The 456,041-nt window shown below is 71.7% G+C and carries 398 protein-coding genes and 4 pseudogenes (2 of these 402 running past the window's edge); 178 read left to right on the top strand and 224 right to left on the bottom strand.

What is annotated here, in order from left to right:
* A protein-coding gene (locus IOD14_RS17415) for a metallophosphoesterase (protein ID WP_212670711.1) crosses the window boundary here: on the bottom strand, positions 1-150 show its 5' end (the start). 363 nt of this gene lie to the left of the window's left edge; only the first 150 of its 513 coding nucleotides appear in the window; it begins with the start codon at positions 148-150; its stop codon lies beyond the left edge, outside the window.
* A 315-nt stretch (positions 151-465) separates the two neighbouring features.
* Here IOD14_RS17415 and IOD14_RS17410 point away from each other — a divergent pair, with 315 nt between their 5' ends.
* Complete coding sequence (locus IOD14_RS17410) at positions 466-2,415, top strand: glycosyltransferase family A protein (RefSeq protein ID WP_212670710.1); 1,950 nt, start codon at positions 466-468, stop codon at positions 2,413-2,415.
* 53 nt (positions 2,416-2,468) lie between these two features.
* Here IOD14_RS17410 and IOD14_RS17405 read toward each other — a convergent pair whose 3' ends face one another.
* The 4 genes from IOD14_RS17405 to IOD14_RS17390 form a co-directional block, all read right to left on the bottom strand.
* Positions 2,469-3,272 carry a class I SAM-dependent methyltransferase gene (locus IOD14_RS17405; RefSeq protein ID WP_123993558.1) on the bottom strand — a complete coding sequence of 268 codons (804 nt, stop codon included), beginning with the start codon at positions 3,270-3,272 and terminating at the stop codon, positions 2,469-2,471.
* A gap of 928 nt (positions 3,273-4,200) precedes the next feature.
* Entirely contained in the window at positions 4,201-4,377 is a 177-nt protein-coding gene (locus tag IOD14_RS17400) for a hypothetical protein (protein ID WP_174269368.1), read from the bottom strand.
* A gap of 154 nt (positions 4,378-4,531) precedes the next feature.
* Entirely contained in the window at positions 4,532-4,951 is a 420-nt protein-coding gene (locus tag IOD14_RS17395; RefSeq protein ID WP_123993559.1) for a CBS domain-containing protein, read from the bottom strand.
* Between the two features lie 46 nt (positions 4,952-4,997).
* Positions 4,998-7,445: a SpoIIE family protein phosphatase gene (locus IOD14_RS17390; protein ID WP_212673290.1), complete on the bottom strand. Its 2,448-nt coding sequence runs from the start codon at positions 7,443-7,445 to the stop codon at positions 4,998-5,000.
* Between the two features lie 196 nt (positions 7,446-7,641).
* Between IOD14_RS17390 and lanKC the strand changes: the two genes are divergently transcribed.
* The 4 genes from lanKC to IOD14_RS44885 all read left to right on the top strand — a co-directional run bounded on the left by lanKC (position 7,642) and on the right by IOD14_RS44885 (position 14,366).
* Positions 7,642-10,281, top strand: coding sequence for a class III lanthionine synthetase LanKC (gene lanKC / locus IOD14_RS17385; protein WP_212670709.1), 2,640 nt, complete (start codon positions 7,642-7,644; stop codon positions 10,279-10,281).
* A 59-nt stretch (positions 10,282-10,340) separates the two neighbouring features.
* A complete protein-coding gene (locus IOD14_RS17380) occupies positions 10,341-10,457 on the top strand; it encodes a SapB/AmfS family lanthipeptide (protein ID WP_020117173.1) in 117 nt (38 codons plus the stop codon).
* Positions 10,458-10,545: 88 nt separating this feature from the next.
* Positions 10,546-12,258 (top strand): ABC transporter ATP-binding protein, encoded by a 1,713-nt coding sequence (locus tag IOD14_RS17375; protein WP_212670708.1) that lies wholly within the window; start codon positions 10,546-10,548, stop codon positions 12,256-12,258.
* Positions 12,255-14,366, top strand: a complete 2,112-nt coding sequence (locus tag IOD14_RS44885; protein ID WP_349252428.1) for an ATP-binding cassette domain-containing protein — start codon at positions 12,255-12,257, stop codon at positions 14,364-14,366. The genes IOD14_RS17375 and IOD14_RS44885 overlap by 4 nt, the downstream gene beginning before the upstream one ends.
* Here IOD14_RS44885 and IOD14_RS44880 read toward each other — a convergent pair.
* A pseudogene (locus IOD14_RS44880) lies at positions 14,289-14,573 on the bottom strand (LuxR C-terminal-related transcriptional regulator); the annotation flags it as partial. The gene IOD14_RS44885 and the pseudogene IOD14_RS44880 sit on opposite strands and share 78 nt — an antisense overlap.
* Positions 14,574-15,177: 604 nt before the next feature.
* Between IOD14_RS44880 and IOD14_RS17360 the strand changes: the two are divergent.
* The gene (locus IOD14_RS17360) at positions 15,178-17,301 is read left to right on the top strand and encodes a SpoIIE family protein phosphatase (RefSeq protein ID WP_249126272.1); all 2,124 of its coding nucleotides are present in this window, start codon (positions 15,178-15,180) and stop codon (positions 17,299-17,301) included.
* A 209-nt stretch (positions 17,302-17,510) separates the two neighbouring features.
* Here IOD14_RS17360 and IOD14_RS17355 read toward each other — a convergent pair whose 3' ends face one another.
* A complete protein-coding gene (locus IOD14_RS17355; RefSeq protein ID WP_174269369.1) occupies positions 17,511-18,923 on the bottom strand; it encodes a S1 family peptidase in 1,413 nt (470 codons plus the stop codon).
* A gap of 190 nt (positions 18,924-19,113) precedes the next feature.
* Between IOD14_RS17355 and IOD14_RS17350 the strand changes: the two genes are divergently transcribed.
* From IOD14_RS17350 to IOD14_RS17330, 5 genes are all read left to right on the top strand, one after another.
* Positions 19,114-19,527: a PaaI family thioesterase gene (locus IOD14_RS17350; RefSeq protein ID WP_123993564.1), complete on the top strand. Its 414-nt coding sequence runs from the start codon at positions 19,114-19,116 to the stop codon at positions 19,525-19,527.
* A gap of 450 nt (positions 19,528-19,977) precedes the next feature.
* Positions 19,978-20,193 (top strand): hypothetical protein, encoded by a 216-nt coding sequence (locus IOD14_RS17345; RefSeq protein WP_020134776.1) that lies wholly within the window; start codon positions 19,978-19,980, stop codon positions 20,191-20,193.
* 168 nt (positions 20,194-20,361) lie between these two features.
* Positions 20,362-21,168, top strand: coding sequence for an HlyD family efflux transporter periplasmic adaptor subunit (locus IOD14_RS17340; RefSeq protein ID WP_123993565.1), 807 nt, complete (start codon positions 20,362-20,364; stop codon positions 21,166-21,168).
* Complete coding sequence (locus IOD14_RS17335) at positions 21,165-23,387, top strand: NHLP family bacteriocin export ABC transporter peptidase/permease/ATPase subunit (RefSeq protein WP_123993566.1); 2,223 nt, start codon at positions 21,165-21,167, stop codon at positions 23,385-23,387. The genes IOD14_RS17340 and IOD14_RS17335 overlap by 4 nt, the downstream gene beginning before the upstream one ends.
* A gap of 1 nt (position 23,388) precedes the next feature.
* Positions 23,389-26,202: an NHLP bacteriocin export ABC transporter permease/ATPase subunit gene (locus tag IOD14_RS17330; protein ID WP_123993567.1), complete on the top strand. Its 2,814-nt coding sequence runs from the start codon at positions 23,389-23,391 to the stop codon at positions 26,200-26,202.
* A gap of 18 nt (positions 26,203-26,220) precedes the next feature.
* On the opposite strand, the gene IOD14_RS17325 is transcribed toward IOD14_RS17330, so the two are convergent.
* Positions 26,221-26,730, bottom strand: coding sequence for an SRPBCC family protein (locus tag IOD14_RS17325; RefSeq protein WP_123993568.1), 510 nt, complete (start codon positions 26,728-26,730; stop codon positions 26,221-26,223).
* 6 nt (positions 26,731-26,736) lie between these two features.
* The gene (locus tag IOD14_RS17320; RefSeq protein WP_212670706.1) at positions 26,737-27,120 is read right to left on the bottom strand and encodes a metalloregulator ArsR/SmtB family transcription factor; all 384 of its coding nucleotides are present in this window, start codon (positions 27,118-27,120) and stop codon (positions 26,737-26,739) included.
* A 176-nt stretch (positions 27,121-27,296) separates the two neighbouring features.
* On the opposite strand from IOD14_RS17320, the gene IOD14_RS17315 reads away from it, so the two are divergent.
* From IOD14_RS17315 to IOD14_RS17285, 7 genes are all read left to right on the top strand, one after another.
* Entirely contained in the window at positions 27,297-28,799 is a 1,503-nt protein-coding gene (locus IOD14_RS17315; protein ID WP_212670705.1) for an MFS transporter, read from the top strand.
* Positions 28,800-28,977: 178 nt separating this feature from the next.
* Complete coding sequence (locus IOD14_RS17310; protein WP_123993571.1) at positions 28,978-29,988, top strand: Ppx/GppA family phosphatase; 1,011 nt, start codon at positions 28,978-28,980, stop codon at positions 29,986-29,988.
* A gap of 22 nt (positions 29,989-30,010) precedes the next feature.
* Positions 30,011-30,181, top strand: coding sequence for a hypothetical protein (locus tag IOD14_RS17305; RefSeq protein ID WP_174269370.1), 171 nt, complete (start codon positions 30,011-30,013; stop codon positions 30,179-30,181).
* A gap of 70 nt (positions 30,182-30,251) precedes the next feature.
* Positions 30,252-31,265: an iron-containing redox enzyme family protein gene (locus IOD14_RS17300; RefSeq protein WP_212670704.1), complete on the top strand. Its 1,014-nt coding sequence runs from the start codon at positions 30,252-30,254 to the stop codon at positions 31,263-31,265.
* A complete protein-coding gene (locus IOD14_RS17295; protein ID WP_123993573.1) occupies positions 31,266-31,952 on the top strand; it encodes a HemK2/MTQ2 family protein methyltransferase in 687 nt (228 codons plus the stop codon).
* Complete coding sequence (locus IOD14_RS17290; protein WP_123993574.1) at positions 31,933-32,142, top strand: CDGSH iron-sulfur domain-containing protein; 210 nt, start codon at positions 31,933-31,935, stop codon at positions 32,140-32,142. Before IOD14_RS17295 ends, IOD14_RS17290 begins: the two co-directional genes overlap by 20 nt.
* Before the next feature lie 137 nt (positions 32,143-32,279).
* The gene (locus tag IOD14_RS17285; RefSeq protein WP_212670703.1) at positions 32,280-32,732 is read left to right on the top strand and encodes an STAS domain-containing protein; all 453 of its coding nucleotides are present in this window, start codon (positions 32,280-32,282) and stop codon (positions 32,730-32,732) included.
* A 134-nt stretch (positions 32,733-32,866) separates the two neighbouring features.
* On the opposite strand, the gene IOD14_RS17280 is transcribed toward IOD14_RS17285, so the two are convergent.
* Positions 32,867-33,298, bottom strand: a complete 432-nt coding sequence (locus IOD14_RS17280; protein WP_123993576.1) for a protease inhibitor — start codon at positions 33,296-33,298, stop codon at positions 32,867-32,869.
* A gap of 322 nt (positions 33,299-33,620) precedes the next feature.
* Here IOD14_RS17280 and IOD14_RS17275 point away from each other — a divergent pair, with 322 nt between their 5' ends.
* A complete protein-coding gene (locus IOD14_RS17275) occupies positions 33,621-34,184 on the top strand; it encodes a hypothetical protein (RefSeq protein WP_212670702.1) in 564 nt (187 codons plus the stop codon).
* A 27-nt stretch (positions 34,185-34,211) separates the two neighbouring features.
* On the opposite strand, the gene IOD14_RS17270 is transcribed toward IOD14_RS17275, so the two are convergent.
* The gene (locus IOD14_RS17270) at positions 34,212-34,679 is read right to left on the bottom strand and encodes a hypothetical protein (protein ID WP_212670701.1); all 468 of its coding nucleotides are present in this window, start codon (positions 34,677-34,679) and stop codon (positions 34,212-34,214) included.
* Between IOD14_RS17270 and IOD14_RS17265 the strand changes: the two genes are divergently transcribed.
* On the top strand, positions 34,678-35,385 hold the full coding sequence (locus IOD14_RS17265) for an alpha/beta hydrolase (protein ID WP_212670700.1): 708 nt from the start codon (positions 34,678-34,680) through the stop codon (positions 35,383-35,385). The genes IOD14_RS17270 and IOD14_RS17265 overlap by 2 nt on opposite strands.
* Before the next feature lie 58 nt (positions 35,386-35,443).
* Entirely contained in the window at positions 35,444-36,613 is a 1,170-nt protein-coding gene (locus IOD14_RS17260) for a lactate 2-monooxygenase (protein WP_123993579.1), read from the top strand.
* A 63-nt stretch (positions 36,614-36,676) separates the two neighbouring features.
* Here the strand turns inward: IOD14_RS17260 and IOD14_RS17255 are convergent, their stop codons facing one another.
* The 3 genes from IOD14_RS17255 to IOD14_RS17245 all read right to left on the bottom strand — a co-directional run bounded on the left by IOD14_RS17255 (position 36,677) and on the right by IOD14_RS17245 (position 39,662).
* Complete coding sequence (locus IOD14_RS17255) at positions 36,677-38,284, bottom strand: RICIN domain-containing protein (RefSeq protein WP_212670699.1); 1,608 nt, start codon at positions 38,282-38,284, stop codon at positions 36,677-36,679.
* A 751-nt stretch (positions 38,285-39,035) separates the two neighbouring features.
* A complete protein-coding gene (locus IOD14_RS17250; RefSeq protein WP_007386606.1) occupies positions 39,036-39,413 on the bottom strand; it encodes a hypothetical protein in 378 nt (125 codons plus the stop codon).
* Positions 39,414-39,416: 3 nt separating this feature from the next.
* Positions 39,417-39,662, bottom strand: a complete 246-nt coding sequence (locus tag IOD14_RS17245) for a hypothetical protein (protein ID WP_020117150.1) — start codon at positions 39,660-39,662, stop codon at positions 39,417-39,419.
* Positions 39,663-39,814: 152 nt separating this feature from the next.
* Here IOD14_RS17245 and IOD14_RS17240 point away from each other — a divergent pair, with 152 nt between their 5' ends.
* The 3 genes from IOD14_RS17240 (at position 39,815) to IOD14_RS17230 (ending at position 43,099) form a co-directional block, all read left to right on the top strand.
* On the top strand, positions 39,815-40,555 hold the full coding sequence (locus IOD14_RS17240) for a 2OG-Fe(II) oxygenase (RefSeq protein WP_212670698.1): 741 nt from the start codon (positions 39,815-39,817) through the stop codon (positions 40,553-40,555).
* Between the two features lie 94 nt (positions 40,556-40,649).
* Positions 40,650-41,573, top strand: coding sequence for an RNA polymerase sigma factor SigJ (gene sigJ, locus IOD14_RS17235; protein ID WP_212670697.1), 924 nt, complete (start codon positions 40,650-40,652; stop codon positions 41,571-41,573).
* Entirely contained in the window at positions 41,570-43,099 is a 1,530-nt protein-coding gene (locus IOD14_RS17230; protein ID WP_212670696.1) for a cytochrome bc complex cytochrome b subunit, read from the top strand. Before sigJ ends, IOD14_RS17230 begins: the two co-directional genes overlap by 4 nt.
* Here the strand turns inward: IOD14_RS17230 and IOD14_RS17225 are convergent.
* Together IOD14_RS17225 and IOD14_RS17220 are read right to left on the bottom strand one after the other, a co-directional pair.
* The gene (locus IOD14_RS17225; RefSeq protein ID WP_212670695.1) at positions 43,044-45,287 is read right to left on the bottom strand and encodes a glycoside hydrolase family 9 protein; all 2,244 of its coding nucleotides are present in this window, start codon (positions 45,285-45,287) and stop codon (positions 43,044-43,046) included. The two genes, IOD14_RS17230 and IOD14_RS17225, sit on opposite strands and share 56 nt — an antisense overlap.
* A gap of 163 nt (positions 45,288-45,450) precedes the next feature.
* A complete protein-coding gene (locus IOD14_RS17220; protein WP_212670694.1) occupies positions 45,451-48,549 on the bottom strand; it encodes a glycoside hydrolase family 2 TIM barrel-domain containing protein in 3,099 nt (1,032 codons plus the stop codon).
* A gap of 268 nt (positions 48,550-48,817) precedes the next feature.
* Here IOD14_RS17220 and IOD14_RS17215 point away from each other — a divergent pair, with 268 nt between their 5' ends.
* The 3 genes from IOD14_RS17215 to IOD14_RS17205 all read left to right on the top strand — a co-directional run bounded on the left by IOD14_RS17215 (position 48,818) and on the right by IOD14_RS17205 (position 53,280).
* The gene (locus IOD14_RS17215; protein ID WP_212670693.1) at positions 48,818-51,199 is read left to right on the top strand and encodes a SpoIIE family protein phosphatase; all 2,382 of its coding nucleotides are present in this window, start codon (positions 48,818-48,820) and stop codon (positions 51,197-51,199) included.
* 73 nt (positions 51,200-51,272) lie between these two features.
* Positions 51,273-51,935, top strand: a complete 663-nt coding sequence (locus IOD14_RS17210) for a DUF4232 domain-containing protein (RefSeq protein ID WP_123993586.1) — start codon at positions 51,273-51,275, stop codon at positions 51,933-51,935.
* Between the two features lie 88 nt (positions 51,936-52,023).
* Complete coding sequence (locus tag IOD14_RS17205) at positions 52,024-53,280, top strand: SLC13 family permease (protein WP_174269425.1); 1,257 nt, start codon at positions 52,024-52,026, stop codon at positions 53,278-53,280.
* Positions 53,281-53,286: 6 nt separating this feature from the next.
* On the opposite strand, the gene IOD14_RS17200 is transcribed toward IOD14_RS17205, so the two are convergent.
* Positions 53,287-55,284: an RICIN domain-containing protein gene (locus IOD14_RS17200; protein ID WP_249125935.1), complete on the bottom strand. Its 1,998-nt coding sequence runs from the start codon at positions 55,282-55,284 to the stop codon at positions 53,287-53,289.
* Positions 55,285-55,652: 368 nt separating this feature from the next.
* A complete protein-coding gene (locus IOD14_RS17195; protein WP_212670691.1) occupies positions 55,653-56,600 on the bottom strand; it encodes a helix-turn-helix domain-containing protein in 948 nt (315 codons plus the stop codon).
* Positions 56,601-56,664: 64 nt separating this feature from the next.
* On the opposite strand from IOD14_RS17195, the gene IOD14_RS17190 reads away from it, so the two are divergent.
* Positions 56,665-57,465 (top strand): phytanoyl-CoA dioxygenase family protein, encoded by an 801-nt coding sequence (locus IOD14_RS17190; protein WP_123993590.1) that lies wholly within the window; start codon positions 56,665-56,667, stop codon positions 57,463-57,465.
* Between the two features lie 15 nt (positions 57,466-57,480).
* Here IOD14_RS17190 and IOD14_RS17185 read toward each other — a convergent pair whose 3' ends face one another.
* Entirely contained in the window at positions 57,481-58,452 is a 972-nt protein-coding gene (locus IOD14_RS17185; RefSeq protein ID WP_123993591.1) for an aldo/keto reductase, read from the bottom strand.
* A gap of 222 nt (positions 58,453-58,674) precedes the next feature.
* Between IOD14_RS17185 and IOD14_RS17180 the strand changes: the two genes are divergently transcribed.
* The 5 genes from IOD14_RS17180 (at position 58,675) to IOD14_RS17160 (ending at position 64,848) form a co-directional block, all read left to right on the top strand.
* Positions 58,675-61,422 (top strand): LuxR family transcriptional regulator, encoded by a 2,748-nt coding sequence (locus IOD14_RS17180; protein WP_212670690.1) that lies wholly within the window; start codon positions 58,675-58,677, stop codon positions 61,420-61,422.
* Between the two features lie 93 nt (positions 61,423-61,515).
* Positions 61,516-62,340, top strand: a complete 825-nt coding sequence (locus tag IOD14_RS17175; RefSeq protein ID WP_212670689.1) for an alpha/beta hydrolase — start codon at positions 61,516-61,518, stop codon at positions 62,338-62,340.
* 10 nt (positions 62,341-62,350) lie between these two features.
* Complete coding sequence (locus IOD14_RS17170) at positions 62,351-63,184, top strand: alpha/beta hydrolase (RefSeq protein WP_212670688.1); 834 nt, start codon at positions 62,351-62,353, stop codon at positions 63,182-63,184.
* Between the two features lie 19 nt (positions 63,185-63,203).
* Entirely contained in the window at positions 63,204-64,001 is a 798-nt protein-coding gene (locus tag IOD14_RS17165) for an alpha/beta fold hydrolase (RefSeq protein ID WP_212670687.1), read from the top strand.
* A gap of 55 nt (positions 64,002-64,056) precedes the next feature.
* Positions 64,057-64,848, top strand: coding sequence for an MBL fold metallo-hydrolase (locus tag IOD14_RS17160; RefSeq protein ID WP_212670686.1), 792 nt, complete (start codon positions 64,057-64,059; stop codon positions 64,846-64,848).
* Position 64,849: 1 nt separating this feature from the next.
* Here IOD14_RS17160 and IOD14_RS17155 read toward each other — a convergent pair whose 3' ends face one another.
* Both IOD14_RS17155 and IOD14_RS17150 read right to left on the bottom strand, forming a co-directional pair.
* Positions 64,850-65,365 carry a flavoprotein gene (locus tag IOD14_RS17155; RefSeq protein WP_123993593.1) on the bottom strand — a complete coding sequence of 172 codons (516 nt, stop codon included), beginning with the start codon at positions 65,363-65,365 and terminating at the stop codon, positions 64,850-64,852.
* 9 nt (positions 65,366-65,374) lie between these two features.
* Positions 65,375-65,833 (bottom strand): nuclear transport factor 2 family protein, encoded by a 459-nt coding sequence (locus IOD14_RS17150; RefSeq protein ID WP_212670685.1) that lies wholly within the window; start codon positions 65,831-65,833, stop codon positions 65,375-65,377.
* A gap of 93 nt (positions 65,834-65,926) precedes the next feature.
* On the opposite strand from IOD14_RS17150, the gene IOD14_RS17145 reads away from it, so the two are divergent.
* Entirely contained in the window at positions 65,927-66,475 is a 549-nt protein-coding gene (locus IOD14_RS17145) for a TetR/AcrR family transcriptional regulator (protein WP_123993594.1), read from the top strand.
* Positions 66,476-66,701: 226 nt separating this feature from the next.
* Here the strand turns inward: IOD14_RS17145 and IOD14_RS17140 are convergent, their stop codons facing one another.
* Positions 66,702-66,902 (bottom strand): ferredoxin, encoded by a 201-nt coding sequence (locus IOD14_RS17140; protein WP_123994848.1) that lies wholly within the window; start codon positions 66,900-66,902, stop codon positions 66,702-66,704.
* 18 nt (positions 66,903-66,920) lie between these two features.
* Positions 66,921-68,120, bottom strand: a complete 1,200-nt coding sequence (locus IOD14_RS17135; RefSeq protein ID WP_212670684.1) for a cytochrome P450 — start codon at positions 68,118-68,120, stop codon at positions 66,921-66,923.
* Positions 68,121-68,649: 529 nt separating this feature from the next.
* On the opposite strand from IOD14_RS17135, the gene IOD14_RS17130 reads away from it, so the two are divergent.
* Positions 68,650-69,099 (top strand): nitroreductase family deazaflavin-dependent oxidoreductase, encoded by a 450-nt coding sequence (locus IOD14_RS17130; RefSeq protein ID WP_123993596.1) that lies wholly within the window; start codon positions 68,650-68,652, stop codon positions 69,097-69,099.
* Positions 69,100-69,173: 74 nt separating this feature from the next.
* Here IOD14_RS17130 and IOD14_RS17125 read toward each other — a convergent pair whose 3' ends face one another.
* Positions 69,174-70,145: a cation diffusion facilitator family transporter gene (locus IOD14_RS17125; protein WP_123993597.1), complete on the bottom strand. Its 972-nt coding sequence runs from the start codon at positions 70,143-70,145 to the stop codon at positions 69,174-69,176.
* 95 nt (positions 70,146-70,240) lie between these two features.
* On the opposite strand from IOD14_RS17125, the gene IOD14_RS17120 reads away from it, so the two are divergent.
* Both IOD14_RS17120 and IOD14_RS17115 read left to right on the top strand, forming a co-directional pair.
* Positions 70,241-71,260, top strand: coding sequence for a glutathione S-transferase C-terminal domain-containing protein (locus tag IOD14_RS17120; RefSeq protein WP_123993598.1), 1,020 nt, complete (start codon positions 70,241-70,243; stop codon positions 71,258-71,260).
* 40 nt (positions 71,261-71,300) lie between these two features.
* The gene (locus IOD14_RS17115; RefSeq protein WP_123993599.1) at positions 71,301-71,603 is read left to right on the top strand and encodes a DUF4235 domain-containing protein; all 303 of its coding nucleotides are present in this window, start codon (positions 71,301-71,303) and stop codon (positions 71,601-71,603) included.
* 1 nt (position 71,604) lies between these two features.
* On the opposite strand, the gene IOD14_RS17110 is transcribed toward IOD14_RS17115, so the two are convergent.
* The 3 genes from IOD14_RS17110 to IOD14_RS17100 form a co-directional block, all read right to left on the bottom strand.
* Positions 71,605-71,997 (bottom strand): VOC family protein, encoded by a 393-nt coding sequence (locus IOD14_RS17110; RefSeq protein ID WP_123993600.1) that lies wholly within the window; start codon positions 71,995-71,997, stop codon positions 71,605-71,607.
* 76 nt (positions 71,998-72,073) lie between these two features.
* The gene (locus IOD14_RS17105) at positions 72,074-72,541 is read right to left on the bottom strand and encodes a pyridoxamine 5'-phosphate oxidase family protein (protein ID WP_123993601.1); all 468 of its coding nucleotides are present in this window, start codon (positions 72,539-72,541) and stop codon (positions 72,074-72,076) included.
* A gap of 25 nt (positions 72,542-72,566) precedes the next feature.
* Positions 72,567-73,100, bottom strand: coding sequence for a GNAT family N-acetyltransferase (locus tag IOD14_RS17100; protein WP_123993602.1), 534 nt, complete (start codon positions 73,098-73,100; stop codon positions 72,567-72,569).
* A 90-nt stretch (positions 73,101-73,190) separates the two neighbouring features.
* Between IOD14_RS17100 and IOD14_RS17095 the strand changes: the two genes are divergently transcribed.
* Positions 73,191-73,553, top strand: coding sequence for a DUF1304 domain-containing protein (locus IOD14_RS17095; RefSeq protein ID WP_123993603.1), 363 nt, complete (start codon positions 73,191-73,193; stop codon positions 73,551-73,553).
* Positions 73,550-74,113, top strand: coding sequence for a TetR/AcrR family transcriptional regulator (locus IOD14_RS17090; RefSeq protein ID WP_212670683.1), 564 nt, complete (start codon positions 73,550-73,552; stop codon positions 74,111-74,113). The genes IOD14_RS17095 and IOD14_RS17090 overlap by 4 nt, the downstream gene beginning before the upstream one ends.
* A gap of 7 nt (positions 74,114-74,120) precedes the next feature.
* Here the strand turns inward: IOD14_RS17090 and IOD14_RS17085 are convergent, their stop codons facing one another.
* On the bottom strand, positions 74,121-74,966 hold the full coding sequence (locus tag IOD14_RS17085; RefSeq protein WP_123993605.1) for a hypothetical protein: 846 nt from the start codon (positions 74,964-74,966) through the stop codon (positions 74,121-74,123).
* Positions 74,967-75,027: 61 nt separating this feature from the next.
* The gene (locus IOD14_RS17080; RefSeq protein ID WP_212670682.1) at positions 75,028-75,987 is read right to left on the bottom strand and encodes a helix-turn-helix domain-containing protein; all 960 of its coding nucleotides are present in this window, start codon (positions 75,985-75,987) and stop codon (positions 75,028-75,030) included.
* A gap of 71 nt (positions 75,988-76,058) precedes the next feature.
* On the opposite strand from IOD14_RS17080, the gene IOD14_RS17075 reads away from it, so the two are divergent.
* Positions 76,059-77,009: an NADP-dependent oxidoreductase gene (locus IOD14_RS17075; protein WP_212670681.1), complete on the top strand. Its 951-nt coding sequence runs from the start codon at positions 76,059-76,061 to the stop codon at positions 77,007-77,009.
* A 4-nt stretch (positions 77,010-77,013) separates the two neighbouring features.
* Here IOD14_RS17075 and IOD14_RS17070 read toward each other — a convergent pair whose 3' ends face one another.
* Both IOD14_RS17070 and IOD14_RS17065 read right to left on the bottom strand, forming a co-directional pair.
* The gene (locus IOD14_RS17070) at positions 77,014-78,120 is read right to left on the bottom strand and encodes an NAD(P)-dependent alcohol dehydrogenase (RefSeq protein WP_123993608.1); all 1,107 of its coding nucleotides are present in this window, start codon (positions 78,118-78,120) and stop codon (positions 77,014-77,016) included.
* Positions 78,121-78,143: 23 nt separating this feature from the next.
* Complete coding sequence (locus IOD14_RS17065) at positions 78,144-79,598, bottom strand: aldehyde dehydrogenase family protein (protein WP_123993609.1); 1,455 nt, start codon at positions 79,596-79,598, stop codon at positions 78,144-78,146.
* Between the two features lie 103 nt (positions 79,599-79,701).
* On the opposite strand from IOD14_RS17065, the gene IOD14_RS17060 reads away from it, so the two are divergent.
* Both IOD14_RS17060 and IOD14_RS17055 read left to right on the top strand, forming a co-directional pair.
* Positions 79,702-80,139: a MarR family transcriptional regulator gene (locus IOD14_RS17060; protein WP_123993610.1), complete on the top strand. Its 438-nt coding sequence runs from the start codon at positions 79,702-79,704 to the stop codon at positions 80,137-80,139.
* Between the two features lie 170 nt (positions 80,140-80,309).
* Positions 80,310-80,690: an anti-sigma factor antagonist gene (locus tag IOD14_RS17055; protein ID WP_249125934.1), complete on the top strand. Its 381-nt coding sequence runs from the start codon at positions 80,310-80,312 to the stop codon at positions 80,688-80,690.
* Positions 80,691-80,714: 24 nt separating this feature from the next.
* On the opposite strand, the gene IOD14_RS17050 is transcribed toward IOD14_RS17055, so the two are convergent.
* Positions 80,715-81,668 carry a ribose-phosphate diphosphokinase gene (locus IOD14_RS17050; RefSeq protein WP_123993612.1) on the bottom strand — a complete coding sequence of 318 codons (954 nt, stop codon included), beginning with the start codon at positions 81,666-81,668 and terminating at the stop codon, positions 80,715-80,717.
* A gap of 204 nt (positions 81,669-81,872) precedes the next feature.
* On the opposite strand from IOD14_RS17050, the gene otr(A) reads away from it, so the two are divergent.
* Positions 81,873-83,729 carry a tetracycline resistance ribosomal protection protein Otr(A) gene (gene otr(A) / locus IOD14_RS17045; protein WP_212670680.1) on the top strand — a complete coding sequence of 619 codons (1,857 nt, stop codon included), beginning with the start codon at positions 81,873-81,875 and terminating at the stop codon, positions 83,727-83,729.
* A 175-nt stretch (positions 83,730-83,904) separates the two neighbouring features.
* Here the strand turns inward: otr(A) and IOD14_RS17040 are convergent, their stop codons facing one another.
* Positions 83,905-85,098, bottom strand: a complete 1,194-nt coding sequence (locus IOD14_RS17040) for a cytochrome P450 (RefSeq protein WP_123993614.1) — start codon at positions 85,096-85,098, stop codon at positions 83,905-83,907.
* Positions 85,099-85,248: 150 nt separating this feature from the next.
* Here IOD14_RS17040 and IOD14_RS17035 point away from each other — a divergent pair, with 150 nt between their 5' ends.
* The 3 genes from IOD14_RS17035 (at position 85,249) to IOD14_RS17025 (ending at position 88,161) form a co-directional block, all read left to right on the top strand.
* Positions 85,249-85,911, top strand: coding sequence for a DUF4230 domain-containing protein (locus tag IOD14_RS17035; protein WP_123993615.1), 663 nt, complete (start codon positions 85,249-85,251; stop codon positions 85,909-85,911).
* Positions 85,912-86,239: 328 nt separating this feature from the next.
* Positions 86,240-86,818 carry a VanZ family protein gene (locus IOD14_RS17030; protein WP_349252427.1) on the top strand — a complete coding sequence of 193 codons (579 nt, stop codon included), beginning with the start codon at positions 86,240-86,242 and terminating at the stop codon, positions 86,816-86,818.
* Positions 86,819-86,931: 113 nt separating this feature from the next.
* Entirely contained in the window at positions 86,932-88,161 is a 1,230-nt protein-coding gene (locus IOD14_RS17025; protein WP_123993617.1) for a glycoside hydrolase family 16 protein, read from the top strand.
* 9 nt (positions 88,162-88,170) lie between these two features.
* Here the strand turns inward: IOD14_RS17025 and IOD14_RS17020 are convergent, their stop codons facing one another.
* A complete protein-coding gene (locus tag IOD14_RS17020; protein ID WP_123993618.1) occupies positions 88,171-88,407 on the bottom strand; it encodes a hypothetical protein in 237 nt (78 codons plus the stop codon).
* A gap of 199 nt (positions 88,408-88,606) precedes the next feature.
* On the opposite strand from IOD14_RS17020, the gene IOD14_RS17015 reads away from it, so the two are divergent.
* The 4 genes from IOD14_RS17015 to IOD14_RS17000 all read left to right on the top strand — a co-directional run bounded on the left by IOD14_RS17015 (position 88,607) and on the right by IOD14_RS17000 (position 92,781).
* Positions 88,607-89,644: a PHP domain-containing protein gene (locus IOD14_RS17015; RefSeq protein WP_212670679.1), complete on the top strand. Its 1,038-nt coding sequence runs from the start codon at positions 88,607-88,609 to the stop codon at positions 89,642-89,644.
* A 38-nt stretch (positions 89,645-89,682) separates the two neighbouring features.
* On the top strand, positions 89,683-90,339 hold the full coding sequence (locus IOD14_RS17010; RefSeq protein WP_212670678.1) for an HAD family hydrolase: 657 nt from the start codon (positions 89,683-89,685) through the stop codon (positions 90,337-90,339).
* Positions 90,336-91,526, top strand: a complete 1,191-nt coding sequence (locus IOD14_RS17005; RefSeq protein WP_123993621.1) for an aromatic acid exporter family protein — start codon at positions 90,336-90,338, stop codon at positions 91,524-91,526. The genes IOD14_RS17010 and IOD14_RS17005 overlap by 4 nt, the downstream gene beginning before the upstream one ends.
* A 295-nt stretch (positions 91,527-91,821) precedes the next feature.
* A complete protein-coding gene (locus IOD14_RS17000; RefSeq protein ID WP_212670677.1) occupies positions 91,822-92,781 on the top strand; it encodes an SDR family NAD(P)-dependent oxidoreductase in 960 nt (319 codons plus the stop codon).
* A 257-nt stretch (positions 92,782-93,038) separates the two neighbouring features.
* Here the strand turns inward: IOD14_RS17000 and IOD14_RS16995 are convergent, their stop codons facing one another.
* Positions 93,039-93,695: a M15 family metallopeptidase gene (locus IOD14_RS16995; protein WP_123993623.1), complete on the bottom strand. Its 657-nt coding sequence runs from the start codon at positions 93,693-93,695 to the stop codon at positions 93,039-93,041.
* 104 nt (positions 93,696-93,799) lie between these two features.
* On the opposite strand from IOD14_RS16995, the gene IOD14_RS16990 reads away from it, so the two are divergent.
* The gene (locus tag IOD14_RS16990) at positions 93,800-94,828 is read left to right on the top strand and encodes an SDR family oxidoreductase (RefSeq protein ID WP_212670676.1); all 1,029 of its coding nucleotides are present in this window, start codon (positions 93,800-93,802) and stop codon (positions 94,826-94,828) included.
* Positions 94,829-95,079: 251 nt separating this feature from the next.
* On the opposite strand, the gene IOD14_RS16985 is transcribed toward IOD14_RS16990, so the two are convergent.
* Genes IOD14_RS16985 through IOD14_RS16970 form a run of 4 tightly spaced genes read right to left on the bottom strand, consistent with a single transcriptional unit; the run spans position 95,080 to position 100,981 of the window.
* A complete protein-coding gene (locus IOD14_RS16985; RefSeq protein ID WP_123993625.1) occupies positions 95,080-95,322 on the bottom strand; it encodes a hypothetical protein in 243 nt (80 codons plus the stop codon).
* Between the two features lie 60 nt (positions 95,323-95,382).
* The gene (locus tag IOD14_RS16980; RefSeq protein WP_123993626.1) at positions 95,383-96,663 is read right to left on the bottom strand and encodes an ROK family protein; all 1,281 of its coding nucleotides are present in this window, start codon (positions 96,661-96,663) and stop codon (positions 95,383-95,385) included.
* Positions 96,664-96,669: 6 nt separating this feature from the next.
* Positions 96,670-97,662 carry an aminoglycoside phosphotransferase family protein gene (locus IOD14_RS16975; protein ID WP_174269371.1) on the bottom strand — a complete coding sequence of 331 codons (993 nt, stop codon included), beginning with the start codon at positions 97,660-97,662 and terminating at the stop codon, positions 96,670-96,672.
* 16 nt (positions 97,663-97,678) lie between these two features.
* A complete protein-coding gene (locus tag IOD14_RS16970; RefSeq protein WP_212670675.1) occupies positions 97,679-100,981 on the bottom strand; it encodes a cytochrome P450 in 3,303 nt (1,100 codons plus the stop codon).
* Positions 100,982-101,123: 142 nt separating this feature from the next.
* Between IOD14_RS16970 and IOD14_RS16965 the strand changes: the two genes are divergently transcribed.
* Complete coding sequence (locus IOD14_RS16965) at positions 101,124-101,756, top strand: PAS domain S-box protein (protein WP_212670674.1); 633 nt, start codon at positions 101,124-101,126, stop codon at positions 101,754-101,756.
* On the opposite strand, the gene IOD14_RS16960 is transcribed toward IOD14_RS16965, so the two are convergent.
* Both IOD14_RS16960 and IOD14_RS16955 read right to left on the bottom strand, forming a co-directional pair.
* Positions 101,699-102,598: a DUF3626 domain-containing protein gene (locus IOD14_RS16960; RefSeq protein WP_249125933.1), complete on the bottom strand. Its 900-nt coding sequence runs from the start codon at positions 102,596-102,598 to the stop codon at positions 101,699-101,701. The genes IOD14_RS16965 and IOD14_RS16960 overlap by 58 nt on opposite strands.
* Positions 102,599-102,665: 67 nt before the next feature.
* A complete protein-coding gene (locus IOD14_RS16955; protein ID WP_212670673.1) occupies positions 102,666-103,664 on the bottom strand; it encodes a zinc-binding dehydrogenase in 999 nt (332 codons plus the stop codon).
* Positions 103,665-103,804: 140 nt separating this feature from the next.
* Here IOD14_RS16955 and IOD14_RS16950 point away from each other — a divergent pair, with 140 nt between their 5' ends.
* The 4 genes from IOD14_RS16950 (at position 103,805) to IOD14_RS16935 (ending at position 108,218) form a co-directional block, all read left to right on the top strand.
* A complete protein-coding gene (locus IOD14_RS16950) occupies positions 103,805-104,392 on the top strand; it encodes an ABATE domain-containing protein (RefSeq protein ID WP_212670672.1) in 588 nt (195 codons plus the stop codon).
* A 159-nt stretch (positions 104,393-104,551) separates the two neighbouring features.
* Positions 104,552-105,829, top strand: coding sequence for an aromatic acid exporter family protein (locus IOD14_RS16945; protein WP_123993633.1), 1,278 nt, complete (start codon positions 104,552-104,554; stop codon positions 105,827-105,829).
* A 35-nt stretch (positions 105,830-105,864) separates the two neighbouring features.
* On the top strand, positions 105,865-106,890 hold the full coding sequence (locus IOD14_RS16940; protein ID WP_123993634.1) for a hypothetical protein: 1,026 nt from the start codon (positions 105,865-105,867) through the stop codon (positions 106,888-106,890).
* A gap of 92 nt (positions 106,891-106,982) precedes the next feature.
* Positions 106,983-108,218 carry a lactonase family protein gene (locus tag IOD14_RS16935; RefSeq protein ID WP_212670671.1) on the top strand — a complete coding sequence of 412 codons (1,236 nt, stop codon included), beginning with the start codon at positions 106,983-106,985 and terminating at the stop codon, positions 108,216-108,218.
* Here the strand turns inward: IOD14_RS16935 and IOD14_RS16930 are convergent.
* Both IOD14_RS16930 and IOD14_RS16925 read right to left on the bottom strand, forming a co-directional pair.
* The gene (locus IOD14_RS16930; protein ID WP_212670670.1) at positions 108,186-108,911 is read right to left on the bottom strand and encodes a DUF2470 domain-containing protein; all 726 of its coding nucleotides are present in this window, start codon (positions 108,909-108,911) and stop codon (positions 108,186-108,188) included. The genes IOD14_RS16935 and IOD14_RS16930 overlap by 33 nt on opposite strands.
* A gap of 90 nt (positions 108,912-109,001) precedes the next feature.
* Positions 109,002-109,610, bottom strand: coding sequence for a TetR/AcrR family transcriptional regulator (locus tag IOD14_RS16925; RefSeq protein WP_212670669.1), 609 nt, complete (start codon positions 109,608-109,610; stop codon positions 109,002-109,004).
* A 107-nt stretch (positions 109,611-109,717) separates the two neighbouring features.
* Here IOD14_RS16925 and IOD14_RS16920 point away from each other — a divergent pair, with 107 nt between their 5' ends.
* The gene (locus IOD14_RS16920; RefSeq protein WP_212670668.1) at positions 109,718-111,235 is read left to right on the top strand and encodes a cytochrome P450; all 1,518 of its coding nucleotides are present in this window, start codon (positions 109,718-109,720) and stop codon (positions 111,233-111,235) included.
* Here IOD14_RS16920 and IOD14_RS16915 read toward each other — a convergent pair.
* The 11 genes from IOD14_RS16915 to IOD14_RS16865 form a co-directional block, all read right to left on the bottom strand.
* The gene (locus tag IOD14_RS16915; RefSeq protein WP_212670667.1) at positions 111,197-112,018 is read right to left on the bottom strand and encodes a pentapeptide repeat-containing protein; all 822 of its coding nucleotides are present in this window, start codon (positions 112,016-112,018) and stop codon (positions 111,197-111,199) included. The genes IOD14_RS16920 and IOD14_RS16915 overlap by 39 nt on opposite strands.
* Positions 112,019-112,094: 76 nt before the next feature.
* A complete protein-coding gene (locus IOD14_RS16910; protein ID WP_212670666.1) occupies positions 112,095-112,988 on the bottom strand; it encodes a sigma factor-like helix-turn-helix DNA-binding protein in 894 nt (297 codons plus the stop codon).
* Positions 112,989-113,042: 54 nt separating this feature from the next.
* A complete protein-coding gene (locus IOD14_RS16905) occupies positions 113,043-113,648 on the bottom strand; it encodes an FxLYD domain-containing protein (protein ID WP_212670665.1) in 606 nt (201 codons plus the stop codon).
* A gap of 107 nt (positions 113,649-113,755) precedes the next feature.
* A complete protein-coding gene (locus IOD14_RS16900; protein ID WP_212670664.1) occupies positions 113,756-115,057 on the bottom strand; it encodes an alpha/beta fold hydrolase in 1,302 nt (433 codons plus the stop codon).
* A gap of 103 nt (positions 115,058-115,160) precedes the next feature.
* On the bottom strand, positions 115,161-116,186 hold the full coding sequence (locus IOD14_RS16895; protein WP_123993642.1) for a LacI family DNA-binding transcriptional regulator: 1,026 nt from the start codon (positions 116,184-116,186) through the stop codon (positions 115,161-115,163).
* Positions 116,187-116,267: 81 nt separating this feature from the next.
* Positions 116,268-117,692 carry a BNR repeat-containing protein gene (locus IOD14_RS16890; RefSeq protein WP_123993643.1) on the bottom strand — a complete coding sequence of 475 codons (1,425 nt, stop codon included), beginning with the start codon at positions 117,690-117,692 and terminating at the stop codon, positions 116,268-116,270.
* 42 nt (positions 117,693-117,734) lie between these two features.
* On the bottom strand, positions 117,735-118,055 hold the full coding sequence (locus IOD14_RS16885; protein ID WP_007386537.1) for an L-rhamnose mutarotase: 321 nt from the start codon (positions 118,053-118,055) through the stop codon (positions 117,735-117,737).
* 25 nt (positions 118,056-118,080) lie between these two features.
* Positions 118,081-119,160: a rhamnose ABC transporter substrate-binding protein gene (rhaS, locus tag IOD14_RS16880; RefSeq protein WP_212670663.1), complete on the bottom strand. Its 1,080-nt coding sequence runs from the start codon at positions 119,158-119,160 to the stop codon at positions 118,081-118,083.
* 55 nt (positions 119,161-119,215) lie between these two features.
* The gene (locus tag IOD14_RS16875) at positions 119,216-120,226 is read right to left on the bottom strand and encodes an ABC transporter permease (RefSeq protein WP_123993645.1); all 1,011 of its coding nucleotides are present in this window, start codon (positions 120,224-120,226) and stop codon (positions 119,216-119,218) included.
* Positions 120,219-121,259 carry an ABC transporter permease gene (locus IOD14_RS16870; RefSeq protein WP_123993646.1) on the bottom strand — a complete coding sequence of 347 codons (1,041 nt, stop codon included), beginning with the start codon at positions 121,257-121,259 and terminating at the stop codon, positions 120,219-120,221. The genes IOD14_RS16875 and IOD14_RS16870 overlap by 8 nt, the downstream gene beginning before the upstream one ends.
* Positions 121,256-122,773, bottom strand: a complete 1,518-nt coding sequence (locus IOD14_RS16865) for a sugar ABC transporter ATP-binding protein (protein WP_123993647.1) — start codon at positions 122,771-122,773, stop codon at positions 121,256-121,258. The genes IOD14_RS16870 and IOD14_RS16865 overlap by 4 nt, the downstream gene beginning before the upstream one ends.
* A 274-nt stretch (positions 122,774-123,047) precedes the next feature.
* Between IOD14_RS16865 and rhaI the strand changes: the two genes are divergently transcribed.
* The 6 genes from rhaI (at position 123,048) to IOD14_RS16835 (ending at position 130,750) form a co-directional block, all read left to right on the top strand.
* Positions 123,048-124,208 (top strand): L-rhamnose isomerase, encoded by a 1,161-nt coding sequence (gene rhaI, locus IOD14_RS16860; RefSeq protein ID WP_123993648.1) that lies wholly within the window; start codon positions 123,048-123,050, stop codon positions 124,206-124,208.
* Positions 124,209-124,322: 114 nt separating this feature from the next.
* A complete protein-coding gene (locus tag IOD14_RS16855) occupies positions 124,323-126,362 on the top strand; it encodes a bifunctional aldolase/short-chain dehydrogenase (protein ID WP_212670662.1) in 2,040 nt (679 codons plus the stop codon).
* Complete coding sequence (locus IOD14_RS16850; RefSeq protein WP_123993650.1) at positions 126,359-127,795, top strand: rhamnulokinase family protein; 1,437 nt, start codon at positions 126,359-126,361, stop codon at positions 127,793-127,795. The genes IOD14_RS16855 and IOD14_RS16850 overlap by 4 nt, the downstream gene beginning before the upstream one ends.
* A gap of 71 nt (positions 127,796-127,866) precedes the next feature.
* The gene (locus IOD14_RS16845; protein WP_123993651.1) at positions 127,867-128,622 is read left to right on the top strand and encodes a (Fe-S)-binding protein; all 756 of its coding nucleotides are present in this window, start codon (positions 127,867-127,869) and stop codon (positions 128,620-128,622) included.
* Positions 128,619-130,097: a LutB/LldF family L-lactate oxidation iron-sulfur protein gene (locus IOD14_RS16840; RefSeq protein ID WP_212670661.1), complete on the top strand. Its 1,479-nt coding sequence runs from the start codon at positions 128,619-128,621 to the stop codon at positions 130,095-130,097. The genes IOD14_RS16845 and IOD14_RS16840 overlap by 4 nt, the downstream gene beginning before the upstream one ends.
* Positions 130,094-130,750 carry a lactate utilization protein C gene (locus IOD14_RS16835; RefSeq protein ID WP_212670660.1) on the top strand — a complete coding sequence of 219 codons (657 nt, stop codon included), beginning with the start codon at positions 130,094-130,096 and terminating at the stop codon, positions 130,748-130,750. Before IOD14_RS16840 ends, IOD14_RS16835 begins: the two co-directional genes overlap by 4 nt.
* On the opposite strand, the gene IOD14_RS16830 is transcribed toward IOD14_RS16835, so the two are convergent.
* From IOD14_RS16830 to IOD14_RS16820, 3 genes are all read right to left on the bottom strand, one after another.
* The gene (locus IOD14_RS16830; protein ID WP_212670659.1) at positions 130,723-133,752 is read right to left on the bottom strand and encodes an alpha-L-rhamnosidase; all 3,030 of its coding nucleotides are present in this window, start codon (positions 133,750-133,752) and stop codon (positions 130,723-130,725) included. The genes IOD14_RS16835 and IOD14_RS16830 overlap by 28 nt on opposite strands.
* Before the next feature lie 141 nt (positions 133,753-133,893).
* Positions 133,894-134,490 carry a hypothetical protein gene (locus IOD14_RS16825; RefSeq protein WP_123993654.1) on the bottom strand — a complete coding sequence of 199 codons (597 nt, stop codon included), beginning with the start codon at positions 134,488-134,490 and terminating at the stop codon, positions 133,894-133,896.
* A 59-nt stretch (positions 134,491-134,549) separates the two neighbouring features.
* Positions 134,550-135,194, bottom strand: coding sequence for a hypothetical protein (locus IOD14_RS16820; RefSeq protein ID WP_123993655.1), 645 nt, complete (start codon positions 135,192-135,194; stop codon positions 134,550-134,552).
* A gap of 141 nt (positions 135,195-135,335) precedes the next feature.
* Between IOD14_RS16820 and IOD14_RS16815 the strand changes: the two genes are divergently transcribed.
* The 4 genes from IOD14_RS16815 to IOD14_RS16800 all read left to right on the top strand — a co-directional run bounded on the left by IOD14_RS16815 (position 135,336) and on the right by IOD14_RS16800 (position 139,818).
* Positions 135,336-136,121, top strand: a complete 786-nt coding sequence (locus IOD14_RS16815; RefSeq protein ID WP_212670658.1) for an ABC transporter ATP-binding protein — start codon at positions 135,336-135,338, stop codon at positions 136,119-136,121.
* Between the two features lie 3 nt (positions 136,122-136,124).
* On the top strand, positions 136,125-137,435 hold the full coding sequence (locus tag IOD14_RS16810) for an ABC transporter permease (RefSeq protein ID WP_212670657.1): 1,311 nt from the start codon (positions 136,125-136,127) through the stop codon (positions 137,433-137,435).
* A 182-nt stretch (positions 137,436-137,617) separates the two neighbouring features.
* Complete coding sequence (locus IOD14_RS16805; RefSeq protein WP_212673288.1) at positions 137,618-138,475, top strand: MoxR family ATPase; 858 nt, start codon at positions 137,618-137,620, stop codon at positions 138,473-138,475.
* The gene (locus IOD14_RS16800; RefSeq protein ID WP_212670656.1) at positions 138,472-139,818 is read left to right on the top strand and encodes a VWA domain-containing protein; all 1,347 of its coding nucleotides are present in this window, start codon (positions 138,472-138,474) and stop codon (positions 139,816-139,818) included. Before IOD14_RS16805 ends, IOD14_RS16800 begins: the two co-directional genes overlap by 4 nt.
* A 276-nt stretch (positions 139,819-140,094) precedes the next feature.
* Here IOD14_RS16800 and IOD14_RS16795 read toward each other — a convergent pair whose 3' ends face one another.
* Entirely contained in the window at positions 140,095-140,796 is a 702-nt protein-coding gene (locus IOD14_RS16795; RefSeq protein ID WP_212670655.1) for an SDR family oxidoreductase, read from the bottom strand.
* Between the two features lie 122 nt (positions 140,797-140,918).
* Here IOD14_RS16795 and IOD14_RS16790 point away from each other — a divergent pair, with 122 nt between their 5' ends.
* Complete coding sequence (locus IOD14_RS16790; RefSeq protein WP_212670654.1) at positions 140,919-141,893, top strand: NAD(P)-dependent alcohol dehydrogenase; 975 nt, start codon at positions 140,919-140,921, stop codon at positions 141,891-141,893.
* 27 nt (positions 141,894-141,920) lie between these two features.
* On the opposite strand, the gene IOD14_RS16785 is transcribed toward IOD14_RS16790, so the two are convergent.
* The 3 genes from IOD14_RS16785 to IOD14_RS16775 form a co-directional block, all read right to left on the bottom strand.
* The gene (locus tag IOD14_RS16785) at positions 141,921-142,280 is read right to left on the bottom strand and encodes a cupin domain-containing protein (protein ID WP_123993661.1); all 360 of its coding nucleotides are present in this window, start codon (positions 142,278-142,280) and stop codon (positions 141,921-141,923) included.
* Between the two features lie 162 nt (positions 142,281-142,442).
* Entirely contained in the window at positions 142,443-143,420 is a 978-nt protein-coding gene (locus IOD14_RS16780) for a threo-3-hydroxy-L-aspartate ammonia-lyase (RefSeq protein WP_212670653.1), read from the bottom strand.
* Entirely contained in the window at positions 143,417-144,079 is a 663-nt protein-coding gene (locus IOD14_RS16775) for a PAS domain-containing protein (protein WP_212670652.1), read from the bottom strand. Before IOD14_RS16775 ends, IOD14_RS16780 begins: the two co-directional genes overlap by 4 nt.
* A gap of 133 nt (positions 144,080-144,212) precedes the next feature.
* Between IOD14_RS16775 and IOD14_RS16770 the strand changes: the two genes are divergently transcribed.
* The 4 genes from IOD14_RS16770 (at position 144,213) to IOD14_RS16755 (ending at position 150,749) form a co-directional block, all read left to right on the top strand.
* Complete coding sequence (locus IOD14_RS16770) at positions 144,213-145,382, top strand: MFS transporter (protein ID WP_123993664.1); 1,170 nt, start codon at positions 144,213-144,215, stop codon at positions 145,380-145,382.
* A 58-nt stretch (positions 145,383-145,440) separates the two neighbouring features.
* Positions 145,441-147,198, top strand: coding sequence for a beta-galactosidase (locus IOD14_RS16765; protein ID WP_212670651.1), 1,758 nt, complete (start codon positions 145,441-145,443; stop codon positions 147,196-147,198).
* A complete protein-coding gene (locus IOD14_RS16760; protein WP_212670650.1) occupies positions 147,198-149,582 on the top strand; it encodes a beta-galactosidase in 2,385 nt (794 codons plus the stop codon). Before IOD14_RS16765 ends, IOD14_RS16760 begins: the two co-directional genes overlap by 1 nt.
* A gap of 99 nt (positions 149,583-149,681) precedes the next feature.
* Positions 149,682-150,749 carry a LacI family DNA-binding transcriptional regulator gene (locus tag IOD14_RS16755; protein WP_123993667.1) on the top strand — a complete coding sequence of 356 codons (1,068 nt, stop codon included), beginning with the start codon at positions 149,682-149,684 and terminating at the stop codon, positions 150,747-150,749.
* Positions 150,750-150,769: 20 nt separating this feature from the next.
* Here the strand turns inward: IOD14_RS16755 and IOD14_RS16750 are convergent, their stop codons facing one another.
* From IOD14_RS16750 to IOD14_RS16735, 4 genes are all read right to left on the bottom strand, one after another.
* Positions 150,770-151,744: a LacI family DNA-binding transcriptional regulator gene (locus tag IOD14_RS16750; protein WP_123993668.1), complete on the bottom strand. Its 975-nt coding sequence runs from the start codon at positions 151,742-151,744 to the stop codon at positions 150,770-150,772.
* A 28-nt stretch (positions 151,745-151,772) separates the two neighbouring features.
* Complete coding sequence (locus tag IOD14_RS16745; RefSeq protein ID WP_212670649.1) at positions 151,773-154,676, bottom strand: aminotransferase; 2,904 nt, start codon at positions 154,674-154,676, stop codon at positions 151,773-151,775.
* Positions 154,677-155,556: 880 nt separating this feature from the next.
* A complete protein-coding gene (locus IOD14_RS16740; protein ID WP_123993670.1) occupies positions 155,557-156,636 on the bottom strand; it encodes a YihY/virulence factor BrkB family protein in 1,080 nt (359 codons plus the stop codon).
* Entirely contained in the window at positions 156,633-156,950 is a 318-nt protein-coding gene (locus IOD14_RS16735; RefSeq protein WP_212670648.1) for a hypothetical protein, read from the bottom strand. Before IOD14_RS16735 ends, IOD14_RS16740 begins: the two co-directional genes overlap by 4 nt.
* A gap of 211 nt (positions 156,951-157,161) precedes the next feature.
* Between IOD14_RS16735 and IOD14_RS16730 the strand changes: the two genes are divergently transcribed.
* The 3 genes from IOD14_RS16730 (at position 157,162) to IOD14_RS16720 (ending at position 161,326) form a co-directional block, all read left to right on the top strand.
* Entirely contained in the window at positions 157,162-159,348 is a 2,187-nt protein-coding gene (locus IOD14_RS16730; protein WP_212670647.1) for an RICIN domain-containing protein, read from the top strand.
* Positions 159,349-159,441: 93 nt separating this feature from the next.
* Positions 159,442-160,557: a chitinase gene (locus IOD14_RS16725; RefSeq protein WP_174269374.1), complete on the top strand. Its 1,116-nt coding sequence runs from the start codon at positions 159,442-159,444 to the stop codon at positions 160,555-160,557.
* A gap of 13 nt (positions 160,558-160,570) precedes the next feature.
* Positions 160,571-161,326: an NPP1 family protein gene (locus IOD14_RS16720; RefSeq protein ID WP_123993673.1), complete on the top strand. Its 756-nt coding sequence runs from the start codon at positions 160,571-160,573 to the stop codon at positions 161,324-161,326.
* Positions 161,327-161,585: 259 nt separating this feature from the next.
* On the opposite strand, the gene IOD14_RS16715 is transcribed toward IOD14_RS16720, so the two are convergent.
* Positions 161,586-162,245 (bottom strand): hypothetical protein, encoded by a 660-nt coding sequence (locus IOD14_RS16715; protein WP_123993674.1) that lies wholly within the window; start codon positions 162,243-162,245, stop codon positions 161,586-161,588.
* A 342-nt stretch (positions 162,246-162,587) separates the two neighbouring features.
* Between IOD14_RS16715 and IOD14_RS16710 the strand changes: the two genes are divergently transcribed.
* Positions 162,588-163,634, top strand: coding sequence for a histidinol-phosphate transaminase (locus tag IOD14_RS16710; RefSeq protein WP_123993675.1), 1,047 nt, complete (start codon positions 162,588-162,590; stop codon positions 163,632-163,634).
* Between the two features lie 5 nt (positions 163,635-163,639).
* Positions 163,640-165,331 carry an aldehyde dehydrogenase family protein gene (locus IOD14_RS16705; RefSeq protein ID WP_249125932.1) on the top strand — a complete coding sequence of 564 codons (1,692 nt, stop codon included), beginning with the start codon at positions 163,640-163,642 and terminating at the stop codon, positions 165,329-165,331.
* A 12-nt stretch (positions 165,332-165,343) separates the two neighbouring features.
* On the opposite strand, the gene IOD14_RS16700 is transcribed toward IOD14_RS16705, so the two are convergent.
* On the bottom strand, positions 165,344-165,844 hold the full coding sequence (locus IOD14_RS16700; RefSeq protein ID WP_123993677.1) for an Lrp/AsnC family transcriptional regulator: 501 nt from the start codon (positions 165,842-165,844) through the stop codon (positions 165,344-165,346).
* A 120-nt stretch (positions 165,845-165,964) separates the two neighbouring features.
* Between IOD14_RS16700 and pdhA the strand changes: the two genes are divergently transcribed.
* From pdhA to IOD14_RS16685, 3 genes are all read left to right on the top strand, one after another.
* Positions 165,965-167,086 (top strand): pyruvate dehydrogenase (acetyl-transferring) E1 component subunit alpha, encoded by a 1,122-nt coding sequence (gene pdhA / locus IOD14_RS16695; RefSeq protein WP_212670646.1) that lies wholly within the window; start codon positions 165,965-165,967, stop codon positions 167,084-167,086.
* A 5-nt stretch (positions 167,087-167,091) separates the two neighbouring features.
* Positions 167,092-167,352: a hypothetical protein gene (locus IOD14_RS16690; RefSeq protein ID WP_348540888.1), complete on the top strand. Its 261-nt coding sequence runs from the start codon at positions 167,092-167,094 to the stop codon at positions 167,350-167,352.
* 945 nt (positions 167,353-168,297) lie between these two features.
* The gene (locus tag IOD14_RS16685; protein ID WP_123993678.1) at positions 168,298-168,969 is read left to right on the top strand and encodes a response regulator transcription factor; all 672 of its coding nucleotides are present in this window, start codon (positions 168,298-168,300) and stop codon (positions 168,967-168,969) included.
* 22 nt (positions 168,970-168,991) lie between these two features.
* Here IOD14_RS16685 and IOD14_RS16680 read toward each other — a convergent pair whose 3' ends face one another.
* From IOD14_RS16680 to IOD14_RS16580, 21 genes are all read right to left on the bottom strand, one after another.
* A complete protein-coding gene (locus IOD14_RS16680) occupies positions 168,992-169,576 on the bottom strand; it encodes an NAD(P)H-dependent oxidoreductase (protein ID WP_123993679.1) in 585 nt (194 codons plus the stop codon).
* 74 nt (positions 169,577-169,650) lie between these two features.
* The gene (locus IOD14_RS16675; protein ID WP_212670645.1) at positions 169,651-170,292 is read right to left on the bottom strand and encodes a DsbA family protein; all 642 of its coding nucleotides are present in this window, start codon (positions 170,290-170,292) and stop codon (positions 169,651-169,653) included.
* A 53-nt stretch (positions 170,293-170,345) separates the two neighbouring features.
* On the bottom strand, positions 170,346-171,629 hold the full coding sequence (locus IOD14_RS16670) for an MFS transporter (protein WP_212670644.1): 1,284 nt from the start codon (positions 171,627-171,629) through the stop codon (positions 170,346-170,348).
* Positions 171,630-171,743: 114 nt separating this feature from the next.
* Positions 171,744-172,514, bottom strand: coding sequence for a methyltransferase domain-containing protein (locus tag IOD14_RS16665; protein WP_212670643.1), 771 nt, complete (start codon positions 172,512-172,514; stop codon positions 171,744-171,746).
* On the bottom strand, positions 172,511-172,783 hold the full coding sequence (locus tag IOD14_RS16660; RefSeq protein ID WP_123993683.1) for a ferredoxin: 273 nt from the start codon (positions 172,781-172,783) through the stop codon (positions 172,511-172,513). Before IOD14_RS16660 ends, IOD14_RS16665 begins: the two co-directional genes overlap by 4 nt.
* Entirely contained in the window at positions 172,780-174,018 is a 1,239-nt protein-coding gene (locus IOD14_RS16655) for a cytochrome P450 (RefSeq protein WP_123993684.1), read from the bottom strand. Before IOD14_RS16655 ends, IOD14_RS16660 begins: the two co-directional genes overlap by 4 nt.
* A 58-nt stretch (positions 174,019-174,076) precedes the next feature.
* On the bottom strand, positions 174,077-174,934 hold the full coding sequence (locus tag IOD14_RS16650; protein WP_212670642.1) for an alpha/beta hydrolase: 858 nt from the start codon (positions 174,932-174,934) through the stop codon (positions 174,077-174,079).
* 195 nt (positions 174,935-175,129) lie between these two features.
* Entirely contained in the window at positions 175,130-175,810 is a 681-nt protein-coding gene (locus tag IOD14_RS16645) for an antibiotic biosynthesis monooxygenase (protein ID WP_212670641.1), read from the bottom strand.
* 16 nt (positions 175,811-175,826) lie between these two features.
* Positions 175,827-176,690, bottom strand: a complete 864-nt coding sequence (locus IOD14_RS16640; RefSeq protein ID WP_212670640.1) for an NAD(P)H-binding protein — start codon at positions 176,688-176,690, stop codon at positions 175,827-175,829.
* Positions 176,691-176,761: 71 nt separating this feature from the next.
* Positions 176,762-177,022 carry an acyl-CoA carboxylase epsilon subunit gene (locus IOD14_RS16635; protein ID WP_123993687.1) on the bottom strand — a complete coding sequence of 87 codons (261 nt, stop codon included), beginning with the start codon at positions 177,020-177,022 and terminating at the stop codon, positions 176,762-176,764.
* A 17-nt stretch (positions 177,023-177,039) separates the two neighbouring features.
* On the bottom strand, positions 177,040-178,629 hold the full coding sequence (locus IOD14_RS16630) for an acyl-CoA carboxylase subunit beta (protein WP_123993688.1): 1,590 nt from the start codon (positions 178,627-178,629) through the stop codon (positions 177,040-177,042).
* Positions 178,630-178,634: 5 nt separating this feature from the next.
* A complete protein-coding gene (locus IOD14_RS16625; protein WP_212670639.1) occupies positions 178,635-180,065 on the bottom strand; it encodes an MFS transporter in 1,431 nt (476 codons plus the stop codon).
* A gap of 59 nt (positions 180,066-180,124) precedes the next feature.
* Positions 180,125-182,449, bottom strand: a complete 2,325-nt coding sequence (locus IOD14_RS16620; protein ID WP_212670638.1) for an SDR family oxidoreductase — start codon at positions 182,447-182,449, stop codon at positions 180,125-180,127.
* Between the two features lie 2 nt (positions 182,450-182,451).
* Positions 182,452-183,387 carry an aromatase/cyclase gene (locus IOD14_RS16615; protein WP_212670637.1) on the bottom strand — a complete coding sequence of 312 codons (936 nt, stop codon included), beginning with the start codon at positions 183,385-183,387 and terminating at the stop codon, positions 182,452-182,454.
* Positions 183,388-183,408: 21 nt separating this feature from the next.
* Positions 183,409-184,194 (bottom strand): 3-oxoacyl-ACP reductase FabG, encoded by a 786-nt coding sequence (gene fabG / locus IOD14_RS16610; protein ID WP_212670636.1) that lies wholly within the window; start codon positions 184,192-184,194, stop codon positions 183,409-183,411.
* Positions 184,195-184,289: 95 nt separating this feature from the next.
* Entirely contained in the window at positions 184,290-184,547 is a 258-nt protein-coding gene (locus IOD14_RS16605; RefSeq protein ID WP_123993693.1) for an acyl carrier protein, read from the bottom strand.
* Between the two features lie 94 nt (positions 184,548-184,641).
* Complete coding sequence (locus IOD14_RS16600; protein ID WP_212670635.1) at positions 184,642-185,856, bottom strand: ketosynthase chain-length factor; 1,215 nt, start codon at positions 185,854-185,856, stop codon at positions 184,642-184,644.
* Complete coding sequence (locus IOD14_RS16595; protein WP_212670634.1) at positions 185,853-187,124, bottom strand: beta-ketoacyl-[acyl-carrier-protein] synthase family protein; 1,272 nt, start codon at positions 187,122-187,124, stop codon at positions 185,853-185,855. Before IOD14_RS16595 ends, IOD14_RS16600 begins: the two co-directional genes overlap by 4 nt.
* Positions 187,121-187,450 (bottom strand): TcmI family type II polyketide cyclase, encoded by a 330-nt coding sequence (locus IOD14_RS16590; RefSeq protein ID WP_123993696.1) that lies wholly within the window; start codon positions 187,448-187,450, stop codon positions 187,121-187,123. Before IOD14_RS16590 ends, IOD14_RS16595 begins: the two co-directional genes overlap by 4 nt.
* A gap of 79 nt (positions 187,451-187,529) precedes the next feature.
* Positions 187,530-188,999 (bottom strand): FAD-dependent monooxygenase, encoded by a 1,470-nt coding sequence (locus tag IOD14_RS16585; protein ID WP_123993697.1) that lies wholly within the window; start codon positions 188,997-188,999, stop codon positions 187,530-187,532.
* A 207-nt stretch (positions 189,000-189,206) separates the two neighbouring features.
* A complete protein-coding gene (locus tag IOD14_RS16580) occupies positions 189,207-190,979 on the bottom strand; it encodes a biotin carboxylase N-terminal domain-containing protein (RefSeq protein WP_212669793.1) in 1,773 nt (590 codons plus the stop codon).
* A gap of 367 nt (positions 190,980-191,346) precedes the next feature.
* Here IOD14_RS16580 and IOD14_RS16575 point away from each other — a divergent pair, with 367 nt between their 5' ends.
* A complete protein-coding gene (locus tag IOD14_RS16575) occupies positions 191,347-192,120 on the top strand; it encodes a response regulator transcription factor (protein WP_212670633.1) in 774 nt (257 codons plus the stop codon).
* A gap of 63 nt (positions 192,121-192,183) precedes the next feature.
* Positions 192,184-193,449: an MFS transporter gene (locus IOD14_RS16570; protein ID WP_212670632.1), complete on the top strand. Its 1,266-nt coding sequence runs from the start codon at positions 192,184-192,186 to the stop codon at positions 193,447-193,449.
* Here the strand turns inward: IOD14_RS16570 and IOD14_RS16565 are convergent.
* Positions 193,435-194,403 carry a zinc-binding dehydrogenase gene (locus tag IOD14_RS16565; RefSeq protein ID WP_123994854.1) on the bottom strand — a complete coding sequence of 323 codons (969 nt, stop codon included), beginning with the start codon at positions 194,401-194,403 and terminating at the stop codon, positions 193,435-193,437. The two genes, IOD14_RS16570 and IOD14_RS16565, sit on opposite strands and share 15 nt — an antisense overlap.
* Before the next feature lie 90 nt (positions 194,404-194,493).
* Between IOD14_RS16565 and IOD14_RS16560 the strand changes: the two genes are divergently transcribed.
* The gene (locus IOD14_RS16560; RefSeq protein ID WP_123993700.1) at positions 194,494-194,961 is read left to right on the top strand and encodes a MerR family transcriptional regulator; all 468 of its coding nucleotides are present in this window, start codon (positions 194,494-194,496) and stop codon (positions 194,959-194,961) included.
* On the opposite strand, the pseudogene IOD14_RS16555 reads toward IOD14_RS16560, so the two are convergent.
* Both IOD14_RS16555 and IOD14_RS16550 read right to left on the bottom strand, forming a co-directional pair.
* Positions 194,958-195,110 (bottom strand): annotated as a pseudogene (locus IOD14_RS16555) (DNA helicase); the annotation flags it as partial. The gene IOD14_RS16560 and the pseudogene IOD14_RS16555 overlap by 4 nt on opposite strands.
* Before the next feature lie 673 nt (positions 195,111-195,783).
* A complete protein-coding gene (locus tag IOD14_RS16550) occupies positions 195,784-196,749 on the bottom strand; it encodes a pirin family protein (protein WP_123993701.1) in 966 nt (321 codons plus the stop codon).
* A gap of 137 nt (positions 196,750-196,886) precedes the next feature.
* Here IOD14_RS16550 and IOD14_RS16545 point away from each other — a divergent pair, with 137 nt between their 5' ends.
* From IOD14_RS16545 to IOD14_RS16535, 3 genes are read left to right on the top strand one after another with little or no spacing between them, the layout of a single operon-like run.
* Positions 196,887-197,405 (top strand): MarR family transcriptional regulator, encoded by a 519-nt coding sequence (locus tag IOD14_RS16545; RefSeq protein ID WP_212670630.1) that lies wholly within the window; start codon positions 196,887-196,889, stop codon positions 197,403-197,405.
* Positions 197,402-197,851: a winged helix DNA-binding protein gene (locus IOD14_RS16540; protein ID WP_212670629.1), complete on the top strand. Its 450-nt coding sequence runs from the start codon at positions 197,402-197,404 to the stop codon at positions 197,849-197,851. The genes IOD14_RS16545 and IOD14_RS16540 overlap by 4 nt, the downstream gene beginning before the upstream one ends.
* 56 nt (positions 197,852-197,907) lie before the next feature.
* Positions 197,908-198,249: a tetratricopeptide repeat protein gene (locus IOD14_RS16535; RefSeq protein WP_212670628.1), complete on the top strand. Its 342-nt coding sequence runs from the start codon at positions 197,908-197,910 to the stop codon at positions 198,247-198,249.
* A gap of 55 nt (positions 198,250-198,304) precedes the next feature.
* On the opposite strand, the gene IOD14_RS16530 is transcribed toward IOD14_RS16535, so the two are convergent.
* Positions 198,305-199,696, bottom strand: coding sequence for a PepSY-associated TM helix domain-containing protein (locus IOD14_RS16530; RefSeq protein WP_212670627.1), 1,392 nt, complete (start codon positions 199,694-199,696; stop codon positions 198,305-198,307).
* Positions 199,697-199,817: 121 nt separating this feature from the next.
* Between IOD14_RS16530 and IOD14_RS16525 the strand changes: the two genes are divergently transcribed.
* Positions 199,818-200,462, top strand: a complete 645-nt coding sequence (locus tag IOD14_RS16525; RefSeq protein WP_212670626.1) for a peptide deformylase — start codon at positions 199,818-199,820, stop codon at positions 200,460-200,462.
* Here IOD14_RS16525 and IOD14_RS16520 read toward each other — a convergent pair.
* A complete protein-coding gene (locus IOD14_RS16520; protein ID WP_123993707.1) occupies positions 200,459-201,898 on the bottom strand; it encodes an NAD(P)/FAD-dependent oxidoreductase in 1,440 nt (479 codons plus the stop codon). The genes IOD14_RS16525 and IOD14_RS16520 overlap by 4 nt on opposite strands.
* 144 nt (positions 201,899-202,042) lie before the next feature.
* Between IOD14_RS16520 and trxA the strand changes: the two genes are divergently transcribed.
* A complete protein-coding gene (trxA, locus tag IOD14_RS16515; protein ID WP_123993708.1) occupies positions 202,043-202,429 on the top strand; it encodes a thioredoxin in 387 nt (128 codons plus the stop codon).
* Positions 202,430-202,432: 3 nt separating this feature from the next.
* Here the strand turns inward: trxA and IOD14_RS16510 are convergent, their stop codons facing one another.
* Genes IOD14_RS16510 through IOD14_RS16495 form a run of 4 tightly spaced genes read right to left on the bottom strand, consistent with a single transcriptional unit; the run spans position 202,433 to position 206,862 of the window.
* Entirely contained in the window at positions 202,433-203,869 is a 1,437-nt protein-coding gene (locus IOD14_RS16510; RefSeq protein WP_123993709.1) for a benzaldehyde dehydrogenase, read from the bottom strand.
* A 30-nt stretch (positions 203,870-203,899) separates the two neighbouring features.
* Positions 203,900-205,078: a 4-hydroxybenzoate 3-monooxygenase gene (locus IOD14_RS16505; RefSeq protein ID WP_212670625.1), complete on the bottom strand. Its 1,179-nt coding sequence runs from the start codon at positions 205,076-205,078 to the stop codon at positions 203,900-203,902.
* A 16-nt stretch (positions 205,079-205,094) separates the two neighbouring features.
* Positions 205,095-206,135 carry a LacI family DNA-binding transcriptional regulator gene (locus IOD14_RS16500; RefSeq protein ID WP_123993711.1) on the bottom strand — a complete coding sequence of 347 codons (1,041 nt, stop codon included), beginning with the start codon at positions 206,133-206,135 and terminating at the stop codon, positions 205,095-205,097.
* 46 nt (positions 206,136-206,181) lie between these two features.
* Positions 206,182-206,862: a TetR/AcrR family transcriptional regulator gene (locus IOD14_RS16495; protein ID WP_174269376.1), complete on the bottom strand. Its 681-nt coding sequence runs from the start codon at positions 206,860-206,862 to the stop codon at positions 206,182-206,184.
* Between the two features lie 102 nt (positions 206,863-206,964).
* Between IOD14_RS16495 and IOD14_RS16490 the strand changes: the two genes are divergently transcribed.
* Positions 206,965-207,528, top strand: a complete 564-nt coding sequence (locus tag IOD14_RS16490; protein WP_123993713.1) for an NAD(P)H-dependent oxidoreductase — start codon at positions 206,965-206,967, stop codon at positions 207,526-207,528.
* Between the two features lie 105 nt (positions 207,529-207,633).
* On the opposite strand, the gene IOD14_RS16485 is transcribed toward IOD14_RS16490, so the two are convergent.
* The gene (locus IOD14_RS16485; protein ID WP_212670624.1) at positions 207,634-208,539 is read right to left on the bottom strand and encodes a LysR family transcriptional regulator; all 906 of its coding nucleotides are present in this window, start codon (positions 208,537-208,539) and stop codon (positions 207,634-207,636) included.
* A 116-nt stretch (positions 208,540-208,655) separates the two neighbouring features.
* On the opposite strand from IOD14_RS16485, the gene IOD14_RS16480 reads away from it, so the two are divergent.
* Positions 208,656-208,862 (top strand): hypothetical protein, encoded by a 207-nt coding sequence (locus IOD14_RS16480; RefSeq protein ID WP_123993715.1) that lies wholly within the window; start codon positions 208,656-208,658, stop codon positions 208,860-208,862.
* On the opposite strand, the gene IOD14_RS16475 is transcribed toward IOD14_RS16480, so the two are convergent.
* Together IOD14_RS16475 and IOD14_RS16470 are read right to left on the bottom strand one after the other, a co-directional pair.
* A complete protein-coding gene (locus IOD14_RS16475; RefSeq protein WP_212670623.1) occupies positions 208,859-209,740 on the bottom strand; it encodes an LLM class F420-dependent oxidoreductase in 882 nt (293 codons plus the stop codon). The genes IOD14_RS16480 and IOD14_RS16475 overlap by 4 nt on opposite strands.
* Positions 209,741-209,841: 101 nt before the next feature.
* Positions 209,842-210,810, bottom strand: a complete 969-nt coding sequence (locus tag IOD14_RS16470) for a TerC family protein (RefSeq protein WP_212670622.1) — start codon at positions 210,808-210,810, stop codon at positions 209,842-209,844.
* A gap of 247 nt (positions 210,811-211,057) precedes the next feature.
* Here IOD14_RS16470 and IOD14_RS16465 point away from each other — a divergent pair, with 247 nt between their 5' ends.
* From IOD14_RS16465 to IOD14_RS16440, 6 genes are all read left to right on the top strand, one after another.
* Positions 211,058-212,035, top strand: coding sequence for an alpha/beta hydrolase (locus IOD14_RS16465; RefSeq protein ID WP_212670621.1), 978 nt, complete (start codon positions 211,058-211,060; stop codon positions 212,033-212,035).
* A 158-nt stretch (positions 212,036-212,193) separates the two neighbouring features.
* Complete coding sequence (locus IOD14_RS16460) at positions 212,194-213,183, top strand: helix-turn-helix domain-containing protein (protein WP_212670620.1); 990 nt, start codon at positions 212,194-212,196, stop codon at positions 213,181-213,183.
* Positions 213,184-213,379: 196 nt separating this feature from the next.
* Entirely contained in the window at positions 213,380-213,838 is a 459-nt protein-coding gene (locus tag IOD14_RS16455) for a MarR family transcriptional regulator (protein ID WP_123993720.1), read from the top strand.
* Positions 213,839-213,994: 156 nt separating this feature from the next.
* Positions 213,995-214,261, top strand: a complete 267-nt coding sequence (locus tag IOD14_RS16450; protein WP_123993721.1) for a hypothetical protein — start codon at positions 213,995-213,997, stop codon at positions 214,259-214,261.
* Positions 214,262-214,391: 130 nt separating this feature from the next.
* Entirely contained in the window at positions 214,392-215,585 is a 1,194-nt protein-coding gene (locus IOD14_RS16445; protein WP_212670619.1) for a CaiB/BaiF CoA-transferase family protein, read from the top strand.
* A 25-nt stretch (positions 215,586-215,610) separates the two neighbouring features.
* Positions 215,611-215,748: a hypothetical protein gene (locus tag IOD14_RS16440; RefSeq protein ID WP_160160207.1), complete on the top strand. Its 138-nt coding sequence runs from the start codon at positions 215,611-215,613 to the stop codon at positions 215,746-215,748.
* Positions 215,749-215,752: 4 nt separating this feature from the next.
* On the opposite strand, the gene IOD14_RS16435 is transcribed toward IOD14_RS16440, so the two are convergent.
* Positions 215,753-216,460, bottom strand: a complete 708-nt coding sequence (locus IOD14_RS16435; protein ID WP_212670618.1) for an SDR family NAD(P)-dependent oxidoreductase — start codon at positions 216,458-216,460, stop codon at positions 215,753-215,755.
* A 103-nt stretch (positions 216,461-216,563) separates the two neighbouring features.
* On the opposite strand from IOD14_RS16435, the gene IOD14_RS16430 reads away from it, so the two are divergent.
* The gene (locus IOD14_RS16430) at positions 216,564-217,409 is read left to right on the top strand and encodes a helix-turn-helix transcriptional regulator (protein WP_123993724.1); all 846 of its coding nucleotides are present in this window, start codon (positions 216,564-216,566) and stop codon (positions 217,407-217,409) included.
* On the opposite strand, the gene IOD14_RS16425 is transcribed toward IOD14_RS16430, so the two are convergent.
* The 6 genes from IOD14_RS16425 to IOD14_RS16400 form a co-directional block, all read right to left on the bottom strand.
* On the bottom strand, positions 217,406-219,484 hold the full coding sequence (locus tag IOD14_RS16425) for a beta-galactosidase (RefSeq protein WP_123993725.1): 2,079 nt from the start codon (positions 219,482-219,484) through the stop codon (positions 217,406-217,408). The genes IOD14_RS16430 and IOD14_RS16425 overlap by 4 nt on opposite strands.
* A 40-nt stretch (positions 219,485-219,524) precedes the next feature.
* Positions 219,525-220,343 carry a carbohydrate ABC transporter permease gene (locus IOD14_RS16420; protein ID WP_212670617.1) on the bottom strand — a complete coding sequence of 273 codons (819 nt, stop codon included), beginning with the start codon at positions 220,341-220,343 and terminating at the stop codon, positions 219,525-219,527.
* Positions 220,340-221,281, bottom strand: coding sequence for a sugar ABC transporter permease (locus IOD14_RS16415; RefSeq protein WP_212670616.1), 942 nt, complete (start codon positions 221,279-221,281; stop codon positions 220,340-220,342). The genes IOD14_RS16420 and IOD14_RS16415 overlap by 4 nt, the downstream gene beginning before the upstream one ends.
* Before the next feature lie 11 nt (positions 221,282-221,292).
* Positions 221,293-222,630 (bottom strand): ABC transporter substrate-binding protein, encoded by a 1,338-nt coding sequence (locus IOD14_RS16410; RefSeq protein ID WP_249125931.1) that lies wholly within the window; start codon positions 222,628-222,630, stop codon positions 221,293-221,295.
* Between the two features lie 121 nt (positions 222,631-222,751).
* Positions 222,752-223,798 carry a LacI family DNA-binding transcriptional regulator gene (locus tag IOD14_RS16405; protein ID WP_249125930.1) on the bottom strand — a complete coding sequence of 349 codons (1,047 nt, stop codon included), beginning with the start codon at positions 223,796-223,798 and terminating at the stop codon, positions 222,752-222,754.
* Between the two features lie 196 nt (positions 223,799-223,994).
* Complete coding sequence (locus IOD14_RS16400) at positions 223,995-224,846, bottom strand: hypothetical protein (protein ID WP_212670615.1); 852 nt, start codon at positions 224,844-224,846, stop codon at positions 223,995-223,997.
* Between the two features lie 232 nt (positions 224,847-225,078).
* Here IOD14_RS16400 and IOD14_RS16395 point away from each other — a divergent pair, with 232 nt between their 5' ends.
* Positions 225,079-225,756: a response regulator transcription factor gene (locus IOD14_RS16395; protein WP_212670614.1), complete on the top strand. Its 678-nt coding sequence runs from the start codon at positions 225,079-225,081 to the stop codon at positions 225,754-225,756.
* Between the two features lie 339 nt (positions 225,757-226,095).
* Here the strand turns inward: IOD14_RS16395 and IOD14_RS16390 are convergent, their stop codons facing one another.
* The 3 genes from IOD14_RS16390 to IOD14_RS16380 form a co-directional block, all read right to left on the bottom strand.
* Positions 226,096-227,202 (bottom strand): FAD-dependent oxidoreductase, encoded by a 1,107-nt coding sequence (locus IOD14_RS16390; protein WP_212670613.1) that lies wholly within the window; start codon positions 227,200-227,202, stop codon positions 226,096-226,098.
* Between the two features lie 136 nt (positions 227,203-227,338).
* Positions 227,339-228,910 carry an amidohydrolase gene (locus IOD14_RS16385; RefSeq protein WP_212670612.1) on the bottom strand — a complete coding sequence of 524 codons (1,572 nt, stop codon included), beginning with the start codon at positions 228,908-228,910 and terminating at the stop codon, positions 227,339-227,341.
* Positions 228,911-228,951: 41 nt separating this feature from the next.
* Positions 228,952-230,388: an APC family permease gene (locus IOD14_RS16380; protein WP_249126271.1), complete on the bottom strand. Its 1,437-nt coding sequence runs from the start codon at positions 230,386-230,388 to the stop codon at positions 228,952-228,954.
* A gap of 211 nt (positions 230,389-230,599) precedes the next feature.
* On the opposite strand from IOD14_RS16380, the gene IOD14_RS16375 reads away from it, so the two are divergent.
* A complete protein-coding gene (locus IOD14_RS16375) occupies positions 230,600-231,223 on the top strand; it encodes a TetR/AcrR family transcriptional regulator C-terminal domain-containing protein (RefSeq protein WP_123993735.1) in 624 nt (207 codons plus the stop codon).
* Here IOD14_RS16375 and IOD14_RS16370 read toward each other — a convergent pair.
* The 5 genes from IOD14_RS16370 to IOD14_RS16350 are packed head-to-tail and all read right to left on the bottom strand — an operon-like array spanning position 231,216 to position 236,364.
* The gene (locus tag IOD14_RS16370; RefSeq protein WP_123993736.1) at positions 231,216-231,623 is read right to left on the bottom strand and encodes a DUF3224 domain-containing protein; all 408 of its coding nucleotides are present in this window, start codon (positions 231,621-231,623) and stop codon (positions 231,216-231,218) included. The genes IOD14_RS16375 and IOD14_RS16370 overlap by 8 nt on opposite strands.
* Positions 231,624-231,672: 49 nt before the next feature.
* On the bottom strand, positions 231,673-232,587 hold the full coding sequence (locus IOD14_RS16365; RefSeq protein WP_212670610.1) for a YceI family protein: 915 nt from the start codon (positions 232,585-232,587) through the stop codon (positions 231,673-231,675).
* A 43-nt stretch (positions 232,588-232,630) separates the two neighbouring features.
* Positions 232,631-233,698, bottom strand: coding sequence for a maleylacetate reductase (locus tag IOD14_RS16360; RefSeq protein WP_123993737.1), 1,068 nt, complete (start codon positions 233,696-233,698; stop codon positions 232,631-232,633).
* Positions 233,695-234,564 (bottom strand): intradiol ring-cleavage dioxygenase, encoded by an 870-nt coding sequence (locus tag IOD14_RS16355; protein ID WP_123993738.1) that lies wholly within the window; start codon positions 234,562-234,564, stop codon positions 233,695-233,697. The genes IOD14_RS16360 and IOD14_RS16355 overlap by 4 nt, the downstream gene beginning before the upstream one ends.
* A gap of 51 nt (positions 234,565-234,615) precedes the next feature.
* A complete protein-coding gene (locus tag IOD14_RS16350; protein ID WP_123993739.1) occupies positions 234,616-236,364 on the bottom strand; it encodes an FAD-dependent monooxygenase in 1,749 nt (582 codons plus the stop codon).
* Between the two features lie 140 nt (positions 236,365-236,504).
* Here IOD14_RS16350 and IOD14_RS16345 point away from each other — a divergent pair, with 140 nt between their 5' ends.
* From IOD14_RS16345 to IOD14_RS16335, 3 genes are all read left to right on the top strand, one after another.
* Positions 236,505-238,217: a helix-turn-helix domain-containing protein gene (locus tag IOD14_RS16345; protein ID WP_212670609.1), complete on the top strand. Its 1,713-nt coding sequence runs from the start codon at positions 236,505-236,507 to the stop codon at positions 238,215-238,217.
* Positions 238,218-238,523: 306 nt separating this feature from the next.
* Complete coding sequence (locus IOD14_RS16340; RefSeq protein ID WP_123993741.1) at positions 238,524-239,645, top strand: PP2C family protein-serine/threonine phosphatase; 1,122 nt, start codon at positions 238,524-238,526, stop codon at positions 239,643-239,645.
* A 76-nt stretch (positions 239,646-239,721) separates the two neighbouring features.
* Positions 239,722-240,639, top strand: coding sequence for an RNA polymerase sigma-70 factor (locus tag IOD14_RS16335; RefSeq protein ID WP_123993742.1), 918 nt, complete (start codon positions 239,722-239,724; stop codon positions 240,637-240,639).
* Between the two features lie 478 nt (positions 240,640-241,117).
* Here the strand turns inward: IOD14_RS16335 and IOD14_RS16330 are convergent, their stop codons facing one another.
* Positions 241,118-241,858 carry an NAD(P)H-binding protein gene (locus tag IOD14_RS16330; protein WP_212670608.1) on the bottom strand — a complete coding sequence of 247 codons (741 nt, stop codon included), beginning with the start codon at positions 241,856-241,858 and terminating at the stop codon, positions 241,118-241,120.
* Positions 241,859-242,086: 228 nt separating this feature from the next.
* Here IOD14_RS16330 and IOD14_RS16325 point away from each other — a divergent pair, with 228 nt between their 5' ends.
* The 7 genes from IOD14_RS16325 to IOD14_RS16295 all read left to right on the top strand — a co-directional run bounded on the left by IOD14_RS16325 (position 242,087) and on the right by IOD14_RS16295 (position 248,348).
* Positions 242,087-244,141, top strand: a complete 2,055-nt coding sequence (locus IOD14_RS16325) for a nitrate- and nitrite sensing domain-containing protein (RefSeq protein ID WP_249125929.1) — start codon at positions 242,087-242,089, stop codon at positions 244,139-244,141.
* Positions 244,142-244,276: 135 nt separating this feature from the next.
* Positions 244,277-245,257: an aldo/keto reductase gene (locus IOD14_RS16320; protein ID WP_212670606.1), complete on the top strand. Its 981-nt coding sequence runs from the start codon at positions 244,277-244,279 to the stop codon at positions 245,255-245,257.
* Between the two features lie 140 nt (positions 245,258-245,397).
* Positions 245,398-245,901, top strand: coding sequence for a MarR family transcriptional regulator (locus tag IOD14_RS16315; RefSeq protein ID WP_123993746.1), 504 nt, complete (start codon positions 245,398-245,400; stop codon positions 245,899-245,901).
* 124 nt (positions 245,902-246,025) lie between these two features.
* Entirely contained in the window at positions 246,026-246,637 is a 612-nt protein-coding gene (locus IOD14_RS16310) for a DsbA family protein (protein ID WP_123993747.1), read from the top strand.
* Between the two features lie 45 nt (positions 246,638-246,682).
* Complete coding sequence (locus tag IOD14_RS16305; RefSeq protein ID WP_123993748.1) at positions 246,683-247,489, top strand: MBL fold metallo-hydrolase; 807 nt, start codon at positions 246,683-246,685, stop codon at positions 247,487-247,489.
* 5 nt (positions 247,490-247,494) lie between these two features.
* Complete coding sequence (locus IOD14_RS16300; protein ID WP_249125928.1) at positions 247,495-247,911, top strand: nuclear transport factor 2 family protein; 417 nt, start codon at positions 247,495-247,497, stop codon at positions 247,909-247,911.
* Positions 247,912-247,994: 83 nt separating this feature from the next.
* The gene (locus IOD14_RS16295; protein WP_123993750.1) at positions 247,995-248,348 is read left to right on the top strand and encodes a VOC family protein; all 354 of its coding nucleotides are present in this window, start codon (positions 247,995-247,997) and stop codon (positions 248,346-248,348) included.
* Between the two features lie 220 nt (positions 248,349-248,568).
* Here the strand turns inward: IOD14_RS16295 and IOD14_RS16290 are convergent, their stop codons facing one another.
* Positions 248,569-250,002: a GH1 family beta-glucosidase gene (locus IOD14_RS16290; protein ID WP_123993751.1), complete on the bottom strand. Its 1,434-nt coding sequence runs from the start codon at positions 250,000-250,002 to the stop codon at positions 248,569-248,571.
* Positions 250,003-250,168: 166 nt separating this feature from the next.
* Between IOD14_RS16290 and IOD14_RS16285 the strand changes: the two genes are divergently transcribed.
* Entirely contained in the window at positions 250,169-250,690 is a 522-nt protein-coding gene (locus tag IOD14_RS16285) for a family 43 glycosylhydrolase (protein ID WP_249125927.1), read from the top strand.
* A gap of 37 nt (positions 250,691-250,727) precedes the next feature.
* Here the strand turns inward: IOD14_RS16285 and IOD14_RS16280 are convergent, their stop codons facing one another.
* The 4 genes from IOD14_RS16280 to IOD14_RS16265 form a co-directional block, all read right to left on the bottom strand.
* Positions 250,728-251,744 carry a LacI family DNA-binding transcriptional regulator gene (locus IOD14_RS16280; protein ID WP_212670605.1) on the bottom strand — a complete coding sequence of 339 codons (1,017 nt, stop codon included), beginning with the start codon at positions 251,742-251,744 and terminating at the stop codon, positions 250,728-250,730.
* 87 nt (positions 251,745-251,831) lie between these two features.
* On the bottom strand, positions 251,832-253,490 hold the full coding sequence (locus IOD14_RS16275; protein WP_212670604.1) for an NAD-dependent malic enzyme: 1,659 nt from the start codon (positions 253,488-253,490) through the stop codon (positions 251,832-251,834).
* A 117-nt stretch (positions 253,491-253,607) separates the two neighbouring features.
* On the bottom strand, positions 253,608-255,260 hold the full coding sequence (locus IOD14_RS16270; RefSeq protein WP_212670603.1) for an amidohydrolase: 1,653 nt from the start codon (positions 255,258-255,260) through the stop codon (positions 253,608-253,610).
* 21 nt (positions 255,261-255,281) lie between these two features.
* Positions 255,282-256,787 (bottom strand): APC family permease, encoded by a 1,506-nt coding sequence (locus tag IOD14_RS16265; protein WP_212670602.1) that lies wholly within the window; start codon positions 256,785-256,787, stop codon positions 255,282-255,284.
* Between the two features lie 142 nt (positions 256,788-256,929).
* On the opposite strand from IOD14_RS16265, the gene IOD14_RS16260 reads away from it, so the two are divergent.
* Positions 256,930-257,652, top strand: a complete 723-nt coding sequence (locus IOD14_RS16260; protein ID WP_123993757.1) for a TetR/AcrR family transcriptional regulator — start codon at positions 256,930-256,932, stop codon at positions 257,650-257,652.
* Between the two features lie 614 nt (positions 257,653-258,266).
* On the opposite strand, the gene IOD14_RS16255 is transcribed toward IOD14_RS16260, so the two are convergent.
* The 5 genes from IOD14_RS16255 to pgm all read right to left on the bottom strand — a co-directional run bounded on the left by IOD14_RS16255 (position 258,267) and on the right by pgm (position 264,029).
* Positions 258,267-259,052 carry a hypothetical protein gene (locus tag IOD14_RS16255; RefSeq protein ID WP_212670601.1) on the bottom strand — a complete coding sequence of 262 codons (786 nt, stop codon included), beginning with the start codon at positions 259,050-259,052 and terminating at the stop codon, positions 258,267-258,269.
* Positions 259,053-259,089: 37 nt separating this feature from the next.
* On the bottom strand, positions 259,090-260,214 hold the full coding sequence (locus IOD14_RS16250) for an SGNH/GDSL hydrolase family protein (RefSeq protein WP_212670600.1): 1,125 nt from the start codon (positions 260,212-260,214) through the stop codon (positions 259,090-259,092).
* 326 nt (positions 260,215-260,540) lie between these two features.
* Entirely contained in the window at positions 260,541-260,981 is a 441-nt protein-coding gene (locus tag IOD14_RS16245; RefSeq protein ID WP_212670599.1) for a VOC family protein, read from the bottom strand.
* A gap of 80 nt (positions 260,982-261,061) precedes the next feature.
* On the bottom strand, positions 261,062-261,961 hold the full coding sequence (locus tag IOD14_RS16240) for an amidohydrolase family protein (protein WP_212670598.1): 900 nt from the start codon (positions 261,959-261,961) through the stop codon (positions 261,062-261,064).
* Between the two features lie 427 nt (positions 261,962-262,388).
* Positions 262,389-264,029, bottom strand: a complete 1,641-nt coding sequence (gene pgm / locus IOD14_RS16235) for a phosphoglucomutase (alpha-D-glucose-1,6-bisphosphate-dependent) (RefSeq protein ID WP_123993761.1) — start codon at positions 264,027-264,029, stop codon at positions 262,389-262,391.
* Positions 264,030-264,338: 309 nt separating this feature from the next.
* Here pgm and IOD14_RS16230 point away from each other — a divergent pair.
* Positions 264,339-264,575: pseudogene (locus IOD14_RS16230) on the top strand (cupin domain-containing protein); the annotation flags it as partial.
* Between the two features lie 16 nt (positions 264,576-264,591).
* Here the strand turns inward: IOD14_RS16230 and IOD14_RS16225 are convergent.
* Together IOD14_RS16225 and IOD14_RS16220 are read right to left on the bottom strand one after the other, a co-directional pair.
* Positions 264,592-265,902, bottom strand: a complete 1,311-nt coding sequence (locus tag IOD14_RS16225; RefSeq protein WP_212670597.1) for a glucuronoxylanase — start codon at positions 265,900-265,902, stop codon at positions 264,592-264,594.
* Positions 265,903-266,130: 228 nt separating this feature from the next.
* Positions 266,131-267,510, bottom strand: coding sequence for an AbfB domain-containing protein (locus IOD14_RS16220; protein ID WP_212670596.1), 1,380 nt, complete (start codon positions 267,508-267,510; stop codon positions 266,131-266,133).
* Between the two features lie 254 nt (positions 267,511-267,764).
* Here IOD14_RS16220 and IOD14_RS16215 point away from each other — a divergent pair, with 254 nt between their 5' ends.
* The 3 genes from IOD14_RS16215 (at position 267,765) to IOD14_RS16205 (ending at position 271,046) form a co-directional block, all read left to right on the top strand.
* Positions 267,765-269,189 (top strand): amidase, encoded by a 1,425-nt coding sequence (locus IOD14_RS16215; RefSeq protein ID WP_212670595.1) that lies wholly within the window; start codon positions 267,765-267,767, stop codon positions 269,187-269,189.
* Between the two features lie 26 nt (positions 269,190-269,215).
* Positions 269,216-269,434: a hypothetical protein gene (locus IOD14_RS16210; RefSeq protein WP_249125926.1), complete on the top strand. Its 219-nt coding sequence runs from the start codon at positions 269,216-269,218 to the stop codon at positions 269,432-269,434.
* Positions 269,435-269,567: 133 nt separating this feature from the next.
* The gene (locus IOD14_RS16205; RefSeq protein WP_212670594.1) at positions 269,568-271,046 is read left to right on the top strand and encodes a flotillin family protein; all 1,479 of its coding nucleotides are present in this window, start codon (positions 269,568-269,570) and stop codon (positions 271,044-271,046) included.
* Positions 271,047-271,097: 51 nt separating this feature from the next.
* On the opposite strand, the gene IOD14_RS16200 is transcribed toward IOD14_RS16205, so the two are convergent.
* On the bottom strand, positions 271,098-271,526 hold the full coding sequence (locus IOD14_RS16200; protein ID WP_212670593.1) for a hypothetical protein: 429 nt from the start codon (positions 271,524-271,526) through the stop codon (positions 271,098-271,100).
* Between the two features lie 50 nt (positions 271,527-271,576).
* Between IOD14_RS16200 and IOD14_RS16195 the strand changes: the two genes are divergently transcribed.
* Positions 271,577-272,032 (top strand): type II toxin-antitoxin system PemK/MazF family toxin, encoded by a 456-nt coding sequence (locus tag IOD14_RS16195; protein WP_123993767.1) that lies wholly within the window; start codon positions 271,577-271,579, stop codon positions 272,030-272,032.
* 3 nt (positions 272,033-272,035) lie between these two features.
* Here IOD14_RS16195 and IOD14_RS16190 read toward each other — a convergent pair whose 3' ends face one another.
* Positions 272,036-272,866, bottom strand: coding sequence for a TIGR02452 family protein (locus IOD14_RS16190; protein ID WP_212670592.1), 831 nt, complete (start codon positions 272,864-272,866; stop codon positions 272,036-272,038).
* A gap of 289 nt (positions 272,867-273,155) precedes the next feature.
* On the opposite strand from IOD14_RS16190, the gene egtA reads away from it, so the two are divergent.
* The 4 genes from egtA to egtD are packed head-to-tail and all read left to right on the top strand — an operon-like array spanning position 273,156 to position 277,523.
* The gene (gene egtA / locus IOD14_RS16185) at positions 273,156-274,445 is read left to right on the top strand and encodes an ergothioneine biosynthesis glutamate--cysteine ligase EgtA (RefSeq protein WP_123993769.1); all 1,290 of its coding nucleotides are present in this window, start codon (positions 273,156-273,158) and stop codon (positions 274,443-274,445) included.
* The gene (gene egtB, locus IOD14_RS16180) at positions 274,442-275,785 is read left to right on the top strand and encodes an ergothioneine biosynthesis protein EgtB (protein WP_212670591.1); all 1,344 of its coding nucleotides are present in this window, start codon (positions 274,442-274,444) and stop codon (positions 275,783-275,785) included. The genes egtA and egtB overlap by 4 nt, the downstream gene beginning before the upstream one ends.
* Positions 275,785-276,564 (top strand): ergothioneine biosynthesis protein EgtC, encoded by a 780-nt coding sequence (gene egtC, locus IOD14_RS16175; RefSeq protein WP_212670590.1) that lies wholly within the window; start codon positions 275,785-275,787, stop codon positions 276,562-276,564. The genes egtB and egtC overlap by 1 nt, the downstream gene beginning before the upstream one ends.
* The gene (egtD, locus tag IOD14_RS16170; protein WP_123993772.1) at positions 276,561-277,523 is read left to right on the top strand and encodes an L-histidine N(alpha)-methyltransferase; all 963 of its coding nucleotides are present in this window, start codon (positions 276,561-276,563) and stop codon (positions 277,521-277,523) included. Before egtC ends, egtD begins: the two co-directional genes overlap by 4 nt.
* A gap of 38 nt (positions 277,524-277,561) precedes the next feature.
* Here the strand turns inward: egtD and IOD14_RS16165 are convergent, their stop codons facing one another.
* Positions 277,562-278,737 (bottom strand): MalY/PatB family protein, encoded by a 1,176-nt coding sequence (locus tag IOD14_RS16165; protein WP_123994858.1) that lies wholly within the window; start codon positions 278,735-278,737, stop codon positions 277,562-277,564.
* Between the two features lie 68 nt (positions 278,738-278,805).
* Between IOD14_RS16165 and IOD14_RS16160 the strand changes: the two genes are divergently transcribed.
* The gene (locus tag IOD14_RS16160; protein ID WP_123993773.1) at positions 278,806-279,021 is read left to right on the top strand and encodes a dodecin; all 216 of its coding nucleotides are present in this window, start codon (positions 278,806-278,808) and stop codon (positions 279,019-279,021) included.
* A gap of 6 nt (positions 279,022-279,027) precedes the next feature.
* On the opposite strand, the gene IOD14_RS16155 is transcribed toward IOD14_RS16160, so the two are convergent.
* On the bottom strand, positions 279,028-279,519 hold the full coding sequence (locus IOD14_RS16155) for an HAD family acid phosphatase (protein ID WP_123993774.1): 492 nt from the start codon (positions 279,517-279,519) through the stop codon (positions 279,028-279,030).
* Between the two features lie 84 nt (positions 279,520-279,603).
* Between IOD14_RS16155 and IOD14_RS16150 the strand changes: the two genes are divergently transcribed.
* The 4 genes from IOD14_RS16150 to IOD14_RS16135 all read left to right on the top strand — a co-directional run bounded on the left by IOD14_RS16150 (position 279,604) and on the right by IOD14_RS16135 (position 282,698).
* Complete coding sequence (locus IOD14_RS16150; protein WP_212670589.1) at positions 279,604-280,803, top strand: right-handed parallel beta-helix repeat-containing protein; 1,200 nt, start codon at positions 279,604-279,606, stop codon at positions 280,801-280,803.
* Between the two features lie 54 nt (positions 280,804-280,857).
* Positions 280,858-281,268 carry a (2Fe-2S) ferredoxin domain-containing protein gene (locus IOD14_RS16145; RefSeq protein ID WP_123993776.1) on the top strand — a complete coding sequence of 137 codons (411 nt, stop codon included), beginning with the start codon at positions 280,858-280,860 and terminating at the stop codon, positions 281,266-281,268.
* 67 nt (positions 281,269-281,335) lie between these two features.
* Positions 281,336-281,506: a 50S ribosomal protein L32 gene (gene rpmF, locus IOD14_RS16140; protein WP_123993777.1), complete on the top strand. Its 171-nt coding sequence runs from the start codon at positions 281,336-281,338 to the stop codon at positions 281,504-281,506.
* 7 nt (positions 281,507-281,513) lie between these two features.
* Positions 281,514-282,698 (top strand): GTP-binding protein, encoded by a 1,185-nt coding sequence (locus IOD14_RS16135; protein ID WP_212670588.1) that lies wholly within the window; start codon positions 281,514-281,516, stop codon positions 282,696-282,698.
* On the opposite strand, the gene IOD14_RS16130 is transcribed toward IOD14_RS16135, so the two are convergent.
* Entirely contained in the window at positions 282,680-283,387 is a 708-nt protein-coding gene (locus IOD14_RS16130) for a nucleotidyltransferase domain-containing protein (protein WP_123993779.1), read from the bottom strand. The two genes, IOD14_RS16135 and IOD14_RS16130, sit on opposite strands and share 19 nt — an antisense overlap.
* Before the next feature lie 58 nt (positions 283,388-283,445).
* Here IOD14_RS16130 and IOD14_RS16125 point away from each other — a divergent pair, with 58 nt between their 5' ends.
* Positions 283,446-284,444, top strand: coding sequence for an LLM class flavin-dependent oxidoreductase (locus IOD14_RS16125; protein ID WP_212670587.1), 999 nt, complete (start codon positions 283,446-283,448; stop codon positions 284,442-284,444).
* A 10-nt stretch (positions 284,445-284,454) separates the two neighbouring features.
* Positions 284,455-286,803, top strand: a complete 2,349-nt coding sequence (locus IOD14_RS16120; RefSeq protein WP_212670586.1) for an excinuclease ABC subunit UvrA — start codon at positions 284,455-284,457, stop codon at positions 286,801-286,803.
* Here the strand turns inward: IOD14_RS16120 and IOD14_RS16115 are convergent.
* The 5 genes from IOD14_RS16115 to IOD14_RS16095 form a co-directional block, all read right to left on the bottom strand.
* Positions 286,770-287,678 (bottom strand): lysophospholipid acyltransferase family protein, encoded by a 909-nt coding sequence (locus tag IOD14_RS16115; RefSeq protein ID WP_212670585.1) that lies wholly within the window; start codon positions 287,676-287,678, stop codon positions 286,770-286,772. The genes IOD14_RS16120 and IOD14_RS16115 overlap by 34 nt on opposite strands.
* Positions 287,678-288,457 (bottom strand): GNAT family N-acyltransferase, encoded by a 780-nt coding sequence (locus IOD14_RS16110; protein ID WP_123993783.1) that lies wholly within the window; start codon positions 288,455-288,457, stop codon positions 287,678-287,680. Before IOD14_RS16110 ends, IOD14_RS16115 begins: the two co-directional genes overlap by 1 nt.
* 279 nt (positions 288,458-288,736) lie before the next feature.
* Entirely contained in the window at positions 288,737-289,486 is a 750-nt protein-coding gene (locus IOD14_RS16105; protein WP_123993784.1) for a succinate dehydrogenase/fumarate reductase iron-sulfur subunit, read from the bottom strand.
* On the bottom strand, positions 289,483-291,429 hold the full coding sequence (locus tag IOD14_RS16100; RefSeq protein ID WP_123993785.1) for a fumarate reductase/succinate dehydrogenase flavoprotein subunit: 1,947 nt from the start codon (positions 291,427-291,429) through the stop codon (positions 289,483-289,485). The genes IOD14_RS16105 and IOD14_RS16100 overlap by 4 nt, the downstream gene beginning before the upstream one ends.
* Before the next feature lie 2 nt (positions 291,430-291,431).
* Positions 291,432-292,103, bottom strand: coding sequence for a succinate dehydrogenase (locus IOD14_RS16095; protein WP_212670584.1), 672 nt, complete (start codon positions 292,101-292,103; stop codon positions 291,432-291,434).
* A 120-nt stretch (positions 292,104-292,223) separates the two neighbouring features.
* On the opposite strand from IOD14_RS16095, the gene IOD14_RS16090 reads away from it, so the two are divergent.
* Positions 292,224-293,111, top strand: coding sequence for a LysR substrate-binding domain-containing protein (locus tag IOD14_RS16090; RefSeq protein WP_123993787.1), 888 nt, complete (start codon positions 292,224-292,226; stop codon positions 293,109-293,111).
* A gap of 41 nt (positions 293,112-293,152) precedes the next feature.
* Positions 293,153-294,388 carry a PQQ-binding-like beta-propeller repeat protein gene (locus IOD14_RS16085; protein ID WP_212670583.1) on the top strand — a complete coding sequence of 412 codons (1,236 nt, stop codon included), beginning with the start codon at positions 293,153-293,155 and terminating at the stop codon, positions 294,386-294,388.
* 14 nt (positions 294,389-294,402) lie between these two features.
* Here the strand turns inward: IOD14_RS16085 and IOD14_RS16080 are convergent, their stop codons facing one another.
* The 3 genes from IOD14_RS16080 to IOD14_RS16070 form a co-directional block, all read right to left on the bottom strand.
* The gene (locus tag IOD14_RS16080) at positions 294,403-296,547 is read right to left on the bottom strand and encodes an EAL domain-containing protein (RefSeq protein ID WP_123993789.1); all 2,145 of its coding nucleotides are present in this window, start codon (positions 296,545-296,547) and stop codon (positions 294,403-294,405) included.
* Complete coding sequence (locus IOD14_RS16075) at positions 296,544-297,365, bottom strand: SAM-dependent methyltransferase (protein ID WP_123993790.1); 822 nt, start codon at positions 297,363-297,365, stop codon at positions 296,544-296,546. The genes IOD14_RS16080 and IOD14_RS16075 overlap by 4 nt, the downstream gene beginning before the upstream one ends.
* 283 nt (positions 297,366-297,648) lie before the next feature.
* The gene (locus IOD14_RS16070) at positions 297,649-298,614 is read right to left on the bottom strand and encodes an SCO0930 family lipoprotein (RefSeq protein ID WP_123993791.1); all 966 of its coding nucleotides are present in this window, start codon (positions 298,612-298,614) and stop codon (positions 297,649-297,651) included.
* 780 nt (positions 298,615-299,394) lie between these two features.
* Between IOD14_RS16070 and IOD14_RS44755 the strand changes: the two genes are divergently transcribed.
* The 3 genes from IOD14_RS44755 (at position 299,395) to IOD14_RS16060 (ending at position 301,049) form a co-directional block, all read left to right on the top strand.
* Entirely contained in the window at positions 299,395-299,526 is a 132-nt protein-coding gene (locus tag IOD14_RS44755) for a hypothetical protein (RefSeq protein WP_280845768.1), read from the top strand.
* Positions 299,527-299,547: 21 nt separating this feature from the next.
* Positions 299,548-300,312, top strand: a complete 765-nt coding sequence (locus IOD14_RS16065) for a DUF4239 domain-containing protein (protein WP_123993793.1) — start codon at positions 299,548-299,550, stop codon at positions 300,310-300,312.
* Between the two features lie 206 nt (positions 300,313-300,518).
* Positions 300,519-301,049 (top strand): hypothetical protein, encoded by a 531-nt coding sequence (locus tag IOD14_RS16060; RefSeq protein ID WP_212670582.1) that lies wholly within the window; start codon positions 300,519-300,521, stop codon positions 301,047-301,049.
* A gap of 99 nt (positions 301,050-301,148) precedes the next feature.
* On the opposite strand, the gene IOD14_RS16055 is transcribed toward IOD14_RS16060, so the two are convergent.
* Positions 301,149-301,640, bottom strand: coding sequence for a hypothetical protein (locus IOD14_RS16055; RefSeq protein ID WP_123993795.1), 492 nt, complete (start codon positions 301,638-301,640; stop codon positions 301,149-301,151).
* A gap of 333 nt (positions 301,641-301,973) precedes the next feature.
* Between IOD14_RS16055 and IOD14_RS16050 the strand changes: the two genes are divergently transcribed.
* Positions 301,974-302,645 carry a class F sortase gene (locus tag IOD14_RS16050; protein ID WP_123993796.1) on the top strand — a complete coding sequence of 224 codons (672 nt, stop codon included), beginning with the start codon at positions 301,974-301,976 and terminating at the stop codon, positions 302,643-302,645.
* A gap of 30 nt (positions 302,646-302,675) precedes the next feature.
* Here the strand turns inward: IOD14_RS16050 and IOD14_RS16045 are convergent, their stop codons facing one another.
* Positions 302,676-303,542: a polysaccharide deacetylase family protein gene (locus IOD14_RS16045; protein WP_123993797.1), complete on the bottom strand. Its 867-nt coding sequence runs from the start codon at positions 303,540-303,542 to the stop codon at positions 302,676-302,678.
* Between the two features lie 321 nt (positions 303,543-303,863).
* On the opposite strand from IOD14_RS16045, the gene IOD14_RS16040 reads away from it, so the two are divergent.
* Entirely contained in the window at positions 303,864-304,325 is a 462-nt protein-coding gene (locus IOD14_RS16040) for a universal stress protein (RefSeq protein WP_123993798.1), read from the top strand.
* A 43-nt stretch (positions 304,326-304,368) separates the two neighbouring features.
* On the opposite strand, the gene IOD14_RS16035 is transcribed toward IOD14_RS16040, so the two are convergent.
* Positions 304,369-305,424 (bottom strand): isopenicillin N synthase family oxygenase, encoded by a 1,056-nt coding sequence (locus IOD14_RS16035; RefSeq protein ID WP_212670581.1) that lies wholly within the window; start codon positions 305,422-305,424, stop codon positions 304,369-304,371.
* Positions 305,425-305,596: 172 nt separating this feature from the next.
* On the opposite strand from IOD14_RS16035, the pseudogene IOD14_RS44270 reads away from it, so the two are divergent.
* A pseudogene (locus IOD14_RS44270) lies at positions 305,597-305,865 on the top strand (amino acid permease); the annotation flags it as partial.
* 24 nt (positions 305,866-305,889) lie between these two features.
* Here the strand turns inward: IOD14_RS44270 and IOD14_RS16030 are convergent.
* Positions 305,890-306,717, bottom strand: a complete 828-nt coding sequence (locus IOD14_RS16030; protein ID WP_123993800.1) for an alpha/beta hydrolase — start codon at positions 306,715-306,717, stop codon at positions 305,890-305,892.
* Between the two features lie 57 nt (positions 306,718-306,774).
* Between IOD14_RS16030 and IOD14_RS16025 the strand changes: the two genes are divergently transcribed.
* Positions 306,775-307,251: a MarR family winged helix-turn-helix transcriptional regulator gene (locus tag IOD14_RS16025; RefSeq protein WP_123993801.1), complete on the top strand. Its 477-nt coding sequence runs from the start codon at positions 306,775-306,777 to the stop codon at positions 307,249-307,251.
* Between the two features lies 1 nt (position 307,252).
* Here the strand turns inward: IOD14_RS16025 and IOD14_RS16020 are convergent, their stop codons facing one another.
* Complete coding sequence (locus tag IOD14_RS16020; protein ID WP_212670580.1) at positions 307,253-308,401, bottom strand: CapA family protein; 1,149 nt, start codon at positions 308,399-308,401, stop codon at positions 307,253-307,255.
* A 234-nt stretch (positions 308,402-308,635) separates the two neighbouring features.
* On the opposite strand from IOD14_RS16020, the gene IOD14_RS16015 reads away from it, so the two are divergent.
* From IOD14_RS16015 to IOD14_RS16005, 3 genes are all read left to right on the top strand, one after another.
* The gene (locus tag IOD14_RS16015; RefSeq protein ID WP_123993803.1) at positions 308,636-309,181 is read left to right on the top strand and encodes a sigma-70 family RNA polymerase sigma factor; all 546 of its coding nucleotides are present in this window, start codon (positions 308,636-308,638) and stop codon (positions 309,179-309,181) included.
* Positions 309,182-309,315: 134 nt separating this feature from the next.
* The gene (locus tag IOD14_RS16010; protein WP_123993804.1) at positions 309,316-309,831 is read left to right on the top strand and encodes a hypothetical protein; all 516 of its coding nucleotides are present in this window, start codon (positions 309,316-309,318) and stop codon (positions 309,829-309,831) included.
* A gap of 151 nt (positions 309,832-309,982) precedes the next feature.
* Entirely contained in the window at positions 309,983-310,636 is a 654-nt protein-coding gene (locus IOD14_RS16005) for a zf-HC2 domain-containing protein (protein ID WP_123993805.1), read from the top strand.
* Between the two features lie 10 nt (positions 310,637-310,646).
* Here IOD14_RS16005 and IOD14_RS16000 read toward each other — a convergent pair whose 3' ends face one another.
* From IOD14_RS16000 to IOD14_RS15990, 3 genes are all read right to left on the bottom strand, one after another.
* Complete coding sequence (locus tag IOD14_RS16000; RefSeq protein ID WP_212670579.1) at positions 310,647-311,510, bottom strand: Fpg/Nei family DNA glycosylase; 864 nt, start codon at positions 311,508-311,510, stop codon at positions 310,647-310,649.
* Positions 311,511-311,546: 36 nt separating this feature from the next.
* Positions 311,547-313,634, bottom strand: coding sequence for a SpoIIE family protein phosphatase (locus tag IOD14_RS15995; protein ID WP_123993807.1), 2,088 nt, complete (start codon positions 313,632-313,634; stop codon positions 311,547-311,549).
* A gap of 61 nt (positions 313,635-313,695) precedes the next feature.
* Entirely contained in the window at positions 313,696-314,886 is a 1,191-nt protein-coding gene (locus tag IOD14_RS15990; RefSeq protein WP_212670578.1) for a DUF6777 domain-containing protein, read from the bottom strand.
* A gap of 134 nt (positions 314,887-315,020) precedes the next feature.
* Between IOD14_RS15990 and IOD14_RS15985 the strand changes: the two genes are divergently transcribed.
* Positions 315,021-316,439, top strand: coding sequence for a lipase maturation factor family protein (locus IOD14_RS15985; protein WP_212670577.1), 1,419 nt, complete (start codon positions 315,021-315,023; stop codon positions 316,437-316,439).
* A 48-nt stretch (positions 316,440-316,487) separates the two neighbouring features.
* On the opposite strand, the gene IOD14_RS15980 is transcribed toward IOD14_RS15985, so the two are convergent.
* From IOD14_RS15980 to IOD14_RS15945, 8 genes are read right to left on the bottom strand one after another with little or no spacing between them, the layout of a single operon-like run.
* A complete protein-coding gene (locus tag IOD14_RS15980; RefSeq protein WP_212670576.1) occupies positions 316,488-317,330 on the bottom strand; it encodes an amidohydrolase family protein in 843 nt (280 codons plus the stop codon).
* On the bottom strand, positions 317,327-317,641 hold the full coding sequence (locus tag IOD14_RS15975) for an L-rhamnose mutarotase (RefSeq protein WP_123993811.1): 315 nt from the start codon (positions 317,639-317,641) through the stop codon (positions 317,327-317,329). The genes IOD14_RS15980 and IOD14_RS15975 overlap by 4 nt, the downstream gene beginning before the upstream one ends.
* Positions 317,638-318,606, bottom strand: a complete 969-nt coding sequence (locus IOD14_RS15970) for an aldo/keto reductase (protein WP_212670575.1) — start codon at positions 318,604-318,606, stop codon at positions 317,638-317,640. Before IOD14_RS15970 ends, IOD14_RS15975 begins: the two co-directional genes overlap by 4 nt.
* On the bottom strand, positions 318,603-319,358 hold the full coding sequence (locus tag IOD14_RS15965; protein WP_123993813.1) for an SDR family oxidoreductase: 756 nt from the start codon (positions 319,356-319,358) through the stop codon (positions 318,603-318,605). Before IOD14_RS15965 ends, IOD14_RS15970 begins: the two co-directional genes overlap by 4 nt.
* Positions 319,355-320,704 (bottom strand): L-fuconate dehydratase, encoded by a 1,350-nt coding sequence (locus tag IOD14_RS15960; protein ID WP_212670574.1) that lies wholly within the window; start codon positions 320,702-320,704, stop codon positions 319,355-319,357. Before IOD14_RS15960 ends, IOD14_RS15965 begins: the two co-directional genes overlap by 4 nt.
* A 28-nt stretch (positions 320,705-320,732) precedes the next feature.
* Positions 320,733-321,758, bottom strand: a complete 1,026-nt coding sequence (locus IOD14_RS15955) for an ABC transporter permease (RefSeq protein WP_123993815.1) — start codon at positions 321,756-321,758, stop codon at positions 320,733-320,735.
* Positions 321,751-323,241 carry a sugar ABC transporter ATP-binding protein gene (locus IOD14_RS15950; protein WP_123993816.1) on the bottom strand — a complete coding sequence of 497 codons (1,491 nt, stop codon included), beginning with the start codon at positions 323,239-323,241 and terminating at the stop codon, positions 321,751-321,753. The genes IOD14_RS15955 and IOD14_RS15950 overlap by 8 nt, the downstream gene beginning before the upstream one ends.
* Positions 323,238-324,311 (bottom strand): sugar ABC transporter substrate-binding protein, encoded by a 1,074-nt coding sequence (locus IOD14_RS15945; RefSeq protein WP_123993817.1) that lies wholly within the window; start codon positions 324,309-324,311, stop codon positions 323,238-323,240. Before IOD14_RS15945 ends, IOD14_RS15950 begins: the two co-directional genes overlap by 4 nt.
* Positions 324,312-324,500: 189 nt before the next feature.
* Here IOD14_RS15945 and IOD14_RS15940 point away from each other — a divergent pair, with 189 nt between their 5' ends.
* A complete protein-coding gene (locus tag IOD14_RS15940) occupies positions 324,501-325,202 on the top strand; it encodes a FadR/GntR family transcriptional regulator (protein WP_123993818.1) in 702 nt (233 codons plus the stop codon).
* 68 nt (positions 325,203-325,270) lie between these two features.
* On the opposite strand, the gene IOD14_RS15935 is transcribed toward IOD14_RS15940, so the two are convergent.
* The 6 genes from IOD14_RS15935 to IOD14_RS15910 are packed head-to-tail and all read right to left on the bottom strand — an operon-like array spanning position 325,271 to position 334,629.
* A complete protein-coding gene (locus IOD14_RS15935; RefSeq protein WP_123993819.1) occupies positions 325,271-328,285 on the bottom strand; it encodes a glycoside hydrolase family 38 C-terminal domain-containing protein in 3,015 nt (1,004 codons plus the stop codon).
* Positions 328,286-328,334: 49 nt separating this feature from the next.
* Complete coding sequence (locus IOD14_RS15930; protein WP_212670573.1) at positions 328,335-330,332, bottom strand: endo-beta-N-acetylglucosaminidase; 1,998 nt, start codon at positions 330,330-330,332, stop codon at positions 328,335-328,337.
* A gap of 13 nt (positions 330,333-330,345) precedes the next feature.
* A complete protein-coding gene (locus IOD14_RS15925; RefSeq protein WP_212670572.1) occupies positions 330,346-331,593 on the bottom strand; it encodes a cellulase family glycosylhydrolase in 1,248 nt (415 codons plus the stop codon).
* Between the two features lie 25 nt (positions 331,594-331,618).
* A complete protein-coding gene (locus IOD14_RS15920) occupies positions 331,619-332,449 on the bottom strand; it encodes a carbohydrate ABC transporter permease (protein ID WP_212670571.1) in 831 nt (276 codons plus the stop codon).
* On the bottom strand, positions 332,446-333,339 hold the full coding sequence (locus IOD14_RS15915; RefSeq protein WP_123993823.1) for a sugar ABC transporter permease: 894 nt from the start codon (positions 333,337-333,339) through the stop codon (positions 332,446-332,448). The genes IOD14_RS15920 and IOD14_RS15915 overlap by 4 nt, the downstream gene beginning before the upstream one ends.
* Before the next feature lie 3 nt (positions 333,340-333,342).
* Positions 333,343-334,629, bottom strand: coding sequence for a sugar ABC transporter substrate-binding protein (locus tag IOD14_RS15910; RefSeq protein WP_123993824.1), 1,287 nt, complete (start codon positions 334,627-334,629; stop codon positions 333,343-333,345).
* A 220-nt stretch (positions 334,630-334,849) separates the two neighbouring features.
* On the opposite strand from IOD14_RS15910, the gene IOD14_RS15905 reads away from it, so the two are divergent.
* Positions 334,850-335,860 carry a LacI family DNA-binding transcriptional regulator gene (locus IOD14_RS15905; RefSeq protein ID WP_212673284.1) on the top strand — a complete coding sequence of 337 codons (1,011 nt, stop codon included), beginning with the start codon at positions 334,850-334,852 and terminating at the stop codon, positions 335,858-335,860.
* Between the two features lie 147 nt (positions 335,861-336,007).
* On the opposite strand, the gene IOD14_RS15900 is transcribed toward IOD14_RS15905, so the two are convergent.
* Both IOD14_RS15900 and IOD14_RS15895 read right to left on the bottom strand, forming a co-directional pair.
* Complete coding sequence (locus IOD14_RS15900) at positions 336,008-337,540, bottom strand: alpha-L-fucosidase (protein ID WP_123993826.1); 1,533 nt, start codon at positions 337,538-337,540, stop codon at positions 336,008-336,010.
* 10 nt (positions 337,541-337,550) lie between these two features.
* Positions 337,551-339,371, bottom strand: coding sequence for a family 20 glycosylhydrolase (locus tag IOD14_RS15895; protein WP_249125925.1), 1,821 nt, complete (start codon positions 339,369-339,371; stop codon positions 337,551-337,553).
* A gap of 249 nt (positions 339,372-339,620) precedes the next feature.
* Between IOD14_RS15895 and IOD14_RS15890 the strand changes: the two genes are divergently transcribed.
* The gene (locus IOD14_RS15890) at positions 339,621-340,964 is read left to right on the top strand and encodes an amidase family protein (protein WP_212670569.1); all 1,344 of its coding nucleotides are present in this window, start codon (positions 339,621-339,623) and stop codon (positions 340,962-340,964) included.
* An 18-nt stretch (positions 340,965-340,982) separates the two neighbouring features.
* Here the strand turns inward: IOD14_RS15890 and IOD14_RS15885 are convergent, their stop codons facing one another.
* Positions 340,983-341,465 carry a GNAT family N-acetyltransferase gene (locus tag IOD14_RS15885; RefSeq protein WP_123993829.1) on the bottom strand — a complete coding sequence of 161 codons (483 nt, stop codon included), beginning with the start codon at positions 341,463-341,465 and terminating at the stop codon, positions 340,983-340,985.
* Positions 341,466-341,516: 51 nt separating this feature from the next.
* A complete protein-coding gene (locus tag IOD14_RS15880) occupies positions 341,517-341,690 on the bottom strand; it encodes a hypothetical protein (protein WP_007386357.1) in 174 nt (57 codons plus the stop codon).
* Between the two features lie 467 nt (positions 341,691-342,157).
* On the opposite strand from IOD14_RS15880, the gene IOD14_RS15875 reads away from it, so the two are divergent.
* Both IOD14_RS15875 and IOD14_RS15870 read left to right on the top strand, forming a co-directional pair.
* Positions 342,158-342,508: a hypothetical protein gene (locus IOD14_RS15875; protein WP_212670568.1), complete on the top strand. Its 351-nt coding sequence runs from the start codon at positions 342,158-342,160 to the stop codon at positions 342,506-342,508.
* Positions 342,509-342,533: 25 nt separating this feature from the next.
* A complete protein-coding gene (locus IOD14_RS15870; protein WP_212670567.1) occupies positions 342,534-343,325 on the top strand; it encodes an SDR family oxidoreductase in 792 nt (263 codons plus the stop codon).
* 10 nt (positions 343,326-343,335) lie between these two features.
* Here IOD14_RS15870 and IOD14_RS15865 read toward each other — a convergent pair whose 3' ends face one another.
* From IOD14_RS15865 to IOD14_RS15830, 8 genes are all read right to left on the bottom strand, one after another.
* Complete coding sequence (locus IOD14_RS15865; RefSeq protein WP_174269379.1) at positions 343,336-343,557, bottom strand: hypothetical protein; 222 nt, start codon at positions 343,555-343,557, stop codon at positions 343,336-343,338.
* A 75-nt stretch (positions 343,558-343,632) separates the two neighbouring features.
* Positions 343,633-345,153 (bottom strand): SDR family NAD(P)-dependent oxidoreductase, encoded by a 1,521-nt coding sequence (locus IOD14_RS15860; RefSeq protein ID WP_212670566.1) that lies wholly within the window; start codon positions 345,151-345,153, stop codon positions 343,633-343,635.
* A gap of 105 nt (positions 345,154-345,258) precedes the next feature.
* Positions 345,259-346,587: a wax ester/triacylglycerol synthase family O-acyltransferase gene (locus IOD14_RS15855; RefSeq protein ID WP_123993833.1), complete on the bottom strand. Its 1,329-nt coding sequence runs from the start codon at positions 346,585-346,587 to the stop codon at positions 345,259-345,261.
* A 145-nt stretch (positions 346,588-346,732) separates the two neighbouring features.
* A complete protein-coding gene (locus IOD14_RS15850) occupies positions 346,733-349,351 on the bottom strand; it encodes a PA14 domain-containing protein (protein WP_212670565.1) in 2,619 nt (872 codons plus the stop codon).
* An 88-nt stretch (positions 349,352-349,439) separates the two neighbouring features.
* Complete coding sequence (locus IOD14_RS15845; protein WP_123993835.1) at positions 349,440-349,874, bottom strand: GNAT family N-acetyltransferase; 435 nt, start codon at positions 349,872-349,874, stop codon at positions 349,440-349,442.
* A gap of 9 nt (positions 349,875-349,883) precedes the next feature.
* Positions 349,884-351,104 carry a glucose-1-phosphate adenylyltransferase gene (glgC, locus tag IOD14_RS15840; protein ID WP_123993836.1) on the bottom strand — a complete coding sequence of 407 codons (1,221 nt, stop codon included), beginning with the start codon at positions 351,102-351,104 and terminating at the stop codon, positions 349,884-349,886.
* Between the two features lie 49 nt (positions 351,105-351,153).
* A complete protein-coding gene (glgA, locus tag IOD14_RS15835; protein ID WP_123993837.1) occupies positions 351,154-352,308 on the bottom strand; it encodes a glycogen synthase in 1,155 nt (384 codons plus the stop codon).
* 39 nt (positions 352,309-352,347) lie between these two features.
* Positions 352,348-353,091: a (2Fe-2S)-binding protein gene (locus IOD14_RS15830; RefSeq protein WP_212670564.1), complete on the bottom strand. Its 744-nt coding sequence runs from the start codon at positions 353,089-353,091 to the stop codon at positions 352,348-352,350.
* A 210-nt stretch (positions 353,092-353,301) separates the two neighbouring features.
* Here IOD14_RS15830 and IOD14_RS15825 point away from each other — a divergent pair, with 210 nt between their 5' ends.
* Positions 353,302-354,426, top strand: coding sequence for a DMT family transporter (locus IOD14_RS15825; protein WP_212670563.1), 1,125 nt, complete (start codon positions 353,302-353,304; stop codon positions 354,424-354,426).
* On the opposite strand, the gene IOD14_RS15820 is transcribed toward IOD14_RS15825, so the two are convergent.
* Positions 354,416-355,573 carry a transglycosylase family protein gene (locus IOD14_RS15820; protein WP_123993839.1) on the bottom strand — a complete coding sequence of 386 codons (1,158 nt, stop codon included), beginning with the start codon at positions 355,571-355,573 and terminating at the stop codon, positions 354,416-354,418. The two genes, IOD14_RS15825 and IOD14_RS15820, sit on opposite strands and share 11 nt — an antisense overlap.
* 267 nt (positions 355,574-355,840) lie before the next feature.
* Here IOD14_RS15820 and gndA point away from each other — a divergent pair, with 267 nt between their 5' ends.
* The gene (gndA, locus tag IOD14_RS15815; protein WP_212670562.1) at positions 355,841-357,280 is read left to right on the top strand and encodes an NADP-dependent phosphogluconate dehydrogenase; all 1,440 of its coding nucleotides are present in this window, start codon (positions 355,841-355,843) and stop codon (positions 357,278-357,280) included.
* A gap of 575 nt (positions 357,281-357,855) precedes the next feature.
* On the opposite strand, the gene IOD14_RS15810 is transcribed toward gndA, so the two are convergent.
* The 5 genes from IOD14_RS15810 to IOD14_RS15790 all read right to left on the bottom strand — a co-directional run bounded on the left by IOD14_RS15810 (position 357,856) and on the right by IOD14_RS15790 (position 363,029).
* Positions 357,856-358,206, bottom strand: coding sequence for a GNAT family N-acetyltransferase (locus IOD14_RS15810; protein WP_123993842.1), 351 nt, complete (start codon positions 358,204-358,206; stop codon positions 357,856-357,858).
* Between the two features lie 37 nt (positions 358,207-358,243).
* A complete protein-coding gene (gene panD, locus IOD14_RS15805; protein WP_123993843.1) occupies positions 358,244-358,663 on the bottom strand; it encodes an aspartate 1-decarboxylase in 420 nt (139 codons plus the stop codon).
* Between the two features lie 192 nt (positions 358,664-358,855).
* Positions 358,856-360,355: a multicopper oxidase family protein gene (locus IOD14_RS15800; RefSeq protein WP_212670561.1), complete on the bottom strand. Its 1,500-nt coding sequence runs from the start codon at positions 360,353-360,355 to the stop codon at positions 358,856-358,858.
* A gap of 93 nt (positions 360,356-360,448) precedes the next feature.
* Positions 360,449-360,850, bottom strand: a complete 402-nt coding sequence (locus IOD14_RS15795) for a DUF6153 family protein (RefSeq protein ID WP_123993845.1) — start codon at positions 360,848-360,850, stop codon at positions 360,449-360,451.
* 124 nt (positions 360,851-360,974) lie between these two features.
* Entirely contained in the window at positions 360,975-363,029 is a 2,055-nt protein-coding gene (locus IOD14_RS15790; RefSeq protein ID WP_212670560.1) for an alpha-L-fucosidase, read from the bottom strand.
* Positions 363,030-363,298: 269 nt separating this feature from the next.
* Here IOD14_RS15790 and IOD14_RS15785 point away from each other — a divergent pair, with 269 nt between their 5' ends.
* The 3 genes from IOD14_RS15785 to IOD14_RS15775 all read left to right on the top strand — a co-directional run bounded on the left by IOD14_RS15785 (position 363,299) and on the right by IOD14_RS15775 (position 365,403).
* On the top strand, positions 363,299-364,036 hold the full coding sequence (locus tag IOD14_RS15785; protein WP_212673283.1) for a DUF2071 domain-containing protein: 738 nt from the start codon (positions 363,299-363,301) through the stop codon (positions 364,034-364,036).
* A 24-nt stretch (positions 364,037-364,060) separates the two neighbouring features.
* Positions 364,061-364,750, top strand: coding sequence for a hypothetical protein (locus IOD14_RS15780; protein ID WP_249125924.1), 690 nt, complete (start codon positions 364,061-364,063; stop codon positions 364,748-364,750).
* Positions 364,751-364,830: 80 nt separating this feature from the next.
* On the top strand, positions 364,831-365,403 hold the full coding sequence (locus IOD14_RS15775) for a hypothetical protein (protein ID WP_212670559.1): 573 nt from the start codon (positions 364,831-364,833) through the stop codon (positions 365,401-365,403).
* Positions 365,404-365,898: 495 nt separating this feature from the next.
* Here IOD14_RS15775 and IOD14_RS15770 read toward each other — a convergent pair whose 3' ends face one another.
* A complete protein-coding gene (locus IOD14_RS15770) occupies positions 365,899-367,785 on the bottom strand; it encodes an ABC transporter ATP-binding protein (RefSeq protein ID WP_212673281.1) in 1,887 nt (628 codons plus the stop codon).
* A gap of 150 nt (positions 367,786-367,935) precedes the next feature.
* Between IOD14_RS15770 and IOD14_RS15765 the strand changes: the two genes are divergently transcribed.
* The gene (locus IOD14_RS15765) at positions 367,936-368,910 is read left to right on the top strand and encodes a lysylphosphatidylglycerol synthase transmembrane domain-containing protein (protein ID WP_212670558.1); all 975 of its coding nucleotides are present in this window, start codon (positions 367,936-367,938) and stop codon (positions 368,908-368,910) included.
* Between the two features lie 354 nt (positions 368,911-369,264).
* Complete coding sequence (locus IOD14_RS15760; protein WP_212673280.1) at positions 369,265-370,350, top strand: mechanosensitive ion channel family protein; 1,086 nt, start codon at positions 369,265-369,267, stop codon at positions 370,348-370,350.
* A gap of 419 nt (positions 370,351-370,769) precedes the next feature.
* Here the strand turns inward: IOD14_RS15760 and IOD14_RS15755 are convergent, their stop codons facing one another.
* Positions 370,770-372,305, bottom strand: a complete 1,536-nt coding sequence (locus IOD14_RS15755; RefSeq protein WP_212670557.1) for a M1 family metallopeptidase — start codon at positions 372,303-372,305, stop codon at positions 370,770-370,772.
* Positions 372,306-372,511: 206 nt separating this feature from the next.
* On the opposite strand from IOD14_RS15755, the gene IOD14_RS15750 reads away from it, so the two are divergent.
* Positions 372,512-374,731 carry an NADP-dependent isocitrate dehydrogenase gene (locus IOD14_RS15750; protein ID WP_212670556.1) on the top strand — a complete coding sequence of 740 codons (2,220 nt, stop codon included), beginning with the start codon at positions 372,512-372,514 and terminating at the stop codon, positions 374,729-374,731.
* Positions 374,732-375,185: 454 nt separating this feature from the next.
* Here IOD14_RS15750 and IOD14_RS15745 read toward each other — a convergent pair whose 3' ends face one another.
* Positions 375,186-375,344: a hypothetical protein gene (locus IOD14_RS15745; RefSeq protein WP_160160208.1), complete on the bottom strand. Its 159-nt coding sequence runs from the start codon at positions 375,342-375,344 to the stop codon at positions 375,186-375,188.
* Positions 375,345-375,426: 82 nt separating this feature from the next.
* Between IOD14_RS15745 and IOD14_RS15740 the strand changes: the two genes are divergently transcribed.
* Positions 375,427-376,209, top strand: coding sequence for an N-formylglutamate amidohydrolase (locus IOD14_RS15740; RefSeq protein WP_212670555.1), 783 nt, complete (start codon positions 375,427-375,429; stop codon positions 376,207-376,209).
* A 57-nt stretch (positions 376,210-376,266) separates the two neighbouring features.
* A complete protein-coding gene (locus IOD14_RS15735) occupies positions 376,267-377,490 on the top strand; it encodes a cytochrome P450 (protein ID WP_212670554.1) in 1,224 nt (407 codons plus the stop codon).
* A gap of 14 nt (positions 377,491-377,504) precedes the next feature.
* Here IOD14_RS15735 and IOD14_RS15730 read toward each other — a convergent pair whose 3' ends face one another.
* The 3 genes from IOD14_RS15730 to IOD14_RS15720 are packed head-to-tail and all read right to left on the bottom strand — an operon-like array spanning position 377,505 to position 380,088.
* Complete coding sequence (locus IOD14_RS15730) at positions 377,505-378,002, bottom strand: hypothetical protein (RefSeq protein WP_212673279.1); 498 nt, start codon at positions 378,000-378,002, stop codon at positions 377,505-377,507.
* A 23-nt stretch (positions 378,003-378,025) separates the two neighbouring features.
* Positions 378,026-378,601 carry a sigma-70 family RNA polymerase sigma factor gene (locus tag IOD14_RS15725; protein ID WP_212670553.1) on the bottom strand — a complete coding sequence of 192 codons (576 nt, stop codon included), beginning with the start codon at positions 378,599-378,601 and terminating at the stop codon, positions 378,026-378,028.
* Between the two features lie 59 nt (positions 378,602-378,660).
* A complete protein-coding gene (locus tag IOD14_RS15720; RefSeq protein ID WP_212670552.1) occupies positions 378,661-380,088 on the bottom strand; it encodes a S8/S53 family peptidase in 1,428 nt (475 codons plus the stop codon).
* Positions 380,089-380,236: 148 nt separating this feature from the next.
* On the opposite strand from IOD14_RS15720, the gene IOD14_RS15715 reads away from it, so the two are divergent.
* A complete protein-coding gene (locus tag IOD14_RS15715; RefSeq protein WP_212673278.1) occupies positions 380,237-382,804 on the top strand; it encodes a CHAT domain-containing tetratricopeptide repeat protein in 2,568 nt (855 codons plus the stop codon).
* Positions 382,805-382,981: 177 nt separating this feature from the next.
* Here the strand turns inward: IOD14_RS15715 and IOD14_RS15710 are convergent, their stop codons facing one another.
* The gene (locus IOD14_RS15710; RefSeq protein ID WP_212670551.1) at positions 382,982-384,901 is read right to left on the bottom strand and encodes a LuxR family transcriptional regulator; all 1,920 of its coding nucleotides are present in this window, start codon (positions 384,899-384,901) and stop codon (positions 382,982-382,984) included.
* Positions 384,902-385,000: 99 nt separating this feature from the next.
* Here IOD14_RS15710 and IOD14_RS15705 point away from each other — a divergent pair, with 99 nt between their 5' ends.
* A complete protein-coding gene (locus IOD14_RS15705; protein WP_212670550.1) occupies positions 385,001-386,086 on the top strand; it encodes a M12 family metallopeptidase in 1,086 nt (361 codons plus the stop codon).
* A 290-nt stretch (positions 386,087-386,376) separates the two neighbouring features.
* Positions 386,377-386,745 (top strand): hypothetical protein, encoded by a 369-nt coding sequence (locus tag IOD14_RS15700; RefSeq protein WP_212670549.1) that lies wholly within the window; start codon positions 386,377-386,379, stop codon positions 386,743-386,745.
* A 28-nt stretch (positions 386,746-386,773) separates the two neighbouring features.
* Here the strand turns inward: IOD14_RS15700 and IOD14_RS15695 are convergent, their stop codons facing one another.
* From IOD14_RS15695 to IOD14_RS15660, 10 genes are all read right to left on the bottom strand, one after another.
* Complete coding sequence (locus tag IOD14_RS15695) at positions 386,774-388,147, bottom strand: NtaA/DmoA family FMN-dependent monooxygenase (protein ID WP_123993859.1); 1,374 nt, start codon at positions 388,145-388,147, stop codon at positions 386,774-386,776.
* Positions 388,148-388,166: 19 nt separating this feature from the next.
* Complete coding sequence (locus IOD14_RS15690) at positions 388,167-389,408, bottom strand: LLM class flavin-dependent oxidoreductase (RefSeq protein WP_123993860.1); 1,242 nt, start codon at positions 389,406-389,408, stop codon at positions 388,167-388,169.
* 78 nt (positions 389,409-389,486) lie between these two features.
* A complete protein-coding gene (locus IOD14_RS44875; protein ID WP_348540903.1) occupies positions 389,487-389,573 on the bottom strand; it encodes a putative leader peptide in 87 nt (28 codons plus the stop codon).
* A gap of 56 nt (positions 389,574-389,629) precedes the next feature.
* On the bottom strand, positions 389,630-390,385 hold the full coding sequence (locus IOD14_RS15685) for a GNAT family N-acetyltransferase (protein WP_212670548.1): 756 nt from the start codon (positions 390,383-390,385) through the stop codon (positions 389,630-389,632).
* 58 nt (positions 390,386-390,443) lie between these two features.
* On the bottom strand, positions 390,444-391,466 hold the full coding sequence (locus IOD14_RS15680) for a transporter substrate-binding domain-containing protein (RefSeq protein ID WP_212670547.1): 1,023 nt from the start codon (positions 391,464-391,466) through the stop codon (positions 390,444-390,446).
* A 46-nt stretch (positions 391,467-391,512) separates the two neighbouring features.
* Complete coding sequence (locus tag IOD14_RS15675) at positions 391,513-392,292, bottom strand: amino acid ABC transporter ATP-binding protein (RefSeq protein ID WP_212670546.1); 780 nt, start codon at positions 392,290-392,292, stop codon at positions 391,513-391,515.
* Complete coding sequence (locus IOD14_RS15670) at positions 392,289-393,272, bottom strand: amino acid ABC transporter permease (protein ID WP_123993864.1); 984 nt, start codon at positions 393,270-393,272, stop codon at positions 392,289-392,291. Before IOD14_RS15670 ends, IOD14_RS15675 begins: the two co-directional genes overlap by 4 nt.
* Before the next feature lie 445 nt (positions 393,273-393,717).
* Positions 393,718-394,584 carry a glutathione S-transferase C-terminal domain-containing protein gene (locus IOD14_RS15665; protein WP_212670545.1) on the bottom strand — a complete coding sequence of 289 codons (867 nt, stop codon included), beginning with the start codon at positions 394,582-394,584 and terminating at the stop codon, positions 393,718-393,720.
* Positions 394,585-394,682: 98 nt separating this feature from the next.
* Positions 394,683-394,805, bottom strand: a complete 123-nt coding sequence (locus tag IOD14_RS44870; RefSeq protein ID WP_348540887.1) for a putative leader peptide — start codon at positions 394,803-394,805, stop codon at positions 394,683-394,685.
* 128 nt (positions 394,806-394,933) lie between these two features.
* A complete protein-coding gene (locus IOD14_RS15660) occupies positions 394,934-396,646 on the bottom strand; it encodes an IlvD/Edd family dehydratase (RefSeq protein WP_212670544.1) in 1,713 nt (570 codons plus the stop codon).
* A gap of 38 nt (positions 396,647-396,684) precedes the next feature.
* Between IOD14_RS15660 and IOD14_RS15655 the strand changes: the two genes are divergently transcribed.
* The 11 genes from IOD14_RS15655 to IOD14_RS15605 all read left to right on the top strand — a co-directional run bounded on the left by IOD14_RS15655 (position 396,685) and on the right by IOD14_RS15605 (position 408,059).
* Positions 396,685-397,509, top strand: a complete 825-nt coding sequence (locus tag IOD14_RS15655; RefSeq protein ID WP_348540902.1) for an IclR family transcriptional regulator — start codon at positions 396,685-396,687, stop codon at positions 397,507-397,509.
* Positions 397,509-398,525 (top strand): alcohol dehydrogenase catalytic domain-containing protein, encoded by a 1,017-nt coding sequence (locus IOD14_RS15650; protein ID WP_212670543.1) that lies wholly within the window; start codon positions 397,509-397,511, stop codon positions 398,523-398,525. Before IOD14_RS15655 ends, IOD14_RS15650 begins: the two co-directional genes overlap by 1 nt.
* 136 nt (positions 398,526-398,661) lie before the next feature.
* Entirely contained in the window at positions 398,662-399,261 is a 600-nt protein-coding gene (locus IOD14_RS15645; RefSeq protein ID WP_123993868.1) for an acyltransferase, read from the top strand.
* A gap of 254 nt (positions 399,262-399,515) precedes the next feature.
* Entirely contained in the window at positions 399,516-400,673 is a 1,158-nt protein-coding gene (locus tag IOD14_RS15640) for a hypothetical protein (RefSeq protein ID WP_212670542.1), read from the top strand.
* Positions 400,670-401,440 (top strand): WecB/TagA/CpsF family glycosyltransferase, encoded by a 771-nt coding sequence (locus IOD14_RS15635; RefSeq protein ID WP_123993870.1) that lies wholly within the window; start codon positions 400,670-400,672, stop codon positions 401,438-401,440. Before IOD14_RS15640 ends, IOD14_RS15635 begins: the two co-directional genes overlap by 4 nt.
* Entirely contained in the window at positions 401,440-402,699 is a 1,260-nt protein-coding gene (locus IOD14_RS15630; RefSeq protein WP_123993871.1) for a nucleotide sugar dehydrogenase, read from the top strand. Before IOD14_RS15635 ends, IOD14_RS15630 begins: the two co-directional genes overlap by 1 nt.
* Before the next feature lie 3 nt (positions 402,700-402,702).
* Positions 402,703-403,818 carry a UDP-N-acetylglucosamine 2-epimerase (non-hydrolyzing) gene (gene wecB, locus IOD14_RS15625; protein ID WP_212670541.1) on the top strand — a complete coding sequence of 372 codons (1,116 nt, stop codon included), beginning with the start codon at positions 402,703-402,705 and terminating at the stop codon, positions 403,816-403,818.
* Between the two features lie 51 nt (positions 403,819-403,869).
* On the top strand, positions 403,870-404,745 hold the full coding sequence (locus IOD14_RS15620; RefSeq protein ID WP_212670540.1) for a Wzz/FepE/Etk N-terminal domain-containing protein: 876 nt from the start codon (positions 403,870-403,872) through the stop codon (positions 404,743-404,745).
* Positions 404,708-406,204, top strand: coding sequence for an oligosaccharide flippase family protein (locus IOD14_RS15615; protein WP_123993874.1), 1,497 nt, complete (start codon positions 404,708-404,710; stop codon positions 406,202-406,204). The genes IOD14_RS15620 and IOD14_RS15615 overlap by 38 nt, the downstream gene beginning before the upstream one ends.
* Complete coding sequence (locus IOD14_RS15610; RefSeq protein ID WP_123993875.1) at positions 406,201-407,256, top strand: hypothetical protein; 1,056 nt, start codon at positions 406,201-406,203, stop codon at positions 407,254-407,256. Before IOD14_RS15615 ends, IOD14_RS15610 begins: the two co-directional genes overlap by 4 nt.
* An 11-nt stretch (positions 407,257-407,267) precedes the next feature.
* Complete coding sequence (locus IOD14_RS15605) at positions 407,268-408,059, top strand: glycosyltransferase family 2 protein (protein WP_212670539.1); 792 nt, start codon at positions 407,268-407,270, stop codon at positions 408,057-408,059.
* Here the strand turns inward: IOD14_RS15605 and IOD14_RS15600 are convergent.
* Both IOD14_RS15600 and IOD14_RS15595 read right to left on the bottom strand, forming a co-directional pair.
* On the bottom strand, positions 408,038-408,949 hold the full coding sequence (locus tag IOD14_RS15600) for a glycosyltransferase family 2 protein (protein WP_212670538.1): 912 nt from the start codon (positions 408,947-408,949) through the stop codon (positions 408,038-408,040). The genes IOD14_RS15605 and IOD14_RS15600 overlap by 22 nt on opposite strands.
* On the bottom strand, positions 408,946-410,964 hold the full coding sequence (locus tag IOD14_RS15595) for an O-antigen ligase family protein (protein WP_212670537.1): 2,019 nt from the start codon (positions 410,962-410,964) through the stop codon (positions 408,946-408,948). Before IOD14_RS15595 ends, IOD14_RS15600 begins: the two co-directional genes overlap by 4 nt.
* 71 nt (positions 410,965-411,035) lie before the next feature.
* Between IOD14_RS15595 and IOD14_RS15590 the strand changes: the two genes are divergently transcribed.
* Complete coding sequence (locus IOD14_RS15590) at positions 411,036-411,698, top strand: hypothetical protein (protein ID WP_123993879.1); 663 nt, start codon at positions 411,036-411,038, stop codon at positions 411,696-411,698.
* Positions 411,699-411,715: 17 nt separating this feature from the next.
* On the opposite strand, the gene IOD14_RS15585 is transcribed toward IOD14_RS15590, so the two are convergent.
* The 8 genes from IOD14_RS15585 to IOD14_RS15550 all read right to left on the bottom strand — a co-directional run bounded on the left by IOD14_RS15585 (position 411,716) and on the right by IOD14_RS15550 (position 422,981).
* Positions 411,716-412,762: a glycosyltransferase gene (locus IOD14_RS15585; RefSeq protein ID WP_123993880.1), complete on the bottom strand. Its 1,047-nt coding sequence runs from the start codon at positions 412,760-412,762 to the stop codon at positions 411,716-411,718.
* Between the two features lie 74 nt (positions 412,763-412,836).
* Complete coding sequence (locus IOD14_RS15580; RefSeq protein ID WP_212670536.1) at positions 412,837-416,436, bottom strand: DUF4082 domain-containing protein; 3,600 nt, start codon at positions 416,434-416,436, stop codon at positions 412,837-412,839.
* 70 nt (positions 416,437-416,506) lie between these two features.
* The gene (locus tag IOD14_RS15575) at positions 416,507-417,625 is read right to left on the bottom strand and encodes a DegT/DnrJ/EryC1/StrS family aminotransferase (protein WP_123993882.1); all 1,119 of its coding nucleotides are present in this window, start codon (positions 417,623-417,625) and stop codon (positions 416,507-416,509) included.
* Positions 417,622-418,311 carry an acetyltransferase gene (locus IOD14_RS15570; protein WP_123993883.1) on the bottom strand — a complete coding sequence of 230 codons (690 nt, stop codon included), beginning with the start codon at positions 418,309-418,311 and terminating at the stop codon, positions 417,622-417,624. The genes IOD14_RS15575 and IOD14_RS15570 overlap by 4 nt, the downstream gene beginning before the upstream one ends.
* A complete protein-coding gene (locus IOD14_RS15565; protein WP_212670535.1) occupies positions 418,308-419,447 on the bottom strand; it encodes a DegT/DnrJ/EryC1/StrS family aminotransferase in 1,140 nt (379 codons plus the stop codon). The genes IOD14_RS15570 and IOD14_RS15565 overlap by 4 nt, the downstream gene beginning before the upstream one ends.
* Positions 419,444-420,418, bottom strand: a complete 975-nt coding sequence (locus IOD14_RS15560; protein WP_249125922.1) for an NAD-dependent epimerase/dehydratase family protein — start codon at positions 420,416-420,418, stop codon at positions 419,444-419,446. Before IOD14_RS15560 ends, IOD14_RS15565 begins: the two co-directional genes overlap by 4 nt.
* A gap of 44 nt (positions 420,419-420,462) precedes the next feature.
* Positions 420,463-421,518: a Gfo/Idh/MocA family oxidoreductase gene (locus tag IOD14_RS15555; protein WP_249125921.1), complete on the bottom strand. Its 1,056-nt coding sequence runs from the start codon at positions 421,516-421,518 to the stop codon at positions 420,463-420,465.
* Between the two features lie 23 nt (positions 421,519-421,541).
* Complete coding sequence (locus IOD14_RS15550; RefSeq protein WP_123993886.1) at positions 421,542-422,981, bottom strand: sugar transferase; 1,440 nt, start codon at positions 422,979-422,981, stop codon at positions 421,542-421,544.
* A gap of 247 nt (positions 422,982-423,228) precedes the next feature.
* On the opposite strand from IOD14_RS15550, the gene IOD14_RS15545 reads away from it, so the two are divergent.
* From IOD14_RS15545 to IOD14_RS15535, 3 genes are read left to right on the top strand one after another with little or no spacing between them, the layout of a single operon-like run.
* On the top strand, positions 423,229-424,080 hold the full coding sequence (locus IOD14_RS15545) for a glycosyltransferase family 2 protein (RefSeq protein WP_123993887.1): 852 nt from the start codon (positions 423,229-423,231) through the stop codon (positions 424,078-424,080).
* A 27-nt stretch (positions 424,081-424,107) separates the two neighbouring features.
* Entirely contained in the window at positions 424,108-425,589 is a 1,482-nt protein-coding gene (locus IOD14_RS15540) for an MFS transporter (protein ID WP_123993888.1), read from the top strand.
* A 52-nt stretch (positions 425,590-425,641) separates the two neighbouring features.
* Positions 425,642-426,664, top strand: a complete 1,023-nt coding sequence (locus IOD14_RS15535; protein WP_212670533.1) for a TolB-like translocation protein — start codon at positions 425,642-425,644, stop codon at positions 426,662-426,664.
* Between the two features lie 9 nt (positions 426,665-426,673).
* Here IOD14_RS15535 and IOD14_RS15530 read toward each other — a convergent pair whose 3' ends face one another.
* A complete protein-coding gene (locus IOD14_RS15530) occupies positions 426,674-428,491 on the bottom strand; it encodes an ABC transporter ATP-binding protein (RefSeq protein WP_212670532.1) in 1,818 nt (605 codons plus the stop codon).
* Between the two features lie 168 nt (positions 428,492-428,659).
* Between IOD14_RS15530 and IOD14_RS15525 the strand changes: the two genes are divergently transcribed.
* From IOD14_RS15525 to IOD14_RS15505, 5 genes are all read left to right on the top strand, one after another.
* A complete protein-coding gene (locus IOD14_RS15525) occupies positions 428,660-431,443 on the top strand; it encodes a GH59 galactosidase (RefSeq protein ID WP_249125920.1) in 2,784 nt (927 codons plus the stop codon).
* A gap of 260 nt (positions 431,444-431,703) precedes the next feature.
* Complete coding sequence (sulP, locus tag IOD14_RS15520) at positions 431,704-433,494, top strand: sulfate permease (RefSeq protein ID WP_249125919.1); 1,791 nt, start codon at positions 431,704-431,706, stop codon at positions 433,492-433,494.
* Between the two features lie 5 nt (positions 433,495-433,499).
* Positions 433,500-434,375, top strand: a complete 876-nt coding sequence (locus tag IOD14_RS15515; RefSeq protein WP_212670531.1) for a hypothetical protein — start codon at positions 433,500-433,502, stop codon at positions 434,373-434,375.
* On the top strand, positions 434,372-434,902 hold the full coding sequence (locus tag IOD14_RS15510) for an RDD family protein (protein WP_249125918.1): 531 nt from the start codon (positions 434,372-434,374) through the stop codon (positions 434,900-434,902). Before IOD14_RS15515 ends, IOD14_RS15510 begins: the two co-directional genes overlap by 4 nt.
* Before the next feature lie 28 nt (positions 434,903-434,930).
* Positions 434,931-435,476, top strand: a complete 546-nt coding sequence (locus IOD14_RS15505; RefSeq protein ID WP_123993891.1) for a DUF1269 domain-containing protein — start codon at positions 434,931-434,933, stop codon at positions 435,474-435,476.
* A gap of 331 nt (positions 435,477-435,807) precedes the next feature.
* On the opposite strand, the gene IOD14_RS15500 is transcribed toward IOD14_RS15505, so the two are convergent.
* The 15 genes from IOD14_RS15500 to IOD14_RS15430 all read right to left on the bottom strand — a co-directional run.
* Complete coding sequence (locus tag IOD14_RS15500; protein WP_212670530.1) at positions 435,808-437,169, bottom strand: diacylglycerol kinase family protein; 1,362 nt, start codon at positions 437,167-437,169, stop codon at positions 435,808-435,810.
* Between the two features lie 58 nt (positions 437,170-437,227).
* Positions 437,228-437,677: a hypothetical protein gene (locus IOD14_RS15495; RefSeq protein WP_123993893.1), complete on the bottom strand. Its 450-nt coding sequence runs from the start codon at positions 437,675-437,677 to the stop codon at positions 437,228-437,230.
* 32 nt (positions 437,678-437,709) lie between these two features.
* A complete protein-coding gene (locus tag IOD14_RS15490) occupies positions 437,710-438,174 on the bottom strand; it encodes an SHOCT domain-containing protein (protein ID WP_123993894.1) in 465 nt (154 codons plus the stop codon).
* Between the two features lie 406 nt (positions 438,175-438,580).
* Positions 438,581-439,933 (bottom strand): hypothetical protein, encoded by a 1,353-nt coding sequence (locus tag IOD14_RS15485; protein ID WP_212670529.1) that lies wholly within the window; start codon positions 439,931-439,933, stop codon positions 438,581-438,583.
* Positions 439,934-439,973: 40 nt separating this feature from the next.
* On the bottom strand, positions 439,974-440,633 hold the full coding sequence (locus tag IOD14_RS15480; RefSeq protein WP_123993896.1) for an HdeD family acid-resistance protein: 660 nt from the start codon (positions 440,631-440,633) through the stop codon (positions 439,974-439,976).
* Between the two features lie 385 nt (positions 440,634-441,018).
* Positions 441,019-441,216, bottom strand: a complete 198-nt coding sequence (locus IOD14_RS15475) for a hypothetical protein (protein WP_030315424.1) — start codon at positions 441,214-441,216, stop codon at positions 441,019-441,021.
* A gap of 117 nt (positions 441,217-441,333) precedes the next feature.
* A complete protein-coding gene (locus tag IOD14_RS15470) occupies positions 441,334-441,852 on the bottom strand; it encodes a hypothetical protein (RefSeq protein WP_123993897.1) in 519 nt (172 codons plus the stop codon).
* Between the two features lie 16 nt (positions 441,853-441,868).
* Positions 441,869-443,518, bottom strand: a complete 1,650-nt coding sequence (locus IOD14_RS15465) for an MFS transporter (protein WP_212670528.1) — start codon at positions 443,516-443,518, stop codon at positions 441,869-441,871.
* A gap of 112 nt (positions 443,519-443,630) precedes the next feature.
* A complete protein-coding gene (locus tag IOD14_RS15460; protein WP_212670527.1) occupies positions 443,631-446,309 on the bottom strand; it encodes a LuxR C-terminal-related transcriptional regulator in 2,679 nt (892 codons plus the stop codon).
* A 149-nt stretch (positions 446,310-446,458) separates the two neighbouring features.
* On the bottom strand, positions 446,459-448,279 hold the full coding sequence (locus IOD14_RS15455; RefSeq protein ID WP_212670526.1) for a glycoside hydrolase family 15 protein: 1,821 nt from the start codon (positions 448,277-448,279) through the stop codon (positions 446,459-446,461).
* Positions 448,280-448,478: 199 nt separating this feature from the next.
* Entirely contained in the window at positions 448,479-448,937 is a 459-nt protein-coding gene (locus IOD14_RS15450) for a hypothetical protein (protein ID WP_212670525.1), read from the bottom strand.
* Between the two features lie 271 nt (positions 448,938-449,208).
* On the bottom strand, positions 449,209-450,504 hold the full coding sequence (locus IOD14_RS15445) for a DUF6519 domain-containing protein (protein WP_212670524.1): 1,296 nt from the start codon (positions 450,502-450,504) through the stop codon (positions 449,209-449,211).
* 19 nt (positions 450,505-450,523) lie between these two features.
* A complete protein-coding gene (locus tag IOD14_RS15440; protein ID WP_212670523.1) occupies positions 450,524-452,599 on the bottom strand; it encodes a hypothetical protein in 2,076 nt (691 codons plus the stop codon).
* Positions 452,596-455,940, bottom strand: a complete 3,345-nt coding sequence (locus tag IOD14_RS15435; RefSeq protein ID WP_212670522.1) for a putative baseplate assembly protein — start codon at positions 455,938-455,940, stop codon at positions 452,596-452,598. Before IOD14_RS15435 ends, IOD14_RS15440 begins: the two co-directional genes overlap by 4 nt.
* Before the next feature lie 68 nt (positions 455,941-456,008).
* Positions 456,009-456,041, bottom strand: the final stretch of a protein-coding gene (locus tag IOD14_RS15430; protein WP_212670521.1) for a putative baseplate assembly protein. The gene runs 2,553 nt beyond the window's last position; only the last 33 of its 2,586 coding nucleotides appear in the window; its start codon lies beyond the right edge, outside the window — the gene reads right to left on this strand; its stop codon occupies positions 456,009-456,011.

The following is a 456,041-nucleotide window of genomic DNA, read 5'->3' as shown; positions in this document are numbered from 1 at the left end:
GCGGCTCTCCAGCAGGTCCAGGGTGGCGGTGTCCACCCAGTCGCCGGCGTGGAACACGACGTCGGCGTGCGGGAGTTCGGCGAGCAGCGGGGCGGGGAGCTGCTTGGCGCGCTTGGGGAGGTGGGTGTCGGACATCAGGAGCAGGCGCACGCAGTCACCCTAGAGGGTTCGCGGCCGACCCCCCGCCTCATGAGGGGCGCGCGCCCGTGCCGACGTCGAAGTCGATGCCGATGTCGAGGAACCGGTGACGCCCGTCTGCCATCTTTATCCACGCGGCACGCCGATCCCGGGGTGGCCGTCGCCGGCGTCGCTGCCCCGGTTCCGACGCACACGGCTTCCGTCGCCGGGCGTGCCGCCGCTCAAGGCAGCCTGCTGCCGCGGCACTTGTCCGGCGGCGTTAACATCGGCGCACAACGCGTCAATCCGTGACGCAAGCCACAAGCCACCCAAGGAGTCCGGACACCGATGCCGGTCAAGGTCAGCGTCGTCATCCCCGTCTACAACCCGGGGAACTACATCGAGGACTGCATCGCCTCGCTGCGCAGGCAGTCCCTGCCCCCGGACGAGTTCGAGGCGATCTTCGTCGACGACGGTTCGACCGACGACACGCCCGCGCGGCTGGACGCGGTGGCGGCCGAGACCGCGAACTTCAAGGTCATCCACCAGGAGGCCTCGGGCTGGTCCGGCAAGCCGCGCAACGTCGGGATCGCCGCGTCCGAGGGCGAGTTCGTGATGTTCGTCGACAACGACGACTACCTCGGCGACGAGGCTCTTGAGCGGATGTACGACTACGCGGTCGCCAACGGTGCCGACGTGGTCGTGGGCAAGATGGCCGGCAAGGGGCGGGGCGTGCCGGTGGAGCTGTTCCGCCGCAACCACCCCCGGGCCACCGTCGACAACGCCCCGCTGATCGACAGCCTGACCCCGCACAAGATGTTCCGGCGGGCCTTCCTCGACCGGATCGGTCTGCGCTTCCCCGAGGGCAGGCGACGGCTGGAGGACCACGTCTTCGTCACGGAGGCGTACCTGCGCGCGGACAACGTCTCCGTGCTCGGCGACTACGTCTGCTACTACCACCTCAAGCGCGACGACGCCTCCAACGCGGGCTTCCAGCGCTTCGACCCGGTGGGCTACTTCAAGAACCTGCGCGAGGCCCTCGACGTCGTCGAGAAGTACACCGAGCCGGGGCCGACCCGTGACCGCCTGTTCCGTCGCTGGCTGCGCAACGAGATGGTCGAGCGGATGCGCGGGAAGCGGCTGCTCGCCGCGCCGGAGGACTACCGCAAGGAGCTCTTCACCGAGATCCGCGGGGTGGTCGTCGAGCGCTTCGGGCCCGGTGTCGCGGCCGGTCTGCAGCCCACCCAGCAGGTCGTCGCCGCCCTGATCGCCGACGGCCGGCTCGACGACCTGGTGGAGTTCGCCGAGTGGGAGGCATCCGTCGCCTCCAAGGTCGAGCCGGACGGTGTCGAGTGGGACGGCGGTGTGCTGAAGTTCGGCCTGTCCGCCGAACTCGCGTCCGGCGGTACGCCGATGACGTTTCCCGCCGAGGGCAGTTCCGCCCCGCTCAGCGAGCCGCCGGCCTCCGTGGCCGAGGCCGTGGACTGGGTCGGCGCCCACAGCGTGGCCGGCTTCAAACGCGCCACGGTCGATCTGCTGCTGCGCGAACGCGCCAGCTCCGCGCAGTACTTCCAGTCCGTCGAGTTCACCCGGGAGAGCGTCCCGGTGGAGGACGGCCGGGTGCGGCTCGTGCTGCGCGGCACCGCCGCCGTGGATCCGGCCACCGCCGCGGACGGCGGCCCGCTCGGCGCCGGGCTGTGGGACGTGTTCGTCCGGGTCAAGCTCGGCGGCTGGACCAAGCAGTCCCGGCTGGGCCCGGTGTCCCTCAAGGGACGTACGGCCGCGGACGCCGGTGTGGCGGGCGGCCGGGTCGTGCTGCCGTACTGGACCGCGAAGCAGGGCACGCTCGCGCTGGACGTCGACACGGCGGGCGAGCGACTGCAGCTCGGGCAGGTCACGCCCGGGGAGGTCACGGTCTCCGGTGACCGGGTCGAGGTGCCGGTGCCGTTCCACGTGCCTGGCGACACGCCGGTGCTGCTGGAGCTCACCCGTGGTTCCGGCGCCGCGTCCGCGAAGGTGCCCGGCACCCTGCGTCCCCAGGGCTCCGCGGCCCTGCTGGAGGCGGTGCTTCCGGTCGCCGAGCTGACCGGGGCGGCCTGGCGGGTGGCGCTGAGCCCGGCTCCGGACGCCGAGCGGCCGCGCTTTCATCCGCTGCCGTTCGCGCTGCGGGTGAAGGCCGGCCAGGTGCAGGTCGTGGCCGTGCGTCCGCCCCGGCCCGCCACCGGACAGCGGATGGTCCGCAGGGCGCGGCGGCTGGCCGGGAGGCTGGTCTCCGGGCTCAGGGCACGCCGGAAGTAGAAACGGATCCGGGGAGGACGCCGACGCGTCCTCCCCGGTTCGGCGCGCGTGGCTCAGCCGGCGCTGTTGAGCTGCGTGAGGCTGTTGCGCAGGTGCTCCCAGCTGCGCTCCCGCTTGCTGCCCCGGTTGCGGGCGTTCACCAGGGGCTTCCAGAAGGCGGCCTCGATCAGCTCCTCGGGCTTGATCGCCACGGTCCGCTCCAGGACCGTCTCGGGCACCTTCTGCGGGTCGGGGACCACGTACTCCGCGATGATCTCGTCGTACTTGTCCTTGAGCACCGTGTTGGTCGGGTCCGCGCCGAAGACCACCAGCTGGCCGGTGGGCTCGGTGTCGACCAGGACCGTCACCAGGTCCGGCCGGTAGCGGTTGAGGACCTCGATCACCTTGTAGACGTCGCCGGTCCAGGCGTTGGTGTGGCGGTCGCGGGCCGCCTCGTCCACGTTGCGCGGCAGCATGTCGTCGAAGACGATCACGCTGGCCCAGTCCGAGTACTTCTCGACGTTGATGAAGTCGCGCAGCGCGTACTCGAACAGGTGCATGCCGTCGATGAAGGACAGGTCGAGCGTGACGTCCTTCCAGTAGCCGAACGGGCTGCGGTTGCGGACGATGTTGCGCAGCGGGTGGCGGCCGCCCTTGAGGTGCTGCAGCGGGTTCTCGCGCGCGAAGAAGTCGTCGCTGGTGGCCTTCGCCAGGTGGACGTCGCAGCGGATCTCGGAGACCACCTTGAACGCCGGGTCGATCGCGATGCTGGGCACCCGGGAGAACGTCAGGCTGCGGCCGTCGTTGACGCCGATCTCCAGGTAGTTGCGGTTCGCGCTGGCTTTGTGGAGCCCCCGCAGGAACTCGTGACGTTTCACTGGGAAATCTCCTTGCGGATGTGTGGCAGTGCTTCGTGCAGGGCGGACCGCCGGTCCCGGTGCGAGCCCGGCGCGACCTCCGTCCGCCGGTCGTGCCCTAGGGCGCTGTGGGCGGCGCGTGGTGCGGGCCCGTGGGAGGCCCCGCTGCTGGTGGGGTCGACCCGGCACGGGTCGACCGAGGTGCCGGAACATGCCCCGCACGGGGCCGTACCGGCTGCCCGGGATGGGACCGGTTCCGTGGAACATACCTGCTGTGAGCTCCCCATGACAGGACTTCGCGCCGAGGAGCGTGATCCTGAGGGAAAGGGCGTGCAAAGTGCGGAAAGACGGAGGGCGGCCCTCCGGGTGCGGGGCGCGGTGCCGGGTGCGGTGCCGGGCTCGTCGGCGCGGGCGGGTGCGGCGCCGGGACGGCTCGTGGACATGTCCGTTCGTCGCGGGCGGCGCGCGCCGCGGTGGAGGTGCGGGGGGAGACAGCGCAGGAGCGGCGGGCGCCGGCGGGCGAGGTCGCTCCCGGGCCGCTCCGGCGTCTCGTCCGGGCCGAGCTCGGCGACTGCGCGGGAGGGCGGGTCGGGCACGTGGGTGGGCCGGTCCCGCGCGGTCGGAACAGCGTGCACCGGCCGGAGCGGGCGTTCGCCGGGGGTGAGCCGGAGCGGGCGTACCCCGCGGACGAGGGTGAACACGGCGGTGCCGCCGACGATCATCGCGGCCGGGGTGATCCCCGCGTCGGCGCGGGATCGCGGACCGTGGGACGGGACGGCCTGGTCGGCGACGGGCACCAGCTGTCCGGTCGAGGCATGCGTGCTCGGCCGCGACCGGGTACCGGCCCCGCCTGACAGCACGAGAGCCTTCATCTGCGTCACCCTAGCCCGGATCCCGGTGGACCGGCCAAGGCAGGGTGGCGACTTGGAGGTGACGCGGCGCGGACTCCTCAGTCCTCGCCGCGGAAGATGTTGCCCTCCCCCGTGCCTGTCCTGCTGCCGGCGATCCGGTCCTCGACCGCGGGCAGGCAGGTCCGCAGGCCTCCCGTGCCGTGCAGGCGGCGGGCCCTGGACCAGCCCGTCTCGGGCCTGCGTGCGAGGGGTTTCTCAACGGTCTGCGAGGTCACGGAGGTTCACCGTCCTTCCATGCTGCCGTCCGGGTCCCCCGTCGGGCGCGGGACAAACGGGCCGGGCACCGGTCGGCCCGACGCCACCGCACACACATTCACCGAGGATCCGGCGCACCGGAACTTGACGACCGGTCGAACCGGGGTTCGGGGCTCAGGTGTTGGGCCGCGCCACGCTGATGTCGCCCAGGGCCGATCCGGGATCGCGTTCCATGGCCGTGTCGCCGAGGGAGACGATGCCGACGGCGTGGCCGTGGTCGACGACCGGGATGCGGCGCACGGCGTGCTCGCGCATGAGCTCGATGGCGTGGTCGAGGTCGTCCTCGGGCGTGACGGTCACCAGGTCGTCGCTGCACGCTCCGGCCACGGTGGTCTGCTCGGGGTCGCCGCCCTCGGCGAGGGAGCGCACGACGAGGTCCCGGTCGGTGACCAGGCCGCGCAGTTCGTCGCCTTCGGTGACCAGGACGGCGCCGAGGTCCTGGTCGCGCATGATCCTGGCGACGGCCGTCACGGAGGTCTGCGGTTCCACGGTGACCGGGGCGCTGGTCATGATGTCGCTGACGTGCTGGGTCATGACGTACCTCTCTGCTGCGGGGATGGTCCGCTCCGGGTACCCCGCCTCAGGCGTCCAGTGCGATCTCGCTCCACACCTGTTTGCCGCCGCTGACGGGCACGCTGCCCCAGGCCGCCGACACGGCTTCGACGAGGAGGATGCCGCGGCCCCCGGTCGCCTCCCAGCCGATGCTGGTGGGCTTGACGGGGGTGCGGGGCGAGGCGTCGGCGACGGAGACGCGCAGCCGCCTGCCGACGAGGGTGAGGTCGAGGCGGACCTGGCCGCCGGTGTGCACGAGGGCGTTGGTGACGAGCTCGGAGACGACGAGCAGCGCGGTGTCCATGGCGTCCTCGGGGACGCCCCAGACGCGCAGGGTGCGCCGGGTGAAGCGGCGGGCGTGCCGGGCGGCCTCCGGAACCCGCCAGACGGTCCAGTTCTCCCGGAGCGGGTGGGTGGCCATGCCGTCGTAGCGCAGCAGGAGCAGGGCGACGTCGTCGCTGCGGCGGGCGCCGTCGAGCAGGGCGTCGGCGACGAGGCCGAGGTCGGCGGGGTCGGAGACGGCGAGCCCGTGGGCGAGGCGGTCCATGCCCTCGTCGATGTCGGCCTCGGTGGTCTCGACGAGGCCGTCGGTGGTCAGGGCGACCAGGGTGCCGGGCCGCAGCCGCAGCGGGGTCATCGGGAAGTCGGCCTGGGCCACCACGCCGAGCGGGGGGCCGCCGTCGGCCTCGGCGATCTCCGTGGTGCCGTCGGGGTGGCGCAGGACCGGCGGCAGATGTCCGGCGCGCACGCACCAGGCGGTGCCCTCCTCCATGTCGAGGTCCACATAGGTGCAGGTGACGAAGAGGTCGCTCTCCAGGTCCATGAGGAGGCGGTTGGCGTGGGCGACGACGACGTCCGGGGGGTGGCCCTCGACGGCGTAGGCGCGCAGGGCGGTGCGCATCTGGCCCATGAGGGTCGCGGCGGCGGCGCTGTGCCCCTGGACGTCGCCGATGACCAGGGCGACGTGGTGGTCGGGCAGCGGGATCACGTCGTACCAGTCGCCGCCGAGCTCCAGGCCCGCGGTGCTGGGCAGATAGCGGGCGACGGCGGTCGCGCCGGGCAGTTTCGGCAGGCGTCGGGGCAGCAGCTGGCGCTGGAGCATCCCGACGAGTTCGTGCTCGGCGTCGAGGGCGTGGGCGCGCATCAGGGCCTGTCCCGCGAGACCGGCGGAGGCGGTGAGCAGGGCGCGTTCGTCGGGGTCGAAGTGGTGCGGGGCGTCCCAGCCGATGAGGCAGGCGCCGGCCATGCGGCCCGCCGCGGGCAGCGGCAGGACGGCGAGGCCGCCGGGGCCGACGTCGGCGAGGGCGGGTTCGAGGACGGTGCCGGCCGGCCAGATCTGGGCGCGCCCCTCACGCAGGGCGCCGGCCAGGGTGGGCATGGCCCGTACGGGGGCCTCCGGCCACTCGCTGCGCCACTCCAGGCGCCACAGCTCGGGCCAGGACTCCGGTGCGGGCGGGTCGAGGACGGTGACGACGAGCCGGTCGTTCTCCAGCTCGGCGAGGGCGATGCGGTCGGCCCTGAGCGGGGCGCGGAGGGCGGAGACGACGGCCTGGCTGACGTCGCGGACGGTGCCGGCCATGGAGAGGGCGGCGGCCAGGCGCTGGACGCGGGCCACGTCGGTGACGTCGGAACGCAGGGTGGAGGCGTCGGCGACGGTGCCCACGAGCCGGGCGGGACGGCCCTCACCGCCGGCCAGCATGCGCCCGCGCAGCCTGAGCCACTTGGGCGGCCCGGAGGGCTGCAGGACGCGGAACTCCAGCTCACGGTCGCCGATGGACATGTGACCGGCCTCGAACAGGGACATCAGCGAGGGCAGGTCCTCGGGGACGGTCAGGCCGAGCAGGGTCTCGACCTTGCCGTCGAAGACGGCCCGGCTCATGCCGAACAGCTCCAGGAGCTTGTCGCCGACCTCGATCCGGCCGGTGTCCATGGCGAGGCTGAACGCGTTGGAGCGCGGTTCCGCGCCCTCCGGGGCGACCACGCTGACGGGGCAGACGACGGCGTCGGCGATCAGCTCGAGGCACTTGCGGCTCTCGTCGTCGAAACCGTGCGGGTCCTCGGTGACGGCGACGAGACAGGCCCGTCCGTCGTCGCCGTGCGCGGGCAGCACGGCGAGGTGGAAGTCGTGCCGGGCCACCCTGCGGGACTCGGCGCAGGCGGCGAGCTCCTGCGGGCCGAGGAAGAGCGGTCGTCCCGAGCGGTGCGCGTCGGCGGGCGGGGAGCCGCCCGAGCTGGGATAGCTGTCGCGCAGCCCGTACACCGTACGGGGAACACCGGCCGACCCGACGAGGCACAGCACGTCCCCGTCCGTACCGGGCGTGTACACGGCCACCAGTGTCGCCCCGGCGAAGACGAGCGCCTGTTCGAGGACGCGGCGCAGCCTTTCGGGCGATGCGGGACCGTCCGTCACCGCCGCCAGAGCGCTTTCGGCACGCAGCGTTCTGGTTCCGCGTCCCGCAGCGCCCTCACTCACCACGTTCGCCATTACAGCGCTAATACGGCACGTGCGCAGCCCCTGTGAGCGTTCCGTGGAGCAACTGCGGCGGTCGCGCTCGAAACCCATCGAACAAATCTTGACGCATGCGTTTCGCACGGTGATCTCGTGACAGCCGTGACTGTCCGTGGCCACCGCCCCGCTGGAAGGCTCGGTGGCGGGCCAAGGAGGGGGACACATGGACAAGCGTTACGAGGTGTACGCGCTCGCCGACAGACACTTCTACGAGTCGCCCGACCGGATCTCCGGCGGCGAGGCACCCGTCTACGAGACGGCGCGCCGGGCGGTGCCGGAGGGCTGGGACGCGGCGCGCATCGGCGACTGGCTGACCCTGACGCCGCTCGGCGAGGACGGCGGGCCGGTACCGGGCCCGTCGCAGGGCTGGAAGATCCACGCCTCGGCGACCCGGGCGAACGCGGAGCGGATCGCCGCCATCGTGTGGGACTACTGCGTGCCCCGCCGTATCCCCTTCAAGTTCGTGCCGGGCCCGCATCTGCTGCACCTGCGCAACACCAAGTACGCGGCGCGCGACACCAGCGGCAAGTTCGTCACGGTCTACCCGGCCGACGAGGAGCAGCTGCACGACGTGCTCCGCGAGCTGGGCAAGCTCCTGGAGGGCTTCGAGGGGCCTTACATCCTCACCGATCTGCGCTGGTACGAGGGTCCGCTCTACGTCCGCTACGGCGCGTTCGCGCGCATGTTCGTCGTCGACGAGCGGGGCTCGCTGGTGCCGGCGGTACGGGACGGCGAGGGGAAGCTGGTGCCGGACCGGCGGGCGCCCTCCTTCCAGGTTCCCGACTGGGTGACGCTCCCGGACTTCCTGGAGCCGCATCTGGAGGCCCGCAACACCACGACGGTCGGCGACCTGCCGTACCGGATCGAGAAGGCGCTGCACTTCTCCAACGGCGGCGGGGTCTACACGGGCACCGACACCCGTGACGGGCGCAAGGTCGTCCTCAAGGAGGGCCGGCCGCACGCGGGGCTGGCCGCCGACGGGGCGGACGCGATCAGTCGGCTGGAGCGCGAGAGGGACGCCCTGGAGCGGGTCGCCGGGACGGGTGTGGTGCCCGAGGTGCGGGACTGGTTCACCCTGGGCGACCACCGGTTCCTCGTCATGGACTTCCTGGAGGGGCGCCCGCTGAACTCCTTCTTCGCCGAGCGGCATCCGCTGCTCGCCCCGGACCCCGATCCGAAGGCCGTGGCCGACTACACGGCGTGGGCGGTGCGGATCCACGGGGCCGTGGAGCGGGCGGTGGAGGCGGTGCACGCGCGCGGGATCGTCTTCAACGACCTGCACGTCTTCAACATCATGGTCGGCCCCGACGAGGAGTCGGTCTCCCTGCTGGACTTCGAGGCGGCGGCGCCGGTCGAGGAGAACGGCCGCCAGGTGGTCGCCCACCCCGGCTTCTTCGCCCCACCGGACCGCAAGGGCGTCGACGTCGACCGCTACGCGCTGGCCTGTCTCAGGATCGCCCTGTTCCTGCCGGTGACCACGCTGTTCGTGGTGGACCGGGGGAAGGCGGCGCATCTGGCCGAGGTGATCCTGCGTCAGTTCCCGGACGTGCCGAAGGAGTTCCTCGACGAGGCGGTCGCGGAGATCACCCGCGACTTCGCCGCACGGGGCCAGGCGGACCTCGGCGGCGCCCGTACGGCCGTGCGGGCCGCGCCGTCCTTCGTCGAACCCGGTGACTGGCCCCACAGCCGCGACTCCATGGTCAAGGCGATCCTCGCCTCGGCCACCCCGGAGCGCGAGGACCGGCTCTTCCCCGGTGACATCACGCAGTTCAACGACGGCGGCGGCCTGGGGCTCGCGCACGGCGCGGCCGGAGTGCTGTACACGCTGGACGCGGTCGGCGCGGAGCGCTTCGAGGAGGGCGAGCGCTGGCTCCTGGAGCGCACCGCACCGCCGCCCACGGGCACCCCGCTCGGGCTCTACGACGGTCTCGCGGGCGTCGCCCAGGTCCTGGACCGGCTCGGGCACCGGCAGCGCGCCCTCGACCTGGTCGAGCGCGTCCTCGCGGAACGCTGGCAGAACCTCTCCTCCGACCTGCACGGCGGCCTGGCCGGGCTCGGCCTGGTCCTCGGCGAACTGGCCGGCTCGACCGGCGAGTCGGAGCTGCGGGACCGCGCCGCCGAGGCCGCGGACGTTCTCGTACGACGACTCGCGCAGCCCCTCGCGGACACGTCCGGGCGGCGCCGGGCCGGGCTGCTGCGGGGCTGGACCGGGCCCGCGCTGTTCCTGCTGCGGCAGTACGAACGCACCGGTGAGCCGCTGCTGTTGAGGGCGGCGGAGGTGGCGCTGCGCCGGGACCTGGAGTGCTGCGTGACGCACCCGAGCGGCTCGCTGGAGGTCGACGAGGGCTGGCGTACGCTGCCGTACCTCGGTGAGGGCAGCGCCGGCATCGGGATGGTCCTGGACGACTTCCTCACCCAGGGCGCCGATACCGAGGGCGAGTTCGAGCGGGCACGGGCCGGTGTCCTGACCGCCGCCACCAGCCGCTTCTACGTACAGCCGGGTCTCTTCCAGGGCCGTGCCGGGATGATCCTGCACCTCGCGCGCACCGGCACCCCCGGAGCGACCCGCGAGCGACTCGCCGAACAGATCGACGGACTCGGCTGGTTCTCGATGGACTACCAGGGCCAACTGGCTTTCCCCGGGCACCAGATGATGCGTCTGTCGATGGACCTGGGCACCGGAACGGCAGGGTGCCTGCTCGCGCTCGGCGCGGCCCACGCGGCCCCCGGCGCTCCCACCACCGCGCACCTGCCGTTCCTGCCGCCGTTCCGGCGGCCCCCCATACGCGGTTCCGCGACTTGACGGAGCCGTGACCCAACCCCGTCCCCACGGGTGGACGACACCGAAGGAAGGAAACCGAGATGGCACTTCTCGACCTGCAGACGATGGAGTCCGACGAGCACACCGGCGGCGGCGGCAACAGCACCCTGAGCCTGCTGTCGTGCGTCAGCGCGGCGAGCGTCACGCTCTGTCTCTGACAGGCACCGTGCGCCCATGACTCCGGGCGGTCCACTCCCGCGAGGGAGGGGCCGCCCGGGGTTCTGCACACCTCCGGAAGGCCGCCGTATGACGACTCGCACCTCGCCGCCGGCCGCGCACGGCCTGCTGGGTCCGGCCCCCGTCCGCTGCCTGGCGCTGTGCCTGGCCGGCACGGCGGCGACCGGCGCCGGACTGCTGCTGCCAGCGGCCCTCGGCCGCACCCTTGACCTGCTGCTCGCGCAGGCGCCGGCGACCCGCTGGGTCCTGTACTGCGCGGCCCTGATCCTGCTGATCGCCCTGCTCGACGCGGCGGAGACCGTCCTCGGCGGCACCGTCGACGCCCGCACCACCGCCTGGCTGCGCCGCGTCCTCACCGGGCACCTCCTGGCCGTCGGACCGCGCGCCACCGCCCGCTTCGGGCCCGGAGACCTCGTCGCCCGCCTCGTCGGCAGTGCCGCCCAGGCCGGGACCGCGCCGACCGCCCGCGCCGCACTGCTCGCCGCGCTCGCCGCTCCGGTCGGCGCCGTGGTGGCCCTCGGCCTCATCTCCCCCTGGCTCGCGGCCGTCTTCCTGGCCGGAGCGCCGGTGCTGGCCCTGCTGCTGCGCGCCTTCGCCCGGGACACCCGTCAGTGCGTGACGCGCTACCAGGAGGTGCAGGGGCGGATCGCGCAGGCCCTCTCGGAGGCCGTCGGCGGACACCGCACCATCCGGGCGGCGGGAACGGAGGACCGGGAGACGGCCCGCATCCTGCGCCCCCTGCCCGAACTGTCCGAGGCCGGACACCGCATGTGGCGGGTGCAGGGGCGGGCCTCGGGCCAGTCCGTCGCCGTGGCCCCGCTGCTCCAGCTCGGCGTCGTCGCCGTGGCCGGGGTCCTGCTCGCCCGGCACCGGGTCACGGTGGGCGAGGTCCTCGCCGCCTCCCGTTACGCCGTCCTCGCGACCGGGGTCGGCGTCCTGGTGGGACAGCTGTCCGGCCTGGCCCGAGCACGGGCGGCCACCGGACGCCTGGACGAGGTCCTCGCGGAACCCGCGACCGAGCACGGCGTACGCGGGCTGCCGCCCGGTCCCGGGCGGCTGGAACTGCGCGGCGTCACCGCAATGCGCGGGGCGCGTGCCGTCCTCGACGGCGTCGATCTCGTCGTCCCGGGCGGGACGACGCTCGCCGTGGTGGGCCGGTCGGGGGCGGGCAAGTCACTGCTCGCCGCGGTCGCCGGGCGGCTCGCCGACCCGGACGCCGGCGAGGTGCTGCTCGACGGCGTGCCGCTGCGCGAGCTCACCCACGACGAACTGCGCCGCTCGGTCGGCTACGCCTTCGAACGCCCCGCGCTCCTCGGCGGCACCGTCGAGGAGGAGATCGGTCTCGCCCTCGCGTCCCCCTCCCCCGCCCGCGTCCGGGAGGCGGCCCGCACGGCCTACGCGGACGACTTCGTGCGCCGGCTGCCGGACGGCTACGACACCCTCGTCGCCGACGCCCCGCGCTCCGGCGGGGAGTCCCAACGGCTCGGCCTCGCGCGGGCGTTCGCCCACGGCGGCCGCCTGCTGATCCTCGACGACGCCCTGTCCAGCCTCGACACCGTCACCGAGGCACGTATCGCCGAGGCCCTGGTGAACGGCGGTGCGGGCGGCACCCGTCTCCTCGTCGCCCACCGCACCGCCACGGCGGCCCGCGCGGAGGCGGTGGCCTGGCTGGACGGGGGGCGGATACGGGCGGTGGGGCCGCACGAAGAGCTGTGGCGGCTGGCGGAGTACCGGGCCGTGTTCGGGGGCGGGACGGACACCCCCGACGGGGAGCCGTCATGAAGTGCGGCCCGGCACGGCGGCGAGAGCGACGAGGTGGGCCGAGGTTCTTCGGAGGATCCGCGCTCGCGCCGGCCAACGGCGGGACCTACGGACGCGGTCTGCGGTTCCTGCGGGCCAGGTGGCGGGTCCTCGTCCGGCTCGGCGGGTGGTCCGTGCTGGAGACGGGGCAGACCTTCCTCACCGGGTACGCTCCCGCCCGCGCCCTGGACGAGGGGTTCCTGACCGGACGGCCGGGCGTCGGCCTCGCGTGGCTCGGGGTGGCCGCGATCGGGGTGCTCGTCGGCGCGTACGGGACGGTGCGGGTGTACGCCGCCGTGGCCGCGCTGGTCGAGCCGCTCCGGGACGTCCTCGTGCGGCGGGTGGTGCGGCGCGGGGTGCGGGAGGCGGACCCGGGAGCGCTGTCCGGACTGACCCAGCAGGTGGAGATCGCGCGGGACACGTTCGCCGGACTGGTGATGGTGTCGCGTTCGTTCCTGTTCACGGCGGCCGGTGCCGTCGTCGGACTGGCCTCGCTCGATCCGCTGCTCCTGCTGGTCGTGGGGCCGCCGCTCGCCGCCGGCCTGGGTCTGTTCGCGGCCACTCTGCGGCCGCTGGCCCGCCGTCAGGAGGAGTTCCTGGCCGCCGACGAGGCGCTGGCCGGCGGTCTCGGCAGTGTCTGCCCGGGGCTGCGGGACATCACGGCGGCCGGCGCGGAGGACCGGGTCGCCGCCGACACGGGTCGGCTGGTCGACACCGAGCAGCGGGCCGCGTACTCCCTCGCCCGCTGGTCCGTCCTGCGTGTGGCCTCCCTCGCCCTCGGCGGCCAGTTCCCGATCGTCCTCCTCCTCGCCTGCGCCCCCTGGCTCCTGTCCCGCGGCGTCACCACGGGCGCCCTGGTCGGCGCCCTCGCCTACGTCACCCAGTCCCTGCTCCCGGCCCTGCGCAACCTGGTCCACGGCCTGGGCACGAGCGGCTCCCGCCTGGTGGTGGTCCTACGGCGCCTGACCCGCGAGCCCACGGACCGGCGGGGCGCCGAGAAGCCGACCCGACGGACGGCGCCGCACGACGCCGGGGGGCTTCCCATGGCCCCCGGCATCGCCGTGACCACGGACATCCCCGGCGACGAAACCGGCAGGAGGCCCGCCCAGGCGCGGCCCGCTGAGGCGCGGCCCGCCGACGGCCAGGAGGATCCGCGTCACCGCCTCACCGCACACGCCCCGGCACGGGCCGTGAACCACGAGTCCGACGCCCCCGCCCTCTGCCTCACCGCCGTCTCCTTCGCCTACGGCCCCGCCGCCACCCCCGTCGTCGACCGCCTCGACCTCGCCGTCCCGGCCGGCGCCCACCTGGCCGTCGTAGGCCCCAGCGGGATCGGGAAGTCGACGCTCACCGCCCTGATCGCGGGGCTCCTCCAGCCCACCGGCGGAAGGATCCGGCTGTGCGGACACCCCGTGCCCTCCCCCGCCGCGGCGGCGCTGCGCGTACTCATTCCGCAGGAGGCGTACGTCCACACGGGAACCCTCGCCGAGAACCTCGGGCACCTGCGGGTGGATCCGGTGCCCGAGCCCGAGCTGCTCGCGGCGGCCGAAGCGGTCGGGCTCACCCCGCTCCTCGAAGCGCTCGGCGGACCGCGGGCGACCGTCGACCCGGCCGCCCTGTCAGCCGGTGAACGGCAGCTCGTGGCACTGACCCGGGCCTACCTCTCGTACGCCCCGCTCGTCCTGCTCGACGAGGCCACCTGTCATCTCGACCCGCGGGCCGAGGAGCGTGCCGAGCGGGCCTTCGCGGACCGGCCCGGCACCACGCTGGTCGTGGTCGCCCACCGGATCAGCTCGGCCCGGCGCGCCGGCCGGGTGCTGCTGATGGACGGCCCGCGCACGGCGTACGGCACCCACGACGAGCTGGTGCGCGACTCGCCGGCCTACCGCGAACTCGTGGGCGGCTGGGCGGCCGGTGCCCCCCGGCGGTCAGAGCCAGCCCTGCCCCTGCGAGATCCGGATCGCGTCGATGCGGTTGCGGGCTCCGGTCTTGCGGGTGATCGCGGCCATGTAGTTGCGCACGGTCCCGTGGGACAGGCACAGGCTCCCCGCGATCTCCGCGATGGAGGCCCCCTCGGCCGCGAGGGATAACACGCTCAGCTCCCGTCCGGTCAGCGGCATCTCCGCCGCCTGGAGGAAGCCGAAGCCCAGCGAGTCATCGACGAAACGTTTCCCCTCGGCGACACGGCGAATCCCGCGCGCGAGCCGCTCCGGCGCCGCCCCCTCCTTGTCCACATAGCCGAGCGCCCCCGCCTCGACGGCCCGCTTCAGCAGCCCGGGCCGGTGGGCGCTGGCCATCACGAGGAGGCGCGGCGGACTCCGGTCCGGCTCGCGCGGGGATAACTCCCCCAGCGGCGGGAGGCCGTACGCGTCCGAGCATTCGAGGTCGGCGGCGCAGACGTCGGGACGCACGGATCGCAGACGGCCGGGCGCGGTGTGCCACGGGGTGTCGAACACCCCGAGGTCGGGTTCCCGGCGGAGCCACTCCGCCAGGGCCGATCTCACCAGACACGCGTCGTGCACCAGAAGCACCCGGATCACTGCTCGTCCCCCTCGACTCGCCCGCTCTGTTACGTGGCCATGAACGCGTGCCCCATTGTTCGGGTCCCGGACCGCCCTCGGGCGCGAAGAATTGGCCATCAGGGTGCGCGGGGGCGCACACAGGGCGCCCGCGTGCCGTCCCGCGCTTCCACTGTGGGGGCATGGTCCGGGGCCGAGGGGGTACGCGGCCGTCCTCGCCGTCGCCCGGGCACTCGTGTGCCCGCACCGGGCAACGCTCGCCGTGCGGGACCCGCCGTGAGGGAGGAGATTGATCCCTGGGGGCCCGGCACGCCAGGCGCCTCGCCCCCTTTTTTCCGGGACGCGCCCGTGCGAGGAGGTGGTCGGCGTGTCCGACGGGCATATGTCGGCCCCGCCGCCGGCGAGCGCCCGGACCCGGGTGGGACGGCCGCTGCTCTCCCTCGCGCTGGCGTCGATGATGGATGAGGTGCACGCCCACTCCGGCGCGGTGTACCTCATGGCCGCCGACGAGCCGGTGCTGGAGATGGCGGTGATGGCGGGCCTGCCGCGGGCCTTCGCGGCGCCCTGGGAGCGGGTGGGGCTGAGCGCGCCGATCCCGGTGGCGGAGGCGGCGCGGGAGCGGCGGCTGGTGTGGGTGGGCGGCGAGCACGAGATGGCACGCCGCTTTCCGCGGATCGCCGTGGTGCTGCCGTACCCCTTCGCGCTGGCCGCGGTACCGGTGGCGACCGCGGCCAAGGTGTACGGCTCGGTCTTCGTGACCTGGCCCGGCTCGCACCCGCCGGACCTGTCCGACCGGGAGCGGGATCATCTGACCGCGGCCTGCGGGCGGCTCGCGGTGCGGCTGGAGCGTGCGGTGGGAGACACTCTCGCGCCGCACGCCGAACCGGATCTGCTGGCCGCGCCCCAGTTCGGAAGCCCCGCGGGGACGCTGGGCACGGTGGAGGCGGCGCGGATGGTGGCGAGGCTGCCGTACGGACTGTGCTCGCTGGATCTGCACGGGCGGATCTCCTTCGCCAACGCCGCGGCGGCCGAGCTGATCGGCGTCCCGGTCTCCCAGTTGCTGGGCTCGCAGCTGTGGGCGGCGGTGCCCTGGCTCAACGACCCGGTCTACGAGGACCGCTACCGGGCCGCACTGCTCAGCCAGCGCAGCACGTCGTTCGTGGCGCTGCGGCCGCCCGGGGACTGGCTGTCGTTCCGGCTGTACCCGAGCACGACCGGGCTGAGCGTCCGGATCGGCCGGGCCCGGAGTGTGGCGGAGATGAACCGGGGCGGCCCGCGGCCCGGGGACTCCCCGTCGCGACTGGTCACCATCTCGCAGGTGCTGAGTCTGGCCGGGGCCCTGACCGAGGCGGTGGGCGTACAGGACGTGGTGCAGCTGGTGGCGGACGAGATCGCCCCGGCCGCGGGGAGCCAGGCGCTGGTCGTGCTCGGCTCACGGGCGGGACGGCTGCACGTGCTCGGGCATCGCGGGTATGCGGACGCGCGGGTCGTGGAGCGGTTCGACGGGCTGCCGCTGACCGAACCGACGCCGGGCACCCAGGCCCTGACCACCGGGGTGCCCGCGTTCTTCGAGTCCCGCGAGCAGTTGGAGCGTCTGTACCCGCACCGGCATGCCACCCCCGACGGCTTCGCGGCCTGGGCCTATCTGCCGCTCATCGCCTCCGGGCGCCCGGTGGGCACCTGTGTGCTGGCCTACGCGGAGCGGCATCCCTTCCCCGCCGACGAGCGGGCGGTGCTGACGAGTCTGGGCGGGCTGATCGCGCAGGCCCTGGAGCGGGCCGTCCTGTACGACGCCAAGCACCAGCTGGCGCACGGTCTGCAAGCGGCGCTGCTGCCGCACACCCTGCCCTCGCTGCCCGGCATCGACGCGGCGGCCCGCTATCTGCCGGCCACTCAGGGCATGGACATCGGCGGCGACTTCTACGACCTGGTGCCGGTGGAGGGGCTGGCGGCCGCCGTGATCGGGGACGTGCAGGGACACAACGTGACCGCCGCCGGGCTGATGGGGCAGCTCCGGACGGCGGTACGGGCGTACACGACCGTCGGCCAGCGGCCGGAGGAGGTCATGCGCTCGACGAACCGGCTGCTGATCGACCTCGGCGCCGACCTGTTCGCCAGCTGCCTGTATCTGCGGCTCGATCCGGCGCGAGGCCGGGCCGTCATGGCCCGCGCGGGGCATCCGCCGCCGCTGCTGCGGCGGCCGGACGGCCGGGTGCGGGTGCTGGACCTGGCCGGAGGCCCGCTGCTGGGCATCGACGGTACGGCCTGCTACCCGACGACGGAGGTGGATCTCACGCCCGGTTGCGTCCTCGCCCTCTACACCGACGGCCTGATCGAGTCCCCGGGCGTCGACATCGAGGACGCGCTCGCCGAGCTGGGACGGCAGCTCGCCGAGGCCGGTGACCGCCCCCTCGACGAACTGGCCGACGAACTCGTGCGCCGCAGCGCCGCAGCGCGGGAGCGGATCGACGACGTGGCGCTGCTTCTGCTGCGGGCCGACGGCTGATCCGCCGGCCCGTCACCCCCGCATGGCGTGACGGGCCGGGGAACACGTCGGTCCGGCCCTCCCGCCGGAGGGCCGGACCGTAGCACCTCCCGGCCGCTGCAGCGCGGTGGCCGGGAAGTGGTCATGGGGCCTGCGTCGGCAGCGGAGGGTGTGGGGGGGGCCGCTGCCGACGCGGCCGGTTCAAGGTGTGGTGCCGGACCGACGGTGGGTCAGTTGTGCGACTGGCCCGCGGCGTCGCCCACGCCGTTGCCGGCCTCCTGGCCGTTTCCGGCCTCCTCGCCGCCGATCACGTCACCGCCGGCCTGCTCGCCGCCGACCTCCTGACCGGCACCGGCCTCCTCACCGGGGCTCGCGCTCGCGTCGCCCCCGGCACCGGCCTCCTCACCCGCACCGGCCTGGTCGCCCGCACCGGCCCCGGCGTCGCCACCGGCGCCCGCCTCGTCACCGGCACCGGCCTCCTCGCCACCGGCCTGGTCGCCCGCGCCACCGGCCGCGTCACCCGCGCCGAGCGTGGCACCGACCGCCTGGAGGGCGGTGGTCACCGGCTGGAAGAAGGTCTCGCCGCCGACGGTGCAGTCGCCACTGCCGCCCGAGGTCAGACCGATCGCCGAGCCGTCCTGCGTGAACAGCGAGCCGCCGCTGTCGCCGGGCTCGGCGCAGACGTTGGTCTGGATGAGCCCGGTGACGGTGCCTTCGGGGTAGTTCACGGTGGCGTCGAGTCCGAGGACCTGGCCGTCGGCGAGGCCCGTGGTGGAGCCCATGCGGAAGACCTGGGCGCCGACCTCGGCGTCCGCGGCCTGGTTGATCGCGACGGTCTGGCCGCCGCCGACGTTGACCTCGCTGGGCGCCTGGGTCGCCGGGTCGTCGTACTTGACCAGGGCGAAGTCGCCGTCGCCGGGGAAGGTGGCCTGGTCGACGGTGGCGATCGGCTGGCCGTCCTCGGAGTCCGACCACTGTTCGGCCGCGACCCCGCAGTGACCGGCCGTCAGGAAGGCGGGGCTGCCGTCGCCCGCGGTGACGTTGAAGCCGAGCGAACAGCGGGCGCCGCCGGCGAAGATGGCGTCACCGCCGGACGCGAAGGTCTTGAAGGTGCCGGCCGACTTCTTCACGGTCGCCATGTCGGAGCCGAGGCTCTTCACGGTCGACTCGAGGGTGTTCCACTTGGTGCCGGTGACCGTGCTGTCCGCGGTCACGAGGATCTTGTTGGTGCGCGGGTCGACGGCCCAGGCGGTGCCCGGGATCGTCGCCTCCTCCTTGAGCGTCTTCGCGCCGGCCGCCAGCTCGGTGAGGCTGTTCTCGACCTCGCGGACCTTGGCTCCGGCCTTCTTCGCCTGCACGACGACGTTGTTGTTGTCACCGGATATGACGTTCACGACGAGCTGCTGGCTGTCGGAGTCGTAGTAGGACCCGGCGAAGGCGTCGCCCAGCAGCTTCTCGAGCTGCGAGGCGAGGTCCGAGGCGTCCGTCGCCTTCAGAGTCTTCGGCGCGATGGCCGCCGCGTCGTTCGACGAGCCGTCCTGGGACGCGTTGGCGTTGGGCAGCAGAATCGCGGCCGCTCCGAGCGCCACCACGGTGCCTGCCGCGAACGCGGCCTTGCGCTTCGGAATTCGCTTGTGACTCAAACTTCTCGACCTCCTGGGGGGACCGGAGTCTTGACCGCCGTCCGGCAGTCGGTTGTTCTGGGCGCCTGGATGGCCATGGGTACGCACGGTGTGCGCGGGGCGTTCAATGCCGTTTCTTTACGCCCCGATTGCCATGCCGATTCGGCCACGGGCCGTGCCGGGCGGGACGCGGGCGGGAAGAATCCCCCATATGACGATGACGCCCGCCGAAGCCGACAAGCTCCTCGCCGACAACTTCGCCCCTTGGGTGCGCGACCTCGCGCTGAGCGTCGAATCGCTCGGCGACGACCATGCGGTTCTGCGTCTGCCCTGGTCGCAGCGGCTGGCCCGGGAGGGCGGCGCGCTGTCGGGCCAGGCCCTGATGGCGGCGGCGGACACCGCCACGGTGATCGCCGTCTCGGCGGCCCGGGGCGTCTACGGACCGATGACGACGGTCCAGCAGTCCACCGACTTCCAGCGGGCGGTGACCGGTTCGGATGTCCTGATCAAGGCGGTCGTCACCAAGCTGGGCCGCCGCATGGCGTTCACCGACATCACGATGACCGATTCGTCGACGGGCGAACTCGCGGCCCGCGCGAGCACGGTCTACGCACTGCTGGGCTGACACGCTCAGCGAACGGCCGACAACGGTCCGTCGCGAATACCGCCCCGAATCCTCCCTCCAGCGAATCTGCACATCGAATGCGCAACCAGGTCACCGGGAACGGAAGTTCTGCACAAGCGCGGACCGGCACGCATGTCATTGGCGAGGTGTGTCGCATTCGCCGCGCCTACGGCAAGGGCCCCTTCACCCGACCCCGGCATCACATGTGAAGAAGTCGGCACCAAGGCGTGCGCAATCCTGCACGGATGAAGCTTTCTGTGACTCAAGTTCCCTGGTGAGACGGATGGTTGATTGGAAGGGCGGAGCCGCAGCGTGCTTTGATCCATCGCACCGCAGGGCCTTCGGGGTTTCCGGAAACGGAATCCGGCGCCCTGCGACTGCGGCCGTCATCTGTCCCCAGAGGGGGCCGCTCCCCCCTTGTGAAATACCCATACGAAGGGAAGTTCCATCATGAACTCCACCCCCCAGGTTGAGACCGTCGAGATCTCGGACGCCGACCTCGACAACGTCTCCGGCGGCCTGCAGCTGAACGCCCTTGGCACCGTCACCAGCCTGGTGGACGGCGTCGCCCCGGTTTCCGGCCTGGTCAACACGGCCGTCGGCACCGTCGAGGGTGTGACCGGCCTGAACACCGCCCCGGTCACCGGCCTGGTCGCCGGCCTCTGATCACACTTCGTGATCTGATCACTCTTTTGTGGTCGACCCGTCCCGGAGCCGCAAACCGGCGGTTCCGGGACTCTTGGGTGCCGTAATTCCGGCCGACTCGTGCGAGTCGGTCCTTTCTCATTCGCAGTATTCGTAGCTTTCGCAGCCTTCGCAGGTGAGGGAAGTCCCGTGCAGTTCCGCCAACAGGCCCTCGCCAAACTCCAGTCACCGGAGGAACTCGACCTCCCGGTGCGCTTCGCCCGTCCCCAGGGCTGGCTGGTGATGTCCGTGACGGTGGTCGTGATGGCCGCCGCCTCCGTGTGGGCGGTGACCGGTTCGGTGGCCTCCACGGTGAGCGCGCCCGCCATCCTCACGCACGGCCAGGGCAGTTACATCCTGCAGAGCCCGGTCGCGGGTCAGGTCACGCAGGTGATCGCCAAGGAGGGCAGCCTGCTGCCCGCCGACTCCCCCGTGCTGAAGGTCCGTACGTCCGAGGGCGACACCGTCGTCCGCACGGTCGCCGCCGGCCGGGTCACCGCGCTGGCGGCCACCATCGGGCAGATCATCTCGACCGGCGCGAACGTCGCCGCCGTGGAGAAGGTCGCCCACGCCTCCGATCCCCTGTACGCGACGGTGTACGTGCCCGCCGAGAACGCGGCCTCCATACCGGACGACGCGGCCGTGGACCTGACCGTGTCCTCGGTGCCCACCCAGGAGTACGGCGTGCTGCGCGGCCATGTGAAGTCGGTGGACCGCTCGGCGCAGTCGGCCCAGCAGATCGCCGCGTTCCTCGGGGACAGCCAGCTCGGCCAGCAGTTCACCAAGGACGGCCGCCCGGTCGCCGTCCTGGTGAGGCTGGACAGGTCGAAGGGCACGAAGAGCGGATACAAGTGGTCGTCCTCGGGGGGACCGCCGTTCGCGCTCACCTCCATGACCGTGGCCTCGGGTTCGATCCGGCTGGCCGATCAGCGCCCCGTCGATTGGCTGCTGCCGTGAGCACCGCACAGGACACCCGCGGCAGGCGCCGCTCCGCCCCGCCCAAACGCCCCGTCCCCAAGGGGAGGGCGAAGACGGTCCGTACGCCCACCGTCCTCCAGATGGAGGCCGTGGAGTGCGGCGCCGCCTCCCTCGCCATGGTCCTCGGCCACTACGGCAAGCACGTCCCGCTGGAGGAGCTGCGCATCGCCTGCGGTGTCTCCCGGGACGGCTCGCGCGCCAGCAACCTCCTCAAGGCGGCCCGCAGTTACGGTCTGACGGCCAAGGGCATGCAGATGGACACGGCCGCCCTCGCCGAGGTGAGGACACCGGCGGTGCTGTTCTGGGAGTTCAACCACTACGTCGTCTACGACGGCATGGGACGCCGCTTCGGCCGCCGCGGGGTCTACATCAACGACCCGGGCAAGGGCCGCCGGTTCGTCCCGATGGAGGACTTCGACGGCAGCTTCACCGGTGTCGTGCTGGTGATGGAGCCCGGTGAGGGCTTCACCCGAGGCGGCCGCAAGCCGGGCGTCCTGGGCGCGATGCCGGCCCGGTTGCGCGGCACGGCGGGCACCATGCCGACCGCCGTCCTGGCGAGCCTGCTGCTGGTGCTGGTCGGTGCGGCCACCCCCGCGCTCTCCCGCACCTACATCGACATGTTCCTGATCGGCGGTCAGACCTCGCTGCTGGGCGTGCTGTTCGCGTCGATGGGGGCCTGTGTCGCGCTCACCCTCGCCCTGACCTGGCTCCAGCAGGCGAACCTGCTGCACGGCCGGATCATCTCCTCGACCCTGTCCAGCGCCCGCTTCCTGCGCCACCTGCTGCGGCTGCCGGTGACGTTCTTCTCCCAGCGCAGCCCGGCCGATCTGGTGCAGCGCCTGCAGTCCAACGACCAGGTGGCCGAGACTCTGGCCCGCGACCTCGCGGCGGCGGGCGTCGACGCGGTGGTCGTCGTCCTGTACGCGATCCTCCTGTACACCTACGACCCGCAGCTCACCTACGTCGGCATCGGCGTGGCCCTGCTGAACGTGGTGGCGATGCGGGTCGTGATCCGGCTGCGGGCCACCCGCACCGCCAAGCTGCGCGCCGACAGCGCCCGGCTCACCAACACGGCCTACACCGGCCTGCAGTTGATCGAGACGATGAAGGCGACCGGCGGCGAGGACGGCTACTTCCGCAAGTGGGCCGGGCAGCACGCCACCACTCTTGAGGAACAGCAGAAGCTCGGGGTGCCGAGCGCCTGGCTGGGTGTGGTCGCGCCGATGCTGGCCACCTTCAACAGCGCGCTCATCCTGTGGATCGGCGGCATGCGGGCCGTCGAGGGCGGTATCTCCGTCGGCCTGCTGGTCGCCTTCCAGGCCCTGGTCACCCGCTTCACCGCGCCGATCACCCGCCTCAACGGCGTGGCCGGACGCATCCAGGACTTCGCGGCCGACGTGGCCCGCCTGAAGGACGTGGAGAACTTCAAGGCCGACCCGCTCTACGACCGCCCCGGCGCCGGCGACTCGACGCGCCGCCTCCAGGGCCACGTCGAGCTGCAGAACATCACCTTCGGCTACAACCCGCTCGACAAGCCACTGCTCACCGGCTTCGACCTGACCGTCGGACCGGGCCGGCAGGTGGCGCTGGTGGGCGGCTCCGGCAGCGGCAAGTCGACCGTGTCCCGGCTGATCTCCGGCCTGTACGCCCCCTGGGAGGGCGTGATCCGCATCGACGGACAGCGCCTGGACGACATCCCGCGCGGCGCCCTCGCCGCCTCGGTGTCCTTCGTCGACCAGGACGTCTTCCTCTTCGAGGGTTCGGTCCGCGACAACGTGGCGCTGTGGGACCCGTCGATCCCGGACGACGCCGTGGTGGACGCCCTCAGGGACGCGGCCCTGTACGACGTGGTGATGCGCCGCCCCGGCGGCATCCACAGCAGGGTCGAGCAGGACGGCCGCAACTTCTCCGGCGGTCAGCGCCAACGCCTGGAGATCGCGCGGGCGTTGGTGCGCCGACCCAGCATCCTGGTCCTCGACGAGGTGACCAGCGCTCTGGACGCGGAGACCGAGCTGGTCGTCATGGACAACCTGCGCAAGCGCGGCTGCGCCTGTGTGGTGATCGCGCACCGGCTCAGCACCGTGCGCGACAGCGACGAGATCGTCGTACTGCAGCACGGCACGATCGTGGAACGCGGGCGGCACGAGGAGCTGGTGGCGCGCGGCGGCGCGTACGCGGCGCTGGTCAAGGAACGGTGAGATGACTACCGCACACGAAGGTGATGTCGTCCTCAATGCCCTCGGGCAGCTGGGCACGCGGGTCGACTGCGCCGGTTTCAGCCGCATCGACCTCGAAGGGCCGCAGGTGCTGTGGCTCGTCGTGTCGGGCGCGGTGGACCTGTTCGCGGTCGACGCCGAACAGCAGGGCCACTGGCACCACCTGGGCCGTCTGGAGCCGGGCGCACTGCTGCTCGGGCCGGTGGCGGGCCCGCAGCACACCCTGGTCGCCCGGCCGCTCAGGGACTGCGTGGTGCACCGCATCGGCCTGCGTGAGCTGTACGAGCCCGCGAACACCCAGACCTGGTCGTACGACGAGTACGGCAACCCCCAGTACGTGCCGCCGACGACGAGCCCCCTGGAGTACGCCCTCGCTCTCGGTGTGGGCCGAAGCCTGTCCATCCTCTTCCAGGCGCCGATGGCCGACGAGCGGGCCGCCGCCCCGACCGACGACGACGTCTTCTGGATGCAGGTCCCGCCGGGCAGTGTGCAGTACGGCTCGCTCTACGGCGCCGAGGCGGCCGCCGACCTGCTGATGGACCCCGGGGTCTGGCAGTCCATGGTGGACCAGCAGTACCGGCTGCTGACCGCTCTGGACCGCTGGATCGAGCAGCTGGAGCGCACGCACGAGACCCGGACGGCCGCCGGTATCAAGGCCGGTGAGGCGGTGCGTGCCCAGGCCGACCGGACCCTGCTCGCGTCCATCGGCAGGTCGAAGCAGCGCACGACGGCCGCGGACGCCGACGCCGGCTTCGCGGCGTGCAAGCTGGTCGCCGACGCGGCCGGCATCCGGCTCGCGGACAACGCGCACAGCGGCACCGAGAGCGATCGTCTCGACCCGGTCGAGCGGATCGCCCTCGCCTCCCGTGTCCGTATCAGGTCGGTGCGCCTGGAGGGCAGTTGGTGGCGGGACGACGTCGGACCGCTGGTGGGCCACCGGGCCCTGTCGGGGGCGCCGGTCGCGCTGCTGTGGCGGCGCGGCGGCTATGTGGCGGTGCATCCGGCGACCGGGCGTGAGACTCCGATCGAGAAGGACAACGCCGAGGAGTTCGAGCCGCGCGCGGTGATGTTCTACCGCCCGCTGCCCGACCGGAGACTCAGCCCGCTCGGGCTGGTGCGCTTCAGCATGCGCGGCACCGGCGGCGATGTGACGAACCTGCTGCTCAGCGGCCTGGTGACGGTGGCGATCGGTGCGCTGGTCCCCATCGCGACGGGCAAGGTGCTCGGCGAGTTCGTGCCGAAGGCGCAGACCGACCTGATCGTGCAGGTGTGTCTGGCGGTGATGGTCAGCGGTGTGGTGACGGCGGCCTTCATGCTGCTCCAGAACCTCACCATGCTGCGTCTGGAGGGCCGTATCGAGGCGACCCTCCAACCGGCCGTCTGGGACCGGCTGCTGAGACTTCCCACGAAGTTCTTCACCGAGCGCTCGACCGGTGAACTGGCGAGCCAGGCCATGGGGATCAGCTCGATCCGGCGGATGATGGCGGGCATCGGCCCCACCGTCGCCCAGTCGGTGACCGTCGGCGCGATGAACCTGGCCCTGCTGTTCTGGTACAGCGTCCCGATGGCCATGGCGGCGATCGCCATGCTCGTCGTCATCGCCGCCGGCTTCCTCGGTCTCGGGCTGTGGCAGGTGCGCTGGCAGCGGCGGCTGGTGGTGCTCGGCAACAAGCTGAACAACCAGGCCTTCCAGACCCTGCGCGGTCTGCCCAAGCTGAGGGTGGCGGCCGCGGAGAACTACGCGTACGCGGCCTGGGCCTCGGAGTTCGCCCGCAGCCGCGAGCTCCAGCAGAAGGTCGGCCGCATCAAGAACCTCACCTCGGTGATGGGTTCGGTCTATCTCCCGCTGTGCACCCTGCTGATGTTCATGCTGCTCGCGGGTCCGGCACGCGGCTCGATGTCCGCGGCGGAGTTCCTCACCTTCAACACCTCGGTGACGATGCTCCTGACCGCGGTCACCTCGCTCACCGGCGCCTTCGTCTCGGCGGTGGCCGCACTCCCGCTGTTCGAGGAGATCAAGCCGGTCCTGGAGGCGCAGCCGGAGGTCCGCACCGCGAGCACCCGGCCGGGCCCGCTCACCGGGGCGATGGAGGCCCGCAGGCTCTCCTTCCGCTACTCCGACGACGGCCCCCTGATCCTTGACGACGTGTCCTTCGAGATCCGGCCGGGCGAGTTCGTGGCGATCGTCGGCCCGAGCGGCTGCGGCAAATCGACCCTGCTCAGGCTGCTGATCGGCTTCGACCGTCCGGTCTCCGGGAGTGTCCTGTACGACGGCCAGGACCTGGCCGCCCTCGACCAGTCGGCGGTGCGCCGGCAGTGCGGTGTCGTCCTCCAGCACGCCCAGCCGTTCACCGGGTCCATCCTGGACGTCATCTGCGGCACCGAGCCCTACACGCCCGAGGAGGCGATGGCGGCGGCCGCGATGGCGGGGCTCGCGGAGGACATCCAGCGGATGCCGATGGGTCTGCACACCATCGTCTCGGGCAGCGGGGCGATCTCCGGCGGCCAGCGTCAACGCCTCATGATCGCGCAGGCGTTGATCCGGCGGCCGCGGATCCTCTTCTTCGACGAGGCGACCAGCGCCCTGGACAACGACACCCAGCGCACGGTCATCGAGTCCACCAAGGCCCTCAACGCCACCCGGATCGTCATCGCCCACCGGCTGTCCACGGTGCTGGACGCCGACCGAGTGATCGTGATGGAGAACGGCAAGGTCGCCCAGCAGGGGCCGCCCGCACAGCTGCTCGCGGACACGGGCGGCCGGCTGCACGAGCTGGTGCGGCGGCAGATGGCGTGAGGGCCGGTCCGTCCCCGGTCAGTGCGTGCCGGGGACCGCCGCGCCGGAGGGGATCCCGGCGTCGACGTACGCCTGGTAGAGCTCCTCCCAGTCGGGCCCTCCGGGGTGCTCGTCGCGGGCCCGCGCGTCGAGGCGGGCGAGGCACACGTCCCAGCCGGCGCCGTTTCGGGCCGCGGTGTCGGCGGCGCTCAGCACGTTGGTGAGCGTGAAGCGCGTCCGCTTCTCGTCCAGTGGTTCCAGGTCGAAGCGCAGTTCGTCGCCGCCCCACTCGAAGGAGACGTGCCGGGGCTCGTCGACGGCGATGACCCGGCCCGTGGAGTCCTCCATGTGGGGGTCGCCGCTGAAGGTGACGGTGCCGCCGGGGCGCAGCTCGATCTCGGCGCGGGACGGGAACCAGTGGGCGAGCTCGTCGGCGTCGGTCACGAACTGCCAGACGCGGTCGACGGGGTGGTCGTAGGTGCGGCTGAAGCGGACGGCGGGGCGGCCGTCGTCCAGGGTCAGATAGGTGCCGGTGAGATCTGCGGCCATGGCGGATCAGTCCTTCGGGGCGGGTTCCTGTGGTTCTTCGGGTGCTTCGCGTTCTTCGGGTTTTTCCTCGGAGGTTGTCGGCGCCGTCGCGTCCAGGCGGGCGCCGAGCGCGTCCAGGCTCGCGTTCCAGAGCTTGCGGTAGGGGGCCAGCCAGGCGTCGAGCTCGGCGATCGGGGCCGGGTCGAGGGCGTAGACGCGGCGCTGCGCGTCCTGCCGTACCCGCACCAGCCCGGCTTCCCTGAGCACCTTCAGATGCTTGGAGGTGCTCGGCTGACTCAGGCCGCACGCCTCCACGATCTCCCCGACGGGCCGGGGCCGCTCCAGGAGCAGCGCGACGATGGCCCGCCGATGGGGGTCGGCGAGGGCGGTCCAGAGCGAGGCATCGGACATGACTTCAATATGCCTCTCTGGTTATATGCCTGTCAAGGAATACAGCCGGGAGTCATCTCGATCACCTCCTCAGCGAAACGTTGCCGTTTCGCTCGGAGTCGTCTAGCCTCTACGTGTACGAAACGGTTTCGTTTATGGACCGGACGAGCACAGCCGACTTTCCCTGGAGTTGTTCCATGTCCCAGAAGACTCTGACCGAGAGCGGCCAGGAGGGCGCCGTCGAGGCGCCGGCCGGCGCCTCGACCAAGCGGTGGTGGATCCTCGCCGTCATCGCCCTCGCCCAGCTCATGGTGGTCCTCGACGCCACCATCGTGAACATCGCCCTGCCCTCGGCCCAGGCCGACCTCGGATTCTCCGACGGCAACCGGCAGTGGATCGTCACGGCCTACGCCCTCGCGTTCGCCTCCCTGCTGCTGCTCGGCGGCCGCATAGCCGACCTCTTCGGCCGCAAGACGGCCTTCCTCGTCGGAGTCGTCGGCTTCGCGGCGGTCTCCGCGCTCGGCGGTGCCGCCACCAACTTCGAGATGCTGGTCACCGCCCGTGCCCTGCAGGGCGCCTTCGGCGCGCTCCTCGCACCGGCCGCGCTGTCCCTGCTCAACACGACGTTCACCGACGCCCGCGAACGGGCCAGGGCGTTCAGTGTGTACGGCGCCATCGCCGGTGCCGGCGGTGCCGTGGGCCTGCTGCTGGGCGGCGTCCTGACCGACGCGCTCGACTGGCGCTGGACGCTCTACGTCAACGTCGTCATCGCCGTCGTCGCCTTCGCGGGCGGCTGGCTGCTCCTGCACAACCACCGTGACGCCGCCAACTCCAAGCTCGACGTGCCCGGCACGGTACTGGTCGCCGCCGGCCTCTTCTCCCTGGTGTACGGCTTCTCCAACGCCGAGACGCACGACTGGAACGCCCCCGAGACCTGGGGCTTCCTGATCGCCGGCGGAGTGCTGCTGGTCGCCTTCGCCTGGTGGCAGACCCGGGCCGCGCACCCGCTGCTGCCGCTGCGCATCCTGCTGGACCGCAACCGCGCCGCCTCCTTCCTGGCCGTGCTCATCTCCGGCGGCGGCATGTTCGGCGTCTTCCTCTTCCTCACCTACTACCTCCAGCTGAACCTGGGCTTCAGCCCGACCAAGACCGGCGTGGCGTTCCTGCCGATGGTCGCCGCGCTGATGGTCGCGGCACAGATCGGCACCACGATGCTGGTGCCCCGGATCGGGCCGAAGGCGGTCATCCCGCTGGGCTTCGCGGTCGCCGCGGTCGGCATGGCCTGGCTGACCGGGATCGGCGTCGGCTCCAGCTACCCGTCCGCGGTGCTGCCGCAGCTGATCGTGACCGGCTTCGGTCTCGGACTGGTCATGCCGCCGGCCATGCAGCTGGCCACCGGCGGGGTCGCGGCCGAGGACGCCGGAGTCGCCTCCGCCACCGTCAACGCCATGCAGCAGGTGGGCGGTTCGATCGGTACGGCGCTGCTGAGCACGCTGGCCGCGAGCGCCGCCACCGACTACCTGGCCGGCAAGGACCCGTCGAACAAGCTGGTCCAGGCCCAGGCGACGATCGAGAGCTACACCGCCGCCTTCTGGTGGTCGGCGGGCCTGTTCGCCGCCGGCGCGCTGATCACCTTCCTGCTCTTCCGGCGCGGGGTGCCGGAGCTGGACGCGGACGCCGCACCCGTCGTCCACATATAGCCGACGCAGCGGGAGCCGCCGTTGCCGAAGGGCCGCCGTCAGCAGGGAGACGGTGGCCCTTCTCGCTGCCCTGCGACAGGTCTGTCGCACACGCGCGGTGCCCGAACCGTGGCCGAGAGCGACCCTCGGTGGGTACGGCCGGCGTTGCAAGCGGTTCAGCCTGGGTACCCACAGGGCCATGCGGATAAGCGTGATGGATGTGGGATCGAACACCGTCCGGCTCGTGGTGGCGGACGCCGAGGGCGGGGTGCCACTGCCGGTGCACACGGCGAAGTGGCGGCTGAGACTCGCCGATCATGTGTCGCACGGCGGTCCGATCCCCGAGGAGGCCGTGGAACGGCTGGTGGAGGCGGTGGAGGGGGCGAGCCGGACCGCCGCCCGGTGGGGCGCGGCCGGGCCGCTGGCCTTCGCGACCGCAGTGGTGCGCTCCGCGCCGAACCGCCAGGAGGTGCTGCGCACCGTCCGCACCCGGACCGGCGTCGGCCTGTACACCCTGCCGGGCGAGGTGGAGGCGGAGCTCACGTTCCTCGGGGCGCGGCGCTGGATGGGCTGGCGCGCGGGACCGCTCGCGCTCTTCGACATCGGCGGCGGATCGCTCGAAGTGGCCTTCGGACGCGGCCGGTTGCCGGACTACGTGGCCTCGCTGCCGCTGGGCGCGGGCCGGTTGACCCACGAGTTCTTCGAGGGACAGGACCAGCCGCCCCTGGAGGCCGTGCGGGCGCTGCGCCGCAAGGTGCGCCACCAACTGCGGGACGCGGCCTCCCGGATCCGCTGGGAGGGACCGCGCACCGCGGTGGCCACCTCACGCACCTTCGAGCAGTTGGGAAGGCTGTGCGGGGCCCCGCCCGGGCGGCGCGGCCCGTTCGAGGAGCGCCGCATGCACCGCGCCGATCTGCGGAAGGCCATCGAGTCCCTGGCCGCCCTCCCGCCCGCGCGCCGGGCCGAGCTGCCCGGCATCTCCGCTCCGCGCGCCGCACAGAGCCTGGCCGGTGCGGTGGTCGGGCACACGGCGCTGAAACTCACCGGGGTCAGGACCGTCACCATCTGCCCCTGGGCCATCCGCGAGGGCATCCTGCTGCGGCACATCGAGGACGGTGCCTCCTGGTGGGCCGAGATCGCCCGCCGCAACGAGGAGACCATCGCTCCCCCCGAGCCGGTACCCCTGCGCATCGCGGCCGCCACCACCTGACGAGGTTCGAGAGGAGACAGCCGTGCCGGAGAAGGAGCAGAAACCGCACACCGCCCTGGACGAGGTCCTGCACGAGTTCGAGGACGCCGAGAAGCGCGTGCGGGACTCCGACGAGCAGCGGGCGCACCGGGGCGAGGCCGGGGACCCGACCACCCCGAACGAGCGAGCCCAGGAGGAGTCCGCGGGCGAGTGATCCCGCACCGGCCCCCGGGCGGACCCGATCGGGCGGGGGTGACCCGCCACCGCCCGGGTACCCGGGGGCCATGCCTCAGGACCCTCAAGAACCACAGCTGCCGTCGGCCCGGGGCCCGGTCTCCGCCGCCGTACAGGAGTATCTGCTCGGCGCGGGACCCCTGCCGCCGCACGAGACCGTCGCGAGGGCGGACGTGTACGGCGACGACCTCCAGCTGGCCCTCTACATCTGCTACGAACTGCACTACCGCGGCTTCGCGGGCGTCACGTCCGACCATGAGTGGGACCCCGACCTGCTGCGCACCAGGGCAGCCCTGGAGCACCGCTTCCTGTCCGCCCTGCGCACCGACGCCCCCGTCCACGACAGCGTCGAGGACGCGCTCGGCGGGCTTCTCGTGGAGCCGGTCGACGGCACGGGAGTCAGCCACTACCTGAGCAAGGAGGGCGAGCTGTGGCAGGTGCGCGAGTACGCGGCCCAGCGCTCGCTCTACCACCTCAAGGAGGCCGACCCGCACGCGTGGGTGCTGCCGCGGCTGTGGGGCCGGGCCAAGGCGGGCATGGCGGCGGTGGAGTTCGACGAGTTCGGCGGCGGCCGCCCGGACCGTGTCCATGCCCTGCTCTTCGCGAACCTGATGACGGACCTGGGTCTGGACACGGCCTACGGGCGCTACCTGGACGCGGCCTGCGCGGAGATGCTCGCGACGGTGAACCTCATGTCCCTGCTGGGCCTGCACCGCAGCCTGCGCGGAGCGCTCGTGGGCCACTTCGCGGCGGTCGAGATCACCTCCTCCCCCGGCTCCCGGCGACTCGCCGAGGCGATGCGCCGCACCGGCGCGGGCCCGGCCGCCGAGCACTTCTACGACGAGCACGTCGAGGCCGACGCCGTCCACGAACAGGTCGTGCGCCATGAGGTGATCGGCGGTCTGCTGGCCGAGGAGCCGCACCTCGCCGCCGACGTCGCCTTCGGGATCGACGTCACCGGACATGTCGAGGACCGGCTCGCCGAGCGCCTGCTGCGGGACTGGAGGGACGGGCGTACGTCCCTGCGCACACCCCTGGCTTCCGAAATTCACCATATTTCCTGAATGCCGGGGTACTTGGGCCAGGTGAGATCACTGAACCCCCCTCTGGTCCTTCCCGGTGTGTACAGCCCGCAGGAGGACACCGCGCTGCTGGCCGGAGCCCTGTCCGAAGAACCGCTGCCGCCCGGTGCGGACGTCCTGGACGTGGGCACCGGGACCGGCGCCCTCGCTCTCCAGGCGGCGCGCCGGGGCAGCCGGGTGACCGCGGTGGACGTGTCGTGGCGGGCGGTGTGCACGGCCCGGGCCAACGCCTGGCTGACCGGCGCCTCCGTCCGGGTCCGGCGCGGCAACCTCTTCACTCCTGTGCGGCACCAGTCGTTCGACCTCATCCTGACCAATCCGCCGTACGTACCGGCGCCGACGGGAGCCCGTCCGCCGCGCGGAAGGGCACGGGCCTGGGACGCGGGCCACGACGGGCGGTTCGTGCTGGACCGCGTGTGCCGGGAGGCACCCGCCCTGCTGCGACCCGGAGGGGTGCTGCTGATCGTCCACTCCGAACTGAGCGACTCCGGGCGGACGGTGGGGCATCTGCGCGCGGCCGGCCTCAAGGCCGCCGTGACCCGCCGTCACCGCATCGCGTTCGGACCGGTGCTGCGCACGCGGCAGGGCTGGCTGCGTGAGCGCGGCCTGCTGTCCGCCGCCGACAAGAAGGAAGAGCTGGTGGTCGTCCGTGCCGAACTCCCCCTCTGACCCCGACCGGCCGTGCCGCATCCGGATGCAGCACCGCGGCCCTCTGCTCGTGGAGGGGCCCGTGGAAGTGGAGCTGGAGGACGGCAGCACGGTCACCTCCGACCGCTTCCGGGTGGCCCTGTGCACGTGTCGGCGCAGTCGGCGCTACCCCTGGTGCGACACCAGCCATCGGGAGCGGACCCGCTCTTAGACAAGAAGTCAACGTTATTGACAGGAATTCACCGGGTCGAGTGAACCAGATCTTGCGGATCTCGCTGGATGGATGGTTCGGGCCGCCGCGGGGTAACTACCGAGATCGAATGCGTCCCTCGCCGAGGTGGAGCGGCCATGACGCCGGAGTCCGACGACCGCGCTCCTGAAACGCCCGCGGCGAATCCGTATGCCCGCACCCGGACCGACGGCGGCTTCACCGTGGTGGAGGCCGTCGGCGAGATCGACCTCGCGACGGCGGGCTTCCTCGCGGAGCATCTGGACGCGGCGACCGCGACCGACCTGCCGGACGTGCTGGTCGATCTGCGCTACGTCGAGTTCTTCGACTGCTCGGGCCTGCGGGTGCTCTGCCGTGCCGAGTCACGGGCCAAGGAGCGCGGCGGACGGCTGCGCCTGGTCACCGACGGACCGCGCCTGCACCGGCTGCTGCGCGCGTCCGGGCTGTGGCGCCGGTTCCCGCCACTTGCGGAGATCCCGGAGATTCGGGAGATCCGGGAGATCCGGGAGATCCGGGAGATCCCGGGGTCTCCCGAAATCCCGGAGTTCCCGGACTTCCCCGAGAAGGAGTGACCCGAGGGTCCGGCGGACGGCCCCACTCCGTCCGCCGGCCCTCGGTGCGGGATCACGGGGTTCCGTGAAAGGGGCGGCACTCCCCAACTGCGGGCCCCTCGGGCAGGTCACGGGCACCACGCGACCCCGGTCTCTCAGAACGCGAAGACGCTCGTCCCGTAGGAGCTCTTCACGCACTCGTTGGCGAAGGTGCGCTCGTAGGAGACGCGCTGGCCGCGCCACACGCCGTCGACCGTGACCACCACGGGGTTGTACTCCCTGGTGCACAGGGCGTCGGATCCGGACCCGAGAGCGTCGAAGTCCCCTTCGGCGGCGCGCAGTTCGGCGCAGGCCAGGGACGCGGCCGGATGGGTGCCCGAGGAGGTCGGGGCACAGGTCAGGGTCACGGCCCGTTCCGGGGTGACGGTGGCGGCGCTGTCGCCGTGGCCGAGGGTGAGCACGAGGGCCGAGGGTGCGTAGAGGCCCGAGGCGGTGGCCGGTTGGGCGAGGGCGGCCCCGGTCAGGGGTCCGCAGACGGCGGTGGCCGTGAGGCCGAGGGTCGCTGCCCAGCGCGCGGTGTTCCGCATTGTGTGCATCCTTCCGCTGGATTCGAGGGTGTGCCCTCCGACTCGGTCGGTGCCGGAGCGGCGAGCGCGAGTCTGCCGAGTCCTGGCCCGAACTTCACATCGACCCCACAGGTTTCAGTAACCTTGCGTGTTGAATCAGTGGCGCGAAGTCACATCATCCGAACAGACGAGCCCCGCAACCGGGCGGTTCTTGATCGCCCGGACCGGCCGGATGGCCTGATTGCCCCGCCTCGGCAATAGGCCTGAAACATTCCGCTTCAGCCGTGAGCGCACCCCGTCATGACCTCTTGCGTTCATGGAACAGCGGAGTAATCGTCATTACATGATTACCGAAGAGCAGCGAGAGAAGCTGCGCGGCTGGTTCACCGGCCGCTTGCCCGACGGCCTCTTCGAGGCCCTGGTCGAGGTGGTCGTCGACCGTGAGGAGATCACCGTGATCGGCCGTGTCCCCGGCCCCCGGCTCGCCGAGGACGTCTCGGCCGCCGAACGGGAGGCGGCCGTGCAGGGGCGGATCCAGGAGTTCCGGGAGCGCACCCGTGAGGACCGCGTCGAGGTCGCCCGCGAGGCCGAGCACAAGTTCCGGCGAAAGGTGTCCTGGGGCGTGGAGTGCGACGGCGAGCGCGCCCTGTTCACCCACGTGGCCGCGCCCGTCATGACCCGGCTGCGCCAGCCCGAGCGCCAGGTCCTGGACACCCTGATCGCCGCCGGGGTCGCCCGCAGCCGCAGCGACGCCCTCGCCTGGTGCGTCCGGCTGGTCCAGGAGCACACCGACGACTGGCTCGCCGAGCTGCGGGAGTCCCTGGAACACGTCCAACGGGTGCGGGAGCGGGGACCGGACACCGACGGCACGGCCGGTCCCACCACCGAGGACCCGACCGACGGCTGACACGTGGGCCGCGAGCGGCGGTCCGGGTCACCGGCACCGGCACGGGTCCGACTGCAGCCGCGGGCCGGGTACGGGCCGGCGGCTGGGCAAGGGCCACAGGCCGGGGTCGGGCCGCAGGCCAGACACGAGCCGCAGGCCGGGGTCGGGCCCCAGGCCAGACACGAGCCGCAGGCCAGGCACGAGCCGCAGGCCGGGGTCGGGCCCCAGGCCGGGGTCGGGCCCCAGGCCAGACACGAGCCGCAGGCCGAGGTCGGGCCCCAGGCCAGACACGAACCCCAGGCCGAGGTCGGGCCCCAGGCCAGACACGAACCCCAGGCCGAGGTCGGGCCCCAGGCCAGACACGAACCCCAGGCCGAGGTCGGGCCCCAGGCCAGACACGGGCCGCAGGCCAGGCACGAGCCGCAGGCCAGGCACGAGCCGCAGGCCAGGCACGAGCCGCAGGCGCGCGGCCAGGGCCGGGATGGTGTCGGTGCGCTCGGCTACATTGCGGGGCATGACCAACTTCGTACTGGTGGCGGGCGCGAGGCTCGGGGCGTCGGCGTGGGACGAGGTCGCGGCCGAGCTGCGCGCGGAGGGGCACACGCCCCATCCGCTGACGTTGTCCGGCCTCGCGGAGAAGCGGGGCGTCCCGGCGGGACAGCAGACCCATGTCCGGGACATCGTCGACGAGGTCGAGCGGCTGGATCTACGAGATGTGGTGCTGGTCGGGCACAGCTACTCGGGCATACCCGTGGGACAGGCGGCCGAGCGGATCGGTGACCGCCTCGCGAGGGTCGTGTTCGTGGACTCCAGCGTGCCCGTCGACGGGGAGTCGTTCCTGTCGGGATGGCCGAGCGACCACGTCCGCAAGGAGATCGAGGAGAACGGCGGCTTCTGGCTGCCGGTGGGCCCGGAGCACTATGCCGGCCAGGGCCTGACGGACGAACAGATCGCCCTGATCATCGACCGCGCGTCCCCGCACCCGGGCGCGAGCCTCACCGAGCCCGCGGAGCTCACCCGCCCCCTCGGCGAACTCCCCGCCACCTACGTCAAGTGCCTCCTCGACGACGAGGAACCGATGCCTGTCGTGGCCGAACTGCTCAAGAGCAAGCGCTGGGAGCTGGTCCGGATGGACACCGGCCACTGGCCGATGTTCTCCCAGCCGCGCGAACTGGCCCGCATCCTCGCCGAGTCCGTCCCCACCCCGCCCCTCCCCTCCTGACCGGCACCCGCCCGCCGATATCGTCAGCGCACTCGACGACGAGAGGCGGTTCGGACGGATGGCCAAGCACTGGGCGGACTTCCAGTACGAGATCTACCTGAACGGCATGTCCGGCGCGGTGCCCCGGCTGCCCACCGACCTGACCCGGCTGGAGGAGCTCACCGAACAGCGCCTGGGCCCCGGCCCGGTGGGCTACGTGGCGGGCAGCGCGGGCGACGGCAGTACGGCGCGGGCGAACCGCGCGGCACTGGAGCGGCGCCGGATCGTGCCGCGCATGCTGCGGGACGTCCACGAACGCGACCTGTCCGTCGAGGTGCTGGGGCGAGCCCTGCCCGCCCCGCTGGCGCTGGCCCCGGTCGGGGTGCTGTCGATCATGCATCCGGACGCGGAGTCCGCCGCCGCCCGGGCAGCCGCGGCCCAGGGGGTGCCGTACATCCTGTCGTCCGCCTCCAGTACGCCGATGGAGCAGGTGGCCGAGGCGATGGGCGACGCGGAGCGCTGGTTCCAGCTGTACTGGCCGAAGGACCCGGAGGTGGCGCTGAGCTTCCTGAACCGGGCGAAGGCGGCCGGGTTCACGGCCCTGGTGGTCACCCTGGACACCCCGTTGCTCGCCTGGCGGCCCCGCGATCTCGACCAGGCGTACCTGCCGTTCCTGCACGGGGTCGGCACCGCCAACTACTTCTCCGACCCGGCCTTCTGCGCGGGTTTGGCCAAGCCCGTGCACGAGGACCCGGACGCGGCCGTCATGCGCTTCGTCGGCCTGTTCGCGGACCCCGGCAAGACCTGGCCCGACCTGGCGTTCCTCAGGGAGCACTGGGACGGGCCGATCGTCCTCAAGGGCGTCCTGCACCCGGACGACGCCCGTCTCGCCGCCGACGCCGGGATGGACGGGGTGGTGGTCTCCAACCACGGCGGCCGTCAGGTGGCCGGGTCGATCGCGGCGGCCGACGCGCTGCCGCGGGTGGTGGAGGCGGTCGGCGACCGCCTGACCGTGCTCTTCGACAGCGGGGTCCGCACCGGCGACGACGTCTTCAAGGCCCTCGCGCTGGGCGCCCGCGCGGTGCTGGTCGGACGCCCGTACGTCTACGGTCTGGGGCTCGACGGACAGGCGGGGGTCGAGCACGTGATCCGCTGTCTGCTCGCCGAACTGGACCTCACGCTCGCCCTCTCGGGCCATGCCGGCCCGGCCACGGTCGGCCCCGACGACCTCGTGGAGGACCGCGGGTGAGGGGAGGCCTCCACGAAGGAAGGCCTCCCCGCCGTCGGCGGACCCGCGAGACGGGGACCGTCCCTAGACCCGGTCCGTGAGATCGGCGGGCCGGGCCTGCGGGGCCTCGCTCCCGGTGACCGACAGCGAGCCGGGGCCGGCGGTGGAGGTCGAGTCGGTCAGCCAGCGCTGCTGCTCGGAGCGGTCGCGGACCTTGACGACGACGTCGGCGCCCGGCTCCCCGGTGGTGGAGGCGAGGGCGAGCTGCTCGTCCCAGCGGGGCAGCAACTCCCCCTGCACGGTGAGGTCGTAGCGCACGTCGGCGGCGCGCTCGCCCTTCTCGTCGACGCACCTGCCGAGGATGACCACGCCCGCGTCCACGTGCGAGTCCAGGCACAGCTCGGGATCCGCCTCGCTGCGCAGCAGGCCGTCCTCCTCGTAGGACCACTGCTGGGTCCGTTCGGTCGAGCAGGCCGCCAGTTCGGTGCCGGCGCCCTCCTTCACCGTGCCCCGGATGTCGAGGCAGAGGTCGGCGGCGGCGTTGCGCAGCCGGGTCACCGCCGGTGCGGTGGGCAGCTGTGCGGTGCCCGGGGTCGCGGTGTCCGGGACCGTGCCGCCGGTGGCACTGGTGGAGGCGGCCGGGTCGGCGCCGCCGTCGTGCGACCACAGGCCGGCGGCGAGCATGGCCGCGAGGAGTCCGGCGGAGGTGAGGCCCACTCCGGTGACCAGCGTCCGTGAGGAGCGCAGACCGCCGCCCTCGCCGGGGGCACGGCGCCGGGGGGTCGGGATGCGCGCGAGGATGCGGCGGCGGGCCGCGCCGTGCCGGCCGCTGCCCCGGCCGCGGGCCGCCGCCTGGGGCGTACGCCCGGCGCGCAGTTCGAGATAGCGGCGGGCACCCCAGCCCAGCACCGCCTCGGCGATCAGTATGCCCAGGCCGCCCTCGAAATGGCTCAGTTGTTCCGCTGCGGAACGGCAGTAGCGGCACTCCGCGAGATGCTGCTGGACATCCGGAAGCAGGGCTCCGCCGCGGCGAATCGGAACGTCGAGGAGACGGTTGTAGAAGCGGCAATCCTTCGTCGGCGCGAGTTCCCGATGGGCATGTACACATCCTTCTCGGAATTTTTCACGCGCCTGTTCGAGCGCCGCCGATGCGGTGTCGGTGTCCATGCCGAGGAGTGCGGCGGGCACGGCTATCGACTCCGCCTCGACCTCGGTGTGCCACAGCAGGCAGCGGGCAAGTCCGGGAAGGGACAGGAATGACCGCTCGGCGAGCTTGCGATTTTCGGGGGTCATGGACTTCGCAGCCCGCATACCGCGGCCGCCGTTCGGTTTCACCAGGTCCGGCAGAACCGCGGTCGTCCGGTCCTCGGCGGTCCACTCCTTGACCGTGTCCCGCACGGCCACGAGGGTTCTGGGGCGCAGCGCGAGGGCGGGCTCGCCGAGCGCGAGCCGGTCCAGGACCTGGTGGAAGGCGGCCGCGGCCACCATGGAGGCGGTCTCGGACGGGGAGGCGAGGCAGATCACCGCGTATTCGTGCGCCGGTTTCCAGTGGCGCGCCATGAGCAGCGCGACGGCCTGGGCGGCCTCGCCGTCGGGACGGCCCCTGAGCCGGGCGGCGAGATCCTCGTCGGATTCTCCGGAGGCACCGCCGGGCGGCGGGTAAGGAGGGAGCGGCGGGTGGGGGGTTGGCACTGAGCGGTTTCCTTCCCACAGACATGGGACTCACAGAAGTTCGTGTTGCCGAAAAGAAGTGCCGAACGGGCATCCCTTTTGGGCGCGGTCGAGGGAGGCACGAATTCGCCGACGCCTCTCCGTCCCGGTTCCCCACGGGACGAATACGACCCGGCCTTGCCCCCCACACAGGTGGTTCACCCTTGCACAAGTCACTCACGCCCAACAAGGCGCCCGGGCAACATCCGTGCCATGGGAAAGCCCGTCGGACGGGGCCGTAACTGCGTACGCTCGCACCGGCTTTCGACATTCCATGCGCCCCGTGTGAACCCCGCGCACGCGCCGGAGCGCCACGCACGCTCCCGCGCCGCACCGACCGGTAGTCCACTGGAGTCGGCCCTTCTCGGAGGCCCCGCGCGGGACGGCGGCTCTCCCGCGCGAAACCCCGGCCGCCGACCCCGTTCCTCCCGCCCTCGGTCGGCGGCCCCGGGGCGGGACGGTCGGCGTCCGGCCGGGGGGACCTGATACGGCTTCGAGGGCACCCTGATACGGCGTCAGGCCACGGGCGCCCTCATGCGGAGTCCGGCACGGGCGCACCCCGATCCTGAGTTCGGCCCGGGGCCACCCTGACCCAGCGACCGGCCGCGAGCACCCTGACCCGCCGTCAGACCATCGGCACCATCCGGCGTTCGGCCGGGGGCACCCCGATCCGACGTCCGGCCGGGCGCATCCTCATCCGGCCCGGGATCGCCTGTCGGCGCGGCGGGGCGCCTCAGATCTGCCAGGAGCGCAGCCGGTCGGCCGCGCCGTACACGTCGGTCTTGCCGGAGATCAGGTCGCGGGCGAGGTCGACGAGGGCGCCGTAGGGCGGGTCGATGCCGACGCCGCTGACGAACATGTAGGCCACCGCGGTGGCACAGGCGAAGCGGGCGTTCGCCGAAGGTAACGGCTTGAGCAGGGCCAGGGTGTGCAGGAGGGCGGCGGCGCGCCAGGCCGGGTCGGAGTCGACGCCGAGGCGGGGCGGGTCGACGCGGTGCCGTGCGACGGCGGCGACGAGGGCCGAGAAGTCGTTGATCGTGGGCTGGTCGGGCAGGACCTCTTCGTGCCGCTGGAGCAGCCAGGGCACGTCGATGTGAACGACGGAAGCCATCGGTCAGCCGACCCGCCCCGCACCCCTGGCGGCCGGTTCGTCCTCGGGGAAGGCGGCGGCGAACTCGTCGGCATGGGCGGAGAAGAACCGCCGGAACGCCTCCGCGCCCTCCTGCAGGGCCCGGTGCCGGGCGATGTCCGCCGCGGCGGCCTCCCGTACGAGGGCCTTCATCGACGTACCGCGCTCCTTGGCGATCTGCCGCAGGTCCTCTAGCTCGCGATCGCTGAACTCCACGTTGAGAGCTGGCATGCCTTCACGGTACCGCTCGGGTACTCCACCGTAAATACACGCAGGTCAAGACCGACTGCACCCGGTACCGGGAGCCCCAGAGCACGGTGTCCGATTCCCGCCGGACGGACACGTGGGGCCGGCCCACACTCGAAGGCGAGGAGGAAGCCGACATGACCGCCACCCCCGACACGACCGTCACCCCCGACGTGGCCCGCACCCGCGTCGCCGCGACCGACTGGACCGCTCTCGCCGCCGAGCTGGACACGCACGGCTGCGCGCCGACCGCGCCGCTGCTGACGCCCGCCGAGTGCCGCGAGCTGGTGGCCCTGTACGAGAGGCCGGAGCTGTTCCGGACCACCGTGGACATGGCGCGGCACCGGTTCGGGTCGGGCGAGTACCGCTACTTCACCCATGAACCGCCCGCACCGGTCGCCGCCCTGCGCACCGCGCTCTACCCGCGCCTGCTCCCCGTCGCCCGCGACTGGGCGGCCCGTCTGGGGCGCCCGGCACCCTGGCCGGACTCCCTGGAGGAGTGGCTGGAGCGCTGTCACACGGCCGGGCAGGACCGCTCGGCGCAGATCCTGCTGCGCTACACCGAGGGCGACTGGAATGCGCTGCACCGGGACGTCTTCGGCGACCTGGTCTTCCCGCTCCAGGTGGTGATCGGCCTCGACGAGTACGGCGTCGACTACACCGGCGGCGAGTTCCTGATGGTCGAGCAGCGCCCCCGGGCCCAGTCCCGGGGCACGGCGACCGTGCTCCCCCGGGGCCACGGCGTCGTCTTCACGACCCGCGACCGGCCGGTGCGGACCAAGCGCGGCTGGTCGGCCGGTGGCGTGCGGCACGGAGTAAGTGTCTTGCGCTCGGGACGCCGGCACGCGCTGGGGATCGTCTTCCATGACGCCTCCTAGGTGAGGCGTGGGTCACATTCCGGCCTCTCGATGTCACATTCGGGGGCCCTGAAGGCCTCCCAGTGGTGAGCGCGCCACTGGGAGGCCACACGAGATGTCCGAGATCCACGTCCCCGACGCCGAGGAGGCGACCGGTGTCTTCGTCGAGCACCGGGAGCTGTTGTTCGGCGTCGTCTACAACATGCTGGGCAGCGTCGCCGACACCGAGGACGTGCTGCAGGACACCTGGCTGTCGTGGTCGCGCCGGGGCGCGGCGGGGGTCGACAGTCCCCGTGCCTATCTGGTCCGCATCGCCGTCAACCACGCGCTGCAGCGGCGGGCCGTGGTCAGCCGCCGCCGGGAGACGTACGTGGGCCCGTGGCTGCCCGAGCCCCTGGTCGCCGACGAGGACGGCGCGGACGACCCCGCCCTGCGCACCGAGTCCGTGTCGCTGGCGATGCTGGTGGTCCTGGAGTCGCTGTCACCGCTGGAACGCGCGGTGTTCGTGCTGCACGAGGTGTTCGGGTACGCGCACACCGAGATCGCGGAGATCCTCGACCGCACCCCGGCCGCCGTACGGCAGGTGGCGCACCGCGCGCGAGCCCATGTGCACGCCCGCCGTCCGCTGTACGAGACGCACCCCCGGGTCCGCCGGGAGGCGACCGAACGCTTCGTGCGGGCCGCGGTCGGCGGCGACATCGCGGAGCTGATGGAGATCCTCGCGCCGGACGTGACGGTGTGGACGGACGGCGGCGGCAACCGCAGGCCCTCGGCGCTGCGCCCCGTGCACGGCCGCGACAAGGCCGTACGGCTGCTCACCGGTTACGCGAAGCGGGGCGGCGCGGCCGGGGCCCGGGCCGGCTCCCTGGAGCTGCGCCACCGCCGGGTCAACGGCGACGACGCGGCCGTGCTGTTCCAGGGCGACGCGCCGTACGCGGTGATCGTCCTGGACCTCACCCCGGAGGGCGACCGGGTCGCGAACCTCTTCGTCGTCTCGAATCCCGACAAGCTCACGCATGTGCAGAAGGAGGAGGCGTGACGCGCACGGAACGCCCGGTGGAGCCGGGCAAGGGCGAGCGGCTGTCCGGCTGGTTGGACGGACGGCTCGGCACCCGCACGCTGGGCGCGAAGTACCTGCGCAAGGTCTTCCCGGACCACTGGTCCTTCCTGCTCGGCGAGATCTGTCTGTACAGCTTCGTCGTGCTGATCCTGACCGGCGTGTGGCTGACGCTGTTCTTCCACCCGTCGATGAACGAGGTGACGTACCACGGCAGTTACACGCCCCTGAACGGCGTGCGCATGTCGGAGGCGTACGCCTCGACGCTGGACATCAGCTTCGACGTGCGCGGCGGGCTCCTCATCCGCCAGCTGCACCACTGGTCGGCGCTGATCTTCGTCGCCGCGATGCTCACGCACATGATGCGGCACTTCTTCACCGGCTCGTTCCGCAAGCCGCGCGAGGTGAACTGGCTGTTCGGCTGGTCGCTGCTGTTCCTGGGCCTGTTCGAGGGCCTCTTCGGCTACTCGCTGCCGGACGACCTGCTGTCGGGCACGGGCATGAGGTTCGTCTACGGCGCCACCGTGTCGATACCGGTCGTCGGGACGTATCTCGCACTGTTCCTGTTCGGCGGCGAGTTCCCCGGCCATGACATCGTGGCCCGCTTCTACTCGCTGCACATCCTGGTGATCCCCGGCATCATGGCGGCGCTCGTGGTGGCCCACCTGATCCTGGTCGTGTACCACAAGCACACCCAGTTCGCGGGCCCCGGAAAAACCGAACGCAACGTGGTCGGGACGCCGTTCTTCCCGGTGTACCTGGCGAAGGCGGGCGGGTTCTTCTTCCTGGTGTTCGGGGCGCTCACGCTCATCGCGGCCGTGGCGTCCGTCAACCCGGTCTGGTCGTACGGCCCCTACCGCGCCGACCAGGTCTCCACCGGCGCCCAGCCCGACTGGTACCTGGGGTTCGCGGAGGGCCTGGTGCGGGTGATGCCCGGCTGGGAGGTCACCCTGTGGGGGCACACGCTCGTCCTGGGCGTACTGATCCCGGTGGTGGCCTTCCCGCTCGTCCTGGTCTTCATCGGCGTCTACCCGTTCCTGGAGGCCCGGTTCACCAAGGACCGCGGCGAGCACCACCTCCTGGACCGCCCCCGCAACCGTCCGGTCCGTACGGCGATCGGCGCGTCCTGGATCAGCCTGTACCTGATCCTGCTGGCGGGCGGCGGCAACGACATCGTGGCGACCCGGCTCCATCTGTCGATCAACACGGTGACCTGGGCCGTGCGGATCGGGATCTTCCTGGTCCCGGCGGTGGTCTTCGTCGTCACCCGGCGGATCTGCCTGGGCCTTCAACTCCGGGACCGTGAGCTGGTGTTGCACGGCCGGGAGACCGGCGTGATCAAGCGGCTGCCGCACGGTGAGTACGTCGAGGTGCACCAGCCGCTCGATCAGGCCCGGCTCCACACGCTCACCGCGCACGAGCGGCCCGGTGAGCTGGTGGAGCATGCTCCGGTCAGCCTTGATCCGCCACGAAGGACGCCATCCGGGTCAGGGCCGAGTTCCAGTTGATGGTGTGCTCGTTGGTCGACCAGGACTGGATGTCGTCGATGTAGCAGAACTGGCCGACGCAGCCCTGGAGTTTGCTCTGCGCGTAGGGGTCCTGGATGGAGGAGTTCGGTCCGCCGGCCAGGGTCCCTCTCGGCGGGTTCGGCTGGTTCGGGTCGAGCTGGTGGGCGTACCAACGGGCGTGCTGGTTGTGGGAGTTGACCTCGCCGTAGCCGGTCACGTACGAGATGTTCAGCGCGTTGCGGCCGAAGATGTAGTCGATGCCCTGGAGGGCGCCGTCCCGGTACTTCGAGGCGCCGGTGATGTCGTAGGCGGTGGCGATGACGATCCCGTTGTGCAGGATCTGGTGGTTGGAGCCCCAGTCGTAGAGGTTGCCCTCCGGGGCGTACGGCATGCCGTAGGGGTGGGCCTTCAGGGTGGCGAGGTAGCGGTCGGCACCCGCGACGACCGACTGGCGGACCTTGTCCCGCCCGGGCAGTTTGCTCGGCACGGTCGCCAGGTCCAGGCGGGCCGCGGCGGCGGTCCGGGCCCAGTCGTAGCCGACGGGGCTGAAGATGTCGGCGGTGTGGACGGGTGAGGCGAGCACGTGGTCGCGGAACGCCTTCTCGCCGGTGGTGAGATACAGCTCGGCCGCCGCCCAGTAGAACTCGTCGGTGACGTTGTTGTCGGCGTAGGTGCCGCCGCCGATGCCGTCGCTCTCCGAGGCGTACAGGTCCGGGTGGGCGAGGGCCGCGGCCCAGGCCTTGCGGGCGGCCGCCAGGGCCTTCGCCGCGAACGCCTTGTCGTACGGCTTGTACAGGCGGGCGGCCTGCGCGGCCGTGGCGGCCAGGTTCAGGGTCGCCGCGGTGGACACCGGGTGCAGTTCACGCTTTTGCGGGTCGTCGCTCGGCAGCAGCGGCAGGCCCGTCCACTGCTCGTCGTGGATCTTGTGGTGGGCCATCCCGGCCAGCGGCCGCCCGTCCGGCACCTGCATCTTCTGCAGGAACTCCAGCTCCCAGCGGGCCTCGTCGAGGATGTCCGGCACCTTGTTGCCGCTCTCGGGGATGGCGAGGGTGCCGTCGCCGAGTTTCCCGGGCTGTCCGGTGCGGGCCAGCAGCTCGCGCTCGTAGGTGCTCAGCACCTCCCAGGTGGAGATGCCGCCGTTGACGACGTACTTGCCGTGGTCGCCGGCGTCGTACCAGCCGCCGGTGACGTCGAGGGTGTAGTCGCACACGCCCGGCTGGCAGGGCACGTCCTTGTCGCCCTGGTTGGGGGCCGCGTTCACGTGCCCGGCGGGGCGGCCGTAGCCCGGGCGCAGGTCGTCGCGGATCGCGATGCCGCTGCGCTGCGTGTAGTAGTACTTCGCCGCGTCGAGGCGAAGCTGTTCGTAGGCGCGCGTGCCGATGTCGAAGGGCCGGCTGGTCTCGCCGTCCGCGACCAGGGTGAGGCCCTCACCGCGCTTCTTGAAGGCGCCGAAGTCGATCGAGTGGACGTTCTGCCCGGAGGAGACGTCGGTGCCGCGCGGGACGGTCCAGCCGTGCGCGACCACGGCACCGGAGGCGCTCTTCAGCTGCCAGGGCAGTTTCGTCGTCGCGTCGGTGACCAGGGTGGCGTTCTTCGGCCCGGCGGGCAGGTAGGCGACCTGGTTGACCCGCACCCGCGGCCCGGTGTCCGGCTCGTACACCTCGGGCGGGACCCCGCCCAGCAGGGACGCGTTGTCCATGCAGAAGCGGAACGGGTCGGCGCTGCCACCGAGCTGGAAGCCGACCTGGCCCTGGGCGGTGTCGACGGGCGAGGTGAACGTGTACGAGTACGAGTTCCCGGAGACGCTCAGCTGCGGGCTCACCTCGAAGTAGGTGTCGTAGGGGGCCGCTTGGAGCCCGACGATCGCCCGCACGACATGCCCCTCGGGCGAGCCGTTCGCGGTGAAGGAGAATCGGTACGACTCCCCCTTCACCAGGGTGACGTCGTTCTGGCCGACCGCGGCGTCCCAGCGGTTGGCGGTGCCGCCCGGCACGTCCGCGCAGAGCTGTCCGTCGGACAGGCCCGCGGTGACGTTGCTGGTCGTCCACCAGGGCGCGGTGGTGGTGTCGAAGGTGCCGTTCTTGAGCTGCTCCACCTCGTCGGCGGCGGCTGGGGACACGGGCGAGGCCACAAGTGCCGCCCCCAGCAGGGCGGTCAGGGACAACAGTGCGGTTCTGCGTCTGTTCACGTCCGGGCTCCTCGGGGGAGGTACGGGCGGCGCCCACCATGGGAGCGCTCCCAGCTGACGGTCGCAGGCCATGTTTGTTGCAGGCATGACACCTAGTCAACGGTCCGGACGGGACCAAAGGCTTCACGGAAGTCAAAATCGCCCGTCCGGACCATGCCGCGGCTCAGCCGGCGGGGACTGCCAGTGTGCTGATCCGTATCGCGCCGCGGGTCTCCCCCGGGTGGGCGCTGGTGAAGGCGAGCCGTATCCGGGAGCCGCGCACGGCGTCGAAGGTGAGGACCGTCGGCGTGTCCGAGGCGTCGGCCCATTCCACGGCCGCTCCGGTGACCGGCACATACCGCCCGCCGTCCCACACCGCGGCCTCGACGGAGGCGGGCAGGCCGTGGGTCGCGCTCAGCGTGAAGGAGATCTCCGCCCGGTCGAAGGTCCTGGTCCGTCCGAAGTCGACGCAGACCCAGTCCTTCGCCCTGGCGCCGCTGAAGGCGGGCAGCAGGGCGGTGGCGGCCTTGCTGAAGGCGTTGGACCAGCCGGTGGCGGGATCGCCGTCGAGCATGGCGGCCGGGAGGGTGTCCGGGCGGCCGGAGTAACTGGCGTCCGCGAACGGGAGGTCCAGGGGCGCGGGCGGGTCCGGGGAGAAGTCCGCCGGTTCGGTGGCCGCGACCGAGCGGGCCGGGGTGGTGCGCACCTTGACGGTGCCGGTCCGCACCCCCTGCGCACGCGCCGTGACCTCGAGGACCCCCGCCTCGGTGCCTGAGCGCACGATGGCGAGGGCCTTGCCGTGGAAGGCGGTGCGGGTGGTGGCCTGGTAGCGCTCGGCGCTCTCCTGGCGGCCGTTGTCGAGTCCGGCCGGCGAGCCGCCCCTGACCGAGAAGGAGATGCGGTGCTCGGCGTCCGGCACGACGACTCCCCGGGCGTCGACGACGTCCGCGGTGACGAAGACCAGTGAACGGCCGTCGGCGGCGAGGGACGTGCGGTCGGGGGTGAGCCGTACGGCGTGGGGCCTGCCGGCCGTGCGCAGCACGTCGGTGGCGACGGTCTTGCCCCTCCTGCGGGCCACCGCCTTCAACTCGCCCGGCGCGTAGGGGACCTGCCACGTCAGATGGAGCTTGCCCGCGCTGCCGTTCGGGCTGGTGTAGCTGCCGGGGTAGGGGCCGTCGGTGAAGGTCTTGTCGTCGCCGGTGGCTTCCGTGGTCTCCAGGTACGCCCGGCCGTCGGTGGTCCTCTTGGTGTCGAAGGTCCGGATGCCCAGGGACCTGCCATTGAGGAACAGCTCGACCTCGGGGACGTTGGCGTAGGCCCACACCTCGACCGTGTCGCCCTCCTCGTGGTTCCAGGTCATCGGCACCAGGTGGACCATCGGCTCGTCGGTCCACTGGCTGCGGAAGAGGTGGTACATGTCCTTCGGGAAGCCGGCCGTGTCGACCGCGCCGAAGAAGGACGCCTTCACCGGGAAGACGTCGTACGGCGTGGGCTCGCCGATGTAGTCGATGCCGGACCACAGGAACTGCCCGGCGAACCATCTGCGGTCCCGGTCCTTCTTGTGGCCGTACTCGCCGCTCATGGTCCAGGAGGCGAGGTTGTTGTCGTACGACGAGGTCTCGCGCCTGCCCGGGGTGTGGTTCTCGCCCGTGTTGAGGTGCTCGGGCTCCTGGTAGGCGCCGCGGGTGGAGGTCTCGGAGGACGACTCGGACTCGAAGAGGAACAGGTGCGGGTAGGCGGCGTGCAGTTGGTCCACCGACTTGGCCGTGTTGTAGTTCAGGCCGAGGCCGTCCAGCTTGGCCAGCATCAGGTCGGCCGCCGAGCCCTTGGCGGGCGGGCGGCGGTACTTGTCGGAGCCGATGACCAGCGGACGGGTGTCGTCGACGGCCCTGATCGCGGCGATGATCCGGTCGGCCATGGCGAGCCCGGCGGTGGACGTGGAGTCGGGGATCTCGTTGCCGATCGACCACAGCAGCACCGCGGGCGAGTTGCGGGCGGCGAGGACCATCTCGGTGGCGTCCTTCTCGCACCACTCGTCGAAGAACCGGCCGTAGTCGTAGCGGGTCTTGGGGGTCTTCCAGCAGTCGAAGGCCTCCACCAGCATCACGATGCCGAGTTCCTCGCAGACCTGGATCATCTCCGGGGAGGGCGGGTTGTGGGAGGTGCGGAAAGCGTTGACGCCCATCGACCTCATGAGGGTCATCTGTCTGCGGACGGCGTCGATGCCGACGGCCGCGCCGAGGGCGCCCAGGTCGTGGTGGAGGTCGACCCCCTTGAGCTTGTGATGGGTGCCGTTGAGGTGGAAGCCCTCGTCGGGGTCGAAGCGAAAGGTGCGGAAGCCGAAGGGAGTGCGGAAGGTGTCCGTCGTGGTGCCGCCGACGCGCAGGTCGGTCCGCACGGTGTAGCGGTGGTGCGGTGTCCCGAAGTCCCACATCCTCGGGTCGGGGACCGTGAGTTCGTGGGTCTCGGTGGCCCTGTCGGTGACGGCGACCGTGGAGGACGCACGGGCGACGGTACGGCCGCGGGGGTCGAGGATCCGGGTGACGACCTCGACGTCGGTGCCGGCGCCGGACGCGTTCGCGACGGACGTCGTCACCCGGACCAGGCCCCGCTCCTCGGTGATCTCCGGGGTCGTGACGCGGGTGCCCCAGCGCTCCACGTGCACGGGTTCAGTGACGACCAGGCGGGCCTCTCGGTAGATGCCGCTGCCCGAGTACCAGCGGCTGCTGGGGAGCCGGTTCTGCACCTTGACCGCGATCACGTTCTCGGTGGTGCCGTCGGTGTGGAGCAGGTCGGTGAGGTCGAGGGCGAAGCCGGTGTAGCCGTAGGGATGGCGACCGACCTCGGTGCCGTTGCAGTAGACGGCGGAGTCCATGTAGACGCCGTCGAACTCCACCGAGATCCGCTTGCCGGAGAGGGCGGGCGGCAGGGTGAGAGCGAGGCGGTACCAGCCCAGGCCGCCGGGGAAGAAGCCGGTGCCGCTGGTGGTGCCGTTCTGGGTGGTGGGGGCGAGTTCGATGCTCCAGTCGTGCGGCACGGCGGTCTCACGCCACTCCGAGTCGTCGTAACCGGGGGCCGCCGCGTCCGCGTACTCCCCCGTGGGGTCGGTGATCCCGCCCGGGTTGACCAGCGCGAAGCGCCAGCCGTCGCGCAGAGCGACCGTGCGGCGGCCGGGAGCGCTCCCCGCTGACCCGGCGGCCCGGGCCGCCGGATTGGTCAGGAGCACCCCCGCGGCCGGCGCGGCCGTGGAAGCGAGCAAAACCGATCTGCGTGTGACCGTCATGGCGGCTCTCCCTCATCAGGGCCCACAAGTACTCACAACTGATCGTGAACAAACAGAATCTGACGGTGAGCCACGTGCGGCCGTCAAGGGCGCGGCAAGCCGCTCCCGTCCCCTGCGTCACCTCGGCCGGATTTCCCTCTTGACGACGGTCCGGCCACAGGGTCCGCCGTGCACAGGGGTTCGTCGTTCGTGCGAGACCGCGACGCACTAGGCTGGAACCCAAGTGACCTGTTTGTTCACTGAGAGTGCGCGCAATGGAGTGGCGACGATGACCCTCGTGTACCCGTTCGACGACACGGCGACGGCTCGGGCCGTCGTCGGCGAGGACGGCACGCTGGTCGCGTGGAACGCCGGCGCGCAGCGGCTGCTGGGCTGGTCACCCGCCGAGGTCGTGGGCAGACCGGCGGTGAACCTCCTGGTCGGCGACGACGAGGAGGTGCTCGACGGGCCCCTCGACGCCCGCTGGGACGGCACCCTCACCCTGTGCCACCGCGACGGCACGGCCGTGTCGGTGTGGCTCCTCGCCCATCATCAGCACTCCGCGGACGGCGGCCCCGGGCACTGGCTCCTGGTCACCCCGCTGGACCCCGGCGGCCCGCGCTCCCCCGACGACCCGCTGAGCACGGCCGTCCTGACGCAGTCGCCGTGCGCGGTCGCCGTGTACGACGAGCAGCTGCGCCTGCGCCGGGTCAACGACGCCATGGCCGACGTGATCGGGCTGCCCGAGAAGCGCATCCAGGGCCTCAGGCTGTCCGAGATCGGCGGCAAGCAGCAGAGCGAGGAGCTGGAGGAGCATCTGCTGCACGTGCTGACCACCGGCCGGGCGAAGGACGTGCAGACCTACATGCGGACCGGCGGCGAGACCAGCGCGCATGCCTGGCTGGCCCGGATGGCGCCGATCACCGACCCGGCGGGCCGGGTGCGGGGCGTGTGCCTGGCCGCCCACGACTTCACCGACAACTTCCTCGCCCGCGAGCGGCTCCAGCTGGTGAACGAGGCGAGTGTGCGCATCGGCACCACCCTCGACGTCACGCGCACGGCCCAGGAGCTGGCCGACGTGTGCATTCCGGCGCTCGCCGACTTCGTCAGCGTCGACCTGCTGGACCCGACGGAGGACGGCGAGTCGCCGGCCTCCCTCACCGCCCCGGTCGAGCTGCGCCGCGCCGCCCACCAGTCGGTGGATCCCGGCAACCCGCTGGCGGTCGTGAAGCCGGGGCACAGCGAGGTGTACCCGGCCACCTCGCCGCAGGCCGACTCACTGGTGGCGGGCCGCACCATCGTCGCCACGGTGTCCTCGGGACGCCTGGACCAGTGGCTCAACTGGAACCGGACACGCGGCGAGCGGGTCAAGGAGTTCGGCATCCACTCCACGATGTCCGTGCCGATCCAGGCCCGCGGCCGGACCCTCGGAGTCGCGGTCCTCACCCGGTACCGGCGCCCCGACCCCTTCACCCCGGACGACGTGCTGCTGGCCGAGGAGATCACCGCACGGGCCGGGGTCTGCGTCGACAACGCCCGCCGCTTCTCCCGCGAACGCGAGACCGCCCTCGCCCTCCAGCGCAGTCTGCTGCCCCGCACCCTGCCGCGCACGGCCGCCGTGGAGGCGGCCTCCCGCTATCTCCCGGCCGCGCGGGCCGGGGTGGGCGGCGACTGGTTCGACGTGATCCCGCTGTCGGGGATGCGGGTCGCGATGGTCGTCGGGGACGTGGTCGGACACGGCATCCAGGCCTCGGCGACGATGGGCCGGCTGCGCACCGCCGTACGCACCCTCGCCGACATCGACCTGGCCCCGGACGAACTGCTCACCCACCTCGACGACCTCGTCGTACGGCTGTCCGCGGAGGCCGGCGGCGAGGGCAACCCCGGTGAGGTCGGGGCCACCTGTCTGTACGCGGTCTACGACCCGGTGTCGCGGCGCTGCACCCTGGCCCGGGCCGGGCACCCGGCGCCCGTGATGCTGACGCCGGGCGGGCCGGCCCGCAAGGTGGAGCTGCCCGCGGGGCCGCCGCTGGGGGTGGGCGGGCTGCCGTTCGAGTCCGCCGAGCTGGATCTGCCCGAGGGGACCGTGCTGTCGCTGTTCACGGACGGGCTGACCGAGTCCCGGGAGCGGGACGTGGACGCCGGCCGCGCGCTGCTGTGCGAGGCCCTGGCCGTTCCCGCCGACTCCCTGGAGGAGACCTGCGACCGGGTGCTGCACACGCTGCTCCCGTCGGGCGGCTCCACGGACGACGTGGCCCTGCTGCTGGCCCGCACCCTGGGGCTGCCCGCCTCCCAGGTGGCGACCTGGGACATCCCGGCCGACCCGGCGCTGGTGGCGCCCGTCCGCAAGCAGGTCGTCCAGCAGCTGGCCCGCTGGGACCTGAGCGAGGTGTCGTTCACGGCCGAACTGGTGACGAGCGAGCTGGTGACGAACGCGATCCGGTACGGCGCCCACCCCATCCGGCTGCGGCTCATCCATGACGCGACCACGCTGATCTGCGAGGTCTCCGACACCAACCACACCGCCCCGCACCTCAGACGCGCCAAGACCTGGGACGAGGGCGGCCGGGGCCTGCTCCTGGTCGCCCAGCTCACCCAGCGCTGGGGCAGCCGGCACACGGCCGACGGCAAGACGATCTGGGCGGAGATCGGACTCCTCGACGAGGAGTGATCCGTACGGACCGAGGGGCCGGATCCGGACCCCCGTACGTGCGCCCGCGGGAAATCTTCGGGAGTGTGGAGGCATGACGAACTGGTCCCTGGGTGTGCGGCGGTCGGTCCTGCTGGCGGGTTCGGCCGCGCTGCTCGGTCTGCTGGCGGGCTGCGGCAGCGGCGACGGCACGGCGAGCGGTCCGCGCACCGAGTCCGGCACGGCGGCGCCCACGACCGGCTCCACGACGGGGAGCCCGCGGGGGGACGGCACCGGCAGCGCGCCGAGCGGTGTGCCGACCGACGCGGTCAGCAACTCCCTCACCCCGTCGGCAGCGGGGACCCGCTGCCACACCTCGGAGCTCAGCGCCTCCGTCGGCCGCAACAACCCGGGCGCCGGGCAGGAGAACTTCCCGGTCGTGCTGACGAACGAGTCGAGCCGCACCTGCACCCTGTACGGCTATCCCGGCACCGCCTTCGTCGACGCGTCCGGCCATCAGCTGGGCCCGGACCCGAAACGCTCCTCCGGCGAGCCCGAGACCGTGAAGCTGGCGCCGGGGCAGAGCGCCTGGGCCGGGCTGTCCTTCGCGAACCCGGAGGTCAGCGGCGCGGGCACCGCCACTCCTGCCGCCCTTCTGGTGACCCCTCCGGACGAGGAGGACCCGCTGAAGGTGACGTGGACGTCCGGGGAGGTCCCGGTGTCCGGCGACGAGGCGTCGGTGCGGCTGATCCCCTTCAGCCCCGGCACCGGCGCCTGAGCGGTCGCGTCCGGGGCACTGCGGGGTTTCTTACCCGGGCCTGATCTCATGACCGGGCACGATCAGCTCGCGTCCCGAAGGATTTGCCCTGAACACCCCGCTCGCCGAAGTCCTGTCCATAGCCCTGCTCGTCTTGGTACTCGTATGGGCGGTCCTGCGCCCCTCAGGCCTGCCGGAGGCGGTGGTCGCGGTCCCGGCGGCGGGGCTCGCGGTCGTGACCGGGGCGACCAGCCCGGAGCACGCGTGGGCGGAGGCCGAGCGGCTGGGGCCGGTGGTCGGGTTCCTGGCCGCGGTGCTGGTGCTCGCCCACTTCTGTGACGTCGAGGGGCTGTTCCAGGCCTGCGGGGCCTGGCTGGCCCGGCGGGCGGCGGGTTCGCCGGGGCGGCTGCTGACCGGTGTGTTCGGGCTGGCGTCGGCGATCACGGCGGTGCTCAGCCTGGACGCCACCGTGGTGCTGCTGACGCCGGTGGTGCTGGTCACCGCCTCCCGGATGGGCGCCCGCGCGAAGCCGCACGTCTACGCGTGCGCGCATCTGTCGAACACGGCCTCGCTGCTGCTGCCCGTGTCGAACCTGACCAACCTGCTGGCCTTCGAGGCGAGCGGGGTCAGCTTCACCCGCTTCGCCCTGCTGATGGTGCTGCCCTGGCTGGCGGCGATCGCCGTCGAGTACGTCGTGTTCCGGCGCTTCTTCGCGGCCGACCTGACCGTCGTGGACCACTCCCCCGAGCCGTCCGAGGAGCCCCCGCTCCCGCTCTTCGCACTGGTCACCGTCGGCTGCACACTGGCCGGGTTCGTGGTGGCGTCCGCCTTCGGCGTCGATCCCGCGTGGGTGGCGTGCGCGGGGGCGCTGGTGCTGGCGGGCCGCGCTCTCGTGCGCAGGAGGGCCACCCCGGTCTCGGTGGTGCGGGCGGCGGCTCCGGCCTTCCTGGCGTTCGTGCTCGCCCTCGGCATCGTGGTGCGCGCGGTCGTCGACAACGGGCTCGCCGGCGCCCTGCGCCACGCCCTCCCGGGCGGGACGGGGATCGTCGCGCTGCTGGGGATCGCCGCGCTGGCGGCCGTACTGGCGAACCTGATCAACAATCTGCCCGCGGTCCTGGTCCTGCTGCCGCTGACCGCCGCGGCCGGGCCCGGCGCGGTCCTCGCGGTGCTGCTCGGGGTGAACATCGGCCCGAACCTCACCTACGCCGGGTCCCTGGCCACCCTGCTGTGGCGGCGCATCCTGCACCGGGACGACCACCGGGTCGGGCTCGGGGAGTTCACCCGGCTCGGCCTGCTGACCGTGCCGGCCGCGCTCGCCGCGGCGGTGGTGGCCCTGTGGGGCTCGCTCCAGCTCGTCGGGGCCTGAGCGGGGTCAACGGCCGCCGTATCCGCCGCCGTAGCCACCCGGGTACCCGCCCGGGTACCCGTACCCGCCCGGGTAGCCGCCGCCGTACCCGCCTCCGTAGCCGCCGTTGTTCTGGCCGCCCCAGGAGCAGGCGTACGGGTTGGTGGCGCAGTCGTCGCCCGTGGAGGGGCTGGTCGACGGGGTGGGCGTGGCTGTCGGCGTGGCGGATGCCGTCGGGGTCGGGGCCGGTGTCCTCGAGGGCGCGGGGGCGGACTTCGGGGTCGGTGCGGGGCTGCTGTCCGCGTCCCAGTTGACCGCCTGCATCTGCACATCGGTCTTCGAGGTGTCGAAGACCCAGCGCTGGGCGGGGCCGTCGTCGCGGTTCTTCAGCACCAGAGCGCCGGATCCGTCGGTGGCGGCCGGGGTCAGGGCGAGGTCCTGGTCCCAGCGCGGGACGAGGGTGCCCTGGAGGGTGAAGTCGTAGCGGATGTCCTTGGTGTCGGGCGCGTCGGCGCCCGTGCAGGGGGCGAGCCGCACCGAGAAGCCGAGGTGGGAGTCCAGGCACAGGTCGGGGTCGGCCGCGCTGCGCAGCAGTCCGTCGGTCTCGTACGTCCACTGCTGGCCCTCGGCGGCGGAGCACTTGGTGAGTTCGGTCTCGGCGCCCGGGGCGATCTTCTTGCCGACCACGCCGACGCACAGCCCGGACTCGACGTTGTGCAGGCGACCGCGCAGGTCGCCCTGGCGCGCCTCGTTCGCCCCGGCCCACGAGGGGTCGTCGGTCGCGGAGGCCGTGTCGGAGCCGGGTACCTCGGAGGGAGCGGCGTCGGCGGGGCCGCTCGTGTCCGAGTTCAGCGAGGACCACATGACCAGGGGAAGGACGACGAGTCCGCTGACCGTCAGGACCGCCGCGGTCAGGTTGCGGCGGGAGGTGCGGCGGCCGGCCTTGCGGGCGGAGCGGTGGGAGGCGGAGCGCGCACGGGCGCGGGGGCCCTGGCCGGCGGGTGCCGGGTCCGCCGGGGCGTCGGCGCCGCCCTGGGCCGGGTTGGCGAACGGCGTCGGAGCGCCGAAGGACTCTCCCGGGAACGGCGCCGGAGTTCCGAAGGGCTCACCCGCGAACGGCGCCGGGGTCCCGAAGGCCTCACCCGTGAGCGTCCTTGCCGGTGCGTGGCGTTGGGCCTCCTGGTCGGCCGCGTCGTCGACCCGGAGCCGGGACTCCACGTAGGCGGCGGCACCCCAGCCGAGCACGGCCTCGGCGAGGGCGAGGCCGAGCTGTCCGTTGAACTGGTGCAGCTGGTCGGCGGTGTGCATGCAGTGCCTGCACCGCTCCAGGTGCTCGCGCAGATCGGGGTCGAGCTCGACCCCGCCGCGCCGGTAGGTCACGTCGAGCAGCCGCAGGTAGTGCCGGCACTCCTGCTCGGGGGCGAGTTCGCGGTGGACCTGGAGGCATTCCTCGCGCAGTCGCTCGCGGGCCCGGCGGAGTTCGACGCGGGCGTCCTCCTCGTCCAGGCCGAGGAGTGCGGCGGGGACGCCGAGCGGCTCGGCCTCGACCTCGGTGTGCCACAGCAGGCAGCGGGCGGACTGCTGCAGCCGCTGGAAGGCACCGGACAGCAGACGCCGCTCGGCGGGGGGCAACAGGCGGGCCGCGGCCCGGTCGCCGCCCGCCTCGGTTCTCAGCGCGGGGTGGAGCATCTCGCGTCGGCCGTCGGCGTCCCACTCGGCCGCGATCCGGCGGACGGTGACGAGGAGATGGGGCCGCCAGGCGGCGGTCGGCCCTATGTGGCGCAGGGACTCGCCGAACAGGCGGGTGAACGCGGCCGTGGTGAGCATGCCGGCGGGGCGGGGGCCGTCGGTGCACAGCCGGGCGTAGGCGAAGGCTGCTTCCCAGTGCCGGTCGAGGAGTTCACCGACGGGCTGCAGGGCCGGCGTCGTGCCGCTCCACTTCTTGAGCTCGGCGCTCAGCTGTTCGTCCGTGACGTCGTACGGGCGAGCCGGAGACGGAAAATTCGACAGGCCTGCGTCACTCACGGCGGCATTTCCTCCCGAGGGCATGCTGCATTGCATTAAGTCCATACCAATGGGTACGTCCGCCTGGGACAGCTCTTTTGAAGCATGAGGGGCGTACTGAGGGGGTCTTGAGCACACAGGAGAAATGTGCATTGTCTGTGTGCTGACAACGCACACTTTTGCACAGGTCAGGGATGCCGAACAAGTGATCTCACGGATTTGCAGATTCCGTTCGCCCGATACAGATAGACGTTTCGTCAGCACCGGAGGCCCGAGGATTGCCGCTCTCCTGATTTCGTGATTGGAAACAGGATTCAGTTAACTCCGCGAAGAGATCCAGGAAACCATTGAACCTCCACTACACGGCGCGCCGGGGTGGCCCCGCGAGGTCAGGCACCAACCATTGGCCCGGCGGCTCGGTAGGCGCCGGGCGGTGTGCCGTAGCGCCGGCGGAAGACCCGGTTGAAGTGGAAGGGGCTGGCGAAACCGGAAGCGGCGGCGACGCGCTCCACGGACAGGTCGGTGCTCTCCAGCAGCCGGGCGGCATGGTGAAGACGTGCCTCGTGCAGCGCCCGCATCGGGGACCGGCCCAACTCCCCGGTGAACAGGTGGGCGAACCGGGACGGCGACAGGGACACCTCGGCGGCGAGCGACCTGACGGTGTGCGGGGCCCCGGGGTCGGCCTCGATGAGCTCCTGGGCGCGCCGCACCCGGGGATCGACTCCGGTCCCCGTCCGCGTGGCGGGCGCGGCGCCCGCCGTGAGCAGGACGACCTCCTCCAGCGCGCACAGGGCGAGTTCGCGGGCGGTGGTGCCGTGGGCCACGGCGACGGCGACCCGTTCGCCGGCCGGGCCCGCCTCGGCTGAGAGGGTCGCGGGCGGGGCGCCGGTGCCGGGCCGGCGGGCGTCGGCGAGCATCCGTCGAAAGGCCGCCTCGATGCGGGCGGGCGAGCCGTCGTCGGAGGGGTCCGGGGTGACGACGTACAGGCCGTCTCCCCTGGCGTACGGCCCCAGCCAGGCGGTCCAGGACGGTCTGGCTCCGCAGTGGGCCCACCAGAACTCCCAGTGCCGGGCGCCCTGGTGGACGCCGTAGCGGTGCGGGGTGCCGGGGGCGAGCACCACCAGGTCCCCGGCGCCCGCCGCGGTCTCGGCCCGTCCCTGGCGCAGGGTGCCCCCGCCGCCCACCGTCCAGGTGAACAGCCAGCTGTCGGCGCCGCGCGGGCGCTGGACGGCGTAGCCCGGGAGTTCGTCGTAGCGGCCGACGACCACGAGGCCGGGCGGCGGGCCCGGGTCGCCCGGGGCAGCCGTCTCGGGCAATCCGTCGACGGTCACGGGCATCCTCCTCGCACGGGCTGCGGCCTAGCGTGACGAGTGGAACACATCCGAGCCGAGAGTGGGGCACATGACAGTCACAGGCATCGAGACGAAGCTCCGGCAGTTCCAGGAGGACGGCTTCCTGGTGGTCCGCGGGCTGTTCGCACGCGAGGAGATCGACCGGCTGTGCGAGGAGTTCACGACTCTGCAGGCGGGCGGGCCGGTTCCCGGGCACTTCACTCCGGTCGCCCCCGGTGAGTCGGCGGATCCGCTGCGGAGGTATCCGCGCGTGATGCAGCCGCACGAGATCAACGACCTCGCCCTGCGGGTCCTGCTGGACGCCCGGCTGCGGGAGGTGCTGGAGACGCTGCTCGGGGAGGAGGTACTGGCCGCGCAGAGCATGTTCTACTTCAAGCCGCCGGGGGCGCGGGGGCAGGCGCTGCACCAGGACAACTTCTATCTGCGGGTCGAGCCGGGCACATGTGTCGCAGCCTGGGTGGCCTGCGATGTGATCGACCGGGACAACGGCGGCCTCGAAGTCGTCCCGGGCACACACAGGATGGACCTGTTCTGCCCGGAACTCGCGGACTCCGAAGTGTCGTTCGCCCGGGAGTACGTGGCACCGCCTCCGGGGCTGGCCGCGGTGCCCGTGGACATGGCGCCCGGCGATGTCCTGTTCTTCAACGGCAGCCTGGTGCACGGTTCGCAGCCGAACCGTACGGCCGACCGGTTCCGGCGGTCCTTCATCGGACACTACGTGGGAGTGTCCGCCGAACGGATCGGGCAGTACTACCGGACGCTGTCGATGAGCGGTGAGCGGGTGCCGTTGCCGGTGAGCGAGGGGGCGGGGCCGTGCGGCACGGAGTTCGCACCGCACGGACCGCACTAGCCGGACGTGACCGACTCAGCCGTGGCCGACGACGGGACGGGCCGTGTACGGCCGCTCCAGCTCCTCGATCTCCTTGTCGCTGAGCTCCAGTTCGACCGCGGCCACCGCGTCCTCGATGTGGTGCGGTTTGCCCGCGCCGACGATCGGGGCCGCCACCGTGTCCTTGGCCAGCAGCCAGGCCAGCGCCACCTGGGCACGGGGGACGCCCCGGTCGCCGGCGATGCGGGTGACGGCCTCGACGATGGTGCGGTCCCCCTCCTGGTACAGGCGGCTGCCGAAGTCGTCGGCTGAGCTGCGGTCGGTGACCGTGCCCCAGTCCCGGGTCAGGCGGCCGCGGGCCAGCGGGCTCCACGGCAGGGCGCTGACGCCCTGGTCGGCACAGAGCGGCAGCATCTCGCGCTCCTCCTCGCGGTAGAGGAGGTTGTAGTGGTTCTGCATGGACACGAACTTCGTCCAGCCGTGCCGCTCGGCCGTGTACTGCATCTTGGAGAACTGCCAGGCGTACATCGAACTCGCCCCGATGTAGCGCACCTTGCCCGCCTTCACCAGGTCGTGCAGCGCCTCCATCGTCTCCTCGACCGGGGTGTGGGGGTCGAAGCGGTGGATCTGGTAGAGGTCGACGTAGTCGGTGCCCAGCCGGCTGAGGCTGTGGTCGATCTCCGTCATGATCGCCTTGCGGGAAAGCCCGGCGGCGTTCTGGCCGGACCGCATCCGGCCGTGCACCTTCGTAGCGAGCACGATCTCGTCGCGGTTCGCGAAGTCCGCGAGGGCCTTGCCGACGATCTCCTCGCTGGTGCCGTCGGAGTAGACGTTCGCGGTGTCGAAGAAGTTGACGCCGGCGTCCAGTGCCTGCCGGATCAGTGGCCGCGACGCCTCCTCGTCGAGGGTCCACTCGTGCACGCCGCGGTCCGGCAGGCCGTAGGACATGCAGCCCAGACAGATCCGAGAGACGTCCAGGCCCGTCGAACCGAGCTTCACGTACTGCATCGTTGCTGCTCCTGCCTTCGAGAGGGGTTCGAGAGGGAGCGTACGACTTCGGGTGCGATCGAGGTCCCCCTCGTGCGGACGCTGTGCGGGCGGTGGCGCGGTCGTCGACACCGCAACTGAACCGAATGACTGCCTCCGCCGTGTCCGTATTGATGAAATGAGGCATCTTCACAAGAACCGCACGGAACCGTTCGCATCCGGACCTCCTCGAAGGGCGTTGGTGTGATCCTCAAGGGGCGGACCGGGGAACGGAAAAGACTCGACGGCCTGGTGGCGGCCCTGCGGGACGGGCTGAGCGGTGTGGTGGTGTTCCGGGGCGACGCCGGCATCGGCAAGACGGCGCTTCTCGACCACGCCGTCGTACAGGCCGCGGACCTGAAGGTGCTGGCGGTCGCGGGTGTGGAGGCCGAGTCGGGTTTCCCGTTCGCGGCGCTGCATCGGCTGCTGGTGCCGCTGCTGGGCGACCTCACGCAGCCCGGCGCGTTGCCGACGGCCCAGCACGACGCCCTGCGGGTGGCCTGCGGACTGGCCGACGGTCCGCCCGCGGACCGGTTCCTGGTGGGGCTCGCGACCCTGAACCTGCTCGCCGAGACCGCCCGGGGACGGCCGGTGCTGGTCTGTGTCGACGACACTCAGTGGGTCGACGAGGAGTCCCTCGCGGTGTTCGCCTTCGTGGCCCGCCGGGTGCACGCGGAGGGCGTCGGACTGCTGCTGGCCGCCCGGACCGGGTTCGAGGTCCCGGCTGGCCTCCCGGTGACCGAAGTGGAGGGTCTGGAGGAGGAGTTCGCCCTGGAACTGCTGCGGGAGGCGGTGGGCGGCCCGGTGGACGTCCGGGTCGGCGCCCGTATCGTCGCCGCCACCGCGGGGAATCCGCTCGCGCTGGCCGACCTCGGCCGGGAGCTCTCCGCCGACCAGCTCTCCGGTTCCCTGGCGTTGCCCGAACCGCTGCCCGTGGGAAGCAGGTTGGAGGCGCACTACCGCGACCGGATCCGGGCGCTGCCCGGCCCGACCCGCACCTGGCTGCTGCTGGCGGCGGCCGAACCCGCTGGGAACCTCGCCTACGTAAGTGCCGCCGCCCACCGGCTCGGCAGCGGTCCCGAGGACTCCGAACCGGCGGAGGCCGCGCGGCTCGTCGTGCTGCGCCAGGGGGTCGCGTTCCGGCATCCGCTGGTGCGGTCCGCGGTGTACGGGGGCGCCACGAGCGTCGAACGGCGGCGCGCGCACCGGGCGCTGGCCGAGGTGACCGACCACCCGGCGGACACCGACCGGCGGGCCTGGCACCGGGCCGCGGCGACGATCGGGGCGGACGAGTCCGTGGCGGCGGGCCTGGAGGAGGCGGCCGACCGGGCCGGGGCGCGCGGCGGTTACGCGGCCCGTGCCACGTTCCTGACCCGGGCGGCCGAGCTGACACCGGAGGGCGCCGTGCGCACCGGGCGGCTGCTCGCGGCGGCAGAGGCCGCGCTGACCGCCGGGGCACCGCTCCAGGCCGAGTCACTGCTCGACGCGCTCGACGTCGGGCTGCTCGGCGACGTCGGACGGGGCCGGGCGCTGCTGGTGCGCGCGCACGCGGTCGCCCTGCTGGGGGACGCGGGCTCGTTCGCCCGGGCCCCCGTGCTGTGCCTGCGTGCCGCGCGGGCACTCGCCGAGGGCGCGCCGGCGCTGGCCCAGGACGCCCTGCTGCGGGCCGTCGACCGGTCCATCACCGCCGAACATCTCATGCGGGACACGACGGTCGCCGAGATCGCCCGCGCGGTGGACGACCTCGTCCCGCGCACGGGGCCCGCGACCGGTGTCGACCTGGTGCTGCGCGCCTACGCCGTCCTGGTCACCGAGGGCTACGCACGCGCGGTGCCGCACATGCGGCGGGCGCACGCGATGCTCCTGGACCCGGACACGAGCGACGAGGACGTGCTGCGCGCGTTCCTGCCCACCGTGACCCTGTCGATGATCCTGTGGGACGAGGCCGCGCAGAGCGCGGTGATGGAGCGTGCCGTAGAGGCGGCCCGCGCAACGGGCGCCCTGCATCAGCTGGACAGCGCCCTGTACTGCACGGTGATGCACGAGACGATCCTCGGCCATCTCTCCCTCGCCGACGACCTGCACGCGCAGGGGCACCAGATCCGCTCGGCGATCGGCGCGACCGACGACATGTGGGAGCTGTACCGGCATCCGGAGCTGCTCGCCTGGCACGCCGACGCCGACGACCTCCAGGGTGTGCTGCGGGGTTCGATGGAGGCCGGGACCTGGCTGGGCAACGGCGCGGTGGAGTCCATCGCCCGGATCGGCACGGTGATCCTCGCTCTCGGGAACGGCGACTACGCGCAGGCCCGTGCGGTCACGCACGAACTGGTCGAGCACGACCTGATCGGCTTCCACTCGCGGCTGCTGCCGCCGCTGGTGGAGGCCGCCGTCCGCTGCGGTGACCGGGTGCTGGCCACGGCCGCGCTGCGCACCCTGGACTCCCGGGCGAGCGCCACCGCGACCCCGTGGGCGCTGGGCCTGCTGGCCCGCTGCCGGGCCCTGCTCGCCCCGGTGAGCGACGCCGAGGAGCTGTACCGGGAGGCGATCACCCTGCTGTCCGGGACCCGGGCGCGATCCGACCTGGCGATGGCCCACCTCCTGTTCGGTGAGTGGCTGCGCCGCCGCAAGCGCCGCAGGGACGCCCGGCACCAACTGCGCACCGCTCTTGCGATGTTCGACGACATGCGGGCCACGGCCTACGCGTCCCGGGCCGCGACGGAACTGGCCGCCACCGGGGAGCACCCCCGGCGGGGCACGGCCCGGGCCGCGAGCGCGCTCACCCCGCAGGAGCTGACCATCGCCCGGCTCGCCAGGGACGGCGCCACCAACGCCGAGATCGCCGCCCGGCTGTTCATCAGCGCGAGCACCGTCGACTACCACCTGCGCAAGGTCTTCCGGAAGCTCGACGTCACCTCCCGCAGACAGTTGACGCGGGCACCCGGCCTCTGAGCCGGGTCACGACTACGCGTTCCACGGGGTTCGGGGCGCACGGCCCCGACCGAGGATCGACGGGTCGGACACGTCCCGCAGACGGGAGCACCCATGCCGTACGTCACCGCAGCCGACGGAGCCGAGATCTTCTACAAGGACTGGGGCACGGGCCGTCCCGTGGTCCTCAGCCACGGCTGGCCGTTGAACTCCGACAGCTGGGAGGCGCAGCAGCTGTTCCTCGCCTCCCACGGCTTCCGCGTGATCGCCCACGACCGGCGCGGCCACGGCCGTTCCACCCAGACCTGGCACGGCAACGAGATGAACACCTACGCCGACGACCTCGCCGCCCTGGTCGACACCCTCGACCTGCGCGACGTGACCTTCGTCGGGTTCTCCACGGGCGGCGGCGAGGTCGCCCGCTACGTGGGCCGGCACGGCACCTCCCGGGCCGCCCAGCTGGTGCTGGTCTCCGCCGTGCCGCCGTTCATGCTCAGGACCGACGACAACCCGGGCGGGGTGCCGATCGAGGTGTTCGACGCGATCCGCGCGGGTTCGCTCGCCGACCGCTCACAGCTGTACCGGGACCTGGCCGACGGACCGTTCTTCGGCAACAACCGACCCGGCGCGAACGTGTCCGAGGGCATCCGGGCCGCCTTCTGGCAGCAGGGCCTGCAGGCCGGTCACCGGGGCGCCTACGAGTGCGTCGCCGCCTTCTCCGCCACCGACTTCCGCTCCGACCTGGACGCCTTCGACGTGCCCACGCTGGTGATCCACGGCGACGACGACCAGGTCGTGCCGTTCGAGGTGGGCGGCAAGGCGTCCGCCGCCCGGGTCAAGAACGCGACCCTCAAGGTCTACGCGGGCGCCCCGCACGGCATCACGGACACGCACAAGGACCAGCTCAACGCCGACCTGCTCGACTTCCTCAACTCCTAGGAGTCATCGGATGGTTCCCGAAAGCCACCCCCGTCGGCGCGTCCTGGCGGGCGGGCTGCTCGCGGCCGGCGCCGTCGCGCTCGGCAGCCCCGCCACGCCCGCCTCGGCGGACTCCCGCACCGGCGGCGCCAGACCGACCGCGGTCCTGGTGCACGGCGCGTTCGCCGACGCGTCGGGCTGGAACGACGTCGCCACCCGCCTGTTGAAGGCCGGTTACGACGTCATCGCCCCCGCCAACCCGCTGCGCGACATCGCGGGCGACGCGCAGTACGTGGGCAGCGTCGTCGACACGATCCCCGGCCCGGTGATCCTGGTCGGCCACTCCTACGGCGGCGAGGTCATCACCAACGCCGGGCGCGGCCGGTCGAACGTGAAGGCGCTCGTGTACGTCGCCGCGTTCGCCCCGGCGGAGGGAGAGAGCGCGCTCCAGCTGTCGGGGCAGTTCCCGGGCAGCCGGTTGCCGGACGCCCTGCTGACCCGGCCGTACCCGGTACCGGGCAGCTCGGAGCCGGGCATCGACGCCTATGTCGACCCGGCGAAGTTCCACGACGTCTTCGCCCAGGACCTGCCGCGCGCGGTGACCCGGGCGATGGCGGTGACCCAACGCCCGGCCAGTGTGGGCGGGTTGGGGGCGCCCAGCGGCGTACCGGCGTGGCAGTCGCTGCCGTCCTGGTACGTCATCCCGACCGCCGACCGGGTCATCCCGCCCGCGGTCCAGCACTTCATGGCGAAGCGCGCGAAGAGCCGGGCCGTCGAGGTCAAGGGCGCCTCGCACGTCGTGATGATGTCGCACCCGGACGCCGTCGTCCGGCAGATCGAGGCAGCCCGGCGCGCCACTCACTGACACCCCGCGAGGAGGGGCCATGAGCACCCCGGACACCATCGTCCTGATCCACGGCTTCTGGGTCACCCCGAGGAGCTGGGAGCACTGGATCGCCCACTACGAGAAGCGCGGCTACCGCGTCCTCGCCCCCGCCTACCCGGGCTTCGAGGTCGAGGTCGAGTCCCTCAACGCCGACCCGACGCCGATCGAGAAGGTCACCGTCCCGCAGATCGTCGAGAGCCTGGAGGCCGTGGTCGGCGGCCTGGACGAACCCCCGGTCCTGATCGGCCACTCCGCCGGGGGCGTGTTCGTGCAGCTCCTGCTGGACCGCGGGTACGGGGCGGCGGGCGTGGCCCTGAACTCGGCGCCCACGGAGGGCGTCGCGGTGCTGCCGCTGACCCAGGTCAAGGCGGCCTTCCCGGTCCTGAGGAACCCCGCGAACCGGCACCGGGCGGTGGCCCTGACCTTCGAGCAGTGGCACTACGCGTTCACCAACACGTTCCCCGAGGAGGAGTCCCGGGCGCTGTACGAGCGGTACGCCGTCCCGGCCTCGGGGAGCATCTTCTTCGACAGCGCGCTCGCCACCCTGCGTCCCGGCCACCAGAGCACCTACGTCGACTACGCCAACGACAGCCGGGCTCCCCTGCTGTTCGTCGCGGGTGAGCACGATCATCTGATGCCGCCGAAGGTGCAGCGGTCCAACGCCCGGCACTACACGTCGCGCACCGTCACCGAGATCGAGGAGTACGCGGACCGGCCGCACCTCCTGCCCGCCGCGCCGGGCTGGGAGGAGATCGCCGACCACGTCCTCGACTGGGCGCTGTCGCACGCCGAGTAGTCGGTGCGCCCGGGGGCGGACCGGCGCCGCCCCCGGGCCTTCCGGAAGGGATTCCATGACCGAGGCGCGCATCACCCATGTCGGCGGTCCGACCACGCTCATCGAGGCGGCGGGCTGGCGGCTGCTGACGGACCCCAGGTTCGACCCGCCGGGCCGCCGTTACTCGTTCGGCCTGGGCACCTCCTCCCGCAAGACGGCAGGACCGGCGCTCGAGGCTGCCGAACTCCCGCCGCTGGACGCGGTGTTGCTGACGCATGACCACCACGCCGACAACCTCGACACGGCCGGACGCGCCCTGCTGCCCGGCGTGGGCACCGTCCTGACCACACCGTCCGGGGCCGGCCGGCTCGGCGGCAACGCCCGCGGCCTCGGCGCCTGGACGACCTGGCGCCTGGAGTCACCGGGCCGCCCCACCATCGAGGTCACCACCACCCCGGCCCGCCACGGGCCGCCCCTGTCCCGTCCGTTGGTCGGGGAGGTGACCGGCTTCGCGCTGCGCTGGGAGGGCCAGCGGCACGGCGCCCTGTGGATCACCGGCGACACGGTCCTGTGTGCCGGAGTGCGCAAGGTGGCCCGACGGATCGACGTGGGTACGGTGCTGCTTCACCTCGGCGGGGTGCGCTTCCCCCTGACCGGGCCGGTCCGCTGCACGATGACCGCGGCTCCCGCGCTCGAACTGTGCGCCCAGCTGCGCCCGCACACCGTGCTGCCCGTGCACTACGAGGGCTGGTCGCATTTCCAGGAGGGCCTGGAAGGCATCGACGCGGAACTCGGCCGCGCCCCCGCCGACCTCCGCGCCCGCTTCCGCCGGCTGACCCCGGGCGTCCCGCTGGAGCTCCCCGTCTGACCTACTCGACCAGGTCCAGCGCACGCTCCCACCCGAACTCCGCGCCCTCGCCGCCCTGGTAGGGGTGTCCGAACCGCACACCCATCCCGCGCAGCCGGATCAGGCTGTCCTGGTAGGCGGGGTGACCGGCGAGGTCGTCGGAGACACAGGGCAGGACGCCGATCGGGACGCCCCGGCCGGCCACCTCACACAGCGTGCCCACGGCGAGGGTGTCGGCGATGCCCGCCGCCCACTTGTTGATCGTGTTGAAGGTGGCCGGAGCGACCACGACCGCGTCCGGGTCGGGGAAGGGCCGCGGCTCGCCCGGGCGACGCCACGCGGAACGGATCGGGTGACCGGTCTGCGCCTCGACCGCGGCCGTGTCGAAGAAGCCGTTCATGGCGGTGGGCGTGGCGATGACCCCGACGCGCCACTCGCGTTCCTGGGCGGCGGTGATCAGCTTGCCGACGCCCGCCGCGATGCCGGCGGCGCAGACGACGACGTACAAGAAGGGCGGTATCGCGTCCTGTTGGCTCACGCCAGGACCCTACTGAAGCGGGAAGGACAGCCCCCGCTCGGACTCGGGGCGGGGTCCGTGGATCCGGCGATCCTTCTCCTCGATGGGCACGTCGTCGATGCTCGCCTCGCGCCGGGTCATCAGGCCGTGCTCGTCGAACTCCCACAGCTCGTTGCCGTACGACCGCCACCACTGCCCGTCGGTGTCCTGGCACTCGTACTGGAAGCGGACCGCGATGCGGTTGCCGTCGTAGGCCCACAGGTCCTTGCGCAGCGCGTACTCCCGCTCGCGCGCCCACTTCGCGGTGAGGAACTCGACGATCGCGGCGCGGCCGGTGACGAAGGTGCCGCGGTTGCGCCACACGGAGTCCTCGGAGTAGGCGAGCGCCACCCGCTGCGGATCGCGGGTGTTCCAGGCGTCCTCCGCCGCCTGGACCTTCTGGGCGGCGGTCTCTCGGGTGAAGGGCGGCAGGGGCGGGCGGTCGGTCATGTCTTCCTCCTGGACAGTCGCGGAGAACGTGCGTTCTCCGGATGGCTGCTACCGTAGGAGAACGCACGTTCTCACGTCAAGGAGTGGTCGTCCATGGACAGCGCAGTGGCCCGCGAGCGGGTGCTGGACGCCGCCGAGGAGCTGTTCTACGGACGGGGCATCCAGTCCGTCGGCATGGACGAGATACGCGGTGCCTCCGGGGTCTCCCTCAAGCGGCTCTACCAGCTCTTCCCGGCGAAGGAGCAACTGGTGGAGGCCTATCTGGAGCGCCGGGACGGCCGCTGGCGGGGACGGCTGGCCGAGTTCGTGGAGCGCCGGGCGGACCCCGTCGAGCGGATCCTCGCGGTCTACGACTGGCTGGAGCGGTGGTTCGGCGAGGACGGCTTCCGCGGCTGCGCCTGGATCAACTCGTACGGCGAACTGGGCGCGACCTCGGACCGGGTGGCGTCCCGGGTCCGGGCGCACAAGGAGGCGTTCGGGGACTATCTCGCCGCACTCGTGACCGACGCCGGGCGGCCCGCCGCGTTGGCCGGACCGCTCTTCCTGCTCGCGGAGGGCGCCATGGTGACGGCGGGCATCACCGGCAGCACACGCCCTGCCGCCGAGGCACGGGAGGCGGCCCGGCTGCTGCTGGACCGCTGAGCCGGGCGAGTGCCCTCACCTCGGGGCGGGCCCTGGCGGGTGAGTCCGCCGCATGCCATGACGGCGGTCACGCGGCAGACGATCCAGGCCTTCAAGGAGGCGGGGACGGAGAGGTGGTGCATCGGGACGCCGAGCAACACCGTCTCCGACGTGGACGTCGGCCTCGTGGTCGCTCCGGGGCGGTTGTGGCGGGTCGGGCTCGGGGTGCCCGGCCCGCCTCGCCGGTTCAGCTCACCGTCTCCGCCACGGTGATGGCGGCGACGGGGCAGGCCCGGGCGGCCTCCCGGGCCATGGGGTCGCCGCCGCCGTCCTGCCTGCCGGGCAGGAGCGTGCTGAAACCGTCGTCGTCCTGGGTGAAGACGCCAGGGGCCGCCAGGGCGCACTGTCCCGCCCCGATGCAGACGTCCCTGTCGATGTGGATGTCCATGGGCATCGTCGGAGCCTCTTACCAGGTCACGGGGAGTTCCAGCATCCCCTGGATGGTGTCGCCGGGCTTGAACGGGATCTCCTCGACGGGGGCCGCGAGGCGGAGGGCGGGCAGCCGGTCGAAGAGGGTGCGCAGGGCGATCTCCAGTTCGGCGCGGGCCAGGTTCTGGCCCAGACACTGATGGATGCCGAATCCGAACGCGATGTGGTGCCGGGCGGGGCGGTGCCAGTCGAGGGTGTCGGGGTCGGCGTAGACGTCCTCGTCGCGGTTGACGACCGAGGTCGAGAAGACGACGCCCTCGCCCGCGCGGATCGTCGTCCCGGCCACCTCGATGTCCTCCAGCGCCATCCGCAGCAGCCCGTCGGCGATCGACAGCATCCGCATGAGTTCCTCGACCGCGTCGGGGATCAGCGTGGGGTCGGTGCGCAACTCGGCCAGCCGGTCGGGGTGCTGGAGGAGGGTGAAGGTGCCCAGCGAGATCATGTTGGCGGTCGTCTCGTGGCCGGCGACCAGCAGGATGATCGCCAGGGCGATCAGTTCCTCGCGGGTCAGCTCCCCGTCGCGCAGCTGCCGGTGGACGAGTTCGTCGAGCACTCCGTCGCCGGGCTCCGGCTGTTTCTGTTTCCGGTCGATCAACTCGTCGAAGTACTCCTCGAGTTGGTCACGGGCGTCCATGACGTCGTCGGCCGTGGGGCCGCGCAGCAGCCGCCGGGACTGTCCTTCGAAGAAGTCGTGGTCGCTGTAGGGCACGCCGAGCAGGGCGCAGATCACGGTCGAGGGGACGGGCAGCGCGAAGGCGCTCACCAGTTCCGCGGGCGGCCCCTGGGCGATCATCGCGTCGATGCGCTCGTCCACGATCTCCTGGATGCGCGGGCGGAGTTCGACGGCCCTGCGGAGGGTGAAACTGGGGACCATCATGCGGCGCTGGACGCGGTGCTCGGGGTCGTCGACGCCCAGCAGCGCGGTCTTCCGCTTCTTGATCGCCGCGAAGCGTTCCGTGGGTGCGGGGAAGCCGTCACGGGTGCGGTCGGTGGACAGGCGGGGGTCGGCGAGCAGGGCGCGGGCGGTGCCGTGTCCGGTGACCAGCCAGGCCTGACGGCCGTCGAAGAGGGTCACCTTGGAGAGCGGGCGGTCGGCGCGCAGGGGTTCGTAGGCGGTGGGCGGGTGGTAGGGGCAGGTCCGGTCCTGGGGGAAGGCGACGGGTTCCGTTTCCGTCATGGAAGACCTCGCAGACGAAGGGTGCGTCATGCAGATCTTCATTAGATGCCCAGGGCATCTATAGGGCGACGAGAAGTTCGGCCAGATCGGTGGCGGGGGCAATCTGGCCGAAGATCGTCGCCGTGGGACGGGGAAGCGGAGGGCGAGGCTCACGGCGTGACGGCCGTGCCAGGACTTCCGGCTGCCGCGGCCCGTCCGCCGACCTCGCTATCCGGCCATGCCACGCCCGGAGCATCCCCGCCCGGTCGGCCACGGTCGGCCGGTGCGCTCCCTGCGGGGCACCGGGCCGGCACCGGCGAGCGGGCCGTGCGGCGTGATGACGCGGCGTCGGCCGTGCGGATGGTGGGACGGGGTGAGCCCGCAGACCCCCGCGCGGCCGTCCTCGTTCCCTTCGGGCCGGCCCCGCCCGGAGGGCCGTGGGCGTCTTCGACCGGCATTCGCGGGGAACCCGGTGGGGATGTTTTTCGCGCGGGACGGTGTTCAAGTCCCGTGCGAGACCCCTGTAGCAGACGACGAGGAGACGGAAACCATGCCTCTTGAGGGCGAGTACGAGCCCAGCCCGACGCAGTGGGTACGTGAGCAGGTGGAGTTGTACGAGAGCTCCGGCGGCGCCGAGGGCAACACGCTCCTGGACACGGGGATGCCGGTCATCGTGCTGACGACCCGGGGCGCGAAGAGCGGCAGGATCCGCAAGACGCCGCTGATGCGGGTCGAGCACGACGGGCGGTACGCGGTGGTCGCCTCGCTGGGCGGCGCGCCCCAGCACCCGGTCTGGTACCACAACGTCAAGGCCGACCCGCACGTCGAGCTCCAGGACGGCCCGGTCAAGCGGGACTTCACGGCCCGCGAGATCACCGGCGCGGAGAAGGACGAGTGGTGGGAGCGGGCGGTCGCGGCGTACCCGCCGTACGCCGACTACCAGAAGAAGACGGACCGGGTGATACCGGTCTTCGTTCTGGAGCCCGTCGACGGGGACTGACCGCCCACCGATCGCCCGCCGGAAAAATCTTCGAGCGGGGACGCATGGACCGGCTCGGGCCGGGCACCCGTGCGTCAGGCCCCGCCGCGTTCCCCCGTCGCGGCGGGGCTTTCTCGTGCCTCCGCGGCCGGCCGGTCGGTCACGTCGAGGAAGATCTGGTCCGCCTCGGACACCATCCGGGCGACGGACCGCTTGATGCGTACGGCGACCTCCTCGACCCGCTCGCTGTCCAGCCCCGGCACCAGGTCCACCCGGGCGGCCACCAGCAGCGAGTCCAGCCCCATCTTCATCGTGAACAGCGCCTCCACGCTGTCGATCTCCGGCTGCGCGTCCAGCAGTGCCCGGATCCGGGCACTGGCCTCCGGGTCGGCGGCCTCACCGATGAGCTGCCCCTTGGCCTCGCGCCCCAGCCGGTAGGCCACGTAGACGAGGAGCGCGCCGATGGCCAGCGAGGCGGACGCCTCCCACACGACCTGCCCGGTGACCATGTGCAGCGCCATGCCGATCATGGCCAGGGTCACACCCAGCACCGCCGTGCCGTCCTCGGCGACGACCGTGCGCAGGGCGGGGTCGCGCATGCCCTGGGCGGCCCCGCCCTGCTTGTGCACCTGGTGCAGCGCCCGCATCAGCGAGACCCCCTCGGCGACGAAGGCCACGGCGAGCACGATCAGGCCGGCCACATAGCCGCTCAGCTTCTCCTCGGCGCCGTTGCGGAGCGCCTCGATGCCCTGGAAGAACGAGAAGCAGCCGCCCATCACGAAGATCCCGACGGCCGCGATCAGCGACCAGAAGAACCGCTCCTTGCCGTAGCCGAAGGGATGGCGCCGGTCGGCGGGACGGCGGCTGCGGCGCAGCGCGGCCAGCAGGAAGACCTCGTTGAGGCTGTCCGCGACGGAGTGCGCCGCTTCCGACAGCAGTGCCGGCGAGCCCGCCAGGAAGCCTCCCACGGCCTTGGCGACCGCGATCACCAGGTTCGCCGCGAGTGCCACCAGCACCGTGACACGTGTTTTCCGGTCCGCGTTTTCGTTCGTCGATGTCCCGCTCACCCACGCCGACTGCCCGGCTCCAGGGCACTCACACCGTGCCGACTCGCGAAAACGGGGAACGCGTCCACCAGGACAGGCTTCAGACAGGAGGAAGCATGAGCAGCGCCGACGACGGCAACAGCGCGCTCGGCCACAAGGCGTTCAAACGGTCCAAGAGCCATTTCACGGACCGCGTCACCGCCGACGGCCGGGACGGCTGGCCGGTGGAGGCCGGCCGTTACCGTCTGGTGGTCAGCCGCGCGTGTCCCTGGGCGAGCCGGGCGGTGATCTCGCGGCGGCTCCTCGGGCTCGAGGACGCGCTCTCCATGGCGATCACCGATCCGATCCAGGACGACCGCAGCTGGCGGTTCACCCTGGACCCGGACGGCCGCGACCCGGTGCTCGGCATCCGCTACCTCAGCGAGGCCTACGACCGGCGGGAGAGCGACTATCCGGGCGGGGTGAGCGTGCCCGCACTCGTGGACGTTCCCAGCGGGAAGCTCGTCACCAACGACTACCAGCAGCTCACCCTGGACCTCGCCACCGAGTGGACGGCTCTGCACCGCGAGGGAGCACCCGACCTGTATCCGCAGGCGCTGCGCGACGAGATCGACACGGTGATGGCGGACGTCTACGAGGACGTCAACAACGGTGTGTACCGGGCGGGTTTCGCGAGCGGCCAGGAGGAGTACGAGGAGGCGTGCGCGGGCGTGTTCCGCCGGCTCGACCTGCTCGCACCGCGGCTGGCGGAGCAGCGGTATCTCGTCGGGGACACCATCACCGAGGCGGACATCCGCCTGTTCACCACACTGGTACGTTTCGACGCCGTCTACCACGGTCACTTCAAGTGCAACCGCTGGAAGCTGGCGGAGAACGAGGTGCTGTGGGCGTACGTCCGCGATCTCTACCAGACGCCGGGCTTCGGTGACACCGTCGACTTCGACCACATCAAGCGGCACTACTACCAGGTGCACACCGGTATCAACCCGACGGGCATCGTGCCGCTCGGGCCGGACCTGGCGGGCTGGCTGACGCCGCATCACCGTGAGGAGCTCGGCGGCCGTCCGTTCGGCGACGGGACCCCGCCGGGGCCGCCTCCCGCGAAGGAGCAGGTTCCGGAACCAGGTCGCCCCTGATCGACCCCGATCAACGACCCACTCGACCAAGGAGACCCACATGGCCAAGAAGAAGAAGTTGAAGCTCCCCCTCGCCTACCAGCCCGTCGGGTTCGTTCTCGGCTGGTCCGGTGGCTGGCTGGCGGGCCTCGCCTTCCGCAAGACGTGGATGGCGCTCCGGCACGAGGAGGACGCGCCCGACGCCCTGGACAAGGACCGCGGATGGGGGGAGATCCTCCTGGCGGCCGCGATCCAGGGCGCCATCTTCGCCGCGGTGCGCAGCGCCGTGGACCGCACGGGGGCGAAGGCCATCGAGCGGTCCACGGGCGTCTGGCCGGCCTCCGAGAAGGGCGGCCGCGACTGACTCAGCCCTGCTTGGGCGCGGTCGGAGTGACCAGGCGCACGGTGAAGGAGTGTCCGGCGGGGTCGGCGTACCCGCGTTCCTCGAACGGCCCCGAGGCGTCCTTCGTCTCCAGTGGGCGGCCGCCGAGCTCCACCACCTTGCGCTCGACCGCGTCCAGGTCCTCCACCACGAAGTCGATGTGGGCCTGGAGGGAGTTCTCGGGGCGGGGCCAGCTCGGCGGTGTGGCGTTCACGTCACGGCGGAACGCCAGCCGGAAGCCGTCGGCTCCCCTGATCTCCACGCGGTTGGCGGTCGCGCCCGTCTCCTCGGCCTCCAGCAGCTCCTTGTAGAACACGGCGAGTTTCTCGGGCTCGGCACAGTCGAGCACGACGACCCCCGCTATCACCAGTGCCATGTCTCCTCCGAAGGGTATGGCCGCGGGTGCCTGCGCCCCGCGGCCTGTACCTTGCGGATATCCCGGCACGGCCGATTCAGTCGGCGACCAGCCACTGTCCGTCCCGCATCAGCTCACGCCCGGTGAGCTCATTGGCCTCCCGCCATGCCTGCACCCGCAGCGGACGGACCCGGAAGTACAGGTAGGGCGTGGTGAGTTGCCGGGGGTCGAAGCCGGTCCCGGAGGCGAACCGGTCGCCCTCCTCCTCGCTCAGCTCGGCCTGGGTGACGGTCTCGGCGGTGCCTTCGATCATCACCACGTCCCGGGTCGGCCCGAGGCCGAGGCGCACCCGGCCGGTCGCCTTCAGATTGCGGCCCGTGGGGCTGGCCGCCGGGGTGGCGAGGAGAAGCGTGGAGCCGTCCCAGAGGAACGAGAGCGGAACGAGATACGGCACCCCCGAGCCGTCGTCGGGGGCCGTGGCGACCCAGACGTCCTCGTCGTGCTCCAGTCGGTGCAGGGTGTCCTGCTTGCGCTGCTCGGCGGGGCGGGGCGGCTGCGGGGCCATCGGTGTGCGTCCTCCTGCTGGATCATCAGCTGACCGGACCAGTCTGGCCGTTCGGACCGGGTTCCACCTCGGCCTTTCGACCTAGGGCATGGCGCAGCGTCACCGCGTGCGGCCCGAAGCCCTGGCGCTCGTAGAAGCGGATCGCCTCCAGGTTGGCCGCGTAGGCCGCGACCTCCGCGTGCCCGGCCCCTCGCGCCTCGGCCCAGGCCAGGAACTCCTCCACCAGCCGGGCGCCGACGCGGGCGCGGCGATGGGCCGGTCGGACGTACAGGCCGTTCAGCACGGCCGACTTCACGGGCCGCACGGCCGAGGGTTCGGTCAGGGTCCCCGTCAGATGGCCGACCACCTCGCCCTCGTGAACCACCACCAGGACCAGCCGTGCCGGATCCGCCAGGGTGTCCGTGTACGACGCGGCCCCGTGCTCGCGCGGCCAGTCGGCGTTGACGCTCGTGTCCCTGGTTCCGGCGTCCTCGGCGAACAGGCCCGCGCTGGAGGCGACGAGCCCCGGGATGTCGTCGGGGCGGGCGCGGCGGACGGTCAGGTCTTCGTCGGTGGTCATGGCGCGCACGCTAGCGGCCGGCACTGACAGTGGACTTCCTGGACAGGTGTCCAGCTATAGTGGACACACGTCCAAGAAGTGGGGAAGCTGATGGAGATCGTGGCGAACGTGCTGGTCGGCCTGGTGGCGGCGCTGCATGTGTACATCCTGGTGATGGAGATGTTCCTGTGGCAGAAGAAGCCGGGGATGTCCTTTCACGGGTTCGACCCGGAGATGGCCCGGGCCACTGCCGCGATGGCCGCCAACCAGGGGCTGTACAACGGCTTCCTCGCCGCGGGCCTGGTGTGGGGGCTCGTGGCCGGGGATCCGACCGGGTTCCGGGCGCAGGTGTTCTTCCTGGTGTGCGTGATCGTCGCCGGGGTCTACGGCGCCGTCACCGCCAACGTCCGGATCCTCGCCGCGCAGGCGTTGCCCGGCGCCCTCGCCCTGGCCGCCGTCCTCGTGGCGCAGTGACGCGCCCCGCACCCGAGGATCCGCGGGCGGCCCGCACCCGGGCGCGACTGCGGGAGGCACTGCTCGCGGAGTGCGCCGAGCGGCCGCTGGAGGGGGTCGGCGTGGCCGCGCTGGTGCGGCGCGCCGGGGTCGGCCGGGCCACCTTCTACGTGCACTACGACGGCTTGGAGGCGCTCGCGGTCGACGCCTGCGCGGACGTCGTACGGGACGGCGTGGAGGCGCTGCACGCCTGGCGCGGGCGGCCCGACCCGGTGCACGCGCCGCCCGCGCTCGTGGAGTTCTTCGCCTCGCTCACCCCGCACGCCGCCCTGTACCGGTCGCTGCTCGCGCCGGGCGGCGGCGGCCCCCTCGGCAGGGTCCTGCACCGGGACCTGAGGGCCTACAGCCTGCGGGAGCGCGAGCTGGCGGGTGCCGCCGACGCCCCCCTGGTCGCCTCCGCGGTCGCCGCCACCTTCGCCGGCGTCCTCGCCGACTGGCTGCACGGTCTGCTCGACGCGACCGCCGCCGACATCGCCGACCAGGTCTGGCAGTTGCTGGTCGCCCTGCACGCCAGCCGGTGAATTCGCCTCACATGCAGGCCACCTGCTCCGTGAGCCGGGGCCAGGCCTCGACGCCGTCGGGGGTGCGGAGGTACGCCGTCCCGCGGTCGCCGGTCAGCCACAACTCCTGGTCCTGGTAGCGGTATCCGGTGTCCCGGGCGTTCGCCGGCAGGGTGACCGAGCCGTCGTAGGCCGCGCCGAGCATGCCGGGTGCGAGCAGGCCCTCCGGGTCACGGGCGTACCGGCGGCCGCCGAAGTCGAGGAAGTGCACGTTCTGCCAGCCGCAGTGGTCGTCCCCGGCCCTGCTGCTCACCTCGGTGGTCGGCACCCGCCCACCCGTGCGGCCGGTCCAGATCTCGTAGCCGTGGGAGTCGGTCCAGTCGGCCGGGAGCTCCGACGGGTCGCAGGAGGCGCTGGTCTCCGGGCCCCAACCGGGCCTGCCCTTCTGGTCCTTGGCGACCACGACCGCCACCTTGGTCCGGCCGTCGACGTCGTAGGAGTACAGCACGCGGTCCGCCTCCCGGCGCTCCACGCGGTAGCCGGAGCGGGGGTCCCCCGGGTCGAACAGGTCGAAGTACAGCTCCAGTCCCTCCTCGGGGCTGTTCCCGCCGTCGTCCCTGCTCCACCCGTCGGGGCCGTTGCCGTTGTACATCTCCCCCGCGCACTCCAGGGCCCGGCCGGCCGCCCCCGAGGCCAGCCGCAGCGCCTGCGGTGTGCGCTCTTCCAGTTCCTTCGTCGGGACGTGCATCGGTCCGTCGTAGACGGTGGCCGGCGCGTCGCCCTCGATCACCAGTCCCTCCCCCGACTCGCACCCCACGACCGTCATGGCCACCGCCGTCAGTACCACCCACACCATCCACGGCCCTCTGCGCATTCCCGCCCCCTGTACACCGTCCGACTTCACGATCCTGCGACGCCCGAGCGGCCGGGAACGTTCAGCGCGCCGCCGTCTGGAACGTGCGCCGGTACACCTGCGGTGACACCCCGATCGCCGCGTGCAGGTGCTGGCGCAGGGACGCGCCCGTGGCGAAGCCGACGCGGCCGGCGATCTGGTCGACCGACAGGTCACTGGACTCCAGGAGGTGCCGGGCCCGGGCCACGCGCTGCTGGATCAGCCAGCGGCCGGGACTGAGGCCGACCTCGTCGTTGAAGCGGCGGGCGAAGGTGCGCAGGCTCATCCGGGCGTGGGCGGCGAGATCGCCGAGGGTCAGGGGCTCGTCGAGGCGCTCCAGTGCCCAGGCGCGGGTCCCGGCCGTGCTCGCGGCGCCCTGCTCGGGGACCGGCTGCTCGATGTACTGAGCCTGGCCGCCGTCCCGGAACGGCGGGACCACACAGCGGCGGGCGACGGTGTTGGCGAGTTCGCTGCCGTGGTCCTTGCGGACCATGTGCAGGCAGACGTCCACGCCGGAGGCGGCTCCGGCCGAGGTGAGGATGCGGTCGTCGTCGACGAAGAGCACATCGGGGTCGAGGTCGATGTGCGGGAACAGGCGCCGGAAGTGGCCGGCGAGCTGCCAGTGGGTGGTGGCCCGGCGGCCGTCCAGGAGACCGGCCATGGCGAGGACGAAGGCGCCGGTGCAGATCGAGACGATGCGGGCGTCGGGGCGGATGTGTCCGAGGGCCCGGCGCACCTCCTCGGGGAGCTCGGCGGGCAGGCGCTCCGGCGAGACGGGGGTGATCACCACGGTGTCGGCGGTTTCGAGGATCTCCGGTCCGTGCTCGACGCCGATGGTGAAGTCGGCGTTGCTGCGCACCGGTCGGCCGTCGGCCGAACAGGTCAGCACCTCGTACCGGCCGTCGGCGGCGCCGAGGATCCGGCTGGGGATGCCCAGCTCGAAGGGGTACACGCCGTCCAGGGCCAGCACCACGACCCGTTCGGTCCGCTTCGTATCACGCATGGCACGATCCTATCGAAGCTTGGCAATCGTGCCATTTCCCGGACGGGCGGGGCCGGGCAGGCTGGACGACCATGAGCACTGTGAACACCATGCGAGTCGTCAGCCAGGACACCCTCGGCGGTCCCGAGGTCCTCAAGGAGATCGAGGTCGAACGCCCCGCGCCGCGACCGAACCAGGTGCTGGTCCGGGTGCGGGCGGCCGGCTTGAACCCGACCGACTGGAAGCACCGTGCCACCGGGGGCTTCCTCGGCGAGCCGCCCTTCGTCCTCGGCTGGGACGTCTCCGGCGTGGTCGAGGCCGTCGGCATCGGTGTCGCCACCTTCAAGCCCGGCGACGAGGTGTTCGGCATGCTGCCGTACCCGTGGGGCCACGGTTCGCACGCCGAGTACGTGATCGCGCCGGTGCGGGCCCTCACGCACAAGCCGGCGTCGATCGACCACACACAGGCCGGTGCGCTGCCCCTGGTCTCGCTGACCGCGTGGCAGGCGCTGGTCGAGAACGCCGAACTGCGGCCGGGGCAGCGGGTGTTGATCCACGCGGCGGCCGGCGGGGTGGGTCATGTGGCCGTGCAGATCGCCAAGGCGCGGGGTGCGTACGTGATCGGCACCGCGAGCGCGGGCAAGCACGACTTCCTGCGCGAGCTGGGCGCGGACGAGGTGATCGACTACCGGGAGACCGACTTCACGGAGGCGGTGAAGGACGTCGACGTGGTGCTGGACACGCTGGGCGGCGAGACGTCCGTGCGTTCGCTGCGGGTGCTGCGGCCGGGCGGGATCGTGGTGTCGATCCTGCCGGTCGGCTCGGACGAGTTCGGCAAGGAGGCCGAGCGGCTGGGCGTCAGGGCCGTGCGGATGCTCGTGGACGCCGACCGTGCCGGGATGAACGCGATCGTGGACCTGGTGGAGAAGGGCGAGCTGCGGGCCACGATCGCGGGGACGTTCCCGCTGGCCGGTGCCGCCGAGGCGCATGCGCTGGGTGACACCGGCCGTACGACCGGGAAGCTGGTCCTGGTGGTCGACTGACCCGTCAGAACGTCAGCACGGGCTTGATCGCCTTGCCCGCGCCCATGTCCCGTACCGCCTGGTCGATGTCCGCGAACGGATAGGTGCTGATCAGGCGGTGCAGCGGGAGCCGCCCCTCCTTCACCAGCCGGACCAGGGCGGGGATGAAGCTCTGCGTCTCGGCGTCGCCGAGGGTGAGGCCGACGACCCGCTTGCCGCCGAGCAGTCCGTTGACGTCGAGGGAGACCTCGGTGCCGAACGGCGGGGCGCCGACGACGACCAGCGTGCCGCGTGCGCCGAGCGCGTCGACGCCCTGGCGCAGGACGGCCACGTTGCCCGTGGTCTCCACGATGCCGTCCGCGCCCTGGCCGCCGGTGATCGCCGCAAGGGCCTCGCCGAGGTCCTCCGCGGCTGCGTCGACGGTGTGGGTGGCGCCCAACTCCTTCGCCAGGGCGAGGCGTTCGCCGACCCGGTCGACGGCGACGATCGTCGTGGCGGGGGTGAGGGCGGCGGCCATGACCGCGGAGAGGCCGACCGCACCGGCGCCGAGCACGACGATCGTGGAACCGGTGACCGGCTTCAGCACGTTCCACACGGCGCCGACGCCGGTCTGCACTCCGCAGCCGAGCGGGGCGATGGACTCCAGCGGCACGTCCGGGTCGACCTTGACGAGGCTGCGCTCGTCGACCAGGGCGCGCTCGGCGAAGGAGGACTGGCCGAAGAAGTGACCGCCGAGGGGCTCGCCGTCCCGGCTGATGGTGCTGGTGCCGTCGGCCCGGCGGCCGCCGAGGAGGTTGAGCGGCAACCAGCCGGCGCAGTAGGCGGGGTGGCCGCCGTCGCAGTTGCGGCAGTCGCCGCAGGAGGTGAAGGACAGCACGACATGGTCGCCGGGGGCCACGCCGGTGACGGCCGAACCGACGGCCTCGACGACTCCAGCGCCCTCGTGTCCGAGGACTCCGGGCAGCGGGAAGGGCAGTCCGCCGCTCGCCACGCCCAGGTCGGTGTGGCACAGACCGGTGGCGACCATGCGGACCAGGGCCTCACGGGGGCCGGGTTCGTCGAGGGTGACGTCGGAGAGGGTGAAGGGCGCGCCACCGGACTCGACGACGGCGGCACGGGTGGTGAGGGACATCGCGGGAACTCCTTGGCAGGTGCTCAGTCGAGCGAGACGACGACGGACTTGACCTTGGTGTAGGCGTCGAGCGCCTCGGGGCCGTACTCGCGGCCGTAGCCGGAGTCCTTGACCCCGCCGAAGGGCACCGCGGGGTCGAGCATGGCCCAGTCGTTGACCCAGACGATCCCCGCCTGGAGGCGGTCGGCGATCCGGTGCGCGCGGGCGAGGTTGGTCGTCTGGACGCCCGAAGCCAGGCCGTAGGGGGTGGAGTTGGCGAGGGCGACGGCCTCGTCCTCGGTGTCGAAGGGCTGCACGGTCAGGACCGGGCCGAAGATCTCCTCCTGCACGACCCGGGAGTCGTTGGAGAGGTCGGCGATCACCGTGGGCTTGTAGTAGAAGCCGCCGTCGAGGTCGAGGCGCTCACCGCCGCAGACGATCCGGCCGCCCTCCTTGCGGGCCAGGTCGACGTACTCCTCGACCTTCTTCAGGTGCTTGTCCCCGGCCATCGGACCGACGACGGTCCCGGGGTCGCGCGGGTCGCCGACCGGTACGCCGGGCACGGCGTCGGCGAGGATGCCGAGCAGGGTGTTGTGGACCGGGCGGGCCACGAGCAGGCGCGGGCCGCCCATGCAGAACTGGCCGGTGTTGAAGACGAACGCCTTGATGATCGCGCCGACCGCCTTCTCCAGGTCGGCGTCCTCGAAGACGATGTTGGCCGCGTTGCCGCCGAGTTCCATGGTGACGGGCTTGAGGGCCTCGCCCGCGGTGGCCGCCACATGCCGGCCGATCGCGGTGGAGCCGGTGAAGGCGACCTTGTCGACCCCGCGGTGGCGCAGCAGGGCCTCGCCGGCCACCGGCCCGGCACCGGTGACGACATTGACGACGCCGTCCGGGACGCCCGCCTTCTGGAGCAGTCCGGCCATGTAGAGGGCGCTGAGCGGGGTCTCGTCGGCCGGCTTGTGCACGACCGTGTTGCCGGCGGCGAGCGCGGGGCCGATCTTGGAACCGGCGAGGATCAGCGGAAAGTTGAAGGGGGTGATCGCGGCGACCACGCCGAGCGGCTCGCGCTTGGTGTAGGCGAGGGCGTTCATGGGCGTGTTGCGGACGGCGCCGTCCAGGGAGTGGGCGAGGGCCGCGAAGTGCTCGTAGTCGTTGGCCGCGTTGGTGATGTCGACGGCGTGGCACAGCGAGATCGGCTTGCCGACGTCCAGGCTCTCCAGCTGGGCCAGCTCGTCGGCGTTCTCGCGGATCAGCTCGGCGACCCGGTGCAGGATCCGGCCCCGCTCGCGTCCGCTGAGACCGGACCAGGTCCCGCTGTCGAAGGCCTCCCGGGCGGCGCGCACGGCCGCGTCCACGTCGGCGGCGCCGGCCTCCGCGACGGTGGTGAGGACCGTGCCCCGGGACGGGTCGAGGACCTCGGTGCGCGCACCGTCGGCGGCCTCACGCCACTGGCCTTGCACGAACAGCCGTCCGGGTTCGATCTCGATGGGGGACATCGCCGCTCCTCAGCATCGTCGCCAAGATTTCAACAAACAGGATTCCTGTTGGTTCGCAGTCTCTTTACAGACAGGTTTCCTGTCAATGCTCTAGCCTGAACCCATGCTCGACACACAGGTGACCAAGGCGCCCCCGTCGCTCCTCTACATGGTGAAACAGGTGGAGCTCGTCGTCCGTTCCCATCTGGACGAGCTGGTCCGGCCCTCCGGGATCACCGCGCTGCAGTACACGGCCCTGACCGTGCTGGAGCGGCACGACGGGCTGTCCGCGGCGCAACTGGCCCGGGACTCGTTCGTCACCGCCCAGTCGATCGCCGATCTCGTGCGCTCCCTGGAGACCCGCGGACTGGTGCGCCGGGAGCGCAACCCGAAGAACCGCCGCGAGCTGTCGATCCTGCTGACCGAGGAGGGCCGCGCGCTGCTCGCCCGGCACGAGGGGCCCGTGCGGGAGCTGGAGGAGCGGATGGTCAGGGACCTCACCGGGCACCAGACCGAGCAGTTCCGTGAAGCGCTCACCAGGGCCTGGCACGCCCTGTCGTGAGCCGGGCGCGAGCCCCGCGTGAACCCGGCGCGAACCGCCGGTCGCAATTCGAAGACATATGTCAATCGAACATGCTCAAATTCACTCCATCGAGGGTAACTTGCAGGACGGGGAAAGCATGTGCGCGCACCCCCGTCCCGCCTGTGGAACCGGTTGGAGGCGATGTCGTCGTGCAGCAGGAGCCCGCACCGCTGTCCCGGCATCTGCGCGTCCACGAGGACCGCGGTCACACGGTGCTGGAGTTCCGCGGCGAGATCGACATCGCCGCGGCCATGGAGGTCCTCCCCTGGCTGGACCGGGTCACGGCGCAACCCGGAGCGCGGCTGGTCATCGACCTCAGCGGCGTGGAGTTCTTCGACTGTTCCGGGCTGCGACTGCTGTACCGGGCCCGCGCGCGCGTCCTCGACCACCACGGCAGCCTGCTCCTGGTCTGCACGCATCCGCTCACCCTGCGGATCATCCGGGCGACCGGCCTGTCCCGGCTGCTGCCCCCGCTGCCGTCGCTGGAGGCGGCCCTGGGCCGGCCCGAGGCCACGTCCGAGACGTTATGACGGTGCGCCGCCCGGCCCGTTCGCCTATTCGCTCCGCGGGGCGTCGAACAGGGCGCTGACGGACTCCCCGTTGTGAATGCGCCGTACGGCCTCGGCGAGCGCGGGAGCGATGGACAGGATCCGCAGCTTGTCGGTGCGCTCCTCGTCGGGGACCGGCACGGTGTTGGTGCACACGATCTCCAGGACGTCCGGCTGCTCGCCGATCCTCTTGAGAGCGCCGTCGGCGAACAGCCCGTGCGTGCACGCGACCCGGATCGAGCGCGGCCCCGACTCCCGCAGCCTGTCGAGGAGTTCCAGGACCGTGCTGCCCTTGGCGATCTCGTCGTCCAGCACGATCACGTCCCGGTCGGCGACCTCCCCGATGACGTCGCTGATACTGACCCGGTCGTCGGCGAACCGCTGCTTGGCGCCCGCGGCCACCTGGGCGCCGATCAGACGGGCGAAGGCGGCGGCCTCCTTGGCGTTGCCGAGGTCCGGGGAGACGACGGTGGTACGGGTCAGGTCGTACTGCTGGAAGTGCGCGGCCAGTTCACGCAGCGCGTGCAGATGGTCGACGGGCACCGAGAAGAAGCCGTGGACCTGCGGCGAGTGCAGGGTCATGGCCAGGACGCGGCTCGCTCCGGCCGACACCATCAGATCGGCGACGAGGCGGCCACCGAGGGAGATCCGGGGCGCGTCCTTCTTGTCGGAACGCGCGTAGGAGTAGTGCGGCATGACGACCGTGATCCGGCGCGCCGAGGCACCACGGGCCGCGTCGCACATCAGCAGCAGCTCCACCAGGTGCTCCTGGACCGGCCTGACCAGCGGCTGGATGAGGAAGACGTCCCGCTCCCGGCAGTTGGCCTGGAGCTGGACCTCGAGACAGTCGTTGGCGAACCGGCTGACCCGGGTGGGACTGAGCGGCACACCGAGATGCGCGCAGACCTCCGCCGCCAGCTCGGGGTGGGCACTACCGCTGAACACGGCGATGTCTCGCACGGACCTGCTCCTAGGATGATCATCTCGGGCTGCCGGCCTCATGCTACTGGCCGCCCGGCCCCGTAAATCGGTTGCGGTGCCCCGGTGGACGGGCGCCATCATGGCCGCGTCCGATTTCCTCACGTCAGGATCCCCGCATGCGCCGTCTCCTCGACCCGACCCAGCGCCCCCTTCGGCCCACGGTTCTCGAGGACTCGACCCCGTATGCACATCCTGAACATCGGAATTCTGGCCCACGTCGACGCCGGTAAGACCAGCCTCACCGAGCGACTGCTCTTCGACCACGGCGCGATCGACCGGCTCGGCAGCGTCGACTCGGGCGACACCCGAACGGACGACGGCACGATCGAGCGGCAGCGCGGCATCACGGTCCGCTCCGCGGTCGCCTCCTTCACCGTCGGCGACACCCGGATCAACCTCATCGACACCCCCGGGCACTCGGACTTCATCGCCGAGGTCGAGCGCGCCCTGGAGGTCCTCGACGGCGCGGTCCTGCTGCTGTCCGCCGTGGAGGGCGTCCAGGCGCAGACCCGTGTGCTGATGCGGACCCTGCGCCGACTGCGGCTGCCCACCCTGATCTTCGTCAACAAGGTCGACCGGGCGGGCGCCCGCGACGAGGCGCTGCTCGCCGACATCCGGCGCAGGCTCACTCCGTACGTGGCGCCGCTCACGCGGGTGACGGGCATCGGCACGTCCGACGCGCGTGTGACGGTCCGCGCGCGGGACGACCGGCGACTGGCGGAGACCCTCGCCGAGGTGGACCCGGACGTCCTCACGGCGGTCGTCGACGGCCCCGAGCCCACCCCGGACGACCTTCGCAGGGCCCTTGCCGCCCGGACCGCGGACGGCTCCTTCCACCCGCTGTTCTTCGGCTCCGCGCTCGGCGGCCAGGGTGTCCCCGACCTGGTGGAGGGCATGGTCCGGCTGCTCCCCCGCCCCGCGGCGACACCCACGGGTGATCCGCGCGGGACGGTGTTCGCGGTACGGCCCGGACCCGGCGGCGAGCGCACCGCGTTCGTGCGGCTGTACGCCGGTGAGGTGCGGGAGCGCGGGCGGCTCACGTTCCTCAGGCGCGAGGCCGACGGCGCGACCAGTCGGGTGTCCGGGCGGGTCACCCACCTCGCCGGTCCTCTGACGGCGGGGAACATCGCCGCGCTGACGTTCTCCTCCGGCCTGCGCGTCGGCGACCGGCTCGGCGAGCTCACCGCCGGCGCACCGCAGTTCGCTCCGCCGACCCTGGAGACCCTGGTCACCGCCCGGCACCCCGGCCAGGCTGCCCTGCTGCGCTCGGCGCTGCTGACCCTGACCGACCAGGACCCGTTGCTGCACGCCCGCCCCACCACCGGGGGCGCCACCGCGCTGCTCCTCTACGGCGAGGTCCAGATGGAGGTGCTCGCCGCGACCCTCGCCCAGGACTTCGGTGTCGAGGCGGACTTCGAGCCGGCCCGCGTCCGGTATCTGGAGCGTCCGCGCGGTGCGGGGGAGGCGGACGAGGAGAACCCCTGGCACCTCGGGACCCGCTACTGGGCGACGATCGGGCTGCGGGTCGAGCCGGGCGAGCGCGGCTCGGGCGGGGTGTTCGCGTACGAGACGGAACTCGGCGCGCTCCCCCGGGCCTTCCACCAGGCGATCGAGGAGACGGTCCGTGCGGGCATGGGGTCCGGACTGACCGGCGCGGCCGTGACGGACTACCGGGTCACCCTCGTCCGCTCCGGTTTCGTCGGGCCACTCAGTACCGCCGCCGACTTCCGCGGCCTCACGCCGATCGTGCTGCGCCGGGCGCTGGAGCGGGCCGGGACCCGGCTGTTCGAGCCCTGCCACGCCTTCGAGGCGGAGGTGCCGCTGGACACGCTGGCTCCGGTGACGGCGCGACTCGCCTCGCTGGGGGCCGAGTTCACGGGCACGTCGGGCGGGGACACGGCGTGGGTGATCACCGGGGAGCTCGCGGCCCGGCGGGTGCGGGAGATCGAACTGCGACTGCCCGGGCTCACGCACGGGGAAGGAGTGTGGTGGTCCAGGCCATCGGGCGACCGGGAACTCGCCCAGGGCCGGTCCTCCTGATCAGACCGGCTGCGAGCCATGGCACCTCATCGGTGCGGGTGAACGAGGGCCGACGCGTCCGGCTGCGCGGCGGCGGAGGGCGGCGAACCGGAGCGTCGGCGCCCGACGACAACGCCGCCGACGGACGTGCCGGACCCCGCGAGGCCGGCACGAGCCGCCGGACGGGCCCCGGCGCTCACCACGACACCGGCAGCCGTCGCGGGCCCCGGGTCATCTGCCCCTCGCGCCACTCGATCGTCTCGGTGGTGAACTCCGCCCGCAGCCGGGGGAACCGGACCGCAAGGCGGTGCAGGGCGAGCCCCAGCTCCAGGCGGGCCAGCCAGGCGCCGAGGCAGTGGTGGGGACCGGCGCCGAAGACGACACTCGGTGTGGTGAGCGGGGCGAACAGGTCGGTCTCGGCGGGCTGCGGAAAGACCCCGGGATCCCGGTTCGCCGCGTTGGTCTGCACCGCGACCACCGCCCCCGCCGGGATCGTCACCCCGCCGACCTCGACCTCCTCGACGGCCCGGCGGATCAGACCGGGCAGCACCCTGCCCTCGCTCAGCGGGATCGTCCGCAGGAGCTGTTCGACGGCAGTCTCGGCCGCCTCCTGGCTCTCGGCGAGGCGCGGCCAGGCCTGCCGCCCGTCGGTGAGGAGGTGGACCACGATGTTGCCGAGGGCGGTCATCGTGGTCTCGTGTCCGGCGACGACCAGACCCAGGACCAGGACGACCAGGCGCGGCTCCTCGATCCCGAGACCGTCGCCAGCGACGACGAGGGCGCTGACCAGGTCGTCTCCCGGCTCCTTGCGCCGCTCGGCGATCAGTCCCGCGCAGAACAGGCCGAACTCCCGCATGGCCGCGCCGACCTCCTCGGCGGTGTGCGCTCCGCCGGACAGAGCGTGGTCGGCCCAGTCGCGGATGCGCTCCCAGTCGGCGTGCTCCAGGCCCATCAGCCGGGAGATCACCGACACCGGCAGCCGCCGGGTGAACCCCTCGACGATGTCGGCGGGCTGCGGCTGCCGGGCCAGGTCGTCGAGGAGGGACTCCACCACGGAGGCGGTCCAGGGCCGCCAGCGGGCGATCGCGCGCGGGGTGAAGGCCCGCTGGACCGTGCCCCGCAGCAGCTGGTGGGGCGGCCCGTCCTGATTGACGAGGCCGTCCGGGGAGTCCAGCAGATTCGGTACGAGGAGCAGCGGCGGGGCGCCCTCGTCCCTGAGCGACTTCCTGTTGAAGCGGGGATCCATGAGCACCTGGCGCACATCGGCGTAGCGGGTGACGAGCCACACCGGGGTGCCGGTGGCCAGGGCGGTGAGCCGGGGCGGGCCGGACTCGGGCAGGGGGATGCGGTGCATGGGGCGAAGGGGCCGGGACGTACTCTCTGTGCTCATCCGGGTCTCCAGACAGGCCGGTACGCGAGTTCTCCACGCTAGTGCGCCCCCTTGTGTCCCGGCAGTGTCCCAATCAGCCAACAAGACGGTGCGGCAGGGCTTTTGGGAGTCATCCCTGGGCATCCGTGCAGTAGGAAGGAGGGCCGTCGCATGACGACTCCCATCAGGCGCGTGTCCAGGCGCATGCCCGGCTGGGCGAAGATACTGACCGCCGTCGTGGTGGTGCTCGTGGTGTTCTTCGCCGGGATCCGGCTCAGTGTGCTCCCTGGCCTCAAGGACCTGTTCGGCACCGAGACCCACGACCGTTCGGGTCCCGCACTTCTGGAGTCCATCCAGGACATCAGCCGTTACGACGCCGCCTCCGGCAATTTCCAGGTCGTCGTGGACCTGGAGAAGGACACCAAGTTCCTGCCCGACGCGATCCGCGGCTCGCGCACCCTGTACGTCGGGGCGGGCGCGGTGGACGCCTATGTCGACCTCGGCAAGGTCGCCAAGAACGACGTGACGGTCAACGAGGACCGCACGGCAGCCACGCTCCACCTCCCGCACGCCCGGCTCGGCAAGGCCACACTGGACGCCGACCGCTCCTACGCGGTCTCCAAGCAGCGCGGTCTGCTCGACCGGCTCGGCGACTTCTTCTCCGACAACCCCAACAGCGAACAGGCCGTGCAGAAGCTCGCGGTGAAGCACATCACCGAGGCGGCGAAGGAGAGCGAGCTGACCAAGCGGGCCGAGACCAACACCACCACCATGCTCAAGGGTCTGCTGGGCTCGCTCGGCTTCAAGAAGGTCGAGGTCACCTACGGCAGTTGATCAGCCTCCGAGCACGGTGGTGCCCACCAGGATCCACGCCGAGGAGGGCGAGGACCAGGGCGATATCGACGCAGGAGCAACGGTCGTAGCCCTGGGAGAGCTTGCGCCACCGCCTCAGGTCTCGGCCGGGTGAGCTGTGCGTCGCGCGCCGTCCAAGCGCTGCCCCCGGGGGCGTGCGGTGGCGACGCGCGCGGTTTTTCAGCCCGGAGTGCCCCGACCGTACGAGGGGAAACCGAGCCGGTCGGGGCGGGACCGCATTCTCGGATGGTTCAGGGGTAATCGGCCTACGACACAGGGAAGTTGCAGAGTGGAGGAAACAATGGCCTGGGTGCTCTCACGTTCGCGAGCGGCCTCGGACGCCGGCACCACCAAGCCCGAGCCCGCGGCGAAACCCGCCCGCCCCCGGCGCAATCCGCTCTCTCTCGTCGTCCGCTTCGTGGCGATGGTGTTCGCGTTCGTGTTCATGGTGGCGTTCGCCGTCGTCCTGGCGCGGCTGACCCTGGAGCCCTCGCCCGCCTCGGTGGACCTGACCCACACCAACCTGCATCCCGGCGCCTCCCTCAAGGCCTATCTGGACCAGCCGGAGATGCGGGACGCGGTCAAGCAGATCGGCGGGAACATCCTGCTGGGCGTGCCGTTCGGCATCCTGGTCCCGATCATCGCCCCGAAGACCCGGGGACTGCTGCGGATCCTGCTGCTGACGGCCATCGTGATGCTGCTGGTCGAGTTCGCGCAGGGGGCGCTGGTGGAGGGGCGGGCCTTCGACATCGACGACGTCATCCTGAACACGTCCGGCGCCCTGATCGGCTATCTGCTGCTCGGGCGGCGGCTGAGCCGGGCGGTGCACAAGAAGCCGGCGGCCAAGCCGGCGGTGAAGCCTGCGAAGAAGCCGGCGAAGAAGGCGTAGGGAGTCGGGGGGTCGCTCAACTTCTGGTCCGTACCAAAGTATTGACGACCCCTTAACTCACTCCTTAAATCAAGAGGCGACACCTTCACCCCCCCCACCTCGGAGGAAGAGCCGTGGCCGCCTCACGCCTGCTGCGCAGATGTCTCCTCGCCGCACTGTCCGCCGTCCTGATCTCATCCGGTGCCGCCCAGGCGGACCCGCCCACCGCCTCCCCCGCTGCCGCCGCCGCGGTGACGTTCTCCGACACCTTCGACGGGCCCGCCGGAGCCGCCGTCGACTCCTCGAAGTGGCAGATCGAGACCGGGGACAACGTCAACAACCACGAGCGGCAGTACTACACGTCGGGCAACAGGAACGCGGCCCTCGACGGCCAGGGCCACCTCGTGATCACGGCCCGGCGCGAGAACCCCGCGAACTACCAGTGCTGGTACGGCACCTGCCAGTACACCTCCGCCCGGCTGAACACCTCCGGGAAGTTCACCGCGCAGTACGGGCACGTCGAGGCGCGGATGAAGATCCCGCGCGGGCAGGGCATGTGGCCCGCGTTCTGGATGCTGGGGACCCCGGTCAACTGGCCGGACTCGGGCGAGATCGACATCATGGAGAACGTCGGCTTCGAACCCTCGACCGTGCACGGCACGATCCACGGCCCCGGCTACTCCGGCTCGGGCGGCATCGGCGCCGGCTACTCCCTGCCGAACGGGCAGGCCTTCGCCGACGCCTTCCACACCTTCGCCGTCGACTGGGCGCCCGACTCGATCACCTGGTCCGTGGACGGGAACGTCTACCAGCGGCGCACCCCCGCCGACCTGGGCGGCCGCACCTGGGTGTTCAACAAGCCGTACTTCCTGATCCTGAACCTCGCGGTCGGCGGCTACTGGCCCGGCGACCCCGACGGCTCGACGTCCTTCCCGCAGCAGCTCGTGGTGGACCACGTGTCGGTGACCACCGGCGACACGGCCACCGGGACGGCGATCCGGGGCCTGGCGGGCAAGTGCGTGGACGTGGCCGGGGCGAACCCCGCGAACGGGACGGCCGTACAGCTCTACGACTGCAACGGCACCGCCGCCCAGCAGTGGACCGTGGGCGCTGACGGCACCATTCGCGCGCTCGGCAAGTGCCTCGACGTGACGGGTGGCGCCACCGCGGACGGCACGCCGGTGCAGCTCTACGACTGCAACGGCTCCGGGGCCCAGCGGTGGACCGTCACGGGTGCGCGGGACATCGTCAACCCGCAGGCGAACAAGTGCCTGGACGTGACGGGCAACAACTCGGCCAACGGCACCCGGCTCCAGCTGTGGACCTGCACAGGCGCCGCCAACCAGAAATGGACGGTCGGCTGAGCCGACGGCTCAGTGCCGGTGCCAGGTGAACTTGTCGCCGCCCACCCAGCGGACCACGTCGGGGTCGTCCAGGTCGTGGATCGTGATGCCGAAGGCGGCGGCCGCCTCCAGCACGTCGGTGATGGTCCTCGCCTCGCCGACCACCTCCCCGTCGATCTCCACGATCCGGAAGGGCGGTGTGGTCGGCTGCACCCCGAGCACGATGATCCGCGGGGTGGCGATGTGCGGGCTCGCGATTTCGGTCATGGAAAGAGCGTAGAACGCATCCCGCGGAAGCGAGAGGCGTGAGTCATCGGCCGAGCAGGGCCCGGCAGCGCGGCAGCCCCGCCGATGCCGGAGTCGGTGATCACGGCCGCCTCGGTGCGGGGCGCGGTACGGCCCACACCGCGCGGGCCCGTCGTGCGGCCTCGGTGCGCCTGGGGAACTCTGGGTGGAGGAGGTGGCGATGGATCCCGTGGAGGCCCTGGAACGGATCGCCTTCCTGCTGGAGCGGTCCCTGGCACCGACGTACCGCGTCCGTGCCTTCCGTACGGCGGCCCGGGTGCTGACCGGGCTGCCCGCGGAAGAGGTGCGCGAGCGCGCGGAGGCCGGGTCGCTCGAGTCGCTCAAGGGCATCGGCCCGAAGACGGCCCAGGTGGTGCGCGAGGCGCTGGCCGGGGGCGTGCCCGGCTATCTGGAGAAGCTGGAGGCGGAGTCCGCCGCGCCCGGGCCCGGGGGCGGCGAGAAGCTGCGGGCGCTGTTGCGGGGCGACTGCCATCTGCACTCCGACTGGTCGGACGGCGGCAGCCCGATCGAGGAGATGGGCCGGACCGCGGCGGAACTCGGCCACGAGTGGGCGGTGCTCACCGACCACTCGCCGCGGCTGACCGTGGCCCGGGGACTGTCCCCGGAGCGGCTGCGGGAGCAGCTGGACGTGGTGGCCGCGCTGAACGAGACCTGGGCGCCGTTCCGGCTGCTGACCGGCATCGAGTGCGACATCCTCGACGACGGCTCCCTGGACCAGGAACCCGAGCTCCTGGAGCGCCTGGACGTCGTGGTCGTGTCCGTGCACTCCAAGCTGCGCATGGACGCCCGCGCGATGACCCGGCGCATGGTGGCCGCCGTACGCGATCCGCACGCGAATGTCCTCGGGCACTGCACGGGACGGCTGCTGACCGGGCGGGGGCGGCCCGAGTCGGAGTTCGACGCGGACGAGGTGTTCGCCGCGTGCGCCGAGTCGGGCACGGCGGTGGAGATCAACAGCCGCCCCGAGCGCCTCGACCCACCGCGCCGGCTGCTGCGCGCGGCGGTCGGAGCGGGCGTGCTGTTCTCGGTCGACACCGACGCGCACGCGCCCGGGCAGCTCGACTGGCAGGTCCTCGGGTGCGCGCGGGCCGAGGAGTGCGGGGTGCCGGCCGAACGGATCGTGACCACCTGGACCCTCGGGGAACTCCTGGCCTGGTCCCGGGAAGGGCGGGTACCGGCCCGAGTGGCGGGCGCCTGAGGTGGTACCCGTGCGGCACGACAGGAGAGGAGCGGTTCATGGAACGGGCGGCAGTGTTCGACGTCGACGGGACCCTGGTCGACACCAACCACCTGCATGTGACGACCTGGTGGGAGGCGCTGCGGCAGGCGGGCCACCGGGTGCCCATGCACGCCGTCCACCGGGCCATCGGGCTCGGCTCCGACGATCTCGTCGCGCATCTGCTCGGCGACGACCGCGACAAGGACCGCGACGCCGAGCTGAGCGCCGCCCACAAGGCCCTGTACGGGCAGTACTTCGACCGGCTGCCCGCCCTCCAGGACGCGGGCCGGCTGCTGCGGCGCCTGGACCACGAGGGCTGGCGGGTGGTGCTGGCCACCTCGGCGGGCGGAGCGGAGCTGTCCGCGCTGCGCCGGGCGATCTCCGCGGACGACGCGATCCTGGCCACCGCGAGCGCCGACGACGTCGAGGAGGGCAAGCCCGCCCCCGAGCCCGTCGAGCACGCGCTGGAGCTGGCCGGGGTGCCGGCCGAACGCGCGGTCTTCGTCGGCGACACGGTGTGGGACATGCTCGCCGGCAGCCGGGCCGGGGTCCGCTGTGTGGGCGTGCTGTGCGGCGGCATCCCCCGTGCCGATCTCGTCGAGGCGGGCGCGCAGGCGATCTACGACGATCCGGCCCATCTGCTCGCGTCCCTGGCGGACAGCCCCCTGGCATGACGTACCGCACCACCCCGACGACTCGTATGACACAAGCGGTACGGCGACCGTCCCGTCCCGCGCTCGCGCTGGTGGAGGAGGTGCGTGCCGTAGGCCGGGCCGCCCGTGCCGCCTTCCGCGGGCCGGGGCGGGAGCGCGATCTGCTCGTGCAGTCGCTCAAGGCCTCGGCCGCCGCGATCCTCGCCTGGCTCGTGGCGGGCGTGTGGATGGGCGATCCGATGGCCCTGATGGCGCCCTGGGTGGCGGTGGTCCTGGTGCAGGCCACCGTGTACAGCTCGCTGATGCAGGCCGCCCGGCAGCTGGGGGCGATCTGCTGCGGGACCGTGCTCGCGTCGGTGGCGCTGGCCGTCACCGGGAGCACACTGGGCGCCGTGGCACTGTCCGTGCCGCCGCTGGTGCTCCTCGCGAACTGGCCGCGCTTCGGCGACCAGGGGATCTACGGCGCCACCACCGCGCTGTTCACCCTCGCCACCGGGGCCGCCGGGGCGTCCTCCGTCGGCCATCGGGTGGGGCAGGCCGCGCTCGGTGCGGTCATCGGCCTCGCCGTGAACGCGTTCGTGCTGCCGCCGGTCCATCTGCGGGACGTGCGGGAGAACCTCGCGGCGCTCGCCCGGGAGGCGGGTGACGTGCTGCACACCGTGGCCGGTGACCTGCAAGACGGCGAGTGGGACGCGCACGGCTGGTCGCACGCCTCCGCCCGGCTGGAGCGCCGGCTCGAGGCGCTGCGGTCCGCCCGCGGCTGGAGCCGGGAGAGCCTGCGTCTGACCGCCGCCCCGCTGCGTGCCGTACGGCGCCCTCCCGCGCCCCTCCCGTCGGAACAGGACGACGAGCGCTGGAGCCGCGTCACCGGGCACATCCGCGCCCTCACCCGGACCCTGGCGGTGGCGGCCGACGACGACCGCGCCCCGGCCCCGCCCACCGGACCGGTGCTGGATGCCTACGCCGACCTCCTCCGGCTGATCGGCGACTCCTGCCACGCGGAGAGCGACCGGCTGCCGGCGGCGGGCGGCGAGGCCCGTCCGGACGACCACGCCGAGTCGGCGATGCGGGAGCTGCGCGGCCGGCTCCAGGAGGGGCTGCGGGAGCACGCCGGGCAGGGCGCCGAGGGCACCACCGTGCTGGGGACGCTGCTGCTGCAGGCCGAGAACCTGTGGAGCGAGACCGTTCCGACCGGTCGGCACGGGTGATGCAGCTCACCCGGAAACGCTCCGGCCGGCGGAACACCACAGGGTCGTTGCCCGTTGAACAGACCGTGGGTATGGATGGGACAGTGTCCCCGGGCCTCACCTTTTGCCCACAGGGACGATCGTTCGGCTGAAGCCCTGTGGAGCCTTTCGCCGAGAGGCGACCGCCATCCGTACCCACCACTCGACCGCCCCGACCGTGATTCCCCCGTCCGGTCGGGGCTTCCTCTTGTCCCGGCCCGGCGCCCGGCGGTGCGCGCTTGACTTCGAGCGCGCTCCAATTCGTAGCGTTCCCGTCATGAGCACTGCACAGCACAAGATCGGTTCGGGGTTCGGCGCCCACACCACGGCCGACGACGTCCTCGCGGGCGTCGACCTGTCCGGCAAGCTCGCGATCGTCACCGGGGGCTACTCGGGGCTCGGTCTGGAGACCACCCGAGCGCTCACAAAGGCGGGCGCCCGGGTCGTCGTCCCGGCCCGCCGCCCCGACACCGCCTGGAAGGCCCTGGCCGGCCTGAAGAACGTGGAGCTGGACGAGCTGGACCTCGGTGACCTGGAGAGCGTGCGCGCCTTCGCCGAGCGGTTCCTCGACTCGGGCCGCACGGTCGACTTCGTCATCGACAACGCCGGGATCATGGCCTGCCCGGAGACTCGGATCGGGCCGGGCTGGGAGGCGCAGTTCGCGACCAACCACCTCGGTCACTTCGCTCTGGTCAACCGGCTGTGGCCGGCCATCGAGCCCGGCGGCGCCCGCGTGGTGTCGGTGTCCTCGCGCGCCCACCACTTCTCCGGCATGCGCTGGGACGACGTCCACTGGCGGAGCGGCTACGACAAGTGGCAGGCCTACGGCCAGGCGAAGACCGCGAACGTCCTGTTCGCCGTCCACCTCGACAGGCTCGGCGCCGAGCGCGGGGTACGGGCCTTCTCGCTCCACCCGGGCGGCATCCTCACCCCGCTGCAGCGCCACCTCCCCAAGGCGGAGATGGTCGAGCGCGGCTGGATCGACGAACAGGGCAATGCGCTCAACCCGTCGGGCTTCAAGAGCCCGGAGCAGGGCGCGGCCACGCAGGTGTGGGCGGCGACCTCGGCCCAGCTGGCGGGGATGGGCGGTGTCTACCTGGAGGACTGCGACATCGCCGAGCCCGCGGTCGACGGCGACCAGAGCAGCGGTGTCCGCTCCTGGGCGACCGACCCGGAGCAGGCGGCCCGTCTGTGGACACTGTCGGCGGAGCTCACGGGGGTGAACGCGTTCGCCTGAGGGGCGGGCGGAGCCGGGGCCGGGGCGGTCCCGCCGGATCAGGCCGGACGCCGGGGGCGGTCCCACGGAGCAGGCCGGACGCCAGGGAGGTCCGCGGAGCAAGCCGGACGCCGAGGGCCGGTCGCCGGAGCAAGCCGGACGCCGAGGGCCGGTCGCCGGAGCAGGCCGGACGCCAGGAAGGTCCGCCGGAACAAGCCGGACGCCAGGAAGGTCCGCCGGAGCTGGCCGGAGAAGCGTGCTGGGTGCCTCGGGCGGGCCTAGGTCGTCGCGTGTTCCTTCGGCCCGTACAGTGCGGTGGGTGCGCCGGTCTCCAGGGCCCAGTAGCGGTCCCCGTAGGACCAGTGCCACCACTCGGTCGGGTAGTTGACCAGGCCCGCCGCGCTCAGCGCCTCGCCCAGCACGGCCCGGTTGGCCTTGGCCTCCTCGGTGATGTTGCCGGCACCGGTGTAGCAGGCGCCGTCGCTCTCCTCGGGGTTGGCGTTCATGGCGGTGCCCAGGTCGAGTTCGCGGCCGTCGGCGCCCGCGAGGGTGAGGTCGACGGCCGCGCCGGCGCTGTGCGGGGCTATCTCGGGCGGGGAGACGTAACGGCTGGCCGCGCTGCGGATCCGGTCGGCGGACCAGTCGGGGTGGGCGGCGCGCAGCTCGTCGGAGTAGTCCTCGAAGTAGTGCCGCTGGAGTGCGGGCGGCCGGTATCCCTCCACGAAGAGCAGGCGCAGGCCGCCCGGCAGCAGGTCCTGCGCCCGCAGCAGCCGGTCGAGGACACCCTGTCGCAGATGGACCTCGGCGCCCAGGGAGTCCTCGTGCTTGCGGTCGTCGACGAGGAGGTGGCCGCGGACGTCCACGAGGGGCTCCCCGTTCTCCTCGACGGGGACGGCGGCGACTCGGGCGTCGGACATCAGGATGATCTCGCTCATGGGGTGATCATCTCGCGTCGGCGGAGCGCGCCGTGCACCGCGTGCTTCGCCTGAGGCCGGGTACTCGGACCGTTCCCCGCCCCAGCGGCCCGAAGGAGTCGAAGGTGAGCACTTCGAACGGCAGCAGGATCGTGGTCACGGGCGCCACCGGCAACGTGGGAACCAGCGTGGTGCGCCTTCTCTCGGAGGACCCGGAGGTGGGCTCCGTACGGGGCCTGGCCAGGCGGATCCCGGACTGGTCGCCCGCCCGGACGGAATGGTCCGCGGTCGATCTCGCGTCCGCGCAGACGGATCTGACCGAGGAGTTCGCGGGCGCGGACGCGGTGGTGCATCTGGCGTGGGCGTTCCAGCCGACGCACGACCCAGCGACCACCTGGCGCACCAACGTGCTGGGTTCGATCCGGGTGTTCGAGGCGGTGGCGGCGGCCAAGGTGCCGACGTTGGTGCACGCGTCGTCCGTGGGCGCCTACTCCCCTGGTCCGAAGGAGCACGCGGTGGACGAGTCGTGGCCGACGCACGGCTGGCCGGACGCGGCGTACTGCCGGGAGAAGGCGTATCTGGAGCGTGCCCTGGACACCTTCGAGCGCGACCATCCCGCCGTGCGGGTCGTACGGATGCGTCCGGCGTTCCTCTTCAAGCGGGAGTCGGCGAGCGAGCAGCGCCGCATCTTCGGTGGCCGGTTCCTGCCGGGACAGCTGGCGCGGCCCGAACTGCTGCCCTTCCTGCCCGACATCCCCGGGCTGCGGGTCCAGGCACTGCACACCGACGACGCGGCGCAGGCCTATCGGCTCGCGGTGCGCTCGGACGTGCGGGGCGCCTTCAACCTGGCGGGCGAGCCGCCGGTCGACGCGGAGCTGCTGGCCGGGATGCTCGACGCCCGTCCCGTAAGGCTCCCGCGCACCGCGGCCCGCTCGGCGATCGCGGCCGCGTGGGGCCTGCACCTGCTGCCCGCGTCCCCGCACCTGTTCGACGCGGTCCTGCGCATGCCGCTCATGGACTGCACACGCGCCCGCACCGAACTCGGCTGGCACCCGGAGCACACGGCGACCGAGGTCCTGGAGGAGTTCCTGCACGGAATGCAGCAGGGCGCGGGGGCACGGACGGAACCGATGAAGGGCCGCAAGGTGGGCTGAGGGGCGGGATCGATCGAGGTGCCCGGGGGCCGCCCGACGCCTGTCGAGGCGAACGGGGCCGGGCACCAGGAGCAGGGCGCGGGGATCAAGGGCCACCCGGCCGTCTCCAGGGCGCCGAGCTCCGCGGGGCGCCGGCCGTCTCCAGGGCGCCGAGTTCCGCGGGGCGCCCCGGATCGGAGGGCCGGGCGAGATTCGCCGTGCCCCGCTGGGCGGAGGCGGCAAGCCCTGCCGGGCCGTCCTGGTCGGCGAGGTCAGCCGGAGGTTTCCTCGGCTCCCGGGTGTTCGGGGTGGACGGTGTCCGAGCGCGGTGCTCCCTGTCGGCCGGTGCCCGCCTCGTCGGTGTCGGGGACGTCGTCGGGCTGGTCGGTGCCGGGGTCCTCGTCGGGGACGGTGGCGACCTCCCAGGGGTCGTCGCCCTCGCCCGCCTGCTGGTCCGGCAGATCGCGCGGTACGGGGTCCCCGTTCTCGCCCGGTCCCTCGTTGCGGTGGTCCACGACTTCCTCCTGCACGTTGACGGCGCAAGCGCGAGTACCTCCGCGCAGGTCGGCGAAACGTCAGTGCGGGGCGCGGTCCTCCAGGGCGGTCCGCCAGGCCGGTGCCGGGCCCCCGGGCGCGGGTTCGGGGCGCCGGCCGCCGCGGGCGAAGAAGTCGGCGAGCGGGAGGATGGCGGCGCCGACGGTGACCGCGTCGGGTCCGAGACGCCCGAGGTCGACGGTGACCTTCCCGGCCGGGTACCGCAGTGCGTACTCCGTCGCGTGGCGCCGTACGGCGGGCAGGAACCGTTCCCCGAGCTGGAGGCCGGCCCAGCCGCCGACGAGGATGCGTTCGGGCTGGAAGAGGTTGATCAGGTCGGACAGGCCGGCGCCCAGGTATTCGGCGGTCTCGTCGAGGACGGCGAGGGCCACCGGGTCGGCCTCCTCGCCCTCCGGCGGCCAGGCGGCGGCGAGCATGGCCGTCAGCGCGCTCTCCTCGTCCACCCCCTCGGCAGGCCGGCCGCCCGCCTCCCGCCAGCGTTCCAGCAACGACTCCGCACCCGCGTAGGCCTCCAGGCAGCCGAGGGCACCGCAGCGGCAGCGGCGCCCTCCGACCCGTACGGTCAGATGCCCCCACTCGACCGCACGCCCGTGCTCCACCTCGGGCGTCACCAGACAGGCTCCGACGCCGGAGCCGAAGAGGACCACGACGGCGCTGCGGGCACCGCGGCCGCCGCCGAACCACATCTCGGCCTGGCCGAGGGTCTTGGCGCCGTTGTCGATGAAGTACCGGACGTCGCCGGGCAGCGCGGAGCCGGTGCGCAGCAGTGCCTCCAGCGGGACGGCGTCCCAGCCGATGGTCTGTCCGTGCACGACGGCCCCGCTCTCGGGGGTGTGCGCGACGATGCCGGGCACTCCGATGCCGACGCCGAGCAGTGTCTTCGGATCGGTCCCGGTGTCGGCGAGGACCTCGGCGAGCCCGTCGCGGATGTGCCCGACGACGACCTCGACGTCGTAGCTCTGCTGGGTCAACGGCCTTTCGGTGCGGGCGAGTTCGGTGAGGGTCAGGTCGAACAGCTCGACGCGCACCCGGGTCTCCCCGACGTCGACGCCGATCATGTGGCCGCTGCCGGGTGCCACCCGCAGCAGGGTGCGGGGGCGTCCGCCGTCGGACTCGACGCTCCCGGCCTCCTCCAGCAGTCCGTCGGCCACCAGGTCGGCGACGACGTTGCTGACCGAGCCGGAGCTGAGCCCGGTGGCGGGGCCGAGTTCGAAGCGGCTGAGGGGTCCGTCGAAGTAGAGGCGCTGCAGTACGGCCGTGCGGTTGGCGCGTCTGAGGTCGCGTACGGTGCGTCCGTTCAAGGCTGTTCAGGCTCCCGTGACCCGTGCGAGGGCTTCGATCTCGTCCAGGGCTGCGACGAGTTCCGGTGCCACCGCCGACTGGACCCAGCGTTCCTTCTCCTCGTCGACGGCCCGTGGGACCGTCTCCGTGAGCATGATCAGGTAGAGGTAGGCGCGGTAGAGGGCCAGGCGTACCCGGGCCGGGACGTCGAACTCGGCCCGGCCGCCCGCCTCCCGGTAGCCCGCGAGGAACGCCTCGTCCGTCCTGATGTCCCCGAGCAGCGCCAGGGAGACGAAGTCGGCGAGGGGATCGCCCCAGAACATGCGTTCCCCGTCGATGAGCCCGCCGATGCGCGGCTCCCCGCCTGCCGGGCGGTCGACGAGGATGTTCCCGTCCCACAGGTCGAAGTGGACCAGCGCGGGGACGGTGACCTCGTCGAGGGCGGGGAACCCGGTCCGGATCGTGGCCTCCACCTGCTCGACGGACCGGGGCAGCCGCGCGGCGTAGTCCCGGGCGTCGTCGAGGATCGCCTCGATCATGGTGGTGAACGCGGTCCGCCAGTCGGGGGCGAGCGGGCCGAGGGCGCGGGAGGGGTAGCCGAAGCCCGGTCCGGTCACCGTGTGCAGCCGGGCCACCTGACGGCCCAACTCGCGGCGCAGCGCGGGACGTTCGGATGCGGTGACCGACTCGTCCCAGGGCTCGCCGGGGCAGGCCGTCATCAGCAGATGCGGTACGAGGACGCCGGCCCCGAGGGCCACCACGTGCGGTGCGGCGACCTCGGCCTCGGCGGCCCTGCGGTAGAACTCCGCCTCGGCCACGAGGAGTCCGCGCTCGTATCCGAGGCCGGGCACGGTGGGCGCGGGCGGGACCTTGACCACGTACCGGGTGCCGTCGGCGAGAAGGAACTCCTCGACGGTGTTGTAGGTGCCGCCGCTCAGGGGCCGGACCGCGGCGAGCCGGTCGGGGTCGAGGCCCGCCTCCTCCAGCACCTGCCGAGCCCATTCCCAGGAGTCCACCAAGGTCCCGCCCCTTCCGTCACCCCGCGGCGTACACGTCCTCGATGTAACGTCCGTCCCGCACCAGCCCGTCGAGCCACCGCTCGGCGGCCTGCTCGTCCGCGTCGGGCGTGTGTTCTTGGAACAGGGTACGGAACGCGTCCCGCACGCCGGGAGCCATTCGTGATCCGTCTCCGCAGACGTACACCCGGGCACCCGCCCGGAGGAGTGCCCAGACCTCGTCCGCCTCGGCGGCGACGCGGTGCTGCACGAAGCCGCTGCCCGGCACCCGGCTGAAGGCGGGTCGCAGGCACACGGCTCCCACCGCTTCGGCGGAGCGCAGTTCGTCGGCGTGCAGGAAGTCGGCGTCCGGGGCGTCGCAGCCGAAGTAGCAGAGGGCGGGCGGGAGTTCCTCGCCCCGGCCCAGGGCGGCGACGCGGTCGGCGATCGCACCGCGGAAAGGTGCGAGGCCCGTGCCCGCCGAGATCATCACGACCGGGTGGGAGTGGTCGACGCGGAAGGCCTCCCGGCAGGGCTGGATCCGGGCCAGGACGGTGTCGCCGGGCTGGACGTCGGTGAGGTGCCCGGAGCCGACGCCCCGGTGGGTGCCGTTGCCGGACCGGGCGGGTGCCTCCAGGAGGGAGACCATGAGGTCGATGTGCCCGGGGTCCGTCCGGGGTGACGAGGACACCGAGTAGTGGCGGGGGCGCAGCGGGGTCAGGAGGCCGAGCAGGGCCGGCCAGTCGAGGGCGCCGCGCAGGGCGGGGTGGGCCTCGAAGAGTTCGACGAGGGTGCGCGGGTCTTCGGTGAGGGCCGCCAGCCGGTGCCGTTCCGGCGGGCAGGGGTTGGCGGCGGCCAGCGCGGTGAGCTGGTCGGCGCTCGGGCACTGTCGCAACTCGACGTGGTGGGTGAGGAGTTGGCGCACGGTGAGAGGGCGGTCGACGGCGAGTCCGGCACGGCGCGGGCGGGTCGCGCGGATGTCCAGCAGGGCGTCCAGGTCGACGCCGAACGCGTCGGCGGCCCGCTCGACGAGCGCCTTGTCGTTGACCGGGAGCACGGTGACGTGGTCGGCGGTGCGGTAGGTGACGCCCTCGGGCAGGGCGAGCCGTACGAACCGCTTGAGGCGGGGGTGGCCGGGGGCGGTGAGGTCGTAAGCCTCGGTGACGGTCATCGGGACCAGGCCGTGGCGCTCGGCGAGGGCGTCGAGAGGACCGCCGGTGAGGGTGCGGACCTCGTAGTCCGCGCCGGTCTCGGACGCGCCGGTCTCGGACGCGGTGGCCCCGGACGCGCCGGTCTCGGACGCGGTGACCCCGGACGCAGTGACCCCGGACGCAGTGACCCCGGACGCGGTGACCCCGGACGCAGTGGCCCCGGACGCAGTGGCCCCGGACGCGGTGACCCCGGTCGCTCCGGTGACCCCCTCCGGGTCGCCGTAGGTCTCCAGGAGCCGGGTCCGCAGGTCGGCGGTGAAGGCGCGGACCGTGCCGGTCAGGTCGCCGGAGGCGTCACCGGCGGCGCGGCGCAGCAGGCGGGTGGCGCCCAGTGCGGCGAGCCGGTCGTCGATGCGGGTCGGGAAGTGCTGGTAGGTGGCGGCCCAGTTGCGGTCGCCGACGCCGAGAACGGTGTACGAAACGCCCGTCAGGTCGTGGGCGCCCTCCAGCCAGTGCGCGAACTCGCGGGCGTCGTCGGTGGGTTGGCCGTTGTAGGAGGCGGCGGTGATGACGACCGGGCGGTCGTCGGGGAGCCCTTGCGCGTACGCGTCCAGGGGCGCGACCTCGGTGTCGCAGCCCAGGTCTGCTGCCTCGTCGGCGAGTTGGCCGGCGAAGTCGCGGCAGGTGCCGTAGTTGCTGCCGTGCAGGAACAGGGCGCGGGTGCCGGGCAGCACTCGGGCGGGCAGCGCGCCGGTGGCGGTCCCGGCCGGCGCGGTCCGCGGCACCGCGCCCGGCAGGAGGGGGTGGGTGCGGTCGGCCGGAGTGCGTGAGGTGAGCTCGAGGGTGAAGCCGTCGGGCTTGAGGGTGAGCGCCTCCTTCACCGTGAGGCGGTAGTCGGCGTGGTCGTGCAGGCGGTAGCGGTGGACGAGGAGCGCGAGCAGCATGGTCGCCTCGTGGAGGGCGAACTGCCGTCCGATGCAGGCGCGTTCGCCGGTGCCGAAGGGCTTGAAGGCGTGCGGGGAGCGGGCGGCCTCCGCCTGGGGCGTGAAGCGGGAGGGGTCGAACAGCTCGGGGTTGTCGCCCCACACGGGCTGCCGGTGCAGCATCGGCGCGACGACCGTGAGGGACTGTCCGGCGCGCACCGGGAGGCGTCCGCCGAGCAGGGTGTCCTCACGGGCCTGCCTGGTGAAGGCGGCGGCGGTCGGCCAGAGCCGGAGCGCCTCGTTGAGGACCTGGCGGGTATAGGTGAGCCGCCCGACCTCGTCGAAGGTCGGCTCCGGGTCGGCGGTGTCGCCCCACAGCTCGTCGACCTCGCGCCGTACCAGGTCGAGCACGGCCGGGTGCTTGGCCAGGTAGTACATCGCGAAGGACATCGCACCGGAGGTGGTCTCGTGACCGGCGATCAGGAAGGTGATCACCTGGTTGCGGATGTTGGTGGTGTCGAGCGTGGTGCCGTCGGCGGGGTGCGTGGCGGTGAGCATGAGCCCGAGGAGGTCGTCGGAGCCGCTCTCGCCGGATGCGACGCGGGCGCTGATCACCTCGTCAACGACCTGCGCCAGGTGGTCGGCGTTCGCGCGGAAGGCCTGGTCGTCGGCCGTGTAGTCGCCGTCCGGGGTGCGGGCGAGGCGGGTCATGGCCCACTCCAGGCAGCGCACCATCGACTCGACGAAGGGGTGGGGCTCGTCGCGCTCGAAGGAGCCGAAGTCGTAGCCGAATCCGGCGAGTCCGATGGTGTCGAGGGTCATCCGGGTCATGTCGTCGGCGACGTCCACCGGCCGGCCGGTGCGGGCGGCCCGGTCCCAGGAGCCGATCAGCCGCCGGGCCACGCGCAGCATCACCGGGTGGTAGGCGCGCATCGAGCCCAGTGCGAAGGCGGGCATCAGGATGTCGTGGGCCTTGGTCCAGTTCGGTTCGTCGTTGTACGCGGTGAACAGTCCGTCGGCGGCGAACTCCCGGACGTTCTCCAGCGCGGGCCCGATCGCCTTGGTGAACCGGGACTCGTCGGCGAGTTCGGTGACCAGGTCGAGATCGGCGACGAAGGTGACGTCCCGGCCGTGGAGCCGCCGCACGAGCAGCGGGCCGTGCTCGCGCATCAGTCCCATGACCTGCTGGAGCGGGGTGCGGCCGGGACCGGTGGCCGAGATGTCGACGACGGGGACGCCGGTGGGGGTGGTCTGCGCGGTGGGGGGCATGGCGCGGCAACTGCCTTTCGCGGTACGGGGAGTACTGCGATCCAGCGTGATCCACGGGCCCCGGCCGCCCGGCCGCCCGCACTACATGATTGTGTAGTGCACGCAGGTGCGCGGCGCTTGCGCGCGGCGGCTGGAGGTGCTGGTGGAGCGGTCCGATCCGGAGGCGGTGGTCTGGCGCAACCGTGCCCTGACGCTCTTCGACCGGGTCTCGGTGCCGGTCGCGGTGTGCGATGTGTACGGTGCCGTCCTGCTGGCGAATCCGGCGATGGCCGCGGAGTGCGGTACGGCGCCGGGGCGGCTGCGCGGCAGGGACGTGCTGGAGTTGTTCCGCCCGCAGGAGGCCACGCAGGTGGAGCGGATCGCCGAGGCGCTGCGGCTGCGGCACCGTTCGCGCTATCAGGTGTCGGTGTGCTGGCGGGCGCCGGGAGGCGCGGAGCGGTTCGGGGAGCTGACGGCGGACCCGGTGAGCGACACGGTCGAGGCGACCCCGGCGCTGCTGGTGATGCTCCGGGTCGGGGGCGAGCGCGACCGCTCCCCCGCCGAGCCCGTGCGGGTCTCGCCGGTGGAGGCCCGCATCCTGGCGCTGCTCGCGGGCGGCGCCACCACCGCGCACGCCGCCCGGGAGATAGGCCTGACCACGGACGGGGTCACCTACCACCTGCGGCGGCTGTCGGCGCGGTGGGGCGCGGGGACCCGTACGGAACTGGTCGCGCGGGCCTACGCGCTCGGGGTGCTGGCCACCGGCGTCTGGCCTCCCGAAGCCGCCTCCGCCTGAGCCATTCCCTGGGGCGCCCCGAACCGCGCCAGCGTGTGCCACACCATCTTCAGGGCCTGGAGTTCGTACCGGCCCGTCCTGGCCGCGTCGCCGATGATGCGCGGGTCGACCAGTCCGTCCTCGGCGATGCTCGCGCCCAGTTCGGCGTACTCCGGTCCGCGGTAGTCGGCGTGGCGGCGCAGTTCGGCGACGGTGATCCGGTAGCCGGGATGCCACTCGACGGGGACGGGCAGCAGGCGGGCCGCCGCCTCGACGGGGGTGTTCCGGTAGCTCGCGTCCAGGACGAGAGCCTCCACGTCGCGGGCCAGGTCCACGCCGCCGTGCACCTGGGCCTCGATGTAGTCGTTGAGGGCGTCCTGCTCGTCCGCCTCCGCGAGAGCGATCAGGGACATGCCCGCGGCGACCCCGAAGTGGACCGGCTCGGCGGCGCTGTCGGGGTAGCAGAAGGTGGCGCGGGCCAGGGGCTCACCGGTCAGCCGGAAGTGCGAGGAGCCGAACCGCGGTGCGGCGCCGACCACTTGACGGCGGAAGTTCAGCGCGCCGTACACGGGCCGGTCGTGGGCGTCCGCGTCGTCGTAGGCGCCGCCGAAGATCCGGCTCTCCCAGCGCCACCGGTCGCCGCCGGGGTGGGCGGTCAGCCCACCGTTGCTCGTGCCGGTGACGAACTGCGAGTGGTAGGCGCCGTCCTGGGCCAGCGCCTCCAGGAGAGGCAGGCCGCGCGCCACGCGGTCCGGGTGGAAGTTCAGCGTGATGCGCACGTCCGGGGCGACGGCCGGCCCCTCGGACACGGCCGCCACATGCCTCAACGCCGCCCGTGCCCGGGCCGATCCGACGGGACTCACTGACTCACCTCTCCGACGACCTACCGGATGATCACCCGGAGAGGAGGGAGGCCGCACCTCGTTTTGCTCATTCCGGAGTGACGGCGAGGACGATCTTGCCGCGGTTGTCCCGCCGCTCCAGCCGCTCGTGGGCGGCCCGCGCCTCGTGCAGGGGTACGACGGTCTCGATCGGCACGCGATAGCCGCCTGCGGCGACCCGCTCGGCCAGTTCTCGCAGGTCGGGGCGCGGGTCGTAGCCGTGGATCTGGAGGTTGGTGAGCTGGAAGCCGAGGATGGAGGCGTTCTTGGGATAGAAGTCGCGGGTGTCGACGGTGCTCGGTTCCAGGGCGACGTTGGCGAGGGCCACGACCCGGCCGCCGTGGCCCACTTCACGCAGGCTGCGCCCGAAGGCCGGTCCGCCGACGGTGTCGAGGACGACGTCGGCGCCCCGCCCGTCGGTGAGCCGCAGCACCTCCTCGACCTCGGCGTCGTCGGGGTGGGCGGACGTGTCGACGGTGGCGTCGGCGCCGAACTCCCCGGCCCAGGCGGCCTTTTCGGTGGAACCGGCGAGGGCGAGGACCCTCGCCCCGGCCTCGGCGGCGATCTGCACGGCCGCCGTGCCGACGCCGCTCGCCGCGGCCTTCACCACCACGGTGTCGTCCTTGGTGACACGGGCGAGGTGGCGCAGGCAGTACCAGGCGCTGAGCCAGGCGATCGGCAGGGCGGCGGCCCGGGTGAGGTCCACCGCGTCGGGGAGACCCACCACGTTGGTGGCGGAGACCGTGGCCGACTCGGCGTAGAAGCCGGACGACTTGCCGCCGTCCAGGGCCATGACCCGCTGCCCGGGCGCGAAGCCGGTCACCCCCTCCCCCACCTCGACGACGACACCCGCCGCCTCGGCGCCCGGGATCAGCGGCGGGTGTCCGGCCCGGTGGTAGCGGCCGGAGCGGAGCAGGGCGTCCGCCCGGTTCACCCCGGCCGCGACGACCCGCATCAGCACCTCTCCCGGGCCCGGCACCGGGTCGGGCACCTCGACCGGCACCAGCACCTCGGGTCCGCCGAACCTGTCGATCCGCACCGCACGCATGCCGCACCTGCTTTCTGACCCGGCCACTCGCATGGCTGACACCGGTTGAAGTGGTGTCACCTTCCGACACTGCCTCAACCGGTGTCAAGTGGGTGCGCGACCCGAACCGACACCGCATGAACCGGTGTACTCTCGACGGCATGACCGGCAGCCCCGCCCCCGCCGACCCGGCCCTCGCGTTCCCGTTCATCGGCGGCCGCTCCTGCCTGGACTTCGCGGCCACCCTCGGCAAACGGCACGCCACCCCGCTGGAACGGCTCCCCGACACCGCGGCGCTCGCCCGCTGGTTCACCGAGGCCGAGCTGGCGACCGGCGAGGATCCGGTGCGGGTCACCGCGCGCGACCTGGCGGAGGCCCGTCTTCTGCGCGAGGCCCTGTACGGCCTGATCCGCGCCGCGATGACCGGACGGGAACCGGAGGAGGCCGACGTGGCCCGCGTCAACGCGGCCGCCGCCCAGCCCGACCTCGCGCCCCAGCTGGGCCCGGCCCGCTGGACGGCCCGCAGTCCCGCCCGCGCGGCTCTGGCGACGGTGGCCCGGGACGCCGTGCTCCTGGTCCGGGGTCCCCTCCTGGAGCGGGTCAAGGAGTGCGAGAACCCGGACTGCTCCCTGCTGTTCCTCGACGACTCCCAGGCCCGCCGCCGCCGCTGGTGCTCGATGGAACGATGCGGCAATCTGGCGAAGATCGCCGGCTACCGGTCCCGGAGCCGGGCCGCCGCCACCCGGTGAACCCCGGCCGGAGCAACACCCGAATCGGCCTGGTGTCCGCCGTCACTGGTCCCACCCCTTGCCGCGCACGGCCCGAGCCAACACCCTGGGCAGCTCGCGGACCGTACCGGTCCGCGTGGAAGGTGTGCACGCTGCTGTGAAACGGGAACAGACCTGAGCATGCAAGTTGTACGTGAGTGGACGGCGCCCCTCATGGAGTACGTGAAGCGGCGCCGGGACCCCGTGGTCGTGCAGACACTGCGCTCGGCGGCCGCGGCGACGATCGCGTACGTCCTCGCGCTCCGGCTCAGCCCCGAGGCCGCCCCGCTCACCGCGCCCCTGACCGCGCTGCTCGTCGTCCAGGTCACCCTCTACTCCACGCTCACCACCGGTGTCCGCCGGGTGAACTCGGTCGTGACCGGAGTGCTGGTCGCCATCGCCTTCAGTCTGCTGGTCGGTCTGACCTGGTGGAGCCTCGGCCTGCTGATCGTGGCGTCCCTGGTGGTGGGGCGGCTGGTGCGGGTCGAGGAGTTCGTGCCCGAGGTGGCGATCAGCGCGATGCTGGTCCTCGGGGTGACGACCGTCGGGGACACCGCCTGGGCGCGCGTGGTGGAGACGCTGATCGGCGCGGTCGTCGGCCTCGCCTGCAATCTGCTGCTCGCTCCCCCGGTGTGGGTCGACGAGGCGGGCGAGTCGATCGAGGGACTGGCCCGCCGGCTGCGCAGGCTGATGCTGCGGATGGGCGAGGAGGCGGCGGGCCGTCCGCCCGTGGAGCTGGCGACGGCCCGGCTGTACGAGGCCCGCGAGCTCGACCACGACATCGTCGAGGTGGACGCGGCCCTCCGCCAGGCCGAGGACAGCCTCAAGCTGAACCCCCGCGTCAAGGAGGGCCTGCTGCACCGGGTGGTGCTGCGCACCGGCCTGGACACCCTGGAGATCTGCACGGTGGTGCTGCGGGTCCTCGCACGCACCCTCACCGACCTGGCGAAGGAGCGCGACCCCTTCGGCGAGGAACCCGACCTGCTCGGCGCGGAGCAGGATCCCGAGCCGCTGTTCGGACCGGAGACCGGCCGCACCGTCGAGCAGCTGCTCTCCGAGATCGGCGACGCCGTGGTGAGCTTCGCGGTCCTGGTCACCACCCACGTCAGCGTGAGCGCCGAGTCCGCGGAGGCCCGGCTCACCGCCGAGCTGCGCCAGGCCGCGGCGACCCGGGACAAGCTGGCCCAGCTCCTGCTGGAGGAGATCCAGCGGGACTTCCGCCACTGGCAGCTGCACGGGGCGGTGCTCACCGAGGTCAACCGGATCCTCGACGAGCTGGACACCGAGCACCGCTCCCGCCGCCTCCTCGAGGAGCTGGACCGCTCCTCGCGCGAGCAGCGCGAGCGGATGCCGCATCTGACCCGCCTTCAGGAGCGGTGGCGCGGGAACCGACCGGCGCTCTCCCGTCGTTCCAGGTGAGGAAGGCACATCCAGCGGACTCAGGGGGCGGGCCGATGACCGGCACGAGCGTGCGGATCGACGGGAACACACTGCGGCTGCCGGGCGGTGCCGCGGTGCGGTTCGTGCGCACCCTGCGGCTGCCCGAGACGGGCACGCACCCGCTGCCCCCGGGGCTCGGCGAGTTCCCGGTGCGCCGGGTCTCCGACTACCCCGACACCGTGCCGGAGCAGTGGCGGGCGCGCGGCGGGGTGATGCTGCCGGTGTATCTGCGGGAGGCGATGTGGCTGAGCTTCGGCGCCACCACCGAGCCCGCCGCCCTCCAGGTCGGCGTGGGCAAGGTGTGCGCGGTCTCCGGCAAGCCCTGGAGCGACCGGCTCACCCGTGACCCGCAGAACTACGTGGTGCTGCCCCGCCAGCCGTGGCTGGACGGCATCAACTCCGGCAAGGGGACGGTCCGGCAGTTCGTCGCGGTGCCGCTCGGGCTCGGCGCGACCGTCGAGGGGCAGGTCACGGGCGAGGAGGTCTGGGGCGGCGTACAGCTGCAGTCGTTCGAGCTGGTCGAGGAGCGGCTCGCGCAGTGGCGGGAGGAGCAGCGGCGGCTGCGCTCGGCGGCCGCCGGGCCCGCCATGGGCTACGGCGCGGCCATGCCCATGGCGATGGCCGCGCCCCCCGCTCCGGCGGCGGCGCCGCGCAGCGCTCCGGCCATGGGACTCGGTGTCGGCGGCTCGATGCGCCAGGAGGTCTACCGGGACGACCGGCCGCTGTCGGACTGGGCGTCCGCACCGGCCGGGCGGGTCTTCGTGCACCTGGTGACACCGCCCGAGTGGCGCCGCATCACCGGCGAGGCTCCCCCGCCGTCCCCCGTGGACCGCGCGGCCTACACCAGAGCGGGGCTGCCCTGGTACGACTACTACGACCAGGACGCGGAGGATCTCGCCCCGACGGACGCGCTGGAGGGCGTGAAGCCGGTCGGCGACTGGCTCGGGGACGATCACGAGCCGTGGCAGCCGCCCACGGCCCAGCAGGTGAAGCCGCTGGGGGACGCGCCGGGCAAGCCGGTCGAGGACGGCGACTGGTAGCGGGCGGCGGCGCCCGGTTTGCGTCGGCCGGGTGATCCGGGTGAAGGTGGCTGTCCAGGTCCGAGACCATCGATCACCCGGGGTGCGCAGGGATGGGCAGTGCGAGCGGCGGCTGGAGCAGGCGCCGGTTCGTCGGCGCTCTGGCAGGAGCGGGCTCGGCACTCGTGGGCTGCTCGACATCGTCGGGTTCGTCGCCGGAGTCGGCACCCTCGCGGACTCCCGCCGCCTCGCGGACCCCCGGCTCCGCCGGGACCGCCTCGCCGAGCCCGGCGAACACCCCGTCCGCTCCGGCTCCGACCGGCCCCCGCCGTCTCTACGTCGGCACCTACACCTCCGTCGAGGGCGGCGGCGACGGCATCGGGCTCGCCACCTATGACGCCGCCGGCGGCCGGATCACGGGCACCGGCACGATCGCCGGCCCGACCAACCCGTCGTACCTCGCCGTGCACCCCGACGGCCGCACCCTGTACGCGGTCGCCGAGCAGGACGCCGGTGCCGTGACCGCCGTACGCCTGTCCGACCGCAAGGTTCTGGGGAGCCGGAGCACCGGCGGGGCGGGGCCGTGTCATCTGTCGGTGCATCCGGGCGGGCGCTGGCTGCTCAGCGCGAACTACGGTTCCGGCAGCGTGGCCGTGCATCCGATCGACTCCTCGGGGGCCCTCGGCGAGCGCAGGGACGTGGTCACGCACTCCAGTCCTGCGCCGGGACCCGGCCAGGAGGGGCCGCACGCCCACCAGTTCCTCACCGCTCCCGACGGCGGCCATGTGCTCGCCGTCGACCTGGGCACGGACACCGTCTACAGCTACCGCCTCGACGAACGGACCGGCGCGCTCACGGAGGTCTCGCGGGCGCGCACCCGGGCGGGCGCCGGACCGCGCCACCTCACTTTCCATCCCGGCGGCCGGTACGCCTATCTGGCCAACGAGGTCGACAACACGGTGGCGGTCTGCGCCTACGACCGCAAGACCGGCCGCCTCTCCGTCGGCGCGGCACAGTCCACGGGCACCGGCTCGGGCACGAACTACCCGGCGCAGCTGCTGGTCACCGCGAACGGCTCGTACGCCTATCTCGCCAACCGGGGCCACAACAGCCTCACCCGCTACGCGGTGGAGGCGGGCGGCGCCCGGCTGCGGCTGCTCGACACCGTGCCGGTGGACGGCGACTTCCCGCGGCAGATCGCCTTCTCGCCGGACGGAAAGCTGCTGTTCGCGGCGAATCAGCGGTCCGGCACCGTCAGCGTCTTCCACGTGGACACCGCGACCGGTGGCCTGCGGAGCGCGGGAAAGCCGTTCGCCTCACCCGTCGCCGTCTGTGCGCTGCCGCTGTAGGGCCCGCGGACAGGTCGCGGCGCTCGCCTGGTTCAGCAGGACGTGCATGCGCTCCGTCAGTCGTGCCACGTCGTCGGCGGGCGCGTGGAACGGCAGGCGTACGTCGCCGTGGGTGCGGGCACGCTCGATGCGCAACGTCAGTCCGTGCCGGTCCACGGCGAGGGGCTGGACGCGGACCGCGCCGTGCAGGCTGTCGGGGTCGACGAGCCGGGTGAGGCGCTCGACGGCGTCGGGATGGCAGTCGGCGAGGTGGGTGAGCAGCCGGGCCTCGGCGGTGGCGAGCGGGTCGGGCACGGCGGCGGCGAACTCGTCGAGGTCGACGACCACCGCGCCGGACGGCCGGCGCAGCACCAGGCGCGTGGCCTTGAACTCCAGCCGCCCGTCCCCGGGGACGAACCAGCCGGCGATCCACAGCCGGGCGCGGATACGGCTGCGCACCGGGACGGGTGCCACGTCGGCGAACTCCAGGACGGCGGACGGCTCGCCGCGGGGCGCGCAGATCGCGGCCGCGACCAGGGTGCTGTCCTCGGGCACGTCCAGCGTCACCCGTCCGTCCTCGGCGACGGTGTGGGCGCCGACGAACTCCTCGCGGCCGCCCTCGGCGGTCACCGCGCAGGACCACGAGGCGGCGAGCACCGAACGGGCCTGTTCCGCCGCGGAAGGCGCGGCCGTCCAGGTCTGGCTGTCACCCATCCCTTGCCTCCTTAGGTAAGCCTTGCCTAACCTAGCGAAGATCGGCGAGGAAGCCAAGCTCGGGGCGGTTGACGGACGTGCGGATTCCGGTCAGGGCCCGAGAACGCCGAGCAGGGCCCGCGCGCACAGATCGCGCACCTGCTCCCGGGAGAGGTCCGAGCCCCTCAGCCACTCCAGACAGACGGCCGTGGTGAAGGCCAGCCAGCCGCGCACGGCCAGCTGGAGGTCGGCACGCTCCCTCACCTGTGCGCCGAACTCGGGATCCGCGGCCAGCGCCGCGAGGATCTGCCGCTCCTGCGCGACCAGCGCCCGCTGGTAGACCTTGCGGACGGACTGGTCCCCGGCGGCGTCGGCACGATGGAAGGCGCGGTAGCCGTGCGCGTGCGCCCGGACGTACTCCAGATAGGTGTCCAGGCCCGCGGTGAGCTGCTCGCGCACCGGGATGCCGGGCACGGCCGCGGTCATGGCCAGCATCCGCCCGCTCTCGCGCTCGACGACCGCCGCGAAGAACTCCCGCTTCGTCGGGAAGTAGTGGTAGAGCAGCCCGCGCGAGACGCCGGCGATCTCGGCGACCTGCTCGATCCACACCTCGTCGTACGGGCTCTCCGAGAACAGCCTCGCCCCCACCGACAGGAGCTGCTCCCGCCGCTCCTCGGTGCTGAGCCTGCGGCGCGTGCGCTCGCCCTGCTTCCCGGCCATGCCCGCACTTTACTTGACGCCGGTTCAACAACCGGATCAGACTGAGGCGCGTTATTGAACCCACGTACAACGCGCTGAACCGCCGCTGGATCAAGGGAGATCTCGTCATGGCGCAGACGACGACAACGGCCGCGAAGCCGACGGGTTTCCGCAGTGCCGAGCTGGGCTGGCCCGAGCTGCACCGCATCCCGCACCCGCCGCGCCGGATCCCCCTGCTCGGCGACGTGCTGGGCGTCAACCGGGCCACGCCGCTCCAGGACTCCCTGCGCTTCGCCCGCCAGTTGGGACCGATCTACCGGCGCAAGGCGTTCGACAGGGAGTTCGTCTTCACCTGGGGCGCCGACCTGGTGGCGGACCTTGCGGACGAGTCACGGTTCGCCAAGCATGTGGGCCTCGGGGTCGCCAACCTGCGGCCGGTCGCGGGCGACGGGCTGTTCACCGCCTACAACCACGAGCCGAACTGGCAGCTGGCGCACGACGTGCTGGCCCCCGGCTTCAGCCGCGAGGCGATGGAGACCTACCACCCGATGATGCTGGCCGTGGCCGGACGGCTGACGGACCACTGGGACCGCGAGCAGGCGGCGGGCCGCTCGGTGGACGTGCCCGGGGACATGACCAAGCTGACCCTGGAGACCATCGCGCGTACCGGGTTCGGCCATGACTTCGGTTCCTTCGAGCGGGACCGGCCGCATCCCTTCGTCACGGCGATGGTGGGCACCCTGACCTACGCGCAGCGCCTGAACTCCGTGCCCTTCCCGGCTCTGCTGCGGCGGGCCGCACAGCGCAACGCGGCCGACATCGCCTATCTGAACCGCATGGTCGACGACCTGGTCAGGGCCCGGCGCACGGCGGGTGGGGACGGCGACCTGCTGGACCGGATGCTGGAGACGGCCCACCCGGACACCGGCGAGCGGCTGTCCCCGGAGAACGTCCGCAGGCAGGTCATCACCTTCCTGGTGGCCGGCCACGAGACCACCTCGGGCGCGCTCTCCTTCGCCCTGCACTACCTCTCCCTGCACCCCGAGGTCGCCGCCCGCGCGCGTGCCGAGGTGGACCGCGTCTGGGGGGCCACCGACGCACCGGGGTACGACCAGGTGGCGAAGCTGCGGTACGTACGCCGGGTGCTGGACGAGTCGCTGCGGCTGTGGCCGACGGCGCCCGCCTTCGCCCGGGAGGCCGTCGAGGACACCGTGCTGGCCGGGCGGTACCCGATGCGCCGCGGCGCCTGGACGCTGGTGCTCACGCCGATGCTCCAGCGCGATCCCGAGGTGTGGGGCGCGGACGCGGAGCAGTTCGACCCGGATCGCTTCGACCCCAAGGCGGTACGGGCGCGTCCCCCGCATGTCTTCAAACCGTTCGGCACCGGAGCCCGGGCCTGCATCGGGCGCCAGTTCGCGCTGCACGAGGCGACGCTGGTACTCGGTCTGCTGCTGCGCCGCTACGAGCTGCGGGCCGACCCGGGCTACCGGCTCACGGTCACCGAGCGGCTGACCCTGATGCCGGACGGACTGCGGCTGCACCTGGAGCGGCGGCAGGACGATGGCCCCGCCGCCGGGCCCGTGGAGGATTCCGGCGAGGCCGCGCCCTCAGAGCAGCGCTGTCCAGTGCGCCGGACGGGTGACTGAGTCCGGCAGCCGGGTGCCGGCGCTGCCCCGGGCCGCGTTCAGCTGGGGCTGGGTGAGGAAGAACGCGCCGGTCAGATCGGCGTCCGTGAGGTCGGCGTCGCGCAGGTCGGCGCCGATCAGATCCGCGTCGCGCAGGTCTGCGCCGGTGAGGTCGGCCGCGATGAGGTAGGCGCCGCGGAGACTGGCTCCGCGCAGGTCCGCGCCCTTGAGGCGGGCGCCCATCAGATCGGCGCCGCGGCGGTTCTTCTTCTTGCCGCCCCTGCCCGCCCGGACCAGCTCGCTGGTCCTCAGCAGGAGGACGTTGACGTCCTGCCGGTGGGCGGCGACGTCCAGCACCGTGAGTTCCTCGGCGGTCCCCCGGGTGAGCGCCTCGGTCCGCTCCAGCATGCGGCGCAGATCGGCGTGGACCGGGCGGGCCGCGGGCAGGGTGAGTGCCTCGGTGAGGTACCAGAGCAGTTCGTGGAGCTGGCGTACCACCGGGAAGACGTCGAACATCAGGCGGGCGTCCTCGCGGGGGCCGGTGCGCCAGTCCCGGCCGCCGAAGGTGAGCTGCGAGACCTTCTGCCCGGCACCGAAGCAGTCGTAGACCGTGCATCCGCTGAAGCCCTTGTCCCGCAGCTTCGCGTGGATGCCGCAGCGGTGGTCGCCCTGGAGGTTGGGGCAGGGTGTGCCGGCCGGCTTGTCGCGGGCGAAGTCCGCGGAGGCGGCGAAGGGCAGGGCCACACAGCACAGGCCGAAGCAGCGTGCGCAGTCGCCGCGCAGGTCGATCATTTGTTCTTGCATCGCGACCAGCCTAACGGGCCGCCGCACGGGCCGAACCGACACCGGCTCACCCCGGTCCGCGCCGTGGCCGCCCGAGTCAGCGGGCGGTGCCCGGCAGCCGGAGTCGGGCGAGGCGGTCGGGGTCGGCGAGGACGTTCAGGCCGACGATCGTGCCATCGGCGACGGTCACACCCGCGACCGAGAGCGGGCGGCCCTCGGGGACGTTCACCACTCCGATCTCGCCGTTGACGAGGGCGAGGCGCGCGTACTCCGTGAACCGCCGGAACCGCAGGACCTGTGCGGCCACTTCCCGCGCACCGCGGACCACCCTGGAGGAGGCCGCCCCCGAGTCGGCGCGCAGGACGACATCGGGGTGGAGCACCGCGAGGAGGGTCTCGACGTCCCCCGCCCTCGCGGCGGCCAGGAACGCCTCGAGCACCTCGCGCTGCCTGCCCGGGTCGGGTTCCGAGGCGGGGACGGTGCCCCGCACCCGCCGCCTGGCACGACCGGCGAGCTGTCTCGCCGCGCCCGGAGAGCGCTCCAGGATCGAGGCGATGTCGTCGAAGGGGACGGCGAACATGTCGTGCAGGACCAGCGCGAGACGCTGCGCGGGCGTCAGGTCCTCCAGCGCGGCCATCAGCGCGAGGCCGGCCGCGTCGGCGTACAGGGCCTCCTGTTCCGGGTCGGTCGGGGACAGGGGCGCGATGACCGGGTCCGGGACGAAGGCCTCCGCACGGCGCGCGGCGCGCGAGCGCAGCCGGTCGAGACAGACCGCGCCGACGACCGTGACGAGTGGGGCGCCCGCATCGGAGGCCCCGCTCCCGCCGCTGCCCCCGCTGCCGCTGCCGCTGTCGCTGTCGCTCAGCCGGAGCCAGGTCTCCTGGACCGCTTCGTCCGCGTCGTCCAGCGAACCGAGCATGCGATAGGCCACCGCTCTCAGCCGCGCACGGTGCGCCCGGAAGCACTCCGCGGACAACTCCGTTCCGTTCACGCCACCCCCGTGTCGTCCGTGAAAGCGAGACGATCACATCATGCACGGCGAAGGTCAGTACCGTTGCGCCTTCGCGAGCTTGGGCGTCAGCACCGGCTCCGCGGGCTTGCGGCTGACGGCGACGGGCTGCGCCTTCTCCCCCGGGCCGAGGTCCTGCGCGCCGACGTACCGGGTCTCCACCACCTTGCCCGAGGAGTCGAGGAAGTCGACCTGGACGGCGTACGAGGCCGTCCTGTCGGTCTTGTTGATGATGGTGACGACGACGGCGAGCAGGCCGCCGGTCGTGGAGCGCGGTTTGCCGGACATGGCGACCTCGGACATCGCGTTGCCCTGTCCTTCGACCTTGGCCAGCTCGGTCCGCGCGGCCTTGTTGGCGCGTTCCGTCTCCGCGGACACGGATGCCTCGAAGGAGGAGGCGGCCGCCGAGGCGGACGCCGCCCGTTCGGATGCCTTTGCCCGTACCGAGGCCTCGAGGGAGGCCAGCGCGGAGGCCGCGTTGCCGGAGAAGGAGGCCGTGTCCGGGGCGGTGGGCGTCGCCGAGGAGTTCGAGGACCCGCCGGAGTCGTCGTCGCACGCGACCAGCGCGAGCGTGCTCGCGGCGGCGAGCACCACGGCGAGGGCGGCGATCCGGGACCGTCCGTGGGGTGACGGTGTGCTCATCGGTGACGTCCTCTCGACTCCGGCATCGACCATGACCGAAAAGCACTTTATGCCGGAATCAAGGGCGAGGCATGTCGTCGCCCACGGACCGCCCGAGGGCCCGGGCCTCAGGCCTCGTCGCGGGCCAGGGCGAGCAGCCGGTCCAGTACGCGGGGGCCGCCCGCGCGGACGCCGTCGTGCTCGAACTCGTCCGTCACCCAGGTGCGCAGACCGCGGATCGCGCGGGCGGTCTCGAGCGAGTGGGCCGTGTCGACGTACATGTCGTCGTGGTAGACGGCGGCGGCGACCGGGACCTCGTTGACGGCGAGCCGGGCCGGGTCGTACAGGGGCTGCCAGTCGGTGCGGGCGGCGAGGAGTTCGGCGGTCTCGCGCAGCGGGCGCAGGGCCGGGTCGCAGTCGAACAGCCAGGGGTGGATCGTCTCGCCGGTGAACAGCAGCGGCTCGTCGCCTGCGAGGGACTTGGCGGCGTCGAACTGCGGGAACTCGGCGCGCACCCGTTCGGCCGACCAGGCGGTGGGCCGCTCGTCCTGGCCGTAGGCGGCCTCGTGGACGAGGGCGTACAGAGGGTGGGGCGCGAACGAGAGGAGGCCCTGGATCTCCTCCTGGAACGCGTCGGAGAGCTCCGGGCCGTGCGGGGTGCGGACGAAGGCGTGCTCGAGGAGGTAGTGCAGCCGGTGACTGCCCTCGCTGCCGCCCAGGATGATGCCGATCGACTGGAAGGCCTCGACTGTCAGCCGGTAGCCGTTCGGCAGGGTCACGTCGTGGGTGAGGAGGTGGTCGGCGATACGGCGGGCCCGCTCGACGTCCTGCGGATAGCGGGCGTAGTGCGCGGTGACCTTGCGTTCCACGCGCGGGTAGGCGGCCCGGTAGACGTCGTCGGCGTGGGCGTCGAGGGAGGGCAGGCCGCCGGTGATGACGGCGGCGGCGAGGCCCTCGGGGGCCAGCGACAGATAGGTCGTCGCGCAGAAGCCGCCGAAGCTCTGGCCGAGGACGGTCCAGGGGGCGCCGCCGGTGACCTGGGCGCGGATCGCCTCGCAGTCGCGGACGATGGAGTCGGCGCGGAAGCGGGCCAGGTAGTCGGCCTGCTCGGCGGGGCCGCCGCGCAGGGGGAGCGTCTGGCGGTTGGCCGGCGTGGAGTGGCCTGTGCCGCGCTGGTCGAGCAGGAGGACGCGGTACTCCTTCAGGGCCCGGCCGAACCAGGCTCCCTTGCCGACGAAACGGTTCGCCCCGAAGCCGGGACCGCCCTGGAGGTAGACCAGCCACGGCAGGTTCTGGCCCGCCTTGTCGCTCGCGACGGCCTCACGGGCGTAGAGCTCGATCGTCTCCCCGGCCGGGTCGTCGTGGTCGAGGGGGACGCTGAACCGGCGGTCGGTGAGGACGAGGCCGGGCTGGCGGTAGGTCGCGGTCAACAGGGCTCCCGGGACGGACGGATTCTTCAGGGCGCGTCCCAGTTCAGCACATGTTCGTCCGTCGTCCGACCCCTTCGATCATGAAATCTTACTGACTCCCGGGTCAGCGGGCGGCCAGGCTGGAGCGCCGCACGACCAGTTCGGGCTGGAGCACCACACGCCGGTGCTCGTGCCGCTTGCCGGTGGTCTCCGCCTCCGTCTCCTCCAGGAGCAGCTCGGCGGCCAGCGCGCCCATGGTGACGGCCGGCTGGCGGACCGAGGTGAGCGGGACGGCCGCGGCGGCGGCGAACTCGATGTCGTCGTAGCCGACGATGGCGAGGTCGTCGGGGACCGTGATCCCCGCCGCGTACATGGCCTGCAGGACACCCAGGGCGAGCAGGTCGTTGGCGCAGAACACGGCGGTCGGGCGGTCGGCGAGGCCGAGGAGACGGGCGCCCGCGTCCCGGCCCGCGGCCACGTCGAGCCGTTCGGTGGGCAGCTCGCGCAGGTTCTCGGGGCCCAGGCCCGCCTCGGCCAGCGCGTTGAGGGCCCCGGTGCGGCGGTCGCGGACCTGATTGAGGCCGGGCGGGCCGCTGACGTAGGCGATGGAGCGGTGCCCCGCGTCCACGAGGTGGCGCACCGCGAGCGCACCGCCCGCGACGTCGTCGACGGAGACCGAGCACTCGGTGGTGCCCTCGGCGACCCGGTCGACCAGGACGAAGGGGATGCCGTGGCGGCGGAAGGCGTCGATGCTGCGGCCGGAGGCGTCGGTCGGGGTGAGCAGGACGCCCCGCACTCGCTGCTCGGCGAAGAGGGACAGGTACTCCGCCTCCTCGCTCGCGCTCTGGGCGCTGTTGCAGACCATGACGCCGAGGCCGTCCTCACGGGCGGCCCGCTCGGCGCCGCGGGCGACGTCGACGAAGAAGGGGTTGCCCATGTCGAGCACGAGCAGGCCCATGATCCGGCTGCGGCCCGCGCGCAGCTGGCGCGCGGACTCGCTGCGGACATAGCCGAGCCGGTCTATCGCGGACAGGACGCGCGCCCGGGTCTCGGTGGCGACGGAGTCCGGACGATTGATGACGTTCGAGACCGTGCCGACGGAGACTCCGGCGGCACGGGCGACGTCCTTGATACCCACCGACTGGGCCATCGGGCAGGGACCTCCAGGGGAGACGAGGGGCGGCGGGACGACCTTCACATTATCGTCGAGCCGCCCCCGCACCGGTCACGATCAGGCAGGCAATGCGAAGTCGACGACGTGGAGCGCCGAGGGGGTCGTACCGCTCGACTTCTCCTGGTACATGAACGACAGCACGTTGTCCTGGGCGATCCGCATCTCGTCGATCACGACCTCACCGAAGGCGTTGAGACCGCTGCCGTCGAAGAGGATCTTCCAGTCGGTGTACCCGGACGCCTTGGAGGCGCCGGCGATCCGGCCGAACGGGAAGACCGCGTAGGCGTTGTCGTACTTGTCCAGGAGCAGCTTGGTGCGCTGGCTGGAGCCGAGCACGACCGGGATCTCGGTCTTCTGCCAGGTGCCCGAGGAGTTCTTGCGGACGTGGAAGGCGCGGCCGTTCGCGGTGCGGTCCGAGACGTAGTTCGTGGTGCACTGGCCGAAGCGGCCGGGGACGTAGCTGATGATCGCGTGCGGCAGCCCCGTGGAGTCCGTGAACTGGCTCTCCTGGTTCATCAGGGAGTGGTCCGGGTTCAGCGCGTCGATCACCAGGCCGCTGTCGGTGACGGCGACCTTGTCGGAGCCGCCCGTGGTGCCGACGACGGTGCCGGCGTTGTTGCGCCAGGTGCGGCCGCGGTCGTCGGAGTAGACGTAGCCGGTGTCGTGGTTGGTGATGCCGCCGCCGTTGCACATCACGGCGCCGTTCTGCTCGCGCCAGGTGAAGAAGGAGTGCAGCCGGCCGTTCTTGTCGTAGTCGATGCCGTGCAGGTACATGTTGCGGGCCGTCGAGGAGCCGTGCTCGCTGGTGTAGGTGCCGGTGGAGCTGGACCACTCGCCGAGGTTGGTCCACGTCGAGCCGTCGTACTCGGCGAGGGCGTTGCGGCCGTTGCCCGATATCCCGGCCCGGTAGCTCAGCTGGAGCTTGCCGTCGGGGGTGGGGACGAACTGCGGGTAGGTGAACTGCGACGTGAGGGCGAGGCCGTCCAGGGTGGACTGAGGGGCGCCGAAGCGGGCCGCGGTCCAGCTCAGGCCCGCCGGGTTGTCCATGAGCCCCGCGACCGACTTGACGTAGGTGAAGCCGTCGCTGTGCGAGTCCATGTTGAGGTGGAGGCGGCCGTCCGCCTTGGAGACGCCCATGGAGATGACGTTGTGGGAGTCGCTCGTCTTCAGGGTGTGGCCGACCTGGACGGTGGACCAGGTGCTCCCGCCGAGGACGCGGCGGCCGACCACGGCGTTCTTGTCGGCGGTGTACCAGACGGCGTACTGGTAGCCCTTGTAGGTCAGCAGGCCGTTCTTCTGGAACGAGTTGTTGTTGACGAGACCGTCGTAGGAGACGAAGAACACGGCCTGGCTGTCGAGGGTGGTGGTCCCGGTTCGGGTGACGGACGGCCCGGGGTCGGCGGCGCGGGCGGTGCCGCCGGTGAGCGCGGAGGTGGACATGGCGGACACGATGGCACCTGCGAGCAGCGTGCGTCTTCTCATGGAGCGGCTCCTGCGGTCCTGAGGGGGCCTTGCGGGGAGGGGTCAGGCGAGGTGGAACACCTCGGTGAGCGGTTTCATGGCCTCGTCGGGGCGGGCTCCGTCGAGGGACTCGAAGAACTCGCCCATCTCGGCCTGCCAGCGTGCGTTGACCTCGGTGGCTTCCATACCTGCCTTGGCGGCCTCGAAGTCCTCGGTCTCCAGGTAGCCGACGAGCAGTCCGTCGTCGCGCAGGAAGAGCGAGTAGTTGTGCCAGCCGGTGGCCGAGAGTGCTTCGAGCATCTCCGGCCACACGGCGGCGTGACGTTCGCGGTACTCGGCGATCCGGTCCTCACGGACCTTCAGGAGGAAACAGACGCGCTGCATGAAGTACCGCTCCTTCAGGGGGAGATCAGAAGTTGAACTGGTCGATGTTCTTGGCGTCGAACACGGTCGGCTTGCCGAGGTTGATCACGCCGTCCTTGCCGATGGTGTACGTCGTGCCGCCGGCCTTGAAGGTCTCGCCCTCCTTGCCGGTGATCTGGCCGGACACCAGGGCGACCGCGGTCTGGGCGGCCAGCGCGCCGAGCTTGGCCGGGTCCCACAGCTCGAAGGCCCCGACGGTGCCGTTCTTGACGTACTTGCGCATGTCGTTGGGGGTGCCGAGGCCGGTCAGCTTGACCTTGCCCTTGTACTTGGAGCCGGAGAGGTACTGGGCGGCGGCCTTGATGCCGACCGTGGTCGGGGAGATGATCCCCTTCAGGTTCGGGTACTGCTGGAGCAGGCCCTGGGTCTGCTGGAAGGACTGCTGGGCGTCGTCGTTGCCGTACGCGACCTTGACGAGCTTGATGTTCTTGTACTTGTCCTGCTTCAGCTCGTCCTTCATGAAGTCGATCCAGGTGTTCTGGTTCGTCGCCGTCTGGGCGGCAGACAGGATCGCGATCTCGCCCTTGTAGCCGATCTGCTCGGCGAGCAGCTGCACCTCGGTGCGGCCGAGGTCCTCGGCGGAGGCCTGCGAGACGAAGGCGTTGCGGCAGTCCGGCTTGGTGTCGGAGTCGTAGGTGACGACCTTGATGTCGTTGCTCATGGCCTGCTTGAGGGCGGTGCACAGGGCGCCCGGGTCCTGCGCGGACACGGCCATCGCGTTCACCTGCTGCTGGGTGAGCGTGTTGACGTAGGAGACCTGCCCGGCGGTGTCGGTGGCGCTGGAGGGACCGACCTCCTTGTACTTGCTGCCCAGTTCGGTCAGCGCCTTCTCGCCGCCCTTGTCCGCGGAGGTGAAGTACGGGTTGTTGACCTGCTTGGGCAGGAACCCGACGGTCAGGCCCTTCTTGGTGGCCGCGTTCGGGTCGGCCTTGGCGGTGGAGGCCGCCGAGGCGCCCTCGTCCTGCACGTCCTTCTTGGTGGTGCCGCCGCAGGCGGTCAGGGCGAGAGCGAGGGAGGTGCCGGCGGCGAGGGCCGCGCAGGAACGGCGGAGCGAAGACTTACGCATGACGGATCTTCCTTAGGAGGGTGAGCGGATACGAGGTTTCCTCGGGCGTCCGGGCCTAGGAGGCCGGTGTGGGCGCCTTGGACGCCGGTGTCGAGGCGGCTCGGCGGCCGGCCCTCGCAACCGAGATCTGCCGTGCGACCCGCGGGGCGAGCACGGAGAGGACGAGAAGGACGCCGGTGACGACGATCTGCGACTGCGCCGAGACGTCCTGGAGGCTCATCACGTTCTGCAGCGTGCCGAGCAGGAACACTCCTGCGACGGCGCCGCCGAGCGTGCCCTTGCCGCCGTCGAAGTCGATGCCGCCGAGCAGCACCGCCGCGATGACGGAGAGTTCGAGCCCCGTGGCGTTGTCGTACCGGGCGCTGGCGTAGTGCAGCGCCCAGAAGATGCCGGTGAGCGAGGCCATCAGGCCCGTCACCGTGAACAGGATCAGCTTCTGCCGCTTGACCCGGATACCGGCGAACCGGGCGGCCTCCTCGCTGGCGCCGGTCGCGAACGTGGACCGACCGAACGGCGTGGCGTGCAGGACGACCACGGCGATCGCGAACAGGACGAGGAAGGGAAGGAAGGCCTGCGGCAGGAACGTGTCCCCGATCCGCCCGGCCGCGAAGTCCAGGTACTGCGTCGGGAAGTCGGTCACCGCGTCGGAGCCGAGCACGATCTGCGCGATGCCCCGGTAGGCGGCGAGGGTGCCGATGGTGACGGCGAGGGAGGGCAGGCCGAGCCGGGTGACGAGCAGGCCGTTGATCAGCCCGCACACCACGCCGAGCACCAGGCAGATCGGGATGATCATCTCGATCGTCAGGCCCTGATTCCACAGGGCGCCCATCACCGCGCCGGACAGACCGGCGGTGGAGGCGACGGACAGGTCGATCTCGCCGGAGACCACGAGCAGGGTCATGGGCAGGGCGATCAGCGCGATCGGCAGGGTGTTGCCGATCAGGAACGACAGGTTCAGCGCGTTGCCGAAGCCGTCGACCGTGCCGAAGGACAGCAGCAGGACGACGATCAGGAGAGCACCGACGACCGTGTCCCACCGGATCGCGCGGCTGAGGGACTCAGGCATGGCGGGCGTTCCTCTTCTTCAGGGCGGAGGCCACGCGCAGCGCGACGACCCGGTCGACCGCGATGGCGAGGATGAGCAGGATGCCGTTGATGGCGAGCACCCATACCGAGCTGACGCCGAGGGCGGGCAGCACGCTGTTGATCGAGGTCAGCAGCAGGGCGCCGAGCGCGGCGCCGTAGACGCTGCCGGAGCCGCCGGTGAAGACGACACCGCCGACCACGACCGCGCTGACGACGGTCAGTTCGTAGCCGGTGCCCGTGCCGGAGTCGACGTTGCCGAACCGGGCCAGGTACATCGCGCCGGCGAGTCCTGCGAGGCCGCCGCAGAAGGTGTAGGCGGCCAGGATCCGCTTGCGCACCGGGATGCCGGCGAGGCGTGCGGCCTCGGGGTTGGAGCCGAGCGCGTACAGCTCGCGCCCGCTGCCGAAGTGCTTGAGGTAGTAGGCGGTGGCGACGAGGACCGCCAGCGCGATCATGGCCAGCCACGGCACCGCGGAGATGCCGCCGGAGCCGAAGTTCACGAAGCTGTCCGGGAGGTCGGACGCCGTGATCTGCCGGGAGCCGACCCAGATGGAGTCGATGCCCCGGATGATGTACAGCGTGCCGAGGGTGACCACCAGCGCGGGGACCTGGCCGAGGCTGACGAGGAGGCCGTTGAGCAGGCCGAAGCCGATGCCGAGCAGGACCGCGAGGACGATCGCCACGACGGGGTTCCCGCCGCCGTGGAGGTAGGTGCCGGCGGCGAAGGCGCTGATGCCGAGGGTGGAGCCGACCGAGAGGTCGACGTTCCTCGTGATGACCACCAGCGACTGGCCGGTGGCGACCAGCACCAGGATCGTGGCGTTCAGCAGCAGGTCCTTAATGCCCTGCTCGGTGAGGAAGTCGCTGTTCCCGATCTGGGTGACGACGATCATCACCAGGAAGACGACCAGGATGGCGAGCTCGCGCATCTTGAAGACGCGGTCGACCAGGCGGGTGCCGCTGGACTTGGGCACCTCGGCGGGAGGGGCCTGCTGAGGGGTGGTGACCGTCATGCGGCGGCCCTCCCGGTGGCTGCGGCCATCACGGTTTCCTCGGTGGCGTCGGAGCGCGGGATCTCGGCGGTCAGGCGGCCCTCGTGCATCACGAGCACGCGGTCGGCCATGCCGAGGATCTCGGGCAGGTCGGAGGAGATCATCAGGATGGCCACCCCGTCGGCGGCCAGTTCGCTCAGCAGCCGGTGCACCTCGGCCTTGGTGCCGACGTCGATGCCGCGGGTCGGCTCGTCGACGATGAGCACCTTGGGGCCGGTGGCCAGCCACTTGGCGAGGACGACCTTCTGCTGGTTGCCGCCCGACAGCGTGTTGACGGTGTCGGCGATCCGGGCGTACTTCACCTGGAGCTTGACGGCCCAGTCGAGGGAGCGGCTGCGTTCGGCGCCGCGGTCCATCAGGCCCGCCTTGACGGTCGTGCGCAGGCCCGTGAGGCCGATGTTGCGCTCGATGGACATGTCCATCACGAGGCCCTGGGCGCGCCGGTCCTCGGGGACCAGGGCGAGACCCGCGGCCATCGCGGTGGAAGGGGCACCGTTGACCAGCGCCTTGCCGCCCACGGAGACCTCGCCCGCGTCCCAGCGGTCGATGCCGAACACGGCCCGCGCGACCTCGGTGCGGCCCGCTCCCACGAGTCCCGCGAGGCCGACGATCTCCCCGCGCCTGACCTCGAAGGAGACGTCGGTGAAGACACCTTCCCGGGTCAGCCGGCTCACCGTGAGCGCGATCTCGCCGGGGCGTACGTCCTGCTTGGGGTAGAGCTCGTCGAGATCGCGGCCGACCATACGGCGGACCAGGTCGTCCTCGGTCATGCCCTCGATCGGCTCGCTGGCGATCCAGGCGCCGTCGCGCAGGGTGGTGACCGTCCGGCAGATCTGGAAGATCTCCTCCAGGCGGTGCGAGATGAACAGCACCGCGGCGCCCTGTTCGCGCAGCGTCCTGACGACGCCGAAGAGGCGGGCCACCTCGCTGCCGGTCAGGGCCGCGGTCGGCTCGTCCATGATCAGGACGCGGGCCTCGAAGGACAGCGCCTTGGCGATCTCGACGATCTGCTGGTCGGCGATGGACAGGCCGCGCGCGGGCCGGTCGGGGTCGAGCTCGACCCCGAGGCGCTGCATCAGGGCCAGGGTCGCGGCGTGCGTGGCCTTGTGGTCGATCCGGCCGAGGGCGCGCCGGGGCCGGCGGCCCATGAAGATGTTCTCGGCGATCGACAGGTCGGGGAAGAGCGTGGGCTCCTGGTAGATCACGGCGATACCGGCGTCGCGGGCGTCACCGGGACCGTGGAAGACGACCGGCTCGCCGTCGAGCAGCACCTGGCCGGTGTCCGGCCGGTGCACTCCCGCGAGGGTCTTGATGAGGGTCGACTTGCCCGCGCCGTTCTCGCCGGCGAGGGCGTGCACCTCCCCGGGAAACAGCTCCAGGGAGACGTCCCGCAGGGCGCGAACCGCGCCGAAGGACTTCGAGATGTCCTTGAGCGCGAGAACCGGGGCCGGACCCGTGGTGGACGGGTGGGTCATTGGGGGCTCCTCGACGACGCCGGCGGGACGGCCCTCACGGCGTCGTGAAAGGTTTCAACTTGGTTGCCGGGACGTTAGGCATGGAGCGCATGTCACGTCAATGGGTTCGTGTCGAAAAAGTTTCGATGAACTCAGGTCACAGCCGGGTCACGAGCAACAGCCTTGGTCGCAGGGGTTGACACCCCTGCGAGGTCGCCATACTTTCCCGTCTTGAATCGTTTCACAGTGAAGCTGTTCTGAAGCCCTCAAGACCCGACGTCACAGGAGCCCTCAAGTGACCGAGCTCGCCGCGGTGAAGGCCGCTCTCAAGACCCAGGCCGTCGAGACGCCGTCGTGGGCGTACGGGAACTCGGGAACCCGCTTCAAGGTGTTCGCCCAGCAGGGCGTACCGCGTACCCCGCAGGAGAAACTGGAGGACGCTGCGCAGGTCCACGCGTTCACCGGGGTCGCGCCGACCGTCGCGCTGCACATCCCGTGGGACAAGGTCGAGGACTACGCCGCGCTGGCGAAGTTCGCCGAGGAGCGGGGCGTGAAGCTGGGCGCCATCAACTCCAACACCTTCCAGGACGACGACTACAAGCTGGGCAGCATCTGCCACCCGGACGCCACCGTGCGGCGCAAGGCTCTGGACCACCTGCTGGAGTGCGTCGACATCATGGACGCCACCGGATCCACGGACCTCAAGCTGTGGTTCGCCGACGGCACGAACTATCCCGGCCAGGACGATCTGCGGGGCCGGCAGGACCGGCTGGCGGAAGGTCTCGCCGAGGTGTACGACCGGCTGGGCGACGGGCAGCGGATGCTCCTTGAGTACAAGTTCTTCGAGCCGGCGTTCTACTCGACGGACGTGCCGGACTGGGGGACGGCGTACGCGCACTGTCTGAAGCTCGGGCCCAAGGCGCAGGTCGTCGTCGACACCGGGCACCACGCTCCCGGCACCAACATCGAGTTCATCGTCACCACGCTGCTGCGGGAGGGGAAGCTCGGCGGGTTCGACTTCAACTCGCGCTTCTACGCCGACGACGACCTGATGGTGGGGGCGGCCGACCCCTTCCAGCTGTTCCGGATCATGTACGAGGTGGTCCGTGGGGGTGGGTTCTCGTCCGAGGTGGCGTTCATGCTCGACCAGTGCCACAACATCGAGGCGAAGATTCCGGCGATCATCCGGTCGGTGATGAACGTGCAGGAAGCAACGGCGAAGGCACTGCTGGTCGACCGGGACGCTCTGGCCGTGGCTCAGCGCGACGGTGACGTGCTGGAGGCGAACGCGGTGCTGATGGACGCGTACAACACGGATGTACGGCCGCTGCTCGCCGAGGTGCGGGAGGAGATGGGACTCGACGCGAACCCCATCGCCGCGTACAAGCGGTCCGGGTGGGCCGAGAAGATCGTGGCATCGCGGGTTGGTGGGGAACAGGCCGGGTGGGGGGCGTAAGCGTCTGCCTGGTTCTGTCGTCTGCGGGGTGCGGGCCGCATGTGGCTGGTCGCGCAGTTCCCCGCGCCCCCAGGGAAACAATCTCACCCTCTTTTCAGTAAGGACTGGAAGTTCATGGCACTCCACCCCGAAGCCGCCGCTCTCCTCGCCCGGTCTCACCGGCTCGGCTCCGATCCCCGTAACACCAACTACGCCGGCGGCAACGCGTCCGCCAAGGGCACCGACACCGATCCCGTCACCGGCGGTGACGTCGAGCTGATGTGGGTCAAGGGGTCCGGAGGGGATCTCGGGACGCTGACCGAGGCGGGGCTGGCCGTGCTGCGGCTGGACCGGATGCGGGCGCTCGTCGACGTGTACCCGGGTGTCGAGCGCGAGGACGAGATGGTCGCCGCCTTCGACTACTGCCTGCACGGGAAGGGCGGGGCGGCCCCGTCCATCGACACCGCCATGCACGGGCTCGTCGAGGCCGCTCATGTCGACCATCTGCACCCGGACTCGGGGATCGCGCTCGCCTGCGCCGCCGACGGGGAGAAGCTGACTGCCGAGTGCTTCGGCGACACCGTCGCGTGGGTGCCGTGGCGCCGGCCCGGGTTCCAGTTGGGGCTGGACATCGCCGCGATCAAGGCGGCCAATCCGCAGGCGATCGGTGTCGTGCTCGGCGGGCACGGGATCACCGCCTGGGGTGACACGGCCGAGGAGTGCGAGAAGAACTCGCTGCACATCATCCGGACCGCCGAGCAGTTCCTGGCGGAGCACGGCAGGGCCGAGCCCTTCGGGTCCGTCATCGAGGGCTACGGCGCGCTCGGCGAGGCCGAGCGGAAGGAGCGGGCCGCCGCCCTCGCACCGTATGTCCGCGCCCTCGCGTCCCAAGACAAGCCGCAGGTCGGGCACTTCAACGACGCCGAGCCGGTGCTGGACTTCCTGGCCCGTGCCGAGCACCCGCGGCTCGCCGCGCTCGGGACCTCCTGCCCCGACCACTTCCTGCGGACCAAGGTGCGGCCGCTCGTCCTGGACCTGCCGCCGACCGCTCCGCTGGAGCAGGCCGTCGCGCGGCTGGACGAACTGCACGCCGCCTACCGCGAGGAGTACGCCGCCTACTACCAGCGGCACGCGCTGCCCGACTCCCCCGCCATGCGGGGCGCCGACCCGGCGATCGTGCTGATTCCGGGTGTCGGCATGTTCTCCTTCGGCAAGGACAAGCAGACCGCCCGGGTCGCCGGCGAGTTCTACGTCAACGCGATCAACGTGATGCGGGGCGCCGAGGCGGTCTCGTCGTACGCGCCGATCGAGGAGTCCGAGAAGTTCCGCATCGAGTACTGGGCCCTGGAGGAGGCCAAGCTCCAGCGGATGCCGAAGCCCAAGCCGCTCGCGACCCGCGTGGCGCTGGTGACGGGCGCAGGCAGCGGGATCGGCAAGGCCATCGCGCAGCGGCTGGTCGCCGAGGGCGCGTGCGTCGTCGTCGCCGACCTCAACGGCGAGAACGCGGCCGCGGTCGCCGAGGAGCTCGGCGGCAGCGACAAGGCCGTCGCCGTGACCGTGGACGTGACGGACGAGGAGCAGATCGCCGGAGCCTTCAAGGCCGCGCTGCTGGCCTTCGGCGGGGTGGACCTCGTCGTCAACAACGCCGGCATCTCCATCTCCAAGCCGCTCCTGGAGACCTCCGTCAAGGACTGGGACCTCCAGCACGACATCATGGCGCGCGGTTCCTTCCTGGTGTCGCGGGAGGCGGCCCGGGTGATGATCGCGCAGAAGCTGGGCGGCGACGTCGTCTACATCGCCTCCAAGAACGCCGTGTTCGCCGGTCCCAACAACATCGCCTACTCCGCCACCAAGGCCGACCAGGCCCACCAGGTGCGGCTGCTGGCCGCCGAGCTGGGCGAGCACGGCATCCGCGTCAACGGCGTCAACCCGGACGGCGTGGTGCGCGGCTCCGGCATCTTCGCCGGTGGCTGGGGCGCACAGCGCGCGGCCGTGTACGGCGTGGAGGAGGCGAAGCTCGGCGAGTTCTACGCCCAGCGGACCATCCTCAAGCGCGAGGTGCTCCCCGAGCACGTGGCCAACGCCGTCTTCGCGCTGACCGGTGGGGAGTTGACCCACACCACCGGTCTGCACGTCCCCGTCGACGCCGGCGTCGCGGCCGCGTTCCTGCGATGAGCGGGTCCGTGAAGTCGTACGCCGCGGTCGACCTCGGCGCGTCCAGCGGACGTGTCATGGTCGGCCGCGTCGGCTCCGACAGCCTGGAGCTGACCGAGGCCCACCGGTTCGTGAACCGGCCCGTGCGGGTCCCGGAAGGGCTGCGCTGGGACATCCTCTCGCTCTACGGCGGTGTCCTGGACGGCCTGCGCGCCGCCGGGCAGGTCGACTCCGTCGGCATCGACAGCTGGGCCGTGGACTACGGGCTGCTGGACGCCGACGGGGCGCTGCTCGGCAACCCCGTGCACTACCGGGACTCCCGCACCGAGGGCGTCGCGGAGAAGGTGTGGGCGACCGTGCCCGCACCCGAGCTGTACGCGGCGACCGGGCTCCAGTACGCGCCCTTCAACACCCTGTACCAGCTCGTCGCCGATCAGCTCTCCGGCGCCGAGCGGCTGTTGCTCATCCCCGATCTGCTCACCTACTGGCTCACCGGTGAGCAGGGCACCGAGCTGACCAACGCGTCGACGACCCAGCTGATCGATCCCCGGACGCGCGGATGGTCGTACGGCATCGCGCAACGGCTCGGTATCGACCTGGAGTTGTTCGCCCCGCTGCGGCAACCCGGCGACCCCGCGGGCCTGTTGCGTCCCGAGGTGCTGGAGGAGACGGGTCTGGTCGGGCCCGTCCCGGTGACGGCCGTCGGTTCGCACGACACGGCCTCCGCGGTGGCCGCCGTGCCCGCCTCCGGTGAGCGGTTCGCCTACATCTGCACCGGCACCTGGTCCCTGGCCGGCCTCGAACTGGACGCGCCGGTGCTGACCGAGGAGAGCCGGGCCGCCAACTTCACCAACGAGCTGGGGCTCGACGGCACGGTCCGGTATCTGCGCAACATCATGGGGCTGTGGCTGCTCCAGGAGTGCGTGCGGGCCTGGGGCGACCCGGACCTGGGCGAGCTGCTCCTCGACGCGGCCAAGGTGCCGGCGCTGCGGTCGGTGGTGGACGCGGGGGACGCGGCCTTCCTCGCGCCGGGGCGGATGCCGGAGCGGATCGCCGAGGCGTGCCGTGCCTCGGGGCAGCCGGTGCCCCGCTCCCCCGCCGAGGTCACGCGCTGCATCCTCGACTCGCTGGCGCTGGCCCACCGCAGGGCCGTCGAGGAGGCGCAGCGGCTGGCCGACCACCCGGTCGACGTCGTGCACGTCGTCGGGGGCGGTACGCGCAACGCCCTGCTGTGCCAGCTGACCGCCGACGCCTGTGGGCTGCCGGTGGTGGCGGGGCCGACCGAGGCGGCCGCGCTCGGGAACGTGCTGGTCCAGGCGCGGGCCCACGGTCTCGTGGGCGACCTCGCGGGCGGGCGTGAGCTGCTCACCCGGACCCAGCCGCTCACGCGGTACGAGCCGCAGGGCGACACCGCGCGCTGGCGCGAGGCACAGTCCCGGCTCGCCGGGGCCTGACCGGGGACTCCCCCACACCTCGCCCCCGGACTACGCTTCACCCATCCGATGATCGACCACAAGGAGCCGCGATGCGTGTCGCCCTGTTCCTGACCTGTGTCAACGACACGCTCTATCCGGACACCGGCCGCGCTGTGGTGAAACTGCTGACCAGGCTGGGCGTGGACGTGGACTTCCCGATGTCCCAGACCTGCTGCGGGCAGGCGCACTACAACACCGGATACCGGCATGACGCGGAGCCGCTGGCCCGGCATTTCTCCGATGTCTTCCGGGACTACGAGGCGATCGTGACGCCGTCCGGCTCCTGCGGGGCGATGGTGCGGGAGCTGTATCCGCGCATGGGTGAGCGGGCCCGGGCCGAGGGGCGCGGGGAGGGCCTCGCGGCCGTGCTGGCACCCGTCGTACCGAAGACGTACGAGCTCACGGAGTTCCTGGTGGACGTGCTCGGGGTGACGGACGTCGGGGCGTACTACCCGCACACGGTGACCTACCACCCGACCTGTCACGGACTGCGCGGCCTCGGGCTCGGCGACCGGCCCCGGCGGCTGCTCCAGGCGGTCGAGGGGCTTGAGCTGAAGGAGCTTCCGGGCGCCGACGAGTGCTGCGGCTTCGGTGGCACCTTCGCGCTGAAGAACGCCGATGTCTCGGCGGCGATGGGCGCGGACAAGGTGCGCAACGCCGAGTCGACGGGCGCCGAGGTGCTGTGCGCGGCCGACAACTCCTGCCTCATGCACATCGGGGGGACGATGGGCCGGCTGGAGTCGGGCATGCGGCCGGTGCACATCGCGGAGATCCTGGCGAGCACGGAGGAGGAACCGGCCGTATGAGCGGAACGTATCTGGGGATGCCGTCCTTCCCCGAGGCCGCGCACGAGGCGGTCGGCAACCGGACGCTGCGCGGCAATCTGCGCCACGCCACGCACACCATCCGCGCCAAGCGGGAGAAGGCCGTCGCCGAGGTCTCCGACTGGGCGGAGCTGCGCGAGGCGGGCAAGCAGATCAAGGACCACACACTGCGTCATCTCGACCGCTATCTCGTGCAGTTGGAGGAGTCGGTCGTGGCGGCCGGCGGCACCGTCCACTGGGCCACCGACGCCGACGAGGCCAACGAGATCGTGACCAAGCTCGTCAAGATGACCGGCGAGTCCGAGGTCGTCAAGGTCAAGTCGATGGCCACGCAGGAGATCGGGCTCAACGAGGCGCTGGAAGCCGAGGGCATCCGGGCCTACGAGACCGATCTCGCCGAGCTGATCGTGCAGTTGGGCAAGGACCGGCCCTCGCACATCCTCGTCCCTGCGATCCACCGCAACCGGGGCGAGATCCGGGACATCTTCGCGCGCGAGATGAGCGAGTGGGGCCGCCCGGCCCCCGAGGGGCTGACCGACACGCCCGCCGAACTGGCGGAGGCCGCACGACTGCATCTGCGGGAGAAGTTCCTGCGCGCCAAGGTGGGCATCTCCGGCGCCAACTTCATGGTCGCCGACACCGGCACCCTGGTGGTCGTGGAGTCCGAGGGCAACGGACGCATGTGTCTGACCCTGCCCGAGACGCTGATCTCGGTCGTCGGCATCGAGAAGATCGTGCCGACCTGGCAGGACCTTGAGGTCTTCCTGCAGACCCTCCCCCGCTCCTCGACCGCCGAGCGCATGAACCCCTACACGTCCACCTGGACCGGCACCACGGACGAGGACGGTCCGCAGACCTTCCATCTGGTGCTGCTCGACAACGGGCGCTCCGACACCCTCGCCGACGAGGTCGGCCGCCAGGCGCTGCGCTGCATCCGCTGCTCCGCGTGCCTGAACGTCTGCCCGGTGTACGAGCGGGCCGGCGGCCACGCCTACGGCTCGGTCTACCCGGGCCCCATCGGCGCGATCCTGAGCCCGCAACTCCGGGGCACGGCAAGCGAGATCGACGCCTCCCTGCCGTACGCATCCTCGCTGTGCGGGGCCTGCTACGAGGTCTGCCCGGTCGCCATCGACATCCCCGAGGTGCTGGTGCATCTGCGGGAACGGGTCGTGCAGGGCGGGCCGGTGGTCCGCGAGGGCAACAAGGTGGTGCTGAAGCCCGCCAAGGGGCACGCGGCCGAGCGGGCCGCGATGCGGGCGGCCCGCTGGGCGTTCGCCCACCCCGGCGTCCTGCGCACCGGCCAGCGGGCGGCCTCGCGCACCCGGCGGCTGCATCCCCGCAGCCTGCCGGGGCCCGGCAAGGCGTGGAGCGGGACCCGGGATCTGCCGGCGGTGCCCGCGGAACCGTTCCGCGACTGGTGGCAGCGCACCGGCGGCGGCAAGGAGGACGGCAAGTGAGCGGCAGGGAACGGATCCTGGGCCGGGTGCGGCGCGCACTGGCCGACGCCCGGGGCGAGGACACCCCGATCGAGCGCGCGTATCTGCGCGAGCACGGTGCCCGCGGTGTCGAGCAGACGGTGGAGCTGCTGGCCGAGAACCTCGCGGACTACCGGGCGATCGTGCACCGCTGCACGGCGGCCGACCTGCCGGCGACGCTCGCCGGAATGCTGGCGGCGCGGGGCTCGAAGACGGTCCTCGTGCCGGCGGGCCTGGCGCGGGAGTGGCTCGCGGAGGCCGACGCCGAACAGGTCGCGGACCGGGCGGAGAGCACCCCGCACGAACTGGACCGGATCGACAGCGTGGTCACGGCGTGCGCGGTCGCGATCGCCGAGACCGGCACCATCGTCCTGGACGGCGGTCCCGACCAGGGCCGCCGCCGGATCACCCTGGTCCCGGACCACCACATCTGTGTCGTACGGGTCCCGGACCAGGTCGTCTCCTCGGTGCCGCAGGCCCTTGTCCGCCTCGACCCGGTGCGCCCGCTGACATGGATCTCCGGTCCTTCGGCGACCAGTGACATCGAGCTGGACCGGGTCGAGGGGGTGCACGGTCCGCGCACCCTCGAGGTGGTGCTGGTGGACTCTCAGCCGAGCGAGGAGGTCAACTCATAGCTCCCTGAGGGGAGTTCGTACGAGGCGACGCCCTCCCCGAAGCCCAGGTACTCGACTCCGTCGACCTGCGACAGGGGTGTGCCCGCCTCACGCACGGAGTCGGGGTCGGCCGTGGGGATGCGCAGGGTCGCGGTGCTGTTGGCGGGGACGGCGACCCGGTGCGTGAACTCGCCGTCCCGCACCGCCCATGCGCTGACGATCTCGCCGTACGGCGAGAGGTGCGAACCGGCGACCCGGGTGATCCTGCCGGTGGGGTCGAGATGGGGCCGCAGGAAGAAGTGCCTGAAGCCCGGGTGGGCCGGGTCCTTGGCGATGCCGGCCATGCTCTCGTACATCCACTCCATGATCGCGCCGTAGGAGTAGTGGTTGAACGAGTTCATCTCGACCGGCCCGAAGCCCTCTTCCTCGGAGTACGAGTTCCAGCGCTCCCAGACCGTGGTGGCGCCGTTCCTCACCGAGTACAGCCAGGACGGCATCGCGTCCTGGTGCAGCACCTTGTACGCCAGTTCCACCTGGCCCTCCTCGGTGAGGACGGGGGCCAGGACGTGCACGCCGAGGAAGCCGACGGAGAGGGTGTTCTCGGCGTGTCCGACGCGGGTGCTGTCGGGGTGGGCGGCCTTGTAGGCGGCGGAGTTGCCGATGTTCTGGGCGAGGAGTTCCACCAGTGCGCGCCGCTGGCTCTCGGTGTCGTACAAGCCGAGTTTGAGGATCCAGAGCAGGGCGGTCTGGGTGTCGTCCTCGGTCCGGGTGGGGCTGCCGCCCGGGGTCCAGGGCGGCGGGGAGCCGAGGCTGGAACGCACGGTGAGGCGGCCGCCGTCGGTGCTCAGGTACTTGGTGACGAAGGCCCGTTTGACGTGGTCGAAGAGCTCCTCGTAGGCGTGGGCCTCGGCGGTGCGGCCGGTGGCGCGGGCCATGTCCGCCATGAGCCGGGCGCTGTGGGCGTAGTAGGCGTCGCTGACCAGCTGGGTGCTGGTGACCTGGAAGGCCAGCCAGTCGCCGAACATCGCGCCCTGTCCGGCGTAGGTGTCGCCGGTGCGGGCGCGGATCCAGTCCAGGTAGGCCGTCATCGCGTCCCAGCTGCGGTCGACGATGGTGGTGTCCCCGCTCATCTGCCACACGGTCCAGGGGACGACGACCCCGCAGTCCGCCCAGCCGCTGGCCGGGTCGGGCTCGTTGTAGCGGGCGCCGGGCGCGATCCAGGTGAACTGGGCGCCGTCCGCGCCGTAGGTGCGCTGGGAGTCGATCAGGATGTCCTGGAAGTGGCTCAGGAAGGCGACCGCATCGGCGTTGTAGAGGCCCGTCTGGGCGAAGAGCTGGGTGTCGCCGGTCCAGCCGCAGCGTTCGTCGCGCTGCGGGCAGTCGGTGGGCACCCAGAGGTAGTTGCCGCGCTGGCCCCAACGGACGTTGCTGATCAGCTGGTTGACGTCGGCGTCGTCCGTTTCCACGGTGCCGATGTCGTGGAGGGCGGAGGTGGCGACCCTGCCGGTCAGTTCGGTGAGGGTGACCGTCTGTGACGTGGTGACGCCGACGTAGCGGAAGCCGTAGAAGGTCAGGGAGTCCTGATGGGTCTCGCCCTCCGGGTCGCCCTTGAGGATGTAGGTGCTGGTGGCCCTGGCCGTGCGGAGGTTGGCCCGGTAGACCGAGCCCGCGGGGCCGTCCGCGCCCGCGCTCGCGTCGTTGAGCATCTCCCCCGGCGTGAAGGTCACTTCGGCCCCGGCGGGGCCGCGCAGGGTGTAGCGGGGCACGCCGACGAGGTTCTGGCCGAGGTCGATCACGGCGGTGTCGCCCGGGTGCAGGGTGACGTGGGCGGTGGCGGCACGGGTGGGATCGGTGACCGTGCGGGCGGGGTCGACGACGCGATCGCTGCCGCCGGTCCGGACGGTGATCGAGCACGGCCTGCGGTCCCACGCGGGCATCAGCCGGGCCGACTCGCCCGGGTAGGCGACGAGTCGGGAGTCGGGGAAGCGGGTGGTGAAGTCGTGCTCCTCGACCCCGGACCAGGTGGAGGCGTCGAAGTCGTTCGCGGTCCAGCCGGGCAGTTCCCTGCGGGCGTCGTAGGTCTGCCCGTCGTAGATGTCGTCGGCGCGGTGCGGGCCGGTGTCCGTGGCCCGCCAGTCGTCGCCGGGCGTGGTCACGACGCTCTGGGTCGAGCCGTCCTCGTAGCGGAGGAGGAGCTTGGCCTTGAGGGCGAGGCGGTTGCCGTCCTCGGCGTAGTAGACGCTGTGGTCGGAGACGCGGCCGTTGTACCAGCCGTTGCCCAGCACGGCCGCGAGAGTGACCTGGGGCTGCCCCGCCAACAGGCTGGTCACGTCGTAGGTGAAGTAGCTGACGGTGGTGTCGTAGTTGGTCCAGCCCGGCGTGAGGAGTTCGAGGGTGCTGCCGCCGTCCTGGGGCACGGTGACCCGGTGGCCGTCGACGTACGCCTCGTACACGCCGAGCGCGGAGATGTAGAGGCGGGCCTCGCGCACGCGGCCGGATGCCAGGGCCGTCTGTTTCCTCAGGAGCGGCGCGCCCGCGCTGTTCGGAGCCTTGCACGCCATGCTGATCCACTTCGCGCCGTCCCAGCCGGTGACGCCGTCGGTGGCGAGCAGGCCGGTCTCGAAACGGGCGGGCGGCGGTCCGGGGAGCGGGCGGCCGTGCTCGTCCCAGACCTGGACCGTCCAGTGGTAGCGGGTCGAGGCCTGCAGTGCGGGGCCCGCGTAGCGCACGGCCACCGAGTCCGCCGAGTCGATCCGGCCGCTGTCCCAGACGTCCGCGCGGCCTCCGGCCAGTCGGTCGGGGGTGGACGCGACCAGGATCCGGTACGCGGTCTGACGCCGTCCCCGGACCGGGGACGCGGTGCGCCAGCCGAAGCGCGGGCGGGCCGCGTCCACGCCGAGCGGATCGGTGCGGTGCTCCACCGTCAGGCCCTCGACGGCGGTGCGGCCGGGGGCCGCCGCGGTCCCCCGGACCGTGCCGGGGGGCACTGCGCTGCCGTTCGTGCTGTCGGCTCCGTCGGTCATGCCGTGGTCCCTTCGACTGCTCCCAGTTGTATCGATTCAGCTGGGTGGGCGGTTGAAGCTAGTGGCAGATGCGAGGGGTGTCCACCGCCCGCGCCGCGAGGTGAAACCGTTCAAGGCCGCATGTCTCACTGCGTCGTCGCGTCAGCTGTAGACGAGCGGGCAGCCGCGCCGCAGGGAGTGCTGGGCGGCGCGCAGGTACAGCGCCACGTAGAACGCGGCGTCCAGGTCCTCGGCCCAGGGCCCGGGTCGTGCGGCCGCGAAGCGTTGCGCCTCGCCGTCCAGGAACCACATGGTCAGGTCGAGGTTGTCGCAGGCTGCCGGTATCTCGTCCACCGGCAGGTCGACGGCGCTCGCGAGCCGTTCGGCGAGGGCGAGCACCTGAGGGGCACCGGCGACCATCGTCGTGTCGGCGTAGGAGGTCTCGGTCGGCAGCCAGATCTCCTCGTCGAGGGCGAACGGCACGAGCAGCGACCAGCCGCACAGGAGCTCGTACTCCTGCTGCGACAGCTGCGCCCGGCACAGCGCGTCGAAGCCGTCCATGGGAGGCACCAGCTTCTCCTCGAACGAGAGCCCCGCGCCGCGCACCAACCGCTCCGGCGCCTGCGGCACGGACTCGTAAGGCGGCAGCCCCCGGCGGCTCAACTCCGCGCCGAGGGCGGCCGCGAGGGCCCCGCGGCCGCCCTCGTCCTCCGTGTCGAACCACTCCTGCGCGCCCACGCTCACCAGATAGATCCCCATGTCCCGAAAAGTACAGCGGCCCACTGACAACGCCCCCGGCCGCCGCCCGGGACCCCGGTTCAGGGGCGGGTCAGCAACAGCGTGGGCAGGGTCTCCGTCAGGATCCGTTCACGGGGCAGGGTGAGGCCGAAGTGCCGGTGGAGGACCTCCAGGCACCTGCGGTGCACGACACTGTCGTCCAGGTCCTCGTCGGGCAGTCCGGCGGCGCTGAGCCGCTCCTGGACGGCGGTGGCCACCTCGGGGTCGCCCTCGGGGCTGCCGTGTCCCCAGCTGCCGTCCAGGTGAAGGTTGAACGCGCACATCAGGTTCTCGTCGTGCCGGTAGGCGAAGTGCGGGGGCACCGGCTTGCCGTTCTCCTCCTCGTACTCCAGGTGGAAGACGTGCAGTCCGCCCCGGTCGACCGGCCGGCTCCCGGTGCCGAACTCCCCTTGCCAGCCGCCGTACTTGATGACGTACGACCACTCGTCGAGCTCGCCGTGGCGCAGGGCGATGCCGTCCAGGGTGTCCCCGTACAGGCCTTCCAGCAGGTCCTGCACCTGGCGGCCGGTGAGTTCTCCGATGGCGCGGGGACTCGCGGGCCGGTGAGCGGTCTCGGCGACCCGTCGCGCCAGGGATTCCGACTCGAGGTCGGGGGCGATCACCACGCTGTAGCCACCCCAGGCGATGGACTGCGGTTCGGCGAGCCAGGCTATTGAGTCGGTCATGGCGGCCAACCCTGCCGTATCGGCCGGAGGGTGTCACTGAGTACACCCCCGAAGACGGGTTCTGCGCCCCATGTCTCCTGGTCCGCGGCTGCGTAGCTTCGTGAGCGAGGCACACGGGGTGCCGGACGAAGGGGGACGACGATGTTTCGCACGAGCTCACGGCGCACGCACGACACGGGACCCGCCGCCGAGGCGCTGCGGCTGGTGAAGGTCAGGCGGACCTACGGCACGGACGACAGTGCCGTGACCGCCCTGGACGGGGTCACACTGAGCCTCGCCCGGGGCACCTTCACCGCGGTGATGGGTCCTTCGGGGTCCGGGAAGTCCACGCTGCTCCAGTGCGCGGCCGGTCTCGACCGGCCCGACAGCGGGATCGTGCGGGTGGACGGCACGGAGCTGACGGGCGGCGGCGAGGCGGAGCTGACCAGGTTCCGGCGCGGGCGGGTGGGGTTCGTGTTCCAGCAGTACAACCTGCTGGAGACGCTGACGGTCGCCCAGAACACCGTCCTGCCGCTGCGGCTCGCCGGAAGGAGGGTCGACCGCGGGCGGGTCACGGAGGTCCTGACCGCCGTCGGTCTCGGCGACCGGCTCGGCCACCTGCCCGACCAGCTCTCCGGCGGCCAGCGGCAGCGGGTGGCGATCGCCCGGGCCCTCGTCACCGATCCCCGGGTGATCTTCGCGGACGAGCCGACGGGCGCCCTGGACACCCGGAGCGCGCGGGACGTGCTGCGGCTGCTCCAGGAGGCGGTACGGGTGCACGGCCGGACCGTGGTGATGGTGACGCACGACCCGGTCGCCGCCTCCTGGGCCGACTCGGTGCTGTTCCTCGCGGACGGCCGCCTCGCGGGCCACATGGAGGCTCCGACGCCGGACGCGGTGGCCGAGCGCCTCGCGCACCTGGGCGACGACGTGACGGCGGGGGTGTGAGCGATGTTCGTGCTGGCGATGCGGTCGATACGGCAACGGCCCGGGCGGTTCCTCGCGACCCTGGTGAGCGCCTTCCTGGGTGCGGGGATCATCATGACGTTCAACTCGCTGTACGACACGGCGGGCCGGCCGGGTGTCGACCCGGCGAGCAAGGAGATCCTGACCACCTCGGCGAGTGTCGTCGGCGGCTACGGCACCCTGCTGGTGTTCTTCGCCGTGGCCTCGACACTGACGGTCAACGTCCGTCAACGCGCGGGTGAGTTGGAGCTGCTGCGCTGCTCGGGAGCGACTCCGGGGCAGATCGGGCGGATGGTCGTGGGCGAGACCGTGGCGGTCGCGCTGATCGGGGCCGTGCTGGCGATCGGTCCGGCGATGCTCGGCGGGCAGGCGCTGCTGGACGTCTTCAAGGACAGCGGGCAGGTCGCACGGAGCGTCGATCACTCCTTCGGTCCCGTCGCGCTGCTGTCGGGCTTCGACATCACCCTGGTCGCGGCGGCGGGCGCCGCCCTCCTCGCGGTACGACGGGCCACGCGCGGGCGTCGGCAGCGGGGTCGGGCGCGCACCCGACTCGCGTACGGGGCACTGGGCGTCGGCGCCCTGTCGACCGTCTCCACCTTCGCGTTCTCGGCGACGGACGAGGCGCTCATGGCGACTCCGGCGTACGGGGCGATCCTGCTGTCCGTGGGGTTCGCGCTGCTGTCGCCGCGGCTCCTGAAGGGCGTCCTGGAGCGGCTGCCGCTGACCGGTGCGAGCGGCTGGCTGGCCGTGCGGAACCTGCGCCGACGGGCGGATCACCTCTCCGGGATCCTGATGTCCCTGATCCTGTTCACGGCGGTGTCCGTCGCCACGCTGTACATGCAGGGTGTCGAGAGCGACGCCATGAGGGCCTCGGGTGCGGTCAGGACCGCCGACGCGAAGAACCTCCAGACGCTGAACCTCACGGTCGTCGGCATCATCGTGGTGTTCGTGTGCGTGATGCTCGTCAACTCGCTCTACGCGGCGACGACCTACCGCGGCCGGGAGTTCGGGCAGCAGCGCCTGGCCGGGGCCGGCCCTGGGCAGGTGCTGGGCACCGTCGGCACGGAGGGGCTGATCCTCACGGCCGTCGGGCTGTTCTTCGGCACGGTGGCGGCGCTCGCCGGGATCATTCCGTTCACGATCGTCCGCACCGACTCGGTGCTGCCCCACCAGGGCCTCGGCATCTGGCTGGCGGTGGGATCGACCGCGGCGGCCGTGACGATCGGCACGAGCCTGGCCACGGCCCGCAGGGTGCTGCGCGTTCCCGCGGTGGAGGCGGTGGGGTCCACGGCGTGAGGGACACGGCAGGTCAGGGGGCGTCGCTTCGGTGGCGCCCCCTTCTCGGCGCCCTCTCCCAGCGCCCCCTGCTCAGCGCCCTCCGCGCGCGTCCAGCCGACTTCGAACACGTGACAGAAGAGGTGAACAAGCGCTTAGATAGTTGGCGGAAACGAGTTCGCGCCGCGCTGGAGGCCCCGTTGCTGTTCACATCCGTCGACGACGTCTCCGCACGCCTGGCCGCGACCGGCTACCTCGCCTCGCCCTCGGTCGCCACCACCGTCTTCCTCGCCGACCGGCTCGGCAAGCCGCTCCTGGTCGAGGGCCCCGCCGGGGTCGGCAAGACGGAGCTCGCCAAGGCGGTGGCCGAGGTCGCCGGGGCGCGACTGGTCCGCCTGCAGTGCTACGAGGGCGTGGACGAGTCCCGGGCGCTGTACGAGTGGAACCACGCCAAGCAGCTGCTGCGCATCAGCGCCGGCCGGGACGAGACCTGGGACGAGGCCCGCACCGACATCTTCAGCGAGGAGTTCCTGCTCTCCCGGCCTCTGCTGACGGCCATCCGTGGCGAGGAGCCCAAGGTGCTCCTCATCGACGAGACCGACAAGGCGGACGTCGAGGTCGAGGGCCTGCTCCTGGAGGTGCTGTCCGACTTCCAGGTCACGGTCCCCGAACTCGGCACCATCACCGCGTCCCGCCGCCCGTTCGTCGTCCTGACCTCCAATGCCAGCCGCGAACTGTCGGAGGCCCTGCGCCGCCGCTGCCTGTTCCTGCACATCGGGTTCCCCGAGGAGGAGCTGGAGCGGCGGATCGTACGGCTGAAGGTGCCGGGCCTCGACGAGACGCTGGCGACATCCGTGGTGCGGGTCGTGGGGGCGCTCAGGGCCATGGACCTGCGCAAGGTGCCCTCGGTCGCCGAGACCATCGACTGGGCGCGCACGCTGCTCGCGCTGGGGGCGGACCACCTCGACGAGACGGTCGTACGGGACAGTCTGGGCGTGCTCCTCAAGCACCAGGACGACATCCTCAAGGCCGGGGCCAAGCTCGACCTGGACGCGGTGTGAGCACCGCCGAGCGGCTCACCTCCCTGGTCGGCGCCCTGCGCGCGCACGGCGTGCGCATCGGGACCGGTGAGACGGTGGACGCCGCACAGGCGGTCGAGGCGCTCGGATTCGCCGACCGGGAGCGACTGCGGGAGGGCCTGGCGGCGACCTTGCTGCACAGCACGGCCCAGCGGCAGGTCTTCGACCCGGTGTTCGACCTGTACTTCCCGCGGGGCGTCGGCGGGCCCGACACCGGCCCCCCGGACCGGGAGGAGCTGCGCGAGCGGCTCGCCAGAGCCCTCGCCGCGAACGACGAGACCCTGATGGCCCGCCTCGCGGCGGAGGCCGTCGACGGGTTCGGCGGATACGGCAACTCCCCTTCCTCGGACGGCTGGTCGTCGTACCAGACCCTCGACCGGCTGCGCCCGCAGACGCTGCTGGCGCGTGTCCGCGACGACGTGCGGGGGCGGCAGGGGATGTCCGGGTTCACGGACCGGCTGCTGGAGGACGAGATCCGGCGGCGCATCGAGGCGTTCCGCGCGCTGGTGGCCGCGGAGGCCCGGCGGCGGGTGGCGGAGCGGCGGGACCTGGACGAGATCGCGCGGCGGGCGGTGGCTCCGACGACGGACCGGGTCGACTTCCTGTTCGCGGGGAAGGACCGGCTGGCCGAACTGCGGCGCACGGTCCAGCCGTTGGCCCGCAAGCTCGCCACCCGGCTGGCGGCCCGCCGCCGTCGTGCCGCCCGGGGCAGCATCGATCTGCGGCGGACGCTGCGCGGTTCGCTGTCGACGGGCGGGGTGCCGATGAAGCCGGTGCTGCGCAGGCGCCGGCCGGCCCGGCCCGAACTGGTGCTGCTGTGCGATGTGTCGGGCTCGGTGTCGGGGTTCTCGGACTTCACGATGCTGCTGGTGCAGGCGCTGCACGACCAGTTCGGCAAGGTGCGGGTGTTCGCCTTCGTCAACCGGCTCGACGAGGTCACCCGGCTCCTCGAGCACGGCGCGGCCGACGCGGCGGGGCTCGGCGCCCGCATCCGGGCCGAGGCCACGCTGACGGGCTGGCACGGCAGCAGCGACTACGGCGTCGCCCTGGGCGAGTTCGCGTCGCGGTACGGGGACGCGCTGAGCCCCCGCACGACGGTGTTCGTGCTCGGCGACGCCCGCACCAACATGAGCGACCCGAACCTGCCCGCCGTACGGGAGATCACCGAACGGGCGCGCCGGGTGCACTGGTTGAACCCGGAGGCCCGAGCGCAGTGGGGCACGGGCGACTCGGCGGCGTACGAGTACGCCGAGCTCGTGGAGATGCACGAGTGCCGCAACGTCCGGCAGTTGAGCGAGCTGGTGGGGCGACTGCTGCCGATCTGACGAACGGCTTCGCGGCCGTGCCCGCCTGGCGCAAGGGCGACATCGGCGCGCCGAGCGTGGAGCGGGTTCCGGAGCCCGCGCTGCGGTGCCTGGCCGGCGATCCCGATCCGCGGGTGCGGGCCGGGGTCGCCGAACTCGTCGGCACGTTCGCCCACGCCGACGCCTGTGCCGTCGCCGCCCTGGAAGCGGGGTCGCGCCGGCGGCCCCAGCCCCTCCGTCCGGAAGAAGGCGGGCTGGTACGCGCCCGGCGCATCGCACCACGCGCGTCCAGGTGGCTCAGGCCGCCAGCTGCGGGTACAGCGCCCCGAGTCCGGCGGCGAGTCCGGCCTTCACCTGGCGGGTCAGGTCGTCGGCGAGGACCTCGAAGGCGCCGGACTCGATGCCGTCGAGGGCCTGTGCGGCCACGCTCTCGGGGGTGACCTTCGGGGCGTCGATCTTCGCGGTCATGTCGGTGTCGACGTACCCGACGTGCAGCCCGGTGACCTCGATGCCGCGCGGCTTCAGGTCCAGGCGCAGGGAGTTGGTCTGCGACCACAGGGCGGCCTTGGAGGCGCTGTAGGAGCCGGCGACACCGAGCCAGGACAGGACCGAGTGGACGTTCAGGATGTGGCCGCCGCCGTTGCGCTCGATGACCGGGACGAAGGCCCGGGTGACGAGGAGGGGACCGTAGAAGTTGGTCTCGAACTCACGGCGGACGTCCTCCACGGGGGCGTCGAGGAAGTTCGCGTTCACGGACGCGCCGGCGTTGTTGATCAGCAGGGTGACGTCCTGCGCCTGCTCGGCGGCTGCCGCTACGGAGGCGGGGTCGCTCACCTCCAGGGCCAGCGGCACCGCGTCCGGGTGCGTGACGGTCCTGGGGTCGCGGGCGGTGGCGTACACCTTCTTGGCGCCACGCTCGTACAGAGCGGTCACCAGCGCCCGGCCGATGCCGCGGCTGCCGCCGGTGACCAGGGCGACGGAACCTTCGAGGGTGGTCATGAGTGTCTCCAAGCACAGCGAGAAAATGATCGGTTTACCTACGCCCAGTAGCGTAAACCGATCGGTTTCCGATGGCAAGCCGAGGCCACTTCCCTACGCTCCGAAGCGACGGAGGGGGTCCCATGAAGGCAGTCGTCCAGGACCGGTACGGCTCGGCGGACACACTGGAGCTGAGGGAGGTCGAGCAGCCGGTGCCGGCCGCCGACGAGGTCCTCGTGCGGGTGCACGCGGCCTCGGTCAACGCCTACGACTGGCACTACCTGCGCGGCGACCCGAAGATCGCCCGGCTGGCGTTCGGGCTGCGCGCGCCGAAGGTGCGGATCCGCGGCCGGGACTTCGCGGGCCGTGTCGAGGCGGTCGGCGCCGAGGTCAAGGGGCTGCATCCGGGTGACGAGGTGTACGGCGAGGCGGACGGGACGTTCGCCGAGTTCGTGTGCGCCAAGGACGGTGCGACGGACCTCAAGCCGGCCGCTCTCTCCTTCGAGCAGGCGGCCGCGATGCCGCTGGCCGCGAACACCGCGCTCATCGGACTGCGGGACGTGGCCGGAGTCCAGGCCGGCCAGTCCGTGCTGGTGAACGGCGCGTCGGGCGGTGTGGGTACCTTCGCCGTGCAGATCGCGAAGGCGTACGGCGCCGAGGTGACCGGTGTGTGCGGCGCGCGCAACGTCGAACTGGTCGGCTCGCTGGGGGCGGACCAGGTCGTCGACTACACCCGGGAGGACTTCACCCGCGCCGGGCGCCGCCACGACGTCGTACTGGATCTGGTGGGCAATCGCTCACTGCGCGATCTGCGGCGCGCCACGGCCCCGGCCGGGACCATCGTCCTGTCCGGGGGCGGAGTGTATGAGGGCGGCAGTCTTCTCGGCCCGGTGCGGCTGACGCTCCGGGGGCTGCTCCTCTCCCCCTTCGTCCGGCAGCGGGTGCTCCAGCTCCCGGCGAGGGCACGCAAGGAGAACCTCGGGGCACTGCGCGAACTCGCCGAGGAAGGGAAGATCGCCCCGGCCGTCGAGCGGACGTATCCGCTCGACGAGGCGGCCGAGGCCATCCGGCATCTGGAGGTGGAGCACGCGCGCGCGAAGATCGTCGTCACGGTGTGACCCGTGACGGCCCGGGACCGGCCTTCCTCACTTGCCCTTCGCGTAGTCCTTCGCCATGCCGCCCGCGAAGTCGTAGACCACGCACTGCTCGTCGCCGACGACCCAGGCGTCGTGCCCGGGTGACACCACGAAGATGTCGCCGGGGCCCACTTCGCCCTCGCCGCCCTCGTCCATGACGACGTGCAGGCGGCCCGAGACCACATAGCCGTTGTGGTGGACCTCGCAGCTGCTGGTGCCCGCGATGGGGGCCACGGACTCGGACCAGCGCCAGCCCGGCTCGAAGGTCCCCACGGCGAAGTCCAGTCCACTCATGTGGACCGCTTCGAGGTGGCCACGCGGGAAATCGCGGCGCTCGTCCGGCTTGTCGAGCGTCTTCACCTCAAACATGACGGCTCTCCCTTCCGGCCGTGTTGCGGTACGGCCGGGGCCGGTCTCCGTGTGCCGCCCCTCCTGGGCCGCACCGGCGGGGGCCGGGCCCCATCACTCCATGGTCCGCCTGTCCAGCCGGGGCTGCCATTCGGGTGACGGCGCCGCTCCCCGCCCGCGGCGTCACTCCCCGCCCGCGCAGAGCCGGGCAAAACGCTCCGCGTCGACATTGCCGCCGGAGACGATCACGCCGACCCGGTCCGGCAGACCGCTCACCTTGCCGGTGAGCAGTGCGGCCAGCGGGGTCGCACCGCTCGGCTCGACGACGATCTTCAGCCGCTCGAAGGCGAACCGCATGGCCGCGCGGATCTCGTCGTCGCCGACCAGCGCGATCTCGTCCACCAGCCGCCGGTTCACCGAGAAGGTCAGCTCGCCGGGCGTGTGCAGGGCCTGTCCGTCGGCGATGGTCTTCGGCACCGGGATGCTGATGCGCCGGCCCGCCTCCAGGGAACGCCTGGTGTCGTCGCCGGCCTCCGGTTCCACGCCGACCATACGGATGCCCGGGTACAGGCCCTTGGCGGCGGTCGCGCTCCCCGCCATCAGCCCGCCGCCCCCGACCGGCGTGAGGAGAGCTTCCAACTCACCCGTCTCCTCCAGGAGTTCGAGGGCGGCCGTGCCCTGCCCCGCCATCACGTGCGGGTGTTCGTACGGCGGGATGAGCGCCAGGCCCCGCTCGACGGCCAGAGCCTCGGCGATCGCCTCGCGGTCGCCGGTGTACCGGTCGTAGGTGACGATCTCGGCGCCGTACCCCTCGGTGGCCGCCCGCTTGGAGCGCGGGGCGTCCTCGGGCATGACGATCACCGCGGTGGTGCCGAGCTCGCGGGCGGCGAGGGCGACGGCCTGGGCGTGGTTCCCGGAGGAGTAGGCGGCGATGCCCCGGGCCAGCTGCTCCGGGGTCAGCCGGGAGGCCGCGTTGTAGGCGCCGCGGAACTTGAAGGCACCGACGCGCTGGAAGTTCTCGCACTTGAGGAAGACCTCGGCGCCGACGAGGGCGTCGAGAGTCCGCGAGCGCAGCACCGGCGTGCGGTGCGCGATGCCGTCGAGGCGGGCGGCCGCGTCCCGGACGTCGCCGAGCGTGAGCAGTGGGGTGGTGGTCGTCACGAGTGCCCTCCGGCGTTCGTCTGTTGCGCCTGTTTCCGGGACTGGGACAGATAGCTGTAGGCGGACGCGCGGGAGATCCCGAGGCGTCCGGCCACCTGCTCGATCGCCCGCCTGACCGCGAACACGCCCCGTTCGTCCAGGCTGCGGAACAGGTCCAGGCGACCGGCACGGTCGAGCAGCGCCCACGACTGGTGGCGGTGCGCGTCGAGCATGACGTCGACGACGGAGTCGATGTCGTCGCCGAAGGTGGTGACGGGTGGCTCCTCGCGCGCTGCGCCGATCCCGGCGAGGGCTCCCAGCAGGGCGTGGACCTCGCTCGCCGCGGTGACGTCGACATTGACGCACACCGCGCCGAAGACCCGGCCCGAGGAGTCCCGCAGCAGCATCGTGGACGACTTGACCAGGGTGCCGGTGTCGGTCCGGGTGACGTAGTTGAGCTCGTCGGCCGCCTCGTCACCGCGGGCCACCATGCGCATGCCGATCTCGCTCATCGCGCCGCCCACCCTGCGCCCGGTGACCGAGCCGGCGATGGCCACCACCGAGTTCTCCGGTCTGCGGTAGTCGTGCAGCACCACCTCGCACACCGGCCCGAAGGTCGCCGCGATCCCGTCGACGACCGGCCTGAGCGCGGCGAGGATCGCGTCCCGCTCTGTCTCCATCACACCCTCCCTGCCCCCTCTGTCCAGTCTAGACTAGCAATCCAACGACTAGACCACCAGTCCAACTTCGCATTTGCCCCCCTCCTTGTCCCGGGATCTTGACGACCCGGATGTTACCGGTAACATCGATCCCATGTCCTCGACACTGGCGCCTGCGCGCACCGCTCCGGTCTTCAGTCCGGCCGCCGTGGTCGCCTCCTGCGTCGGTTTCGTCCTCATCGGGGCCCTCCAAGCGCTGTACGGTCCGGCGATCCCCGCGTTCCGGAGGGAGTTCGGCCTGTCGCCCTCCGGGGCCGGACTGGGGCTGAGCGCTCATTTCGTGGGCGGGGTGGCCGGGGTCCTGTTGTTCGACCGGCTCTTCGGCCGGATCGGCAACCGGCGGATCCTGGGCGCCTCGTACCTGCTGATGGCGGTCGGCGCCGCGGGTTTCGCGCTCGCGCCGAACTGGCCGGCCGCCCTGACCGCCGCGCTGCTGGCCGGACTCGGCTTCGGTGGCATCGACTACGGCCTGAACCAGCTGTTCGCGGTCGGCTTCGGTCACCGTTCCACCGCGATGCTGAACATCCTCAACGCGCACTTCGGCGTGGGCGCGATCCTCGGTCCCGCCCTCATCGGCGTGGTGGGCGCCGGGCACTATCCGGCGGTCTTCCTCGGTTTCGCGCTCGCCAACCTGCCGTTGCTGCTGTGCCTGAAGGGCGTACGGGACCGGGCGCCGCAGCCGTCCGGCACGGCTCCCGGCTCCCCCGGGGTCCTCGGCCGCAGCCTGGCCTCGGTGCTCGCCGTGTTCGTCGCGCTCTACGTCCTGCACGTGGGCGTCGAGGCGGGCGTCGGTGGCTGGGAGCCCACGCATCTGGAGACCGTGGGCTACGGCGCCGGGGTGGCCGCGACCGCCACCTCCGTCTACTGGCTGATGATGACGGTGGGCCGCTTCCTGGTCGCGCCGATCGCGCTGCGGTACTCGGCACCGGCCATCGTCACCGTGTCCTGTGCGGGCATGACGGTCTGTCTCGTGCTGGCGTCCGTACGGGAGTTGGCCCCCTACGCGTATGCCGGTGTCGGTCTGTTCATCGCGCCGATCTTCCCCACCGGTCTGCCCTGGCTGCACCGGGCCGCCCCCGGCGCCCGACGCGCCGGCGCGCTGGTCATCGCCGCCTCGATGCTCGGCGGTGTGGCGGCGGGGCCGGTGCTGGGCAAGGCCATCGAATGGTCCGGGATCCGGGCCGTGCCGCTGCTGCTGAGCGGTGTCTCCGCGCTGTGCCTCGCCGCCACGCTCTGGCTCGTCCGCAGTACCCGAACCCGCTGAATCCCGCTGAACTCCGCTGAACTCCGCTGAACTCCGCTGACTGGAAGGGATGCCCCGCATGCCCGCTCTGACGACGTCCCCCGACGGTTTCCTCCTGCACGGTGAGCCGTTCCGGATCATCTCCGGGGCCATGCACTACTTCCGGATCCATCCCGACCAGTGGACCGACCGGCTGCGCAAGGCCCGGCTGATGGGTCTGAACACCATCGAGACGTATCTGCCGTGGAACCTCCACGAGCCCGAACCCGGCACCCTGGTCCTGGACGGCATCCTCGACCTGCCCCGCTGGCTGCGTCTGGCCCAGGACGAGGGTCTGCACGTCCTGTTGCGCCCCGGGCCCTTCATCTGCGCCGAGTGGGACGACGGCGGTCTGCCCGCCTGGCTGCTCGCGGACCCCGGCATCCGGCTGCGCAGCAGCGACCCCCGCTTCACGGCGGCGTTCGACGGCTACCTCGACCGACTCCTGCCCGCTCTGCGACCGTTCATGGCGGCGCACGGCGGCCCGGTGATCGCCGTGCAGGTGGAGAACGAGTACGGGGCGTACGGCGACGACACCGCGTACCTCAAGCACGTCCACCAGGCACTGCGCGACCGCGGTGTCGAGGAGCTGCTGTACACCTGCGACCAGGCCAACGCCGAGCACCTGGCGGCCGGCACCCTGCCGGGCACGCTCGCCACGGTCACCTTCGGCAGCCGCGTCGAGGAGAACCTGGCCGCCCTCCGCGCCCACCAGCCCCAAGGCCCGCTGATGTGCTCGGAGTTCTGGATCGGCTGGTTCGACCACTGGGGCGGCCCGCACCACGTACGGCCCGCCGCCGACGCCGCCGCCGACCTGGACCGCCTGCTGTCGGCCGGCGCCTCCGTCAACATCTACATGTTCCACGGCGGCACCAACTTCGGCTTCACCAACGGCGCCAACCACAAGCACGCCTACGAGCCCACCATCACGTCCTACGACTACGACGCCCCGCTCACCGAGAGCGGTGACCCCGGCCCCAAGTACCACGCCTTCCGTGAGGTGATCGCCCGCCACACGGCCGTCCCCGAGGAGCCGGCCCCGGCGCCCGCGCCCAAGCTCGCGGTCACCGACGTCGATCTGGACCACCGGGCGCCGCTGCTGCCGTACGTGCGCGGACTGCCGTCGACGGACACCGGGACACCGGTGACGATGAACGAACTGGGCGTGCACACCGGTTACGTGCTCTACCGCACCACGCTTCCCGGTTCGGGCGACGGCCTGCTGCACTTCCCGGGCGGGGTCGGCGACCGCGCGCAGGTCTTCGTGGACGGCGCCTGCGCCGGCGTCCTGGAGCGGGAACGGCACGACGAGACCCTGCCCGTGCGGGTGCCGCACACCGGGGCCGTCCTCGAAGTGCTCGTGGAGAACATGGGCGGGGTCAACTACGGGCCGCGCATCGGGGCTCCCAAGGGGCTGCTGGGCCCGGTGTCCTTCCAGGGCACCGAACTGCGCGGCTGGGAGTGCCGGGCCGTGCCGCTGGACGACCTGGCCGCGGTGCCGTTCGGCCCGTCCGAGGCGCGCACGGACGCCGTGCCCGCCTTCCACCGGGGCACCTTCGAGGTGGACGGCCCGGCGGACACCTTCCTCGCCCTGCCCGGCTGGACCAAGGGCCAGGCCTGGGTCAACGGCTTCCACCTCGGCCGTTACTGGAACCGCGGCCCGCAGCACACCCTGTACGTCCCCGCGCCCGTCCTGCGCCCCGGCACCAACGAACTGGTCCTGCTGGAGCTGCACGCCACCACCGGCACCCGCGCCCAGCTCACCGACACGCCCGACCTCGGCCCGGAGATCGACTGATGTCCCACCCGCACCACCTGCGCGTCCCCTCCCCCGCCGGTCCTCCGCTGACGGGGCACCTGCCCTTCACGGACGCCCCCGGGGTGCCCGACCCGATCGAGGTGACCAGCCGCTGGCTCACCCGGGGCGGCCGTGCCTGGTTCCCGGTCTCCGGTGAGTTCCACTACTCCCGCTGTCCCGCCGGGGAGTGGGAGGAGGAGCTGCTGAAGATGAAGGCGGGCGGGATCACGGCCGTCGCCAGTTACCTCATCTGGATCCACCACGAGGAGATCGAGGGCCGCGTCCGCTTCGACGGCGACCGCGACCTGCGGCGCTTCGCCGAACTGTGCGCCCGGCACGACCTGGACTTCATCCCCCGGATCGGCCCCTGGTCGCACGCGGAGGTCCGGAACGGCGGCCTGCCCGACTGGGTCCTGGCCCGCGACTGCCGACCCCGTACCGACGACCCGGCGTACCTGGACGCCGTACGACCCTGGTTCGCCGCGATCGCCGAACAGCTGCACGGTCTCGACCGGGCCCACGGCGGCCCGATCGTGGCGATCCAGATCGAGAACGAGCTCTACGACCAGCCGAACCATCTGCTGACGCTGAAGCGGATGGCCCAGGACGCCGGCCTGAGCGCGCCGCTGTGGACGTCGACCGCCTGGGGCGGGGTCCAACTCCCGCCGGACGAACTGCTCCCCCTCTACGGCGGCTACACCGAGGCCTTCTGGACCGAGGCCGACGGCGGCTGGCCCGACACCTGCCGCAAGCACTTCTTCTTCACCCACCAGCGCGACGACGAGGGCATCGGGTCCGATCTGCGGCCGGTACGGGTGCGCGGCAGCGAGCCCGACGCCTTCGCGGACCGATTCCCCTGGGCCACCTGCGAGTTGGGCGGCGGCATGGCGGTGTCGTACCACCGCAGGCCGTACGTCGACCCGGACGACATCGGAGCCCTCGGCCTCACCAAGATCGGCTGCGGCTCGGTCTGGCAGGGCTACTACATGTTCCACGGCGGCACCAACCCGGTGGGTGAGCTCAGCACCCTGCAGGAGTCCCACGCCACCGGCTATCCGAACGACCTGCCGGTCCTGACGTACGACTTCCAGGCACCGCTCGGCGAGTACGGCCAGTACCGCCGCACCTACCACGAACTGCGCCTCCAGCACCTGCTGCTGGCGGACTTCGGGCACCTCGTCGCCTCCATGGAGTCCGTGCTGCCCGAGCAGCTGCCGGACGGGCAGTTCGACCGGGACACCCTGCGCTGGGCGGTGCGCGGTGACGGCACCTCGGGCTTCCTGTTCGTCAACAACCACCAGCCGCACGAGCGGCTGCCGGAGCACCCGGAGACGTCCTTCACGGTCGAATTCCCCACTCCAGATGGGGAATTGACCCTGCCCAGCGTTCCCGTCACGGTGCCGAGCGGCGCGTACTTCTGCTGGCCGCTGCGTCTCGACGTGGCCGGTCTGCGGCTGGAGTGGGCCACCGCCCAGCCGGTGTGCACGGTCGACGTCGAGGGCCGTACGGTCCTCGTGCTGGCCGCGACGGACGGCATCGCGCCCGAACTCGCCCTGGACGCGGCCACGGTGTCGGCCCTGCACACCCCAAGCGGCACCGCCACCCAGGTCGGCGGCCGACTCCTGGTGACCGGACTGCGCCCCGGCACCGACGCCCTGGTGGAGGTGGACACCGCCGAGGGCGCAAGGGTCGGCCTGCTGGTGCTGGACGCGGCGACGGCCCGTACCGCCTACCGGGGCCGGGCATGGGGTGCCGAGCGGCTGGTGCTGAGCGAGGACGGTGTGGTCTTCGACCGGGACGAGGTACGGCTGCACGGTCCGGGGACGACGACGTCGTTCGCCGTGCTGCCCGCGCCCGAGCGGGCCCCCGTGGTCGACGGGGTGACCGCGGAAGGGGTCGCCGACGGCGTGTTCGTCCGTTACACGGCCCCGCCGGCCCCCGCCCGCGCGGACTCCGCGCCCGAGGTGACCCTCGTGCGGGCCGCCGGTCCCGCGCCCGAGACCGTCACCGGTGTCCAGGGCCGGGCGAGCGCGCCCGCCGACAAGTACTTCGACACCGTGGCCGCCGAGTACCACGTACGGGTTCCGGACGCGCTGCCGCCCGGGACGCTGCTGCGGCTGCGCTGGAGCGGGGACGTGGGGCGGGCGTACGTGGGAGACACGCTGGTCGCCGACCAGTTCTGCTCGGGGCGGGTGTGGGACATCGGCCTCGACCGGCTGCCCGCGGAAGCGCTGCGGACCGGGGGTCTGCGGCTGCGGGTGCTGCCGCTGCACGCCCAGGCGCCGGTGCACCTGCCCGAACAGGCCCGCGGCGCCCGGGAGACGGCCGCCGTCGCACACGCCGACTGGGTCACCAGGCGCACCCGTTCGGTCCGGGCGGGCTGACCTGCTCCGGAGACCGGCGCCTGCCCGCCTATGCTGTGCCCCCCGGGCGGGCCCGCGCCGCCGCACGACCGCCCCCACCACGTCGAGGAAACCGCCACCATGACCCCAAGCGCCGCCGAGGGAGCCGCACCGAAGGGGCGCAGCCGACGCAACTTCGCCGGCTCGCGTCCGGTGATGGACGACGTGGCCCGGCTCGCCGGTGTCTCCAAGCAGACCGTCTCCCGTGTGCTCAACGAGCATCCGTCCGTCCGCCCGGAGACCCGCGAGGCGGTCCTGACGGCCATGCGGACCCTCGGCTACCGGCCCAGCCGCAGCGCCCGTTCGCTGGCCAGCGGCCGCACCCGGATGCTCGGGGTCATCACCTTCGACGCGGCCCGCTACGGACCGGCAGCGATCCTGACCGCGATCAACACGGCCGCCCAGGAGGCCGGTTACCTGCTCAGCTCGATCTCCCTGGACACGGCGGAGCACGACACGGTCGTCGAGGCGGTCGACCGGCTGTCGGCCGAGGGCGCGGACGGGGTGATCGCCATCGCGCCGCAGCTGTGGGTCGGCCATGCCCTGGCGGACACCCGGTTCGACACCCCGCTGGTGGTGCTGGAGAACGGCTTCGACCCGGAGACCGAACGGCTCACCGGGGACTCCCGGGAGGGCGCCCGCAAGGCCACCGAGCATCTGCTGGGGCTCGGCCACCGCACGGTCTGGCACATCGCGGGCCCCAGTGGCTGGACCTCCGCCGACCGCCGGCTGTCGAGCTGGCGCTCCACGCTGGAGGCGGCCGGGGCGCCGGTCCCCGAGCCGCTCTTCGGCGACTGGAGCTCCGACTCCGGCTACCACCTGGGGCGCCGGCTGACCCGGCGTACGGACGTCACCGCGGTGTTCGTGTCCAACGACCAGATGGCTCTCGGTGTCCTGCACGCCTTCCACGAGGCGGGCCGCTCCGTGCCGGGCGAGGTCAGCGTGGTGGGCTACGACGACATCCCCGAGGCCGCGCATCTGCTGCCGCCGCTGACGACCGTGCGCACGGACTTCGGGGAGATCGGCACGCGGTCGCTACGGCTCCTGCTGAGCCGGATCGACGACTCGGCGAACCCGCCGCACCCGCAGTCGCGCGTCCCCGTCGACCTGGTGATCCGCGCGAGCAGCGGGCCGGCCCCGGAGAACTGACGCGGCAGGGGTCGGGCACCTCAGGCGGCCGTGGAGGCCCGTACGACGAGGTCGATGGGCAGCGTGCGGGTGGTGCCGCGGGGCGCTGCTCCGGAGAGAAGCTCGCACAGCAACCGGGCGCAGTCCGCGCCCATGTGACGGGGTTTCAGCTCGATCGAGGTGATCGGGGGCTCGGCGGTCCGCATCGCCAGGCTGTCGACGCAGGACGCCAGCAGCAGGTCCTCGCCCACGGCCCGGCCGGTGGACCGGATCTCGGGCAGGACGGCCGCCGCGGCCCCGTCGGCCGCGCACACGATCGCGTCGGTCCGGGGCGCCCCGGCGAGCAACGTCCCCACGACGCCCCGGAGCACCTGCGGCGAGGCACCGAAGGGCGCCTTGCGCAGCAGCGGCCTGATGCGGTGACCGGCGCACCAGCGCGCGTAGGTGCGCTGGAGGGTGAGGGCCCAGTCGGCGGTGGTGTCGGAGGCGATGAGCGCCGGTCGGCGGGCGCCCTGCGCGCGCACATGGTCGAGGAGTTCCGTCATGGCCGTCTCGTGGTCGGACCAGACCACGCCGTCGGGCTGCCTCTCGCCGGCGTAGCGCTCGGCCGTGACGACCGGGAGCCCCGCGTCCATCAGCCGTTCCACGACCGGGTTCCCCGGCATCGGGTCGCACAGGATCAGCCCGTCGACCTGCGGGAGGCGGCCGGAGGACAGCAGGGTCACGTTGAGCCCCGCGTGTGCGGCCTGTTCGGCGACGCCGAACACGAACGACATGTAGTACTCGGCATTGGTGGGGAACTCCGGGATGTGCAGCCCGATGGTGTCCGTGACGGAGGTGCGCAGGCTGCGGGCGCTGCGGTTGGGCGCGTAGCCGAGGCGCCGGGCGGCGTCCAGGACGGTCCGGCGGGTCGCGTCGGACACCCGGCCGTGGCCCCGCAGAGCGTCCGACGCGGTGGTCTTGGAGACCCCCGCTTCACGGGCGACGTCGGCGATCGTGGCGGGCGCGGTCGGCATGCGTGGGCTCCTGGCCTGCACCCCTGCCTCACCAGCCGTGGGTCAGCACGTCGTCCAGCGCGGCGGCGAAGACGTCGGCGCTGCGCCGGGTCAGGCACAGCGGTGGCTTGATCTTCAGGACGCACTGCCGGTCCGAGGTCGGCTGGACGACCACACCGAGCTCGCGCAGCCGCTCGCAGATCGCGGCGGTCTCCTCGGTCGCCGGCTCCAGGGTCTCGCGGTCCCGCACGAACTCGACGCCCAGGTAGAGACCCGAGCCGTGCACCGCGCCGATCAGCGGGTGCCGGTCGGCGAGTTCCTCCAGCCGACGCTTCAAGTACCCGCCGGTGTCCCGGGCGTTGTCCTGGAGCCGTTCGTCCCGCAGCGCGTCCAGCACGGTCAGCCCGACCACGCTGCTGACCGGGCTGCCGCCGGCCGAGGAGAAGAAGTAGCCCTGGGTGCGGTAGGCGTCGGCGATCTCACGCCGGGTGATCACGGCGCCCAGCGGGTGCCCGTTGCCCATCGCCTTGGCCACGGTGACGATGTCCGGTACGACGCCCTGCTGCTCGAACCCCCAGAAGTGGGTGCCGAGTCGGCCGTAGCCGACCTGCACCTCGTCCGCCAGGCACAGACCGCCGACGGCGCGCGTGGCCTCGTAGACCTCTCGCAGGTAGCCGTCGGGGAGGGGGAGCCCGCCCGCGTTGCCGTAGAAGGGCTCGCAGATGAAGGCGGCGGGCGCGTGGCCCTGTGTCGCGAGTTCGGTGATCCGCGCGGCGGCCTCGGGGCCGTACCGCCTCGCCTCGGCACCGCGGTGGCGGCCGCGGTAGGAGTTGGGTGCGGCCACGGTGTGGAGCCAACTCGGGCGTGAGGAAAGGGCGTTCGGGTTGTCCGCGATCGAGGTGGAGACCGCGTCGCTCGCGTACGTCCATCCGTGGTACGCCTCCTCGACCGCGATGGTGTCCTGCCGTCCGGTCGCCGCCCAGGCCAGGCGCAGGGCGAGGTCCACGGCCTCGGAGCCGCTGTTGACGAGGAAGACGGTGTCCAGGTCCGTGGGCAGGAGCGCGGTGAGCCGCTCGGAGAGTTCCACCACCGAGCCGTAGTGGAAGCGGGAGTTGGTGTTCAGGCGCCGCCACTGGCGGTGCACGGCATCGCTCAGCCCGGGGTGGCCGTGGCCGAGGATGGTCACGTTGTTGAGCATGTCGAGGTAGCCGCGGGCCCGGGTGTCGACGAGGTGGTGGCGCCAGCCGCGTTCGATGCGGGGCGGCTCGTCGTAGTAGTGCTCCTGGACGGTGGCGAAGGCGCGGTCGCGGCGGTCGAGGAGATCCTTTTCGGCGGAGGGCTCCTGCGGGTCCCGCCGGGTGATCAGTGCCGTCGGGTCGGGGCTCACCGCCAGCCAGCCGGCGGCCAGGTCCGGGGTGGCGAAACGGGGTGGGCGCCGGTCGGCCAGGGTCGACAGCTGCAGTCCGAGGATGTGTCCGCCGTTCCGCTCGGCGACTGTGCCGAGGGGCTGCCCGGCGGCGACGGGACCGGATGCGGGCGGTCCTTCGATGCCGTACAGCCACAGGACCGGCCCCTCGCCGCGCAGGTCGAGGGTGCCGTCGGCGTGCCGGGTGAGGGTGCCCGCCCAGGGGGCGTGCACCGCCGCCGGGTCCGCCAGGTGCAGGTCCACTCCGAGGGCGCAGGTCGCCGGGGTGTCCGTGGTGTCGATGGCGGTCCGGGTCAGGCGGAACTCGCCGTGCCGGGTGCGTGCCGCCGGCCGTCCGGCGGCCAGCGCCGCTTCGGCGTCCGCCTCGAGCCAGCGGCCCGTGTGCAGGTCGTCGCTCTGCGCGGAGAGGTCGAGCGCCGGTACGTCGTCGGGCAGGTCCGGCAGCATGCGGTGGGTGGGCATGACGGAGCCGTGCGGCACGGTCCGGCCGAGCGTCTCCCGCAGCTGGGCCGTCATGACCTGTGCCGGGACGGAGACGGCGGACTCGAACATGGCCCACTCCCGGGCCAGGGCCGCGGACGCGTAACCGTTGCCGGGGTCCTGGAGGACGTCGTACTGCCCGCTGACCACCAGGACGGCCGCCCGCAGCACGACGAGGGGCCACAGCACGGCCGTCTCCTCGTCCGAGAGCGGGCGGGCGGCGTCGAAGGCGCGGACGGCGGGCAGGACGCAGGAGGGGGCGGCGCCGTGGTGGTGCAGGACGGAGGTGCAGGTGACGGCCAGTTCCGCCACGGTCCAGCCGGCGCCGAGGTCCCCGAAGTCGATCACTCCGACGGGCATCCGCCGGCCGTCCCCGGCCGGCTCGCAGACGACGTTGTTGTCGGTGATGTCGCCGTGGACGAACTGGACGGGCAGCTCCTTCGCGTGCGGTTCCACGAGGGCGTACGCGGCCCGGGCGGCGCTCAGCACCCGCTCGGCGCGGGTGCGGTCGGGCCAGTGCGGGGCGAGTGCCTCGACCACCGCGAGGGCGTTGCGCAGGTCCCACGGCCGGAAGCGGTCGGTCTCGGGCGCGGTGAAGTCGGCGAGGGCGGCGGCGATCCCTCCGGCGAGTTCGCCGAGGCGCGCGACGACAACCGGGGCGAGATAGCGACTGTCCATGATCGGCTCACCCGGCACGAAGTCCAGCAGCCGGCAGGAGAGGGCGGCTCCGTCCACGGGGAAGGGCTGCACCACGTCACCGTCCACGCCCGGGCGTGCCGAGGGCAGCCGGAGACCGGGCAGCGCGCGGGCCAGGTGGTCCACGGCGTCGCACTGGGCCCTCAACTCGGCCGTCGAGGTGGCGGGGTTGGCGACCTTGAGGACGTACTCCCCCGCCTCGCCGCGCACCCGGTAGTTGCGGTCCTGCTGGCTGCCCAGGTCCCGCACGGTGCCCCGCACCCCGAACCGGCTCGCCAGCACGGCCGCCGCGGTCGCTTCGTCGATCGGCGCGACGGGTCGCACCAGCCAGTCCGTGGACGACAGGCCCATGGGTCGCTCCGCTTTCCGCGGCGAGGTGCCGCCGCTTCTCTGCCGGAACGTTCCGGCACGTCGTGCGACGACGGTAGGACGAACCGGGTCGCCCGGTCAACGCTCCCCTTCGCACAGGCTCCGTCTCATGCGTCGCGGGCTCACCAGGATTACCTCGCGGGATATGGGTACCTGCAGGCTGGGTCCCTGGGGAGCCGCGGCGGCGGTCCACGGTGGCTTGTCCGGTGCGCCCGCGGTGTGGGGCCGTGGGCACACGACGGCGTCGGCCCGCTCAGCAGGTCCGAGCGGGCCGACGCGCCTCGCACATCCGTCGGCGCTCTGGCGGCCGGGAGGGTGGTGCAGGAATCCCCGTGATGTCGTCGGCGGTGCCGCCTGCTGCCTCGGCGTCGTCTGCTTCCCTGTCTTTCGCCGTCGCCTGCCTCGCCGTCGTCTCCGTCGGCGTGGTCTGCCTCGCCGTCGTCTCCGTCGGCGTGGTCTGCCTCGCCGTCGTCTCCGTCGGCGTCGTCTCCTTCGCCGTCCGCCTCGTCCCCGCCTGGCTCGCGCGCCACGCCCCGGCGCTCACCACCCAGACCACCGGTCCGTACGCCGCTGCCCTGCCCCGCGGCCCCGCCACCCGCCCTTCCACGCCGTCACGGCGGCGGCACCGCACTGCGGCTTCTTGCCCTCCGCCGGGCGAGCCGGCCTCCACGGCCGAGGCCGCCGCCCGTCACGGACCCGGCCACCGCCGACAGCACCTTGGCCGCCCCGGCGGGGTCCGGGAGGCGGCCCGCCGCGTCGGAGTCCCGTCCGGCTCGGGCACGTCCGCCAGCGATCTCATGACCTGCGGTCGTGCCGAGCTCACCGAGACAAGCGGCGCGCGGCGCGCAGGAGGATCAGTGGGTCACCGGTCGCGCGCCGGTCCCGGCTCGTCGACCCGACGCAGGTCCTGCTCGTCCCAGGTCCTGGTGTCGCGCGGCTCCGTGTAGGGCTCCTGCTCGGGCGGCATGCCTCCGGCGATCGCCCGCTGCCGGACGGACTCGGCGTCGAACTCCAGGCCCAGGAGGATCGCCAGGTTGCTGATCCACAGCCAGATCAGGAAGACGATGACGCCGGCCATGGTGCCGTAGGTCTTGTTGTACGAGCCGAAGTTGGCGACGTAGAACGCGAATCCGGCGGACGCGACCAGCCAGATGACGAGGGCGAGGAAGCTGCCCGGTGTGATCCACCTGAACCCCTTCACCCGGGCGTTCGGGGCGGCCCAGTACAGGAGCGCGATCATGATCGTCACCAGGATCACCAGGACCGGCCACTTGGCGATCGACCACACCGTCAGGGCGGTGTCACCGATCCCGAGCGCCGTGCCCGCCTTGCGGGCCAGGGTGCCGGTGAAGACGACGATCAGGGCGCTGATGACGGCGAGCACCATCAGGACGACCGTCAGACCGACCCGCACCGGGAGGATCTTCCAGATGGGGCGACCCTCCGGCATGTCGTAGACCCGGTTGGCGGAGCGCATGAACGCGGCCACGTACCCGGACGCCGACCACACCGCCAGGACGATGCCGACGATCGCCATGAGCGAGCCGACGCCGGCGTTGTTCTGCAGTTGCTCGACGGCGCCGGTGATGATGTCGCGGGCGGAGCCCGGGGTGAACTGTTGGAGGTTCTTCAGCACCGTGTCCGTGGCGGACTTGCCGGTCAGGCCGAGCATCGACACCAGGACCAGCAGGGCCGGGAAGAGCGACAACAGGCCGTAGTAGGTCAACGCCGCGGCCCGGTCGGTGAGTTCGTCGTCCTTGAACTCCCGCAGGCTGCCCCGCAGCACCGCACCCCACGCCGTCTTCGGCAGCTGCGTCGGTGTGTCCGGCGCACGCTCCTCCACGGCGGGCCCGGGGCCCACCTCCTCGGACGGCGGGGCCTCGCGCCTTGGAGCCTCGTCACCGGCGTGGTGCTCTTTGTGTCCAGGAAGATGCAGCTTCATGCCGCCCGAGTACCCCCGGACACCCTCCCAATCCGGACATCGGTGGGACGTCCGCGAGCGACCACGACGGTTCGGGGCAGCAGCCGCCCGATCACCGCGCCGACGGCGTCACGCCGCGTCGAGGTGTCGTGCGGACCGCCGTGGGGACCGCTGCCCGGACCGCCGTCCGGGGCGGCGCCGCGGACCAGTCGCAGGTGACGCCGCCTGGCGTGCCGGGGCGCCGACGACCTGGCCGACAATCGGTCCTCGATGCGGTCCATGGCGTACAGCAGCACCCCGAGGGCGGGCAGCAGCGACACGGCTACGGCGATCACAGCGCAGGCTCCCTCCCGGCCGACGACATCCCGCCGGGTGCCCCTCCATGGCCACCCAAGCCCTCCGAAGCGGAACTCCCGGATTCCCCCAGCACCAACCACCTTCCCTCAAGGCTTACTTCACCTCTTGACGTAAGTGGTCCAGACCTTTAGGTTCACGGGTCAGCCAGACACCTCGCGACACCCTCACCCCCCACGAAGGGCCCTGTGCATGCACACCCTCACGCGCCTTCGCAGATCCGGCGCCGCCGCGCTCGTCACGGCCGCCGCCGCGTCCGTCCTGACCTCCCTGCCGACACCGGCCGAAGCCGCCGCCGCGCTCCCCACCGGCTTCTCTACTGTCATGAACGCGGCAAGCGGACGGTGTCTGGACGCCCGGTCGGCGGGCACCGCCAACGGCACCGTCGTCCAGCAGTACGCCTGCAACGGCACCACCGCCCAGCAGTGGAGCTTCACCGCCACGAGCGACGGCTATGTCCGCCTCGACACCCGCAACAGCACCGGCCAGGTCGTGGACGTCGCCGACGTCTCCACCGCCGACAACGCGCCCGTCCACCTCTGGGCCTACGGCGGCGGCGCCAACCAGCAGTGGCTGCCCGTCCACGAGGGCGGCGGCGCCTACCACTTCGTCAACCGCAACAGCGGCAAGTGCCTGGACGACCCGGGCGCCTCGACCGCCGACAGCGTGCAGTTCGTGCAGTACACGTGCAACGGCAGCGCGGCCCAGCGCTTCCAGGTGGTGCCCGTGACCCAGTCGGCCGCGAACCCGGACCTCGGCCCGAACGTCGTCGTCTTCGACCCGTCGATGTCGTCCTCGACGATCCAGTCGAGGCTGAACTCGATCTTCCAGCAGCAGGAGACCAACCAGTTCGGCTCCCAGCGCTACGCCGTCCTGTTCAAGCCGGGCTCCTACACCGCGGACGCCAACGTCGGCTTCTACACCCAGGTCGCGGGGCTGGGCCTGACCCCGGACGCGGTGACGATCAACGGTGCCGTGCACGCGGAGGCGGACTGGTTCCAGGGCAACGCGACGCAGAACTTCTGGCGCGGGGCCGAGAACCTGTCCGTCAACCCCACCGGCGGCAGCGACCGTTGGGCGGTCTCGCAGGCGGCTGCGTACCGCCGGATGCATCTGCGCGGCAACCTCGCCCTGGACGACAACGGTTGGTCCAGCGGCGGCCTGCTCGCCGACACGAAGATCGACGGTCAGGTCAACTCCGGCAGCCAGCAACAGTGGTTGACCCGCAACTCGCAGCTCGGCAGCTGGACCGGCGCCAACTGGAACATGGTCTTCGTCGGCAGCCAGGGCGTCCCGGGCACCACCTTCCCCAACCCGCCCCACACCACGGTCGCGCAGTCCCCGGTCAGCCGTGAGAAGCCGTTCCTGTACGTCGACGGCGACGGCGCCTACAAGGTGTTCGTGCCGTCCGTGCGATCCAACTCCACGGGCACCAGCTGGGCGAACGGCTCCCCGGCCGGCAGCTCCCTCTCCCTGGACACCTTCTACGTCGTGAAGCCCGGCGCGAGTGCCGCGGACATCAACGCGGCGCTGGCGGCGGGCAAGAACCTCCTGGTCACACCGGGGGTGTACCACCTGAACCAGACGCTGCAGGTGAACCGCGCAGACACCGTCGTCCTCGGGCTCGGCCTGGCCACGTTCGTGCCGGACAACGGCGTCACCGCGATGAAGGTGGCCGACGTCGACGGCGTGAAGGTCGCGGGCGTCCTCTTCGACGCGGGCACCACCAACTCGCCCACGCTGATGGAGGTCGGCCCGTCCGGCTCCGCCGCCTCCCACGCCGCGAACCCGACCTCCCTGCACGACGTGTACTTCCGCGTCGGCGGCGCGGGCGTCGGCAAGGCGACCACCAGCCTCGTGATCAACAGCGACAACGTCATCGGCGACCACATGTGGATCTGGCGTGCCGACCACGGCAGCGGCGTCGGCTGGAACACCAACACCGCGGACACGGGCCTGATCGTCAACGGCGACAACGTCACGGCGTACGGCCTGTTCGTCGAGCACTACCAGAAGTACCAGACCATCTGGAACGGCAACGGCGGCCGCACGTACTTCTACCAGAACGAGATGCCCTACGACCCGCCCAACCAGGCGGCCTGGATGAACGGCTCCACGCAGGGCTACGCCGCCTACAAGGTCGCCGACTCGGTCACCAGCCACCAGGCCTACGGCCTCGGCAGCTACTGCTACTTCAACGTGAACCCCGGTGTGGCCGCGGAACGGGCCATCGAGGCACCCAACACCGCGGGAGTGCGCTTCCAGAGCATGGTGACGGTCTCCCTCGGCGGCACCGGCACCATCCGGCACGTCGTCAACGGCATCGGCGGCCCGTCCAACTCCTCGACCAACGTGGCCAATCTGACCAGCTACCCGTAGAGCTCCGTCCTTCAGCCGCCCCCTCTCGACTTCCCGACCGGGAGGGGCGGTCCCTCCGGCATCCCCCACCCCCCTCAAGGAGCGTGCTCACCCATGTCCGTGTCCCTGCGCAGAGGCCGCTTCGCGGTCTTCCCCGTCCTCGCCGCCGTGCTCACCGCGCTGTTCACGGTGACGCCCGCACACGCCGCCTCCGGCACGATCACCGGCCTCGCCGGCAAGTGCGTCGACGTGGCGGGCGCGTCCGCCGCCAACGGCACGGCCGTACAGCTCTACGACTGCAACGGCACCGGCGCCCAGGTCTGGTCCAACTCCGGTGACGGGACCCTGCGGGCGCTCGGCAAGTGTCTGGACATCGCCGACCGCAGCACCGCCGACGGCGCGGCCGTACAGCTGTGGGACTGCTCGGGCGGCGCCAACCAGCAGTGGGTGGTCTCCGCCGCGCGCGACATCGTCAATCCGGCCGCGAACAAGTGCCTGGACGTCCGGGACAACAGCAGCGCCAACGGCGCCCGGCTGCAGATCTGGACCTGCGCCGGTACGGCCAACCAGAAGTGGAACGCGCCCGCGAGCGGAGGCGGCGGCACACCGTCCGGATTCGTCGTCAGCGAGGCGCAGTTCAACCAGATGTTCCCGAACCGGAACTCCTTCTACACCTACAGCGGCCTGGTCGCGGCGCTGAGCGCCTACCCCGGTTTCGCGAACACCGGCAGCGACACGGTGAAGAAGCAGGAGGCGGCGGCCTTCCTCGCCAACGTGAACCACGAGACCGGCGGGCTGGTGCACATCGTCGAGCAGAACACCGCCAACTACCCCACATACTGCGACTGGAACCAGCCGTACGGCTGCCCCGCCGGTCAGGCCGCCTACTACGGCCGCGGCCCGATCCAGCTGTCCTGGAACTTCAACTACAAGGCCGCGGGCGACGCGTTGCGGATCGACCTCCTCAACAACCCCTGGCTGGTGCAGAACGACTCCGCCGTGGCCTGGAAGACCGGTCTCTGGTACTGGAACACCCAGTCCGGCCCCGGCACCATGACCCCGCACAACGCCATGGTCAACCAGGCAGGCTTCGGACAGACGATCCGCTCGATCAACGGCTCCCTGGAGTGCGACGGCCGCAATCCCGCCCAGGTGCAGAGCCGGGTCGACGCCTACAACCGGTTCACGTCGATCCTCGGGGTCGCCCCCGGCGGCAACCTCTACTGCTGAACAGGGGCACGACATGCGGAAGTTGAGATCACTGATCACGGCCCTCGGCGCCCTGGCTCTCGTCGTGGCGGTCCCCGCGAGCGCCCACGCGAGCGTGCTGACCCTGCTGCCCCAGAACGCCGACGGCCTGGAGCAGACCTTCTCCCCCGCCTACGACTACGACCGCGACGGCTGCTACGCGACCGCCGCGATCGGCGCCGACGGCACGATCAACCCCGGGCTGAAACTCGGCGGCGACGTCAACGGCAAGTGCCACGACTACGCCCAACTGGCCAACGCCAACACGTACTCGAGGGAGAAGTGCAACAACGGCTGGTGTGCCGTGATGTACGCCAGCTACTTCGAGAAGGACCAGGCGACGCTCGGTCCGGCGGCCATCGGGCACACCCATGACTGGGAGCACGTCGTGGTGTGGGTCTCCGGCGACCAGGTCCAGTACGTGTCGGTCTCGCAGCACTCCGGCTACCAGGTGGCAGCTCGGTCCGCGGTGCGTTTCGACGGCACCCACCCGAAGATCGTCTACCACAAGGACGGTGTCTCGACCCACTGCTTCCGGTTCGCGAGCGCCAACGACGAGCCGCCGGAGAACGCCACGGGCGGCTGGTTCTTCCCGCGCCTCGTGGGCTGGAACGGCTATCCCGCCGGGTACCGCGAGAAGCTCATCGGCGCGGACTTCGGCTCGGCCACGCTGAAGATCGACGACGGCGACTTCCAGTACGCCCTCGACCGCGCCAAGCCGTCGGGGATCGGCTTCGATCCCTATGCCTGACCCTCGCCCGGCGGACGGCGCGGCCAGGTGAGCCGGGCCCGGCGGCCCCCACGGACAGAGCGGCCTGCGGTACGGGCCCGTCGAAGCCGTGGAGGCCGCCGGGCCGCACGTGCTCGTCGACGGCTCGGCACTGACGATGGACACCACTCTGCCGCCCGGCGCGCCCGGTGGCCCGGTGGCCCGGTGGCCCGGTGGCCCGGTTGACCGGTACACGCCGCACACCTGACCTTGGTTGCGGCCGACCACCGCCACGACCGTGTCACGGATGGTAGATGTCCCAGCCCGTCGACGCGGTGGGTGAAGGGTTCGGCGTCGACCGGTCCGCGTCGCACTGTGCGGGGTCCTGCGCCGGGAGCAGCCGGTGCACACCGATCCACTCCGTCCCGAACCGCACGTCTGCGTCCCCGGCGGTGGCCAATTCCCCTGTGACCCGCGGCAGTTCGCCGCCGGCCAGAGGTCTGCCCGCGTACGCCGCGACAAGAACACGGGTGCACGTGCCGTCCCGTCCGGTGGGCAGGCCGCTCGGGAAAGCGACGGTCCGGGTGTTGCTGCCGTCCATGGACAGTTCGTGGCGCATGACGAACGACGTCTCCGGCCCCGTCGACCTGGCGGTGAGCGCCCAGAACTCGACCTGCACGGCCAGTGGTCGGCACAGTGCCCGGACATCACCCGTACGCGGTGGGTGGAGGACGACCGATGCCTTGGCGTACGACGGTCCGGCCCCGTCGGTCGTCCCTTGGAAGGCGACCGCGCTCCGCAGCCAGGCGGCCTGCTGCCGTCCCGACCACTCGGCGTCGTCACGGCAGCCGCCGGTCTGCGCGCCCGCGGACGCCTTCGAGCAGCCGACCGCGAGCAGGGCGAGGACCGCCGCGCCCGCCGTCAGGGCTCCGTGACGGAAGCGGGTCTTGGTGGTGTGCATGGTCTCCCTCGATCGGAACGGGACGGGTGCGGACACCGGGTGGCCGGGCGGCGAGCAGTCTGCTGGCGCCTCGCCGGCGGCGGGGACATCGAGGGCGCGCTGTGTCCGTCCTGTGATCAGGGAGGCGGCCCGGGGCCTGGCAGGGGGTGTGCCGTCCGTCTCGCGGTACGGGTCCCGCGAGGCGCGCCGGGAGACGGTTTGCCGATCATGTGCCTCGTTTTCGGCGATTCGTAGCCGAATTTCCCAAGCAGTTGAACGCTTGTCGTCCTCTCTTCACGATTTGCCTGTCAAAGTGCCCGACGGCCAGGCCTCGGGTCCCAGCGCTGCAGAAGCGAGACCAGCATGGTGCGTGTCCGTGCGTCCCTGTCCCAGCTGCCCGCCTACGTTCCGGGCCGCAAACTGCCCGGGGCCATCGTGCTGGCCGGCAACGAGTCCCCCTACGGGTTGCTGCCGGGGGTGGCCGCGACCCTCGCGGAGGCCGCCGGCGGTGTGTCGCGGTACCCCGATCTGCACGCCGGCTCGCTGGTCGAGGCCCTGGCGGCGCACCACGGGGTCCAGCCGGACCGGATCGCGGTGGGCGCCGGTTCGTCCGAGGTGTGCGGGCAGTTGCTGCACACCGTCGTGGGGCCCGGTGACGAGGTCGTCTTCGGCTGGCGGTCGTTCGAGGCGTACCCGATCCTCACCGCCGTGGCAGGCGGTACGGCGGTGCGGGTGCCGCTGCGCGACCACGCCCTCGACCTCGATGCCATGGCCGCGGCGATCACCGCCCGGACCCGGCTGGTCTTCGTGTGCAACCCCAACAACCCGACGTCCACGGCTGTCGGTGCGCGGGCCCTGACCGACTTCGCGGACCGGGTGCCCCGGGATGTACTGATCGTCGTCGACGAGGCGTACCGGGAGTACGCCGATCCCGCCCTGGTCCCCGACGGCCTCGCCCTCCTCGGCGACCGTCCGAACGTGGCGGTGCTGCGGACCTTCTCGAAGGCGTACGGACTGGCGGGACTCCGGGTCGGCTACTGCGTCGCGCCGCCCGGGATCGCGGCGCACGTGCGCCGGACGCAGGTGCCGTTCAGTGTCAGTGGGCTCGCCCAGCGGGCCGCCGTGGTCGCCCTCGGCGAGGGCGCGGAGGTCGTGCGGCGGGCCGCCCTCACGGTCGCCGAACGCGACCGTGTCACCGAGCGGTTGCGGGCGCTGGGCCATGACGTGCCCGACTCCCGGTCCAACTTCGTCTGGCTGCCGCTCGGCGACGACAGCGCGGACTTCGCCCGGCACTGCGCCGACGGGAAGGTCGTGGTCCGCCCGTTCCCCGGCGAGGGCGTCCGGGTGACGATCGGGCTGCCGGAGGAGAACGACGCCCTCCTCTCGCTCGCGGCGAGCCGGCGAGGCTGACGGCCGTGCTCCCCGGTCCCTACGAACGGCACCGAGAGCTGCTGCGGAGCGTCGTTCGCGCCATCGCCTCCGGTGAGTCCCGTCGCCCCTTCACCGAGGCCACCGGCCAGGACGCGGCCGACGCCGGCATGAGGTCGACCCGCACCGCGGGGAAGGTGTTCCGCTCACTGCTGGGGCGGCCCTTCGACCTGGGGCAGCCCGGCGAACTCGGCCGTGTGCGCACGGAGTCGTCGCCGTACGGCCTCGCTCTGGCCATCGACTACCCGCGCTGCGATCCCTCGGAGCTGGTCGCGGCGGCCGGGCGTGCGGCGGCCGGCTGGCGGGCCGCCGGCCCGCATCAGCGCGCCGGGCTCGCCGTGGAGATTCTGCGCCGGCTCAACACCCGCAGCCACGAGCTGGCCCTCTCGGTGCACCACACCACCGGCCAGCCCCTCCAGGGAGCCTTGCGCGCCGCTGGGCCACGCGCCCAGGACCGCGCCCTGGAGGCGGTGGCCCTGGCCCTCGCCGAGTCGGAACGCGTCCCGGCCGCCCTGCACTGGAAGAGCGCCGAACGAGGCGGGCAACCGCTCCAGGGCACCTGCGCCCTGGTGCCCCGCGGGGTGGCGCTGCTCGTCGGCTGTCCCGACTTCCCGCTCTGGAACGGGTATCCGGGCCTGTTCGCCAGCCTGGTGACCGGCAACCCTGTCGTCGTGGCTCCGCACCCGCGCTCGGTGCTGCCGCTGGCGATCACGGTGCGCGTCGCCCGGCAGGTGCTGGCGGAGGCCGGTCACTCCCCCGACCTCGTGACCCTGGCGGTGGCGGAACCGGAACGGCAGGTGCACCGGCGGCTGGCCACGGACCCGGCGGTGCGCATCGTCGACTACACGGGCTACGCGCGTTTCGCCGACTGGCTGGAGCAACACGCCCGCCAGGCCGCCGTGTTCGCCAACCGGACCGGACTGAACACCGTGGTCGTGGACTCCACCGACGACTACCGGGGCCTGATCCGGGGTCTTGCCCTCGCCTCGTGCCGGTGCAACGGGACGGTGCGCACCACGCCGCAGAACATCCTGGTTCCGGAGCGGGGCTTCAGCACCGACGAGGGGCACAAGACGCTGCGGGACCTCGGGGCCGACCTCGGCGACGCCGTGGACCGGCTGCTCGGGCATCCCGCCCGCGCGGCCAGGGTGCTGGGCGCGATCACCACCGACGAGGTGCGCGGCGCCCTGACGGACGCCGCACGCCACGGCCCGGTCCTGCATGCCTCCGGCCCCGTGGCCCATCCCGACCACCCGCGCGCCGACCTGCGCAGTCCGCTGCTGGTGCGGCTGCGCGCCTCCGACGAACGCGTCTACACGCGCGAGTGGCCGGGGCTCGTCTCCTTCCTGGTGGGCACCGACTCGACCTCGCACAGCCTCGCTCTCCTGCGCCGTACCGTGGCGCGGCACGGCGCGCTGTGCGCCTCGGTGCACTCCACCGACCCGCTGGTGCTGGCGGCGGCCGAGACGGCGGCGCTGGACGCCGGGGTGCATCTGGTGGAGAACCTCGACGACCTGCCCGCCGACCCGTCCTCGGCCCTCGCCGAACTTCCGGGCTGCGGTGTCCACTTCGTCACCGGTCGGTTCCGCGTGGTGCGCTCCCGGCGGCACGCACCGGCGGCGGCTCCCGTCCCGGCACCGGGCCGGCCAGGGGGCACCGCGGAGCTGGTCGACGTATGACCGCGTCGGTTCTCAGTCCGTCCACGTGGCGCCGCGCCCCCGCACCTCGTCGAAGACGAGCCAGGTGCGGGTGGAGCGCACACCTGGGATGCCCTGGATCTTCTCCAGCACCACCTGGCGCAGCACGAGGTTGTCCGGGGCGCGGACGAGCACCAGGACGTCGAAGTCTCCGGTGACGAGGGCGACGTGCTCCACGTACGGGATCTCGCGCAGCTCGTGCGAGATGTCGCGCCAGGCGTTCTGCTCGATGCTCATCGTGACGTAGGCGCTCGTGCCCAGGCCCGCCCGCTGGGCGTTGAGCTGGGCGGTGAAGCCCGTGATGACGTCCTCGGCCACGAGCCGGCCGATGCGGGTGTAGGCGTTGGCCCGGGAGATGTGCACCTGCTCGGCGAGGGCGCGGACCGAGATCCGGCCGTCCTCGAGGAGCCGGCTCAGGATCTGCCGGTCGATGTCGTCGAGCGGGACGGCAGTTCGTCCGGCCACTGCCCCCGGCAGCGAGCTTTCCTCGGACACTTTGTCCTCCCAGACCCTGATGTTCGGCAGTTCATCGCCGGTTCGGCCGAGCTGCTGAACACATATTCCGCGACGGCCACCGTTCTCCTGTCAAGTGTCCAGAGAAAGCGAGTGCCCTCCATGTCTGTGAAGAGCCTCCGCCAGACGGTCCAGGGCCTCCTGCCGTCCCTGACGCCGGTGCGGTTCGTGGCCGAGGACGGCACACCGGTCGCGAAGCAACCGGCCGACTGCACCGAGCCCGAGGTCGAGACCCTGATAGACGCCTGGCGGCGCATGGTCCTGGGCCGCCGGTTCGACTCCCAGGCGACCGCCCTCACCAAGCAGGGCCGCCTCGCGGTCTACCCCTCCAGCCGTGGCCAGGAGGCCTGCCAGATCGGCGCCGTGCTCGCACTGCGCCCGGACGACTGGCTGTTTCCGACCTACCGCGACTCCGTCGCCCTGGTGACGCGCGGCATCGACCCCGTCGAGGTGCTCACGCTGCTGCGCGGCGACTGGCACTGCGGCTACAACCCCGCCGCCACCCGTGTCGCGCCCCAGTGCACCCCGCTGGCCACCCAGGTGCTGCACGCGACGGGCATGGCCGAGTCCCTGCGCCGCAAGGGCGAGGCCGGTGTGGCGATGGCGCTCGTCGGGGACGGGGCGACCAGCGAGGGCGACTTCCACGAGGCGCTGAACTTCGCGGCCGTCTTCCGCTCCCCGGTCGTCTTCTTCGTGCAGAACAACAAGTACGCGATCTCCGTACCGCTGGCCCGGCAGACCGCGGCACCCGCCCTGGCGTACAAGGGCATCGGCTGCGGGGTGCGCTCCGAGCAGGTCGACGGCAACGACCTGGTCGCGATGCTGGCGGTGCTGACCGCGGCCGTCGAGCACGCCCGCGCCGGTCACGGCCCCGTCCTGGTCGAGGCGCACACCTACCGCATGGACGCGCACACCAACGCCGACGACGCCACCCGCTACCGGGAGGACGACGAGGTCGACCAGTGGCGGTCCGCCGACCCGGTCGACCGTCTGGAGACATACCTGCGCTCGCGCGGCGCCCTCGCCGACGAGGACGTGGCGGCGCTGCGGGAGGAGGCCGAGGAGCTGGCGGCACGGGTGCGCGCAGGCATGAACGCGGACTCCGTACTGGACCCGCTGGAGCTGTTCGACCACGTCTACGCCGATCCCACCCCACAACTGCGCGAGCAGCGAGCCCAGTTGGCGGTCGAACTCGCCGAATCCGCCCAGGCCCAGGAGGACTGACGACCATGGCCAAGGTCACGATGGCGCAGGCGCTCAACACCGCCCTGCGCGACGCGCTGCGCGAGGACGAACGGGTCCTCGTCTTCGGCGAGGACGTCGGTCCGCTCGGCGGGGTGTTCCGCATCACCGACGGACTGACCCGCGACTTCGGCGAGCAGCGCTGCTTCGACACCCCGCTCGCGGAGGCCGGCATCGTCCGAGGGGCCGCAACCGCGGCCGGCGGCGCCGTCGTCGCGTACGGCGGCCTCCAGATCCAGTCGCGCTGACCGCGGACAGAGGGAAACGGAGCGTGGCCGACGGCGGCAGCCGGCGGCTTGTCCGCCGGCGATGCGCGCGAGTAACACCGGCCGCCCTGATGAGGCGACAGCCCTGGCAACCCTCCAGGAGGCACACAGCGGGACCCTGTGCGAGAGAAGATCCTCTGCCAAGATTGACTCGCTCTGAAGGATCCCCATGCATGAGCAATTTATGGGCCTGTCAATCGAGCGGTGTAACTGCGGGTTGGAGTTACTGACGGGCTGCGGAGAGGCGGCCGTCGAGGAGAGAGGATCCGCGGAATCCGCGATTTGGCCCGGCCGGAGATGGGTGGTAGATGGCTGTGGTCACCCGGCTCGTCGTGGGCGAAGGCCGTGCAGATGGAGCGGGCGCCGTTGTACAGGCGGGCCCAGCGGCCGTCGTGGCGGATGACGGTGGCGACGCGGACCTCGCGCGCCAGCTCGAGCCAGTCGTCGTCGATCCACATCGGTGGTGTTGGGGTCGTGCAGTGGCAGGCGAGCCGCTGGCACGCGGTGTGGCCGGTCCCCGCGGCGACCTTCACGAGCACGCTGCCACCGCTCTCGGTCACGGTCCTGGAACTCACCTTGACCTGAGATCGGCCATTGGACCCACCAGGTCCGCGGCGTCGACAACCACACCCTTCGGCATCACCGAGAGTGACCCCTCACCAATCGGTGCACCTTCAAACCACCCTGTGATGTTTGACATACCAAAGAAACCGTGGCGGACGGGCCCAGGCGAAACCCTTGCACTGCGCAGGAGGTTCGTCCGCCTGCAGAGGACCACCAAAGCATGGCCGCTCGGTGGTTACACCGATTTAAATCTTGCCTCATTGACAAGATCAGACGCCGGGGTTTTACGCTGAGGATTCGAATCGGAACTCAGTGTTCATCACCCATCTTCGGCGTTCCTCTGGCTCATTGGAGACTTCTGTCATGCGGGTGCTCATCGCGGAGAACGACACTGCCTCTTCCCGGCACATTGTCAAGGTGATGGAAAGGAGCGGATTCGAACCCTGGACCGTCGAAACCGGCAAAGCCGCCTTACAGCAGCATCATCGGGCGGACATCATCCTGATAGGCCTGGACCTGCCGGACCTGGACGGTCTGCAGGTCTGCGCCGAGATACGCGCCGCATCCGATACCCCCATGATCGCCTTCACCGCGCGAGGCACCGAACTCGAACGGGTTCTGGGGTTCCAGGCAGGCTGTGACGACTGCCTGGACAAGCCCTATGGCGTGCAGGAGTTGATGGCCCGCGTGGACGCCGTCCTACGCCGTGCCCGCCCGGCGCCCCCGACCCGGACCATCGTGCGTGGCCCGCTACGGATCGACGCGGCCATGCGCGAGGCGTGCCTGGGCGGCAAACCCCTGACGTTGACACGAAAGGAGTTCGACCTGCTCAATGTGCTCGCCTCGCGTCCTGACAGTGTCTTCAGCCGGAAAGAGCTGATGGAGCGCGTCTGGCACAACGGATCGGCTGCCGTCGGCCGGACCATCGACACTCATGTCAACAGCCTGCGGAACAAACTGGGCGGCAACAGCTGGATCGTCAACGTGCGCGGGGTGGGCTTCCGCTTCGGACGGGAAGCCAGCGCCGCGGCGTGACCGCCGCGCCCCGGCACCCTGATCACTCCCCGTACGGTCGCTTCTCGCGAGCCTCGCGCAGAGCCTCGCCCCACCACATGAGCTGGTCCAGCATGGTCTTGGCAGCGGCGTTGACGCTCTCCGGCTCCGTCGGGCCACCGTCCTCGTCGAACTTCTCCCAGGCCATGTGGAAGCTCACCTGCTCACGGATCGTCACCGCGTGCAGCTCGGCGAAGACGGGCCGGAGGTGTTCGGCGGCCCGCAGACCGCCCGCCAGGCCGCCGTACGAGACCAGGGCCACCGGCTTGGCCCGCCACTGCGTGTAGTGCCAGTCGAGAAGGGACTTCAGCGAGGCGGGATAGCTGTGGTTGTACTCCGGCGTCACCACGATGAAGGCGTCCGCCGCCTCAAGCCGAGGGGTCACCTGCGCGAGCACCTCCGTGACGCCGGGGTCCGGGGACTGCGACAGCGCCACGGGCAGGGGGTGGTCGCCCAGGTCGATGAAGTCGACCTCGGTGTCGCCGCGCTGGCCGGCCTGGTCGGCGATCCACCGCGCGGGCTTGGGGCCGAACCTGCCTTCGCGGACGCTGGCGCAGATGACTGCGATACGCAGGGGTGACGTGGACATGGTCCTCCTTCTGGAGTGATTGGCTGAGTCGGCCGGCCGCGCTTGCCGCGGGCCGGGGGGAGAGGCGAGAGGCGTCAGTGTGTGCGGGCGGGCTGCGACAGCGCGTCGAGGTAGTCCTCCTCGGATCGTGCGCCGGACAGGGTGGCGCCGGTGTCGACATGGATGAGCGGTACCTGGCGGACGCCCAGGCCGCGAATCCGCTCCAGTTCCGCCGTCAACTCCTCGGCGTGCGGCTCCTGTTCGTCCACGGGAAAAGGTGTGACGCCGACCTCGGCCGCAAGTCGGTCCAACGTGGCCGGATCACCGATGTTGAGTCCTTCGGAGAAGTACGCGCGAAAGAGGCGTTCGGCCATCGGTTCCCCGCGGGCCTGGCTCCCGGCGGCGGCCAGCAGCAGGTGGGCCCGGAAGGTGTTGACGAAGACCGCTCGCTCGAAGTCCAGTTCCAGGCCTTCCTTCGCGCCGATGGCCGCCATGCGTGTCGTCATCCGATCGGCCTCGGCTCCGAAGTCCCGTGCGTGGCGGTCGGACAGCGGTTCGCCCTGGGCCGGGGCGTCCGGAGCGATCTGAAAGGGCGAAATGGCCACCTGGATCCGCACGCCGTCGGCACGACGTCGCTCCGCGGCCCGTTCGAAGCGGGTGAACGCCAGATAGGAGTGGACGCAGATGAGGTCGAGGACGAAGTCGACCCGTCGGCTGGTGCTCGTATCGAGTGGCATGGCTGAACCTTGGGGAAGAGCGGACATGGGGAGACAGGCGGACACAGGGAGCGTCAGTGCGCTCGGCCCGCCTTGCGGCCCGGTTGCTCGGACGCGTCGTCCGGGCGCGGCTCGGGGGTGGGGCTCGCCGCGGCGGCGCGCGTCCGTCGCCGCGCGCTGGTGAGGTAGACCGCTGCGACAAGCAGGGCGCCCAGGGCGATCACCAGGAACAGTGGCTGGATGTCGAGGGCGTTGACCACGGGCTGGGTGACGACCGGCGCGAGGAACTGCCCGAGGAACAGCGCGGTGGTCAGGAACCCGGCGTAGCGGCTGCGTGCCTCGGGCGGGGCCGCGTTGATCACCCAGTTGTTGAGGTTCGGCATGAGGACACCCAGGCCCGCCCCCATCACCAGCGTCCCCACCGCCAGGACGGCGACGTGCGGGGCCATGAACAGCACCAGGTAGCCGATGCCTATGCAGGCGAAGGCCACTGCCACGAGAGAGCGTTCACCGGCCAGGCGTCGGATGCGCGCGAAGCGCAGCGACACCACACCGGTGGTGAGGGTCTGTACGGCGATGACGGCACCGGAGGCCACCGAGGTCGCGTGGAAGTGGTCCTCGACCAGGAACGGCACCTGCACCGGCACCGAGTAGAAGGCGATCTGCCCCAGGAACATCGCCGCGAGCGCTGCCGCCAGACCAGCCGGCCAGTGCCGCCGGGCAAGTGGTGCGGAGCTGTCGGAGGTGGCCGCGCCCGGGGCCTGAGACCGGATGTCCGGCAGGTATTTCAGTGCGGGGATCATGAGGGCCGCGCCGAGGAGGTAGACGAGGAACACCGTGCGCCATCCGAGGCCGGCGAGGGCGCCGCCGCCCACCAGGAGCACCACGCCGCCGAAGGCACCGGCAGCGGTCTGGCGCCCCAGCAGGCGCTGGCGCTCGGATCCCTCGTACAGATCCGCGATCAGAGCCACGCTGTTGGTCATGACGAGCGAGACCCCGAGACCGAGGACGACCCGGCCGGCGAGGATGCTGATGAGGTCCGGCAGGTAGAAACCTGAACTGCCGCCCAGCGCGAAGGCGAACATGCCGACGACGAGGGCACGTTTGCGGCCCATGCGCTCGGAAAGCCCGCCCGCTAAGGGCGAGAACAGCACGATGGCCAGGGCGTGTGCGCTGGTCGTCATCCTCGCCAGCAGGTCGACGTCCGCCGTGTCCGAGAAGGCGGCGCGTATGCCGGGTATCGCGGGAGCCACCACGGCTCCGGCCATGATGGTCAGGGTTCCGGCGAGCACGAGCACGGCAGCCTGACCGCCGGTGCCGTTTCCGGGGGGTTCCTTTGCCGTCGGTGCGGGGCGCACGTCTCATCCTCCAGCGACTCGGGGCCCGATCTCGGGCGGCCATCACTACCGTAAAAGTTCAACCTAAGTTGAAGTCAAGGGCGGTTGACCAGCCGCCCTCCGTGGGCTCCCGGTTCATGACCCGGTCCGCTGTCCCCACACCGAGAACAGGAACGTCGTGACATCCCGGGCCTCCGGCCGGTCGAGACCGGCGACGAACTCGGCTATCTCCTCGGCACTCACCCAGCCGTTGTCGACCAGCGGCTGTCCCTGCAACTCCAGGCGGCGGCGCATGAGTTCGTTCTCGTACTCGCCCTGCCCCGGGCCCAGGGGCCTGAGGTGCAGGTCGACGGCGGTCAGGCCGGCCTGCGCCAACCGGGCGGGCAGCCGACGGGCGAACCGCATGTCCGCCCCGTGAGCGCGGAAGGCCCTCAGGTACGCGTCGATGACCGCGCGTCCGACGGGGGTGACGGCGTCCTCCGCGGGCAGGAAGTAGAAGTCCTCCGCGACCAGCCAGCCCCCCGGGGCGAGCCAGCGCACCGCGCGGGTGATGAGGTCGTCGGGCTCGCGGAGTGCCGAGAGCACACCCCGGACGAGGATGAGGTCGAAGGTTCCGGGCGCGAACTCGCTCTGTTCGACGTCTTCTTGTCGCACCGTCAGACCGCGTGCCCGTGACTCGTCCAGCAAGCTGGTGTCGACGTCCAAGGCGAGCACGGAGCCGTCCGGCACCCGCTCGGCCAGCCAGTAGGACATGGAGCCGGCCCCGGCGCCCACGTCCAGGCAGCGCGCGTCGGGGCGTAGCGGCAGACGGCTGATGATCTCTACGGTCAGCGGATCGTAGTTCCGCTCCCACAGCTTCGACAGGATGGCTTCGGACTGGTCCGCCACCGGCTCGTTGCCGCTCATGTGTCTTCACCTTTCGTCACGTTGTCCGCCCCATCCGGGCCGGGTTCCTGGATGACCTCGATGGCCCCCATGGGGCAGCACTCCTCGATGGACCGGGCGGTCCTGAGAGCCGCTCCGTCGCGCAACTCGCTCTCCACGGCGACCGCGTGGCCCGCTCCTGTCAGCCGGAACAAGGCGGGCGACATCGCCTGGCACAGGCCGGTCCCCCGGCACAGTCCCCGGTCGATCCGCACGGTGGCCCGCAATACGGCCTCTTCGTCCACGGTCATGCCGCTCCCGCTCCCGCGCCCTCGGCCCTCACGGGGAGCCGGACCAGCCGCCGCATGGCCCAGTTCTCGATGTAACGGAGCTCCTCGCGCGGTATCGCCGCGGTGAGCCGTGGAAACCTGCGGAACAGCGCGGGAATCGCTGCCTGCCCCTCAAGGCGGGCGAGCGCTGCGCCGAGGCAGTTGTGCAGTCCGTGACCGAAGCCGACATGGCGCAGTCCGGTACGCGTGAGGTCGAGCCGGTCGGGGTCGCCGAACTGGCGGGGGTCGCGGTTCGCCGACAGCAGCGCCGCGATCACCGGTGCTCCGGCCGGCAGGACCGTCCCCGCGAACTCCATTTCCTCGGTCGTCACCCGGAACAGGGCGGTGGTGAGCGCCCCTTCGTAGCGCAGGAGTTCCTCCAGCGCACCGGCGTCCAGATCGGGCCGCTCCAGCATCAGACGGAGCTGGTCCGGGTGGTCCAGCAGGGCGAGCACGGCATTGCCCACGAAGGCCCGGATGGTGTCACTGCCGGCGAGGATCATGGCCGCCACCATGGCAACCAGTTCCTCCTCCGAAAGCCGGTCCTCGTTCTCGCGAGCGTGCACGAGCGCTGTGGTGAGGTCGTCCGCCGGGTTCTGCCGCTTCTGGGTCACCAGTTCCGCGGCGTAGTCGCAGATCCGCGCGAAGCCCTCGGGCACCTGCTCCATGCGGGAGGCATCCGACGGAAAGGCCTGGGCGAGCGCGTCCACCAACTCCTTGTGGCGGTCGATCCGCAGGCCCAGGATCTCCCCCATGACCGCCGACGACACCGGACCGGCGTAGTCGTCCATGACGTCGAACTCTCCCCTGGCCTCGCACTGGTCCAGGACGGAGGACACGGCCCTTTCCACGGTCTGCCGCCACTGCGCGGTCCGGCGCGGTGTGAAGGCGCTCATGGCCAGTCGGCGCAGCCGGGTGTGCGTCGGCGGGTCGACCACGGTGACCGCCTTCTCCAGCACGCTGCCCGCGCCGCTGACCAGACCGGCCTCCTTGAACTCCGGGTTCCCCCAGGTGCCGCCCTCCGAGCTGAAACGCGGGTCCGCGAGCAGCGCCCGAACGTCCTCGAAGCCCGTCACGAGCCAGGTGCGCACGTTGCCGACCGGGAACTCGAACTCATGGACCGGGGAGTTCTCCCGCAGCCACCCGAAGGTCGGATAGGGATCCTGGAAGTACTGCGGGCTGAACAGCGGCGCACACGATTCCACTGCTATCGACATGACCGACCATCCCCTTGTTTCTCGTAGGTTTTCAAAGCGGGCTTTCACAGCGGATTCGTCAGAGATCGCGGGAGGGCTGGAGGCACTCCTCCAGGAACGCCAGGGCCCTCAGGTGGTAGGTGCGGGCCGCCCATCCCAGGCTGATGTTGTGCCCGGCCCGCGGCAGCCGGTCCACGCAGACCGTCGGCGTCGCCAGCAGAGCGGTCATCTCGGAAAGCGTGTCCTCGTCGTGGCGCCACCAGCGCTCGTGCTCGGCGTAGGTCAAGCGGACGGGGGTCCTTACCCGTCGCGCGAGGTCGGAAAAGGCCTCGGGCCAGTGCCGTGCCTGGCGCTCCTCCCGTTCGGGCAGCGGTCCCACGAGCGGTGCGGCGAGGCGGAACGTGGACGGCGGGTAGAGCCCGAGTGGTCCCCAGTGCAGTGCCGCGGTGCGCCGGTCGTGGAGGGTGGCGAGTCGACCCGGGTCGACGGCGTAGCGATGGCCGAGGCCGGAGATGTCCAGTCCGATCAGGTCGGTGCCTTCGGCGGCCAGAGCCAGGGCGAGTTTCCCGCCGAAGGAGTGCGCCACGACGAACAACCCGGCTCCCGTGCTGTGGTGCACAGCGAAGCCGTCCAGTGCCGCCAGTACGGTGGCGGCCTGGTCGGCCAGCGTCTGCCCGCGCGGCAGCGCGGCGGCGGACAGGCCATAGCCCGGACGGTCCAGGGCCAGCACGGTGTAGCCGAGGTCGGCGCCGAGCGTGAGCAGCGACAACCCGGGATCGGCAGGGCCGTGGAAGTAGCCGGCTCGCATCCCACCCCCGTGCAGGGCGACCACGACGGCCCGCGGCGGGCCGTCGCGTGCTTCGCTGAGCAACGCCGACAGCCGGATGCCCCGAGCGTCGAGAACGATCTCCCGCACCGGGGCGGGGCTCTGGGTCATGTTCCCCCTCGGTCGGTGTGGGACGACCCGAGCACGGTCAGTCGATACCGCGGACAATGTGCGACTCCGTCGGGTCGGTCTCGTCCGCTCCGGCGAGGAGCGGATCGGGAGCTGTCTCATGGCCTGCCGGGGCAGATGACTGCCGACGCGAGGCCGGGACGGGACGATCCGCCTCCCCGGCGGCCGTGGGTCCGGTCAGGATGTCCACCGCGAAGCCTCCGGGACGTCTCGGGCGGCGGTGTGCGCGGCGACGGTGCACACCAGGTACTCGGGCGGGGCGGATTCCAGGCGGGCGATCTCCGCCTGCCCCTCGGCGATGCGGGGGTCCGCCATCCAGGCGTCGTAGGCGGAACGGTCGACCCACATCGGGTAGTTGACGAACCTCGTGCCGTCGGAGGAGAGATAGGCGGTGGCCGAGATGAAGCCCGGGAAGTCGCGCTTCCACTCCCCGGTGCGATGGAGCAGATCGACGACCGCGCGGGCCGGTCCCGGGCCGGTGAAGTGGCGAGTGGCGACGGCCACGACGCCGGGCGGCCGCCCGGCCGCGGGACCTTCGATCCCGCCCGCCGACACGCCCGTGCGGACCGACGAAGCGAGCACTCCGGACCGCCGGCCGAGATCACACAGGACACCGGCGTCCGCCGCGTCCGGGAACGAGGCGCGGTAACGCTCCTCGTCGGTCCAGCGGGTGTGATGGACCACGGCGGAGCCGCCGAGGCCCACATGGACACGGGACAGCAGGAAACCCGGTGCCGCACTCACCCAGTCGGCCACCTCGCGGGTGATGGTGTCGACGAGGGCGTCGGCCGTGCCGCCGCTCTCCACCTCCAGCACGTCGAAGACGGCGAAGTGAGTCTGCTTCTGGATCGAAGTCATGATGCCTCCTACGGCTTCAGCGAAAAGCGTCCACATGCTCCTCGACCCACTGCCGGAAGGTGTGTGCCGGCCGTCCGGTCACCTCTGCCACGGTCGACGAGCCGACCTCCGGCTGCCGGGTGAGCGTCGCGAAGTAGTCGAGCGCCCCGTCCGCGTACGACGGCGGCCAGCCCGTCGCCACCATCTGCCGGCGCGCCTCCTCCGCGTGCACGTCCTCCCAGCGCAGGGAGCGCCCGATCACCTCGCCGATGATCTGCAGCTGCTCTTCCTGGGTGAGCGCCTGCGGACCTGAGACCAGATACGTCCGGCCGTCGTGCCCGTCCTCGGTCAGGGCGCAGGCACCGACCGCGGCCAGATCTCCCTCGTGCACCGAGGTGCGGGACGCGGCTCCGTAGGGGAAGCGCACCACGTCCCCGCCGCGGATCTGGGGGGCGAAGCCGAGGGCGTTCGCCATGAAGCCCGTGGTGCGCAGGAAGGTCCACTCCAGGCTGGTCTGCTCGATCAGCTTCTCCAGGTAGGCATGGCAGTTGTTGTCGACCGGCTCCAGGCCGATGTGCACGCCCACGGACGAGACGAGCGCGATGCGCCGCGCCTGCTGTTCGATCTTCTTCAGCACAACGGGCGCCGTCGCGACGCTCAGCGTGAAGAACGGCCACATCCAGAAGACGGCGTCCACGCCTTCCAGGGCCGGATCCAGGCTCTCCGGGACGGCCAGGTCGCCGTAGTGCACTTCCACGCCTTCGGGCAGCCGGGCGATGCCGGGATCGTTCTCCAGTACCAGGGCGCGCACCCTGGCACCGCGGCGCAGCAGGTGGCTCGCGGCGTACGGACCGACGTTGCCGGTGGCCGCGGTGATCAGCACGGTGGGCTGTTCCGTCATCGCACGTTCTCCTCGCTTGTGGGCTTCTCGGTACTCGTCCGTGGTCTGCCGGTGTCACCGGACACGCGGGCTCACGCCCTGGCCGCTGTCTTCGGCTCCATGCGCGGGGCCGCCTCCTCGCGCCAGCTGCGGGCGCCCCGGTGATTCAGCGCGCGTTCCAGCCGGCGCCAGGTGGCGGGCCGGTGTCCGCGCGCCGCCGTGGGCTCGGTGTCGGCACCGGCCCGGAGCAGGAGGGCCGCGGTGAGCGCGGCGAGCTCCTCGGCTCCGGCGTGGCCCTTGATGACGCGGATGACGGGACCGGGTTGCGCTGTCTGCTGCCGTACGGTGTCCATGGGGTGCCTCCGTCGGGTCACTGCGGGGGGTTGCCGTGCTTGCGGGAGGGCAGCTCGGCGTGCTTCTGACGCAGCATCGCCAGCGAGCCGATGAGTGTCTCCCGGGTGCGGCGTGGGTCGATCACGTCGTCCACCAAGCCACGTTCGGCGGCGTAATAGGGATGCATGAGCCGGGTCCGGTATTCCTTGATCTTTTCTTGTCGGACCGCCTCGGGGTCGTCGGCCGCCTGGATCTCGCGCCGGAAGATGACGCCCGCCGCACCCTCGGCGCCCATCACCGCGATCTCGTTGCCGGGCCAGGCCAGGGCGAGGTCGGCTCCGATGGACCGCGAGTCCATGACGATGTACGCGCCGCCGTACGCCTTGCGCAGCACGAGCGAGACCCGGGGCACGGTGGCGTTGCAGTAGGCGTACAGCAGTTTGGCGCCGTGCCGGATGATGCCGCCGTGTTCCTGGTCCACGCCGGGCAGGAAGCCCGGCACGTCCACCAGCGTGACCAGCGGGATGTTGAAGGCGTCGCAGAACTGGACGAACCGGGCCGCCTTCTCGCTGGCGTGGATGTCCAGTACGCCGGCGAGCGCGGCGGGCTGGTTGGCGACCACTCCGGTCACCTCGCCCCCGAGCCGGGTCAGCGCGCAGACCATGTTCCGCGCCCAGCCGGAGTGCACCTCGAAGTACTCGCCGTGGTCGGCGATCTCCCCGATGACGGCACGGATGTCATAGCTCCGCCCGGGGTCGTCGGGGACCAGGTCGAGGAGCGCGTCGCCGGGCCGGTCGGCCGGGTCGTCGCACGGCGTGCTCGGCGGCAGCACTCGGTTGTTGGGGGGCAGCAGTGACAGCAGGTACCGCACATCCTCCAGGCAGGAGTGCTCGTCGTCGTAGGCGAAGTGGGCGACGCCCGAGGTCTCGGCGTGCGCGTCGGCGCCGCCGAGGCCGTCCTGACCGATCCGTTCACCGGTGACGGCCTGTACGACGTCGGGCCCGGTGATGAACATCTGCGAGGTGCCGCGGACCATGAACACGAAGTCGGTCAGGGCGGGTGAGTACGCCGCCCCGCCCGCACAGGGCCCCAGCATGACGCTGATCTGGGGGACGACTCCCGAGGCGCGCGTGTTGCGCTCGAAGATGCCGCCGTACCCGGCCAGGGCCGAGACGCCCTCCTGGATACGGGCACCGGCGCCGTCGTTGAGGGACACCAGCGGCGCCCCGGCGGCGATGGCCATGTCCATGATCTTGTGGATCTTGGCCGCGTGCGCCTCTCCCAGCGCTCCGCCGAAGATGCGGAAGTCGTGCGCGTACACGAACACCGTCCGCCCGTGCACCGTGCCCCAGCCGGTGACCACTCCGTCGGTGTACGGCTTCTTGTGCTCCAGGCCGAAGCCGGTGGACCGGTGCCTCCGCAGCGCCTCCACCTCGTGGAACGACCCGGCGTCCAGCAAGAGGTCCACTCGCTCGCGCGCGGTCAGTTTGCCCTTGGCGTGCTGCCGCTCGGTGGCCGCCGGGTCGGCGCCCTGGAGCGCCTCCCCCTTGATACGCGCCAGTTCCTCCAGACCCCGCTGTGCCGTACCGCCCTCGTCGGGGGCGGCCAGGGTGCGGACTGTGGTCATCTCGTTCAGCTCCTCTGCTCGTCGAGGGAGGCGGGCCCGGCGGTCGGGCGGCGCCGAAGTCCTGACACCGCCACGGCCAGCCCCAGCACTCCGAGGGCGGTGACCAGCCACAGGGCGGGGCGGTCCCCCCCGCTGGTCAGCAACGCGCCGACCACCGCGGGCACCAACACGGCGGCCGTCTGCACCGCGGTCTGGTACAGCCCGATGGCCGCCGACCGGTCCCGCTCCGGCACCTCGGTGGCCGCCTGCACGTTCAGCGCCGCGAAGCCCAGCGCGAAACCGGCCCCGACCAGCAACATCGTCGGCAGTACGTCCGTGACGTACGCGGTGCCCGGATGCAGGGCCCGCAGGTACAGGGCGTAGCCGACCGGCGGACCCACCGCGCCCAGGGCGACCAGCCGCCGGGTGCCGAACCGGCTGATCAGTCGGCCGGAGACGGGCGCGGTCAGCACCAGGGGCAGGCTCGCGGGCAGGAAGGCCAGCGCGGTGTGCGGCGGCGACCAGCCTTCGGCCGTCTGCAGTTGCACGGTGGCCAGGAGCAGCAGGCCCAGGTACGAACCGTTGAGCGCGGCGGCGCCCAGCATCGACCGCAGCAGTGCCCCGTGGGCCAGGACCCGCGATCCGACCAGCGGGTCCGCGGAGGAACGCTCCACCCGCACGAAGATCGTCAGGAGAAGTACGGCGACCACGAAGGCACCGAGGGTCGGTGAGCCGGTCCAGCCCCGTTCCGGCACGCTCACTATGCCGACCGTCAGTGCGGTCAGGGCTCCGAGGAGAGTGGCGGCACCGGCAAGGTCGTAGCGTCGGCGGGCCTGGCCCTGGGCGGGGTCGGCCGGGATCAGGCGCAGGCCGAGGACGAACAGCAGCAGGACCACCGGGGCCGGGAAGAGGAACACCGCTCGCCAGCTCGTGCCGGTCAGCAGGCCGGACACGACCAGCCCGCCCGCGAAGCCGCACGCCGCGACGAGGGTGTAGACCGAGACGGCCCGCCGGCGCGCCGGGCCCTCGCGGAACTCCGTGGTGAGGATGGCGAGTCCGGTCGGGGCGGTGAGCGCGACGCAGAAGCCCTTGACCACCCGGGTGGCGATCAGGACCACGGGCCCGTCGGCCATCCCACCCGCCACGGACGCCACGGCGAAGCCCAGCAGCGCGGCCAGATAGACCCGTCGTCGCCCGAGCAGTTCCACGACCCGGCCGCCGAACAGCAGCAGGGCGCCGAATCCCAGCGCGAATCCGGTGACGAGTCCCTGAACCACCGTCAGCGGCAGGTCCAGTGCCTGCCCGACCGAGGGCAGCACCACGATCATCATTGACACCTCGAGGGAGTCGATGAGCATGTTGCCCGCCAGCACCAGGAGCAGGCCCCAGCCTGCGGAGCCCCACTTCCGGGGCGTTCGGACGGTGGAACCGGCCGACGCGGTCGGCGAAGGTTTCATGAGACCGCTCTCAGGAGGGATGATCGGCGGATCGTGCGGGGGCGGGTGCCGACCGGCTGTCAGCCGAGCAGCGTGCCGCCGGTGGCGTCGAGGAAGGCGCCCGTCACCCAGCGGCTGTCGTCGGAGGCGAGGAAGGCCACCACGTCCGCCACGTCCTCCGGCTCTCCGACCCGGTTGAAGGCCGACAGCTGCGCCATCTGCTCCACCGCTTCGGGTATGTCGAACACCGGGGTGCCGTTGCGGGTGATGCCCGGTGCGACGCTGTTGATGGTGATGCCCTTCGGTGCCAGGACCTTGGCGAAGTGGAGGGCGAGCTGTTCCACCGCTCCCTTGGTCATCGCGTAGGCGATCTCGTCGGGGTTGGCGAACCGGGTCAGCCCGGAGGAGATGTTGATGATCCGGCCGCCGGCGGTGAGGTTCGTCAGGGCACGCCGGATGGTGAAGAAAGGGGCCTTGGCGTTGACCGCGAACAGCCGGTCGACCTGCTCGGAGGTCGTCTCCTCCAAGGACACGCCGCCCATCTGCCCGGCGTTGTTGACCAGGATGGTCAGATCGGTCGACCCCGTACGTTCCTTCAGCCCGGCTTCCAGGCCGAGGAACAGGTCGTGGACGTCGCCGGGCACCCCGAGTTCCGCCTGCAGGGCGAAAGCGCGACCGCCGTCCTTCTCGATGGACGCGACGACGTCCTCCGCCGCGTCACGGTTGCCCGCGTAGTGCACGGCCACCAGAGCGCCCTCGGCGGCCAGCCGCGTGGCGATCGCCCGGCCTATCCCCCGGCTCGCGCCCGTGACCAGTGCCGTCCTGCCAGTGAGCCTGTCCATGGTCCTGCCTCCCTTTTCTTCGATCGGTTCTGCATGGGACGGCCTGGTCCGGCCGTACGACCGGCTCACGCCGCCAGTGACACCGGGCACCCGCGCCGGAGGGCCGAACCACCGCTCCAGCGCCGCTTCGGGCCCGTGCGGTTCCGTGCCGGACGCCCAGACCACGTGCCCGTCCGGGCGCACCAGCACGGCGTCCGTCCCCGGCGGCAGTACGCCCTGCGCCGGTCCGGCCGGGACCAGGTCGACCCGGTCCAGCCAGGGGCCCGCGGCCCGGCGCAGCCCGGCATGGCGGGCGGCCTCGCCGGAGGTGTCCAGGAGGAGGCCACGGCCGGAGCGCAGCAGGTGCGCGGTCGTGGTGGCACCGCGGTCGGTGATCACCTCGGCCGGCGTCAGGCGGGCGCCCAGCAGGGGATGGCCGACGTCGTGGCGGACCTCAAGACCGGAGATCGTTCCGGCCAGTTGGCGTCGCACCGGCTCGTACACGGTCAGTTCGGTGAGAACGGAACGCATGGCCTCGACCTCGGGGCCGCCCAGCAGGAGGGTCGTCTGCGCCTCGATGCCGGCGAGCACCCGCGCCCCGACCGCGTGCCGCTCGTGATGGTAGGAGTCCAGCAGGCTCTCGGGGGCCCGGCCGCGGACGACCGCCGCCAGCTTCCAACCGAGGTTGGCCGCGTCCTGCAGACCCAGGTTGAGCGCCTGGCCTCCGACCGGCATCTGCCGGTGAGCGGCATCACCGGCGAGCAGGATCCGGCCCGCGCGGTAGCGGGCGGCGAGCCGGGACGCGTCGCCGAAGGCGTTCAGCCACAGCGGGGTCCCCCTGCAGATGTCCTCTCCGGTCACGTGTCGCCAGGCGTCGCACACCTCGGCGAACTCCGGTGCGCCCCCGCGGTCGGCGGGCTTGCCGCCGTAGACGTGCACCATCACCCGGGTCACGCCGTCGCCCCGGCGTGCGGCGACCGCGAGCCCGTTGGGAAGCCGTTGGAAGCGGCGGTCGGGAATCTCGATGCCGTCCACGTCCGCGCGGATCATCTCCCGTACGGCGTCATGGCCGGGGAAGTCGATGCCGGCCAGACGGCGCACCGTGCTGTCCTCGCCGTCGCACCCGACGAGGTACCGGGCGCGCAGCAGGACGGTCCCGGCGGGTCCGGCCGCCTCGGCCTCCACCCGGTCCCGCCGTTCGACCAGGCCGCGCAGCTCGTGGTCTCGGCGCAGGTCCGCGCCGAGTGAGACGCACCACTGCTGCAGGACCGCCTCCGTCCGGGTCTGGGGGGCCTTCCACTGGCCGGGATGGGACCCGGGCAGGCTGAGATCGAGGGGTATCCCGCCGAAGTGGCCCCTGGGGTCGTGCGGCAACTCCCCGAAGGAGTCGACCAGACCCCGGCTGTCCAGCAGTTCCATGGTGCGGGCGTGCAGGGTCGAGGCCCGGGACTCGGTGGTGGGTGCGCCGAGCCGCTCCAGCAGGGTCACCCGGGCGCCGCCGAGCCGCAGTTCCCCGGCGAGCATCAGCCCGACGGGCCCCGCGCCGACGACGATCACATCTGTGTCCAGCGATTGCTCGCCCATGGTCAACGCTTGTTCTCGGCGTGGTCCTTGGCGTGCCGCAGGGTGGCCCGGCTGTTGGTGCTGAGCGCACCTCGGACGTACTCCCGGGCGTCGGCGACGGTGGCTTCGGGCCCCAGGACCTCGGCGATGTTGGCCGTGTTGAGCACGACGGTGTGCTGCGAGGTGGCCGCGACGCCCTGCGCGTTCTCCGCGAAGGTCCAGACCCCGGTGTGCAGGGTCATCAGCGCGGGCAGGGTGACCTGCTTGTACGCGATCCGGTGGTGCGGGAAGGTCACGCGGTACGACTTCGTCGTGTGCGTGGATCCGTCCTTGGCCCGCGTGTCCATTTCCAGGGTCTGCAGCCCCGGGGTGTCCTCGGTGAGGTGGACGTCTGCCACGTGGGGCAGCCGCTGCGCCCACAGGCCGGCCTCGTCGATGAAGTCGTAGGCGTCCTTGGCGGCGCCGTCGATCTGAACGGTGTCTTCGAAGGAGAAGGTGAACTCCTCGGCCGCGTGGGCCAGTTCCACGTTTGCCTTCAGTGCGGCGAGCTCGGAGCGCGAGTTGCGGTCGACGGCCTCGTCGATCCACTTCAGCTTCTCCGGGTCGTCGTCGACCGCCCGGTAGTCGTGCAGCAGCCGGACCCGGCAGGAGACCTCGGACAGGGGCTCGATGATCCAGGTGCCGCCCATGGCGGCGACCGGCGGCGCGGAGACCTCCTGACGGAAGGTGATCCGCAGCCGCTCCGGATCGAGGGTGCGTCGGGACGTCCAGCTCTTCGCCTCGCCGTTGGCCGTGGCCCAGATCCGTATCCGCTCCTCACCGTCGCCGCGCTCCACCTGATCGACGTAGATGGTGGGCGGGAAGATGCGCGGCCAGTTCACGACCTCGGCGATCAGGCGGTAGACGGCGGCGGACGGCGCCTCGACGGCGATCTCGTGCTCGACCTGACGTGTCGTCATGGTGTCGTGTCCTCCGAGTGGTCAGAAGTTGCCCAGGCCGCCGCAGACGTTGAGCGCCTGGGACGTGATGGAGGCGGCCGTGTCGGAGGCCAGGTAAGCGACCAGTCCGGCGACCTCCTCGGGGGTGGAGTAGCGGCCGAGCGGGATCTTCGCCTGGAACTTGTCGAGGATCGCCTCCTCGGTGGTGTCGTAGGCGGACGCGTAGCCCTGCCGCACCCGTTGCGCCATCGGCGTCTCGACATAGCCGGGGCAGACGGCGTTGACCGTGATGCCGGTCGGCGCGAGTTCGTTGCCGAGCGCCTTGGTGAAGCCGACCACGCCGTGCTTGGACGCCGAGTACGGGGCGCCGAGCACCACGCCCTGCTTGCCCGCGGTGGAGGCGATGTTGACGATGCGTCCCCACTCCCTGCCGCGCATGCCACCGGTGTTCAGGACTTCACGGGTCATCCGGAAGACGCTGTTGAGGTTGGTGTCGACGACGTCGTCCCACAGTTCGTCGTCGATGTCGGCGGTGACGCCGCCGCCACTGCGGCCCGCGTTGTTGACCAGGATGTCCACCGGACCCCAGCGGTCGACGGCGGCCTGGACGAACGTGCGGACTTCGGCGCCGGAGCGCACGTCCAGCGTGCTGCCCTCGACGGTGTGGCCCTGCTCGCGCAGCTGCTTGACGGTGGTGGCGACGTTCTCCGCGTTGCGGGCGCCGAGATACACCCGGGCCCCCTGGGCGGCCAGGGCCTTGGCGACGGCCAGGCCGATGCCGCTGGTGGCTCCGGTGACGAGGGCGACTCGTTGGTCCTGCTGAGGCATGGCTTCTCCCCGGTGTCGGGTTCGGTGGAGCGTGCCGGGCACACGCGGCCGACGGTTCGGCGCGGTCGTGGCGGGCACGGGAGGGACGATCGCGGTCAGGCGGCCGTCGCGGCGAGCTGCGTGGTGACGACGTCCAGCAGCTGCCGCGGGGTGGTGGCGTCGGCGAGCGCCGACTCGTCCAGCGTGATGCCGTACTCGCGCTCGATGCGGCTGCCGGTCTCCAGCAGGGCCAGCGATTCGTAGCCCAACGCGTCGAAGGTGAGATCGAGTATGTCGCCGTCGAGGTCGACGCTCTCGTCCGCGCCGGCGCTTTCCAGCAGGATCCGCTTCAGATCGTCCAGGGTGAACTGCACGGCAGGTGACTCCGTTTCGGTTTCTCGGGTGGCCGCCCGGGCGCTTCCAGGCGGATGGAACGTTTCTGTGTCAGCGGGTGGAACGCCGCGTGTGTCAGTCGGCCGCTCGGACGACCAGCGCCGAGTTGAAGCCGCCCTGACCGCGTGCGATCACCAGGGCGGTGCGCACCTCGGCGGGGCGCGGAGCTCCCGTCACCAGGTCCAGCTGGTAGTCGGCGGCCGGTTCGACGTTGATCGTGGGCGGTATCCGGCCCTCGGCGATGGCCAGGACAGCCATCGCGAGGTCCAGGGGGGCCGCTCCGGAGTACAGCCGTCCGGTCATCGTCTTGGGAGCGGTGACGGGCACGCCCCGCGGGCCGAAGACAGCGGTGATCGCCTCGGCCTCGGCTCGGTCCTCCTCGGGCAGCGCCGCCGCGTCCGCGAAGACCACATCGATGTCACGGGGCACGGCACCGGCGTCGGCCAGAGCCAGTTCGACGGCCCGGCGAAGCCCGCGCTCGCGGCCGCTGTCCGGCCTGGGGTCGAAGGTGGCTCCGTAGCCGGAGACCGCTCCGTACAGCCGTGCCCCGCGCCGCCGAGCCGCTACGGCGTCCTCGACGACGAGGATGGCCCCGCCCTCGCCGGCCACATGACCGTGCGCCGCGGCGTCGAACGGCAGGTATGCGCGCCCGGGGTCGTCGCTGCCGCTCAGCCGCCCGCCGGCCAGCTGCGCCACCCATCCCCACGGGCAGACCGAGGCGTCGATGCTGCCGGAGACGATCAGCGGGGTACCCCGACGGATCTGCCGCCGGGCCTGCGCGACGGCGTCCAGGCCGCCGGCCTGGTCGCTGACCACCACCCCACTGGGCCCCTTCATCCCGTTGCGGATGGAGATCTGCCCGCTGTTGACGGCGTAGAACCAGGCGAACGACTGGTAGGCGCTGACATGCTGGCTGCCTTTGCTCCACAGCTTCTGCAGCTCGTTCTGCCCGAACTCGAAGCCGCCCGACGAACTGGCCGTGACCACGCCCATGTCGTACTCGGGCAGGTCCTCGGGCCGCACCCCGGCGTCCGCCAGGGCCCAGTCCGCGGCCACCAGGGCGAGCCTGGTCATCCGGTCCGTCTGTGGCAGCAGCCGGCTCGGCAGATACTCCTCGGCGGCGAAGCCCGGCACCTGGCCGGCGAGCCGCGCCGGATAACCCGACGGGTCGAACCGGCTGATACGGCCGATCCCGCTCTCGCCCCTGAGCATCGCCGACCAGCACTGCTCGGTACCCAGCCCGTTGGGCGAGGCGACGCCCAGCCCTGTGATCACCGCCTGCCCGGTCATGCGACCCTCCTGCCGGGACGGGTGAGGACCATCGCGCTCTGGAACCCGCCGAAGCCGCTGCCGACGGTCAGTACCGCGTCCGTGAGCTGGTCGCGGGCGGTCAGCGGAACGTAGTCCAGGTCGCACTCGGGGTCGGCGGTGTGCAGGTTCGCCGTGGGCGGCACCAGGTTGTGCTCCATGGCCAGGGCCGAGGCAGCGATCTCGATCGAGCCGATCGCGCCCAGCGAGTGACCGATCATCGACTTGATGGAGCTGACCGGGGTCCTATAGGCGTGTTCGCCCAGGGTCCGCTTGAAGGCGGCCGTCTCGTGCCGGTCGTTCTGCTTGGTGCCCGAACCATGGGCGTTGATGTAGTCGATGTCCTCGGCGTTGGCTTTCGCCTCGTCGAGGGCCACCCGGATGGCCTCGGCCATCTCGGCCCCGTCCGGCCTCAGCCCGGTCATGTGGAAAGCGTTGCAGCGCGAGGCGTAACCGGCGATCTCGGCGTAGATGTGCGCGTCCCGCCGCCGGGCGCTCCCGAGCTCCTCCAGGACGAACACCGCGGCGCCTTCGCCCAGTACGAAGCCGTTCCGTGTTCCGTCGAAGGGGCGGGAGGCGTGCTCGGGATCGTCGTTGCGCGGGGTGGTGGCCTTGATCGCGTCGAAGCAGGCCATGGTGATGGGAGAGATCGGCGCGTCCGTCGCCCCGGCGATCATGATGTCGGCGGAGCCCTCCCGGAGCAGTTCCACCGCGTGACCCACCGAGTCCAGACCGGAGGTGCATCCGGTGGAGACCACCGCGCTCGGCCCCTCGGCACCCACCGTCCAGGCCACCTCCGCCGCGAACGAGCTGGGAACGAAGTGGTCGTAGAGGTGGGGTACGGCGTACTCGTGGTCGACGAGATCGAGGCGTCCGCCGTCGCTCACCACCCGGTACTCCTGGTCCAGCCCCATGGTCGCGCCCACCGCGCTGCCGATGGTGACACCGGTCCGGTGCGGGTTCTGCTCCTGCAGTTCCAGGCCGCTGTCCGCCACCGCCTCGCGCGCGGCCACCACGGCCAGCTGAGCCGCCCGGTCCATCCGGCGTGTCTCCTGCGGGCTCAGACCGTGCGCCTCGGCGTCGAAGTCGATCTCCGCCGCGACCCTGGAGCGGAACTGGGACGGGTCGAAGAAGCTGATGCCCCGGGTCGCCGTACGTCCCTCGCTGATCAGGTTCCAGAAGTCCTTCACACCGATACCCCCCGGTGCGACCACACCGATGCCGGTGATGACCACTCGACGGCCCGTCATTCCGACGCCTCCCACCGGTAGAAGCGCGTCGCCATGGCGTCGGCGGGCGAGCGCCAGGTGGCCGGGTCGTAGGCCTGGATGTGGGGCTTGAGGTCCTCGCTGATCCGAACGAAGCGCGGGTCCAGCTTGGCGTCCTCGATGCGCTCACCTCCGTCGTCGGAGACGAAGTCCTGGAGATGGAAGTAGAGGCCGCGGTATGAGAACAACTGACGACGACGGGTGCCCATCAGATGCGGCATCTCCGTCTCGTCGAACGCCCCGAAGACACGGGCGACGTCGCCGGCGGCCTCGGGGGCCATCCGGGCCACGATCAGTGTGCTGTGCATGTGCTTGTCTCCTCACGACCAGTGGGATGTTGTCGAAGGGGGGTGCTGTCGAAGGGTCGGACGACGCGGTGTCCGTCGGTCACCGGGCGGGGCCGAACCAGCGCTCCAGCGCCATCGGCAGATCGGCGTGGCTGCCGGGCGCGGCCCAGGCGACGTATCCGTCGGGGCGCACCAGGACGGCGGAACTGCCGACCAGGCGCTGTGCCGCGGCCGTCCCAGCGGGCACCGCGGTCACGAGGTCCACCCGGTCCCGCCAGCCGGCCACCCGGCGGCGTAGCACGGCGTTGTCCGCCAGGTCCAGCAGCACACCCCGCCCGGCGTGCAGCGCGCGCGTGCTGTCGGTCGAGATCCCGTCGCTCACCAGATCCACCTGCGGCATACGCCGTCCGAGCAGGGGACTGACGCCGCCTCCGACGTCATACCGGATCTCCAGTCCGCTGACCATGCCGGCCAGATGACGGCTCACCTCCGGATAGCGGATGAGTTCCGTCATGACATCCCGCAGAGGCTGCATCTCAGGCCCGCTCAGGAACAGCAGGCCCTGCGCCTGAGTGTTCATCAGCAGCCGTTCGCCGACCGGGTGGCGCTCGCCGTGGTAGGTGTCCAGCAGGCTCTCCGGCGCCCGGCCCCGGACCACGGCGGCCAGCTTCCAGCCCAGGTTGACCGCGTCCTGAATGCTGGTGTTCATCCCCTGCCCGCCGGCCGGGAGGTGGATGTGCGCGGCGTCGCCCGCGAGCAGGATCCGGCTACGCCGGTACTCGGTGACCTGACGGGTCGCGTCGCCGAAGGAGCTCACCCACACCGGTTCTCCGTGGGAGATGTCATCGCCGGTCAGCCTCTTCCAGGCGGCGGCGACTTCGTCGTACTCCGGCGGAGTCGTCCGCCGCTGCGGCGGAGCGCCCCGCTCGCAGACGATCAGCCGGGTGATCCCGCCCGGCAGCGGGCCGACCATGATCATGCCCCCGGGCAGCGTCTCCCCGATCATCCGGGGCGCGAGGTCGAGGCCCTTGACGTCGGCGAGGAACATCTCCATCGTCGCCGCCGTGCCCGGGAAGTCGAAACCGGCGGCCTTGCGCACCAGGCTGCGCCCACCGTCACATCCCACCAGGTACTCGGCGGTCAGCCGCTGCGAGCCCGACGGCCCGCGCACCTCCACCGCGACCCCTTGCCCCTCGTCCCGCACCGCAGTGACCTCGTGGCCGCGCCGGATGTCGGCGCCGAGACCCGTGGCCCACTCCTCCAGTACCGTCTCGGTGTGCGACTGGGGCACGGTCTTGGCCGCCTGGTGGGCACCGTCCAGCAGGCCGAAGTCGACCGGCAGGCCACCGAAATGACCCTGCTCGCTGATCTCGATCTCGCCGAACCGGGGCAGCAGCCCGCGCTGGTCGAAGACCTCCATGGTCCGCGCGGTGAAGCCCAGGCCGCGGGACTCACCCGTGCGCTGATCGAGACGCTCCAGGACGACGACGTCGACACCGGCCAGGCGCAGCTCTCCGGCCAGCATCATGCCCGCCGGCCCTGCGCCCACGACTATCACTTCGGCGTCCATGTGCCTCTCCTTGGTCATATTCCCGCTCCGTCGGAGAGAATTATCCGACGAGGTCCCCTCGATATACCCGAAGGGATATTCCCATTTCCAGTCGCGCATTCTCCGTTGGCTTTTAATATCATCCGCCAGCCTTTTCTGGGGGTCAACATCCTCATTTACAGATGACTGTGATGATGTGTCCAAGAATGCAAAGTGCGGCCGCCCAAATCAGTCTTTGATCTCGCAGATCGCCGCGCCCGAGGTGATCGACGCCCCGACCTCCGCGGACAGGCCCTTGACGGTGCCGGTCTTGTGCGCGTTGAGGGGCTGCTCCATCTTCATCGCTTCGAGGACGACGATGAGGTCGCCCTCCTTGACCTCCTGGCCCTCCTCGACGGCGATCTTGACGATCGTGCCCTGCATCGGGGAGGCGAGGGTGTCGCCGGAGGCCACCGGGCCGGACTTCTTGGCCGCCCGGCGCTTGGGCTTGGCACCCGCCGCGAGGCCGGTACGGGCCAGGGACATGCCCAGGGAGGAGGGGAGGGAGACCTCCAGGCGCTTGCCGCCGACCTCGACGACGATCGTCTCGCGGTCCGCGTCGTCCTCGGCCTCGGTGTCGGCCGGAGCCGCGAAGGGCTTGATCTCGTTGACGAACTCGGTCTCGATCCAGCGGGTGTGGACCGTGAACGGGTCGGCGGAGCCGGTCAGTTCGGGGGCGAACGCCGGGTCGGTGACCACCTTGCGGTGGAACGGGATGGCGGTGGCCATGCCCTCGACCTGGAACTCCTCCAGGGCGCGGGCGGCACGCTGCAGGGCCTGCTCGCGGGTGGCGCCGGTGACGATCAGCTTGGCCAGCAGGGAGTCCCAGGCGGGGCCGATCACGCTGCCGGACTCCACGCCCGCGTCCAGGCGGACACCGGGACCGGAGGGCGCGTCGAAGCGGGTGACCGTGCCGGGGGCGGGCAGGAAGCCGCGGCCCGGGTCCTCGCCGTTGATACGGAACTCGAAGGAGTGGCCGCGCAGCTCGGGATCGCCGTAGCCCAGTTCCTCGCCGTCGGCGATACGGAACATCTCGCGCACCAGGTCGATGCCGGCGACCTCCTCGGTGACCGGGTGCTCCACCTGGAGGCGGGTGTTGACCTCGAGGAAGGAGATGGTGCCGTCCTGGCCGACGAGGAACTCGCAGGTACCGGCGCCCTCGTAGGAGGCCTCCTTGAGGATGGCCTTGGACGCGCGGTACAGCTCGGCGACCTGCTCGTCGGAGAGGAAGGGCGCGGGGGCCTCCTCGACCAGCTTCTGGTGGCGGCGCTGCAGCGAGCAGTCACGGGTGGAGACGACGACCACGTTGCCGTGCTTGTCGGCCAGGCACTGGGTCTCCACGTGCCGGGGGCGGTCGAGGTAGCGCTCGACGAAGCACTCGCCGCGGCCGAAGGCGGCCACCGCCTCACGCACCGCGGAGTCGTAGAGCTCGGGGACCTCTTCGAGGGTGCGGGCGACCTTCAGACCGCGCCCGCCACCGCCGAAGGCGGCCTTGATGGCGATCGGCAGTCCGTGCTCCCGGGCGAAGGCCACGACCTCGTCGGCACCGGAGACCGGGTCGGGGGTGCCGGCCACGAGGGGGGCGCCGGCGCGCTGCGCGATGTGCCGGGCGGCGACCTTGTCACCGAGGTCGCGGATGGCCTGCGGCGGCGGGCCGATCCAGATCAGACCCGCGTCCAGGACCGCCTGCGCGAAGTCGGCGTTCTCGGACAGGAAGCCGTAGCCGGGGTGGATGGCGTCCGCGCCCGACTCACGCGCGGCGCCCAGGACCTTCTCGATGTCCAGGTAGCTGGTGGCCGGGGTGTCACCGCCCAGGGCGAACGCCTCATCCGCGGCGCGGACATGCAGAGCGTCCCGGTCCGGGTCGGCGTACACGGCCACGCTCGCGATACCGGCATCCCGGCAGGCCCGGGCAACGCGGACAGCGATTTCGCCACGGTTGGCGATGAGCACCTTGCGCAGCATGAGGCACATTCCTCCAGGAAGAGCAGGTGAGAGGCTCCATGACCGGGACGTGGACGTGGCTCCGTGGTGGAGCACACCGCCCGAAAGTCACGCCGCGCAGAATGAGCAAAACCGAAGCTCGGGTGCGCGAATTTCAGGGATGCCAGGCTCGAAATCCAGCCTGGCGATCCTGATGCTTCACCGGGCATTCCTTTCCCGTCAAGGCTGGTGAAGAAGGCTGCAAGGGTTTGTCAGGTGAGTGAAAAGTCCGTGGCGCTATCGGAAGCCGCATGTCAGGATCGTGTTGTTTCAAATCAGCCTGATCGGCCCATGGGCCCGAGTACTGAACCGATGTTTTACGGTGCTGATGACGGGGGAACGGAGCATGCGCATACTTCTCGCCGACGGTGATACCAGCCTGGCCGAATGCGTGACCCGCGGCCTACGACGACTGGGGCACGAGGTCCAGCACGTGGCGACGGGGAACGAGGTGTTGCGGACGCATCAACAGGCCGACGTCGTCCTCCTCGACCTCATGATTCCCGGCCTGAACGGCTTGCAGCTGTGCCGGGAAATCCGGGCCGCCTGTGAGGTGCCCGTCCTGGCCCTCAGCAGCGATCGCACTGAGGCCACCAGAGTGCTGGCCCTGCGCGCGGGGGCCGACGACTGCCTCGACAAGCCGTACGGGTTCCGGGAACTCGTCGCCCGTGTCGAAGCGGTGGTGCGCCGTTCCCGTACCGCGCGGTCGAACGCGTCGCTCCCGCTGTACGGGGATCAGCTGCACATCGACGCCCTCCTGCGGGAAGCCCGCGTGGGCGACCGTTCGCTCGGCCTGACCGAGAAGGAGTTCGATCTGCTCCAGCTGCTGGTGGCGCGTGCCGATGCCGTCGTCTCCCGCGAGGAGATCATGGCGAAGGTCTGGGGCGACACCTGGAACAAGCGGAGCCGTACCGTGGACACCCATGTCAGCAGCCTGCGCCGGAAGTTGGGGCGCGAGGGACGGATCACCACCGTCCGTGGCGTGGGCTTCAGGCTGGCACTCCGCCGTCGGCCGTCCCCCGCCGCAGCCCTGGAGCAGCCCCCCGTACCTCCCGACGGCCGCCGCGCCAGGCGCTCGCACACCACCGGACCGCTGGCGAGGGTTCGCCGAACCGCCTGACGGCACGACCGTCGGGTCCCCACCGGTCGACCGGACACAGACGTGAAGGGTGACCACCAGTCCATGCGCAGCGCGCTCGCCCACACCTTCCGCTCCCTGTCCCTGCGCAACTTCAGGCTCTTCGCCGCCGGACAGATCGTGTCCGTGACGGGCACATGGATGATGGTCACCGCTCAGGACTGGCTGGTCCTCTCCCTGACCGGCGACTCGGGCGCGGCCCTGGGCCTCGTGACCGCGCTGCAGTTCACGCCCGTTCTGCTGCTCACGCTGTACGGGGGACGGCTCGCCGACCGGTACGACAAGCGCGCCCTGCTGGTCGGAGCCAATCTCGTGTCCGGTGTGCTGGCCTTGCTGCTGGCTCTGCTGGTGCTCACCGGCACCGTCCGGTTGGCGCACCTCTACGTAGCTGCCCTGGGCCTCGGCCTGGTGAACGCGGTCGAGATCCCCACTCGAATGTCGTTCGTCAGCGAGTTGGTGGGCTCGGACCTGTTGCCCAACGCCTCGGCGCTCAGCACCGCGTATTTCAGCACGGCCCGTGTGGTGGGGCCCGCCGGCGCCGGAGCGCTCGTCGCCTGGCTCGGCGCCGGATGGGTGATGCTGTTCAACGGGTTCAGCTATCTGGCGGCGGTGGCCGGTCTGCTCATGATGAGGCCGGGCGAACTCCATCGCGGCCCGGTACGCACTGGAGGCTCCGGGGTCGTCGATGGCCTGCGGTACGTCGCGTCCCGTCGGGATCTGACCCTGCCCCTGGCGCTGGTGGCGGTGGTTGGGCTGTTCGGCCTGAACTTCCAGGTCACGCTCCCGCTGATCGCCAGGACCGTATTCGACGCCGACGCCACCTCCTTCGGGCTGCTGACCACGGCCTTCGCCGCGGGCTCGCTCCTGGCGGCGCTCGTCACCACGGCCCGTACCGGTCGGCCCCCCAGCACCCTGGTGACCGGATCCGCGCTCGTGTTCGGAGCGCTGGAGGTGGCCGCCGGCTGGGCCCCCACGTTCGCGGCAGCGATGGTGTCACTGTTCCTCACGGGCCTGGCGTCCACCTATTTCGCCCAGGCCGCCAACCACCGCATCCAGCTCGGCACGCGTGCGGACCAGCGCGGTCGGGTGATGGCGCTGTACACGCTGATCCTGCAGGGAACCACTCCTGTGGGCTCGTTGCTCGTGGGCGGGATCTCCGGAGTGCTGGGTGCCCGTTCGGGTCTGTGGCTCGGTGGACTGGTGTCCGCGGCGGCAGGGGCGGTGGCGATGGCGGCCGACCGCCGACGTGCCGACGGGGATCCGCCCCGGGACAACGCTCCCGCTGCGGCTGACGTGTCAGACAAGCAGTAGGGACTTGCCGACGGTGGTGCGCTCAGCGAGGGAGGTGTGGGCGTCCCTCGCCCGCTCCAACGGGTAGGTCGCGCCGATGACCGGGCGGATCCGCCTCTGAGCGGCCAACACGAGTGCCTCCGTGAGGAGTTCTCGCAGGGTGGTCTTGTCGGGTGGCCCGGCCTCCAGCATGTTGGTCACCGGCACCTTTCGTTGTTCGGCTGCTCGCGGACCGACCCGGGTGACCTTCCCGCTGGAAGTGCCGTAGGTGAGGAACCGGCCGCCCTCTGCCACCGCTTCGAAGGCCGCTTCGCCGAGGTCTCCTCCGGCACCGTCGAAGGCGAGCTCGACGCCCGCGCCGCCCACCGCTTCGCGAACCCGGTGCTGCCAGCCTCTCTCCGAGTAGTCGACCGCGATCTCCGCACCCAGTTCGCGGGCCAGCGCGAGTTTGCGCGCGCCCCGGGCCGCCGCGACGACTCGCGCGCCGGCGTCACGCACCAACTGGACCAGCAGTGAGCCCGCTCCTCCGGCCGCGGCCGTGACCAGCACCCACTGCCCTTCGCCGATGTTCGCCTGCCGGGCGAGGCGCAGGGCGGTGACTCCGTCATGGAGTACGGCGGCTGCCTCGGCGGAACCCAGTGCTTCGGGAACCTGGACGATCTCCTCCACGGCAACGGCGATCCGCTCGGCATAGCCGCCTGCGGTCCGTGCGGCGACATGGCGGCCGGTCCACGCGGGATCCACACCCTCTCCCACAGACAGGACGTGTCCCACTCCGCCTCCGCCGGGCACATAGGGGAGCTGGAGAGGGAAGAGGTCCTTCCCCCAGCCGCTGCGCAGCAGCGTGTCGAGATAGATGACGTCGGCCACGGCCAGCCCGACCACGACCTGCCCCGGACCGGCGACCGGACCGGGAACCTCCGCGGGAACCAGTACCTCGGGCCCGCCGAACTCTCGCACCTGGATCGCACGCATCACGACCACGTTCCTCTCCACCGCGCCTCGTCGGACACCTGTAAGGTAGAAGTTCAACAAATGTTGAAGTCAAGTCGCGGGAGGTAAGCGATGACCGGCCCCGGCGTCACCGGTTCCAGGACCGAGCCGACCCTGACCGTGAGCGGCCTGGCCCAGGCCAGCGGCGTCGCCGCCTCGGCGGTGCGCTTCTACGACAACCACGGGCTGATCCCGAGCGTGCGGACCACTGGCAACCAGCGGCGCTTCTACGAGATCGACAGCTGCCTGGTGAAGATCATCCGCGTGGCACAACGCGTCGGACTCTCGGTGGCCGAGATTCGCGACCTGCTCGCCGACCTACCCGACCGTCCCGACATCACCATCGAGGACTGGTACCACCTGAGGCACCGCCTGGAAGACGAGGTCCGGATCCGCATCGAGGCCCTCACATCGGTGCTCGACGACCTCACCACCGAGGACCAGCTGTGCGACGTACCGCCCCTTGCGGAGCACGAACGGCGGCCGAAGGACCTCCCGGTCGCGCAGAAACCACCCCAGATCACTCTCCTCAGTAGCTAGGCAGTGGCTGCCACGCCTCCCATCAGCGGGCTGGGTTCGCCGTGCCGGACGATGGTGAGCGCGTCCCTGGCCCGTGTCGCGGCGACGAAGAGCAGTGATCGGGCCCGCTTGCGCTCCGCCTGGTACCGGACCGGGTCGGTGCGGCGCAATGCCAAGCTCAGTGACCGATCCGAGGCATGGGTTCGGCACCCTCCCACCAGGCCACGGGCCCGACGACCTTCCGGGGCGACTTCAACGGGCTGAACAGCCGTCCCTTGCACTGGGAGATCCACCTACCGTGCGACCGAGCAGCAAGAGTCGGACCATTCGCGGACCAGGAGGCGGCTCCCCGTTTCCTTCGAGGGTGGCTTCGCAGGTCAGCGGCCGATCGAGCTTGCACCACCAGAAGACCAAGAATCTGCTGATGCCACGGTGTTCGAGGTACAAGCGGGCACCAAGCAGGGGCGAGTTCAGGCGATCACGGTTCACGCACCCTGTACACATCCAACAATCGCGATCCAGAGTCACCCCGCAACCGCGACCGATCCTTCCAGCTGACGCCCGGAGAGACGCGCCATTCTCCTCGCGCGAGAGGACGACCCACCGGGCGCGCCGACACCAGATCCCGCGGACGAACCTCAGCGAGTGACTGACGCGCCGTCAGGAAGGTCAGCAAGCGGACTGCCACACCTGCCCACACATGACCGCATCTTGGAATCAACGATCCGCCCATGCGAGGCTCTCGGATCCCTCCCATCACTCAACCTGCTCCATCAATCGGGCCCCGGAAGTGCAATATCCCGTTCTCTACCTCCAGCAGCCTTCTCGGCGCATCTGAGCAGGTCAGCGCACCCTCCCCCGCGGCTTCAACCCCACCGGCGGCAGCTCCGGAGCAGGCAGCGGCGCCCCGTCGTACCCCTTCACCTCTCCGAACCGCGACCCGGTCATCCAGTCCTGCCGCGCCTGCTCGATCTCCTCCTGGGACCGCCCGATCCAGTTCCAGAACATGACCAGTTCCTCCTCGAACGGCTCGCCGCCCAGGAGCATCAGGCCCGCGTCCGACTCGGCGCGCAGCGGGAGTTCGGTGCGGCCGCAGCCGAGGTAGAGCATCGAGCCGGGCAGCACCTGCACCCCGTCCACACGGGCCTCGCCGGACATGGACAGGACGGCGTACTCGAAGTCCGGTTCCAGCGGCAGGCGTACGTCCGTGCCCCCGGTGAGGGCCAGGTCGGCGCCGACGATGGGGGTGTACGCCGTTCCGGGTGAGCGGGCGCCGTCGAGGTCGCCCAGGATGAGGGTGGCCGTCAGGCCGGGGGCCGTGACCCGGGGCAGCTCGGTGTGGTGCTCGAAGTGCGGGTCGGTGTGGCGGTGCCCGTCCGGGAGGGCGACCCAGAGCTGGGCGCCGTGCAGGTACCGGGCGTGGGACTTCGGGCTCTCCTCGGAGTGGCTGATCGCGCGGCCGGAGGTCATCAGGCCCAGCTCGCGGGGGCGGATGGTCTGGAGGCTGCCGGTGGAGTCGCGGTGCAGGACCTCGCCCTGGTGCAGCCAGCTCACCGTCTGCAGGCCCATGTGCGGGTGCGGGGGCACCTGCATACCCGGCTCGTCGGCGATGTCGTCGGGGCCGTAGTGATCGACGAAGCACCAGGCGCCGACCATGCGACGGCCCAGGTTCGGCAGCAGCCGGCGCACTTCGCTGGACTCGCCCAGCTTCACCCGGCGGGGGCTGAGGAGTTCGCGCACCGGTTCCGCCACCACGAAGCCGCGGCCGCCGCACAGTGCGGGGGTCGCCTGGCGATCAAGATTGCTCATGCCGCCCAACCTAGCCCCGTCGGGCGTTTCCCGTCAGGTTGTCCTTCGGCGCCCGAACCGGGCTACGGCGCACACGCACTCGGGGGGCCTGGGCAAAATAGTAGCCATGTACATAGTAGCCATGTACTGTATCGAGCATGAGTACGGCTTCCGAGGGCGCGACGCCCGGCTTCCTGGTCTGGCGACTGTCGATGAAGTGGCGGGTCGCGGTCGACCGCGCGATGGCACCGCTCGGCCTGACGCACGCCCAGTACTCCCTGGTGGCCTCGCTGTACGGCATGCAGCGCGGCGGCGAACGCCCCAGTCAGCGACGCCTCGCCGACCACACCGGCCTCGAGCCGCTCTACGTCTCCAAGCTGGCGCGCTCCCTGGAGTCCGCCGGGCTCCTGGAGCGCGCCCGCGACCCGCGCGACCCGCGCGCGGTGCAACTGGCGCTCACGGAGGAGGGCCTCGAGCGGACGCGGCGGGCCATCGAGGTCGTCCACGGGCTCCTGGAACAACTGCTGGCACCGCTAGGCGGCCTGGACAGCGCCCGCACACGGGAGTTCAGGCGCGAGCTGACCACCCTGCTCGACGCACCTCTCGACGTATCCGTCGACCCGCCTCTCGACGCACCTCTCGACCCGACCGACGAGAACCCCAAGGAGCAGCCATGACCACCACCGCCCCTCCCGTCCTCAACCCCCGTGTCATAGCCCTGGCCCACTACGCGGCCCGCGCGCTCCTCGAGAGCGTCCTGGCGCGTCACGGCATGACCTTCCACCAGTCCGTCACCCTGCGGGTGGTCGCCGTGGGCGACGGGGCGACCGAGACGAAGAACCTGGTCGACGGCGTCGTCGGCTCACTCAAGATCGACGCGGCGGAGGCGCGCTCCGTGGTCGACGAGCTGATCGCCGCGGGACTGCTGGCCCCCGACGGGCCGTCCCTGGTGCGGATCACGGACGCCGGACGGCAGCTGTTCGAGACGACGTCCGCCGAGACCGCCCCCTTCACCGCCCGGGTCTACGCCGGCATCCCCGCGGAGGATCTGGCGGTGGCCGGACGCGTGCTGAGCCTCATCACCGAGCGGGCCGACGCGGAGCTCGCCGCCCTGAAGAAGTAGTGGAATATTCAATCACCAGGTCCTGTTGTCGGCACCGAAGCCGAAGGAGGGCACAGGTGGAGACCACGTACTACGACCACGGAACCCCGGCGGAGCGCTGGGAGCGCGCGCGGATGTTCTTCGACGCCAAGGAGTACGACACGGCGGCGCGGGTCCTGGACGGGCTGGTCGAGGAGGTTCCGGAGCAGACGGGACCGCGGCTGCTGCTGGCGCGCGCCTACTACCACTCGGCCCAACTGCGGCGCGCAGAGAGCGAGTTGCGGGTGATCGTCGAGCGCGACCCGGTGGAGCAGTACGCCCGGCTGATGCTCGGTCGCACGCTTCAGCGCCAGGGCCGTCACACCGAGGCCGAGCTGCACCTGCGTCTCGCCTCGGCTCTGGCGGGCGACTTCGAGTGACCCCGGAGAGCGCGTGGGGCCCGGTTCCGCACGGGAACCGGGCCCCACGTGTGTCTCAGACCGCCGCGCTCTTCTTTTCCCGGCGGTGCGCGATCTCGCCCAGGATCACGTCGGCGACGATGAAGCCGGCCAGCGGAATGCCGAGCAGGGGCACGAAATAGCCCAGGACGGCGACGACCACCACGCCCGGCACCAGGATCTGCGGCGGGACCTGCTGCCAGGCGCCGCGCCGGATCGGCCGGCCGAAGGCGGAACCGCGGCCGCGCTGCCACCACATGCGGTAGCCCCACACGATCAGCAGGACCAGGGACAGCGCGAGGAGCATCAGGGCGACCTGGTTGACCAGCCCGAACAGGACGCCGGTGTGCAGGTCGATGCCCCAGCGGGTCAGCTTGGCGAGCAGCGGGTAGTCCGCGAACCGCAGCGTGTCGGTGACCTCGCCGCTCGTCGGATCGACGGCGACGGAGTCCTGCTTCTCGGGCCAGCTGCGCTGCACCTGCCGTACGACATAGGTGGACGACTCGTCGGCGGGCGGCACGATCTCGACGGGGTCGCCGAGTCCTTCGGCGCGGGCGGCGGCCAGCACCTTGTCGAGGCCGACACCGTGCTCGGCGTCCCCGGCGGAGGCGGACGCCCCGTGGCCGGAGTGGTCGCCCGCCGCAGCGGAGACCGAGGGCGTGGACTGGCCCAGCGAGGTGCGCAGTTCGTCGATGTTGGCGCCGGCGTACGTCGACCAGGTCAGTCCGGTCGCCGACAGGAAGAAGAACCCGGCGGCCGCCCAGACGCCCACGCTGCCGTGGAGTCCCAGGGTGCGGCGGCGCCCGCTGGTGCCGCGGACCTTGCGCAGGGCGCGGCGCCGGGAGAACCACAGCACGATGCCGCCGCCCGCGATCACCCACAGCCAGCTCGCGGCGAATTCGCTGTAGAGGCGGCCGGTCTCCCCGAGGTGCAGATTGCGGTGGAGCTCGCTGATCCAGGTGCGCAGCGGGAGCGCTCCGCTGGAGCCGTACTGCTCCAGCGCGCCCTCGACCTTGCCGGTGTACGGGTCGACGAACACGGCGAGGGTGTGGGTCGGGTCGACTCCCTCGACGCCGGACAGCATGACCCTGGTCGTCGCGTCGTCCGCGGGGGAAGGACGTACGGCCGAGACGGTCCCCTCGGGGTGGGCCTTGCGCGCGGCGGCGACCTGCTCGGAGATGGGCAGTTTGCTGTCGCCGACGGCGGAGACCGTCATCTCGTCGCGGTAGGCGATCTTCTCGGCCTGGAAGGAGCCGGCGTACAGGAAGCCGGTGACGGCGGCCACCAGCAGGAAGGGCGCGACCAGCACACCGGCGTAGAAGTGCAGTCGCAGGACGAGCGGCCGCAGCGGAGCCCATCTGCTGGGCACCGGCGTCGGAGCGGCCGCTTGCGGGGCCTCGTCCGTGGTCGTCGAGGGGGCGATGGACATCGGCGGCTTCTCCGAGGGCTGGGGACGGTGGCGGTCCAGTAGTCGGGGAGCGGACGCGCCGAGTTCCCGCCACTTCCAGTGACCTGCGTCACACGCGAGGTTCTCGTGGCATCCTGGCGCGATGGCAACTCCGAGTCACCGCAGGCCCCTTGCCGAACTGGTCGAGGAACTCCTCACCACGGACGGCCCGCTCCCGATCGTCGCGGCCGGCGATCCGGTGCTGCGGCAAGGCATCGAGCATTACGACGGCCACCTGGACGCCGCCCTCTTCTCCCGCTTCGTCGAGGCCCTCCGCATCACGATGCACACGGCGCCCGGCGTCGGGCTCGCCGCCCCTCAGGTCGGGGTCCCCTTGCGGATCGCGGTGATCGAGGACCCCGCGCCGGTACCGGAGGAGGTGCGCCTGGCGCGCGGACGCGTCCCGCAGCCGTTCCGGGTCCTGGTCAATCCGTCGTACGAGGCGGTCGGCACCGAGCGGGCCGCGTTCTTCGAGGGCTGTCTGAGCGTGCCGGGCTGGCAGGCCGTGGTGGCACGGCCCGCCACGGTCCTGCTGACCTGCGAGGACGAGCACGGCCGCCCCGTCGACGAGGTGTTCACCGGCTGGCCCGCGCGGATCGTGCAGCACGAGACGGACCACCTGGACGGCCTGCTCTACCTCGACCGGGCCGAGCTGCGCTCGCTCTCCTCCAACGAGGCGATGGCCGAGCGCTGGACGCAGCCGACGCCGGAGCGGGCGGCCGCGTCCCTCGGCTTCGAGCTGCCCTAGTTGTCCCGGTAGGCCTCGAGGAGGCGCAGCCACACCTCGCTGATCGTCGGGTACGCCGGGACCGCGTGCCACAGCCTGCTGATCGGGACCTGGCCCGCGACCGCGATCGTCGCGGAGTGGATGAGTTCGCCGACACCGGGTCCGACGAAGGTGACCCCGAGGAGGATCTCGCGTTCCAGGTCGACGACCATGCGGGCCCGTCCTCGGTAGCCGTCGGCGTAGAGGCCGGCGCCGGACACCGAGGCGAGGTCGTAGTCGACCGCGCGGACGCGGTGGCCCGCCTGTTCGGCCTCGGCCAGGGAGAGGCCCACGGAGGCCGCCTCCGGGTCGGTGAAGACGACCTGGGGCACGGCGTCGTGGTCGGCGGTCGCGGCATGGGCGCCCCACGGGTCCGCCTGGACAGGGGTCCCGGAGGCGCGGGCGGCGATGGCGGCGCCGGCGATGCGGGCCTGGTACTTGCCCTGGTGGGTGAGGAGCGCGCGGTGGTTGACGTCGCCGACCGCGTAGAGCCAGTCGCTGCCGGTGACGCGCAGGCTGTCGTCGACCTCCAGCCAGCTGCCGGGCTCCCGGCCGATCGTGTCGAGGCCGATGTCGTCGGTGTGCGGGGCGCGTCCGGTGGCGAAGAGGATCTCGTCGGCCTCGATGCGGTCACCGGTGCCGGTGACGACCACGACCGTGCCGTTCTCGCGGGTGACGGACTCGACCGAGGTGCCGGTGCGGACGGTCACGCCCGCCTCGGTGAGCGCCTCGGCGACCAGTTCGCCCGCGAACGGCTCCATACGGTTGAGCAGGCCCTTTCCGCGTACGAGCAGGGTCACCTGCGAGCCGAGGGCCTGCCAGGCCGTGGCCATCTCCGTGGCGACCACTCCCCCGCCGACCACGACGAGCCGGCCTGGCGCGGCCTTGGCGCTGGTGGCCTCGCGGCTGGTCCAGGGCCTGACCTCGTCGAGGCCCGGCAGATTCGGCAGCACGGCACGGGTGCCGGTGCAGACGGCCACGGCGTGCCGGGCGGTCAGCACCTTCTGTGTGCCGTCGGGGGCGGTCACCGTGACCGTGCGCTCCCCGCTGAGACGGCCGTGGCCGCGGTGGATCTCGGCGCCGATGCTCTCCAGCCAGCCGACCTGGCCGTCGTCCTTCCAGTCCGAGGCCCAGTAGTCCCGGCGTGCGAGGACCGCGGCCGCGTCGAGGGGTCCCTGCACCGCGGCGCTCAGGCCGGGCAGGCGGCGCGCGTCCGCCTGGGCGATCACCGGCCGCAGCAGGGCCTTGCTGGGCATACAGGCCCAGTAGGAACACTCTCCGCCGATCAGCTCGCTCTCCACGACCGCGGTGGAGAGGCCGGCCGCGCGGGTGCGGTCGGCCACGTTCTCCCCCACGGGCCCGGCACCGAGCACCACTACGTCGTAGGTACTGGAGGCGATGTTTTCCGTTTCCGTCATGGGCCCAGTCTGGTGGGTGGTGTGCGCTCGGGCCAGCAGGGGTACGCGCGCCGGATACCGAGTGGTGGCAGCTGTGGAATACCCGGCCGGGCGGCCGTGTTGTGCCGACGGCTTCGCTCCGAGACCAGGAAGAGGGATCACGTCATGAGCAGCACCGTGGAGCTCACCAAGGAGAACTTCGACCAGATGGTCACGGACAACGAGTTCGTCCTGATCGACTTCTGGGCGTCCTGGTGCGGTCCTTGCCGCCAGTTCGCGCCGGTCTACGAGAAGGCCGCCGAGGACAACCCCGACCTGGTCTTCGGCAAGGTGGACACCGAGGCGCAGCCGGAGCTGGCCGCCGCCTTCGGTATCCAGTCGATCCCGACGCTGATGATCGTCCGCGACCAGGTCGCGGTGTTCGCCCAGCCGGGCGCGCTGCCCGAGTCGGCCCTGACGGACGTCATCGGGCAGGCCCGCAAGCTGGACATGGACGAGGTCAAGAAGGCCGTGGCCGAGCAGCAGGCCCAGGCCGAGCAGAACGGCGAGTGATCCCTAGAAGGGGTAGGTCGCCACGTCCGCGCGTACCGTCGTCCAGCGCACGTCGGTGAAGGCCTCCACATTGGCCTCGCCGCCGAAGCGGGCGCCGGTGCCGGACGCGGCGATGCCGCCGAAGGGCGCGACCGCCTCGTCGTTCACGGTCTGGTCGTTGATGTGCACGATGCCGGTCGGGATGCGCTCCGCCAGGTCGAGGCCGCGGGCCGCGTCCCCGGTGACGATGCCGAGCGAGAGGCCGTAGGGCCCCGCGGCGGCCAGCGCGGCCGCCTCGTCGGCGGTGCTGAAGGACCGTACGGGCGCGACGGGCCCGAAGACCTCCTCCGCGTAGGCGGGCGTGCTGTCGTCGAGGCCCGCGAGCACGGTCGGGCGGTAGAAGAGCTTCTCGTGGGTGCCGCCGGCGGCCAGCTTGGCACCCTGGGCGGTGCTGGCCTCGACCAGGCCGCGCACCTTGGCGAGCTGGTTGTCGTCGATGATCGGGCCGAGGTGGACCTGCTCCCGGTTGGGGTCGCCGACGGCGAGGGAGTCGGCCTTGGCGGCCAGACGCTCGACGTACTCCGCGTACAGCGACTCGTGGACCAGGTGACGCCCGGTCGTCATGCAGATCTGGCCCTGGTGGAAGAACGATCCCCAGGCGGCCGTGGAGATGACGGCCTCGATGTCGGCGTCCTCCAGGACGATCAGCGCGGAGTTGCCGCCGAGCTCCAGGTGGGCGCGCTTGAGGTGGCGGCCGGCCGCCTCTCCCACCGCGCGGCCGGCCGCGGTCGACCCGGTGAAGGAGATGACAGGGACGCGCGGGTCGGCGACCAGGGCCTGGCCGACGTCCGGGCCGCCGGGCAGGACGTGGAACAGGCCCTCGGGCAGCCCGGCCTCGGCGAAGACCGCGGCGAGCGAGAGTCCGCCGCAGACCGCGGTGCGCGGGTCCGGCTTGAGGATCACCGCGTTGCCGAGGGCGAGGGCCGGGGCGACGGAGCGGATCGACAGGATCAGCGGGGCGTTGAAGGGCGAGATCACGCCGACGACGCCGACCGGGACCCGGCGGGTGTACGACAGCCTCGGCGCCTCGCTGGGCAGGACCTGGCCCGCGGGGCGGGAGGCGAGGGCGGCGGCCTCGTAGCACTCCTGGGCGGCGACGTGCAGTTCGAAGTCGGCCTTGCCGGGGATGGAACCGGACTCGCGCACGATCCATCCGCGCAGTTCGTCGGCGTGGGCGGCGAACAGGTCGCCGGCCTTGCGCAGCACCCCGGCCCGGACGAAGTGCGGAAGCCGGGCCCACTCGGCCTGGGCGGCGCGGGCGGTCTCGGCGGAGCGCTCGACGTCCTCGGCGCCGGCGAGGGTGACGGTGGCGAGCGTGTCGCCGGTGGCGGGTTCGGTGACCGCGTACTCAGGTCCCGACAGGGGGTGGGGCTGCCAGCTCTTGGGGTCGAGCAACGACATGACGGCTCTCCGTTCGATCACCGGTGGGACTCACACGGGGAGCGGTAGTCCCGTGTAGTTCGCGGCCAGTTCGGCGGCCGCATGGCGGGATGCGGTGATGCGGCGCAGCCGTGCGAGCTGCAGCCCGTTCTCGAACGCATCCCCGTTTGGTTGAGCGTGCAACATCCTAGTCATGTCGTACGAGAATCGCGTGGCCTGCCACACACGGGACAGACACAACCGCGAATATCTGTCGATCAGTTGTGTCGATCCTGTGCGGTGCAGTTCGGTCAGGGCCCGGGCGAGGACGGATACGTCCGACACGGCGAGATTGAGCCCCTTGGCCCCGGTCGGCGGCACGATGTGCGCGGCGTCCCCGGCGAGCAGGAGACGGCCGTGGCGCATCGGCTCGTGGACGTAACTGCGCATCGGCGTCACCGACTTGGCGGTGACGGGGCCGCGCTCCAGTGTCCAGTCGGCGTCGATCGCGAACCGGGCGGCGAGCTCGTCCCAGATCCGCTCGTCGGGCCAGTCGTCGGCGTCGGTGCCGTTGGGGACCTGGAGGTAGAGCCGGGAGACGGCGGACGAGCGCATGCTGTGCAGGGCGAAGCCCCGCTCACCGCGTGCGTAGATCAGCTCCTCGCAGGACGGCGCGACGTCGGCGAGGATCCCCAGCCAGGAGTACGGGTAGTCGTGCTCGTAGGTCCGACTCGTCGCCGCCGGGAAGGCCTCGCGGGAGATGCCGTGGAAGCCGTCGCAGCCGGCGATCCAGTCGCAGGTCAGCGTCTGCTCGCGGCCCTCGTGCAGGAACCGCACGACGGGGGCGTCGCTCTCCGGCTTCTCGATCGCGAGGGCCTCCGCCTCGAACAACAGCGGTGGACCGTCGACGAGTTGGAGGGCGACGAGGTCCTTCACGATCTCGGTCTGGGCGTAGATGGTGACCGTGCGGCCGCCGGTGAGGACGGGGAAGTCGAGGTGGTGCCGCTCCCCCGCGAACCGCAGCTCGATGCCTTGGTGGACCAGCCCCTCCGCCTCCAGGCGAGCGGCGGCACCGCACGCGCGCAGGGCGTCGACGGTGCCCTGTTCCAGCATGCCCGCGCGCTGGCGGTGCTCGACGTACTCCCGTGTCCTGCTCTCCAGGACGACGCAGTCGATGCCGGCGCGGTGCAGCAGGCGGGCGAGGAGCAGTCCGGCGGGGCCGCCGCCGATGATCCCGACCGTGGTGCGCATGGCAGGCCTCCCTGCGTCAGCTGGAGTCGCGCTGTACCACTGTGGCACCCAGCACCGTGTGCGTCTCGGTCGCCGCACCCGGTTCGCGCACCGCGCGGTCGACCAGCTCGGCGAGAGCACGGCCGGACGGGAGCTCGATGTGGACTGTGCTCAGCCGGGGCCGCAGCAGCCGGCCCAGCAGCAGGTCGTCGGCGCCGATCACCGCCGTGTCCTCCGGGACGCGCACGCCCTCGTCCTGGAGGGCACGCATCAACAGCATCGCGTACTCGTCGTTGTACGCGAACACGGCGTCGAGGCCGAGGTCCGGCCAGCGCACCGCGAGCTTGGCCGCGGCCTGCTCCTCGTAGGCGAGGGGCAGCTCGGTCAGCGTGGCGTCCGTGCCGTGCAGGGCCCGGCGCACCCCTGCCAGACGGGGCAGCGAGAACGCGTGCAGACCGGGCTCCTCTGGCACCACGACGCCGATGCGGCGCCGGCCGCGGGCGTACAGGTGGGTGGCGGCACTGTGGCCGACGCCCGTGTGGTCCATGAGCAGGGCGTGGGCCCCCTCGACCGCCTCGGGACCGAGGGTGACGACCGCCCGGGCACCGGAGCGCCGGAGCAGGGCCACGCCCTGCGGGCCGAGTCCCGCACCGGGCACCAGGACGGCGACGGGGCGCAGCTCGGCCCAGGCGCGGGCGGCCTCGTCGCCCTGGAGGCCGACGCTGCCGTACTGCACGACGGTGTAGTCCAACCGGCCCAGGGCCCACTGGAGTTCGCTGATGAACTGGCTGTAGAGCGGGCCGACCGGGATGGACGGGGCGGGCATCAGGACCATCCTGCTGTGGCCGGCGCGCAGGCTGCGGGCGGCCGCGTGCGGGACGTACCCGAGTTCCTTGGCGGCCTCGTGGACGCGGCGGCGCGTGGGCTCGCTGATCCGGACGGCGCTGGTGTTGTTGAGGACGTAGGAGACGGTCGCACGCGAGACGCCGGCCACGCGGGCCACATCGGCGCTCGTGGGAACCGCGCGCGTGACGGGGGACGCGGACGTGTTCTGTATCTGCACCATGACGATCGTCATCTTTGCAGAACCTGTGACGGTCCCCACATGCGGGTTGCGCTTTCGGCTAGCGCACCGGATCCGTGCCGGTCACCCGGGCGACGAGGTCGCTCCAGCCGGTTTCGAGGCGCTCCAGCGGCATTCCGCACTGCCGGGTGAGGTGATGGATGAGGGCGGGATCGAGGTAGGCCATCAGCGTCTGGGCCAGGAGTTCGCAGTCGGCGCGCGGGAGTATCTGCCGCAGCAGCATCGTGGTGTGCATGTGCAGCGCCCGGGTCGACGGGTGGGAGTGGCGGCGGGTCGGCTCCGCCTGCGCGGCCAGCAGCAGGTCCAGCTGTTCGGCCGAGCGGTACAGCATCGCCACCCCGAGCGCCCGCAGCCGGTCCACCGGAGGGGCTCCGGGACCCAGGGGCGGCGGGCCGCCGAGGAAGTCCGCCTGGAGCTGGTGCGCGGAGTGGTCGAGGAGCGCCATGAGCAGTCCGGTGCGGTCGCCGAAGCGGCGGAAGACGGTGCCCTTGCCGACGCCTGCGGCCGTGGCCACCGCCTCCATGGTGACTCCCGCCACACCGTGTTCCGCGATCAGCCGCGTCGCGGCCTCCAGAAGCCGGGCGCGGTTGCGGGCCGCGTCGGCACGCAGGCACGGCTCGTCCGGGGCGGAACCGACCTCGAGGAGCTGGGGCTTGTCGAAGGGCTCCTGGGACTTCGGGAACGGCGGCAGGGTCGCGGACATGACGCCAGCGTAAAGCATCGGGAAGAAAACTGGACCTCGGTCCGGTTATGGTGCTAGAAACAGTAAACGGACCCCGGTCCGGAACATTAACGCAGTGTTTCAGCCCCCCTGGAGTTACGCATGTCTGTTCGCATCCTTGCGCTCGTCGGATCCCTTCGCGCCGGTTCGCACAACCGCCAGCTCGCCGAGGCGGCCGTCAAGCACGCTCCCGAGGGCGCGGAGATCGTGCTCTACGAGGGCCTGGCCGAGATCCCCTTCTACAACGAGGACATCGACGTCGAGGGCAACGTCCCCGCGGCCGCCGCCAAGCTCCGTGAGGCCGCGCAGGCCTCCGACGCCTTCCTCCTCTTCTCCCCCGAGTACAACGGCACCATCCCGGCCGTGCTGAAGAACGCCATCGACTGGCTGTCGCGCCCCTACGGCGCCGGCGCCTTCGGCGGCAAGCCGGTCGCCGTGGTCGGTACCGCGTTCGGCCAGTTCGGCGGCGTGTGGGCGCAGGACGAGACCCGCAAGGCCGTGGGCATCGCCGGCGGCAAGGTGCTCGAGGACGTCAAGCTGTCCATCCCGGGCTCGGTCGTGCGCTTCGCCGAGACCCACCCGGCCGACGACGCCGAGGTCGCCGGGCAGCTGGCCGAGGTCGTGGCGCAGCTGCACAGCAACACGGGCGAGACCGCCGCGGCCTGAACCCGCGGCGCCTGAGCAGGTCTGCCCGCAGGGGCCGGAGTGTTCGCACTCCGGCCCCTGTGTGCTGCCTGCGGCCCGGTGGGGGCTGATCACGCGGTTCCCGCGTCAGGTCACCGCCGCGGGAGCCAGCTCTCGCAGTTCCCTGAGCGCCGCCGCGACCGCCGGGCGCTCATGGGCTCCGGTGCGGGTGCAGGTCAGCAGCTTCCGGTGGGGGTTGCCCTCGCAGCGGACCCTCGTGATCGGCAACTGCGGGGTCAGGCGGGCCATCCGGGGGATCAGGGCCACGCCCAGGCGGTGGGCGACCAGGTGCGCGGTGACGTCCCACTCCCGGGCCTGGTGGACCACGCTCGGGGTGAATCCTGCGCCGCCGCAGGCCGACATGACGTGCGTGAGGCAGGGGCTGTCCGGGAAGGGGGCGATCCAGTCCTCGTGGGCCGCGTCCGCGAGATCCACGCGGTCGCGCCCGGCGAGTGGATGGTCCGCGGGTACGACCAGGTCGAACGGGTCGTCCAGCAGCGGCCGTTGGTCGTAGCGGGGGTCGCTCATGGGCGGGTTGTGCGGGGTCGCCTCCACGACGGCCAGGTCGACCTCCCCCTCGAAGAGCAGGTCGAAGCACTCCGGAACCCCCAACTCCTGGACACTGACGGCCAGTCGGCGATGCCTCTCGCGCAGCCGGACCGTCATCGGGGCGAGCAGCACCGGGATCGCCACGGGGAAGCCGCCCACCCTCAGGGGCCCCGCGGGCTCGCCGTGGTCGGCGCGCAGATCGAGTTCGGCCTGTTCCCAGCGGGCCTGGATCGCGTCGGCGTGCGCGAGCAGGCTCTCCGCCGCCGGGGTCAGACGCACCCCGCGCCCCTGGGGCTGGAGGAGATCGACGCCCAGGTCCCGGGCGAGCTGACGGATCTGCTGGGAGGCGGCGGACGGGGTGAAGTGCAGGGCTTGGGCGGCCGCGGTGACCGTGCCGTAGTGGGCGACCGCCCTCAGAACGTGGAGCCGGCGCAGGTCAATCATGAAGCCCACGCTTCAAGGTCACGTCCAGTAAGTCAACCTGGACGTGAACGAACAACCCGCCGCATCCTGGCTGTGTCGCGACGGCACCGACCAGCCAGGAGATTCGAGGAGTCACCATGACCAGCACGACCCGAGCCGTCTGCCCGCACTGCGGCTGGCCGGACGACGCCGCGCCCTTCCAGGTGGTGTCCCGGCACGGCACGGCGACGGGCGGGACGGTGTGGACCCGCTGCGCGTGCGGCTCGTTGCAGGTCCGGGTGGCCGACGGCTGCGGGACCCGAGTGGTCTCCCGCAGCCGGCCCTCCGGAGCGCGGGCGGGCTAGTCCAGTTCGGCGAGCCGCTGTACGGCGGGTGCCGTGAAGCGTTCGATCCACTCGGCGGGGGCGCCGGTGCGCGGGGCGAGGATGACCGTGTCGATGCCGAGCTTGGTGTAGCCGGTGACGTCCCGCGCGAAGCCGTCGACATCGCCCTCGGTGGCCGACTCGCCCATGTAGAGGACGGTCTTGCGGATCTCGTCGTAGTCCCGCCCCTCGGTGTCGCAGTGGCGGCGCAGCACGTCGAGCTTGTGCGTGACCTCCTGCGGCGAGGAGGCGAAGAGGTTGCAGGCGTCGCCGTGGCGGGCGACCAGGCGGAGCGTCTTCTTCTCGCCGCTGCCACCGATCATGATCTCGGGGTGCGGGCTGCTGACCGGGGCCGGTACGCACAAGGTCTCGGCGAGCCGGTAGTGGGCGCCCTCGAAGGGGCCGTTCGTCGCCGGGTCCCACATCTGCAGACAGATCCGCAGGACCTCCTCCAGCCGCTCGAAACGCTCCGCGAGCGGCGGGAACGGCACGCCGAGCCCCTGGTGCTCGCGGTCGTACCAGGCTGCTCCGATGCCGAGGGTGGCCCGGCCGCCGGAGAGCACGTCGAGCGTGGTCGCGATCTTGGCGAGCAGTCCGGGGTGGCGGTACGTCACTCCGGTCACCAGTGCGCCGAGCTGGACCGTCTCGGTGTGGGCCGCGAGGAAGCCCAGGGTCGTGTAGGCCTCCAGCATGGGGTCCTCGGCGCCGCCGTTGAACTCCATCTGGAAGTAGTGGTCCATCACCGACAGCCAGCTCACCCCGGCCGCCTCCGCCGCGGCACCGGCGGCGGCGAGCTCCGCCCCGAGAGCGGGCGCGCCTGCAGGGTGGTCGAACCGGTTGATGTGCACGCCCACACGCATGTCCGTCTCCGTCCCAGAACCTTCACCGACCCGGCTGACGCTAGAACTTGGAGAGCTCTCGAAGTCAAGGGCACGTCGGTGACACCTCGCCCACCACCGGCTCACGCCGCCCGTTCCACCTCCGACCGCTCCTGCTGCTTCGCGGCGCGCAGGCTCGTGAGCGTGGTGATCGTCAGGACGAGGACGATGAAGCCCAGCGAGAAGGGGATGCTGATCTCGGGGACGTGGACGCCGGACTCGTGCAGGGCGTGCAGGACGAGTTTGACGCCGATGAAGCCGAGGATGATCGACAGGCCGTAGCTGAGGTGGACCAGCTTCTTCAGCAGGCCGCCGATGAGGAAGTACAGCTGGCGCAGGCCCATCAGGGCGAACGCGTTGGCGGTGAAGACGATGTACGGGTCCTGGGTGAGGCCGTAGATCGCCGGGATGGAGTCCAGGGCGAACAGCACGTCGGTGGAGCCGATGGCGAGCATCACGACGAGCATCGGGGTCATGATCCGCTTGCCGTTCTCCTCGATCCACAGCTTGGTGCCGTGGTACCGGTCCGCCACCCCGAACCGCTTCTCCACCATCTTCAGCAGCTTGTTCTCCTCGTACTCCTCGTCGTGGTCGTCCTTGCGGGCGTCCTGCACGAGCTTCCACGCGGTCCAGATGAGGAAGGCGCCGAAGATGTAGAACACCCAGGAGAACGCGGAGATGATCGCCGCTCCGGCCACGATGAACCCGGCGCGCAGCACCAGCGCCATCACGACGCCGACCATCAGCACCCGCTGCTGGTACTGCGAGGGCACCGCGAACTTCCCCATGATCAGGACGAACACGAAGAGGTTGTCGACGCTCAGCGACTTCTCGGTGATGTACCCGGCGAAGAACTCGCCCGTGGGTTTCCCGCCGCCGAAGAAGAACAGTCCGAGTCCGAAGAGACAGGCCAGGACGACCCAGACGACGGTCCAGATGCCGGCCTCCTTGACGGACACGTCGTGGGGCTTGCGGCCGATGAAGAAGTCGGCGCCGACCAGGACGCACAGGGCGACGACGGTCAGCAGCCAGACGGTGACAGAGACGTTCACTGGTTCTCCTGGTGCGTGGGGGGCATCGACAGCGTTGTCACCGCCGGGCGCCCGTTCCACCTACGGAAGGTGAACAACAGGTCATGCGATGGCAAGGAACCGCAGGTCACGGGAGACCATGGTGGGACCCCGCCTCTCACCACCCGCCGTACGGCGGGCAGGTTCCGCCGTACGGCGGCGCCCCGGACGGACGCGGCTGCCCCGATCATGACGCCACGAGCCGCCGCGCCCCGCGTGAGGAGAAGCCATGACACATGTGCCGCCCCCGTTCGACCCCGAGCTCAGTGCCGCCCTGGATCTGATCAAGGACGTGATCTCACCCGGTCTCGCCCTGGACGAGATCGACCTCGTGCGCCAGGGGGCGGGCATCGAGATGCTGGCCGACCTGGACCTGACGCTGGACGGGTTCTTCGAGGTCGAGGACCGCTCGGTGCCGGGACCGGAGGGCGCCCCCGAGATCTCGCTGCTGATCTGCCGGCCCGCCGCCGAGGCGCCCCCGGGCACCGGCCGTCCGGTGATCTACCACGTCCACGGCGGGGGCATGGTCCTCGGCAACAACCGCGTCGGCGTGGACGGCCCGCTGGCCTGGGCGAGGGAACTGGACGCGGTCGTGGTGTCGGTGGAGTACCGGCTGGCGCCCGAACATCCGCATCCGGCGCCGGTCGAGGACGTCTACGCCGGTCTCGTGTGGACGTCCGAGCACGCCGGGGAGATCGGTGGTGACCCCGAGCGGATCGTGATCGCCGGGGCGAGCGCGGGTGGCGGCCTGTCGGCGGCACTGGCCCTGCTCACCCGGGACCGCAAGGGGCCGCGGCCGGTGGGGCAACTGCTGATGTGCCCGATGCTGGACGACCGCAACGACAGCCCGTCGACGTATCAGATGGCGGGGCTGGGGGTGTGGGACCGTACGGCCAACGAGACGGGCTGGACCGCTCTGCTGGGTGAGCTGCGGGGTGGGCCCGACGTTCCCGCGTACGCGGCGCCGGCCCGCGCCGAGGACCTGTCGGGGCTGCCTCCCGCCTTCCTCGACGTGGGGTCGGCGGAGACCTTCCGGGACGAGGTCGTGGCGTACGCGTCCAGGATCTGGCAGGCGGGCGGCATCGCGGAGCTGCACGTGTGGCCGGGCGGCTTCCACGGGTTCGACGGTTTCGCCCCGCAGGCGGCGCTGTCCCAGGCCGCGCGGGCGGCGCACCTGGCGTGGCTGCGGAGGTTGCTCGGCACCTAGGGTGCCGCGGCCAGGCGCGCCGAGGAGGTGCCGCGGTGGGCCGTCGGGCCGCCGCGGCACCGCGGTGACCGGACCCGCCGGAGGGCCGATCCGCACACGGCACGATCCCGCTCCCCTCGCAGGGGCGCATCGAGACCCCCATGCCGCACCATGGACCCATGAAAGAGCTGGCCGGGCGCCTCACCGCGCTGGATCCGGATGCGGGTGCCGCGGTCCGGGTCATCGCCTACTTCGACCGCCTGTCCGAGTCCCGCGCGGGGCTGGAGGCCCTGGTGCGCGGGGCGGCCGTGCTGGCCGGGGTGCCCGCGCGGCTGGTCGACACCGAGCGGCGGGTGCAGGTGCGGGTCGAGGCCGACGGGACGCGCCGGGACTCCGGGGCACCGCCGGATCCCGGCTGGCCCTCCGCCGCCCTCGCCCCGGGTGGAGCCGCCGCGCTGTGGCTTGAGCGGGCCGAGGCGGCGCCCAGTGTGGTCGACGCGGTGATTCTGGAGCGGGCCGCGGGGGCCGTACGGCTCGTTCTGGACCGTACGCGGGGACGCGCCCCCGTCGATGATCCCGCGCTGGTGGAGACCCTGCTGGACGCCACGGCCCCCGAGGCCGCCCGGCTGCACGCGGCGCGTGGGCTCGGCCTGGATCCCGCCGCGCCCGCCCGGGCGCTGGCCCCGCTCGACGGGCGGCCCCGGATCGTGTCCGGGCGGGCGGGCGCCGAACTGCCCGCGGGGCGGGCGGGGGTGGGGCCAGCGGTGCCCGTGCTCGATCTGCCGCGGTCCTGGGCGCAGGCCCGTACCGCGCTGCGCTTCACCGCGGAGGGCACGGCTCAGGACCCCGGACCGAGAGTCGTGCACGCCGACGAACTGGGCGGCGTCGCGCTGCTGGCCGACCTCGTCGCGCCGGGCGCGGAGCCGCCGCCCGACGTCCAGGCGCTGGAGTCGGCGGGGGCGAGCACGCCGTGGCTGCTCGCCACGCTGCACGCCGTGGTCGCGACGGCGAGCCTGCGGGCGGCCGCCGCCGAGGTCAACGTCCACCACTCCACGCTCCAGGACCGGCTGTCCCACGCGGAGCAGCTGCTGGGCTGGCCACTGCGCACCCCTCAGGGCCGGCTGCGCCTGCACCTGGCCCTGGCGATGCGGCACCTGGCCCGGACGTAGCGGGAGCCGGGAGGCTCAGCGGAACTCGCGCACGACCCCGATGAGACCGACGAACGTGCGCGTTGCACCAGGTCCGGCTCCGCGGGGCCGGTCGTCGGAGCCCGATAGTTGTGCACGCGCTATAGATGCAGACGCCGGAAGTTTCACCGATGCAATATCCTGGTCGTACCGCACCGGGACGGAGGAAGCAGGCCCCATGACCGCCACAGACCCCGCGCTGACCGCCCTCGCCCAGGGGTGGTGCGCGCTCTCCCTGCTGCACGGACGCATCGAGGCGCACATCGAGAGGGCCCTGCAGTCCGGCCACGAGCTCAGCGTGCGCGAGTACTCCCTGCTCGACGTCCTGGGCCGCCAGCACGACGGCGAGGGCGGACACCTGCAGATGAAACAGGTCGCCGACGCGGTCGTCCTCAGCCAGAGCGCCACCACCCGCCTGGTCACCCGCCTCGAGGACCGCGGCCTGCTCTCCCGCTACCTCTGCCCCACCGACCGCCGCGGCATCTACACCGACGTCACCGACGCCGGCCGCACCCTCCTCGAACAGGCCCGCCCCACCAACGAGAAGGCCCTGCGCGAGGCCCTCGACCAGGCTGCCCGGAATCCCGAACTCGCCCCCCTCGTGCGCGCCCTGGAAACCCTGCGCGCACCGGCCTGACACCGGCCCTCTCCGACACGGACGGCCCGCCCCCGGCGAGGTGCCGTGGACCACCGGGTCTTCGGAGGCATTCCCGACGATCGCCACGGGCAAGGTGTTCAGGGACCGGTTGTGAAGGAACGCGCCGCATTCCGCGCAGAGGAACGGAGATCCAGCGTGACGACGAACCAGGCCACCGCCGCCGGGGAAGACATGTCACCGACCCGGATAGAGCGTCTCGACGAGGAGATCATCGCGCTGCTGGCGCGGCGGCGCGAGATGGCCCAGGAACTCCCCGCCCCGGCCCGCGCCCGTGCCGCCGACCCCGGCTTCGTGGAGGCCGTACGGGAGATCACGGACCGCTACCGCCAGGAACTCGGCGGGGCCGGGGAGCTCGTCGCGCGCGCGGTCATGGTGCTGTGCCATCCCGGCCGCCGGAACTGAGCGGCCGCCGAAAGGCCGTACAAAGTGGCGTGCGTGACCTCGCCGACCGTCATGCGGTGGTGAACAGCACAGGTCACAGGGGTGGAGCGGTCGTTGACACCTTCTCGGATCCGGCCGTAGAAAGGGCCGCATGAGCGTGCCGCAGCTTCCTCTGTCCGGGATCACCGTGGTCAGCCTGGAGCAGGCCGTGGCCGCGCCCTACGCCACCCGCCAGCTGGCCGACCTCGGCGCACGCGTGATCAAGGTGGAGCGGCCGGGCGAGGGTGACTTCGCCCGCCGCTACGACACGACCGTGCACGGCCACTCCAGCTACTTCGTGTGGCTCAACCGGTCCAAGGAGTCGCTCACACTGGATCTGAAGGACCCGCGCGGCCTCGAGATCCTTAACGAACTCCTGGACGGCGCCGACGTGTTCGTCCAGAACCTGGCTCCGGGCGCGGCCGACCGGCTGGGCCTCGGCGTGGACGTCCTCGCCGAGCGCCGGCCGCGGCTGATCCCTTGCACGATCTCCGGGTACGGCACGGACGGCCCGTGGGCCGACCGCAAGTCCTACGACCTGCTCGTGCAGTGTCAGACGGGCCTGGTGTCCCTGACCGGCACCCCCGAGGAGACCGCGCGCGTCGGGATCTCGGTCGCCGACATCGCCGCCGGGATGTACGCCTACAGCGGCATCCTCACCGCGCTGTACACCCGCGCCACCACCGGCAGGGCCTACCCGGTGGAGGTGTCCCTGTTCGAGGCACTGGCCGAGTGGATGAGCCAGCCGGCCCATTACACCCGCTACGGAGGCAGTCAGCCGCCGCGTCTGGGCACCCAGCACGCCACGATCGCGCCGTACGGCGCCTTCACGGCCGCCGACGGCCAGGAGGTGCTCTTCTCGATCCAGAACGAACGCGAGTGGATCGCCCTCTGCACCCACTTCCTGCGACGGCCCGAGCTGGCCGGGGATCCGCGCTTCGCCACCGGTTCGGCCCGGGTCGCCCACCGCGAGGAGGTCAACGCCGTGGTCGCCGAGCGGATCGCGTGCTCGGACGCGGCGGAGGTCCTGAAGGACCTGGAGGGCTTCGGCATCGCCTGTGCCGGGGTCAACGACGTCGCCGCGTTCCTCGACCATCCGGTCCTGGCCGCCCGCGGCCGCTGGCACGAGGTGGCCCTCCCCGGCGGGGCCTCGGTGGAGTCACTGCTGCCCCCGGCCGACCTCGCCGGACTGCCCGCGCGCATGGACCCGGTCCCGGCGGTGGGCGAGCACACCGAGGCGATCCTCACGGAGCTCGGCCGTACCGGCGAGGACATCGCAGCACTGCGTGCCGACGCGATCGTCTGAACCCCGGCCCGAGGAGAAACGAGCGATGAGCGTCCAGGACGTGGGTCTGCGCACCGACCGGGTCTACCGGTCGGCCGGCGGTCGGCTCGTGGAGCCGGCCGTCGGTCACCTCCTGCCCGAGCACTGTTCGTACCGCGTGAGGCTGCGGCGCGGCGGGCACTGATGGTTCACCAGGGCACCGGGCCCTCGGCGTCGAAGTAGCCGCCGGTCGGGCCGTCGGGGGCGATCTGCGCCATGCGGACGATGATCTCGGCGCCCTCCGCCACGGTCTGCGTGCCCGTGTTGCCGTTCAGGTCGGTCCTGGTGAAGCCGGGATCCACGGAGTTGATCCGCAGGGCAGGGAAGGCCTTCGCGTACTGCACGGTGAGCATGTTGAGCGCGGTCTTGGAGGTCGGATAGGCGAGGCCCGGGTAGAAGTGCGCGGGGTGGTGCGGGTCGGAGAGCTGGGTCAGCGAGCCCAGGCCGCTGCCGACGTTGACCACGACGGGGGCGGCCGAGCGCTGGAGCTGCGGCAGGAAGGCGTGCAGCACGCGGACGACGCCGAAGACGTTCGTCTCGAAGGTGGTGCGCAGCTGGTCGGCGGTCGTGGTCGCCGCGACCGGTACGGCGTTGTCCTCGGTACGGGCCTCGACGCCGGCGTTGTTGATCAGGACATCGAGGCCGCCCGCGGCCTCCAGGGTCCTGGCCGCGGCCTCGACGGAGGCGTCGTCGGTGACATCGAGCTGGACGAACCGCGCGCCGAGCAAGTCGGCCGCACGGCGGCCGCGCTCGGTGTCACGGGCGCCGACATGAACGGTGTGGCCTGCGGCGACGAGTTGGCGGGCGGTCTCGAAGCCGAGACCCTTGTTCGCTCCGGTGATGAGTGTGGTCGTCATGCCGGCCAGGTTGCCGCGCCGTGGTCCGGTCAGCGAGATGTCCCTTCTTCCTGGGACTGGCGGTACCAGGCACATCCGCGGCCGACGGTGTTCACTGAGGAGCATGGCGGCAACAGAACTGGGCGGGGCGCTGCGGCGCTGGCGCGACCGGGTCCGCCCCGACGCGGCCGGGCTCCCCTCGGGCGGTCATAGGCGCGCGGCCGGGCTGCGGCGCGAGGAACTGGCCCTGCTGGCGGGCATCTCCGTGGACTACGTCACCCGCCTCGAACAGGGCCGGGCGGCCAACCCGTCCGCGCAGGTCGTCGAGGCACTGGCCCGGGCGCTGCGGCTGACGGGGGACGAGCGGACGTACCTCTTCGGGCTCGCGGGTCTGATGCCGCCGGGCCCCGATGTCGTGCCCGGGTTCCTCACGCCCAGTGTGCAGCGGCTGCTGGACCGGCTGGTCGACACCCCGGTCGCGGTGTCCGACGCGGCCATGACGCTGCTGCTGGCCAACCCGATGCACGCGGCGCTGATGGGTGATCCGTCCGCCCTGCGCGGCTTCGAACGCAACGGGGTGTGGCGCAACTTCACGGGCATGCCGACCCGGGTGCGGCACACGCCGGAGGAACGGCACGCCTTCGAGGTGGGCCTGGTCTCCGAACTGCGCGCGACCGCCGCCCGCTATCCCGCCGACCGTCGACTCGCGGCTCTGATCGCCGAGTTGCGCGCCAGGAGCGCACGGTTCGCCGAACTGTGGGACGCGGGGGTGGTGGGCCGTCTCAGCACCTCGCACAAGACGGTCGAGCATCCGCAGGTCGGCCTGCTCACGCTCGACTGCGAGCTGCTCCGGGTGGAGGAGAACGACCTCCACATCCTCGTGTACTCGGCCGAGCCGGGCACCGAGGCAGCCGAGAAGCTGCGGCTGCTCTCGGTGCTGGGCACGCAGAGCCTGGTCGGGAGTGACTAGCGGGGTGCCTGGAGAGGCTCCTCCTCCACGTCCGTGAGCACCTTCACGTCCCAGGGCCCCAGGGGCACCGTCTCCGCGTACACCTCGTCCGTCAGCACGTCCCGTGCGGGCGCCGGTACGGCGACCGAGACCGCGTCCCAGGACCAGTTGTGCAGGAAGCGGACCCGGCGGCCGTCGCGGGCGGTGGCCGAGGTCGCGGTGACGCTCGGGTGGGACGGGCGCGGGGCGCCGGGGGCGGCCCATTCGAGGACGGCCCGGGCGAAGGCCGGGTCGGGGACCGTGCCCACATAGGTGATCCGGCCGGCCCCGTGCCGATGGGTGGTGGCCGCCGGCCAGCGGCCGAAGTGCGGGTGGTCGTAGGTCGCCAACTGCTCGGCACCCCTCGGCCGGAGGCCGTCCGCCCAGTGCAGGGCGCGGGCCTCGGGCGGCAGCGGAAGGCTCTGTGTTCCGGTCACCGGCAGCGGGGCGCCCAGGTTGCTGAACTCGTCGTACGTCACGCCGGCCGCCTCCGCCAGTCGCCCGGGCTGCGCCTCGGTGCGGGCCCTCGCCTCGGTGTCGCCGTAACCGGTGCGGGGGCCCAGGATCAGGTGGCCGCCCGCCTCGGCGTAGGCCTTGAGGCGGTCGAGGGTCTCGTCGTCGGCCGCGTAGAAGGCGGGTGCGACGAGGACCTCGGGCAGTTCCGTCGCCGGAAGCTGTCCGGGGTGCAGGACGCGCGCCTGGAGCCCGGCGTCGAAGGCGCCCCGGTAGAAGGCGTCGAAGACCGTCTCGTACGACCGCTCGTCCGGGCCTCCGGCAGCCGTGGCGAGCGGCGGGTGCCCCTGGAGCGCCCACTTGCTGGGGCCGTCGTACAGGAACGCGACGTCGGCGTCCGGGGTGAGGGCCGCCGCGAGGTCGCCCGCCTTCTCCAACTCCGCTCCCAGTGCGGCCAGTTCCCGGTACACGCGGCCGGGCCGGCCGTTGTGCGGGAGGATGCCGCCCCAGTAGGTCTCGGTGCCGAAGTGCAGGGTGTGCCAGTGCCAGTACTCGATCATCGAGGCACCGCGGGAGATCAACGCCCAGGCGGCCTGACGCCATTGACCGTCGTAGGCGGGACGGTTGTTCCACGGGTAGCTGATCGCCTGGGCGTTGGTCTCCGTGACCAGGAAGGGCTCCTGGCGGGAGGAGTACATGCGGTCGGCGCTGCGGTACAGCGCCCAGGTGCCGTTGGTCGTCCAGTCCTGTCCGTCGCCGCCGCGGTCGGGCAGTTCGAGGGCGTCCTGCATCGTGTAGTACGGGTTGCCCGCGGTGACGTCGAGCCGTTCGGTGAGCTTGTCGTCCTCGACGCCGGGGCGGTCGTAGGAGATGCAGGTGGTGACGAACTGGCCGGGGCGGGCGTACTCGCGCACGATGTCCGCCTGCCAGGCGATGAACTCGGTGACGAGCCGGGCCTGGAAGCGCCGCCAGGCCAGGTCGTACTGGGGCTGGGCGTTGCCGTCGGGGGTCCACAGGTCGGCCCAGGTGGAGAGCCGGTGGGACCAGTAGACCAGCCCCCATGCGCGGTTGAGGGTCTCCACGTCGCCGTACTGGGCGCGGAGTTCGTCGACGAAGCGCTGGAACACGCCGTGGTTGTGCAGGAGATGGGGGCCGGGTTCGTTGTCGACCTGGTAGCCGATCACCGCGGGGTGGTCGGCGTACCGGGCGACGATCTTCCGGATGATCCGTTCGGCGTGGAAGCGGAACGCCGGGTGGGTGAAGTCGACCTCCTGCCGCGCGCCCCACCCGATGCGCTCGCCCGTGCGGGACTCCCCCGCGATCTCCGGGTACTGGCGGGCCAGCCACGGCGGCACCGCGTAGGTGGGGGTCCCGAGGATCACCGAGATGCCCCGCTCGTGGGCGCCGTCCAGGACGGGCTGGAGCCAGTCGAGGTCGAAGCGGCCGTTCTCCGGTTCCCAGGTGGACCAGACGGACTCGCCGACCCGGATCACCGTGAAGCGTGCCTCGGCCATCAGGTCGAGGTCGTCCTTCAACCGCTCGTACGGCTGGTACTCGTGGTAGTAGGCGGCGCCGAACAGGACCCGGGGTGGAAGCTGGAACATCCTTCTCCAATACGGTGGTTGCGTCTGTCTTGGAAACCCGTCAGCCCTTCACGGCACCCGTGGACAGCCCTTCGAGGAGTTGCTTGCGCAGGACCACGAAGAGGGCGACCGCGGGCACGACGGCGATGACGGCTCCGGCGAGCACGAGGTCGTACTGCCGTTGCTCGGACACGAACAGGGTCTGCAGGCCGAGCGGCAGGGTGTACTGGGAGCTGTCGGAGACCAGCACCAGCGGCCACAGGAAGCTGTTGTAGCTCTGCAGGAACTGCCAGACGGCGAGGGCGCCGAGGGAGGGCCGCAGCAGGGGCAGCACGATGGTGCGGAAGATCCCGAACTCGCTCGCCCCGTCGATCCGGGCGGCCTCGATGACGGAGTCCGGCACGGACTGCACGATGTACTGCTGCATCATGAAGATCCCGAACGCGGGCGCCACCCACGGCACGATCAGCGCGAACCACGGGCTGCCGAGGCCGGTCTTGACGAGGATCACGAACAGCGGGACCAGGATCACCGCGAACGGGACCGACAGCGAGCTGAACATCACGCCGAACAGCAGCCGTTTCCCGGCGAAGCGGTACTTGGCGAAGCCGTAGCCTGCCAGGGCGCACACGAACACGGAGACCGTGGTGGCGACCAGGGCGACGACCGTGCTCATGAGGAACCAGCGCCAGAACGGCTGCCCGGAGAACAGCCGTTGGTAGTTGTCGAGGGTGAACGGGTCGGGCAGCAGCCTGGGCGGGTAGGCGAAGATGTCGCCGCGCGGCTTGAACGAACCGCTCAGCGCCCACAGCAGCGGGGCGAGGAAGGCCAGCAGGAGCAGGACGAGCGTGCCGTACAGGGGTGTGCGGGTGCGCATCATGCGGACGCCCTCCCGATGCCGAGGAGCCGGTTGAAGAGCCGGCTGAGGCCGAAGACCAGGACGAACAGCACGACGGCGGCGGCCGCCGCGTAGCCGAACTGCTGGCGCTGGAAGGCGGCCCGGTAGATGAACATCGTCACGGAGAGCGTGGATTCGGCCGGTCCGCCACCGGTCAGCAGGTACGGCTCCTCGAAGATCTGGGCGGCGCCGATGAAGGAGGTGACGACGACGAAGGCCGTGACCGGTTTCAGTGCCGGCAGGGTGACGGTGGTGAAGGTGCGCAGGCGCCCGGCTCCGTCGAGCGCGGCGGCCTCGTACAACTCCCTGGGCACGTTCTGGAGTCCGGCCAGGAAGAACACCGTGAGGTAGCCCGTCCAGCGCCACAGCATCACCAGCGCGATGCTCACCCTGGCGAGGCCCGGATCGCCGAGCCAGTCGACGCCTCCGGTGCCGAACAGGGCCCGCAGGATCGAGTTGAGCAGGCCGAACTGCCGGTCGAAGAGCAGCCCGAAGATGAGCGTGACGAGGATCGGGGAGACGACGATGGGCACGAAGTAGGCGGTGCGCCACAGGTCACGGGCGCGCAGGCCGCGGGTGTTGAGGGCCTGCGCGATCAGCAGGGCCAGCGGGACGACGGCACAGACGGCGACGAGCACGAAGACGGCCGTGTTGCCGAGGGCGCGGTGAAAGCTGATGTCGGTGAGCAGGTTGCGGTAGTTGCGCAGACCGACCCAGTGCGGGGCGCCGAGGCCGACCCACTCGGTCAGGCTCAGCCACAGCGAGACCGCGATCGGGATCAGCATGAACAGGACGTAGAGGAGATAGAAGGGCGAGATGAAGAGGTACGGCGCCCAGGTGCGGCGTGGGCGCCGGGCGCCGGCGGAGTCGCCGGTGCGTTCGTCGGTGGTGCGGGCACGGCCCACGACGGCGGTGGTCACAGCGGGGCCTCCTAACGTCCGGCCTGGTCGCGGTAGTCGGCTGCGGTCTGCTGGAGTGCCCGGCGTGGGCTGACGTCGCCGCGGTAGGCGCGCAGGAGGTTGCCGGCGAGGACGTCGAAGAGGATCGACTGGTCGGGGCTCTGGTAGAAGGCGGGCACGTCGGGCAGCAACGACCGGTAGAGCTTGAAGAGTTGCTGTCCGCCGCAGAAGTCGTCCTTCGTGGCGTTGAGGGCGGGGTCCTCGTACACGGAGCGGCGGGTGGGCAGGTAGCCGGTCTCGGTGAAGCGGCGGACCTGGCCGTCGTGGGTGAGCCAGGTGTTCAGGAGGAAGTCGACGGCGGCCTCGGTGTTCGCCTTGTCCTTGACGACGCCGAAGCCGGTGCCGCCGAGCGCGGCGGTCACCCCGCCGCCCTTGGTGAACCGGGGAAGGCCCCGCACCCGCCATCTCCCCTTCTGCTCGGGCACGTTGGGGACCAGGCCGTAGTTCTTGTACCAGATGGCCATGGGCAGCCCGACGACCTTGTTCGTCTTGAGGGCGGTCTGCATGGCCGCCCCGTAGTAGTCGGAGATGTCGATGACGAAGCCGGTGCGCAGTCCCTCGCACAGGAAGCGCAGGGTCTCCTCGGCCTCCGGCGAGTCGAGGACCAGTTCTCCTTCGGCGTCGAAGAAGGCGCCGCCGCGCTGGTAGAGGAGCATCTGGAAGGACTGGACGACCTGGCCCGCGTCACTGCCGACGGTGGAGACGACGCAGAGGGAGGCTCCGTGGTCCTTGTGGACGCGGGCGCCCAGTTCGGCGTGCTCTTCCCAGGTGGCGGTGTCCGGGGGAAGGTTCCACTTCGAGAACAGGTCGTCGCGGTAGTAGTAGACGACCATCGGGGTGTCGGAGTCGAGGGCGTAGAGCCCGCCGTCCTTGCTGTAGGGGGCGAGGCGGGCGGGGAGCAGGTCCTCCTTCAGACCGGGGACGGCGGCGATGTCGGGGGTCAGGTCGTGCAGGAGGCGTGGGGCGATGTCGCCGCGCAGCATGCGCGGGAAGCTGCCGATCTCGAAGCCGATCGTGTCGGGGGTGCCGCGTCCGGCGACGGCCTGGGCGAGGAGTTTGGTGACGAGGTCGCCGGGACCTGCGCGGGTGACGTCGAGGTGGTAGCGGAAGTCGGTGAGCCGGTCGGCCTCGGGGATGCCCATGCGGAAGAAGTCCTCGTACCCGGGGTCGTGGGTCCACAGCGAGAGTGTCACGTCTCCGGAGGTGCGGGCGGTGGTGCTGCCGCCTCCGCAGGCGGTGAGGGCGGCGGCGGTGCTGAGGCCGAGGGCGCCGCGCAGCAGGGTGCGGCGGGTCGGGGGTGCGGGGAACACACGTGACTCCTCACGTGGTGCGGCTACGGGGGTGCGCGGGTGCGGCCGTCCCGGGCGGCACTCGCGGGCAGGGCGGACCGGGCCGGCGGCAGGGTGTGCCGCGGGCCGTCGCGCCGACGGTTCAGCGAAGGGGCGGTGCGGGTGCGCGTACCGGCCCGCTGGAGGCCCGTACGGTCAGCTCGGTGGCGATGTCGGTGCGTTCGGCCGGTGCCGGGCTGCCTTCGATCATGGCGGTGAGCACGTCGACGGCCCGGTCGGCGACCGCGGTGAAGTCCTGGCGGACGGTGGTCAGGGGCGGGGAGAGAAAGGCGGCCGCGGGGATGTCGTCGAAGCCGACGACACTGACGTCACCGGGGACGGACAGGCCCGCCTCGGTGAACGCCCGGAGCGCGCCGATCGCCATGTCGTCGTTGGCGGCGAACACGGCGGTGACGTCGGAGTGCTCCGCCAGCCGGCGTCCTGCGGCGTACCCGGATGCCGGGCTCCAGTCGCCCTCGACCGGCAGCGGAGGTTCGGGGGCCCCGGCGGCGGCGAGGGCCTCGCGCCAGCCGCGCAGGCGGTCGCGGGCGGCCCACCAGTCGTGGGGCCCCGGGATGTGCCACACCGTGCGGTGGCCCAGGGCCAGCAGGTGCTCGGTGGCGGTCCGGGCGGCCACGAACCCGTCGGCGCCCACGACCGCGCTCTCGCCCTGGCCGACCTCGACACCTTCGCCGAGGCTGACCACCGGCACGTCCGCGCTGACGCGCAGGGGGGTGCCGTCGTCGATGGGCTCGGACAGGACGATCCCGTCCACGCCCTGTTCCAGCAGTGTCTCCACGGCCACCTGGACGGGCTGTCCTTCCAGGGTTCCGGCCAGGGCGAAGGAGTAGCCCGCCCGGTGCATGGCCCGTTCCAGGGCGAGGAGCAGGGTGGCGGGGCCGTAGAGCGCGCTGCCGAGCGAGACGACGCCGATCCGCCGGTAGCGGCCCAGGAGCAGGGCGCGCGCCGCGTTGTTCGGGCGGTACCCCAGTTCCTGTACGGCCCGGAGCACGCGGTCGCGCACCTCCGGGCTGACGTGCGGTTCGCCGTTGACGACCCGGGACACGGTCTTCTGCGAGACACCGGCGGCGCGGGCGACCTCGGTCATGCCGGGGCCGCGCCGCGGACGTCCTGATCCGGTGGCGGGCATGTGGGCCTCCTCGCCGTCGAGCCGTGAGCAGTAGGGCCGTGAGCTTTTGACTACGTAGTCATCAGTGGCCGCGCGTGTGCGCCACGGACTGCGTGACTACGTAGTCAGGACTGTGGCAGCCCGACGCTGCGGCGTCAATGGTTCGTACGGCGTCGGGCTGCGGACGGGCGGCCGGACGGACCGGCCGCCCGCGTTCTCAGTAGCCGTACCTGCTCTTCAGGTGGCGCCAGAAGTCGCGCAGCATCCACTTGTCGAACTCGGTGATCTGCGTCGCGCTGCCCGCCTTCATCAGGAAGCAGCACTGGCCGGTCGGGGTCCAGTCGTAGAAGTCGTCGAGACCGAAGGTGTGGCCGACCTCGTGGAGGTAGATGTGGATGTTCTCCTGGGCGAGGGCCCCGGTGAAGTACTCCTGGCCGACGCGCTGGCCCCAGTCACCGCCGGCGCCGCCCTGGAAGCCCTTGGTCAGCCAGAGCGACTGGTCGTAGTGGCGGGCCGCTCCGCCGGGGCACTTCGAGTAGTTGCCGTCCTGGTGGAAGAAGCGGCCGCAGTCGGGCGCGCACTGCGGGGCGCCGCCGGAGTCGAGGTTCCCGGCGTAGATGTCGACCGAGTTGTCGGTCCACTGGAGGGTCGAGCGGTTCTTCACGGCCCAGCCGACGATGTTGACGGGCACGGTGGTGTACGGCCAGGCGTTGGTGCCGGTGCCGTTGTCGAGCATGGCCGCCGTCCACTTGCCGAACTGCTTCTTCAGGGCCGCGTGGACCTGGTCCCGCAGGGCGGCACTGACGGGGGCGTCGGACTCCCAGCGGACGCAGTAGTTGACGCTTCCCCTGGTGGCCATGACCTGGTCCCAGCCGTAGTTGCGGAAGCCGTAGAGGTCCGGATAGGTCGACTCGACGTGGTTCCACACCTCGTTCAGCGGCTGCACGAGGGTGGCCGGCGGGTTCCAGTTGTCCGCCGCCTGCGCCGGGGTCGCCGTGACGGCGGGTGCGGCGAGGACCGCCAGCAGGGCGGCGAGGACGGTGACGAGACGCACGATGCGGGTGCGCATGGAGTGAACTCCCTTCGTGGGGGCGGGGATTCACCGTGAGGTCGCCGCCGGCCCGGGCCGAGTTGCCGCCTGCCGGGCACCTCTTGGGCGGGCCAAACACAAGCGGAATGTGACCCACCCCACGATCGATACGCGCCCGTTTCGATAGCTGCGGAGCTACTCTGAAAGCCACGAGAACGAAACCGTTTCGTTCAGCAGGTTGCGTGCTGGACGGGAATGGAGCACGCACGCCATGACCAGCGTCCTCATCGCCACCGGCCAGTCACTCCAGCGCGTCGGCCTTCGAATGCTCCTCGAGTCCCAGCCCGACCTGACCGTCGTCGGCGAGGCGACACACGGGCCGGAGGCGGTCCGGCTCAGCGCCCTGCTGCGGCCCGACGTCGTGCTGCTGGACGGCCGCACCACCGACACGGACACCGTCGAGACCGTCCGCCGGCTCGTTCACACGCCCGACGCGCCTGCCCCGCACGTCCTGCTGCTCACCACGGGCGACGACACCTACCCCTACGGCGCCCTGCGCGCCGGAGCCGCCGGGCACCTCCCCGAGGACGCCACCGCCGACGAACTGGTCGCGGCCGTCCGGGTCGTGGCCGCCGGTGACGTCGTCGTCTCCCCCGGACTCACCCGCGCCCTCATCGACGCCGTCCGCAGCGGGCGCACCGTCGACGGCTCCGGCCCGGGCAGCCGGCTGGACACCCTCACCGGACGCGAGCGTGACGTGCTCACCGCGGTCGCCTCCGGCGACTCCAACGCCGAGATCGCCGACCGGCTCTCCATCGCCCCGACCACGGTGAAGTCCCACGTCAGCAACATCCTCACCAAGATCGGCGCCCGCGGCCGGGTCCAGGCGGTCGTCTTCGCCTACGAGTCGGGCCTGGTCCGGCCCACCCAGCACGTCCTGCACGCCTGAGCGACACCGCCGCCCGTCGGCATCGACCGGCGGACGGGACGCACTCCCACCGTCGGCAACCACCGGCAGAGGGGACGCACCTCCGCCATCGGCAACCACCGGCGAACAGGACGCACCCCCACCACCGGCAACCACCGGCAGACGGGACGCACCCCCACCACCGGCAACCACCGGCGAACAGGACGCACCCCCACCATCGGCAACCACCGGCAGACGGGACGCACCCCCCGCCGCCCGACTCCTGGGCGCGGTCCCGGCAGCCCCGCGGTCGCCGCTTTGCCGGGCGGCGCGTGCCCGCGTTCGCCGGTGGGCGCCGCCCGGCGAGGTCGCCTTCGGCGATCAGGCGGCCGTGTAGCCGAGTTGGCGCCTCATGTAGGGCGTCATGAGGGTCTTCGCCTTGGCCAGGGTGGTGGTGCGGCCGCCGAGCACCGCCGTCTCGCCGCCCGGCACGGGCAGCATGGTCACCCCGTCGGTCGGGCCGAAGGGCACGATCAGCGGGGTGCGGTGCATGGGCCGGTAGAAGCGCGGCTCCTTGCGGTGCCGGCCCGAACTGTTCAGGTGGGCGCGGATGTTCCAGGAGGCCAGATCGGCCTGGGCGAGCGCGGCCGGGGTGATCTTCAGCTCCGTGGCGTCGTTGACGTCGCCGACCGCGAAGACGTCCAGGTGCCCCTCGGCCCGCAGCGAGCGGTCGACCTTCACATGTCCCGAGGGGGTCAGCCAGTCGCCGTGTCCGCCCAGCCGCAGCCAGAGCGTGTTCGGAGTGGTGCCGGTCGCCCAGAAGGAGAGGTCGGCGGTGATGACGTCGCCGCGGGCGTCCCGGTAGGTGCCGAAGTCGTTGCCGGGGGCCATGAAGGCGTTGAGCCGCACCTCCACGTCATGGGCCTCCAGCCACTCGCGCGCCTTGCGTCCGGCCCGTTCGCTGCCCGTGGCGCCGAGCAGCGCGGAACCGGAGTGCGCGAGCGTGACCCGGGCGTCCGGCCGGGCCAGCCGGATCTCGGCGCTGAGCTCGACGCCGGAGGGCCCACCGCCGACGACGAGGACGTGCTCGGCACTGGCGATCTTCTGCTGGTGCCCGGCGAAGGCCTTCATCGCCTCCTCGACGGTGGTGCCCGCGAAGCGGGCCGGTTCCGGGTAGTCGGCGCCGGTCGCGATCACCACCACGTCGTAGGGCAGCCGGGTGCCGTCGGCCAGCACCACGCGTCGCTCGGCGGTGTCGATGCGCACCACCTTGCCCACGACGACCCGGCCGCGGTTCAGCAGCCGGTCGTACGGGATGAACGGGGTCGCGCTCCACTCTCTGCGAACTCCCGCCCGCAGGGAGGAGATACGGTGAAAGAAGACCTCCTTGCGGTCCACCAGTGTGACCCGAGCCGTCGCGTCCAGCCGTTTGGCGAGTCTTACGCCCGCATAGCCGCCGCCGATCACCACTACGTCGCCGTCGCTCACGCCGAGTCTCCTGAACCGTGGGGGGGGAGGGAGTGCCATGACGGACGAGCCGCTCCCCCGAGCACTCGGATGACGGTGAGCGTAACGCTTGAAACATAAAGTTTCAGTTGGGTTCTGTGTGCTTTCCGTGAAGCTGTCACACACCGCGGTGCGTGATCCGCCCTCCTGTGACGGTGAGTCGGACCGGTGCGTCGGCCACCTCGTCGGCGGGGGCCGTGCCGGGGTCGACGGCGAGGGCGGTGAGGTCGGCCCGGAAGCCGACGGCGATCCGTCCGGCCACGTCCGCCTCCCCGGCGGCGAGGGCGGCATGGGTGGTGCAGCCTTCCAGGGCCTGCAGACCGGTCAGTCCGGTGCGGGCTGCGGCCGCTCCGCGCGGAGCCTGTGCGGTGGCCAGGACCGCGCGGGCGTCGTGGTGGGCGATGGGCCAGTCCGAGCCGAGTGCGACGACCGCGCCCGCGTCCCGCAGGTCGCGCAGCCGCCAGGCCCGGGCGGCACGGGTCCCGCCCAGCCGCCGGGACCACTCGTCGGCGTGGTCGGCCCGGGTGTAGCCGGTGTGCGGAGGCTGCATGGAGGCGATGACGCCGAGCCGGGCGAACCGGCCGACCGCTTCGGAGGGCACCGACTCGATGTGCTCGACACGGTGTGCGAGCCGCGCGTCCGGCCCGAGCGACTCGACGGTGTCGAGGACGTGCCGGACCGCCGCGTCCCCGATGGCGTGGGTCGCCGTGCGTACACCGGCGCGGTGCAGAAACCGCACGGCGTCGCTGTAGGCGTCCGGGTCGGGCCAGAAGGCCTCGGTGCCCTGGCCGTGGCAGTCCGGATGCTCCAGCCAGGCGGTGCCGCCCTCGACGGTGCCGTCCATGAAGAACTTCACCCCGCCGACCCGCCAGTGCCGGCCGCCGCGGCCCTGAAGGGCGACGAGTTCTCCGAGGTCCTCCTTGTCCGCGCCCGGCATGCACCAGGGCGCGAACCTGAGCCGCAGGGGCAGGACGGTGTCCTCGGCCACCGCGCCGACGAGTTCGGGGTCGCCCGCGTCCATGACGTGGGCCCCGGTGAGCCCGGTGGCGGCCATCTCGGAGAGCAACTCGACCAGCCTGGCCCGTCGTCGGGCGTACGACGGCCGGGGCAGGACGGCGTCGACCAGGCCCATCGCCGCGTGTTCGACCAGATGCCCGGTGAGCCGTCCGTCGGCGTCGGTCACCAGGTGGGAGCGCTGGGCGAAGGTGCGCGGCCCGGTGACACCGGCCGCCTTCAGCGCGGTGCCGGTGACGAGGGCGGAGTGGCCGTCGTACAGGCGCAGGAAGGCCGGGGCTCCTTCCAGGACGTCCTCGATCAGGGCCCGGTCGACGGGGCGGCCCCCGAAGGCGTTGTGGTCCAGGCCGTGGCCGACGATCCAGCCGTCGATCCGCTCGGCCGAGGCGAGTGCCGCGCGCAGCCCGTCGAGGTCGCGGACCGGGGACAGGTCGAGTCCGGTGGTCATGTCGAGGCCCCACACGGGGTGGCTGTGGCTGTCCACAAGCCCCGGCACCAGACACCCCCCGGCCAGGTCCACGACCTCGGTTCCGGGCCCGCGCCACTCGCGTACGACGTCCTGCTCACCGACCGCGACGATCGTCCCCTCGCGTACGGCGACCGCCGAGGCGTGCGGCCGCCCGGGGTCGAGGGTGCGTACGGAGCCGCCGGTGAGGACGAGGTCGGCGGTGGGCATACGGGCTCCTTCGGGTCGTACGGCAACGGACTGAGCGTGAACTAACCGGCGGCTTGCGGGACTTCACCGGACCCGGCCCTCGTCGGCTCGGCGGCGAACCGCTCGTGGACGGCCGGGCGGTGGAGGCGCAGCCAGCGGGCGAGGGCGAGTCCGGCGAGGAAGACGGCCGGGACGACCGCCGCGAGCAGGGTGTTGACCGTGGTGGAGGCGCCGGTGAACAGGTCGAGGTGGGCGACCACCAGGACGATCGCGGCGATGAGAAGGACCGCCGCGGCCACGGGAGCCACCACCGTGCGCAGGACGCCCTCGGTGTGGTGGACGCGGCGGAAGTACAGGGGGACGGCGAGCGCGGCGAGCACCTGCAGGGTCATCAGGCCGAGCATGCCCGGGGTGTTGACCCACAGCAGCAGCTGTCCGTAGGGGTCCGCCCCGGCCGCGGCGAAGCCGAGCACGACCGCGGCGCCGAGGACGGTCTGGGCGATTCCGGCGACGTACGGGGAGCGGTGGCGCGGGTGCACCCTGGCCAGCGCCCTGGGCAGGATCCCCTCCTCGGCGAGGGCGAGGCCGTAGCGGTTGATGGCGTTGTGGAAGGCCAGCAGGGAGGCGAGGACGCTGGTGACGATCAGGATGTGCATGAGGTCCGCGGCCCACGCGCCGACGTAGGTGGTGATGGCGGAGAAGAACAGCCCGACGGGGTCGGTGCCGGCGGCCTTCACGACCTCGGCGTCACCGAAGGCCTGCACCACCGTCCAGACGACGAAGGCGTAGAACAGGCCGAGGAAGCCGACGGCGATGTAGGTGGCGCGCGGGACCGTGCGGGCCGGGTCGCGGGCCTCGCGGCGGTAGATGACGGTCGACTCGAAGCCGGTGAACGCGGCGAACGCGAAGGCCAGCACCGCGGCCGTGCCCGGGACCAGGACGTTGCCGGGGGTGAAGGAGTGCAGGGACAGGCCGTGCGCACCGCCCTTGACCAGCACCGCCACGGCCAGCAGCGTGAGGATGCCGGTCTCGGCGGTGAGCAGGACGCCGAGGAGCTTGGCCCCGAAGTCGATGGACCGGTAGCCGCCGTAGCCGATGAGCAGCAGCCCGGCGAGCGACACGGGGAGCCACGGGATGTCGGCGCCGAACAGGGAGTGCGCGGTGTCCCGGGTGGCGGTGCCGAGGAGGCCGTAGACGCCGATCTCCATGCCGTTGTAGCCGACCAGGGCGAGGAGTGCGGCTCCGACGCCGACGCTGCGGCCGAGACCGCGGGTGACGTAGGCGTAGAACGCCCCGCCGCTGCGCACGTGCCGGCTCATCGTGGTGAAGCCGACCGCGAAGACGGCCAGGGTGAGGCCGGCCAGCAGGTAGCCGACCGGGGCGCCGATCCCGCCGAGCAGGATCGCGAGCGGGGCGACGCCTGCCATGACGGTGAGCGGGGCCGCGGCGGAGACGACGAAGAAGGCGATGTCGGCGGTGCCGAGCGAGCCGGAGCGCAACGCCGGGCCGCCGCCCGGGTGCGAGTCGGGGGCGGTGACCGGGTGCGGGTCGGGAGCGGTTGCGGGCACGGGAAAGCCCTCCTGAGCTGCGGGGCAGGGACCGGGATGAGGCGTGCGGGGTGTCCGGCGCCGTAAATCTAAAGGCTTTCGGTTTTCGCAATGTAACCTCCCCTTCAGAAGCTGGGAAGACCCTGGAGGGGGATCACAGGACATGGGACGGCCGCGCACACCACTGCTGGACCGGGAGCGCATCACCACGGCGGCGCTCGAACTCGTCGACCGGCAGGGCGAGTTCAGCGTGCCGCAGATCGCCCGGCGGCTCGGGGTGCAGACCGGTTCGCTGTATCACCATGTGGACGGCCGGGACGGCATCGTGGAGCTGCTGCGCGAGCGGGTGGCGGCGGCGATCGACGTCACCACCCTCGACGTCCGCCCCTGGGACGCCGCCATGGAGGCATGGGCCCGCTCCTACCGCGCCGCCTTCGCCGCGCACCCGCGCGCCATCCCGCTGCTGATGACGAACCCGGTGCGGGCGCCCAGGGTCCTGGAGCAGTACGAGCGGGCCGTGACGCTGCTCCTCGACGCGGGCTTCCCGGCGCACGAGGTCATGCCGGTGATCGTGGCCCTGGAGAATCTCGTCCTCGGCTCGGCCCTCGACCTGGCCGCCCCCGAGGCCATGTGGGAGATCGCCGACGGCGCCGCCACGCCACGCCTGGCGGCGGCGCTGGCGGCGGTCGGGGACAACCGCGCGGACCGGGCCTTCGACCTCCTGCTGGAGGGCTTCCTGGAGCACACGCGGCGCCGGCTGGCGGCGTACGACCCCGCTGTCAGCTGAGTTCGTAGTCGAACCGGATCCGGTGGGTGCCGTCGGCGTCGACCGCCAGGGCTCCGGTGCCGGAGATCCCCGCCAGCTCGCCGGTGCCGCTGGCGGGGACGATCGTGAAGAACTCCGCGGTGCGGTCGCTGCCGGAGGTCGTCGCCGAGTGCACGAAGTTGAAGGCGCCGGACCGGCCGTGCAGCGAGCCCTCGAAGGACTCCATGGCCACATAGGTGCCGACGCCGGACTCCTGGTCGTACGCGGCGGTGAACAAGGTCGCCGAGCGTCCGGCGACCTCGCCCTCGAAGTGCTTCTCCATCGTCGCGACCCCGACCGGGAGCCCGGTGGCCACGGCCGGCTCCGGCTTCAGCCCGGTCGGCACGAACGCTTCGACACTGAATGTTCCGTCGGCTCTCATGGACCGACCGTACCGACCGGGTCCGACAACGGGCTGCCGCCGGTTCGCCCTACTCCGGCGGGGTCGGCGTGTCGTGGGTGCGGTACATCGCCTGGACGTCCAGTTCCAGCTGGACCGTGGGGCCGACGACCGCGATGCCCCGGGCCAGCATCGACCTCCAGTTGAGCGTGTAGTCCTCGCGGTGCAGCTCGGCCGTCGCGAGGGCAGCGCAGCGCAGTTCCTCGCCGTAGCCGCCGTTGACCGTGCCCAGATAGGTCGTGTCGAGGGCGACCGAACGGCTCACCCCGTGCATCGTGAGGGAGCCCTGGAGGGTCCACTTGCTGCCACCGCGGTAGGCGAAGCGGGTGCTGACGAAGTCGATGTGGGGGAAGCGTTCCACGTCGAGGAAGTCGCCGGAGCGCAGGTGGTTGTCGCGGGTGGTGTTCCCGGTGGTGATGCTGGAGGCGTCGATGCGGACCTGGACGCGCGACTGGGACATGTCCTGCGCGACCTGGATGCCGCCCTCGAAACGCTCGAAGCGGCCGTGGACATGGGCCATGCCGACGTGCTTGGCGATGAAGCGGATCGCGGTGTGCGGCGGATCGAACAACCAGACGCCGGGCGTGGGCAGTTGGAGCGCCTGGGCCGGCTGGAGCCAGACCCGCTCGGCGGGCGCCGCCCCGTGCGGCCCGACCTCGAGGGTCTCGCGGTGCGGCTGGAGTCCCTCCGCCGCGGCCAGCAGGCTGTAGCGGCCGGGCGGCAGTACGGCGACGAAGTAGCCGTAGGGGTCGGTCGTGCCGCGGGCCGCGACCCGGTGCGTGTCCAGGGCGGTGACCGTGACGTCCGCACCCGACATGGGCGAGCCCAGCGGGTCGACGATCTCCCGGGCCACCGCGCCCGCGCCTTCGGGGAGGGGGACGGAGAGGCCCGCCGCCTCGGCAAGGGCAGCCTTGGACCGCCGACGCCGGAGGAGTGCGAGGGCCATGATGTTCACCTTTCTTCGGGGACTTGCTGTCGTGCTGCGGCACTCACGGTCGACGCCCCTCGTGGGCCGCCTGGAGTACCGCCCGCACGCCGTCCGCCGTCACGGGACGCGGATTGGCGTACGGCTGCCCCGCCACCTGTACGGCCGCCTCCGCCACATCGCCCTCCTTGAGACCGAGTTCGGCGAGAGAGCGCGGTGCGCCGAGGCGGCCGGCCAGTTCCCACAGGGCGTGCGACGGGTCGTCGGCGCCGAGTGCCCTGCGCAGCACGGTCAACGCCGCCGGAATCGCGGGAGCGTTGTAGGCAAGGGCGTAGGGCAGGACGACGGTGTGGGTCTCGGCGTGCGGGAGCCCGTAGCTGCCGCCGAGCGTGTGGCACAGCTTGTGGTGCAGGCCCATGGTCGTGGACCCGAGGCAGGACCCGCACAGCCATGCCGCGTAGAGCGCCTGTCCGCGCGCCTGCACGTCCGCCGGGTCGGCGGCCAGCCGGGGCAGCGCCTCGGTCATCGCCCGGACGCCTTCCTCCGCCATCAGCGCGATCAGGGGTGAGGTGTCCGGGGCGTAGAGCGCCTCGACGGCGTGCGCGAGGGCGTTGATGCCGCTGGTCACGGTGAGCGGTACCGGCAGGGAGAGGGTCAGCTCGGGGTCGTAGACGACACTGCGGGGCTGGACCCGCGCATCGCGGCCGGTGCGCTTGGCCCCGCCCTCGGTCAGGCCCCAGACGGGGGTCATCTCGGAGCCCGAGTAGGTGGACGGCACGGCGATCAGCGGCAGTCCGGTGCGCAGGGCGATCGCCTTGCCGAGCCCGATGGACGAGCCGCCGCCGACCGCGACGACACCGTCGGCCCCGGCCTCGCGTGCCACCGTCACCGCCCGGTCGGCGTCCTCGACGGGGACGTGCATACGGGCCTCGGCGTGCAGCCCCGCGCAGGAGTCGCCGAGCGCGTCCGCCACCGCCCGCGCGACGCTTTCGCCCCGGCTGCCGCACACCACCAACAGCCGCCGCAGGCCCAGGTGTTCGGCCTCGCCGGGAGTCGCGGACACGGCGGCGCCGGGCCGGAACACGACCCGCCCGGGCCGGCTCTCGTAGGTGAAGTCGCCCGAGAACGTCATGCGTTCGGCTCCAGCACCAGGTCGAAGCGGGCGTGCCGGAAGGGGTTCGGGATGCCGAACTCGGCCGCCAGGGCCGGGTCGTCGGTCACCGCGAAGTCCTGCACCAGACTCTGTTTCACGGCGAAGACGGCGTCGGAGTCGAGGTAGTCGCTGCCCGCGACGAAGATGTGGGTGGTGACCGGGGTGTGGCCCTCGGCGCTCACGATGAAGTGGATGTGCGCGGGCCGGTAGGGATGGCGGCCGGTCGCCCGGAGCAGGTCACCCACGGGGCCGTCGGTGGGGATCGGATAGGGGGCGGGGACACAGGTGCGGAACCAGAAGCGGCCCTCGGTGTCGGCGGTGAACAGTCCGCGTCCGTTGCCCGCGGGCTGCACGTCGGGCTGCTGGACGTCGTAGAAGCCCTGGTCGTCGGCCTGCCAGACGTCGAGGACGGCGCCGGGCAGCGGGGTGCCGTCCGCGGAGAGCACCCGGCCGCTCACCACGCACGGCTCGCTGCCGCCCACCAGGTCGATGTCGTCGCCGAGCTCCCGGACGGGCGACTCGGTCATGTGGAAGGGGCCCAGCACGGTGGACTCCGTGGCGCCCTGCACCCGGTCGCCGTTGATCGTCTCGACGAGCATGGAGAGGCCGAGGACGTCGGAGAGGAGGATGAACTCCTGCCGGGTGTCGGTGCACTTCTGCCCGGTCGCCGTCAGGAAGGCGATCGCCTTCTCCCACTCCTCCTGGGTGAGACGGGTCTCGCGCACGAAATCGTGCAGATGGCCGATCAGACCGGCGAGCAGTTCGCGCAGGCGTGGGTCGGCGGTCGCGTGGAGACCGGCGACGGCCTCCTCGGTGACGCCGGTTCCGGTCGCGTCGGTGGTCATGCCTGCTCCTCGTTCTCGACGACGTTGCGCTTCTGCCATGGTCGCGCGTTCTCAGGCGCGGCCGAGGATCCGCCGCAGCGCGTCGGTCAGAAGCGTTTCGGCGTCCGGGGAGGCGGTCGCGTGCCGGAAGGCGACGAAGCCGTCGGGCCGCACGAGCAGGGCGCCGGCGTCGGAGATCTCGCTCAGGCGCGCCCAGTCGCCGTACGGGTCCTCGTACTCCTGTCCGGGTCCGACGACCACGGTGGCGATGTCGACGTCCTGCGCCTCGGCGGCCCGGATCCAGTCCTCGCCGCCGATGCCGGTGAGCAGGGTGAAGCGGCCCTTGCCGACCGTGTCCAGCGTGGACAGGGTCCGCGTGCCGGAGGTGAGCCAGGCGTGCGGGACGCGGGCGCCGGGGCGGGTGGTGGGCTGGTGGTGGAGTTCGGGGTCGCGGGCGAAGGTCTCCGCGGGCGTGCCGTCGGGGACGATCGCGGCGGTGCCGTCGGTGGGATAGCGCTGGTTGAGGTCGACGCCGTGGGCGTTGAACTCGTACACCTTGAAAGCGATGGCCTCGCGCAGCTTCGCCCGCTGCTTCTCGGCGGCCTCGGTGGCGTCCTTGCGGGCGGCGATGTTGGCCCACAGCTGCTCGGGGGTCTGCGGGGAGAGTCCGTCGAGGGCCTCGAAGATGGGGGCGGTCTCGCCGATGGACTGGTTGGCGCGGGTGACGACCTGCTTGCCGATCGGGGCGCGTTCGGCCGTGTAGGTGTCGAGGAGCTTCGGGGCGGCGGTGCCGTCGAGAACGAGCTTCAGCTTCCAGGCGAGGTTGTAGGAGTCCTGGATGGAGGTGTTCGAACCGAGGCCGTTGGACGGCGGGTGGCGGTGGGTGGCGTCCCCGGCGCAGAAGACCCGGCCGTTGGAGTAGGTCTCGGCGTACATCTCGTTGACGGTCCAGGCCGAGGACGACTTGATCGTCACGGGGATCTCGTCGTCGCCGACCAGCTGCCGTACGACCGACTCGGCGTACTCCGTGGTCAGGTCGGGGGCGCCCGCGGTGACGTCGTAGCCCCATACGATCAGCCACTCGTTCCAGGGCCGTACGCAGCGCACCAGGCCCGCGCCGATGCCGCCGACGGTGGCGCCCGGGGCGAGGACCCAGTAGAGGGTGGAGGGCCGGTGGGCGGTGTAGCTGGCCAGGTCCGCCTCGAAGACGATGTTGATGCTGCCGGCCACGCCCATCTGCCCGCCCATCGGGAGCCCGGCGTCCTCGGCGACCCGGGAGCGGCCGCCGTCCGCGCCGATCAGGTACTTGGCGCGGATCTCGTACGTGTCCCCGCGCAGCCGGTCCCGGACGGTCGCCGTCACGCCGTCGGCGTCCTGGGTGTGCGAGAGGTACTCGGTCTCGAAGCGCAGGCTGGTGCCGCGGGCGACGGCCGCGTCGACGAGGACCGGTTCCATGAGGTGCTGGGGCATGTCGCACATGCGGGTGGGGCTGGCGAGCTCGTGGGCCGCCTGGACGAGCGGGTCGTTGCCCCATGAGCGCACCCGGCCCAGTTCCTCGCCGGCCAGGCTGGTGCAGAAGGTGGTGTTGCCCATCAGGTGCTGCGGGGTCGCCTGGGCGATCACGTCCTGCTCGACACCGAGGTCGCGCAGCACCTCCATGGTGCGCTGGTTGGTGATGTGCGCGCGGGGCGTGTCGGCGAGGCTCGCGTAGCGGGTCACCACGATGTTGGGGACGCCGTAGGTGCTCAGGGCGAGCGCGGCCGAGGCACCGGCCGGGCCGCTGCCTACGATCAGGACGTCGGTCTCGACGACGGTGGACACGGGGCGCTCCTGGCGGGGACGGAACACGGACGACGGACAGTAGTGATCATGGTGCGGTGCGCTCCGGTGCGGGTGTCTCAATACGAGACACCCCCCGCAGTCGTTGCCTGTTCAACCGAACCCGCTACGGTGGGGACGTCGTGACCACCACAGAGCCCTCCCCCGCAGTCCACGCCCTCCCACCGCTGCGAGTGGCGCGGGAGCGCTTCCTGTCCGGGCGCCCGCTGCCCGACGGGGTGCCGGAGGAGGTTCTCGCGGCCTGGCGGCGGGCCAGGTTCTTCGGCGTACCGCACGACCTTGAGGAGCCCCCGGCCGCGCCGCCCCGGCCGGCCGAGTCGCCCCTGCTCGGCGCCGCACGTCCGGTGCTCCAGCGGATCGCCCCCGCTCTGGACACCGGCCGCTCCGTCCTTCTCCTCACCGACGCGCGGCTGCGCGTGCTGTGGACGTCCGGGAGCGCGCCGGGGCTCGCCCGCTGCCCGGGGCTGTCGGAGCAGGAGGTCGGCCACAACAGCGCGGCCCTCGCCCTGCGCAGTCGGCGCCGCGCGGAGGTGCACGGGCCCGAGCACTTCCTCGACGTGTGGCAGGACGTGTCGGCGGTCAGCGTCCCGGTCCTCGCACCGAGGAGCGGACAGGCCCTCGGCACCCTCACCGTCGCCTCCCACCTGTGCGGCGGCTGCCCGCCGCACCCGCAGGCGGCACTCGCCGAGGCCGCCGCCCTCGCGGTCGAGGCCGAACTCCTGGCCCGGGCGGGGCGTCCCGAACAGGTCCTCCTGGACGCCTATGTGCGGGCCGCGCGCGGCGAGGACCGCGCGGTGGCCGCGCTCGACGGCCGCAACCGCCTGATCAGCGCGGCGGCGGAGCGGTTGATGACACCGCAGGTGCTCCGGGTCCTCGAGCGCACGGCGACGGCGGCACGGCACTCCGACGCGCCGGCGGCCGCCGAACTGCCCGAGGGAGCGGGATGCGACGCCCGGATCGAGCCGGTGCGCCACCAGGGCGCGGTCGTGGGGATCGTGGCCGTCCTGGAGCCTCGGGCGGAGGGCACACCGAGGCCCAGACCACGGCCGCTGCCCCGGCTGGCCGGGTCCTCGCTGCCGTGGCGGTACGCCGTGGAACGCGCCGCCGAGCTGGTCCGCTCCCCCGAGCCCGTGCTGCTGACCGGGGAACGGGGGACGGGGAAGACCGCGCTGGCCCGGGAACTGCTGGGGCGGGCGGACGTCCGGACGGTCGACGCCGCCGAGGACGGCGCGCTCGAAGGGGATCTGACGGCGTGGGCCGCGGGGAGCCCTCTCATCCTCCGGCACGCCGAGCGGCTGACGCAGCCCGCCGTGGCCACCCTCAACTCCCTGCTCGACGCGCACCCGGACACCTGGCTGCTGCTCACCCACACCCCCGGAACCCCGCCCGGCCCCTGTCTGCAACGGCTCCTCGACAAGCTGGCCGCCCGCACGGTCGTACTGCCGCCGTTGCGGGAACGCGCCGAGGACATCAGGGAGTTGCTGCCCGCCCTCGCGCCGCGCCCCGCGCCCGGCAGTCCTCCGCTGGCCTGGGCCCTGGACACCCTGCGCGCGCTCGAACAGCATCCGTGGCCCGGGAACGTCACCGAACTCGCCCATGTCGTGCAGGCGTTGGCGGAACACCGGCGGGTCCTGGGGCCGGTCCGCCGGGCCGAACTGCCGGACACCGTGCGCGAGGGCCCAGCCGTCCGGCCGCTCAGCCCGATGGAACACGCCGAACGCGCAACGATCCTCGAGACCCTGCGCCGCCACGGCGGCAACAAGTCCCGCGCGGCGGCGGCCCTCGGCATCGGGCGGGCGACGCTGTACCGCAAACTGCGGGAGTACGAGGGCTGAGCCGGCACGACCGGGGCGGCCGCCTGCGGCGAGCTCTCGGAACCCCTGCGTCCTCGCCTGGTTCTCGGAACCCCTGCGTCCTCGCCTGGTTCTCGGAATCCCTGCGTCCTCGCCTGGGAGGAACGCGTCCGGGCGTCCTCGGCGTTCATGCCGGACCGGATCGCCGAGGAGCTCGGCACGCAGCTCCGCCGGGGTGGCGGGGGGCCGGGAAACGCCGGCGTCCGGATCGGCGGGGCGCTGCGCCGGGCCGGAGCGGGCCTGCTTACCGTAGGAGGAGATCACCACCTGCCCTGCCCGGGAGCACCCATGACCGGTAGCCGCCGCAAGAGACCCGGCGACACCTTCGACGCCATCGAGCCCCCGGGCGACGCCCAACTGGTGGCCGCGGTCGTGACCGTGACGGCCCTGGTCGAGTTCCTCGGCGCGCTGTCCGGGTCCGAGGTGTGGCTCCTGGGTCTCCTGGTGTTCCTGCCGGGTGCCGCCTCGGCCCTCGGCACGGTCCGGCAGACGGCGTTCGTGGCCGTGTGGACCACGCTCGTCGTCACCGCCAGCGTGCTGCTGCGGGACCGCGACGCCGGGCACTGGTTCGACCGGCTCCTGCTGATCCTGTTCACCGTCGCCCTGGCGGCGACCTCCGTCTACGGCTGCCACCGCCGGATCAGACGCGAGGACGCGATGCTGCGGCTGCGGTCCACCGCCGCGGCCATGCAGCGCCACATCCTGCACCCCCTGCCCCTGCTCACCGACGACGTCCTGGTCAACGGCGTGTACGAGCCGCTCCAGGAGGAGCGGCTCGTCGGCGGGGACATCTACGACGTCGTCGACTCGCCCTTCGGGACCCGGGTGCTGATCGGCGACGTGCAGGGCAAGGGGCTCGCCGCCGTGGGCTCCGCGTTCGCCGTCATCGGCGCGTTCCGGGAGGCGGCGCACCGCGAGCCCACCCTCACAGCGCTGGTGGACGCCCTCGACGCGGCCGTCGTACGGCACAACTCCTACGCCACGCACACCGGCGACGACGAACGCTTCGTGACCGCCCTCGTCGTCTGCGTCGACACGGGCACCGAGGTGCAGGCCGTCAACTGCGGACACGTCCTGCCGCACGTGCTGTACGAAGGGACGGTCACCACCCCCGAGCTGGAGCCCGGCGTCCCGCTGGGCCTGGCCGAGCTCGCCCACGAGCCCACGACGGTCGGCTGGTTCGAGTTCCCCGACGGCGCGACACTGCTGCTGAGCACCGACGGTCTGACGGAGACCCGCTCCGCGGACGGCACGTTCTACCCGGTCGACGAGCGCCTGACGAAGTACGTCGGTCTCTCCCCCACCGAGCTCCCGCAGGTCCTGCACGACGACGCCCGCGCCTTCGCCGGGCCCGGCGGACCGCACGACGACGTGGCCGTCCTGACGGTCCGCCGCTCGCTGCGGGTCTGAGAGCGGTCGGGCCGTACGGCGGCCGTCCGGCGCGCTGGGTGTTCGGCCGTGTGCGGGGCCGCCGTAGCATCGGCTCATGGACAAGCTTCCGCCGCCGGCCGACGGCTCTCTCGACGAGGAGGCGGACGCGTTCCAACGACTGCGTCCCCGGCTGTTCGGGATCGCCTACCGGATCCTGGGCAGTGTGTCCGAGGCCGAGGACGTCGTGCAGGACGTGTGGCTGCGGTGGCAGGACGCCGACCGGGGCGCGGTGCTGAATCCCGGGGCGTTCCTCGCGAAGATCACCACGCGGCTGGCGATCAACGTGGCCCAGTCGGCGCGGGTGCGACGGGAGGCGTACATCGGGCCGTGGCTGCCGGAGCCCGTGGACACCGGTGTGGATCCGCAGGTCGGCGCGGAGCGCGGTGAGGCGCTGGAGCTGGCCGTGCTGCTGGTCCTGGAGAAGCTGAACCCCGTGGAGCGGGCGGCGTACGTGCTGCGGGAGGCGTTCGCCTACCCCTACGACGAGATCGCGGGCATCGTCCAACTGACCCAGGCCAATGTGCGGCAGATCGTCAGCCGGGCCCGCAAGCGGCTGTCCGCCGAGCGCCGTGATCCCGTCGACACGGCGGAGCTGCGGCGACTGCTGGACGCGTTCGTCGCGGCGGCGCGGCACGGTGACGTGGCCGCCCTGGAGAGCGTGCTGTCGGCCGACGTGGTCGCCTACGCCGACGGCAACGGTCTGCGGGGCGTGGCGCGGCTCGAGGTGGTGGGCGCGGAGCGGGTGGCCCGCATCAGCGCCTTCGTCAACAAGTTCATCCCCGGGGCCGATTTCTCGATGGCCGAGGCCAACGGTCTGCCCAGCCTGCTCATCCGCAGGGACGGGGAGACCGTGGGCCTGGTGAGCGCGACGATCAGCGGGGATCGCATCGACGGGCTCTACTGGGTACTGGCACCGGAGAAGCTCCGGGCGTACGAGCGGTCGTCGAACCGGCTCGTGCGCCAGGAGCCCTAGGGGCCGCGGGGCGGGGGCACGCCGGGGCCGCGGGATGCGGCAGCGGGTCGACGGTGGGCCGGTACCGCACCGGCCCACCGCACCTCGGGGTCGTTCCAGCCGCGCCCCTGGGCGATCTGCGGGACCAGGTAGGCGGTTCGGCGGCAACCGGCCTCGCACAGACCCCCGCAGCCGGAACCCAGCCCAACACCCCTGGCCCGTCCGCGGGACCCGGCAGACGGTCCGGCGACAGGCCATCCAGCAGCAGCCGACACCACACCGGCCACCCCCGCACCGCACCGCACCATCACAGCCCCAGCCCGGCCGCCGGACCCGGTACGCGGTTCTGCGGCCACCGGCACCGCACCGGCCCGCCGCACCCCGCACCCCGCACCCCGCACCCCGCACCCCGCACCACCCCACCGCCCACCTGCCCCCCCGCTCACCCGGGGCCCATCCGAGGCGGTGGCGCGGAATCGGGACGGTCCTTCCGGTCGGGTCAGGTCTGGTTGAGCCAGTCCTCGTAGCGGGTGGACGCCGTCTCCACCGTGTCGTCGCCGGTCAGGACGCCGTCCGGGATGCCCGCGAACATGCCGGCGCTCTCGTCGGTGACGACGGTGCGGCCGTCCGGCTTCGCCGCCAGGGTGATCTCCGCGAGCCGGTCGAGGCGGTGGATCTCGGGGCCCGCCTTGAGGCGCAGGCCGTTCACCGGCTCGCCCTGGGCCGTCTCCGCGACGACGGCGGCGACCTCCGCGGCGGCGATCGGGCGCAGCTGCGTGGAGGGCAGGTGCACCTCCTGGCCCTGGGTGGTCAGGTCCATCACCGGCGCGACGAACTCGAAGAACTGTCCGACCCGCACGATGGAGAAGGGCACCCCGCTCGCGCGCACGGCCTCCTCCTGGGCGACCTTGGCCAGGTAGTAGCCGAGCTCGGGCACCTCGTCGACGCCGATGATGGAGAGCGCCACATGGTGGCGGACCCCTGCGTCCCGCTCCGCCGCGGTGAGATTGCGCATGGCGCGCGTGAAGAAGTCGAGGGCGGCGTCCTTCTCGAAGGACGGGGAGTTCGCCACGTCCACGACCACGTCCGCGCCCTTGAGCACCTCCGCCAGGCCCTCGCCGGTGAGGGTGTCCACACCCGTGCTGGGCGCGGCCGCCACGGCCTCGTGGCCGCGGTCCTGGAGCAGGTTCACCACCTGCGACCCGATCCGGCCCGTACCTCCGATGACGACGATCTTCATCTCTGTCTTCCTTCCTGTTCGGGTTCTCCTCAGCAGGACAGGACAGCGACGGAATCTGTGACACCCCGGACGACGGGCCGCGTCGCCCGGCGGGCCGATCTGAACAACCCCCCCGGTGCGCCGCGTTGTTAGAAGTGCAGGACGCGCGAGGCGAACCAGAACCGTGAGGCCAACTTGTCGAACACACCGACCGCCACCCGCCGGGGATGGGGAACCCGCAACTGGCGCGTGGCCAGAAAACTGCAGGCCATCCTCCTCATCCCGGTGATCGTGGCCCTCGTCCTCGGCGGCATCCGCGTCAAGCGCTCCGTGGACACCTGGCAGAACGCCGACAACGCGGTCCGGGTGGCCGAACTGGTGCAGGCGGCGAACAAGTACGCCAGCGACGCCATCGACGAACGCGATGTGTCGGTGATCCCCCTGGTCAAGGGCGACCGGACGTCGAGCGTGGTCGCCAAGGCCCGGGCGGTCACCGACGCGGACGCCGAGAAGTTCGACGAGGCGGTGGAGCGGATGCCGCGGACCGCCGGCCTGCTGCGCCGCGTCGAACTGGTCCGCCTCGGTGAGAAGCAGCTCGGGACCGTGCGCGCGAACGCGTTCACGTCCCGGCTGACCGGCGTGCAGACCGAGGAGAGCTACCACGCCGTCCAGCACCCGCTGATGGAGATCTCCAACGAGCTCGGCTTCGGCAGCAGCAACCAGGCGAGCTTCGGCCGCACCCTGTACGCCGCCTCCCTCACCCAGGCCGCCGAGTCCCTGATCCGGGCGATCGGCACCCACCTCCTGGTCGAGGACCGCAGCAAGCTCGCCACGGGCGAACTCCAGGCCCAGCTCGGCTCCTTCAGCTCCTACGTCTATCTCGAACAGGTGGCGCTCCAGGAGTACGCCGGTGCCGGCACCGCCGGGGACATGACCCGGCTGCGCGAGGCACTGTCCGACGCGGAGCGGCAGGGCAGGGAACAGGCCGCCCGGGCCCGGACGCAGGCCGAGGCGGCCGGGAGGACCTTCGTGGCCCCGCCGAGCCTGGACACGATGACCCGCGAGATCGCCTCGGGCAAGTCGGCCGCGCAGCTCGCCGCGCAGGGCATCACACCCGAGACGTTCTTCGCCGCCTCCACCCTCAGTTTCGACGCGTACCGCAGCGTCGAGGTGTACCTGACCGACTCCGCGCTCGCCGACGCCCACAGCATCGCCGACGACGCCCGCAACGACGCCGTCATCAACGCGGCGCTGGTGCTCGCCGCGGTCCTCGTCGCCTTCCTCCTCGCCGCCTGGGTGGCCCGGACGATGAGCAGCAGCATGCGCCGGCTGAGCGCCTCGGCCCACGAGATCGCCGGGCAGCGTCTGCCCACCCTGCTCACCCAGCTCACCCGGGCCATCCCGGGCCGGGTCGACGCCCAGGTGACCCCGATCCCGATCACCACCACGGACGAGATCGGCGAGGTCGCCCGCGCCTTCGACCATGTCCACCGCGAGGCGGTCCGGCTCGCCGCCGAACAGGCCCTGCTGCGCGCCAACATCAACACGATCTTCAGCAACCTGGCACGCCGCAACCAGTCGCTGATCGAACGTCAACTCGCCCTGATCACCGACCTCGAGGGCAAGGAGGCCGACCCCGACCAGCTGGAGAACCTCTTCAGGATGGACCACCTCGCCACCCGGGTGCGCCGCAACGGCGAGAACCTCCTCGTCCTCGGCGGCGAGACCCCCGCCCAGCAGTGGGACCAGCCGCTTCCCCTGGTCGACGTGATCCGCGCCGCGGCCTCGGAGGTCGAGCAGTACGAGCGGGTCGAGCTGTCGGGCGTGCCGGAGGCCGAGATCCACGGCCGTGCGGTGACCGACCTGGTGCACCTGCTGGCCGAACTCCTGGAGAACGCGACGACGTTCTCGCCGCCGCAGTCCCGGGTGCGGGTCACCGCGGCACGGCTGCCCGACGGCCGCATCATGGTCGAGGTCCACGACCGGGGGATCGGTCTGCCGCCGGAGGAGCTGGCCGACATCAACCACAACCTGGCAGAGCCGCCCACCGTGGACGTGGCGATCTCCCAGCGCATGGGCCTGTACGTGGTGGGCCGGCTCGCGGACCGGCACGGCATCCGCGTCCAGCTGCGCCCGTCCGAGGAGGGACAGGGCACGACGGCACTGGCGATGCTCCCGGACACGATCACCTATCGCGGGACGGCGGCGGATTCCGACACCGACACCATGGCCCTGGCCGCCTTCACCGAGCCCGGCTTCCCCGGGGCCGGAGCCCGCGGTTACGAGTCCTGGAACGACAGGTAGGAGTCCCCCCAAGTCGGTCTGGCCGCAGGGGTGTTGTGGCCGCGGGGAGCCGGGCGCCGGTAAAACGCGTTGGCCGTGCGGCACGCACCGAGGCAGGATGACCGCGCGTTGTCGGCGTCGCGAGGGGAGCGGTGGATGAGGCGGAACCGGCTCGGGAAGACCGATGTGCACGTCACGGAGCTTGGCTTCGGCGGTGGTCCGCTCGGCGGACTGTTCGCACCGCTGGACGACGAGACGGCCGCGGGTGCCCTGGAGGCGGCCTGGGACAGCGGGATCCGCTACTTCGACACCTCCCCGCACTACGGCATCGGCCACTCCGAGCGCCGCACCGGTGCCCTGCTCCGGGACAGGCCGCGCGAGGAGTTCACCCTGTCGACGAAGGTCGGCCGGCTGCTGGTCCCGCAGGACCCGGCGGGCCGTACGGACGAGAGTTTCGCGGTGCCCGCGACGCACCGCAGGGTGTGGGACTTCACGCGGGACGGTGTGCTGCGCAGCGTTGAGGACTCGCTGGAGCGGATGGGTGTGGACCGTATCGACATGCTGTTCCTGCACGACGCGGAGGAGCGCTTCGAGGACGCGTTGCGCGACGGATACCCGGCTCTCGCCGAACTCCGCGCCCAGGGCGTGGTGGGGGCGATCGGCGCGGGGATGTACCACCCCGGGAAACTGGCCCGGCTGGTCAGGGAGGCGGACGTGGACGTCGTGATGCTGTCCGGCCGCTACACGCTCCTGGACCACAGCGCCCTGGACGAGCTCCTGCCCGTCTGCACGGACCGCGGAGTCTCGGTCCTCGCGGCGTCGGTCTTCAACTCCGGTCTGCTCGCCACGGCCCGCCCCGCCGAGGACAGCACCTTCGACTACGCCCCCGCCGCACCGCGGCTGGTGCGACGCGCGCACCGTATCGCCGACGTCTGCGAGGCCCACGGCGTGACCCTCCCGGAGCTGGCGATGGCGTTCCCGCTCCGGCACCCGGCGGTCGCGGGCATCGTGGTCGGCATGCGGACCGCGGAGGAAGTGCGCGGCAACACGGCGGCGTTCGGCGCGGACATCCCGGCACGGCTGTGGGACGACCTGCGCAACGAGGGACTCCTGGACGAGCGGGCACCTGTGGCGTAGTGCGCGGACCGGGCGCGCCGGAGGTGCGCGAACACCGTCCTGGGCGATCCGCCGGGTACGGCCGTCCGGGCGAGGGGACCCCGCCACCCGACGCGATCAGGCGCGATAGGTTCCGCCCCCTAGGGACATATGGAGGTGCCGTGGGCGAGCAGGACGCACAGAGGGAGATCACGAGCGCCAGGGAGGCGGCCGACGACGCGCTGGTCCTGGCGTTCGGGCGGCTGCAGGGCGCGGCGAACCGGCTGGAGTACATCCTGGGCCGGCGGATCGAGGAGGAGTGCGGGATCAGCCATCTGATGTTCGAGGTGCTGCTGATCCTGGGGCGGGCGGGCGAGCCCGGCCTGTCGATGCGGGCGATCGGCCAGGAGCAGGTGCTCAGCTCGGGCGGGGCGACCCGTCTGGTGGACCGCATGGAGACGGCGGGCCTCGTGCGGCGCGTCGCGGACCCGGACGACGGGCGAGGACGCCTGGTGCGCCTGACACCCCTGGGCGAGGAGACCGCCGTACGCGCCTCCCGGCTCCACGTGGAGAACATCAAGCGGTACTTCCTGGAACCCCTGCCGGCCGCCCACCGGGAGCGCTTCGCGGAGGACCTGCGTCTCCTGAGCCACGCGGCCCGGGACGCGCTGCCGCTGCTGCCCTGAGCGGCGTACTGCGACGCGCATCACTCGACCGGGCCTTCCCGCGTTGAAATATCTGACGAGTCAGATAATGTTTCCGAGGGTGAGTGCCCGCACCAGGCGGGCGCCGCTTCCCCCGAGGTCCTGGATGAAGCTCGTCTACGTCTTCGACGCCTACTGCGGCTGGTCCCACGGTTTCTCCGCACCCCTGCGCGAGGTCGTCGCACGCCACCCCGAACTGCCGGTCGAGGTCGTCTCCGGCGGGCTGTTCACCGGCGGCCGGCGCGTCCCGATCCGGGAGATCGGCCACGTCCAGGGGGCCAATGCCCAGATCGCCGAGCAGACCGGCGCCCGGTTCGGCGAGCCGTACCAGGAACTGATCGCCGACGGTTCGTTCGTCATGGACTCCGAGGCCGCCGCCCGCGGCGTGGCCGCGCTGCGCCGGATGGCCCCCGAGCGGACGGCGGAACTGGCCACGGACCTCCAGACGGCCTTCTACGTCGACGGCCTGAGCCTGTCCGACCCGGCCACCTACCGGAAGCTCGCCGCGGCCGCCGGACTCGACGCCGAGGCCGTGGTCACCGCCTTCGAGGCACCCGAGAGCCGGGCGGAGGCCGCGGCGGACTTCCGCCGCAGCGCCGAACTGGGTGTCACCGGCTTTCCCACCCTGCTCGCCGTCGTCGGCGAGCGTGTCGCCCCACTGGCCCACGGCCGCGCCACCGCCGACGAGATCGACCGGCGGCTCGCGGGCCTGTCCTGACCCCGCCCCTCCCCGCCCCGTCCACCCCCGCAAGGAGCCCCGAGCATGAGCACTCTCGACTTCAAGGTCCTCGACCTCGACTTCCCGGCCGGCAGCAGGAACAAGACCGCCACCCTCGTCACCGGAGAGAACGAAGCCCTCCTGGTGGACGCCGCCTTCACCCGGGCCGACGGCCACCGCCTGGCCGCCGAGATCCTCGACTCCGGCAAGACGCTCACCACCGTCTTCGTCTCCCACGCCGACCCCGACTTCTACTTCGGCGCCGAGGTCGTCGCCGACGCCTTCCCCGACGCCGTCTTCGTGGCCACCCCGATCGTCATCGAGCACGTCCAGCACTCCTACGAGGGCAAGCTCAAGGCCTGGGCCGCCCTGGGGGCGAACCTGCCCACCCGCCTGGTCGAGCTCACCCCGCTCACCGGCGACCTCACCCTGGAGGGCCACACCTTCCAGCTCAAGGGCGGCCCGGCCGCTCTGCCCGACCGCCACTACCTGTGGCAGGCCGAGCACCGCGCCCTGCTCGGCGGTGTGCTGCTCTTCCAGCAGGAGCACGTCTGGGTCGCCGACACCCCCACCCCGGATGACCGCGCCGCCTGGATCGGCCTGCTGGACGAGATGGCCGCTCTTCAGCCGGAGCTGGTGGTCCCCGGGCACCGCCTGCCCGACACGGCCGCCGACGCCTCCGCCATCACCGCCACCCGCGACTACCTGCTCGCCTTCGAGGAGGAGCTCGGCAAGGCGGCCGACGGCGCCGCGCTCACCGAAGCCCTCGTCAAGCGCTACCCCGACAACGGCATGCTGATCGCCGCCCAGATCGGTGCGAAGGTCGCCAAGGGCGAGATGAAGTGGGGCTGACCGTCATGACCGACACCGACTTCGCCACCTCCACCGCCCCCGCCGACGTCGTACGGCGCCAGTACCTGGCTTCCGCGGCCGGGGACCTGGAGGCTCTGAGGGCCACGCTCGCACCCGACGTGGAGTGGACCGAGATGGCCGGCTTTCCCCTGGCCGGCACCTACCGCACCCCCGACGGCGTCACCTCGAACGTGATGGAGCAACTGGGCAAGGCGTGGGACGGCTGGACGGCCCACGACGACACCTACGTCGTGGACGGCGAGAACGTCGTCGTCCTGGCCCGCTACACCGCCGCCAACAAGGCCACCGGCAAGCGGATCGACGTGCGCGTCGCCCACCACTTCGTCGTGCGCGGCGGACTGATCGTGCGCTTCGAGCAGTTCGTCGACACCGCGCTCGTACGCGAGGCGATGTCCCACTGAGGTGCGCCGCGGCGGTATGTCATCGGTGCGCGCGCCGCTGACATACCGCTGCGCGGGGCGGCACTCCTGGCAGGATGGCCGGCATGGAACGAGTGCTTGGCATCGGCGGCTACTTCCTCAGGTCCGCCGACCCCGCGGCGCTGACCGCGTGGTACCGCGACTGCCTGGGCCTGGACGCCGACGAGAACGGGTTGTGGCGTCAGGAGGACGGGCCCACGGTCTTCGCCGCCTTCGAGTCGGGGACCGACTACTTCGGCCCCCGCACTCAACAGACCATGCTCAACTTCCGGGTCCGCGACCTGGACGCGATGCTCGCGCAACTACGCGCCCGCGGAGCGGACGTGTCCGAGGAGACCCAGGACATGGAGGGCGTGGGCCGGTTCGGCTGGGTCACCGACCCGGAGGGCCACCGCATCGAACTGTGGCAGCCCGCCTGACCGGCAAGGTCCCCGGCCCAACCGGCTTCCGCCACGGCCACCTCGACCCGGCCGGGCCGGGTCGGGTCGGGTCGGGTCGGGTCGGATCGGGTCGGCGGAACGAGAGCGCCGATCCTGACCGGCCGGGGTGGACGCACCTGGGCGAGCATGCCGGACCTCGCATCCGTGCCCCGCGTCGACGGCCAACCCGTTGGTCCGGCCGCACCCGGGCCCGCCCCCGCTACTCCTCGCTTCCCGGCTCCGGAATGGTGCGCGTCGTCGCCAGTCGCCGGTACCACAGGGCGCTGTCCTTGAGCGTGCGGCGCTGGGTCTCGTAGTCGACGTGGACGATGCCGAAGCGCTTCGAGTAGCCGTATCCCCACTCGAAGTTGTCCATCAGCGACCACACGAAGTACCCGCGCAGATCGACCCCCGCGGCGAGTGCCCGGTGGGCGGCGACGAAGTGCCGGTGGAGGTAGTCGACGCGCTGCGGATCGTGGACCGCGGGGCTGCCGTCGGGGCGGGTGGTGACCTGGTCCTCGAAGGCCGCTCCGTTCTCGGTGATGACCAGCGGCTGGTCCGGGAACCGGCGGTGCAGGTCCAGAAGGAGTTCCTCGAGACCGTCGGGGTCGATGTTCCAGCCCATGGCCGTGTGCGGGCCGTCCTGCGCCACGAACTCGACCTGCGGCGAGCCGGGCCAGGCCGAGCCGCCCATGTCCTTGTGCCCGTCGTTGTTCTGCCGGTCCGTCACGCCGTCCCACAGCCGGACGGTGGTGGTGGCGTAGTAGTTGACACCGAGCAGGTCCAGGGGCTGCCGGATCCGGTCGAGGTCGCCGTCCTCGACGAACGACCAGTCCGTGACGGCCGCGGTGTCCTCCATGAGGTCCCGTGGGTAGTGGCCGAGCAGCAGGGGGTCGGTGAAGGCGCGGTTGGCCAGCGCGTCGATACGGCGCACGGCTTCGTCGGCGCCCTCGCCCCGGCCGCGCAGGACATGGAAGTTGAGGGTGACCGAGTACTGCGGATCGTTGGTGGTGACCTCCCTGAGCTGCTGAACGGCCAGCCCGTGGGCGAGGTTGAGATGGTGGACCGCGGTCAGCGCCGCCGCACCGTCCCTGCGGCCGGGCGCGTGGGCCCCGGCTCCGTAGCCGAGGTAGGCGGAGCACCACGGTTCGTTCAGGGTGGTCCAGATCGCGACGCGGTCGCCGAGGGCTTCGCCGACGACACGGGCGTAGTCGGCGAAGGCGTACGCGGTGGCGCGGTTCGTCCAGCCGCCCTCGTCCTCCAGCGCCTGGGGCAGGTCCCAGTGGTAGAGGGTCGCGACCGGGGCGATGTCCCTCTGGAGCAGGCCGTCGACCAGGCGGCTGTAGAAGTCCAGCCCCTTGGGGTTGACCGGGCCGCGGCCGGTGGGCTGGATGCGGGGCCAGGCGATGGAGAACCGGTAGGCCCTCAGTCCGAGGGACGCCATGAGGTCGAGGTCTTCGTCCAGGCGGTGGTAGTGGTCGGCGGCCACGTCACCGGTGTCGCCGTTCCACGTGTTGCCCGGGGTGTGGGAGTAGGTGTCCCAGATGGAGGGGCCGCGCCCGTCCTCGTCCGCGGCGCCCTCGATCTGGTAGGCGGCGGTCGCGGAGCCGAGGAGGAAGTGCGCGGGGAAGGACCGGGGCTGAGGTGTCGACATGCGGTCGCTTTCTGCTGGATGCCGGTACGGACGAGACGGCCGAGCCCATGACGACCAGGGGATGGAGGTCGGTGTCCGGGAACCACGGTGATGTTAACGTTAACAAGCTGTCAAGGCCCTGCCCCGAAGATCCCCGCTGCCGTCCCGTCCGCCTCGGAGTGCGCTCGTGCCGACCTTCTCCAACCCCGTTCTGTCCGGCAGCCACCCGGACCCCTCGATCTGCCGGGTCGGGGAGGACTTCTACCTGGTCACGTCGTCGTTCGCGTTCCACCCCGGGATCCCGGTCCTGCACAGCCGCGACCTGGTGGACTGGCGGCCGCTCGGGCATGTGGTGGACCGTCCGTCGCAGGTGTCGCTGACCGGCCTCGACGTCGCGGACGGCCTCTGGGCTGCCACGATCCGCCATCACGAGGGCACCTTCTACGTGGTGGTGGCCCTGGCACGCGGCCGCCGGGGCAGCACCACCTACCTGTTCACGGCCTCCGACCCGGCGGGGCCCTGGTCGGACCCGGTCGTCCTGGACGCGGAGGGCATCGACCCGTCCCTGTTCTTCGACAACGGCCGGTGCTGGTTCACCGCCTGCCGCGACGCCGCCGAACCGGAGGTGACCGGCGTCGGCGACGCGCAGGAGGGCGCGGGCGTGGCACACGTGCGGTGGTTCGAGTACGGGCCCCGCCCGGCCGGGTGATCCGCCCGGCGTCCGCGATCGCCGCGCCGTTCGCGCCTCAGGTGTCCGAGCGGGGTGCGGCGGTGCTGTGCCGTACGACCAGTCGGGGCGTGATCCGCTGCCGTTCCGGCGGCTCACCGCCCACCCTGCGCACCAGAAGCTCGATGGCGCTGGTGCCGAGATGGACGAAGTCCTGGCGGACCGTGGTCAGGGCGGGCACCAGGTATCCGGCACCCTTCATGTCGTCGAAGCCGACGACCGACACGTCGTGGGGCACCCTCACACCGCGTTCGGCGAAGGCCGCGAGCGCGCCCATGGCCATCTGGTCGTTGCCCGCGAAGACCGCGGTGGGCGGGCCGGCGTCGGCGTCGCAGAGTTCGTGGGCCAGCCGGAAGCCGCTCTCCGCGCTGAAGTCGCCCTCCAGCAGGGGTCCTTCGGCCGCCGCCGCGCTGAGTTCGGCCCGCCAGCCCTCGACGCGGGCCCGGGCGTCGAAGGTGCGCAGCGCTCCGGTGAGATGGGCGATGCGACGGTGTCCGAGGCCGAGGAGGTGCCGGACCGCGAGACGCGCGCCGAGTTCCTGGTCGACCTCGACGGAACTCAGGTCGGGGCCGGCCACGCTGCCGGACATCACCACCGCCACCGGGACCCCGAGGGAGAGGCCGGACAGCGTCTCCACGGCGCCGGGCCGGTCGGCGACGACGGCGATCGCCTCCACCGACTGGTCGGTGAGCCGTTGCAGCGTCTCCATGAGGTCACCGGCGGTGCTCTCGCCCTGCCGGCTGGCCAGGCTCACCCAGTAACCGGCCTGTTTGGCGGCCGTCTCCACGCCCAGCAGGATGCGCGGCAGCTCGAACAGCTCCGATCCGACGATCACCACGCCGATCGTGGAGGAGCGCCGGCTCTTGAGGGCTCTGGCGACGCTGTTGCGGCGGTATCCCAGCTTCTGGATCGCGGCCTCGACCCGGGTGCGGGTCTCCGGCCGGACCGACGGATGGCCGTTGACGACACGGGAGACGGTGATGTGCGAGACGCCGGCCTCCCGGGCCACGTCCATCATGCCTGGCGGCCGGTCCATGTCACTCGTCCCTCTGCCTCAACCCCAGCAGGCGGCCTCGCGCCCACCGCCGATACTGTCACAGGGCCCCCGGGCCGGACCGGCGGCTCAGGTCATGTAGCGCGGTGTCCACTGGGTCGTCGCGATCGCCTCGCCCAGTTCGGCCTCCGTCGCCCCGGGGGCGACGCCGTCCTCGACGGCGGCCTGCGCCACCGCTAGAGCGATCTCGCGGGCGGCTTCCCGCATGCTCGCCAGCGGGGGCAGCAGCGGGGTCGCTCCGTCGGTGCCCGCCCGTACCGCGCAGTCCCCGACGGCGCGGGCCGCCGCCACCATCATGCGGTCGGTCACCCGGGTGGCCCGGCAGGCGGCGACCGCGAGGCCGACGGCGGGGAAGACGTAGACGTTGTTGGCCTGGGCGACCGGTACCTCCCGGCCGTCCACCTTCAGCGGCGGGAAGGGCGAGCCGGCGGCGATCAGGGCCCTGCCGTCGGTCCAGCGGGCGAGGTCGGCGGGGTCGGCCTCCGCGTTCGAGGTCGGGTTGGACAGCGGCAGGATCACCGGCCGGTCGCAGGCGCCGGCCATCGTCCGCACGATCTCCTCGGTGAAGGCGCCGTGCGCCGTGGAGAGCCCGATCAGCACCGTCGGCCTCACCTCGCCGACGACCCGGGCCAGGTCGGGTGCGTCCGCGCCCCACTGCCGTACCTCTTCGTCGTCGCGCGCGTAGACGCGCTGCTCGGGAGAGAGGTCGGTGCGGGAGTCCACCAGCAGGCCGTCGATGTCGACGAACCAGAACCGGTCGGCCGCCTCCTCCTCGGAGAGGCCCTCCTCCACGAGTGCGGTACGGATCATGTCGGCGACGCCGATCGCCGCCGATCCCGCACCCAGGACCACGATCCGGTGGTCGGTCAGGGAGGCTCCGGCGACCTTCGTGGCGGTGGTCAGCGCACCCAGCGCCACGGCCGCCGTGCCCTGGATGTCGTCGTTGAAGGTGAGCAGCCGGTCCTGGTAGCGGGCGAGGATCGGCCGGGCGTGGGCGGTGGCGAAGTCCTCCCACTGGAGCAGGGTGCCGGGCAGTTCCGCCTCGACGGCGGAGACGAACGCCTCGATCATCTCGTCGTACGCCTCGCCGGTGACGCGGTGCTGCCTGCGGCCGAGGTAGTGCTCGCCGGCCAGCAGGTCCTCGTTGTCGGTGCCGACGTCGAGGAGGATCGGCAGGGTGCGGGCGGGGTGGATGCCGCCGATGGCGGTGTAGAGGCTGAGCTTGCCGATGGGGATGCCCATGCCGCCGACGCCCTGGTCGCCGAGGCCCAGGATGCGCTGGCCGTCGGTGACCACGATGACGTCGACCTCGCGGCCCGGCCGGTTGCGCAGGATCTCCCGGAAGCGGTGCCGGTCCTCGTACGTCAGGAACAGACCGCGCGGCCTGCGGTAGATCTCGCTGAAGCGCCGGCAGGCCTCCCCCACCGTCGGGGTGTAGACGACGGGGAGCATCTCCTCCAGGTGCCGGGTGAGCAGCCCGTAGAAGAGCACCTCGTTGGTGTCCTGGAGCTGGCGCAGGTAGATGTGCCGGTTGAGCGGCTTGTCGTATCCGAGGAACGCCTCGTACGCCCGGTCCGCCTGCTCGTCGAGTGTCTCCGTGGCCGGTGGGAGCAGCCCGTCGAGGCCGAGTTCGGCGCGCTCCTCGGCGCTGAAGGCGGTTCCCTTGTTGAGCAGCGGGTCGGCGAGCAGGGCGGTTCCTCGGGCACGCGCGGGGCTGGGTGTTGCCATGGTGTTCCTCGGTTCGGCGGGTTTCAGGGACGGTTTCGGCGTGAACGGCTCCCCCATCAGCATCCCTACTGCCCCGTCGCCCCGCGCCGAAATCCCCGGCGTCACCCGATGAGGGGCTCAGGCATCGCCCGCCGCGTGGACCCGCTGCCCTTCGACGAAGGTCTGCAGGACACGCGTGGCGGCGATCTCCTCGGGTGGGCCGGCGAAGGGGTCCCGGTCGAGGACGACGAGGTCGGCCGCCTTGCCCACGGTGATGCTGCCGGTGAGGTCGTCGAGGTGGTTCACATGGGCGCTGCCCGCCGTGTACGCGGCGAGGGCGGTGCCCAGGTCGAGGCGCTGCTCCGGGAGGAAGGCCGGGGTGCCCTCGGGGGCGTCGGGGGCGATCCGGTTGACGGCGACATGGATGGCCTGGAGCGGGTCGGGGCTGCTGACCGGCCAGTCGCTTCCGGCGGCCAGGGTGGCGCCCGCGCGCAGCAGATCGGCGAAGGGGTACTGCCGTGCGCCGCGTTCGTCCCCGAGGAAGGGCAGAGTCAGTTCGTCCATCTGCGGTTCGTGGGCGGCCCACAGCATCTGGAGGTTGGCGCTCGCGCCGAGAGCACGGAACCGGGAGATGTCGTCGGGGTGCACGACCTGCAGGTGCGCCAGGTGGTGCCGGGTGTCGTGGCGGCCGTTGGCCGTGCGGGCGGACTCGACGGCGTCCAGCGCCTCACGCACCGCGCGGTCGCCGAGGGCGTGGAAGTGGACCTGGAAGCCGGACGCGTCCAGTTCGGTGACGTACTTCCTCAGGTCACCGGGTTCGACGAAGCTGATGCCGCTGTTGTCGGAGGCGCAGCCGCAGGTGGTCAGGTAGGGGTCGAGCATCGCGGCGGTGTGGTTCTCCGCGACGCCGTCCTGCATGACCTTCACGGTGCCGGCCCGGAACCGGCCCCGGCTCAGCTCCTCGCGGCGGGCCACGAGTTCGGGGATCTGCTCGGCGCCCCGCTCACGGTCCCACCACAGGGCGCCGACCACCCGGGCGGTGAGCAGTCCCCGGTCGAGGGCCGCGAGGTAGGAGGGCGCCGGGTCGGTCATGTTGGTGTAGGCGCCGACGATGGCGTCCTGCCAGGCGGTGACGCCGTGGGAGTGCAGCACGGCCTGCGCCCTGAGCAGGGCCGTGAGTTGTTCCTCGGGCGTGGGGTCCGGCACCAGCCTGCCCACGAGGTGGGCGGCGCCCTCCTGGAGCATGCCGGTGGGGTCGCCCTCGGCGTCGCGCTCGATGCGGCCGTCGGCGGGGTCCGGGGTACGGGCGTCGATGCCGGCCCGTTCCAGGGCCCGGCTGTTGACCCAGGCGCCGTGGTGGTCGCGGTTGGGCAGGAAGACGGGCCGGTCCGGGACGATCGCGTCGAGGGCCGCGGCGGTGGGCGCCCCGCCGGGGAACGCCTCCAGGGACCAGCCGCCGCCGGTGATCCACTCGGCGTCCGGGTTCCGGTCGGCGTACGTCCTGATCCTGCGCAGGTACTCGGCCGGGTCGACGGTGTCGCCGAGATGGCACAGGCCGAGTTCCAGGCCCGCGCCCTGCGGGTGGACGTGGGCGTCCTGGAAGCCCGGGAGCAGCAGTTTCCCGGCCAGGTCGACGACTTCGGTGCGCGGGCCGATCAGCTCGCGCACCTCGTCGTGGCCTACGGCGACGATCCGCCCGTCGCGCACGGCCACGGTGGTGGCGCGGCTGCGGGCGGGATCGACGGTGTGCACGGGACCGCCGGTGAGGACGAGGTCCGCGGTGTGTGACATGGGGATGGGCTCCAGAGAAGGTCAGACCGCCGTACGGTCCATCGGCAGGGTCAGGGACTCGGCGTCGGTGCCGCGGCCCGTGGTGAAGTACGGCGAGTGCCGGACGTACTTGGCGACGGCGGCCATGACGAGGCCGGCGAGGACGATCACGGCGGGCAGCGAGAACATGAACCAGCCGTTGTCGGGGCTGAGTTCGAAGTGGTCGCTCATGGTCAGGTACGAGTATCCGAGGTAGCCGCCGAGGCCGAGCAGGATCAGGCCGGACACGGCGGGCACCCCGATGGCGAGGAGTGCCTCCCGTGGTCCGTCGTGTCGCGCGGAGCGGAAGCGCACGGCGCAGGCGAGCGCGGTGAGGCCGTAGTAGAGGGCGACGATGAGGCCGATGGCGTTGACGGCGGCCAGCAGCATGTCGCTCAGCTTGGGGATCGCGACGGCGAGCACGGCGATCACGGCGGCGATGGTCATGATGACGACCGTGCCGACGGCGGGGGTGCCGTAGCGCGTGTGGACGCGGGTCCACACCGGTCCCATCGTGCGGTCGCGGCTCATGGCGAACAGGCCGCGGGCCGTGGGGATCAGGGTGGCCTGCACGGAGGCGACCGCGGAGAACATCAGCGCGATCAGGGGGAGGGTGGCCCAGGGTTCGGCGGCCAGTTTCTCGCCGAGGTACGGAAGGGCCTGGGGGCCGTTCCTGACGAGTTCGGCCAGGCTCATCTCCCGCTGGAAGGCGACCGAGGCGAAGAGGAACAGGCCGAGCATCGCGAAGAGGGCGATGAGGCCGCCGCGGGCCGCGTCGCCCGGGCTCTTCGTCTCCTCGTTGACGCTGAAGGCGGCGTCCCAGCCCCAGAAGAAGAACACCGCGAGGACCATGCCCTGGGCGAAGGCGGTGCCGCTGGAGATCTCGAAGGGGTTGAACCACGACAGCGAGACGGCGTGGTCACCGGTGATCAGGGCCCAGCCGCAGAAGGCCAGCAGCACGGTGTACTCGAAGACCAGCAGGGCGAACTGGAAGCGGGTCGCGGACCGTACGCCGGTGACGGCCAGGGCGGTGAGGGCGGTGAGGATCACCAGTCCGACGGCCGTGGTGACACCGGTGGACGTCGGGTCGAGGGCGATCCCGGCGACGCTGTGCAGTCCCGCCTTGTTGGCGAAGGCCAGGACGACCGAGCCCATGATCGCGCTGGTGTAGGCGCAGAAGATGACCGAGCCGACCAGGGTGACCCAGCCGGTCAGGAAGCCGGGCCAGGGACCGAGGGACTTGCCGACCCAGACGTAGCCGTTGCCGCAGTTGGGCTCCGAGCGGTTCAGGCGGGCATAGGCGGTGGCGATGCCGAGGACCGGCAGGAAGGCCAGGAGCAGCAGTGCCGGGGCCTGGAGGCCCACGATGGTCGCGATCGTGCCCATGCCGATGGCGATGCTGGTGGTGGCCGCGGTGCTCGACGCGGCGATGGCCACGCCGTCGACCACGCCGAGGGAACGGCGCAGATCGGAGCTCGGGACGGAGGAGAGGGGCGGTCTGGACGACATGGAGGGCTCCTCGGGGACGGGAGACGGGGAAGAGCCGCGCGGTGAGGTGATGGAACAGCCGATGTCCACATTGGGTCAACCCTGTTGACGTAAGGAGGCCGGCGGCCGTTCACTGAGGGGCCCCAGCCAGAGGAGGCCGGTCATGTCCAGCCGTGTCCCGGAGGAGCGCAGGCGTCGGCGGCCCACCCGCTCCGGAGTCCTGCTGTCCGAGGACCTGATCGTCGAGACCGCGCTGCGGCTGATCGGCGAGCACGGGCCCGAGGCGCTGAGCGTGCGCCGGCTCGGCGCGGCACTGGGCTGCGACCCGACCGCCCTCTACCGCTACTTCCACGACACCGACGACCTGGTGCTCGCCATCGCGGACCGGATCATCGGCGACGCGATGGCGGGGTTCGTCCCCGGGGACGACTGGGTGGCCTCGCTGCGCGAGATGGCCCGGCGGGTGCGTGCCGGATACGTCGCCCATCCGCGCGCGGCGGCCATGGCGGCGCACCGGGTGACCCGGCGCAGGAGCGAGATCCGGGCGGTGGACACCGGGATCGGCCTGCTGCTGTCCGCGGGCTTCGAGCCGGCCGCGGCCGCACGTCTGTATCTGGCCTTCATCGACACCGTGCTCAGCCACGCGGCCACGGAAGCGGCGTTCCAGGCCCTGCCCCGGCAGCAGCGCGAGGCCGACCAGCGGGCGTGGCTGGGGGTCTACCAGAACCTGGACCCGCGGACGTACCCGGCCCTGACCGCCGTACGCCACGAGCTGCCCGGACTGGCGGACGGTTCGTTCGAGGAGGCGGTCGAACTCATGCTGGAGGCGTTGGCGGCACGGGCACCGGCGGGCCGGGGGTCCACGGAGGGCTCGTCACCCGGATGAGTTCTTCCGTACGTTCCGTGGGGCGGCGGTCGACCGGAGGGGCGCTGTTGCAACGACAAGCCCGCGCGACGGTCGCGGCGCTCGCACTCTCACGGACCTTCATCAACAACGTGGCCGGAAAGTACGCTGCGGGCGACACCAACCCCGGCCCCTTCACCTACGTCCACCGGGTCGACAAGCGCGCGAGACGCCTGGCGAGGCGGGCCGGATTGCATCGCCGCCCGTCACCGGCGGCGCGGGCCCCGTTCACGGCCAACTCGCCGTGGCGCGGCTCACGTTGACCGGCACCCCGTCGGATCGGGGCACGAGCCGGGGCCACAAGGCGAACAACCGGCGCGAATACGACGTACACCCCTCGCGCCCACCGCACCCCTGGGACATCTACGCAGGAGCATCACACAGGCTGCACACCGCCTTTCGAAAGCCTCGCTACTTTTGCCTCCGGCTCGATCCTCCGTACGAACGAGACCGGCCACGGCCATCGGGCCGATGGTGCTGTCGACTCAGGAAGACCAGATGGACTACTGCTCCTCGTGCCGTCGGCATCTCAACGGCGCCCTGGCGTGCCCCGGATGCGGCGCCTATGCCCCGGACATCGCTCCCCCCGCCCACGTCTACGCGCCGACGGGCGCGGCGGCGGCCTGGGACGAAGCACCCACGTGGCACGACGCGGGCCGCCACGAGGAGCCGGCGACCGGCGAGGCCGACCCGGGCCTCGCGTCCGAGGACGTGGACGACGCGCCGGTGACCACCGAGGGGCGCGCCGCGCGGCGGCGCCAGCGGGCCCGCTGGAAGAAGAACCAGCGCAAGGCCGTGGTCGCGACCGCGGTCGCCCTCGTCGGCGGCGGCCTGACCGTCTCCGTGATGAACCAGCAGTCCAACACCCGGACCCAGGCGGCCACCTCGCCGGACAACAGGGCCATGGGCGGGGTGGAGCTGCCCTCCTCGGACGACGGCCTCCCGGCAGCGACGCCCGCCGAGGCACAGCAGGCGCCCGCGACCACGCCCTCCACGAGGATCGCCTCGCATCGGCGGACGTCGGGCTCGGCGTCCACCACGACCGGTTCGTCGATCCACACCGACTCGGCCGCCTCTGCCGCGTCCACGACGAACAGCGCCGCGCGGTCCCAGTCCCAGCGGACGGTCTCGACGTCGGTCGCGGTCGGCGTCGACACCGGTGGGACGACCACGGGAACGGCGTCGGGCACGAGCGGCTCGACGGGTTCGGCCGGTTCTTCCGGTTCTTCCGGCTCGACGACAGAGCAGCCTCCTTCCTCGTCCACGGCGACGGGCGGCACGTCGAGCACGAGCACGAGCGGTGACAGTTCGCAGACTTCGACGGGTTCGTCGTCGTCCGCGACCGATCCGTCGGGGCTGTGCGTGCTCAACCTGCTCTGCATCAGCTGAGCACCGGACCCGTCGGCCGCGGGCTGCCGGTTACCAGCCCAACGGAAGCGTGGCGAGGCGGTCTTCGAGGAGGCCGGCGATGATTCGGTGGTCCCGTGCGGAGGGATGCCAGTCGCAGCCGAGGTGGTCCAGGGACGGGTCGTCGTAGTACCAGTGGCCGACCCGCTGGTCGCCCCGGGCGTTGCGGGTCCGGGCGATCCGCTCGACGGTCCCGGCGAAGGGGCTCGCCCCCAGGTTGGTGGCGCTGACGACGAGGAACGTTCCGGGGCCGTAGCGGGCGCGCAGTTTGTCGAGGAAGCCGTGGTAGGCGGACTCGTAGGCGGCGACCAGCTCGGCCTCCGTGCTCCACCTCTCGCCCGGATTGAGAGGCGTGGAGAAGTCGTTGAGCCCCAGTCCGACGACGACGGCCTGGGGCCGCCAGTCGGCCGGCCGCTGCCAGACGTCGCCCTCCACCGCGAGCAGGGCACGGTCGTAGTAGGTGCGGTAGTCGGTGCCGGGGCTGCTGCCGTTGTAGTTGCGGACCATGCCACGGCCGGAGAACGCGTTGATCTGGTAGTCGGCGCCGAGGCGCCGCGCGGTGAGGGCGCCGAAGGAGAGGTCGGAGTCGGTGTTGCGGTCGACTCCCCCGTTGCCCGAACAGTCACGGGTGCCGGACATGTTGCCGTAGCCGACGGTGTTGGAGTCCCCGATGAACTCGATCTGTCTGCACCGGGCCGGCGGCGCGGCGAGGATCGCACCGCCCGCGGCCGGGACGAACCCGCCGAACCTTCCCTCGCTCCAGGGGCTTTCGGTGCGCTTGACGAGCCGCACGCGGTGCTCGGAGTCGGAGAGTCCCCTGACCCAGGCGGTGGCCCGGCCCGGGGTCACGAGGGTGGCCGTGGTCCTGCCGTCCACCTGGACGTCGTAGTCGTTGACGGCGTCGTCGAGGAGGACGCCGACGCCGGTGCCGCGGAAGCGTGCCTCGAAGCAGATGCCGGGCCAGCTGTACCGCACGAACCCGTCGGCGGCCGCTTTGACCCGGCCGACCGTGTGGAACCGGGTCGAGGCGGCGCCGAACGCCCGCGTGGGGGCGGTGACGGCGGCGACCAGGCCGGCTGCGGTGCCGGTCACCAGAGTGCGGCGGGATAAGCGACGGGGCGGAGAGGGCTGCTGCATCGGGCCATCCTCGGGTCGTGGGGGGGGACGGTCGGGGCGGGTTGCGGTGGCCGGCCCCGCGGTCCTCGTCGCGACACGTCCGGCCCGTAGGACACGGGAGCGCTCCCACACCCCTGGCGTTGTCCAACGTGACCGCACCTCGCGTGCCCGTCAACCCCGCCGGAAGCATCTTCACGCGGCGGGCGAGGGCGAGGCGTGACGGGCCTGGCATGAGTACGGATCTTCGGGGTAGCAGAGCCGATGCTTACCCAGGGAAGGGCCGTCGCACCTGGGGAGGTCGAGGCGGCCCTTCCCTTCCCCCCTCCGCGCCTGGCCGCGGGCGGTCCTCAGCCCAGTTCCTCGGCCAGTCCGACGACGATGCCCTCGGGGCCGCGGACGTAGCAGAGCCGGTAGATGTTCTCGTACCGCACGACCTCGCCGACGAGTTCGGCGCCGTGGGCACGCAGGCGGGCGAGGACGTCGTCGAGGTCGTCGACGGCGAACATGACGCGGCGGATGCCCAGCGTGTTCGTCGGCGCGTCCCGCGGCGCCCCGCCGACCGCCTTCGGCGTGTGGAACCTCGCGAGCTCGATGCGGCCGGGGGCGCCCGGGATGCGCAGCATGGCGACGTCCTGGCGGACGTCGTCGAGCCCGATGACCCGTTCCACCCACCGTCCCTCCACGGGCGACGTGCCCTCCAGCTCCATGCCGAGTTCGACGAAGAACGCGACGACGGCGTCGAGGTCGTCGACGACGATGAGGACGTTGTCCATGCGCTGGATCGCCATGGTGGGTCTCCTTGCTCCGTGGTCGGTGTCCGTGGTCGGTGTCCGTGGTCGGTGCTCGGTGTCCGTGGTCCGTGACGGTGTCACACGCCGAACAGGCTTCTCGCGTTGTCGTGGCACACGGCCCGCAGCCACTCCGGTCCGAGATCCAGGCGTTCCAGGGCGTGGAGCTGGTGCAGGTAGGGGTAGGGGATGCTCGGGAAGTCCGAGCCGAGCAGGATGCGGTCGCCCAGCGCGTCGAGCCGGGGCAGGATCCGGCGCGGGAACGGCATGAACCCCTCGGTGAAGTCGGTGAACGCCATCGTCGTGTCCAGCCGCACCTGGTCGTACCGCTCGGCGAGGTCGAGGAACTCCTCGTACTCGGGCATGCCCATGTGGGCGATGATCAGCCGCAGCCCGGGGTGCCGTGCCAGCACCCGCGCGATGGGCTCGGGGCCGGTGTGCTTGCCGGGCGCGGGTCCGGAGCCGCAGTGGATCACCACGGGGACGCCCGCCTCGGCCAGCAGCCCCCAGGCCCGCTGGAGGAGTTCGTCGGCCGGGTCGTATCCGCCGACCTGGACGTGCGCCTTGAAGACCCGGGCCCCCGCTTCGACGGCCTCGCGGACGTAGTCCTCGACGTCCGGCTCGGGGTGGAGGGTGGCGGTGTGCAGACAGTCGGGGGTGCGGCGGGCGAAGTCGGCCGCCCATCCGTTCAGCCACCTGGCCATGCCGGGCTTGTGGGGATAGAGCATCGAGGTGAAGGCCCGCACCCCGAACCCCCGTAGCAGGGCCGTTCTCTCGGCCTCCGCCTTCCGGTACGTGATCGGCCATCCCAGCCCGCCGATCAGCGGCCCGTTGGCGTCGAAGTACGCCCACACCTTGTGCAGGACCCGCTCGGGCATGAAGTGGGTGTGGACGTCGATCAGCCCCGGCAGACCGAGCCGGCCCCAGAAGCGGCGGACCTCGTCGGCCTCCTCGGTCGTCGCCACGTCGCGATCATTCATGCCGCCCACGATCGCCCCTGGTGACGGGCACGGCGACCCTTTCCACGAGGGGCACGGTGAGGATTCCGTCACACAGGGGGCGTACGCCGTCGCGACCGCTGGTGGCGGCCGGAGTGGGTACGGCGGGGAGGTGGCCGGAGTGGATACGGCGGGACGGTGGCCGACCGCGGACCAGGCAGCCCGGCACCGGCACGTCACCAGCCACAGCCGCAGGCACCGGCACCGGCACCGGCACCCCACCAGCCACAGACACCGGCCGCGGGCGGGCAACCAAGCGCGTCAGCACCACCGACCCCAGCCGCGGGTCAGCTGCCCGGCACCACAGCCCCCGGCCGCAGCCCAGACACCCGGCACGCCGCCGGCACCACAGACCCGCGCCACGGACCACGCACCCGGCACACCACCGGCACCGGCCCCCGGCCGCGGGTCAGCCGCCCAGTGCCGTCAGCACCACGGACCTGGCCTCCTCCTGGACCCGGCGCAGATGGTCCGGGCCGAGGAACGACTCCCCGTAGATCTTGTAGACGTCCTCCGTGCCCGAGGGGCGGGCCGCGAACCAGGCGTTGGCGGTGGCCACCTTGATGCCGCCGAGGGCCGCGCCGTTGCCGGGAGCCTCGGTGAGGACGGTGGTGACCGGCTCTCCGGCGAGGGTGTCGGCGGTGACCTGGCGCGGGGACAGCTTGGCGAGCAGCGCCTTCTCCTCGCGGGAGGCCGGGGCGTCGACGCGCGCGTAGGCGGGGGCGCCGAAGCGGTCGGTGAGCTCGGCGTAGTGCTGCGAGGGGCTCTTGCCGGTGACCGCCGTGATCTCGGAGGCGAGCAGGGCCAGGATGATGCCGTCCTTGTCGGTGGTCCACACCGAGCCGTCGCGGCGCAGGAAGGACGCGCCGGCCGACTCCTCGCCGCCGAAGCCGAGCGTGCCGTCGGACAGACCGTCCACGAACCACTTGAAGCCGACGGGCACCTCGACCAGCGTCCGGCCGAGGTCCGCGGCGACCCGGTCGATCATGCTCGACGACACGAGGGTCTTGCCGATGCCGGCCCCGGCGGGCCACTGCTCCCGGTGCGAGAACAGGTACGAGATCGCCACGGCCAGGTAGTGGTTGGGGTTCATCAGGCCCGCGTCCGGGGTGACGATGCCGTGCCGGTCGGCGTCGGCGTCGTTGCCGGTGGCGATGTCGAACCGGTCGCGCTGCTCGATGAGCGAGGCCATGGCGTAGGGCGACGAGCAGTCCATGCGGATCTTGCCGTCCCAGTCGAGCGTCATGAAGCGCCAGGTGGGATCGGCTAGCGGATTGACCACGGTCAGGTCGAGCCGGTGCTCTTCGGCGATACGGCCCCAGTAGGCGACCGAGGCGCCGCCGAGCGGGTCGGCGCCGATGCGCACTCCGGCGGACCGGATCGCCTCCAGGTCCAGCACGTTGGGCAGGTCGGCCACGTAGGCGCCGAGGAAGTCGTGGCGGCCGGTGCCGGGCGCGGCCAGGGCGCGGGCGTAGGGGATGCGCCGTACGTCCTTCAGACCGCCGGTGATGATCTCGTTGGCGCGGTCCTGGATCCAGGAGGTCGCCTCGGAGCCGGCGGGGCCGCCGCTGGGCGGGTTGTACTTGAAGCCGCCGTCGGCGGGCGGGTTGTGCGAGGGGGTGACGACGACTCCGTCGGCGAGCGCCGAGGTCCGGTGCCGGTTGTGGGTGAGGATGGCGTGCGAGACGGCGGGGGTGGGCGTGTAGCCGTCGGCCTGGTCGATGAGGACGGTCACGTCGTTGGCGGCGAACACCTCCAGCGCCGTGACGCGCGCGGGCTCGGACAGGGCGTGGGTGTCGGCGCCGAGGAAGAGGGGGCCGTCGGTGCCCTGGGCGGTCCGGTACTCGCAGATGGCCTGGCTCGTGGCCGCGATGTGGTCCTCGTTGAACGCCGCCGCGAGGGACGAACCGCGGTGTCCCGAGGTGCCGAAGGCCACCCGCTGTCCGGGTTCGGCGGGGTCGGGGCGCAGCGTGTAGTACGCCGTGACCAGACGGGCCACGTCGATGAGGTCCTCGGGCCCGGCGACCTGCCCCGCTCGCGCGTTCTGCATTTCCCCGCTCCTCCGCAAGGGTCGACCGTTGGGTACGGGCCCCATTCTCCCCCGCCGGGGCCACGGAGACGCGCGCGGGGCGCCGCGGATGCGTCCTGACTTCGGCGGCGTGCCGACTCACTGAGGCAGTCTGCCGTCTCGCTCCGGCGGTATCCCGTCGCGGAGGCACCCAGGAGGTCCGCCCCGCGCCGGGAGGTCCACCCCCTGCCGGAGGCCTCAGCCCGGTCCCGGAGCGCCCCGCTCACCGGCCGGGGCCCAGGCCCCCGGCCCTCGGCCCCGGCCGGTCCAAGATGATCCGCCGAGGGGACCAATGGCGAGAAGTGGGTCACGGGCCGCGAGGGGGACTTCCTGTACGTGCCGGTCGGCGGTCTGCACGCCTTCAGGAACGTGACCGACGAGCCCATGTCCATGCTCATGCGTTTCTCCCCGGCTGCCCCGCGCGAGGAGTACTTCGAGCAGGTCGCGGAGGTGGGGCAGCGCGGCGGCGAGGAACTGGAGCGGTTCCGCGTCCGGCACGACAGCTGCTTCCTGCCGGACGAGGAGTGATTCCCGCGGTGGTGTGTCAGCGGATCACGAACGTCATCGCGCTTCGTGCGGGCAAGGTGACGGTGAAGGAGCCGTTCGAGATGCCGGTCGTGCCCTGGGAGGCGACGTTCCTGCTCGCGTCGGTCAGCCAGGACGCGACGCTGGACCCGGCGCGGTTCGCCAGGGTGAACTGCTGACTCACCCCGGCGGCCCCCTTGTTGACGGTGACGACGACCGTGGCACCGCCGCCCCGGTAGGCGGAGACGTAGACGTTCGTCGCCGGATTCGCCGTCGCCTCGACCCTCGCGTACCCGGGCCGGACGAACCTGGCGAAGTGCGCCATGGCGGCGCCCCGCTTGCTGATCCTGCCGTCCTCGCGCATCGGGCCGTAGCCGCGCCGGATGTACCACCAGATGTAGGCCTGGAACTCGGCCTCCACCATGGCCCGGTGGATGTGCTCCCCCACGTCGAGCGCCTGGGGCCACAGGTCCGCCGAGTCCGTGCTGTTGGGGTAGTAGACCTCCGTCATCCAGAGTTCCTTGCCGGCGCCCTTCTGCTTGAAGAGGGGGTAGGGGAAGTTCGCGAACGGCGTGCCGTAGAGGTGGGCCCCGATCACGTCCACGTTGGCAAGTGCCGTCGCGTCGTTGAGGATCGGGTCCGACATGTTCTTCAGGTACTGGAAGGACTCCGGCGCGATGACCCTGGTGCCGATCGAGCCGGCGTTCTCGCGCAGGAACCGGACCATCTCGGCGGGGGTCCACCAGGTCCAGTCGTGCGCGTAGTCGGGCTCGTTCTGGACCGAGACGGCGTACAGGTTCACGCCGTTGTTCCGCAGGTACGTGGTGAAGTCGTTGAGGTGCTGGGCGTACGCGCCGTACATGTCGTACCTCAGTCGTCGCGCGTCGGTCTGGCTGCCGCGGACGAAGGTCTCGACCATGGAGGCGGGAGGATTCCACGGTGACGCGATGACGGCGGCCCCGAGTTCGGCGGCGCGCTTGGCGGTCGCCAGGTCGCGGTTCCAGGCCGCCCTGTCCTCGGGCACGGGGATCCTCAGCAGGGTGAACCCGAGCTGTCCGTCCCCGGTCCCGAACGCCATGTCCCGCTGGGCCGCGGTGAGGTCGCCGATCCAGGCCGTGTGGCTCATGCCGCCGAAGCCGCGGATCGTCTGCCGTGTGGCCGACGGATCGATGACGGCCGTGGCGGCTGCCGTCACGGCCCCGGTGTCGGAGGCCCGCGCGAGGGACGGCGTGGCGGCAAGGACGGACAGGGTCCCCATTGTCGCGAGGACGGCCCTCCGGCTCGGCGATCTCCGCTCCCCTCTCGGGGGTTCCTGCCGACTCTGTGCCATGTTTCCTCCTCCTGGCTGCTGGTTCGCTCCGTGATGGTGGGAGCGCTCCCACACTCACGAAGGACTGGAGACGTGCCGTTTCCACGGGAGGTGCCGGGGGTGCCGCGCCTGTCGATGACCGTTCGAGATGGTGAACGGTGTCCAAGTGGCAGACCTGACGCAAGTTAACGACGCCGCTCACCACGGTCAAGCCTTTCGCCCGACCGTGGTGACGACAGCGGGCCGGACTCACGCCCAGGCGGTCACCGGCACGAAGGAGCTGTCCTGCCAGAAGAGATCCGTGCCGGCCGTCCGCTCCACCCGGAGTTGGTAGTTGTAGTGGCGCAGGTAGTAGCCGGGATAGTTGTACGACTCCCAGCGGATCGAGCCCGAGGACGATCCCGTGCGGGCGATGAAGGTCGCGTCCTTGGCGAAGGTCGACGTGCCGTCGTTGGCGTCGAAGCGGGCGCGGAAGTCCCAGTGGCGAAGGTAGTTGCCGGAGGAGTCACGGAAGGAGTAGCCGTTCGAGTCGGCGAGGCCCGCCACCACCGTGAAGGTGGACGCCGTCTTCTCCGCGGACGTGCTGGAACTCGACACCACCGGCAGGTTGAGCAGCGAGGACTGCGTCTGCCAGTACCGCGTGGAGTAGTTGGCCGACCGGAAGGAGCGCGTGACGTTCTTCGCGAGCGAGGGACCGCCGGACACCGTCTCCTTGACGACCGTGAAGTGGCGGGCGGTACCGGAGACGACCGGGAGCGCGACCGGGGCCGACCAGGTCGCGAAGCCGTCGTAGCTGTCGCTGCAGTAGTAGGTCCCGTCGCCGTACCCGTCGAAGAAGATCCGCCAGCCACCGTTGTCGAGCTGGATCACGGACGGGCCTTCGCGATAGCTGCCCCAGCCCGCCCAGTCGCCCGTCCTGGAGATCGTGTAGGGCCCGGCCAGGGACGACGCGGTCGCGTACTCGATGTACTTCGTGGTCTCGTTCTTCGTGAAGGCGTGGTAGGTCGAGCCGGTCCTCACGATGTACGTGTCGATGTGGTTCGCACCGATCCCGGACAGCGCCACCGGTGAACTCCAGGCCGTCAGCGCGGAGTTCGTGGCCCTCAGCCGGTACGGCGTGAAGATCCACTCGTCGCTGACGACCGAGCAGGACACGATGACGTTGACACTGCCGTCGCTGTCGACGAACCACTCCGGCGCCCACGCGCGGGACAGATTGGCGATCGGGACCGTGTAGTCGTACAGGAAGGTCCAGTTGGCCCGGTCGGAGCTGCGCGCGAAACCGATCGTGGTGCTGACGTCCTGCCAGGTGTGCGTCGTGTACGTCAGGTAGTAGTAGCCGTCGGTGTGCTTGAAGACGCTTGCGTCGCGGATCCTGTTGCTGGGCGGGGTGTAGGCGGAGGACTTGAGGAGCCGGAAGTCCGTGGCGTCGTCGGACTGGTAGACGTTCACGGTGCCGTCGTTGCTGTTGAGGAACGGCACGATCGTGTAGCGCGTGGCCGAACCGCTCGGCGGGGCGGCCGCGTGGGCCGCGCCGGGCAGTTCGCCCAGCAGGACGGCGGAGGCGGGCAGGGCCGCCATCGCGCGCAGCAGGGTGCGACGGGACGGCGTGGGGGGTCGGGTGGTCACGGGGCGGCTCTCCCTCGAACAAGAAACAAGACGCGACGGCACTGTCCAAACGTCCGATATCCCGAACGAAGTTCGGAAAGTCGATCAGAAGGTAGGGCTGAGGCATACACGAGTCAATGCTTTGCGCAGGAACGCGTGAGCCCTGTGGGCCTGCTGTGCCGTCCGTCGAACGCCCGCCCCCGCCATGGACGTTCCGGCGAAGCGCTTTCCGAGGTTACTGTTCGGTAGGCAACGTCGTCCCGGAGGTGTCCCGCATGACGCACGAACGTTCCGCAGGCCTGGCGGAGACCGCCCGCGCCCTGGCCGACGGCACCCTCACCTCGCGGGCCCTCGTCGAGCAGACCCTGGCGAGGATCGAGGCCTCCCAGGGCTCCCTCAACGCCTTCCGGATCGTGCGGACCGATGCCGCCCTCGCCGAGGCCGAGGCCGCGGACGCACAACTCGCCGCCGGCGTACGCAAACCGCTGCTCGGAGTGCCGATCGCCGTCAAGGACGACATGGACGTGGCCGGTGAACCCACCGCGTTCGGCTGCCAGGGCGAGTTCCCGGCGGTCGCCCGGGACGGTGAGGCGGTACGACGGCTGCGCGCGGCCGGGGCCGTGATCGTCGGCAAGACGAACACCTGCGAGTTCGGCCAGTGGCCGTTCACCGAGGGGCCGGCCTTCGGCGCGACCCGCAATCCATGGAGCCCGGAGCACACCCCGGGCGGCTCGTCGGGCGGGTCCGCCGCGGCCGTCGCCGCCGGTCTGGTGCCCGCGGCCCTCGGCTCGGACGGCGCCGGTTCGGTGCGCATCCCCGCCTCCTGGACGCACCTCGTCGGCATCAAGCCGCAGCGCGGCCGCATCTCCACCTGGCCGCGCGGCGAGTCCTTCCAGGGCATCACCGTCAACGGCACGCTCGCCCGCACGGTCGCCGACGCGGCCCTGCTGCTCGACGCGGCGAGCGGCAACCACGACCTGGACCCGCACCGCCCGCCCGGCGTGGACGCCTCGGCAGCGGTCGGCCGCGATCCCGGCCGGCTGCGCATCGCGCTCGCCCTGAAACCGCCGTTCACCGCGCTGCCCGCAAGGCTCCAGTCGGACGTACGGGCGCAGGTCGTCGAACTCGCCGAGAAACTGAGCGCCTTGGGGCACACCGTCGAGGAGGCGGATCCGCCGTACGGGCAGATCGGCCTCACCTTCATCCCGCGCGCCACGGCCGGTATCGCCGAGCGGGTCCGTGAGGCGCCCTTCCCCGCGCTCCTCGACCGCCGCACCCGGGACGCGGCCAGGCTCGGCGGACTGCTCGGAGGAGTCCCGCTCAGGGCGGCGCGGGGCGCGGAGGCGGTCCTGCACCGCCGTATCGGCGGGTTCTTCACGTCGTACGACGTCGTCCTCGCCCCGACGACGGCCGCTCCCCCACCGCGCATCGGGGCGATGCTCCGGCTGGGCGGGCTGGCCACCGACCGCGCGATGATCGCGGCCTGTCCGTACGCCTGGCCGTGGAACGTGCTGGGGTGGCCCGGGGTGAACGTGCCCGCCGGGTTCGTCGGCGAGGGCCTGCCCGTGGGGGCCCAGCTGCTCGGTCCCGCGAACAGTGAACCGCTTCTCCTGTCACTGGCCGCGCAGTTGGAGGCGGAGCTGCGCTGGCACGAGGCGTGGCCGCCCCGGGAGGCGGCCGTGGATTCCCGCGCCGCCTGACGGCGTTCCGCCCGTACCCTGTGACCATGGACGATGCGTCGATGGTCGGGCTCATGGGACGGGTCACGGGGACGATCGGGCCGGGGCTCGTCGGCGAGGTGATCGTCCGGGTGCGGGGCGGCGCCGAGCACTTCCTCGCCTACCCCGCCTCCGGCTCGGACCGGATGGAGCGGGGCACCGTGGTGATGGTCGTGGAGTACCTGCCGCCGAGAACGGTCTACGTACAGGCCGCCTACGACAGTTGAGCCTGCCAACGCGCAGGTGAGAGGCGTTTGTATCAAGGTTTCGACAAGGATTCGTCAGCGTCTTCACCCGGGCCTCGAACAGGCGCACACTCCCTTCGTTCGGTGCCGAAAGGGCACCATCCAAAGGGGGCGTATGCCGATGGTTGTCGGCGTCGTTGCGGGGGTGGCAGTCGCTGCCATCGCCGTTCTGATCGGTCTGTTCAAGCTGATGTGGCGTGTCGCGGAACCCAACGAGGCACTGATCATCTCGGGCTCGAACCACAAGACCGAGGGGCTCGAAGCGGGCATGGGATTCCGCATCGTCACCGGGCGCGGCACTCTCGTGCTGCCCGGTGTGCAGGCGGTGCGCAAGCTCTCGCTCGATCTGAACGAGACCGAACTGCATGTGGACTGCGTGACCCACCAGGGCATCCCGCTCAAGGTGCGGGGCGTGGTCATCTTCAAGGTGGGCGACGACTTCGTGTCGATCGCCAACGCGGGGCGCCGCTTCCTCGACCAGCAGAAGCTGATGTCGGAGCGGGTGCACAACGTGTTCGCCGGTCATCTCAGGTCCATCGTCGGCGGGTTGACCGTCGAGGACATGATCCGCGACCGGGAGAAGCTCACCGGGCAGACCCGGGCCGCCTGCGGCACGGAGATGGAGAAGCTGGGACTCATCGTCGACTCCCTGCAGATCCACGAGATCGAGGACCCGACCGGGTACATCCAGAATCTGGCGATGCCGCACGCGGCCGCCGTCCAGCGGGACGCGCGGATCGCACAGGCGGAGGCGAACCGGCTGGCCACCGAGGCCGAGCAGAAGTCGTTCGCCCGGATGGCCGAGGCCACCCGGGACAGCGAGATCCTGCAGGCCGGCTACCAGGCCGAGCGGGACAAGGCGGGCGCCAAGGCACGCCAGGCCGGTCCGCTCGCCGACGCCGCGGCCCGGCAGGAGGTCGTCGTCCAGGAGACCCGGATCGCCGAACTGGAGGCGAACCGGCGGGAGCAGCAGCTCCAGGCGGACGTCCGCAAGCCGGCGGACGCCAAGGCCTACGAGAAGCGCACGCTCGCCGAGGCCGAGCGCGACGCGCGGATCTCCGGGGCCGAGGCCAAGGCGAAGGAGACCGAGCTCGCTGCGGCGGCCGAGGCCACCCGGGTCAAGACGGCCGCGATGGCCGAGGCCGAGGCGACCAAGGCCCGCGGTACGGCCATGGCGGCGTCGACCCGGGCCACCGGTGAGGCCGAGGCCGCGTCGGCGCAGGCGAAGGGTCTCGCGGAGGCCGAGGCGGCCAGGGCGAAGGGTCTCGCGGAGGCGGAGGCCATCAAGGCCCGCGCCGCCGCACTCGCCGAGAACCAGGAGGCGGTCGTCGCCCAGCAACTCGCCGAGAACTGGCCGGAGATCGTCAGGGCCGGCGCGTCCGCGTTCGGCAACGCCGACAACATGGTGATCCTCAACGGCGCCGACGGCATGGCGGACATGTTCGCCAAGGCGCTCACCATGGGCGGCACGGGGCTGGGGCTCGCCCGTCAGCTGCTGGCGTCGATGAACCAGAACGGACAGAGCGTCAACGGCACTTCGCTGAACGGGGTCGCCGCCACGCCGCCTGTCCAGAAGGTTCCCGTCCAGGACTGAGGAGCGGGCTGTTCGGGGCTCTTGAGGAAAAGGGCCCCGAACGGCCTGTGCTCACAGCGTCGACAGCGTGACGCCGAGGCCGAGCAGGGCGACGACCTTCGCGGCCTCGAAGGCGACGTAGAGGAGATGGCCGCGCGAGCGGGGCAGGTCCTCGCCCGCCAGGACACGGTCCGAACGGCGGTTCAGACGGGGCCGGATCACGGCGAGCTGGGCGACGAGCAGCACCAGCAGGGCCCCGGTCCACACGAGGACACGGGCCGGCGGGTCGCCGACGGCGACCGTCACGACCACCACCGCGGCCAGGGCGCACTCGACCAGGTTCAGGGCACGGAAGACCAGTCGGCCGATGCCGAGCCCGAGGGGGATGGTCACGCCGGGTGCGCGGAACTTCAGCGGCGCCTCCAGGAAGGAGATCGCCAGCACCATCCCGAGCCACACGAAGGTGACCGCGCTCGCGGTCGCGGCGGACGTCGCGTTCATCCAACCGACCGTACCGCTCGCCCGGTTCGGCCACGCCGTAAGGTGCCCTCGTGACTGCGTCTACCCATGACACCGATGAGAACGTCCCCGGCCGCTTCGGCGCCACCGCCACCACCGAGGCCGACCCGCGCGAGGTCGGCAGGGTGCGCACCGAGTACTCCCCCGCGCACGACGGCGACCCCGACCCAGGGGAGATCGTGTGGACGTGGGTGCCGTTCGAGGAGAACGACGGGCGCGGCAAGGACCGGCCCGTGCTCGTGGTCGCCCGCGAGGCGGCCGGCACCTTCCTCGCCGTACAGCTGTCGAGCAAGCGGCACGACGGGGACCGGGAGTGGGTGCCGATCGGCAGCGGGCCCTGGGACCGGACCGGCCGGGACTCCTGGGTGGACGTCGACCGCATCCTGCGCCTGCACGAGGCCGGCATGCGCCGCGAGGCGTGCGCACTGGACCGGGGACGGTTCAACCTGGTCAGGCAGCGACTGCACGAGCGGTACGGCTGGACCTGACGGTCACCCCGGCTGGAACAGGCGGTCCGCCGGAAACGCCCGTGCGAACGCCTCCCGCACCACCGCCCCCCGCGTCCGGTCCAGCACCCCGAAGACCACGTGGTCGAAGGCCCCCGCGAACCGTCCGCCGGGCCCGAGCAGTGTCCGGAACGCCCCCGCCACCTGCGCGGGGTCGTTCTGGAAGACCCCGCAGCCCCAGGCGCCCAGCACCAGCCGCCGGTAGCCCTGGGCCACCGCGACCGACAGCACCCGCTCGGCGCGCGTGGCGAGGGCGCCCGGCAGCTCGGCGACCCGCTCGGGTGCCGTGCGCCGCACCACGCCCGCGTTCGGCGCGGCGGAGGTCAGGAAGCCCACGAGGTGGGCCGAGTCCAGCAGATCGCCGCGGTCGTCCCGGAAGACGGGAACCGCCGGTGAGTGGATGACCCGGTCCGTGTAGAACGGGTCGCGACGGGCCCGGTGATGGTCGTAGAACTCGCGGGCCCGCAGCTGGCAGGTGTACAGCGCGGACGCGCGGCACAGGGCCTCCTCCTGGGCCTGTGCGCCGTTCAGATAGCCGCCCCCCGGATTGCGCGCCGAGGCGAAGTTCAGCACGGCCACGCGGCCGCCGAGCCGACGGGCCGCCTCGAGACTGCTCTCCCCCGTGACCTCGAAGAGCGTGTCCACGCGAGTGAAGGCCGGGACGTCCACGGGCCCCGGGCCGTACAGGCGGGTCCCGGCTCGCGCCGCCTCGATCTCCGCGGCCAAGGACACCTCGTGCCCGTCCGGCGCGCGATAGCGCCCCGCCGCGACGATCCGTTCCGTCTCCTGCGCGATCCCGCGCAGGCGCGCGCTCATGGCGCTACCCCCGTAAGCGCCACGACCGCACGCCGCGCGGTCTCCCCCGTCGTGCTCATGCAGGAATCGTGAGCGATGGTGGTGATGCGGTGCAACAGAGTTTCCGGCGCCGGACACAGCCGGGAAACGCCTCGAAAACCCAGGGGAAACGGAGATCCACGGACCCTAATGCGCGGATGTGCCCCCTTGTGCGGAACGGTACGAGGGTCTTGGGTGGGACGAGCGTTGCCGGTCCGACCCACCTGATCCCCGGACCGGTGGCATGGTGGAATCTCAGGAGGATCCCGACATGTCCGACTCTCTGGGCGACTGTACGAAGCCTCGTACATCGCTTCCGGAAGCAGAGCTCGAGGCCCTGGTCCGCGGCATCTGCTTCAAGACCGGCCCACCCCGTCGCCTCGGGGTGGAAGTGGAATGGCTCGTCCACGAGCTGCGCAGCCCGCGGCTCCCCGTCACACCCGCGCGACTCACGGCGGCCTACGCCGCCCTGCGGACCGTGCCCCTGAAGTCGGCACTCACCGTCGAACCCGGCGGTCAGCTGGAGCTGAGCTCGCAGCCCGCCGACTCCCTGATGGAGTGCATCGGTACCGTTTCCGCCGACCTCGCCGCCGTCCGGGCGGCCCTCGCCGAGCACGGTCTCGGCATCGTCGGCATGGGCCACGATCCCTGGCATCCACCGCGCAGATACCTGCGGGAACCGCGCTACGACGCCATGGAGACCTGCCTCGACCGCACCGGCCCGGCCGGCCGCGCCATGATGTGCACCTCGGCCTCCGTGCAGGTGTGCGTCGACGCGGGCCACGAGGAGCCCGGCCCGCTCGGTCTCGGGCGCCGATGGTGGCTCGCCCACCAGCTGGGCCCGGTCCTGGTGGCCGCCTTCGCCAACTCCCCCCTGGCCGATTCCGAGCCCACCGGCTGGCTCTCCACCCGCCAGCTGCTCTGGACGGAGATCGGCAAGGGCCGGGCCGGCGGGCCCGACCTGGACGCCGACCCCCGGGCCGCCTGGGCCCGGCACGTCCTGGACGCGCCGGTGATGTGCATACGGCGCGACAGCGGCCCCTGGGACGTCCCGGAGGGGCTCACCTTCCGGGAGTGGGCCAGGTCGGGGGCGCCCAGGCCGCCGACCCGGGAGGATCTCGACTACCACGTCTCGACCCTGTTCCCGCCGGTCAGACCGCGTGGGCATCTGGAGCTGCGCATGATCGACGCGCAGTCCGGCGAGGACGGCTGGATCGTCCCGCTCGCCGTGACGGCGGCCCTCTTCGACGACCCGGAGAGCGCAGAGACGGCCTACCGCGTGGTGAAGCCGCTGACCGAGCGCACCCTGTCCCTGCCCGCCCCGCACAATCCGCTGTGGATCGACGCGGCCCGGCACGGTCTCAAGGACCCCGAGCTGCACGAGGCGGCGATCGCGTGCTTCGCGGCGGCCCTGGACGCCCTGCCCCGGCTGGGCGCCACCCGCGAGGTCACGGACGCTGTCGAAACGTATCTGCACCGCTATGTGATCCGGGGCCGCTGCCCCGCCGACGATCTGCTGGACCGGACGCACGGTTCGCTCGGGAAGGAAATCCGCACATGACCGACTCGTCCGTCGACCCGTCCGTCGACTCCTCCGTCGACCCCGAGGCCTTCCGCGAGCGGGCCGTGACCACCCTGGTCACCGCCCGGGACCGCACGACACTGCTCACCAGCTGTGTCGAGGAACCCGACCTGACCGCCCAGCACTCGCCGCTGATGTCGCCGCTCGTGTGGGACCTCGCCCACATCGGCAACCAGGAGGAGCAGTGGCTGCTCCGGACCGTCGCCGGGCAGGAGGCGATCCGGCCCGACATCGACGGCATCTACGACGCCTTCGAGCACCCGCGCTCCGAGCGCCCCACCCTGCCCCTGCTGTCACCCGCCGAGTCCCGGCGCTACGCGGCGGACGTGCGCGGCCGGGTCCTGGACGTCCTGGAGGGCACCGCGCTCCACGGAACCCGGCTCACCGAGGCCGGGTTCGCCTTCGGGATGATCGCGCAGCACGAACAGCAGCACGACGAGACGATGCTGATAACCCATCAGCTCCGCAAGGGCCCCGCGGCCCTGACCGCCCCGGACCCGGAACCGGCCCCGCTGTTCACCGGCCCGGCCGAAGTCCTCGTCCCCGGCGGCCCGTTCACCATGGGCACCTCCGACGAGCCGTGGGCGCTGGACAACGAACGCCCGGCGCACCGGCGAGAGGTGGACGCCTTCTACATCGACACCACTCCGGTGACGAACGCCGAGTACCAGGCGTTCATCGAGGACGACGGCTACGACACCGAGCGCTGGTGGGCTCCCGCCGGCTGGGCGCACATCCGCGGGCACTCCATCCACGCCCCCTTGTTCTGGAGGCGCGACGGCAGGCAGTGGCTGCGCAGGCGCTTCGGCGTCACCGAGGTCGTGCCGCCCGAGGAGCCGGTGGTCCACGTGTGCTGGTACGAGGCCGACGCCTACGCCCGCTGGGCCGGACGGCGGCTGCCCACCGAGGCGGAGTGGGAGAAGGCGGCCCGGCACGACCCGGCCGGCGGCCGCTCGACCCGCTACCCGTGGGGCGACGCCGACCCGGCGCCGGAGCACGCCAACCTGGGGCAGCGCCACCTCCGGCCGGCCCCCGCCGGGAGCTACCCCGAGGGCGAGTCACCGCTCGGCGTACGCCAGTTGATCGGTGACGTGTGGGAGTGGACGGCGAGCGACTTCGAGCCCTACCCGGGCTTCCAGGCGTTCCCGTACAAGGAGTACTCGGAGGTGTTCTTCGGCCCCGACCACAAGGTGCTGCGCGGCGGTTCGTTCGCCGTGGACGCGGTGGCCTGCCGGGGCACGTTCCGCAACTGGGACTACCCGATCCGGCGGCAGATCTTCTCCGGCTTCCGCACCGCCCGTTCCGCGGGGGCCGTCTGATGTGCCGTCATCTGGCCTTCCTGGGACACGAGGAGCCGCTCGGCCGGCTCCTCGTGGAGCCCCCGCACAGCCTGTACCGCCAGTCGTGGGCACCGCGCCGGCAGCGGTACGGCACCGTCAACGCCGATGGTTTCGGGGTCGGTTGGTACGCCGAGGGCGACCCCGAGCCGGCCCGGTACCGGCGGGCCGGGCCCATCTGGGCCGACCTGTCCTTCGCGGACCTGGCCCGGGTCGTGAGGAGCACCGCGGTCCTGGCCGCCGTACGGGACGCGACCCTCGCGGGAGCCGACGCCGAGGCCGCGGCGGCGCCGTACGCCTCGGGGCCCTGGCTGTTCAGCCACAACGGCGCGGTCAAGGGCTGGCCGGGCTCCCTGGCTCCCCTGGCCGGGACCCTCCCCCCGGCGGAGCTGCTGTCGATGGAGGCCCGCAACGACTCGGCGTTCGTGTGGGCGCTGGTCCTGAACCGGCTGCGCGGCGGCGACGAGGAGGGCCAGGCGCTGGCCGACACGGTCCTGGAGGTCGCCGAGGCGGCCCCCGGCTCCCGGCTCAACCTCCTGCTGACCAACGGGGAGTCCATCGCCGCGACCGCTTGGGGCGACAGCCTCTGGTACCTCCGAAGCCCCGGCACGCGCACCGTCGTGGCCTCCGAGCCGTACGACGACGACCCGCACTGGCAGGAGGTCCCCGACCGCACGCTGCTCGTGGCGAGCCGCACCGACGTCCTGCTCACACCGCTCAAGGAACCGTCCCCGGAACCACTCGAGGAGCCCAGCACGTGAGTCCGTTCCTGCTGACCCGCACTCTGCCCGAGGACGCCACCGAGGCCGCCCTGCGCGCCGACGTCCTCAGGGGCCTGACCCACACGCCCAAGACACTGCCGCCGAAGTGGTTCTACGACGCCCACGGCAGCGAACTCTTCGAGCAGATCACCGAGTTGCCCGAGTACTACCCGACCCGCGCCGAACGGGAGATCCTCGTCGCGCGCTCCGGCGAGATCGCCGCCGCCACCGGTGCCCGCACCCTGGTCGAGCTGGGCTCGGGCTCCTCGGAGAAGACCGCGTACCTGCTGGACGCGCTGACCGGACTGCACACCTACGTGCCGGTCGACGTCAGCGAGAGCGCCCTCACCCAGGCCGGGCACGCGATCATCGGCCGACGGCCGGAGCTGAGCGTGCACGCGCTCATCGCCGACTTCACGGCCGGGCTCACCCTGCCCGGCACCCCGGGCCCGCGGCTGCTGGCCTTCCTCGGCGGCACCATCGGCAACCTGCTGCCGGTCGAGCGCGCCGCGTTCCTCTCCTCCGTCCGCTCCCTGCTCTCCCCCGGTGACGCGCTCCTGCTCGGCACGGACCTGGTCAAGGACGAGGAGGTGCTGGTCAGGGCGTACGACGACACGGCCGGGGTGACGGCCGCGTTCAACAAGAACGTCCTCACCGTCGTCAACCGCGAGCTGGGCGCCGACTTCGATCCCGGCGCCTTCGACCATGTGGCTCTGTGGGACGCCGGGAACGAGTGGATCGAGATGCGCCTGCGCTCCCGTACGGAACAGACCGTGAAGGTCCCGGCGCTCGACCTGGCCGTCGACTTCGCGGCCGGTGAGGAGCTGTACACCGAGATCTCGGCGAAGTTCCGCAAGGAGGGCGTGCGCGGTGAACTGGCAGCCGCCGGACTGGAGTTGGCGCACTGGTGGACGGACAGCGAGGGCCGGTTCGCGCTGTCGCTGAGCGTGGTGCGGTAACCAGGACCGCGGGGGCCGGCCCGTCCCGGCCCCCGCGGTCAGCCGAGCGCGGCGGCCATCCGCCGCACCGCCTCGGTGATCAGCTCGGGTGAGGTCGCGAGGTTCAGACGCACGAAGCCCGCGCCGCCCGTGCCGAACGGGATGCCGGAGTTCAGGGCCACCCTGCCGCGCTCAAGAAATACGGCCGCCGGATCGTCGCCCAGGTCCAGCGCGCGGCAGTCCAGCCAGGCGAGGAAGGTGGCCCTGGCCGGTTCGTAGCGGACGGCGGGCAGCGACTCGCCGAGGAGCCCGGCCAGCAGTCGGCGGTTGTCGTCGAGGCCGCCGAGCAGGGCGTCGAGCCAGGGGCCGCCGTCCCGCAGGGCGGCGGTGTGGGCGATGACGCCGACGTGGCTGGGGCTGTGTCCGACCTCCTCGGGCAGGCGCGCGAGGTCGTCGGCCGCGTCGGGTCCTGCGACGGCCACGGCAGCCTTGATCCCGGCCAGGTTCCACGCCTTGGAGGCCGACAACAGCGACAGGCCGTTCTCGCCGCCGGGAACGCTCAGGTACGGGACGAAGCCGGCGCCCTCCGCGACGAGCGGGGCATGGATCTCGTCGGCCACGACCCGCACCCCGTACCTCCGTGCCAGCGTCGCCACCTCTGCCAGCTCCTCGGCGGTGTGGACGGTGCCGGTCGGGTTGTGCGGGCTGCACAGCAGGTACGCGGCGCGGCCCGCGCTCCTGCCGACCCGCCCGAAGGCGGCCTCCAGGACCCCGAAGTCGATCCGCCCGTCCGCACCGAGCGGGGCCTCGACGACCTGCCGGTCCATGTTCCGGACGAACTGGTGGAAGGGCGGGTACACGGGCGAGTTGACGACCACCGGATCACCCGGCCCGGAGACCAGCTTGAGCATCTCGACGATGCCCAGCATGACGTCCGGGACGACGGCCGTGCGCTCGACCGCGATCCCGTCCCAGTCCCACCGCTCGCTCGCGAAGCCCGCCCACGCCTCGGCGTACGCCGTCCCGGCGGGGTACCCGGTGTCCCCCAGCGCCACCGCGTCCCGGATCGCCCGCGCGACCGGCTCGGCCAGCGGCACGTCCATCTCGGCGACCCACAGCGGCAGCACGTCCTCGGGGTAGGTCCGCCACTTCATGCTCGTACGCCGTCGGAGCTGTTCCAGGGAGAGTTGGCGCAGGGGGTTCACGGTCGTGGGCGCGGGGATGTCACGAGGCATACCGTCCATGAGCCAAAGATAGGGTCGGACGGCTCGCGCTCCGCCGTCGCCTGGGGCACGGTGGAACCATGACGAACCACACGTACAGGGTGACCGAGATCGTCGGCACCTCGCCCGACGGCGTCGACCAGGCGATCCGCAACGGCATCACCCGAGCCTCGCAGACCCTCCGGAACCTCGACTGGTTCGAGGTGACCCAGGTGCGGGGTCAGATCGAGGACGGACAGGTCCAGCACTGGCAGGTGGGCCTCAAGGTCGGCTTCCGCCTCGACGAGTCCGGCTGACGGCGCTCAGGTCCGCCCCTCCCGCTCCTGCGCCACCTCGAGCGCGGCGGAAGGGGCGGTCCAGGTCGCCCGTACGACGGTGAAGCCGGCCCGTTCGGCGTCCTGGCAGACCAGCTCGTCGTCGTCCACCAGCACCCGGATCTCCCGGGTGCCGGCGAGCCGCTTCAGGATCTCCAGCTTGGTGCGCCGGGCGGGCCGCCGGTCGTCGTTGCGGCGCATGTGCAGCCGCCCCTCCGGGAGGCCCTGTGCGGTGAGCCAGGCGAGCGTGTCCCGCCGGCAGCGCTCGGGGCGGCCGGTGAGGTAGACGATCTCGCACTCCTCGGCGCTCTCCAGCACCAGCGCGACGCCCTCCGGGATCGGCGGATCCGCGGGCGCGGCCGCGAAGAAGGCGTCCCAGTCGCGCGGCTTCCGTTCCAGGAACCGCTGCCGGTGGGCGGTGTCGGCGAGGGTGTTGTCCAGGTCGAACACGGCGAGGGGAGGCTTGGCGCTGTCGGTCACGGCGCCACCCTAGACCCGGCAACCTTCCCGCTCCCGGCGACCACTGCCCCTCGACACAGCAGTCGGAGCGAGGCGGGAGAGTCCATGCGTGTGAACACGGCGATCCGGGCGGCGGCACTGGCGGGGGCAGTCCTGGCGTTATCGGTGCCCGAGGCGTCCGCGGCGCCGACGACCCTGATCGTGGCGACGAACGGGAACGACAGCGCCCCGGGCACGCTCGCCCAGCCGCTGCGGAGCGTCCAGCGGGCCGTGGACCTGGCGAGGCCCGGCGTCACCATCGCCGTGCGCGGTGGGACGTACGCCCTCACCGACAACATCACCATCACCACCTCGGGCACCGCGTCCCAGCCCATCTCGCTCGGCGCCTACCAGGGCGAGCGGGTCGTCGTCGACGGCGAGCAGCTGGCCGCGAGCCACACGCCCGTCGGCGGCAGCATCCCGCGGGCCGAGCGCGGGGCGATCCACCAGGAGGCCTCCTACTGGCGGATCTCGGACCTGGAGATCGTGCACGGCCCCTACGGGGTCTACTGCGACGGCTGCAACGGCAACGTCTTCGCCGGTCTGAGGACCCACGACAACTACGAGTCGGACTTCCAGCTGCAGGGCGCCTCCAGCAACAACCAGATCCTGAACCTGGACAGTTACGCCAACCGCGACCCGCGCAAGAACGGCGAGAGCGCCGACGGCCTTGCCGTCAAGGAGGGTTCGGGCACCGGCAACGTCGTGCGGGGCGCCCGGCTGTGGAACAACGTCGACGACGGCTTCGACGACTGGAAGTTCACCTCGCCGGTGCTCATCGAGAACACGATCGCGTACGGCAACGGCTTCAACCGCTGGAACTTCCCCGACTTCGCGGGCGACGGCAACGGCTTCAAGCTCGGCGGCGGCAGCCCGGCACCGGCGGTGGCGCACACCCTGCGCAACTCGATCGCCTTCAGGAACGCGGCGCACGGCGTCACCGACAACGGCAACACCGGCGCACTCGTCCTGACCCGCAACTCGACGTGGGCCAACGGCGGTACGGGCTTCGACGCGGACGTCTCCGGCGGCACGGCCCGGCTGACGGCGAACCTGTCGGTCGCCGACACCAAAGCCGCCGCCCTCGGGTCCGCGACCGTCTCCAGCGGCAACTCCTGGGACCTGGGCGGCACATGGAACGCCTCGTCGGTGCTGAGCACGGACCCGGCGGCCCTCACCGGCGCCCGGGCGGCCGACGGATCACTGCCGTCGGCTCCGTCCTTCTTGGTGCCGCGGAACGGGGCGGCCGTCGGGGCGCGGCTCTGATCACAGGGCACCCCGCCCGCACCGCATGATCGGTGCAGGCCGCATGCTTCTCCCATGTCCTCGACGCCCCGAACGTTCCTGACCGGCTCCGCCTCCTGCACCCTCGTCGTCTGCCGGGGGTGCTGCTGCGGCGACGCCCGCAAGCACCCCGGCACCGACCACACCTGGCAGCTGGAGCTGCTGCGGGCCGGCGCGGCCGAGCACGGCTTCCAGGTCCGTACGACGGACTGTCTGGGCCCCTGCGACCAGGCGAACGTCATCGTGGTGCGCCCCTCGGCCGCCGGGCGCCGGGCGGGTGGCAAGGCGGCGTGGATCGGGTTCGTCATGGACGACGCGGGCACCGAGGAGGTCGTGCAGTGGGCGGCGGCGGGCGGTCCGGGCATCGCCGAGCCGCCGCTCACGCTGGAGCTCCAGTTCATCGAGCCGCCCCGGGAGGCGAGGGTGCGGTCCCGTCGCCGCCGCTGATTGTTAATGGGATCCATTTTCATGTAGCGTCCTCGATGCCCACCCCGCCACCGAGGAGGATCCCGCCATGGCTGTCCCCAAGCGGAAGATGTCCCGCAGCAACACCCGCCACCGCCGCTCGCAGTGGAAGGCCACCACCGCTCAGCTGGTGCCGGTCACGATCGACGGCGTCGCCCACCTCGTCCCGCAGAACCTGGTCAAGGCGTACGAGCGCGGCCTGCTGCACCCCGAGGGCTGAGGACCGCATGCCGTACGACCGTCTCCTGCCCGTCACCGTCCTGTCCGGCTTCCTCGGGGCGGGCAAGACGACCCTGCTCAACCACGTCCTCGCCAACCGTGAGGGCCTGAGGGTCGCCGTCATCGTCAACGACATGAGCGAGGTCAACATCGACGCGGCGCTGGTGCGCGGCGGCGAGGCGGCACTGTCGCGGACCGAGGAACGCCTGGTCGAGATGACCAACGGCTGCATCTGCTGCACCCTGCGCGACGACCTGCTGGAGGAGGTCGACCGGCTGGCCAGCGAGGGCCGTTTCGACCATCTGCTCATCGAGTCGTCCGGCATCTCCGAACCCATGCCGGTGGCCGCCACCTTCGCCTTCGCCCGCGACGACGGCGCCACCCTCGGGGACGTGGCCCGACTGGACACCATGGTGACCGTGGTGGACGCGGCCAACTTCCTGCCCGAGCTGGAGAGCGGCGACGAGCTGGCCGAGCGGGGTCTCGCCCCCTTCGAGGACGACGAGCGCACGGTCAGCGATCTGCTCGTCGACCAGATCGAGTTCGCGGACGTCCTCGTCCTCAACAAGCTCGACCTCGTGGACGCCGAGGCCGCGGCCCGGCTGCGAGCGGCTCTCGTACGGCTCAACCCGGTCGCCCGGATCGTCGAGGCCGAGCACTCCCGCGTGGACCTGCGACAGGTCCTCGGAACCGGCCTGTTCGACCTGGAACGTGCCCAGCAGGCGCCGGGCTGGGTCCAGGAGCTCAACGGCGAGCATGTGCCCGAGACCGAGGAGTACGGCGTCTCCTCCACCGTCTTCCGCTCCGGACTCCCCTTCCACCCCGGCCGGTTGTGGGACTTCGTCACCGAGGACCTGGACAGCGGGGCGTACGGGCGGATCCTGCGCTCGAAGGGGTTCTTCACGCTCGCCAGCCGCCCGCACGTGACGGGCCTGTGGTCACAGGCCGGTTCGGTGGCCCGCTTCGAGCCGTCCGCCGCGCGGGACACCGAGGCGCCTTACACGCAGGAACTCGTCTTCATCGGAACGCAGTTGAACCCGGACAGGCTGCGCCGCGCTCTCACCGCCTGCCTCATGGCCCCGGACGAGGGCGGCGCCCTCGCCGACCCCTTCCCCGCCTGGGAGACGTACGGGGTCGAGGACACCTGCGACCATGAGAGTGCCGAGGCGCACGCTCACGCCGCCGTGTCGTAGAACTCCGCGCGGACACGGCGCAGCCACGCCTCGGCCGGTGCCTCGTCGGGCCGGTCCGGCAGCACGCTGCGGGTCTCGGCGAACGCGGTCTCGTAGCGGGCGAGCAGGGACCGGGCCGACGCGGGGTCGGCGGCGACGGCGGCCCCGAAGCGGTGGTACTCCTCGGGGTCCTCGACCCGCACCGCGAGCCGTCCGGTGGCGTACAGCTCCAGCCCCTGATGGCACAGCCGCTTGAGGTGCCGGGCGTGCTTGGCGGTGCGGTGATCGCCGGCCCGGCTCTCCAGTTTCCTGAACTGCTGGGCGGCGTAGCCCAGATAGGCGTCCCGGACCCGGCGGGCGCTCAGGAACGACCCGCGGATGGCGATGAGTTCGTCGCCGAGCGGGGTGCGCACCTCGTACAGCTCGTCCGGCAGCCACACCAGCTCCATGACGGTCGGATTGCCGCCGAGGGCGAGCCGGCACCACTTCGCCGCCTCGTGCAGGGTGCGGTCCGGCGCCGTGGTGACGTGGGACTCCTTCGGGGTGTGCAGACCGAGCAGGGTCTCGGTGGGCGCGGCGAACAGGCCGAGCCGGTCCACGTCGGAGCCAGCACGGGCGAGTCCGTACGCGGTCGAGCCGACGACGCCGGAGAGCAGGATGTTCTGGACGGTCACGAGACCATTGTGCTGACCTGCGCCGATGCCGGTCATCCGGTTTTCCGCCGGGCAGGGCCGGGAATGCCTCGCCCGGTCAGGCGTTGCACCCGGTGTGAGTTCCGTGATCGCAGCCACCCGTTTCTCCGTCCTGGACCGCTCCCGCACCCGCGAGGGCGGCACGCACGCGCAGGCCCTGCGGGACACCGTGCGGCTGGCGCGGGAGCTGGAGCGACTGGGCTACCACCGGTTCTGGGTCTCGGAGCACCACGGAGTGCCCGGCGTGGCCGGTTCCGCGCCGACGGTCCTGGCGGCCGCGGTGGCCTCGGCCACGGAGTCGATCAGGGTCGGCACCGGCGGCGTGATGCTGCCGAACCACCAACCCCTGGTCGTCGCCGAGCAGTTCGGGGTGCTGGAGTCGCTCTTCCCCGGCCGGATCGACATGGGCCTGGGCCGCTCGGTCGGCTTCACCGACGGCGTCCGCAAGGCGCTGGGCCGCGGCAAGGACGACGCCGACGACTTCGCCGTACAGCTGGAGGAGCTGCTGGGCTGGTTCCGCGGCACCTCCCCGACGGGGGTGCGCGCCCGTCCGGCCGAGGGCCTGACCGTGCCGCCGTTCGTGCTGGCCATGGGCGAGGGCGCCGCGATCGCGGCCCGCGCGGGCCTGCCGATGGTCATCGGCGACCTCAGGAACCGCGAGAGGATGCAGCGCGGCATCGACCACTACCGCACCCACTTCCGCCCCTCCGCCTGGGCGCGCGAGCCGTACGTCGTCATCTCCGGGACGGTCGCGGTGGCCGCCACCCCGGACGAGGCCCGCCGCCTGCTGATCCCGGAGGCCTGGTCGATGGCGTACTCCCGGACCCACGGCACCTTCCCGCCCCTGCCGCCGGCGGAACGCGTCGAGGCGCTCACGATGACGGCCAGGGAGCGGGACCTGTACGAGTCCGGGCTCGCCGGCCACATCGCGGGCACCGAGGAGCAGGTCGCCCACGAGCTGGAGACGGTCCTCAAGGAGACGGGGGCCCAGGAGGTCCTGGTCACGACCAGCACGTACGACCGCGAGGCCCTGCTGGACTCCTACCGGCGGCTGGCGACGATCACCTCCGGTTAGAGTCGTTCCCATGTACGACCCGAACGGCCCCCACGACCCGTACGTCCGCGTCCGAGGTGCCCGTGAGCACAACCTCAAGGGTGTGGACGTCGATGTCCCACGGGATGTGCTCGCCGTGTTCACGGGCGTGTCCGGGTCGGGGAAGTCGTCGCTGGCGTTCGGGACGATCTACGCGGAGGCGCAGCGGCGGTACTTCGAGTCGGTGGCCCCGTACGCGCGCCGGCTGATCCACCAGGTGGGGGCGCCGAAGGTCGGGGAGATCACCGGGCTGCCGCCCGCGGTCTCGCTGGAGCAGCGGCGCTCGGCGCCGACGTCCCGCTCGTCCGTGGGGACGGTCACCAATCTCTCGAACTCGCTGCGCATGCTGTTCTCCCGGGCCGGTGACTACCCGCCGGGCGCCGAAACGCTCGACTCGGACGCCTTCTCCCCCAACACGGCGGTCGGTGCCTGCCCGGAGTGTCACGGCCTGGGCCGCGTCCACCGTACGACCGAGCAGTCGCTGGTGCCCGACCCGTCGCTGTCGATCCGGGAGGGCGCGATCGCCGCGTGGCCCGGCGCCTGGCAGGGCAAGAACCTGCGGGACATCCTCGACGCGCTCGGCCACGACGTGGACCGGCCCTGGCGTGAACTGCCCGCCGAGCAGCGGGAGTGGATCCTGTTCACCGACGAGCAGCCGGTGGTCACCGTGCATCCGGTGCGGGACGCGGACCGGATCCAACGCCCCTACCAGGGCACGTACATGAGCGCCCGCCGCTATGTCCTGAAGACCTTCGCGGACTCCAGGAGCCAGACGCTGCGGGCGAAGGCGGAACGGTTCCTGGTCTCCGCCCCGTGCCCGGTCTGCGGTGGCAGCAGGCTGCGTCCGGAGGCCCTGGCGGTCACCTTCGCGGGGCGCACGATCGCCGACCTCGCGGCGCTGCCGCTGACCGAGCTGGCCGCCTCGCTGGTCGCGCGCGGCGAGACGGCGCGGGTCCTCACCGACGACCTCAGGTCCCGTATCGCGCCCGTCGTCGAGCTCGGCCTCGGCTATCTGAGCCTGGACCGCGCGACCCCCACCCTGTCCGCGGGCGAGCTCCAACGACTGCGCCTCGCGACCCAGTTGCGGTCCGGGCTGTTCGGAGTGGTGTACGTCCTCGACGAACCCTCGGCCGGGCTGCACCCGGCGGACACCGAGGCGCTGCTCACGGTGCTGGCGCGGCTGAAGGCGGCCGGGAACTCGGTGTTCGTGGTGGAGCACCACCTGGACGTCATGCGGGGCGCGGACTGGCTCGTGGACGTCGGGCCGCGAGCGGGTGAGCACGGCGGGCGGGTGCTGCACAGCGGCCCGGTCGCGGAGCTGGCGAAGGTCGAGGAGTCCGCCACCGCCCGGTACCTGTTCGACCGCTCCCCCGCGGTGCGGCGTGAAGTGCGGTCGGCTCGCGGCCGGTTGAGGGTCGGTCCGGTCCACCGGCACAACCTGCGCGGGGTGACGGCCGACTTCCCGCTCGGTGTGTTCACCGCGGTGACCGGGGTGTCGGGTTCGGGCAAGTCCACGCTGGTCGGCGAGATCACGGAGGAGCTGGAGGGGGTGGGCCGGCTGGTCTCGGTCGACCAGAAGCCGATCGGCCGGACGCCGCGCTCCAACCTGGCGACCTACACCGGTCTGTTCGACGTCGTGCGCAAGGTCTTCGCCGCCACCGACGAGGCCCGCGAACGCGGCTACGGGGTGGGCCGGTTCTCCTTCAACGTCGCGGGAGGGCGCTGCGAGACCTGCCAGGGCGAGGGGTTCGTCAGCGTGGAGCTGCTGTTCCTTCCGAGCACCTACGCGCCCTGCCCGGACTGCGGCGGGGCCCGCTACAACCCCGAGACCCTCGAAGTGACGTACCGGGGAAGGAACATCGCCGAGGTGCTGGACCTGACGGTGGAGTCGGCGGCGGACTTCTTCGCGGACACCCCGCTCGTGGCGCGCAGTCTCGCCACCCTCCTCGACGTCGGCCTCGGCTACCTCCGCCTCGGCCAGCCCGCCACCGAGCTCTCCGGCGGCGAGGCCCAGCGCATCAAGCTCGCGAGCGAACTCCAGCGCGCCCGCCGCGGCCACACCCTGTACCTCCTCGACGAGCCCACGACCGGACTGCACCCGGCCGACGTCGAGGTCCTCATGCGTCAGCTGCACGGCCTCGTCGACGCAGGACACACCGTGATCGTCGTCGAGCACGACATGTCGGTCGTGGCGGGCGCGGACTGGGTGATCGACCTGGGCCCGGGCGGCGGGGACGCGGGCGGACGGATCGTGGCGGCGGGTGTGCCCGAGGAGGTGGCGCGGGTGGCGGGGAGTGCCACGGCGCCCTATCTGACCCGTGCGCTGACACCGGGCGGCTGAGGGACGAGCAGACGGGGGCGGCCCGGCCGACCGGGCCGTACGACGTCCCGGCCCTCCCGCTCACGGAACGGGTCGACCGGGTGCCGGTCCGCCAGGTGTCCTGCGCCCGCCCGTTCCTGCGCGGTCGCGGCCAGCGTCCCGCGGTCGGTGTGACTGCCCGGTGGCACCAGCTCCGTGACCTCCGCCTCGGCCGTCAGCCCCCGTGCCGACACCACCCGCCACACCGACGACAGCAGGGAGTCGTCGCCGATGAAGGCGGGGGCCGTGCTGGCCTCTCCCCCGCTCACGCGGTACCGCAGGCGCACGGGCTGCACCGCCACGCCCGCGTCGAGGGCCGCCTGGAACACGGCCCGGCGGAAGGGGCCCTGGGCGCGGCCGCACCAGGTGCTCCCCTCGGGGAAGACGGCGACCGCGGCGCCCCCGCGCAGCGCGTCGGCGATCCGGGTGACCGTGTCCGGGAGGGCCCGCAGCCGGTCCCGCTCGATGAACAGGGCACCGCTGCGGGCCGTCAGCCATCCCGCCACCGGCCACCGCCGTATCTCGGACTTGGCGAGCATCCGGGCGGGCCGGACGGCGGCCAGCAGCGGGATGTCCAGCCAGGAGATGTGGTTGGCGACCAGGAGCACCCCGCCGGTGGGCGCGGTGGCGCCGGACAGCCGGACCCGGACCCCCGCGGCCCGCACCACCGTCCGGCACCACCACCGGACCGCACCGGCCGGGATCCACCGGCCGACCGGCAGCATCACGATCCCGGCGAGCAGCACCGCGGTGACCGCGAGGAGCCGCAGCACGGCACGGGGTACGGCCGTGCCGGACCCGCTCCGCTCCACACACGCCCTCGGGGTGCAGGGCGCGCTGGGCAGCCAGACGCTCATCAGGCCGGGACGAGCGAGAGGAAGTGGCGCAGGTAGCGGGCGTTGACCCGGCGCATCGACAGCAGCACGTACATGTCGGCCACCCCGAAGTCCGGGTCGTGGGCGGGCTGTCCGCACACCCAGGCGCCGAGGCGGAGGTAGCCGCGCAGCAGCGGGGGCAGCTCGGTGTGGGCGGCGGGCGTCCCTCCGGTCCCTTCCGCCGGCTCCCAGGGCAGCAGCGGCCGTACCCGGAACTCCTCGGGAGCCAGGTACTTGGTGCGCACCCGGTCCCAGGTGCCGGACGCGAGCGCGCCGCCGTCGGCGAGCGGGATCGAGCAGCAGCCGGCCAGCCAGTCGTGGCCGCGGTCCACCATGTAGCGGGCGATCCCGGCCCAGATGAGGCCGATGACGGCGCCGTCGCGGTGGTCGGGGTGCACGCAGGAGCGGCCGACCTCGACGAGGCCGGGACGGATCGCGGCGAGCGGCGCGAGGTCGAACTCGCCCTCCGAGTACAGGCGCCCGGCCACCGCGGCCCGCTCCGGGGGCAGCAGCCGGTAGGTGCCGACGACCTGGCCGGTCAGGGTGTCGCGGACGAGGAGATGGTCGCAGTGGGCGTCGAAGCCGTCGACGTCGTGGCCGGGCTCCGGGGTGGTCAGAAGGGCGCCCATCTCGCCGGCGAACACGTCGTGCCGCAGCCGCTGCGCGGCCCGTACGTCGTCCTCGTCGCGGGCCAGGGTGACGGTGTAGCGGGTGGGGGCGACGCTCTGCGGGGGTCGGTCGAGGGTGGAAACGCCGGTCATGGCACTCTCCAGGTCACAGGCGGAGGCGGCGAGCGGTGCCGCTGTCCCTGTTCTTCCGACGCCGGTTGGCGTGTACGTGACCGGTTCCGGGAGCGCGGATGTGCGGTGGTTGAACGGCTCGGGCAAGGTGTCCGGGGCCGCCGACTCCGCCGACCGGCCGGTGTCCCGTGGGTGACCGCGGAGAGGCGCCCCCCGAGATCTCACCGCTCGACCTTGGTGGGGCCGGACCTGAGCACCACGTCCGGCCCCACCCGTCCGCACCTTGTCGGCGAACGTCTGTCAGCGCCTGGCGACCTTCCGGGTCGCCCGCAGCCACTCCTTGTTCATGCTCGTGATGGACACCAGCGGGATCCCCTTGGGGCAGGCCGTCGCGCACTCGCCCGTCAGTGTGCAGCCGCCGAAGCCCTCCTCGTCCATCTGCTCCACCATGTCCAGCACCCGGGTCTCCCGCTCGGGGGCGCCCTGCGGCAGGACGTTGAGGTGATTCACCTTGGCCGAGGTGAAGAGCATCGCGGCCCCGTTGGGGCAGGCCGCCACACACGCCCCGCATCCGATGCACTCGGCGTGCTCGAACGCGAAGTCGGCGTCGGGCTTGGGCACCGGCGTCGCGTGCGCCTCGGGAGCCGCTCCCGTGGGCGCCGTGATGTACCCGCCGGCCTGGATGATCCGGTCGAGGGCCGACCGGTCCACGACCAGGTCCTTGATCACCGGGAAGGCGGAGGCCCGCCAGGGCTCGATGTCGATCGTGTCGCCGTCGGAGAAGGAGCGCATGTGCAGCTGGCAGGTGGTCGTGCGCTCCGGCCCGTGCGCGTCGCCGTTGATGACGAGCGAGCACGCGCCGCAGATGCCCTCGCGGCAGTCGTGGTCGAAGGCCACCGGATCCTCCCCGCGCAGGATGAGCTCCTCGTTGAGGGTGTCCAGCATCTCCAGGAAGGACATGTCGGAGGAGATCCCGTCCACCTCGTACGTGGACATCGCTCCGTCGGCGTCGGCGTTCTTCTGCCGCCAGACGCGCAGGGTGAGCTTCATGCGTAGCTCCGCTGAGTGGGGTGGACGTACTCGAAGACCAGGTCTTCCTTGTGCAGGACGGGGGCCTCGCCGGTGCCGGTGAACTCCCAGGCCGCCGCGTAGGCGAACTCCTCGTCCCGGCGGGCGGCCTCGCCGTCGGGCGTCTGGGACTCCTCTCGGAAGTGGCCGCCGCAGGACTCGGCGCGGTGCAGCGCGTCGAGGCACATCAGCTCGGCGAGTTCCAGGTAGTCGACGACGCGATTCGCCTTCTCCAGGGACTGGTTGAACTCCTCGCCGGTGCCCGGGACCTTGATCCGGCGCCAGAACTCCTCACGGATCTGTGGGATGCGCTCCAGCGCCTTGCGCAGCCCGGAGTCGGTGCGGGCCATCCCGCAGAACTCCCACATGAGTTCGCCGACCTCGCGGTGGAAGGAGTCCGGGGTGCGGTCGCCGTCGACGGCGAGGAGCAGGTTGAGCCGGTCCTCGGTCTCCGCCAGCACCTCCTGCACGGCGGGGTGTTCGTCGGTCACCGCGTCCTGGTGCGGGTTGCGGGCGAGGTAGTCGTTGATGGTCGCCGGCAGCACGAAGTAGCCGTCGGCGAGGCCCTGCATCAGCGCGGAGGCGCCGAGGCGGTTGGCGCCGTGGTCGGAGAAGTTGGCCTCGCCGATCGCGAACAGGCCGGGGATCGTGGTCTGGAGGTCGTAGTCGACCCACAGTCCGCCCATCGTGTAGTGCACGGCGGGATAGATCCGCATCGGCACCTGGTACGGATCCTCGTCGGTGATCCGCTGGTACATGTCGAAGAGGTTGCCGTACTTGGCCTCGACGGCCTTCCGCCCCATCCGCTCGATGGCGTCGGCGAAGTCGAGGTAGACGCCCTGCCCGCCGGGGCCCACTCCCCTGCCCTCGTCGCAGACGTTCTTCGCGGCGCGGGAGGCGATGTCACGCGGGACGAGGTTGCCGAAGGAGGGGTAGATGCGCTCCAGGTAGTAGTCGCGCTCGTCCTCGGGGATCCGGTTCGGCGGACGGGTGTCGCCCTTGGCCTTCGGCACCCAGATCCGGCCGTCGTTGCGCAGCGACTCGCTCATCAGCGTCAGCTTGGACTGGTGGTCGCCGGTGCGCGGGATGCACGTCGGATGGATCTGCGTGAAGCAGGGGTTGGCGAAGTGGGCGCCTCGGCGGTGGGCCCGCCAGATCGCCGTCGCGTTGGAGTTCATGGCGTTCGTCGACAGGTAGAAGACGTTGCCGTAGCCGCCGGAGGCCAGGACGACCGCGTCCGCGAAGTACGTGTCGACGCGGCCGGTGACGAGGTCCCGGGCCACGATGCCCCGCGCCCGCCCGTCGACGACGATCAGGTCGAGCATCTCGGTGCGCGGGTGCATCTCGATGTTCCCGGCGGCGATCTGCCTGCTGAGGGCCTGGTAGGCGCCGAGCAGCAGCTGCTGACCCGTCTGCCCGCGGGCGTAGAAGGTCCGGGAGACCTGCACCCCGCCGAAGGAGCGGGTGTCGAGCAGACCGCCGTACTCCCGGGCGAAGGGCACGCCCTGGGCGACGCACTGGTCGATGATCTCGACGGAGATCTGCGCGAGCCGGTGCACGTTGGACTCGCGGGCCCGGAAGTCGCCGCCCTTGACGGTGTCGTAGAACAGCCGGTGGATGGAGTCGCCGTCGTTTCGGTAGTTCTTGGCCGCGTTGATGCCGCCCTGTGCGGCGATCGAGTGGGCGCGGCGCGGGGAGTCCTGGTAGCAGAACTGGACGACGTGGTAGCCCTGTTCGGCGAGCGTGGCGCCCGCCGAGCCGCCCGCGAGGCCGGTGCCCACCACGATCACCGTGTGCTTGCGCCGGTTGGCGGGGTTGACGAGCTTGGCCTCGAAACGGCGGGTGTCCCAGCGCTCGTTGACGGGCCCCGAGGGCGCCTTGTCGTCGGTCAGCGGCGCGCCGGTCGTGTAGTCGACGTAGGTCATGTTCAGCTCACCACTCCGGTCATGACACCCACGGGTACGGCGATGAATCCGGCCGTGAGCAGCAGTGCGAGGACGTTCGCGACGGCCTTGAGGGCGCGGTCGCGGGTGCGGCTGCCGACGCCGAGGGTCTGGGCGGCACTCCAGAAGCCGTGCCGTACGTGCAGGCCGAGGGCGAGCATCGCGACGATGTAGATGACGTTGCCGTACCAGGTGGAGAAGGTGTCCACGACGTTCTGGTACGGGTGGCCCTCCTGGAAGCCGCCCGAGTGCACGGTGCCGGTCGTCAGGTCGAGGATGTGCCAGACGATGAACAGGCCGAGGATGATCCCGCCCCAGCGCATGGTGCGCGTCGCGTAGCCGGCCCGGGGCTTCCTGTGGATGTACTTGCTGGGCCGCGCCCGGATGTCCCGGCGGCTGAGCTGGTAGGCGGAGCCGGCGTGCGCGACGACGGCGACGACCAGCACGATCCGGATGAGCCAGAGCGTCCACTCGTAGTGCATGAACGGTTCGCCGACCGTGCGCAGCCAGTGCGCGTAGTGGTTGAACTCGCCCGCCCCGAAGAAGATCTTCAGGTTGCCGATCATGTGGACGACCAGGTACAGCAGCATGATCAGCCCGCTGACGGCCATCACGGCCTTCTTGCCGACAGTGCTGTCCCACACGGTGCGTGCCATGGACGGCCGTCGGTCCGTCCGCGTTGCCAGAGCCATGGGTCAAGACGCTAGAGCCGAAGGCCCCGATCGGTCCAAGACATGGTCCGGCTTGATTCCATAGCGAGCGACTATCGTACGAGGATGCAGTTCCAGCAGCTCCAGTACTTCGTGGCGGTCGCCGAGACCCGCCACTTCACCCGTGCCGCCGAGGCGGTCCATGTCGCCCAGCCCTCCCTGTCGCAGCAGATCAGGGCCCTGGAGCGGGAGCTCGGGGCGGACCTCTTCCTGCGGGCGCGCGGCAACATCTCGCTCACCGACGCGGGTGAGGCCCTGCTGCCGCTGGCCCGGCGCATCCTGGCGGACGCGGACACGGCCCGGCACGAGGTGCAGGAGCTGGTGCAGCTGCGCAGCGGGCGGGTGCGGCTCGGCGCGACCCCGAGCCTGTGCACCGGTCTGCTGCCGGACGTGCTGCGCGCCTTCCACGACCGCTATCCCGGGATCCGGCTGATGATCGAGGAGGGCGGCTCCCACGACCTCGTACGGCTGCTCGCGCGCGGTGCTCTCGACCTGGCCCTGGTGGTCCTCCCGCTGCCCACGCCGTCCCCGGCGCTGACGACGGTGGAACTGCTGCGCGAGGACCTGGTCGTCGTCTCCTCGCCGGAGGCGCCGGCGCCGGGTGGTCCTGGCCGGCGTACCGTGCGCGTCGCCGACCTGGAGAGCGAGCCCCTTGTGATGTTCCGGCACGGCTACGACCTGCGTGAACTGACCGTCGCCGCATGCCGCGCCGAGGGGTTCGAGCCCGACTTCGCGGTGGAGGGCGGGGAGATGGACGCCGTCCTCGGCTTCGTGCGGGCGGGGCTGGGTGTGGCCGTCGTCCCGCGGATGGTCGCCACGCGCTCGGGGCGGGGGCTGCGGGTCACCCCGCTCGCCCGGCCAGGGCTGCACCGGACGATCGCGCTGGCCCACCGCAGCGACGTGGCTCCGCCGCGCGCGGCACGGGAGTTGCAGCGGATGCTGCTGGAGCGCTGAGCAGTCGTAGCATGAGGTTTTCTCAGACGGGGTGGGCGGGGATGAAGCGGCGGATCGTTGCGGTGGGCGCGGCACTGCTGGTGCTGGTGGGGTGCGCGGGGAACACCTCGTCCGGCGGACCGAAGACCCCGGCGGTCCCGTCGTCGTCCGGCGCCTCGGGGCCGACGGTGGAGACGAGCTCGATGTCCGTCTCCGGCCCGTGGCGCGCGTGGACGGCGCCCCTCTCCCGCCAGGAGGCCCAGGGCAGTTGCGGCGCGACCGCGCACCAGGTGGTGTGCGCGACCGACTCCGGCGGCTTCGTGGGCCGTTCGCGGGCCGACGGCCGTATCACCTGGACCGTGCCCGCGGGCGACCGCGGCAAGAGCGCCGGACTGTTCGTCGACGCGGCCGACGAACGGGCCGTGACCGGGGTCGCGGGCAGGCTCCGCGCGGCGAACCTGCGGACGGGTGCACAGGCGTGGACCCGTCGACTGCCCACCGGCCGCGCCTACTTCGCCCTCGGCGCCGCGGACGGGATCGTCTACGCTCTGCACGCACCGGAGCCCTTCACCGGCACCGCCGCCGTCCTCGACGCCGTTCGCGCGTCCGACGGCAGGCCCCTCTGGCACCGGTCCGTCGACTGGAGCCCGGGCGAACCCCTGGCCGCCTTCCGGGGCCGGGTCTACACGTCCGACGGCACCCGGGTCACCGCCCGCGACGCCCGCACCGGCACCACCCTGGCGACCAGCCCCACGAGCGTCGAGTGCCCGCACCTCGTCACCGGCGGCCACTACCTGGTGTGCACCGGCAGCCCGTTCTCCGCCGAGGACACCTTCCCGCCCATGCACCGCCTGGATCCGGCGACGTTGAGGCCGCTGCCGACCCCACGGAACACGATCAACAAGCCCGTGCACGGGGTGATCTCCGACGACGGGGTCCTGGTGCTGTACGAGGCCGGCGCCGAGGACACGAGCGCGGGCAACTGGTTCGCGTACGACCTCGAGAACGACCGCAAGCTGTGGAGCACCTACGCCACCGAGGTGGACGTCGCGGTGGCCGGCGGCCGGTTCGTGACCTTCACCCCCGGCACCGACCACACCACGCGGGACCGCCTGCTCACGATCGACCTGCACGCGGGTCCGCAGGGCACCGGAAGCGCCGCGCCCCGCATGTCCCCGGCCTACGCGCAGACGAGGGACGGCGAACACCCCGTGCTCGTCGTACCGGGCGGGGACACGGGCCACGTCCTCGTCATGGCCCGTACCCACGGTTCCCTGCGCTCACTGCCGCTCCCCTAGGACCGGGGCGGCACTCAGCCCGTCGCGTCCACCAGCGCCAGCTCGTGCAGCCGCTCCGGCGGGCCGGGGCGGGCGTAGTACCAGCCCTGGGCCGTGTCGCAGCCCAGTATCCGCAACTGCTCGGCCTGGGCCCCGGTTTCGACGCCCTCGACGGTCACCGCGAGGTTCAGGCCGTGGGCGAGCGAGACGATCCCCTCGACGATCTTGAGATCGACCGGGTCGGCGGGGAACTGCTGCATGCTCTGGGTGAAGGAGCGGTCCAGCTTGAGGACGCTGACCGGGAGCCGGCGGAGGTTCGCCAGGTTCGAGTAGCCGGTGCCGAAGTCGTCCAGGGCGATGTCGACGCCCATCTCCGCGAGTCGGCGCAGCGGCTTGAGCAGGTCGTCGTCGGCGCCGATGAGGGCCGACTCGGTGACCTCGAGGCAGAGGGCGTCCGGGGCGACCCCGGTGCGCTCCAGGATGTCCACGGTGTCCTGGACCAGGCCGGGGTGGGTGAGCTGGCAGGGCGAGAGGTTGACGTTGATGCGGAGCGGGTCGCCCGCGACGTCCTCGCCGTGGCGTTCTCGCCACTCGCGGGCCTGGCGCACCGACTGCTCCAGGACCCAGCGGCCGAGCGGCACGATCAGCCCGGTGTGCTCCGCGAGCGGGATGAACCGGTCGGGGCCGAGGACGCCGTGCTGCGGGTGGAGCCAACGCACCAGCGCCTCGGCGCCCCGCACGCTGCCGTCGCCGAGATGCACCAGCGGCTGGTACTCGATGAAGAACTCGCCCCGCTCCAGGGCGGCGGGCAGCTGGGTCGTCAGCCCGTGCCGGGTGATGGCGCGGGCGTCGGCCTCCGGGTCGGCCAGCTCGAAGCGGTTGCCGCCCGCCGACTTGGCCCGGTACATGGTGATGTCGGCGCTGCGCAGCACCTCCGCGGGGCCCCGCTCGCCCACCGGGCCCTCGACGATCCCGATGCTGCCGCGCACGGTCAGCTCCCGGCCGTCGATACGGACCGGGGCGAGCAGCACGTTCATGATGCGCGCCGCGAGGTCGTCGACCTCGCTCTCGGTGTCGGGTCCGGTGGTCAGCGCCACGAACTCGTCACCGCCCAGACGGGCGACCATCTCTCCCGGCGCGGTCGCGCAGGACTGGAGACGGTCGGCGACCTCGACGAGGAGCCGGTCGCCCGCCGCGTGGCCGAGGCTGTCGTTGATGGTCTTGAAGCCGTCGAGGTCGAGGTAGCACAGGCCGAACCGCTGGCCCTCACCGGCACTGAGCGCCTTCTCCAGGCGCTCGAAGAACAGGGTGCGGTTGGGCAGCCCGGTCAGGGCGTCGTGCGTGGCCTCGTAGCGCAACCGGAGGTTGAGCAGCCGGCGCTCGGTGGTGTCCTCCATGAGGGCGAGCTGGTACTGCGGGGTGCCGTCGGCGTCGCGCAGCAGGGAGACCGTCAGGTTGGTCCACAGGACCGTTCCGTCCGGGCGGGAGAAGGCCTTTTCGAGGTGGTAGTGCTCGCGCTCGCCGCGGACGAGTTCGTCGTAGAGCGTCCAGGTCTGGGGCGCGTCCTCGGGGTGGGTCCACTCCTGGACCTTGCGGCCGCGCATCGTCTGGTCGGTGATGCCGAACATGCGCAGCAGGGCGCCGTTGACCTGGAGGACGTTGCCGTCCAGGTCGGCGATGCCGATCCCTATGGCCGCGCCCTCGAACACCGCGCGGAAGCGTGCCTCGGTCGCGTGCAGCGCCTGTGCCACCACGCCCTGCGCCTCCAGGGCGGCCTGTGCGATGGCCTCCTGCTCGCCCAGCGTCCGCTCGCGCAGCGCCTGCGCGAACCCGGCGGCCATGGCGTGCTGCAGCCGCGCGGACCGGGACCGCAGGTCCTCGCGGTCGCCGTCGCCGCCGCAGTAGAGCACCAGGTAGGCATCGACGCAGTCCAGGGAGCGGGTCAGCGCCTCAGGGTCGGTGCAGTGCGCGCCCACGAGGGCGGCGCCCACCGCCCGGCCCTCGTCCGTGTCGACGGTCCTGGCCGCGAGCGCCTGGCTCAACCTGCGGGCCAGCGACAGCAGTTGCTCGTCGAACTCCGGCCGGGTCGCGGACGTCGAGGTCACCGGGAACACGGCCCGGCTCCAGATCGTCGCGAACCGGCGCAGTCTGTCCTCCGGGCCGTCCGGTTCCGCGCTCACGCCGCCCGCCCCACGCCGCCGAACTGGGAGAAGGCCCAGGGGTCCTCGTCGTCGGGGTCCCAGTTCTCCGACTCCGGCCGCCACCGCGGCATCGGTACCAGTCCGGGTTCCACCATGTCGTACCCCTCGAAGAACCGTGCGATCTCGTTGTGCGAGCGCATGATCAGCGGGTTGCGGATGTCCTCGTACACGTCCATCGCGCCCTGAACCTGCTCCTGCGACAGCGGGATTCCCTCGTAGGCGGCGTGCGTGAGCACCAGCAGGCTGCCGGGCGCGAACGCGTCGCGCAGCTCGGCCACCGCCTCGTAGGGGTCGTCCGCGTCTTCCACGAAGTGCAGTATGGCAACGAGAAGCACCGCCACCGGACGGTTCGGGTCGATCAGCCGCCGGACCTCGGCACTGTCCAGGATCTCCTGGGGCTTGCGGAGGTCGGCCGCGACGACGCCCGCGTCCGGGTTGTCGGCGATGACCGCCTTGCTGTGCGCGACCGCCACCGGATCGTGGTCGACGTAGACGACACGGGCACCGGGGCTGGCGCTCTGGGCGACCTCGTGGACGTTGCCGAAGGTGGGGATGCCGGAGCCGATGTCCAGGAACTGCGTGATGCCCTGGTCGACCGCGAAGCGCACCGCCCGTCGCATGAACGCCCGGTTCGCCTGCATGATCTTCGGCAGTCCCGGGACGTGCTCCATGGCCTTGCGGGCCGCCACCCGGTCGGCCTCGAAGTTGTGCGAACCGCCCAGGTAGAAGTCGTAGATACGCGCGACGCTCGGCACCGAGATGTCGATGCTCCGGGGAGCCCAGGCGGGACGCTCCATGTATCTCTCCAAGGCGTAGGCGATCCGGTGTTCGAGCTGAGGCTACTGATCGCCCGCCAATGGAGCGAGTGGAAACGGAAATTGACCGTCCGTTCCCGGTCACTGCCTGCGGCACGTGCCGCTGGGAGGCGGCTGTGGATTCTCTACGAAACGTAGGCGCGGCACTGCGGAGAGTTCCGGAACCTGCGCCGAATCGCGGGGAGTTGAGGGGAATGACGGCAAACCGGTCCGACCCCTCCGTGCGGCGCGGAGGGGTCGGACCGGTGGTTCGGTGAGGCGGGCGTCACTTGTCGGAGACGCCGACCATCTCTCCGTTGGGACGGACGGCGTACCAGGTGCCGCCGACGCCCTGGCCGTTGGTGTCCCCGGCCTCCTTGTCGCCCGAGAAGGTGTAGATGGGCGAGCAGTTGACCGTCTGCTGCTTCACACCGTCGCCGCGGGTGAAGCTCATCAGACCCTTCTTCTGGACGCCCTTGGTGTCGTTCGACGACACCGGGGCGACGGCCGGCCACTTCTCCAGGCAGGCGCCGTTGCAGTTCGAGACAGGCTCGGGCCAGGCCTTGTCCTTGGCGAAGCGGTAGACCGTCATGCCGTTCTTGTCGACGACAATCTCGCCCAGGTTGGGGTCGTTGCGCGTGGACAGTCCGGGCAGGCTGGCGACCGACGCCTTCTTGCCCGTGGGCGCCAGCGCGTACCACTTGCCGCCCACACCCTGGCCGGTCAGATCGCCGGCCTTGGTGTCCTTGGCGTAGCGGTAGGCCGGCCAGCCGCCGATGGTCAGCTGCTTGCTGCCGTCGGACCGGGTCACCTCACCGAGCAGCGCCTTGTCGATACCGGCGCCTGCCGAGGCGTCGTCCGCGGGCACCGGGGGCCAGGCCGTCGCACAGTCGCCGTTGCAGTTCGACTTCGGCGGCTCGGCGGTGTCCTCGTCGAAGCGGTAGAGGCTGAGACCGGCGCTGTCGGTCAGCACGTCCCCGAGCTCGGCGTTCGCGGACACCTCGAGCTTGCCGGCCGAGGCCGACTGGGCGCCCAGGTTCCCCTGGCCACCGCCCACGGTGGGGCTGGCGCTCGGGCTGGTACCGGTCCCGATACCGGAGCCGACGCCGCCGTAACCGCCCGCAGCCGCTGTGGCACCGACGTTCTGGCTGCCCACCGACGACGTGCCGCTTTCCTGACCGCACGCCGTCGTCAGAGCCAGCACCGCCGCGGCGCTTGCCACGAGTGAGGCGTTCCGCCAGGAGGTCTTCATCGTCAACTCCCCATAATTCAAAAGGGTGTTGCAGCGCCCTGCTGCGCCGCCGCACGACCATGGGTACGCACCGGAGCAGGGGTTGTGTTCAACCGTCCCGCAAATTTCTTTTCGGATGCTGTGACCACACCCGCCCCGTGCCGCACAGATGTACGCCTCCTCGGACGGACGAGCGTTTCGAATTCAAACATCGGGCGACCCCTTGTCCCTCCTTCGGAGCAATCTCTTCGTGCCCGCGCGCGAGACGGCGCGACAGGCCTCATGATCTCCGTCGTGCATCGACCCGAATCACCCCAATCCGCCTCCGCCATACGGGGGTTGGCCCTGCTGACCTTGACGTGGGCGCTGATCGGCCCCACGGCGGGGGCGGCCGAGGCGGATGCCTGGGCCTGCGCCTCGGTCGGTCCCGACGGCGCCCAGGTGGTGGCGGTCGCCGGAAGCCTCACCTGGCCGACCTTCCCGCCGTGCCCGAAGCCCGAGCCCCCGCCCCCGCCGACCCCCACTCCCCCGCCCCCCGAGACCCCGTGTCCGCCGACCCCCACTCCCGAGCCCGCGCCGCCCCCGACCCGGAAGCCACCGAAGCCGACGCCGAAGCCGACGCCCACGCCGCCTCCCGAGCCGCCGGCTCCCACGCCCCCGCCGCCCGCACCGGCGCCGCAACCGGCCGCACCCCGGCCGCGCCCCACACCGCCCCCCGCACCCGACCCCACGCCGACTCCCAGCCCGACACCGACGCGCAAGCCGCCGCCCAGGCCGGCCCCGGGCCCCTCCGCGAGCCCGGTGACCTACCCGGCGTACCACCACGCGAAGGCGCCCGAACGGCCGACGCACAGCACCACCTCGCCCGTGATCTACGTCCTGCTCATCACCGCGCCCGCGGTGGTCGCCGTGGCCGCCCTGCGGCCCCGCTAGTGCCGACTCTGGAGGCATCCCTTGCCGGAATGGCTTGTTCTCATCCTCGCGATGCTGGCCGCGTGCGCCGTGGTGGTCGCCATCACGCTCATCCGCCACAAGGCGGCACCCGTGGACGAGGATCCCAGCGAGACCCCGGACGTCATCGAGTACATGACGATGTGGATCGGGGTGGTGTACGCCATCGTCCTGGGTCTGGCCATCGCGGGCGTGTGGGAGGCGCGCAGCTCCGCCCAGGACCACGTCCAGGCGGAGGCGCAGGCGCTGCACGAGATCTCGGAGCGGGTCCAGGTCTATCCGGCCGACGTCCGTGACCGCATTCGGGCCGATGTCAACGCCTATGTCGGACACGTCGTCACCACCGAGTGGAAGGAGATGGCCGACCACCGCCGCATGACCGAGCGCGGCACCGAGCTCCTCGACCGTCTCCGCACGGACGTCACCTCCTACCAGCCGAGGACCGACTTCGAGGCCCAGGCCTACCAGCCGCTCGTCGACCAGGTGGCCGCCGCGGACCAGGCCCGCAACGCCCGCGCGGACTCGGTCGAGCCCACCATGCCCGGCGTGGTCTGGTTCGGTCTGCTGGGGGGCGGGGTCATCACGATCGGGATGGTCTTCGCGCTGCAGATCCGGCGTACGGCCCGCGAGCTGATCCTGGCCGGCCTGTTCTCCGCGCTGATCGCCTTCCTGCTCTTCCTGATCTGGGACTTCGACGCCCCCTACAGCCGCGGCATCACGGCGTCGGCGGAGCCGTTCCTCGCCCTCTTCCCGCACGCCAAGGGCTGACGGCCGCTCACCACGGGCACTCGCGGGGGACGTCCAGCGGCCGACACGCCGTCGGCGTCCCCTGAGCGGCCCACACGCGTGCCCCATTCGGAGCGACAGCGATCGCGCGGACGTACACCTGTTCCTAGCGTTTCGGTCATCGAGGTGCATTTCTGACGTAGGCGGAAAAGGTCCGCAGCTGCTCCTCGGGGACCGGAGGAACCACCATGCGCGCGATACGCGTCGCTTCGGCCGCACTGCTGGGCGTGACCGCCCTGGCCTTCTCCGCACCGGCAGCCACGGCGAAGGGCGACAACAACGTCACGCCCTTCGGCTTCAGCGTCCTGCCCTCGACCATCGCCCCGGGCGGGCAGGTGACGCTGCTGCTCGAACGGGACCACGGCGGCTGCAAGGGCTCGGCGACCGTCACCTCGGCGGTGTTCGACACCATCACCATCCCCTCGCACAAGAGCCAGGCGACGGCCGTCGTCGACTGGGACGCCAAACCCGGCGCGGTCTACCACGTGACGTTCACCTGCGACGGCGTGAGCGGCTCCACGGGCCTGACCATCGCCGGCGGCCGCGTCGGCCCCACTCCGGTGCCGCTCAACCCCGACCGCGGCGTGCACGCCGGTGAGGGCGGCAGCTTCGCCGGACTGGACGTCAAGGAGCTCGGCATGGGCGCCCTGCTGATCGTGGGCTCCATCGGGGCGGCCTACCACTTCTCCCGCCGCCGCGCCGGCGAGGACGGCAGCTGACGGAGCGGCCGGACGCACGGACCTCCGCCCCGGCTCCTCTCGGAAGCCGGGGCGGAGGTCCGTGTCACGTGCGGTTCGACGTCTCCGAAGGGGTGGAGATCAGATGTGCCGCTCGGACCGCCGGCGCATCCAGAACACCCCGCCGCCGATGACGGCCAGAGCCACCAGGCCGCCGCCGATGGCCATGTCGGCCGGGGTGGCCCCGCTGGTGCTGCTGCCGCCGAGACCGCCGCGGACACCGCCGATGACGGTGAAGGCCGTCGGGTTGATCACGGTCCCGTTGCCGCACACGACGCTGATGCTGTGCGATCCCGTCGCCGCGTTCCGGTTGACCGTGGCGCGTCCCGTCGCCAGGTTGTTGGCCCCCGTCGTCAGCCGGGTCGTCGGGAACGCGTCCGAGCTCGCGGTGGCGTTGCCGGTGCAGTTGTTGACGGTGATGGTCAGTTGGCCGCCCCGGGCGATGACATTGGGCAGGGCGACGACATTACTCGGGTTCAGGTTCATGCCGTCCCGCGCGACGGCCGCCGGGGCGGCGAGTCCGAGCACGGCGACCGCGGCGCCGGCGACCGCCAGGGCACGAGTAGTACGCATGTGAATCCTCCGCGGGAGACGCCCCGGGAACGGTCCCCGGTGGATCGGCGAGAAAACGCCTCCCAGAAAGACCCTCAGATGCCGTGCGCGAGCCCGCATTTCGACACTGGTCCGTCCTGGTGAGAGGACACGCCGAACGAAAAGCGCACAATCGGATATCTCCGCAGGTCACACACCGTCAGAAAATTCCTGTTCACGGCAACTCGGATGGCGCACGACCCGCGTTCGGCGGCCACCCGTTCGCCGCCGCCCCGTCGCCGCTTTCACGCGCGGGACTTAGCGTTCTCGTATGCGCGAATGACGTGGCGACGGCCGTGTCGAGAAGGGAAGTCAATGTCTGCGTCCGAGCTGGCCGATCTGGCCGAAGAGGAGGAGCAGCGGAAGAAGCGCGCTCCCTGGGGCGTGATAGCGCTTGTTCTGCTGACCGGCCTCGCGCTCATTCGGAACGGTTCGGGGGAGTTCGACGTCGGGCCGCCGCAGCCCGCGTCGGCGGCCGCGGCGGACAGCCGGGTGCACGGCACCGCCTTCGGCAACACCCCCGCTCCCCTGCCGTACGCCGTGCCCGACCGCGTGTCCATCCCCGCGATCCGCGTCGACGCCCCGATGCTGCCGGTCGGTCTGGACCCGGACGGCTGGGTCGGCGCGCCGCCGCCGGAGGACCCGAACCTGGCCGGCTGGTTCACCGGCGCGGTCTCCCCCGGCGAGAAGGGCACCGCGGTCGTCGTCGGACATGTCGACAACAAACAGGGCCCCGCCGTGTTCTACGGACTCGGGGCCCTGAAGAAGGGAAATCGCGTCGAGATCAGACGCAAGGACGGAAAAACGGCGATCTTCGAGATCTACGGCATCGAGGTCTTCGAGAAGAACAACTTCCCCGGCGACCGCGTCTACGGCTCCAAGGGGACCCCCGAATTGCGGGTCATCACCTGCGGAGGCGGTTTCTCCAAGCAGAACGGCTATGCCGGCAATGTGGTCGCCTTCGCCCGCCTGGTCGAGGTCCGCTGAGCGTTCCCCGACCCGGCGGGCGTGTTCCGGTTATGCGTACTGCCGGCGCGGAACGGTGATGTGGTAGCCGGAATCGATGAGCTGCGGGAGATAGTCGCGCAGCGCCCGGACACTCTGGGAGCGGTCGCCCCCGGCGTCGTGCGAGAGCACCACGACGCCGGGGGCGGCCCCGTTCTCGACCCGGCCGACGATGCGGCGCGTGCCCGGCCTGGTCCAGTCGAGGGTGTCGACGGTCCAGGCGAGGGGGTCCATGCCGAGTTCGGCACCGAGTTGGAAGGCGGCCCGGTTCCAGGCGCCGTAGGGGGCACGGAACCATTCGGGACGCTCTCCGTACGCGTCCTCGATGACGTCGCAGGTACGTTCCATCTCGGAGCGGATGCGGGAGCGGCTGAGCCGGGTGAGCAGCGGGTGCGACCAGGTGTGGTTGCCGACGACGTGCCCCTCGTCGGCCATCCGGGCCAGCAGGTCCTGGTTGTCGACCGCCATCTCCCCGCACACGAAGAACATCGCGCGCACGTCGTACTCGGCCAGGGTGTCCAGGATGTGCGGGGTGTAGCGGGGGTCGGGTCCGTCGTCGAAGGTCAGCACCATGGTCCGGCCGAGTCCGGACACCTTCAGCAACGGCTCGTGGCGCACGGCAGTGGTCCTGGGAGCGGCCTGCGGCGGGCCGTATCCGGTCAGGGGCTGGAGGCGGTAGGCCGAGGAGTTGACCGCGCGATGGGCGGGTGGGCCGGCGGCGGGCAGTGCCGGCCGCACCGGCTCTCCGCCGGTGACCGCCGCGAGCACTCCGGCCGTGCCGGCGGCTCCGAGCGCGGCGGCGCCGGCCAGCAGGGCCCGGCGCCGGGTGAGCACCGCCGCCGTCGACGACAGCCGTGTGAGCAACTGATCCTTCGTCATGACTCATCAGTCGCCCGGCGGAGCGCCGACGCACCTCAGCAACACCGGTGCGGCGGCACGAATACACCCGCCCGGCCCAGTGCGATGCCCCGGGGCGGCATGACGGAGCGTCAGGACGACGTCGCGCGGGGCAGATCGGCTTCGGCACCCGGCCTCGTCCCCTCCGTCGAGGCCGGGTGCTGCCGAGGACCACGGCGGGCCCTAACGGGCGGCCCTGTCGCGGCCCGCCCTCCGGGTGCCCTTTCCCCGCGAATCTTGCGCACCGATGTCGAGCGGTCCCACCTGCCGCCCGGACCTGCGGCTTCCGATAACCTCGCAGCCGTGACGGAACAGCACTCGCACCAGTTCGAGCGGGGCACGGACGGGCCCAAGGTGATCGTCGTCGGCGTGGACGGCTCCGACTCCTCGCTCCGCGCCGCGGCGTACGCCGGAGGTCTGGCCCGACGGCAGCACGCGCTGCTCGCCGTGGTGTACGTCCAGCCGGTCATCGCCTCGGGTGCGGCGCTCGGCGCGCCGGTCGCCGAGACCACGGACGAGATCGCCGAGGACCTGGTCGCCCAGATCCGGCGCGCGACCGAGCAGAACAAGGGGATATTCGACGTGCGCTGGGAGTTCCACACCTTCCGCGGCGATCCCTACAGCGGACTGACGAAGGCGGCGGACGAGCTCCAGGCCGACGCGGTGGTCGTCGGCGCCTCGGAGCAGGCCGGCCACCGGATCGTCGGGTCCGTCGCGGTACGGCTGGTCAAGGCGGGCCGCTGGCCGGTGACCGTGGTGCCGTGATCCAGGCGTGCCCAGCCGTCGCCCGGCCGTCGTCCGGCCGAGGTCAGGCCAGGGCCTCCTCGCGCAGCCGGTCGAGGACCTTCAGCCGGCCCTCCGCCTCGATCCGGGCCGTGGTCACCCGCTGCGGGTAGCAGCGCATGAACATCCGGGTGAAGTGGGTGCCGTAGTGGATGTGCTCGGCGGAGCCCGCGGTGTCGAGGGGGCGGGCCACCGCGTTGAAGGCCGGTTCGTGGAAGTAGGCGAGGGTGTACCGCTCGCGGGCGGCCAGGCGGACCTTGTGCGGGGTCGACAGGAGGGCGCCGCCGGTCATGAACTGCATGATGTCGCCGGGGAAGACAGTGAGGACGGCCGGGACCGGGGTGACGTAGGTCCAGGGTTCGTCGTGTTCGTAGCGGCCGGCCATGGACTCGCCGGGCAGCCAGTTGCGGCCGCGTTCCTCGCCCGGGACGGGCGGGCGGACGTACAGGCCGCCGACGTCGTCCTGGGCGGCGATGACGAGCAGGCCGTAGTCGGTGTGGGCGCCGATTCCGCGTTCCGAGGTGGCGTCGGCGGGCGGGAAGCGCAGCACGCGCATGTGGTGCCAGCCGTCGGTGGTGAGCCGGGTGAAGCGGTCCGGGTCGTCGAGACCGAGTCCGAGGGCCGTCAGCCGGAGCAGCCGGTGGCCGATCTCGCCGACGACCTTCATGTAGTCCTTCATGGCGCGCGCGTAGCCGGGTGAGGGCCAGGGTGCGGGGCCGTGGCAGGGCCACCGGTCGATGACGCGGGGGTCGTCGGCCGGGATGTCGGGACAGACCGTGAAGATCTCCGAGCCGTCCCGCTGTCCTGCCGTCTCCTCCTCGCCGGAGGCCACGTAACCGCTGTAGCTGAGGTCCGAGACATGGGCGGTCTTCTCGGCCAGGGGTCTGCGGCAGAACGCCCTGGACGCCGCCAACGCGCGTTCCGTCGCCGCCTGCTGGTCGAGGGTGGCGTGGACCTGGAAGATGCCGTCGCGCTGCCAGGCGGCGACCAGTGCCCGGCCGAGGGCACGGTCGCCGTCCGTGTCGCGCACGACGGTGGGCAACCGGAAGGTCTGAAGAGGGCTCTGTGGCTCACTGGTCATGGCGGACGCTCCGAGACCCCTGTGCTGTGGTTGCGCGGCAAACTACTCCGGCCACTTCCTCCTGAACAGCCGTTCAGTTCACTTGCCGCCGCCGGATTTCGTGCGGTGTCCTCCGTCCCGCCCGTCCCGGAGCCGTCCTTATCTCCCGTCAGCGTTTTCCGAACGCGAAGGGATGAGACGTAGTCCCCATTTTTGTATGGGCGAGGGGGTTCTCCGGCGCAAATCGATCGAGAGCATCGAGGGGCTTGAGGCCGACGCGGCTCAGGCTTCGAACGGCCGCTCGGCCTGTGGCAGCTGACCGCATTCGGCGTAGGCGGCATCGTCGGCGCGGGCGTCCTCACCCTGGCCGGGACCGTGGCCGACGGTACGGCGGGGTCCGCAGTCCTCGTCTCCTTCCTCGCGACCGGCGCCGCGAGCGCGGCGGCCGCGCTGTCGTGCGCGGCCGCCTTCATGGTGAGGGGAGCGTCAGAGCGAGCGCAGGAAGTCCAGCACGATCGCGTTGAACTCCTCGGGCTTCTCCAGGTTGGGAAAGTGCCCGGCGTCCGCGATCGTCACCGATCGTCCGTGCGGGACCGTCCGCACGAGCCGCTCGGGCATGTCGATGCCGTCGGCCGCGTCGAGGGCACCGTGGACGGCGAGAACCGGTACGTCGATCTCAGGCACCCGGCTCCAGGGATCGTCGAGCGGAACGTGCCAGTTCGTCTCGCCGAGGGTGTGCTTGGCGACGGTGTGCGTCGCCATCTCCCGCACCTGCTCTATGACGTCGGGGTCGACGTCGTCGACGGTGCGGTGCGGTCCGACCACGTTCTTGGCGAAGGCATCGAGCCAGTCGGTGACCTCACCGGCGGCCAGCATGCGGGCCGACTCGGCGGCGCGTTCCACCGTCCACGGGTCGGTGTACTCGAACGCGCTGGTCCCGCCTCCGCAGACGGCCAGTGCGCGGACCAGCCCGGGGTGTTCCAGCGCCGTGTCGGTGGCGACCGCGGCGCCCATGCACAGACCGACGAGGACCGCGGGCCCCGCGTCGAGATGCCGCAGCAGGTCGCCGAGGTCGTCGGCCCAGCGGAACGGCCCGCTCGCGTTGGCGGAGAACCCGTGGCCCCGCACGTCGGGCGCGATCACGCGGTAGCCGGCGGAGACCAGGGCCGGTATCTGGTGGTCGAAGACCCGGTGGTCGACGTAGCCGGGGTGCACGAGGACCACGAGGTCCCCGGTTCCGGTGTCGCGATAGGCGAGGTCCCCGTCCGTGGAGGTGAAGAAACGCAGATCCGAAGCTGTGGCTGCTGTCGTCATGACAACCAAGGTGTCATCATTTCCCGCGTTTGACAACCGAGGTGTCATGATGGCCGGATGAGCGACATGGACAAGCCACTTCCCTCGGACGAACTCGGCCACCGCGTCTCCGAGGTGTTCGACCTGGTGGGCGCGCTCTACCGGCGCGGCCTGCGCAAACTGGAGCAGGACGAGGCGGACCGGGGGATGTCCGTCGGTGTGCGGTCCGTCCTCGTCCTGCTGCACCGGTACGGGCCCATGACGGTTCCTCAGATGGCCCGGATCATGGCGCTGACCCGGCAGTTCGTGCAGCGCATGACCAATGACGCGATGGACCGGGGCTGGACGCAGACCGCACCGAACCCCGCCCACCAGCGGTCCTCGCTGATCCGGATCACGGACGAGGGCGTGGCCGTCATCACCGCGGTCCTCGCGCGCGAGCACGCCCTGAACCAGCAGGTCGGCGGCGGCGAACTGACCGGCGCCGAACTGCAGGCGTGCGTACGCGTGCTGAAGGAGATGCTGCGGACCTTCGACCACGTGGACGTGGACTGACCTACTGCCCCATGGTGAGCCCGGCCTTGTCCGCGCCCCGGCTCAGCACGACCTGCCGGATGCGGTCGCGCACGCCGTTCAGATCGGCGCCCTGCGCGATCGCCCGGTTGAGGTTCACCACCCGGCCCGCGTCCACGTCGAACATCTGCGGAACGAACTCCGCCTTGGCGACCTGCCAGCGTCCACCGGGCCGGGCGGGCGGGACGAACGTGAAGCGGCCGAGGGTGGACTGGTTGCCGCGCGGGTCCTGGGCGCCCTCGTGGTTGAACATCTCGCCGGCGATCTGGTCGCCCATGCCGTAGACCACCCAGGTGCCGTTGACCTTCTCGTACGCCTGCGGGACATGGGCGTGGGTGCCGAGGATCAGATCGACGTCGGGACGGCTGCCGGTGCGGGCCGCGGTGAGGTCGCGGGCCAGGGCCAGCTGCTGCTCGTCGGGCGCGTCCTGCCATTCGGTGCCCCAGTGCAGCGATACGACGACCACGTCGGCGCCCGCCTTCCGGGCGGCCCGCGCGTCCGTGAGGATCTTGTTCTCGTCCATCGGGTTCACCGCCCAGGGCTGCCCCTGAGGCAGCGGGAAGCCGTTGGTGTCGTAGGTGTAGGCGAGGTGGGCGACCTTCGCCGGGCCCGCGCGCAGCACGGTGACCGTGCGGGCCTCCTGCTCGGTGCGGGCCGAGCCGGCGTGCCGGACCCCCGCGCGGTCGAGGGCGTCGAGGGTGCGGCGGATGCCGTCGGCTCCGTCGTCGAGGCTGTGGTTGGAGGCGGTGGAGCAGCCGTCGTAGCCGGTGACGGCGAGGGCCTGGGCCACCTCGGGCGGGGACTTGAACGTCGGGTAGCCGGTGTAGTTCCCGTTCGCCCCGTAGACGGTCTCCATGTGACACAGCGCCAGATCGGCACGGGAGACGACGGATCGGATTCCGGCCAGCATCGGGCGGAAGTCGTAGCCGTTCCCGCCCGCGTCGAAGCGGGCCCGGTCGATGATCGAGCTGTGCGGCAGGACGTCACCGGAGGCGACGAGCGTGAATCCGCGTGGTGCGGCGGCGGACGGGGCCGGATGCCCGGGTGTCTCGTGGTCGTGCGCCTGGCAGGCGGCCCCGCCGGCGAGAAGCGCCGTGAGGGCCAGGGCAATCTGCCGTCTGCGTGCAATCATCAGCTCACCCCACTGTGGTCATATTTACTGACGAATAGGTATGAGCTTGTCCGTGTCCGCAAACGGGTCGGCCGCCTTCTTGACCCGTCCGGAGCGGAAGGGAGCGCGGAAGGGAGCGGGGAGGGGACCCGGAAGGAACCGTTCATCGAACCGTTCGTCGACGCGATCGACCGTCCGCCGCAGATCCTTGTGCGTGGCCTGTCCCGCGACCGCCCGCTGAGGTGCCATACGGCCATGACGGCCGGAACCACCCTCACGAACGGGACGACCGCCGAGCACGAGCTCGCCGCACTGCAGCGGGAGCACGGCCGGCCCCTCTTCGCGCTCCTGCTCCGGCTCAGCGACGGCGACCGGCAACGCGCCGAGGACCTGGTGCAGGAGACCCTCGTGCGCGCCTGGCAGCACCCCGAGGCGCTGCGCGCCGACGACTTCGACTCCGTACGGCCCTGGCTGCTGACCGTGGGACGGCGGCTCGCGATCGACGCCCGGCGGGCCCGGCAGGCACGTCCCGCCGAGGTCGGCGACGCGATCCTGGAGAACGCGCGGGTGTGCGCCGATCACGCCGAGCGGGCCGCCGCGACCCTCGACGTACGCGAGGCTGTGAAGACACTCACTCCGGAGCACCGTGAAGTCCTGGTGCTGGTGTATTTCCAGGGGGCGAGTGTGGCGGAAGCCGCCGAAATCCTGGGAATTCCACCCGGTACGGTGAAGTCCCGCGCGTACTACGCGTTGCGGGCCCTGCGCCGGGTGCTTCCCGGATACGCGGCCGACCTGCGGTGAAACCAATGGGAAAGTCAAACCTCCGTAAAGCGCCTTGCTGAAGACCCCTGTTGAGTAATCGGCTGTCTTCATCCGTGTTCCGGAAGGGGCCCGGCGACGGGCGACGCGCACGCACCGGAGGAAGGCAGGAAGGGATGCTGCACAGAGGTCAAGAGAGCACGGACGGCACCGGCGGCGGCGAACTCATCGTTCCCATGGCCTGGTTGTACGCCGAGTACATCGCCGACGAGCTGCTGCGTTCCGGTGATCTGATGCCGCCGACGTCCTTCGAGTTCCGCGCCGGGCGTGACGCGCTGGCGCTGACCGTCTTCCTCGCCGACACCGAGGGAGAGCTCTCGGGCATCCAGGTCGTCTCCCAGCTGGAGAACTGGCTGTCGCTGACGGCGTACGACCAGCCCTGGCAGGACTGGGTGTGCGAGCGGATGGCCGCGCTGACCGCCGAGGCGGTCGCCACCGGCGAGCCCGCGGCGGACCTCGAACTGGCGGCGGCGGCCTGGCGCTGGCTGGAGGAGACCGAGCTGCTCGCACCCGATCTGAACGCCGTGCCGGGCGGCGGGGCGGGGATCGGTGAGGACGAGGGCCCGAAGGTGTGGACACCCGCGTGGCAGCTCGGTCTGCCGCTCGGGCACCTCGCCATCCACCTTTTCTAGATTCCTTTCGATTCGGACCAATCCGCGGGGCCGACCGCTCCGAATCCCTTGGTCACGATTCTGTGTATGCCTTGAGTGATTCGGCGGGCTGGTGCGTACCGGTGGGAGCAAGGAGTAACCCCACCCACACTCAACGGCACGAGGTTTCCGCATGAGGTCCTTGGAGAGGCATCGCGACGTCGGCGCGTACGCGCTCGGCGTGCTGGACGAGGCGGAGGCCTTCCGCTTCGAGGACCACCTCATGGAGTGCCCCAAGTGCGCGGCACACGTGACCGAGTTCGGTCCTGTCACCCGCCAGATGATGCTGTACCGCCGGGCGACACCGCGGGTCGTGCACCCGATGGCCCAGCCCGGTCCCCAGCTTCTCAACCGTCTGCTCGGCGAGGTCGCCACCCGCCACCGGGCACGCCGAAGGCGGCTGTTGTACGCGGTGGCCGCCTCGGTGGTCCTGGCCGTGGGCGGTTCCACGCTCGCGATGACGGCGGCCGGCGACACCGGGGGCAGCGCCAGCATCGAGGCCACCGACGCCCGGTCCGGGGTATGGGCCCAGGTCACCACCGAGGACGAGGACTGGGGCACCCAGGTGGAGCTCCGGGTCAAGGACGAGTCGGGCCCCCGCGCCTGTCACCTCGTCGCGGTCAGCCGCGACGGCACGGAGGAGACCGTCACCGGCTGGAACGCCACCGGGCACGCGGGCGAGGACGACGCCATGATGGGCAGCTCCACCTTCCACGCCGACCAGATCGACCACTACGAGGTCAGGACCTCGGGTGGGGAGCATCTGGTCACGCTGGACCCCGGCTGACGGCGTCCGGTCACTTGAGCAACCGGGACAGCCTCCGGTCCGCCAGTGGTCTGCCGCCCGTCTGGCAGGTGGGGCAGTACTGGAGGGAGGAGTCGCTGAAGGAGACCTCCCGGATGGTGTCGCCGCAGACCGGGCAGGGATCGCCGGTGTGGCCGTGGACGCGCAGGCCGGACTTCTTCTCCGACTTCAGGCGGCCCGCCGCCACCCCCCTCGAGCGTTCCACCGCTTCGGTGAGGGTCGTGCGCAGGGCCCGGTGGAGGGCTTCCGTCTCCTCGGGACTCAGGGAGGCCGCCAGCTTGAAGGGGGACATTCTCGCCGCGTGGAGGATCTCGTCGCTGTAGGCGTTGCCCACACCGGCGATGAGGCTCTGGTCGCGCAGGGCGCCCTTCAGCTGCCGCCGTTCTCCCTTCAGGAGGGCCGCGAGGCTCGCCGCGTCGAAGTCGTCGGCGAGGGGGTCGGGGCCCAGGCGGGCGACGCCGGGGACCTCCTGGGGGTCGGTCACCACGTACACCGCGAGACGCTTCTGCGTCCCCGCCTCCGTGAGGTCGAAGCCCGCGCCGGTCTCCAGCGCCACGCGGAGGGCGAGGGGGCCCTTGCCGGGGCGGGGCGGACCGTCCGGGAGGCGGTCCTTCCAGTGCAGCCAGCCCGCGCGGGCCAGGTGGGTGACGAAGTGCGGGCCGCCGTCCGTCTCCAGGTCGAGGAACTTGCCGTGGCGGTGCACGGCGACCACCTCGCGGCCCTCCAGAGCGGTGAGCGGGGGGTCGTACGTCTTCAGGACGCCGATGGCCACCGGCAGCACGCGCACGATCTCGTGGCCGACCAGGTTCTCGGTGAGGAAGTCCTTGAGCGCTTCCACCTCGGGGAGTTCCGGCATAGGTCCAGAGTGCCACCGGGGACCGCTGTGGTCAGCTCAGGCCCGTTTCCGTACGACGAACTCGCACCACACGCACTTCCCGCCGCCCCGCGCCTCCACGCCCCACACATCGCTCAGCAGGTCGACCAGGAGCAGACCGCGCCCGGAGACCCCTGACTCGCCCGCGTCCCTGCGGCGGGGCAGGGCGCTGGAGGAGTCCTCGACCTCGACGCGCATCCGCCGGTCGGAGCCGGTCAGGACCCGCAGGGTGACGATCGCCGAGCCCTCGGTGTGCATCAGGGCGTTGGTGATGAGTTCGTCGGCGACCAGTTCGATCTCGTCGGAGCGCTCCCGTGCGCCCCAGGCGCCGACCGCGGCCCGGATCATGTGCCGGGCCTGGGTGAGCGCCTCGGGGTCCCCGGGCGCCACGTGCTGCTGGAGGCGGCCGCCGGACTGCGGGGCGTCCAGAGCGCGGCGGCGCAGCAGGAGCAGAGCCACGTCGTCGTCGCTGTTGCGTTCCTCGGCCACGTCGATGAGCCGGTCGGCGAGCTCCCACACGTCGGCGGGGCCCACGGCGATGAGTCTCGTGAGGGTCTGCATGCCGTCGTCGAGGTCGGCGCCGGGCTGTTCGACCAGCCCGTCGGTGCACAGCAGCAGGGTGCCCCCGGGGTCGAGTTCGAGGGTGGCGACGGGGTAGTCGAGCTGCCCGAACTCGGCGGACAGCCCGAGCGGCAGGCCGCCGTCCACGGTCACCCGGCGGCAGCCGCCGTCGGCGTTGCGGACCAGGGGGTCGATGTGGCCCGCCCGGACCACCTGGACGACTCCGGTGGCCAGGTCGGCCTCCGCGTACAGACAGGTCGCGAAGCGGTCCGTGTCGAGCTCGTGGAGGAAGACGGAGGCCCGGGCCATCACCGTGGCCGGGGTGTGGCCCTCGGCGGCGTAGGCCCTCAGCACGATCCGCAGCTGGCCCATCACCGCGGCCGCGTGCGTGTCGTGGCCCTGGACGTCGCCGATGACGGCACCGACGCGGCCGCCGGGCAGCGGGATCAGGTCGTACCAGTCGCCGCCGATGTCCCGGGCCAGCGCGCCCTCGGCACTGGCGGCCCGGTAGCGCACGGCGACGTCGGCGCCGGGGACGCTCGGGATGGTGCGCGGCAGCATGGCCTGCTGGAGGCCGGTGGCGAGGTCCTTCTCCTGCTCGTAGAGCATGGCCCGCTGCAGGCTCTGGGCGATGCTGCTGCCCAGCGCGATGAGGACGTTGCGGTCCTCGGGGGTGAAGCCGTACCGGTCGCTGTAGAGCAGGCCCATGGCGCCGATCGGGCGGGCCTCGGCGATCAGCGGGAGGTAGGCGGCGGAGGTGATGTTGAGGCCGGTGATGTGCGGCCACAGGATCGGGTAGCGCTCCGCGAACTCCTCCGGTGACTCGATGAACCGGGGGCTGAGGGTGCGCACGGCCTCGCTCATCGGGTACGGCTCGTCGATCCGGGTGATGTCGGTGCCCGGCACGAAGCTGCCCGCGGGGCCCTCGGCGATCAGCCGGATGCGGCCTGCCTCGACCAGGCCCATGACCAGGCTGGTGGCGCCTAGGTGGGTGAGGCCGTGGGTGTCCTTGAGGACGTCGATGACGTCCTGGACGGTCCGGGCGTGGGCGAGCGCGGCCGTGGTGAGCTGGACGACGTTGGTCTGCCGGCGCCGGGCCTCGTCCTGGGCGGCCTGCTCGCGGCGGGCCTCCAGTTCGCCCATCTCCTGGGTGGCGTCGCGGACGAGCCCGATGATCCGGCGCGGGCGGCCCGTCTCGTCGCGCCGGATGTAGCCCTGGGTGTGGGTCCAGCGCAGGCTGCCGTCGCGGCAGCGGATGCGGAAGTAGGTGCCGTAGTTCTCGCTGCCGTCCTTGATCGCCTGGGAGACCAGGGCGTCGAGCCGGTGGGCCTCGGCCCTCGGCACCCGGACGGCGAGGCTCACGGGGTTGTCGTCGTACTCGTCGGGGCGCAGGTCGAAGACCTCGTGGGCCTGGGCGTCCATGTGGAACAGACCGCTGTCGAGGTCCCAGTCGAAGCTGCCCATGCGGTTGAGCGCCAGGATCGGGTCCGGGTGGGCGGGCCAGTCGTCCGGGAGTGACAGGGCGCTCGCTCCCCGATCAACCATGGAGCCACCTTGCCAGGATTCGGCCGATTCTTCGACCGGTGGGCGGCGCCTTCCCGAGCTGTCAGACACCGAGGATGTCGGTGGGGCTGTCGAGGAGTGTGTCCGCACCGGTGGGGGCGGCGGGCTCGTCGGGGATCAGCCCGCCGCCGTCCGGAAGATCGGGGGTCTCCGGGACGGTCTCGGGGCCGATTTCGCTCTCGGGGTCCACCCGGACGGCGGGACGGGCGCCGTCGGGCGGGACCTCGGGGGTTTCGGGCGGGGTCGCGGGCGGACGGCTCGCTGGCGGCAGGGTGGTGGTGCCGGTGGGCGCGGGGCAGCGCTCGTCGTACGGCTCCCCCGGGGCGCTGGTGCCGGGCACGACAGGAGCGGTCGGGCCGGGCGCGACGGGGGCGGTCGAGCTCGCGCAGTCGGGCGCGGGACGCTGCGGGGCGAGGGACGTGCCGTCGCCCGGGGCCGCCGTGGGGGCGGGCGTGGAGGTCGGCGGTTCCGGCCTCGGCGGGGGTACGACGTGGTCGTGCCGGCAGTCGTGGTCGATCCGGCGTTCGATCCAGGTGTGCCGGGCGCTGTCGATGATCGTGAGCTCGGTCATGACCTGCTCGCCGGGGGTCACCACGATCACCTGGGCAGGCCGGTATCCGGACCACGGCCGCCCGTCCACGACCGCGCCGCTGCGCAGGGGCACCGGCGGTGTCAGGGGGTTGCCGCAGGCGCAGCGGACGCGGGGGACGCCCCGGTCGTCGACGAGGACGGCGGTGCCCGCCTGGAGGACGGACTGGAAGCCGCTCGCCCGGCCGTCGCGGTAGCCGTGGTCGGTGACCCGGGTGTCGGCGCGCAGCACGACCGGGGCGAGTCGGCGCAGGTAGTCCGGGACCGCGGCCGGTGAGACGCCCGCGACCCCGGCGAACGCGTTCGTCCTGGACCGGTCCGCCGTCAGGTCGGCGATCTGCCGTTCCACAGCACAGCTGCCGACGCGTTCGGTGCCGCCGTAGAGGCCGGGGGTTCCGCCCGAGACGGTCCGAGGGGCGGCCGGGTCCCGCCGGGGCGTCCGGGCGGGGGAGGACGGTGCGGTCGCCGCGGAGCGGGTGAAGGGGTTCGGGCCCTGGGCCGCGGCCGGCTGCAGGAGGAGCTTGCCGCTCGACTCGCCGCCGCCGTCACCGCCCTCCCCGCCGGCACCACCGGCACCGCATCCGGCGACGAGCAGGGCCGCCGTGAGCGCGCCGGCCACGGCGAGGGTTCTGGTGGGTGTCCGCACCACGTTCTCCCGTCCATCCCGGGCAGTTCGTCACTATTGTCTGCTTCACTCGCTTGGGTTACGCAAGCGGAGCGGAGGTACACGGAGAGTCACACAGGGGTCGGCGGGACAATGGGAGGCAGGAGAGCACGGCCGTGGACTGGTTCACCGCACCCGACTACTGGATGAGCCGGCTGGTCTTCCAGCGGGCTCTGGCAGGGCTGTACTTCGTCGCGTTCCTGGCGGCGGCCCTGCAGTTCCGGGCGCTGCTCGGGGAGCGCGGAATGCTGCCCATCCCGCGTTTCGTGGCACGGGTGCGGTTCCGGCAGGCGCCGAGCCTCTTCCAACTCCACTACTCGGACCGGTTCTTCGCGGTGTGCGCGTGGACGGGCTGCGCGGTTGCCCTCGCGCTGGCGGCGGGACTCGACTCCCTGCTGCCTCTGTGGGGCGGGATGCTGCTCTGGCTGGCCCCCTGGCTGCTGTACCTCTCGATCGTCAACGTGGGCCAGACCTGGTACGGCTTCGGCTGGGAGTCCCTGCTGCTGGAGGTCGGCTTCCTCGCCGTGTTCCTCGGCAACGACGACGTCGCTCCGCCGGTCGTGGTGCTGTTCCTGCTGCGCTGGATCCTGTTCCGCGTCGAGTTCGGCGCGGGTCTCATCAAGATGCGCGGCGACGCCTGCTGGCGCGAGCTCACCTGCCTGGACCACCACCACGAGACCCAGCCGATGCCGGGGCCGCTGAGCTGGTTCTTCCACCATCTGCCCAAGCCCCTGCACCGGGTGGAGGTGGCCGCGAACCACGTCACCCAACTCGTCGTGCCCTTCCTCCTGTTCACCCCGCAGCCGATCGCCACGGCCGCCGCGTCCCTGATGATCGTGACCCAGCTGTGGCTGGTGCTCTCCGGCAACTTCGCCTGGCTGAACTGGATCACGATCGTGCTGGCGGTGCCGGCGCTGGAACTCCCGCACGCGGCACCGGACCCGGTCGCCACCCCGCTCTGGTACGAGGTCGTGGTGCTCGGCGTCGCCGTGCTCCTGCTCGCCCTGAGCCGCCACCCGGTCCGCAACATGATCTCCCGCGGCCAGATCATGAACCGTTCCTTCGACCCTCTCCATCTGGTCAACACGTACGGCGCGTTCGGCAGCGTCAGCCGGATCCGCCACGAGGTGGTGGTCGAGGGCACGGCGGACGACGTGCCGCGCGAGGACTCCGGGTGGAAGGAGTACGAGTTCAAGGGCAAGCCGGGCGATCCGCGGCGCTGGCCGCGCCAGTTCGCGCCCTACCATCTCCGTCTGGACTGGATGATGTGGTTCGCCGCGCTCTCCCCCGCCTACGCCCAGGCGTGGTTCGGCACGATGGTCGAACGCCTCCTGGAGAACGACACCGCCACGCTGAGGCTGCTGCGCCGCTCCCCGTTCCCGGCGGACGACCCGCCCCGCTACGTCCGCGCCCGCCTGTTCCGGTACCGCTACACGACGTGGCGGGAACTGCGGGAGACGGGCGCGTGCTGGGAGCGGACGTACGTGCGCGAGTTCTTCCCGCCCACCCGGCTGGCGAAGACCGTGCGCCGCTAGTACGGGCGGGCGTACGGAGGGGGGCTGGTCCCGGTGGCCCGCGTGCGGCTACGACCCGGGTGCGTCGAGCCCGTAGACCCGTGTGGCCGTGGCCCCGAAGATCCGGGCGTGGGTGGACTCCGGCGTCAACCGGCGTGCGATGTCGAGCACTTCCCCGTACGTCGCCCCGAGCGTGCACACCGGCCAGTCCGAGCCGAACATCACGCGGTCCGGACCGAAGGCGTCCAGGACCGTGTCGGCGTAGGGGCGCAGGTCGTCGAAGGTCCAGGACGCGAGGTCCGCCTCGGTGACCATGCCGGAGAGCTTGCAGACGGTGTTGGGGAGGGCGGCGAGGGCACGGACGTCGGTCGCCCAGGGTTCCAGGGCGCCGGAGGCGATGGGGGGCTTGCCCAAGTGGTCCAGGACGAAGGTGAGTCGGGGCAGTGCCTCGGCGGCCTCGACGCAGGCCGGCAGTTGGTGCGGCAGGACCACCAGGTCGTACACCAGCCCGGCCTCGGCCACGGCGGTCAGGCCCCGGTGGACGTCGGGGCGCAGCAGCCACTTGGGGTCCGGCTCGCCCTGCACCTGGTGGCGGATGCCCTTGAGGTGGGAGCCGCCGGGGAGGGCGCGGAGGCGGGCGAGTTCACCGGCGACGTCGGGGCGGGTGAGGTCGGTCCAGCCGACCACGCCCGCCACCAGCTCGTGTGCGGCCGCCAGCGCGAGGAACTCCGGGGTCTCCTCGGGCACGGTGACCGTCTGGACGAGGACCGTGCGGTCGACTCCCGCCGCCGCGGCCCGCGGTGCGAGGTCCGCGGGCGTGAAGTTCCGCCGCAGCGGGCTGTCCGCGGCGATCCAGTCCTGGTCCCGCACCGACAGGTCCCACAGATGGTGGTGCGCGTCCACGACCGTCAAGGCAGCTCCCACACGACGGGCAGGCCGGCGTCGGCGCCCTCGTCGGAGTAGTCGTGCGCCACGGCGAGGAGTTCGGCCATGCGGGCCTGCCAGGCGACGTTCACCGGGAGCTTCTCCAGTTCGGCGAGGAGGCGGCCGTAGTCCTCGCACTCCAGGACGTGGAACAGGTCGGTGCCGCTGCGCCAGATCGTCCAGGAGGTGGCCCCGGCCGCGCGGATGGCGTCGGTGAGTTCGACGGGGACCTCGCGGTGGGCGGCCTCGTACTCGTCGACGCGGTCCGCGCGGACCTTGGTGTGCAGGGCGACCCTCATGACGGCTCCTCGGTGGTCAGCAGGCCGGTGTCGCGCAGCTCCTGCCAGAAGGCCGGGGGCACCGGAGTCGCGAACTGGTCGGCGGCGTCCCGCACCTCGGCGGCCGAGCGTGCGCCCACCAGGACGCTCGCGACGGCCGGGTGGGACGCGCAGTAGGACAGGGCCGCGGCCCGCAGACCGATGCCGTGGCGCTCGGCGGTCTCCTTCATCCGCAGGGCCCGGTCGAGCAGGTCCCCCGGAACCCGCGCGTAGTCGTACGTCGCCCCCGGCCGCGGATCGGCCAGCAGCCCGGAGTTGAAGGCGCCGCCGATCACCACGGAGACGCCCCGCTCGACGGCGGCGGGCAGCAGTTCGGTGAGCGCGCTCTGGTCGAGCAGGGTGTAGCGGCCCGCGCACAGCACCACGTCGACGTCGGTCTCGCGGACGAAGCGGGTGAGCATCCCGGCCTGGTTCATGCCGGCGCCGATCGCCCCGACGACCCCCTCGGAGCGGAGCTTCTCCAGCGCCGGATAGCCCTCGTGGAAGGCCTGTTCGGCGTGGTCGTCGGGGTCGTGGAGGTAGACGACGTCGACCCGGTCGAGGCCGAGCCGTTCCAGGCTCGCCTCGAGGGTGCGCCGTACGCCGTCGGCGCTGAAGTCCCAGACGCGTCGCCGGGTGGCGGGGACGGCGAAGCCGTGAGCCAGGTCGTCGCCCGAGTCCCCGGTGGGTTCCAGTCGGCGGCCCACCTTCGTGGAGATCGTGAACTCCGAGCGCTGGTATGCCTTCAGGGCCTCGCCGAGCCGCTGTTCCGACAGGCCCAGACCGTAGTGCGGTGCGGTGTCGAAGTAGCGGATGCCGCGCTCCCAGGCGGCGGCGACCGCCTCGTGCGCCTGCTCGTCGCTCACCTCGGTGAAGAGGTTGCCGATGACCGCTCCGCCGAAGGCCAGTTCGCTGACCGGGACCCCGCTGCCGCCCAGGGTCCTCACTGGCCCACCGGCCTCAGACGCAGCCCCTGCATGCCTCCGTCGACGGCGAGGGAGGTGCCGGTGGTGGCGCCGGAGAGCGGACTCGCCAGGTAGGCGATGGCGCCCGCGACCTCGTCCGCGGAGACGAGCCGGCCGGTGGGCTGGCGGGCCTCCAGCGCGGCGCGTTCGGCGGCCGGGTCGTCGGCCTTGGCGAGGAGGCGCCCGATCCACGGCGTGTCGGCCGTGCCGGGGTTGACGCAGTTGACCCGGATGCCCTCGCGGACATGGTCGGCGGCCATCGCGAGGGTCAGGGAGTACACGGCCCCCTTGGTCGCGCTGTACAGGGCCCGCTGCGGCAGACCGGCGGTGGCCGCGATGGAGGAGGTGTTCACGATCGCCGCGTGCGCGGACTCGCGCAGGTGGGGCAGGGCGGCGCGGGCCACCCGGACCATACCGACGACGTTGACGTCCAGGACGCGGTGCCATTCCTCGTCGTCGTTGTCCGCGACGGTGCCCTGGGCGCCGATGCCCGCGTTGTTGACCACGACGTCGAGTCCGCCGAGGTCGGCGGCGGCCGCGGCGACGGCGGTGCGCACCGAGGCGTCGTCGGTGACGTCGGCGCGGTAGGCGAGCAGCGGCTTCTCGACCGAGGACGGGTCCAGGTCGAGGACGGCGACCTGGGCGCCTCGTGCGGCGAGGAGTTCCGCGGTGGCCCTGCCGATACCGGAGGCGCCTCCGGTCACCAGAGCCTTCAGGCCCTCGAAGTCGCTCATGCCGCCTGTCCCTTCTTCTGTGTGTCGCCGGCGAGGTCTTCTGCCCAGAAGGCCCCGTCGGGGAACGTGTACCGGGCGATGGACTCCGGGCGCATGGCCGCCGAGAATCCCGGCGCGGTGGGTGCCGTGTAGTGGCCCTCGCGGATCACCACGGGGTCCAGGAAGTGGTCGTGCAGATGGTCGACGTACTCGATGACCCGGTTCTCGGTGGTGCCGGTGACGGCCACGTAGTCGAACATCGACAGGTGCTGGACGAGTTCGCACAGGCCGACCCCGCCCGCGTGCGGGCAGACCGGCACGCCGAACTTGGCGGCGAGCAGCAGGATGGCGAGGTTCTCGTTGACGCCGCCGACCCGGGCCGCGTCGATCTGGACGATGTCGAGGGCACCTGCCTGGAGGAGCTGCTTGAAGACGACCCGGTTCTGCACGTGCTCACCGGTGGCCACCTTCACCGGGGCGACGGCCCTGCGGATCGCCGCGTGGCCGAGGACGTCGTCGGGGCTGGTGGGCTCCTCGATCCAGTACGGGTCGAACTCGGCGAGGGCCTTGGTCCAGCGGATCGCCTCCTCGACGTCCCAGCGCTGGTTGGCGTCGATCGCCATGCGGATGCCGGGGCCGACGACCCGGCGGGCGACGCGGCAGCGCCGTATGTCGTCCTCCAGGTCCGCGCCGACCTTGAGCTTGATCTGCCGGAAGCCGGCGTCCACGGCCTCGGCGGCGAGCCGGGTGAGCTTCTCGTCGTCGTAGCCGAGCCAGCCGGCGGAGGTGGTGTACGCGGGGTAGCCGGTGGCGAGGAGCTGCGCGGAGCGTTCGGCGGCGCCCTCCCGGCCCCGGCGCAGGATCTCCAGCGCCTCCTCGCGGGTGAGGGCGTCCGTGAGGTAGCGGAAGTCGATCTGGCCGACCAGCCACTCCGGGTCGGCTTCGGCCAGCAGCCGCCACAGCGGCTTGTCGGCGCGCTTGGCGGCCAGGTCCCACACCGCGTTGACGACCGCGCCGATCGCCATGTGCATCACACCCTTCTCGGGGCCGAGCCAGCGCAGCTGGCTGTCGCCGATCAGGTCGCGGTTCAACGTCCCGGGGTCCGCGCACAGTTCGTCGACGGACCGCCCCACCACATGCCCGCGCAGCGCCTCGATCGCGGCGACCTGGACCTCGTTGCCCCGCCCGATGGTGAAGGTGAAGCCGTGACCCTCGTGCCCGTCGGCCGCGTCGGTGCGCAGCACGACGTAGGCCGCCGAGTAGTCGGGGTCCGGGTTCATCGCGTCGGAGCCGTCGAGCTCGCGCGAGGTGGGGAAGCGGATGTCGTAGGTGTCTACCGCGGTGACGCGGGCGGGAGTCGGGGACACGGAGTGCCTTTCGGTCGGGTGCGGGGGGTCAGTCCTGGGCGCGGCCCGTGGTCACACGGGCGATCATGAGGGCGACCAGGATGATTCCGCCGTAGATGGCCTGGATCCAGAAGGACGGCACCTGGGCGAGGGTCAGCAGGTTCTGCACGACGCCCAGGAGGAGTACGCCGGTCAGGGCGCCGAACATGGTGCCCTTGCCGCCGTCGAGGCTCAGGCCGCCGATGACCGCGGCCGCCATCACCGTGAAGATCATGTTGTTGCCCTGGTTGGCGCTGATCGCGCCCACGTAGCCGGTCTGCATGATGCCGCCCACCGCGGCGAGGACGCCCGCGACGACGGACACCCCGAGCACCACGCGTTCGACCCGGATACCGGCCGCGCGGGCCGCGTCCGCGTTGCCGCCGATCGCGTACAGGGCGCGGCCGACCCGGTGGTACTTGAGGATCAGCCCGGCGATGCCGAAGGCGGCCGCGGCCAGCCACACCGAGAGCGGGACGCGCAGGAAGGTGGAGGTGGCCAGGGTGAAGAACCCGTCGGGCATGCCGAACAGGGTCTTGCCCTTGGTGGCGCCCACCAGCAGTCCGCGCAGGACGATCAGCATCGCGAGGGTGACGATGAAGGCGTTGAGCTTGAACCGCACCACGAGGAAGCCGTTGAAGGCGCCGATGGCCCCGCCCACGACGAGGACCGCGAGGAGGGCGAGCGCGGTCGGCCACTGCGTGCCCCAGCCGGACTGGGCGGCAGGCAGGACGAGCAGGGCGCCGACGGCGGGTGCGACGCCGACCACCGACTCCAGCGACAGGTCGATCTTGCCGGTGATCAGGATCAGGGACTCGGCCAGCACCACCATGGCGAGCGCGGCGGAGGCGCCCAGGATGGAGATCAGGTTGCGTTCGGTGAGGAACGAGTCGTTGACGAACGCGCCGATCACCAGGAGCACCAGCAGTGCCGGTACGAGGGCGAGTTCGCGGGCCCGGCGCAGCAGTACGGCGCGGGCGGCCCGCGCGTCCGGGACGCTCACCGGCTTCACCGGCGGGGCCTTGGTGTCAGCCATGGTCCACTCCTTCGATGGAGGCGATCAGCTCGTGGTCGCGCCAGCCGGCCGGGTGCTCGGCGACCACGCGGCCGTGGAAGAGGACGAGGACGCGGTCGCAGCGGCGCAGGTCGTCGAGTTCGTCGGAGACTACGAGGACCGCGGTGCCGTCGTCGCGGGCGGTGTCCACGCGGGAGAGCAGGGATTCCTTGGACTTCACGTCGACGCCCGCGGTGGGGTTGATGAGGACGAGCAGCCGGGGGTCGGAGGCGAGGGCGCGGGCCATGACGACCTTCTGCGCGTTGCCGCCGGACAGGTCGGAGACGGGCTGCTCGGGGCCCTCGGTGTGGATGTCGAGGCGGTCGATGAGCTCGGTGGCGACACCGCGCTTGCGGTCACTGCCGACGAAGCCGTGGCGGCCGAGCCGGTCCAGAACGCTGAGGGTGGCGTTGTCGCCGATGGTCATGCCGAAGACCAGGCCCTGGGCGTGCCGGTCGCGCGGGACGAAGCCGACACCGGCCTTCAGGGATGCCTGCACATCACCGAACGGCAGCGGCCTGCCGTCGAGGTGAGCGGTCCCCCCGGTCGGTGTGTGCAGTCCGGTGAACGACTCGGCGAGCTCGATCTTCCCGCTGCCGCTGATGCCGGCGAGTCCGACGACCTCGCCGCGGCGGACGGTGAGGTCGACGTTCTCGTAGGCGTCGGAGGTGAGGCCGCGGGCGTCGAGGAGGACGGGAGCGGTGTCCTCGACCTCCCTGAGCCGTACGGCCTGTTCGGCGACGGTCTCGCCGGCCATGGCCTCGATCAGGGCCGCCCGGGGCATGTCGGCGACCGGGGCCGTGGTGATCCAGCGGGCGTCCCTGAGGACGGTGACCGTCTGGCAGACCTCGTACACCTCCTGGAGGTGGTGCGAGATGAACAGGAAGGTGACACCGGAGTCCTGGAGCGCGCGCATCCGGTCGAAGAGCCGCTCGATCTCCCGGTTGTCGAGCTGCGCGGTCGGCTCGTCGAGGACGATGAAGCGGGCGCCGAAGCTCAACGCCCGTGCGATCTCCACCATTTGGCGGTCCTCGACCTTGAGGTCGGCGGTGCGCGCGTCCGGGTCGACGCTCACGTCCCAGGTGTCGAGGAGCTCGGCGGCCTCCTTCTTCAGGCTGCGCCAGCTGATGAACCCGCGCCGGAGCGGCTGCCGGTTGATGAAGAGGTTCTCGGCGACCGTCAACTCGGGTACGACGGTGGGCTTCTGGTAGACGCAGGCGACCTTGCTGCGCCAGGCGTCCCGGTCGGTGAGCGGGGGTGCGGGCTCGCCGTCGAAGCGGACGGTGCCCTCGTCGGGGGCCTGGAGGCCGGTGAGGAGGGTGACGAGGGTGGACTTGCCCGCGCCGTTGCGGCCGACGAGGGCGTGGGACTCGCCGGGCAGGACGGTGAGTCGGCCGTCGGCGAGGGCGGTCGTGGGGCCGTACCGTTTGACGACCCCTCGGGCTTCAACCAGTGGGGTGCTCATTTGACCGTGTTGCCCCACAGCTTCGGGTCGTCGACGTTGTCCTTGGTGACCAGGGGCGCGGGCAGCTGGTCCTCGAGGATGCCGCTGGGGAGCTTCACGATCGTGGAGTCGTGGTCGGTCGGGCCGGGCTCGAAGGTCTTCCCCTGCATCGCCGCCTTGATGTAGTACATGCCGTACTTGGCGTACAGGTCGGCGGGCTGGGAGACGGTGGCGTCGATCTCGCCCTTGCGGATGGCGTCGTACTCCTGCGGGATGCCGTCGTTGGAGACGATGGCGATGTGGCCCGCGGTGCCCGCCTTCTTCAACATCCCCTTGGACTTGAGGGTCTGCAGGGTCGGGGCGAGGTAGACGCCGCCGGCCTGCATGTAGATGCCCTTGAGGTCGGGGTTGGCGTTCAGGAGGGTGCCGAGCTGCGAGGCCGCCGTGTCGGACTCCCACTTGGCGGGGATCTCCAGGACCTTCAGCTTCGGGAAGTTCTTCTTCACACAGGCCCGGAAGGCCTCGGAGCGGTCGCGTCCGTTGACGGAGGCCAGGTCGCCCATGATCTGCACGACCTTGCCGGAGGTGATGTGCTCGCCGAGGTACTGGCAGGCCTTCTCGCCGTACGAGACGTTGTTGGCCCGTACGACCATGGCGACCTTGCCCTTGTCGGGGGCCACGTCGACCGCGACGACCGGGACGCCCTTGCGTTCGGCCTGGTCGAGGCCCGCCTCGATGGCGGCGCTGTCGAGCGGGGCGACGACCAGGCCCTTGACGCCCTGGTTGAGCTCGTTGTTGATGTCGGTGATCTGCTGGGAGGGATCGCTGTTGGAGTTGACCGTCTTCAGCGTGTCCACCCCCTCGGACTTGGCCATCCTGGGCACGTAGTCGTTGTACGACTGCCAGAACGGCGAGGTCAGCAGCGGCAGGATCACACCGACCTTGCCGGTCCCGTCGCCTCCCTCGGTGCCGGCGCTGCCGGTGTCCTTGGTGCTGCCGCACGCGGCGAGCACGAGCGAGGCGCTCGCGGCCGCTGCCACTGCGCCGATGAACCGAACTCTGTTCCTCTTCCCCACTGTCCTGCCGGGCATCTGCGGCTCCTCATTGAGCGTCTTCTCGCGTGATCGAGCACGAGTGTGTTCGAGCAATGACGGCATACTTATCAGACCACTCACCCCTGGCAATACCCTCTGGTGGCAGATTTTCCCGTCTTTCGGCCATAGTGGTCCGACCACATCGGCGGCTAGACTGCGGCGGACCCAGTGATGTGGAGGAGTGGCGTGGACGAGACAGCCCCCCAGAAGGGCACCGTGACGCAGCGCGCCATCGAGCAGATCAAGGCGATGATCGGTGAGGGCCGGCTGGAGCCGGGCCAGCGGCTGCCGACCGAGCGTGATCTCGCGGTGCAGCTGGGCATCTCCCGCAGTTCGATGCGGGAGGCGATCCGCGCCCTGACGGTGCTGGGCGTGCTGGAGGCCCGGCACGGCTCGGGCATCTACGTCACCCAGCTGGAGGCCGGCGACCTGCTGGAGACCTTCGGGGTGGTCGCCGACCTGTCCCGGGGTCCGCAGCTGGTGGAACTCCTGGAGGTGCGCCGCATCCTGGAGTCGACGGCGACCGCCCTGGCCGCCGCCCGCATCACGCCCGACCAGCTGGCCGAGGTGGAGAAACACCTCACGGCGATGAACGCCACCGACGACCCGGAGGAGATCCTCGCCCACGACCTGGCCTTCCACCGCGAGATCGCGGTGGCGGCCGGGAACGACACGATGGCGGCGATCCTGGAGGGCCTGTCCTCGCGCACCTTCCGGGCCCGGGTGTGGCGCGGCTACCAGGAGGAGGGCGCGTTCGAGCGAACGCGCCGCGAACATGCCGCGATCCACCGGGCCCTGGTCGCCCACGACCCGGAGGCGGCCCGAGCGGCGGCGGCCGCGCACGTGGGCGAGGTGGAGGAGTGGCTGCGGGCGCAGCTCGCGACATGACCCGACGCGGATCACCGATGCCGGTCGCCGCTGTGTAAAAGGGGGCGGGTCTCCCCGCCCCCTTTGGCTCACGCCCTGCTGAACCGCAGCGTGACCAGCTCGAACGGCCGCAGTCGCAAGGAGACTTCGTTCCCCTCGCTCCGCGGGGCGGGCGCATCGGCCAGAGGCCGCTCCAGCAGGTCCGTCGCCGTGACGCCCGCGACCTCGAACCCGGCCGTGAGCGTGGCCCGCACCCGTCCCCCGTGTGCCTCGTGGAGCCGCACCACCACGTCCCCGCTGCCGTCGTCGGCCAGCTTGACCGCCGTGACGACGACCGCGTCCTGGTCGACGGTCACCAGGGGAGCGACCTCCTCGCCGCCCGTCACCCGCCGCTCCGGCAGATTGATCCGCCAGCCCTCCCGCACCGCGTCCCCGATACCGGCCCCCGGCACCAGCGCGTGCCGGAAGCGGTGGACGCCCTGGTCGGTCTCGGGGTCGGGGAAGCGCGGGGCGCGCAGCAGCGACGCCCGGACCGTGGTGGTCGTGCCCCCGTCGCCGTCGGTGCGGACCGTGCGGGTCACATCGTGGCCGTACGTCGAGTCGTTGACGATCGCCACGCCCCAGCCGGGCTCCTCCAGGTGGACGAAGCGGTGGTTGCAGGCCTCGAACTTCGCCGCCTCCCATGAGGTGTTGGTGTGCGTGGGCCGGTGGAAGTGCCCGAACTGGGTCTCGGAGGCGTACCGTTCGGCGTGCACGTCGAGCGGGAAGGCGAGCTTGAGGAACTTCTCCGTCTCGTGCCAGTCCACTTCCGTGTCGATGAGCAGCCTGCGCTCGTCCGGCGCCAGGGACAGGATCTGGGTGACGCGAGAGGAGCCGAAGGCGCGGGTGATCCGCACGCCGGCGTCCTCCGCGACCACTTCGTCCACGTCGGTGAGGTCGGTGACGGTGTTGCGGTAGAACTCGTCGACGTCCCAGGCGTCCCACATGTTCGGGAAGTCCGGGTGGAGCTGGAGAAGGTTGGCCGTCCGTCCGGGGGCGACGGTCTCGCGGTCGGACTCGATGTCGTACACCGAGACAACCAGCCCGCGGGCGTCGATCTCGACGCGGAGCAGTCCGTTCTCCAGGACATGGCCGCCCGCGGCTCGTGGTGTCACCGCTGCCGCCGTCCGCGCCGCCGGGGCGCCGGCCCCTCCGGCAGGAACCTCGTTGCGGCCGTGGGGAGCCGCGTTGAAGACCAGTTCGCGCTCCCCCTCCCCCGCCGACGCCCGTTGCGCCGCCGCGATGATCCCGTTCAGCTCGGTGGCGACCTCGTCGTACGTGCGCCGGGCCTCCCGGTGCACCCACGCGATGGACGACCCGGGGAGGATGTCGTGGAACTGGTGCAGCAGCACCGTCTTCCAGATGCGGTCCAACTCCTCGTACGGGTAGGGGAATCCGGCCCGTACCGCCGCGGTCGCCGCCCACAGTTCGGCCTCGCGCAGGAGGTGCTCGCTGCGGCGGTTGCCCTGCTTGGTCCTCGCCTGACTGGTGAGGGTGGCGCGGTGGAGTTCGAGGTAGAGCTCGCCGACCCAGACGGGCGGTTCGGGATACTCGGCCTCCGCCTTGGTGAAGAACTCCGCCGGGGTCTCCCAGGCCACCGTCGCCGAGCCTTCGAGGTCGCGCAGACGGGCCGCCTTGGCGACCATCTCCCGGGTCGTGCCGCCGCCTCCGTCGCCCCAGCCGGTGGGAGCGAGGGAGTGCCGGGCGACCCCCTTGTCCTTGAAGTTCCGTGCCGCGTGGGCGATCTCACCGCCCTTCATGGAGCAGTTGTAGGTGTCGACGGGCGGGAAGTGCGTGAAGATCCGGGTGCCGTCGATGCCCTCCCACCGGAAGGTGTGGTGCGGGAACTTGTTCGTCTGCGACCAGGAGATCTTCTGGGTCAGCAGCCACTTGGAACCCGCCGCCTTGATGATCTGCGGGAGCCCGGCGGCGAACCCGAACGTGTCGGGCAGCCACGCCTCCTCGTTCTCGACGCCGAACTCGTCGAGGAAGAACCGCTTGCCGTGCACGAACTGACGGGCCATCGCCTCGGAGCCGGGCATGTTGGTGTCCGACTCCACCCACATGCCGCCGGCCGGCACGAAGCGCCCGTCGGCCACGGCCTTCTTCACGCGCGCCCACACCTCGGGCCGGTGGTCGCGGACCCAGGCCCACTGCTGGGCCTGGGACATGGCGAAGACGAACTCCGGCTCGTCGTCGAGGAGCGCGGTCATGTTGGAGGTGGTCCGGGCCACCTTGCGCACGGTCTCGCGCAGCGGCCACAGCCACGCCGAGTCGATGTGCGCGTGGCCGACGGCGCTGATGCGGTGCGCGGAGGGGACGGCGGGCTCCGACAGGACCGTCTCCAGCCGTACGCGTGCCTGCGCCGCCGTGCCGTTCACGTCCTGGAGGTCGAGGGCGTCGAGCGCCTTCTCCACCGCCCGCAGGATCTCCCAGCGCCGCGTCGACTCCACCGGCAGCTCGGCCATCAGCTCGCCGAGCACCTCCAGGTCGATCACCAGCTGCCACACGGTCTCGTCGAAGACGGCGAGGTCCATGCGCGCCAGCCGGTACTGCGGTTCACCGCCCGCGGTCTCCTTGTCCCCCAACTTCGTGGGCAGGAAGGGGTGGTAGTCGAGGATGACGGGGTTGGAGGCGGCCTCGATGTGCAGGCACACCTCCTCGCCGCCCTCGACGGCGTCCCCGATGCGCACCCACTGGTTGCGCGGGTTGAGGCCCTTCACCGGGGTGCCGTCGGGCCGGTAGACCAGGCCCTCGCACTGGAAGCCGGGCATGTTCTCGTCGAAGCCGAGGTCGAGGAGGGCCTCGACGGTCCTGCCGGACCATGCCTCGGGGACGGTCCCGGTGACGCGGAACCAGCTGGTGCCCCAGGGAGCACCCCAGCGGGCGCCCACCGCGATCGGCTCGGGTTCGGCCGCCAGGCCCTCGGCGACGGGCACCGGCTCGTCGGGCGCGTGCCACACCGCGACCTCCAGCGGCACGGACTCGGGGTACACGGCGGGGCGGAGGCGCTCGTCGAGGACCCGCTTGAGGCGGGCTTCGACCAGGCTGCGGTCGTCATGCATGCGGGGTGCTCTCCAAGGTTCCGGGGGTTACCAGAGGTGGGTCACAGGGTCACCAGGGATGGGTGACGGTCACGGGGTCCGACGAGGTGTACAGCTCCCCCACGGCTCGCAGCTCCAACCGCGCCTGCTGCTCGCCCTGTTCGGGCCGCAGGCCGCCGACGAAACAGGCCCGCTGGCAGGTGCCGCCCAGGAAGCGCCGGGTGCCGTCGGGCAGGAGGCGGTGCAGGGTGTAGTGGCGTACGGCGCCGGGGGCGGGGTTCCAGGCGAGACGCAGATCGCCGCCGGAGGCCGCCGTGACACGCAGGCCGGAAGGCGGCTCGGGGGTCCGGGGCGTGTCGTGCACGGCGAGAGCGCCGAGCCGCCACTTCAGCGCTCCGCCGCCGGTGAGCCGCACGCCGAGCGCGTGGACGGTTCCGGAGAGCCCGGTGAGCCGTACGGTCGAGGTCTGCCAGCCGTCGCCGGAGGACACCGGCACCGGCAGATGGGTGTACGGCGGTGTCGCCCCGGGCGCGTCCGGTTCGGCCGTGGCCACGGCCAGCTCGACGCGCACCTCGCCCGCGTCGGTCCGGTGGGTCAGCTCGACCACCGTGTCGTCGCCGATCGGCAGCCGCGTGGCGTACAGGTCCACGGTGACCGGCTGGTCCACGGAGCCACTGACCAGCACGCTGCTTCCGCCCCGCCAGGCGTCCGCGAAGTCGAAGGAGACGGTCGGCCGTGAGCCCTGCGTCCGCACCACCCACCGCCGTGACGGCAGCCGGTCCTGCAGCCCGAGGTGGTTCCAGGGTGTGTCCGAGGTGACGACCCCCTCCTCGTACCACCGCAGCCCGTGGCCGGTGTTGAACACGCTCGCGAACGGCAGTGACGTGACCGTCGACCGGTCGGCGATCGACACCGCCGGAGCCCGCCAGGCGTCGGTCCCGTCCGGCCGGGACGGATCCAGCGAGCGGCCCGTCCAGAAGCGGTCGTCGGCCGCGTGGAAGTCCTGCGGCGAGCGCTGGTCGGCGGGCAGGTGGTTGCGGGTCCATTCCGGCCGGTACAGCCCGATGGAGGTCACATGCGACTTGTCCCGGGGCACGATCGCGTCCCAGTTCTCCGAGGTGTTCCAGCCGTTCGCCTCCACGTCCACGCCGGCCCACAACTCGTAACGGCTGCGGCCCAGTTGCTGGGCCAGCGTTCCCGAGGACGCCAGGCTGCTCGCGGTCCACCGGAAGTCGACGAACATGTCGTCCGCGGTCTCGAAGAACGCCTGGTTCCGGCTGTTCAGGGCGCCCTGCCAGCTCACCGTCCCGCTCACGGTCATCGAGTCGTACCAGGTCACCCGCTGCCCCCGGGTGGCGCAGAGGGCCTTCAACTCCCGGACGAACCCCAGCATGTTCGCCCCGAGCGCCGCGTCCCCTCCCCCGGTCTCGGCGTTGACGAACCACCCGTCGAAGCCGTACGCCGTGGCGACCTCGACGAGTCGGGCCGCGAGCGGATACCGTCCGGCCGCGTCCTTCTGCACCAGGTCCCGGGTCCACTGCAACTGTCCGCCGTAGGCGACCGGCGGCAGGAAGATGTTCCCGAGGACGGGCACGCCGTGGCGGTGGGCGGCGTCCACGATCGGGGCGTTCGGCGCGAGGATCAGCCCCTCGCCCGACGAGCCGCCCCAGAAGACCAGTTCGTCGACGTAGGCCCAGTGCCCGAAGGCGTAGTAGTCGGAGGTCGCCGAGCCCTGCGAGGGGTTGCCGGCCGTGGGTCCGAAGGAGACCAGCGACTGGATGCGGGCCTGGCCCGCGCGCGCCGTCGTGTTCACGGGGGTCGGGGTGAAGCGGCCGGCGAGCGGTACGGCGGCCGCGTTGAAGGCGAGGTCCGGGTCCTCGGCGGCCCGCCAGGCCTTGAGGCTGCGCCAGGTGATGCCGGTACCGGGGCTGCCGGAGGGCAGGGAGTCCGGGTACCAGTAGGTGGCGTACGGCTGGAGCGCGGTGGCCGCGGCCGCCTTCGCCGGGAGCGCGGGCAGCAGCGCCGCCGCGGTCGCGGCGAGCAGAACCGTGCGTCTGGTGGGGTTCACGAGCGGGTGCCTCCTAGTGGTCCTTGTGGGGTGGGAGTACCTGATCGGATGTGACGACCTCGGTGATGCCGCGCGCGGCCAGGTGGTCCTGGTCGGCGGCATGTGTGTCGAGGACGGTGGTGGGGCGGACGCCGTCGGCGGCCAGCCGGAACCAGGCGTCGAAGACCGGCCCGCCGGGCGCGCAGCGGGAGCGGGAGGCGGGGTCGGCGGGGACGACCAGGGCGGTCGTACGACGCCCGGGTGCGCCCGCGGCCGCACGCGCCGCCCGCTCCAGCACGCGGGCCGTGTCCTTCGGCTTGCGGTCGTTGGTCAACAGGCCGAGGCCGTACTCCAGTTCCGGGAAGTCGGCCAGTTCCCGCGACACGTCGTGGGAGCACCACCAGGTGATGCCCCACAGGTCCTCGCAGTCGAGGGCGTGGACGACTGTGGCCTCGGTGAAGGCGGCGGCGTGCTCGGGCGGCACCAGGGGCGCGGGGGCGCCGACCTCCTGGAGCCAGACCGGGCGGTGCGGGTCGTCGGCCCAGGCCTTGGCGAGTTCGACGAGGTAGGCGGCGTGGTGCTCGGCCGGCACGGAGGCGCGGCCGTGGCGCTGCGCGGTGCCGTTGAACACCCAGGAGTGCACGGCGGTGACGGCACCGTGGCGGGCGGCCTGGGCGGGGGTGAAGGGCTGGTCGTCCTGGTACCAGGTGGCGTCGTACTCGGCGTGCAGGTGCAGCCGGCCGGGGGCGCCCTCCTCGCAGGCGGCGAGCATGCGGGTGAGCCAGGCGTCGATCTGCTCGATGGTGGCCGGGTCGGGGTCGGGATGGGGGCCGGCGGAGAACTGGTTGATCTCGTTGCCGAGCGTCATGCCGAGGAAGTTGGGGCGGTCGTCCAGCGCCGCCGCCAGAGTGCGCAGGTAGGCGGCCTGGCCCTCGACGACCTGCGGGTCGGTGAAGAGGTTGCGCCGGTGCCAGGTCCTGGTCCAGGCCGGCAGGAAGTCGAAGCTGCTCAAGTGCCCCTGCAGACCGTCCACGTTGACGTCGAGGCCGCGTTCGGCGGCGGCGTCGACGAGTCGGACGAGATCCGAGACGGCCCGTTCCCGGATGAGGGTGCGGTTCGGCTGGAAGTACGGCCACAGCGGGAAGACCCGGATGTGGTCGAGGCCCAGGGCGGCGATCGAGTCGAGGTCGGCGCGGACGGAGTCGAGGTCGAAGTCGAGCCAGTGGTGGAACCACCCGACGCTCGGGGTGTAGTTGACGCCGAAGCGCACGGCAGAAGGCATACGGGATCCTTGACTTGGGGTTCGTTCAGCCCTTGACGGCTCCCTCGCCCACCCCGCGGAAGAAGTACCGCTGGAGGCCGGCGAAGAGGGCGATCAGGGGGGCCACGGCGATGACCGTGCCCGCGGCGACGAGCCGCTCGTCGTTCGCGAAGGTGCCGTGCAGATAGTTGAGGCCGATGGTGAGCGTGAACTTCGACGGGTCGCTCAGCACGATCAGCGGCCACAGGAAGTCGTCCCAGGCGCCCATGAAGGCGAAGATCGCGACGACGGCCACCGTGCCCTTCACCGACGGCAGCGCGATCCTCAGGAACCGCTGCCAGACGTTGGCGCCGTCGACGTAGGCCGCCTCCTCGATCTCGTACGGCAGGTTGAGGAAGGCGTTGCGCATCAGCAGGACGTTCATCGCGCCGATGCAGCCCGGCAGGACCACACCGACCAGGGTGTTGTTGAGGCCGAGCTCCCGCATGGTGGTGAACTGGGCGATGATGATGCCCTCCACCGGCACGAGCATCGCCAGGATGAAGGCGAGGGTGGCCGCGCGGCGGCCGCGGTAGCGCAGCCGGGCCAGGGCGTATCCGGCGAGGGCCGAACCGACGCAGTTGGTCACGACGTTGGCGGTGGCGACCTTCAAGGAGTTGAAGGCGTAGTCCCAGACGGGGATGGTGTCGGCGACCCGCTCGTAGTTGTGGAGGGTGGGATGTTCGGGCAGGAAGGACGGCGGGGAGCTGTAGATGTCCTCGGTGGGGCCCTTGAGCGAGGTCGACAGCTGCCAGAGGAAGGGGCCGACGGTCAGGGCGAGAACGGCGAGCAGCAGGACGTATCGCAGCACCAGTTCGCCCGTGCGCACCCGGGTCACGTCTCCGCCCTCCGATCGGCCCGCAGCACCAGCAGCATCAGCGCGACGGTGACGACGAAGACCACGATCGAGATCGCGGAGGCGTAGCCGACGCGGCCCGTGAGTCCGGTGCCGGTGCGCTGGACGAGCATCACGAGGGTGGTGTCCTCGCCGGCCGGTCCCCCGCTCGGGCCGGCCATCAGGTAGACCTCGGAGAACACCTTGAAGGCGGCGACCGAGGACAGCGCCCCGACGAGTGCCATGGTCGAGCGGACGGCGGGCACGGTCACCGTGACGAACCGGCGGACGGCCCCGGCCCCGTCCACCGCCGCCGCCTCGTGCAGTTCACGCGGCACGTTCGCCAGCGCGGCCAGATAGATGATCATGTAGTAGCCGAGGCCCTTCCAGACCGTGACGGCCATGGCGCTCAGCAGGAGCAGCCACTGGTCGCTCAGGAAGCCGATCCGGCCGATCCCGACGGTCTCCAACAGGGAGTTGATCAGACCGCGTTCGTCCAGGAGCCACACCCAGATGAGTCCGACCACGACGATCGAGGCCACGACCGGGGTGTAGAAGGCGGACCGGAAGAAGGTGATGCCGGGGATGTTCTTCTGGACCAGCAGGGCGAGCAGCAGCGGCAGGAGCACCAGCGCGGGCACCACCCCGAGGACGTACAGGGTGCTGTTGCGCAGGCCGATCCAGAACATGTCGTCGTGCAGCAGCTCGCGGAAGTTGGCGAGGCCGACGAACTCCCCCGGGATCAGCGTGCGCTTGTCCGTGAAGGCGTTGACCAGCGTGGAGACGAACGGGTACAGGATGAACGCGCCGATGATCAGCAGCCCGGGCGCGGCGAACAGCCAGGGGCTCAGCGGCCATTGGCGCCGCACCCGGGACACGGTGGACGAGGACATGGTCTATCCCTGCTGCCGGAGCAGCGTGTCGCAGGCCTTGACAGCGTTGTCGAGAGCTTCCTCGGGGCTCTCCTTGCCCTGCAACGCCTTGGCCACCTCGTTGCGCAGGGCCGTCTTCATCTGCTCGCTGAACAGCACCGGCGTGTAGTTGACCGCGTTCTTCAGGGACTTGGCGGCGGCGATCCGCACCCGCGTCTCGTCCGTCCCGTCCTCCTTGGTGAAGTACGGGTCGTCGAGCGATCCCGCGGTGCTCGGGAAGATGGCGACCTTCTTCGCGAAGGACATCTGGTGCTCGGCGTCGGTGACGTAGTGCGCGAAGGCGACGGAGGCGGCCTTCTTCTTGGTCTGCGCGTTCACCATCACGCCCATCACGTACATGTTGACGTGGCCGGTGCTGGTGATCTGGTCGGTGATGCCGATGTTCTTGTACAGGTTCGGCGCCTGCTTCTTGAAGTTGCCGAGGTCCAGGGCGCTGCCGGGGTTCATGGCGACGGCTCCGGTGAGGAACTTCTTGCCGGAGGACTCGGGGGTGGCGGTGAGCGCCTGCGGGTCGAGCGCCTTGGCGTCGTACAGCTCCTTGTACTTGGTGAGGAGTTCCACGCCCTTGGCGTCGTTGAAGGCGAATGCGGTGCCCTCGGGGTTCATGAGCGGGACGCCGTAGCGGCCGAAGTCCTCGACGGTGGGCACGTTGGCGAGGGTGGCTACCTTGCCGTCGCTCTTCTTCGCCAGCTCCAGGGCGTCGGTGAAGAGTTCGTCGTACGTCTTCGGCGGCTGGTCGGGGTCGAGCCCGGCCTCCTCGAAGAGGGACTTGTTGTAGAAGAGCGGGCCGGTGTTGAGGTACCAGGGGAAGGCGTAGGTGCCGGTCATGCCCGGTATCCGATGGCTGGCCCAGGCGCCGTCCAGGTACTCCTTCTTGTACTGTCCGGCCGCCTTGTCTAGGTCGAGCGCGAGGCCGGCCTTGGCGAGGGGCGCGACCAGGTCCGGGGAGACGTTGACGACGTCGGGCAGGGTGCCGCCGGCGGCGTCGGCGCTGATCTTGTCTGCGTAGCCCTCGGCGGGCTGGTCGATCCACTTCACCTCGGTGCCGGGGTACTTCTTCTCGAAGTCGGCGATCAGGCCGTCGAAGTAGTCCTTGAAGTTCGCCCGGAGATTCCAGGTCTGGAAGGTGATGTCGCCCTCGATCCTGCCTGAGGCGTCACTGGAGCCGCCGTCGTCGCCGGAGCCGCAACCGCTCAGCGGCAGGACGGCACAGACGGCGGCGACGGCGAGGATTCTGCGGGAAATGGGCACGGCGAACAGGTCTCCTTCGCGGCGGAGTTGGCCAACGACGGAGACCCTGCACGTCTCGCCACGGGCCCGTCAATGCATCTCGCACAGCTAATTTGTTTAGTGACTAATGCGCATTAGGTTGACGCAGCTGAACCGCATTAGTGCATACTGTCCGGACATACCGACGGGGGAATGGGGAAACAGCGTGTCAGGCAGACGGTCACCGGCCCGCAGACCCACGATGAAGGACATCGCGCGGCGGGCCGGGGTCTCCCAGAGCGCGGTCTCCTTCGCGCTGAACGGCCGGCCGGGGGTCTCCGAGGACACCCGCGACCGGGTGCGCACGGTGGCCGAGGAACTCGGCTGGCGCCCCAGCACCGCCGCCCGCGCGCTGTCCGGCGAGGGCGCCGCCACGGTCGGCTTCGTCCTGGCCCGGCCGGCCGACACGCTCGGCGTCGACTCCTTCTTCCTCCAGCTCGTCTCGGGGATACAGGAGGTGCTGGCGGAGCGTCATCTCGGGCTGCTGTTCCAGGTGGTGGAGGACGTCGAGGACGAGTGCGCGGTGTACCGGCGCTGGTGGGCCGAGCACCGGGTGGACGGCGTCCTGGTCGTGGACCCGCGCACGGACGATCCACGCACCGGGGTGCTCGACGAACTGGGTCTGCCCGGAGTGGTGATCGGCGGCGCCCCCGACGAACGCCATCCGGGGCTGTCGACCGTCTGGGCGGACGACGCGGGTGCGATGGCCGCGGTCGTGGACGAGCTGTACACCCTCGGCCACCGCAGGATCGTGCACATCGCGGGCCTGCCGGGGCTCGCGCACACCGAGCGCCGCATCCGCACCCTGCGTGCGGAGGCCGAGCGCCGGGGGCTGACGGGGGTGAGGTCGGTGACCACCGACTACTCGGACGCGGAGGGCGCGGCCGTGACCCGCCGGGTCCTGGAGGCCTCCGCTCCCCCGACCGCGCTGATCTACGACAACGACGTGATGGCCCTCGCCGGCGTCGCCGCCGCGACCGAGCTGGGCCACTCGGTGCCCGCGGACGTCTCGGTGGTGGCCTGGGAGGACTCGGCGCTGTGCCGCATGGTGAAGCCGTGGCTGTCGGCCCTGTCCCGGGACAGCGTGGAGTTCGGCCGCACCGCGGCCACGGAACTGACCGCGCTGCTGGACGGCGGGCCGGCCCGGACCGTACGGGTGCCGGTGCCGCGGTTGATCGTGCGGGACAGCACGGGTGCGGCCAGGGGCACCTGAAACCGAGGGGAACCCGGGGTCCCGGCGAGGAGGACGGCCGCGGCGGACCCCGGACGGGCGGCCACCGCCACCGGATCGCCGACGTCCCGGTGCCCCGCCGTCCGTCGGCCTCGCTCCGGTGGCCCGCCGTCCGGTGACCGCCCGCTCTCAGGTCAGGGAGCGGTACAGCCCGAACTCCGCGATCCGTACGGCACTCCGGGCCCGCGTCACCCGCAGCCGCCAGCTCCGGGCCCGTACCGGGGCCGGCAGCACCAGGATGCGGCTCGCGCCGATGGTCCCGGCACTCGCGACCTGGGTCCAGGCGCCGTCGCGGAGGGCCTCGACGACGAAGCTCTCCACCTGCTGTCCGTGCCGGATGTCCTCGGCGAGGCGGACCCGGTCCACCTCCTGCTCGCGGCCCAGGTCCAGCGTCACCCGGCCCGCTGCCGTGGTCCTGCGGGCGCCCTGGGCCAGATCGCGGGGCAGTTCGCGCTCGATGCGCTCACGGAACTCGCGCAGCCGCACGACGTCGGTGCCGTGCAGCAGGCCGTCCGTGTCCGGTGGGACGTTGAGCAGCAGTACCGCGTTGCGGCCCACCGAGCCGAAGAAGATCTCCGTCAGGTAGTCGACGGACTTGGGCTGCTGGTCGGCGTGGTAGAACCAGCCGTCGCGGATGGAGACATCGCACTCCGCGGGCCACCACTGGAGGTAGTCCGTGGCCGGCTGTGCCGTCACCAGCGCGGCCCGGCTGCCCTCGTCGGGGGTGTCGTACGACAGCGCCCAGTCGGTGCGGCCGTACTGGTTCTCCTTGACCGGGATCACGCTCCACTCGTCCTCGCGTGCGAGGCCGCTCTCGTTGCCGACCCAGCGCAGGTCGGGGCCGGTGACCGCGATCGCCGCGTCCGGGGCGAGGGCGCGGACCAGGGTGTACCAGCTGTCCCAGTCGTAGCTCTCCACCTTCTCGGGCGGAATGTGTCCCTGGGCGCCGTCGAACCACACCTCGTCGACGCGGCCGTACTCGGTGAGCACCTCGTACAGGGTGTTGAGCATGTGGGCGCCGTAGTCGGTCGCCGGGAGGGTGAGGAAGCGGTCCGGGGTGCGGTCGTCGCCGTCGACCAGGGTGGGGACGGTGCGGTCGGACCGGGCGCTGCCGTTGGCGTACACCCCGTGCAGGTACTGGTTCTCGTCGGCGGGCGAGATGTAGACGCCGACCTTGAGGCCGTACCGTCGCATCGAGTCGGCGAAGGAGCGCAGCACGTCTCCCCGGCCGTCCCTCCAACTGCTGGACGCCACACTGTGGTCGGTGTAGCGGGAGGGGTACAGGACGAAGCCGTCGTGGTGCTTGACGGTGAGGATGGCCAGTTCGAAGCCACCGTCCTTCAGGGCCGCCGCCCACTGGTCGGTGTCGAGCCCGGTCGGCTGGAAGACGTCCGGGTCCTCGTCGCCGGTGCCCCACTCCAGGCCGGTGAAGGTGTTCACGCCGAAGTGCAGGAACGCGGTCCTTCCGAGGCTCTGCCAGGCGATCTGCCGTGCGGTGGGCCGGACTTGGGACGCCTTGCGGACGAGCTCGGTCTCGGTGTCGTCCGGCGAGACGGGGATGCGGTAGAAGCGGTCATCGTCCAGGGCCACCGCCGGCCCCGGAATGCCGGTCACGGCAAGGCCGGCCGCGGCGGTGACGAAGAGGCGTCTGGAGACGGTCATGGGGGACTCCTCAGCTCAAGTGCCAGGCGGTGGGGGTGCGTCGATCGACCGGGTACTGCGCGATCCGGCCGTCGTCGGTGACGGTGAGCGCCATCCGGGTGATCGCGTTGACGAGCCGGTAACCGCCCGCCGCGGGCTCCAACTCCCAGCGCTGCAGGGTGCTGTTCGGATCGCAGGGGTCCCAGGTCGCCTCGACTCCGGGCTGGAGCGGCACGTTGAGCGTGAGCTTGCCGCCGCTGATCGCGAGGCAGCCGGCCGCCGACCGGAGGGTCGCGTAGCCGTCCGCCGTGCGCTGCACCGAGGCGGTGAAGGAGTGTCCGAAGGTGTACGTCCCGTCCGGCACCGGCACCCGGGTCAGGTCCCGCCAACCTGGGGCGTGCCCGACAGCGGAACCGCGTGCCAGGAACTCCGCGTAGGTCGCGTCGGGATGCGGGTCGCCCCAGGTGGCCTGGGCGATGTGCCGCAGCGCGGGCCAGAGTCGTACGGCGACCTCGTTCTCGGTCTCACCGCGTCCGTTGTCCGGCCACAGGCTGATCTTCGCGCCGGTGACGCCCTTCGGGGAGGTCAGCTTCTCGCCCTCGAAGCTGCGGGGGTCCCAGCTCTGGTCGTAGAGCGAGGCGGTGTCGCTGTGGAAGCCGCCGCGGACCAGGTAGAGCGAGTAGGCGGCGTTCATCACCGAGTAGCCCTGCGCGATGAGCGCGCTGGGTTTCACCGCCACGTTCAGCCAGTGCTCGACCGTGGTGTCCTGGTCGACCGGCACGGTGTTGGCGCCGGTCAGCCCGTCGTTCCAGATGCGCAGTGCGACGCCCTTGCCCGCCGCGTAGTCGTGGACGCGGTTGACGAAGTCGACGAAGGCGTCCTGCGGGGTGGCGTTCGGACCGTACCTGTCCTGGGCGTACTCGAGGATTTGCGGGTACTTCGCGAAGTCGGAGCCGAGCATGTACTCGTCGGCGCCCATGTGCCAGGACCTCGACGTGAAGACCTGGGCGTACTCGTCCATCAGGCTCGTGTAGTAGTCGAAGGATGCCTGCCGGGTGATGTCGAGGCGCGAGGGCTGCTTGGTGCCGTCGGAGTCGGTGAGCTGGAGGTCCGGGCGGTTCTCGATCCACGGGTCGATGTGTCCCGGGGAGTTGATCTCGGGGATGATCTCGACGTGGTACTTGTCGCCGAGCGCGACGAGCCGCCGTATCTCGTCCTTGGTGTAGTAGCCCCAGGTGTTGGCCTCGGGGTGGGCGTCGCTCTTGACCTTCAGCTCCACGAGCAGCTGGTTGAGCTTGTTGTAGGACATCTCGCGGACGAGGTTCTCCAGCCAGGGCAGCGAGATGTGGATGTAGCAGGCGCAGACCCCGACCCCCCGCTCCTTGTAGCGGGGCACGTCCACCGTGCGTCCGGCGGGGATCCGGTCGCCCTGGGCGAGGAGCTGGAGCAGGGTCCGGGTGCCGTAGAAGGCGCCGGTCCCGGTCGCTCCGGTAATGGACAGCCTTGTGCCGGCGTGGAGTTCGTAGCCCTCGGTGCCGAGGGCGCTCCGGGACGGTCGGACGTTGATAACGATGTCACCCGAGCGGGCTCCGCCGCGCACGACCGCGATCCTCCCGTGGCCCGCCGCCCGGAGGTCACCGACCAGGGTGTCGGCGACCCGGCGTTCGGCGGGGCTGTCGGCCACCAGGCGGGTGCGGGGCCCGAACGCGTAGCCGCCCGGCTCCGCGGTCCAACCGGTCAGGGCCGGCACCGTGACCGGCGGCCCCTCGCCCGAGCGCGCACTGGCCGGAACGGGTGACAGGAGCAGCGTCAGCAGCGCCACGACTGCGGCGAATCCCAGCCGTTTCCTCATGAGCGACTCCCTATTCATCGGATGGCTGATAATTGAGCTCACCAGAAGGGCTGTCAACGGGACTGAATCGGCCGCGAGTTGCGTGAGAGATCCGATGACCTGCGGGGCGGTGACCCACGTCCGACCTCACCTGCCACGAAAAGTCCAAGAAGACCGGTCCGAATGTCCAAGCGCGAGCGCTCTCGACGCGACGTCCGCCTCCGGGCAGAGTTCTCCTTACGTACTCGCGAGTAGCCCCGAGGAGCGCATGTGACCAGCTGGGTCGGCCGTACGGCCGCCGAGATCGCCGCCGCCGTCCGCGAGAAGCGGGCCACGCCCCGTGAGGTGGTGGCCGAGCACCTCGCCCGGATCGAGAAGCTCGACGAGCGGATCGGGGCGTTCCGGGTGGTGCGGGCCGAGGCGGCACTGGCGGAGGCCGACGAGGTGGGCTCCCGGGACGACCTCGGCCGACTCCCCCTGGCCGGTGTGCCCGTGGCCGTCAAGGACAACCTGGCCGTGCGCGGCGAGACCAACCGCGTCGGCTCCGCCGCGACCCCGGACACGCCCGCCGGGGCCGACCACGAGGTCGTGGCCCGGCTGCGGGCCGCGGGCGCTGTGGTCGTGGGGCTGACGAACGTCCCGGAGCTGTGCGTCTTCGGCACCACGGAGGGCGTCCACGGCACCTCCCGCAACCCCTGGGACACCTCGCGCACCGCGGGCGGCTCGTCCGGGGGCAGCGCGGCCGCGGTCGCCGCGGGCCTCGTCCCGATCGCCCTCGGCAACGACGGCATGGGCTCCCTGCGCATCCCGGCCGCCAACTGCGGGCTCGTCACCATCAAGCCGGGCTCGGGGGTGGTGCCGGCCGGCATCAGCGACGGCGACTGGTTCGGCATGTCCGAGAACGGCCCCCTCGCGACCACGGTGGAGGACGCCCGTCTGCTGCTTTCGGTCATGGCCGACGCCGAGTTCGTACGACGGGACACGCCCGCCACGCTGGACATCGCCGTGTCGCTGCGCAGCCCGCTCGCCGGGGTCACGATCAGCGCGCCGTACACCGCCGCGGTCCGGGAGGCGGCCGGGCTGCTGATCAAGGCGGGGCATCAGGTGCGGCGCGCGGACCCGCCCTACCCGCTCTCGCTGGGCGTCACGTCCCTGGCCACCTGGACGGCGGGCACCTCGGTGGACGCGACGGGCCTGGATTCGCGGCAGCTGGCCCGGCGCACCCGCGTGCACGCGGCGATCGGCCGGCGCTTCGTCAAGAGCGTCCGCGAGGGCAGGGCCCGGCAGGAACTGCGCGAGCGCCTGGAGCCGTTCTTCGCCGAGCACGACGTACTGCTGCTGCCGGCGCTGGCCCGCCGCTCCCCCAAGGCCGAGGCCTGGCACGAGCGGGGCTGGCTGCGCAACGTCCTCGTCAACACCAACTACTCGCCGCTGACCCCGCCGTGGAACCTCACCGGATGGCCGGCCATGGCGGTGCCGCTCGGCACCCTGCCCTCGGGCGCCCCCACGGCCGTGCAGCTGGTGGCACGGCCCGGCTCCGAGGCGGTGCTGCTGGAGGTCGCGGAGGAGCTGGAGCGGCGGCAGCCGTGGCGGCGGACCGCGCCGCTCGACTGAACACCGGGACCTACGGGGCTACAGGGCCTTGTACATGATGTGCAGCCCGACCCGTCCGTGCCGGGGGTGTTCGAAGGCCTCCGGCACGGTGCCGAGGATCGTGAAGCCGAGCGAGGTCCACAGCTTCACGGCCGGGTTGGTCTCGACGACGGCGTTGAACACCATGCCCCGGTAGCCGTCCGCCGCGGCGGCGGCCAGGATGTGCTCGGCGAGGGCACGGCCGTAGCCGCGGCCGCCCCGGTCGGGGTCGACCATGAAACCGGCGTTGGCGATCCGGGCGGCGGGGCCGCCGTAGTTGGGGGTGACGTAGGCCGAGGCGACGATCGCGCCGGTCTCGTCCTCGACGACATGGACGCGCTTGGCCGGGTTCATCCACAGGGCGCGGGCGGCTTCTTCGGAGGTGTCGGGGTCCCAGGCGTAGGTCTCGCCCGCGGCCACGATCCGGTGCCAGAACGGCCAGATCCGTGGCCAGTCGTCGGCCACGGCTTCTCTGATCAGCATGGGCGTGAGTCTCGCACGCCCATGCCGTCGGCGATCGCGAAGGTCCTGCGGTCAGTCCACGCTGGGCAGGATGTGGGGCTCGGCGAGGTCGTCCTCGTAGCCCGCGAGACGGATGGGGGCGGAGCGCGCCCACACGTCGAGACTGCCGATGTCTCCGGGCCGTCGGCCCGCACGCTCCGGGCGTTCCTTGGGGCGTTGTTCGCGATTCGTCTTCTCCGGTGTCACCGCGCACTCCTTATGTGTCGGGCTCACCCTCGGGACGTGCCTGTCCAACCTACGGCCGGTGCCTGGACGTCCGCTCGGGTCTGGGTCGAGATCGGTTCGGACGCGGTGGCGCCGTGCAACTCGTGTGAGAGCAGGCCGTGGTGACCGGCTTGTCCCGGGACGGACTGTGGGTGTGGGTGGGACCCCTTACTGCCGTCCGTCGGCTACAGATTAACCAGATGAGCGGGGGTCCGCTCGATAGGGGCTGAAAACAAGGTGTAACCATTGCAATTCACCTTGTCGTCAGCCGCCGATTTCCGCCTGATTTGTCACTTGATGGGCCTTTTTGAAGTCACCCGTTCGGTCTACGGCTCGCCCGGCCCTCTGAGTCGTCGAGGTCGCGCAGTTCAAGTCCCGTTGGCCGAATCGCAAGGCACCCATGATCTGCTGACCCACGGCAACGGACGGCCCGGCCGGAGGTCTGACGTATGGAACTGCGCAGTGTCGACGAGCTGATGGATCTGCTGCACGCCTGCGGCAGCGAACACGCCCTGCGGACCGCCGCACTGCTGCGCCGCAGCCGGCCCGCCGACAAGGAACTCCAGGTGGCGGGCCTGTTGCTGGGGACCGGCCAGTCCGCCGAGGTCTTCCGCTCCCTGCTCGGCGAACGGGTCCACCGGCTGGTGGGCCACCACGGCCCCGCCACCGACGACGACCTGCTGCGCCTGGCCGGCGAGGAGAGCCTGACATCCCGGTTCGACGCCGGCGTCCTGGAGGACTGGCGTGCCGTGCTGGAGCTGGTCGCGGCACGCAACTCCCGTCTGGAGTCTGTCGACTGACGCTCCGTCATGAGACGGTACGGCGATGACGTCGTCCTACGGACTGCACGGCAGGGCCGCTCTGGTGACCGGCGGCACGCGCGGGATCGGGCGCGAGGTCGCCCGGCAACTGGCCGAGGCGGGGGCCCTGTTGTGCGTCACGGCCCGGAACCGGGAGGACGTCCGGCGGACCGCGGCCGAACTCGGCGGCATCGGACTCGCGGGCAGCGTCGCCGACCCCGCCCATCCCCGCGCCCTGGTGGACCTCGCCCTGAGCGAGTTCGGCCGGCTCGACATCGTGGTCAACAACGCGGCGACGAACCAGCCCTACGGCCCGCTCATGGACGCGGATCCTCAGGTCTGGCGCGAGGCCTTCACCGTCAACGTCGAGGCGCCGCTGCGCCTGGTGCAGGCGGCGTGGCACGGCTGGATGCGCGAGCACGGCGGGTCGGTGGTCAACATCTGCACGGAGGGCGCCGGGCACGTGGGCCCGAACGTCGGCGCTTACGGCACCAGCAAGGCGGCCCTGCTGCATCTCACACAGCAGCTGGCGGGCGAGCTGGCGCCGCGGGTGCGGGTCAACTCCGTCTCGCCCGGCCTCGTACGGACGGAGATGGCCCGGTTCGTGTGGGAGAAGGGTCCCGTCGAGCTGCCGCTGGGCCGGATCGGCGAGCCCGAGGACATCGCGCGGGCCGTGGTGTGGCTCGCGTCCGACGCGGCCGGGTGGATCACGGGGGCGGACCTCCTGGTGGACGGGGGCACGCGGGTGCGGGCTGCGCAGACCGAGGCGTACGCCGTCCACGAGCGCCTTCGTTCGTTCACGCCGCCGCGGCCGTGACGGCTCCCCGTCACGGAAACGCCAGGAACCACACGATGACCACCAGGGCGATGAACGCGATCAGGACCACCGTGAAGAGCCTGCCGCGCTGTGACGTGTCGCCGCCGCGGGGCCGGTCCTCGGGCAGAACCGCGTCGTGGGGGCGGTCAGCCGCGTAGAACTCCTGGTCGCTCGGGTAGACGTTGCGCGGATCGCTGCGCGCGCGTGGGTCGATACCGTGCGGCTCGCTCATGAGGACCTCCCGGTGCACCGTTGCCCGGTCCCCGGGTTCCCTCCGGGGGCCTGGCCACACGCGGCGGGCGCCCGCTCACCACTTCCCGGGCACGTAGTCCTTCAGGAACACCCCGTACACGTCCTCGCCGTCCTCGCCGCGCACGATCGGGTCGTAGACGCGGGCCGCACCGTCGACCAGGTCGAGGGGGGCGTGGAAGCCCTCCTCGGCGAGGCGGAGCTTGTCGAAGTGGGGGCGCTCGTCCGTGATCCAGCCGGTGTCGACCGAGGTCATGAGGATGCCGTCGGTCTGGAACATCTCCTGGGCGCTGGTGCGGGTGACCATGTTCATCGCGGCCTTGGCCGCGTTGGTGTTGGGGTGGCCCGCACCCTTGTAGCCGCGGCCGAAGACGCCTTCCATCGCGGAGACGTTCACGACGTAGGCCCGTCCGCTGCCCGCCTTCTTCGCGGCGTCGGCCATGGCCGGGCGCAGCGCGCTGATCAGGATGAACGGTGACGTGTAGTTGCAGAGCTGGGTCTCCAGGAGCTCCACCGGGGAGATCTGGTCGATGGTCTGGACCCAGGTGTTGCTGTCGACGACGTCGGGGACGAGGCCGCCCGCGTCGATGGCGGTGCCGTCGAGGTGCCGGGCCACGCTGGCGTTGCCCGCGACCAGGGCCAGGTCGGCGACCTGCTGGGCGTCCATGCCGGAGATCCCGGCGGGCAGCGAGGCGAGTCCGTCGACCGCGCCGGAGCCGAACGCGCCGATGACGTGGTGGGCGGGCAGTTCACCCGCGGGCAGCGGGGCGCTCTCGCCGTCGACCAGGGCGGCGTAGGCGGAGGGCAGCCTGCGCACGGTCTGGGTCGCGTTGTTGACCAGGATGTCGAGCGGGCCCGCCTCGGCGACCTGCTCGGCGAGGGCCACGGCCTGCGCCGGGTCGCGCAGGTCGATGCCGACGACCTCCAGGCGGTGCAGCCAGTCCCCGGAGTCGTCCATGGCCTTGAAGCGGCGGATGGCGTCCTTCGGGAAACGCGTGGTGATGGTGGTGTGCGCGCCGTCGCGCAGCAGCCGCAGCGCGATGTACATGCCGATCTTGGCGCGGCCGCCGGTGAGCAGGGCGCGCTTGCCGGTGAGGTCGGCGCGGGCGTCGCGCTTGCCGCGGTTCAGGCGGGCGCAGTCCGGACAGAGCTGGTGGTAGAAGTAGTCGACCTCGACGTACCGGGTCTTGCAGGTGTAGCAGGAGCGCGGGCGCTGGAGTATCCCCGCGACCCGGCCCTCCTCGGTGATCGACGACGGCAGGATGCCCTCGGTCTCGTCGTCGATGCGCTGGGCGGAGCCGGTGGCCGTGGCCTCCGTGACCGCCTTGTCGTGGGCGGTCTTGGCGGCCCGGCGCTCCTGCCGCCGGCGCTGCTTCACCGTGCGGTAGACCCCGGCGGTGGCCCGGCGCACGGCGATCGCGTCGGGGTGGTCGACCTCCAGCTTGTCGAGCTCGTCGAGCACGCTGAGGCAGACGGCCAGCCGCTCCGGGTCGATGCCGGGGCCGTACGCGACCTCGTCACCGGGCTCGCGCACGACCTCGTCCGTGGTCGTCGCCGAGCCGTCCTCTGTCACCGTCATCGCGCTGCCGTTTCCCTGGTCACCCGTGCGGCGCTGGGGCCGCGTCCGCTTGTCGGACGCGGAATTTTACTTCAGCGCGGGGCCGGGCCCGCAATCCGGAAACGATCAAGCACCGCAGGCGGCCAGCAGGTGCTTCACCTCCTCGGACAGCGCCCGGGCGAACCGGTCCAGGTCAGGCACCGCTTCCGCGTCGGCGACCAGGCCGTAGTGGACCTGTCCCCGGTAGGTCGAGATCGCGACCGCGAGGGACTGGCCGCGGGCCAGCGGGGCGAAGGGGTAGACCTCGGTGACCGGGTTGCCGCCGAGCTTCAGGCCGACGCCGGGCAGGGGCACGCTGGTGACGAGGATGTCGAACCAGAGGCGGGCGCCCTGGCCGGCCAGGGGCCCACCGAGACGGTGGCCGAGGGCCGGGACGTGGTCGGCGAGGAGCGCGACCGCTCCCGCGCCCCGGTTGGGGCCCGCGTCCTTGTTGCGGTCCATGGCTGAGCGGACCGTGTCGAGACGGCCCAGCGGGTCGGGGTCGTCGACCGGAAGCCTTATCAGGTACCCGGAGAGCCGGTTGCCCTGCGGCTGCGCGGTGCGCGGGCGGCGCTTGGAGACCGGGATCAGGGCTCGGGGCGCCACACCCTCGCTGCCGTCACCGCGCTCGTCCAGCCAGCGGCGCAGGGCGCCCGCGACGACCGCGATCAGGACGTCGTTGACGGTGCCGCCGCGGCTCTTGCGGACGCGGTGCACGTCGTCGAGGTCGACGACGACTCCGGCGGTGCGGCGGGTGCCGCTCGGCTCGGCGGTGAGGGCGGCGGAGGAGCGCACCCCCAGGGAGGACAGGGCGACGGAGGCGCCGATGTCGAGCGCGCGGCCCAGATCGGAGACGGCGCCCCGGACGAGGTCGGGCAGCTTGCGCACGTCCGGCAGCAGGCCCTTGGGCGGTTCCTCGGGGCGCGGCCTGCGTGCGGGCAGGTCCATCGGGTCCAGGACGGCGGCGGCGAGCGTCAGCGCCCGCAGTCCGTCGGCCAGGGCGTGGTGGAACTTGAAGAGCACGGCGAAGGACATGCCGTCCTCCCCCGGCAGTACATGCGCCTCCCACGGCGGCCGTTCGCGGTCGAGCGGACGCTGCATGAGCCGTCCGGCCCCGGTGTGGAAGTCGTCGGTCGGGGCGTGCAGCAGCACGTGCCGGAGCGGGTCGAAGTCGGGGTCGGGGACGCGGGCGGCTCCCCCGAAGGCGTACGGGAAGCCGAGCGGCCACACGTCCCGGATCCGCATTCTGAGGCCCGGCACGGCGGCGGCCCGGCCCGCGAGGAGGTCGGCCGCGTGGGCGCCCGCGGTGGGCGAGTGCGCCGCGAAGACGCCTAGCGCTCCCAGGTGCATCGGGTGCTCGGCGGATTCCATGTTCCAGAACGCCAGGTCGAGAGGGGCGAGCAGGTCTGAAGTCAATGGCTTGCCTCGCGTCGACAACGGGTGGGCCAGCAGTCAATCGCCCTCCGGCGATTACGGTCAAGTACGATCAAGCTACGCACAGTTAACAACAGATTAAGTCCCGCCCCCGGTGAAAGGGGCGGGACACATGGTGCGGAAGTGATCAACCGCCGGTCGGCGCGCACCCGGTCGGCGTCGCCCGGGACGCGTCCCGGATCAGGGCCCGGTGCGCGGCCCGCACCCGTTCGGCGTCCGGTTTGAGGACCTTGCGGTCGTAGGTGAGCAGCCCGTTCAGCTCACCCTCGACGTCCGAGATCTGCGTGTAGACGGCGCCGTTGCTCCCCCGGCAGACCAGGGCCCGCACCTCGTCGAGCCTGGCCAGATAGTCGTCGGTGTAGGTCGCCGGGTCGACGTCGACGTACGACTGCTGGACGGACCAGGCGTGTCCGGGAACCGCCAGGCCGAGACCGCCGTACTCCCCGCTGACCAGGGCGCGCCTCCCGTCCGGGCGAGGCGGCAGAGCGGGGCTGGGATACCCGTGCTCGTCCATGATGTCGCCGGCGTCGCCGTCGGCGCCTAGGTTGAGTCCCGACTGGTTGTTGACCAGGCGGGTCGGGTCCCAGGCCTTGGCCTGTTCGGCGATCCGGCCGATGTCGTACTGCCCCCAGCCCTCGTTGAACGTCACCCACATGACGACCGACGGACTGCTGATGTGCTGGTCGATCATCTGCTTCATCTCACGCTCGTACTCGGTGCGGGCGGCGGGGCCCGGATTCACCCCGGCCGTCATGGCGGGCATGTCCTGCCACACCAGCAGACCCAGCCGGTCGGCCCAGTAGAACCAGCGGTCGGGCTCGACCTTGATGTGCTTGCGCACCGCGTTGAAGCCGAGCTGCTTGTGCACCCTGAGGTCGTACGCGAGGGCCTCGTCGGTGGGCGCGGTGTGCAGGCCGTCGGGCCAGAAGCCCTGGTCGAGGGTGGCCATCATGAAGACGGGCTCGCCGTTGAGGACCGTGCGCGGGGTGCCGTTCACGTTCTCGACGGCGATGGAGCGCATCCCGAAGTAGCTGCCGACGCGGTCGGCGCCGACGCTCACCCTCAGGCCGTACAGGAACGGGTCGTCGGGCGACCACAGGCGCGGGTTCTCGAGGGTCAGGGCCAGCGGCTCACCCGTCCGGCCGCGCGCCGTGGCGACCTTCCGCTCTCCGTCGTACGCCGTCGCCGTGATCGGTACGCCGTCACGGACGCCCAGTGCCTCGACCGTCAGCCGGCCGGCGGAGACGTCGGGGGTCAGTTTGAGGGAGTCGACATGGTCGCGGGCGACCGGTTCCATCCAGACGGTCTGCCAGATGCCGGAGGACGGGGTGTACCAGATGCCGCTCGGGTCCAGGCGCTGCTTGCCGAGAGGTGGGTTCTCGCCGCCGGCCGCGTCGGTGGGGTCGTGGACGCCGACGATCAGCTCCTGGGTGCGCCCCGGCTTCAGCGCGTCGGTGACGTCGGCGCTGAACTTGTCGTAGCCGCCGGTGTGTTCGGCGACCCTGGTGCCGTTGACGTACACCTCGGACCGCCAGTCGACCGCGCCGAAATTGAGCCTGAGGCGGGTGCCGGAGCCGATGTGCCAGTCGGCCGGGACGGTGAAGGTGCGGCGGTACCACATGCGGTCCTCGTGCCGTTCCAGGCCGGAGAGCTGGGACTCCACGGGATACGGCACGAGGATGCGCTCGGCCAGGTTCCTGCCCACCGGCGGCTGTTCGCCCGCCTCGGCGGCGGCGAACTGCCAGCGGCCGTTGAGGTTGCGCCACTCCTGGCGGGTCAACTGGGGGCGCGGGTACTCGGGGTGGGCGTTTCCCGGACCGACCTCGTCGGCCCACTTCGTCCGCAGCTCGTAGGTCGAACGGTTGGGACCGCTGCTCCAGAAGGCGTTGACAACGTTGCCGTCCGCGCCGGCGAGCCCGCCTTCGCCGTCGTAGCGGAGGTCGGCGGTGCCGCGTGCGGTGCCGGTCCTGTTGCCCACGACGGGTTCGGCGAGGGTGACGAGAAGGGTGCGGGCGTCCTTCGGGTCCTGTTTCACCGCTTTCAGGGGCCACCCGGCGCCGCCGATCACCGCCTGGAGGTGACCGGTGAGGCCGGCCGGGGGTGCGGCGAGGGGCTGGGCGAAGTCGAGCCTCAGGGTGCGTCCGCTGCCGAGGACGGTCGTCGCGAGCGGGCCGTCGTAGTCGTAGCCCTCGGGGAGCCGGAACGCCGACCGGGGCACGGCCTCCTTGGTGCCGCCGGGCCGGACCCAGCGCAGGTGGAGGTTGGAGCCGCCGTAGTGCTCGAAGTACTCGACCTTGATGTCGTAGGCCTGTCCGGCCGTCAACTCGACCGGCTGCGCGCTCTGTTCGCGGTCCCAGTCGTCGACCCAGTGGTCGATGAGGAGCTGCCCGTCGATCCACAGACGGAAGCCGTTGTCGCCGATGACCGAGAAGGTGTGGGGGCCGGTGCTCTCCGGTACCACCCTTCCGGTCCAGCGGACGCTGACGTCGTCCGAGCGGCCGGTCGCGGCGGCGAGCCTGGGCTCCAGGTTGTCGAAGTCGAGGTTCGGGTCGAAGGTGGTCGCCTTCAGCTCGTGGAAGTCGAAAGCGCCGGGGGCGGACTGGGTCCAGTACTCGCCCTTGAGCCCGCGGGCCTCGGCGGGGTCGTCGGCCAGGGCGGGAGCCGCGGTCAGGCCGGCGAGACCCAGCAGGGCGGCGAACAGCAACGCCAGCCGGCCTCTGAGGCGGGTGAGGTGCCTGCGGTGCATGGAAGCCTCCATAACAACGTTGTCATGGGCAGGAGTTGGCATGACAACACGGATTCGGGCTTCCGTCCAGGGACATGACAACCCGGCTTCAGCCGCCGGGCGTCCACTTGAGGTAGGCGGCCGTTTCGGTGAAACCCAGTCGCCGGTAGAAGTCGGCGGCCCTGCGCGTCGGCACGCACACCTCCACGTCGCCGGCCCGTCCTGCGGCCTCCAGCACCGCGCGCACGAGCCCCGAGCCGACGCCGCGACCGCGCAGCGCTGTGCCGACGGTGAGTTCCAGGAGTTCGAGGACCGTGCCCCGGGCGAACAGCGTGGGCACGCGGGCGGCGTAGGCGTACCCGATCACGCGCCCGCCCTCCTCGGCGGCCAGGAACTCCGCCCTGCCGACCGCGGCGGCGGCCAGGACGGCGGGAAAGTCGACCGTCGTGAAGCGGCCCGGCTCGGGGCTGTGGCTCGTGGCGAAGCCACGGAGCAGGCGGAGGACGTCGTCCGCGTCGGCGGGCGTCACGGCGCGGACGGTCACCTCGGCCTCCTACGACACCAGCTGGCCCTTGCCGAGGGCGATCACCCCGCCCCTGGACACCGTGTACAGCTCCGCGTCCCGCTCCGGGTTCACCCCGATCGTGGCGCCCGGCGGGACCTCGACGTTCTTGTCGAGAACCGCGCCCCGGACCACCGCGCCCCGGCCGATCTTGACGTTGTCGTGCAGCACCGAGCCCTGGACGACGGCCCCCGGGTCGACCAGGACGCCGGGTGAGAGCACGGAGCGGGTGACCTGGCCCCGGATCAGGCAGCCCGCGCTGATGATGGACTCGCTGGCGATGCCGCCGGCGTTGAAGCGGGCCGGGGAGAGCTGACCGGAGTGGGTGTAGATGGGCCACTGCCGGTTGTAGAGGTTGAAGGCGGGGCGCTCGGCGATCAGGTCCATGTGGGCGTCGTAATAGGCGTCCAGGGTTCCCACGTCACGCCAGTAGCCGCGGTCGCGGGTGGTCTCGCCGGGGACGTGGTTGGCGCTGAAGTCGTAGAGCTGGGCCTCGCCGCGGTCGGTGAGCTGCGGCAGGATCGAGCCGCCCATGTCGTGGACGGAGTCCTCCTCCTCCGAGTCCCGCTGGAGCGCCTCGATCAGGGCCTTGGTGGTGAAGATGTAGTTGCCCATCGAGGCGAACACGCTCTCCGGGTCGTCCGCCAGCCCGGGCGGGTCGGCGGGCTTCTCCAGGAAGCGTTCCACGGTGAGGCCGTCCGAGCCCGGGGAGATCACCCCGAACGACGGGGACTCGGAGCGCGGGACGCGGATCCCGGCCACCGTGACGCCCGCGCCGGACTCGATGTGCTGTGCGAGCATCTGGCGCGGGTCCATGCGGTACACGTGGTCGGCGCCGAAGACCGCGACGTACTCGGGGCGCTCGTCGTAGAGCAGGTTCAGGGACTGCAGGATCGCGTCCGCGCTGCCCAGGTACCAGCGCGGTCCGAGGCGCTGCTGGGCGGGCACCGGCGTGATGTAGTTGCCGAGCAGGCTCGACATCCGCCAGGTGGTCGTGATGTGCCGGTCGAGCGAGTGCGACTTGTACTGCGTGAGGACACAGATGCGCAGGACGTCGGCGTTGACCAGGTTGGACAGGACGAAGTCGACCAGCCGATACGTTCCTCCGAAGGTGACCGCTGGTTTGGCGCGGTCCGTGGTCAGGGGCATCAGGCGTTTGCCTTCTCCGCCCGCGAGTACGATGCCGAGCACCGAAGGTCCGCCACGACGCATGGCCGCTCCCCTCACGCTGATTTGACCCATCACTGCCCTGGCGCGGGGCCTAGTACGCCTGTTTGAGGATCTCCTCGTAGAGCCGGACCGTGCGCCGCGCCACGGCGTCCCAGCCGAACTGGCCCACCGCGCGAGCACGTCCCGCCTCGCCCATCCGACGAGCCGCCTCCGGATCGCCGATCACGGAGTCGAGTGCCCGCGCCAGAGCCGTCTCGAACCCATCGTCCACGGTCACGAGCAGTCCTGTCCTGCCGTCGTCGACGACCTCGGGGATCCCGCCGACCCGCGAGGCCACCACGGGAGTGCCGCAGGCCATCGCCTCCAGGTTGACGATGCCGAGGGGTTCGTACACCGAGGGGCAGACGAACACGGCCGCGTGGGTCAGCAGCTGGATCACCTCGGGCCGGGGCAGCATCTGGGGGATCCAGTGCACGCCCTCACGGACCCGGCTCAGCTCCTCGAAGAGCTCGCGGAACTCCCGGTCGATCTCCGGGGTGTCCGGCGCGCCCGCGCACAGCACGACCTGCGCGGCCGGGTCGATGTCCCGGACCGCGCGCATCAGCTGGGGCACGCCCTTCTGGCGGGTGATGCGGCCGACGAACAGCACGAACGGACGGTCGCGGTCCAGCCCGATGCGGTCCAGCACCTCGGTGCCGTGGTCGGGCTGGTAAAGGGCGGTGTCGATGCCGTTGTGCACGATGTGGACCTTGGCCGGATCCAGCGCCGGGTAGCAGCCGAGGATGTCCTCGCGCATCGCTCCGGAGACGGCGATCACCGCGTCGGCGGTCTCGATCGCGGTGCGCTCGGCCCAGCTGGAGAGGGCGTATCCGCCGCCGAGCTGCTCGGCCTTCCAGGGGCGCAGGGGCTCCAGGGAGTGGGCGGTCATCACGTGCGGGATGCCGTGCAGCAGCTTGCCGAGGTGGCCGGCGAGGTTGGCGTACCAGGTGTGCGAGTGGACCAGCTCTCGGCCTTCGAGGCCCGCGGCCATGGAGAGGTCCACGGAGAAGGTGCGCAGGGCGTCGTTGGCGGTGTCCAGCGCGGACCAGGGCCGGTGCCGGACGACACCTTCCGCGCGGCCCTCGCCCCAGCAGTGCACATCCAGGTCGACCAGGGACCTCAACTCCCGGGCGAGGAACTCGACATGGACACCCGCGCCGCCGTACACATCCGGCGGGTACTCCCGGGTCAGCAGGCCCACACGCACCCGGAACCCCCTGTCTCAGCGGCTGGTTGGCTTTCATGGTCACCCAGATGCGCCGCGCGGGGAAGAGCGCGGGGCTCGTGTGAAGCAACAGTCACCGCACACGCCACCCCCCGGCAACCGGTAGTACAGACAGCAGCTGCGGCGGCGGAGCGTGGTGCCGTCGAGGGTTCCCGCGAGCAAGGGATGGGCGAGGAGCTCGGCCGTGAGGCCGCGGACGCGGGCGGAGAGCTCGGGGTGGTGGCCCAGCTGCCGGGCGGCACCCGCGAGGGCCGAGCCGGCGTTGCCCCACAGCAGCCCGGAGGCGAGCCGGTACTCGGAGTGCAGCGCTGCCGCGAGCGGGACGAGGTGCCCGTGCAGGACGACGTCGGCGATCGTCGCGGCATCGCCCCGCAGGGGCGCCACCGCGTCCAGCCACAGCTCGTCAGGGGCACTGGCGTCGGGGTCCCAGTGCAGCCGGCCCGGCGACAGATCCGGGATCCGTCCGTACCTGACCGCACAGCCGAGCGCCACCGACCACAGCCGGGCCGCAAGTCCCTGGTGGGCGATGGAGGCCGCGATCCTCGGTTCGGGGGCGCGCAGGGCCGCGGCGACCTTCCGGACACGAAAAGTCATGGTATTTCCATAAACATCCGACCCTTGGTTCTCGTAGACTTGTGCGAGGGTCGGCAGCGTCGGGGGCGACGCCCCGGCAGGGCCGCCGATCGTCCGTAGTACGAAGAAGGCGCCGAGCGGTCGCAGCGCCGCGAGATCAGGGTCTAGGTCCACGACCAGCAGTAGTACCAAGGCCCGTAGGGGGACCCACCAGGGGGCCTCCACCCCGTGTCACCCGCCTTGGGGAGGACACGGACCCTTTTGTACTCCATCGGCAGTAGGACCCATTGCCTGCTCAGGTACGACGACGGGAAGAACTTTTCCCGGCATCGTGTTCTCCATGGAAGACGACCGTTCGTCGCGTCGGGCCGCCCGGCCCCGCCTCACGCAGAGGAGCAGCTCATGAGTGCCCTCGCGTTGTCCGTGCTCCTGTCCCTCGTCTCCGCCGTCGCCTACGCGGGCGGCGCGATCGTGCAGGAACACGTCGCGGTGTCGCACCCCGACGAGCAGTACGCTCCGCTGCGCCGGCCGAGCTGGTGGGCGGCGGTCGCGTTGAACGGCCTCGGTGGTCTGCTGCACGTGGTGGCGCTCGCCTTCGGTCCCCTCAGCCTGGTCCAGCCGCTGGGCGCCCTGACCATCGTGTTCGCGCTGCCGATGGCCGCGCTGTTCGTGGGCCGCAGGGCCGGGGCCACCGCCTGGCGGGGCGCGATCATGGCCACGGTGGGTCTGGCCGGTCTGCTCTCCCTGGTCGGCGCGTCCGACGCGCAGTCGCTGAGCACGGCCCAGCGGGTGTTCGCCGGTGTGGTGACGGCTGCCGCGGTGGTCGCGCTGATGATCGCGGGCCGGGCCGCACACCGGCACCCGGTGGTGCGCAGCGTGCTGCTCGCGACCGCGTCCGGCATAGCGTTCGGCATGTCCTCGGTGTTCACCAAGACGGTCGCCGTGGACTGGAGCGGTGGCGTGTCGACCTCGGACCTGCCCTCGCTGGCCGCGATCGGCGTCCTGGCCACGGCCGGGCTGATGCTCTCGCAGGCCTCCTACCGCGGCGCCGGTCTCGCGGCCCCGCTGGCGACACTGACGGTCGTCAACCCGGTGGTGGCGGCGGTGGTCGGCATCACGATGTTCGGCGAAACCTTCCGCTACGGCACCACGGGCACCGCGCTGGCCCTGAGCTGCGGTGTGGTGGCGGCGGGCGGACTGATCCTGCTGACCACGGAGCGCATCCAGACCGCGGCGCAGCCCTCGGCGCCCTTGCTGCCCGAGGACGCGTTCGTCCCGGCACCCGCCGAGGAACCGGCCGACGCCCTTCTGCGCGAGGGAGCGCTCGTCGAGAGCGTCGCCGCTCTGCGCGAGGAACTGCTCCTACCGGCCCCCGCCGCCCTTGAGGGTGCCTCGTCGGACGGCGGCCCGTCCGACGAGCTGCCGCGCCCGGGCGACGAACCCCCGGCCTACTACGGCCCCTTCTACGGCGCCGCGTACATCCCGATGCCGGTCCTCGACCGGCATCGGACCCGGGTCAAATCCTGATGCCCCCGGCCCGGAGATATGCCACCGGGTCGATGTCGGAGCCGAAGCCGGGCCCCGTCCGCACCTCGAAGTGCAGATGAGGGCCCGAGCTGTTGCCCGTGGAGCCGGAGCGGCCGATGCGCTGCCCGCCGCCCACCGACTGCCCTGCCTTCACGGAGATCGCGGACAGGTGGGCGTACTGCGTGTAGCGGCCGTCGGCGTGCCGGATCACCACCTGGTAGCCGAAGGAGCCGCCCCACCCGGAGGTGACCACCTTCCCGGCCGCGACCGCCTTCACGGACGTCCCGGTGGGCACCGCGAAGTCGACGCCGGTGTGGTAGCCCTTCGACCAGGCGGAGCCCGCCTTGCGGTACGGGGTGCCGAGGGAGGCGTTCACGGGAGCGACCAGGCCCGTGTCGACGGCCCTCTCGGTCTTCTCCCTCTTCTCGGTCTTCTCGGTCTTCTCGGTCTCCGCGCCGGTGCCGGAGGAGGTCCTCCTGGTCGAGGCGCGGTCGGTGGTGGTGGTCGTGGCGACGCCGCCGCGCAGCTCGAGCCGCTGTCCTGGCAGGATCAGGTCGGGGTCGGCCCCGACGGTCCCGCGGTTGGCGGCATACAGCCCCCGCCAGCCGCCGCGGACCTTGTGCGCGTCGGCGATCCCCGACAGCGAGTCGCCGCGGACCACGGTGTACATCCGGGCGGACCCGGCGCGCGACTGGGGGGTGGTCTGCGGCTGGACGTCCGGCACGGAGGCCTTCTTCTCGCCCAGGGGCTGGACGTCCGGGGCCGAGCCCCCGCGCGTCAGCCCGGCCCGCACCGAGCATGTCGGCCAGGCTCCGGGTCCCTGTCCGTCCAGCACCTTCTCGGCCACGGCGATCTGCTGGTCCCGGGTGGCCAGATCCGCTCGCGCCGCGTACCGGGTGCCGCCGTACGCCTCCCAGGTGGACTGGGTGAACTGCAGGCCGCCGTAATAGCCGTTGCCGGTGTTGATGCTCCAGTTGTTGCTGGACTCGCACGCGGCGACCTTGTTCCAGGTGTCCACGTCGGCGGCGTGGGCGCTGCCGGTGCCGATGAGCGGGACCGCGATGCCGACGCCACCTGCCGTGACGGTGAGCGAGGCGCGGTTGATCCTGTTCGGCTGATACCGGCGGTGCCGGCCGCGTACGGCCATGGAGGCCTCCCCCTAGACATGCGTCAATGCGCCAGGAGGGGCAAAAGTAAGCGCCACGAACAGGCCATGACAAGACGGCAACCAGCCGCGTGGGGGCGCGTACCGGACCGGCGTCCGCAGCTGAACGCAACGAGGCGCCCGAACCGTATCCCTGGTGTGCGGACAGTCCCCCGACAAGCCAGGATGTCCGGTGGACGATACTGACAAGCACGACCGGCAGCGATAGACGACCTACGCGATCCACGGGATCTTTTGGGAGCAGGCGGTATGAGCAACACAGCGCAGATCGGTGTCACGGGCCTCGCGGTCATGGGCCGCAACCTGGCCCGCAACTTCGCCCGCAACGGCTATACGGTCGCCCTGCACAACCGGACCGCGTCGCGCACGCACGCCCTGGTCGAGGAGTTCGGCTCCGAGGGCGACTTCATCGCGGCCGAGACCGCCAAGGAGTTCGTGGCGGCCCTGGAGCGCCCGCGCCGTCTGGTCATCATGGTGAAGGCCGGTGAGCCGACCGACGCGGTGATCCAGGAGTTCGCGCCGCTGCTCGAGCCCGGCGACATGATCATCGACGGCGGCAACGCGCACTTCGCGGACACCCGGCGCCGGGAGCGCGAACTGCGCGAGCAGGGCATCCACTTCGTGGGCATGGGCGTCTCCGGCGGCGAGGAGGGCGCCCTCAACGGCCCGAGCATCATGCCGGGCGGCCCGAAGGAGTCGTACGACTCTCTCGGCCCGATGCTGGAGAAGATCTCCGCGAAGGCGGCGGACGGGGCGCCCTGTGTGACCCACGTCGGCCCTGACGGCGCCGGGCACTTCGTGAAGATGGTGCACAACGGCATCGAGTACGCCGACATGCAACTGATCGGTGAGGCTTACCAGTTGCTGCGGGACGTGGCCGGGTACTCCCCGGCGCAGATCGCCGACATCTTCCGCACCTGGAACACGGGCCGCCTGGACTCGTACCTGATCGAGATCACGGCCGAGGTGCTCTCCCACGTGGACGCGGCGACGGGGAAGCCGTTCGTGGACGTCGTGGTGGACCAGGCCGAGCAGAAGGGCACAGGGCGGTGGACCGTGCAGATCGCCCTTGACCTCGGTGTGCCGGTCTCCGGTATCGCCGAGGCGGTCTTCGCCCGCTCGCTGTCCGGGCACGCGGAGCTGCGGGAGGCGTCCCGCTCCCTCGCCGGGCCCAAGGCGACCCCCCTGTCGGAGTCCGAGGCGGGCGCCTTCGCGGACCGTGTCGAGCAGGCGCTGTACGCCTCGAAGATCGTGTCGTACACGCAGGGCTTCCACGAGATCGCGGCCGCCCGTGAGGAGTACGACTGGGACATCGACCTGGGCGCCGTCTCCGCGATCTGGCGCGGCGGCTGCATCATCCGGGCGGCCTTCCTGGACCGCATCCGGTCCGCCTACGACACCCGCGCGGACCTGCCCAGCCTGCTCTCCGACGACACCTTCGCCCAGGAGATCGCCGACGCCCAGGACGACTGGCGCGAGGTCATCATCGCGGCGACGCGGCAGGGTGTGCCGACGCCGGGCTTCGCGGCGGCGCTGGCCTACTACGACGCGTTGCGCGCCGAGCGGCTGCCCGCGGCGCTGACGCAGGGGCAGCGGGACTTCTTCGGGGCGCACACCTACCGGCGCACGGACCGCGACGGTTCCTTCCACACGCTGTGGGGTGGGGACCGGTCCGAGGTGACCGGCTGAGCGTCGCTCCGCACAGGGGAGGGGGCCACCGTCCGGTGGCCCCCTCCCCTGTGTTTCGCGTGGTTGCCGTCAGCTGAGCGGTGGCCCCGGCTCGGGGCTCGGTACCGGTTCGGGGCCCGGCGGGATCGGCGACGGGGCCGGGCCCGGACTCGGGGTCGGGGTCGGGGGCGACGGGGGCTGCGGGGGCGGGCCCGGGGTGGGCACCGGACCGGGGCCAGGGTTGGGTCCCGGGGTGGGCCCCGGCGGGACGGGGTCGGGGTACGGGTCGGTCATCGGGTCCTCCAGCCAGTCGGTCGACGTCGGCTCTGGACTACTCCCCCGCGTACCCGCGAGCCCTCCCGCCAGTCACCCCCGCGCGTGAAACGCGGGGCCCGCGTGGGTGTGCACGGGGTGCGGCCGGGGGTGTTGAGGTGCGGCTCGGCGCGTGGGGCGGTGCGAGCCGACCGTGGGCCTCACGAGCCAGTGCGGTGTCGAGCCGGCCCTGGGGCTCACGGCCCGGTGGGGAGTCGGCCCCGGCGTCGGCCTGGCGGGCGGTGGCGGTGTCGAACCGGCCGCCGCCCTTCAGGTCTGCCCGTTCAGAAGCCCTCGGGGTGGGCCACCAGCCATTCCTTCGCCGCGCGGAGCAGCTCCGGGTCGGCCGCGGGAGCCTCGTCCGGGTGGCGTTCGGCCCACTTGACGACGTACGGGCACAGCGGGGCGACGGGGATGCCCTCGCGTGCCGCGATGCCGTAGAGCTCGCGGGCGAGGGAGCCCGCTATGCCCTGTCCCTCGTGGGCCGGTTCGACGATGGTGTGGACCGGGACCAGGGCGCGCCCTGGCGATTCGAGGACGAAGTACTGGATGTGGCCGACGACTTCGCCTCCCCCGGAACCGAAGGCCTCCAGGCGCCCGGCCTGTCGGTCGTCACGGATCTCGATGTCGCTCATGGGCACGCTCCTGGTCCGAAGGTCGTCGAGCGGCAGGTCAGGCCGGTACCGCCTGCGGGCTGCGCTCCTGGTCGGAACCCGGCACCGGCTCGGACGGATCGGCCCCCAGGGCGACGATGCGGTTGTCGCGGTCCACGTGCACGACCCGGGGTTCGAGCGCCCGCGCCTCGGCGTCGGTCACTTGAGCGTAACTGATGATGATCACCAGATCCCCTGGGTGGACGAGATGGGCGGCGGCACCGTTGATACCGACCACCCCCGACCCGCGCTCGCCCTCGATGACGTACGTCTCCAGCCGGGCGCCGTTGGTGATGTCGACGATGTGGACCAGCTCGCCGGGCAGCAGGTCGGCGGCGTCGAGGAGATCCGCGTCGATGGTCACCGATCCCACGTAGTGCAGGTCGGCCTGGGTGACGACGGCTCGGTGGATCTTGGACTTGAACATGGTGCGCAACATCGGTGTACTCCCAAAAGTAGGCTCCCTGCCCGCGTTGATGCAGGTCAAGGGCTGTTTTGACACCTTACGGCCAGTCGGCTGCGGCTGACCGGACGGCGACGCGCGCCAGCCTACGCAACGGGCATCGAAGGGGCGCGTGACCATCGCCACAACGAGCCGGTGCCCTGGCGCGGGCACCGGCCTGGACGGCGGTCAGCTCCGGTACGCGACCAGGGCCATCATGCCGACCTCCCCGTGGTACGCGTTGTGGCAGTGGAGCATCCACTGGCCGGGGTTGTCGGCGTCGAAGAAGACGGACAGCTTCCGCTTGGGCAGCACGATGGCGGTGTCCTTGCGCGGGCCGCTGTTCCCGAGCTGGTAGGTGTGGCCGTGCAGGTGCATCGGGTGCCACATCCGGGTCGAGTTGACGAAGTCCAGACGGACTCGCTGCCCCTCCTCGACCGTGAGCGGATTCGCGTGCGGGTCGTCCATGTCGTAGGCCTTGCCGTTGACGGCCCAGTCGTACATGCCCATGCCGCCGGTCAGCTCGACGCGGTGCACCCGGTCCACTTTCCTGGACGGGAGGCGGACGTCGCCCGCCGCGCGCAGCTGGGACGCCGTCAGGATCCTGCCCGTCAATTCCTTCGGGCGGACGGTCGCCTTCGGTGCGCTGCCCGGTCCCGTACGGACCAGGGCCATGCCGGTGGCGTCCTTGCCCTCGGCCAGCGCGACGAGCGGGAAGACGCCGTCGCCGAGGGTGACCAGGACGTCGTACCGCTCCCCCATGCCGACGAGCACCGCGTCGACCTGCTCGTGCTCGACGGGGAAGCCGTCGGTGTGGGTGAGGGTCAGCCGGTGGCCGCCGAGCGCGACCCGGTACGCGGTGTCGCTGCCCGCGTTGATGATGCGCAGCCGGATCCGCGTGCCGGGCTTGCCGTGGTGGACGGCGGGGTCGTCGGGGACACGCCCGTTGACCAGGTGGTACGGATACTTCACGTCTCCGGCGTCCCCGCCGAGCAGCTCGCTCTCGGCGCCCATCAGCATGAAGTCCATGTCCATGCCGCCCATGCCGCCCATGCCGTGCCTGAGTTCGGCCAGGACCTCGTCGGGGGTGCCGCCGACCCCGTCGATCCAGTCGTCGAGGACGACGACCCATTCGTCGTCGTACGACAGCGGCTCCTTGGGGTCCTCGACGATCAGCGGGGCGTACAGGGCCCGGTCGAGCTGGACGCCGACGTGGGGGTGGAAGAAGTACGTGCCGGGGGCGTCGGCGATGAAGCGGTAGGTGAAGACCGCGCCCGCGCGGACGGGCTGCTGGGTAACCGTGGGGACGCCGTCCATGTCGTTGCGCATGGCGACGCCGTGCCAGTGGACGGACGTGGTGGTCCTGTCCGGAAGCTGGTTGGAGAGTTCGGCGACCAGGGTGTCGCCGACGGACAGGCGGACCTCCTTGCCGGGGGCCTGGCCGTTGAAGGCCCAGGTCCTGGCCCTGACCCCGTCGCCGAGGTCGAGCACGGCCGGCGCCGCGGTCAGGGTGACGTTCTGTGTCCTGCCGGTGCTCTTCCGCTGCTTCTCGGCTGCGGAGACCGCCGAGCCGGAGGGGTCGACCAGGGCGGGTGTGGCGTCGGAGCCACTGCTGCAGGCGGCGAGCGCGCCGGCGCCCGCCGCGCCGAGCCCGGCGAACAGGAAGGAGCGGCGGTTGATGCTGTTCATGGATGTCCTCGATCTTCGGTGCGCATGAGCAAGGTGGCGTGCCGGGACGGCTCCTCGGCATCACGACGGCACGAGGAAGCCGTGGGGCACGGCCTAGATGCGCAGCTGGGAGAGGACGGACAGGTCCGGGGGCGCTCGGCCCGTCGTCCCGGCGGCCTTCGCCCGGCAGGTGAGGACGTCGTGCGCGGCATGACCCTGCGGTACGGGCGATTGCGCCGGTGGGGCGAGCTTGACGATCTCAAGGCTCGCGGTCGAGCAGTGCTGCATCGCCGTGCCACCGCACGCCATGCCGTCGCACGCCGTGCCATCGGCACTGACCGCCATCGGCACGGCCATGGCCGTCACGGGTGCGGCATGGCCGATCGGCACGGCGGACGACTCGTGGTGCACCAGTACCGCGAGAGCCGCGAGGAGAGCGATGACGGCAACACGTGTCCAGCGGCCGACGCCGTGCGAGGCACGGGTCGGCGGGACCGGGGCTCCCGGTGCTGTCATCACGCTTGCCTTTGAGCATCGACTGCGGGGTTGGCTGCCAATATACCCGCAGGGGGTAACCGCCGTCGGCGGACGGCGTGGGGTGACCGCGCGACGCGGCGGGCCGCGTGCACTTCGGCGCCGGTCAGGCGAGTGGGGTGAACGTCCACAGCAGGTTGGTGCTCTGCTGCCATGCCCACTGCTTGGTCACGGCTCCCTCCGCGACCATCCCTCCGCCGTCGAGAACCAGTTGCGTGCGGCGGTTGGCGACGGAGTACTGACCCTGGCCGCGGTGGACGATCTGCCATTGCTGGGTGTCGCCGCCGTCCCAGGCCTTCTGCCGGGCCGGGTCGCCGTCGGCGGTGGCGCCCCAGCCGTCGGCGACCATGCCGTTGGTGCGGTTGACGAGTCTGTAGTAGCCGTTGCCCAGTTCGATCGCCTGCCACTGGAGATTGGTGTGGTCGACGGACTCCCACTGCTTCAGGGGCGAGCCGCTCGCGACGTTGCCGCCGCTGTCCAGCACGAGGTGGTTCGTGACGTTGGCCAGGCGGAAGTACCTGTCGGGCCTGAACGTCACCTTCAGCGAGGCGATGACGTCGTTGTTGCCGGTCGCCCGAAGATCGGGGGTGTTCGAGGTGAACGTCCAGGCGGTGCCGGTGAAGTTGTCGCCGGAGTAGCCCGTCACCTGGTAGCCGTCGGGCACCAGGACGGAGGAGGCCAGGGCGGGTCCCAGGCCGGCGGCGGTCAGCTGGGAGGAGGTGTAACTGCCCAGCGGCAGGACGGCGCGGGCGCCCGCGTAGTCGACGTTCGCGCACACCGTCGCGGAGACGCTCGCGGGCATGCCCTGGACCTCGACGCACACCACGGAGACGTTGGCGTCCGGCGCGGTGGCCGGCACGGTGACCTCGATCTGGTCGGTGACCGTGAACGGGAGCGAGACGGAAGGGTTGTTCAGCACGTAGACGCGACTGATGGTGTTGTCGATGGCGGGTATCCGCAGCCGGCCGTTCGTGGGCCAGGTGAAGACGTGGGCGAAGAGCTTGCCGTTCTTCCTGGTGACCTTCCCCCACGCGGGTTCGGCGGCGAACGGGCTGCCGCTGGTGCCGTGAACGCCGTCGCTGTGGACCGACATCCACGAGGCGAGGCCGTTGAGCACCGTCTGCGTGCCGGCGGTGACCGAGCCGTCGCCCTTGGGTCCGATGTTCAGCAGGAGGTTGCCGTCCCGGGCGACCACCGTGACGAGTTCCTGGACGATGTCCTTGACGGACCGGTAGGAGTTCTCGCTCCCCGCGTTGTAGCCCCAGGCGCCGTTCATGGTGCTGCAGCGCTCCCACGGCCTGCCCATCGGCGCGGCGGGTATCCCGAACTCCGCGACCGCGTAGTCGCCGAGTCCGAGGTCCCGCTTGACCCGTTCGTTGACGATGAGGCCGGGCTTGCGGGCGATCAGCCAGTTGTAGAGGTCGACGCCGTCCGATTCCAGCCACCAGTCCTCCAGCGTGGGCCCTGCGGGCTCGCCGAACCAGTCCCCGTCGAACCACAGCAGCGCCGGGTCGTAGCGGTCCAGCAGTTCCTGGAGCTGCGCCTTCATGTCGGCGATGTAGGCGGCGCGGGCGGCCTGCGAGGACATCGTGGTCAGACCGCTCTGGTGACGGTCCGTCTGGGAGGGGTGGTTCCAGTCGAGGATCGAGTAGTACAGGCAGAACTTGATCCCACGGCTCTCGCAGGCCCTCTTGAGGTCCATCAGCGGGTCGGTCTGCACGCCGTTGTAGTCGTGCAGGTTGTACAGCTTGGTGCCGGTGGTGTCGGTGAAGCTCGCCACGCCGGAGTCCCACATCGCGAAGCCCTCGTGGTGCTTGGCGGTGATCACGAGGTACTTCATGCCGGCGTTCCTGGCCAGTTCGGCGATGGCGGCGGCGTCGAACCGGGCCGGGTCGAAGTTCCTGGTGACCTGGGTCTGGTAGTTCGCCTTGCTCCACTGCTGGCTGTCGAAGGCCCACTCGCCCTGGCCGAGGTACGAGTAGGAGCCGAAGTGGATGAACATCCCGAACCGTGCCTGGTACCACCAGTCCATCTTCGAGGGGACGGTGTACGCCTCGGCCGTGGAGGGCCACAGAGCCTGTGGCAGTCCGAGGACCGCCACCCCTCCGGCGAGTGCGGCGGCCTTCATCAGTGAGCGTCTGCTGAGGGAGTCAGAGGGCATGGCGCGGCTCCATGTGTCGGGGAGAGGGAGGACAGGGCGTCATCCTCGACAAGACATCGGATGGATTTATAGGGGACCCACGAAGGCCGCGTCTACAGCCGGGACGACTTTGGCTCAACAGACCAAGAGAAATGGCATTTTGGGCAACTCGGCCACTCCGGAAGATCGCCCATCACTCAGCAGGGATCCTGCTATAGATGGGATCTATTACGGTGGTCACGCCCCGCGAGAAGGTCGCCCCGTCGCCTGTGCGTTTCCGCCGTGCTCGGATGGGGGACCCGGCGGTCGTGGTGGCGTACGGAGCGGAGCAGCGCGTGCGGGTGCCCGCCGTGCGGGCGCGCTGGCTCAGGCAGACGTTCGTGCACTGGCCGTTCCGGCCGGAGGCGGTGCAGGCCCTGCTGCCCCGGGAACTGGTCGTGGACGAGTACGACGGGGCGACGTGGGTGGGTTTCACGCCCTTCGTGATGGCGGACGTGCGTCCCCCGGTCGTCCCCGCGTCGGCCCCCGGGCTCCCGACGTTCGCGGTGTCCAACCTGCGGACCTATGTGCGGCGCGGGGACGGCCGGGACGGGATCTGGTTCCTGTCCATCGAGGTGGCCTGCCCACTGATGCTGGCGGCCCGTGCCGTCGGGGCGCCGTACACGCTGGGTACCCTGCGCGTCAGCACCGACGGCGGCACCGTGTCCTACGCGGGCTCGCGAGGGCTGCGACGCACCCGGCGCGTCGCGTACCGCCTGAACGTCCGTCCCGGTGATCCCGTCCAGCCGACCGAGCGGGACGTGTGGCTGACCTCTCGCTGGCGTGCGTACACCCGTCGGCTGGGGCGCATCTGGGAGACACCGGTGGAACACGAACCCTGGCCGTTGGCCGGCGCGGCCGTCGAGGTGCTGGAGGAGACGCTGACCGCCGCGGCGGGCCTGCCGGCCCCGCTCGGCGCACCCGTCGTCCACTACTCGCCGGGGGTCGAGCACGTCCGGCTGGGGCCTTCCCGGCCTCTTCCCACGTGAGCGGGCCGTCGTGAGCGGGCCGTCGTGAACGGGACGCCGCGCGAGCGCCGCCGCGGTGGGCGGCTGCGTGCCGAGCGGCTGCGCTTCGACGGCTGGATCGCCGGCACGGGCACGGCCTCCGGCACCCGCATCGTGCTGGGGCACTGGCCGCGGTCGCCGTTCGGGCCGTTCAGCGATGTGATGCTGGAGCGGCCGGACGGAGAACGGCTGCTGCTCGCCCCCACCCGGCAGACGGCGGACTTCGTCAGCGGCACCTACGTCTTCGACACCGTGCGGGTCGTCCCGGTCGAGGTGCGCGTCTACGGCGAGACCTGGACGGTCTCGGCAGGACCGCTCGACCTGCGTTTCGCGACGGGCCGCCGAGAACTGCTCGGACTGCTGCTGCGCGCGGTGCCCGGCGGGCTCGCCAGGCAGCCGGTCTGGTGCGCGCTCCTGTCCCTTCCCGCCCGTGTGCTGCTGCCGGGCGTGCGCACCCGTGGCAGCGCGCGAGCGGGCCGCCGTGAGTGGTACGGAGCCCGTGACCTGCGGCCGATCCGCGCGGTGTCGGCGCTGTTCGAGGGCGTCGACCTGGGAGCGATGGCCCCCGTCGTCCCGCCCGTGCGCTTCGGTTTCGGATCCGCGCCGAGGAGACCCGCCCTGACCAAAGTCACGACGACGGTCGCGGTGGAGAGCGCGAGTGAGGACTCGTCTTCCACCAGGTCCGCCACGGCGTGAACGTCGCCCCCACCGGGTGGACCGGCCCGGCGGGGGCACTCGAAGTGCCATCACAGGACTCCGGGAGCCGGAGGGGAATCATGAACACGACGGCACGGGCCCCGCTCGACGGTCCGACGCGGCAGAAACGGCTGGTGATCTACCTCAACGACCACCTGGCCGGCGCGACGGCGGGCGTCGAACTCGCCCGTCGCACGGCTGAGGAGCACCGCGGTTCGGCGTACGGCGAGGCCCTGGAGGGCCTGCGCAAGGAGATCTCCCAGGACCGGCTGGCCCTGGTGCGTCTCCTCGCCGACCTCGACATCCCCGTCCGGCGCTACAAGTGGTACGGGGCGTGGCTGGGTGAGAAGGCCGCGCGGATGAAGCCCAACGGCCGTGTGCTGCGCCGCTCCGGACTGGCCCTGCTGATCGAGATCGAGGCGCTGCGGCTGGGAGCACAGGGCAAGGCCTCGCTGTGGCGCGGGCTGCTCGCCGCGTCGGCACAGGACTCACGTCTGGACGCCGACCGTCTGGAGGAGCTGCTGCGCAGGGCGGAGCACCAGATCAACACGCTGGACTCCCTGCACGCCAGGGCCGCCACGGAACTGCTGTTTCCCGGGCCTGAGCAGGAACCGTCACCGACGCCCACGGCGGGTACGAACTCCTCGAGCTGACGCGGCCGGCCGCCGCCGGTGCGGACGGGGAGCGGACGGAGTGCGACAGGAGGCGCAGGGCACTGGTCCGGGCGCAGCAGACAGCCCTCGTCCGTCCGGCCGGTTCCCCCCGTCGCGGCCTTGGTCCACCGGTTGCACCGCAGGGGCACGGGTACTCGCGCGGCTCGGTTCCGGCCATCGGCCCAGGAGACCTCCATGGGCTTCAACCCACTGGAACACCAAGGCATCCCTCCGGACCGCCAGCTGCGCAACTGGCGTGAGCTCGATGTCGAGCCCGTCGATCCCGACCACGGTCCCTGGGTCCGGTCACCGCGCTGGTCGACCGCGCGCGGGATGCCGTACGCAAGGCCATGGGCAAGGACGGCTGACCCGCCCTGCCGCCCGTCCGGCGCGACGGGCCCGAGCTGTGGCCTCGGCAGTGACGGCCGCGGCTCAGGAGCCAGGTGTCCGGCTGCGGGTGCGGGGTCGGCGGCCGATTGTCCACGCCACGACGGTCTACGCCACGGCGGTCTGCGTCACCTCGTCGTCGGGCGAGGCGAACTGGGTGCGGTACAGCTCGGCGTAGCGGCCGTCGACGGCGAGCAGTTCCTCGTGGGTGCCTCGTTCCACGATCCTTCCGTCCTCGACCACCAGGATCTGGTCGGCCGAGCGGATCGTGGACAGCCGGTGGGCGATCACGATCGCGGTCCTGCCCTCCAGCGCCTCGGTGAGCGCCTCCTGGACGGCGGCCTCCGAGGTGTTGTCCAGGTGGGCGGTGGCCTCGTCGAGGATGACGACCCGCTGGCGGGCGAGGAGCAGCCGGGCGATGGTCATGCGCTGGCGTTCACCGCCGGAGAGCCGGTAGCCGCGCTCGCCCACCACGGTGTCGAGGCCGTCGGGCAGGGACCGCACGAGAGCGTCGAGGCGGGAGCGGCGCAGGGCGTCCCACAGCTCGGCCTCGCTCGCCTCCGGGCGGGCCAGCAGCAGGTTCGCCCGCACGGTGTCGTGGAAGAGGTGGCCGTCCTGGGTGACCATGCCGAGGGTCGCCCGCAGGGAGTCGGCGCTCAGGTCGCGGACGTCGACGCCACCGATGCGGACGGCGCCCTCGTCGACGTCGTAGAGCCGCGGCAGCAGTTGGGCGACGGTCGACTTGCCGGCGCCGGAGGAGCCGACGAGGGCGACGGTCCGGCCGGGTTCGGCGCGGAAGGAGACGCCGTGCAGGACCTCGGCGCCGCCGCGGCTGTCCAGGGAGGCGACCTCCTCCAGTGAGGCCAGGGAGACCTTGTCGGCGGAGGGGTAGCCGAAGCGGACGTCCGCGAACTCGACGGCGACCGGCCCCTCGGGGACCTCGCGGGCATCCGGTTTGTCCTCGATCAGCGGCTTCAGGTCCAGTACCTCGAAGACCCGCTCGAAGCTGACCAGCGCGCTCATCACCTCGACACGGGCCCCGGCCAGGGCGGTGAGCGGGGCGTACATCCGGGTCAGGAGCAGCGCGAGGGAGACCACGGCGCCGGGTTCCAGGCTGCCGCGCAGGGCGAACCAGCCGCCGAGGCCGTAGACCAGGGCGAGGGCCAGGGAGGAGACCAGGGTCAGGGCGGTGATGAACACCGACTGGGCGGTGGCGGTCCGTACGCCGATGTCGGCCACGCGACGGGCCCGGGCCGCGAACTCCACGGACTCCTGCTCGGGCCGGCCGAAGAGCTTGACCAGGGTGGCGCCGGGGGCGGAGAAGCGCTCGGTCATGCGGGTGCCCATGGCCGCGTTCAGGGTGGCGGCCTCGCGCTGCATCCGGGCCATCCGGCTGCCCATGCGGCGGGCCGGGATCACGAACACCGGGAGCAGCGCCAGCGCGAGCAGGGTGATCTGCCAGGACAGGGTGAGCATCACCACAAGGGTCAGCACCAGCGTGACCAGGTTGCTGACCACGCCGGACAGGGTGTTGCTGAAGGCGCGCTGGGCGCCGATGACGTCGTTGTTGAGTCGGGAGACGAGCGCTCCCGTACGAGTGCGTGTGAAGAACGCGACCGGCATGCGCTGCACATGATCGAACACAGCCGTGCGCAGATCGAGGATGAGCCCCTCCCCGAGCGAGGCCGACAGGCGCCTCGCGAGGATGCCCAGTGCCGCCTCGGCGACCGCGATGAGGGCGATGAGCAGGGCCAGGTGCACGACCTTGCCCTCGTCGTCGCCCGACACGATCGCGTCCACGACGTTGCCGGCCAGGACGGGCGTGGCCACGGCGAGGAGCGCGGTGGCCACCCCGAGCACGACGAAACGGGCGATTCGGGTACGGTGCGGGCGGGCGAACGCGCCGATGCGGCGCAGCGTCGCCCGCGCGAACGGGCGGCGCTCCTGCTCGGCGTTCATGACACTGTGCAGCTGTGTCCAGGCTGTGGTCTCCATGCTCATGGGAGAGAACTTAGGACCTCAAGCGTTATTGAGGTCAACGCCCGAATCTCGACCGCCCGACCGAAGGACTCGATGACCGCACGTAAGACCCTGGTCCCGCTTCCGCAACCCGCCGTTGGCGCGGCGGGGAAAACCTCTCCCGGTGTGACAGCGGTAGAACTCCCCCAGGGACGCCCTCCCCAGCGCCTCCCCGTCCGCCGTATCCGCCAGATCCTGTGTCTGGTCCCGCTTCTGCTGGTCACCGTCGTGGCGGTGCAGCACCGTTCCGTGCTCGCCGAAGGCTTCGGACACCTCCGGCACGCCGAGTGGCCGTGGCTGCTGGCCGCGGTCGGTGCCACCTGTCTGACGTGGGTGGCCGCCTCCTTCACCCGGCAGGGTGCCGTGGTGGAGCGGCTGCCCCGGAGGCGGCTGCTGGCCACGCAGTTCGCGGCCGGTGCCGCCAACCATCTGCTGCCGACGGGCCTCGGCGCGAGCGCGGTCAATCTGCGGTTCATGACCGTGTGCGGGGTTCCCCTGGCCCGCTCCTCGGCCGCGCTCGCCCTGTATCTGCTGGCGGAGACGATCGGCCGGCTCACCCTGCTGACCGCGCTCCTCGTCGCGTTCCCGGACGCGCTGCGGCTCGGCACCCTGCTGCCCGACACGGCGGTCGGGCCCCTGCTGCTGGGCCTGGGCGCGGTGCTGTTGGTGGCCGTGGGCGTCCTCGTCGGTGTCCGCCGGGTGCGCACGGCGGTGGGCTCCTTCCTGCGGACCGCGCTGTGCGAGGCCCGCTCGGTGCACGCCCGGCCGTCCCGGGCGCTCGCCCTGTGGGGCGGCTCCCTCGCCTTCCCCGCGCTCCAGGCGGCGGGCCTGGCCGCGGTCGGGCAGGCGCTCGGGCTGTCGGTGCCGCCCGTGCACATGGCCCTCGCGTATCTGGCCGCGACCTGCGCGGTGGCCCTGGTCCCCACGCCGGGCGGGGTCGGCTCGGTGGAGGCGGCCCTGGTGGTGGCGCTGGTGGCGGCCGGCGGCCCGGCGGCCGTGGCCACGGCCGTGGTGCTCGCCTACCGGATCATCACGGTCTGGGTGCCGCTGGTACCGGGGGCGCTGACGCTGGGCGCGCTGGTGCGCCTGAAGGTGATCTGACCGACGGCACGAGACACCACGGACCCGTACCACAGGGAGCCGTTTTCAGCCGGGTCCGTGGAGCCCGGGTCGGTGAAGCGAGCGGATCGGACGGACGGCTGTGGTGTGGGGGGCCTGTGTGACGGTGCTGTTCTGCCTGCCGCACTCGAACTCCGGCCGGGAACAGGGCGAACTCGCCGAGGGGATCGTCCGAAACCCGACGATCCGATGCCCTGCGAGGTACGAACTCCTGTGCCGGATACGGCAGGATGAGCGGTCGCGTCGGCCACGGAACCTTCACACGGGCGACGCGATCGCACATCCCGCAATTCTCGAACAGGTGGCAATGTGACGGCATTTCAACGGGATCTCACCATGGACGACATGGTCGGCGCCGGCATCGCCGTGGTCGCGGGCCTGGTGGCGGCTTTCCTGCTGCGCATGCTGCTCAAGTGGCTGGGCAAGCACGCGGACCGCACCAAGTGGGGCGGCGACGACGTCCTGGTGGCCGCGCTGCGCACCGTGGTGCCCTCGGCGGCGGTCGCGGGCGGCATCGCCGTGGCGGCGGCGGCGCTGCCGCTGACCAAGGCCGTCCAGCACACGGTCAACCAGGTCCTGACCGTGCTGCTGATCTTCGTCGTCACCGTGGCGGCGGCCCGGCTGGTCGCGGGGCTCGTGCGGACGGTCACGACGTCCCGCTCCGGGGTCGCCGGGTCGGCCACGATCTTCGTCAACATCACGAGGGTGCTGGTCCTGGCGATCGGCTTCCTGGTGGTCCTGCAGACCCTCGGGATCTCCATAGCGCCCCTGCTCACCGCACTGGGCGTCGGCGGTCTCGCGGTCGCGCTGGCCCTCCAGGACACACTCGCCAACCTCTTCGCCGGCATCCACATCCTCGCCTCCAAGACGGTCCAGCCCGGCGACTACATCCGGCTGGCCAGCGGCGAGGAGGGCTATGTCGAGGACATCAACTGGCGTCAGACGACGGTCCGCGCCCTCTCCAACAACCTGATCGTCGTGCCCAACGGCGAGCTCGCCAAGACGAACATGACCAACTTCATGCGTCCCGAGCAGCAGTTGACGATCCTGGTGCAGGTCGGGGTGGCCTACGACAGCGATCTCGACCACGTCGAGCGGGTCACCTGCGAGGTCGTCACCGAGGTCATGACCGAGGTCGAGGGCGCGCTCCCCGAGCACGAACCGCTGGTCCGCTTCCACACCTTCGGGGACTCCCGGATCGGCTTCACGGTGATCCTGGGCGTCGGGGAGTTCAGCGACCAGTTCCGCATCAAGCACGAGTTCATCAAGCAGCTGCACAGGCGCTACCGCCAGGAGGGCATCCGGATCCCGGCGCCGACGCGGACCGTCGCCATCCAGCAGGGCTCACTGTCGATCCCGCACCAGCGCGGCGCGGACACCGTGATCGAGCCGGGCGAACTGCCCGCCGCCCGCTTCGACTAGACCACGCGTCTCGGACCGGGCGCGGCGCGACCAACACCCGGTCCGGGGTCGCACGGGGGCACCGATCGGGCGCCCCGCACTACCGGGCCGACCCCGCGACCGCGTGCAGGGCGCGAACGTCCGTCGGGCGGCGAGCGTCCGGCGCGTAGGCACACCGTGACACACGGCGCCCCGATCCCCTGCCCAGGCCCGGGCCGGGCCCACGGCAGGGACGGGGGCCCGTGCGGTCGGCTCACGCCGGACGGCCACCACACATCAGCATCCGGCGACACGAGGCGACCCCGACCCCCGGCCCCACCCAACCCGGGCCGGACCCCGCGCCGGGACACGGGCCGGTCGGTCGGCGTGGGGCCGGTGCGTGGGCGCGTGGAGGAGTAGCGGCGTGCCTCGTTCGGGCGGGTCGGTGCTGCCGTGGTCGGTTACAGGGTCGCCGAGTTGTCGTGCCAGTGGCCGTCCGTCCGGTTCTGCGGCTGACGCAGGGCGGAGCTCGCCGGGGTCACCGTCCAGTCCGGGTGGCCGGGCATCCTCGGGGTCTTGGTGCCGTAGAGCCAGGCCCCCAGGAAGCCGGACTGGTCGGTCCCGGAGACCTCCGATGCGACGGCGATGTAGTCCTGCGTCGACGCCGAGCCGTTGCGGAAGCGTGCCAGGAACGTGGACTCGATCGCGGCGAAGACCGTCTCGCCGACCTGCCGGCGCAGCGCGTACAGCACGAGGACGCCACCGAGGTAGCGCTGGCTGTCGAAGAGGTTGGCCTCGTTCGGGGCGGCCACCGGACCCGAGGACTTGCGCCACTGGTCGCCGCGCGCGTACGTGTCCTTCATCCGGGCTTCCATGGTGGTGAGGCCGAGGGAGTCGGCCCAGCCGCGCTCGTAGCGGTACAGCAGCCCGTAGAAGTCGGCGTGGCCCTCGTTGAGCCACAGGTCGGACCAGGTCGCCGGACTCACGCTGTTGCCGAAGTAGGAGTGGACCAGCTCGTGCATCATGTGCGAGCCGATGCTCTTCTCCGCCTGCAGCAGGAAGTTCGGCTTGTACAGGGTGAGGGTCTGGGTCTCCAGGCCCGTGAAGTCGAAGGCGTTCGAGGCGTCGTTGTTGCACGGCAGCAGGCCGTACGTCTCGAACGGGAAGGCACCGAGCCGCTGCTCGATCCAGCTCACCAGGTTCGGCGTGAGGGCGAGGGCGGGCTCCAGGGCGATGGCCCGCGCGGTCGGGACGACGTCCCGGAGCGGGAGTCCGTGCGGGCCCTGCCGGTCCTTGATCACGTAGTCGCCGATCGTGATCTGCACGATCTCCGTGGCGATCGGTTCACGGGACCGGTAGCAGTACGCGGTCCGGCCGTCACCGAGGTCCTCCGTGCTCACCAGGTGACCGCTCGCCACCCCCTTGAGCCCGGCCGGGACGGTGATGCGGAAGGTGAAGTCCGCCTTGTCCGAGGGGTGGTCGTTGCACGGGAACACGGTGTGCGCCGTGTTGGGCTGGGGGCAGATCGCGAAGCCGTCCGGCGTCGGCACCCAGGCGGTGTGGGCGAGGGCGGCGCGCGGGTCGGCCGAGTAGGCCACGACCACGGTCACGGTCTGCTGCGCGGACAGCGGACCGGCGGGCGTGATCCGCAGCTTCTCGCCGACCTGCTCGAAGGCGGCCGTGGCGCCCGCGACGGTGACGCTGCGCGTGGCCAGGCCCAGGGAGTCCAGGGAGAAGCGGCTCAGCTCCTGCGTGGTGGTGACCGTCAGCGTCGCCGTCGCGTCGACGAGCCGGGTCGTGGCGTCGTAGGCGAAGTCGAGGTGGTAGGCCGAGACGCGGTAGCCGTCGTTGCCGAGGCCCGGGAAGACGGGGTCCCCGAGGGTCTCCGGGCCAGGGACGGCGGTCTCCGGGTCGGCGTGCGCCGGGGAGGCCACGGACAGGGCCGCCACGGTGCCGAGCAGAGCTGCCGGGGCCGTCACTCTGGTGCGATATCTCATGGTCTGCTTTCCCTCGGGCGGCCGGGTGGTCGGGCCCGGCCGTCGGATGACTGCGATCAACGTGCATGACCACAAGATCAGACGCTTCGGTTGCCTCGGGGGATGTGCAGGATCTTCGGAAGTAGGCGAGGACCGCTGTCGAGACCGGCTCGATCACGAGATATCTTGATGTCGAGCAATGTTGCAGACGTGGAGCGGAGCACCCGGTGACTGACTCGACCATCATCTATACGCACACTGACGAGGCCCCGGCCCTGGCGACGTATTCCTTCCTGCCGGTGGTCCAGGCGTACGCCTCGCAGGCGGGTGTCTCCGTGGAGACGCGGGACATCTCGCTGGCCGGGCGCATCATCGCCGTGTTCCCGGAGTACCTGACCGAGGACCAGCGGATCCCGGACGCCCTGCACGAGCTGGGCGAACTGGCCAAGACGCCCGAGGCCAACATCATCAAGCTGCCGAACATCTCGGCGTCCATCCCGCAGCTCAAGGCCGCCGTGGCCGAGCTGCAGGCCCAGGGCTACGCGCTGCCGGACTACCCGGACGACCCCAAGACCGACGAGGAGCGGGACATCCAGGCCCGCTACGACAAGGTCAAGGGCTCCGCCGTGAACCCGGTCCTGCGTGAGGGCAACTCCGACCGCCGCGCCCCCGCCTCGGTCAAGAACTACGCCAAGACCCACCCGCACCGCATGGGCGCCTGGTCCTCGGACTCGAAGACCAACGTGGCGACCATGGGCGTGGACGACTTCCGCTCCACCGAGAAGTCGGTCGTGATCTCCGAGGCCGGCGCGCTGCGGATCGAGCTGGTCGGTGACGACGGCTCCACCACCGTGCTGCGCGAGTCGGTACCGGTCCTCGAGGGCGAGGTCGTCGACGCGTCGGTGCTGCACGTGGCCCCGCTGCGGGAGTTCCTCACCGCGCAGATCGCCCGCGCCAAGGCCGAGGACGTCCTGTTCTCCGTGCACCTCAAGGCCACGATGATGAAGGTCTCGGACCCGATCATCTTCGGTCACGTGGTGCGCGCGTTCTTCCCGCAGACCTTCGCGCGGTACGGCCAGACGCTCGCCGCGGCCGGTCTGACCCCGAACGACGGTCTGGGCGGCATCTACAAGGGCCTGGAGTCCCTGCCCGAGGGCGCCGAGATCAAGGCCTCCTTCGACGCTGAGCTCGCCGAGGGCCCGGCCCTCGCGATGGTCGACTCCGACAAGGGCATCACCAACCTGCACGTGCCGTCCGACGTGATCGTCGACGCCTCGATGCCGGCGATGATCCGCACCTCCGGTCACATGTGGGGCCCGGACGGCCAGGAGGCGGACACCCTCGCGGTGCTGCCCGACTCCTCCTACGCCGGTGTCTACCAGGCCGTGATCGAGGACTGCCGTGCCAACGGCGCCTACGACCCCTCGACCATGGGCTCGGTGCCGAACGTCGGCCTCATGGCGCAGAAGGCGGAGGAGTACGGCTCCCACGACAAGACCTTCGAGATCGCCACCACCGGTACGGTCCGCCTCGTCGACCAGGCCGGCAACGTGGTGATCGAGCAGGCGGTGTCCGCCGGTGACATCTTCCGCGCCTGCCAGACCAAGGACGCGCCGATCCGCGACTGGGTCAAGCTGGCCGTCACCCGCGCCCGCGCCACCGGCAACCCGGCCGTGTTCTGGCTCGACGAGACCCGCGCGCACGACGCCAACCTGATCGCCAAGGTCAACGCCTACCTGGCGGAGCACGACACCGAGGGCCTGGACATCCGGATCCTCAACCCGGTCGAGGCGACCAAGCTGTCGGTGGAGCGGATCCGCCGCGGCGAGGACACGATCTCGGTGACGGGCAACGTCCTGCGTGACTACCTCACCGACCTCTTCCCGATCCTGGAGCTGGGCACCAGCGCCAAGATGCTGTCGGTGGTCCCGCTGATGGCGGGCGGCGGCCTGTTCGAGACGGGCGCCGGCGGTTCCGCGCCGAAGCACGTCCAGCAGCTGGTCAAGGAGAACTACCTGCGCTGGGACTCCCTCGGTGAGTTCTTCGCGCTGGTGCCGTCCCTGGAGCAGTACGCGACGGCCACGAACAACTCCAAGGCCAAGGTCCTCGCCGACACCCTCGACCGCGCCACGGCGACCTTCCTCAACGAGGACAAGTCCCCGACCCGTCGCGTCGGCGGCATCGACAACCGCGGCAGCCACTTCTACCTGTCCCTGTACTGGGCCCAGGAGCTGGCCGCGCAGACCGACGACGCGGACCTGGCGAAGGCCTTCGCCCCGCTCGCCGAGTCGCTCGCCGCGAACGAGCAGAAGATCGTCGAGGAGCTGAACGCCGTCCAGGGCAAGCCGGCCGACATCGGCGGCTACTACCAGCCCGACCCGGCCAAGGCCGCGAAGGTCATGCGCCCGTCGACGACGTGGAACGAGACCCTGGCGTCCCTGAGCTGACCCGCACCCTCCCCGTACCTCCGCCCCGTCCGGCTCCTGCAGCCCGGCCGGGGCGGAGGCGTGTCCGGGGGGCACACCCCTGGAACACGTCCGGCGAATCGGGTTCGAGCAATCGCGTCCGGCACGGAGCCCGGCGGAGCCGCGGGCCGGGTGCACCGCTGGAGACCGCCGAGGCCGAACAGGCGGGCCCCTGGCCGCGAGACGCCCACCCTTGCGCCTGGGCTGCCCTCCGGGGGCCACGCACACCGCGGCCCGACCTGCGGGGCGATCGCGTCCGGCGCGGAGTCCGGTCGCGGGCTGCGCGGCGCGTCGGTTTGGGTTCTGGAGACCGCCGGGGCCCAGCCGCGTGGGCCGGCCCCGGCCGAGGGACACGCCATCCTTTCCCGGCCGCAGACCCACGGCTGCGACGGTGTGGGCCCTTGGAGACCTTCCCACCCGGGGGCGGTGCGGGGGCTCACCAGTCCCGTGTGGCGATCAGTTCCTTCGGTGTCCGCGTCCGGGAAGCCGTAGGCCGTGGCGCCTGCGTCAGGGCGTACAGCGCGGCCGGATCGGCGGGGCGGTCCGTGTCGATGCGCTCGTACAGGCGCCGCAGGGCCTCGCCCCGGTCGGCCACGCGGTCGCGCTCGCCCGCCGGTTTCCGATGTTCATGCTGAGATGGTGCACCAGGCCACTGACAACGCCCCGGGAGCAGCCGTATGCCTTCGTTCGACCTCGTGCCCGGTGCCGGGGGATCACCCGTGATCCTCCATGTGCCGCACTCCTCCCGGGAGATACCGGACGACGTGCGGGCGGGCATCGTGCTGGACGATGCCGCGCTGGAGCGGGAGCTCGACGACATCGTGGACGCGCACACCGCGGAGCTCGCCGAGGAGGCGGCCCGGCTGGCCCGACGGGCTCCGTGGCTGTTCGTGAACCGGCTCTCGCGCCTGGTCGTCGACCCCGAGCGGTTCCCGGACGAGCGGGAGGAGATGCTCGCCGTGGGCATGGGGGCCGTGTACACGAGGACCACGCGGCGGGAGGAGCTGCGGCCCGCGGACACCGACCCCGAGCCGCTCCTCGCCCGCTGCTTCCGGCCGTACGCCCGGGCGATGACCGACGCCGTGGCCGAGCGGCTGGCCGCTGCCGGGCGGGCCGTCGTCATCGACGTGCACTCGTACCCCAGCGCACCGCTGCCCTACGAGCTGCACGGCGAAGGCCCGCGGCCGCCGGTCTGTCTCGGGACCGACTCCTTCCACACACCGCCCGAGCTGCTCGACGCGGCGCGGAAGGCGTTCGGGGCGGTCGGGGAGGTCGGTCTGGACAGCCCGTTCAGTGGGACGTACGTGCCGTTGGAGTTCTACGGCCGGGAGCCGCGGGTGAGCGCCCTGATGGTGGAGATCCGGCGGGACACGTACATGAGCGAACCGGGCGGGCCCGCCGGGCCGGGGCTCCACGCGCTCGCGCAGGCGCTCGCCGCTCTCGTGGACGCGCTCGGCTGACTCCGCCTGGAGCACTCCCGCGCGACACGCGGCCGGGCGGCGGTGAGGGTGGGTGGCATGACCGAGGAGACCACCACGCTGGCAGAGCAGGCCCCGCCCCCGGTGCGGGAGTGGCCGCCGCTCGACCTGGCCGGGACCGAGTTCGACCCGGTGCTCGCCGAGCTGATGCGCGAGGGGCCGCTGAGCCGGATCCGGCTGCCGCACGGCGAGGGCTGGGCGTGGCTGGCCACCCGTTACGCGGATGTCAGGGCGATCACCAATGATCCGCGGTTCAGCCGCGAAGAGGTGACCCATCGTCAGGTGACTCGGCTGGCTCCGCACTTCAAGCCGCGTCCCGGTTCGCTCGCCTTCGCCGACCAGCCCGACCACAACCGGCTGCGCAAGGTGGTCGCCGGGGCGTTCACCGTGGCGGCGACGAAGCGGCTGCGGCCCAGGGCGCAGGAGATGCTGGACGGCCTGGTCGACGGTCTCGTACAGGACGGGCCGCCCGCGGATCTCGTCGAGCGCGTCCTCGAACCCTTCCCGATCTCCGTCGTCAGCGAGGTCATGGGCGTACCCGCCGCCGACCGCGAGCAGGTGCACGCCTGGACCCGGCGGATCATCTCCACCTCCGGCGGCGCCGAGGCCGCGGAGAAGGCCAAGAACGGGCTGTACGGCTGGATCACAGAGACCGTCCGGGCCCGTGCCCTCAGCAGCGGTGACGACGTGTACTCGCTGCTCGGGGCCGCCGTGCGCCGGGGTGAGATCAGCGAGACGGAGGCGGTGGGGCTAGCGGGTCCGCTCCAGATCGGCGGCGAGGCCGTCACCCACAACTGCGGCCAGATGCTGTACCTGTTGCTGACCCGGCCCGAGCTGATGGACCGCATGCGTCATCAGCCGGAGGCCCGTGGCACCGTGCTCGACGAGCTGCTGCGGCACATTCCGCACCGCACCTCGGTGGGCCTGGCCCGTATCGCCCTGGAGGACGTCGACCTGCACGGATGCGGGATCCGCGCGGGCGACGCGGTGTACGTCTCCTACCTGGCCGCCAACCGCGACCCTGAGGTCTTCCCGGACCCGGACCGCATCGACCCGGACCGGGAGCCCAACCCGCACCTGGCCTTCGGCAACGGCCCGCACTACTGCACGGGCGCGGTGCTCGCCCGGCTCCAGACCGAGCTCCTGGTCGACACGTTGCTCGACCGGCTGCCGGGGTTGCGGCTCGCGGTTGCGGCCGACGAGGTCGTCTGGCGCCGGAAGACGATGATCCGCGGACCGCAGACCCTGCCCGTCACCTGGTGAGCGGGGCAGCGGGATCAGACGGTGAGCCAGTCGGTGACGATCACCGCCTCGCCCGTGCGCAGCCGTAGCGCGAAGGGACCGGCCGGGGACGCCTCGTAGCTGAAGCGCCCCATGTCGTCGGTCGTGAGCGGCGAGCCCGCCTGCGGTCCGCTGAGCACCTCGACCCGGGCCGACTGGGGCGGCAGCACCTGCCCCATGAGGCCCTGCGGGGTGAGTTCGACGTCGACCGTCACCTCGCCGGCGTGGAAGGTCAGCATCCGCGGCGCCCCCGTCGCTCCCCGCACCGGGATGGCGTCCACCACCGAGTCGAAGGACAGTTCGGCGATCCGGCTGTCCAGATCGTGCAGTGCGAACGCCTCGACGGCGATCTGCCGCAGGCCGGGCGGCACGGGGTCCAGGATGGCCGTGGCCTGCCGGAGTTCCTCCTCCAGCATGTCCAGGGCGAACTCCTCGTCCGGCAGGGCCGCTTCGTCGAACTCGAAGACACCGTCATCGTCGGCGTCGTCGTTCATGTCGTGCATCTCGTTCATGTCGCTCACATCGCCCCCCGGGCTTCCAGCCGTGCCCGCAGCCGCCTGAGGCAGCGCTGGCGCAGTGGTCCGATGCTGCCCACCGCGATGCCGAGGGCGGCGGACACCTCCTGGTAGCCCGGCTTCGGCGAGGCCATCAGGATGCGCAGCAACTGACGGCAGCGCTCACCGAGTTCCTCGAACTCCTGCCACAGGTACCGCACCCGCTCGCTCTGGGCGGCGGCCTCCTCGGAGTCGATGAACGACTGCTCGGGCGTACGGTCCTCGCTGATCCGGTCCAAGAGCTGCGGATCGTCCGTGACGGTCAGCCGCCTTAAACTCTTGAGCACCTTCAGGCACTCGTGGCGCGCGGTGCTCGCCAGCCAGGACTTGGCCTTGTCGGGTTCGCGGATCCGCCCGAGGTGCTGGGCGAAGCGGAACCACACGGTCTGGTACACCTCGTGCGCGTCGGCGTCGGAGAGCCGGTGCGCGCGCACAACCGCCCACACCAGTGGGCTCAGTCCTTCCACGAGCGCCTTCCAGGCCGCCGCGTCGCCGTCGACGGCGGACTGGACCAGCGCACCGACATCTGCTCGGTCCACGGTCCCACCCCTCGTGTACGGCAAGTCATCGTACGCCGTGGAAGGGACCACTCCGGCCCTCATGTGCCGACCGGACGCTGCACGACCGGCACCGGGCGCCAGCCGGCGGGCCGCAGCGCCGGTACATGCGCCCCGCGCACTTCGGCGAACTGGGTGTTGGCGGCGAGCAGTTGCCGCCGGGCCGCGCGCGGGTCGGTCTCCTTGTTCGCGGTCATGTGGGCGGCGACCAGCCCTGCGACGACCGGAGTGGCGAAGGAGGTGCCGCTCCAGTGCGCGTAGCCCTCGAACATCACCTGGTCCGGCTTCGCGACCGTGCCGTCCTCGCTCAACACGCCGACGTGGGAAGGGGACTGGCAGGTGCACACGTAGGTGAAGCCGTACCGGCAGGCCTCGTACGTGGAGTGCTGGTACAGGTACGGCACGGGGGCGTCGAAGCCGGTGAGGGTGCTGGTGAGACGCTCGCCGGGGGCGTAGACCTTCACCCAGGAGCCGTGGTTGCTGAAGCAGGCGCCGAACTCGCCGTCGCCGCGCAGGGCGCCGACCGACAGGACGACGTCCCGGTAGTCGGGCAGGTCGGCGTAGGCGGCGGGCCAGAAGGGGCTGGCGCTGGCGTTGTTGCCGGCCGCGGCGACCAACAGGGTGTCGTGGGCGCGCAGTTCCTCCATGAAGGCGTCCATGCCGAGCAGGCCGTCGGTGCGGCCGTTGGAGGTGCCCGCGGAGAGGCTGATGATGTCGGGCCAGCCGCCGTCGACGGCATCGAAGAGCTTCTCGCCGAGCTCGGACTCCAGGATGGCGCCCGCGTCGTTGAGGGTGCTGCGGACCGTGATGTCGGTGTTGGGCGCGACGGCCGCGAGGACTCCGGCGATGAACGTGCCGTGCCCGACGTACTGGAGGAGGTTTCCGGCCGGGTCGGTCTCGGTGCCGTGCAGGTCGCCGTCGACGTGGGCGAGCAGCGGGACGAGCGCGTGGTCGTGGGTGAGGCCGTTGTCGACGACGAGGACGCCCACGGCGGTGCCGGCGTCGTGGCCCGCCTCCCCGGGGGCCGGGTTGGTGCCCTGGCTGAGCGAGGCGGGAACCGGCTCGTCGCCCGGGCAGGAGTTGACCGCGATCGACACCACGTGGTTGCGGCTGACCATGCGGCGTCCGGCGCGTCCCTCGCGTTCGCTCAGGGCGCGCAGGGCGTGGGTGACGGCACGGTCGCCGCGCCGGTCGCCGTGGCCCGGGTCGCCGACCTTGATGCGGGTGATGCCCGAGCGGTTGGTCTCGGGGCTGTCCCGCTGCACGTAGTCGCCGGTCAGACCGGTCGCCTCGGTGAAGTGGCTGCGCACGGTCTGCTCGACGAGCGCCGCGTCGCGCCCGTCGCGGGCGAGGACGACGCCCTTCTCGTAGATGAACTCCGAGGCGTCGTCGGGGCCGAGGGCCAGCGGGACGTCGGGCATGGAACGCTGGATCTGGTCGAACTGCTCGTGGAATCGCTGAGGTGCCATGGCGTGTCCTCCCACTGAGGCGGCGGTCGTCAGTCAGAGCCGCGGGGCCGATGATTGATACAGCGCCAAACCGGTGTGGCCTGCCACCTGGGCCACTACCATCCTTTGAGTGACAGCGGGAAGCGACACGGTTCTCGAACTTCTGCCGATGGTGTTCGCCGCCCCCAACCAGGCGCTGGCGAGGGCGGAGGAAGTACTCGGCTCGGAGCCCTCACCGCTGCACGCCTCCGTCGCCCACCAGGTCATCGGCATCTGGCAGCGGGACTGGGGCGACATGCGGATCGCCCTGGACCATCTGCGCCGGGCCCGCGATCTCGGCGCGCGCTCGGAGTCGCCCGACCGAGAGGCGGACGCGCTGGCCGCGCTCGGTGTGGCGCTGGTGCACGCGGGGCGCACCCGGCAGGGCCTGGAGTCGCTGGAGCGGGGTGTCGCGGTCAGCAGCGGTCACACCAGAGCACAGGTCCTGTTCCGGCGCGCCTACGCCTCGTGGGTGCTCGGGCATCACCGGGAGGCGCTGGAGGACGTACGGCGGGCGGTGCCGGTGCTGCGGCAGGCGGGCGACGTCATCTGGACGGCGCGGGCGCTGACCCTGCGGGCCACCGTGCATCTGGCGCTCGGGGCGGTCGAGCGGGCGGACGCCGACTTCACGGCGGCCGAGGCCCTGTGGGACACCACGGGCCAGGAGCACGACAAGGCCGACGCGGTGGAGAGCCGGGGCCTTGCCGCGTACCGGTCGGGGGACGTCCCGGCCGCGCTGCGGCTGCTCGACGAGGCGCAGGAGCGGTACGCCAAGCTCGGCACCCCGATGTTCATGCTCACCATCCGGCGCTGCGAGGTCCTGATGGCCGCGGGCCTCGCCCCGGAGGCGCTCGCGGAGGCGGACGCGGCGATCAAGGTGCTCGACGGGATCGGCGGACAGTCCACCCGCAAGGCGGAGCTGCTGCTCGCCGCCGCGCGGGCGGCCCGGCACGCGGGCGACGCGCACACCGCGATCGCGCGCGCCGACATGGCCGTACGGCTGTTCGCGGGGCAGCGGCGCACCTGGTGGGAGACGCATGCCCGGCTGGTGCTGATCGAGGCGCGGGTCGCCGCCGGGCGCGGCTCGGGCCGGCTGGTCGCGGACGCGGCCGCGGTCGCCGACCGGCTGGCCTCCTTCGAGGCGCCGGCCGCCCCTGAGGCCTCGCTGCTGGCGGGCCGGATCGCGCTCGGCCTGGGGTGGCGGGAGGATGCCCGACGGCACCTGGAGGTGGCCGCCCGCAGCCGGCACAGCGGGCCGCCGCTGGCGCGGATGACGGGATGGGCCGCGCAGGCGCTGTGGGCGCGGGCCGTGGGCTCCGACCGGCGGGTGCTGGAAGCCTGTCGCCGCGGCCTGGACGTGCTCGACGCTCACCGTACGACCCTGGGCGCCTCGGAACTGCGGGCGCGGGCCACCGCGCAGGGCGCCGAGCTCGCCGGACTCGCCGCGCGGACCTCGCTCGCCTCGGGCGGGCCGCGGCGGCTGCTGGTGTGGAGCGAGCGCTGGCGGGCCACGGTGCTGACCGCGCCGCCGACCCGCCCGCCGGCCGACCCGGCGCTGCTCAGCGACCTCACCGCCTTCCGCGAGATAGCGGCACGCGCGGAGGGGGCCCGGATGGAGGGCCGGCCGGTGCCGACGCTGGAGCGTGAACAGCGGCGCCTGGAACGGGAGATCCGCTCCCGGACCCTCCACATGCGGGGCGACGCTCCCGGTGACGGCTACCGGTTCGACCCCGGCGTACTGCTGGAACGGCTCGGTGACGACGTACGGCTGGTCGAACTCGCCGTGCTCGACGGGCGGGTTCAGGTGCTGCTGTGCGCGCAGGGAAGGGTGCGGCGGTTCGAGGGCGGGCTGCTGGCCGACGCGGAGCGCGAGGCCGAGCATGTCCAGTCGGGGCTCCGACGGCTGGCCCACCCGGGGGCGGAGGCCCGCCTGCCGGTGGTGGAGGCGGCGGGGCGGCGCCTGGAGGAGCTGCTGCTCGGGCCGGCCGCCGCGCAGCTCGGCTCCGGACCGGTCGTGGTGGTGCCGCCAGGGCGGCTGCACCAGGTGCCGTGGGCACTGCTGCCCTCGCTGCGGGAGCGGGTGTTCAGCGTGTCGCCGTCGGCGAGCAGCTGGCTGCGTGCGCGGGAGACCGCGCCACCGTACGGCGGACGTCAGGTGCTCGTCCGCGGGCCGGGCCTCGCGAGCGGGGGCGCCGAGGTGCCCGAACTGGCCGGACGGTACGGCTCCGCGACCGTCCTGGAGCACGAGGACGCGCGTGTGCCGCGGGTGTTGGAGGAACTGGACGGGGCGACGCTGGCGCACATCGCCGCGCACGGCACGTTCCGTGCGGACAGCCCGCTGTTCTCGTCCCTGCGGATGGCCGACGGGCCGCTCATCGTCCACGACTTCGAGCGCCTCGACCGCAGCCCGTACCGGATCATCCTGTCCTGCTGCGACACCGCCCGGTTCGCCTCGGTCGGCGCGGACGAGCTGCTCGGCCTGGTCACCGCGCTGCTGCCGCTGGGCACGGCGGGCGTGGTGGCCTGCAGTGCGCCGGTCAACGACGAGGCGGTGGTGCCCCTGATGCTCGCGCTGCACAAGGGTCTCAGCGCGGGGGCGTCGATGGCGGAGGCGCTGCGTGACGCGCGGGGCTCGCTGCCGGGGGACGCGGTGCATCAGGCGACGGGATGGGCGTTCTCGGCGTTCGGGGCGGCGTGAGCCGCGCCGGAACGGTGCGTGGGACGGCGTGAGCCGCGCCGGGGTGGTGCGTGGGACGGCGTGAACCGCGCCGGGGTGGTGCGTGGGACGGCGTGAACCGCGCCGGGGTGGTGCGTGGGGCGGCCTGACCCCTCCCCCGAATACTGGGGGTCAGACCGCCCCGGTCCGGTGTCCGGCTCAGGCGGGCTGGGCCTCCGGCAGCTCCACCAGGCACGGCAGCGCGTCGCGGTCGCTCGCGCCGAGGCGGGCGTAGGCGCTGTAGAGGTGGTTGCCGACCGTGCGGACGGAGAGGGTGAGCTTCTCCGCGATCTGGCGGTTGCTCAGGCCGGTGGCCGCGAGGGTGACGATCTGCCGCTGGCGGGCCGTGAGTTCGCCGAGGACCAGTCCGGACAGGGCCGGGGTGCGGGCGCCCTGGCAGCGGCGGGCCAGGGCGACGGCACGGGTGCGCGAGGTGCGGGCGGCACCGGGGTCGCGGTGCGCCCGTACGGCCTGGGCGTACGCCTCCGCCGCGAAGAGCAGGAAACCGCGCTCCTCCAGGGTGTGCGCCGCACGGTCGAGGGCGGCTCCGTCGCCGCGGGCGAGCGCGTCGGCGTGCTCGGCGAAGACTCCGGTCAGCCGCCCTTCGGCGCGGTCGGGTGCGCCGAGCCGGACGGCGTCGTACGGCTCCGCGCCGACCGCGCCGAGCGCCGCGTCGAGGTCGCCGTGGGCGGCGGCCCACCAGGTGGCCGCCGAACCGCCCGCGGCCTCCGGCGAGTTGGCCGCGCCGTGAGGGCGAGGTGGGTCACCGGCGGGTCGCGAGGTGCCGGATGCGGTTCCGGTCGAGGTGAGTCGGCCCTCGCGGTACCCGGCCCCGGGTACCACCGGTCCCCCGTCGGCGATCCCTTCGGCGTCCCCCGACTGCGCCGCGGCCAGGGTGAGTTCGAGACCGCAGGCCAGGTCGTCGGCAGCGGCCCGCAGTCCCTCCCTCGCCCAGGCCGCGGCCTCCCGCAGCTCCCCCCGCAGACGCGCGAACCGTGCTCGTACGGCGGCGTGCCGGGCCGGCACTCCGAGGCCCTCGTCCACGAGCCACTCCCCCACCGGGGCCGGTACGGCCCGTACGTCCGTCTCGGCGATCGCCCGGGTCAGGGCGGCCGTCTCGGACTCCAGGGCGGCCGTGCGGTCGGACGGGGTGCTGGACAGGCGGCGGGCCCTCAGGCGTCCCGCGGCCGCCCGCAGCACCGGGCCGTGGAGGGGGTGGGCGAGGCGGGCGGCGCCCTGTTCGTCGACGTGGACCAGGCCGTCGGCCTCCAGGCCTTCGAGCGCGTCCAGGTCGAGCGTGTCGGCGTCCATCGGGAGCGGCTCGCCGAAGGCCAGGCGGTCCAGGGTCTCGCGCTCGCCGGGACCGGAGCGGTCGAGGAGGTGCGCGGTGCGCTCGCGCAGGGTCGCGGTGACCGGCACCGGGCCGCGCCACTCCCACTCGCCCGCGCCCGGGACCCGGCGCAGCAGTCCGCGCCCGCGCACCGCGTCCACCAGCTCGCGCAGCAGCCGGAGATCGCCCCGGCACAGGCGGTGCAGCCGGTTGACGGTGAGGACGTCGAGGCCGCCGGCGCCGGCCGCGAGCAGCTGCGCCATCTCCTCGCGGGGCAGCGGTTCCAGGGCCAGCCGCGGCAGGAGTTCCCCGGTCCACAGTCGGGAGATCGCGCCCGGCGCCCGCGGGCCCTCGGTGGCGACGACCAGGAGCCGGGTGCGGCCGTGCACGGCGAGCTGGTGGACCAGGGCCGCCGAGGCGTCGTCCAGCAGGTGGGCGTCGTCGACCAGCAACAGCCGTACACCGGAGAGCAGTTGGACCGCGTGATGCAGGGACACGGTCTCCGGCAGGAGGTGCGCGAAGGCGGCGAACGGGAGGGTGCGGGTCTCGGGCGTGCCCGCCACCCTGGCGCAGTCCGTGCCGCGCACGGCCTCCGTGACGAGCCGGGTCTTGCCCTGGCCCGCGGGCCCTGTCACGACGATGCCGTGCCGTCCCCCGGCCACGGACCGGCGGATCAGCTCGAGTTCGTCCTCCCGCCCGGTGAACGGCCAGGGCAGTTCCAGGGTCTTCGCGTCCCGTTCGAAAGTCATCACGGAAGCAAGAGCACCGCTACTCAGGTCTGATACACCGGGACTTGAGTAGCCCCCGACTCAGGCGCCCCGGGGCGGCCCGACGGCACTCTGAACCCCATGACCGCACGCTACTGCTCCCTCGCGCAGCAGTCGGCTCCGGTGTACGCGCCGGGGCTGGCCGCCGAGCGGCTGAGTGCGCTCATCGGCGGCAGCCGGATGTGGGTCAACAGCACGGTCCTGCACTACTGCTTCTTCGACGGCGACACCGACGGTTCGGTCATTCCGGTTCCGGGGACCGGGCAGTCCCGTCGGGTGTCGTGGGTCGGCGCCAAGGAGCAGCGGGACGTGGTGCGCGAGTGCTTCAAGGAATGGCAGGACCTCGGCATCGGGGTGCGGTTCGCCGAGGTCGGTGACCGTTCGGAGGCAGAACTGCGGATCGGATTCCAACTGGGGGACGGTTCCTGGTCGGCGGTGGGCAGGGACGCGCTCCTCGTCGGTCTGAACGATCGCACCATGAACTTCGGCTGGGACCTGACCGCGCCCGGGGAGCGCGGGACGGCCCTGCACGAGATCGGGCACGCGCTCGGCATGCTGCACGAGCACCAGAGTCCGTTCGCCGGGCTCCACTGGGACGACGAGGCCGTGTACGCCGATCTGGCGGGTCCGCCGAACTTCTGGAGCCGGGACCGGACGTTCTTCAACATCCTGCGCAAGCTGCACCCGGACGAGGTCAACGGCTCCGTCTGGGACCCGCAGTCGATCATGGAGTTTCCCTTCGAGGCGGGGCAGATCCTGGAGCCCGAGCAGTTCCGCGCGGGGCTCAACCCGCCCGGCACGCTGTCGGCCGCCGACAAGGAGTACGTCCTGCGCTGGTACCCGCCGACCGAGCAGGTCCGGCCGCCGGAGCTGGTGCCCTTCCGGTCCGTGCCGCTCGGGCTCGGTCCGGGTGAGCAGGCCGACTTCACCGTGGAACCGCCGGAGACCCGCGAGTACACGGTGGGCACCTTCGGCGACGGCGACACCGTCGTCGTGGTCTTCGAGGAACGGGACGGAGAAGCCCGCTACCTCAACGGCCACGACGACGGAGGCACTCCGCACAACGCAACACTCAAGGCCCGTCTCGTGAAGGGCCGCCGCTACTTCGTCCGTGTGCGCCTGTACTCCGCGTGGGGTTCGGGGGAAACCGCGGTCATGTGCTGGTGACAGCACGTACGGCCGCACACGGGCGAGGCTGGACCATCTGTCCGGCGCCGGGGGAATGGCCGGAAGCACGTAGCCTTCGGGGGAGGGAAACGTGCTTCCGGCCACGCGGCGTTCACCGGCACTTTCACATGGGTACCGGACCGAGGCCCGCCGCCGTCGGGGCCGGTCTCACTGGACCGGTTCGAGAAGGTACGGCTCATCGGCGCCGTCCTCGGCCGGTCACTGTCCCAGGGTCTGGAGGGCGGCCGTAGCCTCGTACGCGAAGCCCCCGAGAAACAGGGAGACAGCGCGTGATCACCGGATACGTCATCGGCGAGAGCCTGCGGCCCGGAGCCGTGTTCGAGCCGCGCGGGCTGCGGTTGCGGAAGGTCCACCGGGTGGAGATCGGCGGGGCGAGCGCCGCGCAGCCGCCCGTGTGGACGCTCGTCGAGTGGGAGAGCGACGGCGAGGACGTCCAAGCCCTCGCGGACGCGCTCGCCGCGGCCCTGGAGCCGGACAACGGCTGGTACGCCGACTTCACGGCCGGGGACGAGTGTGTGGTGGTCTTCGCCGGACGGGTCTTCCGCTATCGGCGCGGCGACGAGAAGGGCCGCGCCGAAGCGGTCGCGTACGGTCGGTCGGTGGGTACGCCCGAGCATCAGCTCGACTGGGCGGAGTGAGCGTCGGCCGCACCGGTCTCTACGGGGGTCAGGCCACCCGCTCCTCGCCCCGGGTGTCGTCGGGGTGCGCGAGGCCGAGGTGGTGGCGCAGGGTCGGGCCCTCGTAGTCGGTGCGGAAGACGCCCTGTTCCTGCAGGAGCGGGACGACCTTGTCGGCGAAGGCGTCGAGGCCGGTCGGGGTGATGTGCGGGACCAGGATGAATCCGTCGCTCGCGTCGGCCTGGACGTACTCGTTGATGGTGCGGGCGATCGTCTCCGGAGAGCCGATGAAGTTCTGCCGGTTGCCGGTGTGGATGACCAGGTCGCGGATGGACCACTTGTTGGCGGCGGCCAGTTCGCGCCACTCGCGGGCGGTGGCCAGCGGGTCGCGGTACATGCGGACCTGGGCGCGGCCCCGGGAGATGTGCTCCTCGCTCACCAGCGGGTCGATCTCGGGCAGCGGCCCGTCCGGGTCGTACGACGAGAGGTCCCTGTTCCAGACGAACTCCAGGTGCTTGAGCGCGGTGGCCCCGCTGACCTGCCGGCGTCGGACGATCCGGGCCAGTTCCTCGGCCTCGGCGTCGGTGTCGGCGAGGGCGAAGGAGGCGGCGGGCAGGATGAGCAACTGGTCGTGGCGGCGGCCGTACTTGGCGAGGCGGTTCTTGACGTCGGTGTAGAAGGCCTGGCCCTCCTTGAGGGTGGCGTACCGGCTGAAGATCGCGTCGGCACCGGACGCGGCGAACTCGCGTCCTTCCTCGGAGTCTCCGGCCTGGAAGACCACCGGGCGGCCCTGCGGGGAGCGCGGGACGTTGAACTGGCCGTGGATGTCGAAGTGCTGCCCGTTGTGGACGAAGGAGCCGGCCTTCGCGTCCCGGAGAAAGACGCCCGAGGCCTGGTCGGCGAGGATCTCGTCGCCGTGCCAGGAGTCGAAGAGCTCCTGGGTGGTGGCGAGGAACTCCTTGGCGCGGGAGTATCGCTCCTCCTGCGGCAGGAAGCCGCCACGACGGAAGTTCTCGCCGGTGAAGGCGTCCCAGGAGGTGACGACGTTCCAGGCGGAGCGGCCGCCGGAGAGATGGTCGAGGCTGGCGAACTGGCGGGCCACCTCGTAGGGCTCGTTGAACGTGGAGTTGATGGTGCCGGTCAGGCCCAGGTGTTCGGTGACCGCGGCCAGGGCGGCGAGGACGGTGAAGGTGTCGGGGCGGCCGACCACGTCCAAGTCGTAGATCTTGCCGTCCTGTTCGCGCAGACGCAGGCCCTCGGCGAGGAACAGGAAGTCGAACTTGGCGCGTTCGGCCGTCTTCGCGAAGTGCGCGAAGGAGCTGAACTCGATGTGGCTGCCGGCCTCGGGGTCGCTCCACACGGTGGTGTTGTTGACGCCGGGGAAGTGGGCGGCCAGGTGGATCTGCTTCAGGGGCTTGGACATGGTTCGGGATCCCTCCGGCTCAGGCGGAAGCTGCGGCGTAGCGGTTGGCGGGGCGGGCGAGGCCCAGCAGGCCGCGCAGGGTGTCGGCCTCGTAGGCGGTGCGGAAGGCGCCCCGGCGCTGGAGTTCGGGGACCAGGCCGCGGGTGATCGCCGGGAGGTCGTGGCCGAGCACGGCGGGCCGCAGCCGGAATCCGGTGAGGCCCGCCTCCCGGAACTCGACCAGCAGGTCGGCGAGTTGGGCCGCGGTGCCGGCGAAGACGCGGGCATCACTGGTGTACGGCTCGCCCGCGAGTGCGTCCAGACGTGCGCGCCGGTCCTCCGCGGCCGCCTGGTCGTCGTCGAGGAAGACGACCAGGTCGCCGAAGACATGCAGGGGTTCACCCGATCGCCCGGCCGCCTCCTGTTCGGCGCGGATCTCGGCGACGATCGCCCGGGCCTGGTCGGTGTCGTGCGGGGTGATGTAACCCACGTCCGCCTGGCGTGCGATGAGCCGGTAGGGGACGGTCTGGTGGCCGAGGGCGGTGACGAGCGGCTGGCCCTGCGGCGGACGGGGTGTGATGGAGGGGCCCTTGACGCTGAAGTGCCTGCCCTCGAAGTCGATGTAGTGCAGCTTGTCCCGGTCGATGAAGCGGCCGGTGGCGGCGTCGCGGATCTCGGCGTCGTCCTCCCAGCTGTCCCAGAGCCGGCGCACGGCCTCCACGTAGTCGGCGGCCTCGTCGAAGAGGTCGGTGACCAGGTCCTGGGTCCCGGGGCTGTCGTAGGCCTCGATGCGCGGGATGGTGCGGCGGCCGAAGTGCGCGGCCTCGTTGGGGCGGGCGGTGATCTGGACGCGCACGCCCGCGCGGCCGGTGCTGACGTAGTCGAGCGTCGCGATGGCCTTGGAGAGGTGGAAGGGCTCGGTGTGGGTGACCACGGCGGTCGGGACCAGGCCGATGTGCCGGGTGAGCGGGGCGATGCGCGAGGCGATCAGGACGGCGTCGAGGCGGCCGCGGACCTGGTCGGTGCGTTCGTCCGGGTCGAGGAAGTGGCTGGACTGCGGGCCGAGTCCGTCCTCGATGGTGACGAAGTCGAGCAGGCCGTGCTCCGCCTCGGCGACCAGATCGGCCCAGTACCCGGCGGTGAGCAGGTCGCGCGGCCGTGCCACCTGCTCGCGCCAGGAGGCGGGGTGCCAGCCGGTACCGTCCAGTGCCACGGCGAGATGCAGCGAGGGGAGCGAGGGGAGGGACGAAGACGAGGAAGCAGACGAAGAAGAGGGGGACACGGGTGTGCCTTCCTGGAGGTCCGTACGAGAGGGCCGGCCCGCGGATGCGCGGGGCACGGCGGCTGGGCTGCTGACGGGTCAGGAACAACAGAGCGCGGCGGACACGCGCTGGAGATCGATGTGGGGCCTGGAGTGGAGGTGGGCGGAGCGGAGTGTGCTGAGCACGCCCGTCACCTCCTCCTTCTGGGCGCACGACGGCGCCCGGCGGATCTCGTCGTGAGTCACAACACCCTGCCCCGGTGGGATGTTCCTGGGCTGCGGACCAGGAGGACGGGCGAGCGGCGGCGCAGGGTGAGGCCGATCGACTCGTAGAGCCGGATCGCGTTCGCGTTGTCGGCGGCGGCGTGCAGGAACGGGGTGTCGCCGCGCTCCCGGATCCCGGCGGCGACCGCGCGGACCAGCCGGGTGGCCAGACCCCGGCCCCGGTGGGCCGGGTCGGTGCAGACCGCGCTGATCTCGGTCCAGCCGGGCGGCCGCAGCCGCTCGCCGGCCAGGGCGACCAGCCGTCCCCGGTCCCGGATGCCGAGGTAGGTGCCGAGTTCCGTGGTCCGTTCGCGGAAGGGGCCTGGCCTGGTGCGGGCGACCAGGTCCAGGATCTCGGGCACGTCGTCGGGGCCGAGCCGTACCGCCTCGGGTGCGGGTTCGGCCCGCAGGGCGGTGTCGACCAGTTGGACGCCCACTCCCCCGCCGACGACCTCCCAGCCGTCCGGAACCCGCTCGACGGGCTTGATCCGTACGGTGGTTCCGGGGCCGACGAGTGCGAGCAGGTCGGCCCAGGCGGCCGGGTCGCGGGGATCGGCGAGGGCGGCGACGGCGTAGACGTCGTCCGGGTAGCGGGCGGCGAGGCCGACCCGCTCGGCGAACTCGGCGTGCGGGCCGTCCAGAGCGGCCCATACGGCGTTGTCCAGGACGGAGATCGGATGTGCGGTGGGTCTCAGGGAGGCTCCGCCTCCGCGGAGTTCGGTCTGTCGGGTCACGGAGGCGGAGTCCTTTCCCAGGTCAACTGTTGTGTATGTCAGGCTTCCTGATCGGCTGTCAGGAGTTGTCGAGCGGCAGCCCGGGCGGGTTGACCTCCGACTTGGAGACGGCGTCGTTGGAGAGGTTCCACGCGGCGAGCCACTTGGCGTACTGGCCGTTGTCGATCAGGTGGTTGATCGCGTCGGCGAGGGGCTTGGCGAGGCCGCTGTCCTTCTTCGCGGTCGCGGCGATCAGTCCCTGGAGCGACTCTCCGGCGCCGGAGTACTGGCCCGCGATCTTCGTCGGGTTGGGTGTGCTCGCGCTCTGGGTGACGTGGTACGAGAGGTTCGGGCTGGGACCGAGGTAGGAGTCGATCTTGCCGCTGTTGAGGGCGAGGTAGGTGCTCGGGCTGTCCTGGAAGTACTTGATGGTGAGCTTCTTGCCCTTCTTCTTCAGCTTGCTCTGCCACTCCAGCAGGATCCGCTCCTGGTTGGTGCCGGCGCCGACCGAGACGGTCCGGCCCGCGAGCGCCTCGTAGTTGCCGTCGAAGGTCCACTTCGAGGACTTGAGCGTCTCGAAGGCGAGGTCGTCCTTGCGGTAGGAGGCGAACTCGTACTTCTGCTTGCGCTCCTCGGTGTCGGTGATGTTGGAGAAGCCGACGTTCACCTTGCCGCTGTCGATGCCGACGAAGAGGTTCTCCCAGGTGAACCGCTTGACCTCGGGTTCGAGGCCGAGGACGGCGGCGACCAGGCGGGCCAGGTCGGTCTCGGAGCCGGTGAGCGTCTTCTGGTCGCTGCCCACGAAGCCGAGCGGCGGGGAGCCGGAGGGCAGGGTGCCGGAGCCGATGACGAGCTTGCCGCTCTTCTTGACGGCGTCGGGCAGTTCGGCGCTGATGGACTTGACCTCGGCGACCTTGAGGGTGGTCTCCTTGGCGGCGCCGTTGGACAGTCGGCCGACGGTGACCGTGCCGGCGCTGTCGTTCGTCCGAGTGGCGGCGTCGCTGTCCCCACCGCAGGCGGCGAGCCCGCCGGCGAGGGTGGTGGCGGCGGTCGCCGCGGTGATGCCGCGTATCAGGCTGCGTCGGGAGATGCGAGTGGGCATGGCTGTCCTTGTCGTGTCGTTCGGAGTGCTGGGAAGGGGGGTGGTTTCAGAGGACCTTGCCGAGGAAGTCCCGGGTCCGCTCGTGGCGTGGCTTGTCGAGGACCTCGGAGGGCGGGCCCTGCTCGACGATGCGGCCGCCGTCGATGAAGACGACCCGGTCGGCGATCTCGCGGGCGAAGCCGATCTCGTGGGTGACGATGACCAGGGTGGTGCCGCTGGTCGCCAAGTCCTTGATCACGGCGAGGACTTCACCGACGAGTTCGGGGTCGAGGGCGGAGGTCGGCTCGTCGAAGAGGATGACGCCGGGGCGCAGGGCGAGGGCGCGGGCGATGGCCACGCGCTGCTGCTGGCCGCCGGAGAGCTGGCGCGGGTAGGCGCCGGTCCTGTCGGCGAGGCCGACCCGGACAAGCAGCTCGCGGGCCAGTTCCTGAGCTTCGGCCTTGGTGAGCTTCCCGGTCGCCACCGGGGCGGCGGCCACGTTGTCCAGGACCGTCAGGTGCGGGAAGAGGTTGAAGTTCTGGAAGACGAACCCGATCCGGCTGCGTTGGGCCAGGATGGCCCGCTCGCTGAGCTCCTTGAGCCGCTCGCCCTGCCGGCGGACCCCGATCAGCTCGCCGTTGACGCTGACATGGCCGATCTCCGGCTTCTCCAGGTGGTTGATGACCCGCAGCAGGGTGGACTTGCCGGAACCGGACGGGCCCAGGATGACGGTGACCTCGCCGGGGCGCACGGTCAGGTCGACACCGTCCAGGACGCGGTGGGCGCCGTACCACTTGTGCACGCCGTGCACCTCGAGGGAGACGGGGGTGATGTCGGTGACGGTCATGTCGCGGTCTCCCTGCGGACACGGGCCCTGAAGTCGGTGACGGAGGCCCGCAGTTTTTGGATCGGGGTCGGCGGCAGGGAGCGGGTGGCGCCCCGGGCGTAATGCCGCTCGACGTAGAACTGGACGACGGACACCGCGCTGGTGAGGACCAGGTACCAGACGGTGGCGACCAGCAGCAGCGGCACGATATCGCCGGGGTAGGTGGCGCCCATGGACTGCACCGTGCCGAACAGGTCGAGCAGGGAGACGTAGAAGACCAGCGAGGTGCTCTTGATGAGGCCGATGAGCTGGTTGACGTAGTTCGGGGTGATGGAGCGCAGCGCCTGCGGGAAGACGATCTTCCGGAACTGGTAGCCCTTCGGCAGGCCGAGCGCGGAGGCCGCCTCGTGCTGGCCCTGATCGACGGAGAGGATGCCGCCGCGGACCACCTCGGCCGCGTAGGCCGCCTCGTTGAGGCTGAGGCCGATCACCGCGATGACCATGTCGGTGGCGAGCCGGGACTCGTCGAAGCTGAAGAAGGCCGGCCCGAAGGGAACGCCGACGCTCAACGTCTTGTACAGGGCGGAGAAGTTGTAGAGGAAGAGCAGGACCACGATCAGCGGGATCGAACGCAGGGCCCAGACGTAGGTCCAGCTGACCGCGCGCAGCACCGGGCTCTTCGAGAGCCGGGCCAGGGCGAGCAGGATGCCGCCCAGGAGGCCCAGCACCGCGCTGTAGGCGGTGACTTCGAGGGTGATCAGCAGACCGTCGAGGACGGTCGGCCGCAGGAACCAGTAGCCGAAGCGGTCCCACTGGTAGAAGGGGTTGGTCGCCAGGCCGTGGACGAACTGGGCCGCCAGGACCAGGACGACCGCGGTGGCGATCCATCGGCCCGGCCGCCTCAGCGGGAGAACTCGCTGCGCTGCGAGCGGTGGTGACGGGGTGTCGGTCGACGGCGGTGCCTCGGTGAGGGACACGGCGGCGCCTGGGGGTTCACTCATGCGGGGCTCCGGCGGAGTCGGGTTCCCCCCGGACACGGCGAACACGGCGCACTACGGCGGCAGTACGGGACGCACGGGTACCGGGGGCGGGGGCTGGGCGGACGACGGCACACCGCCGGGGCGGTGTTCGTCAGGAACGCGGGGGCTGCGGAGGCGGAACGTCAGCCCCGACAGCGGGCACGGCCCGGTGCGGTACACAGTGCGCTGCTCACGCGGAGCAGGTCGACGGCCCGATCGGCGACGAGCGGGTCGCCGTACGGCCGTACGCAGCCCGGAGAACGGCGTGCGGCCGTCCTGGGAGCTGCGTACATGTCGGTCACCGTCACTGTTCTCGGGGGTCACGCGGGACCCTGGTGGACCTCTGGCAGAAGCAGGGCCCTGGCGGACCCGTAGGTTAAGACAGTCGTCCGAACCGGTGTCAATGCCGGTCCATCAGGTGGAACGATCAGGACGTGCGGGCGGCGTGCGCGGCCCAGTCCAGGATCTGCACGGCGGCCCCGGCGGCCTCCAGGCCCCGGCAGTGGGCGTGGTGCCGGCGGGCGATGCCGTCGAGGTCGAGGTGGGCTCCGAAGGCCGGGTGGGCGGTCAGGCGGCGGGCGTAGGCCCACAGGGTGGGGTGGTCGGCGATGGCCCCCACCGCGGCGGCGTCGAGGTGGTGGCGGTGCACGGTGTCGAGTTGCACCAGGGTGACCCACAACTCGACGTCGGCGGCGGTGATGTGATCGCGGATCAGGTGGTCGCGTCCGACGAGCCAGCGCTCCAACGAACCGAGGGAGTCAAGCAGTTGCCGCAGTGCGGCGCCGCGGTCCACGTCGTCGCCGGCGGCCGAGCCGGCCTGCTGCGCGGCCCGCGCGATGCCCCGGCACATCCGCTCCAGGGCCTCGGTCTCCGACTCCGCCCCGCACGGGTACAGCGCCGGGCGGCCGGAGCCGAAGTGCCGGGCCAGGTCGCGGGTGATGTCGGCGGCGTGGGTGCTGACGATCCGCCCCGACCAGTCGTCGCTGAGCACGGGGGCGACGGCCGCGCCGGTGTAACGGTGCGCGCTGGCCTCGTACAGCGGGCGCAGCGCGGAGTGCCCTCCGTCGGGACAGTCGGGGACCGGGTCCAGGAAGGTCACGGGACAGACGTCGTCGAGTCCGAGCAGGTGGTGCACGACGGCGATGCGCAGGCCGTCGGCACAGGCGGCGGCCAGGTGCAGCCGGTAGCGGCGCGGCACGGCGTAGTGCCCACTGCGCGCGTCCGTGCCGATCCGGCCCCGGAAAGCGGGGGCCTGATGGGTGGCGGGGACAGGGGCGAGCGGTGTGACGGACATGGGTCTCCCCGGGGTGTCGGTGCGCAGACGTACGCGCGGCGGAAGCGTCGTCGGGCCGCAGGTGAGCGGCGGGAGAGAGAGGGGCGGCAGCGGCCGGTTCAGCCCAGGGACCTCATCGCGCTGCAGACGCGCTGCAGGTCGATGTGACGGCGGGAGGTCAGAAGAGGCGAGGGCGAAGACGTACGGCTCACTCGGCCGACGGCCGACTCAAGGCGCCCCATGTTTCCCTACCTGTTCACTAGGATTCCCATGGGGAGTGTCGATCGGGCCGGGGCACACGTCAAGAGGGCGTCCACGAGGTGGGCAGGGCGGGCGGCGGGCGGGACTCGCGCCCGCCGCCCGTCCTTGGTCAGTGCGACTCGCGGCTGACCTCCGAGCCGCTGGAGCCGACCAGGAAGTCCAGGTCGGCGCCCTTGTCGGCCTGTTGGACGTGGTCGACGTACAACCGCTCCCAGCCCCGCCGGGGGTTGGCGAAGCCTTCGAGGGTGGCCGCGTTCGGGGTGCGCGCGGCGAGTTCGTCGGCGGGGACCTCCAGGTCGATGCGGCGGGCCTCGACGTCCAGGCTGATGACGTCCCCGGTCCGGACGAGGGCGAGCGGTCCGCCCGCCGCCGCCTCGGGGGTCACATGGAGGACGACCGTGCCGTAGGCGGTGCCGCTCATCCGGCCGTCGCAGACGCGGACCATGTCCCGTACCCCCTGCTCCAGGAGTTTGCTGGGGAGCGGCATGTTGGCCACCTCGGGCATGCCCGGGTAGCCCTTGGGCCCGCAGCCGCGCAGGACCAGGACGGAGTCCGCGTCGACGTCCAGGTCCGGGTCGTCGACGCGGGCGTGGAAGTCCTCGATGCTGTCGAAGACGACCGCGCGGCCCCGGTGGCGCAGCAGATGCGCCGAGGCGGCCGCGGGTTTGATCACCGCCCCGTCGGGGGCCAGGCTGCCGCGCAGGACGGCGATGCCGCCCTCCTCGACCAGGGGCCGGGCCCGGGTTCTGATCACCTCGGCGTCCCAGATCGGGGCGTCGTCGAGGTGGTCCACCAGCGGCTTGCCCGTCACGGTCAGCGCGTGCGGGTCCAGGAGGTCAGCGACCTCGCGCAGCACCGCGAGCAGTCCGCCGGCCCGGTGGAAGTCCTCCATGAGGAAGCGTCCGGCGGGCTGGAGGTCGACCAGCACGGGGACTCTGGAGCCGATGCGGTCGAAGTCGTCCAGGGTCAGCTCGACGCCCAGCCGGCCCGCGAGGGCGAGGAGGTGGACGACCGCGTTGGTGGAGCCGCCGATCGCGGCCAGCGCCACGATCGCGTTGTGGAAGGACCCCTTGGTGAGGAAGGTGCTCGGGCGGCGCTCGGCGGACACCAGCTCCACCGCGAGCCGTCCGGTGCCGTGCGCCGCCTCCAGCAGCCGGCTGTCCGGAGCGGGGGTGCCGGCCACCCCGGGGACGACCGTGCCCAGGGCCTCGGCGACCAGCGCCATGGTGGAGGCGGTGCCCATGGTGTTGCAGTGTCCGCGGCTGCGGATCATCGACGACTCGGAGCGGGTGAACTGCTCCTGGGACAGGGTCCCGGCGCGGACTTCCTCCGACAGGCGCCACACGTCGGTGCCGCAGCCGAGCGGGGTGCCGCGGAAGGTGCCGGTGAGCATGGGGCCGCCGGGCACGACCACGGCGGGCAGGTCCACCGAGGCGGCGGCCATCAGCAGCGACGGGATCGTCTTGTCGCAGCCGCCCAACAGGACCACCCCGTCGAGGGGGTTGGCCCGCAGCATCTCCTCCGTGGCCATCGCCGCCATGTTGCGCCAGAGCATCGCCGTGGGCCGCACATTGGTCTCGCCCAGCGACACCACGGGCAGGTCGAGGGGGATGCCGCCCGCCTCGTGCACCCCGTCGCGGACGGATCTGGCCACTTCGTCCAGGTGGGCGTTGCAGGGCGTGAGGTCGGAGGCGGTGTTGGCGATGGCGATCTGGGGGCGGCCGGTGAAGGCGTCGGCCGGGACGCCCCGGCGCATCCAGGCCCGGTGGATGTAGGCGTTGCGGTCCTGTCCCGCGTACCACTGCGCGCTGCGAAGGTTCATCGCTGGGCTCTTTCCGGTAATCGGTACGGCGGTCTACTATCCGGAACGCGATGCAGCATACGCAGACGGTCCATGCTTCGACAGCCCTCGTCACGGCCGGTGCGGAGGGTGACCGTCTCGTGGGATCGGACCGGGTCCTGGCCGTGCTCAAGGAACTGGCCCGGCATCCCGACGGGGTGACCCTCGACGAGCTGACCCGGGCGATCGGCAGCCCCAAGCCGACCGTGCACCGGGCTCTGGCCGCGCTGCGCCGGGCCGGTCTGGCCGGCCAGGACCCCGGCGGCCGTTATCTGCTCGGCGACGAGTTCCTGCGGATGGCGTTCGCCCATCACGAGGCCCGCCCCGAACACATGCGTGTCCGGCCGCTGTTGGAGGCACTGTCCGCCCGGTTCGGCGAGACGGCCCACTACGCCGTCCTCGACGGCCGCGAGGTCGTCCACCGCGCCAAGGCCGACCCGCCGACCGGCGCCGTCCGGCTGACCTCCACGGTCGGCGGCCGCAACCCCGCCCACGCGACCGGTGCCGGAAAGGCGCTGCTCGCCCACGAGTTGGGCACCCTCGACGCCGTACGACGATGGATCGGCGAGACGCCCCTGGAGCGCCGGACGCCCAGAACCCTGTGCACGGCCGAGGAGTTGCACGCCGAGCTGCGGGCCACGCGCGAGCGGGGACACGCCCTCGACGACCAGGAGAACGAGACCGGCGTCAACTGTCTCGCCCTGCCGGTGTACGGCACCTCTCCGAGGGCTCCCTCCGGGGCGGTGAGCGTCAGCGCGCTCGCGTACCGGACTCCGCTGCGGACCCTGGTCGACGCCGTGGAGGAGATCCGCGAGCTGCTCGGCCCCTTGAAGGAGCCCTTCTGATGCGTGCGTTCGTCCTCACGGCCCCGGGCGCGTTCGCGGTCCAGGAGGTGCCCGCGCCCGTCGCCGCTCCCGGTGAGGTCGTCGTCGATGTCGAGCGGGTCGGCGTGTGCGGCACCGACCTGGAGTTCTTCACCGGCGCCATGACCTATCTCCACCAGGGGCACGCCTGTTACCCGATGCGCCTCGGCCACGAGTGGGCCGGACGGGTCCGCACGGTCGGAGCCGGGGTCGATCCCGGCTGGGTCGGCCGCCGGGTCATGGGCGACACCATGCTGGGCTGCGGGGACTGCCGACGCTGCCGGCGCGGACGGCAGCACGTCTGCGAGAAGCGCGAGGAGGTGGGCATCCGGGGCGGCCGGGCGGGCGCCCTGGCCGAACGACTCGCCGTCCCGGCAGGCTCGTTGCACGCCCTGCCCGACTCCGTGGACCCGGTCCTCGGCGCGCTGGTCGAGCCGGGCGGCAACGCCCTGCGGGCCGCGCGGGCGACGGAGGCGGGGCCCGGTGACCGGGTGCTGATCGTGGGGCCGGGCACCATCGGTCTGCTGGTCGCGCTGTTCGTCAGGGCCGCCGGCGCGGAGGTGCACCTGATGGGCGCCACCGAGGACTCCCTCGCCTTCGCCCGCTCGCTGGGGTTCCCGCACACCTGGCGCGAGGACACGCTGCCGGACCTGCCGTTCGACGCGGTCGTCGACGCCACCAACGCGGTCCGGCTGCCCGCCCTGGCACAGGAGCTGGTCGAACCGGGCGGGCGGCTCGTGTACATAGGGCTGGCCGCCGAACCCAGCAGGATCGACACCCGCACGCTCGTCCTGAAGGACGTGACGGCGGTGGGCGTCCTGTCGGCCTCACCCGGCCTCGACGCGACCATCAGGGCGTACGCCGAGCAGGTCATCGACCCGCGGCCGCTCGTGGCGGCCACCGTCGCGCTGGACGCGATCGGGACCGTGCTCGCGGGCGGGCGCCCGCCCGGCGCCGGTCCCGGACCGAAGATCCACGTCGATCCCCGCCTGGTCTGAACCGGTCCGCTCCGGGGACGTACTCACGAACGGAGGCTGGTATTCCGCCCGTGCGGTGATCAGACTCGGTCCCTCAAGGACACAGTCGGCATGTTCGACGACCAGACATGTTCGACGAGACGAAGGGTTCAGCCCGGTGAACTTCAAGGTGCAGCCGACCGCCCAGGTCGACGAGACGGCGGCGATCGGCGAGGGGACGACGGTCTGGGATCTGGCCCAGATCCGCGAGGACGCCCGGCTGGGGAGCGGATGCATCGTGGGCCGGGGGGCCTACGTCGGCCCCGGGGTGCGGATCGGCGACAACGTCAAGCTCCAGAACTACGCGCTCGTCTACGAGCCCGCCGTGCTCGGCGACGGGGTCTTCGTCGGCCCGGCCGCGGTGCTCACCAACGACTACTTCCCCCGGTCGGTGGACCCGGAGGGCAGGCTGAAGCGGGGCGGGGACTGGCAGGCCGTGGCGGTGGAGGTGGCCGAGGGGGCGTCCCTCGGGGCCCGTTCGGTGTGTGTGGCACCGGTCCGGATCGGCCGCTGGGCACTCGTCGCGGCGGGCGCCGTGGTGACCCGGGACGTGCCCGACCACGCGCTCGTGGCCGGTGTACCGGCGCGCCGCATCGGCTGGGTGGGCCGGGCCGGCGTACGACTGGTCGAGCGGGAGGGCGAGCCGGGGGTCTGGGAGTGCCCCGAGACGGGGGCGCGGTACGACGAGAAGGACGGCGGACTCGTCGAGCGCCCATGACTCCTGTTTCCGCCAAATCGCAAATCTTCGAACATTCACCGGCATAACATGTGTGCGAACTGTGCAGACCAAGCACAATGAGCACACGTACCAGTAGTGCCCAGGGGGGGTTACCGGGTGGAAACACCTATGCCTGAAATCGGGATCGGCACCAGCTCCGACGTCTGACGTCCGCCTGCCTTCCATCGCCCGGCCGTCCGTGCCGCGGCGCTCACAAGTCTGCGCAAAAACAGGGGGGTTGGTGTGTCCAACCGATGAGCATCACACGCCTGGCCGCGCTCGGTCGTGAGGAACCGACGCTGCTGCCACTCGTTCAACGACTCCTCACGGTCGCCGAGTCGGGGCTGCCGTCGATGCTGCTGCCCGGCGGCGAGGCCTTCGCCTTCACCATGGCCGGGCGGCAGACCGCTGCCGGTTCCTGGACCCTGGAGCGGCGCGGGACCAGCACCCGGTACGCGGCCATCACGGCCCTGGGTGTCCGGTTCCTCCCGGAGGACCGCCAGCGCGCGGTGCTCGGCGGACGGACCGCCGAGGAGTTCACGGGCCTGCTGATCGAGTCGCTGCCCGGCGTCACCAACCTCGGTGACGCGGCGCTCATCGCCTGGGCCGCCGCCGAGACCGAGCACCCCAAGCTGTCCGACGCCCTGGCCCGGGTCGACGCCTTGGACGTGGCCGGCCTGCCGCAGTACACCGTGGAGGCGGCCTGGGTGCTGTCCGCCATGGCGGCCGCCCGCGACACGGTCGACGTGGAGAGACGTTTCTCCGAAGCGCGCGACCGGCTGCTGCGGGCCCGCGTCGGGGACAGCCCGCTGTTCCCGCACGCCACCGGCCCCGGCCTGGTGCCCTGGTACCGGGCGCACGTGGCCTGCTTCGCCGACCAGACGTACCCGCTCCAGGCCCTGGCCCTCGCCCACGCGAGCGGCGACGGCGACCCCGAGGCACTGGCCGCCTCCGAGGCGTGCGCCGCCCGCATCTGCGAGCTCCAGGGCGACGGCGGACAGTGGTGGTGGCACTACGACGCACGCACCGGCGGGGTCATCGAGGGCTACCCGGTCTACAGCGTCCACCAGCACGCGATGGCCCCGACCGCGCTGTTCGACCTCGCCGACGCCGGCGGCAGCGACTTCGGCGCCGCGATCCGCAAGGGCCTGCGCTGGATGACCGAGGTGCCGGAACTGGCCGGGCACCCCGAGCCGATGATCCTCGACGAACTCGGCGTGACCTGGCGCAAGGTCTACCGGGGCGACCCGAAGAAGGCCGTGCGCGCCGCCCGCGGGCTCTCCACCCGAGTGGCCCCGGGCCTGCGCCTGAAGACCCTGGACCGGGTGTACCGCCCGCTCTCCGTGGACCGCGAATGCCGGCCCTACGAGTTCGGCTGGATGCTCCACGCCTGGCAGGGGGGCCTCATATGAACGACCGCCAGTCCCTGTTCGGGATCGAGCTGGACCCGCTGACCATGGACGAGACCGTCGAGCGCTGCCTGGACGCGGTGCGGGACGGCAGACAGCTGGAGATCGGCGTGGTCAACGCCGCGAAGCTGGTGAACATGCGGCGCGACCCCCGGCTCGCCGAAGCCGTGTCCGGCTGCGACCTGGTCGTCGCCGACGGACAGGCCGTGGTGTGGGCCGCCAAGGTCCTGCGCGCCCCGCTGCCCGAGCGGGTGGCGGGCATCGACCTGTTCCTGCGGCTGCTGGCCGAGGCGGAGTCGCAGGGCATCTCGGTGTACTTCCTGGGCGCCAAGCAGGAGGTCCTCGAGGAGATGCTGCGCCGGGTCGCCGACCGCTTCCCCGGTCTGAAGGTCGCCGGGAGCCGCAACGGCTACTTCGACGACTCCCAGCAGGAGGACATCGCCGGCGACATCGCGGACAGCGGCGCCCAGATGCTCTTCCTCGGCATGACCTCGCCGAAGAAGGAGATCTTCACCGCCGCCTACGGGGCACGGACCGGCGCCCGCGTGGTGCACGGGGTCGGCGGCTCCTTCGACATCCTCGCCGGGGTCACCAAGCGGGCCCCCGCGTCCTGGCAGCGGCTCGGCGTCGAGTGGCTCTACCGCGCGCTCCAGGAGCCGCGCCGGCTGGGCAAGCGCTATGTCACCACCAACACCGCCTTCCTTCTCATGACGGCACGGGAGTTCATCCGGCTCATCCCGCAGGCCGCTCCCGCGAACAGGAGTCACTGATGCGTGTCGTCGTGGTTGGACAGGGTTACGTCGGCCTGCCGCTGGCCATCCGGGCCGCCGAGGTCGGACACGAGGTGATCGGCTACGACGTCGACGCCCGGCGGGTCAAGAGCCTCGCCGCCGGTGAGTCCTTCGTCGAGGACGTGTCCTCCGAGCGGATCCGTGCCGCGCTGGACAGCGGCGCCTACCGTCCCAGCGAGGCGGCCCGGGACTGCGGCGGCTTCGACGTCGCCGTCGTCACCGTGCCCACCCCGCTCCACGAGGGCACCCCTGACCTGCGGTACATCCGCGAGTCGGCGGTCACCCTCGCCCGCTTCCTGAGACCCGGGGCGACCGTCATCCTGGAGTCGACCACCTATCCCGGTACGACCCAGGAGATGTTCGCCCCGATCCTGGAGGACGGCTCGGGCCTCACCGCGGGCACCGACTTCCAGCTGGGCTACAGCCCGGAGCGGATCGACCCCGGGAACACCGTGTGGGGCTTCAAGGAGACCCCGAAGGTCGTCTCGGGCGTCAACGAGGCCTCGCTCAAGGCCGTTCAGGACTTCTACGACGAACTCGTCGACACCACGGTGCCGGTGGGCTCGCCGAAGGAGGCCGAGCTCGCCAAGCTCCTGGAGAACACCTTCCGGCATGTGAACATCGCGCTGGTCAACGAGATCGCGATGTTCGCCCACCACCTGGACATCGACGTCTGGCAGGCCATCGACGCGGCCTCCACCAAGCCGTTCGGCTTCATGCGCTTCACGCCCGGACCCGGCGTCGGCGGCCACTGCCTGCCGATCGACCCCTCGTACCTGTCCTGGCGGGTGCAGCGCGAACTCGGCCAGAGCTTCCGCTTCGTGGAGCTGGCCAACGACATCAACAACCACATGCCGGAGTACGTGACGCGCCGCATCAGCGACCTGTTCAACGAGCGACGCCGCTCGGTCAACGGCTCGCGCGTGCTGCTGCTGGGTCTCGCGTACAAGAAGAACACCGGCGACGCGCGGGAGTCGCCCGCCCTGCGCATCTCCCAGCTGCTGCTCGACATGGGGGCCCAGGTCAGGGCGGCCGACCCGCACGTCGTGGAGAGCCTGCCGGTGGACACCCGGCTGGTGCGGGTCGACGTGACCCCGGAGGAGCTCGCGGCCTCCGACGTGGTGGTCCTGCTCACCGACCACGACGGCTTCGACTACGAACTCGTCGCCGAACACGCCCCCTTCGTCCTCGACTGCCGCCGCAGGCTGCCGTCCGGACCCACCATCGAGGTGCTCTGAACCATGCCGCGCATCGTCTGCGTCGCCGGGGCCCGCCCCAACTACATGAAGATCAAACCGGTGATGGACGCCCTGGAGAGCCGGGGCGCCGAGGTGATCCTCGTCCACACCGGCCAGCACTACGACCCGGCCATGAACGACGTGTTCTTCGCCGACCTCGGCATCCGCCCGCCCGACCGCTTCCTCGGGGTCGGTTCGGGCAGCCATGCCGAGCAGACCGGACGCGTGATGACGGCGTTCGAGCCGCTGCTCGCCGAACTCGCCCCGGACATCGTCGTCGTGGTCGGCGACATCAACTCCACCCTGGCCTGCGCCCTGGTCACCGCGAAGGCGGGGCCGCTGCTCGCGCACGTCGAGTCCGGGCTGCGCAGCCGGGACTGGAGCATGCCGGAGGAGGTCAACCGGGTCGCCACCGACCGGGTCAGCGACTATCTGCTGGCCCCCTCCCCCGACGCCGTGGAGAACCTGCGTGCCGAGGGGTACCGGGAGGACCAGATCCACCTCGTCGGCAACGTCATGATCGACACGCTGCTGACCAACCTGGAGCGGGCCAGGGCCTCGGACGTCCTCGACCGGCACGGCCTGACCAAGGGCGAGTTCGGCCTGGTCACCCTGCACCGCCCGGCCAACGTGGACGATCCCGAGACTCTCGCCGGGCTGCTGAAGGCGCTCGGTGAGATCGCCGGCCGGCTGCCGTTGCTGCTGCCCGTGCATCCGCGCGCGGCCGGCCGGCTGGCCGAGATCGGCGTGCCCGGCGGCATCCAGCTGGTGCCGCCCGCCGGGTACCTGGACTTCATCGCGCTGCAGGACTCCGCCCGGATCGTGCTGACCGACTCGGGCGGCATCCAGGAGGAGACCACCGCGCTCGGCGTGCCGTGCGTGACCCTGCGGGACAACACCGAGCGGCCGATCACCGTCGAGCAGGGCACCAACGTGCTGGCCGGCCGGGATCCGGCCCGGATCGTCTCCGTGGTGAACCGGGTGCTCGACGAGCCGCCCGCGCCCCGCCGGCCCGAGCTGTGGGACGGGCGTGCCAGTGACCGGATCGCCGAGGTCCTGCTGGAGGGAGGCACGGCGAACACCCGTCCGAGGCCCACCGATCAGACGTTCCCCATATGATCCGCTTGCAACATATGCTCGTCGAACGTTTGGGCGCGAGGGGGGACCACCATGGATCTCGCTGAGATCTTCCGGGTGATGCGCAGGCGCTGGTACGTCCTGCTGCCGGGGCTGCTGCTGACCATCGGCCTGACCGTGGCCGTGGCGATCACGGTCCCGGTCACCTACCAGTCGCAGAGCACGGTGGTCCTGCTGAACTCGGAGAAGGCCACCAAGGCCTACGACGGCAACCCCTTCCTCAGCACCCAGACCTCGCTGACCGGCATGGCCGACAGCCTGGCCCGCAACCTCAACTCCGACGCCTCGCTGCGGGAGCTCAAGTCCCGTGGCGCGACCGGCACGTTCGAGGCCAAGCTCGCCGACAACGCCCAGGGGCCGCTGATGTGGCTCACGGTGACCGGCACCGACAAGAAGGCCGTCCTGAAGTCGGACCGCATCCTGACGGAGTACGCGGACGAGCGGCTCGTGCAGTTCCAGAAGCAGCAGTCGGTCACGACGGACGCCATGATCCGCATGTCGACCATCGTGGCCCCGCAGGACCCGGCGGCGCAGACCAAGACCCGGCTCGAGTACATGATCATGGCCGGGGGTCTGGGGCTGGTCCTGAGCCTGGTGGCCACCTTCTACGTGGAGGCGCGCCGGCGTCCGCGTCCGGCGGTGCCGGACGAGGACCCCGCGCAGCCGGCGACCGACCCCGAGCCCACGCCCGCGGAGGCGACCGGGCCGGCGGCCAGGGCCGAGGAGTCGGTCGCCGAGCAGACGATGGCCCTGCGGACGCCGCCCAGCTGGTCGCGTTCCGCCGAGAAGAGGCGCGCCGAGGGGCCCAGGGGCGGGCGGTCCGTCATGACCGTGGCGTCCGCCGCCGAGGCGCTCGACGAGGAGTCGACACATGGACAGCGTTCGCACACCGGACAGCGAGAGAACTGAGACGGGCGACAGCCCGTCGTCTCCCGCTCCTGCCTCCCTGGGCAGCAAGGTCCGTTCCGCGGCCCGCTGGAGCCTGATCAACACCCTGGTCATGCGCCTCGGCAACTTCGCCACCGGCATCCTGCTGGCGCGGTTCGCCCTCGGGCCCGCGGAGTGGGGTGTCTACGGCATCGCCCAGACCGTGCTCCTGGTGCTGCTCTCCGCGAACGAACTGGGCGTGGGCCTCGCCATCATCCGCTGGGAGGGTGACCCGCGCCGCTTCGCGCCGACCGTGCTGACGCTGAGCGTCCTGTCCAGCGGGCTGCTGTACGTCGCCCTGTTCGTCTCGGCGCCGACGGTGGCCGGGCTGCTCGGCTCGCCCGACGCCTCGGGCGTCCTCAGGGTGATGTGCCTGTGCCTGGTGATCGACGCGGTGGCGCACGTGCCCGCCGGCATCCTGACCCGGGAGTTCGCGCAGGGCAGGCGGATGGTCATCGACGCGCTCAACTTCGTCCTCAGCACCGCTGTGACCCTGGTCCTGGCGTTCGCCGGCTGGGGAGCGATGAGCTTCGCCTGCGGCGCGGTGGTCGGCAACGTGGCAGCCCTCGTCGGCTGCGCGATCGCCGTCCCCGGGACCCTGCGGTTCGGCTGGGACCGCGAACAGGCCCGCGCCCTGCTGAAGTTCGGTCTCCCGCTGGCCGGCGCGAGCCTGCTCGCCCTGGCCGTCGTCAACGTGGACACCATGGTCGTGGGCTCCTCCCTCGGCCAGATCTCGCTCGGTTTCTACGTCCTGGCGTTCAACATGTCCGGCTGGCCGGTCCGGGTCATCTCCGAGGCGGCCCGCCGGGTCTCCTTCGCCGGGTTCTCCCGCCTGGCCGACTCCCCGCAGGCCCTGGCCCAGGGCTTCAGCCGCGCCCTGGGGGTCCTGGTCACGGGCACCGTGCCGCTGTGCGTCCTGCTGGGCGGCCTCGCGGCCCCGGTGGTCCACCTCGTCTACGGCGGCAAGTGGCTGCCCGCCGCCGAGGCGCTGCCGTGGCTGATGGCCCTGGGCCTGATCCGCATCGTCTGCGAACTCGCCTACGACTGTCTCGTCGCGGTCGGACAGCGCCGCTCGCTCATCCTCGTCCAGGGACTGTGGGTCGCCGCCCTCGTCCCGGTCCTGATCGTCGGGGCCCGGACGGGCGGCATCGTCGGTGTCGCCCAGGGCCATGTCCTGGTCGGCGCCGCACTCGTCGTCCCCGTGTTCCTCTACGCCCTCGCCCGCGCCGGAATCGGCCTCGCCGCCATCGCGAGGGCCTGTCTCTGGCCCTTCCTCGCGGGTGCGGCGATGATCCTGGTGCTGCTCGGCGCCAAGCGGCTGCTGGGCGACGGCACCCTCGCCCTGTTCGCCGTCGGCGCGACCGCACTGGCCTGCTACGTGGTGTGCGTGCTGCCCAGCCGTCGCTTCCTGCTCGGCTCCCGGACCCCGGAGACCGTATGACCTCGCTCCGCCGGCTCCTCGTCGGCCTGGCACTTTTACTGACCGCCGCCTGCTCCTCGGGGGGTGAGAGGGCCGACCGCGCCGATCCGACGCCCACGCGCACGCCCCTGGCCTCCGCCGACCCGACGCCCTCCGCGAGCGCATCGGTCTCGGTGAGTCCCAGCATCTCGACGCCCACCCACCGGCCCAAGCCGTCCGCGTCTCCCCGTCCCCCCAGCAGCGCCCCGGCCACCACCGCCGCGCCCCCGGAGGCCGGTTTCCCGAACGCCGGCAACACCGGCCCCCGCCTGCGGCTCAAGCCGCACGCCGCCGGGAACATGAGCGTCCGGACCGACGGGGCGGTGATCAGGGGCCAGGACATCACCGGGTCGCTCGACATCTACGCGAACAACGTGACGGTCATCGACAGCAGGATCACCTCCACCAACTGGTGGGGGATCAACCTGCGTCCCGGCTACAGCGGGCTGCGCGTCCTGCACACCACGATCACCGCCGTGCCGGGCAAGGGCCCCGACAACGGCGGGGTCAACTACGCCGTCTCCAACATGGGCAGCAGTTCCATCGAGGTCGGCTGGTGCGACATCTCGGTGTTCGGCAACGCCCTCTCCATGGGCCAGGGCAACCTCCACGACAACTACGTCCACGGCCTGGTCCCCTTCCGCAACAACGGCGGCGAGTGGCAGCACACCGATGCGGTGATCAGCGGCGGCGGCAGCACGGGCAAGCTGGTCATCCGGCACAACACCCTGCTCAACCCGGTCCCCGTCGACCAGGGAGCCTCCGCCGCCGTCGGCCTGTTCGCGGACACCGGCCATGTCTCCAACACCGTCATCGACGGCAATCTGCTGGCCGGTGGCGCCTACGCCCTCTACGGGGGCGGGGACGGCGCCACCGGGATCACCGTCACGAACAACGTGTTCTCCACCCGATACCACCGCTACTCGGGCGTCTACGGAGCGGTCACCGCCTGGAACCCGGGCGGCGCGGGCAACGTCTGGCGCGGCAACCGCTTCTCCGACGGCACCCCCGTCACCCCCGAACCGGCCGGCTGAGGAAGAGGATCATGCGTCGCATCGCCCGCGCCCCCTGGGAGCTCCTCAAGCGCGCCTTCGGCTGGCTCGTCCTGTTCGAGCTGCGCAACAAGGTGCTGCTGCTGCCCTCCGCGGTGCGGCTGCGTCGACTCGAGGACGCCGAGACACGGCGCCTCACGGCGGTCGTCGGGCCCGTTCCCGAGGCCCTCGTCGCCACCGTCATCGCCACCCACCGGCGCCCCGACGCGCTGCGGGCGGCGGTCGCCTCGGCGCTGGCCCAGACGGTGCGCGACCAGGTCGTCATCGTCGTCGACGACGGCGCGGGGCTGCCCGAACTCCCGGACGATCCACGGCTGTTCGCGGTCTCGCTGGCCCGCAACACCGCCGTGGCGGGCGTCGTGCGCAATGTGGGCATCCGGCTCACCCGCTCGCGGTACGTGGCGTTCCTCGACGACGACAACCTGTGGGAACCCGACCACCTGGAGCGGGCGTTGGCGGTCCTGGAGGCGCCGGGAGGGCCCGACGGCGTCTACACGGCACTGCGCCGGGTGCTGCCGGACGGGACCGAACGGGACGTGCTGTCCGTGGAGTTCGACCGCCGGCGGGCCGCCCGGGAGTCCTTCCTGGACACCAACGCGTTCGTCGCGCGACGCGACGGCTCCCTCCGTTTCAGCCGACTGCGCCGTACGCCGGAGGTGCTGCCGCGCGAGGACTGGGAGCTCGTGTACCGCTACAGCCGGGGTCATGCCGTACGCCATGTGCCGCACGCCACCGTGCGGTATCTGGTGAACCCCGGGAGTTTCTACACGACGTGGTCCGGCTGAGCGGCCGCTCGCAGGGCACCGGGCCTGAGCAGGGCGGCCGCTGCCGCGCGGGAGGCCTTTCTGCCGAACGCGGCCCGCGACGCCTCGCGCAGCAGCACGGCGCCCCTGAAGCACATGGTCGCGACCGCCCCGTGGCGCCGCCCGTACAGGCGCACGCGGTTGAGGGTGAGCAGGGACCACAGCCGGGGTGAGACCTGCGAGTCGCCACCGAGGTGCACCGCCTCCGCGGACGGCTCCAGCTGGGTGACGAAACCCAGGTCGCGGGCCCGCAGGCAGTACTCGGTCTCCTCCGAGTACAGGAAGAACGACTCGTCCCACGGTCCGCAGGCGGCCCGGCAGTCGGACGAGATCGCCATGAGCGCGCCGGTCGCCCAGTCCGCGCGGGTGGGCCGCCGGTAGGCGCCGGGATCGGTGACGAGTTCGCTCAGGCGCGGGAAGCGTCCGGCCCGCCGGTTGCCGATGACGGCCTCCCCCAGGGCGCGCAGCACGCTCGACTCCCGGCGCAGCGAGTGGTGCGGGGTGTCGCGGCCCTCCTCGTACAGCAGGGGTACGGCGATCCCGACGCCGTCGCCGAGGCTGTCGACGAGACGCTTGGCGCAGCCCTGCCGCATCCGGATGTCCGGGTTGCAGATCAGGGCCACGCCGTCGTCTCCCGCGGCCTTCAGCGCCGCGTTGACCCCGGCCGCGTACCCGGCGTTGCGGCCGGTCTGCACGACGGTGGCGTCGGGGGCCAGTTTCCCGAGGACCTCGACGGTGTCGTCGGCGGAGGCGTTGTCGGCGACGACCAGCCTCCAGTCGAGGCCGGCCATGCCGTCCGGGAGGGCGGCCAGGAACCCGGGGAGCACCTTGGCGCTGTTCCAGGTGACGACGATGACGGCGACGGGGCTCAACGGGACTCCACGAGTTGGGGAAGCCGGTCTTCCTGGGCCTTGCGGGGGGCGGGCGGGACGACGGCGGGGGCCGCCTCGCGCCGGACGAATCCGAGATAGCTGCCGCCCGCGCCCAGGATCAGGAAGAACATGCCGGCGAACATGGGGAAGCTGAGCGAGTCGAAGGTCGCGCTGCTGACGAGGGCGACCAGCGAGGAGGCGAAGAACGCCTGGCCGAGTTCGCGGTCGGACTCGGTGCGGGCCAGCCTGCGGATGGCACCGCCGTGATGGATGCCGGTGATGAACAGCAGGAGCAGGGCGACCAGTCCGAGCACGCCCATCTCGGCGAGCGTCAGCATGTACTGGTTGTCGGTGAAGAAGTACAGGTCCGGGGTGAAGGTGCCGAAGCCCCGCCCGAAGAAGGGGTGCTCCTTCAGATAGGGCACGATCGCGCTGTACTTGACCGTGCGGGCCTGGGTGCTGCTGTCGGAGTTGGACAGGAACGACGCGAACAGGCCCGTGATGGTGCCGATCAGCCCGGGCACGAGCACCTTGAAGACGGCCACGGAGGCGGTCATCACGGCGATCGCGGCCCAGCGCCGGGCGGGCTTCCAGCGCGGCACCATCACCAGGGCCACCAGCAGCAGACCGACGATCGAGGTCCGCGAGACCGACAGGGGCAGCGCGCCGCCCATGAGCAGCACCGGACCCCAGCGGCGCAGGACGTGCAGGTGACGTCGTACCGGATCGAAGGCCTGCTGGATCGCGAAGGGCAGCAGGATCGCCAGCATGCCGGCGAACTCCAGGGGCTGGGCCGTGGTGGCCCGGGGCCGGGTGAAGGCACCGCGGTCCATCACGCTCACCTGGGCCACGCTGGTCTGCAGGCCGGGGATGTGGATGGAGTCGGCGATGTTGGTGGCCGCGAAGAAGTCGTAGAAGCCGATCGCGGCGACGACGGACGCCAGGACGACCACCCGGCGCATCAGCACGTCCAGCCGGCCGCGTTCCTGCACGGCCGCGGAGGTCAGGACGACGAGCGACACCCACACCAGGTATCCGATGAGTCCGCGGTCGGCCCCGAGGACCTCCTGGTGGGAGCTCTCGCGCAGGGCGTCCGCGATGTAGGCCATGAGGACGGCCGTGCCGAGCACGCACAGGGAGACCCGCACGAACCTGGTGCCCGGTGCCGGGAGGATGCGGCCGCCCAGCCAGGTCGCGAGGTACCACAACAGGCCGAGCAGGGCGAAGACGTTGGCCGGGGTGCCGACGCCGCCGAGCGCGGGCAGGGCCAGGTTGGAGGGGATGAAGAAGGCCAGCACGAGATAGACGGTGAGGATCGCGGTGGCGTCGACGCGGCGGTTCAGCCAGCCCGCCCGTTCGCGGGTGAGCGCGCGGGCCTGGCGCGGTCGGGCGGCGGTGTTGCGCCGGCGGCGCACCACGGTGACGCCCTCCATCAGGATCGACAGCAGGAACGCGCTGACGACACCTCCGATGACGACGGCCGCGATCCCCTGGTAGCGGTTCTTCGACTCCGCGACCGGGGTCTGCGGCAGGACCACGGGGGCCGTCTGCACGAGATAGGCGGGCGGCACCTTGGCGGCGGCCTGGAGGGCGTCGAGCTGCTCGCCCGCGAAGGCGGTCAGGATGTCGGTCTCCTTGAGCACCTTCTCCCGGTCGGTCCCGGTGACGCTGAGCACGAGCAGCGGGCTCTCGCTGTCCGGGGCGAAGCCGGTCGTGTAGGGGTCCGTGACGCCCCTGCCGTGCAACTCCTTGGCGGCGTCGCTCGACTCGAGGGTCCTGATCAGCACGTCGGCCGTGACGATCAGCGAACCGCCCGCGTTCGAGATGGGGTTGCCGAAGGTGGGCGCCAGGCGGGCGACGGCCGAGGAGTCCAGCAGCGCGACCGAGCTCTGCGACTCGTAGGAGACCGGGACGGTCTCGTACAGATAGGCGCCGCAGAGCAGGCTCAGCACGGTGAAGGGCACCATGAAGTACCACCGTCGGCGCAGAATGGCCCATATCTCACCAATGCTCACGAACCATTCCTCCTTTCGGTGGCATCCGGCCACATGTCCTGCCAGTATCGGGGGCGACGGAAGGAACTCACATGTCGCCCGGGAACGTCGCCGATGCGCTGCTCCGCCGCTGGTACGTCCTGGTGGTGGCGCTGCTGTTGACGGCCGCCGGGGCCTACCACGTGGTGCGCCCCACCCCCCAGTACGTCGGCTCCGCGGTCGTGGTGCTCAAGCCGCCGGTGACGCAGAACCAGCCCAACCAGCTCACCAACCTCCAGCCGCCGCTCGCCGTGCTCTCCTACGGCGTCGTGCGCCAGCTGGAATCCCCCGCCGGGACCAAGGAGTTGAAGGCTGCGGGTGTGCGCGGGACCTACCATCTCGTCCCCCGCAACAGCGGCACCAGCGCGACGCCCCGCTATCTGATCCCTTCCTTGCAGGTGCAGTCGCAGGCGTCCGCCGCCGAGACCGCGGTGACGTCCGTGAGCCGCATCATCGACGTCTACACCCGTCACGTCGACGCGTTGCAGAAGGCCCAGGGAGTCCCTGACGGGGCGCGGATCACCGCGACGGTCCTGACCTCGCCGAGCGCCGCCCAGGTGCAGGGCAACAAGACCCGGGGCCTGGCGGGTACGGCGTTGCTCGGCGCGGCGGGCGGGATCGTCGGCGCGCTGTGGCTCGACCGGTTTCTGCTGAGCCGCCGCAAGGACGCCCCGGGCCGCCGCCGTCGCACCGAGCCGGTGCCCGCGGTGAGCTGAGTGGTACGGGTGGTTCATCAGATGCCGCGGCGCTTCCAGGACTCCCACCACAGCCACTCCCGGCCGCGCTCGGCCACGGCCGACCACACCAGCGGCTGGAGGTAGGGCATGGCCTTCGGGCCGATCCGCCGTCTGAGGCGCAGCGCGCGGTACTCGGGCAGGGCCCGGTATCCGGGCAGGCACTCCTCGGCGAACGCGACGCACTCGTCGACCGGGACGACTCCGGTACGTCCCCGGTCGTAGGCCCGGTAGGCGCGGCGCAGCGCGAAGCGGGCGAGCCGGGTGTGCACCTGGTCGGCCAGACGGTCGGCCTCGGGCAGCCGGTCGGCGCACTTGGTGAGCACCGAGTCGAAGGCCACGAGCCGCTGGCGCAGGTCGTCGAGCTGGCCGCCGAAGTCGACGGTGGACATGTTCTTGCCGTGGACGCGGTAGAAGGCCTGGTCGGCGCCGCGAATGTAGCCGACGTCGGCGTGGGCGGCGAGCCGCATCCACATCTCGATGTCGCCGGCGTGGGGCAGGGCGGGGTCGTAGCCGCCGACCCTGCGCTGGAGGCTGGTGCGGACGACGACCTCCGGCGAGGTGATGCAGCCGGTGCCCTCGCGAAAGCGCCGGTCCAGCCACCAGTGCCCGGGGTAGACGACCGAACCGGTGCTGCGGGTACGGGCCTTGGGCAGCGGGCCGCCGTGCTGGAAGCGCAGGGGCCGTCCGTAGGCGAAGCCGGCCTCGGGGTGGGCGTCCAGGAGGGCCGCGGCCCGCACCAGCGCGCCCGGCACCAGCCGGTCGTCGGCCGACAGCAGGGCCACGTAGTCGCCGTCGGCCCACTCCAGCAGGCCTTCGTTGTACGTGGCGATGTGGCCCTTGTTGGTCTCGTGGACGTGCACCTCGATCCGCGGGTCGGAGGCCGCCAGTTTCTGCGCCACCTCCGCCGAGTCGTCGGGCGAGGCGTCGTCGATGATGAGCACCCGGACGTCGACGCCGTCCTGCTCGTCCAGGACGCTGCTCACGCAGTCGGCCAGGAAATGGCCGTACTTGTAGCAGGGGATGACAACACTGACGGTGCTCATCTGTGGGGAAGCCAATCCCCGGTGGTGGTCCGCGCCGGACCGGGCGCGGACCACCACCGGTGGGTTCTGGTCGGTCAGTTCTTCTTCTTGCGGATCGTCGTCTTGCTGGTCAGGGTCCAGGTCCTGGACTTCACCGTGTGGTGCTTCTTGTCCTGGGCCTTGACGGCGACCTTGAACCGGGTGCCGTCCGGCAGGGGCGACGACAGGTGGACGGACACCTTGTGGGTGGCCCTGTCGTAGGAGGTGACGGCCGTGACGTGGAGCTTCTTCGCGGCCTTGGAACCGCTCAGGACGGTCACGGTCGCCGTGACGGACGACAGCTTGGTGGAGGCGGGCAGGGTCGTGACGAGGGGGCTCGTCGCGTCGGCGGTGTGCGCCAGCGAGGACGCGGTCACCTCCGAGGCGTTGGCCGTCGCCAGGGACGCACTCGGGTCGTCGGCGGTGAAGACCGGGCCGACCCAGTAGTTGGCGGATCCGTAGGAGCCGTTCGGGAAGGCCGTGGAACTGCCGTACCGGTACAGCCCGTTGTGGTGGGCGCTGGTGTCGGCGGTGGCCGTGAGCGGATAGGACTGGTGCGCCGCCGTGAAGTAGCCGCCGTTGACCGCGTAGTTGCCGTTGGGCGCGTGGTAGGAGGCGACGTAGGCGGTGCCGGCGGTGACGGCCACCGGGGTGGCGAACGTCATCGTCTGCCAGCCGGACGGCGATTCGGCGGTGAAGGTGCCGGTGGCCAGCAGCGTGCCGTCGTCGGACCAGAGGCTGCCGGTGTGGGTGCCCGTATTGGTCGCGCCCTTGTAGAAGGTGACGCCGGTGATCCAGCCGTCCGCCGAGGACGTGAAGCGGGTGCCGAGTTCGACGGAGTTGCCGTCACCGGTCACGGCGGCGGTGGCCGGGGTGGCCGAGGAGTTCCACAGCGTGCAGGGGCAGGTGACCGCCGGCGGCTCGGAACTGGTGGTGAAGCTCCAGGTCACCGGGTCCGTCATGGCGTTGCCCCACAGGTCGGAGGCCTGGACGGACGCGGTGTACGTGGTGTGCAGGGACAGTTCGGTCGACGGGGTGAAGGTCGCCTTGTTCGACGCGGGAAGCGTCGTGGTGCCCGGCACGGTGTTGCCGTCCGGGTCCTTCACGGTGAACGTCAGACTGTCGCCGTCGACGGCGTGGTCGAAGACGGCCGACACCGGTGCGGTGATGGAGGTGCCGGTCGCGCCGGACGTCGGCGAGGTCGAGGTGACCGCCGGCGGGGTCGTGCTGGCCGTCGAGGTGTCCAGCACCACGTCGACCCAGTAGTTGCTGCCGGAGGACGCCGAGGACGGGAAGGCGCTGGTGGAGCTGTAGCGGTAGACGCCGTTGCCGCCGTCGGTGCCGGACTGCAGTCCGGTGAGCGGGGCGAGGCCGGCGGCCTTGTCGGAGAAGTAGCCGCCGTCGTAGGAGTATCCGCCGTTGGGGGCGAAGTACGAGGCGACGTAGGTGGTGTTGGCCTTGACGGTCACCGGGGTGGAGAAGTTCAGCTGCTGCCAGCCGGAGGCCGACTCGCTGGTGAAGGTACCGGTGGCCAGGCGGGTGCCGGAGGCGCTCCACAGGCTGCCGGTGTGGGTGCCGGTGTTGGCGGGCGACTTGTAGAAGCGGACGCCGGTGATGGAGCCGGCCACCGTGGTGCGGAACTTGACGCCGAGCTCCAGGGAGCTGCCGTCACCCGCGTTGACGGTGCCGGGGACGGCCGAGGCGGGCCAGATGGTGCAGGGGCAGGCCTGGGGGCCGACGGTGATCGGGACCGTGGTGGTGGAGCCGATGTTGACGCTGTCGTCCACCGCGCGAACCTTGATCGACGCCGAGCCCGGAGCCGTCGGGGTCCAGGTGTAGCTCCACGACGTGAGACCGGTGGCGGCGTTCCAGGTGGATCCGCCGTCCGTGGACACCTCCACCCGGGCGACCACGCCGCCGGAGTCGGAGGCGGTGCCCTTGATGGTGACGGGCTTCAGCGCCGGGACGGTGGCTCCCGAGGCCGGGCTGGTCACGGTGACCGCCGGGCCGCTGGTGTCGGTGGAGGCGGTGGCCGCGACGAGGTTGCTCTGCCGGGTGAGCGGCTGGACGCCCATGTCGGCGAGGACGTTGACGGTCGCCTGCTGCATGCGGGCGTCCTCGGTGACCACCGTGTCGGCCGGGTCGTACGTGGGCAGGTTGGTCAGGCCCCACGACCACTGCACGGTTCCCGCCCCGAACACCAGGGCGCCGGAGTCCTGGTCGCGGAACTCGACGAGGTTGTGCGTCGCGGTGCCGTTGCCGTACATGTTGCCCCAGTCGAGGCGGTACTTCCCGTCGTTGATGTCCACCGTCGTGGACGACAGGTTGATCGCGCCCGTGGGCCGGGTGCTGTTGGCGATGTCGCTGTCCCACTCGTAGCCGAGCGTGCCGGTCGGGAAGGTGGCCGTCTGGCTCGCCGTGAGGTTCGCGATGGAGGTGTTGCGCCACAGCCGGTTCTTGCCGTACGAGCCGGGGACCGTGATGGCGTCGGCGCGGTAGCCGTTCACCGTGAACATGGAGCCGGTGAGGATGTTCGGCGGCTGGTAGGCCTGCCCGTACTGGGTGCTGGTCGGGTCCATCCAGGTGCCGGTCCACTGGCCGCTCGGGTCGGCGATGCCGTTGTTCTGGACCATTTTGGTCATCTTGTAGCAGACCATGGTGCGGTTGGACGTGTTCGCGCCGTCGATGCTCGGGGCGAGCCGGGTCTTCCAGAACACCTCGTTGCCGCTGAAGAAGGCCTGCCGCACGCCCGCCTTCCGGGCCGCCAGGACGTTGGAGTACTGGCTCTGCGTCCAGTACTCGTCATGGCCCGAGGACAGGTACACCTTGTGCTTCGGCAGCAGGGTGGCGCCGTTGGTCGACACGTCCACGCCGGACAGATAGCTGACGTCGTAGCCGTTGCGCTCCAGCCAGGACAGCATCATGTACTCGGAGCCGTAGATGCCGTTGTCGCCGCCGATGTCGAGCGGCCGGTTGTAGCTGACCTCGTAGGCGCGGCCGTCGGGCGCGGGGCCCGTGCCGCCGTAGAGGTCCTGGCCGCCGTAGTCGTTGTACGCCTGCCAGGTCTGGTCACTGGTCTGCACGACGACGTCGGAGGTGCTGGAGTCCTTGCGGACGACGAACGGGTACGGCATCAGGCCGTCGCCGTCGGTCTGCGTGAGGTTCGCGATGTACAGGCCGGAGACGGCGTCGCCGGGCACCGTCCAGTTCACGGTCACGGGCCAGTTGCCGCAGTCGACCAGGCCGGTGGCGGCCTTGGTGGTGCAACTGGCTTCCTTGGTCGTGTAGTTGGCCGGGTAGGTCGTCGCCGCCTGGGCCGGGGTGGAGATCAGGCGGGCCCCGTCGCCGCCGTACCAGCCGAGGCGGTAGATCTCGACGCGGTACGAGACCGGCGACTGGATCTTGAACTGGACGGTGTCACCGGCCTGGACGCTCTCCTTGGTGGAGAACCCCTTGATGTCACCGTAGGCGTTGGGCGAGAACCAGTCGGACTTGGGGCTGCCCGTCTTGCTGTTCTCGCAGACGATCGGGTTCGAGCCCGTTCCGCAAGGGTCGGAAGCCGCCTGGGCTGTCCCGGCCTGCGGGAGCACCGCCCATATCAACGCGGCTATGACGGCGAGGCGCCCGCCCCGGAGCCGTCTGCTCCATCTGTTCATGTGTACCTCTCAGCGGTGCTGTGCAGGACCGACCCGGAAGTCGGGGTGAGGCTTGTGGTGAGGGGGCCGATCAGCCTCGGAGCGCTTCGGCGAGCGCGTCCACGACCTGGTGCTGCTGGTCGGGGGTGATCTGGGGGTACAGCGGCAGCGACAGGATCCGCTCCGCCGCCTTCTCGGCGTTCGGGAAGTCGCCCCGGTCGTGGCCGAGATGCCGGTAGGCCGGCGTGAGGTGGACCGGGGCCGGGTAGTGCACCCCGGCGCCGATGCCCTCGGCGTTCAGCTTGCCGACGAGGTCGTCGCGGTCGGCTCCGTCGACCTGGACGACGTACAGGTGCCAGACGTGGACGTTGCCGGGGGCCGTCACCGGGAGGACGACCCGGCCGGCGGCCGCGAGGTCGGCGAGCAGTTCGTCGTAGCGGGCGGCGGCCGCCCGGCGGGCCGCGTTGCCGTCCGCCAGCCGCTTGAGCTTGGCCCGCAGCACGACGGCCTGGAGTCCGTCGAGGCGGCTGTTGAAGCCGGGGACGTCGTGGCGGTACTTGGCGACCCCGCCGTGGTTGGCGATCGCCCGTACCAGGCCGGTGAGTTCCTCGTCGTCGGTCAGGACCGCGCCCGCGTCACCGTAGGCACCGAGGTTCTTGCCCGGGTAGAAGCTGGTGGCCGCGATGCCACCGCTGCCCGGTGTGCGGCCGTCCCGCGTGGCGCCCTGGCACTGGGCGGCGTCCTCCACCACCCGTACGTGCTCGGGCAGTTGGGCGGCCAGTTCCGTCACCTCGGCCATCTGGCCGTACAGATGGACCGGCACGACCGCGCGCGTCGCCGGACCGACGGCCTCCGACGCGGCCCGGGGGTCGAGGAGATGGCTGTCGGGCAGGCAGTCCGCCAGGACCGGCCGGGCACCGATCCTGGCCACGGCACCGGCGGTGGCGATGAAGGTGTTGGCGGGAATCACGACCTCGTCGCCGGGTCCCACCCCGCTTGCGCGCAGGGCGAGTTCGACGGCGTCGGTGCCGTTGGCGACCCCCACGCAGTGTGCGACGCCGCCGAAGTCGGCGTACTCGCGCTCGAATGCGCGGACCTCTTCGCCGCCGATGAACGCGGTGTTCGCCAGCACTCGGTCGAAGCCGGCCCGCACCTCGTCGGCGACCTCTTCGTGGGCCGCTTTCAGGTCCACGAGCGGAATCTGGTTCATGTCAGCGGTCCCCCCACTGTTGGTGTTGCGAGTTCGTCCAGCGCGGGCGCCCCCGCCGCGCGCAGCCGTCGGGCCGGGCTCCCCACCCAGACCTCGCCCGGCGGAACGTCGTCGAGCACGGCGCTCCCCATGCCGATCTGTGACCAGGCACCGATCGTCGTGCCCTCCCTGACCAGGGCCCCGGAGCCGACGTAGGCGCCGCGCTCCAGTCGTACTCCCCCGCCCAGGCGGACCCCGGAGGTGAGCGTCGCACAGTCCTCGACCGTGTTGTCGTGGGTGAGCACGACGTGCGGCATCACCGCGACATGCGCGCCGACGTGCACCGCGGCGGTCAGCACGCACTGCGCGAGCAGCACCGAGCCGGGGCCGATCGAGGAGTTCGCCGAGACGGCCGCGCTCGGGTGGACCACGGTGGCGTAGCGGTCGTCGGGCAGGGCGAGCCGCCGGACCAGCCGGGCGCGGGCCGCGTAGTCGCGCGGGTTGCCCACGCAGATCACCACGCGCGCCCCGGGCAGCTCGTGGACCAGGTCGCAGCCGCCGAGGACGGGCACGCCGTCCACGTCGGTGCCGTGCAGGTCCTTGTTGTCGTCGAGGTGTCCGAGCAGTTCGAACTCGCCCGTGTCCGCCACGGCCTGGGCGGTCTCACGGGCGAAGCCGCCCGCGCCGACGATGACGAGTCCGTTCATCCACGGGCCTGTTCGGCGAGGGCCGCCACGACCCGGTCCTGCTGGGCCTCGGTCATCGTGTGGAACAGCGGCAGGATCAGCGAGTCCCGGCTGATCCGCTCGGTCACCGGCAGCGGCAGCCTCGGGTGGTCCGCGTAGGCGGGTTCGAGGTGCGCGGCCATGATCCCGCGCCGTGCGGAGACACCGGCTTCGGAGAGCGCGGCGAGCAGGTCGTCCCGGCCGACGGGGAAGTCCTCGGCGAGCAGCACCCAGTAGGACTGGAAGTTGCTCTGCCCGTGCCCGGGGTCGCGGACGGGGGTGAGGCCGGGGAGGTCACGCAGCAACGCGTCGTAGCGCGCTGCCAGTTCGCGGCGGCGGGCGATCATCGCGTCGAGCTTGCCGAGCTGGACCAGGCCGATCGCGGCCTGCACGTCGGTCATCCGGTAGTTGAAGCCGACCTCCAGATAGCTCTCCAGGACCGGCTTGTTGCTCGCGTGGCGTTCGGCCGCCGAGGCGTTCATGCCGTGCTCGCGCAGCCGGCGCAGCCGCGTGGCCCACTCGGCGTCGTCGGTGGTGACCATGCCGCCCTCGCCGGTGGTGACGACCTTGCGGGGGTGGAAGGACCAGGCGGCGAGCAGCGCGCCGTGGCCGACGGGCTTGCCGCCGACGGTCGAGCCGATGGCGCAGGCCGCGTCCTCGACCAGCGGCAGGTCCCAGTCCGCGCAGGCGGCGCGCAGCGCGTGCACGTCGGCCGGCACGCCGCCCTGGTGGACGGCGAGGACGGCCTCGGTGCGGGCGGTGCGGACCTGCTCCACGGTGGCCGGGGTCAAGTTGCCGGTGACAGGGTCGACATCGGCGAACACGGGCTCGGCACCGACGTACCGCACCGCGTTGGCGGTGGCGATGAACGACAGCGAGGGCACCACGACCTCGTCGCCGGGCCCGACCCCGAGGGCGACCAGGGACAGGTGCAGGGCGGTGGTGCAGGAGCTGACCGCGACGGCGTGCTCGGCCCCGACCCGCTCCGCGAAGGCCTTCTCGAAGGCGGCGACCCGGGGGCCCTGGGCGACCCACCCGGACAGCACGGCGTCGGAGGCGGCCTTGGCCTCCTCCTCGCCGAGCCAGGGGATCATGACGGGGATGCGGTCGGTGCTCACTTGGCGGCCTCCCGCTCGGCACGCCACCACTGGACCAGGTCCTTCAGCCCCGTGCGCAGGTCGATCTCGGCGGTGAACCCGAGGCGTTCGGCGGCCTGGGTGGTGTCGGCGAGCCTGCGGACCACCGAGTTCACCGAGCGGGCGGGCCCGTGCACGGGCTCCAGACCCGTCGCTCCCATCGCTTCCAGCAGCCCGTCGGCGAGCTCGCGCAGCGAGGTCTCGGTGCCGCTGGCGATGTTGAACACCTCGTCGGTGACGTCCGACTCGGCGGCCAGGATGTTCGCCCTGGCGATGTCGCGGACGTCGACGAAGTCCATGGTCTGGGTGCCGTCGCCGAGGATGAGCGGCGGCTCGCCCGACTCGATGCGCTCCATCCAGCGGATGAGCACCTCGGTGTACAGGCCGTGGATGTCCATCCGGGGGCCGTACACGTTGAAGTAGCGCAGGGCCACGTAGTCGAGCCCGTACATGGCGTGGAAGCTGCGCAGCATGCCCTCGTTGAAGGCCTTCGCCGCGCCGTAGAAGGTGTCGTTGTTGTAGGCGTGGTGGCGCTCGGTCGTCGGGAAGACCTCGGCCATGCCGTAGACGGACGCCGAGGAGGAGGCGACCACCTTGCCGACTCCGGCGGCGGCCGCCGCCTCCAGCACGTTGAAGGTGCCGTCGACGAGGACCTCGTTGGCGAGCCGCGGCTCCTCCGCGCACTGGGTGATGCGGATCGCGGCAAGGTGGAACACCAGGTCGGCGCCCTCGGTGACCTTCTTGACGGTCTCGACGTCCCGGACGTCACCCTCGACGACCTCCACCACACCGCTGGGCAGGGCCTTCGCGAGGTTGGCCCGCCGCCCGCGCACGAAGTTGTCGAGTACGACGATCTCGCGGGCGCCGCCCTCGGCCAGCAGGTCGACCAGGTTGGAGCCGATGGTGCCCGCTCCCCCGGTGACCAGGATCTTCTTGCCACGTACGCTGCTCAACTGCTGTGCCCTCTCAGGGAATTGCATCGCTTGACTGATGTCGCTCAACGATCGGCGCGCAGACCGACGACCGCGCCCTTGAACTCCAGGCTCCGGGAGGCCGCCTCGAGGATGTCCAGCACCCTCAGGCCCGCCCTGCCGTCGGTCAGCGGCGCGCGGCCCGTCCTGATCGAGTCGGCGAACTCGTCGACCATGCTGCGCAGCGCTTCCTTCTCGCCGATCGCGGGCGCGACCATGTCCCCGGAGCGGTAGGAGATGAGCATGTCCCGGCGCTCGTCCGCGCCGATCTCCTGCGGTGCGGCCATGTCCACGCCCCGGTCGTAGACGGACACCCGCTGGAGGGGGTTGAGGTCGTCCCAGAGCAGGGTGCGCTTGGAGCCGCCGACCATGGTGGTGCGCACCTTCGTCGGCGACAGCCAGTTGACGTGCACGTGGGCGATGGCCCCGGTGCTGAGCGTCAGCGTCAGATAGGCGACACAGGCCTGTCCGGCGCCGATCGGGTCGGCCCCGTGGGCGGCGACGGCGACCGGCTCCACGCCCGCGGGGAGGATGAAGTCCAGGATCGACAGGTCGTGCGGGGCGAGGTCCCACAGGACGTCGATGTCCTTCTGGACCAGGCCGAGGTTGATGCGGACCGAGTCGACGAAGTGGATCTCGCCGAGCTCGCCGGAGTGGACCAGTTCCCTGATGCGGCCCACGGCGGGTGTGTAGCAGTAGGTGTGGTCGCACATCAGGGTGAGCCCGCGCTCCTCCGCCTCGGCCACCAGGCGCATCCCGTCGGCGTAGGTCGCCGCGAGGGGCTTCTCCACGAGGACGTGCTTGCCGGCGCGCAGGGCGGCCAGGGCGATGTCGAGGTGGGTTCCGGCGGGCGTGGCGACCGCGACGGCGGCCACGTCGGGATCGGCGAGCACGGCCGCGTAGTCCGAGGTGGCCTCCACGGTCGAGTAGCCGCCGAGGACCCGCCGGGCCCGGTCCACGTCGAGGTCGACCAGCGAGCGCAGCCGGAACTGCTCGCTGGCCTGGAAGTTGCGGACGAGGTTGGGGCCCCAGTAGCCGGCCCCGACGACCGCGACCCCCAACGGCTCACTGGTCTCAGTCACTTGGTTCCTCTTCCTTCGGTCCATCAGTAGGCCCCCGTTCCGCGCACCACCGCTGTCGTGGTGCGCGCCAGGATGGACAGGTCGAGGCTGGTCGACCAGTTGTCCACATATGCGAGATCGAGTCGGACCGCTTCCTCCCAGGGCAGGTCCGAGCGGCCGCTGACCTGCCACAGCCCGGTGAGGCCGGGCTTCACGAGCAGCCGGCGTCTGACCTCGGCCGGGTACTCGTCCACCTCCTCGGGCAGCGGCGGCCGGGGGCCGACGAGCGACATGTCGCCCCTGACCACGTTGATCAGCTGCGGCAGTTCGTCGAGCGAGCTGCGGCGCAGGAAGGACCCGACCCGGGTGATCCGCGGGTCCTCCCTCACCTTGAACAGCAGACCGTCGCTGTTCTGGTTGAGGTGCTCCAGCTCCGCGCGCAGGGCCTCCGAATCGGGGCGCATCGTACGGAACTTGAACATGGTGAAGTGGTCGCCGTAGCGGCCCACCCGCTGCTGCCTGAAGAGTGCCGGTCCCGAGCTGTCCAGGCGGACGACCAGGGCGATCAGCAGCATGGGCAGGGCGAGCAGGGCCAGGAGCGCCGCCGCGAAGGAACGATCCAGCAGTTCCTTCGGCAGCCGGGAGGTCCGGGAGAGGTTCGGCGCCTGGACGCGCACCAGCGGCACGCCGTTGGTGGGCCGCACCGCGAGCCGGGCGGCGGACACGTCGGCCAGGACGGGGGCCAGCAGGAAGTCGACGCCCCGTGCGGCCGCGGTCCAGGACATCCGGCGCAGGACGGAGGCGTCGAACTCGGGCGCGGGCAGCACCACCAGGGTGCTGATGCCCATGGTCCGGATGACGTCGTCCATGGTGTCGACACCACCGAGGACGGGGATGCCCAGCTTGCGGACCTGCGCCGCGTTCTGCGGGTCGCTCAGACACACGCCGGCGGCCCGGAGCTCCTGGGCGCCACCGCGCCGCAGCACGGCGGCCAGTTCCGCGATGCCGTGCGCCGGCCCGACCAGGAGCGTGGCGCTGCGGCCCCGGTCCCTCGCCCATCTGCGGTGCAGCCGGCGCCGGAGCGCGTAGCGGACCAGCAGGGCGATCGCGGCGGCGGGCACCGCGGCCATGATCATGTCATGAAGGAGGCCCGAATCGTGGGTGAACGACCAGTGCGCGACCGCGGCGAGCGCGGGCAGTGCGACGGCTCCGCGGAGCACCCGTCGGTACTCCTCGGTGCCCAGCCCCAAGGCGCTGCGGTCGTAGGAGCGATGGGCGACCATCGCCACGATCCATGTCGGGGGCAGCACCAGGGCCACCGCCCAGCGGCCGTACGCCGCGTGGATCACGAAGGCCGCGGCAACAGCGGCGAAGCTGTCCGCGACCAGCAGGACGATCCGGTACCTCTGCTCCCAAGGTCTTCGACGACCTTGTGGAGCCCTATGTTCCACAAGCAGTTGCTCATGCGTGACCTCAATGGTCATGCGCCCCCCACACGTGCACGGTTACCCCTGACCGAACACCGATGTGCCCCCAACACAGCGGCAGTTGAAAACAAAGAAGCCTCAGCGGTTCCCCAACCGCCGCATGTCCCCATACATGTCGGCTAGCGCCTCACGTTCCCCACCCAAACCGGTTCGGCGGCCCTCAATCTAGACCACCGAACGCAGTCACGGGAACAGTTGGACGAAACACACATCGCAATAGTGACATCGACTGCATACTGCCCAGGTGACGAGCATCGTGATCCCGGCCCACAACGAGGCGCAAGTCATCGGCCGGCTCCTCGACTCACTTCTGGCCGATTCCCCGGAGGACGAGACAGACATCGTGGTCGTGTGCAATGGCTGCACGGACGACACCGCGCGGATCGCGGCCGACCGTGGTCCGCGCGTGCGCGTGGTCGAGATCCCCGTACCGTCCAAGCACGCCGCTCTGCGGGCGGGCGACGACCACGCACGCGGCTTCCCGCGCCTTTATGTGGACGCCGACGTCGTGCTCGGGAGCGCCGATGTACGGGCGCTGACCGAGCCCCTCGACGACGACACCTCGGGCATCCTCGCCACCGCGCCGGAGCGGCAAATTCCGCTGGCTGCCTGCGCCTGGCGGGTGCGCGCCTACTACCGGGTGTGGCAGCGGCTGCCCGCTGTGCGGGAGGGACTGTTCGGCCGGGGTGTCATCGCGGTTTCCAAGGCCGGGCACGCCCGGATCACGGCACTGCCGCCGCTGATGGCCGACGACCTGGCCGCCTCCCTGGCCTTCGCTCCCGAGGAGCGGCGTGTGGTCGACACGGCCCGGGTCGTGGTCCAGCCGCCGCGAACATGGCCGGATCTGATCAAGCGCCGCATCCGGGCGGCGGTGTCCACGGCCCAGGTCGAGCAGCAGCACCGGAGCCCGCAGGAGGCCACCGCGCGCACCGGCAAGGCGGATCTGATCGCCCTGGTCCGCGCCGAGCCGAGCCTGGTCACCGGTGTCGTAGTCTTCGTCGCGGCGGCGGTCGTCGCCCGGCGCGGGGCCGCGAAGGCCATCCGGGCACAGGACTTCGGCACCTGGCTGCGGGACGAGAGCAGCAGAGAGAACTGAAGCGCAGCAGATCCGGAGTTCGTGAACATGTACCTCACCGACCGCTCAGCGCCCGCGGAGGCGGGCACCGACCAGGGCCGAAGACGCGGCCTGCGGCCCGGGGTCGCCCCGGTCGTGCTCGTGCTGGGCACGGTCAGCCTGATCACCGACATCTCCTCGGAGATGGTCACCGCGGTCCTGCCGCTCTACCTCGTCAGCACGCTCGGTTTCAGCCCGCTGGCCTTCGGCACCCTCGACGGTGTCTACAACGGCGTCAGCGCGCTGGTCCAGCTGACCGGCGGCCACCTCGCGGACCGTATCCGCAACCACAAACTGCTGGCCGGCCTCGGCTACGGTCTGTCCGCCCTGTGCAAGCCGCTGCTCCTGCTCGTGAGCAGCATCGGCGCGCTCGGCACGGTCCTCGCCCTGGACCGCACGGGCAAGGGCCTGCGCACCGCCCCGCGCGACGCGATGATCTCCCTGTCCACGCCGTCCGGGAAACAGGGCCGGGCCTTCGGCGTGCACCGGGCGATGGACACCACCGGCGCGATGCTCGGACCGCTGGCCGCCTTCCTCATCCTGAGCGCGGCGGCCGACGGCTACGACGCGGTGTTCGGCGTGAGCGCGTGCGTGGCGGTGCTCGGCGTGGTCGTGCTGGTGCTGTTCGTACCGGCGCGGGGGCAGCGGGACCCGGGAGCCGCGGTGGACTCCGTAGCGGGCGAGGCGCGGGCAGGCCGGACGAGCGACACCGGGGTGCTTGCGGCAGACGCCGGGCAGGAGGGGCGGACCGGTCCGACGGGCGTGGCGCACACGCGTGTGCCCGGTCCACGACAGGACGCCGGGACCGGCCGGGCCGACGCCACGGACGTGCCCGAACCTCTGCCCCTCGCAGGTCAGGACGGCGAGTCGGAGGCGAAAGCCGCGGTCGGCAAGCCCCCCGTCCGGGTGCGGGAGGCCCTCGCCCTGCTCCGGCTGCCCCGGCTGCGTGCCCTCGCGGGCTGTGCCGCGCTGCTGGGTCTGACCACCGTCAGCGACGCCTTCGTCTACCTGCTCCTGCAGCGGCGCGCGGGCATCGGCGACCAGTGGTTCACACTGCTCCCGCTGGGCACCGCCGTGGTGTTCCTGCTGCTGGCCGTGCCCGTGGGCGCGTTCGCCGACCGGGTGGGTAGGCACACCGTGTTCCTCGCCGGGCACGGGGCCCTGCTGACCGGCTACGCCCTCCTGTTGTGGGCACCGTCCACACCGGTCCTGCCCTTCCTCGTGCTCGCCCTGCACGGGGTCTTCTACGCGGCCACCGACGGCGTGCTCCCGGCCGCCCTCGCGGACATCGTGCCCGCGGAACTGCGCGCCAGCGGCCTCGCCATCGTCGGCACCAGCCAGGCCCTGGCCCGGTTCTGCTGCTCACTGGCCTTCGGCGCGGCCTGGACGGTGTGGGGCGACGGCCCGGCCCTGGCCGGCTCGGCCGTGGGCCTGCTGTGCTGCGCGGCCGTCGCGAGCAGGGTGCTGCGGCCGACGGGCGGCTCCCGATGACCAGCCGGGCCCCGGGGCCCCGATGACCACCTCAGCCACACCAAGGAACCACATGACACCGCTACGCCGCCGCCTGCTCGTTCTCGTCACGGCGGTCCTGCTGCTCGCGGGCGTGGGCACGGGCCTGGTGCTGCACGCCGCCGACCGCGCGGACCGGGCGAACCGGCCCCAGTCGGGCGGCCCCGCCGTCAGCACGGGCAAGCTGACCCTCGACCAGAAGAACCGCCTGACGTTCATCAACGCGGCCGCGGGACCGCACCGTACGGCGGTCGCCTCGGTCCCGTCCGCCGACCCGGAGGCCGGGCGGACCGCCTCGGACCTCAAGTGCGCCCGCTTCTACGCGGCCGCCGGCACCGGCATCTGCCTGCAGTCCAACCCCGGTGTCCTCAAGCAGAGCAACCGCGCCCTGCTCCTGGACGCCGACCTGCGCACCCGGCACACCTACGCGCTGGCCGGCACCCCCAGCCGGGCCCGGGTCTCCCCCAGCGGCCGCTTCGTCGCCTGGACGGTCTTCGTCTCCGGCGAGTCGTACTCGTCGGCCTTCTTCTCCACCCGGACCTCGGTCCTGGACACCCGCACCATGAAGCTGACGCCCAGCCTGGAGGACTTCTCCATCACCCTCGACGGCAAGTCCTACCGGGCCGCGGACGTCAACTTCTGGGGCGTCACCTTCGCTTCGGACGACGACACCTTCTACGCCACCCTCAACACCGGCAACAAGACCTACCTGGTGCGGGGTTCGCTGTCCCGCAAGTCGGTCACCACCCTGGTCGAGAACGTGGAGTGCCCCTCGCTCTCCCCCGACGGGACCCGGGTGGCCTTCAAGAAGCGGGTGCTGTCCCGCACCAGCCTCTGGCACGAGTACGTCCTCGACCTGCGCACCCTCAAGGAGACCGCGCTCGCCGAACGCCACAGCGTCGACGACCAGGCCACCTGGCTCGACGACCGGACCGTCGCCTACGCCCTGCCCGCCGAGGGCAAGGTCGGCACCAGCGACCTGTGGAGCGTCCCGGCCGACGGCACGGGCAAGCCGCGTCTGCTCATCGCGGGGGCCTCCTCCCCGGCACCCCTGTAGCGAGCCCGCTCAGCGCAACTCGGCCTCCACCGCGGGGTCGTCCTCGAGGAACCCGCCCGACTGGTGGTGCCACAGCTTGGCGTACGGGCCGTCCAGGGCGAGGAGTTCAGGGTGACTGCCCTGTTCGACGATCCGCCCGCGGTCCAGGACGACGAGCTGGTCCATGCCGGCGACCGTGCTCAGCCGGTGGGCCACCACGAGCGCCGTGCGCCCCTCCATGAGCCGCCACAGCGCCTCCTGGACCAGGATCTCGCTCTCCGAGTCCAGCGCGCTGGTCGCCTCGTCGAGGAGCAGGATCGGCGCGTCGCGCAGGATGGCCCGGGCGAGCGCGACCCGCTGGCGCTGTCCGCCGGACAGTTTGACGCCGCGTTCGCCCACCAGGGTCTCGAAGCCGTCCGGCAGCGCGTCGGCGAACTCCGTGACGTGTGCCGCCTCGGCCGCTCGGCGGATCTCGGCGTCGGTGGCGTCCGGCCGGGCGAAGGCGATGTTGTCGCGCAGGGTGCGGTGGAACATGGCCGGATCCTGGGGGACGTAGGCCATGAGACTGCGCAGGTCGGTCTGGCGCAGTCTGCTGATGTCCTGACCGCCGATCAGGATCCGGCCGCCGTCGATGTCCTGCATCCGCAGCAGCAGCCGGGTGAGGGTGGTCTTGCCGCCGCCGGAGCGGCCGACGAGTCCCACCTTCGTCCCGCCGGGCACGACCAGATCGAGCCCCTCGAACAGCGGCTCCGCACCCGCGTGGGCGAAGTCCACCCGCTCGAAGCGAACGTCGGCCGCCCCCGGCGACAGCGGCTCGGGGGACGGCGGGTCGAGCACGGTGGGCGGGCTCAGCAGCAGCTCGGTGAACTGCGCGGCCTCCGTCATCGAGCTCTCCAACCGGCGGTAGATCTGGTTGAACTCGAACATGATCCGGGTCGCGTTGGAGTAGTAGGTGAAGGCGACCACGACCGCCTCCACGCCGTGCTCGCCCCCGCCGAGGGTGACCGCCAGGAGCAGGCCCAGCGCGTTGGTCAGCACCGACATCGGCGCGACGAAGGTGTCGATGCGGAGGTTGCCGTAGTCCCACGACCGGAGCATGAGCCGGCGTGAGGTCGCGACGCGGGAGCGGTGCTCGGCGGCCTCGCGTGCCTCGGCGCCGAACGCCCGGACGGTGTCCATGTTCATCAGGCTGTCGGCGACGTGTCCGGAGACCCGGGCGACCGCGGCCTCGCGCTCGGCGACCAGCGCCTGGCGGCGCCGGATGAGGGGTGCCGCGCACAGTGCCGTCACCGCGATCATCGTCAACAGCCCGACGACGAGCAGCGGTTCGTAGCGCCACAGCACCACGGAGCCGAACAGCAGCGGCACGAGGTTGCCCACGACCTGGAACGCCAGGGTGTCGACGAACGGCTCGAAACGGGTGGCGAAGCTCAGGACGCGCTTGGTGAGCGACCCGGCGAAGTTGTCGTGGAAGAACGTCGCGTCCTTGGCGAACAGTTCGTCCATGCCGATCACGTACAGGTGCTCGATGCCGAGGGCGTCGAGACGGTTCATGCAGTGCAGGGCGACCCGCCACAGCGCTTCCGCGAGCAGCAGGACGCCGGCGAAACCCAGGACGTACGGCAGTGCCGACCCGATGGTGAGTTCGCGGCCGCCGGCGATGTCGCCGGCGAGCTTGGCGACGATCAGCGGGGCGATGTAGTTGAGGCCGATGCCGCCCAGCGCGAACAGCAGCATGGCGGGAACGGTGAGCCGGCGGAGCCGGGTCAACTCCCGCCCGTAGTAACGGAGTGCGAGGATCACCGCGCCCCGGCGCGGTGTGGTTTTCTCCAGCTCAGGCGTCTGCATCCTAACCCTGTGTGTATGGGGAGTAGCGGTCCGAGTTCGGCAGTGTCCCGCGACGGCGACCTCGCGGTCCACGCGTTTTTCGGCAGGTCACGCCCACCGGGAAGCGTCAAATCTCAAGTGACGCAAGGGGATTGACGTAGAAAGCGCTTGCCGCCTACGGTCCCCCGAATGGGTATGCAGCGAAGATTCGGCTGGGCCTCGCTCGCCGCGGCGACCACCATGGCACTGGCGGCAGGAGTGACCGCGGCTCCCGCCGCCCACTCCGCGGACGATCCCGTGCAGATCGTGGTCGACGGGAACGACGTACGCGCCGACAACGTGAACGGCCTCACCTACAAGGGCCTCGGCCTGCTCAGCTGCAACAGCACGAGCAACCTGCTGATGGACTACAAGGCGGAGCACCCCGAACGCTATTGGCAGCTCGTCCGCGTGCTGTTCGGCGGGAGGAACCCGCTCATCAACCACGTCAAGATCGAGATGGGGTCGGACACGAACACGTCGACCGGCTCCGATCCGGCGACCATGCGCACGGCGGACGAACTCGCCGACGCGTCCCGTTCCCCCGGCTTCCAGCTGGCCGCCGACGCCAAGACGGTGAACCCGAGACTGAAGGTCTCGATCCTGCGCTGGGTCATGCCCCAGTGGGTCCAGACCGAGTGGAACAAGGGCACCGGCACCGACGAGATGTACAAGTGGTACAAGGAGACGATCCTCGACGCGTACCACAAGTACGGGTACATGGTCGACTACGTCGATCCGGACACCAACGAGACCACGAAACCCGACATCTCCTTCGTCAAGTGGTACAAGAACGCCCTGGCGAACGACACCGAATTCGCCGACTCACGCTATGGCCTGACACCTCGTCAGCAGAAGGCGGCCGCCAAGGCCTACCACGCCATCAAGATCGTCGCCTCGGACGAGAACACCACGAAGAACATCGGCCCGGCGATGCTCACGGACACCGAACTCTTCGGCATGGTCGACGCGGTGGGCTACCACTACACCACCGAGGACCGCCTCGACGGCTCCCCCGACAGCGCCACCTACCGTCCGTACACGAAGCTGGCGACCGGTGCCGGCGCCCAGGGCCAGGACAAGGAGGTCTGGTACAGCGAGGGCGTCGGCTCCTTCGGCTGGACGGACTACCGCGTGGCCAACACCGAGGGTCCGGGCGGCGCGAGCACCGGGATCGGCGGCGTCCAGAGCGCCCTCGACCTCGCCAACCGCTCCGTGAAGAGCTACGCCAACTCCAAGCGGACGCACTACATCTTCCAGCCGGCGATCGGGGCCTTCTACGAGGGCGCGCAGTACAGCCACAAGGAGCTGGTCAGCGCCCGCGACCCGTGGTCCGGGAGCATCCACTACGACGCCGCCGTCTACGTGATGCAGCACTTCACCCAGTTCGCGAGAACCGGCTGGGAGAACGACACCAACACGGCCGGCATCTGGCGCACCGTGCCGGAGGCGAGCTACAGCGGGGTGAGCGGCACCGAGAACGTCGACGGCTCGAACGGCGCCCCCAGTTACATGACGCTCGCCGACCCCGAGAAGAAGGACTTCTCGACGATCGCCGTCAACGACAGCGACCGGACGAAGAGTTACCGCATCAAGGCCGCGAACATGGACCTGGGCGCCGACCCCGCCATGGAGGTCTGGGAGACCCGCGCGGCGGACCCGGGGCAGGCCTACGACGCGAACTTCAAGCACCTCGTCGCCGAACTGCGCCCCGACGGCAACGGCTCCTACACCTACACGGTGAAGCCGCGCTCGATCGTCACGTTCACCACCCTCGACCGCAGCCGCGACAAGGCGACGGCACAGCGCCTCCCGAGGTCCGCGGCCCGTACCGTGCTCGACACCGAGGCGACCGGCAAGCGGCACAACACCCGCGACACCGTCCTGTACGCCGACGACTTCGGGTACGAGGAGGAGGGCCGGGTCCAGGTCGGCACGGACAACGGTGCGCGCAAGGCGTCCCGGGCGTACCTCACCTCCCGGGGCAACCAGCCCCGTTACCTGGTCGACCAGACCGGCGCGTGGGAGGTCGGCAAGGACCCGGACGGCGACAACGTCCTGTACCAGTACCTGGACCAGTCCATGAAGGACACCGGCGCCTGGAACCGGAACACCCCCAACACCACGGTGGGCGACTTCCGTTGGGAGAACTACAAGGCCTCCGTCGACGTCTCCTTCCCCGACCCGCAGGGCGGCCTCGCCACCCTGGGCGTACGCCAGCAGAAGGGCATGGCCACGAGCGACGCCGCGTACAGCGTCGGGATCGGACCGGCCGGGAACTGGACCTTCTACCGGTACGGCACGGTCGTGCGCACCGGGACGGTCGCCGCGTCCGAGGGCTACCGGCTCGCCGTGGAGGCCAGGGGCGCGACCGTCACCGCGTACGTCGACGGACAGGCCGTGGTCACCTACCAGGACCCGGCGCCCGCGACCGGGGGCCGGGTCAAGCTCGGCACCGACTTCCACCGGATCGCGTTCGACGACCTGAAGGTCGAGAAGGTCGCCGGCTACACCCCGTACGCCACCGCGCTGATCGACAACATGGACCGTTCGGTGGTCTACGAGGGCACCTGGAGCCGCAACGCCGCCCTGGGCGACGCGATGAACTGGTACCGCACGACGTCGACGAGCGGCACGGCCGGCGCGACCGTCACCGTCCCGTTCCGCGGCACGGGCATCGACGTCATCGGCGGCAACGACGCGAGCGCGGTCCTCGACGTCTCCGTGGACGGCCGGCCGTACGCCGTGGACGCCAGGACCACAGCCACCGACAAACGCCAGGTGACGTACTCGCTGCGCGGCCTGCCCGACGCCCGGCACACGGTGACGCTCACCCTGAGGTCCGGGAAGCTCGTCCTCGACGCCTTCACCACGGTCTCCGAGGACGCGGACGGGCGGACCGGCACGGCTTCTCCGCACGGACCGCGCTCCTGACACCAGCACCACGAAGCCGGCCCCCAGCCTGGAGGACCTCTCCACCGCCCTGAGCGGCAGGTCCTGCCAGGCTGCGGACGTCAACTTCCGGGGCGTCGCCTCCGCTTCTCCCCCGATCCGCTGATCGCGGCCGCCGCTGCGGCCCCCGGCCCGCCGGGTCACCCGCGCGGGGTGAGGTCGCCCGGGCCTGACCGTCGGATCCTTCGAGGACACGGCGATCCGGGTCCGGGCAACGGCCGTGGCGAGGTCGGGAAGGGCGGATGGACGGCCAGCACGCGCAGGGACGGTCCACGACCACCGGGCAGGACTCCCGAGGGGTCACGGCCCTGCTGCGGGCCGTGCCGGGGGTCCGGGCCCTCACGGGCTACCGGCGCGAGTGGCTGGCCAAGGACGTGGTGGCCGGAATCGCCCTCACGACCCTGCTCGTGCCGCAGGGCATGGCGTACGCGGAACTCGCGGGGCTGCCCCCGATCACCGGCCTGTACACCACGATCCTGTGCCTGCTCGGCTACGCGGTGTGCGGCCCGTCCCGGATCCTGGTGCTGGGCCCCGACTCCTCGCTCGGGCCGATGATCGCGGCGACCGTGCTGCCCCTGGTCGCGGCGGACGGCGACCCCCGGCGGGCGGTCGCCCTGGCCTCGATGCTCGCGCTCATGGTGGCCTGCATCATGATCCTCGCCTCCGTGGCACGCCTCGGCTTCATCGCGGACCTCATCTCCAAGCCGACGATGATCGGTTACATGAACGGTCTGGCCCTGACCATCCTGATCGGCCAGCTGCCCAAGCTGCTCGGATTCAAGGTCGACGCGGACAACCTGGTCGGCGAGTGCGCCGGACTGGTGCGCAAGGTGGCCGAGGGAGCAACGGTGCCCGCGGCGGCCGCCGTCGGCGTCTCGGGGCTGGTTCTGGTCCTGCTCCTGGAGCGGCTGCTGCCCAAGGTCCCCGCCGTGCTCGTGATGGTCGCCCTCGCGATCCTGGCGGCCTCGCTCCTCGACCTGGACGAGCACGGCGTCTCTCTGGTCGGACCGCTGCCGGAGGGCTTCCCGCCGTTCACCGTTCCCGACGTAAGGGCCGACGACCTGGTCCCGCTGTTCGCGGGCGCCCTCGGGATCGCCGTGGTGTCGCTGGCCGACACCATCTCCAACTCCTCGGCGTTCGCGGCCCGCACCGGCCAGGAGGTGCGCGGCAACCAGGAGATGGCGGGGGTCGGGGCGGCGAACCTGGCGGCCGGGCTCTTCCAGGGCTTCCCCGTCAGCGCGAGCGGCTCCCGTACGGCGGTCGCCGAGCGCACGGGCGCCAAGAGCCAGCTCACCGGCGTGGTCGGAGCGGGTCTGATCGTGCTCATGCTGGTGCTGGTGCCGGGCCTGTTCCGCAACCTCCCCCAGCCCGCCCTGGCCGCCGTGGTCATCGCGGCGTCCCTGTCGCTCGCCGACGTTCCGGGTGCCGTACGGCTGTGGCGGCAGCGCCGGGCCGAGTTCATGCTGTGCGTCGCCGCGTTCGTCGGTGTCGCCCTGCTCGGAGTGCTGCCCGGCATCGCGATCGCGGTCGGGCTGTCCGTCCTCAACGTCTTCCGGCGGGCGTGGTGGCCGTACGACACCGTGCTGGGAAGGGTGCCGGGCCTGGAGGGGTACCACGACATCCGCTCCTACCCCGGCGCGGACAGACTGCCGGGGCTGGTCATCTACCGGTTCGACGCACCGCTGTTCTTCGCCAACGCCAAGAGTTTCCGGGACGAGGTGCGGCGGCTGGCCGGGACCGATCCGCGGCCGCGCTGGATCGTCGTCGCCGCGGAGCCCATGACCGACGTGGACACCACCGCCGCGGACGTCCTGCACGACCTGGACACGGCGCTCAGCGTCCGGCACGTCCGGCTGGTCTTCGCCGAACTCAAGGACCCGGTGCGGCGGAAGATCGAGCGCTACGGGCTCACCCGCACCATCGATCCCGACCGGTTCTTCCCCACCGTGGAGGCCGCCGTCACCGCCTTCAGCCGCAGCACCGGAGCCGAATGGGAGGTCGGCTCCGACACCCGACCGCTCGACAGGAGGTGAAGCGGATGGGCAGCAACGACAGGAGGGCCGCCGCGGAGGCGGCACGGCTGGCCGTGGGGCTGGTCGATCTCGCCGTGCGGGCCGTCGCCGACACCGCGCGGGACGCGGCACACGCACGGGCCCGGAGCGCCTCCGCCGTGCCGGACGCGGCGCTCGGCCTCGTACTGGAGCTGCGGCGCCGGTCGTCGTGGGTCCTGACGGGTGTCGGTGCCGTCGCCGTACCCGGTACCCGCGCCGCAGTGCGCCTGCTGGTGCCGTCCGGTGCTGCCCATGCCGTCGGCCGGCGGGTCGCGCGCTGGACGGCGCTCGGCGCGGCGGAGCGGCTGCGGGCACGCGACGAGGCGGCGCTGCGCACCCGGGCGCTGGTGCGGGCGGTCGCCGCCGCCGTCCTCGACGAGATCGACATCGACGCGGTGGCCGACCGACTGGACGTCGACCGCGTCGCCGCGCGCATCGACCTGGACGCCGTGCTGGCCCGGGTGGACCTGGACAGCGTCCTCGCCCGCGTCGATCCGGACGCGGTGGTGGCCCGTGTCGACCTGGACGGCGTTCTCGCCCGGGTGGACCTGGACGGGGTTCTCGCCCGTGTCGACCCGGACACCGTCCTCGCCCGCGTCGACCTCGTGGCGTACGCCGAGTCGGTTCTCGACGAGCTCGACCTCGGCCGGGTGGTCAGGGACACCGGAGGAAGCATCACCGCGGAGACGCTGGACTCGTTCCGCGAGCAGAACGCCCGTGCCGACCGGCTCGTGCAGCGGATCACGGACCGGCTGCTCCGTCGAGCCGGTCCGTCCGGAGCGGACGGACACCCGGGCGGACACACGGACGGACACACGGACGGGCGCCCGGACGGTCCGGCCGCACCGGTGGAGTCACCGTGACAGCCCCGTCCCGCACCCGTCGGCCGCCGGAGATCCAAGGGAGTCCCGCGGGGCTCGTGTCGCGCACGGTGGCGGCCGCCATCGACACCTTCGTGGTGCTGGGGATCCTTCTCGCCCTCCAGTCCGGATACGCCGCGGCACGCAGTCTGCTGACCGGACAGCCCTTCGCCTTCCCGGATCCCGGGCCCGGTTTCACCGTGGCCTTCGGCTACACGGTCCTCGTCGTCTACCTCGCCGCCGGCTGGGTCTTCGGCGGCCGCACCGCCGGGGACCAGTTGATGGGCCTGCGGGTGACGGACGGTTCGGGGCGGCGCCTCACGTCGGGCATCGCCCTGCTCCGGGCCGTTCTGTGTGTCGCCCTGCCCGTCGGGCTGCTGTGGATCCCGTTCAGCCGGCACGGGGCGTCGCTTCAGGACGTGTTGACGGGCAGCGCGGTGGTGCACGACTGGTACGGCGGCACGCACGGCCGTCCGGTGGGCTCACCTCCTGCGGGTGAAGCCAGGGGCGGGCGTGGCCGTATGGGATGAGCCGGGGGCGGAGGAAGGGAGAGAAACCATGGCGACACTCGGGCCGGTGCAACTGCTGACCATCGAGTTCGGCCCCGACGCGGCGTTCGAGGGCCGCGTTCTCGAGGAGTTGGGGGTCCTGGAGAGCAAGGGGCAGATCCGGGTCCTGGACTTGCTGTTCCTGCAGAAGGAGATCGACGGCGACACCATTGGTCTCAACTACGAGTCGGAGGGCATGGGTGAGACCGTCGAGTCCCTGCTCGGTCTGACGCCGCGCATCCCGGACGCCACCGGCGACGCACCGGAGTACGGCCCTGGCACGAAGGCGTTCGGGTTCACCCCGAACGACCTCAGGGCGCTGGCGGAGGAACTCCTGCCGGGCACGGCGGCGGCCTTCGTACTGCTGGAGCACCTGTGGGCCAAGCCGCTGCGCGAGGCCATCAGGGAGGCGGGCGGTCTGCCCGTCGCGGAGGGGTTCCTGACACCTGAGGCCCTGGCTCCGGTGGCGGCCGAGCTGCTGGCGACGACACAGACCGTCGACGACCTGACGGCCGCGCAACAGGCCTCCGGCCGTTTGACCGCGAGGACAGGGTGACGACGGGGTGACGTAGACCCGCTTGATCCGTTCGCTCCGGCCGGGAGCACTCCGCTCCCGGCCGGAGAGCCGTGTGCAGCGCACCGGGTGCACCGGGCGCACCGGGCGCACCGGGCCGAGCGCGTCCCACGGTGGGCCGACGCGGTATGGGTGCACAGGGGGCCGCCGAAGAGGACATGGGGGCCGACCTCGAAGACGCACGGCCGGACCGGGACCGTCCGACTCCCGGCCGCGTGTTCGCTTGGCCCTCACGGACGGAGGCCGTCAAAGGTCCGTTCCCAGCCGACCGGACCGCCCGCTCACGTCCGGATCCAGCACGGACGGGTGACGGTCAGACGTGCCGCTTACGGCCGTGATCCGGCTCGGTCGCCGTCGTTCCGCGCCTGTGCGTGAACAGCCCGCCTCGGGCCAGGCGCGCTACCCGCGGCCAGTCGGCCGGTGCTCCGGCGAGGGGCTTGCCGGGGCGGTGGCGGGGGACGTGGACCCGCAGTGCTCCGGGCTCGGTCCGGCACACCACCGGGGTCGGCAGCACGACGTGCTCGCCGTCGATGCCGACCGCGATGTCGGCGGTGTCGGCGTCCACGACGACCTCGTCGGCGCGCAGCCGCAGAAGGGACCCGGAGCGCCCGCCGCGCACCAGGCGAGCCGCCTGGGCGGTGTTCGCCACCCGCACGCCCAGCACTCCGAGCAGTCCCGAGTCCAGCCGTTCCCGGCGCCCTGGACGGCCCGCGTCGACCGCCCGCAGATAGGGGTTGTTGCTGACGAGCAGCGCCTGGAGTCCGCCGACGCTCGTGCCGTCGGCCCGCATCCGCAGACCCGGCGCGTCCTCCCCGGTGAGGAGGCCGGGGAGGGTCCGCAGTGTCGTGTGGAGCTTGGCGTCGCGGTAGGCGGGGTCGGCGACGACGGACGCGTACGTCCCGAACGAGGCGTTGTTGACGAACACGCGGTCGGCGGCGAACCCGAGGTCCACGCGGAGTTCGACGCCGTCGGTGAGGGCCTGGAGCGCCGCTGCCGGGTCGTCGCGGTCGAGGCCGAGATCGAGGGCGAAGTGATTGCGGGTGCCCGCGGGGATCACCGCGAAGGGCACGTCGTGGCGGGCCGCCACCTCGGCCACCAGGGCCTGGGTTCCGTCACCGCCGGCCACCGCCAGCAGATCGGCGCCCTCTGCCACGGCCTGCGTCGCGAGGCCAGCCACGTCCTGGTGTCCGTCGAGCAGCACGACGCGGGCGCCCGCCGCCCGGGCCTTCTCCACCAGGTCGAAGCGCCCCACCTTGCCGCCGCCGGAGCGCGGGTTCATGACGATCCAGGGATCGTGAGGTGCCTCCACCCGCCCGGCGGCGGAGCGCGGGGGTGCCAGGGCGGTGCGTGCGGAGGCGACGGCCAGCATCCACAGGGCCAGGGACAGACAGGCCGGCCCCAGCATCCCCGACGCGCTGTAGAGAGCGAGCACAGTGAGCGGGGCGGTCACCGACAGCACCAGGCCGAGGACGCGCAACGCTCCGGTGTGGGCCAGGGTCCACCACACCCCGACGGCGGCGATCGCCAGTCCGGCGATGCCGACGAGGGCCCACAGCACACTGCGCAGTCCGGCCACGAGGAGCGGCACCAGGATGCTGCACAGCAGGGCGAGGAGGGCGAGGCGTGCCCGGAACGCGCTGCCGGGGTGCGTATCGCTGGCCTGGTGCCGTCCCATCCCCTCGCCCTCCCTCCCGGCGTCCTCCGTACCCACGGACTCCAGATGTGACGGGTCGTCAAATATTGCGCCCAGGACGCTCGAACGGCTCGAAGGAGTCGTCACGCCGGACCACGCACAGGGCCCAGATGATGAACCCCGAGATCGCGATCATCACGATCGACCAGGCCGGGTAGTACGGCAGGGAGAGGAAGTTGGCGATGATGATGAGTCCGGCGATGGCGACGCCTGCCACCCGCGCCCAGGTGGCCGCGCGGAAGAGTCCGAGACTCACCACCACGCCGATCGCTCCCAGCGCGAGGTGGATCCAGCCCCAGCTGGTCAGGTCGAACTCGAAGACGTAGTTCCGCGTCGTGACGAAGACGTCGTCCTCGGCGATGGCCATGATGCCCCGGAAGATGTCGAGCACCCCGGCGAGCATCAGCATGACGGCCGCGAAGACCATCGTGCCGGCGGCCCAGTCCTGCTTGGCGGTGGAGCGTTGCGATGTGGTGTGTGTGGTGGTCATCCTGACCCCTCGTTTCGATCGGCCCGGCGTGCTCAGCGCCGGGAGGTGGCAGCGGCGCCGGAGGAGGTTCCGGAGCCGTGGCCGCTCAGGACCAGTTCCTTCGCCCTGGCGAACTCCTCGTCCGTGATGTCGCCGCTGGCGCGGATCTGCGACAGCTTGGCGAGCTCGTCGGCACTGCTGGTCCTGCCGCCGTCCTTGGCGGTCTCACGGATGTACGAGTCGAAGGCCTGCTGCTGTGCGCGCGCCTGGGCGACCTCGCGACGGCCCATGTTCTTGCCGCGGGCGATGACGTAGACGAACACACCCAGGAAGGGCAGGACGATCGTGAACACCAGCCAGCCGGCCTTGGCCCAACCGCTGAGGCCGTCGTCGCGGAAGATGTCGACGACGACCCGGAAGAGCAGGACGAACCACATGATCCACAGGAAGAACCACAGCATGGACCAGAAGACGCTCAGCAGCGGATAGTCGTACGCGAGGTACGTGGACGCACTCATGTCTCTCTCCTCCGTCCGGGGCCTTCGCCCGGCCGCCTGTCTGTGCCGTCCTCAGCGTGCCCACGGCAAGAAGCCGACGGCTTCACCCGCGCCGGGTGATGGGGGCCCCGGCCGGGGCCACGGGACGGAGGACGAGCACGCGGGACGGACACCTCCGGTACGGCGCGCCGGAGGCGACGCTCTCCCCCACGACCAGGCCCGAGACGGCGACGGGGAAGACGCCGATCAGCCGGGACGGCAACGTGAGGACCGGTCCCAGCGGCCGGACTCACCGAGTCCCCGCGTCGGCGCCTGCGCCGGCCGGCGGCCCTGTGACCGGGCAGGTCCGGCGGATCTCGTCGAGCGTGTCGCCCCGAACGCCCAGCACGGCGCACACGGAGTCGGCCGGAAGGCCCTGCACGACGGCTCACGCGGCCGCGGCCCCCGGTCCGTCTCTGGTGTCCGGTGCAGGTCGGGCGGCGGCGAGCACCGCTGTGACCGCCGACACCGCCAGAACAAGGACCAGGACCAGCGTCACCGCGCCGAGGGTGGGGTGGTTCCACAGGACGAGGGCGAGGGCACCCGCGCCGACGGTGACACCGGTGGTCCACTGCCGGTGGGCGGACAGCCATTGTCCGGTGAGGCCGGTGGTCGTCCCCCTGCGGCGCAGTGCGCTCCCGGCGCCCGAGGCCCCGCGCAGGGCGAGTCCGCGCACCCCGCGGGCGACCCGGCCGGGCCCGTGGAGGTAGGCGGTCAGGGCCGTGAGCAGGCAGACGACGAGAAGGGTGCGGGCGCTCGTCCGCAGGAAGCGCACGAAGGTGTCGAAGATCGCCGCGGCGGCATCGGACGGCAGTGTCGCCGAGGGCACCGAGTCCAGGTAGACGCGCCGCAGCACGACCAGCGCGACGAGCAGCACGACCGTCATCAGACCGACGCCCAGTGCGGTGATCATCACCATCACCCGGTGTGCGGGGGCGACCCACACGGCGAGGGCGCCGAAGGCGAGTGTCAGGACGGGCAGCCAGGTGCCGAGGATGTCCAGCAGCCGCATGCCGTCCTGGGCCTTGCCCAGTTGCTCGGTACGGAACAACGGGACGCTGCGGTCGGTGTCCGGGATGGCTGCCGCCTTGTCGAAGCCGGCGTCGACGAGACGTTGCCGCACCTGGTCCACGACCACACCGATGTCCAGCCGCACCGTGTCCCCCGCAGCCCGCAACGCGCCGTCGCTGTCACCGGTGAGCATGGCCAGCACGGTGGCGTGGGCCCGCCGGTTGGCGCCCTCCCACGCCTGCTGGAAGAGCTCGCTGGTGACCACTCGGCTCACGGTGCGGTGCACGACGGTGCGCACCGCGGAGCGCAGCGGGGCGGTGAGGGACTCGGCCCCCTCGACCACGCGGGGCGGTGCCCCGTTGTCCGCCAGGGTCCTGGTGAGCGCGGCCGTGATCGCCTCCACGTCCACCTGTGCCACCACGCGGTCGGTCAACCGGTCGATCACGACATCCTGTACGGCCGGCTCGGAGGCCAGTGGTGCGACGGTCTGCACATACCGGTCGGTGTCGGAGACCTGGTCGTGGACCCAGGTCGCGACGAGGGCGAGCGGCGCGAGCAGGAGCGTCAGCACCAGCAGGACCGCGGCACCCGCGGTGCGCGCCCGCCGGTGGCGTAACGTCGCCGCGCGGCGCAGCCGCTGGTACTCGGCGTGCTCGTCGGCGGTCACGACGTGGCCGGTGCCCGTGGCGGCGCCGGCACCCGGCGCCCCGGAGTTCGACGCGGGATTCATGGTGTGCCCCCCCAGTGGGTCCGGCCGGCCGGCCCTGGCCTCACGCGTCGGCTGTCTCGTGGCGGTCCGTGATGCCGGACCGGCGCAGCGCGGCCCGCCAGGCGAGGGCGAGCACCAGCTCGAACAGGCCGAGCAGCACGAGCCACAGGCCCAGCAGCCGGGTCAGCGCGCGGGCCGACTCGGCCGGCAGGGCCAGCACCACGATCCCGGCGACGATGCCGATCACCGCGGCGCCCAGCACGAAGGCACGGTGCGGCAGGTCCTCGGCGGTGATCGCCGTGTAGAGGGTGAGGATCCCGGACACGAGCCAGACGACCCCGACGATCAGGGAGAGCGTGGCGATGGTCTGGAGCGGGTTGCGCAGGCACAGCACTCCGGCGACGACGTACAGCACGGCCGTGATCAGCCCGAGGAGCCGCTCGCCGGGCGCGCGCCGGGCGAAGACGGAGACGAACCGGAACGCTCCGGTCACCAGCAGGTACAGCCCGATCAGGACAGCGAGGACGTGCAGGGTCTCGTCCGGCCAGACCAGGACGAGGACGCCCGGTACCAGCGTGGCGATCGCGGAGCCCAGGATCCAGGTCCAGGAACGGCCGAGCCGCTCCAGGGCGTCCGCGCCGCCGGCCGTGGGACCGGGGGCGGCCCCGTCGGGACTGTGCTCCGGTGCGGTGTGTGGTGCCGGGCCCCGCTGCGTGGTCATGGCTTCTCCTCGCCCGGTCGAACGGGTCGTCTCCGCACCGCCCGGGGGCGGTGCGGAGTCCCTCACGCGGCCAGCGTCCCGCGTACCGCCGACGGCCGGGTCACCCGCCGTGGGTGACCCCCCGGCCCGGCGGCGGCACGCACGAAGCGGGACGGGACGGGGGCTCCCACGAGCACCCGTGCGCAGATGGCACACCCCGGCTCGGCGGGCGGGAACGCCGGCCGCTCACCAGCGCCGACCGCTCACTCCGGCATCCGCGAGCAACGCGCGTCGGACCACCCACCACGGCATCCGCGAGCAACGGCCGTCGAACCACCCACCACGGCATCCGCGAGCAACGGCCGTCGAACCACCCACCACGGCATCCGCGAGCAAGGCACGCCCTTCACTCCGGCATCCGGCGCATCTCCACCACGTGCAGGCCCAGCGACTGGCACCGGGCCAGCAGGCCGAACAGGTGCGCCTCGTCGATGACGGATCCGAACAGGACGGTCTGTCCGGACATGACCACGCGTTCCAGCTCGGGAAAGGCTTCGGCCAGTGTGTCCGACATGTGTCCGTCGACTCGGATCTCGTAGCGCATGGGCTGTACTCCCGCGGGCGGCCGGCAAGGCGGTCGGATGCCCTGTCCTGCGATGGTCCGCTCGGACGACGCCCCCCGGCCTCACCCCGCGCAGGTGATCCGGCGTCCGGCACTCCGTCAGTGCTTCAGGAAGACCTTGAAGGAGATGATCAGCAGGCCGATCAGCAGATTGACCGAGGCGGTGGCGGCGACCAGCCGCCAGGAGGCACCGGCTCGGCGGGCCGCGGCCACCGACCACCCCACCTGCCCGGCCACCGCCACGGAGAGCGCCAGCCAGGAGGTGCCCTGCACATCCAGCCCCAGCAGCGGACTGACCGCCACCGCCACGGCCGGCGGCACGGCGGCCTTGACGATCGGCCACTCCTCCCGGCAGGCGTGGAACACGACACGGCGGTCGAGGCGCTCGCGCGCCAGCCGCGCCCCGAACAACTGGGCGTGCACATGCGCGATCCAGAACGCCACCCCGGTGAGCAGCAACAGCAGCATCAGCTCCAGGCGCGGGAACGAGCCGAGAGCGCCGGCACCGATCACCACGGAGGCCGCGAGCATGGATCCGTAGACGCCGCCGGTGTAGTCGGCGCGGGCCCGGTCCGCGGTGCCGGGCCCGCGCACCGTCGTCGGGTCGGTCGTGGACATCGATCCTCCCTGTGGGTCAGCGCGTCGATCCGGCCGAGGGGGCCGGTGCGGCGGTCCCCGATCCCTCCTTGCGACTCTTGCGGCCGCCCTTGCCGCCCTCCCGGCCTGCCGGGAGGTTCGGTGTGACGAGGAAGCTGGCCAGCGTGACGCCCCCGGTGGCGAGGATCGCCGCCTTGAGACCGTCGAGCTGCGCGGAGGCGTAGGAGTCGGTGACGGCCTCGACCTCGGAGGGCGGCAGTCCGGCGTTCACCGCCGCCGTACGCACCTGGTCGGTGGTGACGAAGGAGATTCCGGACTCGAGGGCGACACCGGTCTGGGTGCGGGCCTCCTCGGAGATCCGCGGATCGTCCTCGACCTGTGCGGTGAAGGCGTGCGCCAGCGCACCGAGGAGGATCGATCCGATGAGCGCCGTGCCCAGCGCGGAGCCCAGGTTCTGCGCCGTGAACTGCAGCCCGCCGACCTCACTGCGTTCCTCCTCCCCGACGCTGGACTGGACGACGTTGCCCAGCTGCGAGGCGAGCAGGCCGGTTCCCACGCCCACCAGGGCCATGGCTCCGGCGAACTGCGCGTCGTCGATGACCGGGTCGATGGTGGCGAGGAGCCACACGACGGCGACGGCCAGGGTGGCAAGGGCCAGGCGGACCATGCGGCGGGGTCCGACGGCCCGTCCCAGCGAGGAGGCGAGCATGGAGGCCGCGAGCATGGTGACGGACACCGGCAGCAGACGAAGTCCGGTCTGGAACGCGTCGAAGCCCTGCACCACCTGCAGGTAGAGCGGGATGACGAAGAACAGTCCCAGCAGGATGAGGTTCTGGCTCAGCAGCGTCATCAGACCCGAGCGCAGCGCCGGCCGGCCCAGCAGCGGAAGGTGGACGAGGGGGTCGGCGCCCTGTTCGGCCCGCCGCCGCTCCCAGTGGACGAAGAGGGCGAGGACGGCCACTCCGGCCCCGACGACGAACAGGGTCGGGGAGAATCCGAGGACGGTGAAGGGCGGGTTGCGCGGCGAGATCCATCCCCAGGTGCTGCTCTGGAGCACACCGAGGACGCCCAGCGCCAGGCCGGTGGCCGACAGCGCCGCGCCGACCCCGTCGAGCCGGGGGTGGGGCCCGGTCCGGGCCGGCTCGGAGATCATCCGGTGACAGCACAGCACGGCCAGGACGACGACGACCTCGCCGGCGAAGACCAGCCGCCAGGTGAGGTAGGTGGTCACCCAGCCGCCGAGCAGGGGTCCCACGGCGATCCCCGCCCCTGCGAGGCCACCGATGACGCCGTAGGCGACGGCCCGGTCCGGTCCGCGGTAGGACTCCGCGACGAGGGCCGCCATGGCCGGCAGCACCATGGCGGCGCCGAGCCCCTCGACGACCGACCAGCCGAGGGCGAGGACCCACACGGTGGGGGCCAGCGCGGTCACGGCCGATCCCGTGGCGTACACCATCAGCCCGAGGAAGAAGAGGCGCCGACGGCCCAGGATGTCGCCCAGCCTGCCACCGATGATCATGAACGCGGCCATGACCAGCGCGTACAGCGTGATGACGGCCTGGATGGTGGTGACCTCGGTGTCGAAGTCCTCGACCAGCTGGCTGATCGACACGTTCATGACCGAGGTGTCCAGGACCATCAGGAACTGAGCCGTGCCCAGGACGATCAGAGCGCGCCATCGTCTCACGGTGACCACCTCGCCAGGTCGGTTCGCGGCGGCGATGGAGGCGGCCGCTTCTCCCATGGCAGCGGAAGGGAGTGCCGGGTGCCTCACCCGTCGCGGGCGACCTGCCGTGCCCTCACATCAGGCCCAGGTCCCGTGCGCGGCGCACCGCCTCGCTGCGGCGGTTGACGGCCAGCTTCCGGTACAGGCTCTTGAGGTGGGTCTTCACCGTGTTCACCGACAGGTACAGGTCCGCGGCGATCTCCTGGGTCGACATCATCCGGGCGAGCCGTTGCAGGACGTCGCGCTCGCGCTCGCTCAGCTCCTGCACGACGATCGGCGCGGGGGGTGGGCCGGCGGCCGGTCGGCCGGCCCCGGGGTCGGGCAGGAGCCATCCGGCGGCCAGCGCCCGCAGGGGCGGCGCGGCCAGGAACGGCTTGATCCATCGTCCGGCCTCGAGGAAGGGTCGCCGCAGCCGTTCCCGCCGGGCGCCGAGAAGGGCCTGCTCGACGAACCTGCGGGCGGTTTCGGCGTCCCCCGCCGCGTGGGCGGCCCGGGCTCTCACCAGGGCAGCCCGTACGGTCACCGCGGGCCCTGGCCGGCTCTCTGCGGGCACGCTGTCCAGGAGGTCGAGCGCGGTGCCCGTCCTGCCCGCCGCGAGCTGGATGCGTGCGGCCTCCACCAGCCACGCCGGCCGGTCGTCGGGCAGGTGCCCGAGGAGATCGGCAGCCGTCTCGTACCGCCCCTCGGCGAGATGGACGGCGGAGGCGACCACCCGCTCCAGGCTGTCCGCCCACGGTGAGGCGACGGCGGTGGTGAGGGCCGGGGTCGCCGACTCCATGGCCGCTCGCGCGTTGCCCCGTGCCAGCTGGAGCCGGGCCGTGGCGATGGCCCGCCCGGCGGCCTTCACCGGGTCCTGGGTCTCGAAGGCGAGCTCGTCGGCCTCGTCGAGCAGGGCCTGGGCCCGGTCCAGTTCGTTGCGGTCGACGGCGACGGCGGCCAGGACCAGCCGCTCGATACCGGATCCGGACGGTTGCGGGAGGCTGAACCGCTCTGTCTCGGACACCGCCGCCAGGGCCTTGTGCTCGGCCCTGCCGGGCCATCCGTTCAGGTAGTCGATCAACGCCAGGTGGCCCATCGACTCCTCTCGGGGCAGCACCGTCAGGGCCCCGCCGGGGCAGTCGGCAGCCTCGGTCAGAGCGGCCCGCGCGTCCTCGTAGCGTCCGGCCCACAGACGTGTGGAGCCCAGATGCGTCAGCAGAAGGGCCGGCAGTTCGGGGTGCTTGTCCAGGAGGTGCGCGGAGACCTCCGTCCGCACCTCCTCGGCGGTCTCCGCCGCCTGTTCGGCCCGTGCGGGCGAACCGGTCAGTCTGGCGGCCACCGCCTCGAGGAGCGCGCAGCTCAGCTGGGCCGCCGCCGGATCACCCTCCTCGCCGGCCAGGCCCGCCTCGGCGTGGTGGAGATGGGCCATGCCCCGGTCGAGGTCGCTCTGCGCGAGGTCGCGGGCCGCCCGGACGAGCTCGGTCGCGGGGCCCGTGGCCTCGGGGCCCATGCGGGAGAACAGCTCGTTCAGGTCGTCGGACCGCAGACCGGTGAAGAACTGTCCGATCGCCAGGTCGTCGACGAGAGCACCGGCGGTGAAGTCCCAGTCGGCGGCGGCGGCCCCGTGGGCGAGTGCCTCCGGGAGGGTGCCGCGGCGCTGCAGCCACTGGGCCGCCGACCGGTGCAGGTCGGGTTCGAGGCCGGGGTTGCGCACCCGCAGGTGGGTCTGGAGTATCTCCCCGAACAGCGGGTGCAGGCGGTACCAGCCCTGTCCCAGCTGCTCGACGAAGGCATTGTCGCGGTGCAGCTCGGCCAGGATGCGTTCGGTGTCGGTGCGGTGGGTCAGACCGTTGACCAGATCGGGGCAGAACCGGTCGAGGACGCTGACGCGCAGCAGGAGGTCCTGCGTCTCCCGCGGCTGGCGTCTGAGGACCTCGGCCAGCAGGAAGTCGGCGACCGCGCTGTGGTCCGCCTCGAACTCCTTGAGGTAGGTCTCCGGGTCCGGGCTCTCCTGTGCGGCCAGGGCACACAGCCGCAGACCGGCGGCCCAGCCGCGGGTGCGCTCCACCAGGGCGCGCACGGCGCCGGCGGGCAGGCTGAGTCCGTGCAGCTCCAGGAGGGCCGCCGCCTCCTCGGGTGTGAGGGCGAGCTCGGCGTCACGGATCTCCGTCAGGGCTCCGGCCGCCCGGTAGCGGTGCAGGGAGAAGACCGGCTCGTTGCGGGTGACGAGGACCAGCCGGAGTCCGGAGCCGGCGTGCTGGAGCACGAATTCCAGCTGCTCGGCCACCTCGGACCCGCTCACCCGGTCGAACTCGTCGAGCACGACCAGCAGGGCCGGGTCGCGCCCGACCAGGTCCTCGGCGATCTCCGAGAGCACCTTGTGGCCCACCCGGTTCGGGTCCGCCGGGCAGTGAACCTGTTCCGACAGCGGAGTGCCGGAGGCTCTGAGGGCCTGGAGGAAGTACGCCCAGAACATGCCGGGCTTCTGTTCCCCGGTCTCGACGGTGAGCCAGGTGACCTGCCGGTCCAGGCCCGCGGTCCAGTCGGCGACCAGCAGGGTCTTCCCGGCGCCGGCCGAACCGTTGACCATGGTCAGCGGTGTCCGCAGAGCCTGGTCGAGATGCCGGGTCAGGCGTGGGCGGGCAAGGAACGTGGCCGGCCTCGACGGCACGGCGAATCGCGTACTCAAGTACGGGTCCCCGAGTGGATCGGCACGGCTTCCGGGCGGAACCGCGCTGTTCCTGTCACCTGTAGCCACGGTGCTCACCACCACGCGTTGTCAGGTCATGGCCAGCGCTCCCCTTCGCTCAGCGTCTCATTGTTCCTGCTCGCTCACCTGGCAACGCAGGGCCCACTGGTCCCTTCTGGGGGCCGGACAGCCCTACGAAGGGACCAGTGGACCTACTCCCGCGTCCGGCCGGCTCAGCCGGCCGCGTCCATCTGATGGTCGAGGGCGAGGGCGGCGGTGATCAGGGCCAGGTGGGTGAAGGCCTGCGGGAAGTTGCCGAGCTGTTCTCCCGTCGGGCCGATCTCCTCCGCGAAGAGACCCGCGTGGTTCGCGTACGTCAGCATCTTGTCGAAGGCGTACCGGGCCTGCCCGAGCCTGCCCGAGCGTGCGAGCGCCTCGACGTACAGGAAGCTGCACAGGGAGAAGGTGCCCTCGCTGCCGCGCAGCCCGTCCGGGGAGGCCGCCGGGTCGTAGCGGTGGACGAGGCTGTCCGACACGAGCTCGTCCTCCATGGCGTCCAGGGTGGACAGCCAGCGCGGGTCCGTCGGCGAGATGAAGCCGACGCTGGGCATCAGCAGCAGCGAGGCGTCCAGGGTGGTCTCCTCGTACTGCTGGACGAAGGCGCGGCGCCCGGTGTTCCAGCCCCGTTCCATCACCTGGCGCAGGATGTCGTCCCGGGCCGTGTCCCACCGGGCGACGTCGGCGGGCCGGGCGAACCGCCGGGCCATGCGGGCGCCCCGGTCGAAGGCCGCCCAGCACATCAGCCGGCTGTAGGTGAAGTCCTTCTGGCCGCCCCGGGTCTCCCAGATCCCCTCGTCGGGCCGGTCCCATGCCTTCACCAGCCAGTCCAGCACGCCGGACAGGGCCTGCCAGCCCTCGTACGGCGGGATCTCCTCGGCCTCTTCCGCGACCTGCGCCAACGCGAGGGCCGCCTCGCCGTAGATGTCGAGCTGGAGCTGGTCGGCGGCTCCGTTGCCGACACGTACCGGCGCCGATCCGCGGTAGCCCTCGAAGTGGTCGAGCACCTCTTCGGTCAGTTCCGGGTCGCCGTCCACGCGGTACATGATCTGGAGGGGCTCGCCGCTGACGGTGCGGCTCGACCGCAGCCGGTCGCCCAGCCAGCGGCGGAACGCCTGGGCCTCCTCGACATGGCCGAGGCCCAGCAGGGCACCGACCGACAGGGAGCCGTCACGCACCCAGGTGTAGCGGTAGTCCCAGTTGCGCCCGCCGCCGATCTGCTCGGGCAGGCCCATGGTGGCCGCGGCGACGGGTGCTCCGGTGGGCGCGTAGGTGAGCAGTTTGAGGGTGATGGCGGCCCGGTTCACCATGTCCTGCCAGCGCCCGCGGTACCGGCCGCGGCGCACCCAGGCGTGCCAGAAGTCGCGGGTCGACTCGAACAGCGCCGTGACGTCGGCCTGGGTCACCGGGGCCGGGGGCTCGTCCTGCGGTTTCCCCGCGGTCAGGACGATCGCGGCGAACTCGCCTTGTGACAGGGTCAGTTCACCCCGGACGTCGTCGCCCTCCCGATCCCACCGCAGGGGTCCGACGCCCTGCAGCACGACCTGTGCGCCCGCGCCGTCGAAGCGGACCGTTTCCCCGCGCACGTCCACCTGATGTGCGCCGCGTCCGTAGTCGAGGCGTGGCCGGCACTCCAACGAGAAGCGCATGCGCCCCCGGGTCACCCGCAGGATCCTGACCAGCCGGTGCCGCTCCGCCGGGCGCTCGGGACGCTCCACCGGCATGAAGTCGATCACCTCGCCCACTCCGGACTCCGCGAGGAAGCGGGTCACGAGCACCGCGGTGTCCTGGAGGTACAGCTGGACCGGAGGTCGTCGGGTCTCGGCACGGACGGAGAAGTGGCCGCCCTTCTCGTGATCGAGGAGGGCGGCGAACAGGCTGGGAGAGTCGAACCTCGGCGCGCAGAACCAGTCGACCGTCCCCTCGGACGAGACCAGTGCCGCCGTCTGGAGGTCTCCGACCAGACCGTGATCCTCGATCGGGGCATAGCGTCGCATGAGCGGTTCTCCTTATGGCCGCACCCCCCGGGCGTCCCCCTTGCCCCGGGCTCACACCGCGACAGGGTGCTCGCATCGAGGGGGGTGGAGCATCCCCCGTCGCGGGTGATGCTTCGGGCGCACGCAAAAGGCCCCCGCAGACTCTGGAAACTCTTATCGCTCCCCCAGTCGCCGAACAGCCCTATCGCCAAAGGGGGATTCAGGTCGCGGAGGTGACGAGACAGGCGAACGCGTCCGCTTCGGCCCGAATGCCCACGGGGTCGTTCTGCTCGTCGATGCGGTCAGAGGCGTAGTCCGCCACCGAGACCGGCCCCCGGGGCAGGAGGTTCTTCAGCCATTCGGTCAGGCCGTCCGCGTCCATGCCCTGTCGGCTCTTGTCGTCGTGCAGCCACTCCAGATACATGTCGCGCACGGCCCGCGTGCTCGATCCGCACGCACCGAACGCCTGGACCATCCAGTGGTTGGTCTGCTGTGGACGGCCCATCAGCAAAGCGCCCAGCACATGGCTGACCCGCACCTCCCCGCGACTCAGACTCCTGGTGCCGGAGGCCACCTCCAGGACCTCTGAACTCGACTCGACGGTCTCGGTCCTCGCCAGGTGCCGGCTCAGATCGGCCCCGGTGATCGCGGGGTACGGAGACGGCAGAGAGTCCCCCACACCAAGGCCGAAGTAGTTCAACAGCCTCGGCCCAGCGCATGGCCTCCGCCGCGGAATACCGGAACCCGGTCAGCAGGCCGGAAGGTGAGGTCGACGACGCGTTCATGCCTTTGAGCTCCCCGGCAGTCGAGGCTTCGGAGTCCTCCGCTGCGTGGACGGAGAACACATCCAGGCAATCCCCGAACAGCGCGATCGACTACCGGGGAACTCCCGATACCTGCGCCGAAAACACGAATGGGGCCTTCGGCGGACGCGCAGGAGCCGGCCTGATTCACGGGGCCGCCGAGGTGATCGTATTGATCGTCCGCCGATAGTTCTTCCCCAGAGTGACCTGTCCGAACGCGTCGAGAGTGAGCAACCGTAGTGGGGCGTGATGGTGTCGCACTCCGCGGGGCGGCTGCCAGTCGGGGCGGTCCGGCGGCCCGGGCCAGATCACGTCGCCGGTGGCGGTCCGGGCCGGAACGAGCCAGTGGTCGCCCACGTGATAGGTGCCCTTGGGTTCGAACCGCACCTGCACGCCGTCCTCAAGGCCGAGCCAGTGGTCCTCGGACACCGGTACCGCCCCGTCGACCAGCTTCCTGCCGCGGACCTCGTGCTGGTCCCAGCGGCGAAGCAAGGTGCGCCGAGCCGGATCGACCGGCGGAACGCTCGAGCCGAGGGTCACCAGCCGATCAACGAGGCTGATGTCCCGCACCTGTACGAGCGGTCCGGCGCGGCCCTCAAGGATGTCGGCATCGTCGAGTATCTCCACCCAGTCGCCCACGTGCGGCGAGAGCCGGTCGTCACGGCCCAGGTTCTCCACGGTCACCGCATGGTCGCCGGCGGAGGTGACGGCGAGCAGCGCCGAGCCGTTGTCCCGCGACCATTTGAACGTGACCTGGCCGGGCGGGTCCGCGCGGTGGATCTCCACCCGGTACAGCTGGTTCTCGGTCCCCCGGTAGCGCGCGTCGGGAGAGATCACGCACAGATCGTCGGAGGGCTGGTGCCGCAATGCCCGAGCCTGGAGCCGGGCGGCACTGGGCGGCAGTTTGGTGCTCAGGTAGTCATCGGCGTCGAAGTCCTTTTCGTCGGGGGCTTCCAGGGCCTTCACCTGCCAGACGACCTTGGAGCGGGCCGCGGTGTCCGGGCCGCCGAGAGCGGTCTCGCGGATGTCGTCGTCCTGGAGGGCGACGATCTCGCGTTCCCAGACGTCCAGGTAGACGAGGTAGGTGCCTTCTTTGAGGCTCGTGGGTTCCGGGTGATCGGGCTGTGCGGTGTAACGGAGGGGGTGTGCGCCGTCGTTCTCGCACAGGATGCCCTGGACGTAGTAGCGGCCGGGTTTGATGGCGACGTCGTGCGGCGCCCACTTCCCGTTCTTTCCGTGTGCCGGGACGTGGCCGATGTCGAACCCGTCCCCCGGGCCGCCGTGCGGTCCGATGAGATCCCGGGCCAGGGAGCGCAGGAAGTGGGTGAGGATGGCCGACTGCTCATTCCAGTCGGCGTCGAGCTGTACCCGGCCCTGCTGCATGAGGACGCTGCTGAAATGCTTCAACGGGTCGAATGTGACGTTGGAGTAGTCGCCTGCCATGGTGTCCTTCGTCCCCCTCCTAGTCGGCGTCGATGAGGCCGACATCGGTGCCGAACGGTGTGTATTCCTCCAGCCCGGCTCGCAGTCTCGCGGCCCGTTGCGGCTCGTACAGGTCGTGGAAGGCGCCCATCTGGGCGGTGTCCTCGGCGCCCTCGGAGATCTCCTGCGGGCAGGCGGCGGACAGTCGGCAGTACTCCGGCGTTCCGTAGCGCGTGCTGTCGAAGGCGGGTCGCACCCGCACTCGTTCGTACTCCTGGTGCCTTCCGCCGACGGCGTCGAGGGCGGCCAGGTCGGGCTGGCATGCGAAGCGGCGTGGGGTGATCGAGCCGGGTGTGACGTAGCAGAACCTGACGCAGCCCCACTGCCGACGCTCCACCGTGATCCGGCCGGCGAAGACGCTGTCCTCGGCGAGTTCGATCGCGTGGGTGTGGACGTGGCCGAGGACGGTGACGCGCTCGAAGGTCGCCACCGCGTGGGCCGGTCCCCCACCGAGTCCGCAGAGAGCGGCGCGTCCGAAGGAGGTGGCGTCCACGATGCTGTCGCTGATCCGCAGCCGCTCGGGATCCCGTCGGACCGGATCGTGGGAGACCTCCACGGTTCCCGTGATGCTGTGCTCGATCCTCACCGCGGCGTCTGTGTCCAGCAGGATGAGGCTCGGCCTCGCCGGGTGGCGGGGTTCGCAGTCCGGATGCAGGCCCCAGCCCGGTACCAGGGTGCAGTGCCGGATGGTCAGGTCTTTGAGACCGCCCTCGACGCGCAGGGCGTTGCCGGTGACGAGGAGCCCGTCGAGAGTCAGGCTGCTGCCTTCAAGGCCTCGGACGCGCAACGCGTCGGGGCCGGGCCTGCTGTCGGGCATCCTGAGGACCGGGCGCGCACGGTTGGCGGCCCTCAACTGCAGACTGTGGCCCGCCCCGAGGGTGAGCCGCCGGGGCAGGTCGTAGATCTGGCTGTCGGTGATCTCGACGACGGCGTGGGCCGGTTGGCGCTCCGGCGGGGCCCCGTCCAGCCAGGGTGCCAGCCGGCGGCGCAGCTCACGCTCGCCGCTGACCCGGTGGAGGACGCTGTCGGCCCGCTGAGACAGAGGGCGGTCGTACGAGCCGCCGCCGAGGTCCGCGCTGAAGCCGTACCGGTAGGAGACGACCACGGACGAGTCGGCGGCCGCGAGGAGGTCGTGGGCGAAGACCATGCGGCCCAACTGCGGATCCACCGCGACCTTTCCCGGGCGGGGGCGGTACCGCCAGCCGGACAGATCGGCGGCCGTGATGTCGCGGGCGGGCACCGGCACGAGCGGGTCGCCCGTGCTGATCTCCAGGCTCCGGCCCGGACCGTAGTGACGCTCGGGGTCGCGTTCCAGGGCTCGACGCCTGATCACTGCGGGGACACCTTCACCGCCGAACAGCGGCGTGTCGTTCCCGAGGACGCTGAAGGTGTAGCGGTGCGGATCCTCGTCCTCCAGGCACAGCGCCTGGGTGCCGGTGACGGAATAGGCGTTCAGGCGGCCTACGAACAGGCCGGTGCTGGGGATGTTGTAACGCCCCGGAGTCCGGTGCGACGTCGGCCGCCGTACGTCGACGGTGTGCGCGAAGGAGTCGTGCGGACCCCCCAGCAGGTCGAGTGCGGCCCCCTGCCGCAAGTCCGTGGTGCGGCCGCGGCGCAGCCACATCCGCGGCACTGCCTCGCTGGTGCCGAGCAGACGCACCGGCTGGGTGACCCCCAGCAGCCGGTAGAACTCCACTGCCCTGGCCGGCCGGTCGGCCAGGTCCGCGGCCAGGGACTCGAGCAGCGCGAGTGTGCCCTTGCGCCGCCGGTCTCGCACGGCGTGCGCGATCGCCCGACGGGGGGAGAGGAGCGCCGGGGTGCGCGGACCGACGGCCGACTGCGAGGCGCGGAAGCCGACCAGGTCGCCGATGTACGGCACCGCCCAGTCCTGGCAGGTCTCGATGAACCAGTTCTCGTACAGCCCCGCGATGTCCTCCTCGACCGCCTGGACCTGCTCGCCGATGACCCGCAGCAAGGCTCGCAGCGGCCCGCCCCGCTCCGAGTCCCGAAGGCGGTACACGGCAGGCAGCAGTTCGTACAGGCGGTCGTCGGTCATGTCGTTCGCTCCGTCAGGAGGAGGGTGTCCGGCACGCGTGGGTCGATGACGGCGAGTTGTGCGGGACGGATGCGTCGCGCCGGGTCGGCGACGGTGCGGTCGACCCGGGCGGGGAGCACCCGCACCCGCTGGTCGAGTGTCAGGAGTCCGGCGAGTCCGTCGGGGAGCGCCAGAGCGGCGACGAGGGCGGCTTCGTCGACCGCCGTGAAGATGTCGATGTCGGCGTAGTCGACCCCCTCGACGCCCTGGATCACGGTCAGCACCTCGCTGAGCAGCACGTCCTGGCCGAGTTCACGACGGTCGAAGCCAAGAGTGCTGACCAGGGCGGCCCGGACCTTGGGTTCCACCGACTCCCAATGGTGGTCCGGTGCCACACGTATCTGCCCACCGACGATCAGGGACAGGAGTTCGCGTACGGCGACCTGGACCGCCCTGTGCGGATCACCGAAGCGGTGCAGTGCCTGGACGAGATTCCCGTGCAGGTCCGAAGTCTCGGCGATCGGTATGTCGTCGACACCGGCGACGGTGACATGGACCAGCTCCCGGCGACCGTCCGACAGCCGTACGGCGGCCGCCTTGCCGATGCCCGCGAAGGTCCGGGCGAAGTCCTCGTGGTCGGCCACGGAGACCAGCCGGTCGAGCGCCCGGACCCCGAGCGGAGCGTCGCGCCGCACCTGGTCACGGCCGTCCCGGTCGGCGCCCCCGGTCGCAGGCAGCGGATTGACGACGTCCCGCACGCCCAGCGGACGGGTGGCCAGGAGGCTGATCCGTCCGGCGGGGACGTTGCCGGAGCGACCGATGCCGGTGCGGTAGCGGGCGGTGACGTTCTCCACTCCGCCGGGCAGGCGAGCGCCGCGGCGGCCGTCGCCGAACAGCAGGCTCGTGTGCCGGTCTTCGTCGGTGTCGGTACTGAAGCTGTGGTCGCGGGGGCCCGCCTCGGCGGGAGCCGGCGTCTCGTGCCACAGGATGTCGTCCACCCGGACCCGCAGGGTGCTCTCGGTGCCGGTGTTCGTCGGCGCGGACACGTACGTGAGCGGTGTCTGCCGCAGCTCGAACCGCTGCGCCGCAAGACCCGCGTCACCGCTGCCGAGCACCTCGGCACGGGTTTCACCGTGTGAGGCGTCGGCGACGTTGCCGTGGATCCGAGCCGTGTCGAGCCGGTAGCAGTACGCGAGCGGATTCGCGAGTCGCAGCACGCTGTGGGTGGTCTCTCCGGGCAGTTCGTGCTCGGCGATCTGCTCGACGCCGGTGACCATGGCGAGCTCGGCCGCGCGCAGGCCGGTGACTCCGGGGATGTCGGTGCGCTCACCGGAGACGATCACCCGACGGCCCGGTTCCAGGCCCTCGTACAACCCGTCCAATTCGATGCGGTCACCACAGATCGCCTCGGCGACGGGGTCGAGCGGCGCCGGTGCCGGCGTGAGCGGCTCGCTCTGGGCGTGCACGGTCACGTCGCGCACCGTGCTGAAGGAGTCGCCCTCCTCGAACCAGTCGTGCGCGAGGACGAGTTGGGTTCCCGTCGCGGTCACTCCGTAGTCGGCCCGGGAGACGTCACGGACCGTCAGCACCTTGGTGATCAGCAGCGCCGGCCGCCGCTGACCGGCCGTGCGTTCCAGTGCGATCCAGCTGCCCGGCAGGATCTGCGGGTACGACGCGTCGAGCGTGATCACCCGGGGCTGCTCCCGTAGGGGGAACTCCGCCTGGATCTCCCCGCTGACCGTGAGGTCGGCGGGCGGTGCGACGGCCTCGACCCGGTCGTCGTCGGTCAGAGTGCGGACGACGGTCGTCGGGTCGCTGCCGACGCATTCCACCCGCAGGGGCTCGGTCGGACGCAGATGGGCCGTCACCGTCACCCGGCGCTGCTTGAGGACGATGACGGCGACGGGGTGGGCGAACTCCCGGTCGAACCCCGACAACGTGGTCTCGACCGTTTCCGAGGCGGCGTCGAACCGGGTCGTGGACGTGGCATTGGCCCTGGCAGCGACCGTCAGGCTGCGCCCGGCGATCGTGACCGTGTAAGTGAGGAGCTCCTCCGTGCCCGAGGTCCGGGGAAAGGCGACGGTGAACCTCTCCGCCGCTCGCGGCGGCGCGTTGTGCCCGAACAGCCGGGCTCGGGTCCGCAGGGCGTACAGCCGCTCGCCCGGCGGATCCGTCCGGGGCAGGTTGTGCCACGCCTCGTAGAGGATCGCACCGAGGTCCGGGCGGACCGCCGACAGGAGGCGGGGCAGGGCATCACCCGTCGCGGCGAAGGTGTCGCCCGGGTTGCGCGGCATCCTGCGTGGATCGGCCGGCGGCACGGAAGCGGGTTTGGCCAGGGCGTCGGCCAGTTCCGCCACCCCTCGGAATCCGGGAACCCGGGTCTCCCGCTCGGCCAGTTGCCGGGCGAGCCCTTCGAGTGCGGGCGCGAACCGCTCGGAACGCCGGCGCACCAGCGCGGACCGGTGCCGCTCGGTCCGCAGCACAGGCAACACCCGCTGTTCGAGGAGGACTTGGAGGTCCGACAGGGCAAGGGGCCGGTCGAGCCGGTCGAGTGCACTTCGCAGCAGCTCGACGATCCGTTGCTCCGCAGGGTTCAACCGGGACCGCCGAGCCCATGCGTCGATGCCATCGCCGATGATCTGTCGGGCCTGTCCGAGGAATTCACCGGGCTCGGCCGCAGGGCGGGTGTCCTCGTCGCGCCGTACGGTCCAGGGCTCGACGTCGACCGCCGTACGGTCGGCGGCGGAATCGGGTGTCACGGTGCGCACCCGGAAGAGCTGTTGCCCGGTGCCGCCCGAGTCCAGCAGCAGCGGATCGTTCGGCTCAAGGCCGGTCTCGGTGCCGTCCAGACCGAGCGGGCCCTTGTCGGCTGCCGGGGCCAAGACAGCGGACAGTGCCTGGGGCCGGGTGAGCCGGGGCCGCAGCAGATTCCACTCCGCCCGTGCCGCAAGGTCGCCTCCGGTCTCGTACGGCTGCGCGAGCTCGCCGGGGGCGGGCGCGCTCTGTGCCCGGGTGCCGGCCGGGACCGTGCCGCGATAGCCGTCCTCCAGAGTGAACGCCAGGAACACACTGGCGGCGACGCCGGGGCGCGGTCGGTGGCCCACCAGTCGGCTCAGTTCCTGCAGGGACCGGCGCTCGGTCGCGGTCCGCAGATACCCCTCGTTGGCGATGCGTTCCTCATAGAAGGTCAGGACATCGGCGACGACGGCCCAGGCGTCGAGGAACGCGATCGCCGGATCGTCCGGATCGTCGGTCTGCAGGGCGGGCAGCGTTTCACGCAGGCGGGCCCGCATGGTCTGCAGGAAACGGGCGTGCGTACCGGCGCGGTAGGCGAGCCTGTCGAGCTGCGGCGGGTTGGCCACGTCGAGCGGTGTGAGTGCCGTAGCGGCGTCGCATCCACAGCCGCAGGGTCCCGGAGTCGAGTGGCCGCTCATCGCCCGCCTCGCATCCGCAGCACAAGCCG

The sequence above is a fragment of the Streptomyces sp. A2-16 genome (assembly GCF_018128905.1).
Taxonomy (GTDB): domain Bacteria; phylum Actinomycetota; class Actinomycetes; order Streptomycetales; family Streptomycetaceae; genus Streptomyces.
This window is presented reverse-complemented; position numbering and strand designations above follow the sequence as displayed.

Excerpts from the sequence above, each read along its gene's own strand:
- IOD14_RS16160 (WP_123993773.1), top strand. The coding sequence starts at position 278,806 with ATGACGAACCACACGTACAGGGTGACCGAGATCGTCGGCACCTCGCCC.
- IOD14_RS16760 (WP_212670650.1), top strand. The coding sequence starts at position 147,198 with ATGTCCCACCCGCACCACCTGCGCGTCCCCTCCCCCGCCGGTCCTCCG.
- IOD14_RS16270 (WP_212670603.1), bottom strand. The coding sequence starts at position 255,260 with ATGTCACACACCGCGGACCTCGTCCTCACCGGCGGTCCCGTGCACACC.
- IOD14_RS16520 (WP_123993707.1), bottom strand. The coding sequence starts at position 201,898 with ATGACGGAAACGGAAAACATCGCCTCCAGTACCTACGACGTAGTGGTG.
- IOD14_RS15715 (WP_212673278.1), top strand. The coding sequence starts at position 380,237 with ATGGTGTTCGCCGCCCCCAACCAGGCGCTGGCGAGGGCGGAGGAAGTA.
- IOD14_RS15795 (WP_123993845.1), bottom strand. The coding sequence starts at position 360,850 with ATGACAGCACCGGGAGCCCCGGTCCCGCCGACCCGTGCCTCGCACGGC.
- IOD14_RS16020 (WP_212670580.1), bottom strand. The coding sequence starts at position 308,401 with ATGATTGCACGCAGACGGCAGATTGCCCTGGCCCTCACGGCGCTTCTC.
- IOD14_RS16745 (WP_212670649.1), bottom strand. The coding sequence starts at position 154,676 with ATGGGCCTGTCGTCCACGGACTGGCTGGTGCGACCCGTCGCGCCGATC.
- IOD14_RS16955 (WP_212670673.1), bottom strand. The coding sequence starts at position 103,664 with ATGCGTGCGGTGCGGATCGACAGGTTCGGCGGACCCGAGGTGCTGGTG.
- IOD14_RS17195 (WP_212670691.1), bottom strand. The coding sequence starts at position 56,600 with ATGCCCGTGACCGTCGACGGATTGCCCGAGACGGCTGCCCCGGGCGAC.
- IOD14_RS16210 (WP_249125926.1), top strand. The coding sequence starts at position 269,216 with ATGGACGATGCGTCGATGGTCGGGCTCATGGGACGGGTCACGGGGACG.
- IOD14_RS16360 (WP_123993737.1), bottom strand. The coding sequence starts at position 233,698 with ATGACGTTCTCGGGCGACTTCACCTACGAGAGCCGGCCCGGGCGGGTC.
- IOD14_RS15500 (WP_212670530.1), bottom strand. The coding sequence starts at position 437,169 with ATGGGACGGCACCAGGCCAGCGATACGCACCCCGGCAGCGCGTTCCGG.
- IOD14_RS17295 (WP_123993573.1), top strand. The coding sequence starts at position 31,266 with ATGCCGGGGTACTTGGGCCAGGTGAGATCACTGAACCCCCCTCTGGTC.
- IOD14_RS16335 (WP_123993742.1), top strand. The coding sequence starts at position 239,722 with ATGGACAAGCTTCCGCCGCCGGCCGACGGCTCTCTCGACGAGGAGGCG.
- IOD14_RS15770 (WP_212673281.1), bottom strand. The coding sequence starts at position 367,785 with ATGGAGACCACAGCCTGGACACAGCTGCACAGTGTCATGAACGCCGAG.
- IOD14_RS15760 (WP_212673280.1), top strand. The coding sequence starts at position 369,265 with ATGGACGACATGGTCGGCGCCGGCATCGCCGTGGTCGCGGGCCTGGTG.
- IOD14_RS16075 (WP_123993790.1), bottom strand. The coding sequence starts at position 297,365 with ATGGAGCGTCCCGCCTGGGCTCCCCGGAGCATCGACATCTCGGTGCCG.
- IOD14_RS16475 (WP_212670623.1), bottom strand. The coding sequence starts at position 209,740 with ATGCGTGTGGGCGTGCACATCAACCGGTTCGACCACCCTGCAGGCGCG.
- IOD14_RS16055 (WP_123993795.1), bottom strand. The coding sequence starts at position 301,640 with ATGCGTACTACTCGTGCCCTGGCGGTCGCCGGCGCCGCGGTCGCCGTG.
- IOD14_RS16650 (WP_212670642.1), bottom strand. The coding sequence starts at position 174,934 with ATGACCCAGAGCCCCGCCCCGGTGCGGGAGATCGTTCTCGACGCTCGG.
- IOD14_RS15740 (WP_212670555.1), top strand. The coding sequence starts at position 375,427 with ATGCCTTCGTTCGACCTCGTGCCCGGTGCCGGGGGATCACCCGTGATC.
- IOD14_RS16600 (WP_212670635.1), bottom strand. The coding sequence starts at position 185,856 with ATGACCGGGCAGGCGGTGATCACAGGGCTGGGCGTCGCCTCGCCCAAC.
- IOD14_RS16500 (WP_123993711.1), bottom strand. The coding sequence starts at position 206,135 with ATGACGATCGTCATGGTGCAGATACAGAACACGTCCGCGTCCCCCGTC.
- IOD14_RS16795 (WP_212670655.1), bottom strand. The coding sequence starts at position 140,796 with ATGACCACCCTCGAAGGTTCCGTCGCCCTGGTCACCGGCGGCAGCCGC.
- IOD14_RS15895 (WP_249125925.1), bottom strand. The coding sequence starts at position 339,371 with ATGAGGAAACGGCTGGGATTCGCCGCAGTCGTGGCGCTGCTGACGCTG.
- IOD14_RS16365 (WP_212670610.1), bottom strand. The coding sequence starts at position 232,587 with ATGGCCCTCGCACTCCTCCGGCGTCGGCGGTCCAAGGCTGCCCTTGCC.
- IOD14_RS15480 (WP_123993896.1), bottom strand. The coding sequence starts at position 440,633 with ATGACCACGCAGCGGGGCCCGGCACCACACACCGCACCGGAGCACAGT.
- IOD14_RS16540 (WP_212670629.1), top strand. The coding sequence starts at position 197,402 with ATGACCACCACCGCCCCTCCCGTCCTCAACCCCCGTGTCATAGCCCTG.
- IOD14_RS16035 (WP_212670581.1), bottom strand. The coding sequence starts at position 305,424 with ATGACCAGTGAGCCACAGAGCCCTCTTCAGACCTTCCGGTTGCCCACC.
- IOD14_RS15570 (WP_123993883.1), bottom strand. The coding sequence starts at position 418,311 with ATGAACGGACTCGTCATCGTCGGCGCGGGCGGCTTCGCCCGTGAGACC.
- IOD14_RS16085 (WP_212670583.1), top strand. The coding sequence starts at position 293,153 with ATGAAGCGGCGGATCGTTGCGGTGGGCGCGGCACTGCTGGTGCTGGTG.
- IOD14_RS16915 (WP_212670667.1), bottom strand. The coding sequence starts at position 112,018 with ATGCAAGAACAAATGATCGACCTGCGCGGCGACTGCGCACGCTGCTTC.
- IOD14_RS15790 (WP_212670560.1), bottom strand. The coding sequence starts at position 363,029 with ATGCCCTCTGACTCCCTCAGCAGACGCTCACTGATGAAGGCCGCCGCA.
- IOD14_RS17270 (WP_212670701.1), bottom strand. The coding sequence starts at position 34,679 with ATGCCCCGCAATGTAGCCGAGCGCACCGACACCATCCCGGCCCTGGCC.
- IOD14_RS16635 (WP_123993687.1), bottom strand. The coding sequence starts at position 177,022 with ATGGACACCGTACGGCAGCAGACAGCGCAACCCGGTCCCGTCATCCGC.
- panD (WP_123993843.1), bottom strand. The coding sequence starts at position 358,663 with ATGTTGCGCACCATGTTCAAGTCCAAGATCCACCGAGCCGTCGTCACC.
- IOD14_RS17265 (WP_212670700.1), top strand. The coding sequence starts at position 34,678 with ATGACCAACTTCGTACTGGTGGCGGGCGCGAGGCTCGGGGCGTCGGCG.
- IOD14_RS17020 (WP_123993618.1), bottom strand. The coding sequence starts at position 88,407 with ATGACCGAAATCGCGAGCCCGCACATCGCCACCCCGCGGATCATCGTG.
- IOD14_RS15515 (WP_212670531.1), top strand. The coding sequence starts at position 433,500 with ATGGGCAGCAACGACAGGAGGGCCGCCGCGGAGGCGGCACGGCTGGCC.
- IOD14_RS16810 (WP_212670657.1), top strand. The coding sequence starts at position 136,125 with ATGTTCGTGCTGGCGATGCGGTCGATACGGCAACGGCCCGGGCGGTTC.
- IOD14_RS15590 (WP_123993879.1), top strand. The coding sequence starts at position 411,036 with ATGTCGCCCGGGAACGTCGCCGATGCGCTGCTCCGCCGCTGGTACGTC.
- IOD14_RS17220 (WP_212670694.1), bottom strand. The coding sequence starts at position 48,549 with ATGACGGTCACACGCAGATCGGTTTTGCTCGCTTCCACGGCCGCGCCG.
- IOD14_RS16995 (WP_123993623.1), bottom strand. The coding sequence starts at position 93,695 with ATGAGCGAGATCATCCTGATGTCCGACGCCCGAGTCGCCGCCGTCCCC.
- IOD14_RS16840 (WP_212670661.1), top strand. The coding sequence starts at position 128,619 with ATGAGCGGAACGTATCTGGGGATGCCGTCCTTCCCCGAGGCCGCGCAC.
- IOD14_RS15945 (WP_123993817.1), bottom strand. The coding sequence starts at position 324,311 with ATGCCCGGCAGGACAGTGGGGAAGAGGAACAGAGTTCGGTTCATCGGC.
- IOD14_RS16710 (WP_123993675.1), top strand. The coding sequence starts at position 162,588 with ATGGTGCGTGTCCGTGCGTCCCTGTCCCAGCTGCCCGCCTACGTTCCG.
- IOD14_RS15800 (WP_212670561.1), bottom strand. The coding sequence starts at position 360,355 with ATGAACAGCATCAACCGCCGCTCCTTCCTGTTCGCCGGGCTCGGCGCG.
- IOD14_RS15475 (WP_030315424.1), bottom strand. The coding sequence starts at position 441,216 with ATGCGCTACGAGATCCGAGTCGACGGACACATGTCGGACACACTGGCC.
- IOD14_RS17105 (WP_123993601.1), bottom strand. The coding sequence starts at position 72,541 with ATGGCCCCGCAGCCGCCCCGCCCCGCCGAGCAGCGCAAGCAGGACACC.
- rpmF (WP_123993777.1), top strand. The coding sequence starts at position 281,336 with ATGGCTGTCCCCAAGCGGAAGATGTCCCGCAGCAACACCCGCCACCGC.
- IOD14_RS16740 (WP_123993670.1), bottom strand. The coding sequence starts at position 156,636 with ATGAAGCTGCATCTTCCTGGACACAAAGAGCACCACGCCGGTGACGAG.
- IOD14_RS17120 (WP_123993598.1), top strand. The coding sequence starts at position 70,241 with ATGAGCAGCGCCGACGACGGCAACAGCGCGCTCGGCCACAAGGCGTTC.
- IOD14_RS15785 (WP_212673283.1), top strand. The coding sequence starts at position 363,299 with ATGGGGGACCCGGCGGTCGTGGTGGCGTACGGAGCGGAGCAGCGCGTG.
- IOD14_RS17410 (WP_212670710.1), top strand. The coding sequence starts at position 466 with ATGCCGGTCAAGGTCAGCGTCGTCATCCCCGTCTACAACCCGGGGAAC.
- IOD14_RS16630 (WP_123993688.1), bottom strand. The coding sequence starts at position 178,629 with ATGACCACAGTCCGCACCCTGGCCGCCCCCGACGAGGGCGGTACGGCA.
- IOD14_RS16455 (WP_123993720.1), top strand. The coding sequence starts at position 213,380 with ATGACCGCCACAGACCCCGCGCTGACCGCCCTCGCCCAGGGGTGGTGC.
- IOD14_RS17060 (WP_123993610.1), top strand. The coding sequence starts at position 79,702 with ATGCTCGACACACAGGTGACCAAGGCGCCCCCGTCGCTCCTCTACATG.
- IOD14_RS16685 (WP_123993678.1), top strand. The coding sequence starts at position 168,298 with ATGCGGGTGCTCATCGCGGAGAACGACACTGCCTCTTCCCGGCACATT.
- gndA (WP_212670562.1), top strand. The coding sequence starts at position 355,841 with ATGAGCAACACAGCGCAGATCGGTGTCACGGGCCTCGCGGTCATGGGC.
- IOD14_RS15445 (WP_212670524.1), bottom strand. The coding sequence starts at position 450,504 with ATGGCAGGCGACTACTCCAACGTCACATTCGACCCGTTGAAGCATTTC.
- IOD14_RS17015 (WP_212670679.1), top strand. The coding sequence starts at position 88,607 with ATGGATCCCGTGGAGGCCCTGGAACGGATCGCCTTCCTGCTGGAGCGG.
- IOD14_RS16930 (WP_212670670.1), bottom strand. The coding sequence starts at position 108,911 with ATGGGTGACAGCCAGACCTGGACGGCCGCGCCTTCCGCGGCGGAACAG.
- IOD14_RS16775 (WP_212670652.1), bottom strand. The coding sequence starts at position 144,079 with ATGGAGACAGAGCGGGACGCGATCCTCGCCGCGCTCAGGCCGGTCGTC.
- IOD14_RS16790 (WP_212670654.1), top strand. The coding sequence starts at position 140,919 with ATGAAGGCAGTCGTCCAGGACCGGTACGGCTCGGCGGACACACTGGAG.
- IOD14_RS16405 (WP_249125930.1), bottom strand. The coding sequence starts at position 223,798 with ATGCCCGCCACCGGATCAGGACGTCCGCGGCGCGGCCCCGGCATGACC.
- IOD14_RS16770 (WP_123993664.1), top strand. The coding sequence starts at position 144,213 with ATGTCCTCGACACTGGCGCCTGCGCGCACCGCTCCGGTCTTCAGTCCG.
- IOD14_RS15950 (WP_123993816.1), bottom strand. The coding sequence starts at position 323,241 with ATGAGCACCCCACTGGTTGAAGCCCGAGGGGTCGTCAAACGGTACGGC.
- IOD14_RS16725 (WP_174269374.1), top strand. The coding sequence starts at position 159,442 with ATGTCCGTGTCCCTGCGCAGAGGCCGCTTCGCGGTCTTCCCCGTCCTC.
- IOD14_RS17100 (WP_123993602.1), bottom strand. The coding sequence starts at position 73,100 with ATGACCACCGACGAAGACCTGACCGTCCGCCGCGCCCGCCCCGACGAC.
- IOD14_RS16190 (WP_212670592.1), bottom strand. The coding sequence starts at position 272,866 with ATGAGCGCGCGCCTGCGCGGGATCGCGCAGGAGACGGAACGGATCGTC.
- IOD14_RS16200 (WP_212670593.1), bottom strand. The coding sequence starts at position 271,526 with ATGAACGCGACGTCCGCCGCGACCGCGAGCGCGGTCACCTTCGTGTGG.
- IOD14_RS16905 (WP_212670665.1), bottom strand. The coding sequence starts at position 113,648 with ATGAGCACACCGTCACCCCACGGACGGTCCCGGATCGCCGCCCTCGCC.
- IOD14_RS15695 (WP_123993859.1), bottom strand. The coding sequence starts at position 388,147 with ATGTCCAAGCCCCTGAAGCAGATCCACCTGGCCGCCCACTTCCCCGGC.
- IOD14_RS17095 (WP_123993603.1), top strand. The coding sequence starts at position 73,191 with ATGGAGATCGTGGCGAACGTGCTGGTCGGCCTGGTGGCGGCGCTGCAT.
- IOD14_RS17070 (WP_123993608.1), bottom strand. The coding sequence starts at position 78,120 with ATGTCCCTCACCACCCGTGCCGCCGTCGTCGAGTCCGGTGGCGCGCCC.
- IOD14_RS16135 (WP_212670588.1), top strand. The coding sequence starts at position 281,514 with ATGCCGTACGACCGTCTCCTGCCCGTCACCGTCCTGTCCGGCTTCCTC.
- IOD14_RS17065 (WP_123993609.1), bottom strand. The coding sequence starts at position 79,598 with ATGTCCCCCATCGAGATCGAACCCGGACGGCTGTTCGTGCAAGGCCAG.
- IOD14_RS15440 (WP_212670523.1), bottom strand. The coding sequence starts at position 452,599 with ATGACCGACGACCGCCTGTACGAACTGCTGCCTGCCGTGTACCGCCTT.
- IOD14_RS15530 (WP_212670532.1), bottom strand. The coding sequence starts at position 428,491 with ATGCAGACGCCTGAGCTGGAGAAAACCACACCGCGCCGGGGCGCGGTG.
- IOD14_RS16820 (WP_123993655.1), bottom strand. The coding sequence starts at position 135,194 with ATGACCGACTCAATAGCCTGGCTCGCCGAACCGCAGTCCATCGCCTGG.
- IOD14_RS44885 (WP_349252428.1), top strand. The coding sequence starts at position 12,255 with ATGAAGTGCGGCCCGGCACGGCGGCGAGAGCGACGAGGTGGGCCGAGG.
- egtC (WP_212670590.1), top strand. The coding sequence starts at position 275,785 with ATGTGCCGTCATCTGGCCTTCCTGGGACACGAGGAGCCGCTCGGCCGG.
- IOD14_RS16715 (WP_123993674.1), bottom strand. The coding sequence starts at position 162,245 with ATGCACACCACCAAGACCCGCTTCCGTCACGGAGCCCTGACGGCGGGC.
- IOD14_RS16145 (WP_123993776.1), top strand. The coding sequence starts at position 280,858 with ATGTCCTCGACGCCCCGAACGTTCCTGACCGGCTCCGCCTCCTGCACC.
- IOD14_RS16890 (WP_123993643.1), bottom strand. The coding sequence starts at position 117,692 with ATGAGAAGACGCACGCTGCTCGCAGGTGCCATCGTGTCCGCCATGTCC.
- IOD14_RS15490 (WP_123993894.1), bottom strand. The coding sequence starts at position 438,174 with ATGAGTGCGTCCACGTACCTCGCGTACGACTATCCGCTGCTGAGCGTC.
- IOD14_RS17395 (WP_123993559.1), bottom strand. The coding sequence starts at position 4,951 with ATGACCCAGCACGTCAGCGACATCATGACCAGCGCCCCGGTCACCGTG.
- fabG (WP_212670636.1), bottom strand. The coding sequence starts at position 184,194 with ATGCCTCAGCAGGACCAACGAGTCGCCCTCGTCACCGGAGCCACCAGC.
- IOD14_RS16375 (WP_123993735.1), top strand. The coding sequence starts at position 230,600 with ATGGGACGGCCGCGCACACCACTGCTGGACCGGGAGCGCATCACCACG.
- IOD14_RS15900 (WP_123993826.1), bottom strand. The coding sequence starts at position 337,540 with ATGACCGTCTCCAGACGCCTCTTCGTCACCGCCGCGGCCGGCCTTGCC.
- IOD14_RS16550 (WP_123993701.1), bottom strand. The coding sequence starts at position 196,749 with ATGAGCAATCTTGATCGCCAGGCGACCCCCGCACTGTGCGGCGGCCGC.
- IOD14_RS15630 (WP_123993871.1), top strand. The coding sequence starts at position 401,440 with ATGCGTGTCGTCGTGGTTGGACAGGGTTACGTCGGCCTGCCGCTGGCC.
- IOD14_RS16260 (WP_123993757.1), top strand. The coding sequence starts at position 256,930 with ATGTCCAGCCGTGTCCCGGAGGAGCGCAGGCGTCGGCGGCCCACCCGC.
- IOD14_RS15670 (WP_123993864.1), bottom strand. The coding sequence starts at position 393,272 with ATGAGTGAACCCCCAGGCGCCGCCGTGTCCCTCACCGAGGCACCGCCG.
- IOD14_RS15540 (WP_123993888.1), top strand. The coding sequence starts at position 424,108 with ATGTACCTCACCGACCGCTCAGCGCCCGCGGAGGCGGGCACCGACCAG.
- IOD14_RS15935 (WP_123993819.1), bottom strand. The coding sequence starts at position 328,285 with ATGCATGACGACCGCAGCCTGGTCGAAGCCCGCCTCAAGCGGGTCCTC.
- IOD14_RS16305 (WP_123993748.1), top strand. The coding sequence starts at position 246,683 with ATGAGCACTCTCGACTTCAAGGTCCTCGACCTCGACTTCCCGGCCGGC.
- IOD14_RS17300 (WP_212670704.1), top strand. The coding sequence starts at position 30,252 with ATGCCTCAGGACCCTCAAGAACCACAGCTGCCGTCGGCCCGGGGCCCG.
- IOD14_RS16245 (WP_212670599.1), bottom strand. The coding sequence starts at position 260,981 with ATGGCGATCCAGCGCATGGACAACGTCCTCATCGTCGTCGACGACCTC.
- IOD14_RS17360 (WP_249126272.1), top strand. The coding sequence starts at position 15,178 with ATGTCGGCCCCGCCGCCGGCGAGCGCCCGGACCCGGGTGGGACGGCCG.
- IOD14_RS17075 (WP_212670681.1), top strand. The coding sequence starts at position 76,059 with ATGAGCACTGTGAACACCATGCGAGTCGTCAGCCAGGACACCCTCGGC.
- IOD14_RS16480 (WP_123993715.1), top strand. The coding sequence starts at position 208,656 with ATGACCAGCACGACCCGAGCCGTCTGCCCGCACTGCGGCTGGCCGGAC.
- IOD14_RS16645 (WP_212670641.1), bottom strand. The coding sequence starts at position 175,810 with ATGACTTCGATCCAGAAGCAGACTCACTTCGCCGTCTTCGACGTGCTG.
- IOD14_RS16730 (WP_212670647.1), top strand. The coding sequence starts at position 157,162 with ATGCACACCCTCACGCGCCTTCGCAGATCCGGCGCCGCCGCGCTCGTC.
- IOD14_RS16320 (WP_212670606.1), top strand. The coding sequence starts at position 244,277 with ATGAGGCGGAACCGGCTCGGGAAGACCGATGTGCACGTCACGGAGCTT.
- IOD14_RS16205 (WP_212670594.1), top strand. The coding sequence starts at position 269,568 with ATGCCGATGGTTGTCGGCGTCGTTGCGGGGGTGGCAGTCGCTGCCATC.
- IOD14_RS15710 (WP_212670551.1), bottom strand. The coding sequence starts at position 384,901 with ATGACTTTCGAACGGGACGCGAAGACCCTGGAACTGCCCTGGCCGTTC.
- IOD14_RS16870 (WP_123993646.1), bottom strand. The coding sequence starts at position 121,259 with ATGACGGTCACCACCCCTCAGCAGGCCCCTCCCGCCGAGGTGCCCAAG.
- IOD14_RS15485 (WP_212670529.1), bottom strand. The coding sequence starts at position 439,933 with ATGAATCCCGCGTCGAACTCCGGGGCGCCGGGTGCCGGCGCCGCCACG.
- IOD14_RS16430 (WP_123993724.1), top strand. The coding sequence starts at position 216,564 with ATGGCGGCAACAGAACTGGGCGGGGCGCTGCGGCGCTGGCGCGACCGG.
- IOD14_RS16130 (WP_123993779.1), bottom strand. The coding sequence starts at position 283,387 with ATGACCGGCATCGGCGCAGGTCAGCACAATGGTCTCGTGACCGTCCAG.
- IOD14_RS15550 (WP_123993886.1), bottom strand. The coding sequence starts at position 422,981 with ATGACCATTGAGGTCACGCATGAGCAACTGCTTGTGGAACATAGGGCT.
- IOD14_RS16255 (WP_212670601.1), bottom strand. The coding sequence starts at position 259,052 with ATGCAGAGCAGGTTGAGCACGCACAGCCCCGACGGATCGGTCGCGGAC.
- IOD14_RS16025 (WP_123993801.1), top strand. The coding sequence starts at position 306,775 with ATGAGCGACATGGACAAGCCACTTCCCTCGGACGAACTCGGCCACCGC.
- IOD14_RS16150 (WP_212670589.1), top strand. The coding sequence starts at position 279,604 with ATGCGTGTGAACACGGCGATCCGGGCGGCGGCACTGGCGGGGGCAGTC.
- IOD14_RS16755 (WP_123993667.1), top strand. The coding sequence starts at position 149,682 with ATGACCCCAAGCGCCGCCGAGGGAGCCGCACCGAAGGGGCGCAGCCGA.
- IOD14_RS17130 (WP_123993596.1), top strand. The coding sequence starts at position 68,650 with ATGCCTCTTGAGGGCGAGTACGAGCCCAGCCCGACGCAGTGGGTACGT.
- IOD14_RS17210 (WP_123993586.1), top strand. The coding sequence starts at position 51,273 with ATGACGAACTGGTCCCTGGGTGTGCGGCGGTCGGTCCTGCTGGCGGGT.
- IOD14_RS16850 (WP_123993650.1), top strand. The coding sequence starts at position 126,359 with ATGAGCGGGTCCGTGAAGTCGTACGCCGCGGTCGACCTCGGCGCGTCC.
- IOD14_RS16640 (WP_212670640.1), bottom strand. The coding sequence starts at position 176,690 with ATGACGGAACAGCCCACCGTGCTGATCACCGCGGCCACCGGCAACGTC.
- IOD14_RS16110 (WP_123993783.1), bottom strand. The coding sequence starts at position 288,457 with ATGACCGGCGTTTCCACCCTCGACCGACCCCCGCAGAGCGTCGCCCCC.
- trxA (WP_123993708.1), top strand. The coding sequence starts at position 202,043 with ATGAGCAGCACCGTGGAGCTCACCAAGGAGAACTTCGACCAGATGGTC.
- IOD14_RS15605 (WP_212670539.1), top strand. The coding sequence starts at position 407,268 with ATGCGTCGCATCGCCCGCGCCCCCTGGGAGCTCCTCAAGCGCGCCTTC.
- IOD14_RS16830 (WP_212670659.1), bottom strand. The coding sequence starts at position 133,752 with ATGACCGACGGAGCCGACAGCACGAACGGCAGCGCAGTGCCCCCCGGC.
- IOD14_RS17280 (WP_123993576.1), bottom strand. The coding sequence starts at position 33,298 with ATGCGGAACACCGCGCGCTGGGCAGCGACCCTCGGCCTCACGGCCACC.
- IOD14_RS17185 (WP_123993591.1), bottom strand. The coding sequence starts at position 58,452 with ATGCAGTACGTGAAGCTCGGTTCGACGGGCCTGGACGTCTCTCGGATC.
- IOD14_RS16435 (WP_212670618.1), bottom strand. The coding sequence starts at position 216,460 with ATGACGACCACACTCATCACCGGAGCGAACAAGGGTCTCGGCTTCGAG.
- IOD14_RS16005 (WP_123993805.1), top strand. The coding sequence starts at position 309,983 with ATGAGGTCCTTGGAGAGGCATCGCGACGTCGGCGCGTACGCGCTCGGC.
- glgC (WP_123993836.1), bottom strand. The coding sequence starts at position 351,104 with ATGCGTCGTGGCGGACCTTCGGTGCTCGGCATCGTACTCGCGGGCGGA.
- IOD14_RS15675 (WP_212670546.1), bottom strand. The coding sequence starts at position 392,292 with ATGACCGTCACCGACATCACCCCCGTCTCCCTCGAGGTGCACGGCGTG.
- IOD14_RS15825 (WP_212670563.1), top strand. The coding sequence starts at position 353,302 with ATGAGTGCCCTCGCGTTGTCCGTGCTCCTGTCCCTCGTCTCCGCCGTC.
- IOD14_RS16545 (WP_212670630.1), top strand. The coding sequence starts at position 196,887 with ATGAGTACGGCTTCCGAGGGCGCGACGCCCGGCTTCCTGGTCTGGCGA.
- IOD14_RS16750 (WP_123993668.1), bottom strand. The coding sequence starts at position 151,744 with ATGCCGACCGCGCCCGCCACGATCGCCGACGTCGCCCGTGAAGCGGGG.
- IOD14_RS16855 (WP_212670662.1), top strand. The coding sequence starts at position 124,323 with ATGGCACTCCACCCCGAAGCCGCCGCTCTCCTCGCCCGGTCTCACCGG.
- rhaS (WP_212670663.1), bottom strand. The coding sequence starts at position 119,160 with ATGCGTAAGTCTTCGCTCCGCCGTTCCTGCGCGGCCCTCGCCGCCGGC.
- IOD14_RS16505 (WP_212670625.1), bottom strand. The coding sequence starts at position 205,078 with ATGCGCACCACGGTCGGGATCATCGGCGGCGGCCCCGCCGGACTGCTC.
- IOD14_RS17040 (WP_123993614.1), bottom strand. The coding sequence starts at position 85,098 with ATGAGCACAGAGAGTACGTCCCGGCCCCTTCGCCCCATGCACCGCATC.
- IOD14_RS16620 (WP_212670638.1), bottom strand. The coding sequence starts at position 182,449 with ATGGGCGAGCAATCGCTGGACACAGATGTGATCGTCGTCGGCGCGGGG.
- IOD14_RS16690 (WP_348540888.1), top strand. The coding sequence starts at position 167,092 with ATGGCCAAGGTCACGATGGCGCAGGCGCTCAACACCGCCCTGCGCGAC.
- wecB (WP_212670541.1), top strand. The coding sequence starts at position 402,703 with ATGCCGCGCATCGTCTGCGTCGCCGGGGCCCGCCCCAACTACATGAAG.
- IOD14_RS16530 (WP_212670627.1), bottom strand. The coding sequence starts at position 199,696 with ATGTCCATCGCCCCCTCGACGACCACGGACGAGGCCCCGCAAGCGGCC.
- IOD14_RS17275 (WP_212670702.1), top strand. The coding sequence starts at position 33,621 with ATGATTACCGAAGAGCAGCGAGAGAAGCTGCGCGGCTGGTTCACCGGC.
- IOD14_RS15470 (WP_123993897.1), bottom strand. The coding sequence starts at position 441,852 with ATGTCCACGACCGACCCGACGACGGTGCGCGGGCCCGGCACCGCGGAC.
- IOD14_RS17145 (WP_123993594.1), top strand. The coding sequence starts at position 65,927 with ATGGACAGCGCAGTGGCCCGCGAGCGGGTGCTGGACGCCGCCGAGGAG.
- IOD14_RS16275 (WP_212670604.1), bottom strand. The coding sequence starts at position 253,490 with ATGGCAACACCCAGCCCCGCGCGTGCCCGAGGAACCGCCCTGCTCGCC.
- egtA (WP_123993769.1), top strand. The coding sequence starts at position 273,156 with ATGTCCGACTCTCTGGGCGACTGTACGAAGCCTCGTACATCGCTTCCG.
- IOD14_RS17005 (WP_123993621.1), top strand. The coding sequence starts at position 90,336 with ATGACGTACCGCACCACCCCGACGACTCGTATGACACAAGCGGTACGG.
- IOD14_RS16165 (WP_123994858.1), bottom strand. The coding sequence starts at position 278,737 with ATGCCTCGTGACATCCCCGCGCCCACGACCGTGAACCCCCTGCGCCAA.
- IOD14_RS16560 (WP_123993700.1), top strand. The coding sequence starts at position 194,494 with ATGACCGGCCCCGGCGTCACCGGTTCCAGGACCGAGCCGACCCTGACC.
- IOD14_RS16660 (WP_123993683.1), bottom strand. The coding sequence starts at position 172,783 with ATGACCGTGGACGAAGAGGCCGTATTGCGGGCCACCGTGCGGATCGAC.
- IOD14_RS16215 (WP_212670595.1), top strand. The coding sequence starts at position 267,765 with ATGACGCACGAACGTTCCGCAGGCCTGGCGGAGACCGCCCGCGCCCTG.
- IOD14_RS16100 (WP_123993785.1), bottom strand. The coding sequence starts at position 291,429 with ATGACCTACGTCGACTACACGACCGGCGCGCCGCTGACCGACGACAAG.
- sigJ (WP_212670697.1), top strand. The coding sequence starts at position 40,650 with ATGTCCGAGATCCACGTCCCCGACGCCGAGGAGGCGACCGGTGTCTTC.
- IOD14_RS17000 (WP_212670677.1), top strand. The coding sequence starts at position 91,822 with ATGAGCACTGCACAGCACAAGATCGGTTCGGGGTTCGGCGCCCACACC.
- IOD14_RS17135 (WP_212670684.1), bottom strand. The coding sequence starts at position 68,120 with ATGACGGAAACGGAACCCGTCGCCTTCCCCCAGGACCGGACCTGCCCC.
- IOD14_RS15925 (WP_212670572.1), bottom strand. The coding sequence starts at position 331,593 with ATGCCTTCTGCCGTGCGCTTCGGCGTCAACTACACCCCGAGCGTCGGG.
- IOD14_RS17175 (WP_212670689.1), top strand. The coding sequence starts at position 61,516 with ATGCCGTACGTCACCGCAGCCGACGGAGCCGAGATCTTCTACAAGGAC.
- IOD14_RS16885 (WP_007386537.1), bottom strand. The coding sequence starts at position 118,055 with ATGCAGCGCGTCTGTTTCCTCCTGAAGGTCCGTGAGGACCGGATCGCC.
- IOD14_RS15820 (WP_123993839.1), bottom strand. The coding sequence starts at position 355,573 with ATGGCCGTACGCGGCCGGCACCGCCGGTATCAGCCGAACAGGATCAAC.
- IOD14_RS15455 (WP_212670526.1), bottom strand. The coding sequence starts at position 448,279 with ATGCGACGCTATGCCCCGATCGAGGATCACGGTCTGGTCGGAGACCTC.
- IOD14_RS17110 (WP_123993600.1), bottom strand. The coding sequence starts at position 71,997 with ATGGCACTGGTGATAGCGGGGGTCGTCGTGCTCGACTGTGCCGAGCCC.
- IOD14_RS17350 (WP_123993564.1), top strand. The coding sequence starts at position 19,114 with ATGACGATGACGCCCGCCGAAGCCGACAAGCTCCTCGCCGACAACTTC.
- IOD14_RS15535 (WP_212670533.1), top strand. The coding sequence starts at position 425,642 with ATGACACCGCTACGCCGCCGCCTGCTCGTTCTCGTCACGGCGGTCCTG.
- IOD14_RS15870 (WP_212670567.1), top strand. The coding sequence starts at position 342,534 with ATGACGTCGTCCTACGGACTGCACGGCAGGGCCGCTCTGGTGACCGGC.
- IOD14_RS16090 (WP_123993787.1), top strand. The coding sequence starts at position 292,224 with ATGCAGTTCCAGCAGCTCCAGTACTTCGTGGCGGTCGCCGAGACCCGC.
- IOD14_RS17285 (WP_212670703.1), top strand. The coding sequence starts at position 32,280 with ATGACGCCGGAGTCCGACGACCGCGCTCCTGAAACGCCCGCGGCGAAT.
- IOD14_RS16825 (WP_123993654.1), bottom strand. The coding sequence starts at position 134,490 with ATGGGGATCTATCTGGTGAGCGTGGGCGCGCAGGAGTGGTTCGACACG.
- lanKC (WP_212670709.1), top strand. The coding sequence starts at position 7,642 with ATGGACAAGCGTTACGAGGTGTACGCGCTCGCCGACAGACACTTCTAC.
- IOD14_RS16385 (WP_212670612.1), bottom strand. The coding sequence starts at position 228,910 with ATGCCCACCGCCGACCTCGTCCTCACCGGCGGCTCCGTACGCACCCTC.
- IOD14_RS15660 (WP_212670544.1), bottom strand. The coding sequence starts at position 396,646 with ATGAACCTTCGCAGCGCGCAGTGGTACGCGGGACAGGACCGCAACGCC.
- IOD14_RS17215 (WP_212670693.1), top strand. The coding sequence starts at position 48,818 with ATGACCCTCGTGTACCCGTTCGACGACACGGCGACGGCTCGGGCCGTC.
- IOD14_RS16300 (WP_249125928.1), top strand. The coding sequence starts at position 247,495 with ATGACCGACACCGACTTCGCCACCTCCACCGCCCCCGCCGACGTCGTA.
- IOD14_RS15775 (WP_212670559.1), top strand. The coding sequence starts at position 364,831 with ATGAACACGACGGCACGGGCCCCGCTCGACGGTCCGACGCGGCAGAAA.
- IOD14_RS16045 (WP_123993797.1), bottom strand. The coding sequence starts at position 303,542 with ATGACGAAGGATCAGTTGCTCACACGGCTGTCGTCGACGGCGGCGGTG.
- IOD14_RS16570 (WP_212670632.1), top strand. The coding sequence starts at position 192,184 with ATGCGCAGCGCGCTCGCCCACACCTTCCGCTCCCTGTCCCTGCGCAAC.
- IOD14_RS16105 (WP_123993784.1), bottom strand. The coding sequence starts at position 289,486 with ATGAAGCTCACCCTGCGCGTCTGGCGGCAGAAGAACGCCGACGCCGAC.
- IOD14_RS17080 (WP_212670682.1), bottom strand. The coding sequence starts at position 75,987 with ATGCGTGATACGAAGCGGACCGAACGGGTCGTGGTGCTGGCCCTGGAC.
- IOD14_RS16565 (WP_123994854.1), bottom strand. The coding sequence starts at position 194,403 with ATGCGTGCGATCCAGGTGCGAGAGTTCGGCGGGCCCGAGGTACTGGTT.
- IOD14_RS16310 (WP_123993747.1), top strand. The coding sequence starts at position 246,026 with ATGAAGCTCGTCTACGTCTTCGACGCCTACTGCGGCTGGTCCCACGGT.
- IOD14_RS15575 (WP_123993882.1), bottom strand. The coding sequence starts at position 417,625 with ATGAACCAGATTCCGCTCGTGGACCTGAAAGCGGCCCACGAAGAGGTC.
- IOD14_RS17375 (WP_212670708.1), top strand. The coding sequence starts at position 10,546 with ATGACGACTCGCACCTCGCCGCCGGCCGCGCACGGCCTGCTGGGTCCG.
- IOD14_RS16895 (WP_123993642.1), bottom strand. The coding sequence starts at position 116,186 with ATGGCCCAGTCGGTGGGTATCAAGGACGTCGCCCGTGCCGCCGGAGTC.
- IOD14_RS16845 (WP_123993651.1), top strand. The coding sequence starts at position 127,867 with ATGCGTGTCGCCCTGTTCCTGACCTGTGTCAACGACACGCTCTATCCG.
- IOD14_RS16400 (WP_212670615.1), bottom strand. The coding sequence starts at position 224,846 with ATGCGCACCCGCATCGTGCGTCTCGTCACCGTCCTCGCCGCCCTGCTG.
- IOD14_RS17115 (WP_123993599.1), top strand. The coding sequence starts at position 71,301 with ATGGCCAAGAAGAAGAAGTTGAAGCTCCCCCTCGCCTACCAGCCCGTC.
- IOD14_RS15640 (WP_212670542.1), top strand. The coding sequence starts at position 399,516 with ATGAGCATCACACGCCTGGCCGCGCTCGGTCGTGAGGAACCGACGCTG.
- IOD14_RS17345 (WP_020134776.1), top strand. The coding sequence starts at position 19,978 with ATGAACTCCACCCCCCAGGTTGAGACCGTCGAGATCTCGGACGCCGAC.
- IOD14_RS15850 (WP_212670565.1), bottom strand. The coding sequence starts at position 349,351 with ATGCACCGCAGGCACCTCACCCGCCTCAGAGGCCGGCTGGCGTTGCTG.
- IOD14_RS16875 (WP_123993645.1), bottom strand. The coding sequence starts at position 120,226 with ATGCCTGAGTCCCTCAGCCGCGCGATCCGGTGGGACACGGTCGTCGGT.
- IOD14_RS17190 (WP_123993590.1), top strand. The coding sequence starts at position 56,665 with ATGACAGTCACAGGCATCGAGACGAAGCTCCGGCAGTTCCAGGAGGAC.
- IOD14_RS16340 (WP_123993741.1), top strand. The coding sequence starts at position 238,524 with ATGACCGGTAGCCGCCGCAAGAGACCCGGCGACACCTTCGACGCCATC.
- IOD14_RS15905 (WP_212673284.1), top strand. The coding sequence starts at position 334,850 with ATGAAGGACATCGCGCGGCGGGCCGGGGTCTCCCAGAGCGCGGTCTCC.
- IOD14_RS16525 (WP_212670626.1), top strand. The coding sequence starts at position 199,818 with ATGGCAACTCCGAGTCACCGCAGGCCCCTTGCCGAACTGGTCGAGGAA.
- IOD14_RS15995 (WP_123993807.1), bottom strand. The coding sequence starts at position 313,634 with ATGGTTGATCGGGGAGCGAGCGCCCTGTCACTCCCGGACGACTGGCCC.
- IOD14_RS16625 (WP_212670639.1), bottom strand. The coding sequence starts at position 180,065 with ATGAAACCTTCGCCGACCGCGTCGGCCGGTTCCACCGTCCGAACGCCC.
- IOD14_RS16030 (WP_123993800.1), bottom strand. The coding sequence starts at position 306,717 with ATGACGACAGCAGCCACAGCTTCGGATCTGCGTTTCTTCACCTCCACG.
- IOD14_RS16115 (WP_212670585.1), bottom strand. The coding sequence starts at position 287,678 with ATGAGCGTCTGGCTGCCCAGCGCGCCCTGCACCCCGAGGGCGTGTGTG.
- IOD14_RS16925 (WP_212670669.1), bottom strand. The coding sequence starts at position 109,610 with ATGGCCGGGAAGCAGGGCGAGCGCACGCGCCGCAGGCTCAGCACCGAG.
- IOD14_RS17310 (WP_123993571.1), top strand. The coding sequence starts at position 28,978 with ATGCGGATAAGCGTGATGGATGTGGGATCGAACACCGTCCGGCTCGTG.
- IOD14_RS16785 (WP_123993661.1), bottom strand. The coding sequence starts at position 142,280 with ATGTTTGAGGTGAAGACGCTCGACAAGCCGGACGAGCGCCGCGATTTC.
- IOD14_RS16465 (WP_212670621.1), top strand. The coding sequence starts at position 211,058 with ATGACACATGTGCCGCCCCCGTTCGACCCCGAGCTCAGTGCCGCCCTG.
- IOD14_RS16440 (WP_160160207.1), top strand. The coding sequence starts at position 215,611 with ATGAGCGTCCAGGACGTGGGTCTGCGCACCGACCGGGTCTACCGGTCG.
- IOD14_RS16395 (WP_212670614.1), top strand. The coding sequence starts at position 225,079 with ATGACCAGCGTCCTCATCGCCACCGGCCAGTCACTCCAGCGCGTCGGC.
- IOD14_RS15965 (WP_123993813.1), bottom strand. The coding sequence starts at position 319,358 with ATGAGCGACTTCGAGGGCCTGAAGGCTCTGGTGACCGGAGGCGCCTCC.
- IOD14_RS16485 (WP_212670624.1), bottom strand. The coding sequence starts at position 208,539 with ATGATTGACCTGCGCCGGCTCCACGTTCTGAGGGCGGTCGCCCACTAC.
- IOD14_RS16015 (WP_123993803.1), top strand. The coding sequence starts at position 308,636 with ATGACGGCCGGAACCACCCTCACGAACGGGACGACCGCCGAGCACGAG.
- IOD14_RS17315 (WP_212670705.1), top strand. The coding sequence starts at position 27,297 with ATGTCCCAGAAGACTCTGACCGAGAGCGGCCAGGAGGGCGCCGTCGAG.
- IOD14_RS15875 (WP_212670568.1), top strand. The coding sequence starts at position 342,158 with ATGGAACTGCGCAGTGTCGACGAGCTGATGGATCTGCTGCACGCCTGC.
- IOD14_RS16595 (WP_212670634.1), bottom strand. The coding sequence starts at position 187,124 with ATGACGGGCCGTCGAGTGGTCATCACCGGCATCGGTGTGGTCGCACCG.
- IOD14_RS16355 (WP_123993738.1), bottom strand. The coding sequence starts at position 234,564 with ATGACCACCGACGCGACCGGAACCGGCGTCACCGAGGAGGCCGTCGCC.
- IOD14_RS15730 (WP_212673279.1), bottom strand. The coding sequence starts at position 378,002 with ATGAACGACGACGCCGACGATGACGGTGTCTTCGAGTTCGACGAAGCG.
- IOD14_RS15860 (WP_212670566.1), bottom strand. The coding sequence starts at position 345,153 with ATGACGGTGACAGAGGACGGCTCGGCGACGACCACGGACGAGGTCGTG.
- IOD14_RS15610 (WP_123993875.1), top strand. The coding sequence starts at position 406,201 with ATGACCTCGCTCCGCCGGCTCCTCGTCGGCCTGGCACTTTTACTGACC.
- IOD14_RS16655 (WP_123993684.1), bottom strand. The coding sequence starts at position 174,018 with ATGTCGATAGCAGTGGAATCGTGTGCGCCGCTGTTCAGCCCGCAGTAC.
- IOD14_RS16665 (WP_212670643.1), bottom strand. The coding sequence starts at position 172,514 with ATGAGCGGCAACGAGCCGGTGGCGGACCAGTCCGAAGCCATCCTGTCG.
- pdhA (WP_212670646.1), top strand. The coding sequence starts at position 165,965 with ATGTCTGTGAAGAGCCTCCGCCAGACGGTCCAGGGCCTCCTGCCGTCC.
- IOD14_RS16945 (WP_123993633.1), top strand. The coding sequence starts at position 104,552 with ATGCAAGTTGTACGTGAGTGGACGGCGCCCCTCATGGAGTACGTGAAG.
- IOD14_RS16815 (WP_212670658.1), top strand. The coding sequence starts at position 135,336 with ATGTTTCGCACGAGCTCACGGCGCACGCACGACACGGGACCCGCCGCC.
- IOD14_RS16295 (WP_123993750.1), top strand. The coding sequence starts at position 247,995 with ATGGAACGAGTGCTTGGCATCGGCGGCTACTTCCTCAGGTCCGCCGAC.
- IOD14_RS15755 (WP_212670557.1), bottom strand. The coding sequence starts at position 372,305 with ATGAGATATCGCACCAGAGTGACGGCCCCGGCAGCTCTGCTCGGCACC.
- IOD14_RS16935 (WP_212670671.1), top strand. The coding sequence starts at position 106,983 with ATGGGCAGTGCGAGCGGCGGCTGGAGCAGGCGCCGGTTCGTCGGCGCT.
- IOD14_RS16280 (WP_212670605.1), bottom strand. The coding sequence starts at position 251,744 with ATGGACCGGCCGCCAGGCATGATGGACGTGGCCCGGGAGGCCGGCGTC.
- IOD14_RS16585 (WP_123993697.1), bottom strand. The coding sequence starts at position 188,999 with ATGGACGCCGAAGTGATAGTCGTGGGCGCAGGGCCGGCGGGCATGATG.
- IOD14_RS17250 (WP_007386606.1), bottom strand. The coding sequence starts at position 39,413 with ATGGCTTCCGTCGTTCACATCGACGTGCCCTGGCTGCTCCAGCGGCAC.
- IOD14_RS16370 (WP_123993736.1), bottom strand. The coding sequence starts at position 231,623 with ATGAGAGCCGACGGAACATTCAGTGTCGAAGCGTTCGTGCCGACCGGG.
- IOD14_RS17035 (WP_123993615.1), top strand. The coding sequence starts at position 85,249 with ATGACGACTCCCATCAGGCGCGTGTCCAGGCGCATGCCCGGCTGGGCG.
- IOD14_RS16265 (WP_212670602.1), bottom strand. The coding sequence starts at position 256,787 with ATGTCGTCCAGACCGCCCCTCTCCTCCGTCCCGAGCTCCGATCTGCGC.
- IOD14_RS17240 (WP_212670698.1), top strand. The coding sequence starts at position 39,815 with ATGACCGCCACCCCCGACACGACCGTCACCCCCGACGTGGCCCGCACC.
- IOD14_RS16050 (WP_123993796.1), top strand. The coding sequence starts at position 301,974 with ATGTCTGCGTCCGAGCTGGCCGATCTGGCCGAAGAGGAGGAGCAGCGG.
- IOD14_RS16765 (WP_212670651.1), top strand. The coding sequence starts at position 145,441 with ATGCCCGCTCTGACGACGTCCCCCGACGGTTTCCTCCTGCACGGTGAG.
- IOD14_RS16865 (WP_123993647.1), bottom strand. The coding sequence starts at position 122,773 with ATGACCCACCCGTCCACCACGGGTCCGGCCCCGGTTCTCGCGCTCAAG.
- IOD14_RS16460 (WP_212670620.1), top strand. The coding sequence starts at position 212,194 with ATGAAAGAGCTGGCCGGGCGCCTCACCGCGCTGGATCCGGATGCGGGT.
- IOD14_RS16425 (WP_123993725.1), bottom strand. The coding sequence starts at position 219,484 with ATGTTCCAGCTTCCACCCCGGGTCCTGTTCGGCGCCGCCTACTACCAC.
- IOD14_RS44870 (WP_348540887.1), bottom strand. The coding sequence starts at position 394,805 with ATGGGGCGCCTTGAGTCGGCCGTCGGCCGAGTGAGCCGTACGTCTTCG.
- IOD14_RS17380 (WP_020117173.1), top strand. The coding sequence starts at position 10,341 with ATGGCACTTCTCGACCTGCAGACGATGGAGTCCGACGAGCACACCGGC.
- IOD14_RS15915 (WP_123993823.1), bottom strand. The coding sequence starts at position 333,339 with ATGTCCTCGTCCACCGTGTCCCGGGTGCGGCGCCAATGGCCGCTGAGC.
- pgm (WP_123993761.1), bottom strand. The coding sequence starts at position 264,029 with ATGCAGAACGCGCGAGCGGGGCAGGTCGCCGGGCCCGAGGACCTCATC.
- IOD14_RS17325 (WP_123993568.1), bottom strand. The coding sequence starts at position 26,730 with ATGGCCGCAGATCTCACCGGCACCTATCTGACCCTGGACGACGGCCGC.
- IOD14_RS15955 (WP_123993815.1), bottom strand. The coding sequence starts at position 321,758 with ATGGCTGACACCAAGGCCCCGCCGGTGAAGCCGGTGAGCGTCCCGGAC.
- IOD14_RS16495 (WP_174269376.1), bottom strand. The coding sequence starts at position 206,862 with ATGCTTTACGCTGGCGTCATGTCCGCGACCCTGCCGCCGTTCCCGAAG.
- IOD14_RS15615 (WP_123993874.1), top strand. The coding sequence starts at position 404,708 with ATGGACAGCGTTCGCACACCGGACAGCGAGAGAACTGAGACGGGCGAC.
- IOD14_RS15650 (WP_212670543.1), top strand. The coding sequence starts at position 397,509 with ATGCGTGCGTTCGTCCTCACGGCCCCGGGCGCGTTCGCGGTCCAGGAG.
- IOD14_RS15735 (WP_212670554.1), top strand. The coding sequence starts at position 376,267 with ATGACCGAGGAGACCACCACGCTGGCAGAGCAGGCCCCGCCCCCGGTG.
- IOD14_RS15720 (WP_212670552.1), bottom strand. The coding sequence starts at position 380,088 with ATGGCACCTCAGCGATTCCACGAGCAGTTCGACCAGATCCAGCGTTCC.
- IOD14_RS16615 (WP_212670637.1), bottom strand. The coding sequence starts at position 183,387 with ATGACGACACGTCAGGTCGAGCACGAGATCGCCGTCGAGGCGCCGTCC.
- IOD14_RS16010 (WP_123993804.1), top strand. The coding sequence starts at position 309,316 with ATGCTGCACAGAGGTCAAGAGAGCACGGACGGCACCGGCGGCGGCGAA.
- IOD14_RS15585 (WP_123993880.1), bottom strand. The coding sequence starts at position 412,762 with ATGAGCACCGTCAGTGTTGTCATCCCCTGCTACAAGTACGGCCATTTC.
- egtB (WP_212670591.1), top strand. The coding sequence starts at position 274,442 with ATGACCGACTCGTCCGTCGACCCGTCCGTCGACTCCTCCGTCGACCCC.
- IOD14_RS15810 (WP_123993842.1), bottom strand. The coding sequence starts at position 358,206 with ATGAGCGACATCGAGATCCGTGACGACCGACAGGCCGGGCGCCTGGAG.
- IOD14_RS16420 (WP_212670617.1), bottom strand. The coding sequence starts at position 220,343 with ATGATGCGCACCCGCACACCCCTGTACGGCACGCTCGTCCTGCTCCTG.
- IOD14_RS15665 (WP_212670545.1), bottom strand. The coding sequence starts at position 394,584 with ATGTCCGTCACACCGCTCGCCCCTGTCCCCGCCACCCATCAGGCCCCC.
- IOD14_RS16070 (WP_123993791.1), bottom strand. The coding sequence starts at position 298,614 with ATGAAGACCTCCTGGCGGAACGCCTCACTCGTGGCAAGCGCCGCGGCG.
- IOD14_RS15975 (WP_123993811.1), bottom strand. The coding sequence starts at position 317,641 with ATGAGGGTCGCCCTGCACACCAAGGTCCGCGCGGACCGCGTCGACGAG.
- IOD14_RS16680 (WP_123993679.1), bottom strand. The coding sequence starts at position 169,576 with ATGTCCACGTCACCCCTGCGTATCGCAGTCATCTGCGCCAGCGTCCGC.
- IOD14_RS15635 (WP_123993870.1), top strand. The coding sequence starts at position 400,670 with ATGAACGACCGCCAGTCCCTGTTCGGGATCGAGCTGGACCCGCTGACC.
- IOD14_RS15705 (WP_212670550.1), top strand. The coding sequence starts at position 385,001 with ATGACCGCACGCTACTGCTCCCTCGCGCAGCAGTCGGCTCCGGTGTAC.
- IOD14_RS16720 (WP_123993673.1), top strand. The coding sequence starts at position 160,571 with ATGCGGAAGTTGAGATCACTGATCACGGCCCTCGGCGCCCTGGCTCTC.
- IOD14_RS15620 (WP_212670540.1), top strand. The coding sequence starts at position 403,870 with ATGGATCTCGCTGAGATCTTCCGGGTGATGCGCAGGCGCTGGTACGTC.
- IOD14_RS16120 (WP_212670586.1), top strand. The coding sequence starts at position 284,455 with ATGTACGACCCGAACGGCCCCCACGACCCGTACGTCCGCGTCCGAGGT.
- IOD14_RS17160 (WP_212670686.1), top strand. The coding sequence starts at position 64,057 with ATGACCGAGGCGCGCATCACCCATGTCGGCGGTCCGACCACGCTCATC.
- IOD14_RS17085 (WP_123993605.1), bottom strand. The coding sequence starts at position 74,966 with ATGCGCAGAGGGCCGTGGATGGTGTGGGTGGTACTGACGGCGGTGGCC.
- IOD14_RS15680 (WP_212670547.1), bottom strand. The coding sequence starts at position 391,466 with ATGCCCACTCGCATCTCCCGACGCAGCCTGATACGCGGCATCACCGCG.
- IOD14_RS17150 (WP_212670685.1), bottom strand. The coding sequence starts at position 65,833 with ATGACCGACCGCCCGCCCCTGCCGCCCTTCACCCGAGAGACCGCCGCC.
- IOD14_RS17010 (WP_212670678.1), top strand. The coding sequence starts at position 89,683 with ATGGAACGGGCGGCAGTGTTCGACGTCGACGGGACCCTGGTCGACACC.
- IOD14_RS16000 (WP_212670579.1), bottom strand. The coding sequence starts at position 311,510 with ATGCCGGAACTCCCCGAGGTGGAAGCGCTCAAGGACTTCCTCACCGAG.
- IOD14_RS17170 (WP_212670688.1), top strand. The coding sequence starts at position 62,351 with ATGGTTCCCGAAAGCCACCCCCGTCGGCGCGTCCTGGCGGGCGGGCTG.
- IOD14_RS16445 (WP_212670619.1), top strand. The coding sequence starts at position 214,392 with ATGAGCGTGCCGCAGCTTCCTCTGTCCGGGATCACCGTGGTCAGCCTG.
- IOD14_RS16970 (WP_212670675.1), bottom strand. The coding sequence starts at position 100,981 with ATGCCCCCCACCGCGCAGACCACCCCCACCGGCGTCCCCGTCGTCGAC.
- IOD14_RS16575 (WP_212670633.1), top strand. The coding sequence starts at position 191,347 with ATGCGCATACTTCTCGCCGACGGTGATACCAGCCTGGCCGAATGCGTG.
- IOD14_RS16095 (WP_212670584.1), bottom strand. The coding sequence starts at position 292,103 with ATGGCACGCACCGTGTGGGACAGCACTGTCGGCAAGAAGGCCGTGATG.
- IOD14_RS15495 (WP_123993893.1), bottom strand. The coding sequence starts at position 437,677 with ATGACCACCACACACACCACATCGCAACGCTCCACCGCCAAGCAGGAC.
- IOD14_RS16290 (WP_123993751.1), bottom strand. The coding sequence starts at position 250,002 with ATGTCGACACCTCAGCCCCGGTCCTTCCCCGCGCACTTCCTCCTCGGC.
- IOD14_RS16950 (WP_212670672.1), top strand. The coding sequence starts at position 103,805 with ATGACCGGCAGCCCCGCCCCCGCCGACCCGGCCCTCGCGTTCCCGTTC.
- sulP (WP_249125919.1), top strand. The coding sequence starts at position 431,704 with ATGGACGGCCAGCACGCGCAGGGACGGTCCACGACCACCGGGCAGGAC.
- IOD14_RS16490 (WP_123993713.1), top strand. The coding sequence starts at position 206,965 with ATGTCTGTTCGCATCCTTGCGCTCGTCGGATCCCTTCGCGCCGGTTCG.
- IOD14_RS17245 (WP_020117150.1), bottom strand. The coding sequence starts at position 39,662 with ATGCCAGCTCTCAACGTGGAGTTCAGCGATCGCGAGCTAGAGGACCTG.
- IOD14_RS17260 (WP_123993579.1), top strand. The coding sequence starts at position 35,444 with ATGGCCAAGCACTGGGCGGACTTCCAGTACGAGATCTACCTGAACGGC.
- IOD14_RS16590 (WP_123993696.1), bottom strand. The coding sequence starts at position 187,450 with ATGCACAGCACACTGATCGTGGCCCGGATGGCCCCCGAGGCCGCCGGC.
- IOD14_RS16060 (WP_212670582.1), top strand. The coding sequence starts at position 300,519 with ATGCGCGCGATACGCGTCGCTTCGGCCGCACTGCTGGGCGTGACCGCC.
- IOD14_RS15505 (WP_123993891.1), top strand. The coding sequence starts at position 434,931 with ATGGCGACACTCGGGCCGGTGCAACTGCTGACCATCGAGTTCGGCCCC.
- IOD14_RS17140 (WP_123994848.1), bottom strand. The coding sequence starts at position 66,902 with ATGGACATCCACATCGACAGGGACGTCTGCATCGGGGCGGGACAGTGC.
- IOD14_RS16225 (WP_212670597.1), bottom strand. The coding sequence starts at position 265,902 with ATGGCACAGAGTCGGCAGGAACCCCCGAGAGGGGAGCGGAGATCGCCG.
- IOD14_RS15525 (WP_249125920.1), top strand. The coding sequence starts at position 428,660 with ATGGGTATGCAGCGAAGATTCGGCTGGGCCTCGCTCGCCGCGGCGACC.
- IOD14_RS17330 (WP_123993567.1), top strand. The coding sequence starts at position 23,389 with ATGACTACCGCACACGAAGGTGATGTCGTCCTCAATGCCCTCGGGCAG.
- IOD14_RS15885 (WP_123993829.1), bottom strand. The coding sequence starts at position 341,465 with ATGCTGATCAGAGAAGCCGTGGCCGACGACTGGCCACGGATCTGGCCG.
- IOD14_RS16330 (WP_212670608.1), bottom strand. The coding sequence starts at position 241,858 with ATGAAGATCGTCGTCATCGGAGGTACGGGCCGGATCGGGTCGCAGGTG.
- IOD14_RS15580 (WP_212670536.1), bottom strand. The coding sequence starts at position 416,436 with ATGAACAGATGGAGCAGACGGCTCCGGGGCGGGCGCCTCGCCGTCATA.
- IOD14_RS16920 (WP_212670668.1), top strand. The coding sequence starts at position 109,718 with ATGGCGCAGACGACGACAACGGCCGCGAAGCCGACGGGTTTCCGCAGT.
- IOD14_RS16510 (WP_123993709.1), bottom strand. The coding sequence starts at position 203,869 with ATGTCGTTGCTCGACCCCAAGAGCTGGCAGCCCCACCCCCTGTCGGGA.
- IOD14_RS17320 (WP_212670706.1), bottom strand. The coding sequence starts at position 27,120 with ATGTCCGATGCCTCGCTCTGGACCGCCCTCGCCGACCCCCATCGGCGG.
- IOD14_RS16240 (WP_212670598.1), bottom strand. The coding sequence starts at position 261,961 with ATGAATGATCGCGACGTGGCGACGACCGAGGAGGCCGACGAGGTCCGC.
- IOD14_RS17165 (WP_212670687.1), top strand. The coding sequence starts at position 63,204 with ATGAGCACCCCGGACACCATCGTCCTGATCCACGGCTTCTGGGTCACC.
- IOD14_RS15865 (WP_174269379.1), bottom strand. The coding sequence starts at position 343,557 with ATGAGCGAGCCGCACGGTATCGACCCACGCGCGCGCAGCGATCCGCGC.
- IOD14_RS16940 (WP_123993634.1), top strand. The coding sequence starts at position 105,865 with ATGACCGGCACGAGCGTGCGGATCGACGGGAACACACTGCGGCTGCCG.
- IOD14_RS16675 (WP_212670645.1), bottom strand. The coding sequence starts at position 170,292 with ATGCCACTCGATACGAGCACCAGCCGACGGGTCGACTTCGTCCTCGAC.
- IOD14_RS16250 (WP_212670600.1), bottom strand. The coding sequence starts at position 260,214 with ATGCAGCAGCCCTCTCCGCCCCGTCGCTTATCCCGCCGCACTCTGGTG.